General features: G+C 68.6%; 386 protein-coding genes, 1 other RNA gene, 2 pseudogenes and 3 riboswitches (2 of these 392 running past the window's edge). Of the genes and pseudogenes, 155 read left to right on the forward strand and 234 right to left on the reverse strand.

Annotated elements, in window-relative coordinates:
* From AB3X08_RS17910 to AB3X08_RS17930, 5 genes are all read right to left on the reverse strand, one after another.
* Nucleotides 1-594: the start of an esterase/lipase family protein gene (locus tag AB3X08_RS17910; RefSeq protein ID WP_369934107.1), read on the reverse strand. The gene continues 1344 nt to the left of window position 1, outside the view; 594 of the gene's 1938 nt are visible here — the first part of the coding sequence; the start codon lies at nt 592-594; its stop codon lies beyond the left edge, outside the window.
* On the reverse strand, nt 594-1583 hold the full coding sequence (locus AB3X08_RS17915; RefSeq protein ID WP_369938567.1) for a DUF4105 domain-containing protein: 990 nt from the start codon (nt 1581-1583) through the stop codon (nt 594-596). The genes AB3X08_RS17910 and AB3X08_RS17915 overlap by 1 nt, the downstream gene beginning before the upstream one ends.
* 95 nt (nt 1584-1678) lie before the next feature.
* Complete coding sequence (locus tag AB3X08_RS17920; protein ID WP_369934108.1) at nt 1679-2245, reverse strand: TetR/AcrR family transcriptional regulator; 567 nt, start codon at nt 2243-2245, stop codon at nt 1679-1681.
* Between the two features lie 113 nt (nt 2246-2358).
* The gene (ppc, locus tag AB3X08_RS17925) at nt 2359-5076 is read right to left on the reverse strand and encodes a phosphoenolpyruvate carboxylase (protein WP_369934109.1); all 2718 of its coding nucleotides are present in this window, start codon (nt 5074-5076) and stop codon (nt 2359-2361) included.
* A gap of 312 nt (nt 5077-5388) precedes the next feature.
* Nucleotides 5389-6054 (reverse strand): hypothetical protein, encoded by a 666-nt coding sequence (locus tag AB3X08_RS17930; protein ID WP_369934110.1) that lies wholly within the window; start codon nt 6052-6054, stop codon nt 5389-5391.
* A 307-nt stretch (nt 6055-6361) separates the two neighbouring features.
* A riboswitch (S-adenosyl-L-homocysteine riboswitch) is annotated at nt 6362-6462 on the forward strand.
* Between the two features lie 34 nt (nt 6463-6496).
* Between AB3X08_RS17930 and ahcY the strand changes: the two genes are divergently transcribed.
* From ahcY to AB3X08_RS17945, 3 genes are all read left to right on the forward strand, one after another.
* Nucleotides 6497-7942: an adenosylhomocysteinase gene (ahcY, locus tag AB3X08_RS17935; protein WP_263110815.1), complete on the forward strand. Its 1446-nt coding sequence runs from the start codon at nt 6497-6499 to the stop codon at nt 7940-7942.
* A 194-nt stretch (nt 7943-8136) separates the two neighbouring features.
* Nucleotides 8137-8619: a hypothetical protein gene (locus AB3X08_RS17940; protein ID WP_369934111.1), complete on the forward strand. Its 483-nt coding sequence runs from the start codon at nt 8137-8139 to the stop codon at nt 8617-8619.
* A 121-nt stretch (nt 8620-8740) separates the two neighbouring features.
* Nucleotides 8741-9253, forward strand: coding sequence for a transglycosylase domain-containing protein (locus tag AB3X08_RS17945; RefSeq protein ID WP_369934112.1), 513 nt, complete (start codon nt 8741-8743; stop codon nt 9251-9253).
* A 125-nt stretch (nt 9254-9378) separates the two neighbouring features.
* On the opposite strand, the gene AB3X08_RS17950 is transcribed toward AB3X08_RS17945, so the two are convergent.
* A complete protein-coding gene (locus AB3X08_RS17950) occupies nt 9379-12231 on the reverse strand; it encodes a TonB-dependent receptor (protein WP_369934113.1) in 2853 nt (950 codons plus the stop codon).
* Nucleotides 12232-12377: 146 nt separating this feature from the next.
* Between AB3X08_RS17950 and AB3X08_RS17955 the strand changes: the two genes are divergently transcribed.
* Nucleotides 12378-13157, forward strand: a complete 780-nt coding sequence (locus tag AB3X08_RS17955) for a DeoR/GlpR family DNA-binding transcription regulator (RefSeq protein WP_369934114.1) — start codon at nt 12378-12380, stop codon at nt 13155-13157.
* A gap of 7 nt (nt 13158-13164) precedes the next feature.
* Here the strand turns inward: AB3X08_RS17955 and AB3X08_RS17960 are convergent, their stop codons facing one another.
* The gene (locus tag AB3X08_RS17960; protein ID WP_369934115.1) at nt 13165-14289 is read right to left on the reverse strand and encodes an amidohydrolase family protein; all 1125 of its coding nucleotides are present in this window, start codon (nt 14287-14289) and stop codon (nt 13165-13167) included.
* Nucleotides 14290-14425: 136 nt separating this feature from the next.
* Here AB3X08_RS17960 and AB3X08_RS17965 point away from each other — a divergent pair, with 136 nt between their 5' ends.
* The 6 genes from AB3X08_RS17965 to AB3X08_RS17990 are packed head-to-tail and all read left to right on the forward strand — an operon-like array spanning nt 14426 to nt 22701.
* Entirely contained in the window at nt 14426-16510 is a 2085-nt protein-coding gene (locus AB3X08_RS17965; RefSeq protein ID WP_369934116.1) for a glycoside hydrolase family 36 protein, read from the forward strand.
* A complete protein-coding gene (locus tag AB3X08_RS17970; RefSeq protein WP_369934117.1) occupies nt 16507-17421 on the forward strand; it encodes an EamA family transporter in 915 nt (304 codons plus the stop codon). Before AB3X08_RS17965 ends, AB3X08_RS17970 begins: the two co-directional genes overlap by 4 nt.
* Before the next feature lie 11 nt (nt 17422-17432).
* Nucleotides 17433-18722, forward strand: coding sequence for a D-tagatose-bisphosphate aldolase, class II, non-catalytic subunit (locus tag AB3X08_RS17975; protein ID WP_369934118.1), 1290 nt, complete (start codon nt 17433-17435; stop codon nt 18720-18722).
* Complete coding sequence (locus AB3X08_RS17980; protein ID WP_369934119.1) at nt 18709-19869, forward strand: SIS domain-containing protein; 1161 nt, start codon at nt 18709-18711, stop codon at nt 19867-19869. The genes AB3X08_RS17975 and AB3X08_RS17980 overlap by 14 nt, the downstream gene beginning before the upstream one ends.
* Nucleotides 19866-20813 carry an N-acetylglucosamine kinase gene (locus AB3X08_RS17985; protein ID WP_369934120.1) on the forward strand — a complete coding sequence of 316 codons (948 nt, stop codon included), beginning with the start codon at nt 19866-19868 and terminating at the stop codon, nt 20811-20813. Before AB3X08_RS17980 ends, AB3X08_RS17985 begins: the two co-directional genes overlap by 4 nt.
* A gap of 43 nt (nt 20814-20856) precedes the next feature.
* Nucleotides 20857-22701: an NPCBM/NEW2 domain-containing protein gene (locus AB3X08_RS17990; protein WP_369934121.1), complete on the forward strand. Its 1845-nt coding sequence runs from the start codon at nt 20857-20859 to the stop codon at nt 22699-22701.
* Between the two features lie 87 nt (nt 22702-22788).
* Here AB3X08_RS17990 and AB3X08_RS17995 read toward each other — a convergent pair whose 3' ends face one another.
* Together AB3X08_RS17995 and AB3X08_RS18000 are read right to left on the reverse strand one after the other, a co-directional pair.
* Nucleotides 22789-23346 carry a DUF3228 family protein gene (locus AB3X08_RS17995; RefSeq protein ID WP_369934122.1) on the reverse strand — a complete coding sequence of 186 codons (558 nt, stop codon included), beginning with the start codon at nt 23344-23346 and terminating at the stop codon, nt 22789-22791.
* A 306-nt stretch (nt 23347-23652) separates the two neighbouring features.
* Complete coding sequence (locus AB3X08_RS18000; RefSeq protein WP_369934123.1) at nt 23653-24573, reverse strand: M14 family metallopeptidase; 921 nt, start codon at nt 24571-24573, stop codon at nt 23653-23655.
* Between the two features lie 493 nt (nt 24574-25066).
* Between AB3X08_RS18000 and AB3X08_RS18005 the strand changes: the two genes are divergently transcribed.
* From AB3X08_RS18005 to AB3X08_RS18015, 3 genes are all read left to right on the forward strand, one after another.
* The gene (locus AB3X08_RS18005; RefSeq protein ID WP_369934124.1) at nt 25067-26494 is read left to right on the forward strand and encodes an alpha-amylase family protein; all 1428 of its coding nucleotides are present in this window, start codon (nt 25067-25069) and stop codon (nt 26492-26494) included.
* Nucleotides 26495-26834: 340 nt separating this feature from the next.
* Nucleotides 26835-27659 carry a methylenetetrahydrofolate reductase [NAD(P)H] gene (gene metF, locus AB3X08_RS18010; RefSeq protein WP_369934125.1) on the forward strand — a complete coding sequence of 275 codons (825 nt, stop codon included), beginning with the start codon at nt 26835-26837 and terminating at the stop codon, nt 27657-27659.
* A 429-nt stretch (nt 27660-28088) separates the two neighbouring features.
* Nucleotides 28089-28730: a DUF4124 domain-containing protein gene (locus AB3X08_RS18015; RefSeq protein WP_369934126.1), complete on the forward strand. Its 642-nt coding sequence runs from the start codon at nt 28089-28091 to the stop codon at nt 28728-28730.
* A gap of 602 nt (nt 28731-29332) precedes the next feature.
* Here AB3X08_RS18015 and AB3X08_RS18020 read toward each other — a convergent pair.
* From AB3X08_RS18020 to AB3X08_RS18035, 4 genes are all read right to left on the reverse strand, one after another.
* Nucleotides 29333-30295 carry a Nudix family hydrolase gene (locus AB3X08_RS18020; RefSeq protein ID WP_369934128.1) on the reverse strand — a complete coding sequence of 321 codons (963 nt, stop codon included), beginning with the start codon at nt 30293-30295 and terminating at the stop codon, nt 29333-29335.
* A 225-nt stretch (nt 30296-30520) separates the two neighbouring features.
* Nucleotides 30521-30904, reverse strand: a complete 384-nt coding sequence (locus AB3X08_RS18025; RefSeq protein ID WP_369934129.1) for a VOC family protein — start codon at nt 30902-30904, stop codon at nt 30521-30523.
* Nucleotides 30905-31486: 582 nt separating this feature from the next.
* Entirely contained in the window at nt 31487-34225 is a 2739-nt protein-coding gene (gene secA, locus AB3X08_RS18030; protein WP_369934130.1) for a preprotein translocase subunit SecA, read from the reverse strand.
* 162 nt (nt 34226-34387) lie between these two features.
* Complete coding sequence (locus AB3X08_RS18035; RefSeq protein ID WP_369934131.1) at nt 34388-35335, reverse strand: peptidoglycan DD-metalloendopeptidase family protein; 948 nt, start codon at nt 35333-35335, stop codon at nt 34388-34390.
* 10 nt (nt 35336-35345) lie between these two features.
* On the opposite strand from AB3X08_RS18035, the gene AB3X08_RS18040 reads away from it, so the two are divergent.
* Complete coding sequence (locus AB3X08_RS18040; protein ID WP_369934132.1) at nt 35346-35822, forward strand: DciA family protein; 477 nt, start codon at nt 35346-35348, stop codon at nt 35820-35822.
* A 148-nt stretch (nt 35823-35970) separates the two neighbouring features.
* Here AB3X08_RS18040 and lpxC read toward each other — a convergent pair whose 3' ends face one another.
* From lpxC to AB3X08_RS18115, 15 genes are all read right to left on the reverse strand, one after another.
* The gene (gene lpxC / locus AB3X08_RS18045; protein ID WP_184413577.1) at nt 35971-36882 is read right to left on the reverse strand and encodes a UDP-3-O-acyl-N-acetylglucosamine deacetylase; all 912 of its coding nucleotides are present in this window, start codon (nt 36880-36882) and stop codon (nt 35971-35973) included.
* Between the two features lie 246 nt (nt 36883-37128).
* The gene (ftsZ, locus tag AB3X08_RS18050) at nt 37129-38349 is read right to left on the reverse strand and encodes a cell division protein FtsZ (protein ID WP_369934133.1); all 1221 of its coding nucleotides are present in this window, start codon (nt 38347-38349) and stop codon (nt 37129-37131) included.
* Nucleotides 38350-38638: 289 nt separating this feature from the next.
* Complete coding sequence (gene ftsA / locus AB3X08_RS18055) at nt 38639-39874, reverse strand: cell division protein FtsA (protein ID WP_184413574.1); 1236 nt, start codon at nt 39872-39874, stop codon at nt 38639-38641.
* Nucleotides 39871-40701 carry a cell division protein FtsQ/DivIB gene (locus AB3X08_RS18060; RefSeq protein ID WP_369934134.1) on the reverse strand — a complete coding sequence of 277 codons (831 nt, stop codon included), beginning with the start codon at nt 40699-40701 and terminating at the stop codon, nt 39871-39873. Before AB3X08_RS18060 ends, ftsA begins: the two co-directional genes overlap by 4 nt.
* A 127-nt stretch (nt 40702-40828) precedes the next feature.
* Complete coding sequence (locus tag AB3X08_RS18065) at nt 40829-41770, reverse strand: D-alanine--D-alanine ligase (RefSeq protein WP_369934135.1); 942 nt, start codon at nt 41768-41770, stop codon at nt 40829-40831.
* Nucleotides 41767-43203: a UDP-N-acetylmuramate--L-alanine ligase gene (murC, locus tag AB3X08_RS18070; RefSeq protein ID WP_369934136.1), complete on the reverse strand. Its 1437-nt coding sequence runs from the start codon at nt 43201-43203 to the stop codon at nt 41767-41769. Before murC ends, AB3X08_RS18065 begins: the two co-directional genes overlap by 4 nt.
* Entirely contained in the window at nt 43200-44459 is a 1260-nt protein-coding gene (gene murG / locus AB3X08_RS18075) for an undecaprenyldiphospho-muramoylpentapeptide beta-N-acetylglucosaminyltransferase (RefSeq protein ID WP_369934137.1), read from the reverse strand. The genes murC and murG overlap by 4 nt, the downstream gene beginning before the upstream one ends.
* A complete protein-coding gene (gene ftsW, locus AB3X08_RS18080) occupies nt 44456-45778 on the reverse strand; it encodes a putative lipid II flippase FtsW (protein ID WP_369934138.1) in 1323 nt (440 codons plus the stop codon). The genes murG and ftsW overlap by 4 nt, the downstream gene beginning before the upstream one ends.
* A complete protein-coding gene (gene mraY / locus AB3X08_RS18085) occupies nt 45778-46863 on the reverse strand; it encodes a phospho-N-acetylmuramoyl-pentapeptide-transferase (protein WP_184413566.1) in 1086 nt (361 codons plus the stop codon). The genes ftsW and mraY overlap by 1 nt, the downstream gene beginning before the upstream one ends.
* A complete protein-coding gene (locus AB3X08_RS18090; RefSeq protein WP_369934139.1) occupies nt 46853-48391 on the reverse strand; it encodes a UDP-N-acetylmuramoyl-tripeptide--D-alanyl-D-alanine ligase in 1539 nt (512 codons plus the stop codon). The genes mraY and AB3X08_RS18090 overlap by 11 nt, the downstream gene beginning before the upstream one ends.
* On the reverse strand, nt 48388-49881 hold the full coding sequence (locus AB3X08_RS18095; RefSeq protein WP_369934140.1) for a UDP-N-acetylmuramoyl-L-alanyl-D-glutamate--2,6-diaminopimelate ligase: 1494 nt from the start codon (nt 49879-49881) through the stop codon (nt 48388-48390). The genes AB3X08_RS18090 and AB3X08_RS18095 overlap by 4 nt, the downstream gene beginning before the upstream one ends.
* Nucleotides 49878-51752 carry a peptidoglycan D,D-transpeptidase FtsI family protein gene (locus AB3X08_RS18100; RefSeq protein ID WP_369934141.1) on the reverse strand — a complete coding sequence of 625 codons (1875 nt, stop codon included), beginning with the start codon at nt 51750-51752 and terminating at the stop codon, nt 49878-49880. The genes AB3X08_RS18095 and AB3X08_RS18100 overlap by 4 nt, the downstream gene beginning before the upstream one ends.
* The gene (ftsL, locus tag AB3X08_RS18105) at nt 51749-52012 is read right to left on the reverse strand and encodes a cell division protein FtsL (RefSeq protein WP_009576670.1); all 264 of its coding nucleotides are present in this window, start codon (nt 52010-52012) and stop codon (nt 51749-51751) included. The genes AB3X08_RS18100 and ftsL overlap by 4 nt, the downstream gene beginning before the upstream one ends.
* Nucleotides 52009-53058 carry a 16S rRNA (cytosine(1402)-N(4))-methyltransferase RsmH gene (gene rsmH / locus AB3X08_RS18110; RefSeq protein WP_369938568.1) on the reverse strand — a complete coding sequence of 350 codons (1050 nt, stop codon included), beginning with the start codon at nt 53056-53058 and terminating at the stop codon, nt 52009-52011. Before rsmH ends, ftsL begins: the two co-directional genes overlap by 4 nt.
* 14 nt (nt 53059-53072) lie before the next feature.
* A complete protein-coding gene (locus AB3X08_RS18115; protein ID WP_221231962.1) occupies nt 53073-53474 on the reverse strand; it encodes a division/cell wall cluster transcriptional repressor MraZ in 402 nt (133 codons plus the stop codon).
* A 372-nt stretch (nt 53475-53846) separates the two neighbouring features.
* Here AB3X08_RS18115 and AB3X08_RS18120 point away from each other — a divergent pair, with 372 nt between their 5' ends.
* Both AB3X08_RS18120 and AB3X08_RS18125 read left to right on the forward strand, forming a co-directional pair.
* Complete coding sequence (locus tag AB3X08_RS18120; protein ID WP_369934142.1) at nt 53847-54635, forward strand: NRDE family protein; 789 nt, start codon at nt 53847-53849, stop codon at nt 54633-54635.
* A gap of 391 nt (nt 54636-55026) precedes the next feature.
* Nucleotides 55027-55983, forward strand: coding sequence for an IS1595 family transposase (locus AB3X08_RS18125; RefSeq protein WP_369933329.1), 957 nt, complete (start codon nt 55027-55029; stop codon nt 55981-55983).
* A gap of 118 nt (nt 55984-56101) precedes the next feature.
* On the opposite strand, the gene rnpB is transcribed toward AB3X08_RS18125, so the two are convergent.
* Both rnpB and rsmI read right to left on the reverse strand, forming a co-directional pair.
* Nucleotides 56102-56468: RNase P RNA component class A (gene rnpB / locus AB3X08_RS18130), an RNA gene on the reverse strand.
* 86 nt (nt 56469-56554) lie between these two features.
* The gene (gene rsmI, locus AB3X08_RS18135; RefSeq protein WP_369934143.1) at nt 56555-57379 is read right to left on the reverse strand and encodes a 16S rRNA (cytidine(1402)-2'-O)-methyltransferase; all 825 of its coding nucleotides are present in this window, start codon (nt 57377-57379) and stop codon (nt 56555-56557) included.
* Nucleotides 57380-57460: 81 nt separating this feature from the next.
* On the opposite strand from rsmI, the gene AB3X08_RS18140 reads away from it, so the two are divergent.
* From AB3X08_RS18140 to AB3X08_RS18155, 4 genes are read left to right on the forward strand one after another with little or no spacing between them, the layout of a single operon-like run.
* Nucleotides 57461-59188: a penicillin-binding protein activator gene (locus AB3X08_RS18140; RefSeq protein ID WP_369934144.1), complete on the forward strand. Its 1728-nt coding sequence runs from the start codon at nt 57461-57463 to the stop codon at nt 59186-59188.
* Nucleotides 59178-59546 (forward strand): YraN family protein, encoded by a 369-nt coding sequence (locus AB3X08_RS18145; RefSeq protein ID WP_369934145.1) that lies wholly within the window; start codon nt 59178-59180, stop codon nt 59544-59546. The genes AB3X08_RS18140 and AB3X08_RS18145 overlap by 11 nt, the downstream gene beginning before the upstream one ends.
* 1 nt (nt 59547) lies before the next feature.
* Complete coding sequence (locus AB3X08_RS18150; RefSeq protein ID WP_369934146.1) at nt 59548-60093, forward strand: metal-dependent hydrolase; 546 nt, start codon at nt 59548-59550, stop codon at nt 60091-60093.
* Nucleotides 60090-61475, forward strand: coding sequence for an FAD-binding oxidoreductase (locus AB3X08_RS18155; RefSeq protein ID WP_369934147.1), 1386 nt, complete (start codon nt 60090-60092; stop codon nt 61473-61475). Before AB3X08_RS18150 ends, AB3X08_RS18155 begins: the two co-directional genes overlap by 4 nt.
* 194 nt (nt 61476-61669) lie before the next feature.
* Here the strand turns inward: AB3X08_RS18155 and AB3X08_RS18160 are convergent, their stop codons facing one another.
* The 13 genes from AB3X08_RS18160 to AB3X08_RS18220 all read right to left on the reverse strand — a co-directional run bounded on the left by AB3X08_RS18160 (nt 61670) and on the right by AB3X08_RS18220 (nt 76738).
* The gene (locus AB3X08_RS18160; protein ID WP_369934148.1) at nt 61670-62398 is read right to left on the reverse strand and encodes a response regulator; all 729 of its coding nucleotides are present in this window, start codon (nt 62396-62398) and stop codon (nt 61670-61672) included.
* Nucleotides 62388-65078, reverse strand: a complete 2691-nt coding sequence (locus AB3X08_RS18165; protein WP_369934149.1) for an ATP-binding protein — start codon at nt 65076-65078, stop codon at nt 62388-62390. Before AB3X08_RS18165 ends, AB3X08_RS18160 begins: the two co-directional genes overlap by 11 nt.
* Before the next feature lie 66 nt (nt 65079-65144).
* On the reverse strand, nt 65145-65786 hold the full coding sequence (gene kdpC, locus AB3X08_RS18170; RefSeq protein ID WP_369934150.1) for a potassium-transporting ATPase subunit KdpC: 642 nt from the start codon (nt 65784-65786) through the stop codon (nt 65145-65147).
* Nucleotides 65787-65827: 41 nt separating this feature from the next.
* The gene (kdpB, locus tag AB3X08_RS18175; RefSeq protein ID WP_369934151.1) at nt 65828-67888 is read right to left on the reverse strand and encodes a potassium-transporting ATPase subunit KdpB; all 2061 of its coding nucleotides are present in this window, start codon (nt 67886-67888) and stop codon (nt 65828-65830) included.
* Between the two features lie 10 nt (nt 67889-67898).
* Entirely contained in the window at nt 67899-69620 is a 1722-nt protein-coding gene (gene kdpA / locus AB3X08_RS18180) for a potassium-transporting ATPase subunit KdpA (protein WP_369934152.1), read from the reverse strand.
* Between the two features lie 16 nt (nt 69621-69636).
* Nucleotides 69637-69729 (reverse strand): potassium-transporting ATPase subunit F, encoded by a 93-nt coding sequence (locus tag AB3X08_RS18185; RefSeq protein WP_046977662.1) that lies wholly within the window; start codon nt 69727-69729, stop codon nt 69637-69639.
* Nucleotides 69730-69747: 18 nt separating this feature from the next.
* Complete coding sequence (locus AB3X08_RS18190; protein WP_369934153.1) at nt 69748-70476, reverse strand: TorF family putative porin; 729 nt, start codon at nt 70474-70476, stop codon at nt 69748-69750.
* A gap of 177 nt (nt 70477-70653) precedes the next feature.
* Nucleotides 70654-72231 (reverse strand): CocE/NonD family hydrolase, encoded by a 1578-nt coding sequence (locus tag AB3X08_RS18195; RefSeq protein WP_369934154.1) that lies wholly within the window; start codon nt 72229-72231, stop codon nt 70654-70656.
* Nucleotides 72232-72736: 505 nt separating this feature from the next.
* Nucleotides 72737-73711, reverse strand: a complete 975-nt coding sequence (thiL, locus tag AB3X08_RS18200; RefSeq protein WP_369934155.1) for a thiamine-phosphate kinase — start codon at nt 73709-73711, stop codon at nt 72737-72739.
* Between the two features lie 120 nt (nt 73712-73831).
* The gene (nusB, locus tag AB3X08_RS18205; protein WP_369934156.1) at nt 73832-74311 is read right to left on the reverse strand and encodes a transcription antitermination factor NusB; all 480 of its coding nucleotides are present in this window, start codon (nt 74309-74311) and stop codon (nt 73832-73834) included.
* Nucleotides 74308-74775, reverse strand: a complete 468-nt coding sequence (ribH, locus tag AB3X08_RS18210) for a 6,7-dimethyl-8-ribityllumazine synthase (protein ID WP_184413531.1) — start codon at nt 74773-74775, stop codon at nt 74308-74310. Before ribH ends, nusB begins: the two co-directional genes overlap by 4 nt.
* A gap of 103 nt (nt 74776-74878) precedes the next feature.
* On the reverse strand, nt 74879-76030 hold the full coding sequence (gene ribB, locus AB3X08_RS18215) for a 3,4-dihydroxy-2-butanone-4-phosphate synthase (RefSeq protein ID WP_369938569.1): 1152 nt from the start codon (nt 76028-76030) through the stop codon (nt 74879-74881).
* Between the two features lie 108 nt (nt 76031-76138).
* Nucleotides 76139-76738, reverse strand: a complete 600-nt coding sequence (locus AB3X08_RS18220) for a riboflavin synthase (protein ID WP_369934157.1) — start codon at nt 76736-76738, stop codon at nt 76139-76141.
* A 78-nt stretch (nt 76739-76816) separates the two neighbouring features.
* Nucleotides 76817-76990: riboswitch (FMN riboswitch) on the reverse strand.
* Nucleotides 76991-77207: 217 nt separating this feature from the next.
* Between AB3X08_RS18220 and AB3X08_RS18225 the strand changes: the two genes are divergently transcribed.
* Nucleotides 77208-77831, forward strand: a complete 624-nt coding sequence (locus AB3X08_RS18225; RefSeq protein WP_369934158.1) for an outer membrane beta-barrel protein — start codon at nt 77208-77210, stop codon at nt 77829-77831.
* Between the two features lie 90 nt (nt 77832-77921).
* Here AB3X08_RS18225 and ribD read toward each other — a convergent pair whose 3' ends face one another.
* The 6 genes from ribD to AB3X08_RS18255 form a co-directional block, all read right to left on the reverse strand.
* A complete protein-coding gene (gene ribD / locus AB3X08_RS18230) occupies nt 77922-79031 on the reverse strand; it encodes a bifunctional diaminohydroxyphosphoribosylaminopyrimidine deaminase/5-amino-6-(5-phosphoribosylamino)uracil reductase RibD (RefSeq protein WP_369934159.1) in 1110 nt (369 codons plus the stop codon).
* Between the two features lie 11 nt (nt 79032-79042).
* The gene (locus AB3X08_RS18235; protein ID WP_369934160.1) at nt 79043-79534 is read right to left on the reverse strand and encodes a GNAT family N-acetyltransferase; all 492 of its coding nucleotides are present in this window, start codon (nt 79532-79534) and stop codon (nt 79043-79045) included.
* A 7-nt stretch (nt 79535-79541) separates the two neighbouring features.
* Nucleotides 79542-80072 (reverse strand): transcriptional regulator NrdR, encoded by a 531-nt coding sequence (gene nrdR, locus AB3X08_RS18240; RefSeq protein ID WP_369934161.1) that lies wholly within the window; start codon nt 80070-80072, stop codon nt 79542-79544.
* A 106-nt stretch (nt 80073-80178) separates the two neighbouring features.
* Nucleotides 80179-81432, reverse strand: a complete 1254-nt coding sequence (gene glyA, locus AB3X08_RS18245) for a serine hydroxymethyltransferase (protein WP_369934162.1) — start codon at nt 81430-81432, stop codon at nt 80179-80181.
* A gap of 123 nt (nt 81433-81555) precedes the next feature.
* Entirely contained in the window at nt 81556-82014 is a 459-nt protein-coding gene (locus AB3X08_RS18250; RefSeq protein ID WP_369934163.1) for an RcnB family protein, read from the reverse strand.
* A 178-nt stretch (nt 82015-82192) separates the two neighbouring features.
* Nucleotides 82193-83131 carry a helix-turn-helix transcriptional regulator gene (locus AB3X08_RS18255; protein ID WP_369934164.1) on the reverse strand — a complete coding sequence of 313 codons (939 nt, stop codon included), beginning with the start codon at nt 83129-83131 and terminating at the stop codon, nt 82193-82195.
* Between the two features lie 109 nt (nt 83132-83240).
* Between AB3X08_RS18255 and AB3X08_RS18260 the strand changes: the two genes are divergently transcribed.
* Both AB3X08_RS18260 and ettA read left to right on the forward strand, forming a co-directional pair.
* Entirely contained in the window at nt 83241-84725 is a 1485-nt protein-coding gene (locus AB3X08_RS18260; RefSeq protein ID WP_369934165.1) for an MFS transporter, read from the forward strand.
* 146 nt (nt 84726-84871) lie between these two features.
* Entirely contained in the window at nt 84872-86533 is a 1662-nt protein-coding gene (gene ettA / locus AB3X08_RS18265) for an energy-dependent translational throttle protein EttA (RefSeq protein ID WP_369934166.1), read from the forward strand.
* Between the two features lie 233 nt (nt 86534-86766).
* On the opposite strand, the gene def is transcribed toward ettA, so the two are convergent.
* On the reverse strand, nt 86767-87282 hold the full coding sequence (gene def / locus AB3X08_RS18270) for a peptide deformylase (protein ID WP_369934167.1): 516 nt from the start codon (nt 87280-87282) through the stop codon (nt 86767-86769).
* A gap of 589 nt (nt 87283-87871) precedes the next feature.
* Here def and AB3X08_RS18275 point away from each other — a divergent pair.
* Together AB3X08_RS18275 and AB3X08_RS18280 are read left to right on the forward strand one after the other, a co-directional pair.
* Nucleotides 87872-88312, forward strand: coding sequence for an IS110 family transposase (locus tag AB3X08_RS18275; RefSeq protein ID WP_369934169.1), 441 nt, complete (start codon nt 87872-87874; stop codon nt 88310-88312).
* Nucleotides 88216-88773 (forward strand): transposase, encoded by a 558-nt coding sequence (locus tag AB3X08_RS18280; protein WP_369934171.1) that lies wholly within the window; start codon nt 88216-88218, stop codon nt 88771-88773. Before AB3X08_RS18275 ends, AB3X08_RS18280 begins: the two co-directional genes overlap by 97 nt.
* Nucleotides 88774-89225: 452 nt before the next feature.
* Here the strand turns inward: AB3X08_RS18280 and AB3X08_RS18285 are convergent, their stop codons facing one another.
* The 12 genes from AB3X08_RS18285 to AB3X08_RS18340 all read right to left on the reverse strand — a co-directional run bounded on the left by AB3X08_RS18285 (nt 89226) and on the right by AB3X08_RS18340 (nt 108260).
* Complete coding sequence (locus AB3X08_RS18285; RefSeq protein ID WP_369934172.1) at nt 89226-93731, reverse strand: cellulose synthase subunit BcsC-related outer membrane protein; 4506 nt, start codon at nt 93729-93731, stop codon at nt 89226-89228.
* Nucleotides 93719-94882 carry a cellulose synthase complex periplasmic endoglucanase BcsZ gene (gene bcsZ, locus AB3X08_RS18290; protein ID WP_369934174.1) on the reverse strand — a complete coding sequence of 388 codons (1164 nt, stop codon included), beginning with the start codon at nt 94880-94882 and terminating at the stop codon, nt 93719-93721. The genes AB3X08_RS18285 and bcsZ overlap by 13 nt, the downstream gene beginning before the upstream one ends.
* Complete coding sequence (gene bcsB / locus AB3X08_RS18295; protein ID WP_369934175.1) at nt 94879-97200, reverse strand: cellulose biosynthesis cyclic di-GMP-binding regulatory protein BcsB; 2322 nt, start codon at nt 97198-97200, stop codon at nt 94879-94881. The genes bcsZ and bcsB overlap by 4 nt, the downstream gene beginning before the upstream one ends.
* A 47-nt stretch (nt 97201-97247) precedes the next feature.
* Nucleotides 97248-99398: a UDP-forming cellulose synthase catalytic subunit gene (gene bcsA / locus AB3X08_RS18300; RefSeq protein WP_369934176.1), complete on the reverse strand. Its 2151-nt coding sequence runs from the start codon at nt 99396-99398 to the stop codon at nt 97248-97250.
* 94 nt (nt 99399-99492) lie between these two features.
* Nucleotides 99493-99897: a hypothetical protein gene (locus tag AB3X08_RS18305; protein WP_369934177.1), complete on the reverse strand. Its 405-nt coding sequence runs from the start codon at nt 99895-99897 to the stop codon at nt 99493-99495.
* A gap of 49 nt (nt 99898-99946) precedes the next feature.
* Nucleotides 99947-100405: a cellulose biosynthesis protein BcsD gene (gene bcsD / locus AB3X08_RS18310; protein ID WP_369934178.1), complete on the reverse strand. Its 459-nt coding sequence runs from the start codon at nt 100403-100405 to the stop codon at nt 99947-99949.
* 213 nt (nt 100406-100618) lie between these two features.
* Nucleotides 100619-101803: a nicotinate phosphoribosyltransferase gene (gene pncB, locus AB3X08_RS18315; protein WP_369934179.1), complete on the reverse strand. Its 1185-nt coding sequence runs from the start codon at nt 101801-101803 to the stop codon at nt 100619-100621.
* Between the two features lie 123 nt (nt 101804-101926).
* Nucleotides 101927-102904 (reverse strand): glycoside hydrolase family 113, encoded by a 978-nt coding sequence (locus tag AB3X08_RS18320; protein ID WP_369934180.1) that lies wholly within the window; start codon nt 102902-102904, stop codon nt 101927-101929.
* Nucleotides 102886-104400, reverse strand: a complete 1515-nt coding sequence (locus tag AB3X08_RS18325; protein ID WP_369934181.1) for a hypothetical protein — start codon at nt 104398-104400, stop codon at nt 102886-102888. Before AB3X08_RS18325 ends, AB3X08_RS18320 begins: the two co-directional genes overlap by 19 nt.
* Entirely contained in the window at nt 104348-106237 is a 1890-nt protein-coding gene (locus AB3X08_RS18330; RefSeq protein ID WP_369938571.1) for a glycosyltransferase family 2 protein, read from the reverse strand. Before AB3X08_RS18330 ends, AB3X08_RS18325 begins: the two co-directional genes overlap by 53 nt.
* 38 nt (nt 106238-106275) lie before the next feature.
* The gene (locus AB3X08_RS18335) at nt 106276-107244 is read right to left on the reverse strand and encodes a hypothetical protein (RefSeq protein WP_369934182.1); all 969 of its coding nucleotides are present in this window, start codon (nt 107242-107244) and stop codon (nt 106276-106278) included.
* A gap of 170 nt (nt 107245-107414) precedes the next feature.
* Entirely contained in the window at nt 107415-108260 is an 846-nt protein-coding gene (locus AB3X08_RS18340; RefSeq protein ID WP_369934183.1) for a glycosyltransferase family 2 protein, read from the reverse strand.
* Nucleotides 108261-108630: 370 nt separating this feature from the next.
* Between AB3X08_RS18340 and AB3X08_RS18345 the strand changes: the two genes are divergently transcribed.
* The 4 genes from AB3X08_RS18345 (at nt 108631) to AB3X08_RS18360 (ending at nt 114137) form a co-directional block, all read left to right on the forward strand.
* Nucleotides 108631-109779, forward strand: coding sequence for a phosphotransferase enzyme family protein (locus tag AB3X08_RS18345; RefSeq protein ID WP_369934184.1), 1149 nt, complete (start codon nt 108631-108633; stop codon nt 109777-109779).
* A 158-nt stretch (nt 109780-109937) separates the two neighbouring features.
* Nucleotides 109938-112100 (forward strand): TonB-dependent siderophore receptor, encoded by a 2163-nt coding sequence (locus AB3X08_RS18350; protein WP_369934185.1) that lies wholly within the window; start codon nt 109938-109940, stop codon nt 112098-112100.
* A gap of 365 nt (nt 112101-112465) precedes the next feature.
* Complete coding sequence (gene pnuC / locus AB3X08_RS18355) at nt 112466-113047, forward strand: nicotinamide riboside transporter PnuC (protein WP_369934186.1); 582 nt, start codon at nt 112466-112468, stop codon at nt 113045-113047.
* A 352-nt stretch (nt 113048-113399) separates the two neighbouring features.
* Nucleotides 113400-114137 (forward strand): UTRA domain-containing protein, encoded by a 738-nt coding sequence (locus AB3X08_RS18360; protein ID WP_369934187.1) that lies wholly within the window; start codon nt 113400-113402, stop codon nt 114135-114137.
* A 234-nt stretch (nt 114138-114371) separates the two neighbouring features.
* Here AB3X08_RS18360 and AB3X08_RS18365 read toward each other — a convergent pair whose 3' ends face one another.
* The 18 genes and pseudogenes from AB3X08_RS18365 to xerD all read right to left on the reverse strand — a co-directional run bounded on the left by AB3X08_RS18365 (nt 114372) and on the right by xerD (nt 142950).
* Nucleotides 114372-115205 (reverse strand): glycosyltransferase family 2 protein, encoded by an 834-nt coding sequence (locus AB3X08_RS18365; RefSeq protein ID WP_369934188.1) that lies wholly within the window; start codon nt 115203-115205, stop codon nt 114372-114374.
* A gap of 6 nt (nt 115206-115211) precedes the next feature.
* Nucleotides 115212-117506 (reverse strand): type II secretion system secretin GspD, encoded by a 2295-nt coding sequence (gspD, locus tag AB3X08_RS18370; RefSeq protein WP_369934189.1) that lies wholly within the window; start codon nt 117504-117506, stop codon nt 115212-115214.
* An 11-nt stretch (nt 117507-117517) separates the two neighbouring features.
* Nucleotides 117518-118294, reverse strand: coding sequence for a type II secretion system protein XpsN (gene xpsN, locus AB3X08_RS18375; RefSeq protein ID WP_369934190.1), 777 nt, complete (start codon nt 118292-118294; stop codon nt 117518-117520).
* Complete coding sequence (gspM, locus tag AB3X08_RS18380) at nt 118284-119075, reverse strand: type II secretion system protein GspM (RefSeq protein WP_369934191.1); 792 nt, start codon at nt 119073-119075, stop codon at nt 118284-118286. The genes xpsN and gspM overlap by 11 nt, the downstream gene beginning before the upstream one ends.
* Nucleotides 119056-120180 carry a PilN domain-containing protein gene (locus AB3X08_RS18385; RefSeq protein WP_369934192.1) on the reverse strand — a complete coding sequence of 375 codons (1125 nt, stop codon included), beginning with the start codon at nt 120178-120180 and terminating at the stop codon, nt 119056-119058. Before AB3X08_RS18385 ends, gspM begins: the two co-directional genes overlap by 20 nt.
* Complete coding sequence (locus AB3X08_RS18390; RefSeq protein ID WP_369934193.1) at nt 120177-121037, reverse strand: general secretion pathway protein GspK; 861 nt, start codon at nt 121035-121037, stop codon at nt 120177-120179. The genes AB3X08_RS18385 and AB3X08_RS18390 overlap by 4 nt, the downstream gene beginning before the upstream one ends.
* Nucleotides 121034-121684: a type II secretion system protein J gene (locus tag AB3X08_RS18395; protein WP_369934194.1), complete on the reverse strand. Its 651-nt coding sequence runs from the start codon at nt 121682-121684 to the stop codon at nt 121034-121036. Before AB3X08_RS18395 ends, AB3X08_RS18390 begins: the two co-directional genes overlap by 4 nt.
* Nucleotides 121681-122097, reverse strand: a complete 417-nt coding sequence (xpsI, locus tag AB3X08_RS18400) for a type II secretion system protein XpsI (protein WP_369934195.1) — start codon at nt 122095-122097, stop codon at nt 121681-121683. The genes AB3X08_RS18395 and xpsI overlap by 4 nt, the downstream gene beginning before the upstream one ends.
* Nucleotides 122094-122543 carry a type II secretion system protein XpsH gene (xpsH, locus tag AB3X08_RS18405; protein ID WP_241093847.1) on the reverse strand — a complete coding sequence of 150 codons (450 nt, stop codon included), beginning with the start codon at nt 122541-122543 and terminating at the stop codon, nt 122094-122096. Before xpsH ends, xpsI begins: the two co-directional genes overlap by 4 nt.
* Nucleotides 122544-122622: 79 nt before the next feature.
* Nucleotides 122623-123057, reverse strand: coding sequence for a type II secretion system major pseudopilin GspG (gspG, locus tag AB3X08_RS18410; protein WP_184413463.1), 435 nt, complete (start codon nt 123055-123057; stop codon nt 122623-122625).
* A 319-nt stretch (nt 123058-123376) separates the two neighbouring features.
* Entirely contained in the window at nt 123377-124591 is a 1215-nt protein-coding gene (gene xpsF, locus AB3X08_RS18415; protein ID WP_369934196.1) for a type II secretion system protein XpsF, read from the reverse strand.
* 115 nt (nt 124592-124706) lie between these two features.
* Complete coding sequence (gene gspE / locus AB3X08_RS18420; RefSeq protein ID WP_369934197.1) at nt 124707-126437, reverse strand: type II secretion system ATPase GspE; 1731 nt, start codon at nt 126435-126437, stop codon at nt 124707-124709.
* 360 nt (nt 126438-126797) lie between these two features.
* The gene (locus tag AB3X08_RS18425) at nt 126798-128687 is read right to left on the reverse strand and encodes a S8 family peptidase (RefSeq protein ID WP_369934198.1); all 1890 of its coding nucleotides are present in this window, start codon (nt 128685-128687) and stop codon (nt 126798-126800) included.
* A gap of 161 nt (nt 128688-128848) precedes the next feature.
* Nucleotides 128849-135703, reverse strand: a complete 6855-nt coding sequence (locus tag AB3X08_RS18430; protein ID WP_420018507.1) for a hypothetical protein — start codon at nt 135701-135703, stop codon at nt 128849-128851.
* Between the two features lie 45 nt (nt 135704-135748).
* Nucleotides 135749-135931 (reverse strand): annotated as a pseudogene (locus AB3X08_RS22565) (ESPR domain-containing protein); the annotation flags it as partial.
* 719 nt (nt 135932-136650) lie between these two features.
* Complete coding sequence (gene purL, locus AB3X08_RS18435; protein ID WP_369934200.1) at nt 136651-140712, reverse strand: phosphoribosylformylglycinamidine synthase; 4062 nt, start codon at nt 140710-140712, stop codon at nt 136651-136653.
* Nucleotides 140713-141050: 338 nt separating this feature from the next.
* Nucleotides 141051-141851: a DsbC family protein gene (locus AB3X08_RS18440; RefSeq protein ID WP_369934202.1), complete on the reverse strand. Its 801-nt coding sequence runs from the start codon at nt 141849-141851 to the stop codon at nt 141051-141053.
* A gap of 124 nt (nt 141852-141975) precedes the next feature.
* Complete coding sequence (gene xerD, locus AB3X08_RS18445; protein ID WP_369934203.1) at nt 141976-142950, reverse strand: site-specific tyrosine recombinase XerD; 975 nt, start codon at nt 142948-142950, stop codon at nt 141976-141978.
* Nucleotides 142951-143070: 120 nt separating this feature from the next.
* On the opposite strand from xerD, the gene AB3X08_RS18450 reads away from it, so the two are divergent.
* Complete coding sequence (locus tag AB3X08_RS18450) at nt 143071-143547, forward strand: RDD family protein (protein ID WP_369934204.1); 477 nt, start codon at nt 143071-143073, stop codon at nt 143545-143547.
* A gap of 158 nt (nt 143548-143705) precedes the next feature.
* On the opposite strand, the gene AB3X08_RS18455 is transcribed toward AB3X08_RS18450, so the two are convergent.
* The 3 genes from AB3X08_RS18455 to lptF are packed head-to-tail and all read right to left on the reverse strand — an operon-like array spanning nt 143706 to nt 146231.
* The gene (locus AB3X08_RS18455; RefSeq protein WP_369934205.1) at nt 143706-144038 is read right to left on the reverse strand and encodes a hypothetical protein; all 333 of its coding nucleotides are present in this window, start codon (nt 144036-144038) and stop codon (nt 143706-143708) included.
* Between the two features lie 4 nt (nt 144039-144042).
* Nucleotides 144043-145149: an LPS export ABC transporter permease LptG gene (lptG, locus tag AB3X08_RS18460; protein ID WP_369934206.1), complete on the reverse strand. Its 1107-nt coding sequence runs from the start codon at nt 145147-145149 to the stop codon at nt 144043-144045.
* Complete coding sequence (lptF, locus tag AB3X08_RS18465; RefSeq protein WP_184413441.1) at nt 145146-146231, reverse strand: LPS export ABC transporter permease LptF; 1086 nt, start codon at nt 146229-146231, stop codon at nt 145146-145148. The genes lptG and lptF overlap by 4 nt, the downstream gene beginning before the upstream one ends.
* A 108-nt stretch (nt 146232-146339) precedes the next feature.
* Here lptF and AB3X08_RS18470 point away from each other — a divergent pair, with 108 nt between their 5' ends.
* The 4 genes from AB3X08_RS18470 to AB3X08_RS18485 all read left to right on the forward strand — a co-directional run bounded on the left by AB3X08_RS18470 (nt 146340) and on the right by AB3X08_RS18485 (nt 152976).
* Entirely contained in the window at nt 146340-147824 is a 1485-nt protein-coding gene (locus AB3X08_RS18470) for a leucyl aminopeptidase (protein WP_369934207.1), read from the forward strand.
* A gap of 124 nt (nt 147825-147948) precedes the next feature.
* Nucleotides 147949-148374, forward strand: coding sequence for a DNA polymerase III subunit chi (locus tag AB3X08_RS18475; RefSeq protein WP_237653808.1), 426 nt, complete (start codon nt 147949-147951; stop codon nt 148372-148374).
* Between the two features lie 111 nt (nt 148375-148485).
* Nucleotides 148486-151332, forward strand: a complete 2847-nt coding sequence (locus AB3X08_RS18480) for a valine--tRNA ligase (RefSeq protein WP_369934208.1) — start codon at nt 148486-148488, stop codon at nt 151330-151332.
* Between the two features lie 672 nt (nt 151333-152004).
* The gene (locus AB3X08_RS18485; RefSeq protein WP_369934106.1) at nt 152005-152976 is read left to right on the forward strand and encodes an IS110 family transposase; all 972 of its coding nucleotides are present in this window, start codon (nt 152005-152007) and stop codon (nt 152974-152976) included.
* A gap of 88 nt (nt 152977-153064) precedes the next feature.
* Here AB3X08_RS18485 and AB3X08_RS18490 read toward each other — a convergent pair whose 3' ends face one another.
* From AB3X08_RS18490 to pssA, 4 genes are all read right to left on the reverse strand, one after another.
* The gene (locus AB3X08_RS18490) at nt 153065-154168 is read right to left on the reverse strand and encodes a pectate lyase family protein (protein ID WP_369938572.1); all 1104 of its coding nucleotides are present in this window, start codon (nt 154166-154168) and stop codon (nt 153065-153067) included.
* 616 nt (nt 154169-154784) lie between these two features.
* A complete protein-coding gene (rimI, locus tag AB3X08_RS18495) occupies nt 154785-155198 on the reverse strand; it encodes a ribosomal protein S18-alanine N-acetyltransferase (RefSeq protein ID WP_369938573.1) in 414 nt (137 codons plus the stop codon).
* A 71-nt stretch (nt 155199-155269) separates the two neighbouring features.
* Entirely contained in the window at nt 155270-155779 is a 510-nt protein-coding gene (locus AB3X08_RS18500; RefSeq protein ID WP_369934210.1) for an alanine acetyltransferase, read from the reverse strand.
* The gene (gene pssA, locus AB3X08_RS18505; RefSeq protein WP_184413432.1) at nt 155776-156552 is read right to left on the reverse strand and encodes a CDP-diacylglycerol--serine O-phosphatidyltransferase; all 777 of its coding nucleotides are present in this window, start codon (nt 156550-156552) and stop codon (nt 155776-155778) included. Before pssA ends, AB3X08_RS18500 begins: the two co-directional genes overlap by 4 nt.
* Before the next feature lie 79 nt (nt 156553-156631).
* Between pssA and AB3X08_RS18510 the strand changes: the two genes are divergently transcribed.
* The 3 genes from AB3X08_RS18510 to AB3X08_RS18520 all read left to right on the forward strand — a co-directional run bounded on the left by AB3X08_RS18510 (nt 156632) and on the right by AB3X08_RS18520 (nt 159574).
* On the forward strand, nt 156632-157024 hold the full coding sequence (locus AB3X08_RS18510) for a DUF4124 domain-containing protein (RefSeq protein WP_369934211.1): 393 nt from the start codon (nt 156632-156634) through the stop codon (nt 157022-157024).
* A gap of 100 nt (nt 157025-157124) precedes the next feature.
* Nucleotides 157125-158819, forward strand: coding sequence for a proline--tRNA ligase (locus AB3X08_RS18515; protein ID WP_369934212.1), 1695 nt, complete (start codon nt 157125-157127; stop codon nt 158817-158819).
* 278 nt (nt 158820-159097) lie between these two features.
* Nucleotides 159098-159574 (forward strand): H-NS family nucleoid-associated regulatory protein, encoded by a 477-nt coding sequence (locus AB3X08_RS18520; protein WP_369938574.1) that lies wholly within the window; start codon nt 159098-159100, stop codon nt 159572-159574.
* A gap of 96 nt (nt 159575-159670) precedes the next feature.
* Here the strand turns inward: AB3X08_RS18520 and AB3X08_RS18525 are convergent, their stop codons facing one another.
* On the reverse strand, nt 159671-160930 hold the full coding sequence (locus AB3X08_RS18525) for a threonine/serine ThrE exporter family protein (RefSeq protein ID WP_369934213.1): 1260 nt from the start codon (nt 160928-160930) through the stop codon (nt 159671-159673).
* Nucleotides 160931-161027: 97 nt separating this feature from the next.
* Here AB3X08_RS18525 and AB3X08_RS18530 point away from each other — a divergent pair, with 97 nt between their 5' ends.
* The 4 genes from AB3X08_RS18530 (at nt 161028) to AB3X08_RS18545 (ending at nt 164635) form a co-directional block, all read left to right on the forward strand.
* Entirely contained in the window at nt 161028-162140 is a 1113-nt protein-coding gene (locus tag AB3X08_RS18530; RefSeq protein ID WP_369934214.1) for an ABC transporter permease, read from the forward strand.
* 81 nt (nt 162141-162221) lie between these two features.
* Entirely contained in the window at nt 162222-163037 is an 816-nt protein-coding gene (locus AB3X08_RS18535; RefSeq protein ID WP_369934215.1) for an ABC transporter ATP-binding protein, read from the forward strand.
* 3 nt (nt 163038-163040) lie between these two features.
* Nucleotides 163041-163967: an MlaD family protein gene (locus AB3X08_RS18540; RefSeq protein WP_369934216.1), complete on the forward strand. Its 927-nt coding sequence runs from the start codon at nt 163041-163043 to the stop codon at nt 163965-163967.
* Nucleotides 163964-164635: an ABC-type transport auxiliary lipoprotein family protein gene (locus tag AB3X08_RS18545; RefSeq protein WP_369934217.1), complete on the forward strand. Its 672-nt coding sequence runs from the start codon at nt 163964-163966 to the stop codon at nt 164633-164635. Before AB3X08_RS18540 ends, AB3X08_RS18545 begins: the two co-directional genes overlap by 4 nt.
* Nucleotides 164636-164945: 310 nt before the next feature.
* Here AB3X08_RS18545 and AB3X08_RS18550 read toward each other — a convergent pair whose 3' ends face one another.
* Complete coding sequence (locus tag AB3X08_RS18550) at nt 164946-165527, reverse strand: alpha-ketoglutarate-dependent dioxygenase AlkB family protein (protein ID WP_369934218.1); 582 nt, start codon at nt 165525-165527, stop codon at nt 164946-164948.
* A 113-nt stretch (nt 165528-165640) separates the two neighbouring features.
* Here AB3X08_RS18550 and AB3X08_RS18555 point away from each other — a divergent pair, with 113 nt between their 5' ends.
* Together AB3X08_RS18555 and AB3X08_RS18560 are read left to right on the forward strand one after the other, a co-directional pair.
* Nucleotides 165641-167284 carry an electron transfer flavoprotein-ubiquinone oxidoreductase gene (locus AB3X08_RS18555; RefSeq protein WP_369934219.1) on the forward strand — a complete coding sequence of 548 codons (1644 nt, stop codon included), beginning with the start codon at nt 165641-165643 and terminating at the stop codon, nt 167282-167284.
* A 66-nt stretch (nt 167285-167350) separates the two neighbouring features.
* Nucleotides 167351-170182: a rhamnan synthesis F family protein gene (locus tag AB3X08_RS18560; RefSeq protein WP_369934220.1), complete on the forward strand. Its 2832-nt coding sequence runs from the start codon at nt 167351-167353 to the stop codon at nt 170180-170182.
* Nucleotides 170183-170326: 144 nt separating this feature from the next.
* On the opposite strand, the gene AB3X08_RS18565 is transcribed toward AB3X08_RS18560, so the two are convergent.
* From AB3X08_RS18565 to AB3X08_RS18575, 3 genes are all read right to left on the reverse strand, one after another.
* Nucleotides 170327-170860 carry a hypothetical protein gene (locus AB3X08_RS18565; RefSeq protein ID WP_369934221.1) on the reverse strand — a complete coding sequence of 178 codons (534 nt, stop codon included), beginning with the start codon at nt 170858-170860 and terminating at the stop codon, nt 170327-170329.
* Between the two features lie 104 nt (nt 170861-170964).
* Nucleotides 170965-171600, reverse strand: a complete 636-nt coding sequence (locus AB3X08_RS18570) for a CoA transferase subunit B (RefSeq protein WP_369934222.1) — start codon at nt 171598-171600, stop codon at nt 170965-170967.
* A 1-nt stretch (nt 171601) separates the two neighbouring features.
* Entirely contained in the window at nt 171602-172339 is a 738-nt protein-coding gene (locus tag AB3X08_RS18575; protein ID WP_369934223.1) for a CoA transferase subunit A, read from the reverse strand.
* A gap of 133 nt (nt 172340-172472) precedes the next feature.
* Here AB3X08_RS18575 and AB3X08_RS18580 point away from each other — a divergent pair, with 133 nt between their 5' ends.
* Both AB3X08_RS18580 and AB3X08_RS18585 read left to right on the forward strand, forming a co-directional pair.
* Complete coding sequence (locus AB3X08_RS18580; protein WP_369934224.1) at nt 172473-173819, forward strand: phosphomannomutase; 1347 nt, start codon at nt 172473-172475, stop codon at nt 173817-173819.
* Between the two features lie 55 nt (nt 173820-173874).
* Complete coding sequence (locus AB3X08_RS18585) at nt 173875-175278, forward strand: mannose-1-phosphate guanylyltransferase/mannose-6-phosphate isomerase (protein ID WP_369934226.1); 1404 nt, start codon at nt 173875-173877, stop codon at nt 175276-175278.
* Nucleotides 175279-175358: 80 nt separating this feature from the next.
* Here AB3X08_RS18585 and rfbD read toward each other — a convergent pair whose 3' ends face one another.
* The 4 genes from rfbD to rfbB are packed head-to-tail and all read right to left on the reverse strand — an operon-like array spanning nt 175359 to nt 178829.
* A complete protein-coding gene (gene rfbD, locus AB3X08_RS18590) occupies nt 175359-176276 on the reverse strand; it encodes a dTDP-4-dehydrorhamnose reductase (protein WP_369934227.1) in 918 nt (305 codons plus the stop codon).
* Nucleotides 176273-176830 carry a dTDP-4-dehydrorhamnose 3,5-epimerase gene (gene rfbC, locus AB3X08_RS18595; RefSeq protein ID WP_369934228.1) on the reverse strand — a complete coding sequence of 186 codons (558 nt, stop codon included), beginning with the start codon at nt 176828-176830 and terminating at the stop codon, nt 176273-176275. The genes rfbD and rfbC overlap by 4 nt, the downstream gene beginning before the upstream one ends.
* Nucleotides 176827-177714 carry a glucose-1-phosphate thymidylyltransferase RfbA gene (rfbA, locus tag AB3X08_RS18600; RefSeq protein ID WP_369934229.1) on the reverse strand — a complete coding sequence of 296 codons (888 nt, stop codon included), beginning with the start codon at nt 177712-177714 and terminating at the stop codon, nt 176827-176829. Before rfbA ends, rfbC begins: the two co-directional genes overlap by 4 nt.
* A 59-nt stretch (nt 177715-177773) precedes the next feature.
* Nucleotides 177774-178829 carry a dTDP-glucose 4,6-dehydratase gene (gene rfbB / locus AB3X08_RS18605; RefSeq protein ID WP_369938575.1) on the reverse strand — a complete coding sequence of 352 codons (1056 nt, stop codon included), beginning with the start codon at nt 178827-178829 and terminating at the stop codon, nt 177774-177776.
* Nucleotides 178830-179069: 240 nt separating this feature from the next.
* On the opposite strand from rfbB, the gene AB3X08_RS18610 reads away from it, so the two are divergent.
* Genes AB3X08_RS18610 through AB3X08_RS18620 form a run of 3 tightly spaced genes read left to right on the forward strand, consistent with a single transcriptional unit; the run spans nt 179070 to nt 182266 of the window.
* A complete protein-coding gene (locus AB3X08_RS18610; RefSeq protein ID WP_369934230.1) occupies nt 179070-179816 on the forward strand; it encodes an electron transfer flavoprotein subunit beta/FixA family protein in 747 nt (248 codons plus the stop codon).
* Complete coding sequence (locus AB3X08_RS18615) at nt 179816-180784, forward strand: electron transfer flavoprotein subunit alpha/FixB family protein (RefSeq protein ID WP_369934231.1); 969 nt, start codon at nt 179816-179818, stop codon at nt 180782-180784. The genes AB3X08_RS18610 and AB3X08_RS18615 overlap by 1 nt, the downstream gene beginning before the upstream one ends.
* Nucleotides 180785-180835: 51 nt before the next feature.
* A complete protein-coding gene (locus AB3X08_RS18620) occupies nt 180836-182266 on the forward strand; it encodes a UbiA family prenyltransferase (RefSeq protein ID WP_369934232.1) in 1431 nt (476 codons plus the stop codon).
* A 123-nt stretch (nt 182267-182389) separates the two neighbouring features.
* Here the strand turns inward: AB3X08_RS18620 and AB3X08_RS18625 are convergent, their stop codons facing one another.
* From AB3X08_RS18625 to AB3X08_RS18700, 16 genes are all read right to left on the reverse strand, one after another.
* Nucleotides 182390-183088, reverse strand: a complete 699-nt coding sequence (locus tag AB3X08_RS18625) for a class I SAM-dependent methyltransferase (protein ID WP_369934233.1) — start codon at nt 183086-183088, stop codon at nt 182390-182392.
* A gap of 843 nt (nt 183089-183931) precedes the next feature.
* On the reverse strand, nt 183932-185056 hold the full coding sequence (locus tag AB3X08_RS18630; protein ID WP_369934234.1) for a glycosyltransferase family 4 protein: 1125 nt from the start codon (nt 185054-185056) through the stop codon (nt 183932-183934).
* 4 nt (nt 185057-185060) lie between these two features.
* Nucleotides 185061-185411, reverse strand: a complete 351-nt coding sequence (locus AB3X08_RS18635; protein WP_369934235.1) for an EamA family transporter — start codon at nt 185409-185411, stop codon at nt 185061-185063.
* Nucleotides 185408-187702 (reverse strand): hypothetical protein, encoded by a 2295-nt coding sequence (locus AB3X08_RS18640; RefSeq protein ID WP_369934236.1) that lies wholly within the window; start codon nt 187700-187702, stop codon nt 185408-185410. Before AB3X08_RS18640 ends, AB3X08_RS18635 begins: the two co-directional genes overlap by 4 nt.
* 146 nt (nt 187703-187848) lie before the next feature.
* Nucleotides 187849-188778, reverse strand: coding sequence for an NAD-dependent epimerase/dehydratase family protein (locus tag AB3X08_RS18645; protein ID WP_369934237.1), 930 nt, complete (start codon nt 188776-188778; stop codon nt 187849-187851).
* Nucleotides 188762-189802: a GDP-mannose 4,6-dehydratase gene (gmd, locus tag AB3X08_RS18650; RefSeq protein ID WP_369934238.1), complete on the reverse strand. Its 1041-nt coding sequence runs from the start codon at nt 189800-189802 to the stop codon at nt 188762-188764. The genes AB3X08_RS18645 and gmd overlap by 17 nt, the downstream gene beginning before the upstream one ends.
* A 98-nt stretch (nt 189803-189900) precedes the next feature.
* Entirely contained in the window at nt 189901-192444 is a 2544-nt protein-coding gene (locus AB3X08_RS18655; RefSeq protein WP_369934239.1) for a glycosyltransferase family 4 protein, read from the reverse strand.
* Nucleotides 192444-194714 (reverse strand): methyltransferase domain-containing protein, encoded by a 2271-nt coding sequence (locus AB3X08_RS18660; protein WP_369934240.1) that lies wholly within the window; start codon nt 194712-194714, stop codon nt 192444-192446. The genes AB3X08_RS18655 and AB3X08_RS18660 overlap by 1 nt, the downstream gene beginning before the upstream one ends.
* Before the next feature lie 40 nt (nt 194715-194754).
* A complete protein-coding gene (locus tag AB3X08_RS18665) occupies nt 194755-196047 on the reverse strand; it encodes an ABC transporter ATP-binding protein (RefSeq protein ID WP_369934241.1) in 1293 nt (430 codons plus the stop codon).
* On the reverse strand, nt 196044-196829 hold the full coding sequence (locus AB3X08_RS18670; RefSeq protein ID WP_369934242.1) for an ABC transporter permease: 786 nt from the start codon (nt 196827-196829) through the stop codon (nt 196044-196046). Before AB3X08_RS18670 ends, AB3X08_RS18665 begins: the two co-directional genes overlap by 4 nt.
* Before the next feature lie 104 nt (nt 196830-196933).
* Nucleotides 196934-198313 (reverse strand): glycosyltransferase family 4 protein, encoded by a 1380-nt coding sequence (locus AB3X08_RS18675; protein ID WP_369934243.1) that lies wholly within the window; start codon nt 198311-198313, stop codon nt 196934-196936.
* A 2-nt stretch (nt 198314-198315) separates the two neighbouring features.
* Entirely contained in the window at nt 198316-199509 is a 1194-nt protein-coding gene (locus tag AB3X08_RS18680) for a cystathionine gamma-synthase (protein ID WP_369934244.1), read from the reverse strand.
* 80 nt (nt 199510-199589) lie between these two features.
* On the reverse strand, nt 199590-200960 hold the full coding sequence (locus AB3X08_RS18685; RefSeq protein ID WP_369934245.1) for a pyridoxal-phosphate dependent enzyme: 1371 nt from the start codon (nt 200958-200960) through the stop codon (nt 199590-199592).
* Between the two features lie 203 nt (nt 200961-201163).
* Complete coding sequence (locus AB3X08_RS18690) at nt 201164-201388, reverse strand: YdcH family protein (RefSeq protein ID WP_009575526.1); 225 nt, start codon at nt 201386-201388, stop codon at nt 201164-201166.
* Nucleotides 201389-201724: 336 nt separating this feature from the next.
* Nucleotides 201725-202621: an OmpA family protein gene (locus AB3X08_RS18695; RefSeq protein ID WP_369934246.1), complete on the reverse strand. Its 897-nt coding sequence runs from the start codon at nt 202619-202621 to the stop codon at nt 201725-201727.
* Complete coding sequence (locus tag AB3X08_RS18700) at nt 202618-203010, reverse strand: DUF4398 domain-containing protein (protein WP_369934247.1); 393 nt, start codon at nt 203008-203010, stop codon at nt 202618-202620. Before AB3X08_RS18700 ends, AB3X08_RS18695 begins: the two co-directional genes overlap by 4 nt.
* A 99-nt stretch (nt 203011-203109) precedes the next feature.
* On the opposite strand from AB3X08_RS18700, the gene AB3X08_RS18705 reads away from it, so the two are divergent.
* Complete coding sequence (locus tag AB3X08_RS18705) at nt 203110-204246, forward strand: PilT/PilU family type 4a pilus ATPase (protein ID WP_369934248.1); 1137 nt, start codon at nt 203110-203112, stop codon at nt 204244-204246.
* A 97-nt stretch (nt 204247-204343) separates the two neighbouring features.
* Here AB3X08_RS18705 and maiA read toward each other — a convergent pair whose 3' ends face one another.
* Both maiA and AB3X08_RS18715 read right to left on the reverse strand, forming a co-directional pair.
* Nucleotides 204344-205003 (reverse strand): maleylacetoacetate isomerase, encoded by a 660-nt coding sequence (gene maiA / locus AB3X08_RS18710; RefSeq protein ID WP_369934249.1) that lies wholly within the window; start codon nt 205001-205003, stop codon nt 204344-204346.
* A gap of 89 nt (nt 205004-205092) precedes the next feature.
* Nucleotides 205093-206082, reverse strand: a complete 990-nt coding sequence (locus tag AB3X08_RS18715; RefSeq protein WP_369934250.1) for a fumarylacetoacetate hydrolase family protein — start codon at nt 206080-206082, stop codon at nt 205093-205095.
* A gap of 375 nt (nt 206083-206457) precedes the next feature.
* On the opposite strand from AB3X08_RS18715, the gene AB3X08_RS18720 reads away from it, so the two are divergent.
* The 3 genes from AB3X08_RS18720 (at nt 206458) to AB3X08_RS18730 (ending at nt 208966) form a co-directional block, all read left to right on the forward strand.
* Nucleotides 206458-207822 (forward strand): DEAD/DEAH box helicase, encoded by a 1365-nt coding sequence (locus AB3X08_RS18720; RefSeq protein ID WP_369934251.1) that lies wholly within the window; start codon nt 206458-206460, stop codon nt 207820-207822.
* A gap of 131 nt (nt 207823-207953) precedes the next feature.
* Complete coding sequence (queD, locus tag AB3X08_RS18725) at nt 207954-208313, forward strand: 6-carboxytetrahydropterin synthase QueD (protein WP_369934252.1); 360 nt, start codon at nt 207954-207956, stop codon at nt 208311-208313.
* Between the two features lie 281 nt (nt 208314-208594).
* The gene (locus tag AB3X08_RS18730) at nt 208595-208966 is read left to right on the forward strand and encodes a phasin family protein (protein ID WP_369934253.1); all 372 of its coding nucleotides are present in this window, start codon (nt 208595-208597) and stop codon (nt 208964-208966) included.
* A gap of 339 nt (nt 208967-209305) precedes the next feature.
* Here AB3X08_RS18730 and bioD read toward each other — a convergent pair whose 3' ends face one another.
* The gene (gene bioD / locus AB3X08_RS18735; protein ID WP_369934254.1) at nt 209306-210001 is read right to left on the reverse strand and encodes a dethiobiotin synthase; all 696 of its coding nucleotides are present in this window, start codon (nt 209999-210001) and stop codon (nt 209306-209308) included.
* Nucleotides 210002-210145: 144 nt separating this feature from the next.
* On the opposite strand from bioD, the gene AB3X08_RS18740 reads away from it, so the two are divergent.
* From AB3X08_RS18740 to btuB, 3 genes are all read left to right on the forward strand, one after another.
* A complete protein-coding gene (locus AB3X08_RS18740; RefSeq protein WP_369934255.1) occupies nt 210146-210628 on the forward strand; it encodes a GAF domain-containing protein in 483 nt (160 codons plus the stop codon).
* Complete coding sequence (locus AB3X08_RS18745) at nt 210625-211053, forward strand: TfoX/Sxy family protein (RefSeq protein WP_369934257.1); 429 nt, start codon at nt 210625-210627, stop codon at nt 211051-211053. Before AB3X08_RS18740 ends, AB3X08_RS18745 begins: the two co-directional genes overlap by 4 nt.
* 26 nt (nt 211054-211079) lie before the next feature.
* Nucleotides 211080-211297, forward strand: a riboswitch (cobalamin riboswitch).
* A gap of 113 nt (nt 211298-211410) precedes the next feature.
* On the forward strand, nt 211411-213282 hold the full coding sequence (gene btuB / locus AB3X08_RS18750; RefSeq protein WP_369934258.1) for a TonB-dependent vitamin B12 receptor: 1872 nt from the start codon (nt 211411-211413) through the stop codon (nt 213280-213282).
* 770 nt (nt 213283-214052) lie between these two features.
* Here btuB and gph read toward each other — a convergent pair.
* Together gph and dinB are read right to left on the reverse strand one after the other, a co-directional pair.
* On the reverse strand, nt 214053-214706 hold the full coding sequence (gene gph, locus AB3X08_RS18755) for a phosphoglycolate phosphatase (protein ID WP_369938576.1): 654 nt from the start codon (nt 214704-214706) through the stop codon (nt 214053-214055).
* A gap of 305 nt (nt 214707-215011) precedes the next feature.
* Nucleotides 215012-216073 (reverse strand): DNA polymerase IV, encoded by a 1062-nt coding sequence (gene dinB, locus AB3X08_RS18760; RefSeq protein WP_184413343.1) that lies wholly within the window; start codon nt 216071-216073, stop codon nt 215012-215014.
* Nucleotides 216074-216279: 206 nt separating this feature from the next.
* On the opposite strand from dinB, the gene fabA reads away from it, so the two are divergent.
* Together fabA and fabB are read left to right on the forward strand one after the other, a co-directional pair.
* Nucleotides 216280-216795 (forward strand): 3-hydroxyacyl-[acyl-carrier-protein] dehydratase FabA, encoded by a 516-nt coding sequence (fabA, locus tag AB3X08_RS18765; RefSeq protein WP_369934260.1) that lies wholly within the window; start codon nt 216280-216282, stop codon nt 216793-216795.
* The gene (gene fabB / locus AB3X08_RS18770; RefSeq protein ID WP_369934261.1) at nt 216795-218003 is read left to right on the forward strand and encodes a beta-ketoacyl-ACP synthase I; all 1209 of its coding nucleotides are present in this window, start codon (nt 216795-216797) and stop codon (nt 218001-218003) included. The genes fabA and fabB overlap by 1 nt, the downstream gene beginning before the upstream one ends.
* Nucleotides 218004-218055: 52 nt before the next feature.
* On the opposite strand, the gene AB3X08_RS18775 is transcribed toward fabB, so the two are convergent.
* The 6 genes from AB3X08_RS18775 to AB3X08_RS18800 all read right to left on the reverse strand — a co-directional run bounded on the left by AB3X08_RS18775 (nt 218056) and on the right by AB3X08_RS18800 (nt 225652).
* The gene (locus AB3X08_RS18775; RefSeq protein WP_369934262.1) at nt 218056-218904 is read right to left on the reverse strand and encodes an SH3 domain-containing protein; all 849 of its coding nucleotides are present in this window, start codon (nt 218902-218904) and stop codon (nt 218056-218058) included.
* A 282-nt stretch (nt 218905-219186) separates the two neighbouring features.
* Nucleotides 219187-221211 (reverse strand): M3 family metallopeptidase, encoded by a 2025-nt coding sequence (locus tag AB3X08_RS18780; protein ID WP_369934263.1) that lies wholly within the window; start codon nt 221209-221211, stop codon nt 219187-219189.
* A 61-nt stretch (nt 221212-221272) separates the two neighbouring features.
* Nucleotides 221273-222376: a PLP-dependent cysteine synthase family protein gene (locus AB3X08_RS18785; RefSeq protein ID WP_369934265.1), complete on the reverse strand. Its 1104-nt coding sequence runs from the start codon at nt 222374-222376 to the stop codon at nt 221273-221275.
* A 132-nt stretch (nt 222377-222508) separates the two neighbouring features.
* Nucleotides 222509-222721, reverse strand: a complete 213-nt coding sequence (locus AB3X08_RS18790) for a heavy-metal-associated domain-containing protein (RefSeq protein ID WP_369934267.1) — start codon at nt 222719-222721, stop codon at nt 222509-222511.
* A 40-nt stretch (nt 222722-222761) separates the two neighbouring features.
* A complete protein-coding gene (locus AB3X08_RS18795) occupies nt 222762-225161 on the reverse strand; it encodes a heavy metal translocating P-type ATPase (RefSeq protein ID WP_369938577.1) in 2400 nt (799 codons plus the stop codon).
* A gap of 47 nt (nt 225162-225208) precedes the next feature.
* Nucleotides 225209-225652 carry a heavy metal-responsive transcriptional regulator gene (locus AB3X08_RS18800; RefSeq protein WP_369934269.1) on the reverse strand — a complete coding sequence of 148 codons (444 nt, stop codon included), beginning with the start codon at nt 225650-225652 and terminating at the stop codon, nt 225209-225211.
* Between the two features lie 246 nt (nt 225653-225898).
* Between AB3X08_RS18800 and AB3X08_RS18805 the strand changes: the two genes are divergently transcribed.
* From AB3X08_RS18805 to AB3X08_RS22570, 3 genes are all read left to right on the forward strand, one after another.
* Entirely contained in the window at nt 225899-226327 is a 429-nt protein-coding gene (locus tag AB3X08_RS18805; RefSeq protein ID WP_369934270.1) for a CopL family metal-binding regulatory protein, read from the forward strand.
* A 115-nt stretch (nt 226328-226442) separates the two neighbouring features.
* Nucleotides 226443-228263, forward strand: a complete 1821-nt coding sequence (locus AB3X08_RS18810; protein WP_369934272.1) for a copper resistance system multicopper oxidase — start codon at nt 226443-226445, stop codon at nt 228261-228263.
* A 605-nt stretch (nt 228264-228868) separates the two neighbouring features.
* Nucleotides 228869-229585 carry a copper resistance protein B gene (locus AB3X08_RS22570; protein WP_420018399.1) on the forward strand — a complete coding sequence of 239 codons (717 nt, stop codon included), beginning with the start codon at nt 228869-228871 and terminating at the stop codon, nt 229583-229585.
* Nucleotides 229586-230072: 487 nt separating this feature from the next.
* Here AB3X08_RS22570 and AB3X08_RS18820 read toward each other — a convergent pair whose 3' ends face one another.
* Nucleotides 230073-230546 carry a hypothetical protein gene (locus tag AB3X08_RS18820; protein WP_369934274.1) on the reverse strand — a complete coding sequence of 158 codons (474 nt, stop codon included), beginning with the start codon at nt 230544-230546 and terminating at the stop codon, nt 230073-230075.
* Between the two features lie 310 nt (nt 230547-230856).
* Nucleotides 230857-231672: a TetR/AcrR family transcriptional regulator gene (locus AB3X08_RS18825; protein ID WP_369934275.1), complete on the reverse strand. Its 816-nt coding sequence runs from the start codon at nt 231670-231672 to the stop codon at nt 230857-230859.
* An 8-nt stretch (nt 231673-231680) separates the two neighbouring features.
* Here AB3X08_RS18825 and AB3X08_RS18830 point away from each other — a divergent pair, with 8 nt between their 5' ends.
* Nucleotides 231681-232811, forward strand: coding sequence for an FAD-dependent oxidoreductase (locus AB3X08_RS18830; RefSeq protein ID WP_369934277.1), 1131 nt, complete (start codon nt 231681-231683; stop codon nt 232809-232811).
* Between the two features lie 169 nt (nt 232812-232980).
* Here the strand turns inward: AB3X08_RS18830 and glmS are convergent, their stop codons facing one another.
* Entirely contained in the window at nt 232981-234810 is a 1830-nt protein-coding gene (glmS, locus tag AB3X08_RS18835; RefSeq protein WP_369934279.1) for a glutamine--fructose-6-phosphate transaminase (isomerizing), read from the reverse strand.
* A 287-nt stretch (nt 234811-235097) separates the two neighbouring features.
* Here glmS and AB3X08_RS18840 point away from each other — a divergent pair, with 287 nt between their 5' ends.
* From AB3X08_RS18840 to AB3X08_RS18900, 13 genes are all read left to right on the forward strand, one after another.
* A complete protein-coding gene (locus AB3X08_RS18840) occupies nt 235098-236366 on the forward strand; it encodes an efflux RND transporter periplasmic adaptor subunit (protein WP_369934280.1) in 1269 nt (422 codons plus the stop codon).
* A gap of 118 nt (nt 236367-236484) precedes the next feature.
* A complete protein-coding gene (locus AB3X08_RS18845) occupies nt 236485-237201 on the forward strand; it encodes an ABC transporter ATP-binding protein (RefSeq protein ID WP_369934282.1) in 717 nt (238 codons plus the stop codon).
* Nucleotides 237202-237236: 35 nt separating this feature from the next.
* Complete coding sequence (locus AB3X08_RS18850) at nt 237237-238559, forward strand: ABC transporter permease (protein WP_369934283.1); 1323 nt, start codon at nt 237237-237239, stop codon at nt 238557-238559.
* A 16-nt stretch (nt 238560-238575) separates the two neighbouring features.
* Nucleotides 238576-239790 carry an ABC transporter permease gene (locus tag AB3X08_RS18855; protein WP_369938579.1) on the forward strand — a complete coding sequence of 405 codons (1215 nt, stop codon included), beginning with the start codon at nt 238576-238578 and terminating at the stop codon, nt 239788-239790.
* A 13-nt stretch (nt 239791-239803) separates the two neighbouring features.
* A complete protein-coding gene (locus AB3X08_RS18860) occupies nt 239804-241102 on the forward strand; it encodes an ABC transporter permease (protein ID WP_369934285.1) in 1299 nt (432 codons plus the stop codon).
* A 64-nt stretch (nt 241103-241166) separates the two neighbouring features.
* The gene (locus tag AB3X08_RS18865; RefSeq protein ID WP_369934287.1) at nt 241167-242393 is read left to right on the forward strand and encodes an ABC transporter permease; all 1227 of its coding nucleotides are present in this window, start codon (nt 241167-241169) and stop codon (nt 242391-242393) included.
* A 48-nt stretch (nt 242394-242441) separates the two neighbouring features.
* A complete protein-coding gene (locus AB3X08_RS18870) occupies nt 242442-243743 on the forward strand; it encodes an ABC transporter permease (protein WP_369934289.1) in 1302 nt (433 codons plus the stop codon).
* 37 nt (nt 243744-243780) lie between these two features.
* Nucleotides 243781-245007: an ABC transporter permease gene (locus AB3X08_RS18875; protein ID WP_369934291.1), complete on the forward strand. Its 1227-nt coding sequence runs from the start codon at nt 243781-243783 to the stop codon at nt 245005-245007.
* A 36-nt stretch (nt 245008-245043) separates the two neighbouring features.
* Nucleotides 245044-246372, forward strand: a complete 1329-nt coding sequence (locus tag AB3X08_RS18880) for an ABC transporter permease (protein ID WP_369934293.1) — start codon at nt 245044-245046, stop codon at nt 246370-246372.
* Nucleotide 246373: 1 nt separating this feature from the next.
* A complete protein-coding gene (locus AB3X08_RS18885) occupies nt 246374-247606 on the forward strand; it encodes an ABC transporter permease (protein WP_369934295.1) in 1233 nt (410 codons plus the stop codon).
* Nucleotides 247607-247619: 13 nt separating this feature from the next.
* Complete coding sequence (locus AB3X08_RS18890) at nt 247620-248807, forward strand: FtsX-like permease family protein (RefSeq protein WP_369934297.1); 1188 nt, start codon at nt 247620-247622, stop codon at nt 248805-248807.
* Nucleotides 248808-248964: 157 nt separating this feature from the next.
* Complete coding sequence (locus AB3X08_RS18895; protein WP_369934299.1) at nt 248965-250302, forward strand: sigma-54-dependent transcriptional regulator; 1338 nt, start codon at nt 248965-248967, stop codon at nt 250300-250302.
* Nucleotides 250299-251651, forward strand: coding sequence for a sensor histidine kinase (locus AB3X08_RS18900; protein WP_369934301.1), 1353 nt, complete (start codon nt 250299-250301; stop codon nt 251649-251651). The genes AB3X08_RS18895 and AB3X08_RS18900 overlap by 4 nt, the downstream gene beginning before the upstream one ends.
* Nucleotides 251652-252089: 438 nt before the next feature.
* On the opposite strand, the gene AB3X08_RS18905 is transcribed toward AB3X08_RS18900, so the two are convergent.
* Nucleotides 252090-253046: a right-handed parallel beta-helix repeat-containing protein gene (locus AB3X08_RS18905; RefSeq protein WP_369934303.1), complete on the reverse strand. Its 957-nt coding sequence runs from the start codon at nt 253044-253046 to the stop codon at nt 252090-252092.
* A gap of 119 nt (nt 253047-253165) precedes the next feature.
* On the reverse strand, nt 253166-254530 hold the full coding sequence (glmU, locus tag AB3X08_RS18910) for a bifunctional UDP-N-acetylglucosamine diphosphorylase/glucosamine-1-phosphate N-acetyltransferase GlmU (RefSeq protein WP_369934305.1): 1365 nt from the start codon (nt 254528-254530) through the stop codon (nt 253166-253168).
* 142 nt (nt 254531-254672) lie between these two features.
* Here glmU and AB3X08_RS18915 point away from each other — a divergent pair, with 142 nt between their 5' ends.
* Nucleotides 254673-255053, forward strand: coding sequence for a GtrA family protein (locus AB3X08_RS18915; RefSeq protein ID WP_369934307.1), 381 nt, complete (start codon nt 254673-254675; stop codon nt 255051-255053).
* Nucleotides 255054-255221: 168 nt separating this feature from the next.
* Here the strand turns inward: AB3X08_RS18915 and AB3X08_RS18920 are convergent, their stop codons facing one another.
* From AB3X08_RS18920 to AB3X08_RS18965, 10 genes are all read right to left on the reverse strand, one after another.
* Nucleotides 255222-255794 carry a chorismate mutase gene (locus tag AB3X08_RS18920; RefSeq protein ID WP_369934309.1) on the reverse strand — a complete coding sequence of 191 codons (573 nt, stop codon included), beginning with the start codon at nt 255792-255794 and terminating at the stop codon, nt 255222-255224.
* A gap of 322 nt (nt 255795-256116) precedes the next feature.
* Nucleotides 256117-256539, reverse strand: coding sequence for a F0F1 ATP synthase subunit epsilon (locus AB3X08_RS18925; RefSeq protein ID WP_145705148.1), 423 nt, complete (start codon nt 256537-256539; stop codon nt 256117-256119).
* 165 nt (nt 256540-256704) lie between these two features.
* On the reverse strand, nt 256705-258111 hold the full coding sequence (gene atpD / locus AB3X08_RS18930) for a F0F1 ATP synthase subunit beta (RefSeq protein ID WP_369934311.1): 1407 nt from the start codon (nt 258109-258111) through the stop codon (nt 256705-256707).
* Nucleotides 258112-258260: 149 nt separating this feature from the next.
* Complete coding sequence (gene atpG, locus AB3X08_RS18935) at nt 258261-259124, reverse strand: F0F1 ATP synthase subunit gamma (protein WP_369934312.1); 864 nt, start codon at nt 259122-259124, stop codon at nt 258261-258263.
* A 117-nt stretch (nt 259125-259241) separates the two neighbouring features.
* Complete coding sequence (gene atpA / locus AB3X08_RS18940; RefSeq protein ID WP_369934314.1) at nt 259242-260789, reverse strand: F0F1 ATP synthase subunit alpha; 1548 nt, start codon at nt 260787-260789, stop codon at nt 259242-259244.
* Nucleotides 260790-260936: 147 nt separating this feature from the next.
* Nucleotides 260937-261464, reverse strand: a complete 528-nt coding sequence (locus AB3X08_RS18945; RefSeq protein ID WP_369934315.1) for a F0F1 ATP synthase subunit delta — start codon at nt 261462-261464, stop codon at nt 260937-260939.
* Between the two features lies 1 nt (nt 261465).
* Nucleotides 261466-261936: a F0F1 ATP synthase subunit B gene (locus AB3X08_RS18950; protein WP_184413276.1), complete on the reverse strand. Its 471-nt coding sequence runs from the start codon at nt 261934-261936 to the stop codon at nt 261466-261468.
* A 117-nt stretch (nt 261937-262053) separates the two neighbouring features.
* A complete protein-coding gene (atpE, locus tag AB3X08_RS18955; RefSeq protein WP_046978353.1) occupies nt 262054-262353 on the reverse strand; it encodes a F0F1 ATP synthase subunit C in 300 nt (99 codons plus the stop codon).
* A 76-nt stretch (nt 262354-262429) separates the two neighbouring features.
* The gene (gene atpB / locus AB3X08_RS18960) at nt 262430-263224 is read right to left on the reverse strand and encodes a F0F1 ATP synthase subunit A (protein ID WP_369934317.1); all 795 of its coding nucleotides are present in this window, start codon (nt 263222-263224) and stop codon (nt 262430-262432) included.
* Nucleotides 263225-263251: 27 nt separating this feature from the next.
* A complete protein-coding gene (locus tag AB3X08_RS18965; RefSeq protein ID WP_179568774.1) occupies nt 263252-263617 on the reverse strand; it encodes an ATP synthase subunit I in 366 nt (121 codons plus the stop codon).
* 432 nt (nt 263618-264049) lie between these two features.
* On the opposite strand from AB3X08_RS18965, the gene AB3X08_RS18970 reads away from it, so the two are divergent.
* Nucleotides 264050-264877 carry a hypothetical protein gene (locus AB3X08_RS18970; protein ID WP_369934319.1) on the forward strand — a complete coding sequence of 276 codons (828 nt, stop codon included), beginning with the start codon at nt 264050-264052 and terminating at the stop codon, nt 264875-264877.
* A 115-nt stretch (nt 264878-264992) separates the two neighbouring features.
* Here AB3X08_RS18970 and AB3X08_RS18975 read toward each other — a convergent pair whose 3' ends face one another.
* The 3 genes from AB3X08_RS18975 to aceF form a co-directional block, all read right to left on the reverse strand.
* Nucleotides 264993-265268 carry a hypothetical protein gene (locus AB3X08_RS18975; RefSeq protein WP_369934320.1) on the reverse strand — a complete coding sequence of 92 codons (276 nt, stop codon included), beginning with the start codon at nt 265266-265268 and terminating at the stop codon, nt 264993-264995.
* Nucleotides 265269-265358: 90 nt separating this feature from the next.
* On the reverse strand, nt 265359-267164 hold the full coding sequence (lpdA, locus tag AB3X08_RS18980) for a dihydrolipoyl dehydrogenase (protein WP_369934321.1): 1806 nt from the start codon (nt 267162-267164) through the stop codon (nt 265359-265361).
* Nucleotides 267165-267295: 131 nt separating this feature from the next.
* Nucleotides 267296-269062, reverse strand: a complete 1767-nt coding sequence (aceF, locus tag AB3X08_RS18985; protein ID WP_369934323.1) for a dihydrolipoyllysine-residue acetyltransferase — start codon at nt 269060-269062, stop codon at nt 267296-267298.
* 245 nt (nt 269063-269307) lie between these two features.
* On the opposite strand from aceF, the gene AB3X08_RS18990 reads away from it, so the two are divergent.
* Nucleotides 269308-270066: a hypothetical protein gene (locus tag AB3X08_RS18990; RefSeq protein ID WP_369934325.1), complete on the forward strand. Its 759-nt coding sequence runs from the start codon at nt 269308-269310 to the stop codon at nt 270064-270066.
* A 6-nt stretch (nt 270067-270072) separates the two neighbouring features.
* Here AB3X08_RS18990 and AB3X08_RS18995 read toward each other — a convergent pair whose 3' ends face one another.
* Nucleotides 270073-270609, reverse strand: a complete 537-nt coding sequence (locus AB3X08_RS18995) for a DNA-deoxyinosine glycosylase (protein ID WP_369934327.1) — start codon at nt 270607-270609, stop codon at nt 270073-270075.
* Nucleotides 270610-270797: 188 nt separating this feature from the next.
* On the opposite strand from AB3X08_RS18995, the gene AB3X08_RS19000 reads away from it, so the two are divergent.
* Nucleotides 270798-271430, forward strand: a complete 633-nt coding sequence (locus AB3X08_RS19000; protein WP_369934328.1) for an OmpW/AlkL family protein — start codon at nt 270798-270800, stop codon at nt 271428-271430.
* Nucleotides 271431-271510: 80 nt separating this feature from the next.
* On the opposite strand, the gene AB3X08_RS19005 is transcribed toward AB3X08_RS19000, so the two are convergent.
* The 5 genes from AB3X08_RS19005 to AB3X08_RS19025 form a co-directional block, all read right to left on the reverse strand.
* Nucleotides 271511-272074, reverse strand: a complete 564-nt coding sequence (locus AB3X08_RS19005) for a DUF1453 domain-containing protein (RefSeq protein ID WP_369934329.1) — start codon at nt 272072-272074, stop codon at nt 271511-271513.
* A gap of 13 nt (nt 272075-272087) precedes the next feature.
* Nucleotides 272088-272891, reverse strand: a complete 804-nt coding sequence (locus tag AB3X08_RS19010) for a MetQ/NlpA family ABC transporter substrate-binding protein (protein WP_369934330.1) — start codon at nt 272889-272891, stop codon at nt 272088-272090.
* A gap of 207 nt (nt 272892-273098) precedes the next feature.
* Nucleotides 273099-273794, reverse strand: coding sequence for a methionine ABC transporter permease (locus tag AB3X08_RS19015; protein WP_369934331.1), 696 nt, complete (start codon nt 273792-273794; stop codon nt 273099-273101).
* Nucleotides 273791-274798 carry a methionine ABC transporter ATP-binding protein gene (locus tag AB3X08_RS19020; RefSeq protein WP_369934332.1) on the reverse strand — a complete coding sequence of 336 codons (1008 nt, stop codon included), beginning with the start codon at nt 274796-274798 and terminating at the stop codon, nt 273791-273793. The genes AB3X08_RS19015 and AB3X08_RS19020 overlap by 4 nt, the downstream gene beginning before the upstream one ends.
* Before the next feature lie 111 nt (nt 274799-274909).
* On the reverse strand, nt 274910-275806 hold the full coding sequence (locus tag AB3X08_RS19025) for a DMT family transporter (RefSeq protein WP_369934334.1): 897 nt from the start codon (nt 275804-275806) through the stop codon (nt 274910-274912).
* 88 nt (nt 275807-275894) lie between these two features.
* Here AB3X08_RS19025 and AB3X08_RS19030 point away from each other — a divergent pair, with 88 nt between their 5' ends.
* Both AB3X08_RS19030 and AB3X08_RS19035 read left to right on the forward strand, forming a co-directional pair.
* A complete protein-coding gene (locus tag AB3X08_RS19030; RefSeq protein WP_369934336.1) occupies nt 275895-276377 on the forward strand; it encodes a YajQ family cyclic di-GMP-binding protein in 483 nt (160 codons plus the stop codon).
* Between the two features lie 70 nt (nt 276378-276447).
* Nucleotides 276448-276996: a DUF1415 domain-containing protein gene (locus AB3X08_RS19035; protein WP_369934338.1), complete on the forward strand. Its 549-nt coding sequence runs from the start codon at nt 276448-276450 to the stop codon at nt 276994-276996.
* A 191-nt stretch (nt 276997-277187) separates the two neighbouring features.
* Here AB3X08_RS19035 and AB3X08_RS19040 read toward each other — a convergent pair whose 3' ends face one another.
* Both AB3X08_RS19040 and AB3X08_RS19045 read right to left on the reverse strand, forming a co-directional pair.
* Nucleotides 277188-277889 carry a pseudouridine synthase gene (locus AB3X08_RS19040; RefSeq protein ID WP_369934340.1) on the reverse strand — a complete coding sequence of 234 codons (702 nt, stop codon included), beginning with the start codon at nt 277887-277889 and terminating at the stop codon, nt 277188-277190.
* Entirely contained in the window at nt 277886-278959 is a 1074-nt protein-coding gene (locus tag AB3X08_RS19045) for a class I SAM-dependent methyltransferase (protein ID WP_369934342.1), read from the reverse strand. The genes AB3X08_RS19040 and AB3X08_RS19045 overlap by 4 nt, the downstream gene beginning before the upstream one ends.
* A gap of 143 nt (nt 278960-279102) precedes the next feature.
* Between AB3X08_RS19045 and AB3X08_RS19050 the strand changes: the two genes are divergently transcribed.
* Entirely contained in the window at nt 279103-279366 is a 264-nt protein-coding gene (locus AB3X08_RS19050) for a hypothetical protein (protein ID WP_184413239.1), read from the forward strand.
* Between the two features lie 502 nt (nt 279367-279868).
* Here AB3X08_RS19050 and AB3X08_RS19055 read toward each other — a convergent pair.
* The 5 genes from AB3X08_RS19055 to AB3X08_RS19075 form a co-directional block, all read right to left on the reverse strand.
* A complete protein-coding gene (locus tag AB3X08_RS19055; protein ID WP_369934344.1) occupies nt 279869-281200 on the reverse strand; it encodes a PQQ-dependent sugar dehydrogenase in 1332 nt (443 codons plus the stop codon).
* Between the two features lie 107 nt (nt 281201-281307).
* Nucleotides 281308-281598 (reverse strand): DUF3247 family protein, encoded by a 291-nt coding sequence (locus AB3X08_RS19060; protein ID WP_369934346.1) that lies wholly within the window; start codon nt 281596-281598, stop codon nt 281308-281310.
* Between the two features lie 68 nt (nt 281599-281666).
* Nucleotides 281667-283673, reverse strand: coding sequence for an ATP-binding protein (locus AB3X08_RS19065; RefSeq protein WP_369934348.1), 2007 nt, complete (start codon nt 283671-283673; stop codon nt 281667-281669).
* Between the two features lie 189 nt (nt 283674-283862).
* Nucleotides 283863-284111, reverse strand: a complete 249-nt coding sequence (locus tag AB3X08_RS19070) for a hypothetical protein (RefSeq protein ID WP_184413231.1) — start codon at nt 284109-284111, stop codon at nt 283863-283865.
* A gap of 17 nt (nt 284112-284128) precedes the next feature.
* Nucleotides 284129-284599, reverse strand: a complete 471-nt coding sequence (locus tag AB3X08_RS19075; protein ID WP_369934350.1) for a hypothetical protein — start codon at nt 284597-284599, stop codon at nt 284129-284131.
* Nucleotides 284600-284806: 207 nt separating this feature from the next.
* Between AB3X08_RS19075 and AB3X08_RS19080 the strand changes: the two genes are divergently transcribed.
* Nucleotides 284807-285376: a DUF3016 domain-containing protein gene (locus tag AB3X08_RS19080; protein WP_369934352.1), complete on the forward strand. Its 570-nt coding sequence runs from the start codon at nt 284807-284809 to the stop codon at nt 285374-285376.
* A gap of 341 nt (nt 285377-285717) precedes the next feature.
* Here AB3X08_RS19080 and alr read toward each other — a convergent pair whose 3' ends face one another.
* Nucleotides 285718-286791, reverse strand: coding sequence for an alanine racemase (alr, locus tag AB3X08_RS19085; RefSeq protein WP_369934354.1), 1074 nt, complete (start codon nt 286789-286791; stop codon nt 285718-285720).
* Nucleotides 286770-288077 carry a D-amino acid dehydrogenase gene (locus AB3X08_RS19090; RefSeq protein WP_369934355.1) on the reverse strand — a complete coding sequence of 436 codons (1308 nt, stop codon included), beginning with the start codon at nt 288075-288077 and terminating at the stop codon, nt 286770-286772. Before AB3X08_RS19090 ends, alr begins: the two co-directional genes overlap by 22 nt.
* Nucleotides 288078-288225: 148 nt before the next feature.
* On the opposite strand from AB3X08_RS19090, the gene AB3X08_RS19095 reads away from it, so the two are divergent.
* Nucleotides 288226-288705 carry an Lrp/AsnC ligand binding domain-containing protein gene (locus AB3X08_RS19095; protein WP_369934357.1) on the forward strand — a complete coding sequence of 160 codons (480 nt, stop codon included), beginning with the start codon at nt 288226-288228 and terminating at the stop codon, nt 288703-288705.
* A gap of 363 nt (nt 288706-289068) precedes the next feature.
* Here the strand turns inward: AB3X08_RS19095 and AB3X08_RS19100 are convergent, their stop codons facing one another.
* Together AB3X08_RS19100 and AB3X08_RS19105 are read right to left on the reverse strand one after the other, a co-directional pair.
* The gene (locus tag AB3X08_RS19100; RefSeq protein ID WP_184413221.1) at nt 289069-289446 is read right to left on the reverse strand and encodes a host attachment protein; all 378 of its coding nucleotides are present in this window, start codon (nt 289444-289446) and stop codon (nt 289069-289071) included.
* A 137-nt stretch (nt 289447-289583) separates the two neighbouring features.
* Entirely contained in the window at nt 289584-289982 is a 399-nt protein-coding gene (locus AB3X08_RS19105; RefSeq protein ID WP_369934360.1) for a hypothetical protein, read from the reverse strand.
* A gap of 137 nt (nt 289983-290119) precedes the next feature.
* On the opposite strand from AB3X08_RS19105, the gene msrB reads away from it, so the two are divergent.
* The 3 genes from msrB (at nt 290120) to motB (ending at nt 293174) form a co-directional block, all read left to right on the forward strand.
* A complete protein-coding gene (gene msrB / locus AB3X08_RS19110) occupies nt 290120-290584 on the forward strand; it encodes a peptide-methionine (R)-S-oxide reductase MsrB (RefSeq protein ID WP_369934362.1) in 465 nt (154 codons plus the stop codon).
* Between the two features lie 516 nt (nt 290585-291100).
* Nucleotides 291101-291955 carry a flagellar motor stator protein MotA gene (gene motA / locus AB3X08_RS19115; protein WP_369934364.1) on the forward strand — a complete coding sequence of 285 codons (855 nt, stop codon included), beginning with the start codon at nt 291101-291103 and terminating at the stop codon, nt 291953-291955.
* Nucleotides 291956-291965: 10 nt separating this feature from the next.
* Nucleotides 291966-293174 carry a flagellar motor protein MotB gene (gene motB / locus AB3X08_RS19120; protein WP_369934366.1) on the forward strand — a complete coding sequence of 403 codons (1209 nt, stop codon included), beginning with the start codon at nt 291966-291968 and terminating at the stop codon, nt 293172-293174.
* Between the two features lie 490 nt (nt 293175-293664).
* Here the strand turns inward: motB and AB3X08_RS19125 are convergent, their stop codons facing one another.
* On the reverse strand, nt 293665-294528 hold the full coding sequence (locus AB3X08_RS19125; protein WP_369934368.1) for a hypothetical protein: 864 nt from the start codon (nt 294526-294528) through the stop codon (nt 293665-293667).
* 295 nt (nt 294529-294823) lie between these two features.
* On the opposite strand from AB3X08_RS19125, the gene AB3X08_RS19130 reads away from it, so the two are divergent.
* Nucleotides 294824-295363 (forward strand): hypothetical protein, encoded by a 540-nt coding sequence (locus AB3X08_RS19130; RefSeq protein ID WP_369938580.1) that lies wholly within the window; start codon nt 294824-294826, stop codon nt 295361-295363.
* A gap of 7 nt (nt 295364-295370) precedes the next feature.
* Entirely contained in the window at nt 295371-295655 is a 285-nt protein-coding gene (locus AB3X08_RS19135; RefSeq protein WP_145705080.1) for a DUF4031 domain-containing protein, read from the forward strand.
* A gap of 625 nt (nt 295656-296280) precedes the next feature.
* Here the strand turns inward: AB3X08_RS19135 and AB3X08_RS19140 are convergent.
* Nucleotides 296281-296823 carry a DUF6630 family protein gene (locus AB3X08_RS19140; RefSeq protein WP_369934370.1) on the reverse strand — a complete coding sequence of 181 codons (543 nt, stop codon included), beginning with the start codon at nt 296821-296823 and terminating at the stop codon, nt 296281-296283.
* Nucleotides 296824-296969: 146 nt separating this feature from the next.
* Between AB3X08_RS19140 and AB3X08_RS19145 the strand changes: the two genes are divergently transcribed.
* Nucleotides 296970-297212, forward strand: a complete 243-nt coding sequence (locus AB3X08_RS19145; protein ID WP_185814098.1) for a DUF3297 family protein — start codon at nt 296970-296972, stop codon at nt 297210-297212.
* On the opposite strand, the gene AB3X08_RS19150 is transcribed toward AB3X08_RS19145, so the two are convergent.
* The 4 genes from AB3X08_RS19150 to AB3X08_RS19165 form a co-directional block, all read right to left on the reverse strand.
* Entirely contained in the window at nt 297172-297285 is a 114-nt protein-coding gene (locus tag AB3X08_RS19150; RefSeq protein WP_369934372.1) for a hypothetical protein, read from the reverse strand. The genes AB3X08_RS19145 and AB3X08_RS19150 overlap by 41 nt on opposite strands.
* A gap of 75 nt (nt 297286-297360) precedes the next feature.
* A complete protein-coding gene (locus AB3X08_RS19155) occupies nt 297361-298122 on the reverse strand; it encodes an ABC transporter permease (RefSeq protein WP_369934373.1) in 762 nt (253 codons plus the stop codon).
* Nucleotides 298119-299066, reverse strand: coding sequence for an ABC transporter ATP-binding protein (locus AB3X08_RS19160; protein ID WP_369934375.1), 948 nt, complete (start codon nt 299064-299066; stop codon nt 298119-298121). The genes AB3X08_RS19155 and AB3X08_RS19160 overlap by 4 nt, the downstream gene beginning before the upstream one ends.
* A 339-nt stretch (nt 299067-299405) precedes the next feature.
* Nucleotides 299406-301043 carry a Na+/H+ antiporter gene (locus AB3X08_RS19165; RefSeq protein WP_369934377.1) on the reverse strand — a complete coding sequence of 546 codons (1638 nt, stop codon included), beginning with the start codon at nt 301041-301043 and terminating at the stop codon, nt 299406-299408.
* 268 nt (nt 301044-301311) lie between these two features.
* On the opposite strand from AB3X08_RS19165, the gene AB3X08_RS19170 reads away from it, so the two are divergent.
* Nucleotides 301312-301980, forward strand: coding sequence for a class I SAM-dependent methyltransferase (locus tag AB3X08_RS19170; RefSeq protein ID WP_369934378.1), 669 nt, complete (start codon nt 301312-301314; stop codon nt 301978-301980).
* A gap of 75 nt (nt 301981-302055) precedes the next feature.
* Here AB3X08_RS19170 and AB3X08_RS19175 read toward each other — a convergent pair whose 3' ends face one another.
* The 3 genes from AB3X08_RS19175 to AB3X08_RS19185 form a co-directional block, all read right to left on the reverse strand.
* Nucleotides 302056-303504 (reverse strand): UdgX family uracil-DNA binding protein, encoded by a 1449-nt coding sequence (locus AB3X08_RS19175; RefSeq protein WP_369934380.1) that lies wholly within the window; start codon nt 303502-303504, stop codon nt 302056-302058.
* A 452-nt stretch (nt 303505-303956) separates the two neighbouring features.
* On the reverse strand, nt 303957-305201 hold the full coding sequence (locus AB3X08_RS19180; protein WP_369934382.1) for a putative DNA modification/repair radical SAM protein: 1245 nt from the start codon (nt 305199-305201) through the stop codon (nt 303957-303959).
* A 100-nt stretch (nt 305202-305301) separates the two neighbouring features.
* The gene (locus tag AB3X08_RS19185; protein WP_369934384.1) at nt 305302-306108 is read right to left on the reverse strand and encodes a DODA-type extradiol aromatic ring-opening family dioxygenase; all 807 of its coding nucleotides are present in this window, start codon (nt 306106-306108) and stop codon (nt 305302-305304) included.
* 180 nt (nt 306109-306288) lie between these two features.
* On the opposite strand from AB3X08_RS19185, the gene AB3X08_RS19190 reads away from it, so the two are divergent.
* Nucleotides 306289-307200, forward strand: coding sequence for a LysR family transcriptional regulator (locus AB3X08_RS19190; protein WP_369934385.1), 912 nt, complete (start codon nt 306289-306291; stop codon nt 307198-307200).
* A gap of 131 nt (nt 307201-307331) precedes the next feature.
* Nucleotides 307332-307901, forward strand: a complete 570-nt coding sequence (locus AB3X08_RS19195) for a flavodoxin family protein (protein WP_369934386.1) — start codon at nt 307332-307334, stop codon at nt 307899-307901.
* An 85-nt stretch (nt 307902-307986) separates the two neighbouring features.
* Here AB3X08_RS19195 and AB3X08_RS19200 read toward each other — a convergent pair whose 3' ends face one another.
* Nucleotides 307987-308889 carry a LysR family transcriptional regulator gene (locus AB3X08_RS19200; RefSeq protein ID WP_369934388.1) on the reverse strand — a complete coding sequence of 301 codons (903 nt, stop codon included), beginning with the start codon at nt 308887-308889 and terminating at the stop codon, nt 307987-307989.
* A gap of 108 nt (nt 308890-308997) precedes the next feature.
* On the opposite strand from AB3X08_RS19200, the gene AB3X08_RS19205 reads away from it, so the two are divergent.
* The 10 genes from AB3X08_RS19205 to AB3X08_RS19250 all read left to right on the forward strand — a co-directional run bounded on the left by AB3X08_RS19205 (nt 308998) and on the right by AB3X08_RS19250 (nt 320073).
* Nucleotides 308998-310080, forward strand: a complete 1083-nt coding sequence (locus tag AB3X08_RS19205; RefSeq protein WP_369934390.1) for an aldo/keto reductase — start codon at nt 308998-309000, stop codon at nt 310078-310080.
* Nucleotides 310081-310318: 238 nt separating this feature from the next.
* Complete coding sequence (locus tag AB3X08_RS19210) at nt 310319-311314, forward strand: aldo/keto reductase (protein ID WP_369934391.1); 996 nt, start codon at nt 310319-310321, stop codon at nt 311312-311314.
* A gap of 97 nt (nt 311315-311411) precedes the next feature.
* Nucleotides 311412-312113, forward strand: a complete 702-nt coding sequence (locus AB3X08_RS19215) for a glycosyltransferase (protein ID WP_369934393.1) — start codon at nt 311412-311414, stop codon at nt 312111-312113.
* A 99-nt stretch (nt 312114-312212) separates the two neighbouring features.
* The gene (locus AB3X08_RS19220; RefSeq protein ID WP_369934394.1) at nt 312213-313229 is read left to right on the forward strand and encodes a 3-oxoacyl-[acyl-carrier-protein] synthase III C-terminal domain-containing protein; all 1017 of its coding nucleotides are present in this window, start codon (nt 312213-312215) and stop codon (nt 313227-313229) included.
* Nucleotide 313230: 1 nt separating this feature from the next.
* Entirely contained in the window at nt 313231-314208 is a 978-nt protein-coding gene (locus AB3X08_RS19225) for an NAD-dependent epimerase/dehydratase family protein (RefSeq protein ID WP_369934396.1), read from the forward strand.
* A gap of 166 nt (nt 314209-314374) precedes the next feature.
* Complete coding sequence (locus AB3X08_RS19230; RefSeq protein ID WP_369934398.1) at nt 314375-315223, forward strand: MBL fold metallo-hydrolase; 849 nt, start codon at nt 314375-314377, stop codon at nt 315221-315223.
* On the forward strand, nt 315216-316397 hold the full coding sequence (locus AB3X08_RS19235) for an ATP-grasp domain-containing protein (protein WP_369934400.1): 1182 nt from the start codon (nt 315216-315218) through the stop codon (nt 316395-316397). The genes AB3X08_RS19230 and AB3X08_RS19235 overlap by 8 nt, the downstream gene beginning before the upstream one ends.
* On the forward strand, nt 316394-317503 hold the full coding sequence (locus tag AB3X08_RS19240) for a hypothetical protein (protein WP_369934402.1): 1110 nt from the start codon (nt 316394-316396) through the stop codon (nt 317501-317503). The genes AB3X08_RS19235 and AB3X08_RS19240 overlap by 4 nt, the downstream gene beginning before the upstream one ends.
* A gap of 337 nt (nt 317504-317840) precedes the next feature.
* A complete protein-coding gene (locus AB3X08_RS19245; RefSeq protein WP_369934404.1) occupies nt 317841-318995 on the forward strand; it encodes a sensor domain-containing diguanylate cyclase in 1155 nt (384 codons plus the stop codon).
* A 64-nt stretch (nt 318996-319059) separates the two neighbouring features.
* Nucleotides 319060-320073 (forward strand): Rieske 2Fe-2S domain-containing protein, encoded by a 1014-nt coding sequence (locus AB3X08_RS19250; RefSeq protein WP_369934406.1) that lies wholly within the window; start codon nt 319060-319062, stop codon nt 320071-320073.
* Here AB3X08_RS19250 and AB3X08_RS19255 read toward each other — a convergent pair.
* On the reverse strand, nt 320063-323083 hold the full coding sequence (locus AB3X08_RS19255; RefSeq protein ID WP_369934408.1) for an EAL domain-containing protein: 3021 nt from the start codon (nt 323081-323083) through the stop codon (nt 320063-320065). The two genes, AB3X08_RS19250 and AB3X08_RS19255, sit on opposite strands and share 11 nt — an antisense overlap.
* Nucleotides 323084-323228: 145 nt before the next feature.
* The gene (locus AB3X08_RS19260; RefSeq protein ID WP_369934410.1) at nt 323229-324149 is read right to left on the reverse strand and encodes an oxygenase MpaB family protein; all 921 of its coding nucleotides are present in this window, start codon (nt 324147-324149) and stop codon (nt 323229-323231) included.
* Nucleotides 324150-324373: 224 nt separating this feature from the next.
* On the opposite strand from AB3X08_RS19260, the gene AB3X08_RS19265 reads away from it, so the two are divergent.
* Both AB3X08_RS19265 and AB3X08_RS19270 read left to right on the forward strand, forming a co-directional pair.
* Nucleotides 324374-324991: a hypothetical protein gene (locus AB3X08_RS19265; protein ID WP_369934411.1), complete on the forward strand. Its 618-nt coding sequence runs from the start codon at nt 324374-324376 to the stop codon at nt 324989-324991.
* A 431-nt stretch (nt 324992-325422) separates the two neighbouring features.
* A complete protein-coding gene (locus tag AB3X08_RS19270; RefSeq protein WP_369934412.1) occupies nt 325423-327516 on the forward strand; it encodes a TonB-dependent siderophore receptor in 2094 nt (697 codons plus the stop codon).
* Between the two features lie 1195 nt (nt 327517-328711).
* On the opposite strand, the gene AB3X08_RS19275 is transcribed toward AB3X08_RS19270, so the two are convergent.
* The 3 genes from AB3X08_RS19275 to AB3X08_RS19285 are packed head-to-tail and all read right to left on the reverse strand — an operon-like array spanning nt 328712 to nt 331199.
* Entirely contained in the window at nt 328712-329113 is a 402-nt protein-coding gene (locus tag AB3X08_RS19275) for a hypothetical protein (RefSeq protein WP_369934414.1), read from the reverse strand.
* A gap of 42 nt (nt 329114-329155) precedes the next feature.
* Nucleotides 329156-329923: a LytR/AlgR family response regulator transcription factor gene (locus AB3X08_RS19280; protein WP_369934416.1), complete on the reverse strand. Its 768-nt coding sequence runs from the start codon at nt 329921-329923 to the stop codon at nt 329156-329158.
* Complete coding sequence (locus AB3X08_RS19285; RefSeq protein ID WP_369938581.1) at nt 329916-331199, reverse strand: sensor histidine kinase; 1284 nt, start codon at nt 331197-331199, stop codon at nt 329916-329918. Before AB3X08_RS19285 ends, AB3X08_RS19280 begins: the two co-directional genes overlap by 8 nt.
* A gap of 231 nt (nt 331200-331430) precedes the next feature.
* Here AB3X08_RS19285 and AB3X08_RS19290 point away from each other — a divergent pair, with 231 nt between their 5' ends.
* The gene (locus tag AB3X08_RS19290; protein ID WP_369934417.1) at nt 331431-332642 is read left to right on the forward strand and encodes an FAD-dependent oxidoreductase; all 1212 of its coding nucleotides are present in this window, start codon (nt 331431-331433) and stop codon (nt 332640-332642) included.
* Nucleotides 332643-332870: 228 nt separating this feature from the next.
* On the opposite strand, the gene AB3X08_RS19295 is transcribed toward AB3X08_RS19290, so the two are convergent.
* From AB3X08_RS19295 to AB3X08_RS19305, 3 genes are read right to left on the reverse strand one after another with little or no spacing between them, the layout of a single operon-like run.
* A complete protein-coding gene (locus AB3X08_RS19295; RefSeq protein WP_369934419.1) occupies nt 332871-333089 on the reverse strand; it encodes a hypothetical protein in 219 nt (72 codons plus the stop codon).
* Entirely contained in the window at nt 333070-333519 is a 450-nt protein-coding gene (locus tag AB3X08_RS19300) for a type II 3-dehydroquinate dehydratase (protein ID WP_369934421.1), read from the reverse strand. The genes AB3X08_RS19295 and AB3X08_RS19300 overlap by 20 nt, the downstream gene beginning before the upstream one ends.
* 10 nt (nt 333520-333529) lie before the next feature.
* Complete coding sequence (locus AB3X08_RS19305; protein WP_369934422.1) at nt 333530-333952, reverse strand: hypothetical protein; 423 nt, start codon at nt 333950-333952, stop codon at nt 333530-333532.
* A gap of 278 nt (nt 333953-334230) precedes the next feature.
* Here AB3X08_RS19305 and AB3X08_RS19310 point away from each other — a divergent pair, with 278 nt between their 5' ends.
* The gene (locus AB3X08_RS19310) at nt 334231-335823 is read left to right on the forward strand and encodes an APC family permease (RefSeq protein ID WP_369934424.1); all 1593 of its coding nucleotides are present in this window, start codon (nt 334231-334233) and stop codon (nt 335821-335823) included.
* Between the two features lie 13 nt (nt 335824-335836).
* Here the strand turns inward: AB3X08_RS19310 and AB3X08_RS19315 are convergent, their stop codons facing one another.
* On the reverse strand, nt 335837-336505 hold the full coding sequence (locus AB3X08_RS19315; RefSeq protein WP_369934425.1) for a hypothetical protein: 669 nt from the start codon (nt 336503-336505) through the stop codon (nt 335837-335839).
* Nucleotides 336436-338079, reverse strand: coding sequence for a M28 family metallopeptidase (locus tag AB3X08_RS19320; protein WP_420018508.1), 1644 nt, complete (start codon nt 338077-338079; stop codon nt 336436-336438). Before AB3X08_RS19320 ends, AB3X08_RS19315 begins: the two co-directional genes overlap by 70 nt.
* Before the next feature lie 308 nt (nt 338080-338387).
* Between AB3X08_RS19320 and AB3X08_RS19325 the strand changes: the two genes are divergently transcribed.
* The 6 genes from AB3X08_RS19325 (at nt 338388) to AB3X08_RS19350 (ending at nt 347652) form a co-directional block, all read left to right on the forward strand.
* Nucleotides 338388-339845 (forward strand): cellulase family glycosylhydrolase, encoded by a 1458-nt coding sequence (locus AB3X08_RS19325; RefSeq protein WP_369934427.1) that lies wholly within the window; start codon nt 338388-338390, stop codon nt 339843-339845.
* A gap of 297 nt (nt 339846-340142) precedes the next feature.
* Complete coding sequence (locus AB3X08_RS19330) at nt 340143-343049, forward strand: M16 family metallopeptidase (protein ID WP_369934429.1); 2907 nt, start codon at nt 340143-340145, stop codon at nt 343047-343049.
* Nucleotides 343050-343388: 339 nt separating this feature from the next.
* Nucleotides 343389-343862, forward strand: a complete 474-nt coding sequence (locus AB3X08_RS19335; RefSeq protein WP_369934430.1) for an SMI1/KNR4 family protein — start codon at nt 343389-343391, stop codon at nt 343860-343862.
* 94 nt (nt 343863-343956) lie between these two features.
* Nucleotides 343957-344739, forward strand: coding sequence for a DUF72 domain-containing protein (locus tag AB3X08_RS19340; protein ID WP_369934432.1), 783 nt, complete (start codon nt 343957-343959; stop codon nt 344737-344739).
* Nucleotides 344740-345206: 467 nt separating this feature from the next.
* Complete coding sequence (gene treA / locus AB3X08_RS19345; protein WP_369934434.1) at nt 345207-346904, forward strand: alpha,alpha-trehalase TreA; 1698 nt, start codon at nt 345207-345209, stop codon at nt 346902-346904.
* Between the two features lie 52 nt (nt 346905-346956).
* Nucleotides 346957-347652: an AIM24 family protein gene (locus AB3X08_RS19350; RefSeq protein WP_369934436.1), complete on the forward strand. Its 696-nt coding sequence runs from the start codon at nt 346957-346959 to the stop codon at nt 347650-347652.
* A 216-nt stretch (nt 347653-347868) separates the two neighbouring features.
* Here AB3X08_RS19350 and AB3X08_RS19355 read toward each other — a convergent pair whose 3' ends face one another.
* Together AB3X08_RS19355 and AB3X08_RS19360 are read right to left on the reverse strand one after the other, a co-directional pair.
* Entirely contained in the window at nt 347869-348642 is a 774-nt protein-coding gene (locus AB3X08_RS19355; protein WP_369934438.1) for a lytic transglycosylase domain-containing protein, read from the reverse strand.
* Between the two features lie 635 nt (nt 348643-349277).
* On the reverse strand, nt 349278-350279 hold the full coding sequence (locus AB3X08_RS19360) for a hypothetical protein (RefSeq protein WP_369934440.1): 1002 nt from the start codon (nt 350277-350279) through the stop codon (nt 349278-349280).
* 290 nt (nt 350280-350569) lie between these two features.
* Between AB3X08_RS19360 and AB3X08_RS19365 the strand changes: the two genes are divergently transcribed.
* The gene (locus AB3X08_RS19365; protein ID WP_369934442.1) at nt 350570-351358 is read left to right on the forward strand and encodes a transporter substrate-binding domain-containing protein; all 789 of its coding nucleotides are present in this window, start codon (nt 350570-350572) and stop codon (nt 351356-351358) included.
* A 417-nt stretch (nt 351359-351775) separates the two neighbouring features.
* Here the strand turns inward: AB3X08_RS19365 and AB3X08_RS19370 are convergent, their stop codons facing one another.
* From AB3X08_RS19370 to AB3X08_RS19380, 3 genes are all read right to left on the reverse strand, one after another.
* Complete coding sequence (locus AB3X08_RS19370; RefSeq protein WP_369934444.1) at nt 351776-353866, reverse strand: NHL repeat-containing protein; 2091 nt, start codon at nt 353864-353866, stop codon at nt 351776-351778.
* Between the two features lie 271 nt (nt 353867-354137).
* Entirely contained in the window at nt 354138-354689 is a 552-nt protein-coding gene (locus tag AB3X08_RS19375; RefSeq protein WP_369934445.1) for an RNA 2'-phosphotransferase, read from the reverse strand.
* A gap of 54 nt (nt 354690-354743) precedes the next feature.
* Nucleotides 354744-355643, reverse strand: coding sequence for an AraC family transcriptional regulator (locus tag AB3X08_RS19380; RefSeq protein WP_369934447.1), 900 nt, complete (start codon nt 355641-355643; stop codon nt 354744-354746).
* 291 nt (nt 355644-355934) lie between these two features.
* Here AB3X08_RS19380 and AB3X08_RS19385 point away from each other — a divergent pair, with 291 nt between their 5' ends.
* A complete protein-coding gene (locus AB3X08_RS19385; protein WP_369934450.1) occupies nt 355935-356294 on the forward strand; it encodes a hypothetical protein in 360 nt (119 codons plus the stop codon).
* A 31-nt stretch (nt 356295-356325) separates the two neighbouring features.
* Here the strand turns inward: AB3X08_RS19385 and AB3X08_RS19390 are convergent, their stop codons facing one another.
* The 3 genes from AB3X08_RS19390 to AB3X08_RS19400 form a co-directional block, all read right to left on the reverse strand.
* Entirely contained in the window at nt 356326-357237 is a 912-nt protein-coding gene (locus tag AB3X08_RS19390) for a CorA family divalent cation transporter (RefSeq protein ID WP_369934452.1), read from the reverse strand.
* 157 nt (nt 357238-357394) lie between these two features.
* Nucleotides 357395-358774, reverse strand: a complete 1380-nt coding sequence (cycA, locus tag AB3X08_RS19395; protein WP_369934454.1) for a D-serine/D-alanine/glycine transporter — start codon at nt 358772-358774, stop codon at nt 357395-357397.
* Between the two features lie 127 nt (nt 358775-358901).
* Nucleotides 358902-359777, reverse strand: a complete 876-nt coding sequence (locus AB3X08_RS19400; protein ID WP_369934456.1) for a DMT family transporter — start codon at nt 359775-359777, stop codon at nt 358902-358904.
* A gap of 312 nt (nt 359778-360089) precedes the next feature.
* On the opposite strand from AB3X08_RS19400, the gene AB3X08_RS19405 reads away from it, so the two are divergent.
* Nucleotides 360090-360926 carry a class I SAM-dependent methyltransferase gene (locus AB3X08_RS19405; protein WP_369934457.1) on the forward strand — a complete coding sequence of 279 codons (837 nt, stop codon included), beginning with the start codon at nt 360090-360092 and terminating at the stop codon, nt 360924-360926.
* 108 nt (nt 360927-361034) lie between these two features.
* Here the strand turns inward: AB3X08_RS19405 and AB3X08_RS19410 are convergent, their stop codons facing one another.
* A complete protein-coding gene (locus AB3X08_RS19410) occupies nt 361035-361928 on the reverse strand; it encodes a LysR family transcriptional regulator (protein ID WP_369934459.1) in 894 nt (297 codons plus the stop codon).
* 84 nt (nt 361929-362012) lie between these two features.
* Between AB3X08_RS19410 and AB3X08_RS19415 the strand changes: the two genes are divergently transcribed.
* A complete protein-coding gene (locus AB3X08_RS19415; RefSeq protein ID WP_369934461.1) occupies nt 362013-362846 on the forward strand; it encodes an NAD(P)H-dependent oxidoreductase in 834 nt (277 codons plus the stop codon).
* A gap of 74 nt (nt 362847-362920) precedes the next feature.
* Complete coding sequence (locus AB3X08_RS19420; RefSeq protein WP_369938583.1) at nt 362921-364012, forward strand: DUF1615 domain-containing protein; 1092 nt, start codon at nt 362921-362923, stop codon at nt 364010-364012.
* A 29-nt stretch (nt 364013-364041) separates the two neighbouring features.
* Here AB3X08_RS19420 and AB3X08_RS19425 read toward each other — a convergent pair whose 3' ends face one another.
* The 4 genes from AB3X08_RS19425 to AB3X08_RS19440 form a co-directional block, all read right to left on the reverse strand.
* Nucleotides 364042-364377, reverse strand: a complete 336-nt coding sequence (locus AB3X08_RS19425; protein WP_369934462.1) for a hypothetical protein — start codon at nt 364375-364377, stop codon at nt 364042-364044.
* A gap of 207 nt (nt 364378-364584) precedes the next feature.
* Complete coding sequence (locus AB3X08_RS19430) at nt 364585-364905, reverse strand: DUF3817 domain-containing protein (RefSeq protein WP_369938584.1); 321 nt, start codon at nt 364903-364905, stop codon at nt 364585-364587.
* Between the two features lie 132 nt (nt 364906-365037).
* Complete coding sequence (locus AB3X08_RS19435) at nt 365038-365775, reverse strand: AAA family ATPase (RefSeq protein ID WP_369934463.1); 738 nt, start codon at nt 365773-365775, stop codon at nt 365038-365040.
* A 165-nt stretch (nt 365776-365940) separates the two neighbouring features.
* Nucleotides 365941-368028: a beta-galactosidase gene (locus tag AB3X08_RS19440; RefSeq protein WP_369934465.1), complete on the reverse strand. Its 2088-nt coding sequence runs from the start codon at nt 368026-368028 to the stop codon at nt 365941-365943.
* A 461-nt stretch (nt 368029-368489) separates the two neighbouring features.
* On the opposite strand from AB3X08_RS19440, the gene AB3X08_RS19445 reads away from it, so the two are divergent.
* Nucleotides 368490-369707, forward strand: coding sequence for a glycoside hydrolase family 30 beta sandwich domain-containing protein (locus tag AB3X08_RS19445; protein WP_369934466.1), 1218 nt, complete (start codon nt 368490-368492; stop codon nt 369705-369707).
* A gap of 256 nt (nt 369708-369963) precedes the next feature.
* On the opposite strand, the gene yjjJ is transcribed toward AB3X08_RS19445, so the two are convergent.
* Both yjjJ and AB3X08_RS19455 read right to left on the reverse strand, forming a co-directional pair.
* Nucleotides 369964-371082, reverse strand: a complete 1119-nt coding sequence (yjjJ, locus tag AB3X08_RS19450; RefSeq protein ID WP_369934468.1) for a type II toxin-antitoxin system HipA family toxin YjjJ — start codon at nt 371080-371082, stop codon at nt 369964-369966.
* 598 nt (nt 371083-371680) lie between these two features.
* Nucleotides 371681-372301, reverse strand: coding sequence for a DUF2076 domain-containing protein (locus AB3X08_RS19455; RefSeq protein ID WP_369934469.1), 621 nt, complete (start codon nt 372299-372301; stop codon nt 371681-371683).
* Between the two features lie 261 nt (nt 372302-372562).
* Between AB3X08_RS19455 and AB3X08_RS19460 the strand changes: the two genes are divergently transcribed.
* Nucleotides 372563-373852: an acetamidase/formamidase family protein gene (locus tag AB3X08_RS19460; RefSeq protein ID WP_369934472.1), complete on the forward strand. Its 1290-nt coding sequence runs from the start codon at nt 372563-372565 to the stop codon at nt 373850-373852.
* A gap of 467 nt (nt 373853-374319) precedes the next feature.
* Here AB3X08_RS19460 and AB3X08_RS19465 read toward each other — a convergent pair whose 3' ends face one another.
* Together AB3X08_RS19465 and AB3X08_RS19470 are read right to left on the reverse strand one after the other, a co-directional pair.
* Complete coding sequence (locus AB3X08_RS19465) at nt 374320-374520, reverse strand: hypothetical protein (RefSeq protein ID WP_369934474.1); 201 nt, start codon at nt 374518-374520, stop codon at nt 374320-374322.
* A 98-nt stretch (nt 374521-374618) separates the two neighbouring features.
* Nucleotides 374619-375584: a polysaccharide deacetylase family protein gene (locus AB3X08_RS19470; RefSeq protein WP_369934476.1), complete on the reverse strand. Its 966-nt coding sequence runs from the start codon at nt 375582-375584 to the stop codon at nt 374619-374621.
* Between the two features lie 494 nt (nt 375585-376078).
* Between AB3X08_RS19470 and AB3X08_RS19475 the strand changes: the two genes are divergently transcribed.
* Nucleotides 376079-377848 (forward strand): chloride channel protein, encoded by a 1770-nt coding sequence (locus AB3X08_RS19475; protein ID WP_369938585.1) that lies wholly within the window; start codon nt 376079-376081, stop codon nt 377846-377848.
* A 227-nt stretch (nt 377849-378075) separates the two neighbouring features.
* On the opposite strand, the gene AB3X08_RS19480 is transcribed toward AB3X08_RS19475, so the two are convergent.
* Both AB3X08_RS19480 and AB3X08_RS19485 read right to left on the reverse strand, forming a co-directional pair.
* Complete coding sequence (locus AB3X08_RS19480) at nt 378076-378717, reverse strand: DUF4142 domain-containing protein (protein WP_369934477.1); 642 nt, start codon at nt 378715-378717, stop codon at nt 378076-378078.
* Between the two features lie 236 nt (nt 378718-378953).
* Nucleotides 378954-380111, reverse strand: a complete 1158-nt coding sequence (locus AB3X08_RS19485; protein ID WP_369934479.1) for a hypothetical protein — start codon at nt 380109-380111, stop codon at nt 378954-378956.
* A gap of 95 nt (nt 380112-380206) precedes the next feature.
* On the opposite strand from AB3X08_RS19485, the gene AB3X08_RS19490 reads away from it, so the two are divergent.
* Nucleotides 380207-382687, forward strand: a complete 2481-nt coding sequence (locus AB3X08_RS19490) for a DUF1963 domain-containing protein (RefSeq protein ID WP_369934481.1) — start codon at nt 380207-380209, stop codon at nt 382685-382687.
* Nucleotides 382688-382784: 97 nt separating this feature from the next.
* Here AB3X08_RS19490 and AB3X08_RS19495 read toward each other — a convergent pair whose 3' ends face one another.
* The 3 genes from AB3X08_RS19495 to AB3X08_RS19505 form a co-directional block, all read right to left on the reverse strand.
* The gene (locus AB3X08_RS19495; protein WP_369934483.1) at nt 382785-383723 is read right to left on the reverse strand and encodes a hypothetical protein; all 939 of its coding nucleotides are present in this window, start codon (nt 383721-383723) and stop codon (nt 382785-382787) included.
* A 361-nt stretch (nt 383724-384084) separates the two neighbouring features.
* Nucleotides 384085-384876, reverse strand: coding sequence for an SPFH domain-containing protein (locus AB3X08_RS19500; protein ID WP_369934484.1), 792 nt, complete (start codon nt 384874-384876; stop codon nt 384085-384087).
* 79 nt (nt 384877-384955) lie between these two features.
* Nucleotides 384956-385180 (reverse strand): hypothetical protein, encoded by a 225-nt coding sequence (locus tag AB3X08_RS19505; RefSeq protein WP_369934486.1) that lies wholly within the window; start codon nt 385178-385180, stop codon nt 384956-384958.
* Between the two features lie 80 nt (nt 385181-385260).
* Between AB3X08_RS19505 and AB3X08_RS19510 the strand changes: the two are divergent.
* A pseudogene (locus AB3X08_RS19510) lies at nt 385261-385556 on the forward strand (hypothetical protein).
* 232 nt (nt 385557-385788) lie between these two features.
* Here AB3X08_RS19510 and AB3X08_RS19515 read toward each other — a convergent pair.
* On the reverse strand, nt 385789-387363 hold the full coding sequence (locus AB3X08_RS19515) for a S41 family peptidase (protein ID WP_369934487.1): 1575 nt from the start codon (nt 387361-387363) through the stop codon (nt 385789-385791).
* A gap of 627 nt (nt 387364-387990) precedes the next feature.
* Here AB3X08_RS19515 and AB3X08_RS19520 point away from each other — a divergent pair.
* A complete protein-coding gene (locus tag AB3X08_RS19520) occupies nt 387991-388599 on the forward strand; it encodes a hypothetical protein (protein ID WP_369934488.1) in 609 nt (202 codons plus the stop codon).
* A gap of 13 nt (nt 388600-388612) precedes the next feature.
* On the opposite strand, the gene AB3X08_RS19525 is transcribed toward AB3X08_RS19520, so the two are convergent.
* From AB3X08_RS19525 to AB3X08_RS19545, 5 genes are all read right to left on the reverse strand, one after another.
* Nucleotides 388613-388777, reverse strand: coding sequence for a hypothetical protein (locus AB3X08_RS19525; RefSeq protein ID WP_369934490.1), 165 nt, complete (start codon nt 388775-388777; stop codon nt 388613-388615).
* Nucleotides 388778-389391: 614 nt separating this feature from the next.
* Nucleotides 389392-389880, reverse strand: coding sequence for a hypothetical protein (locus AB3X08_RS19530; RefSeq protein ID WP_369934491.1), 489 nt, complete (start codon nt 389878-389880; stop codon nt 389392-389394).
* 282 nt (nt 389881-390162) lie between these two features.
* The gene (locus AB3X08_RS19535; RefSeq protein ID WP_369938586.1) at nt 390163-391053 is read right to left on the reverse strand and encodes an XVIPCD domain-containing protein; all 891 of its coding nucleotides are present in this window, start codon (nt 391051-391053) and stop codon (nt 390163-390165) included.
* A gap of 109 nt (nt 391054-391162) precedes the next feature.
* Entirely contained in the window at nt 391163-391789 is a 627-nt protein-coding gene (locus AB3X08_RS19540; protein WP_369934492.1) for a hypothetical protein, read from the reverse strand.
* A gap of 192 nt (nt 391790-391981) precedes the next feature.
* A complete protein-coding gene (locus AB3X08_RS19545; RefSeq protein ID WP_369934493.1) occupies nt 391982-392581 on the reverse strand; it encodes an XAC0095 family protein in 600 nt (199 codons plus the stop codon).
* A gap of 488 nt (nt 392582-393069) precedes the next feature.
* On the opposite strand from AB3X08_RS19545, the gene AB3X08_RS19550 reads away from it, so the two are divergent.
* Entirely contained in the window at nt 393070-393378 is a 309-nt protein-coding gene (locus AB3X08_RS19550; RefSeq protein WP_369934494.1) for a hypothetical protein, read from the forward strand.
* Between the two features lie 21 nt (nt 393379-393399).
* Entirely contained in the window at nt 393400-394272 is an 873-nt protein-coding gene (locus tag AB3X08_RS19555; RefSeq protein ID WP_369934495.1) for a hypothetical protein, read from the forward strand.
* 255 nt (nt 394273-394527) lie between these two features.
* Here the strand turns inward: AB3X08_RS19555 and AB3X08_RS19560 are convergent, their stop codons facing one another.
* Nucleotides 394528-395127: an XAC0095 family protein gene (locus tag AB3X08_RS19560; protein ID WP_369934497.1), complete on the reverse strand. Its 600-nt coding sequence runs from the start codon at nt 395125-395127 to the stop codon at nt 394528-394530.
* Between the two features lie 457 nt (nt 395128-395584).
* On the opposite strand from AB3X08_RS19560, the gene AB3X08_RS19565 reads away from it, so the two are divergent.
* Both AB3X08_RS19565 and AB3X08_RS19570 read left to right on the forward strand, forming a co-directional pair.
* Nucleotides 395585-396148, forward strand: coding sequence for a hypothetical protein (locus tag AB3X08_RS19565; protein ID WP_369934499.1), 564 nt, complete (start codon nt 395585-395587; stop codon nt 396146-396148).
* Nucleotides 396149-396301: 153 nt separating this feature from the next.
* The gene (locus AB3X08_RS19570) at nt 396302-397027 is read left to right on the forward strand and encodes a hypothetical protein (protein ID WP_369934500.1); all 726 of its coding nucleotides are present in this window, start codon (nt 396302-396304) and stop codon (nt 397025-397027) included.
* A 168-nt stretch (nt 397028-397195) separates the two neighbouring features.
* On the opposite strand, the gene AB3X08_RS19575 is transcribed toward AB3X08_RS19570, so the two are convergent.
* The 5 genes from AB3X08_RS19575 to aceE form a co-directional block, all read right to left on the reverse strand.
* Nucleotides 397196-398200, reverse strand: coding sequence for a hypothetical protein (locus tag AB3X08_RS19575; RefSeq protein ID WP_369934502.1), 1005 nt, complete (start codon nt 398198-398200; stop codon nt 397196-397198).
* A complete protein-coding gene (locus AB3X08_RS19580) occupies nt 398201-400198 on the reverse strand; it encodes a hypothetical protein (RefSeq protein WP_369934504.1) in 1998 nt (665 codons plus the stop codon).
* Nucleotides 400198-401109: a hypothetical protein gene (locus tag AB3X08_RS19585; RefSeq protein ID WP_369934505.1), complete on the reverse strand. Its 912-nt coding sequence runs from the start codon at nt 401107-401109 to the stop codon at nt 400198-400200. Before AB3X08_RS19585 ends, AB3X08_RS19580 begins: the two co-directional genes overlap by 1 nt.
* Before the next feature lie 46 nt (nt 401110-401155).
* On the reverse strand, nt 401156-402331 hold the full coding sequence (locus tag AB3X08_RS19590; RefSeq protein ID WP_369934506.1) for a DNA cytosine methyltransferase: 1176 nt from the start codon (nt 402329-402331) through the stop codon (nt 401156-401158).
* Nucleotides 402332-402515: 184 nt separating this feature from the next.
* Nucleotides 402516-405206, reverse strand: coding sequence for a pyruvate dehydrogenase (acetyl-transferring), homodimeric type (aceE, locus tag AB3X08_RS19595; RefSeq protein ID WP_369934507.1), 2691 nt, complete (start codon nt 405204-405206; stop codon nt 402516-402518).
* 271 nt (nt 405207-405477) lie between these two features.
* Between aceE and AB3X08_RS19600 the strand changes: the two genes are divergently transcribed.
* The 5 genes from AB3X08_RS19600 (at nt 405478) to AB3X08_RS19620 (ending at nt 410686) form a co-directional block, all read left to right on the forward strand.
* Nucleotides 405478-407385, forward strand: coding sequence for a SpoIIE family protein phosphatase (locus AB3X08_RS19600; RefSeq protein ID WP_369938587.1), 1908 nt, complete (start codon nt 405478-405480; stop codon nt 407383-407385).
* Nucleotides 407382-407822, forward strand: coding sequence for an ATP-binding protein (locus AB3X08_RS19605; protein ID WP_369934510.1), 441 nt, complete (start codon nt 407382-407384; stop codon nt 407820-407822). The genes AB3X08_RS19600 and AB3X08_RS19605 overlap by 4 nt, the downstream gene beginning before the upstream one ends.
* Complete coding sequence (locus AB3X08_RS19610; protein ID WP_369934512.1) at nt 407819-408211, forward strand: STAS domain-containing protein; 393 nt, start codon at nt 407819-407821, stop codon at nt 408209-408211. Before AB3X08_RS19605 ends, AB3X08_RS19610 begins: the two co-directional genes overlap by 4 nt.
* Nucleotides 408212-409250: 1039 nt before the next feature.
* Nucleotides 409251-409811 (forward strand): PadR family transcriptional regulator, encoded by a 561-nt coding sequence (locus tag AB3X08_RS19615; protein ID WP_369934514.1) that lies wholly within the window; start codon nt 409251-409253, stop codon nt 409809-409811.
* A gap of 83 nt (nt 409812-409894) precedes the next feature.
* Nucleotides 409895-410686, forward strand: coding sequence for a siderophore-interacting protein (locus AB3X08_RS19620; protein ID WP_369934515.1), 792 nt, complete (start codon nt 409895-409897; stop codon nt 410684-410686).
* A gap of 940 nt (nt 410687-411626) precedes the next feature.
* On the opposite strand, the gene AB3X08_RS19625 is transcribed toward AB3X08_RS19620, so the two are convergent.
* Entirely contained in the window at nt 411627-412265 is a 639-nt protein-coding gene (locus AB3X08_RS19625) for a YceI family protein (RefSeq protein WP_184413065.1), read from the reverse strand.
* A gap of 82 nt (nt 412266-412347) precedes the next feature.
* Nucleotides 412348-412938, reverse strand: coding sequence for a malonic semialdehyde reductase (locus AB3X08_RS19630; protein WP_369934517.1), 591 nt, complete (start codon nt 412936-412938; stop codon nt 412348-412350).
* Between the two features lie 130 nt (nt 412939-413068).
* On the opposite strand from AB3X08_RS19630, the gene AB3X08_RS19635 reads away from it, so the two are divergent.
* The 5 genes from AB3X08_RS19635 (at nt 413069) to AB3X08_RS19655 (ending at nt 419212) form a co-directional block, all read left to right on the forward strand.
* Nucleotides 413069-414040 (forward strand): mitochondrial fission ELM1 family protein, encoded by a 972-nt coding sequence (locus AB3X08_RS19635; RefSeq protein ID WP_369934518.1) that lies wholly within the window; start codon nt 413069-413071, stop codon nt 414038-414040.
* A gap of 270 nt (nt 414041-414310) precedes the next feature.
* Entirely contained in the window at nt 414311-416632 is a 2322-nt protein-coding gene (locus tag AB3X08_RS19640) for a TonB-dependent receptor (protein ID WP_369934520.1), read from the forward strand.
* Nucleotides 416633-416673: 41 nt separating this feature from the next.
* Nucleotides 416674-417786: a glycerophosphodiester phosphodiesterase gene (locus AB3X08_RS19645; protein ID WP_369934522.1), complete on the forward strand. Its 1113-nt coding sequence runs from the start codon at nt 416674-416676 to the stop codon at nt 417784-417786.
* 306 nt (nt 417787-418092) lie between these two features.
* A complete protein-coding gene (locus AB3X08_RS19650; protein WP_369938588.1) occupies nt 418093-418575 on the forward strand; it encodes a queuosine precursor transporter in 483 nt (160 codons plus the stop codon).
* Between the two features lie 109 nt (nt 418576-418684).
* Nucleotides 418685-419212, forward strand: coding sequence for a hypothetical protein (locus AB3X08_RS19655; protein WP_369934523.1), 528 nt, complete (start codon nt 418685-418687; stop codon nt 419210-419212).
* A gap of 16 nt (nt 419213-419228) precedes the next feature.
* On the opposite strand, the gene glnE is transcribed toward AB3X08_RS19655, so the two are convergent.
* Nucleotides 419229-422066 carry a bifunctional [glutamate--ammonia ligase]-adenylyl-L-tyrosine phosphorylase/[glutamate--ammonia-ligase] adenylyltransferase gene (gene glnE, locus AB3X08_RS19660; protein ID WP_369934524.1) on the reverse strand — a complete coding sequence of 946 codons (2838 nt, stop codon included), beginning with the start codon at nt 422064-422066 and terminating at the stop codon, nt 419229-419231.
* A 720-nt stretch (nt 422067-422786) separates the two neighbouring features.
* Nucleotides 422787-425009 (reverse strand): hypothetical protein, encoded by a 2223-nt coding sequence (locus AB3X08_RS19665; protein ID WP_369934527.1) that lies wholly within the window; start codon nt 425007-425009, stop codon nt 422787-422789.
* 134 nt (nt 425010-425143) lie between these two features.
* On the opposite strand from AB3X08_RS19665, the gene AB3X08_RS19670 reads away from it, so the two are divergent.
* From AB3X08_RS19670 to AB3X08_RS19680, 3 genes are all read left to right on the forward strand, one after another.
* The gene (locus AB3X08_RS19670) at nt 425144-426664 is read left to right on the forward strand and encodes an acetyl-CoA hydrolase/transferase family protein (protein WP_369934528.1); all 1521 of its coding nucleotides are present in this window, start codon (nt 425144-425146) and stop codon (nt 426662-426664) included.
* A gap of 142 nt (nt 426665-426806) precedes the next feature.
* Complete coding sequence (locus AB3X08_RS19675; RefSeq protein WP_369934529.1) at nt 426807-427970, forward strand: AAA family ATPase; 1164 nt, start codon at nt 426807-426809, stop codon at nt 427968-427970.
* A 211-nt stretch (nt 427971-428181) separates the two neighbouring features.
* Entirely contained in the window at nt 428182-428451 is a 270-nt protein-coding gene (locus tag AB3X08_RS19680; RefSeq protein ID WP_369934531.1) for a GIY-YIG nuclease family protein, read from the forward strand.
* Nucleotides 428452-429176: 725 nt separating this feature from the next.
* Here the strand turns inward: AB3X08_RS19680 and AB3X08_RS19685 are convergent.
* The 4 genes from AB3X08_RS19685 to AB3X08_RS19700 form a co-directional block, all read right to left on the reverse strand.
* The gene (locus tag AB3X08_RS19685; RefSeq protein WP_369934533.1) at nt 429177-430148 is read right to left on the reverse strand and encodes an IS110 family transposase; all 972 of its coding nucleotides are present in this window, start codon (nt 430146-430148) and stop codon (nt 429177-429179) included.
* Nucleotides 430149-430641: 493 nt separating this feature from the next.
* Nucleotides 430642-431715 (reverse strand): 3-deoxy-7-phosphoheptulonate synthase, encoded by a 1074-nt coding sequence (locus tag AB3X08_RS19690; RefSeq protein WP_369934535.1) that lies wholly within the window; start codon nt 431713-431715, stop codon nt 430642-430644.
* A 536-nt stretch (nt 431716-432251) separates the two neighbouring features.
* Nucleotides 432252-433901, reverse strand: a complete 1650-nt coding sequence (gene groL, locus AB3X08_RS19695) for a chaperonin GroEL (protein WP_369934536.1) — start codon at nt 433899-433901, stop codon at nt 432252-432254.
* 135 nt (nt 433902-434036) lie between these two features.
* A complete protein-coding gene (locus tag AB3X08_RS19700) occupies nt 434037-434324 on the reverse strand; it encodes a co-chaperone GroES (protein ID WP_003470504.1) in 288 nt (95 codons plus the stop codon).
* Nucleotides 434325-434598: 274 nt separating this feature from the next.
* Here AB3X08_RS19700 and AB3X08_RS19705 point away from each other — a divergent pair, with 274 nt between their 5' ends.
* Nucleotides 434599-436368 carry an endonuclease gene (locus tag AB3X08_RS19705; RefSeq protein WP_369934538.1) on the forward strand — a complete coding sequence of 590 codons (1770 nt, stop codon included), beginning with the start codon at nt 434599-434601 and terminating at the stop codon, nt 436366-436368.
* Here AB3X08_RS19705 and AB3X08_RS19710 read toward each other — a convergent pair.
* Nucleotides 436361-436627 carry a hypothetical protein gene (locus AB3X08_RS19710; RefSeq protein ID WP_369934540.1) on the reverse strand — a complete coding sequence of 89 codons (267 nt, stop codon included), beginning with the start codon at nt 436625-436627 and terminating at the stop codon, nt 436361-436363. The two genes, AB3X08_RS19705 and AB3X08_RS19710, sit on opposite strands and share 8 nt — an antisense overlap.
* Before the next feature lie 95 nt (nt 436628-436722).
* Here AB3X08_RS19710 and cutA point away from each other — a divergent pair, with 95 nt between their 5' ends.
* From cutA to AB3X08_RS19725, 3 genes are read left to right on the forward strand one after another with little or no spacing between them, the layout of a single operon-like run.
* Complete coding sequence (cutA, locus tag AB3X08_RS19715) at nt 436723-437058, forward strand: divalent-cation tolerance protein CutA (protein ID WP_369934541.1); 336 nt, start codon at nt 436723-436725, stop codon at nt 437056-437058.
* Nucleotides 437059-437062: 4 nt separating this feature from the next.
* A complete protein-coding gene (locus AB3X08_RS19720; protein WP_369934542.1) occupies nt 437063-439348 on the forward strand; it encodes a protein-disulfide reductase DsbD family protein in 2286 nt (761 codons plus the stop codon).
* The gene (locus AB3X08_RS19725; RefSeq protein ID WP_369934543.1) at nt 439345-439914 is read left to right on the forward strand and encodes a TlpA disulfide reductase family protein; all 570 of its coding nucleotides are present in this window, start codon (nt 439345-439347) and stop codon (nt 439912-439914) included. Before AB3X08_RS19720 ends, AB3X08_RS19725 begins: the two co-directional genes overlap by 4 nt.
* A gap of 128 nt (nt 439915-440042) precedes the next feature.
* Here the strand turns inward: AB3X08_RS19725 and AB3X08_RS19730 are convergent, their stop codons facing one another.
* A complete protein-coding gene (locus AB3X08_RS19730; RefSeq protein WP_369934545.1) occupies nt 440043-441440 on the reverse strand; it encodes an FAD/NAD(P)-binding protein in 1398 nt (465 codons plus the stop codon).
* Nucleotides 441441-441687: 247 nt separating this feature from the next.
* On the reverse strand, nt 441688-442317 hold the full coding sequence (gene gstA / locus AB3X08_RS19735) for a glutathione transferase GstA (protein WP_369934546.1): 630 nt from the start codon (nt 442315-442317) through the stop codon (nt 441688-441690).
* Between the two features lie 142 nt (nt 442318-442459).
* On the opposite strand from gstA, the gene AB3X08_RS19740 reads away from it, so the two are divergent.
* Nucleotides 442460-442783, forward strand: a complete 324-nt coding sequence (locus AB3X08_RS19740; protein ID WP_369934547.1) for a winged helix-turn-helix transcriptional regulator — start codon at nt 442460-442462, stop codon at nt 442781-442783.
* A 204-nt stretch (nt 442784-442987) separates the two neighbouring features.
* Here the strand turns inward: AB3X08_RS19740 and AB3X08_RS19745 are convergent, their stop codons facing one another.
* Nucleotides 442988-443758, reverse strand: coding sequence for an SDR family NAD(P)-dependent oxidoreductase (locus AB3X08_RS19745; RefSeq protein ID WP_369934549.1), 771 nt, complete (start codon nt 443756-443758; stop codon nt 442988-442990).
* A gap of 77 nt (nt 443759-443835) precedes the next feature.
* Here AB3X08_RS19745 and AB3X08_RS19750 point away from each other — a divergent pair, with 77 nt between their 5' ends.
* The 5 genes from AB3X08_RS19750 to accC all read left to right on the forward strand — a co-directional run bounded on the left by AB3X08_RS19750 (nt 443836) and on the right by accC (nt 447987).
* A complete protein-coding gene (locus tag AB3X08_RS19750; RefSeq protein WP_369934551.1) occupies nt 443836-444756 on the forward strand; it encodes an AraC family transcriptional regulator in 921 nt (306 codons plus the stop codon).
* A gap of 387 nt (nt 444757-445143) precedes the next feature.
* A complete protein-coding gene (gene aroQ, locus AB3X08_RS19755; protein ID WP_185814205.1) occupies nt 445144-445590 on the forward strand; it encodes a type II 3-dehydroquinate dehydratase in 447 nt (148 codons plus the stop codon).
* A gap of 105 nt (nt 445591-445695) precedes the next feature.
* On the forward strand, nt 445696-446175 hold the full coding sequence (gene accB / locus AB3X08_RS19760) for an acetyl-CoA carboxylase biotin carboxyl carrier protein (RefSeq protein ID WP_369934553.1): 480 nt from the start codon (nt 445696-445698) through the stop codon (nt 446173-446175).
* A gap of 20 nt (nt 446176-446195) precedes the next feature.
* Nucleotides 446196-446630 carry a four helix bundle protein gene (locus AB3X08_RS19765; protein ID WP_369934554.1) on the forward strand — a complete coding sequence of 145 codons (435 nt, stop codon included), beginning with the start codon at nt 446196-446198 and terminating at the stop codon, nt 446628-446630.
* On the forward strand, nt 446620-447987 hold the full coding sequence (gene accC, locus AB3X08_RS19770) for an acetyl-CoA carboxylase biotin carboxylase subunit (protein WP_184413011.1): 1368 nt from the start codon (nt 446620-446622) through the stop codon (nt 447985-447987). The genes AB3X08_RS19765 and accC overlap by 11 nt, the downstream gene beginning before the upstream one ends.
* Nucleotides 447988-448196: 209 nt before the next feature.
* Here the strand turns inward: accC and AB3X08_RS19775 are convergent, their stop codons facing one another.
* Nucleotides 448197-449090: an AraC family transcriptional regulator gene (locus AB3X08_RS19775; RefSeq protein ID WP_369934555.1), complete on the reverse strand. Its 894-nt coding sequence runs from the start codon at nt 449088-449090 to the stop codon at nt 448197-448199.
* 101 nt (nt 449091-449191) lie between these two features.
* On the opposite strand from AB3X08_RS19775, the gene AB3X08_RS19780 reads away from it, so the two are divergent.
* On the forward strand, nt 449192-449965 hold the full coding sequence (locus AB3X08_RS19780) for an SDR family oxidoreductase (protein WP_369934557.1): 774 nt from the start codon (nt 449192-449194) through the stop codon (nt 449963-449965).
* A 61-nt stretch (nt 449966-450026) separates the two neighbouring features.
* On the opposite strand, the gene AB3X08_RS19785 is transcribed toward AB3X08_RS19780, so the two are convergent.
* On the reverse strand, nt 450027-450383 hold the full coding sequence (locus tag AB3X08_RS19785; RefSeq protein WP_369934558.1) for a hypothetical protein: 357 nt from the start codon (nt 450381-450383) through the stop codon (nt 450027-450029).
* Nucleotides 450380-451321: a hypothetical protein gene (locus AB3X08_RS19790; protein ID WP_369934559.1), complete on the reverse strand. Its 942-nt coding sequence runs from the start codon at nt 451319-451321 to the stop codon at nt 450380-450382. Before AB3X08_RS19790 ends, AB3X08_RS19785 begins: the two co-directional genes overlap by 4 nt.
* Before the next feature lie 207 nt (nt 451322-451528).
* On the opposite strand from AB3X08_RS19790, the gene prmA reads away from it, so the two are divergent.
* Complete coding sequence (gene prmA / locus AB3X08_RS19795; protein WP_369934560.1) at nt 451529-452449, forward strand: 50S ribosomal protein L11 methyltransferase; 921 nt, start codon at nt 451529-451531, stop codon at nt 452447-452449.
* A 49-nt stretch (nt 452450-452498) separates the two neighbouring features.
* On the opposite strand, the gene AB3X08_RS19800 is transcribed toward prmA, so the two are convergent.
* On the reverse strand, nt 452499-452966 hold the full coding sequence (locus AB3X08_RS19800) for a hypothetical protein (protein ID WP_369934561.1): 468 nt from the start codon (nt 452964-452966) through the stop codon (nt 452499-452501).
* Between the two features lie 185 nt (nt 452967-453151).
* On the opposite strand from AB3X08_RS19800, the gene AB3X08_RS19805 reads away from it, so the two are divergent.
* The 3 genes from AB3X08_RS19805 to fis all read left to right on the forward strand — a co-directional run bounded on the left by AB3X08_RS19805 (nt 453152) and on the right by fis (nt 454961).
* Nucleotides 453152-453520, forward strand: a complete 369-nt coding sequence (locus AB3X08_RS19805) for a helix-turn-helix transcriptional regulator (RefSeq protein WP_184413001.1) — start codon at nt 453152-453154, stop codon at nt 453518-453520.
* 160 nt (nt 453521-453680) lie between these two features.
* Complete coding sequence (locus AB3X08_RS19810) at nt 453681-454574, forward strand: DUF3426 domain-containing protein (RefSeq protein WP_369934562.1); 894 nt, start codon at nt 453681-453683, stop codon at nt 454572-454574.
* Nucleotides 454575-454688: 114 nt separating this feature from the next.
* Nucleotides 454689-454961 carry a DNA-binding transcriptional regulator Fis gene (gene fis / locus AB3X08_RS19815; protein WP_003471008.1) on the forward strand — a complete coding sequence of 91 codons (273 nt, stop codon included), beginning with the start codon at nt 454689-454691 and terminating at the stop codon, nt 454959-454961.
* 236 nt (nt 454962-455197) lie between these two features.
* Here the strand turns inward: fis and AB3X08_RS19820 are convergent, their stop codons facing one another.
* The 6 genes in view from AB3X08_RS19820 to AB3X08_RS19845 are tightly spaced (at most 13 nt apart) and all read right to left on the reverse strand, a layout consistent with a single transcriptional unit that may run on beyond the window.
* The gene (locus AB3X08_RS19820; protein WP_369934564.1) at nt 455198-456172 is read right to left on the reverse strand and encodes a phosphatidate cytidylyltransferase; all 975 of its coding nucleotides are present in this window, start codon (nt 456170-456172) and stop codon (nt 455198-455200) included.
* Nucleotides 456169-456798: a lysophospholipid acyltransferase family protein gene (locus AB3X08_RS19825; RefSeq protein ID WP_369934565.1), complete on the reverse strand. Its 630-nt coding sequence runs from the start codon at nt 456796-456798 to the stop codon at nt 456169-456171. Before AB3X08_RS19825 ends, AB3X08_RS19820 begins: the two co-directional genes overlap by 4 nt.
* The gene (locus AB3X08_RS19830) at nt 456795-457448 is read right to left on the reverse strand and encodes a CDP-alcohol phosphatidyltransferase family protein (protein WP_369934566.1); all 654 of its coding nucleotides are present in this window, start codon (nt 457446-457448) and stop codon (nt 456795-456797) included. The genes AB3X08_RS19825 and AB3X08_RS19830 overlap by 4 nt, the downstream gene beginning before the upstream one ends.
* A complete protein-coding gene (locus tag AB3X08_RS19835; protein WP_369934568.1) occupies nt 457448-458953 on the reverse strand; it encodes a TIGR04222 domain-containing membrane protein in 1506 nt (501 codons plus the stop codon). Before AB3X08_RS19835 ends, AB3X08_RS19830 begins: the two co-directional genes overlap by 1 nt.
* A gap of 13 nt (nt 458954-458966) precedes the next feature.
* On the reverse strand, nt 458967-459401 hold the full coding sequence (locus tag AB3X08_RS19840; RefSeq protein WP_369934570.1) for a hypothetical protein: 435 nt from the start codon (nt 459399-459401) through the stop codon (nt 458967-458969).
* Nucleotides 459398-459883 carry the 3' end of a phosphatase PAP2/dual specificity phosphatase family protein gene (locus AB3X08_RS19845; RefSeq protein WP_369934571.1) on the reverse strand. The gene runs 852 nt beyond the window's last position, so 486 of the gene's 1338 nt are visible here — the last part of the coding sequence; the start codon falls outside the window, past its right edge; its stop codon occupies nt 459398-459400. Before AB3X08_RS19845 ends, AB3X08_RS19840 begins: the two co-directional genes overlap by 4 nt.

Consider the following 459883-nt stretch of genomic DNA (forward strand, 5'->3'; position numbering starts at 1 on the left):
TTCCGCACGCACCTGCCAACCGGCCGCAGCCAGCGTGTCGTCGTCGCGCAGCTCGCCGCTGGCGCTGCGTGCGCGCCAACGTTCGAACAGGGCGCCGACCACATGCTGCACCGCGTAGTTGTAGTAGTCGCGCACCTGGGTCTGCCGGTCTTCGAAGGCGCGCGCGCTGGCCGGGCGCTCGGTGTAGAACAGGTAGGCATAGGCGTAGCGCGCGGTTTCCAGCCACGCCTGCAGCGCCGCATCGTCCAGCGTGGTGGTGGCCTTGGGCGTACGCGTCGTCGCCGCGCGCAGCCACAGCTCCGACAAGGTCGCCAGGCGGCGTTCCTGGTCCAGCCCCTGCACCGCGCGCAGTTGCGCGGCGCAGGCGGGGATGTCGGCTTCGCAGGGCTTGCGCTCGATCGCGACCACGCGCAGCGTTTCCTGGCTGGCGTCGCTGAGTTCGCCGGTGCTGAGCACGTCGCCGCGCTTGGTCGTGATGTAGTCGCCGGCCGTGCGCGACTGCACGGTGACCATGGCGCAGCCGGAGCCGGCGAGCAGGCCCACGGCCAGCAGTGCGCGCGCCGCCAGCTGCCACACCGCGTGCGCGGCGCGCATCAGCGCGGCGCTCCGGGCGGTTCTTCGCCGGGGATGCCTTCGCGGATACGCTGCGAAAAATCGGCGCCGGTGCCGGCCTGGCGCGCGCGCTCGCCGATGCGCCCGCGCGCCTGCAACGTGGCCAGCGCGTAGCCGGGCACGAAGCCGTGCTGCGCGTATACGTACGACGGCAGATAGCCGGACAGCAGCAAGCGGTAATCCAGCGGCAACTGCGGTTCGAACTTGCGCACCAGTTCGAACACGATGGTGGTGCAGTTGCTGGTGGCGGTGTTGTAGAACTTCGGCGTGCGCTGCAGCTGCTGCGCCTTCGCCGCGTAACCCATGAACAGCTGGCGCAACTGCGCGCGCGGAATGTTCAGCCGGTACAGATAGACGTCTTCGCCGCGCACGTTGCTGCGCACCGCCAGGATGTCGCGCTCGTCGGCGGCGATCATCGCCTGCTCGAAATTGCGGAAGAACCCGGCCAGCGCTGAGAACGATTCGCCACGCTCCTTGCGGATCTCCAGCGAGAACACCACCCGGCGGCCGTCGTCGAAGCCGAACGAGACCAGGGTGTGGGCGATCGCCGGCCCCATCCAGTAGGACAGCGCCAGGTCCGCCGAGACCAGCCGGTCCAGGTCGTACTGGCGGGTTTCCCAACGCGGCGTGTAGTCGCTGTCGCTGCGCCAGGCGAAGTTGCGCACGTTGTGCAGGGTGACCAGGTGGCCATCGACCTGCGGCTGCAGCGGCTGCGCCACGTCGTCGGCCCAGTCGCGGTTCTGCTCGGGCAGCAACTGCGACCAGCCGAACACCAGGCCGGCGCAGGCGACGGCGAAGATCCACGGCAGCACGGGGTAGTCGCGCGGATGGCGCAGGCCCCACAGCGCGGCGCCGCCCATCGCCAGCCACAGCAAGGCCGAGGTATTGCGCACCAGGGCGCCGGTATGCGGCAGGTAGGCCAGGAACAGCCCGCCCCAGACGCCGGCCAGCACGATCGCCAGCGCCACCATTGCCCGCAGCAGGCGCGCCGGCCAGCGCCGTTGCGGGGCGCCGCGCGCGGCGGTCGCGGCGGTAGCGCGGCCCTGCCCGCGCCCGCGACGCAGGCTCATAGCGTCGTCGCCGCCGCGGGCGTGGCCAGCGCGTGGCACAGCAGCCGGCAACCGCGCAGCGCCAAGGCCTTGCGTTCGGCTTCGTCGCTGCCGCGCTGGCAGGCGCCGAGCATGTCCATCAGCAAGGTGAGGTCGTCGCCATCCAGGCCCGGGCGGCACAGGCCGGCGTCGGTGGCGCGCTGCAGGAACGGCAGCAGGATCGCCATCAGCCGCGCATGCGCCACTTCGATCTGCGGATGGTCGCGCGGCATCGAGCGCCAGTAATCGGCCAGCGGTGCGGACATCGCGATGTGCTCGGCGACATCGCGCAGCAGCAGGAACAGGCCGTCGGGGCGCTCGCCGATATCGCGCGCGCAGCATTCCAGCCCGTCCAGGGCACGCTGCAGGAGCGCGATCATCAGGTCCGCACGGTCGGCGAAATTGCGGTACAGCGTGGCCCGACCCACCCCGGAGCGTTCGACCACCAGTTCCAGCGGCGCCAGCACGCCGTGCTCGCAGAACACTTCGTCGGCCGCATCGAGCAGCAGGCGGCGGCGTTGGGCGGCATCGGTTCGCAGGTCCATGCCGCGGATTATCGGACAATTTTGTCCGCTTGCAAGCGCGACATGGACCGGAACCCGTCCGGCGCCCCGGCGACGCTGCGGCACGCGCCGTCGCCGAGCCCGGTCGGCGCTGCTCAGCCGGTGTTCTGCACGCCTTGCGAGACGCCGTTGACGCAGGCCACCAACGCGCGCAGCAGATCCTCGTCCTCGCCATCGGTGGCGCGCCAGCGCTGCAGCAAATCCACCTGCAACACGCTGATCGGATCGATGTAGGGATTGCGCAGGCGGATCGACAACGCCAGCCGCGGGTCGTGCTGCAGCAGCGACGCCTGCCCGGTCAGCGATTTCACCCAGCCCTTGGTCAGGGCCAGTTCGTCGCGGATGCGCGGGAAGAAGCGCGCGTGCAGCGGCCCGGCCAGGCGCGAGAACATCTCGGCGATATTGAGGTCGCCCTTGGACAGCACCATCGCGATGTCGTCGAGGAAGGTGCGGAAGAACGGCCAGTCGGCGGCCATCTCGCGCAGCGTGTCCTCGTGGCCGGCCTCCACCGCTGCGCGCAGGCCGCTGCCGACGCCGTACCAGCCCGGGATCACCGCGCGCGCCTGGCTCCAGGCGAACACCCACGGGATCGCGCGCAGGTTGCCCAGCGCCGCGTCCTGGCCCAGCCGCCGCGACGGCCGCGAGCCCAGGGTCATCCGCTCGATCACGTCGATCGGCGTGGCCAGGCGGAAATAGCGCATAAACTCGGCATCGCCGACGAAGCTGCGGTAGGCGCGGGTGCTGTGCTCGGCGACGATGTCCATCACCGGCCGCCACGCGTCCTCGCGCGGCTCCGGCGCGCGCGGGCGCAGGCTCGACAGCAGCACCGCACCGGTCATCTGCTCCAGCGAGCGCAGCGCCAGCGCGCGGATGCCGTACTTGCGGTGGATCACCTCGCCCTGCTCGGTCACCCGCAGGCGTCCATCGACGCTGCCGCGCGGCGCCGCGTCCAGCGCGCGCGTGGTCTTGCCGCCGCCGCGCACGATCGAACCGCCACGGCCATGGAAGAAGGTCAGGCGGATGCCGAGTTCGGCGGCCGCCTCCAGCAGGTCCACCTGCGCGCGTTGCAGGCCCCAGCGCGAAGCGGCGATGCCGCCGTCCTTGCCGCTGTCCGAATAGCCGAGCATCACCATCTGCACGTCGTTGCGCGCGGCCAGGTGGCGGCGGTAGACCGGGTCGGCGAGCAGGTCGCGCAGCGTGTCGGTGCCGCCGCGCAGGTCGTCCACGGTCTCGAACAGCGGCACGATGTCCAGCGGCACCGCGCCTTCGGCGTCGACCAGGCCGCCGCGCCGCGCCAGGGCGAGCACGGTCAGCACGTCGGCGCGGTTGTGCGCCATGCTGATGATGTAGCTGCCCAGCGCATCGGCGCCGTGGCGCGCGCGCGCATCGGCGAGCGCGGCGAACACCGAGTCCAGGCGCGCGTTGCCGGCATCCTCGGGCGCCGCCGGCAGGGTCTGCTCGCCGCCGGCATAGGCGCCGAGCACGCTCGCCCGGTCCTGCGCCGAACGCGCGTCCCACTCGTCCTCGCCCAGCGCCGCGGCGACCGCGCGCGCATGCACGCTGGACTCCTGGCGCACGTCCAGCCGCGCCAGGTGAAAGCCGAAGCTGCGCACCCGCCACAGCAGCCGGCGCACCGCGAACCAGCCGGCATGCAGGCCCTTGTTGGCCTGCAGGCTGTCCAGGATCAGCTGCAGGTCCTGCTCCAGTTCGGTCGGTGCGGCGTAGGCGCCTGGCGCGTCGTCCAGCGTCGCCTGCAGGCGCGCGCGCATCAGGTCGTTGAGCAGGCGGTAGGGCATGTCGCCATGGCGCGGCCGCGAGCGCGCCGCGGCCTCGGGCAACAGCTCCCTGTAGCGTTCCAGCTGCGCCAGCAGCGCATCGCTGACCGCCACCAGCGTGGTCGATTGGCTGAGCAGGCTGGCCAGCTGCCACAGTTCCTTCAGATAACGGTCCAGCACCGCGCGGCGTTGCGCGTCGAGCGTGGCGGTGATGGTGCCGGCATCCACGTTCGGATTGCCGTCCATGTCGCCACCGACCCAGGTGCCGAACCGCAGCAGCCGCGGCAGCGGCACCGGCTCGCCATAGGTCTGCTCGATCGCGTGCTCCAGGGTCTCGTACATCACCGGAATCACCCGGTACAGCACCTGGGTCAGGTAGAAGCCGACGTGCTCGCGCTCGTCGTCCACGGTCGGCCGCACCGGCGAGGAATCGGCGGTCTGCCACGAGGCGGTCAGCGCCATGCGGAAGCGCGCCGCATCGGTGGCGCGCTCGCCGGGGGTGCGCATGCCGTCGAGGTTGTCGACCAGGCTGGCGACCATCAGCTGTTCTTTTTCCAGCAGCGCGCGGCGCACCGCCTCGGTCGGGTGCGCGGTGAACACCGGCTCCACGTCGATGCGCGGCAGCCAGTCGCCCAGCTCCTGCGCGCTCACTCCCTGCGCCTTGAGCCGGCGCAAGGCGTCGTGCAGGCCGTCCGGCTGCGGCGTGTCGGCGCTGCTGCGCTGGTAGTCGCGGCGGCGGCGGATCCGGTGCACGCGCTCGGCGATGTTGACCACCTGGAAGTAGGTGCTGAAGGCGCGCACCAGCGCCTCGGCGTCGCGCGGCGTGCGGCCGGACAGCTGTTCGCTCAGCGACGACGGCGGCGCATCGCTCTCGCGGCGCGCGATTGCGGTGGTGCGGACGGTTTCGATCTCGTCGAGGAACTCCGCAGACACCTGTTCGGCGAGCAGGTCGCCGACCAGCGCCCCCAATCGGCGCACGTCGTCGCGCAGGGGAATGTCGGGTGTGGCGAACACGATGCTGCTGCGGTACTCGTTCATCGGAAACGCATGGCTCGGCTGTGGGGGCGCCGCAAGACTAACCCAAAAGTATTAGTCGCCTGGCCGGCGCGACGACGGTTTCAAAGCGAACCATCGCCCGCCACGTGCGCCGCCGCGACGCCGGCAGCGGCGCTTCCCCGGTAGAACCCGGTCGCGACCGGCGCCCGAAGCGGCAGTTCGCTCCACCAGAACGCCAAGCCGGCGGCCGCGCGCCGCGGCACGGCTTGCGGGCCCGACGCGGTCACGGCCAGGCGGCGCGCGCTCCCTTGGCCGGCGGTTCGCTGAGATCTGCAGCCGATGCGGGCGTGGCGGTCACAATCGGTCCAGGCCCGCCACCGTGGTGGTGTACAACGCCAGGCCCGATCTGGCGACGGCCTCGATCTTTCCGTTCGCGTGCTTGATGTCCTTGAGGTAGGGCAGGAACACCACCTCATCCGGCGCCGTACGCACGATCGGCGTGTCGAGGATGAGCGCGTCCTTCCGCCGTACCCGGAAATGCAGCTGGAAATACCCGGTCGTCAGTTCGCACGCCAGCGCACAGCGATAGTCGGTCCTGGCGATCTTCCTGTCCTTGAATATCCATTCGTTCCGATAGCCGCCGCGGCGGAAGTCAGCGATCGCCTGCCGCAGCCGCGCAGAAGGCAGCGCGGTGTGGCCGGCCGTCTTTTCCAGGCCGTCCAGCAGCAGCGCGATGAAGAACTCGTTGAGCTCTTCCGGCGTGGCGCATCGCCTGTAGAGGTCCACGTCCAGGGCGACATCCACGCACAGCGCACCGCTCGAGTTCACTTGCGCCTCATCGGCTGGCCGTCGTTTCCCGACGATGCAGATCCTCTTGAAGCCTGCGGCCACGAACTTCTCGGCACCGAGGCCGCGCTCGAGGAAGTTGCAGAGCGACCGGCTCTGGTCCCGGAACGGATGCACGACGTCGTCGCCGTATTCGGCCAGGTCGGGATAAAGGTATATCTCTTTCAAGAGCATGCTGCGCCTGTCCGGCCAGATTCGGTTTGGGTGGGCTCGCCTTGTTCGCCGGCCCGTTGCGCCGCGGCGTTGCGAACATGTGCCGGACAATGCGCTCGCCGGCCCCCGCCGGCGGGTTGCCACCCACGGCGACCTTGCTGCCCGCCAGGATGCAGCGCTTCGTTCACATTGCTTGCCGGTCGAGCCGCAACGGTAGCAGCCTTTCCCGGCCCCGGATCGGCCGACGCCGTGCGGATGTGCGCCAGAACCCAGAACCCGCCCCGCCTGTTCAAGCGCCGCGCGCGACAGCCGTTATAATTGGCTCCCCTCCGCCGAGGGGCGCTGCGACCGTTCGATCTCGAAGTTGTCTTCGCGATCAGACCGGCCAGGCTCGGCGGCAGGCTTGAGCGACAACGGCGCCCGGACTTCGCGAGTTTTCTCGCCATTGACCGGAGCTATATCGATGAACGCTGCACTCAAGAGCTTTTCCACCGAGGGCGACTACAAGGTCGCCGACATCTCCCTGGCCGATTGGGGCCGCAAGGAGCTGGACATCGCCGAGCACGAGATGCCGGGCCTGATGTCGATCCGCCGCCAGTACGCCGCCGCCAAGCCGCTGGCCGGCGTGCGCGTGACCGGCTCGCTGCACATGACCATCCAGACCGCGGTGCTGATCGAGACGCTGAAGGACATCGGCGCCGACGTGCGCTGGGCTTCGTGCAACATCTTCTCCACCCAGGATCACGCCGCCGCGGCGATCGCCGCCACCGGCACCCCCGTGTTCGCCTGGAAGGGCGAGACCCTGGAGGAATACTGGGACTGCACCCTCGACGCGCTGACCTTCACCCTGGCCGACGGCACCCAGACCGGCCCGGAGCTGGTGGTGGACGACGGCGGCGACGTGACCCTGCTGATCCACAAGGGCTACGAGCTGGAGAACGGCTCCAAGTGGGTGGACGAACCCGCTTCCTCGCACGAGGAGCAGGTGATCAAGAACCTGCTCAAGCGCGTGGCCGTCGAGCGTCCCGGCTACTGGACCCGCGTGGTCAAGGACTGGAAGGGCGTGTCCGAGGAAACCACCACCGGCGTGCACCGTCTGTACCAGCTGGCCGAGGCCGGCACCCTGCTGGTGCCGTCGATCAACGTCAACGACTCGGTGACCAAGAGCAAGTTCGACAACCTGTACGGCTGCCGCGAGTCGCTGGCCGACGGCCTCAAGCGCGCGATGGACGTGATGCTGGCCGGCAAGGTCGCGGTGGTCTGCGGCTACGGCGACGTCGGCAAGGGCTCGGCGCACAGCCTGCGCGCCTACGGCGCCCGCGTCATCGTCACCGAGATCGACCCGATCTGTGCGCTGCAGGCGGCGATGGAAGGCTTCGAGGTCAACACCGTCGAAGACAGCCTGGGCCAGGCCGACATCTACGTCACCACCACCGGCAACAAGGACATCATCCGCATCGAGCACCTGACGCAGATGAAGGACCAGGCCATCGTCTGCAACATCGGCCACTTCGACAACGAGATCCAGGTCGATGCGCTGTACAAGTATCCCGGCGTGCAGAAGATCAACATCAAGCCGCAGGTGGACAAGTTCGTGTTCCCGAACGGCAACGCGATCTTCCTGCTGGCCGAAGGCCGCCTGGTCAACCTGGGCTGCGCCACCGGCCACCCCAGCTTCGTGATGTCCAACAGCTTCGCCAACCAGACCCTGGCGCAGATCGACCTGTGGCAGAACAAGGACAGCTACGAGAAGCAGGTCTACCGCCTGCCGAAGAAGCTGGACGAGGAAGTGGCACGCCTGCACCTGGAGAAGATCGGCGTGAAGCTGACCAAGCTCAGCGACGACCAGGCCGCCTACCTCGGCGTGTCGGTCGATGGGCCGTACAAGCCGGAGCACTACCGCTACTGAGTGCTCGGCGGCGTACCGCCGGACCAGAAGCCGAACCAACGGGCGCCGCAAGGCGCCCGTTTTTCGTTATCGAAGCGTACGCGCCGGGTGCGACGCTACCGTGGCGGCAGCTTCCGGCGGCACCGGCGCAGCGCTTGTTCGCCATGCGGGCGAATGCTAGCGTCGCACCGACCTGCAAACCAGGAACGGGCAGCATGATCGAACATGGCGGTAGTGCAGGTAGATCGTCGCGACGGCTGAGCCTTCTGCGCGATCTCCGCCATCCACCGAGTTTCCCAAGGACGCAGCGATCACCCGCGATCGTGCAGCGCATCTTGTCGTGCATCGCCGTGCTTGTGTTGCTCGCCGGCTGCACAAGAAATCCGCAGTACGCGCAACTCACGCACATTCCGCTGGCCGAAAAGCCGACTATTCCTGCGACCCAGTCCGACTGCGAGGCGGCCGGCCAGTTCTGGACGCAGCAAGGCCTGCCCGGCGGTCCGAAGTCGTGCGCGGTCAAGACCACGGATGCATTCAAGATCTGCACCGACAGCCGGCAGTGCCAGGGGAGCTGCCTGGTCGCAAACGACCTCCCCGAAGGCGCCCAGGCGATCGGGAGTTGCTCGGAATGGGTAGCGAACTTCGGCTGCCACAAGTTCATCGACGGCGGACGCGTCCGCATGATGTGCGCCGATTGAGCCCGGGCGCGACACGCTCGCCAGGCGGTCACCCTCGCCCGCCGCAAGTGCGCGCTGGCACAGCACGGATAGGTGGCGCTCCATGAGACGCATCGCAGGGTCCGCATTGACCGCAGTCGCCATGTTGCTTCTGCTGGCGGCCGCCGCATTCGCGACCTACGACATGCAGGTATTCCAGCCGCGCCGGACGCAGATCGACGCGCTGCTGCAACGCGCACCGGCTGAGGATCGCGCCCCACCTGCCCTGATTCGCCGCTACATTCTTGCAGCGCACCCGCCCGGCGCACCGTCCAGCAATGTCGCCCGTATGCTGCTGGCGCGCCTGGAGGTGTCGCGCGAGCACGGCATGCTCCAGTCGCACATGCACGAGCTGCTCTGGAGCTTGCTGGTCAAGCTGCACCTGTCGCAGGACGAGATCCTGGGGCTATACGCCGCCCTGTCCTACAACGGCGCAGGCCATGGCCTCAGTCAGGTGTCGCAGCGGTTGTACGCCAAGCCGTTGAGTGCGCTGTCCGAGCCGGAGGCCGCCACGGTCGTCGCAGTGCTCTGGTCGCCCCAGATCTACCTGCGCGACCGCACGCGCCTGGAGCGACGGCGCGACCTGCTGATGGCACGAGCGCGGGCGGTGCGCTGATGTCCCGATGTGTGGCTCGCTTCGGGTGCGGGTAGTCGAGTGATCCAGCCATGCGCTTGGGGCCGGACCCTCACCCCAACCCCTCTCCCGGTGGGAGAGGGGCTAAGCGCGGTTTCTTCCCGGGTTCAGAAGCGCAGGCTCACGCCCAGGGTAAAGGCACGGCCGTAGCGCGAGTAGCCCTGCGACAGCAGCGGGTTGCCGTTGATGCTGTAGGTCTGCTCGTCGTCCAGCAGGTTCTGGCCTTCCAGGCTGAGGCTCAGCATGTCGTTGACTTCGTAGGACACGTGCGCGGTCAGCCAGGTGATCTTGTCGGCCTGTTCGTTGTAGCCGGTGCCCAGCACGTTGACCGCGGTGACGAAACCGTCGGTATGGTCGGCGGTGGCGCCGATCGACCACGGACCCTTCTCGTACATCAGGCCCAGCGAGTACACCGCCGGCGCGATGCCTTCCAGCGGCCGCTCCTCGCCGTTGACCCAGCTGCGCGACCAATTGCGGGTGTACTGTGCGCGGAAGCCCAGGCCGTTCTCCCAGAAATGCTGCAGGCCGGCCTCGATGCCGCGCACCTTGGCGTAGTCGCCGTTGATCGGCCGCATCACGTTGAACAGGTGGCCGGGCACGCCGATGTCCTGGCCCGGTTCCCAACTGGTGGTGATCTGGTTTTCGATGCGCTTGTAGAACACCGCCACGTTGGCGATGGATTGCTCGGCGAAGTACCACTCCAGCGACAGGTCTCCCTGCTTGGCGCTGTAGGGCTTCAGGTTCACGTTGCCGCCGTAGATCTGGGTGAAATCGCCCCAGGACACGCTGGCGGTGGTGTTGGTCGGCGCCAGCTTGTCCACCGAGGGCCGCGCCATGGTCTTGGCCGCGCCCACGCGCAGCAGCAGGTCGTCGCTGAAGCGCCAGGTGAAGTTGCCCGACGGCAGCACGAAGGTGTAGTCGCCGTCCTGCACGATCGGTGTCGGCGCGGCGTATTCGGCGGTGTAGTTGAACGCGCCGTTCTCGGTGATGCTGAGGATCTTCGCGTCCCAGGCCTGGGCGCGGGTGCGGGTCTTGACCAGGCGCACGCCGAGGTCGGCGTTCCAGCGCTCGCCGGACAGATCGGCCTGCACGTAGAAGGCGTTGGTCTTTTCCTCCACGCGGTAGCTTTCCAGCGGATTCCATTGCGGCGCGGCCTGCGCGTAGTCGTAGGTCCCGCCGTCCGGGCGCGGCTGGCCGTTGTAGGCCTGCAACCGGGCCAGGTAGTTGGGCACGTCGAAGGCCAGGAAGGTGCGCGGGAAGGTCGAGCCCACCTTGTCCATGAAGTGGGTCAGGGCGAAGGTGTGATCGAGCACCTCGCCGCCCAGCGCGCCGACGTTGATCGCGTTGGCGCCGGAGTAATAATCGGCGCCGCCGTTGAGGGTGTTGTTGACCAGGTCGCGGCGCTTGCTGCGCTCGGTGCGGGTCACGCCGAAGTGCAGGTTGTCCACGCCCCACTGGCCCACGTACAGCTTGCCGCCGAGGGTGCCGCCGGTGATCTCGTCGGAGATATTGTCGCCGCGCAGTTCCATGTAGTGGGTGTTGAAGTCGCTGTCGCCAAACTGGCCGTTGGCCAGGCCGGTGGCCAGGTCGCGGCCGTCGTCGAAGGTGGTGACGACGTTGGGCACCGCGTTGGGGCCGACGGTGATGCGGGTGGTGTTGGGCTGGTTCATGCGCAGCACCACGTAGGTGTCCTGGCCACCGGAATAGCGCTTGGAGGTGGAGCGGTACAGGTCGCCGGTCAGGGTCAGGTCGTCGCTGGCCTTCCATTGCCCGTTGATGCCGTACAGGTCGGTGTCCACCACCCGGTGCTCGGTCTGGTTGAGCAGCTCCGGATTCATGCGCAGCTCCGGATCCGGGTTGTCCAGGGTGAGGCCGGTGACGATGCCATTCTGCACGGTGATGTCCGACCAGCGCCCTGGCGCGAACAGCGGGTAGTAGGACTGCTGGTAGGACACCTGCGGCGAATCGAGCCGGGTCTTGAGCCCGTCCACGACGATGCGCACGTCCTCGGTCGGCCGCCATTCGAGCTTGCCGGAAAAGGCGCGGCGCTTCTTGTCCTCCAGGGTGGAGCCGACCCGGAACTGGCCCGGCGCGATCAGCCCGTATTCGTCCGGATCCAGTTGGCCGTTGCCGTTGGGATCGATGTTGCCGCCCCAGGCGTTGCCGCTCCAGCTCGGGTCGTTCGGATCGGGATTGCGGGTCCAGCCGCCATCGTTGCCGGCGATGTCGGTGCGGTCCTTGCGCGCGGCGTAGACCACGCCCAGCAGCACGCCGACCGTGTCGTCGAGAAAGGTGTTGCTGTAGGCGGCGGAAAACTTGCGCCCGTTGAGCTCGGACATCTGGTTGCGGTCGGCTTCGGCGCGCACGATCGCGTGCTGGCCCTTCTGGTCGAACGGGCTGGCCGAGCGCAGGTTGATCAGGCCGCCGATCGCGCCTTCGCTCAGCACCGCCTGTGCGCCCTTGACCACGTCGGCGCCGCTGATCACGTCGGCCGGCAGCACGTCGTAGGCGAAGTCGCGCCCGGCGCCGTCGGTGGCCAGGATGCGGCCGTTGAAGGTGGTGAGCGTGTACTCCGGGCCCAGGCCGCGCACGCTGACCTTCTGCCCCTCGCCGCCGGCGGTGCGGCTGATCGACACGCCGGTGATGTGGCTGAGCGAATCGGCCACGTTGTCGTCGGGGAAGCGGCCCAGCTCCAGCGCGCTGATCGAATCCTGCACCGTCGCCGCGTCGCGCTTGAGCTCGGTGGCGCGCGCCAGGCTGGCGCGCACGCCGGTGACCTGGATCGCCTCCAGGTCGACCGGATTCTGGCTGGCCTCGGCGCTGCCGGTGGCGCTCCCGGGCGCCGACTGCGCAGGCGGCGAGACCGGCACGGCCTCCTGGGACCACGCGGTGGCCGGCATCAACAGGGCGAAGGCGATGGCGTGGAACAGGCTGTGGCGATGCGGACGAACGGCATTCACGGGCGGTCTCCTGAGGCTGGCGGCGTGGGACGGCGGTGCGGGGGCCAGATAAGCAACGAAACCGAGCGTATATTAGGTTTCGTTTTGTATCAATAGCGAAATGTAACGAGCTGTCGCATACTCTGGGCCGTTTGCAAGGAGCCCCCATGTCCGTCACCCGCGACACCAGCCAGCGCCGTCTCCAGATCAGCGAATTGGTCCGCCAGCACGGCAGCGTGCAGGTGTCCGCGCTGGCGCAGCAGTTCGGGGTGAGCCTGCAGACGGTGCGCAAGGACCTGCGCTACCTCGCCGAACGCGGGGTGATGGCGCGCGCCTACGGCGGCGGCATCGACAGCAGCGCGGTCAACGCCGCGCCGGTCGAGCCGCATTACGACGCCAAGCGCACCGTGCATCTGGAGGAGAAGCGCCGCATCGGCCTGCGCGCGGCGGCGCTGGTGCAGCCGGGCAACACCATCGCCATCGACTCGGGCACCACCGCGATCCAGTTGGCCGAAGCGCTGCCGGACATCGACATGACCGTGGTCACCAACGATTTCGGCGTGCTCACTGCGCTCAGCCCCAAGACCCACATCAATCTGGTGATGCTGGGCGGCGAACTGCGGCGCAAGAACATGGCCTTCTATGGCGGGCTGACCGTCGAAGCGCTGGATGCGCTGCACGTGGACCTGCTGTTCCTGGGCGTGGACGGGTTCGACCTGGAACGCGGCATCACCACCCACTACGAGCCCGAGGCGATGCTCAACCGCAAGATGGTGGAGGCGGCGCGCGCCGTGATCGCCATCACCGACAGCTCCAAGTTCGGCAAGATCTGCCTGCACCGGATCATCCCGGTGTCCGGTCTGGACGCACTGATCACCGACACGGCCGCACCCGACGACGTGGTCCACGCCTGCCAGGCGCTGGGCGTGGACCTGATGCGCGCCTGAGTCGGGCTCACTGCACCGCGGGCTTGGGCGCGGCGAATTCGCGCAGCGCATTGCGGTAGTAGATCCTGTCGATCACCGCGCGCGGCAGCGCCAGGCCGCGCACGTCGGCCTGCAGCACGCCGATGCGCTGGGTGTCGCCGGTGGCCAGGTAGCGCCAGTCCAATTGCCAGACGCCGTGCGCTTCGGCGCGGAACTGCGCCGGGTCCGCGTCCGGCGCGTAGGTCAGGTCGGTGCCGTACAGCAGGCGATCCTGGTAGCGGATGAAGAAGTCGCGCACCTTGCTCCAGTCGCGATTGGACTGGTACTGCACCTGGCTCATGCGCGCGGCCAGGTCGACCGTTGCGTTGGGAAAGCGGTCGAGGAACTCGGCCAGGCGATCGACGTCGTACTCCAGGCTGGCCATGTGCGCGCCGACCACGCGCAACTGCGGATGCGCGGCGACGAAGCGGTCGCGCGCGGCCATCAGCGCGGCGTGCGATGGCATCTCCGGATGCAGGTACATGTGGTACTGCGGGTGCTTGGCGAAATACTCGCGATCGTTGTTGGTGGTCATCTGCTGCAGCGGCAGCCAGCAGTTGTAGGGCTCGCCCTGATGCGCGATCAGCGGCACGCCCAGCGCGCGGATGTGCTCGGCCACCGGTGCCAGGCCCGGATCGTCGAGCATGATCAGCCGGCCCTGCGCATCCTTCTCCACCATGCCGATGTTCTTCCACACCTTCACCGCGCGCGCGCCTTCGCGCACCGCCTGGTCGAGGCCGGCGTCGGCGCGCGCGGCCCAGCCGGGCGTGGCATAGCCCCGCATCGAAAACGTCGTGGCCCAATGGAAGCGCGCCGGATCGGCCTTGGCCAGGCGCAGCGCGGCGCGATGCTGCTCGGCGACGCTGGGGAAATCCGGGTAGTCGACGTTGATCGACAGCAGTTCGAAGTTGTCGGCGCGCGCGAGTTCGAGGAAGGCGCGGTCGGCGCTGTTGGCGTGCACATGCGCGTCGTATTTGCGGACCTTGGCGAAATCGTCCATCGCATAGGGCGCATCGGTCGCGCCAGCGGCTGGAGTGGGCTGCGCATGCGCGGGCGTGCCGGCCTGCGCGGCGAGGACCAGCGCGACCGTGAACGGGAATAGAACTGCCTTCATCCTTCACCTCGGCGATATCGAAACAAGTAGCAACATAACGAAACAAAACGCTTGCATCAATCCTCGGGGCGCGCGCAGAATGCCGACAACGCCACCGGACCCGTTTCCCATGTCCCCGATTGGACGTCGCACTGTCTTGAAGTACGTCGCCGGCAGCCTGGCCGGCGCCGCCGCATGGAGCGTGACGCCCTGGGCGCGCGCGGCCACCAGCGACACCGCGGCCGCGACCGATGGCGCGCCGGTGATCGCCGATGCGGTGCTGTCCATCGCCTTCGATCGGCGCATGCACACCCAGCTGTCTTCGCGCGGCAAGCGTCTGACCGGCTATCAGCCCAGCGAAGCGCTACTGCTCGCCGACGGCAACACGCTTGCCGACTTCGCCCTGAGCGGACAGCGCACGCACGCCCTGGACGACCCGCGCCATGGCCGCGGCCGGCAGATCGTGTTCAGCGGCCGCGCGGCCAAGGCGGGGATCGAGAAACAGGTGGCGGTGAGCATGTTCGACGCCCTCCCCGGCCTGGCGCTGCTGCAGGTGCGCTACCGCAACCTGGGCGACACCGCGCTGGCCGTGGCCGGCTGGCGCAGCGCCGCGCACGAACTGCCCGCCGTCGCCGGCGGCTTCTGGAGCTTCTCCGGCGCCACCCACACCGACCGCCGCGACTGGGTGCAGCCGCTGGGCGAGGGCTTCGCGCAACGCAACACGCTGGCGATGGACTCCTCCGATTACGGCGGCGGCACGCCGATGGCCAACCTGTGGCGCCGCGATATCGGCCTGGCCGTGGGCCACGTCGAACCGGTGCCGCGGCCGCTGGACATGCCGGTGCGGCGTACCGCCAATGGCGCCGCCATCGCCATCGAATCGCAGCAGGCGGTAACGCTGGCGCCCGGCCAGGAGCTGGTGACCGAGCGCACCCTGCTGGCCGTGCATACCGGCGATTTCTTCGCCCCGCTGCAGCAGTATCAGGCGTTCATGCGCGCCGAGGGCATCGAAGGCCCGCGTCCGCCGGACTCGGCATTCGCGCCGATCTGGTGCGCCTGGGGCTATGAGCGCGACTTCACCGTCGAGCAGATCCTCGCGACCCTGCCCAAGGCGCGCGCGCTGGGCTTCGAATGGGCGGTGCTGGACGACGGCTGGCAGACCAACGAAGGCGACTGGAAGATCGACCCGCGCAAGTTCCCGCGCGGCGACGCCGACATGCGCGCCTTCACCGCAGCGGTGCGCAAGCACGGCATGCGCCCGCGCCTGTGGCTGGCGCCGCTGGCCGCCGACCCCGGCAGCGACGTGCTGCACGACCACGTGGACATGCTGCTGCTGGACAAGGAGGGCGCGTTCCAGACGGTGACCTGGTGGAACGCGCTGACCCAATGCCCGGCCTACCAGCCGACCATCGACTTCTACGTCGCGCTGGTGAAAAAGGCCATCGGCGACTGGGGCTTCGAGGGCATCAAGCTCGACGGCCAGCATCTCAACGCCGTCGCGCCCTGCTACAACCCCGCGCATCACCACGCCAGCCCGAACGATTCGGTCGAGGGCCTGGCCAGGTTCTGGGACGCGATCTACCGCGCCGCGCACCAGGCCAATCCGCAGGCGGTGGTGGAGCTGTGTCCCTGCGGCACCGCGTTCGCGTTCCACAACCTGCCGGCCACCGACCAGTACCCGTCCTCGGACCCGCTGTCGTCGTGGCAGGTGCGCAGCAAGGGCAAGGCGATCAAGGCGCTGATCGGCGCGCGCAGCAGCTATGCCGGCGACCACGTGGAACTGTCCGACAACCGCGACGACTTCGCCTCCAGCGTCGGCATCGGTGCGGTGATCTCCAGCAAGTTCACCTGGCCCAAGGACATCGCGCATCCGTCGGTGCCGTTGCCGCCGGGCGGCTTCGTGCTGACCCCCGAACGCGAAGCGCTGTGGCGCAAGTGGGTGGACCTGTACACCACGCACATGCTGCCCAAGGGCGACTACCTGGGCGCGCTGTACGACATCGGCTTCGACAAGCCCGAAGCGCACGTGGTGCGCAAGGACGGCGCGCAGTACTACACCTTCTATGCACCGCAGTGGGACGGCAAGGTCGAACTGCGCGGCCTGGCGCCCGGCCGCTGGCAGGTGCGCGACCTGTTCAACGCGCGCGACCTCGGCGTGGTCGACGCCGCACATGCGCTGCTGCCGGCGCGCTTCGAACGCTTCCTGTTCCTGCAGGCCACGCCGGCAAGGGACCAGGCATGAGCGCCGCGCCTGCGGCACAGCGTCGCCCCTGGCTGATGTTCGCCCTGACCACGGTCGTGCTGTGGGGTCTGTGGGGCGCGCTGTCGCCGCTGTCGGCGGCGCACGGCTTTCCCGACACGCTGGTGTACTGCGTGTGGGCGCTGACCATGCTGCCGCCGGCACTGTACCTGCTGTGGCGCAACGGCTGGCAGCTGGAACGCTCGCCCAGGGCGATCGGCTATGGCCTGACCATCGGCCTGCTCGGCGCCGGCGGACAGATGCTGTTGTTCCACACGCTGACCATCGGCCCTGCGTACTTCGTGTTCCCGATCATCTCGCTGTCGCCGGTGGTGACCATCGCGCTGTCGTTCCTGCTGCTGCGCGAGCGCACCGGCTGGCAGGGCACGCTCGGCATCGTGCTGGCGCTGCTCGCCCTGCCGCTGCTGGACCTGTCGTTCGGCCGTGGCAGCGGCGGCGGCCTGGGCTGGTTCCTGCAGTCGCTGCTGATCATGCTGGCCTGGGGCGTGCAGGCCTACTTCATGAAACTGGCCAACGACAGCGTGCGTGCGGAAAGCATCTTCGCCTACATGACGCTGGGCGCCGTGCTGCTGGCGCCGGTGGCGCTGGCGATGACCGACTGGCGGCAGCCGGTCAACACCGGGCTGGACGGGCCGTGGATGACCGCCGCCATCCAGCTGCTCAACGCGGTGGGCGCGGTGACCCTGGTCTACGCCTTCCGCCACGGCAAGGCCATCGTGGTGGCGCCGCTGAGCAATGCCGGCGCGCCGCTGGTCACCGCGGCGCTGGCGCTGCTGTTCGCCGGCGTGGTGCCGGGGCCGCTGAAGGCGGTCGGCCTGGTGCTGGCGCTGATCGCCTCGTTGCTGCTGGTGCTCGAACCCGAGCGCGCGCCGCCACCGCCCTCCTCCCCCTGACTGGATTTTCCATGCACGCTCTGCTCGACCTGATCGCGCAGCATCGGCAAGGCCACGCCCTCGGCGTGACCTCGATCTGCTCGGCCCATCCCCTCGTCGTCGAAGCCGGATTGCGCCACGCACAGCGCCGCGGCCAGGCGCTGGTGCTGTTCGAGGCGACCTGCAACCAGGTCAACCAGGACGGCGGCTACACCGGCATGCGCCCGGCCGATTTCGTCGCCTTCGTCCACGCCATCGCCGACCGCGTCGGCGTCGCGCGCAACCGCATCGCGCTGGGCGGCGATCATCTCGGTCCCAACCCATGGACCGCACTGGACGCCGCTGCGGCGATGGACAAGGCCGAGACGATGGTGGCCGCCTACGTCGCCGCCGGCTTCCGCAAGATCCACCTGGATTGCTCGATGGCCTGCCGCGGCGATCCCGAGCCGCTGCCCGAAGCGGAGATCGTGCGTCGCGCGGTACGCCTGTGCCGCGCCGCCGAGGATGCCTGGGCGCAGGCCGGCGGCGAAGCGCCGGTGTACGTAATCGGCACCGAAGTGCCGGTGCCCGGCGGCGCCACCGAAAGCATCGACGGCCTGGCGCTGACCACGCCGCACGCCGCCCTGGCCACCATCGATGCGCACCGCGCCGCCTTCGCCGACGCCGGGCTGGGCGCCGCCTGGGAGCGGGTCATCGCCTCGGTGGTGCAACCGGGCGTGGAATTCGACCACCACGCGGTCATCGACTACGACAGCGGCAAGGCGCGCGCGCTAAGCCAGGCACTGACTGCAGTGCCGGGCATGGTGTACGAAGCGCACTCCACCGACTACCAGACGCGCGCCGCGCTGGACGCGCTGGTGCGCGACCACTTCGCCATCCTCAAGGTCGGCCCCGGCCTGAGCTTCGCCCTGCGCGAAGCGCTGTGGGCGCTGGACGCGATCGAACGCGAGTGGATCGACGCCGCGCAACGCGCGGACCTGCGTGAGATCACCGTGCGCCGCATGCAGGCCGCGCCCGGCCATTGGCAGCGCTACTACCACGGACAGGGCCGCGCGCTGGCCATCGACCTGCAATACAGCCTCAGCGACCGCATCCGCTACTACTGGCCGGACGCGCAGATCGAGCAGGCGTGCACGCGCCTGTTCGACAACCTGCGCGCCGATCCGCCGCCGCTGCCGCTCATCGGCCAATACCTGCCCCACGCCTTGCACGCCATCCGCACCGGGACCGCCACGCGCGATCCGCAGGCCCTGGTCATGGCCCACATCAGCGCCGTACTCGACGACTATCACCATGCATGCCATGCCCATGACCCCGCCTGATGCCCTCGGCATCGCCGAATCCGAACTGCATGCCAGCGGCGCGCTGTGGACCGCGCGCGAGATCGCGCAGCAACCGCGCATGCTCGAGCGCACCCACGCGCTGGTAGCCGAGCTGCACGCGCAGCTGCAGGCCTTCGCCGCGCCGATCGCCGACAACCCGCGGGCGCGGGTGATCCTCACCGGCGCCGGCACCTCGGCCTACATCGGCCAGTGCCTGGCGCCGCTGCTGGACCGCGTGCTGGCCGCGCGCGTGGACGCGGTGCCCACCACCGACATCGTCTGCGCGCCGCAGCTGTACCTGGATCCGGCGCAGCCGCTGCTGCTGGTGTCCTTCGGCCGCTCCGGCAACAGCCCCGAGAGCCTGGCCGCGGTGGAACTGGCCGAAACCCTGGTGACCGACGTGCGCCACCTGGTGGTGACCTGCAACCGCGACGGCGCGCTGGCGCGGGCGCCGGTGGCCGCGGCGATGACCCTGTTGCTGCCGCAGGAGACCCACGACGTCAGCTTCGCGATGACCTCCAGCTTCAGCTGCATGATGTACGCCACGCTCGCCGCGCTGCTGCCGGCCGGCGCGCTGGACGGCCGCATCGGGCCGATCGCGCGCGCCGTCGACGCGGTGCTGCTGCAGGCGCGCACGCTGCTGGAGACGCTGGCGCACGGCGGCTACGAGCGCGTCGTGTACCTGGGCAGCGGCCTGCTGCAGGGCCTGGCGCGCGAGGCCACGCTCAAGCTCGGCGAACTCAGCAACGGCGCCGTGGCCACCTGCTACGACTCGCCGCTGGGCTTTCGCCACGGGCCCAAGACCTTCGTCAATGCGCGCACCTTGGTGCTGGTGTTCGTGTCCAACGATCCCTACACCCGCCGCTACGACCACGACCTGCTCGACGAACTGCGCCGCGACGGCTGCGCCGCGCGGGTGATCGAGATCACCGCGCAACCGCGCCTGGGCCTGGACGCGGACACGCTGGCGGTGCCCGGCCTGCGCACCGCCGCGGACGCGGACCTGCTGTGGCCGTACATCGCCGCCGCGCAACTGTTCGCCTTCTTCAGCGCGCGCGCGCTGGGCGTATCGCCGGACAATCCGAACCCGTCGGGGATGGTCAACCGCGTCGTGCAGGGCGTGCGTCTGTACGCGTTGGACGCATGAGCGCAGCGCTCTATCTCGGCATCGACGGCGGCGGCAGCAAGACCCGCTTCGCCGCGATCGACGCGAGCGGCAGGTTGCTGGCCGAGGCGCAGCTGGGCACCACCTATCACCCGCAGGTGGGCCTGGACGGTGTGCGCGCGACCTTGGCCGAAGGCGTCGGCCAGCTGCTAGCGCAGTTGCAACGCACGCCGGCCGACGTGGCCCAGGCCTTCTTCGGCCTGCCCGCCTACGGCGAGGACAGCCGCGCCACCGCCGCGCTGCAGGACATCCCGGCGCAGGTGCTCGGCCACCACCGCTACGCCTGCGACAACGACATGGTGTGCGGCTGGGCCGGCTCGCTGGCCTGCGCCGACGGCATCAACGTCATCGCCGGTACCGGCTCGATGGGCTACGGCCGGCGCGGCGCCGCGGCCGCGCGCTGCGGCGGCTGGGGCGAGGCGTTTTCGGACGAAGGCTCCGCCTACTGGATCGCGATCCAGGGCTTGAACGCATTCTCGCGCATGAGCGACGGACGCCTGCCGCGCGGCCCGCTGCACGCGCTGCTGCGCGAACATTTCCAGTTGGGCGGGCACGACCTGGACATCTGCGCGCACGTCTATGGCGAGGGCGCCGGCAGCCGCGGCGACCTGGCCGCGCTGTCGCCGCTGGTCGCACGCGCGGCGCAGGCCGGCGACACGGTGGCCGCGGCGATCTTCGAACGCGCCGGCCAGGAACTGGCGGCGATCGCCGCCGCGTTGCGCGTCGCGCTCGGATTCGAGGCCGGCGAACCGGTGCCGGTGTCCTATTCGGGCGGCGCGTTCAGCGCAGGCGAGTTGTTGATGCATCCGTTCCGGCTGGCATTGCAGGCGAGCGACCGCGGCTTCGAACTGCGCGTCCCGTTGCACGCGCCGCACTACGGCGCTGCGCTGTATGCGCGGCAGCTGGCCATCAGCCCAACCCACTGACTCAATGCCGCGGGCGCCCGCCGCGTCCGCCGAGGACACGCCAATGCAACGCCTGCTGCTGGCCACCCTGCTCTGCATCGCCGCCGCGACCGCCAGCGCGGCGCAGCGCCACGACGACCTGCAACCCAGCGGCCGTTTCAGCGTCTACGGCCACGGCGCAGCGGCCACCCCGCCGATGGGCTGGAATCCCTGGAACGCCTTCCGCACCGAGGTCGATCAGGCGCGAATCCTGTCGGTGGTGGATGCCCTGCAGCGCCGCGGGCTGCAGCAGGCCGGCTACCGCTACATCAACATCGACGACGGCTGGTGGCTGCAGCGCCGCGCCGATGGCGAGATCCAGATCCGCACGCGCATGTTCCCCATCGCCCAGGCCGGCGCGGGACGCAGCGACTTCCGCGCCTGGACCGACCAGTTGCATGCCCGCGGCTTCAAGGCCGGCCTGTACACCGACGCCGGACGCAACGCGTGCTCGCAGGCGTTCGATCGCAGCAGCCCCAACCTGCCGATCGGCGACGTGGCCGAGCGCGAGATCGGCCTGCAGGGTTTCGAAGCCTCCGACCTGAAGACCATGTTCCAGGACTGGGGCTTCGACTACCTGAAAGTGGACGCCTGCGGCCTGGCCGATTTCGGCGCCGACAGCGTCCCGGTGCGCGAGTCCGGGCACCGCGCCGCGCGCCCGTTGATCGTGCGCGGCGATGCCGAACGCAGCGACCGCGACGCGGTGGAAACCCAGTACGCGCGCATCGGCCGGCTGCTGGCCGCGCTCAATCCCGACGACGACTACGTGCTTTCGCTCTGCCCCTGGGGCGAAGCAGGCGTGCGCGACTGGGGCGGCCGCCACGGCAACCTGTGGCGCACCAGCGCCGACATCGAGCCGACCTGGGCCAGCATGCTGCACAACTTCGATTCGGCCGCGCGGCGCGAGCTGTATGCCGGCCCGGGGCGCTGGAACGACCCGGACATGCTGGCGGTCGGCCTGGGCGATTTCGATGCTGCGCATCCGACCGAGGCGCGCACGCATTTCTCGCTGTGGGCGATGTTGGCGGCACCGCTGCTGCTGGGGTTCGATGTGACCCGCGCGCCCGACCCGCTGATCGCATTGCTGCGCAACCCCGAGGTGATCGCGGTGAACCAGGATCCGGCCGGCAACCAGGCCACACTGGTGGTCGATGCCGCGCCCGTGCAGGTGCTGGTCAAGCCGCTGGCGGCGCGCGGCGAACGCGCCGTGCTGCTGTTCAATCGCGGCGATGCGGCGGCGGTGGCGCAGGTCGATGCGCGGCAGATGAAACTGGCCGCCGGCAGCCGTTTCGCGGTGCGCGACCTGTGGCGCCGGCGCGACCTGCCGTCGCAGCAGGGCCCATTGCGCTACACCCTGGCCCCGCACGCCGCGGTGATGCTCAAGGTCAAAGGCGCGCCGGTCGACGCGGATGCCACGCTGCTGAGCGAGATGACCGGGCGCATCCACGTGGCCGCCGACGGCCTGCCGACCTATGCCACCACGCGCGACAGCGTCTCCGGCACGCCCCGCGCCGATGTCGCCCCCTCCGGCGCTGCGCTGCGGATCGCCGGAACCCCCTATGCCTATGGCATCGGCGCCCACGCCAATTCACGCCTGGAAGTTCTCACGCGCGGCGAATTTGCGCGCTTCAGCACGGCGCTCGGCGTGCAGGAAGCCGCTGCGCGCGACAGCCGCAGCGTCGTGTTCCGCATCTACGGCGACGCTCGGCTGCTGTACGCAAGCGCACCGGTGAGCGCCGGTGATCCGCCATTGCCGGTCACCCTACCCATCGACGGCGTCGGCGTTCTGGAGTTGGTCGCCATCGCCGACGCGACGCAGGCCGACGAGCTGCCGCCGGCCGTGGTGTGGGCGAATCCGGTGCTGCGCTGAGCGCAGCGCCCGCGCGGCCTTGCCTGCCGACGGAGGCGATGGCGGATCGCACGGCGGCCCAATACGATGCACTACTGCCGCAGCCGGCTACGGCCGCCAGTTCGCATTGCTCTCCCAGAACGTCACGCTGCGCCGGTAGGCGGCGCGGTCCAACGCCACGCCCGAGCCGCCCTCCTCCACGCCCAGCGCATTGCGCAGCATGGTGATCGGCGCCATCGGGATCTCCTGCGGCTCGGCGGTATAGAGACAACCAACCACGCCCCAGTCGGCCTCGATCGGCGCACCCTCGCGCGCCAACTGTTCGCGGCTGTAGAGGATCGGCAGCAGGTACGCGGCGACCGGCGGCTCGACGCCTTCGAACCAGCGCACCAGCACCGGCAATTCCTCCCTGCTGCGCGCTTCGTAACCGGAACGCAACAAGTGGCGATTGGCCTCGGTGATCGGCACGGTCAGGCAACGGGTGGACGTCCAGTTCGGATGCACGTGCAACTTGCAGAACGGCGCGTAGCCGTCCAGCACCCGCAGCGGCGTGGCGTCGTTGAGCTGGCGCTCGAACTGTTCCGGCGTGCAGTCCTGGATCGCGTTGCGGCGCGCGTCGCGCGGGAACAGGCGGGTGCGGGCGAAGGGGGTGAGGACGATGGACATGGCGGCTGCGGGCGCGAGGAGCGAGCTAGCGTAGCGCGCTCGGCAGGCGATGGACACAGCGGGCAATCGCATGCCTGCGCGGCGCAGGGGTGGCATGGGCCTGCTCGGCAATGCCTTTTTGCCGCGCTTCTGCTGGAGGGATTTCGACCCCGATGCTTTATCGGGAAGGCGTCGGGGCTGAAGCCCCTCCTACAGGGAACAGAAGACCATCATGGCGCAGCGGCGGACTTGGCATCGACCCGGGCCAGTGCTGCGCGGCGCGGCGCGCCATCCCGCGCGGAAACGCCACCACGCTGGCGGCACCGGTTACGGATGCGCCAACGCGTAGTCGATCGCGGCGCCAATCGCCGCCACCTGCGCGGCATTGCACTGCTCGGGCGTGGCCGTCGCGCTGTCCGGATAGACCTCGGTCGTCGTGGTGTAGCGCGCGTCGCTGATGCCTGCGCACAACCCCAGCTTCTTCACCGGGTAGTTGATGACGCCATGCGCCACCACCGGCGAGCCGATGATCTCGCCCTGGGCATCGGCCGGCGCGATATGGGTGACCTGCGCGACCGCGGCTACCACCGCCTGCTGGAACGCCGGCTGCGGATTGTCGCTGTTGCCGACCAGATAGAAACCGTCGGGAATGCCGCCGGGCACGTACGCGGCGCCGTCGCGCGCGGCCAGCGCCGGGCGGAATTCGGACTCGTCGCTGTCGGTGGTCTCGTGCAGGTCGATGTGCATCGCGATCCGCCCACGCAGCGGCGCGACCAGCCGCAACAGCGCTGCCGATTCCCGGGCCGGACTGTCGTTACGGAACGACCGGTTCGGATCGATGGCGTCCGCGTTCCAGCGATGGATCCGTTCGTAGGCCCACGGACTCACGCACGGCGCCACCAGCAGGTTGGCGCGCCCTGCGTATGCGTCCGCGTGGCGTTCGGCGAACTGCAGCGCGCCGTGCACGCCGCTGGTCTCGTAGCCATGCACGCCGCCGGTCACCAGCATGCACGGCAGCGTGTCGTCCCATCCGCGGCTGCGCAGCGCCAGCAGCGGATATCGCTCTTCGGCATACGTCAGCACGCCGTATTCGACGACATCCCAGGACCCGCGCAGGCGCTCGATCGTCGCCACGACATCGGCCTGGTAGCTGCGCTGCCGGCGCTGCCGCGCCAGCCAGGCCGCTTTTTCCGCTGGTCCCCATGGCGTGCCGGGCGTACCGATCGGATAGAAGGCGTCGAATGTCATGGTGCAGTCCGCGTGTCCAGATGATGCGGTGACTTTAGCATCGGAAAAACCCGGTCGCCTTGCGCAGCGCACTGCGGATCGGCGCGCGAGGCAACGCACGCGTGCGTTAACGGCCGTTTACGCTGCATCGACCGTGATCGCCGAGGAGCGCGCGTGCCGCCGGATGCACGCAACCGATCGCAGCTCCAAGCCTGCCGCGATTTCAACCCGACCCATCGGACAACAGCACAAGGCACTCAATGGACAGCGCGCAACCCTGTCCGCCTGCCTATGGACGCGTGCGGCGTCCTCCATGGCGCGCCGCCTGCACCACAGAACCGGATACCGATCCCGCTTTCGACCGGCACTGCAATGAATACGTATGTAGCGCACCCATGTTGCGCCGCGATGCGCGCTTAGCATCGCTCACCGCTGCACTCCCCGTGCCGCTGCCGGGAATACAGCCCACACGCAGGCGTTTGGCCTGCGCACTTCCAGCAAGGAGACCCATGTGATGCGCGACCTGTCCGCCGCTCCCATCGTCCCATCGCGCCCGCACCGCTGGCGCCTGTTCCTGGTCGGCCTGCTGCTGGCTCTGGTCACCGCCAGCGCCCAGGCCGATGTCATCCTGCATGCGTTCAACTGGCCCTATGCCACCGTGGAAGCGCGCGCGGCGCAGATCGCCGCCGCGGGATATCGCAAGGTGATGGTGGCGCCCGCCTATCGCTCGCAAGGCAGTGCCTGGTGGGCGCGCTACCAGCCACAGGACATGCGCGTGATCGACAACCCGCTGGGCGACACCGAAGACTTCGCCAGCATGGTGCAGGCGCTGGCCGATGTCGGCGTGGAAACCTATGCCGACGTGGTCCTCAACCACATGGCCAACGAAGCGGCGACGCGTTCGGACCTGAACTATCCGGGCAGCGCGGTGCTCTCGCAGTACGCCGCCGATCCGTCGCGTTACGCATCGCTGCGGCTGTTCGGCGACCTGTCGGTGAATTTCCTCGGCGCCGGCGACTTCGGCCCGGCGCAATGCATCACCGACTACACCGACGCCTACCAGGTCCGCACCTACCGCATCTGCGGCGGCGGCAGCGATCCGGGCCTGCCCGACCTGGTCGGCAACGACTGGGTGGTGCAGCAGGAACGCAACTACCTGCTGGCGTTGAAGGCGCTGGGCGTCACCGGCTTCCGCATCGACGCGGCCAAGCACATGACCTTCGACCACCTCAACCGCGTCCTGGATTCGGGCATCCGTTCCGGCGTGCACGTGTTCGGCGAAGTCATCACCGGCGGCGGCGCCGGCAATGCCGACTACGACCAGTTCCTCGCGCCCTACCTGCAGGCGACGCCGCATGCGGCCTACGATTTCCCGCTGTTCAACTCGATCCGCAACGCCTTCGCCTACGGCGGCAGCATGGACCTGCTGGTCGATCCGGGCGCCTATGGCCAGGCCCTGCCGGGCGAGCGCGCGGTGACCTTCGCGGTCACCCACGACATCCCGAACAATGCCGGCTTCCGCTACGCGATCCTCGACCCGGTCGACGAGACCCTGGCCTACGCCTATCTGCTCGGCCGCGACGGCGGCGTGCCGATGGTGTACTCGGACAACAACGAGAGCGGCGACAACCGCTGGGTGAACGCGTACCAGCGCGACGACCTCAAGCGCATGATCGGCTTCCACAATGCCGCGCAGGGCAGCGACATGCAGGTGCTGTCGCACGACGCCTGCCATCTGCTGTTCCGCCGCGGCGACCTGGGCATCGTCGGCATCAACAAGTGCGGCACCGCGGTCAGCGCCACGGTGGCGATGAGCGGCAGCGTGCTGCGCTGGAACGTGGACTATAGCGACGCGCTCGGCTCGGGCAGCGTGGTGCGCATTTCCAGCAGCAGCTACACCTTCAGCCTGCCGCCGCGGCAGGCGAGGATGTGGAAGCGCTGATCCTGGCGCGCCTTGCAGCCGTGCGGCGGCAACCGCTGCCGCACGGCTGCGATACAACCGGTGCTGCCGGTGAAGATCCCGGTTGGCGATTGCCGGTCGGCCTTCGCGACCAGTGGCGGTTCGCTTGCAGGCCTTGCACATCGAGCGCAGCCGCTCGCCTTCCGCGCTTGCCGCGGCCCGGTGGGCGGTGCGATTACGCGGATGCACGGCATTCCGACCCTCTCCGATGAGACAAGCGCGGGCTCGCGTGCCGGCCAGCGCACACCCGGGACCGCCATTTGATCGCACATCCATCCGGATGAAGAGATATACTCCGGCCATCACCTGACGCGCCGCGCCCATGACCGCCATCAGTTTCGAGTTCTACCCGCCCAAGTCCGACGAACAGCGTGCGCAGCTGGACCGCACCGCCGCGCGCCTGAAAAGCTACGCGCCGGAGTACGTGTCGTGCACCTTCGGCGCCGGCGGCTCGACGCTGAGCTACACCTCCGAGACGGTTCGCCATCTGAAGCAGCACCACGGCTTCGAAGCGGCGCCGCATCTGTCCTGCGTCGGCGGCAGCCGCGAAGAGATCCGCGAACTGCTCAAGCTGTATCGCGCGATCGGCTGCCGGCGCCTGGTCGCGCTGCGCGGCGATCTGCCCTCGGGCATGGGCCACCCCGGCGATCTGCGCTACGCCGCGGACCTGATCGCCTTCATCCGCGCCGAGCACGGCGACGCCTTCCATCTGGAGGTTGGCGCGTATCCGGAGACGCATCCGCAGGCCAGCGACGCGCTGAGCGACCTGCGCCACTTCAAGGCCAAGGTCGACGCCGGTGCCGATGGCGCGATCACCCAGTACTTCTACAACGCCGACGCGTATTTCCATTTCGTCGAGGAAGTGCGCAAGCTCGGCGTGCAGATCCCGATCGTGCCGGGGATCATGCCGATCTCCAATTTCAGCCAGCTGCGGCGGTTCTCCGAGCAGTGCGGCGCGGAGATCCCGCGCTGGATCGGCAAGCGCATGCAGGCGCTGGGCGACGATGCCGACGCCATCCGCGAGTTCGGCGCCGACCTGGTCGCGGCGCTGTGCCAACGCCTGCTCGCCGGCGGCGCGCCATCGCTGCACTTCTACACGCTCAACCTGGCCAAGCCCACTGTCAGCGTGCTGTCGCGCCTGGCGTGAGCGCCATAGCCCTCGTTGCGGACGCGATGGGATGGCAAAGGTGGGGAGGCAAGGACAAACGCCGGATAGCGCAATGCGTCGGGACTGAAGTCCCTCCCACAAAGACCTGCACATCGCCCGCCTCCTGTAGGAGCGGCTTCAGCCGCGACAGACGGGGCGGGAAACCTGGCTGGCATCGGGAGCCGACCGGTCGGGGCTGAAGCCCCTCCTACAAGGATCTTGGCGATCGCCCTTCCGTATCTTGTAGAGCGGCTTCAACCGCGACGAACGAAGCAATCATGCACACCGTGCTGGCGAAGGCTCAGGACCGATGCCCTCTCCCGCAGCAACCGCACTCACACGCCGCGCTCACGCTGCGGCCTGCATCTGCATCTGCACCTTCACCTAACGTAGCTTCCCACGCACCAGGCCTGCGGCTAGGCTGGCGCGATGCGCGTGCCCCCGTCGATTTTTCTGTTGCTCTGCCTGTGCGCCGCGCCCGCCGCCGCACAGAAAGTGAATCGCTGCACCGGTGCCGACGGCGCCACGGTGTTCAGCGATCGCCGTTGCGAAGACCTGGGCGCGATCGACCGTTTGCCGCCGCGTACCGCGCCCAGCGCGGGCAGCGAAGGCGGCAGCGGCCTGTACCGGCCGCAGTGCGTGCGCCGGCTCAGCGAACTGGCGCAGCAGATCCGCACCGCGGTGGACGCCCGCGACGTCAATCGCCTGTCCACGCTGTATTGGTGGAACGGCGTCTCGGACGAGGCGGCGCGGCGCATCCTCGACCGTCTCGATGCCATCGCCCAGCGGCCGCTGGTCGCGATCGTGCCGGTACTGCCGGAACCGGCGGCTTACCCGCCAGCCGCGCCCTCCGCGGCCGATGCCCTGGCCACTGCGCAACAGCGCACCTCCAACACCACGCCGGCGACAGTGCCGGCATCGACCGGTACCGCACCGGACGACAGCGCCACGCCGCCGCGCGCACGCGCCACCGGCCTGCGCCTGGAGCAGACCCTGAGCGGCAGCGCGACGCCGACCTCGACCATGCTGGGCCTGCGCCGGCAGTACAACTGCTTCTGGATCAGTTTCTAGCGCCTTTCCGACTCGGCGTTTTGCAGCCGCCATGCGTCGTGTGGATGCCCTCGGTCGCGCCAAGCCTCCTAGTTAACGCCCGGTCGCGACTGAAGAGCACCTCTAATAGCCCCCCAAAAGCATGTCGATGCACTTGCGAGACGCCGACACGCCCAGCTCGCAGGTTTCGGCATCGATACGTTCGAGATGCGACGGGCAAAGACGCATTGGCGGTAGACTCGGTGGCGTTGCGGCCGCGTTTTTCATGGACGCCTTGGCATCACGGCCACTTCGTCCTCCTGTCGCGGCTGAAGCCGCTCCTACAAGAGCAAGGCGCGCATGTGTAGGAGCGGCTTCAGCCGCGACAGAAAAAAAGGAACACGCCATCGCCACGTGCAGCGTGCAGCTTCAGGAATGGAGCTATTGGAGGTGCCCTGAAGTCGCTCCCACAACGGCAACGTCTCGATCGGAAGATGTTCTGCGCTGCTGCGGGCGCCCGCCTATCGCATGCATGAACTCATACATGCATGAAGCATGGCCGCGATCGACGAACGCTGCATCGCGAATGGCCCGCATCGCACAGAAGGCGGAAATCGACGGCGTCGTGCGACACCGCAGCCCGCTCAGGCAGCGTCCACGTCCAACGGCCACAGCCCACGGATCGCGGCGATCCCCTGGCCGCCATGGCGGCGCGCTTCGGCCACCTGCGCCGGCAGCAGGCCGCCGATGGGGTACATCGGCAGCGCCACTTCCTCGCGCAGGCGCTCGAACGCCTCCCACCCCAGCGGCGCGGCACCGGGATGGCTGGCGGTGGCGGCCAGCGGGCCGACCACCGCGAAATCGCAGCCCAGCCGCTGCGCCGCCTGCAGCTCTTCCACGCGATGGCAGGACGCGGCAACGCACTGCCCCGCCGGCAGCGGACGCGCGTCGAACTGCGCCAACTGCTCCGCGCCGAGGTGCACGCCGACACCCAATTCCTGCGCCAGGGCCAGATCGCGGTTGAGCAGCACCTGCGCGCCGCGCGCGACGCACAACGCCGCCGCGGCCCGCGCCAACGGTTGCCAGTGCGCGGCCGGCAGGCTGCGCGCGCGCAACTGCACGCGCTGCACGCCGCCTTGCAGCGCGCGCTCCAGCGAGGCCAGCCAGCGCTCGGGATCGATCGGCTCCGGCGTCACCAGATAGCGATCGGGCTGACGCAGCATCGCCACCACCGGCTGGTCGGCTGGCGGCATCGCATAGCGGCCCAGCTTGTCCGGCGCCACCCAGGTCAGCGCCTGGCCCTCGCGGCCGCGCGCAGTGCCCTTCCACGACAGCACCTGACGCATCTCCAGGCGCAGCCGCTTGTCCGGGTAGCGCTGCGGCACTTCCATCAGCTGCGCGCCGACCGTGGCCTCGATGCCCAGTTCTTCCTGCAGCTCGCGCACCAGGGCCTGCTCGGAGGTCTCGCCCGGCTCGCGCTTGCCGCCGGGGAACTCCCACAGGCCGGCGAGATCGCGCCCCTCGGTGCGCCGGGCCAACAAAATACGGCCGCGGGCATCGGTGATGACCCCGGCGACGACGTGAATGGATCTGAGCGGTTCGGACATGGCGCAAGCTTGCCGTCTTCGGCGGTGCCAACGCAATGAATCCGGTTCACATCGTCGGCGATCCGCGCTGCGCGGTAGCGATCCACACGCAGTCGGCCACCGGCGAAGCAGCCATCCGGGCGGCCCAGGACAATGACGAAACCGACCGCATGCGGCCATGCAAACGGACAACCCACAGCCGGTCGTGTCGGTGGCGCCGGCACCGCCCGGACGCCGCTTCCTCGCTTACCCAGGCAAGTCGTGCCCGATCCGCCACAGCACCCCGCCCGGATCGTGCAGAGTGAAGTCGCGCATGCCCCAGGGGCGGTCCTCCGGCTCACCGAGGCGTGCGCCAAAGCGGCCGGCCAGATCCGCGGCATCCAGCCGCCGCCACCAGGCATCGGCGTCCTCCACCCACAGATGCAGCATCAGGTTATGCGCCAGCGCCTGCTCGTAGGCATCCTGCAGCAGGAACGCACAGCGCTCGCCATGGCGAAAACAGACGAGCCCCTCGCCAAGCGGCTCCGGCACGAAGCCCACCTCGCGATAGAAAGCCACGGACAGCACAAAGTCGCGCGCCGGCACGAACACCTTCAATTCGAGACTGGCGGAAGGCTCCACGGCATGCATCCAACGGCAATGGCGACACCGGGCACCCTACTCGCGGGACGCGCGACACGCCACCGGGATGCTCCACCCGCGCTATCCCACATACACGAACGCCCCGCGCAAGGCGCGCGGGGAGGCCTTAGATACGAGGGTTCGACCAATCACCGCATCCCGCCTGGAGCAAAGCCTAGCCCCTCTCCCATCGGGAGAGGGGTTGGGGTGAGGGTACGGCGCGAAAGCGACTCGCGGCGTTTGGTGCACAAGGCTGCACCCGTACCCTCATCCGCCCCTGCGGGGCACCTTCCCCCGAAAAGGGGCGCCATGGTCCCAAGAGGAGAAGGGAACAGCCGTTAGCCCCTCTCCCATCGGGAGAGGGGTTGGGGTGAGGGTACGGCGCGAAGCGACTCGCGGAGGTTGGATGCACAAGGCTGCGCCCGTACCCTCATCCGCCCCTGCAGGGCACCTTCTCCCGAAAGGGGGCCATGGTCCCGAGGGGAGAAGGAACACCCTTTACGCGAGGATTTGGATGTTGGTGAGCTGGGGCCCGCGTTTGCGAAGCCAAACGTGGCGCTGTTGCGCGATTGCGCAACAGCGCGCTTGCTCTTAGCTCAACTGCCCATGGCAATGCTTGTACTTCTTGCCGCTGCCGCACGGGCACGGATCGTTGCGGCCGACCTTGGGCGCCTCGCGGGTGACCTGCGCCACCTGCGGCGCGTTGGCGCCCAACGCGACCTGCGCGGCTTCCTCGTCGGCACTGTAGCCGCCGGCATCCTGATGCTGGAACTGCGCCTGGCGCAGTTGCGCCTCCATCTGCTGCCGTTCCTGCGCTTCCAGCGCCGCCACCTCTTCCTCGCTGCGGATGCGCACGCGCGCCAGCAGGGTCACCACCTCGCGCTTGGCGTGCTCGAGCATCTCCGAGAACAGTTCGAAGGCTTCCTTCTTGTATTCCTGCTTGGGCTGCTTCTGCGCGTAACCGCGCAGGTGGATGCCCTGGCGCAGGTAGTCCATGCGCGCCAGATGCTCCTTCCAGCTCTGGTCGAGCACGGTCAGCATCACGTGCTTCTCCAGCGCGCGCATGGTCTCGCCGCCGATCGCCGACTCCTTCTCCTGGAAATGGCGATCGACTTCCTCGCGCACCTTCTCGGCGATACCGGCCGCATCCAGTTCCTCGTGACGCTTGACCAGGTCGGTCAGCGACAGCGACAGGCCCAGGTCGCTGGACAGGGTCGCTTCCAGCCCGGCCAGGTCCCACTGCTCGTCGATCGAGTTCGGCGGCACGAAACGCGCCACCAGCTCGTAGATCACATCGTCGCGGATGCCGTCGACGTTGTCCTTGACCGACTCGGCGTCGAGCAGCTCGTCGCGCTGCGCATAGATCACCTTGCGCTGGTCGTTGTTGACGTCGTCGAAGTCGAGCAGGTTCTTGCGGATGTCGAAGTTGTGCGCTTCGACCTTGCGCTGCGCCTTTTCGATCTGGCGGCTGACCATGCGGTCCTCGATGACGTCGTCTTCCTTCATGCCCATCATCCGCATCGCCTTCTGCACCCAGTCGGAGGCGAAGATGCGCATCAGGTTGTCTTCCAGCGACAGGTAGAAGCGCGAGGAACCCGGATCGCCCTGGCGGCCGGAGCGGCCGCGCAGCTGGTTGTCGATACGCCGCGACTCGTGGCGCTCGGTGCCGATGATGTGCAGGCCGCCGGCCGCCTTGACCGCGTCGTGGCGTTCCTGCCAGGCCGCCTTCAGGCGCGCGCGCTCGGCGTCGCTCAGGTCCTCGCCCAGCGCGTGCAGCTCGGCTTCCAGCGAGCCGCCGAGCACGATGTCGGTACCGCGGCCGGCCATGTTGGTGGCGATAGTCACCGCGCCGGGCTGGCCGGCGTTGGCGACGATCTGCGCCTCGCGCTCGTGCTGCTTGGCGTTGAGCACCTCGTGCTTGACCCCGGCCTTGCGCAGGTGCTCGGACAGCATCTCCGAGGTTTCGATCGAGGTGGTGCCGACCAGCACCGGCTGGCCGCGCTTGGCGCAATCCTCGATGTCGGCGAGCACCGCGTTGAACTTGCCCTGGCGGTTGAGGAACACCTGGTCCGGCCAGTCCTTGCGGATGGTCGGGCGGTTGGTCGGGATCACCACCACTTCCAGGCCGTAGATGCTCTGGAACTCGTAGGCTTCGGTATCGGCCGTACCGGTCATGCCGGACAGCTTCTTGTACATGCGGAACAGGTTCTGGAAGGTGATGCTGGCCAGCGTCTGGTTCTCGCGCTGCACCGGCACGCCTTCCTTCGCTTCCACCGCCTGGTGCAGGCCGTCGGACCAGCGCCGGCCCGGCAGGGTGCGGCCGGTGAATTCGTCGACGATGACCACTTCGCCGTCGCGCACGATGTAGTCCACGTCGCGCTGGTAGATCGCGTGCGCGCGCAGCGCGGCGTTGAGGTGATGCACCACGCTGAGGTTCTGCGCGCCGTACAGGCGGTCTTCCTCGTTGGTCAGGATCCCGGCGGCGCGCAGCAGCTCTTCGGCGTGCTCCATGCCCGCCTCGGACAGATGCACCTGCTTGCCCTTCTCGTCGACCCAGAAGTCGCCCTCGCCTTCCTCAGATTCCTGCTTGGTCAGCTGCGGCACGATGCGGTTGACGCGGATGTACAGCTCCGGCGAATCGTCGGCCGGGCCGGAGATGATCAGCGGGGTGCGCGCCTCGTCGATCAGGATCGAGTCGACTTCGTCGACGATGGCGTAGTTCAGGCCGCGCTGGTAGCGGTCGGCCTTGGACAGCGCCATGTTGTCGCGCAGGTAGTCGAAGCCGAACTCGTTGTTGGTGCCGTAGGTGATGTCGGCGGCGTAGGCGGCGTGCTTGTCGCTGTGCGGCATGCCCGGATAGACCACGCCCACGCTCAGCCCCAGCCAGTTGTACAGCTTGCCCATCTGCGCGGCGTCGCGGCGCGCCAGGTAGTCGTTGACGGTGACCACGTGCACGCCCTTGTCTTCCAGCGCGTTGAGGTACACCGGCAGCGTCGCCACCAGGGTCTTGCCTTCGCCGGTGCGCATTTCCGCGATCTTGCCCAGGTGCAGGACCATGCCGCCGATCAGCTGCACGTCGTAGTGGCGCATGCCCAGCACGCGGCGGCTGGCCTCGCGGCACACCGCGAACGCTTCCGGCAGCACCTTGTCCAGGCTCTCGCCGCCGGCGATGCGCCCGCGCAGTTCCGGGGTCTTGGCCTGCAGTTGCGCGTCGGAGAGCTGCTCCATCTCCGGTTCCAGCGCATTGATCTTGGCGACGATACGGTGGAGCTGGCGCAGCTGGCGTTCGTTGCGACTACCGAAAACGCGAGTAAGCAGACTGTTGATCATTGAAGGAACCGGTTGGAAAGGAACGCCCGTACGGCCCAATCCCCCAGGGAATCGGCGGGCCGCAAACGAAACAGGGCGCGAGGCGCCCTGTCGTGGCAAAGCGTATTGTAGCTTGGGGCGGGCGCCGGCGATTCAAGCGCCGGCACGCCACCCCAGGCCGACTCAGCCGCGGCCGCGGCGGCCCACCGGGGTGGCGCCATCGCCGAGGAACTTGGCCGGGTTCATCACCACGCCGTCCTTCCAGACCTCGAAATGCACGTGCGCGCCGGTGGAACGGCCGGTGGAGCCGGCCTTGGCCACTTCCTGGCCGACCCGCACCAGGTCGCCGACCTTCACCGACAGCCGCGAATTGTGCGCGTAGCGGGTGACATAGCCGTTGCCGTGATCGACCTCGACCACGTTGCCGTAGCCGCCGCGCACGCCCGAGTAGCTGACCACGCCGTCGGCCACGGCCAGCACCGGGTCGCCGACATTGGCGTGGAAGTCGATGCCCTTGTGGTTGCCGGCGCCGCCACCGAACGGATCGGCGCGACCGCCGAACCCGGAGGTGATGTAGCTGTTGCGGATCGGCATCCGCGACGGCACCGCGTTCTGGTCGAGCTGGTGGTCGAACAGCAGCGATTCGAGCACCGACAGCTGCTGGCCGGAAGTGGCGAACTGCTGCTGCAGCCCGTCCAGTTCCTTGCTCAGCTGCGGCGCCGGCATGTCCTGGCTGACCTCGTCGTCGCCGCCACCGACGCCGACCGGCTGGTCGAAGTCGAATTCGCCGTCCTGCAGCTTGCCCATGCGGGTCAAGCGTTCGCCCAGCGCGTTCAGGCGGGTGGCCTGCGCCTGCAGTTCGCCCAGCCGCGCGGCCAGCGCGTTGACCTGGGTCTGCGCGTCGCGGCGCACCTGCGCCAGTTCCGCGTCCTGCCGCTCCACCTTGGCCCGCAACTGCGCCGAACCGACGAAGCCGGTCGCGGCGCTGACGCCAATGCCGAGTACCATGCCCACCGCCAATACCGACCCGAGTACGGCGAGGGGACGCCGGTCTGCGAACTCGCGCAGCCGCCACGGCAGGTCTTTTATCCCCTTTTCACGCGAATTGATTACGATCTTCTTAAACGCCATATGAGTTTTCATGTCTAAGCGAAAGTCCGGCGAGGGCCATACCACCGCGCCGATGCCGGCGTTGGACGCCGCATTGGCGGACAAGGTGGGCGACCCGTTGCGGCGTGCCTTGTGGCTCGACGCGCTGGACCGGCAGTTGCGCCCCCATCTGCCGCCGAATCTGGCCTCCCGTTGCCGGTTGGCCAATGTGAACGGCGAACAGCTCGTTTTTCTCGTTGACTCTCCGGTCTGGCACGCCCGTGTCAGGCTTGCCGAGGCCGATATCCTCGCTGCGGCCCGGTCCCTCGGGCTGAAGGCCACCAGGGTGACCGTCAAGATTGCGACTGCATCCGCGCATTCCCCAATGCAACAGGCAAGAAGCAAGCCAGCACCGGTTTCCGCGGCGACGCACAAGGGATTGCGCGACGCGCTGGCGTCCTTGCAGGACATCGATTCCACGACGCCTGAAGCAGCGACGGCCTCCGGCCGGCGCGGTCTGCGTACGTAGACACGCACGTCACGACCCGACGCATCCTAGCGGGCGCCGGCGTCGAGGTCGTTATCGATCCGTTAAATAGAAGTTAAGAAGGGCCAAAGATCCGACGGATCGCCCGTTCCGTGATGCCAAACCGCCCCCGGCCGCGGGGCGGCAAACTTTAGGCGTAGGCCACGGCCCCGTAGGCCACCGGAGCCGGCACGGCCCTGGAATCGAAGCTCACCCACTCCCATGCGGCCTGCTCGGCGAGCAGCGCGCGCACCAGCTTGTTGTTCAGCGCGTGGCCGGATTTGTAGCCTTCATAGGCACCGAGGATGGCGCCGCCGGCCAGGTACAGGTCGCCGATCGCATCGAGGATCTTGTGCCGCACGAACTCGTCGGCGTAGCGCAGGCCGTCGTCGTTGAGCACGCGGAACTCGTCGAGCACGATGGCGTTGTCCATCGAACCGCCCAGGCCCAGGTTGCGCTCGCGCATGTACTCCAGATCGCGCATGAACCCGAAGGTGCGCGCGCGGGAGATTTCCTTGATGTAGGCCATGGTCGAGAACTCGATTTCCTGGCGCGACTGCTTGGCCGGGATCATCGGGTGATCGAACTGGATGGTGAAGCCCAGCTTGTAGCCGTCGTACGGCTCGAAGCGGGCGATCTTGTCGCCGTCGCGCACTTCCACCGGACGCTTGATGCGGATGAAGCGCTTGGGCTTGCCCTGCTCGACGATGCCTGCGGACTGCAGCAGGAACACGAACGGGCCGGAGGAACCGTCCATGATCGGCAATTCGGCCGAGGACAGCTCGACGATGGCGTTGTCCACGCCGAGGCCGGCCATCGCCGACATCAGGTGTTCCACCGTCTGGATCTTGGCCTCGCCACGGCTCAGCCCGGTGCACAGCGTGGTCTCGGTGACCAGCTCGGCATCGGCCGGCACTTCCACTGCAGGTTCCAGGTCGACGCGCCTGAACACGATGCCGTGATCGGCCGGTGCAGGACGCAGGGTCATGTACACCTTGTCGCCGCTATGCAGGCCCACGCCGGTGGCGCGGATCGTGTTCTTGAGGGTGCGTTGCTGGGTCATGGGAGACAGTTTGGGAACGTCCGCTCAGACGGGAACTGAACGGAATTGAGAATATCACGCGTTTAGCCAAATTTTAACAATACGGTCACAGCATCCTATTTGCGCAACGCTGGCGCAGGCCGGCGTCGCGGTCGCAAAAACCTGCCGGGTCGAAACGACCCGGCAGCAAAGGACACGGCGCGCCGCCCGGGCGGACAGGCCCGATCGGCGGTGTTGCGGCCGGCACGCGGCCGGCCTGGCGAAGCATCAGTCGGCCTGGCGGCGCAGGAACGCCGGGATGTCCAGGTAGTCGTTCGGCAGGTCGGCCGCCGCCGGTGCCGGTGCGGACGCCCCCATCGCATCGCTGCTCGGACGCCGCAGGCCCAGGCCCATCGCGCCGCCGACCGCCTTGGACACGGCGTCGCCGCCATGCTCGAAGTCGCCGAATTCCGGCTGGCCGGTGGTCGCGTTGCGCACCAGCTTGATCGGCGCACGCTGCTCCGGACGCTGGGCCTGGCGCGACACGGCACGGTTCAGGCCGGTGGCGACCACGGTCACGCGGACTTCGTCCTGCATGTCCGGGTCGAGCACGGTGCCGACCACCACGGTCGCATCTTCCGAGGAGAAGCCTTCGATGGTGCGGCCGATCTCGTCGAACTCGGCCATGGTGAAGTCAGGGCCGGCGGTGATGTTGACCAGGATGCCGTTGGCGCCGGCCAGGTTGACGTCGTCCAGCAGCGGGTTCTGGATCGCCGCTTCGGCCGCCGCCTGCGCGCGGTCGTCGCCGCGGGCCGAGCCGGTGCCCATCATCGCCAGGCCCATTTCCGACATCACGGTGCGCACGTCGGCGAAGTCGACGTTGATCAGGCCCGGACGCACGATCAGGTCGGCGATGCCCTGCACCGCGCCCTGCAGCACGTCGTTGGCGGCGCGGAACGCCTGGATCATGGTGGCGTTGCGGCCGAGCACGGTGATCAGCTTTTCGTTCGGGATGGTGATCAGCGAGTCGCAATGCTGGCTCAGTTCCTCGATGCCTTTCAGCGCGACCTGCATGCGCCGGCGGCCTTCGAACGGGAACGGCTTGGTGACCACGGCGACGGTCAGGATGCCCATCTCCTTGGCCAGCTGCGCGACTACGGGCGCGGCGCCGGTGCCGGTGCCGCCGCCCATGCCGGCGGTGATGAACACCATGTCCGCGCCCTGCAGCGCGTCCATGATGCGCTCGCGGTCTTCCAGCGCGGCCTGGCGGCCCACTTCCGGATTCGCGCCCGCGCCCAGGCCCTTGGTGACGTTGGTGCCGAGCTGCAGCTGCAGCTTGGCGCCGCAGTTCTTGATCGCCTGCGAGTCGGTGTTGGCGGTGATGAACTCCACGCCGTCCACGCTGCTGCTGACCATGTGCGCGACCGCGTTGCCGCCGCCGCCGCCCACGCCGACCACCTTGATTACCGCGTTGGGTGCCATCTTTTCAATCAGTTCGAAATGCGCCATGTCCGTGTCCTCTTGAGCCGGGATTCGGGATTCGGGAGTGGGGATTCGGAACAACTCCGATCCTCGTTCCCGCCTCTCCGTCCGGCGAGTGTTGTTGTTTGGAAGCCGGGATTGGGGATTCGGGATTGGGGATTCGCAAAGCACGATCGCCCTACACCGTTGCCCGCTCCGCGGCGGAATCACTGCAAAAAAAACCTATCGCCCACCTCTCTCCGCTCTCCGCTCTACCGCTGTTGCTTTGCTGTTGCTCTTACGAATCCCCAATCCCGAATCCCCACTCCCGGCTTCATCAGAATTCGCCGCGATACCAGTTCTTCAATTTCTTGAACAGGCTGCCGGCGCGGCCGGTGGGCAGCGACGGACGCCGTGGGTGTTCGATCTGGCTGCCCATCAGCAGCAGGCCCACGCCGGTGGCGTGCACCGGGTTGCCGACCACTTCGCCCAGGCCGGTGACGTGCTGCGGGATGCCCACGCGCACCGGCATCTGCACCATTTCCTCGGCCAGTTCGACCACGCCTTCCATCTTCGAGGCGCCGCCGGTCAGCACCATGCCGGCGCGCACCAGCTCCTCGAAACCGGAGCGGCGCAGTTCGGCCTGCACCATCTCGAAGATCTCCTCGTAGCGCCCCTGCACCGCCTGCGCCAGCGAGTGGCGCGGCATGCGCCGCGGCGGGCGGTCGCCGACGCTCGGCACCTGGATGCTTTCCTCGGCGGTGGCCAGCTGCGCCAGCGCGCAGGCGTAGCGCACCTTGATCTGCTCGGCTTCCGGGGTGGGCGTGCGCAGCATGTGCGCGATGTCGTTGGTGACGTGGTCGCCGGCGATCGGCAGCGAGGCGGTGTGGCAGATCGCGCCCTGCACGAACACCGCCAGATCGGTGGTGCCGGCGCCCATGTCGACCAGCACCACGCCCAGCTCGCGCTCGTCGGCGGTCAGCACCGCCACCGAAGACGCCAGCGAGGACAGGATCAGGTCGTCCACCTGCAGGCCGCAGCGCTGCACGCACTTGCTGATATTGGCGGCGGCCGACTGCGCGCACACCACCAGGTGCGCGTGCACTTCCAGGCGCACGCCGGTCATGCCGACCGGGTTGCGGATGCCTTCCTGCGAATCGTCGAGCACGTACTCGCGCGGGATCGCGTGCAGGATGCGCTGGTCGGCCGGGATCGCCACCGCCTTGGCCGCTTCCAGCACGCGGTCCAGGTCGGTCCAGGTCACCTCGCCGTCGCGGATCGGCACGATCCCGGGCGAGTTCTTGCACTGCACGTGGTTGCCGGAGATCGATGCATAGACCGAACGGATCTCGCAGCCGGCCATCAGCTCCGCTTCCTCGACTGCGCGCTGGATCGACTGCACGGTGGATTCGATGTCCACCACCACGCCGCGCTTGAGGCCGCGCGATTCGTGCGAACCGATGCCGATCACCTCGATCGGATTGCCGGGCGAATACTCGCCGACCAGCGCGACGACCTTGGAGGTGCCGATGTCCAGTCCAACGATGAGGGATTTGTCGCCTTTGCGGTTCATGTCTTGGAGCCGGGATTTGGGATTCGGGATTGGGGATTGGTAAAAGCAGGAGGGCTTGGAATTCTGGGAAGGTCGGTGGAAGCGGAGCGTTGCGAAGCCGGTTTCTTTCCCGATCCCGAATCCCGAATCTCCAATCCCTGCCTTTCGACCGTGAATCCGTTGGTGTAGCGCAGGTCGGCGCGCGCGATCGGCGCCTGCTCCGGCGTGGCCAGTTGCGGCAGCACGCGGGCGAAGCGCGCCAGGCGGGCGCGGGCGTCGTCGCGGCCGACCACGACCTGCACGCCGTTGCCCAGTTGCAGCGACCAGCTGCCGCGCGCGTCCATCGCCACGCCGGCGACCTGCAGCCCGGCCGGCGCAAACAGCGCGCGCGATTCGTTGTACAGCGCGACCACGTCCTGGGCCTTGGCGTCCGGCCCGGCCAGCTGCGGCAGCGCCATGCCGCGCAGTTCGCTCGGCAGCGCGAAGATGCGGCCCTGCTCGGACAGCATGCGGTCGCTGCCCCAGCGCGCGAACGGGCGATGCTCGGTGACGCGCACTTCCAGCACGTCCGGCCAGCGCTTGCGCACGCGCGCGCTTTCCACCCACGGCAGCCGCTCGATCGCGTCCTGCGCGTCCTGCAGGCGCACCGCGAAGAAGCCGCGGCGCGCATACGGCAGCACCACCTGGCGCAGCTGCTCGGCCGGCACGCGCTGCAAATCGCCGGTGACCTGCAGCCGGCTCAGCGGCCAACGCTCGGCGCCGACCCAGCCGTTGAGCACGGCCACCACCGGCAGCGCGACCAGCGCCAGCGCCAGCAACCAGGCGAGGATGCGCAGCAGGGCGCTCATGCGGCACTCCGTGCCGGGGGATTCGGGATTGGGGATTCGGGATTCGTGCAAAAGACGCGCGCGGGCGCGCCGGCAGCGCGACGCTGCCGCTTTGCGAATCCCCAATCCCCAATCCCGAATCCCGGCTTCACAGCGTCTGCTCCAGGATTCGCCAGCACAGATCGGCGAAATCCACGCCCAGCTGCGCAGCGGCCTTGGGCACCAGCGAGTGGCTGGTCATGCCCGGCGCGGTGTTGACTTCGATCAGCTGCAGGCCGCGCACGCGGTCGCGCATCACGTCGACCCGGCCCCAGCCGCTGCAGCCGGCCGCGGCGAAGGCCTGCAGCGCGAGCTGGCGGATCCGGGTCTCGTCGTCGCCGCTCATGCCCGGGCACAGGTACTGGGTGTCCTCGGCGATGTACTTGGCGTGGTAGTCGTACCAGTCGCCGGCGGGGACGATGCGGATCGACGGCAGCGCGATGTCGCCCAGGATGCCGACGGTGTATTCCTCGCCCTGCACCATCTGCTCCATCAGCAGTTCGCCGCTGTAGTCGGCGGCGAACGCGCGCACCGGCGCCAGGTCGGCCTCGGACAGCACCCGGAACACGCCGACGCTGGAACCTTCGCAAGCCGGCTTGACGAACAGCGGATAGCCCAGTTCTGCGGCCGCCGCGGCCAGGTCGGCATCGGCGCCGATGCGGGCGAAGCCCGGCGTCGGCAGGCCGGCGGCGATCCACACCTGCTTGGTGCGGATCTTGTCCAGGGTCAGCGCGCTACCAAGCACGTCGGGGCCGGTGAACGGCACCTGCAGCGCGCGCAGCAGGCCCTGCACCACGCCATTCTCGCCATCGCCGCCATGCAGGATGTTGAACACGCGGTCCACCGCGCCGGCGCGGATGCGCTCCAGCAGCGCGGGAATGCCGTCCACTGGTTGCGCGTCGACGCCGCGGCTGCGCAGCGCCTCGAGCACGTTGGCGCCGGAGTTCAGCGACACCTCGCGTTCGCTGGAGGTACCGCCAAACAGCACCGCGACGCGGCCGAACGCGGCCGGGTCGGTGATGCGCGGCGGCGGCAGGGTCTGCGCGCTCATGCGTCCGCTCCGCCGACGAACCCGTCCTGCGCGATGTGCTGGGCGACGTAGCCGATGTCGCCGGCGCCCATCATCAACAGCAGGTCGCCGTCCTGCAGCACGTCCGGCAGCACCCCGCTCAGTTCGGCGACCTGCCCGACCACCACCGGCTCGCTGCGCCCGCGCGCACGGATCGCGCGCGCCAGCGAGCGCGCGTCGGCGCCGGGGATCGGCGCTTCGCCGGCCGGATAGACCTCGCTGAGCACCAACGCATCGACTTCCGACAGCACCGCGGCGAACGCATCGAACTGGTCGCGGGTGCGGCTGTAGCGATGCGGCTGGAACGCGACCACCAGGCGCTTGTCCGGCCAGCCGCCGCGCGCGGCGGCGAACACCGCCGCCAGCTCGCGCGGATGGTGGCCGTAGTCGTCGACCAGGCGCACGCGTGCGCCGGCGGCGGTGGTCACTTCGCCCAGGTCGTTGAAGCGGCGGCCGATGCCGGCGAAGCTCTGCAGCGCGCTGGCGATCGCCTCCGGCGCCACGCCCAGCTGCCAGCCGATGGCTGCCGCGGCCAGCGCGTTGAGCACGTTGTGCCGGCCCGGCAAGGCCAGCGTCACCGGGGTGCTGCTGCCTTCGGGCAGGCGCAGGGTGAAGCGCATGCGCGGGCCGTCCTGGACCACGTCCTCGGCGCGCACGTCGGCGTTCTCGCTGAGGCCGTAGCTCATCACGTGGCGCGGGGTCTTGGCGGCCAGCGCGGCCACTTCCGGATCGTCGATGCACAGCACCGCCAGGCCGTAGAACGGCAGGCGCTGCAGGAACTCGGCGAACGCGGCCTGGACCCGGGCAAAGTCGTTGCCGTAGTTCTCCAGGTGATCGGCGTCGATGTTGGTGATCACCGAGATCAGCGGATTCAGGCGCAGGAAGCTGCCGTCGCTCTCGTCGGCCTCGGCGACCAGCCACTGGCCGCCGCCGAGCTTGGCGTTGGCGCCGGCGGCGAGCAGTTGCCCGCCGATCACGAAGGTCGGGTCCAGCCCGCCTTCGCTGAGCACCGCCGCGGCCAGGCTGGTGGTGGTGGTCTTGCCGTGCGTGCCGGCCACCGCGATGCCGCGGCGGAAGCGCATCAGCTCGGCCAGCATCGCCGCGCGCGGCATGATCGGGATGCGCTGGCTGCGCGCCTCCATCAGTTCCGGGTTGTCGTCGCGGATCGCGCTGGACACCACCACGCAGTCGGTGCCGAGCACGTTGGCGGCCGAATGCCCGCGCATCACCCGCGCGCCAAGCTTGACCAGGCGCCGCGTCGCCGCGTTGTCGGCGTTGTCAGACCCGGACACTTCGTAACCCAGGGTCAGCATGACCTCGGCGATGCCGCTCATGCCGGTGCCGCCGATGCCAACGAAGTGCACGCGCGGAAACGCGCGGACCAGATCGCCGGTGTCGTGGAGACGGCGGATCACAGGGCACCTCCTGCGGAGGTGCCGGGATTCGGCATTCGGGATTGGGGATTGGTGGCGTCGCCGGCGGCCTGTTGCCGCGGCGCATCGCGATGTACGGGTGTCTGCATGGTGTCCTGCTTGTGCTCCTGCTCTTTACGAATCCCCAATCCCGAATCCCGACTCCCAGCCTCTTCCAGAATGATGTCGGCAATCCGCTCGGCCGCATCCGGCTTGGCCAGGCTGCGCGCGGCGTCGGCCATGGCCAGGCGGCGCGCGGGGTTGCCTAGCAGGTCGCGCAGCACGCCCTGCAGGTTGGTCGCCAGGGCGTCGTCCTGCTTCAGCAGCACCGCGGCGCCGCGTTCCACCAGGTATTCGGCATTGCGGGTCTGGTGGTCGTCGACCGCGGCGGCGAACGGCACCAGCACGCTGCCGATGCCGACCGCGCACAGTTCGGCCAGAGTCGAGGCGCCGGCGCGGCACACGATCAGGTCGGCCCAGGCGTAGGCGGCGGCCATGTCGCCGATGAAGGCTTCGACGTTTGCGGCGACGCCGGCGTCGGCATACGCCTGGGCCGCTTCGTCGCGCAATTTCTCGCCGCACTGGTGGCGCACCTCGACCTGCGCGCCGAGCGCGGCCAGCGCGCGCGGCAGTGCCTGGTTCAGCGCGCGCGCGCCCTGGCTGCCGCCGAGCACCAGCAGGCGCACCGCGCCGTCGCGCGCGGCGAAGCGCTGCGCCGGCGGCGGCAGCGCGGCGATTTCGGCACGCACCGGATTGCCCACCGCTTCCTCGCGCGCGGCGAAGCTGCCCGGGAACCCGGTCAGCACGCGCCGCGCCATGCGCGACAGCACCTTGTTGGTCAGGCCCGGCGCGCGGTTCTGTTCGTGCACCAGCAGCGGCAGTTTCATCAGGCGCGCGGCGATCCCGCCGGGCCCGGCGGCGAAGCCGCCGAAGCTGACCACCGCGCGCGGCGCGCGCCTGCGCAGCACGAAGCCGGCGGCGCGGATCGCGCGCATGACCCGCACCGGCGCGCCGAACAACGCCAGCGCGCCCTTGCCGCGCAGGCCGCCGATGGCGATGGTGTCGATCTCGATGCCGTGCTGCGGCACCAGTTGCGTTTCCATGCGCCCGGCCGCGCCCAGCCACACCACCGGCACGCCGCGCGCGCGCAGCACCTTGGCCACGGCCAACGCGGGGAAGATGTGCCCGCCGGTGCCGCCGGCGAGGATCATCACCGGCGCGGCGGAGGCGGCAGCGGACGTGGGCGCCGACGCGCTCATCCGAGCCTCCCGAAGGTGGGTTCGACGCGCGGCTGCATGCGGCTGGTGCCGCGGCCCGGGGCACCGCCCTGGATCGCCGCGGCCACTGCGCTGGCACTGGCCTCGCGCGCAGCCTGCAGATCCTCGGCGTTGTCCACGGTCTGCTTGACCGGCATCGCCGCATCGCTGCGCACCAGCGCCACCTGGCGCTCGGCGCGGTTGAGTTCGTAGGACACGCGCAGCAGCAGGCCCATCGCCGCACAGGTCATCAGCACGCTGGAACCGCCAGCGGAAATCAGCGGCAGGGTCAGGCCCTTGGTCGGCAGGATGCCCAGGTTGACGCCGACCGACACGAAGCTCTGCAGGCTGATCCACAGGCCGATGCCGAAGGCGATGTAGCCGGAGAAGTGGCGCTTCATTTCCACGCAGCGCATGCCCAACCAGAACGCGCGCCCGACCAGCAGCGCGTACAGCGCGATGATCAGGCACACGCCGGTGAAGCCCAGCTCCTCGGCGATCACCGAGAAGATGAAGTCGGTATGCGCTTCGGGCAGGTAGTTGAGCTTCTGCACCGAGCCGCCCAGGCCGACCCCGAACAGTTCGCCGCGGCCCACCGCCATCAGCGCGTTGGACAACTGGTAGCCCGAACCGAGCTGGTCCGCCCACGGATCCAGGAACGAGGTGATGCGGCGCAGGCGGTACGGTTCCAGGATTGCGATGAAGGCGAACACCGGCAGGCCGATCACGATCGGCATCGACATGCGCGGCAGGTTGACCCCGCCCAGCACCAGCATGCCGGCGGTGATCGCCAGCAGCAGCGTGGAGGAACCGAAGTCCGGCTGCAGCAACAGCAGGCCGACCAGCGCCACCGCCACGCCCAGCGGCTTGAGCATCGCCGGCCAGGTGGCATTGACCTCGTCGCGGAAGCGCACCAGGTAGCTGGACAGCCACACGATGTACAGCACCTTCACCGCTTCCACGGTCTGGAAGCGGGAGATGCCCAGGTTGATCCAGCGCCGCGCGCCGTTGACGGTGCTGCCCAGCCCAGGCACGAACACCACCAGCAGCAGGCCGAAGCAGGCCAGCAGCAGCAACTGGTTGTACTGCTCGATGTTCTTCAGTTCGGTACGCATCGCCCAGATCGCCAGGCCGATGCCGCCGGCCAGGAACAGCAGGTGGCGGGTCAGGTAGTAGAACGGGCTGACGGTCAGCTCGATCGAGCTGGAACCGACCATCACCACGCCCAGCGATGCCAGCGCCACCACGGCGGCCAGCAGCAACGGGTCATAGCGGCCACCGATGGCCTCGAGTCGGGTTGCCTGGCGTGCGGCGTCGTTCATCAGCGCACCTTCAACGTGGCCAGGCCGACCAGCACCAGCACCACCGAGATGATCCAGAAGCGCACGATCACCCGCGGCTCGGGCCAGCCCTTCAGCTCGAAGTGGTGGTGGATCGGCGCCATGCGGAACACGCGCTTGCCGGTGAGCTTGAACGAGGCGACCTGGATCATCACCGACAGCGTCTCGACCACGAACACGCCGCCCATGATCACCAGCACCAGTTCCTGGCGCACGATCACCGCGATGGTGCCCAGCACCGCGCCCAGCGCCAGCGCGCCGATGTCGCCCATGAACACCATCGCCGGGTAGGTGTTGAACCACAGGAAGCCCAGGCCCGCGCCGGCGATCGCCGCGCAGATGATGATCAGCTCGCCGGCGCCGGGAATCGAGGGAATCTTCAGGTAGGCGGAGAACACCGCGTTGCCCGACGCGTAGGCGAACACGCCCAGCGCGCAGGCCACCAGCACCGTGGGCATGATCGCCAGCCCGTCCAGGCCGTCGGTCAGGTTAACCGCGTTGGAGAAACCGACGATCCAGAAGTAGGCGATGGCGACGAAGCTGACCCCGGCCAGCGGCAGCGCGATCGACTTGAACATCGGGATGTAGAAGGTGATCGCGGCCGGCACGTCGGCGGTGTAGTACAGGAACAGGCCGGCGGCCAGGCCGAAGATCGACTGCAGCAGGTACTTCCAGCGCGACTTCAGGCCGTTCGGGTCGCGGCGCACGATCTTGATCCAGTCGTCGTACCAGCCGATCACGCCGAACGCCAGCATCACCGCCAGCACCAGCCACACGTAACGGTTGCGCAGGTCGCCCCACAGCAGCACCGACAGCAACACGGTCAGCAGGATCATCGAGCCGCCCATGGTCGGCGTGCCGGCCTTGGAGAAGTGGCTCTGCGGGCCGTCCTGGCGGATCGGCTGGCCGCCCTTGAACTGCGCCAGCTTGCGGATCACCGCCGGGCCCAGCCACAGCGACAGGAACAGCGAGGTCAGCGCCGCGAGGATGCCGCGGAAGGTCAGATAGCCGAACAAGCCGAACAGGCTCTCCAGCTGCTGCAGCCAGCGGGACAGTTCAAGCAGCATGCGGCGCCTCCTCTCCCTGCGCCAGCAGCGCGCTCACGATCTTGTCCATGGCGCTCCCGCGCGACCCCTTGACCAGGATGGTGGGAGGAGCCGGGAATCGGGAATCGGGAGTCGGGAGTCGGGGGGGCACAACGCCGTCTGCCACCGCGCCGGTGTTCTCATCCATCAGCTCTGTTTCCTGCTCTTGATCTTGCTCTTCACGAATCCCCAATCCCGAATCCCTACTCCCGGCCGCGCGCAGGTCCGCACGCAGCGCGGCAATCAACGCCGCATGGCTGTCGAACACGCGCGCGTTCTCGCCGAACGCCTGCGCGGCGAAGGCGCTGAGCGGGCCCAGCGCGTACAGCCGGGTCAGCCCGGCGTCGCGGGCGCGGCGGCCGCCGTTGGCGTGCAGCGCCTGGGCGTCGTCGCCGAGTTCGCGCATGTCGCCCAGCACCAGCCAGCGCTCGCCACCGGCAGCGGCCAGCGCGTCGATCGCCGCGGCCAGCGACCCGGGGTTGGCGTTGTAGCTGTCGTCGATCAACACCGCCCCGCCCGGCAGCGTGTGCGCGATCTGCCGGCCCGGTACCGGCTGCACCTGCGCCAGGCCCGCGGCGATCAGCGCCGGCGCGATGTCCAGCGCCAGCGCCAGCGCGGCGGCGGCCAGCGCGTTCATCAGGTTGTGCCGGCCCGGCAGCGGCAACGTCGTTTCAATCTCGCCCTGCGGGGTCACCAGCACGAACTGCGAGCGGTCCGGGCGCATGCGCAGCTGCGTGGCGGTGACCTCGGCGCTGGCCTGCAGGCCGAAGCGCAACACGCGCGGGGACAGCGGCGCCGGCAGGCGCTGTTCGAACCACAGCCCGAACGCGTCGTCGGCATTGATCACCGCGGTACCGTCGGCGCTCAGCGCGGCATAGATCGCGCCCTTGGTCTCGGCGATACCGAGCAGGCTGCCCAGCCGCTCCAGATGCGCCGGGGCGATGTTGTTCACCAGCGCCGCATGCGGGGCGACGATGTCGGTCAGGTAGGCGATGTCGCCCGGCTTGCCGGCGCCCATCTCGTAGATCGCGTAGTCGGCCGTGTCCGGCGCCTCGATCACCGCCAGCGGCACGCCGATCTCGTTGTTGCGATTGCCGGGATTGGCGTAGACGCTGCCGCCCTGGACCCGGCAGGCGTGCTGCAGGATCGCCAGCAGCAACGCCTTGACGCTGGTCTTGCCGTTGCTGCCGGTGAGCGCGGCCACGCGGGTGGCGCGGCCGCGCTGCATGCCGGCGGCGATCCGCGCCAAGGCCAGCTGGGTGTCGGCGACCAGGATCTGCGGCAGTTCGATCTGCGGCTGCAGCAGTTCCACCAGCAGCGCGCTGGCGCCGCGCGCGGCGGCATCGGCGGCGAAGTCGTGGCCGTCGAACCGCTCGCCACGCAGCGCCACGTACAGGCTGCCCGGCGCCAGCGTGCGGGTGTCGTTGGCGATCGCATCGATCGCCACATCGTCGCCGTGCAGTTCGGCGCCGGCCCAGTGCGCGATCATCGACAGCGGCAGGCGCTTCATCGGGCGTGCTCCACGCTGCGTGCGGCACGCGCCTGCAGCGCCTGCGCGGCGATCTCGGCGTCGTCGAACGGATGCTGGATGCCGGCGATTTCCTGATACGGCTCGTGGCCCTTGCCGGCGATCAGCACGATGTCGTCGGGGCCGGCTTCGGCCACGGCCAGGGCGATGGCCTGCGCGCGGTCGCGCCGCACGCGCACCGTCTGCAGGTCGCTGAACCCGGCCAGGATGTCGGCGACGATGCGATCGCCGTCCTCGCCCCGCGGATTGTCGTCGGTGACGATCACCGCATCGGCCAGGCGCTGCGCGATCGCCGCCATCTGCGGACGCTTGCCGGTGTCGCGCTCGCCGCCGCAGCCGAACACGCACAGCAGGCGGCCGTGGGCGTGGCCGCGCAGGCTGTCCAGCGCCTGCTCCAGCGCGTCCGGGGTATGCGCGTAGTCGATCACCAGCAGCGGTTGCGCGTCGCTGCCGCCGAGGCGGTTCATGCGCCCGCGGATCGGCTGCAGCTGCGACAGCGTCGCGGCGATGCGCGCCGGTGCCACGTCCAGCGCGTGCAGCGCGCCGGCCACCGCCAGCAGGTTGTCCACGTTGAAGCGGCCGAGCAGCGCCGACTGCACCGCATGCCGCGCGCCATCGATCAGCAGGTCGAAGCCGATGCCGCGCGCATCCAGGCGCAGCGCCTCGGCACGCAGCGTGGCGCCGGCCTGGCCGCGCGAGCTGACGCCGATGCGGCGCAGCGCTGGGTCCAGCGTCGGCAGCAGTTCGCGGCCGAACGTGTCGTCGAGATTGACCACGGCCGCCTTCAGTCCCGGCGTGGCGAACAGGCGCGCCTTGGCCGCGCCGTAGCTGGCCATGTCGCCGTGGTAATCGAGATGGTCGCGGGTGAGATTGGTGAACACCGCCACGTCGAAGTGCACCGCATCCACGCGGCCCTGGTCCAGCGCGTGCGAGCTCACTTCCATCGCCACCGCCTGCGCGCCGGCGTCGCGCAGCTGCGCCAGCAGCGCGTGCGTCTGCAGCACCAGCGGCGTGGTGAAACCGGTCGGCACCACGTCGCCGTACAGGCCGACGCCGAGCGTGCCGATGCTGCCGCTGCGCGTGCCCAGGCACTGCCAGGCCTGCGCCAGCAACTGCACGGTGGAGGTCTTGCCGTTGGTGCCGGTGACCCCGACCATGGTCATGGTCTGCGACGGATGACCGTGGAACTGGTCGGCCATCGCGCCCATGCGCGCGCGCAGCCCCGGCACCGCGATCGCCTCGGCCGGCGCCGGCAGCTCGGCGGGGGCCGGCGGTTCGAACAGGATCGCCGCGGCGCCATTGGCCTGCGCCTGCGCGACGAAGCCCAGCCCGTGCGCGCCGAACCCGGCGATCGCCACGAACGCATCGCCGGCACGCACCGCGCGGCTGTCCATGACCAGCCCGGACACCTGCACGTCGTGCGCCAGCGCCACGTCCGGCAGCAACTGCGATAGCGGCAGTGCGCGGCTCACTGATGCGTCTCCTGCAACGGCACCGGTTGCGCGACCGGCGGCGGCGGCGCGACGGCGCGCGCGCTCGGCAGCGCGGCTTCGACCTCGGCGGCGGCGTCGGGCACCACGGCCGGATCCGGCTCCACCGCCACCGGCGGCGGCGCATGGCCGCTCTTGCCGGCGGCCTGCGCCGCCAGCCACGCCTGGATGTCGTCCGGCGGCACGTCCATCAGCCGCAGCGCGCCTTCCATCACGTTGTGGAACACCGGCGCCGAGACCAGGCCGCCGTAGTACTTGGCGCCCTGCGGATCGTTGATCACGATGACCGTGGCGAAGCGCGGATTGGTCGCCGGCACCAGGCCGGCGAACAGCGCGTTGTAGTGGCCGCGGATGTAGCCGCCCGGACCGTTCAGGCGCGCGGTACCGGTCTTGCCGGCGACGTGGTAGCCGAGGATCGCCGCGCCCTTGGCGCCGCCCTGGGTCACCACGGTCTCCATCATCGCCACCACTTCCTTGGCCACTTCCGGACTGATGACCTCGCGCGATTCCTGATGCTGGCCCTTGACGAAGGTCGGCTGCATCAGCTTGCCGTTGTTGCCCAACGCGGTGTAGGCGGTGGCGATCTGCAGCGGCGTCACCGACAGGCCATAGCCGTAGGACATCGTGGTCTTGGTGGTGCCGTACCAGCTCGGGCTGCCGGGATGCGACACGACACCGGACGATTCGCCGGGAAAACCGCTGTGCGGCGCGCTGCCGTAACCGAACTTGCGCACCGACTGGTAGAACACCTGATCGTCCAGCTTGGCGGCGATCTTGGCCGCGCCGATGTTGGAGCTGCGCGTGATCACGCCGGTGACGTTGAGCACGCCGTTGTTCCGCGGCACGTCGCGGATGGTGTAACGGCCCAGGGTCATGAAACCCGGGTTGGTATCGATGACGGTATTGGGCGTGACCACGCCCGCCTGCAAGGCGGTGGCGATGGTCAGCGGCTTCATCGTCGAGCCCGGTTCGACCAGGTCGGTGACGGCGCGGTTGCGGCGCGCATCGGAGTTGACCCCGCTGACCGCGTTCGGGTTGTAGGTCGGCAGGTTGACCATGGCCAGCACTTCGCCGGTATGCACATCCACGATCACGATCGAGCCGGCGGCCGCCTTGTTTTCTTCCAGCGCGTTGCGCAGCTGCTTGTACGCCAGGAACTGGATGCGGCGATCGATGCTGAGGGTCAGGTCCTTGCCCGGCTCGGCCGGCTTGACCAGGTCGATGCTCTCCACGATCGCGCCCTTGCGGTCGCGGATCACGCGCTTGGAGCCGGGCTTGCCGCGCAGCCATTCGTCGAACGCCAGCTCCAGCCCTTCCTGGCCGCGGTCGTCGATGTTGGTGAAGCCCAGCACGTGCGCCATCGCTTCGCCCTGCGGGTAGAAGCGGCGGAACTCGCGCTGCGAGAACACGCCGGGGATGCCGAGCGCGACCACCGCATGCGCCTTGTCCGGATTGATCCGGCGCTTGAGGTACATGAACTCCTTGTCCGCCTTCTGCGACAGCTTGGCGGTCAGTTCGTCGCTGGGCAGTTCCAGCGCCTGCGCCAGCTGCGGGATGCGCTCGGGATTGCGCAGCAGCTCCTGCGGATTGACCCAGATCGACTCCACCGGCGTGGACACGGCCAGCGGCTCGCCGTTGCGGTCGGTGATCATGCCGCGCGAGGTCGCGATCGGCAGCTCGCGCAGATAGCGCGCCTCGCCCTGGCGCTGGTAGAAATCGCTGTTGATCAGCTGCACGTAGGCGGCGCGGCCGATCAGGGTGACCGAGCACAGGCTCAGCGCCGCGCCGACCAGCATCAGCCGGCCACGGAGATTGAAGTTGCTGCGCGGGCGGTTGCGGCCGGTCTTGCTCATGGCCGTACCACCACGATGTCGCCGGTTTCCGGAAACTTCATGCCCAGCCGCTCGCGCGCGACCTGATCGACGCGGTTGCTTTCCGCCCAGGTCGCCTGCTCCAGCTGCAGCCGGCCGAACTCGATGTTCAACTCGTCGCGGTTGTGCTCCAGCCGCGACAGCTCGACGAACAGCTGGCGATGGCGATGGCGCATGTACACCACCCCGATCGCCGAGGCGATGGTGCAGGCGAGCAGCACGATGAGCAGCAGCCGGCTCATTGGGCGTCTCCTGGCGGAGACGCCGGGATTGGGGATTGGGGATTGGGGATCGGGCGAGCGCTCTTCTCCAATCCCGAATCCCCAATCCCGAATCCCAGCTTCTCAGCCACACGCAACACCGCGCTGCGCGCGCGCGGGTTGCCGGCCAGTTCGTCGGCGTCGGCCTTGATCGCGCCGCCGTGCAGTTGCAGCGTCGGCACGAACGGCTGCGCTTCGGGCAGGCGGCGGTTGCTCGGCGGGGCCTTGGCGTTGCGGTTCATGAACTGCTTGACGATGCGGTCTTCCAGCGAGTGAAAGCTGATCACCGCCAGGCGCCCGCCGGGCTTGAGCCTGGCCAGCGCCGCGTCCAGCCCGGCCTCGAGGTCGGCCAGTTCGCGGTTGATGTGGATGCGGATCGCCTGGAAGCTGCGCGTGGCCGGATGGGTCTTGCTGTCGCCGCGCGGCATCACGCTGGCGATCAGCTCGGCCAGTTGCGCGGTGCGGGTCAGCGGCTGCTCGGCGCGGCGCGCCACGATGGCGCGGGCGATGCGCCGGCTCTGGCGCTCCTCGCCATAGGTCCACAGTACGTCGGCGATGGCGCGCTCGTCGGCGTGCGCCAGCCACTGTGCGGCGCTTTCGCCGGCCTCGGGATCCATGCGCATGTCCAGCGGGCCGTCCTTGCCGAACGAGAAACCGCGCTCGGCCACGTCCAGCTGCGGCGAGGACACGCCCAGGTCGAACAGCACCCCGTCCAGGTCGGCGGCGGCCTCCCACTGCCCGAGTTCGGCGAAGCTGCCGCGGCGGATGCGCACGCGCGCGTCGCCACCGAACGCATGTTCGGCTTCGGCGATCGCCTCGGGATCCTTGTCCATCACCAGCAGCCGGCCTCCTGGGCCGAGTTTGTGCAGCACCCCGCGCGCGTGTCCGCCACGCCCGAACGTGCCATCCAGATAGATTCCGTCTTCGATCACCTGCAGCCCGTCCATGACCTGCGCGAACAACACCGGCACATGCGCCGCCGGCGGTTGCGACACCGGAAGGTGACCGGCCTGCGCCTGTCCGCGCATCCGGACACCCCGGCTCACAACTTCAGATCGAGCAATCCATCGCCCAGATCCTCGTCAGACAATGTCTGCTGGATCAGTGCGCGATGAGCCTGCTCGCTCCATAGTTCGAACTTGTCGCCCATGCCCAACAGCACGGCGCGCTTTTCGATGCCGACCGCCGCGCGGTGGCTCGGCGGGATGGTGATGCGGCTGTTGGCGTCCAGTTCCAGCGCGGCCGAGGAACCCACCAGCTTCTGCTGCAGGACCCGCACCACGCGCTGGGTGTTGGGCTTGGCCATGACGTCGTCACGGACCCGCTCCCATTCCTTTTCCGCGTACAGCCACAGGCATCCGGCCTCGAACGGGTTGTAGGTGAGCACCAGCCGATTGCCGCTCGCACGCGCGACGAGGTCGCGGTACGCGGTGGGAACCGCCATACGCCCCTTGTCGTCCACTGTGATTGCGGTCTCGCCCTGAAACACGACGCCTACACCTTTCCAAATCCGCCTGGACGGTCATTGAACCACGAAAAACCACAAAAAACCCGGTTTCCCCTCGAGTGTCCACCTTAGCAGCGCCCGAAGGGTTGTCAACAACTTTGCGAGCGATAAATCGCTAGCCACATCAATGGCTTGCGCCATTCTTTAGAGACTTGTTCAAAGCTTATCCACAAGTTGCTGTTTCGTCTCATATTTTGAGATTGAGCGGAAATTCAGCCCCGTGCACAAGGCGTTAAGACAGCGGCCAGCTGCCGCGACCGCGACGCCCCGGCTCGCGTGCCGCTGCGCAAAACCGCACAATCCGTGACCATGTGCCTGGTCGTCCTCGCCCTGGAATCCCACCCGCGCTGGCGCCTGCTGCTGGTCGGCAACCGCGACGAATTCCATGCGCGCCCGACCGCGCCGCTGCAGCGCTGGGCGGCGCCGGCACAGCGCGTGCTGGCCGGGCGCGACCTGCGTTCCGGCGGCAGCTGGGTGGGCCTGGACGAGGCCGGCCGCTGCACCGTGGTCACCAACGTGCGCGATCCGCTGGCGTCGATGTCCGGCGCCTCGCGCGGCGCGCTGGTCGCCGACTACCTGACCGGCGGCGCCTCGGCGGCCGCCTTCGCCGACGCCCTGGCGCTGCGCGCCGACGCCTATCCACCGTTCAACCTGCTGCTGGCCGATGCCGACGGCGCCGACTACCTGGGCAACCACCCGCCGGCCCGGCAGCGGCTGGCACCCGGCATCCATGGCATGTCCAACGGCGCGCTGGACGCCCCCTGGCCGAAGACCGTGCGCCTGTGCGGGGTGGTGGCCGGCTGGATCGCCGCCGGCGACGAGGACCTGGCCCCGCTGTGGAGCGCATTGGCCGACGAGACCATCGCCGCCGACGCGCAGCTGCCCGACACCGGCGTGGGCCTGGAGCTGGAGCGGCGCCTGTCGCCGGCCTTCATCCGCGGCCACGACTACGGCACTCGCGCCAGCACCATCGTGGCGGTGGACGGCGCCGGACGCGGCTGGATCCACGAGCGCCGCTTCGGCCCCGACGGGGTGTTCCTGGGGGAGACGCGGCTGGAGGGGCTCGGGACCGGGGACTTGAGACTCGGGACCCGGTAAGCGCAAGCAGAAGCGGGGGAACGACATTCCACCCACTTCAGAGCACTGTGATCGCAATCCTCGCCGCACAGCTGCCACACCTGCGCGGCGGCATCGCCGGCAGCACCGCATCCGCACAAGCGACGCGCTGGCGAACCCGCCTCCTGCAGTCGGGACTGAAGTCCCTCCCACAACAGCCGAGCCGGGGTGGCGGCCATATCGATTGCGAACGCCGTGGCAGCAGCAGGCCACGGCAAAGCCAGCGCCAGCAATGCACATGCTGGCACCGTGGAAAAGCTCACGCGTCGCATCTGGAGCAAAGCCCCCTTTAGTAAACCTGATTAGCGTCGAATCTCAGCTGCTGATGCGTGACAGGTGCACCCTTGCTGCCGGTTCTCTTGGAGAGGCAGTCATGGCGATGAATCGTGTGCAGTTCCAGCGGGGGATGTCCTTACCGCAGTTCCTGCAGCATTACGGCACTGAGGAGCAGTGCGTGTCCGCGCTGCTGCGCAACCGCTGGCCTGACGGTTTCGTCTGTCCGCGCTGTGGCCAGCGGGCGGCCAGTCAGTTCCAGCGCGGGCACCAGCGGCTGTGGCAATGCCGGCAGTGCCGCGCCCAGACCAGCCTGACGGCGGGCACCGTGCTGGCCGACACCAAATTGCCGCTGCGTCTGTGGTGGATGGCGATGTATCTGCTGAGCCAGGCCAAGAACGGGATTTCGGCCCTGGAGCTGATGCGCCACCTGGACGTGTGCTACCGCACGGCTTGGCGCATCAAGCACAAGCTGATGGCGGCTATGGCTGAGCGGGAAGGCCAACGTCAGTTGGCCGGCTGGGTGCAGATCGACGATGCCTATCTGGGTGGGGAGCGCGCGCGCGGCAGCGGTGCCGAACAGTGGACCAACAAGATCCCGTTCATTGCCGCCGTGGAGACGCGACAAGGTCGGCCGGGATGCGTCCGGTTTGACTGGGTCGGCAGCTTCTGCCGCGATGCTGTCCATCGCTGGGCCCAGCAAGCCCTGGCGCCGGGAACCCACGTTCTCAGCGATGGGCTGACCGCCTTCACCGCCGTCACCTGGGCCGGTATGAGCCATGAGCCGATCGTGACCGGCACCGGGCGCAAATCGGTACAACAGCCCGCTCTGAAATGGGTCAACACGATCCTGGGGAATCTCAAGACCGCCCTTGGCGGCACCCACCATGCCATCGCCTTCGGCAAATACGGTCTGCGCTACCTGCGCGCGCACCAATATCAGGTCAACCGGCGCTTCAACTTGGCCGCGATCCTTGACCAACTCGGCTTGGCTTCCATGGCCACTCATGCCATCCCGGAGCGCGCTCTGCGCGCTCCGGCTGAGATTCGACGCTAATCAGGTTTAGTAAAGGGGGCGCGGCGAAGCCGCGGGGATTTGGGGGGCAAAGAGCCCGGGGCCCAAACTTTTGCGCAGCAAAAGTTTGGGGCTTTTTTCGCGCTGCGCGCGAAAAAAGCGGCGGAGCCGGCCGATAAGCCGGGTTCTGTCGTGGACAGTCATTCTTCTAGGCGCACCGTCACCGGTACGCTCGAGCAACCTACCCGGACCCGACGCGGGCCGCGCCATGAGGTCCCTATTTGGTCTTGCTCCAGGTGGGGTTTGCCGTGCCGGTCCGTTACCGGACTCGCGGTGCGCTCTTACCGCACCATTTCACCCTTACCGGCCTGCTTGCGCAGACGTAGGCGGTATCTTTCTGTTGCACTAGTCCGTCGGCTCGCGCCGCCCAGGCGTTACCTGGCACCTTGCCCTATGGAGCCCGGACTTTCCTCGGCACCGCGTTGCACCGAAATGCCCCGCGATGACGCGACTGTCTGGCCGACTCCGCCGCGCGCATTGTCGCACGTGCGGGGCAACATTGTTCCCAACGCCTCGTTCGGGCCGATCGGCAACCACATCCGGGCCCGGCCTCTCACCCGCCGTACAACGCCTTGCGCGGCGCGCCGGTGATCTCCGCGGCCAGCTTGGCGGCGGTGGATGGCGGCAGGTGTGCGCTGAGCGTGGCGTAGACGCGGCGGCCCTCGGCCAGTTGCGCGTCGGCATCGTCGCCGGCGCCCTGCACGATCAGCACGAACTCGCCCTTGCGCTGGTTGTCGTCGGCTTCCACCTGGGCCTGCAGCTCGGCCAGGCTGCCGTCGAGCACGGTCTCGAACAGTTTGGTCAGTTCGCGCGCCAGCACCGCCGGGCGCGCGTCGCCGAACGCGGCGCGGCAGTCGGCCAGGGATTCGACGATGCGGTGCGCCGATTCGTAGAACACCAGGGTGCGCGGTTCGCCGGCAAGGCGCGCCAGGCGCTCGCGGCGGCCGGAGGCCTTGGCCGGCAGGAAGCCCTCGAAGCTGAAACGGTCGCTGGGCAGGCCGGCCACGCTGAGTGCGGCGATCGCCGCGCAGGCGCCGGGCACCGGGCTGACCCGCACCCCGGCCTCGCGCGCGGCACGGACCAGCCGGTAGCCGGGGTCGCTGACCAGCGGGGTGCCGGCATCGCTGACCAGGGCCAGCGACTCGCCGCCGAGCAGGCGCGCGACGACGCGCAGGGCCACCGCGTCCTCGTTGTGTTCGTGCAGCGCGACCAGCGGCCTGTCGATGCCGAAATGCGCCAGCAGCTGGCCGCTGCGGCGGGTGTCTTCGGCGCAGATCGCGGCGACCGCGCGCAGCACCTCCTGCGCGCGCGGCGTCAGGTCGGCGAGATTGCCGATCGGCGTGGCGACGACATGCAGGGTTCCGGGCTGGGCGCTCATCTACGGCTTTCCATGGGCAAGGGTAGAATCGTAGCGGTTTTCCCCGGCGCGCCCCGGCGTGCCCTGCCGAATGGACCAGAAATGAACAAGCGATTCGCAAGGATTTCCGCCCTGTCGCTGCTGGCGCTGCTGTTCGCCGGCTGCGCCACCACCAGCGTGACGCAGAGCGCGCCGTCGCCGGCCCAGTCCGCGGCGCTTGCCCTGCTCGACCAGGGCAAGCCGCGGGAAGCGGCGCAGCAGCTCGAGGCGCAGGCCGCCACGGCCACCGGCAGCGAGCGCAACCAATTGCTGGCCGATGCGGCCTTCGCCTGGTACGAGGGCGGCGACGTCGCGCGCGCACGCAGCCTGGCCGCGCAGGTGCAGCCGCGCCAGCTGTCGGGCCTGAGCAAGGTCCGGCTGGCCCTGGTCAACGCCGAGCTGGCGCTGGTCGACCGCCAGCCGGCACAGGCGCTGCAGGCGCTGGGCAACGATCCGCAGGCGGTGCCGCAGAACCTGCGCGCGCGCTGGCACCTGGCCCGCGCGCAGGCGCTGGAAGGCACCGGCGACGCCACCGCGGCGCTGGACGAGCGCGCCCGCGCCGACATCGGCTTGACCGGTCAGGCGCGCAGCGACAACCAGCGCGCCATCGTGCGCCAGCTGGCGGCCTTGAACGATGCCACGCTGCAGGCGCGCGCCGCCGCGCTGCCGGCCGGCGATCCGCTGTACAACTTCGCCGGGCGCGCGCTGATCAGCCGCGGCCTGCCGCTGCCGCGCCCGTTCGACCGCGGCGAGCAGTGGGGCTTCGACACCAGCAAGCGGCCGCCGGCCGAGCGCGACGGCTATCGCCCGCCGGCCAAGCTGGCGGTGCTGCTGCCGCTGAGCGGCTCCCTGGCGACTGCGGCCGCGCCGGTACGCGACGGCCTGCTCGCCGGCTACTACGGCGAGACCCGGCGCCGCCCGCAGATCAACTTCATCGATACCACCGGCACCGCGGCGGGCGCGCTGGCCGCCTACCAGAAGGCGATCGATAGCGGCGCCGACTTCGTGGTCGGCCCGCTCGGCCGCGACGAGGTCAGCGCGCTGTTCGCGCGCGACGCGCTGCCGGTGCCGCTGCTGGCCCTGAACCGCGGCACCAGCGCGCCGCCGGCCGGCAGTGCCGGGTTCTCGCTGGCGCCGGAAGACGACGGCATCGCCGCCGCCGAGTACCTGCTGGCGCACGAACGCCGCAACGCGCTGGTGATCGGCAGCAACGACGACAACGGCCGCCGCGCGGTGGCCGCGTTCCGCGAGCGCTTCAGCGAGCGCGGCGGCAAGGTCGCGGCCAGCGTCAGCGTGGCCGAGGTGCCGGGCGATGTCGGTGCGCAGTTGCGCAATGCCAGCGCCGCCGACGCGGTGTTCCTGGCGGTCAAGGGCAGCACTGCGCGCGCGCTGGCGCCGCAGCTGGCGCTGGCCGGTTTCGCCGGCAAGAGCCGGGTGGCGACCTCGCAGCTGGTGCTGGGCACCGGCAAGGCGGAGGACGACCTGGTCCTGGACGGCATCGCCTACCCGAGCGAACTGTGGACCGCGCGCGGCGTCGGCGGCCTGCCGGCGGCGAGCAGCGCGGCCGAGACCCTGCCCACCGCGCGCGGCCCGGCGGCGCGTCTGTTCGCGTTCGGCTACGACGCCTGGCAGATCAGCGCCTATCTGGAAAAGCTGGCCACCGGCGCCGAGGCCAACCTGCGCGGCGCCACCGGCGTGCTGCACCTGGACGGCTTCGGCAACATCCTGCGCACCCCGGCCTGGTCCACCTTCAGCGGCGGGCGCGCGACGCCGCTGCCCGATGGGCGTTGACCGCCGGCGACGCGGCAACGACGTGGAAGCGGCGGCGCGCGCCGAACTGGAGCGCGCCGGGCTGCAACTGATCGCCGCGAATGTGCGCTATCGCGGCGGCGAACTGGATCTGGTGATGCAGCAGGCGCACTGCCTGGTGTTCGTCGAGGTGCGCTACCGGCGCAACGACGCGTTCGGCGGCGGCGCCGCCTCGGTCGACCTGCACAAGCGCCGCCGGCTGGTATTGGCGGCGCAATTGTTCCTGGCCGCGCATCCGCACTACGCGAACTGGCCGTGCCGCTTCGACGTGGTCGAGGCCGAAGGCGAACCGCCGCGGCTGACCTGGCTGCGCGATGCGTTTCGCGCCGACGATTGCTGACGTGCCCAGCATCTTCACCCACGCCGCGATCCCGCTGGCGCTGTGGGCCGCCGCCGACCGCGGACGCATTTCCACGCGCCTGCTCGGCGCCGGCATCGTCGCGGCGATGCTGCCCGATCTGGACGTGGTCGGGTTCGCCCTGCACATCCCCTATGCCGATGCGTTCGGCCATCGCGGCGCCAGCCATTCGCTGCTGTTCGCCGCGCTGCTGGGCGTGCTCGGTGCGCTGCTGCACCGGCCGTTGCGTGCCTGCGCGCTGCAGGCGGCGACCTGGATGTTCGTCTGCACGGTCTCGCACCCGCTGCTCGATGCGCTGACCTCCGGCGGCCTCGGCGTCGCCCTGGCCTGGCCGTGGAGCGAACAGCGCTGGTTCGCGCCGTGGCGGCCGATCCGTGTTTCGCCGTTCGCCAACGGCTTCTTCGGCGCGCGCGGCGTGGCCACGCTGTGGTCCGAATTGCGCTGGGTGTGGCTGCCGCTGGCGGTGGCGGTCGGCACCTGGAAACTGCTGCAACCGCCCTCCTCTTCCGCTTCGCGATCCCCGCCATGACCACGCCGCTGCCTGCCGCCCTGACCGACACCCTCGCCGCGCTGCTCGGCGCCGATGGCTGGCGCACCGACGACGCCAGCCGCCGCAGCTATGGCGAAGACGATTCGCGGCGTTGGGCGCTGGCCGACGCGGTGGCGCTGCCGCAGACCCGCGAACAGGTGCAGGCGATCGTGCGCGCCTGCCGCGCACACCGCGTGCCGATCGTCGCGCGCGGCGCCGGCACCGGCACCGCCGGCGCCGCGGTGCCGTTCGACGGCGGCGTGGTGCTGTCGTTCGCGCGCATGAACCGCATCGTGCAGCTGCGCCCGCAGGACCGCTGCGCGGTGGTGGAACCGGGCGTGCTCAACGGCGAGCTGCAACAGGCGCTGGCGCCGCACGGCCTGTTCTGGCCGCCGGACCCGTCCAGCGCCGAGATCTGCAGCGTCGGCGGCAACCTGTCGACCAATGCCGGCGGTCCGCGCGCGGTGAAGTACGGCGCCACCCGCGACAACGTGCTCGGCGTGGTCGCGGTGACCGGCGCCGGCGACCTGATCCGCTGCGGCGGCGCCTACACCAAGGACGCCACCGGCTACGACCTGACGCACTTGCTGGTCGGCAGCGAAGGCACTCTGGCGCTGATCGTGGAAGCCACGCTGAAACTGTCGCCGCGGCCGCAGGCGCAGGCCGGACTGCGCGCGTTCTACCGCGATGCCGGCGCCGCCGCGGCGGCGGTGTCGCGGCTGATGGCGCAGCCGACCACGCCGGCGATGCTGGAATTCATGGACCGCAGCGCGATCGCGCTGCTGCGCCGCAATGGCAGCGACGTGCCCGAGGCCGGCGCGATGCTGCTGATCGAGGCCGACGGCGACCACGACACCCTGCCCTACGCGCTGCAGGCGCTGGGCGCCGCCGCCGACGGCGACGGCCTGCTGTCGCTGGACGTGGCCACCGACGGCGCGGCGCGCGACCGGCTGTGGGCCGCGCGGCGCGCGCTGTCGCCGGCGTTGCGCACGATCAAGCCGGGCAAGATCAACGAAGACGTGGTGGTGCCGGTGTCGTGCATCCCCGATCTGGTGGCCGGCGTGGAAGCGCTGGCGACGGAATTCGACCTGCCGATCGTCGCCTTCGGCCATGCCGGCAACGGCAACCTGCACGTCAACATCATGTATGCGCCCGACGATGCCGGCGAGACCGCGCGTGCGCACGCCGCGCTGCCGCGCCTGTTCGCGCTGGTGCTGGCGCTGGAAGGCACGCTGTCGGGCGAACACGGCATCGGCGTGGCCAAGCGCGACTACATGGCGCAGGCCTTCGACGCGGCCACGCTGGACGCGATGCGCGCGGTGAAGCGCGCACTGGACCCGGACGGCATCCTCAATCCGGGCAAGGTGTTGCCGGAGGCGTGAGCGGGACTCGCAAGAGGCGCGCGATACCGCGCAAACAACCGGCGACCGCTTTTTGTAGGAGCGGCTTCAGCCGCGACGAACGAAGTGGAAAAGGCTGACGGCTTGGGAATCCGTCGGGGCTGAAGCCCCTCCTACAGGGCACCCGGCCAGCATCTCGATCGCCCTGCAGAAACGGCTGCGATCGGCCAAGCGGCTCAGCTGCTGCGTTCGCTTACCCCGACGAAGCGCAGCCCCACGCCCGGCTCGGTGGCGATGTAGCGCGGCGCCACCGCGCTGTCGCCGAGTTTCTGTCGCAGCTTGCCGACCAGGATGCGCAGGTAGTGGGTGTCTTCCTGGTGGGTGGGCCCCCACACTTCGCGCAGCAGCTGCGGTTGGGTGAGCACGCGACCGCTGTGGCGCAGCAGCAGCGCCAGCAGCGCGTATTCCTTGCGGCTCAGCGGCAGCGGTTCGCCGTCCAGGCGCACTTCGCGCAGACCCAGGTGGATGTGCAGGTGGCCGTCGTCGAACACCGGCTCGGCTTCGCCTGCGGCCGGTTGCATGCGCAGCAGCACGCGGATGCGCGCCATCAGTTCCTGCACGCCGAACGGCTTGGTCACGTAGTCGTTGGCGCCTGCGTCCAGCGCCTGCACCTTTTCCGCTTCGCCGGCGCGCACGGTGAGCATGATCACCGGCACCGCGGACCATTGCCGCAGTTCGCGCAGCACGCTGTGCCCGTCCTGGTCGGGCAGGCCCACGTCCAGCACCACCAGTTCGGCGCCGTGCGCGGCCAGTTGCGCCAGGCCGTCGCCGCCGCTGGCCGCCTGCAGCACGCGGTAGCCCTGCGCGCGCAGGCTGATGTCCAGGAAACGCCGGATCTGCGGCTCGTCGTCGATGACCAGCACGCGCGGCGGCGGAATCGGATCGGCGTGGGGTTCAGTCGGCATCGGGGCGGGGCGGCGGGGCGGCGGGTTCGATCAACGGCAGGGTAATGCGGATGGTGGTGCCGCGGCCATCGGCGCCGGGCAGCGCCTCGACGCTGCCGCCGTGCGCGCCGATCATGCCCTGGCAGATGGTCAGGCCCAGGCCGGTGCCGTGGCGGCCGCGGTCGCCGCGCTCGACGCTGTAGAACATGTCGAAGATGCGCGCGCGCTCGTCCTCGGGAATGCCCGGGCCGCGGTCGCCGATGTCGATGCGCAGGCGCCCGTCGACCATCGCCGCGGCGACCCGGATCGCCTCGCCCTCCGGCGAAAATTTCGCCGCGTTCTCCAGCACGTTGAAGATCGCCTGTTCGACCAGCGCCGGATGCACCCACAGCGTCGGCAACTCGGCGGCCAGGGCGATGTCCAGGCGCACCTGCGGCTGGTAGCGCTGCAATCGTCGCGCGGCCGAGCCGATCAGTTCGTCCACGTCGATCCAGTCGCGGTTCAAGGTCAGCCCGGTGTGGCCGAGCCGGGTCATGTCGAGCAGGTTCTGGATGTAGCGGTCCAGGCGTTCGCCTTCCAGCTGGATCGTTTCCAGCAGGCTGCGGCGGTCGTCGGCGTCCATCGCCTGGCCGTAGCTGGCCAGGCTGCTGGCCGCGCCGATCATCGCCGCCAGCGGCGAGCGCAGGTCGTGCGACACCGACGACAGCAGCGCCGAGCGCAGGCGCTCGGTCTCGCCGCTGACCCGCGCGCTTTCCAGGTCGGCGACCAGGCGCGTGCGCAGCGCGGCCTGGCCGATGTCCTCGACCATCGCTTCGGCCAGGCGCTGCTGTTCCAGCCCGGGACGCTGCACCCCGGCGGCGAATTTCAGCCCGACCACGCCGATCGCGCCGCGTTCGTGGCGCACCGGCAGGAACCACCAGCTGGCGCCGGCCAAAGTGTCGGTGAAACGGCCGGTGGCCTGGCCGTGGCGCTGCGCCCAGTCGGCGGCGCTGCGGTCCACCGCCGCCATCGATGGCGCGTAGTCGTGCGCGCCGTCCTGCGCGGCGGCATGCGCCGCCTCCAGCGGCTGCAGCCGCACCCAGGCCTCGGCCTCGAGCGTGGCGGCCAGCGCGCGGCGCCCGGCCTCCAGCACCTGGCCCAGGTCGGCGGCGCTGGTCAGTTCGCGGCCCAGCCGCTGCAGCGCGGTGGTCTGCGCGTTGGCCGCGCGCAGCGCCAGCACCTGCATGCGCAGGCGCGAGGCCAGCCGCCCGGCGACCAGCGCCGCGACCAGGAACAGCAGCACCGTGACCACGCCCTGGCGCGCGCCGATGTGCAGCGTGTAGCGCGGTTCGATGAAGAAGAAGTTGTAGGCGAAGAAGCTCAGCAGCGCCGACAGCACCGCCGCGGCCATGCGCGTCTTCGCCGCGACCATCACCACAGCGACGATGAACACCATCGACAGGTCGTCGATGCCGACCCAGCGCTCGGCGATCCAGCCCACCGCCACCGCCAGCAGCGAAGCGACGGTGGCGAACGCCAGGTCGTCGCGCGACAGCCAATGGCCGGGATGGCGCCAACGCCGCCGCGCGCGCGCGCGCGCCTCCGGCGAGCTGATGATGACCAGCTCGTAGTGCGCGCCGCGCTGCAGCAGCTGCTGGGTGAGCGTGCGGTTGATCATCCGCGCCAGCGGCCGTTCGCGGGTGCGGCCGAGCAGCAGCGTGGACACGCCGTTGTGCGCGGCGTGGTCGAGCAGCGCATCGGCCACGCTGGCGCCATGCAGCAGCGCGGTGTCGCCGCCGAGCCGTCGCGCCAGGGCGAAGGCGCGATCGACTTCCAGTTGCCAGGCATCGTCGGGCTGCGCCTGGGTCTGCACGGTGACCACGCTCCACGGCGCACCGCGGCGCTCGGCCACGCGCCGCGCCACCCGCACCAGGTAGTCGGACTGGCCGCGCCCGTCGATCGCCACCAGCACCCGCCGCCGCAGCGCCACGCCGGTGCGGCCCTGCGCGGCCTGCACGTCGCGCAGGTCGTTGTCGACGCGGTCGGCCGCGGTCTGCATCGCCAGTTCGCGCAACGCGGCCAGGTTCGACGGCGAGAAGAACGCCTGCAGCGCCTGCCCCGCCTGCTCGGGCAGATAGACCTTGCCCTGCTGCAGGCGTTCGATCAGTTCGCGCGGCGGCAGATCGACCAGCACGATGTCGCGCAGGCGGTCGAAGATCGCATCGGGCACGGTCTCGGCGACGCGGATGCCGGTGATGCGGTGGACCACGTCGTTGAGGCTTTCCAGGTGCTGGATGTTGACCGTGCTGTAGACGTCGATGCCGGCGTCGAGCAGTTCCTGCACGTCCTGCCAGCGCCGTTCGTGGCGGCTGCCGGGCGCGTTGCGGTGGGCCAGCTCGTCGACCAGCACCAGCGGCGGGCGCCGTGCCAGCAGCGCGTCCAGGTCCATTTCATCGAGCGTGCGGCCGCGGTACTCCACGCGCCGCCGTGGCTGCACGACCAGCCCGTCGAGCAGCGCCGCGGTCTCGGCGCGGCCATGGGTCTCGACCACCCCGACCACCACCTCGCTGCCCTGCTGCTGCAGCTGCCGCGCGCGCGACAGCATCGCGTAGGTCTTGCCGACCCCGGGCGCCGCGCCCAGGAACACGGTCAGCCGCCCGCCGCGTTCGCGCTGGAGCGCGCCGATCAGCGCGTCGGCCTGTTGGGTGCGGGGATCGGGCATTGAGGGGCCGGAATTGGAGATTCGAAATTGGGGATTCGCGAAGCGTACAGCGTCGGGCCATGCGCCTTACCGCTTTTGCTCCTCCCCATTCCCGATTCCCTTTTCCCCATTCCCGGCCCCACCGCCATCCAACGCCAGATTCAGCGCCAGCACATTCACCCGCGGCTGGCCGAGCACGCCGAACTGGCGCGGCTGCGTCTGCGCGGCGAGCAGCGCGGCGACGCGCGTCTCGGGCAGGCCGCGCGCCCTGGCCACGCGCGCCACCTGCTGCTGCGCCGCGGCCACGCTGATGTCCGGGTCCATGCCGCTGCCGGACTGGGTCAGCAGATCGTCCGCGACCTGCGCCGGGGCGACGCCGTCGCGCGCGGCCACGCTGGCGCGCGCATCGGCGATGCGTTGCTGCAGCTCGGGATTGCTGCGCGCCTGGTTGCTGCCCGCCGCGGCCATCGGATCGAACTTGGCCGCAGACGGGCGCGGCTGGAAGTAGCCGGGCGCGGCGAACGGCTGCGCGACCAGGGCCGAACCGAGCACGCGGCCATCGCGTTGCAGCAGGCTGCCGGCGGCCTGCGCCGGGAACAGCGCGCCGGCGAGCAGGGTGGACAGCAGCGAATACAGCGCGGCGGCGCCCAGCACCAGCAGCGGCAGCAGCAGCGCCGCGCGCCAGCGCAGCGGTTCGCGGTAGGAAGAGGAAACCGGGGAAACGTTCATCGCGGGAAATCCGGAAAAGAAGCGGAAGATCGGCGCCGGGCTTAGCCCAGCGCCACCAGCAGCAGGTCGATCGCCTTGATCCCGACGAACGGCAGCAGCACGCCGCCGACGCCGTAGATCAGCATGTTCCGGCGCAGCAGCGAGGTCGCCGTGGCCGGGGTGAAGCGCACGCCGCGCAGCGCCAGCGGGATCAGCGCCGGAATCACCAGCGCGTTGAAGATCAACGCGGCCAGCACCGCATGCGCCGGGCTGGACAGGCGCATCACGTTCAGCGCCGCCATCTGCGGGATCGAGGCGGCGAACAGCGCCGGCAGGATCGCGAAGTACTTGGAGACGTCGTTGGCCAGCGAGAACGTGGTCAGCGCGCCGCGGGTGATCAGTTGCTGCTTGCCCACTTCCACCACCGCCAGCAGCTTGGCCGGATCCGAATCCAGATCGACCATGTTGCCGGCTTCCTTGGCCGCCTGCGTGCCGGAGTTCATCGCCAGGCCGACGTCGGCCTGGGCCAGCGCCGGCGCGTCGTTGGTGCCGTCGCCGACCATCGCCACCAGCCGCCCGCCGGCCTGTTCGGCGCGAATGCGCGCGAGCTTGTCTTCCGGCGTGGCCTCGGCGATGTAGTCGTCCACGCCGGCCTCGGCGGCGATCGCCGCGGCGGTAAGCGGGTTGTCGCCGGTGATCATCACCGTCTTGACTCCCATCGCGCGCAGCCGCGCGAACTTCTCGCGCACGCCGTGCTTGACCACGTCCGACAGTTCGACCACGCCGAGCACGTGCCGGCCCTCGGCCACCACCAGCGGCGTGGCGCCGCTGCGCGCGACCTGCTCGACGCGGCCCTTCAGTTCCGCCGGCACCTGCCCGCCCAGCGCGGTGACGTGGCGGATCACCGCATCGGCCGCGCCCTTGCGGATCGAACGCGGCGCCTGCTGCCCCTGCGCGGCCAGATCGACGCCGGACATGCGCGTCTGCGCGGTGAAGGCGACGAAGCTGGCGCCGTCCGGGTCGGCCGGCGGCATGCCCTGCTCGCGCGCCAGACGCACGATCGACTTGCCTTCCGGGGTCGGGTCGGCCAGCGAGGACAGCATCGCCGCCTCGCGCAGCTGCACCGCATCGACGCCGCTGAGCGCATGGAATGCGGTGGCCTGGCGGTCGCCGTGGGTGATGGTGCCGGTCTTGTCCAGCAGCAGCACGTCGACGTCGCCGGCCACTTCCACCGCCTTGCCCGACTTGGCCAGCACGTTCGCCGACAGCGCGCGGTTCATGCCGGCGATGCCGATCGCCGGCAGCAATCCGCCGATGGTGGTCGGGATCAGGCACACCAGCAGCGCGATCAGCAGCAGCGGATCGATGCGCACGCCGACGAAGCCGGCGATGATCGGCAACGTCGCGACCACGATCAGGAAGGTCAGGGTCATCGCCGCCAGCAGCATGGTCAGCGCGATCTCGTTCGGGGTCTTCTGCCGGTTGGCGCCCTCGACCAGCGCGATCATGCGGTCCAGGAAGCTGTGGCCCGGCTCGGCGGTGACCTTCACCACGATCTCGTCGGACAGCACCTTGGTGCCGCCGATCACGCCGGAGCGGTCGGTGCCGGCCTCGCGCAGCACCGGCGCCGATTCGCCGGTGACCGCGGCTTCGTTGATCGTGGCCACGCCGTGCAGGATCTCGCCGTCGGCCGGGATCAGTTCGCCGGCGGAGATCACCACCAGATCGCCGGGCTTGAGTTCGGCGGCGGGGATGCTGGTTTCGCCGTCCAGCTGCGCGCTGCTCACCCGGCGCGCCACCAGGTCCTTGCGCGCGCGCCGCAGCGAGGCGGCCTGGCCGCGGCCGCGCGCCTCGGCCACCGCTTCGGCGAAATTGCCGAACAGCACGGTGATCAGCAGGATCGCGGTCACCGCCCAGCCGAACGCGGCCGCGCCCTGCCCGGCCACGGTGATCAGCGCCGACAGCACCGTACCGGCGAACACCACCGCCATCACCGGACTGCCGAGCAGATGGCGTGGCGAAAGTTTCAGCACGCTGGCGCGCAACGCGGCGCGCAGCGCGGGGCCATCGAGCAGGCCGGGCTTGTGGACCGAGGAAGAAGCTTGCGGAAGCGGGGTGCTCATGGTCGTGGTCTCAGTGCGCGGCAAGCGTCAGGTGATCGGCGATCGGGCCCAACACCAGTGCCGGCGTGAATTGCAGAACGGTCAGGACCGCGATGACCGCGATCAGGGTCAGCGCGAAGGTCGGCGTCTCCACCTGCAGGCTGCCGCCGGTCTCCGGCGCCACGCGCTTGCGCGCCATCTGCGCGGCCACGATCAGCGGTACGATCAGCGCCGGATAGCGGCCCAGGATCAGCACCAGCGTGCAGGTCAGGTTCCACCACGGAATGCCATCGCCAAGGCCTTCGAAGCCCGAGCCGTTGTTGGCGAACGCCGAGGTGTACTCGTAGAACACCTGGCTGATGCCGTGGAAACCGGGATTGGAGGTGGCGGTGATCGCCGCCGGCATGGCCAGGGTCAACGCGGTGAAGCCGAGCAGTACCAGCGGCTGCAGCAGGATCAGCAAGGCCAGCAGGCGCACTTCGCCGGCCTCGATCTTGCGCCCGAACAGCTCCGGCGTGCGCCCGGTCATCAGCCCGGCCAGGAACACGCTGAGCAGCAGGTACACCAGGAACTGCTGCAGGCCGCAGCCGATGCCGCCCCAGATCGCGTTGACCAGCATGTTGACCATGGCCACGCCGCCGGTCAGCGGCGCCAGCGAATCGTGCATCGCATTGACCGAGCCGTTGGAGGTCTGCGTGGTCAGCGACGACCACGCCGCCGACGCATCGGCGCCGAAGCGCACTTCCTTGCCTTCCATCAGCGCCGCGCTCGCGGCGCTGGCCGAATGGCCTTCGGACCACACCGACACCGCGGTGGACGCCAGCGACATCGCCAGCATGCTGCCGAACACCAACGCGGTGAATTTGCGCCGGCCGGTGAACGGGCCGACCATGAACGCGATCGCCACCGGGATCAGCACGATCGCCAGCGTTTCCAGCAGATTGGACAACGGGGTCGGGTTCTCCAGCGCCATCGCGCTGTTGGGGCCGTACCAGCCGCCGCCGTTGGTGCCGAGCTGTTTGATCGCCACCATCGCCGCGACCGGGCCGAGCGGAATCTTCTGCGTGGCCATGCCGGCGCTGGCGTCCAGCGGCGTCGCGGTGGGGCCGGCCGCCAGCGTGGACGGCACGCCCTGCTGGGTCAGCAGCATGGTCCACAACAGGCACAGCGGCAGCAGGAAGCGCAGCGTCGGCCGGATCACGTCGGCCCAGTAGTTGCCGACGTCGGCTTCGTCGGCGCTGAGCGTCGCCTGCTGGGTCCCGGCATTCGCGGCGGCCGTTCGCCCACCGAACAACGCGCGTAGCGTCGCCACCACCAGCGCCAGGCCCATCATCGGCGTGACGAACTGCAAACCGACCACGCCCACCGCCTGCGACAGGTAGGACAGCTGCGCCTGGCCGGAATAATGCTGCTGGTCGGTATTGGTCAGAAACGAGACCATGCTGTGCAGGGCCACGTCCCAGCGCATGTTCGGCACCGCATCGGGATTCAGCGGCAGCCACGCCTGGGTCACGAACAACGCGAACACCAGCGCGCCCAGCACCAGGTTGCTGGCCAGGAACGCGCCGGCGTAGCCGCGCCAGCTCATGCCGCGCGCCGGATCGGTGCCGAGCAGGCGGTACAGCGGGCGTTCGATCCAGCCGAACAACGCGTCGCCGCGCATCGGCGCACCGCGCATCACCTTGGCCAGGTACAGGCCCAGCGGCCACCCGAGCAGCAGCGCGAGCGCATAGACAAGCAATGTATCGATCATGGAAGCGGCACTCGGCTCAGAAATCTTCGGGACGCAAAATCACGTACAACAGGTAGCCGGCGGCGACGATCACCGCCACGCCGCAGATCAGCGATAGCCAGGTCGGCATGTCATCTCTCCTCGGGGTTCAAAAGCTGGCCTGCAGCGCGGCTTCGAAACGCGCGCCGGCCATGTCGGGGAACAGCCGCTCGGCGGCGCGATTGGTGTCGTGCGCGCTCAGCCGCAGCTCCAGCCCCGGTCCGCCCTGGCGGATGCCGGGCAAGGTGAACACGGCACTGACCAGTCCATGCGTGTAGCTGTCCGCGTAGCTGCGGGCGAGCCAGTAATGGCCCACCGCCGCCTCGACGCGGAAGCGGTCGTTGAACGGATAGCGCGCACCGAGCTGCGCGTAGGTGCCGCTGCTGTCGCTGGCCAACGCATCGTCGGACCAGCCCAACTGCGCCCACACGCGCTGCTTCCAGGTCACGGTGGCGCCCAACTCGGTCCAGTTCAGCGCGGCGGCCGAGGGGTATTGGTAGCGGGTCAGGTTCGCGTCCCAGGCCCAGTCCGGCGTCCACTGGCCACGCCAGCCGAGCACACCGTCGACTTCGATGCTGGCGTGCGGGGTGCCGTCGAACTTGATCGACGAGGCCCACAGCGATGCGTACGCACCGTTGTCGGCGGCCAAGGCCAGACCGGCCTGCACGGCCGGATCGCCATCGCTCTGGGTGCTGCCGCGCCAGACGTAGTCGCTGGTGAGCGTGGCGGTGCCGCTGACGCTGGCAGCCTGCGCGCAGGTCGCGCCAGCCAGCAGGGAAAGCGCTAACGCGCCGCGCGGCATGGGCCGGCGGGCGCTGCGGGAAAACGAGGAGAACATGACGCCAGATCCAGGGCGGAACCATTCCGCCGACCTGGTCATGTTCCGGCGCAGGGCCGTAAAGTCGCTATCGGCCGATGCCGGCCGCCGCGTAAATTCCGCGTAATTTCCGCAGTCGCGGCGTTACGGCGATGCGGGAAAGGCCGGCATTGCGCCGGCCTTTCCGTCAAGCGTACCTCAGTGCAGCGGCACGCTCAGGCTGGACGGCGCGGCCGCCGGCGAACTGAAGCTGACGCTGCCGCCGAAGCGGCTGGCCGAGGTGTAGCGCGGATCGGTGGTGTCCACTACCAGCACCAGGCGGTTGCCGGCCGGGATATCGGCAGCGGTCGCCTGCAACGGCAGGTCGATCGTGGTCGCTACGCCCGGGGTCGCGTTGCGCAGCGTGTACGGCGCGTGGCTCAGCAGTTGCGCCACGCCGAGTCCGTTCATGCTGTAGAGGTAGGCGAACAGCGACACATTGGTCTGGCTCGGGGTCACCGTCACCCGCAGCGACGGGCTGCCGGCCAGGCGCTTGGCGCTGGTGTACACCGGCCCGCTCCACACCGCCGCGCCGTTGCGATCCACCAGCGGGATCGAGGTGGTGACCGGCTGGCCCAGGCCCTGCAGCAGGCCGCTGACCAGCAGCACGCCCGAATCGGCCAGGGTCGGTACGCCGGTGGCGATGCCCTTGCTCCACCCGGTGCTGGTGCCGCTGCCCAGCGTTCCGGTCGCGATCAGGCCGCTCGGACGGGTCAGGCCGTAGCGGGTCGCGCCGGCCTGCACGCTGTTCCAGTCGGCGTAACGCAGCCAGGTGCCATTGAGCGTGGCCAATTGCACCGGCTGCTCGCTGTCCACGCCGTTGGCCTGGCCCTTGAGGTAATGGTCGAACCAGCGGGTGGCTTCCGTGTACACCTCGTTGGGCAGGCCGAGCGCGCCCGGCAGTTCGGCCGTGGCGTGATCGCCCTGGCTGAACATCAGGTGCTTGGGCACGCTCAGGCGGTTGTACAGGTCGATGTACTGGTTCGGCGGGAACAGGCCATCGTTGAACGCATTGGCCAGCAGCACCGCCGGGCCGTTGCGGTTGAGCGCCTGCACTTCGTTGATCACGCTGCGTTCGCCGGCCTTGGGCAGGAAGCCCTGCACCGCGCCGTCGTAGTCGCCGGCGGCGACGCGTGCGCTGATCTGCGCCAGGTCCGGTCCGGGTCGGCCGGTGATCGCACCGGAGGCCACCAGCAGGTCCACGCCCTGCTGGCTGACCGTGGTGTTGGCGTACAGCGAGGCCTGCAGGTCGGCCCAGCCGCTGAGTGCGGCCACCGCCTTGATCCGCGGGTCGCGCGCGGCGGCGAGCAGGCTGGTGCCGGCGCCGTAGGAGATGCCGGACACGCCGATCGCCTTGGCATCGGCCGGCGTGTTCGCCAGCGCCCAGTCGATCACCGTGCTGACGTCCTCCACCGTCGGCGCCCCGGCGATGTCGATCACGCCCGCCGAATCCCAGAACCCGCGCGAGGTGTAGCTGACCACCACGTAGCCGTTGCTGGCCAGTTCGCTGGCGCGGCCCACGTATTCCAGGTTGGGCAGCGACCAGCTGGCCGGCATCACCACCAGCGGGAACGGTCCGCTCCCCTGCCCCTGCGGCACCAGCACCAACGCGCCGAGCTTGGTGCCGTCGAAACTGGAGATGGTCTGGTACTGCTTGCTGAAACCGCCGGCGAAGGCTGTGGCGGAGAAGAACAGCATCGCGCACAGGGCGATGCAACGGGACACGGACATGCGCATGTACTGCCTCCCAAACGGCGCCGGGTCGGAATGGCCCAGCTGCCAGAAACGGTTACGGGCACGCGATGTGGGGATCGGGCGTGGCGACCATACCAGCAGGTACGGGACGATTTCACGCCGCAGTGCGGCACGGTATGGTCGCTCCTTTGTGTCCCCATTTAGCCCCTCTCCCACCGGGAGAGGATTTGGGATGAGGGTGCGGCGCGAAAGCGGCTCGCGGAGCTGGGTACACGAGGCTTCGCCCGTACCCTCGTCCGCCCTTCGGGCACCTTCTCCCGATGGGAGAAGGAAACAGCCGCTAGCCCCTCTCCCGCGGGGAGAGGATTTGGGATGAGGGTGCGGCGCGAAAGCCACTCGCGGAGCTGGGTATACGAGGCTTCGCCGGTACCCTCATCCGCCCTTCGGGCACGTTCTCCCGATGGGAGAAGGAAACAGCCGCTAGCCCCTCTCCCATCGGGAGAGGGGTTGGGGTGAGGGTACGGCGCGAAGCGGCTCGCGGATTTCGCTAGCCGGCGAAATGCTCGTAGCCACGCCGCGGCGGCTGCCAGGGCCGACCGTTCGCGTCGCGCACGACGATGCCGCCGCCGGCGACGATGCGGCCGATCGGCGTGGCCTCCTCACCGATCGCCTGCAACGCCCGCACGATGGCCGCGCGCTGCGCCGGCGCGGCGGTGAAGCACAGTTCGTAGTCGTCGCCGCCGCCCAGTTGCCAGGCGTGCACCTGCGCGGCGCTCGCCTGCGCCGGCGCGGCGACCGCCGGCAGCGCGTCCAGCCAGAGTTCGGCGCCGACCGCGCTGCGCGCGCAGATATGATCCAGATCCGCGAGCAGGCCGTCGGAAATGTCCACGCAGGCGTGCGCCAGCCCGCGTAGGCGCAGCCCGGCCTGTACCCGCGGCGAGGGCCGCAGCAGACGCTGGCGCAGGTGTTCGTGCACGGGATCGGCGGCGACCTGGGCCACATCCAGCCGCCCGGCCTGCCACAGCGCCAGCGCCGCGGCGGCCTCGCCCGGACGGCCGCTGACCCAGATCTCGTCGCCCGGCTGCGCGCCGTCGCGACGCAGCGCCGCGCCCGGCGCCACGCTGCCGATCGCGGTGACCGACAGCGACAGCGGCCCGCGCGTGGTGTCGCCGCCGGCCAGCACGATGCCGTGCGCATCGGCCAGCGCGAAGAAGCCGTCGGCGAAGGCGTCGATCCAGCCCGCATCCTCGTGCGGCAACGACAGCGACAGCGTGCACCAACGCGGCTGCGCGCCCATCGCGGCGAGATCGGACAGATTCACCGCCAGCGTCTTCCAGCCCACGTCGGCAGGCGCGGTCTCAAGCGGAAAATGCACGCCGGCGTTGAGCGTATCGGCGGTGATCGCCAGGTGCTCGCCCGGCGGCGGCTGCAGCAGCGCCGCATCGTCGCCGATGCCCAACGGCACGTCCGCATGCGTCCCGATCCGGGCACGCAGGCGTTCGATCAGATCGAATTCAGGCATTTTAGGAGCCGGGATTGGGGATTGGGCATTCGGGATTGGCAACAGCGAGGCAACGGCTGCGGCCCAGAAGGGAATGCCGCTCTTGCGAATCCCCAATCCCCAATGCCCAATCCCGCGCTGCTAGGCGCCGCCGGCGCCACCCGACTCCACCGCACGCCATTCCAGCGCGGCGCGGTCGAGCACGCCGTTGACGTAGGTGTGGCCGTGTTCGGAGCCGAAACGCTTGGCGGTCTCGATGGCTTCGTTGATCACCACGCGGTAGGGCACGTCCTGCCGGTGCAGCAGTTCGTAGGCGGCCAGGCGCAGCACCGCGCGTTCGATCGCGTCCACTTCCTCGACCGTGCGGTCCAGGTAGCCGACCAGCGCCGCATCCAGTTCGGTGCGGTGCTTGAGCACGCCTTCGACCAGATTCTCGAAATAGATCAGGTCGGCGATCTCGTGCGCCTGCTCGTGCGCGAACTGCGCGATCACGTGCTGCGCGGTGCCGCCGGCGATCTGCCAGGCGTAGATCGCCTGCAGCGCACGCCGGCGCGCGCGCGAACGCAGCACCGGATCGACGCCGTCGCGGCGGACATGCTTGTGGCCAGCGGGCTTGTTCATGGCAGCAGCTCCAGCAGATTGACCATTTCCAGCGCGCTCAGCGCCGCTTCCTCGCCCTTGTTGCCATGGCTGCCGCCGGCGCGCGCTTCGGCGTCTTCGACCTGCTCCACCGCCAGCACGCCATTGAGCACCGGGATGCGGAAGTCCAGCGACACCCGCAGCAGGCCTTCGGCGCAGCCATCGGCCACGTGTTCGTAATGGCGGGTGTCACCGCGGATCACGCAGCCCAGCGCGATGATCGCCGCGTGCTTGCCGGCGGCGGCCAGGCGCGCGGCGGCCAGCGGCAGTTCCCACGCGCCAGGCACGCGGATCACGTCCACCGCGTCGTCGGCGATGCCGTTGCCGGACAGGCTTTCCCGCGCGCCGGCGACCAGCACGTCGGTGATGCGCGCGTTCCAGCGGCTGGCGATGATCGCGAAACGGGCCGCTGCAGGAGCGCGGAGGTCGCCTTCGTAGTGGGTCATGGCGGTGGCAGGTTCAGTGGGTGGGAGAGTTTAGCAGGCGGCGTGTTCCGGGCTCGGGCCCCGGAAGCGCTTGCAGCGCCGATAGCGAAGCAGCGTAAGGGAATCAGCCTTTCCCGACTCCCGCTTTTGCCAATCCCGAATCCCGAATCCCCACTCCCGGCTCCAACTCCACATGCTCCACCACCTCCAGCCCGAATCCGGCCAGGCCGACCTGGCGGCGCGGGGTGCCCAGCACGCGCAGCTTGCCCAGGCCCAGGTCGGCCAGGATCTGGCTGCCGGCGCCGTTGCGCCGCCACTGCCCCACGTCCTTGCTGTTGGCGGCCACGTCCGGCTGCTTGCGCAGCCGCGCCAGCAGCGCCTGGCTGTCGCGCGGCGCCGACAGCACCACCATGACCCCGTTGTCGGCGGCGGCGATCGCGCGCAGCGCGTCGCTGGCGGCCACGCCGAAATCGTCGCGGCGCCAGTGCAGCAGGTCGGCCAGCGGGTTCTCCACCTGCACCCGCACCAGGGTCGGCGTGTCCGCGTCCGGGGTGCCGCGGACCAGCGCGAAATGCAGGTCGTGGGCGATGCGGTCGCGGTAGGTGACCAGGGTGAAGCTGCCGAACTCGGTCTCGATGGCGCGCTCGTCGATGCGCTCCACGGTGTGTTCGGTGGCCAGGCGGTAGGCGATCAGGTCGGCGATCGAACCCATCTTCAGCCCATGCAGCCGCGCGAACTCCTCCAGCTGCGGGCGCCGCGCCATGCTGCCGTCGGGATTGAGCACTTCCACCAGCACCCCGGCCGGCTCCAGCCCGGCCAGCAGCGGCAGGTCGCCGGCGGCCTCGGTGTGGCCGGCGCGGGTCAGCACGCCGCCAGGCTGGGCGATCAGCGGGAAGATGTGCCCGGGCTGGCTCAGATCGTGCGGCTTGGCGTCGGGTTTGACCGCGGTGCGCACCGTATGCGCGCGGTCGTAGGCGGAGATGCCGGTGGTGACGCCCTCGGCGGCCTCGATGCTGACGGTGAAGTTGGTGTGGAACTGCGCGGTGTTGTGCTGGACCATCGGCGCCAGGCCCAGCTGCGCGCAGCGCTCGCGGGTCAGCGACAGGCACACCAGGCCGCGCGCATGGGTGACCATGAAATTGATGTCCGAGGGCTTGACCAGCTCGGCGGCCATGATCAGGTCGCCCTCGTTCTCGCGGTCCTCGTCGTCGACGATGACCACCATGCGACCGGCGCGGATTTCCTCCAGCAGCTCGGGGACGGGGGCGAAGTTCAGGCTAGGGGTGGTGGATGGCGACATGAGGGACTCGCAGAAAAACGGAAGGCGCCGCGCGCCGCCGCGGGCAGCGGCGACGGCACGGCAAAAGGGGCGGTGCGGCGCAGGTCAGTCCTGGCGGCCTTGCAGCAGGCGTTCGACGTAGCGCGCGACCAGGTCGATCTCCAGGTTCACCGCCGCGCCGACCACGGTATGCGCGAACGCGGTGTTCGCCACCGTGTGCGGGATCAGCGCCACCTCGAAGCCGGCAGCGTCCACGTCGTTGACGGTCAGGCTGACCCCGTCCACGCAGATCGAGCCCTTCTTGGCGATGTAGCGCAGCAGCGCCGGCGGCGCGGCGAAGCGCCAGCGCTGCGCGCGCGCGTCCTCGTGGATCGACAGCACGCTGCCGAGACCATCGACATGGCCGCTGACCAGATGCCCGCCGAGCCGGTCGCTCGGGCGCATCGCCCGCTCCAGGTTCAGCACCGCGCCTTCGGCGAGCGCGCCGAGCGTGGTCAGGGACAGGGTCTCGGTGGACGCATCGGCCTGGAACGATGCCGCGTCGAAGGCGACGACGGTCAGGCACACGCCGTTGACCGCGATGCTCTCGCCGAGCTGCACGTCGGCGAACGGCAGGCTGCCGGTGGAGAAGGTGAAGCGGAGATCGCCGCCCTGCGGCTGGCGCGCGGCCAGGCGGCCGACGCCTTCGATGATTCCGGTGAACATAAACGTTTCTCGCAAAAATGGTGAGCGAAAAACGCCACAAGGCATACAGGCGCGCGCACAGCCGCAAGGCTGCGCGAAGGCCGTCTTCTTTCATCCGGACTATACCGTCGGCTCCGGCATCGGACCGGATCTGCTGACCTTGCGCCTCCGCGCCAGCAGCTACCTGCCGGCCCGACGACCCAAGCGCTCGCGGGCTCGTGCGCGAACGCACCTACCGCCGGTGGGGAATCGCACCCCGCCCTGAAGACGTTTGTGGTTGCCGGCGAACCGGCGTGCGCATTCTAGCAGCGGCATGCACCGCAGCGCGGCCGAGGGGCGCGCCACTGGCAGGACGCTGCGTCGTGTCGGGAAATTCCCGATGGCCCGCCATGTGAAGAATAAGTTAAGGTCCGCGCCGCGACAGGACACGTCGCTTTTTCGCCTCGCAACGAGGCGAAGACACGGACATCAATTCGGAGAGAAACACCCAATGCGCAACACCCTGATTCTGGCTGCCATGCTGGCGGCCGCACCGTTTGCCGCCCATGCCGAAGGCCTGAGCTACAGCTACGTCGAAGGCGGCTGGAACCGTACCGACATCAACGTCGACGAGACGTCCGAGGACATCGACGGCGGCTACCTGCGCGGTTCCTGGCAGATCGCCGAGCCGGTGTACGTGTTCGCCGGCTATCAGCGCGACAGCGACGATTTCACCGTCGCCACGCTCTACTCCAGCAAGGTCACCGTGCAGCAGGCCAGCCTGGGCATCGGCTACCGCCAGGAAATGACCGAGCGCGTGGACTTCACCGCCGACGTCAGCGTGCTGCGGGTGAAGGCCGAGGCCGATCTGCGCGAAAACGGCCGCCGTCTGGCCCGCGCATCCGACTCCAACACGCTGGGCACGATCAACGTCGGCCTGCGCGGCAAGCCCTCCCCGCGTACCGAAGCCTGGGTGAAGGCCGGCTACATCGACGGCAGCGACGTGGACCAGGGCGAGTTCGTCGGCACCGTCGGCGGCCAGGTCAACTTCACCCGCACCTGGGGCCTGGTCGGCGAAGTGGAGTTCATCGACAACGCCAACCAGTACAAGGTCGGCGTGCGCGCCAGCTTCTGATCCGGCGCGTCGCGCCGTGATCGCGCGAAGGGCACGCATGCGCATACCGCATGCGTGCCCTTCGTATTTGTGGATCTGCCGCCGCCGCGCTCAGCGCGTCGCGGGCGTGTAGCGCAAGCGCAGATCCTGCCCCAGTTGCGCCACGTCGCGCAGCTGCAGCTCCTGACGCTGCGCCATCGTGTCGATGCCCAGCCCGGCCAGCAGCGGACGTGCGGCATCGCCGAGCAGCAGCGGCGCCAGGTACAGCAACAGCTCGTCGGCCAGGCCGGCGCGCAGCAGCGCGCCGCTCAGGGTCGCGCCGGCCTCGACCTGCACCTCGTTGATGCCGCGCGCGGCGAGCAGTTGCAGCACCGCGTGCAGATCGAAGCGGCCCGCCTGCAACGCGACTTCAGCGAACTCGACCCCAGGCAGCGATGGTGGCGCCATGCCCGGCGCATGCAAATACAGGGTCGGCGCTGCCGCATCGCGCACCTTGGCCTGCTGCAGCGTGCGCAGCTGCGCATCCAGCACCACGCGCAACGGCGGCACGGCCTCGGCGCCATCGCCCAGGCGTACCGTCAGCGACGGATCGTCGGCCAGCACGGTGCCGGCGCCGGTGAGGATCGCCCCGGCGCGCGCGCGCCAGCGCTGCACGTCCTGGCGCGCGGGCGCGCCGGTGATCCACTTCGACTCGCCGCTGGCCAGCGCGGTGCGCCCATCCAGGCTGGCGCCGAGCTTGATCCGCAGCCACGGCCGGCCGCGTTCCACGCGCGATAGGAAACCGCGATTCAACGCGCGCGCCTGCGCGTCCATCAGCCCGGAGCGAACCTCGATGCCGGCCTCGCGCAGCAGCGCGAAACCACCGCCGTTGACCTGCGGAAACGGATCGGCCATCGCCGCCACCACCCGTGTCACCCCGGCCTCGATCAGCGCCAGCGCGCACGGCGGGGTGCGCCCGTAGTGCGCGCAGGGCTCCAGGGTCACGTAGGCGGTGGCGCCGCGCGCGCGCGCGCCGGCATCGCGCAACGCGAACACCTCCGCATGCGGGCCGCCGGCACGCTGGTGGAAGCCCTCGCCCACCACCTCGCCGTCGCGCACGATCACGCAGCCGACCATCGGATTGGGGCGCGTGGTGTAGGCGCCGCGCTCGGCCAGGCGCAGCGCCTGCGCCATGTGCCGATGATCGTCGGCGGAGAATTCGCTCATGACGTCCGCGCTCATGACGTCCGGGCTCATGCGGTCTGCGCTGCTGCCGCCAGCGTGCCGGCGTCGATACGCATCACCGTCACCTGCAGCGGCCCCAACGGCAGCTGCACATGCGGCTGCCAGCCCAGGCCTTCGTAGTACGGCACCAAGCGCGGTTCGCAATACAGGTACAGCGGGCCCGGCTGCAACCGCGCCGCAGCCTGCACGCAATGCGCGACCAGTCGCGCGCCGACGCCGCCGCTGCGCGCCTGCGGGCGCACGTACAGCGTCGCCAGCCACGGCGAGAACTGGCGGATGCGCGCATCGTCGTTCTGCAGCAGGCTGACCGAGCCCAGCCAGTCGTCGCCGTCCAGCGCGATCCAGCTGGTCGGGATGCGGCTGTCGCAGCGATGGCTGCGCAGATCGGCTTCGGCCTCGACCACGCTCCACTCCGGCAGCAGCTCGCCGAAGGCCTGCAGATGTTCGCGGGCCAATGCGGAAATATGCTGCGACGCCTCGGCCAGGCAAACGATGCGCATGCCGCTCTCAGCGCTTGCCGGACTTGTCGCCCGGCTTGTCGGCGCGGACCAGGTCCAGCAGCGGCAACTGCTCGCTGCCCACCGGCAATTCGCGCTCGAGCTTCTCGATCTCCTCGCGGAAATCGGCCACGTCCTGGAAGCTGCGGTACACCGAGGCGAAACGCACGTAGCCGACGTGGTCCAGCTTGCGCAGTTCGGCCATCACGTATTCGCCGACCCGGATCGACGGCAATTCGCGCTCGCCCGACATGCGCAGCTGGTGCACCACCGCGCGCACCGCCGCCTCGATCTGCTCCTCGGACACCGGCCGCTTCTGCAACGCGCGGTCGAAGCTGGTGCGCAGCTTGCGCGCATCGAAGGCCTCGCGGCCGCCATCGCTCTTGATCACCGTCGGCAGCTTCAGCTCGATCGTCTCCAGCGTGCTGAACCGCTCGCCGCACGCCTCGCACTCGCGGCGGCGACGGATCGTCGCGCCGTCCTCGGACACGCGCGAGTCGATCACGCGGGTATCGGTGTGCTGGCAGAAGGGGCAGTGCATTCAGAGTGCCGGGATTGGGGATTGGAGATTGGGGATTCGGAAACGTGCGGGTCCACGGGAATGGCCGTTGGCCAATCCCGAATCCCCATTCCCGAATCCCCGCCTCTCAGCCATACACCGGATACTTGCGGCACTGCGCGGTCACCGCGTCGCGCACGCGGGCGATGACCGCTTCGTCGGCGGGGGCGTCGAGCACGTCGGCGATCCAGTTGGCCAGGTCGATGCTGTCCTGCTCCAGGTAGCCGCGGGTGGTGATGGCCGGGGTGCCCAGGCGCAGGCCCGAGGTCACGAACGGCGAGCGCGGATCGTTGGGCACCGAGTTCTTGTTGACGGTGATGTGCGCCTTGCCCAGCGCCGCTTCCGCATCCTTGCCGGACACGTCCTTGCCGATCATGTCCACCAGCATCAGATGGTTCTCGGTGCCGCCGGAGACGATCTTGTAGCCGCGCGCGATCAGGGTCTTGGCCATCGCCTGGGCGTTCTTCACCACCTGCTGCTGGTAGGTGGCGAACTCCGGCTCCAGCGCTTCCTTGAACGCCACCGCCTTGGCTGCGATCACGTGCATCAGCGGACCGCCCTGGATGCCCGGGAACACGATCGACTGCAGCTTCTTGACCAGGTCCTCGCTCGCGCCCTTGGCCAGGATGATGCCGCCGCGCGGGCCGCGCAGGGTCTTGTGGGTGGTCGAGGTGACCACGTGCGCGTGCTCCAGCGGGCTCGGATACACGCCGGCGGCGACCAGCCCGGCCACGTGCGCCATGTCCACGAACAGCACCGCATCGACCTTGTCGGCGATGGCGCGGAAGCGCGCCCAGTCGATCTTCTGCGAATACGCGGAGAAACCGGCCACGACCATCTTCGGCTTGTGCTCCAGCGCCAGCCGCTCGACCTCGTCGTAATCGATCAGGCCCTGCTCGTTCACGCCGTACTGCACCGCGTTGAACAGCTTGCCGGACGCGTTGACCTTGGCGCCGTGGGTGAGGTGGCCGCCATGGGCCAGCGACATGCCCAGGATGGTGTCGCCGGGCTGCAGCAGCGCCAGGTACACCGCCTGGTTGGCCTGCGAACCGCTGTGCGGCTGTACGTTCGCGTAGTCCGCACCGAACAGCTGCTTGACCCGGTCGATCGCCAGCTGCTCGGCGATATCGACGAACTCGCAGCCGCCGTAGTAGCGCTTGCCCGGGTAGCCCTCGGCGTACTTGTTGGTCAGCTGGCTGCCCTGGGCTTCCATCACCAGCGGGCTGCAATAGTTCTCGCTGGCGATCAGCTCGACGTGGTCTTCCTGGCGACCGGCTTCGGCGGCGATGGCCTGGGCCAGTTCGGGATCGTAGGTTTCGATGCGGGCGGCACGCGGGAACATCGGGTCTCCAGGGGGCATGGACAAAAGGCAGACCGCTAGTTTAAGCCCCGCGCAGGGCCGGCGGCGAACCAAAACGACGACGGCCTCCCGAAGGAGGCCGTCGTGGCGTGCCGTGTGGCCCGATCAGCGGCCGTTGAGCACCAGGTCGGCGATGATGCCGCTGGCAATGGCGACCATCAGCAGATTGCCGCGGTCGTCGCGCACCCAGCGGTAGCCGTACGGCGGGCGTCGCACCTGGTAGCGGTCGTAGTCGTAGACCACGTAGTTGGGACCGTAGTAGCGCTGGCCGCGCGCCCACGGCGGCGGGCCGGGAGGGCCCGGACGGTAGTAGACGACGTCCGGGCGGCTGCGGTAACCATCGCGGTAGCCCTGGCTGTAGTAGCGGCGGTCGTCGTGGCGTTCGCGCTCGCGCCAGTAACGGTCGCGATCGCGCCGGTCGTAGTCGCGGCGGTCGTGATCGCGGTCGTGCCAGCCGCGCGGATCGCGGTCGTCCCAGCCGTCGCGGGCGTACGCCGCGGGCGCCATGAAACCCAGCGCCAGCAGGGACGAAAGGGCAAGGGTGGCAATGCGTTTGATGTTCATGGCTGCTCCGTCACTTTTGGTGTCACGACTGCATTAATGCGCTGTGCGTCTGAACCGCTTCCTGCTGGAAACGGTTACGTATTCAGCTTTACCGAAACGGGTAAGCGCGCATTACGTTTCGGCACGTTTGTCCGGTCCACAGCGGCATTTCCGCAGGCTTGTTTCCCCGCGGCGACGCTCAGTGGCGCTGCGCCGGTGCGGCCACCTCGGTCGATTGCGCATGCAGCTGCAGCAACGCGGCCCGCGCCGCCTCGTCGGCAGGCAGGTACACCACCAGCCGATTGCCGTTGCGCGGCGCCGACCACCAGTTGACCTGCTGCAGCTGCAGTTCGCCCAGCTGCGGGTGGTGGAAGCGCTTGAGCTGGTTTTCCACCCCGCGCACCTCGCGCCGCTGCTGCCACAGATCATCGAACTCCGGCGAGGCGGCGCGATAGCGCGCCAGCAGGCGCTCCCAGGCTGGTTCGCCGAGATGCTCGCCCATCGCCGCGCGCAACAGCGCCACCATGTGCTGCAAGACGTTGTCCTGATCGACCAGGCGGGCGCGCCAATGCGGGTTGGTGAACGCCTGGTAGACGCAGTTGCGGTCGGCTTCCGGCAGCTCCGCCAGGGTCACCCCCATCAGTCGCTCGAAGGCCGGATTGGCGCCGAGGATGTCGAAGCGCGGACTCTGCAGCATCGCCGGCCAAGGGCCGAGCTGATCGAGCAGCATGCGCCCGGTGTCGGTCAAGCGCTCGCACGGCGGCTGCAGCCGGGGCGCCGCATCGCCCAATCCGGCCAGCGCCAGCACGTGGCCGGTTTCCACATCCGAACACTGCAGGGCGGTGGCGATCGCGGTCAGCACCCGCGCCGAGGCGCGCACCGGACGCCCCTGTTCGAGCCAGGTGTACCAGGTGACGCCGACATCGGCCAGCGCAGCCACCTCCTCGCGTCGCAGGCCCGGCGTGCGGCGCCTGCCGACACGCGGCACGCCCAGCCGCGCCGGATCCAGGCTCTCGCGGCGCGCCCGCAGGAAAGCGCCGAGCGCACGCGCACGTTCGACCGCCAGCGCGGGGCCATGCGCGGCATCGCTGCCGCCACCCGAGGCGTTGGCCATGGGATTCACCAGATCACCCGTCATTCGACCTCCTCCCTGCTTCATCGCGGCGCTCCGAGCCGCAGGCAGGGAGCGCCAATACCAGGATAAATAACTACTTGTACCAGTTTAAGCGCTTCCCATACTGCGCGCCATGACGACCTCCTGCGCTCCCACCGCCGCCCATTCCCTCGACCGCCTCGACCGGCAGCCGCCGGCATGCGCCAGCGCCTCGCCGCCGACGCTGGGCGCCTGGGGCCTGGCGATCCTGCTGCTCGGGCAGATGCTGCCGCTGATCGACTTTTCCATCATCAACGTCGCCCTGGGCTCCATCGCGCACACGCTGCATGCGTCGGCGACGGCGCTGGAGCTGATCGTGGCGGTGTACGGAGTGGCCTTCGCGGTGGGCCTGGCCGCAGGCGGGCGGCTGGGCGACAACCTGGGCCGGCGCCGGGTGTTCGCCGCCGGCGTGCTGCTGTTCGCGGTGGCCTCGCTGCTGTGCGGGCTGGCCGGATCGGTGGCCGCGCTGCTCGCAGGCCGCGTGCTGCAGGGCCTGGGCGCGGCGCTGGCGGTGCCGCAGATCCTCGCCACCATCCACGTCAGCCTGCGCGGCGCCGCGCATGCGCGGGCGCTGGCGCTGTACGGCTCGCTGGGCGGCATCGCCTTCGTCATCGGCCAAGTGCTGGGCGGCACCCTGGTCACCGCCGACATCGCCGGGTCCGGCTGGCGCGCCATCTTCCTGATCAACCTGCCGTTCTGCGTCCTGGCGCTGGCCGGCCTGCGCGCGGTGCCGGAGACGCGCGCCGTGCGGCGGATGCCGCCCGATCTGGCCGGCGCCGGGTTGCTGGGGCTGTTCCTGGTCTGTCTGCTGCTGCCGCTGGCGCTCGGCCCCACGCTGCACTGGTCGGCGCCATGCCTGGCGGCGCTGGCCGCCACGCTGCCCTTGCTGGCGGCGCTGGCCCGCACCGAAGCCTGGCAGCAGCGCCGTGGCCGCGTGCCGCTGCTGCCGCCGGCGCTGCTGCGCCTGCCCAGCGTGCGCTTCGCGCTGCTGCTGGGCGCGCTGTTCTTCACCTGCTGGAGCGGCTTCATGTTCGTGCTGGCGCTGACCCTGCAGTCGGGCGCCGGGCTGTCGCCGCTGCAGTCGGGCAATGCCTTCATCGTGCTCGGCGCGGCGTACTTCTGTTCGGCGCTGGTTAGTGCGCGCGGAGTGGCCCGGTTCGGGCTGCTGCCGGCGTTGCTGCTGGGCTGCACGGTGCAGATGCTGGGCCTGCTCGCGCTGGGGTGGACCTTGCACGTGGTCTGGCCGCATCCCGGCTGGCTGGCGCTGGCGCCGGCGACGGCGCTGATCGGCGCCGGACAGGCGTGGATCGTGGCCTGCTTCTACCGCATCGGCCTGTCGCAGGTGCCGACCGAGCATGCGGGCGCGGGCAGCGCCATGCTCTCCACCGTCCTGCAGGCGGCGATGGGTCTCGGCCCGGCGGCGCTGGGCGCGGTCTACGCGCATGCGCGCGGCGGCGGCAGCCTGGCGGCGATGCAGGCGGCATTGGGCAGCGAATGGCTGGCGATGCTGTTGCTGGTGGGCTGCACCTTGCTCTACAGGCAGCGCCAGCGCCACCTGATGCGCGCCGCGGCGAGCTGAACCTGGCCACTCCCGGCACCGCGTTGGCGACCGGCGCATGCAGGCCGGCAGCCGACGTGCCTGTGCCGGTGCCGCTATAATCCTGGGTATCCATTTCGCGCCTTCCGGCCTCGGCCGGCGGGCGTCCTGCGCCTTCCGGAGACCCCATGTCGCAATACATCTACACCATGAACCGGGTCAGCAAGACCGTGCCGCCCAAGCGCCAGATCATCAAGGACATCTCGCTGTCGTTCTTCCCGGGCGCGAAGATCGGCCTGCTCGGCCTCAACGGCGCCGGCAAGTCCACCGTGCTGAAGATCATGGCCGGCGTGGATACCGATTTCGAAGGCGAGGCGCGTCCACAGCCCGGCACCAAGGTCGGCTACCTGGCGCAGGAGCCGGAGCTGGACCCCAACAAGACCGTGCGCGAATCGGTCGAGGAAGGCGTAGGCGAAGTGCTGCAGGCGCAGGCCGCGTTGGAAGCGGTGTACGCCGCCTATGCCGAGGAAGGCGCCGATTTCGACGCGCTGGCCAAGGAACAGGAGCGCCTGGAGGCGATCCTCGCCGCCGGCGATGCGCACACCCTGGAGAACCAGCTCGACGTCGCCGCCGACGCGCTGCGCCTGCCGCCGTGGGACGCCAAGATCGCCAACCTGTCCGGCGGCGAGAAGCGCCGCGTCGCGCTGTGCCGGCTGCTGCTGCAGAAGCCGGACATGCTGCTGCTCGACGAACCGACCAACCACCTCGACGCCGAATCGGTGGAGTGGCTGGAGCAGTTCCTGGCGCGCTACACCGGCACCGTGGTCGCGGTGACCCACGATCGCTACTTCCTCGACAACGCCGCCGAGTGGATCCTGGAACTGGACCGCGGCCGCGGCATTCCGTGGAAGGGCAACTACACCGAGTGGCTGATGCAGAAGGACGAGCGCCTGAAGCAGGAAGACAATCAGGAAAAGGCCCGGCAGAAGGCGATCCAGAAAGAACTGGAGTGGGCGCGGCAGAACGCCAAGGGCGGCCGCTCCAAGGGCAAGGCGCGCCTGGCGCGGCTGGACGAATTGCAGTCGGTCGACTACCAGAAGCGCAACGAGACCAATGAAATCTTCATCCCGCCGGGCGAGCGCCTGGGCAACGCGGTGATGGAGTTCAAGAACGTCTCCAAGAAGTTCGGCGACCGCCTGCTGATCGACAACCTGTCGATGATCATCCCGCCGGGCGCGATCGTCGGCATCATCGGCCCCAACGGCGCCGGCAAGTCGACGCTGTTCAAGATGATCACCGGGCAGGAGAAGCCGGACTCGGGCGAGATCGTGGTCGGTCCGACCGTGCAGCTGTCGTACGTGGACCAGAGCCGCGACAAGCTGGAAGGCAACCACAACGTGTTCCAGGAGATTTCCGGCGGGCTGGACATCCTCAACATCAACGGCGTGGAGATCCAGTCGCGCGCCTACATCGGCCGCTTCAACTTCAAGGGCCAGGACCAGCAGAAGATGGTCGGCTCGCTGTCCGGCGGCGAACGCGGGCGTTTGCACATGGCCAAGACCCTGCTGCAGGGCGGCAACGTGCTGCTGCTCGACGAACCGTCCAACGACCTGGACATCGAGACGCTGCGCGCGCTGGAAGATGCGCTGCTGGAGTTCCCGGGCAACACCTTCGTGATCTCGCACGACCGCTGGTTCCTGGATCGCATCGCGACCCACATCCTGGCCTTCGAAGGCGACTCGCACGTGGAGTTCTTCCAGGGCAACTACCGCGAGTACGAGGCCGACAAGCGCCGGCGCATGGGCGACGACGCCGGCCCGAAGCGGCTGCGCTTCAAGGCGCTGAAGTAAGCCGCAGCGCGTTGCTGCAGCACCCGCCACGGCCCGCCTCGCGCGGGCCGTGTGCGTTTTGGCAACTGCTGCGGCTCGGACGCTCTCGGCCCGTGGAGACCTGTGGGAGCGGCTTCAGTCGCGACGGGCGTTACCGGTAATGCGTCGCGACTGAAGTCGCTCCCACAAAGAGCGCGGCACCGCAGGCGGCGCGGATCTCTGGCCTGCGCTGGCAGCGCCGGGCAGCCAGAGCGCTACAGTTCGTAGGACAGCACGTCCTCGAAGCCGAACTTGCCGAAGTCGCGGATCCGCGACGGGTACAGCCGGCCGATCAGGTGGTCGTGCTCGTGCTGCACCACCCGCGCATGGAAGCCTTGGGCCTCGCACACCACCGCGTTGCCGTCCGGATCCAGGCCGCGGTAGCGGATCTGCCGGTAGCGCGGAATCACCGCGCGCAGCCCGGGAATGGACAGGCAGCCTTCCCAGCCGTCCTCCAATTCGTCGGACAGCGGCTCGATCTGCACGTTGGCCAGCGCGGTGCGCGGCACCGGCGGCGCATCGGGATAGCGCGCGTTGCTGTCGAAGCCGAACACCATCAGTTGCAGGTCCACCGCGATCTGCGGCGCGGCCAGGCCGACGCCGCGCGCGGCGTCCATGGTCTCGAACATGTCGGCGACCAGGGCATGCAACTGCGTGCTGCCGAAATTGTCGACCGGCTGCGCGATGCGCAACAGGCGCGGGTCGCCCATGCGGATGATGTCGCGGATCATGTGCGGGCTCCTGGAGGGGGATGGCCGCGATTATCCGCCGTGGCGCGTGCGCGTGCAGCGGGGTAGCGGGATTGGGGCGTGCCCCGCCCCGCTCGTCGCCAGCAGCGGCCCGAACCCGGCGTCATCGGCGCGTGGCACGCGACAGGAAAAAGGATGCAGGCCCTGGCCGCGGTCGTACGCAAGCTCCCGGAATAGCAGCGAGGCACCAGCGAAGCCATGTGGGAGCGACTTGAGTCGCGACGGGCTTTACCGAGAAAGCCCGTCGCGACTGAATGGCGCCTTCAAAAACTTCAGTCCGAAAGCTCCAAGTTACGCTTGGCGACGGCTTGGCGTTTTTCTGTCGCGGCTGAAGCCGCTTGTGTCTGGAAGTTGGTCTACAGTTTGAGTGGAGAGCGATGTGCGGCACGCCGACAGGCCGCAGTGTTCGAGCACGTGTAGGAGCCAGGGCGGCCGCACATCGACCTCGTTGCCTAGCCCGAACAGTTGAACGAGCGCTCGCTCGAACTTCACAAGCGTGGGCAGCCACGAGGCAGCTCTCTCCTGTCCCTCAGTCTACCTAACGCTTATGCCTCTTTGGATTGGTCTGGATGTGGCCAAGGACACCTTGGCCGTTCACGTGCTTCCCCTGAACCAGTTGCTGTCCTTTCCCAATACCGCCCAGGGCCACCAGCGCCTGTGTGACCAGCTTGCCGGGCAGTGCGTCGGCAACGTGCTGCTGGAGGCCACCGGCGGCTACGAACGAGCGGTCATGAACGCCCTGGCCACGGCAGGCCTCCCGGTGACCCGGATCAATCCGCGCCGCGCGCGCGCGTTCGCCACGGCCTTGGGCACCATTGCCAAGACCGATCCGCTGGATGCGGCCTTGCTCGCGCGCATGGCCCAGCTGGTGCAAGCGCCCGCGCCGCCTTCCGATCCCTGCGCGAGCAACTGCGCATGCTGGTCCAGCGCCGCGAACAACTGGTCCAGCAGCGCGACGACGAGCGCCGTCGGTTGCATCAGGCGACCCTGGCCGTCGTGCGTGAGTGTCTGATCCAACAGATCGGCGACTTGCGTCGCCGTCTCCAGCGGATGAACCAGGCGATCAAGCAGGTGCAGCACCAGCTCGACGATGCACTGGCGCGCTCGCTGAGCGCGGTCCCTGGCATCGGCGAGGTCACCACGGCCAGCCTGATCGCCTACCTGCCCGAGTTGGGCACCCTGGACCGCCGCCAGATCGCGGCTCTGGTCGGCGTGGCGCCCTACAACGTGGACAGCGGCAAGCACCGTGGCAAACGCCGCATCCGCGGCGGGCGGGCCCCGATCCGACGGGTGCTCTACATGGCCTGTTGGAGCGGCGTGCGCACCCAAGCCTCCTTCAAGGAGCGCTATCACCAGCTACGGGCACGCGGCAAGCCCGCCAAGGTGGCCATCACCGCATGCATGCGCGTGCTGCTGATCCGCCTCAACGCCATGGCGCGTGATCGCACACCATGGCAAGAGGCAACCGGGTGAGAAGACAGTTGCTCCTACAAGAGCACGCGCGCATGTTGTAGGAGCGGCTTCAGCCGCGACAGGAGAGCGAAGCGACCGTGATGCCAAGACGTCCATGAAAAACGCGGCCGCAACGCCACCGCGTCTATCGCCAATGCGCCTTTGCCGCTCCATGGCATCTCGAACGTCTCGATGCCGGAACCTGCGGGCTGGGCGTGTCGGTGTCTCGCAAGTGCATGGATATGCTTTTGGGGGTTATCAGAGGTGTCCTTCAGTCGCGACAGGCTTTCTCGGTAAAGCCCGTCGCGACTGAAGTCGCTCCCACATGTACTGCATGCAACCTCGCATCTCGGACATGTCTGTCGCGGCTGAAGCCGCTCCTACAGGTGTTGCCGTGGCCATCCGACGCCTCAGCCAGCCTGTCGCGGCCGAAGCCGCGCCTGTGCCGGGCGCGTGCGCGTCCGGCTCGCGCCCTACTCGCCCACGTACGGCGAGGCCAGCACCTGCGGGCGGCGGCCGAGGCCGGCGCCGAGCCGGTCGAGCACGAAGCGCACGTAGAGGTTGGTGCTGAACTGGTTGTAGTCGCGGGCGTTGTTGAAGATCAGCCGCCCGCCCAGGAACAGCTGCGGGGCCAGCTGCCACTCGGCCGCGCCGGCGAGGTTGTAGGACACGCCGGTCTTGCTCTGCCCGGCGTAGACCGGCGCGGTGTAGGTGTCCACCAGGCCCAGCAGCGCGGCCAGCGACGCGGCGTCGTAGGCGTCCTGCTGCATCTGCGCGCTGGTCGGGAAGTAGTTGCTGTCGTCGCTTCGGAAATGCTGTACGCCGACGCTGGCATCCACGCTCCAGTTGACCTTGCGCCCGGACGAACGCCCGCTCCAGTGCACCGGAAAACCGAGATCGACGTAGTCCTGCGGGCTGAAGTAACCGCCCTGCCCGTAGGTGTAGCCGCTCAGGTTCTTGTCGTACTGCATCGCGGTCAGGTTGAGGCCGGCGGTCAGCGACTGGTTCTCGGTCTCCAGCGCGTGCACGTACACGCCCAGGTCCACCTGGCGGTGGTCGTTGTCGGCGACGTTGTGGCCGACCAGGCGATCGGCGGTCAGGTTGGCGTAGCCGCCGAGCAGGCCGTTGTCGAGCGTGGCCGACAGGCGCACGCCGTTGCTGGTCACGCCGCCCCAGCTGAGCCCGGCGCGGCCGTCGTCGACGCCGGCGAAGGACAGCAGGCTGTCGCTGACCGCGCGCCGGAACGCCTGGCCCGAGTAGGTCAGGTTTTCGCCGATCTGGCCGCGGTAGCCGACGCCGCCGACGATGCGCTGCTCGGGGAAGCCGATCGGGGTGCTGCCGAGGTCGGCCGCGAAGCCGCCGTGCTTGTACTTGACCGACACGCCGACGCCGCTGGCGTCCTGGTCCATGCGCCGCGAGGCCGAGCCATTGGCCGCCATCGTGTACAGCGCCTGGCTGAAGCCGGCCGGGGTCAGGCTGGCCGCAGTGGTATTGGCGGCCAGCGCCTGGAAGCGGGCGATGTCGGCCGCGCTGAGATCGGCGCTGCGCGAGGCGTCGCCGAGGATGTTGCTGGCCAGCGTGGCGATCGACACGTCGGCGGCGACGTTGCCGAGCAGGAACGCCGACAGCGGCTCGGCGTACAGCGCCTGCAGCGCCGCGGCCTCGCGCTGCGCGTTGGTCAGGCTGGCGTCGGTGTCGTTGTACAGCTCGTTGTACAGGCCGGTGTTCACCGCATAGGTGCGCAGCGCGTTGCGGGTGGCGTTGGTGTCGCCCTCGGTAAGCAGCAACTGGTACAGGTCGCTGCCGATCAGGTCGTTGATCGGCGTGCGGTCAGCGGCCAGCGCATCGCCCATCGCCGCGCTCGGGCCGGCGCCGAAACGGCTGGCGGTGGAATAGGCGCTGTCGAGCGTGCCGGCGTCGAGCAGGGTCGGAGTGACATCGACGCTGAGCTTGCCCTCGCCGACCGCGAATTCGCCGTGCAGCGGCACTTCCAGATCGTTCAACTTGCCCAGCCCGGCCTCGCCGTCGCGCGAACGGTAGGTGGCGCCGGCGGCCAGGCTGTCGCTGTTCTCCGACTGCACTTCGCGCAGTTCGTCGAGCACGGTGCCGGTGCGCGCCGGGGTGGCCAGCGCCTGCGCCTGGCGCGCGCTGCCGGTGACGGCGACGCGGTCGTCGGGATAGTAGGACGGGGCCACGCTGGCTGCGGCCGGCGCGCGCTGGCCCGGCACCGGCAGTGCCGCCAACTGCACGCCGGTGGCAGCGCTGGCGCTGGCCGGCGGCGGCAGGTCGTCGCCGCCGCTGGCGTAGGTCGTACCGGCCGTGGCCGGCATTGCCGGCAGCGCGGACTGGCCGGCCATGGCATAGGCCGGCGCCGGATAGCCGCCGCCCACGCTGTCGGAGACCACCGCCGGGCTGCGCGGCATGCGCCCGCTCATGCCGGCGAACGGGTTCAGCGGGCGCCCGGCGCCGGCGAAGGACGCCGGACCGTTGGCGGTCGGCAGGCCGTTGTCGTGCTGGCCGGCCTCGCGCGCCTGCGCCGCCAGCGCGGCGCGGAAATAGCTCTCGGCCTTGCGGCTCTTGCCGGCGCTGCGGTACACGCGGCCGGCGGCGCTCAGCACCGCCGGCGAATCCGGCGCCTGCGCCAGCGCGCGCTGCAGATAGTCCTCGGCGCTGTTCAGGTCGCGCAGCGCGGCGGCGGTGTTGGCCGCGGCGATCAACGTGTCCAGGTCGTTGGGCGATTGCTGCAGCTGCTGCTGGTACAGCACCAGCGCCTGGCGCTGGTCGCCGGCGGCGGCGTACAGCCGCGCCAGTGCCGCGACCGCCTTCGGATCCTGGTTCTGCTGCGCCAGCAGCGGCGCCAGCGCATCGTAGGCCGCTTCCAGATTGCCCAGCTCGCGCAAGGCATCCACCTGGCGCAGGGTGTAGCCGCTGCGCAGGGCCTGGTAGCGGCGCTGCTGTTCGGCGTTCATGTCGGTGTCGCGCAGCTGGCGCAGCGTGGCCGCCAGTTCGGCGTCCTGCTGCGCGCGCAGCAGCACGCTGGCGTACTGCAGCCGCGCCTCGGTGGTCGGGTTCTGCGCGACCAGGCGCTGCGCCAGGGTCAGCGCGCGCTGGTTGCTGCCGATGTCGGCGTAGGCGCCGGCCATCGACGCCAGCAGCGCCGGCTGCTCCAGCGCGCCGCCGAGCGCGGCCTCGGTGCGCGCCAGCAACAACTGCGCCTCGCCGGCGCGGCCCTGTTGCTGCAGCAGCCGCGCCTGCGCGGCCTGCTGCTCGATCCAGGCGGTGTTGCGCAGCGCGCTCATTTCCGCGGTCCGCGCCGCACTCGGGATGCGTTCCAGGCTGGCGTAGGCGCTGGCCCAGTCGCCGCGTTCCTGCGCCAGCAGCGCATTGGCGTACAGCGCCTCGGGCATGTCGCCGTGCACCGCGAGCAGCCCGTCCATCACGCTGCGCGCCTGGTCCGGGCGCCCGGCCTGCTGGTACAGCCGCGCCAGGTCCAGCCGCACCCACGGATCGCCGGGACGCTCGACCATCGCCGCTTCCAGTTCGCTCTGCGCCGAGACCGTGTCGCCGGCCTCCAGCGCCTGCTTGGCGCGGGCGCGCTGGACGTTGGAGCGCAGCGTGGCTTCGCCGCCGGCCTTTTCGCGCTGCGCCGGACTGAGCTTGGCGAACAGGGCGCTGGCTTCGTCGGCACGGCCCTGGCGGCTGTACAGGCCGATCAGGCCCTGCAGCGCGCCGGCGTTGTCGGCGCTCAGCGCCAGCGCCTGGCGGTAGCTGCGCTCGGCCGCGGCCGCATCGCTGGCCGCCTGCAGGTCGCCGAGCAGCACATAGCCGGTGGCTTCGTTCGGCTGCAACTTGAGCGATTGCTGGGTCAGGCGCAGCGCTTCGTCGCTGTCGCCGCGGCTGCGCGCGGCCTGCGCCTGCTGCAGTTGCAGCCAGTAGCGCGCGCTGTCCAGCGCCGAGCGCCACTTGCCGTTGCCGGCCGCGGCCGGACGCAGCAGTTCCTGCGCCTCGCCGAAGCGCTGCTGGCGCAAGCGCACCGAGCCCAGGCCGCCGAGCGCGTCGGCGTCGCGCGGACGCGCGCGCAGCACCTGGGTGAAGCGCTGCTCGGCCACGGCCAGGTTGCCGGCGTTGAGCGCCTTGAACGCTTCGCCGAGTTGTTCGCCGGCCGGGTCGCCGGCCTGCGCGGCGCGCTGCTCGCCGAGCTTGGTGGCCTTGGCGGCGACCTCGGCATCGTTCGGATTGGCCGCCAGGAACGCCTGGTACAGCGGCGCGTCGGCGTTGCCGGCATTGAGCCACAGCAGCGCCTGGCGCCAGGCCGCACGTGCCGGGCCGCCGACGTCGGGACGCTTGCTCATCGCGCTGAGCTGGGCGATGCCTTCGCGCCGCGACGGTTCGCGGTAGGTGAGCACCTGCGCCAGCGCCAGCGCGGCGGCGCCGTTGCTGGGTTGTGCGGCGACGAGACGGCGCAGGCCGTCGCGGGCGCCGTCCCAGCCCTGTGGGGTGCCGGCTAGCGCCTGGTAGTACTCCAGCGCGAGGTGGTCCGGCGGCGCCTTGCCGTCGAACAGCGCCTGGTACTCGCGCACCGCTTCCACGTAACGGCCGGCCGAGGCGGCGCGGCGCGCGTTGCGCAGGTTGATGTTGTCGCCGCTGCCGCCGATCGCCTGGCTCAGGCGCTGCGTCTGCGGCGCCTGCGGATGGGTCTGCTGCAGTTGCTGCAGGCGCTTGCGCGCCTCGCCCTGGCGGCCTTGCGCCAAATCGATCTGGGCCAGGCCGAGCAGCGCATCGGGCTGGTTGGGATCGACCCGCAGCAGCTTGCGCCAGGTGTCGGCGGCGAGATCGTCGCGGCCCTGGTCGTGCCAGTAGTTGCCCTGGCTGACCAGTTGCTGGGTGGCGTTGCCGGCCTGTGCGTGCGCGTTGCCGGCGAGCAGGCACAGATCGATCATGCCGGCCAGGTAGAGAGGCTTGAGTTTCATGCGGAACATTGGGTTCTCCAGGCGGGCTGCAGCAGGCCGTCTGCGGAAAAGCGATAGCGGTTATCGAGCCAGCCGCGCCCGAACAGGACCAGCACCCGATCGTAATAGGGAAGTTTCGCCGCGGCGGCGTCGCCGGGCGCGGGAATCTGTTGCGCCTGCGCCTTCAGCAGCAGCGGCTGGCGCAGCGCGCTCAGGTACGGCAGCAGCGCGGCGGCGAAGCCGGGCGGCGCGGTGCCGCTGCCCACGCCCAGGCGCGTGTCCACCTTCTCGCTGAAATGGCCCTGCGCCTGCAACTGCTGCAGCGGACCGGACAGATCCTCGAGCAGCGCCTTGCGCAGCGGCTCGCCGGCATCGAGCATGCCGGCCCACAGGTAGACGCGGACCGCGTCGTAGCTGCCCAGCGCGCCCTTGCCGGGATCGACCGCGAACGCGCGGCCGTCCCAGCCGATCCAGTCCGGAGCGAAACCGACCGGCGCGCTGTCGCGCAGCAGGCGTGCGCTGCGCTGCGCCAGCCCGGCCCACGGCCCTTTCGGATCGGCCGCGGCGAATCGGCGCAGCAGTTGGATCGGCAGGTAGCTGGGATTGAGCGTCCAGCGCGACGGCTTGGCGAAGCCGCGCATCGCCGGCAACAGCATGCCGCCGAAGCCGGGCAGTTCGGCCAGTTCGAGGCGCCGCACCAGCGCCAGCATCTGCATGCCGGCCTGGGTGTAGCCGGGCCGTTTCCACAGGCGCCCGGCCTCCAGCAGCACGTAGGCGATCCACAGGTCGGCGTCGCTGGCGGTGTTGTCGTCGAGTACGCGCCAGCTGCCGTCGTCGGCGCGGCCCCACAGCCAGGCCGGCAACACCTGTTGCGGGCGGCCGCCGCTGAGGTTGTGCCGGGTCCAGCCGAGCAGCCGGTCGAACAGCACCTGGTCGTTGGCGACCAGCGCGAAGAACAGCGCGTAGGACTGGCCTTCGGAGGTGCTGCGCTGATCGGCGTTGCTGAAATCGATCACCCGCCCGCTGTCGTCGATGTGCTTGGCGACGAAACCGCTCCACTCGCGCCACGGCGCGCACGCCGCGGCTGCGGCCGCGGCCGGCAATGCCGGCAGCAACGCCGCGGCGCCCGCGGCGAGCGCGCCGCCGAGCACGCGGCGGCGCTGTCGCGCATGCGGGGTCATTGCCCTTCCCGCAACCGTTGCGCCGAGTGCCGGCGCAGCACCACGCGCGCGGCCAGCGCCAGCAGCAGGCTCAACACCACCACTGCCAGGCCGAGCAGCAGCGGATGCTGCGAGAAATACCAGCGCGCCCAGGTCGGCAGCGGCAGATGGCCGACGTAATAGGTCTGGTTGCCGGCCAGGCTGCGGATCTTGCCCTGCTGCAGCAACACCACACTGCCCTGGAAATCCTTCAGCGTGGCCGGCTCGAACCAGGCGTCGAACAGCTGGCCGACGCTGGCCGGGTCCTCGGCCAGCAGCGCGACCACGCTGCGGCCGGGCTTGAGCGGCGACTCGAAGCCCATCAGCACCACATCGCCCGGCGCCGGCTTCACCGCCACTTCGGCGGTGGTGGGCAGGTCGGTGCGGCGCGCGTCGAAGGACAGGAAGCCGGGCAGCTTGTCCATCACCCAGTCGGTCATCGAGAAACGCCGGCCGTTGGCGCCGTCGCCGATCGGCAGGTGCTCGCTCCAGCGCTGGAACAGCGGCTGCGAGCGCGAGGAACCGAACACCAGCAGGTCGCTGTCGGCGTGCTGGTCCACTTCGCCGGCATGGATCAAGGTGGCGCGCAGCGCCGGATAGCCGGTGGAGGCGCCGAGCTTGCCGAGCAGGGTCAGCAGGTTCGACACGTCCTGGTCGCTGGCTTCGTCCGGCACCACGATGGTGGATTCGGACAGGTCGGCCAGGCGCGTGAACGGATAGCCGGCATTGCCGAACGCGGCCAGGTTCGGCATCGCCATGTAGTGATGGAACGAACTCAGGTCCACGCTCGAATCGGCGTCGATCGCGCCGGATACGTCGGGGAAGGTGTTCTTGCATTCGCCCGCCTGCGGGCGGTCGAAGAAGAAGTGGAAGCGCAGCTGGCTGTTGGCCGAGAACGGGCCGGTCGGCAGCAGCAGTTTCTGCTCCACCGGCATCGCGCCCTTGGCCTTGAGATCGTGCCACCACTGCAGCGGCAGCGATTCGGCGTAAGGGCGCCCGCTCAGCGGCAGCGTGGTGACGAAGGCATCGTTGATGCTGACGTTGAGCGCGGACTTGTTGCGCACATCCGGCACCGTGTAGCGGTAGCGCAGGTTGACCGGGATGCCGTCGCGCTGCCACACGAACAGGTCCGGCGGCAGCTGCAGGCCGACCCGGATCAGGTCCGGATGGTAGCCGCTGACATTGAGCTGCGAGGTCTGCGCGACCAGGTCGGCGAAGCGCACCGGACCCTCGCTGGAAATCCAGTTCGGCGCGTCGTAAGGCTTGCGCGGCTGCGCCTGCTTCAGCTCGCCGATCCTGGCCACGGCGCCGTTGAACGGCGTGCCCAGCGCCAGCGCGGTGGCGGCCTGCTGCAGGTCGTTGTCGTTGCGCCCGAGCACCAGCAGCAGCTTGCCGGCCGGGTCGCGCGGATTGGACACCACCGCCAGGGTCGGGCCGGCGATCTCGCCCAGGCCATTCTGCGCGGTGGCCAGTTCGACCGGCAGCGTGTTCGGGGTGGCGAACAGCACCGCGTTGCCGGTGGCCGGCACGTCGCCGATGGAGACGTTGAACAGCGCGCCGCGGTAACCGGCCTGCGCGCCGAACCACGAGGACACGATGCCGGCGCTGCGCAGCGTGGCCAGGTCCGGGCGCTGCGGGAACACGAACGGCAGTTCCAGCCGGCGCGTGTCGCGCTTGTCGTAGAACGGCACCGGCAGCAGCGCCAGGTCGTTGGCCAGCACCAGCGGCGTGGTGCTCAGCGACAGCCGCGTGGCCGGGTCGATGTTCGCCCACAGGCTGGTGTGGTCGGGGTCCTCGCATTCGCGGGTGTAGTGGCCGATCAGCTGCAGGTTGAGCTGGTTGTAGTCGCTGACCAGGCGCGGATCGATCGGCACGTCGGTCTGCTGCAGCTTGCCGGCGTTCTCGCGGGTCACCGGGATGGTCGCCACGGTGACGCCGTTGACGGTGACCTTCAGGTGCGACAGCTCCGGCAGCAGCGCCGGCGAGTAGCTGTAGCTCAGGTGCAGCGTCGCCGCCTCGACTACCTCGTCGGTGCGCGCGCTGAACGACACGCCGGCGCTGCCCTGGATGCCGCGCAGGGTGATTTCGTAGTCCATGCCGAGCTGCTTCAGCGTCGCCGAGCGCTCCTGCACGCCCAGCGTCGGCGCGGCGGGCGCCGGCGCTGCAGGCTGCGGCGCGGCGCCGGCGCCGGCGCCGGCAGTGGCTGGTGCCGCCGGCGTGGCGGGAAGCGTGGGTTCCTGCGCCAGCGCCAGGCCGGACAAAATGGTGAGGCAGCACGCGGCCAAGGCAGGTAGACGCATCGAGGGCAACCGGAAGAAGGAGGAAAGGGAAGACGGAGACACGCGGCTCACGGCGCGGATTCCTCGCCGGCCGGACGCGAACGGAAACCGCCGCGGACGCTGTCGCCGACATGCTGGCCCAGGCGCTTGAAGCCGCGCATGCTCGCCGCGAACACCTGGCCCATCGATTTCCAGAAATTGTCGCGGTCGTGGCGGCCCCACTGCGACACCCAGATGTCAGCGCGGGCGAAGGTGCAGGCGACCAGCCAGCGCTCCTGCTCGATCGACATGGCGCGGAACTGCACGCTGATATGCCCGTCGCGGTCGTGGCGCACGATCGCCGGCAGGCGCCGTTCGACGTTGCGATGCGACAGGCCCACGTCGACTAGCGAATCCGGCTCCACCGGCGCCGCTTCGACCAGGTTCAAGGCCATACCGCCGGTGGAGAAGTTGACGGTGCGGCATGCCAGTTCCTGGCCGTCGGGCAGGTACAGCGTGGCCGGGATGCCCAGCGGCACGCGATGCGAGCGGCGCACCTGGCGCATCTCGCTGGCGGTGGCGATGGTGGCGCCGAGCAGCAGCACGTTGTAGACGGTCCAGGCCAGGTTGAACCAGATCGTCTGCGCTTCGCCGGTGGCGTCGGTGTAGATCAGGCGCATCGCTCCGGCGACCAGGCCGGCCAGATTCAACACCAGCAGGAACAGGTAGGGCTTGGCGATCTGCCGGTCGAAATAGCTGCGCGTAACCAGGCCGCCCTTGGGGGTGACGTTGAACTTGCCGAGCTTGGGATTGAACAGCGCCACCAGGGTCGGGCGCAGGATGTACCAGGCCAGCGTGGTCTCATAGACCTCGTTCCACAACAGATGGCGGAACTTGCCCTGGGTACGCAGGTTGGTCAGGTTGGCCTGCATGATGTGCGGCAACGCGTAGGCCAGGATCATCAGCGCAGAGGCGTGGATCACGTGCGCGCCGAAGAACAGGAAGGCCAGCGGCGCGGTCAGGTAGATGATGCGCGGCAGCCCATAGAAGAAGTGCAGCATCGCGTTGGCGTAGCACAGCCGCTGCGACAGGCGCAGGCCCTTGCCGAGCAGCGGATTGTCCAGCCGCGCGATCTGCGCCATGCCGCGCGCCCAGCGGATGCGCTGGGCGACGTGGCCGGACAGGCTCTCGGTGGCCAGGCCGGCGGCCTGCGGCACGGTGATGTAGGCGCTGCGATAGCCGCGCCGGTGCAGCTTCAACGCGGTGTGCGCATCCTCGGTGACGGTTTCCACCGCCACCCCGCCGACTTCCTCCAGCGGCTTGCGCTTGATCACCGCGCAGGAACCGCAGAAGAAGGTCGCGTCCCACTGGTCGTTGCCGTCCTGCAGCAGGCCGTAGAACAGCTCGCCCTCGTTGGGCACCTTGCCGTGGTTGCCGAGGTTGCGCTCGAACGGATCGGCGGAGAAGAAGTAATGCGGCATCTGCACCACCGCCAGCATGCGGTCGCGCAGGAACCAGCCCATCGCCACCTGCAGGAACGAGCGGGTCGGGATGTGGTCGCAGTCGAAGATCGCCACGTACTCGCCGCTGGATTTCTTCAGCGCGGCGTTGATGTTGCCGGCCTTGGCGTGGAAGTTGTTGGTGCGGGTGACGTAGTGGATGCCGGCCTGCACGCAGAACTCGCGGAACTCCTCGCGGCGGCCGTCGTCGAGCAGGTAGATGTTGAGCTTGTCCGCCGGCCAGTCCATCACGCTGGCGGCCAGGATGGTGGAGCGCACCACCGACAGCGGCTCGTTGTAGGTGGGGATGAACAGGTCCACCGTCGGCCACTGGCTCTGGTCGGCGGGCAGCGGCACCGGGCGCCGGTTCAGCGGCCACAGCACCTGGAAGTAACCCAGCACCAGGATCGTGAAGGCATACACCTCGGCCAGCAGCAGGCCCAGGCCGAGGCTCAGGTCGACCGCGCTGCTCACGCCCATGGTCTGGGTGATGCGCCACCAGATGTAGCGCGAGGACATCGCCAGCGACAGCGACATCATCACCAGCACCGCGAGCCGGCTGCCGCTGCGGCGCAGCAGCATCGCCGCGACGAACACCACCAGCGAGAACAGCATTTGCTGCGGCACGTCCATCGGAATGGCGACCACGAACAGCAACAACAAGGCGCCCAGCGCCCACAGCGACCAGGTGGCCAGTGTGTGCATGGGTTGACCGGTACGCGATGCGGACGCAGCGCTCATCAGCGATTCCTAACGAAGGGGGCGAAGCCGGCGCGCGTTTTCCCCTCCGCGCGGCGACTGGACGACGATGCGCGGCACCAGCGGCCGCGCGCGATCAGCGGTTCTGGAAACGCTTGAGCGGGCTATCGGGCGCCGGCGCGCGCGCGCGATCGCTGTCGAGCAGGCGCTGGAACAAGCGGGCCAGCGGCGTGGCCGTGCTGGCCGGCGCCGGCGCCGGCGCGCGTGCCGGCTCGGCCGCGCCCGCCCGGGGGGCAGGCGCCGCCACCGCCAGCCGCGGTTCTGCCGGCGCCCGCACCACCGATAGCGCCGGCGCAGGTACCGGCACGGCGGGCGGCAGCGGCACGGCAGCCGGCGGTTCGACGGTGGCAGGCTCCGGCGCGCTCAGCCGTGCCCCGGAAAAGTCCTGGTACGCGCTGGCGCCCTGGCTGCCGAGCTTGGCGAACAGGCTGGAAATGTCGTCGGCCGCATCGGCGCCGGCATGGTCGGTTTTCTTGGACATCGATCACCCCCTAAGATGATTTTGTAGCCGGTGGAATCGGATGGCCCGCTCAGGCGACCCGGCACAGCACGAAACGACGGACATCCTCCTCGACGGCCGGCACCGCGCGGATCCCCAGACCCGCCAACATGCCGGCCTGCTCGAACCAGGCGTGATACACCCCTTCCAGGAAGCCATCCGCTCCGGCCGCCTCCCCGGCCAGGGCGATCTGCAACGGCGAGCCGACGTGGGCCAGGTCGACCCGGTCGGCCTGCTCCTCGAAGCGCGCATACCCCCACTCCATGCGGTCCCAGACCCGGTTGACCCCGGCCTGCACCTCGTCCAGCGTCGCGCAGTTCCCGATCGGGTGCTCGCCGGCGAAACGGCGGCCGATCCGCGCCATCAGCAACGCCAGGTCCTCCGTCGACAGCTCCGCCGCGAACTCCTGGGCCAACGCGCGCAGAAAGCCGCGCCACTGCCGCGAACAGGCCCGGGTGCGGAAATGCGTCTGTAGCTCGGGAGAGCTCATTGGATGCTGCCTCCGATGGAAAAATGGCGCGGCTGGCGCCTTGCAAGGGTACCCAGCAAGCACGATGCCAATATGGCGGCCCTTGCCACTAATGCGACACAGTTCTCACTTTCACGGCCAATGGTAGCCGACTGCTGCGTCACAGCAAAGGGGGTCGCGGCGCAGCCTGCCGCCATTTTCGTCCAAGCGGCCGGGGCGTGACAGGCACACGTCTCACTCTTGAGGATCGGGCGCCACGTCGAAGACCTGGCGCAGATAAGCCAGGTACGCCGGGTCGTCGCACAGATTCTTGCCCGGCGAGTCGCTGAGCTTGGCCACCGGCTGGCCGTTGCAGCGGACCATCTTGATCACGATCTGCAGCGGGGTCGGCCCCAGATCGTTGGTGAGGTTGGTGCCGACGCCGAAGGCGAGCATGCAGCGGCCCTGGAAATGCGCGTACAGCCGCATCACCTTGTCGATATCCAGACCGTCGCTGAACACCAGGACCTTGCCGCGCGGGTCCACCCGCTGCCGCTGCAGGTGCGCCAGCACCCGCTCGCCCCATTCGAACGGGTCGCCGGAGTCGTGGCGCATGCCGTCGAACAACTTGCAGAAGTACGCGTCGAAATCGCGCAGGAAGGCGTCCAGCCCGACCACGTCGGACAGGGCGATGCCGAGATCACCGCGGTATTCGCGCGCCCACGACTCCAGCGCCGCAACCTGCGAATCGCGCAAGCGCGGACCCAGCGCCTGGAACGCCTGCAGGTATTCGTGGGCCATCGTGCCCAACGGGGTCAAGCCGTAGCGATGCGCGAAATACACGTTGCTGGTGCCGACGAACTGCGCGCCCAGGGTCTGCTGCAGGATCGGCAGCAGCTCGCCGTGCCAGGCTCGCGAATAGCGGCGGCGGGTGCCGTAGTCGGCGATCGCGCAGCCGCCGTAGCCGCTGCTGTCGCGCAACAGCGCGATCTTGCCCTGCAGCCGGCGCAGGCCCTCGGCGTGATGGTCGCCGCCGGTGTTGCGGAACCAGACCTCGTTGACGATCGCCAGCAGCGGCACCTCGAACAGGATGGTGTGCAGCCACGGCCCGCGGATGCGCAGTTCGATCTCGCCCGGCACCGTGGCCGAGGCCTGCAGCTGCAGGTACTTGCGGTCCAGGTGGAACAGCCCGAGGAAATCGGCGAAATCCGGCTTGATGAAGCGCAGGCCGCGCAGGTAGTCCAGTTCCTCAGCGCGGAAGCGCAGCGCGCACAGCGCGTCGATCTCGTCGGAGATCTGGCCCAGGAACTGCGCAAGGTCGATGCCCGGCGTGCGGCACTTGAAGCGGTATTCCACTTGCGCGCCGGGATGCTGATGCAGCACCGCCTGCATCATCGTGAACTTGTAGAGGTCGGTGTCGAGCAGCGAATCGATGATCATCGCGCAATTATGCGCCCAGCGCGCCGCCGGCTCCTGCTCTTTCCCTGTAGGAGCGGCTTCAGCCGCGACATGACCTGACCGGAGGATATCTGTCGCGGCTGAAGCCGCTCCTACAGGAGTGCGTCAGCGCGCCAGCACCGCCTGCGCCGGCTTGTGCTGCACGGTGAAATCGCTGTCGTGCGCGCCGCCCGCATCCGGATCGGTGTACCAGCACCACAGCGCGATGCCGGCGATGCGTTGCTCGCCCAGCACGCGGCGCCAGTCCTGCAGCACCTGCGCCTGCAGCGCGGTGTCCACCGCGGCGCTGCGTTGCTCGGGACTCTCCCAGGGCGCGGCCAGGCTGCCGCGCGCCGAGCGCAGTCCCAGTTCCGCCACCCACACCGGACGCCCGCTGCGCGTGCCCAGCGCCTGCACCCGCGCCGCCGCCGCGCGCATCTGCGCCAGGCGCTGCGCCGGTGCCGCCGACAACGCCGGATACAGGCTGGTGCCGACGAAATCGAAGCGTTCCCAGTAGCCGAAGCGCTCGGCCTGCTCCAGGCCGTCGGCCACGTAGCCGAGCGGACCGCGATACACCTGGCGCACCGCCGCCGCCAGCGCCGGCCACTGCGGCGCGTCCTGCAGGCCGCGCAATTCGGTGCCGACGATCAAGGCCGCGGCGTCCTCGTCGGCGGCGACCTGCGCCAGTTGCAGCAAGGCGCGCTGGTAGGCGCCGAACCAGGCCGCACGATCGGCCGGCGCGGCGTCGCCGGCCCAATGGCCGGGGATCCACAGATGCACCTTCAGCACCGGCTGCAGGCCGGCTGCACGCATCTGCCGCAGCCCGGCACGCACCTGCTCGGGGCTGCTGTCGCTGCCCAGCACCGGATCGTCGGACTGCGGCGTGGCCTGCCAGACGAAGGCGACCAGCAGCGCGCGCTCGGCGCCGGCATCGGCCAATTGCTGCAGCGAACGCTGCGCCGCGGCGCTGCCCCACGGCGCCTGTGCCGACACCTTGACATTGGCGCCCATCCACGGCGCTGCCGCGGGCGTGGCCGCGCCGCAGCCGCTGGCGCCCATCGCGAACAGCATGCCCAGCAGCCACCTCAAGGCGATCGGCGCCATACCCGGTAGGACCCTTGTCGGTAGACCAGACTGTAGCCCGGCAGGCCCTGTTGCCACAGCTGCGGCAAGCGCCGGTTGACGCTGTCCAGCACGCCGGCCTGGCTCGCCGGGTCGGCCACCACCACCTGCGCCGGCATCTGCCGCGGGTCGTCCAGCGCGCGCTTGAAGCGCGGGTCGAACGGCAGGATCAGGCCCTGCGCATCGCCGCGCGCAACGATCACCGCATAGCCGGCGCGATCGTCGAGCAGGGTCGGCAGCCGCGCCTCGGCCAGCCAGACGCCCAGCCGCGCTTCGTCAGGGTGCCGCGGCGCCACCGGCGCGCGCAGGGCCGTCGCCCAGTCGCGGGTGGTCGACGCGGCGGTCTGCGCGATGACCCAGCCGCTGGCGGCCGCCCCCAACAGCAGCAGCGCCAACGCCGGCCAGCGCAGTTCACGGCGCAGGTCGCCCAGCACCAGCGCCGCCGGCACCACCATCAGCGCCAGGAAATCCAGCGGCTGCGCGCTGAAGCGCGCCCATGCCGCCAGCGTGCCGGCGCCGATCACGGTGACGGTCGCCACCAGCACCCAGCGCCAGGTGTTGCCCAGGCGTGTGCGCCGCACCAGCAACAGCAGCGGCGTGGTGACCAGGCCGGCCAGCGCCAGGTACAGCGGCGGCCACCACGGGCGGGCCATGGCCTGCTGCAGCCACGGCTGCAGCGCGGCCTGCGCGTAGCTGCCGCGGAACGCCGAATGCTGGTCGCGTACGAACAGCAGGGCATCGCCGAAGAACAGGTAGTTGAGGTACATCCAGGTCGCGACCGCGAACAGGAACGGCAGGTAGCAGACCAGGTAGAACGACAGCGGCGCGCGCCGCAGCATGCCCTCCGGCGCGATCAGGCCCAGCCACGGCGCCATCGCCACGGCCAGGAAGCAGGCGCGCTCGTCGACGAAGAACAGCAGGCACAGGCCCAGCGCCAGGCGCAGGTAGGCGAAGGCTTCCGGATCGCCGCGGAAGTGGCGCAGCGCGCGGCAGGTCAGGTAGAACACCAGCAGGCCCAGGCCCTGGTTGTTGCCCGACAGCGTCGGCCACAGGAAGAACGGCTGCAACACCAGCGCCGCGCACAGGCCCCAGGCCCAGGCGCGTCCCAGGCCCGCGGCGAGGTCGCGCCACAGCAGGGTCACCATCGCCGCGCCGGCGAGCACGTCCACCAGATACGGCAGCAGCGGCGTGGACAGCCCCGGCACGCCGCCGATCAGCAGGCCCAGGTACAGCGAGGCCTGCGCGTACAGGAAGCCCAGGTATTCGGTGCGGAAGCCGGCCGCGTCGCGCAACAGCAGCAGCTTGGCGTACTGCGCCATCGCGTCGTCGCTCATGTAGCCGTGCGCGAGCAGGCGCTGGCACAGCAGCGCCAGCAGCGCGGCGGTGACCACGAACACCGCGACGCCGCGCGGGCGCCGCGGCGTCTCAATCGTCGAGTGCGGCGCGGCGCTCTTCGGCCATGTGCTTGCTGATGCCATGGGTGGTCTTTTCCCAGTAGAACGGATTGCGGATGAGCTGCCACAGGCCCTTGTAGGCGGCGAGCGATTGCAGCAGCCAGTACAGCGGCACGGTCAGCGCGTACGGCGCCAGCCGGAAGTAGTCGCGCTTGAACGCCGCCAGCAAGGTCATGTAGATCAGGAAGCCGTTGCCCAGCAGCAGATTGAGCAGACTCAGGTACAGCAGCGCGGGCGGAAAGAACGGATTGAACGCATGCGTGTCGGTCAGCGCCCAGATGCCGTAGATCAGCCACATCGGCGGGGCGATCAGCGCAGTGAAGAAGGTGCCGCCGACGAAGAACTGGAAGCCCCAGAAGCCGCGGAAACCGACCGAGCGGTACAGCTGCACCGGATCGCGCATGTGCACCAGCCAGGTCTGCATGTAGCCCTTGAGCCAGCGCGAACGCTGCCGGATCCAGTTGGGGATGCTGACGTTGGCTTCCTCGAACGTGGTCGAATTGACCACGCTGACCCGGTAACCCTGCTGGGTCAGGCGCACGCCCAAGTCGGCGTCCTCGGTGACGTTGTACGGGTCCCAGGCACGCACCTTGCGCAGGATGTCCAGGCGGAAATGGTTGGAGGTGCCGCCCAGCGGGATCGGGATGCGCAGGGTTTCCAGCGCCGGCAGGTAGAAGTCGAACCACAACGTATATTCCAGCGTGAACATGCGCGTGAGCCAGTTCTCGTCGGCGTTGTAGTAGTTCAGCCGCGCCTGGATGCAGGCCACGTCGGCCGGCGATTTGCGGAACGCGGCGACCGCGCGCTTGAGCTGGTCCGGCTCCGGCTTGTCCTCGGCGTCGTAGATGGTGAGCATCTGCCCGCGCGCGAACTGCAGCGCGTAGTTGCACGCCTTGGGCTTGGTCTTGGGCTGCGACGGCGGCACCCGGATGATCTCGAAGAACGCCTCCAGCCCCAGCGCCTTGGCCGCCTCGATGGTCTCGGTGTCGTCGGCCTCCAGCACCAGCTTCACGTCGAGCTTGGAGGTCGGGTAGTCGAGCCGGCGCAGCGCGTTGGCCAGGATCGGCAATACGTCCGGCTCCTTGTACATCGGGACCAGCACCGTATACACCGGCAGATCCTCGTCGCTGAGCGCGGCCACTTCCGCGTCGGTGACCTTGATCTCGATGCGGCGCCGCGCGCCCAGCCAGGCCAGCGCGAACTTCAGCGCGAACGTGGCCACGAAGGCGATGCCGACCACGGCGTTGATCGCGATCAGGCTCGGCACCGGCCAGATCGCCAGCGCCAGCAGCAACAACGCCGCCACGGTGCACAGCGACACCACCTGCTTGCGGGTGACCACCTGTTTGGCCGAATGCTCCGGCGCGTGGTCGGCGAGCAGGTTCAGCGCATCGTGGGTGAGCTGCGCATCGGCCTGCTGCTGCAGGCCCCAGACGATATCGAACTTGGAGGTGCCGACGAAGCGCACGTCCGCGCCGTACTGGTTGCGCGCCCAGGCGAAGGTCTCCGGGCCGGGATCGGCCACCGCCAGCACCAGCCGGCCCTCTTCCATGCGCCACGGCAGCACCAGGCGCTGCGCGTAGTCGGCCAGCCGCGCCGGCTCGAACAAGGCCGGATCGATCGGCTGCTGCAGCAGGTTGACGAAGTTCAGCCCGAAATGCGCCGACAGCACCGTGTAGAAGCGCAGCGCGGTGACCCCGCGCTGGGCCAGCACCACATCGCCCAGGCGCGAACGCCAACGCGCCTGCAAGGCCAACGCGTCCTGCAGCTGCGCCGCGTCGATGACCCCGGCTTCGACCAGCGCGGTGCCGATCGGGCTCTGCCAGCCGCGCGGCTCGGGGACGCTGCCGAGCGGACCGATCGCGTCGGTCGTCGCCGGTGGGTTCACCGCCGCCACCGTCAGAACCGCCACCAGGCGGCGACGAACGGGCCGCCGGCGCCGCCGGTGTTGCGCCCGGCCACCGGCTGCTGGTAGCCGAGCTGCAGTTGGGTGCCGCCGGGCAAGGTATGCAGCAGCGAGGCCTGCAGCTTGGTCAGGTCGTAGTTGTTGCCGCGGATCGGGGTGCCGGGCGCGTACACCGGGTTGGGACCGTTGCCGTTGCCCAGGCCCTGGATCACGTTGAGTTCGCCGATCAGCATCCAGCGCGGCGCCAGCGCCAGGCCGCTGCTGATGTCCACCCGCGCCTCGTCGGCGGAGTCGCCGCCGCGCAGGCGCACCGCCGCACCGAGGTCCACGTAGCCGTCGCGGTTGCCGGCCCGATAGCCGCGGCCGACGCTGTAGCGCAGCTCGGCGCCGTAGTCGCCCTGCCCCAGCGCCGGATGGTCGCGATCGGCGGCGTCCTGGCGGCTGTAGCCGGGGATCAGCGCCAGCACCTGCAGCGCGCCCTGCCAGGGGCCGTCGCGGCCGTCCGGATCCAGACGGTAGCGCAGGCCGATTTCCTGGTCGGCCCAGCCGGTGGTGTGCTGGTTGCCGTAACCGCTGTCGTTGCGATAGCCGACCTTGTCGAAATAGAAGTTGCCGACCAGGGTCAGGTCCGCACTCAGCCCGTACTCGGCGTACAGGTTCAGCTGGTCCTGACGGCTGCGCCCGGCATCGGGGAAATTCTGGTCCTGGCCGTGGCTGTTGTAGACCGCACCGCCGTCGCTATGGCTGGCCTTGAGGATCACCAGCGCGGCGCCATCGTCCTGTACCCAGGCACCGGCGAAACACGGACCGGCCGCCAGGGCGGCCAGGCCCAACGCCAGCGTCGACAGCCTGCGTGCGCGGCGGCCAGGCCGGTGCCGGGCGCGGCCATCGCCGGCCACGGAAATCGGAGGCGCGCATACGCGCGATCGCGAGCGCGCGCGCTCGTCGTACGGCTGGTTCATCGCTGTTGTTTCCTGGTGGGGGGCCCCTGGAACAGGGAGCAGGAAACGATCCCGTAGCGGGATCGCGACAGGAACGTAGCACTTTTTTCGCGTGCTTCACATCACACAATAAATGAACTGCTCATCACGCATACAGCCTGGCGCGACCACGCACCAGTCTGGTGCTGCGTTCAGCCGGGACGCCGCCAGCACAGCTTGGCGAAGGTCACCCAGGCATGCAGCCAGATCACCGCCCACACCGCCGCACGCACCGGCGCGGCACGCGTCGGCGCCTCGAACTTGCGGAAATAACGCCACAGCCCGCGGTGCTTGTGCCATTCCACGAACCAGGGCCGCTTGCGGCTGGACACGCCGCGCACGTGCAGCACGCGCAGGGTATTGAGCACCGCCACGGTGGCCCCGGCCTGGCGCGCGCGGCGGCACAGGTCCAGGTCCTCGGCATGCAGGCGGTAGCCGGCATCCCAGCCGCCGATGCGGTCGAACAGTGCCCGCGGCAGCAGCATCAGCGCGCCGGAGATCGCGTCCACCCGCTGCAGCGGCTGCGCCGGGTCCACCGCCAGCGCCAGCCGCGAACCGGCCAGCGGGTGCCGCAGCATCGCCGCGAAGTCCGGATCGCGGCGACGCACCGCGGCATCGGCGCGGCCCTGCTCGTCGACCTGCTCCACCCCGAGCAGCGCGTCGCCAAGCGCGGCGACCTGCGCGCGCAGCAGCGCCAGCGTGTCGGCCTCCACCATCAGGTCAGGATTGACGAATGCCAGCCACGGCGCATCGCTGGCCGCCGCGCCCTGGTTGCAGGCGGTGGCGAAGCCGGGGTTGTCGGGATTGGCGATGAAGCGCACGCGCCGGTCCTCAAGCGCGTGGCGCTGCACGATGGCCAGGGTGTCGTCGCGCGAGGCGTTGTCGACCACGCGGATCTGCGCGACCTCCGCCGCCGCGCGCAGCCGCTGCAGGCAGGCATCGATGGTGCTGCCGCTCTCGTAGGTCACCACCACCACGGCCATCTGCTGTTCGCTCATGCGCCGATTATCCGGGCAAAGCCGCGCGCGCAGAAGGCGTCGCACCCTGGCCGGCGTTCGCGCGCGGCGATTGTGCGACGTGCGCGCCGCGCCGACGCGGTAGAATCTGCGGTTCCATGCCTTGCGCGGTGTAGATGACGGCTAGCGCCCACTACCGCGCGCTGCCGCCAGGATCGATACGCATCGGCCGCCCAGTTCGCTGGCGGCCGTGCATGCCGATGGCCCGGCAGCGTCGCCGCTTTTCGACCGATATCGCCATCGGCTGCCGCCGCAAACCTCCGCATCGCTGGTCTAGACCAAATTCCGAACAGCGCGAAGCGCCACGCCATCGCAACGCCATGCGGACCTCCCCACCTCCGGGACGGGTCCGATGAGCGCGCACCAGATCCATGGTATGAGCCTGGCCCCGGCCACGGCGGACTGGCCGCCCCTGCGCAGCGACGAGGTGGACGCGCTGTTGCGGCATATGGGCCTGCCCGACGCGGTCCGCGCCTTGCGCTGGCACAGCCCGCGCCCGTTCTCCGCCGCGGCCGAGGTCGAGAGCGCCGTAGGCACGCTGTTCGTCAAGCGCCATCACCGCACATTGCGTGATGCGCGCACGCTGGACGAGGAGCACCGCTTCATCGAGCACCTGCGCGCGCGCGGCATGCCGGTGCCGGTCCTGCTGCGCGCGCCCGACGGCGCCAGCGCGATCGCACTCGGCGACTGGACCTACGAAGTGCAGCGCGCCGCCACCGGCGAAGACCTGTACCGCGACACGGCCTCGTGGCTGCCGTTCGCCGACACGGCCCACGCGCAGGCCGCCGGACACGCACTCGCATCGCTGCACCGGGCCGCAGCCGGCTACACGGCACCGCCGCGCGGCACCACCCAGCTGGTCGCCAATCTGCGCCTGTTCGGCAGCGCCGATCCGCTGCAGGCGCTGCAGCGGGACCTGCGCGCGCGGCCGGCGCTGGCGGCCTGGCTGCAGCGGCACGACTGGCGTGACGACCTGCGCCGGCATCTGCTGCCGTGGCACGCGCGCGCCTGGCCGCTGCTGCAAGCGCCGACGCCGCCGCTGTGGACGCATGGCGACTGGCATGCCTCCAACCTGCTGTGGCGCGGCCACGGCGCGGCGAGCGAGGTCAGCGCGGTGTTCGATTTCGGCCTGTCCGACCGCAGCTTCGCGCTGTTCGATCTGGCTACCGCGATCGAGCGCAACCTGGTGCCGTGGCTGCAACTGGATGTCGGCGGCCGTGCGCCCGCCGACCTCGATCAACTCGACGCGTTGCTGCACGGCTACGCGCAGCGGCTGCCGCTGGACACGGCGCAGCTGCGCCTGCTGGCCGCCGTGTTGCCGATCGTGCACGCCGACTTCGCGCTCAGCGAGATCGAGTATTTCGCCGGCATCACCGGCTCCGACGCGAACGCCGACATCGCCTATCGCCGCTACCTGCTCGGCCATGCCGACTGGTTCGGCGGCGAGGAAGGCCAGCGCCTGCTGCGGCGGTTGCAGCACCACGCGGAGGCGGTGCGATGAGCGTCTCGTCCGCGCTGCCATGCGCACCGGCGCGCCCATGGCGGGCGCAGGCCACCCGATCGCGCGGGCCTTGTGCCGATCGCCATTTCCAATTCCGCCGTTGCCCACACGCATCGGCATCCATCCATTCCGTTCCGATTTCCGCTTAGAGGTTCCGCATGTCCCCCACCTTCCCCACACTCGCGCCACTCGCCCTCGCATTGGCGCTGGCTGCCACCGCCGCACCGGCACGCGCGACCGATGCAGACACGCAGACGCCGGTCGAGCTGGACGCGGTCAACGTGCAGGGCGAGCAGCCGCGCAACCGCTCCACGCTGGGCGGCTACGGCGATGCCGCGCTGCTGGAGACGCCCGCCTCGATCGCGGTGATCGACCGCACCCAGCTGGACGACCGCCAGGTGCGCGTGCTCAGCGAAGTGCTGCGCGCCGACGCCTCGGTCGGCGACAGCTACGCACCGATCGGCTATTACGAGAACTTCGTAGTGCGCGGCTACTCGCTCAACGCCGCCAACAGCTACCGCATCAACGGCCTGACCGTCACCGGCGAGCAGAACGTGGCGCTGGAGAACAAGGAACAGGTGCAGGTGCTCAAGGGCCTGTCCGGCCTGCAGTCCGGGCTCACCGAGCCGGCCGGGGTGATCGACTACGTGACCAAGCGCCCGCAGCAGGTGCGCACGCTGACGCTGGGGACCGACGACGACGGCGGCCGCTACGCCGCGGTGGACCTGGGCGACTGGTTCGGCCGCGAGCGCCAGTTCGGCCTGCGCGTCAACGCCGCGCACGAGGACATCCGCAGCTACGTCGCGCATGCCGACGGCCACCGCAATTTCCTGTCGCTGGCCGCGGACTGGAACATCGATCCGCAATCGACGCTGCAGCTGGACGTGGAGTACCAGGACCGGCAGCAACGCTCGGTGCCCGGCTATCAATTGCTCGGCGGCGAACGCGTGCCCGGCGACGTGTCGGTGCACCGGTTGCTGGCGTATCAGCCTTGGTCCAAGCCGGTCGGCATCGACTCGCTCAACGCGCAGCTGCGCTATCAATACCGTTTCAACGAAGCCTGGCGCGCGCAACTGGCGGCCGCCCACAGCCGCGCGGTGATCGACGATTATTCCAGCTTCGCCTGGGGCTGCTACGGCGCCGCCAGCTGCGCCAGCGACGCGATCCCCAACTACTTCAGCCGCGAAGGCGACTACGACATCTACGACTACCGCAGCCCCGACGACACGCGCCGCAACGACCAGCTGCAGGCGACCGTGTCCGGCAGCTTCGCCACCGGCGCGCTGCAGCACCAGCTCAACATCGGCGTGGACTATTTGCAGCGGACCATCGACCAGCATGGCTCGATCAACGAATGGATCGGCAGCGGCAACATCGATGCGGATCCGCCGCTGCTGGCACAGACCGACGTCGAACTCGGCCCCAAGCGCCGGCGCCTGGACAGCACCCAGCGATCGCTGCTGGCCAGCGACCGCATCGGCATCGGCGAGGACTGGCAACTGCTGCTGGGCGCGCGCCAGGTGCGCTACGACGAGCGCGCCTGGGACCGCGACGGCGTACTGACCCGCCACACCCGCCGCTCGGAAGTGCTGCCGCAGGCGGCGCTGCTGTTCAAGCCGCAGGACACGCTGTCGCTGTACGCCAGCTTCGCCAAGGGCCTGGCGCCGGGCGGCACCGCGTCGTGGTTCGCCAGCAACGCCGATGCGATCCTCGCCCCGACCAGCGCCTACCAGAGCGAGGCCGGCCTGAAATACGAGCGCGCCGGCCTGGCCCTGGGCGCGGCCGTGTTCGACATCCGCCAGGCCTATCAGTACGCGCAACCGCAGGCCGACGGCAGCTTCCTGTATGTGCAGCAGGGGCGCCTGCACAACCGCGGCATCGAACTGTCGGCCGACGGCGCGATCGGCGAGCGGCTGCACCTGCAGGCCAGTGTCGCCGGCATCCGCGCGCGCGCCGAGGACACCGGCACACCGGCCTACGAAGACCACCAGGCACTGAACGTGCCCAGGCTGCGCGCCAGCGCCCAGGCCAGCTGGGACGTGCCCGGCACAAGCGGCCTGGCGCTGCTGGGCGGCGCGCAGTACAGCGGCGCCAAGTACGCCGACCGCAGCGGCCGCGTCGCCGTCGGCGGCTATACCGTCTACAACCTGGGGGCGCGATATGCGACGCGGCTGGGCACGGTGCCGACCACGCTGCGACTGAGCGTGGACAACCTGGCCGACAAGCGCTACTGGCGTGACGTCGGCGACTACATGGGCGACGACTACCTGTTCCTGGGCGCGCCGCGCACGGCGCGGCTGGCGCTGCAGTTCGATTTTTGAAGGCAGGGAGTGGGGAGTCGGGATTGGGGATTCGCAAAAGCAAGAGGTCGGCGGCGAAGACATGACCTTGTAGGAGCGGCTTCAGCCGCGACGCTTTACCGCCAACGTGTCACGGCCGAAGCTGCTCCAGAGAAAAGCGCGACGCCATGCGTTCGCAAAGTTTCCTGATCGCCGATTCGATATTGATCCGATTACCAGCCTAGCCCTTCCACCGTCTCGCCATGTCTCCCGCGATGTGTGAGCGGCTTCTGCTACGACAGGAAAGCGTCGCGGCTGAAGCCGCTCCTACAGAAGGGCGCAATGCGGTGAACTCGCGAAGCGCTCCCACTCCCGAATTCCCACTCCCCAATCCCGGCCTTCCCACCATGTCCCCCCTCGAACTCCTCGCCGTACTGGTCAATGTGCTCGGCGTGTGGCTGACCGCGCGCCGGACGCGCTGGTGCTGGCCGGTCAACGTGGTCGCGGTGCTGCTGTACGCGTGGCTGTTCTATCAATGGAAGCTGTACTCGGACATGTTGCTGCAAGGCGTCTACGTATTCCTGCAGGGGTACGGCTGGTGGCGCTGGAGCCAGGGCCGGCTGGACGATGGCAAGGTCCAGGTCGGCCCTCTACCGCGGCGCGAAGCGGTGCTGTCGCTGCTGGCCGGCGCTGCCGGTGCGCTGGCGCTGGGCTGGCTGATGCACCGCCATACCGATGCCGCTCTGCCGTGGCTGGACGCGGCGCTATCGGCCTTCAGCCTGGTCGCCAGCTTCTGGGCGGCACGCAAGCGCATCGCCAACTGGACCCTGTGGATCGTGCTCGACTGCCTCTACGTCGGCGTCTTCGTCTACAAGGGGCTGTACCCCACCGCGGCGCTGTACGCCGGCTTCGTGGTGCTGGCGATCTACGGCTTGCGGCTGTGGCGGGCGGACTTGCGCCGCGCCGTCGCGGCGCAGCCGTTGCCATGAGCCAGCGCATCCGCCTGCGTCGCAATCGACGCAGGCCGGCGTCGGCGAGCAGCCGGGACGATCAGCGTGACCTGGGCGCAAGGGACGCAGACGATGCATGTCACGTCAGCCTGCGTTAGCCGGCTACCGGTCGCGCCGCAGTGCCGCGGGCGCGCGCGGCGTCGCTATGCTGGAGCATTGTCGATCCCGGGCATGCAGTGAACGGAGCATTGTGGGAGAAGACTCCAGCTGGCCGGGGCCATCCGCCGCGCCAGGCTTTGCAAGCAAGGCCCGTCGAGACTGCGGTCGCCCACATAATCGTCGTTGCCTGCGACCATGGTCAGGAAAAGTGCAGCACAGCCACGGAGACCCCATGCCCACGCCGTTGACTCCCGCCGCCGGCTTCGGCCAGCGCATCGTCGATGCCCTGCTCGCACGCATCGTCGGCGGCGAATGGGCCGCGGACCAGCGCCTGCCGGTGGAGCGGGAACTGGCCGCGCTGTTCGGCTGCACCCGCATCACCTTGCGCGAGGCGCTGCAGCACCTGGAGTCGGAAGGCTACATCTACCGCGAGAACCGGCGCGGCTGGTTCGTCAGCGCGGCGCGCGTGCGCCACGATCCCACCAGCATCGCCGGCTTCATGCAGTACGTCGCCGCGCAAGGCGGCACGCCGCGCACCGAACTGCTCGGCGCGCGCCGCCAGCCGGCCGGCGCGACGCTGGCGCGGCACCTGGAACTGGACGATGCGCAGGCCGAGGTGTTCGTGCTGCAGCGCCGGCGGTGGATCGGCCGCCGCGCGGTGCTGCTGGAGACCAATGCGATTCTCGCCGCGTGGGCACCGAGCCTGCTCGATCACGACCTGGCCGGCTCGCTCAGCGCGGTGCTGGGACAACGGCTCGGACTGCGCCAGGCGCGCAGCCGCCTGTCGATGTACCCGGCCACGCTGGTCGCCGAGCAGGCCGCGCTGCTGCAGTCCACCGTCGGCACGCCGTGCTTCCGTCTGCAGCGGGTGAGCTACGCCGCCGACGGCCGCGCGGTGGAATTCGATATCGAATCCTGGCGCCACGATGTGCTCGAAGTGACGGTGGAGGTGCAGGCACCGCCGGAGTGAGCGGCCTGCGCAATGGCGGCAGTGCAACGCGCCGACGCAGGCCGGCGGAGATGCGCGGCTGTGGCCGGCCAATGTCCTGAACCTTGCGCAGGAGCAGCGACACACTTGCATTTTGTGGGAGCGACTTCAGTCGCGACGGGCGTTACCGGTTAGGCCCGTCGCGACTGAAGTCGCTCCCACAACACGTCAGCGACCGACAACACCACGCCGATTTCCAGCGCCGCGTCGTAAGCGCTAGGCCTCGAACAGCGCGCGCTGCGGATCCGGCGGCGGCAGGTCGGCGTACAGGCGTTGCAGGTCCTCGCGGCGCGCGCGCAGCGGATCGTGCATCAGGAAGCCGGCCAGGCGCGCGTGCCAGGCCGGCCAGCGTGTGGCCAGCGCATCCATGTCGCCGTCGGCGGCGCGGCCTTCGCCGCTGCGCGCCACGTAGGCGGTCTCGCACAGCACGTTGCGCCAGCCGAGTCCGGCCATGCGCAGCGACAGGTCGACCAGCGCCGCGTACCAGGATCCGTAACTGCTCGCGTCCAGGCCGCCGGCGCGCTGCCGCGCCGCGCCGCGCAGGGCCACCGCGTGGCACACCGCCGACGGCAGTTCCGGATGCTCCGGCGGCAGCGCCGCGCAGGCGCGTGCCAGGCGTTCGCCATCGTCGGGCAGCGGATTGATCTCGCCCAGCCGCGGCCAGGCGCAGGCTTCGCCGGCGTTGCTCCACGGCGTGGCGCTGGCGATGGCCGCATCGCGCGCCAGGCATGCGCTCAGTTGCTGCAGCCAGCCGGGCAGCGGTTGCGCATCGGCGGCCAGCACCACCACGTCGGCGGCACCGCAGGCGCGCAGCATTTCGTCCAGATGCGCGACTTCGCCGAGCATGCGCGGGCGCCGCGTGTAGTCGGCCTGCAGGCGGGTGTGCGCCAGCCAGGCCTCGACCACGCGCTGGCCACGCGGCCCGGCCTGCGCGTCGTCGGCCAGCCACACGCGGGTGCCGGCCGGCGTGTGCGCCTCCAGCGCGCCCAGGCATGCGTCCAGTGCGGCGTCGTCGACGCCGACCGGCAGCAGCACGATGGGCAGGGTCACCTGCGCTTACTTCTTGCCCGCAGCCGGCAGCGGCTGCATCGCCTTGAACTTCTGCCCGTACTCGTCGGTGAGGTCGCGCGCTTCCTGCGGGTTGCGCACGATGGTCGGGGTCAGCAGCACGATCACTTCGTTGCGGGTCTTGTCCTGCGTCTTCTGGCCGAACAGCGCGCCGACCACCGGCAGCTTGCTCAGCAGCGGCACGCCGGCGCTGCCGTCGCTGGTGCTGTCGTTGATCAGGCCGGCGAGCATGATGGTGTCGCCGCTCTGCACCGCCGCCTCGGTCTTGACCCGGCGCGTGTTGATGTCCACGTTGCAGGCCGAGCTGTTGGTCACGGTGGAGGTGCCCGAGGTGCACGCCGCCGGCCGCGAACCGGGCGTGCTGACTTCCTGCACGATGTCCAGGAACACCATGCCGTCCTTGGTCACCCGCGGGCGCACCTTCAGGATCACGCCGGTATCGATGTACTGCACCGACGAATAGCTGGTGTCGGTGCCCAGGCCGGTGTTGATTGACGTCGAGTTGATAGGGATGCGCGTACCCACGTTCAGCGTGGCCTCGGCGTTGTTGCGCACGAACACCGACGGGGTCTGCAGCAGCTTGAGGTTGGTGACCTTGTCCAGCGCGGTGATCACCGCGGCGGCGTTCTTGCCGAGGAAGGTCCAGCCCAGGCCGCTGCTGCCGACCTTGCCGGCGATATCGCCCCAGATGCTGCGCCCGGCGGCGCTGGGCAGGCCCGCGCCGACACCGAGTCCGGTGGTGTTGGCCACCGTGCTGTCGGCGGAGGCGTTGACCGAATTTTCGAAGAACCAGTTCACGCCGTACTGCAATTGGCCGGTCAGGCTGACCTCGGCCACCTGCGCCTCGATGTGCACCTGCATCGGCATCACGTCGAGCTTTTCGACCACATCGCGGATCGAACGCCACGACTGCGGCGTGGCGCGCACCAGCAAGGTGTTGGTCTCCTCCACCGCCGACACGCCGACCTTGTCGCCCTGCACTTCCAGGGTCACGCTGCCGTTGCCGGAGGTGCGCGGCGACAGCTGCAGGCTGCCGTTGCCCAGGCCGCCGCTGCTGCTCGACGAGGAACCGCCGCTGCTCGAGGACAGGCTGTCGCTGTTGCCATTGAGGCTGCTGCTGCCGCCCAGGCCGCCGTCGCTGCTGCCGCCCAGGCCACCGCTGCCCATCTGGCTCAGCTGCGTGCCCGGCATCAGCGAGGCGTTGGAATCGCCGCGGCTGCCGCCGGCGCCGAACACCTCGGCCAGGCGGTCGGCCAGGTCCTTGGCCTTGATGTATTTCAGCTCGTAGGAGAACAGGCGGCTGCCGCCGCCGGCGCTGTCGATCCGGTCCAGCCATTCCTGGACCTGGTCCAGGTAGCGCGCCTGCGGGGTGATCACCAGCACCGCGTTGGCGTTCTCCAGCGGCATGAAGCGGAACATGCCGGCGCTGGGGGTCTTGCTGTTCTCGCCGAACACCTTCTCCAGGTCGGCGGCGACCTGCTCGGCCTTGCCGGACTGGATCGGGAACACGCCCACCGACATGCCCGACAGCCAGTCCACATCGAAGATCTGCACCGTGCGCAGGTAATTCTCCAGCTCGGCGCGGGTGCCGCCGAGGGTGATGACGTTGCGCGAGCCGTCGATGCCGACGATCGCGTTCGGCCGCGCATACGGCTCCAGCACCTTCTTCATTTCGCTGGCGGAGATGAACTTCAGCGGCACCACCCGCACCTCGAAGCCGCGCGCGCTGGCCGGCGAGGCGGTGCTCGGCGCCACCGTGCCGGCCAGCGCCTGGTCGGCCGGCACGATGTTGTAGCGGCCGCCGCTGTAGACCATGCGCGCGTTGTTCCAGCCCAGCACCATCTCCAGTAGGTTCAGCGCCTGCGCCGGCGACACCGGCTTGGGCGTGGCCAGGGTCACCGTGCCCTGCACGCCCGGCGCGATCACGTAGTTCTGCCCGAGCATGTCGCCGAGGATCGCCTTGACCACCGCATGCAGCGACTCGCCTTCGAAGTTGAAGGTGGCGCTGCCGCTGCTGGCGTTGGCCAGCGATGGCGCCGGCGCGGCGGCGGCGCCGGAATTGATCATGCTGCCGCTGCCGCGGCGGATCACCGGGGCGACACGGTCCGGCACGCCGTTGGGATCGGCCGTGCCCGTGCTTGCGTCGGCCGTGGCGCTGGTGCTGCCGGCGGCGCCGACGGTGGGATCGATCGCGGCGCCGCGGCGGACGTCCGGCGAGGGCGTGGTGGCGCAGCCGGCCACCAGGCCGATCGCGAGGAACAGGGAAAACAAGCGCAGCGTCATGCGATCACTCTTCAAGGGTTCTGGCCGGGGGTGGTGCCGTTCTGGCGCTGCTGCTGCAACTGCCGGCGGCGGGCTTCGATACGTTCGCGGATGGCTTGCAACTGTTCCGACGACGGCGCCGGCGCGGCCGCCGGGGCGCTCTGCGCAGGCGTTGCCGGAGTCCCGTTGGCGCCCGCCTGCGGCGTGGCGGCGACGGGAGTGACCGGCGCGCTGACCGCAGTCGTGGCCGGTGGCGGCGCCGGCAACGGCGGCATGCCTGGCGGCCGTGCGCCCTGGCCGAGCGCAGTCGGCGGCTGTCCGCCCTTGCCGTCGAACACCTGCAGCTCCAGGGTCTGGGTGCCGCTGCCGCCGCTGACCACCGCGCGGCGCGGTTCCAGCGACAGCAAGCGCCAGCCCTTCACCGGGTCGCGGCCTTCCTGCAGGCGCAGCGATTCGCCCTGCTCGGTGGTCAGCGTGGCCATCTTGAAACTGTCGGTGAGCAGCACGCCGGTCAGGCGCACGCTGGGCGCGGCGCCCTGGCCGTTGTCGGCGCTGAGGAAGAACGGATGCGGCCGGCGGTCTTCGGCAAATACCGGACGCGCGGCGATCTCGGCGTAGCGCGAATAGTCGCCGAGACGCTCGCTGGGCGCCGCCGGCAAGCCCGGCAGGCGCTGGGTCATACTGGGATCGTCGGGCAGCGGGACGATGCGCTGGCCCAGGCCGGCCAGGCCCAGCGCCCAGATCAGCAGCCCCCACAGCGCCAGCGTTGCCAGCCACACGGTGCGCAGGCCGATCGCTTCAATTCGCATGCGCGCCCTCCACTTGCTGCGGCGGCTGCGGCATGGCCGCATCGCGCACGGCCGGTGCCGGCGGCGCCGGCGGCTCGCTCGGCCCGGGGCCGGCCGGCGTGCCGGCGTCCATCGTCGGCGCGCCGGGCGGCGCCCCACCAGGCGGCGGTGGCATGCCGGGCGGCATGCCCGCGGCGGCGGGCGGCGGCGGCATCGCGTTCGGGCGCAGATAGCCGGCCAGTTCGAACGCCACGTCCAGGCCGTTGCCGCTCTCGCCCGGCGACAGCTGATAGCGCTGCGCCATCACGTTGAGGTTGTCCACGAACAGCGCCGGGGTGCCGCTTTCCAGCGCGTGTAGCACCGCCGCCAGTTCCGGCGTGCCGCAGCGCAGCCGCACCTGCACCGCGACGCGGGTGAAGCGGTCGCGGCGGTTGTCGGCGGCCAGCGGCGAACGGTTGCTGATCGCGCAGCTGCGGTTGCCGGGGCTGGCGGTGGCCACCGCGCTTTCCAGGCGCTGCACCAATCCGGCCGAAGCCAGCTCGGCCGAGGTCTCGCGCAGGAAGCCCGGGCGCGCGGCCAGATCGCGTTGCGCCTGCTGCAGCCGCTGCGCCACCTGCGGCGCCTGCTGCAACTGCATGCGCACGCGCAGCTCGCGCTGGCGCAATTCCTGGATCTGTGCTTCGACCTCGCGCATCGGCACCGTCCACCACGGATGCACCAGCAGCAGGTAGGCCAGCGCCAGCGCCGCCAGCAGCAGGCCCAGCGCCAGCCAGCGGTCGCGCTTATCGACCTGCACCGGCATTGGCGGCCTCCTTGCGCTTGGTCCCGGCCAGTTCGGCGGTCAGGGTGAAGCGGTCGCGGTGGCTGCCCGGATCGGCCTGCAGCACCCCGGTCAGCGACGGCGTGCGCCACAGCGGCGAGCCCTCCAGCCGGCCGACCAGCGAGGACGCCTCGCTGCTGAGGCCGATCAGCTGCAACTGGTCGCCCTCGATCGAGAATTTCTCCAGATAGGTGCCCTCGGGCAGGCGCTTGCTCAGTTCGTTCCAGATTTCCAGCGCGGTTGGGCGCTCGGCGCGCAGCTGGTCGAAGAAGGCCGCGCCTTCGACCAGATCGACCAATTGCTGGCACTGCGCGGCCACGCCGCGCGCGCGCTGCGCGCCGCTGTCCACTTGCGCTTGCAATTGCTCGAGCGCGTCGCGGCGGTTGTCCAGCAACTGCCAGCCGGCGGCGAACAGCGCCAGCAGCGCGGTGGCGGCGAGGATCGCGTTCCATCGCCGCATCGGATCGGCGCGGCGATGGCGCTGCTCCGGCGGCAGCAGGTTCACGCCCAGCGGCGCGCCGTCGCCACCGGCGACATCGACCCCGGCCAGGGTCGGGCGCAGCGCGCCGGCGCTGGCCTGCAGTTCGTCCAGCACGCGGCGCGGCGCCACCACCAGTTCGGCGTCCAGTTGCGCATCGTCGCGGCGCGCGCCGGGGCGCACGTCGTAGACCACCTGGTCGGCCTGGAACGGCGTCTGCCGGTCGATCTCGAAGCGAACCACGTCGCGCAGGTGGTCGGCGGCGGCGGCAGGCAGGCGCAGCGTGCGCTGCAGCGCGGACTGCGCCGGCAGCAGCCAGACCCGCGGCAAGGCCGCCAGGCGCGGGCCGAGCACGGCCTCCAGGTCGCTCGGCAGCAGCGGCCACGGCAAGGCCAGCGGCGTGCCCAGTTCGGCATCGATCTGGCGCGCGACGTACAGCTGGTCGCCGTCGCGCCACAGCAGCAGCCGCGCCTGCGACCAGCCCAGTTGCAGCTGCCAGCGCGGCGGCAGCCACGCCATCAGCGAACGCTGCCACCAGGCCAGCAGGCCGCCGGCACCGGGCGCCATGCGCACGCCGAACTTGTCCATCGTGTCCCGCCACGCAGTCATCGAACGGTCGATCCTTCTTCCCATCGCAGCACAGTGTAGGCGGAGCCCGGTAGCGCCGACGAGCCTGGGCGCACCACGGCGCGCAGCACCGCCGCGCGCCCCGCGGCCAATTGCGCGCGGCTTTCGATGCTGTAGGTGCCGCCGCCCCCGCCGATCGCCGCGGCCTGTGCCGGGTCGCTGCGCTCGCGTTGCGCCAGCACCTGCTGCGCATCCAGGCCGAGCGCGGTCAGCACCGGCGCCGGCGCGAAATCCGGCGCCGGGCGCGAAATCCCGCTGTACAGGGTCACATTCGGCAGCAGCTTGGCGTACAGATCCGCATCCATGCCCAGCACCAGTTGCAGTTCGGCCAGGCTCTCGAACGGCGCGTCCTTGGCGCCGTACGGCAGCCCGGCGGCGGCATAGTCCGGGTCCTCGGCGCCGCCGTTGGGCTGGCTGAGGTTGTCCGGGTCGCGCCAGTCCACGATCGCCGCGGCGATGCGGTCGGCGCGCTGCGGATCGCCGCCGACCGCGCGCACCAGCGCCGCCAGCAGCGGCGCGTCGGCCAGGTTCAGATCGACCTTGCCGCTCTCGTCGGTGATCCGCAGATCGATCGTGGCGTCTTCGTATTGCCAGCGGTAACGACGCCCGTCCGCGCGCCAGCCTGGCTGCGTCGGCGTGCTGGCGAGCCGGGTCAGCGCGTACTCCAGCCCGGCGCGGGCGCGCTCCTGCGCCGCCGCGCCGTCGCCCAGCACCTTGCCCTGCAGGCCCTCGGTGCGCGCAGTCAGCGCGAACGCGCCGATCAGCGCGGTCAGCAGCGCGATCAGCCACAGCACCAGCACCAGCGCCGCGCCGCGCGCGTATCGGGGCGCCGCGCTCATTGCCGCGCCTCCGCGCCGCCGGCCTGGCGCAACGCCACCACCAGCGGCGGCCACACCATGCCGTCGTCGCTGCTCAGTTCGATCGACACCAGCAGCGGCAACTGGTCGGTCTTCTCCCAGCGCTCCTGCCAGGGACCGATGCTGCCGCGCTCCGGGTCGATGCCGCGGTAGCGGAAGCGCACCTGGCGCAGGCCATCGACCAGCGGCTCGGGCGCCCGCGGCCTGTCCTCGGCGACCTGCTTGCCGGCCTGCACCTGCACCAACGCGATCGCCAGGCGCCGATTGCCGCCGTCGCCGCCGACGCTGAGGTCGTGCACATAGGGACCGCCACGGCCCAGGTAATCGGGAAGATCGGCGACGAACTGCATGCGCTGCGGTTCGCCGACGAAGCGCACCGGCTGCAGCGTGCGGCTGTCGATGTCCAGCGCCAGCGGTTGCGCTCCGCTCAGGCGCCGGCGCAGGAAGCCCTCGACCGCGCGCATGCGCTCGCTGCGCCCGGCGATGCTCTCGCCGCGGCCGCTGATCGCGGTGGCCGAGCGCAGCGTGGCGAAGGCCAGGGTCAGTCCGCCGACCAGCAGCACCGTGGCCAGCAGCACTTCGATCAGGGTGAAGCCGCGCGCGGCGGCGCGGCGCGGTGCGCGCTTCACTGCGCCACCCCGTTGCCCTGCGCGCTGACCAGGCGCAGCGTCTTCCACTGCAGCGCCTGCGCCGGCGCATCGCCCCAGCGCACCTGCAGGTTCAGTTGCAGCAGCGTCGGCGCGCCCGGAGTCATGGTCGTATCCGGCGGGCGCCGCGCATCGACGTACGGCGCCACGTCCAGGGTCCAGCGGTAATGGCCCTGCTCGAAGCTGCCCTGTTCGCGGCCGGGCTGCAGCGGTTGCTCCACGCCCTGCGCGGCCAGCACCGATTGCGCGTACAGCGTGGCGCGGCTGAGCTGGTCGGCGCGCTGCACCTGGCGCGCGGCGCCGGACAGCGAGCCGAGCAGCAGGGTCAGCGCCAGCGCCAGCAACGCGAACGCCACGATCACCTCGATCAGCGTGTAGCCGCGTTGCGCCTTCATGGCATGCCCTGCTGCGGCGGACGCCCGACCTTGACCTCGCCGGTCAGCCAGGCCACATCGATGCGCCAGCTGGCCTTGCGGGTCAGCAGTTCGATGCGCCCGCCGGTAGCGGCGCCATCCTCGAAGAATTGGATCGCGCCTTCGTCTTCGCGCCGCTGCGCCTCGCGCGCGCCGCTGAAGCGGATCGCCAGCGACGGCGGGATCTCGCCATGGCGGCCGTTCGGCGCCTGCCAGCGGTGCGCCTGCGGATCGATCAGGAAGCGCTGCGGCTGGCCGGTGGCGATCGCCTGCGCCCGCGTATAGCGCAGTTGCGCGGCGATCTCCTTGGCCGACGAGCGCAGGCGCATGCCGTCGATGCCGCCGGTCAGCACCGAGGCGGCCAGCATCGCGGCGATCGCGATCAGCCCCACCACCAGCAGCATCTCCAGCAGCGACACGCCGCGCATGCGCGCGCGCGCCGGCGGCACGCACGCGTGCGCACCGCGCTGGGGAACGCCGGCAGGGGCCAGGATCACGGCGCCGGGATCACTCGTACTTGATGTCGGCGTCGTAGCTGCTGCCGCCGGGCTGGCCGTCCTTGCCCAGGCTGATCAGGTCGAACGGCTTGCCGTCGCCCGGCACCTTGTACTCGATCGGATGGCCCCACGGGTCGTTCAGTTCGGCCGGCTTGGCATACGGGCCGAGCCAGCCGCTGACGCCACCCGGCGCGGTGACCAGGTCGTCGAGCTTGGACGGCAGCTTGCCGGTGTCGAGCTGGTAGTTGTCGATCTTGCCGGCCATGGTCTGGATCTGCGACTTGGCCAGGTTGGCCTTGCCGCGATCGGCGCCGCCGAGCACGCGGCTGCCGACCAGGGTCAGCACCGCGCCGATCAGCACGATGACGATGATGATTTCCAGCAGGCTCATGCCCGACTGGCGCGCGGCGGAAGGGGAACGGGTCAGGGAACGGATATTTCGCATTGCATCGGATCCTTGCGGTGAAAAACCTTATGTAACCGAACGCGGTGACAACGGTCGCCATCGTGTGCGGTGCGTGCAGCTGCGCTTCATGCGCGGGAACGGAAACGGCGCGGCAGCGATCGACGGATGCCGCATTGCGCGCATGACGCGGCGCACAGATGGTTGGGCCATGAGCGCCGCCATTGCTTGGACCGTGCGCGGCGTCATGGGTTCACGCTGCCATTCGTGGCGCGACCCGACGGGCGCAGGAGCCGCCGGCGCAGCCATCCATGACTGCGCGTTCGGTGCCCCATGCGCCATGGCGCATGAGCGTGGCGCCTCACCCAATCGCATTGGTAAGGTCGTACAGCGGGACGAGGACGGAAATGATCACCAGCCCGACCACCGAGGCCAGGACCAGGGTGATCAGCGGCACCAGCGCGGCGAGCAGGCGGTCGATCGCCTGCGCCGTTTCCTGTTCGAAGGTGTCGGCGGTCTTCAGCAGCATCGTGTCCAGCGCGCCGGATTCCTCGCCGACCTGGATCATCTGCAGCGCCAGCCGCGGGAAGCGCTTGCCCTTGGACAGCGAGGCCGACAGGCCGTGGCCGTTCTTGACGTCGTCGGCCGCGGCGCCGACGTCGGCGGTCAGCGCCAGGTTCGACAGCACGTTGCGCGAGATGCCCAGCGCGGCCAGCAACGGCACGCCGTTGCGCAGCAGCGTGCCCAGGGTGCGGGTCAGCCGCGCGGTTTCCAGTCGCGCGATCAGCAAGCCGATGAAGCGCCGCTTCAACAGCCAGGCGTCGAAGCTGGCGCGGAACGCGGGATCGCGGCGCTTGCGGTCCACCGCCAGCAGCGCCAGCCCGGGCACCACCAGCAGCACGATCCACCAGTCGCGCACGAACAGGCCCACGCTCAGCACCGCCTGGGTGAACCACGGCAGTTGCACGTCCAGGCTTTCGTACATCAGTGCGAACTGCGGCACCACGTAGCCGAGCAGGAACAGCAGCGCGCAGCCGACCACGCTGACCAGGATCGCCGGATAGATCAGCGCATTGATCACCCGCCCCTTCAGTTCGCGGCTGCGCTCCAGGTATTCGGCCAGGCGCTGCAGCGTATCGTGCAGGCTGCCGCCGGCCTCGCCGGCACGGACCATGTTGATGTACAGCCGCGAGAACAACCCATGCTGACGCTCCAGCGCGGTGGACAGCGGCGCGCCGCCGCGCACCGCGTCGCGGATGTCGCCGACGGTGCGCTTGGAACGCTCGTCCTCGGGCAGTTCCAGCAGGATGGTCAGCGCGCGGTCCAGCGGCTGGCCGGCGCCGAGCAGGGTCGCCAGTTGCTGGGTGAACTGCACCAGCGCCGCGCCGTCGAACGGCTTGGGCCGGAACAGGCCGCGCAGCGAGGTGCCGCCGCCTTGCGCGGCGAGCTTGGCCTCCATCGGCATGTGCCCCTGCTCCTGCAGGCGCAGCGCCACCTCGGCGTCGCTGGCGGCCTCCATCTGGCCTTCCAGGATCTCGCCGTGCGGGTTGAGCGCTTTGTAGCGGTACAGGGGCATCAGGGCTGGGAATGGGGAATCGGAAATCGGGAATGGGAAAGCAGGCTCCGTGCGCGCTGGCACGAACGTCGCAGACCCATGCCACTGCGCGTTGCCGCGCCGGATGCCGCGCGCATCAGGTTTCCTCCGTCACGCGCAGCACTTCCTCGATCGTGGTCTGGCCGCTGAGCGCCTTGCTCAGGCCGTCTTCGTACATCGTGCGCATGCCGGCCTCGCGCGCCAGCTGTTCGATCTCGCCCATGCCGGCGTGGCGCATCACCGCGCGCCGCAGCGCGTCGTTCATCACCAGGAATTCCATGATGGTGGTGCGGCCCAGGTAGCCGGTCGGCGCGATCGCCGAGGGCCGCGGGCGGAACAGGAAGATCTCGCCCTCGGGCTGCAGCCGGCGCAGGTCGAATTTCTCGATCTCCTCCGGCGAGGCCGGATAGCGCTCGGCATGGGTCGGCTCCAGCCGCCGCACCAGGCGCTGGGCCAGGATGCCGTTGATGGTGGAGGTCAGCAGATAGTCTTCCACGCCCATGTCGAGCAGGCGGGTGATGCCGCCGGCGGCGTTGTTGGTATGCAGCGTGGACAGCACCAGGTGGCCGGTCAGCGCCGACTGGATCGCGATACGCGCGGTCTCCAGGTCGCGCATTTCGCCGATCATGATGATGTCCGGGTCCTGGCGCACGATGCTGCGCAGCGCGTGCGAGAAATCCAGGCCGATCTGCGGCTTGGCCTGGATCTGGTTGATGCCCTCGATCTGGTACTCGACCGGATCCTCGACGGTGATGATCTTGACGTCGGCGGTGTTGAGCTGGCTCAGCGCGGTGTACAGCGTGGTGGTCTTGCCCGAGCCGGTGGGACCGGTGACCAGCAGGATGCCGTGCGGCTGCTCCAGCACCTTGCGGAACTGCGGCAGGAACGCGTCGGTGAAGCCGAGCCGGTGGAAATCGAACACCACCGTCTCGCGGTCGAGCAGGCGCATCACCACGCTCTCGCCGTGCGCGGTGGGCACGGTGCTCACGCGCAGGTCCAGTTCCTTGCCCTGCACCCGCAGCATGATGCGGCCGTCCTGCGGCAGGCGGCGTTCGGCGATGTTGAGCTTGGCCATGATCTTGACGCGGCTGATCACCGCCGCGGTCAGGTTGGCCGGCGGGCTTTCGCCGTCGATCAGCACGCCGTCGACGCGGTAACGCACCTTCAGCCGACTCTCGAACGGTTCGATGTGGATGTCCGAGGCGCGCAGTTCCACCGCGCGCTGGATCACTAGGTTCACCAGCCGGATCACCGGCGCTTCGGAGGCCAGGTCGCGCAGGTGCTCGATGTCGTCGGCCGCCGCGCTGTCGCCGTCGGCGGTTTCCACGATCGCGCCCATCGCGCTGCGGCCCTGGCCGAACCAGCGCTCGATCAGGTCGTCGATCTCCGAGCGCAGGCCGACCCGCGGCAGCACCTGGAAACCGGTGGCCAGGCGCACCGCATCGGCGGCATAGGCCTCGTGCGGATCGGACATCCACAGTTCCAGCACGCCGTCGCGCTCGCCCAGCGGGCACACGTGGAATTGCTTGAGGAAGCGCAGCGACAGCGGCTGCGCCTCGGGCAGATGCTCCGGGGCGGTCGCCGGCAATTGCTTGGCGTCGAGCAGCGGCAGGCCCAGCACTTCGGCGCTGACCTCGGCGTGGTCGCGTTCGGACACCAGGCCCAGCCGCGCCAGCAGCGACAGCAGGCCGCCGCCGGATTCGCGCTGCAGCTGGCGCGCGCGCAGCAGGTCGCCCTCCTTGAGCCGGCCCTTGGCCAGCAACGCATCGACGATGCGCGCCTCGGGCGTATCGACAGCGGCAGCAGTGTCCTTGACGAGCGCGTTCACACAATCCCTCCAGAGCGTGCGGCGACTTTAGCAGTTCGGCGCGACCTGCCGCCCGCCGGCGCCGCATCGGCCCGCGCCACTGTCTACGACGTCCCGGCAACGCGGCGCGCCGTCATTGGCATGACATGCGCGGCGCGCACCATCGCGCGTGGCGGCGCCGTATGCACAGCACGCGCGGCACCGGTGCCGCAGCGCACAAGCGCGACGGGCCACGGCGCAGGCATGCGCGGCGGCGGCCGCGCCGACGACGGCAGCGTCCGGCGCGCTGCATGTGTTCAGTTCCCCAAACGCAGGAAACCCGGCCGAAGCCGGGTTTCCTGGGTCACTCCGGCGCCGTTGCCGGCGCCGTCCAGCGCAGGCTTACTGGCGCGCGACCAGGCTGACGCCGCTGTAGCTCGACGTGCCGACCAGCTTGACGTAGTAGGTGCCGGCCTGCGGCGCGGTGAAGCGCACTGTCTCGTTATTGCCGGGGCGGGCCGACTTGGCGTCATAGTTGGTGGTGCTAGGCTCCTTGTCGAAGCTCACGTACAGCGACACGTTGCCGCTGCCGCCGTAGGTGAGGAAGCTCAGCACCGCGCCGGCCTCGGCCTCGAAGCTGTACAGCACCTCGTTGCCCGCCGCACCGGTCAGGCCGGTCACCGCCACCTTGTTGGTCAGCGCGGTCGCCGGCGGCGCGCACTCTTCGGTCTGCGGGTCGCACGGCACTTCCAGCGCCTTGTCCAGCGCGGCCTTGGCATCGACGATGCCGGTGCCGATCGGGGTGCTGGTCGGGATCGACACCGGGAACGGACGCGCGGTCTGCTTGAGCAGGGTTTCCAGCGCGGCCGGGGTCAGCGGCGCGTTGCCGGCGGCGATCACCGCGCTCTGCACCAGCGCCGCCACCGCCGCCACGTGCGGCGAGGCCATCGAGGTGCCGCCCAGGCCCATGTAGGTATAGGCGCCGGAGGTCGGCGTGGTCGCACCGGAGTAGCCGTTCTGCCAGACGTAGCCGCCCGGGTTGCCGTCGACGCTGCCGCCGCCGCCCGGACCGGACAGGTCCACCGCCGCGCCATAGTTGGAGTAGTAGGCGATGCCGCCGGTGATGCGCGTCGCGCCGACCGCGATCACGTTGGCGCAGCTGGCCGGGCGGAAGTTGGCGGCGTTGCCGGCGCTGTTGCCGGCCGCCACCACCACCGTGGTGCCGCGCGCCACCGCGCCGTTGATCGCGTCCTGGTACAGCGTGTCGCAGGTACCGCTGCCGCCCAGGCTCATGTTGATGACCTCGGCCGGGTTGGCGTTGGCCGGCACGCCGGCGACGGTGCCGCCGGACGCCCAGGTGATCGCGTCGGCGATGTCGGACAGGTAGCCGCCGCACTTGCCCAGCACGCGGACCGGCAGCACCGTGGCGTTCGGCGCGACGCCGGCCATGCCGATGCCGTTGTTGGTCGCCTCGGCGATGGTGCCGGCGACATGGCTGCCGTGCCAGGAGCTGTCTTCGGCGGTCGAACCCGCGTAGCACTCGTTGTCGTTCTCGACCCAGTCGCCGTAGTCCAGCGCACCGGGCACGCGATCGTCGGTCGGACGCCGCGAGGTCTCCGCATCGGAGATGAAGTCGTAACCCTGCAGCAGGTTCACCGCCACATCCGGATGGTTCGGCAGGATGCCGGTGTCCAGCACCGCGACGACCACGCCGTCGCCCTTGGACACATCCCACGCGGCCGGCGAGTTGATGCCGCCGGTGGCGCTGCTCAGGTGCCACTGGTACTGCGCGTACAGCGGGTCGTTGGGCACCAGCTGCGGCTGCTCCAGCGCTGCCTTGGGCAGCTCGGTGCGCTGCAGCTTGACGTCCACCTGCGCGTACTTGACCGCCGGGTCGGCAGCGATTTCCGCCACCACCTTGTCCACGTCGGCCTTGCTCAGCTTGCCCGACAGGCGGATCAGGTCGGCGCCCACGCCCAGCGTGCGCACGTATTCGGCGCGCACGCTGGCGGCCGCGGCGCGGGAGATGCCGTTGCTGCCGCCGAGGCTGGCGCGGGTCACCGCCGACTGCACCGCCGACAGCTTGGCGCTGCGGTCGCTGGCGGCGGCGGTGCCGGCGTTGTAGCGCACCACGATGCGACTGGAAGTCTGCGCGTCGGCCGGCGCGACCTTGGCCGGCTGCTTGACCGGCAGCGACGCGGCGCCGGCCGCGAATGCGCTCGAGGCCCCCAGCGACATTGCCAGCATGGCGGCGGCGATGGCATTGATACGGAGATTTTGCTTGTCGATCACGTTGACGTCCTCTTCAAAGTTTCGTGGATCAGGCGACTGTTGCGGCCGTAAAGAAGCTCCTTTTTCCCGAATCCATTGGCCGGCCCAGCCAAGGTCCTTTGGTCTGCCCCCTCAGGCCATTGCATGGGCGGACGGCGGCGCGCGCCGCCGTCCGCGATGGCTCACCAGCCGAAGCCGGCACCGATGCCGACCGAGCTGTCGTCGCCGCTGAACGCGCCGCCGATGGTCAGCGTGGCGCGATCGCTGAAGGCGCGCTGATAGCCCACCGACAGCGCCGACTCGCCGTTCTGGAAACCGACGCCGGCGCCGACCCGGTTCTGGGTGCGGATGCCCGCGGCGCTGGTGGCCATGTTGAGCATCGCCGCGCTCATCGCGCCCTGCCGGTCGATGCGGCGGTCCTGGTCGCGCAACCGCGCATCCACGTCGCCGCGCAGCACATCGAAGCTGTCGGCCATGGTGTTGAAGCGCGAATCGGCATACGACTTGGCGTTGGCCACGCCGCTGTCGAGCTGGCCCTTGTTGACCGCATCGGTGGCCTGCGTGCCGGCGGCGACGTTGGCGACCTGGCGCTCGTTGCCGGCGCTGCCCACCGACACCGTGTTGGCGCGGTCGGCGACCGACCCCTGGCCTAGCGCGACCGCCCCCTGCGCCGTGGCGCTGGCGCCCTGGCCGAGCGCGGTGCCCGAGGCGGCGGTGACGCTGGCGCCCTCGCCCATCGCCACCGCATTGGTCGCCACCGCGGCGATGTGGCTGTTGGCGCCCACCGCGGTGCTGCCGTCGGCGTTGACCTTGGCGTTGCTGCCGATCGCGGTGTCGTTGGGGCCGTGCGCATAGGCGCTGCCGCCGATCGCGGTGCCGGTGACGTCGTTGGCGCGCGCCGCGGTGCCGACCGCGGTCGCGCTCGCCCCCGCATCGGCCACCACCGATGCGCCGACCTGGGCGGTGGACGCGGTGCCGGACACGGTCGCCGACTCGGACACCGCCTGCGCGGTGGCCATGCTCGACTCCGGCTCCGCGACCGAGGCCACGCTGGCGACACGCGCACTGCGTGCCACGCTGGCGCTGCCGCCGCTGCGCGCATCCAGCTCGCTGACCTTGCCATCCAGCGCCGCCAGCGCATCGCCGACGTTGCTGTAGCTGGCGCCCTGAATCACGTAGGTCGGCGCCACGAACAGGCCTTGCGCGCCGAGCCCGGCGCCGCCGCCGAGGAACGTGGCCATGTTGCTCAGCGACTGGTACAGCTGGCTGCCGTTGATCGCCTCGGTGCTGCCGGCGGCGATGCTGCCCGCGGTCAGGTTGACGATGCGCCGCGTGGCCGGACCGCCGCGGCCGTTGCCGCTGCCCAGCGACACCGTGTCGGCCTCGTAGACGCGCGAACCGGCGCCGAGCGCGACCGCATTGTCGGCCGACACGCCGGCGTTGGCGCCGATCGCCACGCCGTTGCTGCCGCTGTTGCGCACGAAGCTGTTGTAGCCCAGCGCCACCCCGTTCTCGCCGATCGCATTGGTCTGCAGGCCGATCGCGGTGCTGCGCGCGCCGCTGGCCGAACTGCTGGCACCGGACGCGGTCGCACCGGCGCCGCTGGCGACGCTGGCCACGCCCAGCGCGGTGCTGCGCAAGCCGCTGGCGGTGGCGCCGGCACCGGCTGCGGTGCTGTTCTCGCCGCTGGCACTGGCCACCCCGCTGCCAGAGCTCTGGAAGTCGGCGCTGGTTTCGCCGGCGGCCGCGGCCACCGCGTCGAGCTGCGCCTTGTTCACCGCATCGGTGGCGTTGAGCGCCGCGCCGACGTTGGTGATGCGGCGCGTGGCCGGCGCACTGACCCCGTTGCCGCCGCCCACCGACACCACGTTGGCTTCGCTGGCGCGCGAGCCGGCGCCGAGCGCGACGCTGTTGCTGCCGCTGGCCCAGGCATTGGTACCCAGCGCGGTGGCGTTGATGCCACTGTACGCATAGGAATCCTGGCCGATCGCGGTCCCACCCTGCGCCGTGGCCCAGGCGAACTGGCCCACCGCGGTGGTCTGCGCCGCAGTGGCCCAGGCCGAGGCGCCGAGCGCGGTCGCATCCTCGCCGGTGGCGCGGGCGCTGTAGCCCAGCGCCGACGCATACGCACCCGACGCGGTGCTGCCCCAGCCCAACGCCGAGGCATTGGTGCCCGCCGCCTCCGCGCCGTAGCCGAACGCGCTGGTACGGGTACCGCTGGCGCTGCTGAACGCACCGACCGCGGTGCTGTAGTCGGTCGTGGCCTCGGCCTTGTAGCCGTTGGCGGTGGACTGCAGGCCGGCGGCCGTGGCACCGGCGCCGCTGGCGCTGCTGAACGCGGCAGTGGCCTGCGCGCCCGCGCCGAGCGCGGTGGCGCCGACCTCGCTGGCGGCGGTGGTGCCGTCGAGCAACACGTTGCCGGCGTCGTCGGTGTAGTACAGCGAGCCACCGATCGCGGTGCTGGATTCGCCGGTGGCGGTGGCGTTGTAACCGGACGCGGTGGCGTACTGCGCACCGGCCAACGCGCCGCTGCCGAACGCCGAGGCGCCGGTGCCGAGCGCGTTGGACGCTTCGCCGGCGGCGGTGGCATAGGTGCCTTCGACATAGCTGCCGACGTCGTCGGCCGGCGCTGCGCCACCGCTGGCCTTGAACTGTTTGCCGGTGGCATCGGCGGACTGCTTGACCGCATCCAGCTGCGCGACGTTGACCGCATCGGTGGCTTCGGTACCGGCGGCGACATTGGCGATCTGCCGCTCGCTGCCGGCGCTGCCCACCGACACGGTGTTGTCGCGGTCCGCCTCGGACAGCGCGCCCAGCGCCACGCTGTTGTTGCCAGAGGCATAGGCGCCATAGCCGAAGGCGCTGGAATCGGCGGCACTGGCGTAGGCCAGGCTGCCGATGGCGGTGCTGAAATCGGCGGTGGCGCCCGCGCCGGCACCGAACGCCGACGAATTGGCGCCGGAGGCCTCGGCCGGAATCAGCCCGAAGAACGAGGTGCCGCCGACCGCGACGCTCTCCTCGCCCGACGCCACGCTGTATTCGCCCACCGCCACGCTGCTGGTGCCGGAGGCGGTGGAGGAGACGCCGACCGCGGTACCGTAATCGCCGGCGGCGAGCGCGCCATAGCCCAGCGCCGAGGACAGATAGCCGCTGGCTTCGCTGTAGCCGCCAAGCGCAGTCGCCCCGATGTTGGAAGCGCTGCTGCGGAAACCGGTCGCAGTGGCCTGATTGTCCGAGGCGACGGCTTCGTTGCCGGTGGCGGTGGAATACGTCCCGCTGGCCTGCGCGCCGGCACCGCTGGCGCTGGCGCCGATCTCGCTGGCCTGCGCACCGTTGCCGATGGCGATGCTGTCCTGGCCCAGCGCCTGGCTGTCGCTGCCGAGCGCGACCGCATCGCTGCCGCTGGACACCGCGTTGAAGCCGATCGCGGTGGCCCCGGCGGCCAGCGCATTGGCGCCGCCGCCCAGCGCGGTGCTGCCGTCGCCGATCGCATTGGCCGCCTCGCCGGCGGCCAGCGCATTGTCGCCTTCGACATAGGCGCCAGCGTCGCTGGCATCGCTGCCGCTGGCCTGGAAGTACTTGCTGGTGGTTTCCGCCGCCTGCTTGACCGCGTCGAGCTGGGCGACGTTGACCGCGTCGGTGGCTTCGGTGCCGGCGGCGACATTGGTGATCTGGCGCTCGTTGCCGGCGCTGCCCACCGACACGCTGTAGGCGCGATCGGCCACGGATCCTGCGCCCAGCGCCACGGCGTTGGAAGCAGTCGCCTCGCTGCCGGCGCCGATCGCCACCGCGCTTTCCGCATCCGCCAGGCTGTTGGTGCCCAGGGCGATGGTGTTGACCTGGTTGCCCAGCGCCTGGAAGCCCATCGCCACGCTGTAGTTGCCGTAGCCGAACGCCCCACGGCCCACCGCGGTGGCGCTGAGGCCCGGCGCCCAGCTGTTGAAGCCGATCGAGGTGGCGCCGCTGCCGCTGGCCCACGCGCCGGTGCCGAAGGCCGAGGCATTGGTGCCGGTCGCCCAGGCCGAAGCGCCGAACGCCGACGCGCCGTCGGCGGTGGCCCAGGCGTAGGCGCCGCTGGCGCTGGCGTCGTCGCCGCTGGCCCAGGCATTGTCGCCCTGCGCCAGGCTGTAGCTGCCGGTCGCACGCGCCTTGTAGCCGCCGGCGGTGCTGTGGTCGCCGGTGGCTTGCGCGCCGTAGCCGGTGGCGGTTGCCAGCGCACCGGTGGCCTGCGCGCCGGCACCGATGGCGGTGGCGTTCTCGCCGGCGTTGGCGCCGATCAGTTGCGCATTGCCGTCGGCGTCGGTGATCGGCTGGTTGTACTGGTCGAAGGCCTGGCCCTGGCCGCCGATGGCGGTGCTGCCGTTGCCGCCGGCGCTGCTGCCGTTGCCGAGCGCGACCGCATCGTTGCCGACCGCGGCGGCACCGCTGCCGTAGGCGGCTGCGCCGGTGCCGTAGGCATTGGCCGCATCGCCCGCGGCGACGGCGCCCTCGCCGTCGGCATAGGCGCCGACCGTGCCGCCGCCGCTGCTGGTGAAGAACTTGGCGGTGGTGTCGGCGGTCTGCTTGACCGCGTCCAGCTGCGCCACGTTGACCGCGTCGGTGGCCTGGGTGCCGGCGGCGACATTGGCGATCTGCCGTTCGCTGCCCACATCGCCCACCGACACCGTATTGGCGCGGCGTGCGACCGAGTTGGCGCCCAGCGCCACGCTGTCGGCGGCGAGCGCGGTGCTGTAGTAGCCGAGCGCGGTGCTGTTGGCGCCGCTGGCCCAGGACTCGGCGCCCAGCGCCGTGGCGAAGGCGCCCGGCGCATAGGCGAAGTAGCCCAGCGCGGCGCTTTCCAGGCCGGATGCCTCGCTGAGGCTGCCGCTGGCCAGACTGTAATCGCCCGACGCGATCGCGCCGGCGCCGAACGCCGCCGCGCTCTCGCCGCTGGCCTGGGTCTGCACGAACAGGCCCAGGCCCGGGATCAGGTCGGCCGGACCGCCGACGGCGACGCTGCTGGCGCCGCTCGCCGCGCTCTGCGTACCTACCGCGGTGGCGTAGTCGCCGGTGGCGTTGGCCACCGCGCCGAAGGCCGAGGCCTGCGCGCCGCTGGCGTAGGCGCCCACGCCCACCGCCGAAGCGGCGAAGCCGGCGGCGTCGGCGCTGGCGCCCAACGCGGTGCCGCCGACGCCGGCGCTGGTCGCGCCGGTGTCCACCGCCACGCCGCCGTTGGTGATCAGCGGGTCGCCGTTCTCGTCGACCGCCACGCCGCCCACGGCGACCGCTGCCGGGCCGGTGGCCTGCGCGTTGGTGCCGAACGCGGCGCTGTTCTGTCCCGCTGCGACCGCGCCGCTGCCGACCGCGGTGGCGCCGCTGCTCAGCGCATCGGCACCGCCGCCGAGCGCGGTGCTGCCGTTGCCGATGGCATTGGCCGCCTCGCCCGCGGCCAGCGCATCGTCGCCTTCGACATAGGCGCCGGCGTCGCTGTTGCCGCTGCCGCTGGCCTGGAAATGCTTGGCGGTCGCGTTGGCGACGCCGGCGACGGCATCGAGCTGGTTGCGGTTCACCGCATCGGTGCCTTCGGTGCCGGCGGCGACATTGGCGATCTGGCGCTCGTTGCCGGCGCTGCCGACCGACACCGTGTCGGCGCGATCGGCGGTGGAGCCCTGGCCCAGCGCGACGCTGCCGGCGGCCGCCGCCTTGGCGCCGTAGCCCAGCGCGGTGGCGTCGTCGGCCTGCGCCCAGGACGCGCCGCCGAGCGCGGTGCTGGAGTCGCCGTCGGCCGAACTCAGCCAGCCGATCGAGGTGGAGAACGCGCCGTTGGCCCAGGCGCCCGCGCCGAACGCGGAGCCGCCTTCGCCCTGCGCTTCGGTGGCGAAGAAGCCGAGCACGGTGCCGCCGACCGCGGTGCTGGACTCGCCGCTGGCCAGGCTCGATTCGCCCAGCGCCACGGCACTGCCGCCGCTGGCATTGGCGCCGTAGCCGAACGCGGAGGCGAAATCGCCGCCGGCCTGGCTGAAGCCGCCGTTCGCGGTGCTGGCCAGGCCACCCGCTTCGGCGGAGAAACCGGTCGCCGTGCTCTGCACGCCGTCGGCGCGCGCGGCGGTACCGAGCGCAGTGCTGAACGCGCCGTTGCCCTGCGCGCCCGCGCCGAACGCGCTGGCGCCCTGTGCGGCGGCGCTGGTGGTGCCTTCCAGCAACACCTCGCCGTTGTCGTCGACGATCGAAAGCGCACCGCCGACCGCGGTCGCCGAAGCGCCGGTCGCGGTCGCGTTGCTGCCCACCGCGGTCGCATTGCCGCCGATGCTGGTGGCGCCGCTGCCGAGCGCGCTGCTGCCGTTGCCGATCGCGTTGGCGGCTTCGCCGGCGGCCAGCGCGTTGTCGCCTTCGACATAGGCGCCGGCGTCGCTGTCGGCGCTGCCGCTGGACTGGAAATACTTCGCCGTGGTGTCGGCGGTCTGCTTGACCGCGTCCAGCTGCGCCACGTTGACCGCGTCGGTGGCCTCGGTGCCGGCGGCGACGTTGGTGATCTGGCGCTCGTTGCCGGCCTTGCCGACCGAGACGCTGTCGTCGCGATCGGCCACTGCATCGGCGCCCAACGCCACGCTGTTCTCGCCCTGCGCGACGGCGGCATTGCCCAGCGCGGTGCTGTTGCGGCCGGCCGCATTGGAGAAGCCGCCGATGGCGGTCGAGTAGTCGGCATCGGCGCTGGCGGCCAGGCCGAGCGACGCGCTGGCGACGCCGGTTGCCACGCTCTCGGCGCCCAGCGCGGTGGCGCCGGTGCCTTGGGCGGTGCTGTAGTAGCCGAGGGCGGTGGATTCCAGGCCGCTCGCTTCGCTCAGCGTGCCGCTGGCCACGCTGCCGTCGCCGCTGGCGTTGCTGGCCGCGCCGGTGGCGGTGCTCTGCTCGCCGCTGGCGCTGCTTTCGGCGCCGACCGCGGTGGCGTAGTCGCCGCTGGCGCTGGCGCCGTCGCCGATTTGCAGCGCCTGCGCCTGTGCGGCCGAGGGCAGGACGGATCCGCCGGCGCCCAGCGCCATGGCGATCGCGGCCGACAAGGCCAGGCCCTGCGCGCGCCCAGCCCTGCCTTCGCGAACGAGCTGGCCGCGGGAATCGCCGCTGGCCAGTTCCGAGGCCACGGTCCACATCCCCAACGCCTTGTTCCAGACCTTGCGATAAATCCGATTCATCGAGTACTGCTCCTCAATAGGCTGGTTTTTGGTCAGAAAAGCCACCCTCGCCCGGCATTCCAGCCGGCCGACCCCCTGTCGGTATTTGCGCCGCATCCCTGACCGGAGCGCGACAGGCTGGCGCCTGTCGCTGCGCGTCTGCCTTGATGAACCAAGACGAAATGCGGAACTGGCTGGAGTGTTAACCCCGTATCTTGAGTACGTCAAGTTTTTGACTAAAAACGGCACGATCAGGGATGGAAATCTCGGATTTACAACTTAATTGTTAATATTTCGATAAATTTCAATCAAAACAAGACATTCCGCCAAATTCTCGGCACAGCACTTGCCATGCGTTGACGCTGGACGGAAGCGGCATCGGCTGCTGCGCCAAGGGTTTGACGCGAATCAAGGAAATAGCGGAGAGGTCTGGATGCCGGTCCGAGGCGGGGGCGTGTTCCCGCTGTGCACAAGGGCGACTGCGCAGAATGCGGTCGTGGCGGCCGGTAGAAGGCGCCGGCTCAGGCGGTCGCCGGCGGGTGCAACTCGGGGTCTTCAGCCAGTGGCAGGCTGCAGAGGTGGCTGTCGCTTGGCGATCGGGAACGGCATGGACAGCCGCCGAGGCTACGCCCGCACCCTCATCCGCCCCTGCGGGGCACCTTCCCCCGAAAAGGGGCCATGGTCCCGACGGGAGAAGGAACAGCTGAGCCCCTCTCCCACCGGGAGAGGGGTTGGGGTGAGGGTCCGGCGCGAAGCGACTCGCGAAGTCGAACGCATCGATACCGCTGCGGCTCCAGCAACCGCGCCCGCCGATGGCGGGCGCGGCAGGTGGGCGCTCAGCCCACCCACACCCGCGCGTTGCGGAACATGCGCAGCCACGGCGACGCGTCCGCCCAGCCCTCGGGGTGCCAGCTGAGGTTGAGCGAGCGCGGGGTGCGCTCGGGATGCGGCATCAGGATCGTCACCCGGCCATCATCGCTGGTCAGGCCGGTGATGCCGTCGGGCGAGCCGTTCGGGTTCAGCGGGTAGCGCGCAGCGACCTCGCCGTTGCCATCGACGAAGCGCAACGCCACCCGCGCGGCGGCCTGGTCCACGGCAGTGTCGAACTCGGCACGGCCTTCGCCATGCGCCACCGCCACCGGGATCCGCGAGCCGGCCATGCCGCGCAGGAAGATCGACGGCGATTCCACCACTTCCAGCAGGCTGGTACGCGCCTCGAACTGCTCGCTGCGGTTGCGCAGGAAACGCGGCCAGTGTTCGGCGCCGGGGATGATGTCCTTGAGCTGGCTGAGCATCTGGCAGCCGTTGCACACGCCCAGCGCGAAGCTGTCCGGGCGAGCGAAGAACGCCGCGAACGCATCGCGCAGCGCGGGCCGCTCCAGGATCGACGTCGCCCAGCCGCGGCCGGCGCCGAGCACGTCGCCGTAGCTGAAGCCGCCGCAGGCGGCCAGGCCGGTGAAATCGGCCAGATCCACGCGGCCGGCGATCAGGTCGCTCATGTGCACGTCGAAGGCGCGGAAACCGGCCTGCTCGAACGCGTTGGCCATCTCGATCTGGCCGTTGACGCCCTGCTCGCGCAGGATCGCCACCTTGGGCCGCCGCCCGCTGGCCACGAAAGGCGCGGCCACATCCTCGGCCGGGTCGAACGCCAGCTTCGGCTTCAACCCCGGCGCGGCGAACTCGCGCGCCAGCGCGCGCTCCTCGTCGGCGCTGTCGGGGTTGTCGCGCAGTTTCTGCATGGCATGGCTGACCGACCACCACGCGTCGAACAGCTCCTCCCAGCGCCATTCGACCAGGGTCTTGCCGGCCAGGCCCACCCGCACCACCGCGGCGGTGCTGGGACGGGCGATGCGCTGCGCGCACTCGGTCAGCGCATGCCGCTCGATCAGGTCGGCGAATGCGGCGCGGTCTTCGTTGGCGACCTGCACCACCGCGCCCAGTTCCTCGTTGAACAGGCTGCGGAACGGATCGTCGCCCCAGGCATCGAGGTTGATCTCCAGGCCCTGGCGCGAGGCGAACGCCATCTCGCACAGGGTGGCGAAGGCGCCGCCGTCGCTGCGGTCGTGGTAGGCCAGCAGCAGCCCAGCCGCGCGCGCATCGCGGATCAGTTCGAAGAACGCGCGCAAGCGCTGCGCATCGTCCAGGTCCGGCACCGCGCCACCGAACGCCGGCAAACCGCCCTCGGCATGCACCTGCGCCAGCACCGACCCGCCCAGGCGCTGCTTGCCGCCGCCCAGCCCGATCAGCCACAGCTCGCTCTCCGCCTCGCGCGCCAGCAACGGCGTCAGCTGCGCGCGCGCATCGGCGACCGGGGCGAACGCGGAAACGATGAGGGAGACGGGCGATACCGATTTGTGTGTAGCGGTGGGGCCGGGATCGGGGATTGGGGATTGGGGATTGGCAGAAACACCCTCAGCTCCCGTTGCCGCGCTTTCGCCAATCCCGAATTTCGAATCCCGAATCTCGGCTACGGCCCACTGCGCCTGCATCGACAACGAATCCTTGCCGACCGGAATGCTCAGGTCCAGCTGCGGGCACAGTTCCATGCCCACCGCCTTGACCGCGGCGTACAGCCGCGCGTCTTCGCCGGCGTGGTTGGCCGCGGCCATCCAGTTCGCCGACAGCTTGACCTGGGCCAGCGCCTCGACCGGCGCCGCGCACAGGTTGGTGATCGCCTCGCCGACCGCCATGCGCGCGGCGGCGGCAGCATCGAGCAGCGCCAGCGGGGTGCGCTCGCCGATCGCCATCGCTTCGCCGGCGTAGGTATCGAACCCGGCCAGGGTGATCGCGCAATCGGCCAGCGGCAGCTGCCACGGACCGATCATCTGTTCGCGCGCGGTCAGCCCGCCGACGCTGCGATCGCCGATGGTGACCAGGAAACTCTTCGCCGCCACGGTCGGATGCGCCAGCACGCGCAGCCCGGCCTCGCGCAGGTCCAGCGCATCGGTGTCCAGTTCCGGCCAGCGCGGTGTCGGCGGCTGCCGGGTGTCGCGGTGCATCTTCGGCGGCTTGCCGAAGAGCACGTCCATGGGCAGATCGATGGGGTGCGGGGATTGGGGATTGGGGATTCGGGATTCGTGAGACGCGGGGGAGCCGGCGGACGTCGCGCCGTTGCCAATCCCCAATCCCGACTCCCCAATCCCGGTGCGCAGCACCCCGTAGCCCACGACCAGCCGTTCCTCGGCGGTCGCCACGCCGACCGCGGCGAACGGACAGCGCTCGCGCTCGCAGATCGCGGCGAATTCGGCCAGGCGCGCCTGCGGCACGCCCAGCACGTAGCGCTCCTGCGATTCGTTGCACCACAGCTGCATCGGCGACAGCGACGGGTCGTCACTGGGCACGCGGTCCAGGTCGATGATGCCGCCCACGCCGGAGTCGTGCAGCAGTTCGGGAATGGCGTTGGACAGGCCGCCGGCGCCGACGTCGTGGAACCAGCGGATCGGGTTGTCCGCGCCCAGCGCCACGCAGCGGTCGATGACCTCCTGCACGCGCCGCTCCATCTCCGGGTTGTCGCGCTGCACGCTGGCGAAATCCAGGTCCTCGGCGCTGTCGCCGGAGGCCACCGAACTGGCCGCGCCGCCGCCCAGGCCGATCAGCATCGCCGGGCCGCCGAGCACGATCACCGCATCGCCCGGCTGCAGCCGGATCTTCTCCACCTGCACGCGGTCGATCGCGCCCAGGCCGCCGGCCAGCATGATCGGCTTGTCGTAGGCGCGGGTCAGCTCCTGCGTCTCGGGCAGTTCGAAGCTGCGGAAATAGCCGAGCAGGTTGGGCCGGCCGAATTCGTTGTTGAACGCAGCGCCGCCGAGCGGGGCCTCGAGCATGATCTCCAGCGCCGGGGCCATGCGCGGGTTCAACGGACGCTCGGCTTCCCACGGCTGCGGCAATGTCGGGATGCGCAGGTGCGAGACGCTGAAACCGGTCAGGCCGGCCTTGGGCTTGCCGCCGCGGCCGGTGGCGCCTTCGTCGCGGATCTCGCCGCCGGCGCCGGTGGACGCGCCCGGGAACGGCGCGATCGCGGTCGGGTGGTTGTGGGTCTCGACCTTGATGCAGAACGCCGACGGCGTCACCGGCTCGCTGCGGTACTCGCCGCTGGCCGGATCCGGGCGGTAGCGCGCGGCCGGATGCCCTTCCACCACCGCCGCATTGTCGCTGTACGCGCTGAGCGTGTGCTGCGGGGTCTGCTGGTGGGTGTGCTTGATCATCCGGAACAGCGAGCGCTCCTGTTCCTTGCCGTCGATGCTCCAGCTGGCGTTGAAGATCTTGTGCCGGCAGTGCTCGGAATTGGCCTGCGCGAACATCATCAGCTCGACATCGGCCGGATCGCGGCCGAGCTCGCCGAAACGTTGCCGCAGGTAATCGATCTCGTCCTGGGCCAGGGCCAGGCCCAGCCGCGCGTTGGCCGCTTCCAGCTGGTCCAGCGCGATGCGCTCCACGTCGCCGCGCGCCGGCGCCTGGAACAGCGCCTGCGCCTGCGCGGCACCGTCCAGCAGCGACTGGGTCATCGGATCGTGCAGCAGCTTGGCCAGCGCGGCCTGCTGCAGGGCGTCTTCTGGCCAGCCGGCCAGGTCCAGGCGGGTGCCGCGCTCCACGCGGCGGATCGCCAGGCCGGCGCCACGCACCAGCTCGGTGGCCTTGCTCGACCACGGCGAGCGCGTGCCCAGCCGCGGCACCACGTAGCGCGAGCAGGTGCCCGCCTCGGCCACGGCCGGCGCGTCCTGCGCCTGCAGGATGCGCTGCGCGGCGGCGATATCCACCGCGCCGTCGGCGTCGCTGTCGATGAAGTAGACGTGCCAGGCGCCTGCGATGCGCAGACCGGGAACGACGGAGTGCAGGCGGGTTTCGAGCCGAGCGCGGCGGAACGGCGAAAGGGCGGAAGCGCCCTCGAGGACGATCATGTCCGGGGAACCGTGTGAGGAAACGGGCCGGCTATTGTAGCTGGAGAGCCGGGATTGGGGATTCGGGAGTTGGGATTGGCAAAAGCGGCGTTCCGCGCACTGAGGTTCGCCGGGCAACGGCTTGATGGCGTGCCCGTGGCGGGTTTGCGGAAGCGAGGGCGGATGGCGGCGTCCCGCGCAGGCACGCTCGCCAGGGAACGCGCTGACGGCGTCCTGATCGCAGTGGGCTTAGAGATTCAGGCTCCCGCATCGGGATGCGGGACCGAGCGTTGGAATTGGCCGCAGCAGTGCTCCGGCGAATCCCCAATCCCGAATGCCGAATCCCCGCGCGCGGCCCTTTAACGGCTTCCGCCCGCCTTGGTCGCTTCCGCCGCGCGCTTGTCCAGCGCCTCGCGCAGTTGCGCCGGCGGCAGGTAGCCGCCGAGCTGGGTGCCGTCCGGGGCGAAGATCGCCGGGGTGCCGTTGACGCCCAGGCGCTGGCCCAGGTTGTACTGCATGGTCACCGGGTTCTTGCAGGCGGCCGCGCTCGGCACCTTGCCGTTGGCCTTGGCCTCGGTCAGCGCCTTCTTCTTGTCGGCCGCGCACCACACCGCGACCATGTCCTTGTAGTCCTGGCTGCCCAGGCCCATGCGCGGGAACGCCAGATACTCCACTGCGATGCCCTGCTTATTGAGCTCGGCGATCTCGCTGTGCAGCTTGCGGCAGTAGCCGCATTCGATGTCGGTGAACACGCTGATGGTGTACTTGGGGTTGGCCGGGGCGAACACGATGCGCTCGGTGCGCGGCGCCGATTCCAGCAGCTTGCGGCGGTAGCCCAGCAGGCCCTCGCTGGAGGCGAACTGCTTTTCCTGGATGTCGAACGGCTGCGCCTGGAACAGGTAGCGGCCGTCGTCGGACACGTACAGCACCTGCCCGCCGACCACCACTTCGCGGAAGCCGGGGAACGGCGCGGCGCCGATGAAGTCGGGCTTGAAGTTCGGATCCAGCTGCAGCAGCGCCGCACGCACGCGCTGCTCGCCCGGGGCGCCGGCGGGGGCGGCGGCCGGCTTGGCCGGGGTGGCCGCGGTGGGCGAAGCCGGCTGCGCGCAGGCGGAAAGGGACGTGGCGCCCAGCAGCGCAAAAAGAGCAAGACGAAGCATTGGCTATCCATGAGGGCTGCGAATCGGCCGGATTGTCGCATACCGGCTGGTTCGCTCCATGTAGACAGGCTGAGCGGCTGCGGCACAGTTCGCGCGGGAGGTCGGAGGCGCCGCCCTGCGCGCCTCAGCCGCGCGGATGGTGCTTGCTGTGCAGTTTCTGCAGGTGTTCGCGCGCCACCAGGGTATAGATCTGGGTGGTGGACAGCGAGCTGTGGCCGAGCAGCATCTGCAGCGCGCGCAGGTCGGCGCCGCGGTTGAGCAGGTGGGTGGCGAAGCTGTGGCGCAGGCCGTGCGGACTGACCGCGGCCGGGTCGATGCCGGCCAGCGCCGCATAACGCTTGACCAGGCCCCAGAACTGCTGCCGGCTCAGCGGGCGTCGCGCCGCATCGATGAACATCGGCACGGTGCCGTCGCTGGCCGGCACCGCCTGCCCCGCCGCCAGCGCCGGCCGTGCCGTGTCCAGGTAGCGCTGCAGCCAGTGCTGCGATTCCTCGCCCAGCGGCACCAGGCGCTCCTTGCTGCCCTTGCCGGTGACCCGCAGCACGCCCTGGCGCAGGTTCACCGCGTTCGCCGGCAGGTTCACCAGTTCGCTGACGCGCAGGCCGGCGGCGTACATCAGTTCGAGCATGGCGCGGTCGCGCAGGCCGACCGGATCGGTGACTTCCGGTGCCGCCAGCAACGCGTCGATCTGGCTCTCGGCCAGCGCCTTGGGCAGGGAACGCGGCAGCTTGGGCGGGTCCAGCAACGCGGTCGGATCGTCGCCGCGCTCGCCGCGGCGCAGGCGCAAGGCGAAGAACGCGCGCAGCGACGACAGCCAACGTGCGTTGCTGCGTTGCGAATAGCCCAGCCGGGTGCGCCAGGCCAGGTAGTCGAACAAGGCCTGGCGATCGGCCCCGGCCAGGCCGCCGCCGGCGCCGTCGCGCCAGCGCGCGAAGCCTTCCAGATCGCGCCGGTAGCTGTCCAGGCTCTGCCGCGCCAGGCCCTGCTCGGCCCAGGCGGTGTCCAGAAACTGCTGGATCGCGGCGGCATCGGCATCGCGCAGCGGAGCCAGGTGCTGCGCCTGCTGGCGGCGTTCGGCGGGGGTGCGGAGTTCGGGCATCGGGAGAGCTTACGGGACTCGGGAAAGCCTAACGCCTGCTTCGCGCGGCGCAATGCGCGGCTACAGCGGTGGCGGCGCCAGCCGGTGACGCGCCGGTGGCGCTGCCGCTAAGCTGTGGCGATGACCACCGCGTCCACCGCCACCGCTTTCCGCCCGCGCACGCTGCTGCTCTGGCGGCTGCTGGCGCTGTTCTACGATGCCTGGCCGGTGCTGGCGCTGTGGTTCGCGATCTCCGCGCTGTTCACCCTGGGCTACGCGCTCGAAGGCCACGCACCGCGCGAGAACATCGCGCCGTTCAGCGCCTTGCAGTGGTTGTTGTGGCTGTGCTGCTGGCTGGCTGCCGGGCTGTACGCGACGCTGAGCTGGCGCCGCGGCGGCCAGACCCTGGGCATGCGCCCGTGGCGGCTGCGCCTGCACGGCGCCGACGGCGGCACGCCGCGCTGGGGGGCGCTGTGGCGGCGCTACCTGGTCGGCACGCTGTCGCTGCTGCTGGGCGGGCTCGGGTTCTGGTGGGCGCTGTTGGATCGCGAACGCTTGACCTGGCACGACCGCGCCAGCGGCACGCGGCTGGTTCGCCTGCCGAAACAGAAGCGCTGATCGCAGCGCATGGCCGCCGCAGCGCGGCACCTGCACCGGCACTGCAAGGCCACGACGGCCGATGCGTTCCCTGTTCAGGCCCTAAAGGCCACGACCTTGGCGTGGAAGGAACCACATGCGGGCCGAGTCGCCCGACGCCATGCCGCGCCGGGGAACCATCACTGTTCGCTTCCGCCGCGCCTGGCCGACATGGCCCGGCGATTCGCCTGGCTGCGACGAAACTCTTTTTCCAGCCAGCTTCCCAGCAGATAGAGGGCAGCGAACATCACCCCTGCCAAGCACACGAACACCACCATCCACGGAAGCCGATCGAGCACCGGCCCCAGAAAAAGGCCATTGAGCAGGATCAGCGGCAAGGCCACCGGCAGTTCCCGGCAAAACAGCATCGATTCGGGATCGATGCCGGGCGTCTGCGCCGCCCATTGGAAGTAGGCGATAAACCCCGCATACAGCAGGCAGCACACCATTCCTACTGGGCTCAACCGGCGCATCGGCTCAACTGCTGCGTTTGCGGAACAACAGCCACGACACGCTCAGCATCACCAGCGGCGGCAACGCGTAGGCGATGCGGTAGTCGAACTTGAGCGCGCCGGCCATGCGCCCGAAGAACAGCTGCAGCAGCCAGAACACCAGCGCGAACAGGATGCCCAGGAATAGGCGCTTGCCCATGCCGCCGCTGCGCAGCGCGCCGAAGGCGAACGGAATGGCGGCGAAGCACAGCGCCAGCACGTTGACCGGATAGAACCAGCGGCTCCAGTACTGGTCCTCGTAGTCGCGCGCGTCCAGGCCGTTGCGGCGCCGGTACTCGATGCTGGTGTGCAGATCGTGCGCGGACAGGTTGCGCGGCTTGGCCAGGCCCGAGGCCAGCGCGGCGGCGTCGAGCCGCGAGGCCCACGGCAGGCTGTCGAACTTCTCGCGCTGCACCGAGCGCTCGGAGAAGGTGTCGCGGTAGGCCTGCTTCAGGGTCCAGCCGCTGCTGCGGTGCTCGGCGGTGGTGGCGTGGGTCAGCGAGGCCAGGCGCCCGGCCTGGTCCAGCGTGTACAGGCGCACGTCGCGCAGCTCCAGCCAGGTGCCGCCGTTGCCCTCCAGGTGTTCCTCGCCGGCCTGCGCATTGAGGAAGGTGTCGCCCTCGCGCGCCCACACCCCGGAATAGCGGGCCATGCTCATGTTGCCGTTGTACTTGGCGTTGGCCTTGATCGTGTCGGCCTGGTTCTGCGCCCACGGCGCCAGGGTCTCGCCGCTGAACACCATCGCCACGGTCAGCAGCAGCATCGTCGCGGCGGCGGCCACGCTCAGCCGCGGCCGCGACAGGCCCAGCGCGCGCAGCGCGGTCAGCTCGGAAGTGGCCGCCAGCTGGCCCAGGCCCATCAGCACGCCGATCACCGCCCCGGTCGGGAACAGGGTGTAGGCGCGCCGCGGCACGGTATAGGCGACGAACGCCACGGCGTGGCCGAGGCTGTAGCTGCCCTTGCCGATGTCCTTGAATTCGTTGGACAAGGCCATGATCACGTCGAGCCCGAGCAGGACCGCCCAGGTCAGCAGAACGGTGCCGAGCACGGCGCGGCCGACGTAGACGTCGTGCAGGTTCGGACGCAGCCTCATGCCGCCTGCCTCCGCGGCCGCGACAGCTGGCCGTCACGCAGATAGGTCCACACGGCCAGCACCAGCAGCGGCACGGTCAGCCACCACAGGCCCAGCGCGCGCGGCAGCTTGTCGGTGCTCAGCCACTGGGTGCCGATGAACATCAGGTTGGTGCCGACCAGGTAGGCCAGGAACGCCAGCATGATCCGGCCATAGCGCTGCTGCCGCGGCGAACTGCGCGACAGCGGCAGGGTCAGGAGGGCGAAGGCCAGCGCCAGCAGCGGCGGGGCGATGCGCGCGTGCAGCTGCGCATTGGCCTGCGGCCGCGGGTCGCCGATCAGCTTTTCGGTCGGCAGCAGCTCCGGATCGTCGTCCTTGCGCGCCTCGCTGCGGTCCGGCAGGGCCACGTCGTTGCTGACGTAGCGCATCATCCTGTAGTCCAGGCCATCGCCGGCCAGCGGCCCTTCCACCCGGTAGCCGTCCTCCAGGCGCAGGTAGCGGTCGGCATTGCCTTCGAAGAACATCGCGCCGCGCTGCGCGGTGACCACGTCCAGGCGGTCGTCCTTCTGCCGCTGCATGAACACCTTGCCGAGCTTGGTGCCATCGCCGGACAGGGTGCTGATGTAGACGATGCCGCCATCGGACAGCGGGGTGAAGCGGCCTGCTTCCAGCCCGGCCATCAGCAGGCTGCGGTTGGCCTCGTCGATCAACCGGTCGGAGGTGCGGTCGGCCAAGGGACCCAGCCACAGCGAGCACAGCCCGACCAGGGCCACCACCGGCACCACCAGCATCAGGATCGGCCGCAGCAGGCGCCGCGGGCCCACGCCGATGGCGGTGATCACCGCCATTTCCGAGTCGCGGTACAGCCGCGCCAGCGCCAGCAGCAGGCCCAGCATCAGCGCCAGCGGCAGGATCAGCGGCAGATACACCACGAACTGCAGGCCCAACTGGGAGAACAGCAACTTGGCCGGGATGCGGCCATCGGCGATGTTGCCCAGGATGTCGACCAGCACGCCGCCGACGCTGACCACCAGCAGGACGATGAGGGTGGCCAAGAAGCTCTGGATGAAATCGCGCAGCAGGTATCGATCGAGCTTCGGCATGGGGGTGGGTTGATTTAAACTCTCGGATTCGTTCGCGGCGGAGCCAGCCTAACCCGGCTGGACGTAAACAGCCCGCGATTGTACGGATTTGCCAACGGAATCTGATCAATGGCCCTGGAATTCACCCTGAACCACGACGCCCCGTCTACGGCGGCGTTCGATTGCATCGTCGTCGGCCTGTTCGCCGACAAGCGCCTGTCGCCCGCCGCCCAGGCCCTGGATGCGGCCAGCGGCGGACGCCTGACGGCCCTGGCCGGCCGCGGCGACCTCAGCGGCAAGACCGGCGCCAGCGCGCTGTTGCACGACCTGCCCGGGGTGAGCGCACCGCGCGTGCTGGTGATCGGCCTGGGCGAGGCCGCAAAGTTCGGCGTGCCGCAGTATCTCAAGGCCGTGGGCGACGCGGCGCGCGCGCTGAAGAGCGGGCCGGCGGCCAAGGCGCTGTTCACCCTGTCCGAACTGGAGATCAAGGGCCGCGACCAGGCCTGGGCGATCCGCCAGGCGGTGATCGCCAGCGACCATGCCTGCTACCGCTACACCGCCACCCTGGGCAAGAAGAAGCCCGACGACAGCGGCCTGGCCAGCCTGGCCGTGCTCGGCGAGGACGCCACCGCGCTGGCCCAGGGCCAGGCCATCGCCGCCGGCGTGAAATTCGCCCGCGAGCTCGGCAACCTGCCGCCGAACCTGTGCACCCCGGCCTACCTGGCCGAGACCGCGGCGGCGTTCGCGCACGGCATCGACGGCGCCGAGGCCGAGATCCTCGACGAGACGCAGATGCAGGAACTGGGCATGGGCTCGCTGCTGGCGGTGGCGCGCGGCTCGGCCAACCGCCCGCGGCTGCTGGTGCTGAAGTGGAACGGCGGCGGCGACGCCAAGCCCTATGTGCTGGTCGGCAAGGGCATCACCTTCGATACCGGCGGCGTCAACCTGAAGACCCAGGGCGGCATCGAGGAGATGAAGTACGACATGTGCGGCGGCGCCAACGTCATCGGCACCTTCGTCGCCACGGCCACCGCGCGCCTGCCGCTGAACCTGGTGGTGGTGGTGCCGGCGGTGGAGAACGCGATCGACGGCAACGCCTACCGCCCCTCCGACGTGATCACCAGCATGTCCGGCAAGACCATCGAGGTCGGCAACACCGACGCCGAAGGCCGCCTGATCCTGTGCGACGCGCTGACCTACGCCGAACGCTTCAACCCCGAGGCGCTGATCGACGTGGCCACCCTGACCGGCGCCTGCATGGTCGCGCTCGGCCACCAGACCGCCGGCCTGATGAGCAAGCACGACGACCTGGCCAACGAACTGCTGGCCGCCGGCGAGCACGTGTTCGACCGCGCCTGGCGCCTGCCGCTGTGGGACGAATACCAGGGCCTGCTCGATTCCAGCTTCGCCGACGTCTACAACATCGGCGGCCGCTGGGCCGGCGCCATCACCGCCGGCTGCTTCCTGTCGCGCTTCACCGAAGGCCAGCGCTGGGCGCACCTGGACATCGCCGGCGTGGCCAGCGACGAAGGCAAGCGCGGCATGGCCACCGGGCGGCCGGTGGGGTTGTTGTCGCAGTGGTTGCTCGACCGCGTTGCGGGCGGCGCGGCGTGATTGGGGAGTCGGGATTGGGGATTCGTGCAAGGCGCCTCAGCGTTCCCTTTCCGCGCCCCCTGCTCCAGCAGGCGACCGTGATCCGCGGTTGCCAATCCCCAATCCCCAATAACGAATCCCAGCCCTGATGCGCGCCGATTTCTACCTGATCGCCAAGCCGCGCTTCCTCACCGAACCGCTGCGGCTGGTCTGCGAGCTGGCGCGCAAGGCCAACGACGCCAACCTGTGGACGCTGGTGCTGGCGCGCGACGAGGCGCAGGCCGAGGAACTGGACGAGCTGTTGTGGGCGTTCGATCCCGATGCCTACATCCCGCACCAGATCGCCGGCGCCGATGTCGACGAGGAAGAGGCGCAGGTGCTGATCGTCCCGCCCGGCGTGGAAGCGCCGTCGCGCGCGCTGGTGATCAACCTGCGCGACGACGCCTACCTGGGCACCTGCGACCGCGTACTGGAAGTGGTGCCGGCCGATCCCGCCGCGCGCGAACCGCTGCGCGAGCGCTGGAAGCAGTACAAGGCGCTGGGCTTCGAGGTCAGCAAGTACGACATGTGATGGGCCGGGATTGGGGATTGGGGATTCGAGATTCGTCTCCACGTCACTTTCACCTGCCCCGTCCCGCGCACCTCCAATCCCGAATCACGAATCCCCAATCCCGGCTTTCCCATGACCACCCTCGCCTCCAGCTACGACCCCACCTCCTTCGAATCGCGCCTGTACGCCCAGTGGGAGGCGGCCGGCTACTTCAAGCCGTCCGGGCAAGGCGAGCCGTACACGGTGCTGCTGCCGCCGCCGAACGTGACCGGCACCCTGCACATGGGCCACGCCTTCCAGCAGACGCTGATGGACGCGCTGGTGCGCTACCACCGCATGCGCGGCTTCGACACGCTGTGGCAGGTCGGCAGCGACCACGCCGGCATCGCCACCGAGATGGTGGTGTCGCGCAACCTGGCGCTGGAAGGCAAGGGCGAGACCCGCGATTCGCTGGGACGCGAAGGCTTCATCGCCAAGGTGTGGGAATGGAAGGCGCAGTCGGGCGACACCATCGAGCGGCAGATGCGCCGCCTGGGCACCTCCAGCGACTGGTCGCGCAGCACCTTCACCATGGACCCGCAGCCGTCGGCGGCGGTGGTCGAGGCGTTCGTGCGCTGGCACGAACAGGGCCTGATCTACCGCGGCCAGCGCCTGGTCAACTGGGACCCGGTGCTGAAGACCGCGATCTCCGACCTGGAAGTGGAGAACGCCGAGGAAGACGGCTTCCTGTGGTCGATCGCCTACAAGCTTGAAGACGGCGCCAGCTACGAGCACGTCGAACACGATGCCGACGGCAACGAGACCCTGCGCGAGACCCGCGACTACCTGGTGGTGGCCACCACGCGCCCGGAGACGCTGCTCGGCGATACCGCGGTGATGGTGCACCCGGAGGATGCGCGCTACGCGCACCTGATCGGCAAGACGGTGACGCTGCCGCTGACCGGCCGCCAGGTGCCGGTGATCGGCGACGACTACGTGGACCGCGCGTTCGGCACCGGCGTGGTCAAGGTGACGCCGGCGCACGATTTCAACGATTACCAGGTCGGCGTGCGCCACGGCCTGCCGATGATCAACCTGTTCACCCCGACCGCGGCGATCAACGACAACGCGCCGGAGAAGTATCGCGGCCTGGATCGCTACGACGCGCGCAAGGCGGTGCTGGCCGATCTGGAAGACCTCGGCATCCTGGTCGAGACCAAGCCGCACAAGCTGCAGGTACCGCGCGGCGATCGCACCGGCCAGGTGATCGAGCCCTACCTCACCGACCAGTGGTTCGTGAAGATGGATGCGCTGGCCAGGCGTGGCCTGGAGCTGGTCGAGTCGGGGCAGATCCAGTTCGTGCCGCCGAACTGGATCAACACCTATCGCCACTGGATGGAGAACATCCAGGACTGGTGCATCAGCCGCCAGCTGTGGTGGGGCCACCGCATTCCGGCCTGGTTCGACGACGCCGGCAACTGCTACGTCGGCCGCGACGAGGCCGACGCGCGCGCGAAGAGCGGGCTCGGCGCCGACGTCGCCCTGCACCAGGACAGCGACGTGCTGGAGACCTGGTTCTCCTCGCAGCTGTGGCCGTTCTCGACGATGGGCTGGCCCGATCCGCAGGCGATGGCCGAGCGCGGCTTCGACCGCTACCTGCCGTCCAGCGTGCTGGTCACCGGCTTCGACATCATCTTCTTCTGGGTGGCGCGGATGATCATGGCCACCGACAGCTTCACCGGCCAGGTGCCGTTCCGCGACGTGTACATCACCGGCCTGATCCGCGACAAGGACGGGCAGAAGATGTCCAAGTCCAAGGGCAACGTGCTCGATCCGCTGGACATCATCGACGGCATCAGCATCGAGGCCCTGGTCGCCAAGCGCACCAGCGGGCTGATGCAGCCGCGCATGGCCGAGAAGATCGAGAAGGCCACGCGCAAGGAATTCCCCGAGGGCATCATCGCCCACGGCGCCGACGCGCTGCGCTTCACCATCGCCGCGCTGGCCGGCCACGGCCGCGACATCAAGTTCGACCTGGGCCGCGCCGAGGGCTACAAGAATTTCTGCAACAAGCTGTGGAATGCCAGCCGGTTCGTGCTCATGAACACGCAGGGCCGGGACTCGGAAATCGAGAATCGGGAATCGGCACGGCACACGCCGGTCACCGATGCCGAGAAGTGGATCCTGGTGCGGCTGGACAAGGTCGCCGCTGAAGCGCAGGCGCACTACGCGGCCTACCGCTTCGACCTGCTCGCGCAGTCGCTGTACGAGTTCGCCTGGAACGAGTTCTGCGACTGGTTCCTGGAGCTGGCCAAGCCGGCCTTGAACGGCGACGATGCCGCGGCCGCCGACAGCACCCGCCACACCCTGCTGCAGGTGCTGGAGACGCTGCTGCGCCTGTTGCACCCGCTGACCCCGTTCGTCACCGAGGAGCTGTGGCAGCAGGTGGCGCCGCGCCTGGGCATCGCCGCGCCGACCATCTCGCTGCAGCCGTATCCGCGCGCCGGCGATCTGGACGTGCGCGCCTACGCCGGTGCCGAAGCCGACATCGAATGGCTCAAAGCGATGGTCTCGGCGCTGCGCCGGGTGCGCAGCGAACTCAACGTGCCGCCGTCCAGGCTGGTGCCGCTGCTGCTGCAGGGCGGCCACGCCGACGACCGCGCGCGGGTGGAACGCTTCGCCTCGCAGCTGAAGTTCCTGCTGCGCCTGGACGCGATCCAGTGGCTAGACGCGGCGCACGACGCACCGCCGGCCGCGGCGGCGATCGTCGGCGAGTTGCGCTTGCTGGTGCCGCTGGAAGGCCTGGTCGACCTGGACGCCGAGCGCGCACGCCTGGACAAGGAAATTGCGCGGGTCGGCGCCGAGCAGGACAAGAGCGCGGCCAAACTGGAGAAGTTCACCGACAAGGTGCCGGCGGCGGTGGTCGAGCAGGAGCGGCAGCGCCTGGCCGACTGGACCACGCAACTCGACGGCCTGCGCGCGCAGCGCGCCAAGCTGTAGAGAGTGTTGGCGGCGCCCGCCGCCGCATTCTCGCTTCACACTGTAGGAGCGGCTTCAGCCGCGACCGGAACGTTCCCGGTAACGCCAGTCGCGGCTTCAGGGCACCTCTAATAACCCCAAAAAGCATGTCGAAGCACTTGCGAGACGCCGACACGCCCAGCCCGCAGGTTCGGGCATCGATACGTCCGATATGCCATGGAGTGGCAAAGGCGCGCTGGCGATAGACGCGGTGGCGTTGCGGCCGCGTTTTTCATGGACGCCTTGGCATCGCGGTCACTTCGTCTTCCTGTCGCGGCTGAAGCCGCTCCTACAAGAGCACGGCGCGCATGTGTAGGAGCGGCTTCAGCCGCGACAGAAAAAGGAACACGCCATCGCCACGCGCTGCGTGCAACTTCCGGAAGGGAGGTATTAGAGGTGCCCTGAAGCCGCTCCTTGTATCTGGACATGACGCCGTTAGGACGTTATGTCTTCCGACTGATCATCGGAGGAGGTGCTGGAAGTCCAGTCGCTCCTGAAGCTTCGAGCTTGTGCTGTAGATCGGCTCCCGCCCTCCACATGCTGGCCCACGGTGTCCGAACGGTATCCAGAGTCCGCCCTCGGCGTGAACTCGCATCCACAAGGCAGGACCGGGCGCAGCGATGATCGTGATCCCCATCCGACGGAGGAATTCTCATGTCCCCAGTCGTCGGCATCGACGTCGCCAAACGCAGTTTCGACCTGGCCATCGACCTGGCCAACGGCAAGTACCGCACCAAGGCCAAGCTACCCAACGATCCGAAGGGCTTCCACGCCCTGCATGCGTGGTTGCGGACCCATGCGCAGCCGGATAGCTGGATCGTCATGGAAGCCACCGGCACCTATCACGAGGCGCTGGCCGAGTTTGTCCATGGGGAGGGCTATCGCGTGTGCGTGCTCAACCCGGCGCAGATGGCGCTGTATGCGCGCAGCCAGCTGACCCGGGTCAAGACCGACCGCAGCGATGCCAAGCTGATCGCCAGCTATGGCCTGCGTCACCGGGAGTCGCTGCGGCGCTGGCAGCCCGATCCGCCGGCGCTCAAGCAGCTCAAGGCGCTGGTGCGGCGTCGGGACGACCTGCTGCAGATGCTGCAGATGGAGCGCAACCGCCTGGACGTGGCTACACTGGTGGTGCGCGACTCGATCCTGGAGAACATCGGCCAGTTGCAGGCGCGCATCGCGCAGATCGAACGGGCCATCGACGATCATATCGACCAGGATCCCACCTTGCGCGGGCAGCGCGAGTTGCTGGTGAGCATCGACGGAATCGCCGACACCAGCGCGGCCTTGATGCTGGCCGAACTTGGCAACGTGGACCGCTTCGCCCGCGCTTCGGCGGTGACCGCCTTTGCCGGGCTCAACCCACGCCTGCAAGAGTCCGGCAAGCGCCAGGGGCAGGTCTGCATCTCCCGCACTGGCTCCTCGCGCCTGCGTGCTGGCCTGTTCCTGCCGGCCTTGGTCGCCATGACCCACAATCCGGTCGTCCGTGCGCTGAAGCAGCGCATGCGACAACGCGGCAAGGCCAACAAGCAGATCATCTGCGCCGCCATGCGCAAGCTGCTGCACATCGCCTACGGCGTGCTCAAATCGCGCACGCCCTTCGACCCTCAAAAGGCCATTGCCTGTTAGGCCGGAAGACGGTATCTACAGAGGCGAGGCCGGGGAAAATCGAATCGGTCCGATGCCGCCGCCCGGAATCAGGCGGCGGCATAATTCCTCACAACTTGCCGGCACCCGCCTTGGACTTGACGTCGCTCGCCACCTGGTTCGCCGGCAGCAGCGAATAGGTGTACGGCGGCGTCCAGCCGATGCTGTTGTTCCACGAGCAGGTCAGCGCCTTGCCGTTGAGCAGCGAGCCGAAATCGCGGTACACGCTGCCGCCGTAGTCGGCGGCGATCTTGTCGCAGCTGCTGACCCCGCTGATGTCGAAGGCGTTGTTCTCCGAGAAGATCTTCGACTCCTTGCCGACGCCGTGCGCATACGAGAACGGGTACACCGCGTTGCTGGTGCTGCCGACGTGGTAGTTGTTGTACAGATGCACCTGGCCGAAGCGCACCCGCGGCGCGCGCGCGGAAATGTTTTCGAACAGGGTGTTGTGGATGGTCACCTTCAGCTTGCCGCTGTCGGTGCTGGAGGCGCTGTCGCTGGAACCGATCAGGTTGTTCTTCTCGTGCGACTTGAACGCCGAATACGAGACGGTCACGTAGTTCGCGCCTTTCTTGATGTCCAGCGCGCCGTCGTGGTGCTGCTTGGGACGGCCGTTTTCGGTGCCGTTCTGGTCGTCGGTGCGGCGCCCGTCAGTGAAGGTGACATGGTCCACCCACACGTTGCTGGCGCCTTCGATGGTCAGGCCGTCGTACTCGGAATTCCAGTTGCCGGCGCTGCCGTCGTCCGGATCCCACACCGGCTGCGGATCCCACGGATTCTCGATGGTGAGGTTGCGGATGATCACGTCGTTGGCCTTGACGTACAGATAGCCCTCGCGGATCTGCGCATTGCTGCCGACGCCGATCAGCGTGGTCTTGGTGGGGATGTCCAGGCGCGCGCGGCTCTTCATGTCCGCGGTGGTGCTGTACGGCGTGCCCTCGCTGACGTCGATGATGCCGCTGATCTTGATGATGCGGCCATTGCTGCCGACGCTGGCCTTCAGCGCGGTCTTCAGTTGCGCGGCGGTGCTGACGCTGTAGACGTTGGCCGCCGCGGCCTTGGAGCCGCCCTTGGTGCCGCCGTTCTGCGTCGCCCATCCGGTGCTGGCGACCTCCAGGCTGGCATCGGCATAGGCGCTGCCGGCCGCGCCCGCCAGACAGACTGCAAGCGCCATCGCGTGGGTGAGCGTGCGCGGGGATGCGAAGAGTGAATGTGTCTTCATCCTGGAACCTCGTAGGCATGGGTGGAGTCGTCGCAGGCGCGCGGTTTTCCGCAAGCGGAAAACGCAGCAGCGCGAGCGCATTCGCTGTCCCCTCGGACAACTGCGCCTGATGCCATCGCACAGGGCAGCGCCGAAGAGGCGCGCACTGTAGGGAGCGCGTTCGGCTTGGGAAGAGACAAATGCGGCGCGCGCGGATCCAGCGCTGCGATATGGGGAAGGCATCTAACAAACTGCGTTCGCGATGTGGCCGATACGCCGGCGACCGCTGCAGGACAACAACGCTGTCCCGACGACAAGTCGCGACATTGCGCAGACGCGCCGCGCACTCCACAAAACCCTGGAAAAAATGTGGCCCAACGTCGCCGGCAGCGCGATCGCATGGAGTGAATCACTGCAAGGCGGCGACGTCGGATGTTCGAACGGGCGCGAGCTAGCCGCGCGTACGCCCAATGCCGGGCAGCAGTCGCAACGTTGCACGCAACGACGACTTATCGGAAGGACAACCATTCGCCAAGGGAAAGGCGAAACCTGCAAAACCCCACGCCGGCGCGATGCCGGCGGCCGGACGTTACGACATGCCTTCGAAGAACAGCTCGATCGCCATCACCAGCGCATCCTCGCGGCCGTTCGCCGCCGGGTAGTAGCGCGGGCGGCGGCCGATCTCGTTGAAGCCTTCGCTGTGGTACAGCGCGATCGCGTTGGGATTGGACGGGCGCACTTCCAGGAACACGCGGCGCGCGCCCAGGTCGGCGCCGTACTTGATCAATGCGCGCAGCAGCAGGCGACCGTAGCCGCGCGATTGCCGTTCCGGCGCGACGCAGACGTTGAGGATGTGCGCCTCGTCGGCGGCGACGCTGATCACGCCGTAGCCGACGATCTGGCCCTGCTCCAGCAGCACCCAGCCCGGATAGCCGGCCTGCAGGCAGTCGCGGAAGATGCCGCGCGTCCACGGGAACGGATAGGCGCGGCGCTCGATCTCCATCACCGCGTCCAGGTCGGTCTCGCGCAACGGGCGCAGCGTCGCCGCCGGCGAGGAGGCCGTACCCAGCGCGCTCACCGCGGTACCTGCTTGCGCAGCGCGCGCAGCTGCGGCCACAGCGCGCGCTTGGCGGCGGCATTGCCGCGCAATTCGGCCAGCGGCCAGGTCGCCATCAACGCCTGCGTGGCCGGATCGTTCGGATTGCGCCCGGAGGCGCGTAACAACGCGATCTGCAGCCGATCGGGCAGACGCAGGCCGGCGCGGCGCGCAGCCGGCGCAGGCGCCGCGCGTTGCGGCTGCGGATCGTCGGCAGGTGCAGCCGGCGCCCGCCCGCGCGGTGGCGGTTCCGCAGGCGCGGGCGCGGCGGCGCGCGGCGAGGACGCCGGCGCTGCGTGTACGGACACCGGTGCAGGCGCGGCCGGCTCAGCGGCACCGGCCTCGCGCCCCTCGGCCGGCGCCGGCTGCGCGACCACCGCGCCGAGGTCGGCGTCGGCACCGACATAGAGCGTATGGCCCAATGCCTGCAGCCAGCCGTGCTGCTCGGCCGACCACAGCGGCCCGGTGTTGGCGAGCGCGTCGCTCACGTCGCGTCCGGCAGCTTGCGCCAGCGCCGCCACAGCCAGTAACAGGGACCGGACAAGGCGTACAGCACGCCGATCGCCAGCAGCGCGCGCGACAGGTCGATGACCAGCACCGCGAGCACCACCGGCGCCAGCACCAGCATCAGGAACGGCACGCGGTCGGCGCGCGGACCCTTGGCCGCGCCGCCCTTGAAGCTCCAGAAACGGATGCGGCTGACCATCAGCAGCGCCGCGACCACGGTCACGCCCAGCGCCACGTAGCGCAGCTGCTCGCCATCCCAGCCGAGGTTGCCGTCGGCGAACGCCCACACGAAGGCCATCATCAGCCCCGCCGCGGCCGGGCTGGCCAGGCCGACGAACCAGCGCTTGTCGACGGTGCCGACCTGGGTATTGAAGCGCGCCAGGCGCAGCGCGGCGCAGGCCGCGTACAGGAACGCCACCGACCAGCCGACCCGGCCCATCACGCTGCCGTCGAACTTCAGCGCCGACAGCGACCAGTGGTACATCACCAGCGCCGGGGCCATGCCGAAGCTGACCAGATCGGCCAGCGAGTCGTACTGCACGCCGAATTCGCTGCTGGTGCCGGTCAGCCGCGCCACCCGCCCGTCCAGCCCGTCCATCACCGCGGCGACGAACACCGCCACGCTGGCGTGCACGAACTGGCCGTTGGCGGCGGCGATGATGGCGTAGAAACCGGAGAACAGGCCGGCGGTGGTGAACAGGTTCGGCAGCAGATAGATGGTGCGCGAACGGGGAGGCGGTCGGGATGAGTCCATGCCCGGCAGTTTAATCGACTTGCCAGGCCCGTCGGCGGGTGCTGCAATCAGCGCTCGCCCCGTGCCCCTGGAGACCGTGATGCGCGCCCTGACCCGGCTTTGCTGCCTGTGCCTGCTCTGCGCCAGCGGCGTGGCCGGCGCCGCCACCCTGTACCAATGGAAGGACGCGCAGGGCGTCACCCACTATTCGCAGAGCCCGCCGCCCGGCGGCAAGTACCAGGCGCGGCGGGTCGACAGCCACGGCGGCGCCCCGGCCGAAACCAGCGAGGTCGCCGCCCCGGCGGAGAACGCCAACTGCCTGAGCGCGCGCAAGAACCTGGACATCCTGGGCAAGCCGGGCAAGGTGATGACCGACCGCGACGGCGACGGCAAGCCCGACACGGAGCTGGACGACACCCAGCGCGACGCGCAGAAGGCCCTGGCCGAGGCCGCGATCAAGGCCTATTGCGCGCCGCCCGCCGCCGCGGAGTGAGCGCGAGGCGGCGGCGCGGGCCCGGCACGGGCCGCCGCACATCCCCGCAGCGCCGGCAATGACTGGCAAAATGGGCGCCCGCCGTTAGCGAAGCCCCTCGATGCGCCTTTCCCAGTTCCACCTGCACACCACCAAGGAAACCCCGGCCGACGCCGAACTGGTTAGCCACCGGCTGATGCTGCGCGCCGGCATGATCCGCAAGCTCGCCTCCGGCCTGTACACCTGGTCGCCGCTGGGCCTGCGCGTGCTGCGCAAGGTGGAAGCGGTGGTGCGCGAGGAAATGAACCGCGCCGGCGCGGTGGAAGTGCTGTTCCCGACCATCCAGCCGCGCGAGCTGTGGGAAGCCACCGGGCGCTGGAAGAAGTTCGGCGGCCTGATGCTGCGGATGAAGGACCGCAAGGAGCAGGAATACTGCTACAGCCCCACCGCCGAGGAGGCCGCGGCCGATTTCGCGCGCCAGGAGCTGAGCAGCTACAAGCAGCTGCCGGTCAATTTCTACCAGATCCAGACCAAGTTCCGCGACGAGATCCGGCCGCGCTTCGGGGTGATGCGCGCGCGCGAGTTCCTGATGAAGGACGCCTATTCGTTCCATGTGAGCGACGAGGACCTGGCGCGCGAGTACGAGAACATGAAGGCCGCCTACAGCCGCATCTTCACCCGCCTGGGCCTGCAGTTCCGCGCGGTGCAGGCCGATTCCGGCGACATCGGCGGCGACGCCTCGCAGGAATTCCACGTGCTGGCCGAGTCCGGCGAGGATTCGCTGGCGTTCTCCACCGGTTCGGACTACGCGGCCAACGTCGAGGCCGCGGTCGCCGCCGATCCTGCGCCGCGTCCGGCAGCGCAGGAGGAATTGCGCAAGGTCGCCACGCCCACCCAGAAGACCTGCGAGGCGGTGGCCGAGCTGCTTGGCATCGCGCTGCAGCGCACGGTCAAGTCGGTCGCGGTGATGGCCGGCGAGACCTTCGTGCTGGCGCTGGTGCGCGGCGATCACGCGGTGAACGAGATCAAGCTGGGCAAGGTCGCCGGCCTGACCGGCTACCGCATGGCCAACGAGGCCGAGATCCGCGCCCACCTCGGCAGCGAGCCGGGCTTCCTCGGGCCGTTGAATCCCAGCCAGCCGATCCGCGTGGTCGCCGACCGCGACGTGGCGGCGATGGCCGATTTCGTGGTCGGCGCCAACGAAGCCGGCTTCCACCTGGCGGGGGTGAACTGGGGCCGCGACCTGCCCGAGCCGGACGCCGTGGCCGACCTGCGCAACGTGGTCGAGGGCGAACGCGCCCAGGACGGCGGCGAGATCCGCCTGGCGCGCGGCATCGAGGTCGGCCACGTGTTCCAGCTCGGCCGCCAGTACGCGCAGGCGCTGGACGCCACCGTGCTGGACGAGAACGGCAAGACCGTGGCGATGGCGATGGGCTGCTACGGCATCGGCATTTCGCGCATCGTCGCCGCGGCGATCGAACAGAACCACGACGAGGCCGGCATCCGCTGGCCGCAGCCGATGGCGCCGTGGTCGGTGGCGGTGTGCGTGATCAACCCCAAGCGCGATCCGGCGATCGACGCGGCCGGCGAGGCGCTGCTGGCCGAACTGCAGCAGGCCGGCCTGGACGCCGCGCTCGACGATCGCGGCCTGCGCGCCGGCGCGATGTTCGCCGATATCGAACTGATCGGCATCCCGCACCGGGTGGTGGTGTCCGAGCGCGGGCTGGCTGCCGGCACTTTCGAATATCGTGCACGCAGCGGCGGCGACGCCGAGAACCTGGACCGCGCCGCATTGCTGGCGCGCCTGCAGGGTTAATCGGAAAGGCCGGGAATATATCCCGGCCTTTTTTCTGAGTCGCGGTCGTCACGACGCGGCCTCGACATTTGCCGGGCCAATATGCCGATCGAATCAGCGTCGTTACCCGCGTTGATTTGACAATCGGGATTCGGTGCGTATAAGTGACACCCACGCCGATCCAGCGACGGCCCGCCTATCGAAATATCGGAATATTTGTCAATCCGATAAAGCGATATTATGATTCCGCTCCAGCCAGGGAATGGCGGTATGCCCATCACCCATTTTCCGGAGTACAAATGACCATCGATCTCAGTGGCCTGTCGGCCAAGCAGTTGGGCGCTCTCATCAAGACGGCCAAGAAGCAACAGACCATCGTCGCCAAGCGCACGCCCATCGCCAAGGTCCGCACCCTGCTGGCACGCCTGGCCAAGTCGCACGGTTACAGCATCGACGAAGTTTTCGATGGCGCCGCTCCGGCCAAGCGTGGCCGCAAGCCGGCTGCCGGCAAGCCGGGTCCGAAGCCGGGCCGCAAGCTGGGCAAGGTGCCGCCGAAATACCGCAATCCGGCCAATGCGGCAGAAACCTGGACTGGCCGCGGCAAGCAGCCGCGCTGGCTGGCCGAACAGGTGTCCAAGGGCAAGAAGGTCGAGGACTTCCTGATCGCAGCGCCGGCCAAGTCCGCCGCGCCGGCCAAGAAGACCGCGAAAAAGGCCACGAAGAAAGTCGCCAAGGTCGCCAAGAAAGCCGGCAAGTCCGCCACCCCGAAAAACTGATCGACAAACCATCCGGCAACGGATCGGATCGGCCGTTTATTCAAGAAAACGCCGGCGCAAGCCGGCGTTTTCATGTCTGCCGCAAAGGCGATGCCGCTAGAGATTCTTCCGCGCCGGCACCAGCAAATTGCCGAACAGCAGGCCGGCGACCAGCGCCATCACGATATTGGTCACCGCCAGCAGCGCCGACTGCCCGCCGGGCACGTCGTGCTGCTGCACCAGGGTCAGCAGTCCGCGCAGGCTGGCGCTGCCGGGCACCAGCATGATGATGCCGGGCAGACGGATCAGCGCACCCGGACGCTGCACCAGCCGGCCGAACAGATTGCCGGCGGCGGTCAGCGACATCGCCGACAGGAAGATCCCGACCGGGCTGCCCCAGGCCTCGCCGGCGAAGCGCGCGATCACGTAGCCGGCCACCGAGGCGGCCATCACCCACGGATAATCGCGGCCGTTGGCCTTGAACAGCAAGGCGAACGCGTACGCCGCGACCAGCAGCGACGCCCATTCCACCCACACCGCCTGCGGCCGCGACGCGTGCACCAGCGGCTCCAGGCCCAGCAGTTGCGCCAGGGTCACCGCGATCACCGCGCCCACGGTGAGCTTGAGGATGGTGGTGACCGCGCCGGCGAAGCGCGCGGTGCCCGAGACCCAGTGCTGGCTGGTCAGTTCGTTGACCGCATTGGTCAGCGCCATCCCCGGCAGCAGCACCACCAGCGAGGCGATGATCACCGAATTGAGGTTCAGCGGCGCCACGAAGGTCGCCACCAGCGCGGCGACCACGCCGGCCAGCAGCGCCGCCAGCGCTTCGTTGGCCTCCTTGGCCGCCGGGCGCGTGTCGGTGAGCTGGGTCAACGCACCGATCAGCACGCCGATCGCGGTGGCGGTGGCGATGTCCAGCCACGGCAGCCGCCACAGCCCGGCCACGCCCAGCGCGGCCAGGCCGAAGCCGAGCACCTGCATCGCCTTCCAGCGGCGCCCGGGCGGGCGGTCCAGCTGGCGCAGCGCGGTGTGGCCCTGGGCCACGCTCATGCGCCCGCTGGCGACGTCGTCGGCGATGCGGTCGGCGACGCTGAGCTTGTGCAGGTCGTTGTCGCCCGGCGCCAGCCGCACCACGCGGGTGATGTCGCTGGAGCCGATCGCCTTGGTCGGATCGCTGAAGCTGAGGATCAGCCCGGTCGGGTTGGACCAGGGTTCGCAATCCAGGTCCAGCTGCTGCGACAGCGCCACCACCGCCGCCTCCAGGCGTTGCGCGGTGGTGCCGTAGGTGTGCAGACGGCCGGCGATTTCGGAGACGAAGGCGATCCGTTGCGCATAGGTGGCGCTGGCGGAGGGATTGGCGATGGGCGCGGCTTGCATGTCGGCTAGTATGGCGCGAACCCCGCGCACAGCCACCCTGTGGCGAACGACGACATTGCGGTGCAGGCGAAACAGGTATGCTCGCGCCCGGACACCCATGATCGAACCGCAACCGCCAACACTCAGCCAGGACGACCGAGACCCCACGCGGGTGCGGCTGTCCGGCAGTTGGACGCTGGCCACCGCGCTGGCGTCGTCCGACGTGCTGCGCACGCTGCCGGCCGGCATCACCGGCATCGACGCCAGCGGCATCGGCCAGCTGGATTCGGCCGGCGTGCTGCAGCTGATGCGCTACGCCACCCGCAACGGCATCGCCCACGACGCGCTGAACTTCCGCCACGACCACCAGGCGCTGGTCTGCACCATCGAGGACGTCGCCGACGACCGCCCCAAACGCAAGCGCGACTATGGCTTCGCCGCGGCGCTGGAGCGCCTGGGCTATGCGGTGCACCGCAACGGCAAGGAAATCGTCGCCCTGGTCGGCTTCCTCGGCGAGACCCTGGTCAAGATGCTGCGTCTGGTGCACGAACCGCGGCGTTTCCGCCTGACCTCCACCGTGCACCATATGGAACAGGTCGGGCTGGACGCGGTGCCGCTGGTCGCGCTGCTGTCCTATCTGGTCGGCGCGGTGATCGCGTTCCTGGGCTCGACCATCCTGCGCGACTTCGGCGCCGAGATCTACGTGGTGGAACTGGTCAGCATCGCCTTCCTGCGCGAGTTCGCGGTGCTGCTGACCGCGATCGTGCTGGCCGGGCGCACCGCCAGCGCGTTCACCGCGCAGATCGGCGCGATGAAGGCGCGCGAAGAGGTCGACGCGATCCAGACCCTGGGCCTGGACCCGATGGACCTGCTGGTGATCCCGCGACTGGTGGCGCTGCTGGTGATGCTGCCGCTGCTGACCTTCGTGGCGATGATCGCCGGCCTGGCCGGCGGCGTCACTGTCGGCGCCTTCGACCTGGGTATCCCGCCGCAGATGTACCTGGCGCGCATGCACGAGACCATCCAGCTGCGGCACATGCTGGTCGGCCTGTCCAAGGCGCCGATCTTCGCCATCGTGATCGGCCTGATCGGTTGCCTGGAAGGCCTGCGCGTAGAAGGCACCGCGCAATCGGTCGGCGAGCGCACCACCTCCAGCGTGGTGCAGACGATCTCGCTGGTGATCATCATCGACGCGATCGCCGCGCTGTGGTTCATGAACGTAGGCTGGTGAGATGAGGCCGGGATTCGAAATTGGGGATTGGGGATTCGTAGAAAGCGGGCGCCATGCGCTGCCTGGCCGGGAGCCATTGCTTTGACAAATCCCGACTCCCCAATCCCGAATCCCGAATTGGCCATCTCGGTACGCGGCCTGCTCAACCGCTTCGGCACCCAGACCGTGCACGAAGACCTGGACCTGGACGTGCGCCGCGGCGAGATCCTCGGCGTGGTCGGCGGCTCGGGTACCGGCAAGTCGGTGCTGATGCGCAGCATCCTCGGCCTGCGCGAGCCCGATGCCGGCCGCATCAATGTGCTCGGCGTGGACACCGAGTCCAGGCGCCGCGAAGACCGCCTGCACGTGGAGCGCAATACCGGCGTGCTGTTCCAGGACGGCGCGCTGTTCTCCTCGCTGAGCGTGGGCGAGAACGTGCAGGTACCGCTGAAGGAGCACTTCGGCGAACTGCCCGACAGCTGGCATTACGAACTGGCGCTGCTGAAGGTGAAACTGGCCGGACTGCCGGCCGATGCGATCAACAAGCTGCCCTCGCAGCTGTCCGGCGGCATGCGCAAGCGCGCCGGGCTGGCGCGCGCGCTGGCGCTGGACCCGCCGCTGCTGTTCCTCGACGAGCCCACCGCCGGGCTGGACCCGATCGGCGCGGCCGCCTTCGACCGCCTGATCCGCACCCTGCAGGAAGCGCTGGGCCTGACCGTGTTCCTCATCACCCACGACCTGGACACCTTGTACGCTATCTGCGACCGCGTGGCGGTGCTGGCCGACCGCAAGGTCATCGCCACCGCGCCGCTGGCCGAGATCGAGCAGGTCGACCACCCCTGGATCCAGGATTATTTCCACGGCCCGCGCGCGCGCGCGGCCCGCGACGCCAAAACCGCCTGGACCGAGACCCACTGAGCCATGGAAACCAAAGCCAACTACGTGCTGATCGGCGCCTTCACCATCGTCGCCGGGCTGGCCCTGCTGCTGTTCGGGCTGTGGGCCGCGAAGTACTCGTCCGACCGCACCTGGCAGGAGTACCGGGTGGTGTTCCGCGAGGCGGTGACCGGCCTGTCGGTGGGCAGCCCGGTGCAATACAACGGCATCGCGGTCGGCTCGATCACCGAGCTGACCCTGGCGCCGAACGATCCGCGCCAGGTGGTGGCGCGGGTGCGGCTGAATTCGACCACGCCGATCAAGAGCGACACCCGCGCCAAGCTGGGCATCACCAGCCTGACCGGTCCGTCGATCATCCAGCTCTCCGGCGGTACCCCGGAAGCGCCGGCGCTGACCTCCATCGACACCAGCGACGCGCCGATCATCCAGACCACGCCGTCGGCGCTGCAGAACATCACCGACACCGCCAACCGCATCGTCGAGCGGCTGGACGAAGTGCTCAGCGACCGCAACGTGGCCAGCATCACCGCCACCCTGCACAACCTGGAAACGATCAGCGGCTCGCTGGCCGACCGCGACGAAGGCATGCAGTCGCTGATCCTCAGCGCGCGCGATGCCGCGCGCAATCTGGACGTGACCCTGAAGACCACCAACGGCACCATCCAGCGCCTGGACCAGAACCTGGTGCAGCAGCTGCCGCCGATCCTGGACAAGCTGGAAAGCACGCTGAGCAAGCTGGATTCGGCGTCCGGCAACGCCGACAAGATCTTGGGCGAGAACCGCGCGGCGATCAACAGCTTCGCCAACGACGGCCTGGGCCAGCTCGGCCCGACCCTGACCGAACTGCGCGGGCTGATCCGCGACCTGCGCCGCGTCAGCGACCGCCTGGACAACAACCCCGCGCGCTACCTGCTCGGCCGCGACGCCCCGAAGGAGTTCAAACCCAAATGAAGCCGACGCGCGCCCTCCTGCTGCTCGCCGCCCCGGCCCTGCTGCTCGTTGCCGGCTGCTCCGCGCTGACCGGCGGCAGCAAGGATCCGGTGACGATCTACGCGCCCAACGTGCGCGTCGCGCCGGACCCGTCCTGGCCGCAGGTGACCTGGCAGCTGGCGATCGCCAAGCCCAGCGCCGCGCGGGTGGTCGACAGCCCGCGCATCGCGGTGCGCCCCACCCCCGGCGAACTGCAGGTCTACAGCGGCGTCAGCTGGGCGCAGCCGGCCACCGACATGCTCGAGGACACGCTGGTGCGCGCGTTCGAGGATTCCGGCCGCATTCCCGGCGTGGCCCGGCTCGGCACCGGCATCCGCGCCGACTACAAATTGATCCTCGACCTGCGCCGCTTCGAATCCGACTACGCCGGCCACGACGTGCCCTCGGCCACGATCGAGCTCAACGCCAAATTGCTGTACACGCCCGACCAGCGCGTGGTCGTCTCGCGCACCTTCCTCGCCGCGCAACCGGCGGCCAGCACCGCGCAGGCGCAGGTCGCCGACGCCTTCAGCCAAGCGCTGTCGCAGGTGACCGGTCAGGTGGTCGGCTGGACCCTGCAACAGGGCCAGGCCGACGCGGCGACGACCCTGGCGCCAGCGCCGAAGGTCGCACCGGCACCGCGCCGCTGACCCCAAAAGCCCCTCTCCCACCGGGAGAGGGGTTGGGGTGAGGGTCCGGCGCGAAAGCGTCTCGCAGAGTTTGGAGGCACGAGGCTTCGCCCGTACCCTAATCCGCCCCTGCGGGGCACCTTCTCCCGAGGGGAGAAGGAGCAGCCGAGCCCCTCTCCCAGCGGAAGAGGGGTTGGGGTGAGGGTCCGACGCGAAAGCGTCTCGCGAAGTTTGGGTGCGCGAGGCTGCGCCCGCACCCTCATCCGCCCCTGAGGGGTACCTTCTCCCCCAAAAGGGGGCCATGGTCCCGATGAGAGAAGGAGGCGCACGCCTATGCTGCAGCGATCTTCCGAAACGTCAGATTGATCCGCTCGCCGACCGGCTTCGCGGTGCGCGGCAAGGCATGCCGGTACAGGCGCTGGGTTTCGCCGCCCATCAACAGCAAGCCACCGGCGCTCAGTTCCAGCGCCTGACGCAGCGCCGGCTCCTGGCGATGGCGCAGCACGAAGCGGCGCGTGGCGCCCAGGCTCAGCGAAGCGATCAGCGGGCGCGACCCCAGTTCCCTCTCGTCGTCGCTGTGCCAACCCATCGCGTCGCGGCCGTCGCGGTAACGGTTGGCCAACACGCTGTTGAACGCGACCCCGGTCTCCGCCGCCAGCCGCTCGCGCAACGGCTGCAATGCCGGCGGCCACGGATGCGGCGCGAAGCGGGTGCCGGAATAGCGGTAGCTCGCCTCCGGGTCGCCGATCCAGCAGCTCAGCCGCGGCGAATCCACCATCCGCCCGAACAGGCGGATGCGGTGCACCTCCCACTCCACCCCGGCCAGCAAGTGCGCCATCAGCGCCGCCGCCTTGGCCGGGGCGAGCCAGCCGGGCAGCCAGCGGACGTCGGCGCCGGGCAGATCGAGTTGCATCGCGCCACGCTAGCACGCCTACCGGCACCATACGCCAGCGTGCGGAATTTGCCCCGTCACGCACAAAGCCTGAAAATGCACGCAGCCAGATCGAGCCAACGGGAGCGGACCAGATGACGGAATTGGAGGGCGGCGCCAGCGCGCCGGAGCCAGTGGAACGCGACGTCATGGAATACGACGTGGTCACCGTCGGCGCAGGTCCGGCCGGGCTGGCGTTCGCGATCCGGCTCAAGCAGCTCAACCCGGACATCTCGGTCTGCGTGATCGAGAAGGCCAGCACGGTCGGTGCGCAGATCCTGTCCGGGGCGGTGATCGAACCGGCGCCGCTCGACGCGCTGCTGCCCGGCTGGCGCGACGCCCCGCCGCCGATCTGCGTGCCCGCCGGCGAAGACGAGTTCTGGCACCTGAGCAAGGACGGCGGGCGCAAGTTCCCGATCGTGCCGCCGGGCATGCGCAATCATGGCAACTTCATCGTCAGCCTCGGCGCGCTGTGCGCGTGGCTGGCGCCACAGGCCGAGGCGCTGGGCGTGGAAATCTATCCGGGCTTCGCCGCCGCGCAGACCCTGCATGCCGACGACGGCACCGTGCTCGGCGTGCGCATCGGCGACATGGGCGTGGCCAAGGACGGTTCGCACAAGCCCGGCTACACCCCCGGCATCGATATCCGCGCCAAGGTCACGGTACTGGCCGAAGGCGCGCGCGGGCACCTGACCAAGCGCCTGGTGAAACGTTTCGCGCTGGATGCCGACAGCGATCCGCAGGCCTATTCGATCGGCATCAAGGAACTGTGGCAGTTGCCGGAAGGGCGCGTGGTACCCGGCAAGATCGTGCACACCCTGGGCTGGCCGGCCGACAACAAGACCTACGGCGGCAGCTTCCTGTACCACCTGGAGAACAACCAAGTGGCGTTGGGCTACGTCAGCGGCCTGGATTACCACGATCCCGAATACCGGCCGTGGGAGGCGTTCCAGCAATGGAAGAACCACCCGATGATGAAGTCGCTGCTGGAAGGCGGCACCATCCTGTCGGCCGGCGCCCGCGCCATCGCCAGCGGCGGCTGGCAGTCGTTGCCGAAGGTGGAGATGCCCGGCGCGCTGCTGATCGGCGACACCGCCGGCCTGCTCAACGTGCCCAAGATCAAGGGCACCCACCAGGCGATCCGCAGCGGCATGCTTGCCGCCGAGCACCTGGCCGCCGGCGCGGCGCTGAACCCGGCAGGGTTCGACGCCAAACTGCGCGGCTCGGAGGTCATGGCCGAGCTTCGCCAGGTGCGCAATATCAAGCCCGGTTTCAAGAAGGGCATGTGGTTCGGCCTGCTCAACGGCGCCTGGGAGACCCTGGTCAAGGGTGCCTCGCCGTGGACGCTGAAGGTGACCGCCGACTGGTCGTCGCTGGACCGGCTCGGCGAACACGAACAACCCAAGCGCGACTACGTGCAGCGCGACCTGGCGCCGCGCGACCGCCTGCAGGGCGTGTACTTCGCCGCCACCGAACACGACGAGGACCAGCCGGTGCACCTGCAGGTGCTGGACCCGCAGATCTGCGTGACCCGCTGCACCGAGGAGTACGGCAACCCCTGCACCCGTTTCTGCCCCGCCGCGGTGTACGAGATCGTCGACGACGCGGCCGGCAAGCGCCTGCAGATCAACGCCGCCAACTGCGTGCACTGCAAGACCTGCGACATCAAGGACCCCTACGAAATCATCAACTGGGTCACCCCGGAAGGCGGCTCCGGGCCGAATTATCAGAACCTGTGAGCCGCACGCTTCCGACACGATGCGGCTGCTGCGCAGCAGCCGCGTTCTTCGCCAGGTGACCTCGCGATGAGAGCCACTTGGCGCAAGGCCGAGCGTGCCGCGCGTGCGGCTGTCGAGCGCCACGGCGGCGGCTGGCGCGGCCTGCTTGCCGTTGCGCAGCGCAGCTGGAAGGTGCTGCGGGCGCTGGGCCTTGCCGGTTTCGTGCGGCGCTTGCGCACTGCCACGCACGCGCAAGCGGCGGTACCGCCGCCGTCGGATGTCGTATTTCCCGTGCCGGTGCCGATCGAGCGCGTGCAACTGCGCGTGGGCGTGATGGCCCACGTTTTTTACCCTGACCTCCTGGGCGAATTGGCCGAAGCGCTGACCGCCATGCCGGTGCCGTACGTGCTGCTGGTGTCGGTCATGGACGACGCTGCGCACGCCGCTGCCCAACAGCGCCTGGCGTCGTTGCCGAACCTGCAGGCGCTGCACGTGCGCCAGGTCGCCAACCGTGGCCGCGACCTGGCGCCATTGATCGTGACGTTCCGCGAGGACGTCCTGGCGCTGGACGTGGTGGCGCACTGGCACAGCAAAAAATCGCTGTATACCGGCAACGAGCGCAGCGACTGGCGCCGCTACCTGACCGATGCCTTGTTCGGCTCGCCGCAGCGCATCGGCTGGATCCTGGGCATGTTCGCGGCCGAACCGAAACTGGGCATCGTCTATCCGGAAAGTTTTAGCGCCATTCCGCTGTGGGGCCACACCTGGCTGAGCAATCTGCGTGTCTGCCGCGAACTGGGCCAGCAACTCGGGATTGCGGTCGACCCGGCGGCATACGTCGATTATCCGGCCGGCTCGATGTTCTGGGCGCGGGTCCAGGCCTTGCAGCCGATCTATGCGTTGGGCCTGACCCTGCAGGATTTCCCGGAGGAGCGCGGCCAGACCGACGGCACGCTGCAACATGCGCTGGAGCGGATGTTCGTGGTGGTGGCACGCCAGCAAGGTCTGCTGGCCGGCATCCTGCCGCCGGATGGACGCCTCGCGCTCGGCACCGAGGGCGGACGCAATTGGCAGTCCGCTTTCCAGATGCCGCTGGCCACGCGCCTGACCCTGTCCGCGATCGAGGCGAAGATCATCTCGGTTGACGTCTTCGACACCTTGGTGACCCGTCCGTTCCTGACTCCGGCCGGTGCACGCGCCTACCTCGCCCACCTCGCAGCCGAGACCCTCGGAGTCGACGGATTCGCCGCGTTGCGCGAGCGCGCCGAAGCGCGCGCGCGGGCAACGACCGGGCGCGATGTCGACCTGGATGCCATCTATGCCGCGATGGCGGGGCTGGGGGACGCGAACGATCTGCCCGTGCAGGCGCTGCAGCGCCTGGAACGCGAAACGGAAGCCCGCCTGCTGCAGCCGCGCAGTGCCGTCATCGCCGCCGTCCAAGCGCTCGCCGGCGAGGGTCGGCGCCTGGTCGCCGTTTCCGACATGTACCTCAATGGCGACGATCTGCGCGCGGTCCTGCCGCCCGCCGCGCAAGCTCTGCCGCAGGCCTGGTACGTCTCCTGCGAGACCGGGTGGCGCAAGGACGACGACCGGGCGTGGGAGCGGTTGCCGGCGCGCGAAGGCGTCGCCGCGCAGCACTGGCTGCACGTGGGCGACAACGAGCACGCCGACGTGCAGCGTCCGCAGATGCACGGCTATCTCACGCCGGTCCATGTATTGCGGCCATCGGCACTGCTGGACGTGATCCCGGCATTGCGCCCATTGCGACCCGCCGCAGGGCCCGACAGCGCCTGGCAGGACCAACTGTGGCTGGGTCTGTTGAGCCGCCACCTGGCCGGTCTCGCCGACACCCGCCCGGACCAGTTCGGCGAGCGGCTGCGCCTGGAGTCGCCCGGCTCGTTCGGCTACCTGGTGTTGGGCCCGTTGGTGGCCGATTACCTGGTCTGGCTGGTCCGTCGCGCGCGCGCACGAGACATCGGCCAAATCCTGTTCCTGAGCCGGGAAGGCTATCTCCTGCAGAGGGCGTTCGCGCAATTGCAGGCGGCTTGTCCGTCGCTGGTCGGACTGCAAGGCATCTACCTGCTCGCCTCGCGGCGCGGGACCGGTGTGCCGACGCTTCGCGAACCGGGCGACCTGGACGCGCTGCTCGGCAGCACCTACACCGGCAGCTTGCACGACCTGCTGCGCGCGCGGCTCGGCCCCGCGGCAACCGCTGCGGTCGCAGCGCGGCTGGGGTCCGCCAGCATGCGCGGCATGGCGCTGCTGCCGGACAAGCGCGATACGCTGCTGCAGGCGCTGGCGCCGGCAATGCCTGCGCTGCTCGAGGTCGCCGCGGCGGAGCGCGAAGGCTATCTGCGCTACTGGCATGCGACCGTCGGCGACGCGCCCGCCATGGTGGCGGACCTGGGGTACGCAGGCACGATCCAGGCGCAGCTGAGCCGGTTGACCGGCACCGCCCTGGGCGGCGGCTACTTCGCCGTGAATACCGGGATCGCGCAGATTCAAGCTCCCGGCTGGGCCGAAGCGCGCTACTTCGATGCGCGCGATCCGCACATGCAGGCCTCGCCGATCCCGCAGCACGACCTGCTGCTGGAAACCTTCCTAACCGCGCCGGACGGCCAGTTCTCGCATTTCGCGCTACGCCGCGACGGCCACGCCGAACCGGTCTTCGCCGACAAGGAACTGGCGCCCGCGCAGTTCGCCACGATCGCAGAAGTCCAGCAAGGCACGCTCAATTTCGTCGCCGATCTGTGCGCGGTCGGCGGCAGCGAGACCTGGACGTTCGCGTTCGACCGGGCGCTGATCCAGACCCCGTTGCGCTGCATGGGCGAGGGCCGCTGGCAGGCGGGTCAGTGGGCGAATGGGCTGGCGGTCGAGGATGCATTCACCGGCCGCGGCCGGGTGCCTGTCGCCACCTGAGCGAAGCGTCCGGGCGGCAACCGGAACCGGCTGACCGCGGCGATCGCCCTGGCGCCATCAGGGCCAGCAGCAAGAACGCGCCATCGGCGCCTTCTGCGGAACACATGATGCCGGAGGCGCCGCCAGCGGCGGCGCCAGCGGATGTCACTTGGCGAGCGGGATCGGACCCACGTCGAGGGTCGGCTGGCCGAAATCCGCAAACCAGCTGACCGATTCCTGGACCAGGTCGACCTTCAACCTGCGGCCATCGATGCGCGGATCGGCAGGCACCTGCACGGCCACCGATGCGGACGCGCCGGGTGCGATCTCCGGCAACGGCGTGCGTGCGAAATCGCGCACCAGGCCGTCGGGATTGCCGCCCGGGCCCTCGATCTGGACGCCCAGATTGACCGGCGGATTGCTGGTCCCGGAAAGCGCCACTTTTCCGTTGTTCTCCACCTTGACCGTAAACGTGATGACACCTGCCGCCACATCCACCTTGGGTTCGGACTCCAGGCTGAGCTTGACGCTGACTTGATCGGCAGTGAGTTTGTTCACCGGCGCCTGCGCAGGTGCCGCGGCAGCACCGGGCGCCGATGCGGGGGCTGTGGCTGGTGCCGTCTGGCTGGCGTCCTGACCGCAACCGGCTACCGCAATCGTCACCGCTGTCGCGGCCAAGAGAACATAAAGTGGTTTCATCGATGCACCTGTGTAGGGAGGTCGGGCCATGACGCGCTGGCCGGGATGGCCAGGCGAATCTTCAGGCCACTGCCCATCATACGTCGCCGCGGGTGCGACAGAACCTAGTCTCGAATGCCGTAGTGCGCCTGGGTCATCTGGCGCACCTGGGGCTCGTCCACGCCGTCGGCGAGCGCAACCAGCCAGAGCCCATCGGCGTCGACGTCGAACACCGCCAGGTCGGTAATGACGCGGTCGACCACGCCCACGCCGGTCAGCGGCAGGTCGCACTCGCGCAGGATCTTGGGGCTGCCGTCCTTGGCCACGTGCTCCATCAGCACCACCACGCGCTTGACCCCGGCCACCAGGTCCATCGCCCCGCCCATGCCCTTGACCATCTTGCCGGGCACCATCCAGTTGGCCAGGTCGCCGCGCGCGCTGACCTGCATCGCGCCGAGGATCGCCAGGTCGATATGGCCGCCGCGGATCATCGCGAAGGAATCATGGCTGCCGAAATAGCTGGCGCCGGCGCGGGCGGTGACGGTCTGCTTGCCGGCGTTGATCAGGTCGGCGTCGATCTCGTCCTCGCTCGGGAACGGACCGATGCCGAGCAGGCCGTTCTCCGACTGCAGCCACACGTCCACGCCCTCGGGGATGTGGTTGGCGACCAGGGTCGGCAGGCCGATGCCCAGGTTCACGTAGGCGCCATCGGTGAGTTCGCGGGCGGCGCGTTGCGCCATTTCGTCGCGGGTCCAGGCCATGTCAGGCGTCCTTCTGGCGCAGGGTGCGCTGTTCGATGCGTTTCTCGGGATGCGGGTTGTGCACGATGCGGTCGACGTAGATGCCGGGCAGGTGCACCTGGTCCGGGTCGATGCTGCCGGTATCGACGATCTGCTCGACCTCGGCGATGCAGACCTTGCCGGCCATCGCGCAGGCAGGATTGAAGTTGCGCGCGGTCTTGCGGAACACCAGGTTGCCGGCCGCATCGGCCTTCCACGCCTTGACCAGGGCCACGTCGGCCTGCAGCGCGGTCTCCAGCACGTAGTGCTTGCCGCCGAACTCGCGCGTCTCCTTGCCCTCGGCGACGACGGTGCCGTAGCCGGTGGCGGTGAAGAACGCGGGAATGCCGGCGCCGCCGGCGCGCAGGCGTTCGGCCAGGGTGCCCTGCGGATTGAATTCCAGCTCCAGCTCGCCGGCCAGGTACTGGCGCTCGAATTCCTTGTTCTCGCCAACGTAGGACGAGATCATCTTGCGGATCTGCCGGGTCGCCAGCAGTTGGCCCAGGCCGAAACCATCGACGCCGGCGTTGTTGGAGATCACGGTCAGGCCGGTCACCGCGCTGTCGCGCAGCGCGGCGATCAGGGCCTCGGGGATGCCGCACAGGCCGAACCCGCCGACCGCCAGGGTCTGGCCATCGCCCACCACATCGGCCAGCGCCGTGGCCGCATCGGGGAAAAGCTTGCCGCGCCGCCCGGTCGCCCGGGTAGAGGTGTCGCCCATTCGCCAGCTCCGCATCGGAAGTAGACAAGTAGTTTAGCCGGTCGCCGCGCGCGGCCTGCTGCGCACTGCCGCAATGACCGATTAAGGGCCGGAACGTTACACTCCGGGTTCCCCCATGCAAGGTCTCTCCTCTATGTCGCTTCCCGCATTCAAGGCCTACGACATCCGCGGTCGCGTTCCCGACGAACTGAACGAGGATCTGGCCCGCCGCATCGGCGTGGCATTGGCGGGGCAATTGGACAGCGGGCCGGTCGTGGTGGGCCACGACGTCCGCCTGGCCAGCCAGGGACTGCAGGACGCGCTGTCGGCCGGCCTGCGCGCCAGCGGCCGCGAGGTCATCGACATCGGCCTGTGCGGCACCGAGGAGGTCTATTTCCAGACCGACCACCTCAAGGCCGCCGGCGGGGTGATGGTCACCGCCAGCCACAACCCGATGGACTACAACGGCATGAAGCTGGTGCGCGAGCAGGCGCGCCCGATCAGCTCCGATACCGGCCTGTTCGCGATCCGCGACACCGTGGCCGCCGATACCGCGCCCGCCACCGTCCCGACCGCGGCCGAGCACCACCGCCCGGACAAGTCCGCCTATATCGCGCACCTGCTGAGCTACATCGACATCGGCTCGCTCAAGCCGCTGAAGCTGGTGGTCAACGCCGGCAACGGCGGCGCCGGCGCCATCGTCGACCTGCTGGCGCCGCACCTGCCGTTCGAGTTCGTGCGCGTGTTCCACGAGCCGGACGGTCACTTCCCCAACGGCATCCCCAACCCGCTGCTGCCGGAGAACCGCGCGGCCACCGCCCAGGCGGTCAAGGAACACGGCGCCGACTTCGGCATCGCCTGGGACGGCGATTTCGACCGTTGCTTCTTCTTCGACGAGAACGGCCGTTTCATCGAAGGCTATTACCTGGTCGGCCTGCTGGCGCAGGCGATCCTGGCCAAGCAGCCGGGCGGCAAGGTCGTGCACGACCCGCGCCTGACCTGGAACACCATCGAGCAGGTCGAGGAAGCCGGCGGCATTCCGGTGCTGTGCAAGAGCGGGCATGCCTTCATCAAGGAGAAGATGCGCAGCGAGAACGCGGTATACGGCGGCGAGATGAGCGCGCACCACTACTTCCGCGAGTTCGCCTACGCCGACTCGGGCATGATCCCGTGGCTGCTGATCGCCGAACTGGTGTCGCAGTCGGGCCGCTCGCTGGCCGACCTGGTCGAGGCGCGCATGCAGAAGTTCCCATGCAGCGGCGAGATCAACTTCAAGGTCGCCGATGCCAAGGCCGCGGTGGCGCGGGTGATGGAGCACTTCGCCTCGCATGCGCCGACGCTGGACTACACCGACGGTGTCAGCGCCGAATTCGCCGACTGGCGTTTCAACCTGCGCAGCTCCAATACCGAACCGCTGTTGCGCCTGAACGTGGAAACGCGTGGCGATGCGGCACTGCTGGAACAGCGCACCACTGAAATCTCCGATCTGCTGAAAGCATGACCGGTTTCGTGTCCTCCACCATTTCCTTCAACGCATCTATGGAGTTCCCCCGCCCATGAGCGACGTCCTGCCCATTATCCTGTCCGGCGGTTCCGGCACCCGGCTCTGGCCGCTGTCGCGCGAGTCCTACCCGAAGCAGTTCCTGCCGCTGGTCGGCGAGCACAGCATGCTGCAGGCCACCTGGCTGCGCGCGGCGCCCGTCGCCGGCCACGCGCCGATCGTGGTCGCCAACGAAGAGCACCGCTTCGTCGCCGCCGAGCAATTGCAGCAGATCGGCGTGAAGCCGCAGTCGATCCTGCTCGAGCCCAAGGGCCGCAATACCGCTCCGGCCATCGCCGTGGCGGCGCTGGAGGCCACCCGCAACGGCGCCGACCCGCTGCTGCTGATCCTGCCCTCCGACCACGTGATCCGCGACGAAGCCGCGTTCCAAGCCGCGGTGAAGGTAGCGGCGGCCGCCGCCGAGCAAGGCAAGCTGGTCACCTTCGGGATCAAGCCGACCGCGCCGGAAACCGGCTATGGCTACATCAAGGCCGGCGCCGGCAACGGCGTCAGCGCGGTCGAGCGCTTCGTCGAGAAGCCGGACCTGGCCACTGCGCAGGGCTATCTGGCCTCGGGCGAGTACTACTGGAACAGCGGCATGTTCCTGTTCCGTGCCTCGCGCTACCTGGAAGAACTGCGCCGCTTCCAGCCGGCGATCGCCGACGCCTGCAGCAAGGCGTGGGACGCAGCCCAGCGCGATGCCGATTTCACCCGCCTGGACAAGGATGCCTTCGCTGCCAGCCCGTCGGACTCGATCGACTACGCGGTCATGGAGAAGACCGCCGATGCTGTGGTGGTCCCGCTGGACGCCAACTGGAACGATGTGGGCTCCTGGTCCGCCTTGCTGGACGTCTCGCCGCAGGACGCGCAGGGCAACGCGCACCACGGCGACGTGATCGAGATCGATTGCCGCAACACCTACGCCTACGGTTCGCGGCTGATCGCGATGGTCGGGCTGCAGGACGTGGTGGTGGTGGAAACCGACGATGCGGTCCTGGTCGGGCACCGCGAGCGTATCCAGGAGGTCAAGGACATCGTGGCCAAGATCAAGGCCAGCGGCCGTTCCGAGGCCACCTGGCATCGCAAGGTGTATCGCCCGTGGGGCGCCTACGATTCGATCGACAACGGCCAGCGTTTCCAGGTCAAGCGCATCACCGTCAAGCCCGGCGCCACGCTGAGCCTGCAGATGCACCATCACCGCGCCGAGCACTGGATCGTGGTCAGCGGCACCGCCGAAGTCACCCGCGGCGAGGAAGTGCTGCTGCTCACCGAGAACCAGAGCACCTACATCCCGCTGGGCGTGACCCATCGCCTGAAGAACCCGGGCAAGCTGCCGCTGGAACTGATCGAGGTGCAGTCCGGCAGCTATCTGGGCGAGGACGACATCGTGCGCTTCGAAGACACCTACGGGCGTACTTGAGGCCTGCTGCAGCGAAAAGAAAAAAGCCGGGTCGATGCCCGGCTTTTTTCGTTTCCGCCTTCGGACCGGCCTGCGCCGCGTTATGCGGACTGCGGCGCTTGCGCGGCCAGCTCGCCGATCACCTGGCGCAGGCCATCGCGCCATTGCGGCAGCACCAGCGAAAAGTCGCGCTGCAGCTTGGAGATGTCCAAACGCGAATACGCCGGGCGCTTGGCCGGGGTCGGATATTCGGCCGTGACGATCGGCAGTACACGCGGCGCACGCGCCAGTAGGCCGGCGGCGAGCGCTTCTTCGAAGATCGCCTCGGCGAAACCGTGCCAGGTGGTCTCGCCGGCGGCAGTCAGGTGCCAGGTGCCCGATTGCGCGGCCTCGCGCCGTTCCAGGACCTGCGCGGTGACGTCGGCGATCAACGCTGCCGGCGTCGGCGTGCCGGCCTGGTCGGCGACCACGCGCAGTTCGTCGCGCTCGGCGCCGGCGCGGAGCATGGTGCGCAGGAAGTTGCTGCCATGCGCGGCATAGACCCAGGCGGTACGGAAGATCAGGTGCTGCGCACCGGAGGCGCGGATCGCGGCTTCGCCGGCGAGCTTGGTCGCGCCGTAAACGCCCAACGGCGCCGTCGGCGCGTCCTCGGGATACGGACGCGTGCCCTGGCCATCGAACACGTAGTCGGTGGAGTAATGCACCATCGGCACGCCATGCGCCGCACACCAGCCTGCGATCGCCGCAGGTGCCTCGGCATTGGCGCGCAACGCGGCGTCGTGCTCCTGCTCGGCGCGGTCCACCGCAGTATAGGCCGCCGCATTGACCACGGCGGTCGGCTGCAACCGGTCCAGCAGGGCACCCAGCGTTTGCGGCTGGTCGAAGTCGGCGGTCTCGCAGGCGCTGCCGTCGGGCAGGCGGCCGCTGCGCGTGGTCGCCAGCAACGGTCCGCACGCGCCCAGCGCGCGCAGCAGCTCCTGGCCGACCTGGCCGTTGGCGCCGAACACCAGAGTGGTCACGGCGCGTACACCGGCAAACGTTCGGCGGCGATGTCGGCCAGGAACGGGGCCACCGCATCCTTGGCCGACAGCACCGGCTGGCTGATCGGCCAATCCACGCCGATCGCCGCGTCGTCCCAGCGCACGCCGGCGTCGGCTTCCTTCACGTACACGTCGGTGCACAGATAGCTGAACACCGCGCGTTCGGACAGCACTGCGAATCCATGCGCGAAGCCTTCCGGAATCCAGAATTGCTTTTTGTTCTCTCCGCTCAACAAGGCGGCCACCCAGCGGCCGAAATACGGCGAACCGCGGCGAATGTCCACCGCGACGTCGTAGACCTCGCCCTCAAGCACACTGACCAGCTTGCCCTGCGGGCGGGGCCACTGGTAGTGCAATCCGCGCAGCACGCCCTTGGAGGACGCCGAGACATTGCTTTGGACGAACGCAGTTTCCAGACCGAGCTGGGCAAAACGCTCGGCATTCCAAGTCTCGAAGAAGTAGCCTCGCACATCGCCAAAGACTACGGGCTCGATCACCTTGCAGCCGGGCAGCGAGGTTTCAATGACTTTCAAAAGAGCTTCCCTCGTGTTGCCAGCGTTTGCAGATAGAGGCCATAACCATTCTTGGACAGCGGCATCGCCAAGCGCTGCAGCTGCTCGGCATCGATCCAGCCTTGCAGGTAAGCGATTTCCTCGGGGCAACAGACCTGCAAACCCTGACGTGCCTGTATGGTTTCGATGAAATTCGATGCGGCATGCAACGACTGGTGCGTTCCGGTATCCAGCCATGCGTATCCACGACCTAGCGCCTCCAAGTGCAACTCACCCACCTCCAGATAACGGCGATTGAGATCGGTGATCTCAAGCTCGCCACGCGGCGAGGGTTGCAGTTCGGCCGCGTAGGCGCTGGCATTACCGTCATAGAAATAGAGACCGGTGACCGCGTAGTTGGACCGCGGCTGTGCGGGCTTCTCTTCGATGTCGATGACCTTGCCGCTGGCGTCGAACTCCGCCACGCCGTAGCGCTCGGGATCATTGACCCAATAGCCGAATACCGTCGCTCCATGCTGGCGCGCGGTCGCCCGGCGCAGCACGTCGGTCAGGCCATGGCCATGGAAGATATTGTCGCCCAGCACCAGGCAACTCGGCTTGCCGTCGATGAACTCGCGGCCGATCAGATAGGCCTGCGCCAACCCGTCCGGACGCGGTTGCACGGCGTATTCGAAACTCATGCCCCATTGCGACCCATCGCCGAGAAGAGCGCGGAACAATGCTTGCTCGTGCGGCGTGTTGATGATCAGCACTTCCCGGATCCCGGCCAGCATTAAGACGCTGAGCGGGTAGTAGATCATCGGCTTGTCATAGATCGGCAGCAGTTGCTTGCTGATGCCTTGGGTAATTGGGTACAGCCGGGTGCCGGAACCGCCGGCCAGGATGATGCCTTTGCGTTGTGCCATGAGGTGCTTCCTTTGGAAATGCGCGCACGGTAGAAGCGCGGACGCATGAGTGGCCCGCGCTACGCCGCCGTACCGATGCGCTCCAACCGATAGCTGCCGTCGAGCACGCCCTGTACCCAGCGCTGATTGCTCAGGTACCAATCAACCGTGATTTCGATTCCCTGTTCGAAGCTGCATCGCGGCCGCCAACCCAACTCCTTCTTCAGCTTTGATGCATCGATCGCATAGCGCCGGTCGTGGCCGGGACGGTCGGCCACGTGGGTGATCTGGCTGGCGCGGGGCCTACCGTCAGCGCGCGGGCGACGCGCATCGAGCAGCGCGCAGATCGCCCGCACCACCTCGATGTTCTGTTTTTCGGCGTCGCCTCCGACGTTGTAGGTTTCGCCCACCCTGCCCTTGGCCAATACCACGCGGATCGCCTCGCAATGGTCGCCGACGAACAACCAGTCGCGCACCTGCTTGCCGTCGCCGTAGACCGGCAACGGTTCGCCGGCCAGCGCCTTGGCGATCACCAGCGGGATGAGCTTCTCCGGGAAATGGTACGGGCCGTAGTTGTTGGAGCAGTTGGTGGTCAGCACCGGCAGGCCGTAGGTGTGGTGGAACGCGCGCACCAAGTGGTCGGAAGCGGCCTTGGAGGCCGAGTACGGCGAATTGGGCGCGTACGGCGTGGTCTCGGAGAACTTGCCGGTCTCGCCCAGGGTGCCGTAGACCTCGTCGGTGGACACGTGCAGGAAACGGAACGCGGCGCGCGGCCCTTCCGGCAGCGACTTCCAGTGGTCGCGCACCGCTTCCAGCAGGCCAAGCGTGCCGACCACGTTGGTCTGGATGAACGCGCCGGGGCCGTCGATCGAGCGGTCCACATGGCTCTCGGCGGCGAAATTCAGCACCGCGTCGGGCTGGTGCTCGCGCAGAAGTCGGGCTACCAGATCGCGATTGCCGATGTCGCCGTGAACGAAAATGTGATTGCCATTGCCCTCCAGCGACGACAGTGTGGCGAGATTGCCGGCATAGGTCAGCGCATCCAGGTTGATCACCCGATGCCCCATCGCCACGGTAGCCAGTACGAAATTGCCGCCAATGAAACCAGCGCCGCCGGTCACGAGCCATGTCGCCAATGCCCTGTCTCCTGAAAGTCTTTGATTGGTTTGGTCGAGGCGAATGGCCGGCGCCCAACCGCAAAGGATAACCCTATGAAGCGAATGTGAGAGTCGGCGCCGGATCCCATTCAGCGCCATGTCGGCCACTTCCACCATACGCCCTCGCATGGTCCATCGCCGCCGGTTAGAATCCACCGACTGCCCCGCGCCAGCCGCCGCGGCCGGGCCTTCCCGCACTGCTGAAGGATCTCGTACAAGATGAAAATCCTCGTCGCCTACAAGCGCGTGGTGGACTACAACGTCCGCATCCAGGTCAAGCCGGACGGCTCCGGCGTCGTGACCGAGGGCGTCAAGCTTTCCCCCAATCCGTTCGACGAAATCGCCCTGGAAGAGGCGTTGCGCCTGCGCGACGCCGGCATCGCGACCGAAGTGGTGGTGGTCACCCTGGCCCCGGCCGATGCCGCCGCGCACCTGCGCAATGGCCTGGCAATGGGCGCCAACCGCGCCATCCACGTGGTCACCGATGCCGCGATCCAGCCGCTGACCGCGGCCCGCGTGCTGCTCAAGCTGGTCGAGCAGGAGCAGCCGGATCTGGTGATCCTCGGCAAGCAGGCGATCGACGACGATGCCAACCAGACCGGGCAGATGCTGGCCACGCTGTGGGGCCGCCCGCAGGCGACCTTCGCCGGCAAGCTGGTGGTCGCCGACGGCAGGGCCACGGTGACCCGCGAAGTCGACGCCGGCCTGGAAACGCTGGAAGTGGACCTGCCGGCGGTGGTCACCACCGACCTGCGCCTGAACGAGCCGCGCTTCATCAAGCTGCCGGACATCATGAAGGCCAAGAGCAAGCCGCTGCAGACCCTGGCCTTCGCCGACCTGGGCGTGGAGTCCAACGACAGCCTCGCCACCACCCATTACGCGCCGCCGCCCAAGCGCAGCCGCGGCGTGATGGTCAAGGACGCCGCCGAACTGGTGGCCGCACTCAAGCAGAAGGGGTTGCTGTAATGGCCAAGATCCTCGTCGTCGCCGAACACCTGAACGGCCAGCTCAACGCGGCCACCGCCAAGACCGTCAGCGCCGCGCAGGCGCTGTCGCCGGAAACCATCGACATCGTGGTGCTGGCCGCCGACCCGGCCGCCGTCGCCGCGCAGGCCGCGCAGATCGCCGGCGTCGGCCGCGTGCTGACGGTCGCCAATCCGGCCAACGAACACGCCATCGCGCAGGTGCTGGGGCCGCAGATCGCGCAACTGGCGCAGGGCTACAGCCACGTGTTCGGCCCGTCCACCACCTTCGGCAAGGATCTGATGCCGGTGGTCGCCGCGCTGCTCGGGGTCAACCAGATCTCCGACCTGATGGCGGTCGATGGCGACTACGCGTTCAAGCGTCCGATCTACGCCGGCAACGCCATCATCAGCGTGCAGGCACCGGCCGACCAGCCCGTGGTCGCCACCGTGCGCAGCGCCTCGTGGCCGGAAGCGGCCCGCTCCCGTGAAAGCGATAACGGCAGCGCGGCGATCGAAGCGGCGATCGAAGCGGCCAGCGTCAGCGCCACGCTGCCCACCCACACCCGCTTCGTCGGCCTGGCCGCGGGCAAGTCCGACCGCCCCGACCTGCAGAGCGCCAAGCGCGTGGTCTCCGGCGGCCGCGGCGTGGGTTCGGCGGAGAATTTCCAGATCATCTACAAGCTGGCCGACAAGCTCGGCGCCGCGGTGGGCGCCTCGCGCGCGGCAGTGGACGCCGGCTACGTGCCCAACGAACTGCAAGTAGGCCAGACCGGCAAGATCATCGCCCCGGACCTGTACGTGGCCGTCGGCATCTCCGGCGCGATCCAGCACCTGACCGGCATCAAGGACGCCGGCACCATCGTGGCGATCAACAAGGATCCAGAGTCGCCGATCTTCGAGATCGCCGATATCGGGCTGGTGGGTGACTTGTTCACCTTGTTGCCGGAACTGGAAGCGGCACTTGGTTGACCGGCACACACCGCAACGGACGGCAGCTGGCGTCCGCGGAAGGAAAAATCTTTGAACGCTGAAACGCCAGCCCGTCCTCGGGCGCTCTGTGTTGACCTGGATGGCACGCTCCTGCTCAGCGACCTGCTTTACGAATCGTTCCTGAGCATGCTGTCCTCCCGCCCCTGGCTGCTGGTGTGCATCCCGCTATGGCTGTTTCGCGGCAAAGCACACCTGAAGCGTAAGCTGGCCGCATTCGGAGTGGGGAGCGCTGCGGCGCTTCCCTACGATTCGCGGGTTTTGCAACTGCTACGCGAAGCCACGGACCGGCCGCGCGTACTGTGCACGGCCTCGGATGCGCAGCTGGTACATCCGATTGCTGAACACCTCAATCTATTTGATGAAGTACATTGCAGCGACGGACGAATAAATCTCGCGGGAAGCCGCAAGGCGCAGCTACTGCTTGAGCGTTTTGGCGAGAAGGGCTTTGATTACGTCGCCAACGACATGGTCGATCTCCGCATCTGGAAACATGCCCATAGCGCGTGGGTGGTGAACGCAGGACCGACTGTCTCGAAAGCTGCCGCAAGGGTCTGTTCCGTCGAGGCATACTGGCCACGCCACAGTAACAGCCCGTTGACTTGGCTGAAAGCCCTCCGCGTGCACCAGTGGCTGAAGAATTTGCTTGTCTTCGTTCCACTGCTGGCTAGCCACAGCTTTTCCCAGCTGGATGGCATTCTGACTTCCGCATTGGCCTTCACCGCTTTCGGCCTTTGCGCCTCCGGCGTTTACCTGCTGAATGATTTGTTAGACCTTGAATCGGATCGTGGGCATCCACGCAAGCGACGCCGTCCCTTTGCAGCAGGAGCCCTGGATTTGCGCGCAGGACTTCTTGCGGCGCCACTGCTAACGTTTGCTGGACTGGCGACCGCCTGGCTAGCATCGCCAGCCTTCTTGGCCGTACTCGCAACGTATTACTTGCTGACGCTTGCCTATTCACTGAAACTGAAACAGATCGTCATCATAGATGTAGTGACGCTCGCTGCGCTGTATACGATCCGCATCATCGGCGGCGCAGCCGCCATCGGCGTGACGCCCTCATTCTGGCTGCTGGCGCTGTCGCTCTTCTTGTTCCTGAGCCTGGCCATGCTCAAGCGCTTTACCGAACTCCAGATGACCCTTGGAGCGGGGAAGTCAGTCCCCAGCGGCCGCGGCTATCACGTGGAGGATCTCTCGCTCGTTCAGTCCCTGGGAACGGCATCTGGATTGATGGCCGTGTTGGTCCTCTGCTTATACATCAACACGCCGGACAGCCAGGCGCTATATAGCCACCCATTTTTCCTGTGGCTACTGTGCCCAATTCTTCTCTACTGGATCAGCCGAACATGGATGCTCGCGCACCGAGGCCTGATGCACGACGACCCCGTCGTTTTTGCAGTCAAGGATCGGGGCAGCCTGATCACAGTGTTGCTGGGGGCGGCCGCCGTCTTGGCAGCGATGTGATATGCGGGATCCAGAGCCATGCTCCGCCAGACCTGTGCCCCCGCATTTCATCCATGGAGCCTGCGTTTGCTGTCACGGAGAACGATTGCCTTAAGCAAAAACAACCAGAGCACCCGATACGTACTAGAGAGGCTTTTGCAGCACGAGGATCGTTGACTCGCCACTCCCGGGTGGCAGCACGAGCCTTGCAAATACAAACTGAAACAACGTCGGCCATCCCAGCAAAAACACTTCAGCGCGACCAAGCCTTTTCAGGATATAGGGAAAATCCCAAAGCCCGTCAGCAGCCTCCGCTACGCAGAAAAAACCTGCTCTTTTGAATACTTCACGCCATTGCCGATGCGTTTTGAGATTGATATGGGTTGGATCCGTTAGGGCGATCCAGTCTGCGCCTTTTCGTCTTGCTGCGACGCCTCCCGCATCAGGAGTTACTACCAATGCTCGCCCCCCAGGTCGCAAAACGCGGAACCATTCGGCAAGTATCTCTTCAAGGGGCGCGTCCTCAATGTGTTCAACCACATGAATAGAAACGATCCCGGAGAGGCTCGCGTCCCCAATCTCGCCAATGGAAGCGTGTATTGGAGCGCCTGTACGACGGGCAGCTTCCGCACGCGCCCAATCGCTAGCCTCGACGCCTGCCACCTTGAAGTGCCTGCGAAGATGATTCAGCAGAAACCCCGGTCCGCAGCCAAAATCCAACACGCTTCCGGAAGGAATGTACCGAAGCGCAAGCCGAGTAAAGAGACGCAGGGCGGGCCTGTCCCCGTTTTGCCCATTGCCATCGTAGTAAGCCTGCTGAAACAGCTCCGAACTGTCGTCCATAGCATCCTCGCAAGAACTCTCTCAGGTCAATCTATCTCGAGCCGTAAGGCTTTATCGCCACGACCATCTCAATTCGCGCCGCTTCAAGCAGTTGCCTGACGCGACCGCGGACTCATGCCCCGCGGTTTTTGATCGAGCCGAAAGGCAGAACGACCGCGCGCAACTAGGCTCAGATGGCTCACTAGCCCAGAATCATGCATCGAACCAAGGCTTGACAGCACAAGCAGAGGATCAGAAAGCCACTCCAGGAACCACATAAAAGAACTTGAATCTGAAGAAGAGGAGCCCCTCAACCTAAGCAGTGCGTCATTATAAGTTCGCTTCTTCGAAGCAAGCTTTATGCGTCACTTCATCGCCGAGCGCGCCTTTCTCCGCCACATGGGATTCATGGCAAAACGACAGCGCATGCCGGCGGCAATACGCGGTACAACAATCGCTACATGCCTCAGAAAGCCCCCCCCCCAACTGAGCCACCGCCCCAAGATTCCAGTGCGTCGCGCCGACAGCCCCTAGTGTCATTTGCAAAGAGATGACTGCACTGACTCGACACTCATAAGCTCAAGGTAGTCGGGAAGCGCTGCACAAGCAAGTCAAAGCCCGCTTCCTTCTTTGCCCCCCCCCCAAAGGGAGCACTCAAAGCATCGTTCATGCGTCGCAACCGACACCGAATATGCGTCCACGCAGGCACTGCGCGGCCACACCAACGGCACATCACTTTTATCCCCGTCAAGACGCGGGATCGCCAGCGACATTACTTCCTCAACTACAGAGAACGCTGCAGCACTCCCCGCACGCAATCTCGCATCCAGCACATACAACAAATTGATCAAGCAACGCCGGCTCTCACCCATGCGTGGCGGACAATAGCATATCTTCTTGCAGCTCGAAAAATCGCCGCAATGGGTATGCATGCAACGTCTGATCGCGCACTTGAGCACGCGTACGGCTGCCGTGCTGAACAATCATGCGCTCCATAGCGTCGGCAAGCGCGCGTGCGTCCGAACGTGGCACCACCTCCCCATTTCCCGTATTCTGCACAATTGTGCGCACACCCGGCAGATCCGACGAGATAACTTGCGCGCCACTGAGCATCGCCTCCAACTGCACCATGCCGAACGCCTCGTAGCGATTGACACTTGGCAGCACAAGGACATCCAGTTCAGCATAAAAGCGACGCAACTCATCCTCGCTTACGCGGCCACGTACCTCGGCAGCAGAACCCAGCGCCTGGATGCTGCCATGGATGGAGTCCATGACACTCCCGCCCGCAACATTATGCGTGTCACCCACGAGCACCAACCGCACCCTGTCGCCATATCGCCGATGCACATCAGCGAACGCGTCCAACAGTACTGGAAGTCCCTTTTCCGCAACAAATCGACCAACAAAGCCGAACCTGAAGACACCGTCCGCAGCCGCTTCTGCGTCCAGAAACGGCATATCCTTCATCGGCGCCAGGACTTCATGCTGCTTGTAGCGCACTGCCTTCAGCCAATCTGATGATGCTGCATAGTCATGGGTGATAACCCCTACGTCTCGGGCCCGACGGGTCGCAAGCCAGCAAGAGAGCCGCGTCACCGTCACCGCCAACTTATCCACTAGCCCACCAACGACCGCCATATCGCACTGGTAATTCACTACAAGTTTGCGTGACGGGACAAGAAGCGATAACACACCGGATTCAAGCATCGGCATATGCAGGTTGATTACATCATGATGCCGAGAAATCCTAATGAAATCAGCTATAAAGCGCCAACTGAGCACTCCTTTATGCAGGCGAGCAAACACGGGAGAACGAATGACACGCACCCCACCCACTACCTGCTCGTTGGGCAGCGACGAATCGTGCTGCGTAGTAAGCACCGTCACGTCGTGACGCCCTGCAAGGTCTTCCGCAAGCATACGCGCATACTCTGTCACGCCGCTCATGTAGGGCGTGTAGTAGGTCAGCACAATCAATATCTTCATAGGCTCAGCTCGCACTGACCAGTACTACACCCAGAACGATCAGCGCAATGCCGCTTGCGCGCAACGGGCCGATATGTTCGCCCAAGAACAGTACTGCCATGACTGGCGTGACGACGTACGTGAGCGCGATCATCGGCTGCAGCTTTGTCAGGGGCATGAACTTCAGCAGCACGACCCAAGATACGAGCGGAATCATCTGCATGATCATGCCCGCGACCAGCGAAGGATTCTTCAGAGCAGTGGCCAGGAGAACGACCATGCCGTCCGAATACACCACGCGCTCTGCTCCAATCTTGAGCAATATCGTGCCGCACGCACCTAAGCCAACGAGAAAGAATACGAGAAGAAAAATCATGGCTCTTTACCGACGACTGCCGAAGAGTGATCGACGCCAGCCGCAGAAGATTCCGAAGAAGCGCGGCACTCTACCGCCGCCCTTGTCACCTGCCAAAGGGCACCTGGTGTATTGGCACCGTCATCGAATCGAAAGCGCTGCCAACCCCGCGAAAGGGGCAACAGTATCCCCTCAGGTTTCCATTGCATTTCACGTGCAAAGATCACTTGCGCGCCCTCAGCACTGAGCTTAAAGGTTGCCTTGGGCCATGTAGGGAGTGGGTGGCCGGAAACACGTAGCGCACAAACTTCGCCCTGCCTCGCCCAAGACAACGCTTCGATCTCGAAGCCGCTTGCCACGGGACAGCCCTGGCCGTTACAAGGCAACCACCCCCATCCCGAGACAGCGAGCGCAGGAGAAGTCTTTTCGAGGTCGACGACCGAATACTCCGTGGACTGTATCGTGGCCTGGGGCGGATACACAAAAGGAGAAAAAACACCATCAAATGACTTCAGTTGCACCAGCCAGCGAGCACGTTGCAGCCTAGCGAGCGTGTTGCCCAAGACCCTGCGTGTATACCCTCCCCGCATGCCCTCCTGATCAAGCTTGGGTAGATATGCATGCCCCTTGCTGGCATGAATAAGATATGCAATGTAGTGAGACTTTTGGAAACGCTCCACACTACTAGTACCGGTATCATCGATGACCCAATCCGCATCGGCGCCACGTACTTGCAGATCGCGCTGAAAATCCGAAGACAAACCATGTAGCGTCTTCCAACTAGCAATCACCTGCAGCGATGGACGGAGCTGAAGCCAAATTGCTGAAAGCATCAGAAGTAGAATCAGACCACCAACCAGTCCGCTAACATTGGTCCAGGATGTACGAACGACAGTAAATGCTCGGCGTATTGAAATAATCGCAGCACCTGCGGCGAGCACGCACGCCAAAGTACCGATCATCTGTACAACCTTGTGCTCTCCATATGCATACTGACGTATTTCTACGAAAGAAACGAGCAACACCCCCACCACCAGGACAGCTAAAAGAGCTCCACGAGTACGCTTTGCGAACAAGCTAGCTACTATAACCAGCGCTGCGAGCGTCAACCCATTCCCCAACATGCCTTTAGTGACATAGGGCGACCCATTTACGACCATACCAGCGAATGGAGAAGCCAGCCATGTCCATGGACTGGCATGCAGATACATCCCTTCCCATTGCCCACCCGCGGCGATCGCATTGACATCGCGCGCGGAGCGGAGCAACTGAACAATCACTATATTGGCACCGATGAAGAAAGCTGACGCACAGACTGCACCGTCGCGAATAAAGTTCTTTAGCGACTTATCACTCAACGAAAAGTTAATAACACCAATCGCAGCAACGATAACGGCGGGCCCGGCAGCCTCGCCGTACACATGTGAAGCAAACGCAGCACCGAACCCCGTCATCAAAGGACGGCGCCACCAGACTTGATCCTCATGCAACGAAAGAGCCAACACCATTCCCGCGGCAGCGGCACCAAATGTCGTTGCAACGTTGCTGTTGATAGCTGCAGCCATCAATGTCGGCGAGAAATATACGATCGCTAAAATGGCAAAGCACACCGAAGCCCATAGAATTGATGCCCCTTTCCCGGTAAAGCCACTCTGCACGATCAACGGCAGAAATCCGGCACCCAGCAAAAGGATACCTAACGATGCAGAGACGAGCATATCGTTAGCGGAGGTACCACCTCCATATGCCAATGCCTGAGCAAGCATCGAGAAAGTTCCTGCTCGATAGACGGGGCAATCGTTACCGACATAGACGGCGCCTAAGCGGCAGCTACCCAGGCCCAGCTTATCCGCTACTACCGACGGGTCTGCATACACGGCATTCTGCGCGGCCCAACGAGCACCTTCGTAATAGAAAAGTGTATCGTGGTTCGATGTTTCCACCAGCCAATAATGCTCGGCATCAACACGCAGCGTGGTCATCCAGCCCGCAAAGACAACTAGAATAACCAGGCAGGCAATCCAGTAAAGTACGCGCCATCCACCCTGTGCACGAAAGCTCCACAGCCTCGGCACCGCCATCGCCGCCGTGGCGATCAGCGCAAGATGAATAATCCTACCGGGGACCCACAAGCTCAGGTTCACGATAGAGACAAGAATCAAGATGATACCAAGCGATAGACGAATCGCCTGTTCCTGCGCCGACGCCCCTACTATCCCTTCATTGCCTAAACGAAAGCGAACCAACCATGATGCGGTCAGCAGCACGAATAGCGCGGATATACCCAAACTCACCAAAGTGAGCACATACATTGGCATGTATCAAACTCCCGATCGGCGCACTCCCTGCAACCGCTTTAACATGAGGATCGTTGCCGCCAATCGGCCCAGCGGCTACCAGGTTCATGGCCTATGCTGTGGCAGCATAGCTCTGCCATCTGCCAGGGATCGGCGATGAATCAACCCGACGTGAGCATCCACTCCAGCGTGTTGCGGAGTGGCGGCTGCTCAATCGAACCAATTAGAGATTGCAACAACGTGTTACTGCCTTTGAGAACAATCACTTCGTTTGCACGAACGAAGGCAGGATTGACCTGAATCTCAATATTATGCCCGGTGAGCTCGCGACATATTGCCACTACGTCGCGAAGGGAATGCGCAATACCTGAGCAGACGTTCACCTTTTGACCACAGGCTTCTGGGCATTGCAACAACCGTCGATAACACTCCACCACGGATCGAACATCACCAAAATCTCGCCACACATCGATATTTCCGAGCTCGATGACGGCCTTACCCTGCCGAAAGTGGGACACGATTTTGGGAATAAGGAAGTTCAACGCCTGACCAACCCCCGTATAGTTGAACGGGCGGGTCACTACGAGCGGCAGCCTGTCACGCCACAGGTCGGCCACATACTCCATCGCCAACTTGCTCACCGCGTAATCGTTTGCCGGCGAAGGAGTCACGGACTCGTCGATCACGCCTTCCGTCGAGTTACCATAAACATTGGCGCTACTGGCGAGCAGCACGCATTCAGGCATGTGAGGCGACTCAGATAACGCGTGCAAGAGAGCGCGCGTACCCAGCAGATTCACGTTGTAGAAGTCTTCAACGTTACCGTGGGCCACATATGCCATCGCAGCCAGGTGAACCACCTGGTCTGCCCTAGCTTCCTCAATTACCCGCCTCACGCCGTCCGCATCGCGTAGGTCAAGCAAGCGAAACTCGTCTGCAGCTGATGCGCCAGATGCTTCCGGTGCGCGGGCACCGGTCGCAATGACATAGCACCCCTGGGCCTTCAGCTCCGCAACCATGTACGTACCGGTGAACCCGGACGCTCCGGTGACCAGAACTCGCTTGCCTGTCAGATCAGAACGAGAAGCCACGCTCGTTCCTCTTCAGGTCGGCTTCGACCATCATCTGGCACAGTTGCTCCAGCGTGGTCTGCGGCTTCCAGCCGAGCACCGCCTCGGCCTTGGCAGGATCGCCGATGAGCAGATCGACCTCTGCCGGGCGATGGAATTTGGGATTGATGCGAACCATCGTCTTCCCGGTCGCGACATCCACCGCCGTCTCCTGAATGTCCTGGCCACGGAACTCGACCTCAATGCCGGCGCCCTTGAATGCCATACGCACGAAGTCGCGCACGGTTTCCGTTCGGTTGGTGGCCAGCACGAAGGTGTCGGGCTGCTCGGCCTGTAGCATGCGCCACATCCCCTCTACATATTCCTTGGCGAAGCCCCAGTCACGCTTGGCATCGAGATTGCCGAGCTCAAGCACGTCCAACAGCCCCAATTTGATCTTGGCGACCGAGTCGGTGATCTTGCGGGTGACGAACTCGCGTCCACGCAACGGGCTCTCATGGTTGAAGAGGATGCCGCTGGACCCGAAGATGTCGTAGCTTTCGCGGTAGTTCACCGTGATCCAGTGCGCGTACAGCTTGGCCACGCCGTACGGGCTGCGCGGATAGAACGGGGTGTCTTCCTTTTGCGGAATGGCCTGCACCTTGCCGAACATCTCCGACGTGGAGGCCTGGTAGAAACGGATCCTCGGATTCAGCAGGCGAATCGCCTCAAGCAAGTGCAACGCACCCACGCCGGTGATCTGGGCAGTGGTGGTGGGCTGCTCGAAGCTGACGCCGACGAAGCTCTGCGCGGCAAGATTGTAGATTTCGTCGGGCTGAATCCTCTGCACCATCGCGATGGTGGTGCCGAGATCGGTCAGATCGTATTCGACGAGGTGCAGCTTCGGATGACCGGAGACGCCGAGTTCGTCCAGGCGCCAGAAATTGACCGAGCTGGTCCGCCGATAGGTTCCGAAGACCTCATAGCCCTTGGAGAGCAGGAGCTCGGTCAGGTACGCGCCGTCCTGACCGGTAATGCCAGTGATGATTGCCTTCTTGTTGCTCATGTTCTCTCTCTGCTCTGCATTTTTGTCTATTGCGCGTCACCCAAGCACTTACCTGGCTCCAGCCTCGGAAGGCGGCCGCAGGGATTCGTACTTGGTACTCAGGAAGTATAGTTCATCTGGCCCCGCGCCTCGGCCGGGGCCTCGCCGGCCTCCGGCAAAGCACCCGTAAGTACCGCCCCCAGTTGGCTGGCGCTTTGGTTCCAGGTCAGCCATGGCATCGCATCCGGCCGCGGATGCCGATCCTCGCGGTAAAGGGCGGTCCAGCGCAGCAATGCGTTGGCGATGTTCACCGCGCTGCGCCCATCGAAATAGAATGCATGCGAACCGGCCACTTCGCGAAACACCGGGATATCGCGCGCGATCATCGGCTTCCCCCGCTGCGCGGCTTCGATCAGCGGCAACCCGAAGCCTTCACCCTCGGAAGCTGCGATCAGGCAGGTACTGTTGGCATAGAGCTGATCCAGATATTCGTCGCTGGCACCCTGCAGCCAGAACAGGTTGTGGCCGGACTGAGGGTGCTGCAACAGGCGTTCGCTCAGTTCGTCCACCAGCCAGCCCTTCTTGCCGACGATGACCAGCACATGGTCGTAGCCCTGCTCCCATAGCTTCTCGAAGGCGTCGAGGATCTGGGCATGGCCTTTTCGCGGCTCCAGCGTACCCACCATCAGGAAACTGGTGTTGCGCTTGATCCGCATCAATACCTGCTCCGCGTTCTGCGGCATGCCCCTGGACGGCTGGCTGCCGTCGATATCGGCGCCCAGATGAAACCAGTCGATCTGCGCGTTCGTTTCGATGCCGTTCTCGCCGATCCAGGCCGCGACGTCGTCTGCCACCGCGCGCGAGATACAGACCAACTGGTCCGACACGCGCAGGATGTCGCGCAGCCAGCGCTCGTGCATCTGTCCGCCAGGCTGCGGCCACCACTCTGGGTTGCGGATCGGCAGGATGTCGTAGACGACGAAGCTGATCTTGACACCACTGCTGCGGAAGTAATCGAACCAGTCGGGCAGCAACGACACGCAATCGCCAACCAGATCCAGGCCGAAATAGATGTCGCCGGCGTGGCAGACCAGGGTCTCGTCAGCTCCCATCTCCTCGCCCAGCAAGGCACCCGCGTACTCGTTCGCGCACACGTAACGTCTGCCAGCGCGATCGATCCGGATGAGTTGCATTCGGTACCCTGGAGGCGCGCGCCGAGCCCACTCGGACACGATCGCGCGGGTCACGCGCTGGATGCCCGTCCGATGGTCGTGCGCCGCGAGCTCGGAGACGTCGATCATGATCTTCGGCTGTACGGGGCCGATCGAGCGGTCGATCGCATCGGCCAGCGCCATCAGCTCTGCCTCGTCGGCCTGTCCCGCTTTCGCCAGTTTCCGCGGTAGCAGGCCGAGCACCTCGTCGCGATAGGCATGGCCGCCCGGACCCTGCGCATGGAGCTGTTCGCACGCGGCAATGAAGCTCGCGCCGACACGCTCCCACGCATAGTCCTCGGCGCGCGATACGGAATATCGGCGCAGCTGTGCCATGAGATCGGCCGAACCCAGCGCCGCCGCCATGCGCTCGCGAATCGACTCCACGCTCATCGGATCGAACAATGCGGCAGGTTCCAGCACGATCTCCTTCACGCTGGAGGCGTTGGACGCGATCACGGCGGCGCCGCACGCCATCGCCTCGACGACCGGAAGGCCGAAACCCTCGTGCCAGGATGGAAACGCAAACAGGCTGCACTCGTTGTACAGACCGACGAGCTCCTCGTCGGTCACATAGCCGGTGAAGCGCAGTTCGCCCTCCGCCAGTCCCAATTCGGCGGCCGCGCGGTTGAGTTCTTCCACGTGCGGCGCATGCATGCGACCGGCAAGTACGAGCTTGTGCTGCAGGCGCAGGTCAGGCGCGAGCCCAGCATACGCCTGCAGCAGGCGCATGAGGTTCTTGCGGTAATCGGAGCCGCCCGTATACAGGACGAAACCACCTGTCAGGCCGAAGCTGCGACGCACCGCAAAGCGGGCTGGATCGTCTTTCTCCAGCACGCGGAACACCGGATCGCACGCGGCGGAAATGTTGTACAAACGCTCCGGATCGCAGCCGACCACCTCGATCGCCTCCCGCGAGGAACTCTCGGAGATGGAGAACAACGCGTGCGCCGCCTTGAGCTCCGAGATCTTTTCCTCGTAGAACGCGCGGTAGACCGGGTCCGGATCCAGGTAGATCTCGGGGTTCAGACAGGGAATCAGGTCGTAGAGCGTCACGATCGTGGGCACACCGGCAAGACGCCCGACGCTGACCACCGAGTTGTCCACAAAGCCTTCGAACAGGCTGGACACGAACACGAAGTCCGGCTCGAGCGCCGCGAGGGCCGCTTCTCGGATCAGGCAAGCCCGCTCCCGCCGCACGAGATTTTCATGGTCCTTGGCGATGACCGGCATCGGCGCATGCCAGACATGAATGCTCGCCGCAGGCAGAATCCCGGCGAACGCCGCACGGATCTCCTTGACCGAGTCCGCGAAAACTCCGTTGAGCGCCAGATGGATGTCGTGCCCGCCTGCCTGCCGCGCCACGGATTGAGCCAGGGAAAGGCTATAACGGCCGATGCCGCGGTAACGGCTCTCCGACTGTGCTCCTTGCAGGTCCATCACGATGCGCATCAATTCACCCCCGATTGCTCGGCCTTGAGCCTGTCAAACCATTCCCGTCCATGCCCTGTCAGCCTCGACAGCGCGCTATCACGGTCCGCATCGGAGAAGGAACCCACCTGCCCCAGCGGCACCGGCGGTGGCAGAACGTCAACGACGATATGTTCCTGGACTGCGACCCGGCGGAGCCTGGAATGCAACGATGGCACGCGTCGGAGCAGCGCATTCATCGAGCGCGCCAGCAGCGGCCGCTGCATGACCCGGCGGATACTGGCGGCGGCGAGACGACGCGTCGCCGCCGTGGGCGTTCGCACCAGGCGGGCAGCGAAGCGGATCGGCTTGGTGAGGCGCCACGAGCGGCTGGCCAGGACAATGGCGAGCTGCCGCTCCGCGTCGACCGCGCGCAGGTGCCAATGATGCGCATTGGACAGCGAGGCTTCGAGCGCCGCCTTGGCCTGCTCCGCCTCGTGGCGGTAGTCGGCGTTGCGCGCGTGCAACAGCTCCATGCGATGCCGGATGGCGGAAATGCGCTCACCCTCCGATTCGTGCTGCCAGCTCCACTCCGAGATGGTTTTCTGATTTTCCTCAAGCAGTTCGGAGATCGCGGACTCGTGCCGCTGAAGCAGTTCTTCCACGGCGCGCTGCCCGTGGGCAACCGCTTCGGCCACAGCCTGGTTCTTTTCCTGGACCAGACGCGCGATCAAATGCTCCTTTTCCTCGCCGAGTAGAGTCACGGCTCGCGCCCGCTCTTCTTCCAACCCGGCAAGCGTCTGCTCGCGCTCGTTGGCGCGCAAGAACCAGTGATGCGCATTGGCGAGTGACTCCTCGAGCTCCTTCGCCAGCCCTTCGCGCTCCCGGCCAAGCGTCGCGTAAGCGCGCTCATAGATCAGCAGCCCGCGCTCGTAGGCGGACGCCAGCGCTATCCACGACGGAAGCGGCTCGGCCCCGGCCTGTGCGGCGAACTCCTGCAGCAACCGATAGCGCCATTGCGGGCGCGGCATCGCGAACAGCTTCAGGAATGCAGCCTGATAGCGGAGCGGCAGCATGGATACGTCGAGCAACGGCCGGCGCAACGGATCGGGCTTCTTGACGTGGCCTTGGATCACCTCCCGAAAAGTGATCAGCAAGGCCAGGAACAGGTCGTCCGGCCATGCACAATCGGTCGCGTCCGCGGAGATCGCGCCATAGTCGATCAGCGTAACGCTGCTCTCCGGCGACACGAGAATGTTCCAGCAACGCACGTCGTTGTGATAGAGGCCGGCATCCTCCAGAACAACCAGTTGGGCCAGCAAGTCGTCGAATACGCGTTCGTAGGCATAGGGCTCGTGGGCCGACATGACCTCCGAGAGCAGTCTGCCGGGAAGCATTTCGCGGACGATCCAGGCGCAACGTTCATCACGAAAGGCGCGCACCAGACGCGGCGCGGCAAATCCAGGCGGGACATTGGACAGGAACGCCACCTCGCGCTCGTACTCGAGCAGGTTGAGCGCGCCCCGCGCCTCGTCGTCCAGCGCCAGTTGCTTGAGGATCGTGCCCTCGCCGAAGAAGTAGCGGCGCGTTCCGCGATGACTGCCCATGGCGTCGGAATGCGACTCGAAGCGCATGGCGATGATCTTCGAGAGTTCATCACCAAGAAACCAATAGCGGGCGCTGGCGAAATAGATCGGCCGCTCGATCCCGGACAGATGGGTGGGCTGGAAGCCAAGCACCCGCCGGAATGCATAAGGATGCAACAGATCCTCGGGCCGCTCGGGTTGCGAAGGCCCCCAATAGAGCGGCTCTTCGCGCAACGCCAATTCGTAGATTGCCGCTATGGTGCTGTCCGCCAGCTTCCCGAACAGCTCGCGCACCTTATCCACTCCGTGCGCATGGACCAGATGATGGAACACGCTGAGCCCGAACACTAGGTCGTACTGGCCCGGCTGCAGCCGGGCCAGAAAATCCTCGATGCTCGCGCATTCGAATGTCGCGCCGGCGAGCCCGCTATCGCTCGCCAGCGCCTGACACACGGCCACGTTGCGATCGAGAAAATCCACGCCGTGCACACTGTGGCCGTCCGCGGCCATGTTCAGCGAGAAATAACCCTGCGCACAGCCGAGATCGAGCACGCGAAGCCGGCGTCCCAGTGCCCCTTCGAGACGCTTGGCGCAATCGCGGATCAGGACGAGGCGATCTTCGCAGCCACGCGACGCGTCGCTGGACAGCTCGGGATGCGCATAGATCGGCTGGTACTTTTCCGGCAGCGCCGCCACCAGATCGGCCAGAGCAAGATTGTCGGTCATCGACCATGCTCCCGCGAAGAAAAAGTGGTCGCCCACGTGTTCATGCCGCCCCCTCGACAATGCCGAACCCGGCCTTCATATCCACGATCCCCCAGAACTGCATGGCGCGACCGACGTCCAGCAACAGCGCATCGTAGCGGCGGTCCAGCGGCACCAGTTCGGCCAGCGGATCTCCGCTGGAGACGCCGAGCGAAACCATGTAATGCCCCTGGTTGAGATCGAGGGGCATGGTGAACTTGCACACCACCACCTCGCCGGCCCTGGCCGAGATCCGATCGCGACCTTCGCTGGAAAGGAAGGAGTTGGTGCCGTAGAGGAACAGGCCCTCGAGTGTCTTCAGCAGCAATCCGGGGACCACATTCTCGACGTCGGTATCGAAGGCGATTTTCATGTAGAACTCGGTCTTGGCGCCGCTGTCCAGACGCGCTGGGAATTGCTGCGCTCCACTGACCACCATGTAGTCGACGATCCTTGCACCACCCTGTCCCCAACGGTGCTCGCTGCGATTGTAGTAGGGGCGCGTGTGGAACACGTCCTCGCTGCCGCCCCCCATGTCCGCTGCCGCCGCGACGGTTTCGACCGGATGGGCGGCGACGGCCGACGTCCTGCCGAACAGCTCGTCCAGGTACAGGTTGGAAACCTCGCGGGCAGGCCCGTCGGCATGCACGCCGCCGTCCTTGATGAAGATCACCCGGTCGCAATGCTTGACGATGTCGCCCACCGCGTGGCTGACCAGGATCAGAGTGGTCCCCTGGTCCTTGAACTCCTGGATCCGGCGGAAGCACTTCGCCTGGAAATAGGCATCGCCGACGGACAGCGCCTCATCGACGATCAGGATGTCCGGGCGGAAGGCGGTCGCGACTGCGAACGCGACGCGCACCTGCATGCCGCTGGAGTAGGTGCGTACGGGCTCGTCGAAGTACTCGCCTATCTCCGCAAATTCCTGGATTGCCGGAATCACTTCGTCGATCTGCTGCAAGGTATAACCCATCAAGCCCGCCGAATGCCTGGCATTCTCGCGGCCGCTAAGATCGGGATTGAAGCCCATGCCCAGTTCCAGGATCGCGGCGATGCGCCCCCCGCGGACGATGCGGCCCTCGGTCGGCTGCACCGTGCCGGTGATCAGCTTGAGCAGCGTGCTCTTGCCCGCGCCATTGCGCCCCACCACGCCTACGGATTCACCAGGGCTGATCGAGAACGAAACGTTTCGCAGCACCCAGTGCTCCTGTTGCGGCTGCACCGGCAATCCGAACCAGTTGGCAGCACGCAGCCATTCGCTGCCCCACACCCGATAGGATTTGCCGACACCCTCGACATGCATCACGCCGCTCATAGCGCATCCACCATTTCCTGGCTCGCCCGGCGGAACACCACCAGCGAAGCGAAGGCGAGTACGACGGTACTGACCGCCATCGGCAACAGATCTCGCCAGACCGGAGCCTGGTCGTACAGCAGGACCCGCTGATAACTGGTCACCAGCGGATACATGGGGTTGAGCCGGAACAACTCCTGCACGCCCGCAGGGAGGATATTGATGCTATAGACAATCGGCGTCAGCCAGAACAGGGCCTGCAGAACCACCGGAACGACCTGTCCAATATCGCGGACGAACACGTTGAAGACGCCCAGCAGCAGCCCGATCGCCATGGCGAACCCGAGCGTGAGCAGCATCAGCAGCGGCAACCACAGCGTCTGCACGCCAGGATAGTGCCCAAGCAAGGCGAAGACGGCGAAGATCGCCACCAGCAACAACAGGTTGTTCACCAGCATCGCGCCGCCGGCGATCATCGGCAGGCAGATCCGGGGAAACGCCAGCTTCTTCATCAGATTGCCGTTCTCGACGAACAACGACACGCAGCGGCTGATGGTCTCTGCGAACATGCTCCAGCACAGCGTGCCGGACATCAGGTACAGGGCATAGGCGTACTTGTTGTTCACGCCCGGCAGCTTGGCTGCCAGCACCTCGGACAGAATGGTGGCGAAGATCAGCACCTGCATCAGTGGGTGGATGATCATCCACAGCGCGCCCAACTTGCTCCTGACAAAACGCATCCTGAGGTCGTTCCTGATCGACGACAGGATGAAATAGCGATAGGCCCATATGGACCGCATCATGTCCAAAATCTATACCTCTCTATGTCTCTGCTGCGGAGGCGAACGATCAAGTTCTCCCCATAAAGTTTCAGTGCACTGCAAAACGTGACAATGCATGCGATGTTTCAATTCGTGGTCCTGGCGTCCAATTTTGCCAATCTCTGGAGCAAGCGTTGCGCTGCCCGTTCCGGAGAAAGGTGGCTGCACACGTGCGCCTTCGCGGCCGCGCCGAGGGCGCGAGCACGCACGGGGTCATCCGCGAGACGACGCATTGCCGCGGCCGCATCCGCGACATCGGCCTCGGCCCAACGTGCACCGTTGGACTCCGGATAGTTTCCTGCGGCGACCGGCACTAGTTCGTAATCGACCAGGCAGGCGGTCTCCGGACCCATAAACTCCATGTTGCCCGACCACCCGGTGGCGACCACCGGCTTGCCCAACGCCATGCACTCGGCAAGCCCCAGACCGAATCCCTCGGCTCGGTGCAACGACACATAGGCATCGCAGCAGCGCTGCAATGCCTGGACATGGGCCCGATCGATGACTTCGTCGCGTAGCAAGATGCGCGGATCGCCGGCGATCAGGTTCAGCAGGTCGCGCATGCTGTCGGGATGCTGCTGGCCGTTGCTGGATTTCACCAGCAGGCGCACATCGTCGCGATCGGGCGGGAATGCTGCGCGAAACGCACGCACCACGGCCTGCGGGTTTTTGCGCGCGATAAACGAGTGGAAGTCGAACGAACACAGAAAGACGAACTTATCGGACTCGAGCCCGAAATCGCCGCGCTGCAGGCCGCTGTCGCGCACCTCTGACAAGGGCAACGGCACCCGCATGATCGGCTTGTCCGTGATCTTGCGAAACGCTTCTTCGATGAACGCCGAAGCGACCATGATCTCGTCGACGAGATGGATCGCGTCCCGCCAGCTGTCCGGAATTCTTTCCAGTTCCCAGAACCAGCAAGCGATCACATACCGACCTTTCATTCGTGCCTGACCCACGTGTTCCAGCGCCGGTTCCAGGTAGTCAGGGTTGACGAACACGATACTGACCGGATGCGGCAACGACTCATCGATGTAATCATCCATGCTGTGATCGCCCCATCCGTGCGGCATGCCCAGATCGATGTCGTACAAGGCCACGGGCACGCCCGCGTCGATCAGGGCACGCGCGTACATCCGCGCGCTCTCGGCCAGGCCGAATTCGCCGCGGATGTAGCCAAGAATGTTGACTCCAGGGGCTTGCGGAGCGGGACGCCGGTCCGGCCGCGCGTTCCAACGCACCACCTCGCTTCGCGTGGCACTCCAGGCTTGGGTCCGCTGGAAACGGGTTTGCGCGATCGACCGCGCAGCGAGGGCCGCCGCCAGCCGGCTGCGCATCGCCTGGGGAAACAGGCGGTAGGCACGCTGCAGATTCGGCTGACGGCGGATCCACGCCTGAAAATTCAATCCAAGCAGTCCGGTGCGCAAGCTTGACCAGACGCTCGGACGCGGCTGCGCCTCCTTCATGCCTACGGCTGCGCCTCCAGCGCCCGCTGCAGATCCGCCCGCAAATCCCCCACATCCTCCACCCCCACGCTCAACCGCACCAGCGCATCGCTGATGCCGAGCGTCTGGCGCCGTTCCACCGGCACCGAAGCATGGGTCATGACCGCCGGATGATTGACCAGGCTCTCCACGCCGCCCAGCGATTCGGCCAGGGTGAACAGTTCGGTCTTCTCGCAGAAGCGCTTGGCCGCGTCGAAGCCGCCCTTGAGCACGATCGAGACGATGCCGCCGAAGCCGGACATCTGCCGCTGTGCCAGCGCGTGCTGCGGGTGCGAGGCCAGGCCGGGGTAGATCACCTTTTCGACCGCCGGGTGCGTTTCCAGCCATTGCGCCAGCGCCAATGCATTCTCGCAATGCGCGCGCATGCGCAGTGGCAGGGTCTTAAGCCCGCGCAGCGCCAGGAAGCTGTCGAACGGGCCCTGCACGCCGCCTACCGAGTTCTGCAGGAACGCTAGCTGCTCTGCCAACTCGGCGTTGGCGCCGACCACGGCGATGCCGCCGACCATATCGGAATGGCCGTTGAGGTACTTGGTGGCCGAATGCACCACGATGTCCGCGCCCAGCGCCAGCGGGCGCTGCAGCATCGGCGAGGCGAAGGTGTTGTCCACCACCACCAGCAGGTCATGCTGGCGCGCGATCGCGGCGATCGCGGCGATGTCGACGATCTTCAACATCGGGTTGGTGGGGGTCTCGATCCACACCATCTTGGTCTTGGGCGTGATCGCCGCGGCGAACGCGGCCGGGTCGGTCAGGTCGACGAAGCTGAACTCCAGTGCGGCGGTGCGCCGGCGCACGCGCTCGAACAGGCGGTAGCTGCCGCCGTACAGGTCATCCATCGCCACCACGTGGCTGCCGCTGTCCAGCAGCTCCATCACCGTGGAGGTGGCGGCCATGCCCGAGGCGAAGGCGAAGCCGCGGGTGCCGCCTTCCAGGGCGGCGACGCAACGCTCGTAGGCGAAGCGGGTCGGATTGTGGGTACGCGAGTACTCGAAGCCCTGGTGTTCGCCGGGGCTGGACTGGGCGTAGGTGGAGGTCGCATAGATCGGCGGCATCACTGCGCCCGTGGACGGGTCCGGATGCTGGCCGCCATGGATCGCCAGGGTCGCCAGCGACAGCGCATGGCCGTCGCCGTTGGGGTTGGACGTGTGGTCCGTCATGTGGGGTTCCCGGAGAAGGGGCGTGATTCTAGCAGCGAGGTCTGAACGGCCCCATGCAGCGGGGCCGTTCATGCAGGACGCTACTGAACGCGGCGGCGCAGGTAGTTGAGCAGGTCGATGCGGGTGATCAGGCCGAGGAAGGCGCCGTCGTTCATGACGATGGCGACCTGGCCGCGATCGAACACCGGCAGCAGCGCTTCGATCGGCGATTTGACGTCGAGCCGGTCCAGCTTGCTGACCATGGCCGTGGAGACCGGGTCGCGGAACCGCGCCTCGTCGCCATAAACATGCAACAAGACGTCGCTTTCGTCGACGATGCCGACCAGTTGGTCGCCATCCATCACCGGCAGCTGGGACACGTCGTACAGCTTCATGCGCTGGTAGGCGGTGGTCAGCAGGTCGTTGGGGCCGACCACCACGGTGTCGCGCTGGCTGTACGGGCGCAGGATCAGGTCGCGCAGGTCGCCGTGCTGCGGGCGTTCCAGGAAGCCGTTGTCCAGCATCCAGTAGTCGTTGTACATCTTCGACAGGTACTTGTTGCCGGTGTCGCAGACGAACACCAGCACCCGCTTGGGCTCGGTCTGCGCACGGCAATACTTGAGCGCGGCGGCGAGCAGGGTGCCGGTCGAGGAACCGCCGAGGATGCCCTCCTTGGCCAGCAGCTCGCGCGCGGTGTGGAAGCTTTCGGCGTCGCTGATCGAATAGGCCTTCTTGACCCGCGAGAAATCGGAGATGCCGGGCAGGAAGTCCTCGCCGATGCCCTCCACCAGCCAGCTGCCGGACTTCTCGCTGACCGTGCCCTGCTCGATGTACTCGGTCAGGATCGAGCCGACCGGGTCGGCCAGCACCAGCTCGGTCTGCGGCGAGGCGGCGGCGAAGGCGCGCGACAGGCCGGTCATGGTGCCGGAACTGCCGCAGCCGAACACGATCGCGTCCAGCTTGCCGTCCATCTGCCGCAGGATCTCCGGACCGGTGCCGAACTCGTGCGCGGCCGGGTTGTCGGGGTTGCCGAACTGGTTGATGAAGTAGGCACCCGGGGTCTCGGCGGCGATGCGCGCGGCCAGGTCCTGGTAGTACTCGGGATGGCCCTTGGCCACGTCCGAGCGGGTCAACCGCACCTCGGCGCCCATCGCTTTGAGATTGAAGATCTTCTCCCGGCTCATCTTGTCCGGCACCACCAGGATCAACTTGTAGCCTTTCTGCTGGGCGACCAGGGCCAGGCCGATACCGGTGTTGCCGGCGGTGCCCTCGACCAGCACCGCACCCGGCTTCAGCTCGCCGCGGCGCTCTGCCGCCTCGATCATTGACAGGCCGATGCGGTCCTTGATCGAGCCGCCGGGATTGGCGCTTTCCAGCTTCAGGTACAGCTCGCACACGCCAGTGTCGAGCTTGCTGGCCTTGACGATGGGGGTGTCGCCGATCAGGTCGAGTACGGAAGAGTGAATGGCCATCGCGTCCGGATGTATCGCGCCGTCGTAGCGGCTGGACCGGTGATTATCCGCGGTATGCGCCGGAATGTCAGACAAAGCGCGGAACCGGCACGAAAAAAGCCGCGATCGCGGCTTCGGGGAGGGGATGACGCGGACGGTGGCAAGCCGACGAGGAGGCCGGCCACCGCCCGCGACAATTGAACGCTTGTCGTGGGAGAGAAGAATCAGTGAGGCTTTTGCTGCTCGTCGTAGAGCCGCAACAGCTTTTCCTTGGCCGCGAGCTTTTCCCGCTTCATCTGCGACAGGGTGAGGTCGTCGATCGGCAGCACGCCGAGCTCGGCGTCCATGCACTTCTTGTCCAGAGTCTTGTGGCGTTGGTAGAGCTGCTTGAATTCCGGATCGGACTTGATCAACGCGTCGATTTCGGTCTGCGGTTGCCCTTCGAACATAGGAATAGCCTCCTTCAGCTGGAAACAAGAACGCCCCGGCCGGAACGGCACGGGGCGTTGCCTGGGAGCGGAGTCGCGCGGGCCACCAGCCACTCCACCGCAACGCCCGGGCCTGCTGCCCTTGGAACGTCTCGCTGCGGTGCGTGCCACTGCTTCATCGGCCCGGAGTCTCCGTGGAACCAGACGACGATGTGTCGCCTGGGAATTCGACCCTACGCCTCCCCACCAGTTCCGGCAAGAGCAGCAACGCGCGCTTTCCGCATTCAGTTGCTTGCCGCTCAGGCCCAGAGAAAAACCGCGTTAAACGCGTTCCAGAACCAGAACGGCCAGCTCCGCTCAGGGCGCGATCACCACCTCGGCGGCACGCGCCTTGGTCGCCGGTGCCTTCTTGCCGACCGCCTGCAGGCGGCCCGCGGCGACGCCGCCAGCGACCAACGCGTCGCGCAATGCATCGGCGCGCTTCTGCGCCACGCCGGCATCGGCATCGTAGGCCTCGATCCGCACCCGGCCCTTCGCGCCGATCTGCAGGTACTGCGCCAGCGCCTTGGCCTGGCCGGCGGCATCGGCCGACAGCGCCGCCTTGCCGGCCGCGAAGGCGCCACCGGCGACAGTGAAGACCTCCCCGCGCGACTCGAACCGCGACGCCGGCAGCTTGGCCCCGGCGACCAGCTCGGCCTCCTCGCGCGCCAGCTTGGCCGACTTCTGCTGCGCGGCGCTGAGCTTGGCGGTCTGCTGCCCGGCCACATTGGTCAGCGCCTGCTCGGCATCCTGTCGCGCCAGCTGCTCGGCCTCGGCGGCCTGGCGCAGGCTCTCGGCCTCCTCGGCCTGGATCTGCGCCTGCACCCGCAGCCGCTCGGCTTCCTGGCGCGCGCGCGCGGCCTCGCGGCGACTGGCCTCGACCAGCAAGTCGCTGCGGGTCTTCTCCAACTGGTCGACCTGGCGCCGCGCCAGTGCGGCGCGTGCGGCGGTCTCGGCGATCTCGACGCGGCGCTCGGCGAGATAGCGCGCGTCGTCCTGCTCCTTGCGCTTGGCCGCGGCGAACGCGGCGACCGCCTGCTGCGCCTGCAACCGCTCGTAGGCGGCCAAGTCGGCACTCAGCGGATCGGCCTGCAGCGCGACCAGGCGCTGGTTGAGTACCGCAAGTTCCGGATCCTCGGCGGCGAACGCGGCCAGCGGCGCGACCAGCAACAGCAGCGCGGCCAGGCGGCCGGCCATCCCCAGGCGGCGGCTCATGGACGGCCCTCCCCGGTGTTCAAGCTGCGCTGCAGGTCTGCCACCTCGGCCTTGCGCTGCTTGAGCTGCGCGTTCGCCACCGCCTCCTCGCTGCGCACCCGCGCCAGGTCGGCGTCGGCCGCCACGCGCAGCGCCAGTTGCGGTGCGGTCTTGCGTTGGCGACGGTCCAGCGCCGCCTGCTGCGCCTGTTCCAGGCCCTGCCGGGCAGTGGCGATCAGGTCAGGGGCGTATTGGTCGGCGTCGGCCTGGATCGCGCGCTGCACCGCCTGCTGCGCGGTCTGCAGTTCCGGCGAGGCGACCTGGGCAAAGGCGACGGGCGTGGCAAACAGCGCCAATGCGCACGCCATCACGTACTGCGGGCAACGGATTTGTGCGAAGCTAGTTTTCATCAAGGGGGGCCGTAGGCGGAGACGTCGAGCACGGCCATTGTCGGAAGCCTGTGGCGCGCTTGCAACGGGCGGCCGCGGATTGTTGGGGAACCATTGCGCATGGATATCGGCTACTTCCTGAAGCTGATGACCGAAAAGAACGCCTCGGACATGTTCCTGACCACGGGAGCACCGGTCTATATCAAGATCGAAGGCAAGCTGTACCCGCTCGGCGCCACCGGCCTGCCGCCGGGCATGGTCAAGAAGATCGCCTATTCGCTGATGGACGAGGGCCAGGTGCCGCAGTTCGAGCGCGAGCTTGAGCTGAACATGGCCATCGCGCTGCAGGACGCCGGCCGCTTCCGGGTCAACGTGTTCAAGCAGCGCGGCGAGGTCGGCATGGTGATCCGCGCGATCCGCAGCAAGATCCCCAGCATCGAGGAACTGCACCTGCCGCAGGTGCTGAAGGACGTGATCATGACCCCGCGCGGGCTGGTCCTGGTGGTCGGCTCGACCGGCTCGGGCAAGTCCACCTCGCTGGCGTCGATGATCGACCACCGCAACAGCACCACCACCGGGCACATCCTCACCATCGAGGACCCGATCGAATACCTGCACAAGCACAAGATGTCGATCGTCAACCAGCGCGAGGTCGGCCTGGACACCCATGCCTTCCACAACGCGCTGAAGAACGCGATGCGCGAGGCGCCGGACGTGATCCTGATCGGCGAGATCCTGGATGCCACGACGATGGAGGCGGCGATCGCCTTCGCCGAGACCGGCCACCTGTGCCTGGCCACCCTGCACTCCAACAACGCCGACCAGACCATCGAGCGCATCCTCAACTTCTTCCCGGAAAGCGCGCACAAGAACGTGCTGATGAACCTGGCGCTGAACCTGCGCGCGGTCATCTCGCAGCGCCTGGTCAAGGACAAGAACGAGCGCCGCCGCCCGGCCACCGAGGTGCTGCTGAACACGCCGATGATCCGCGACCTGCTGCGCCGCGGCCAGGTCCACGAGATCAAGGCCGCCATGGAGGAGTCGCTGGAGGAAGGCATGGAGACCTTCGATCAGTGCCTGTTCCGGATGGTCAAGTCCGGCGAAATCGAGCAGGAGGAAGCGCTGCGCGCGGCCGACTCGCGCGACGGCCTGGCGCTGAAGTTCCGCCTGTCCGAGGGCTCCAGCGGCGAACACGACCCTTACGCCGACTACGACGGCGGCGCCAGCTCGCCGCGGATCACCCACGGCTTCGGCTGAGACCGCCCCCTGTAGGGGCGGCTTCAGCCGCGACAGACATCATCCGGCAGCATCCGGTCGCGACTGAAGTCGCTCCTACAAGAGCGAGATTCTGGGCTCAGCCCTGCGCGTCCGGCTGCCGCTCCGGGCGCGCCGCGTCGAACGCCGGCAGCGCCAGGCAGGCCTGTTCGATGCGCGCGATGGTCGGATACGCCTGCATGTCCACGCCGAAGCGGCGCGCGTTGAACACCTGCGGCACCAGGCAGCAATCGGCCATGCCCGGCTGTTCGCCGTGGCAGTAGCTGCCGGTATCGGGCGACTCGGCCAGCAACTGCTCCAGCGCATCGAAGCCCAGCACGATCCAGTGCAGCATCCACGCTTCGCGCTCGGACTGCGGCACGTTCCAGACGTTCTCGAAGAATTGGGTCACGCGCAGGTTGTTGAGCGGATGCACGTCGCTGGCGATCAGTTGCGCCAGCCCGCGCACCCGGGCGCGGTCGATCGCCGCGTCGGGCAGCAGCGGCGGCTCCGGCCAGCGTTCGTCCAGGTACTCCAGGATCGCCAGCGACTGGCGGATCGGCTGGCCGTCATGGCACAGCGTCGGCACCAGTTCCTGCGGGTTGAGCCGCGCGTATTCCGGCGAGTGCTGCTGGCCGCCGTCGCGCAGCAGATGCACCGGCAACGCCTGGTAGCCCAATCCCTTCAGATTGAGACCGATGCGAACGCGATAGGCGGCGCTGGAACGCCAGTAGGTGTACAGCTGCAACGCCTCTTCCACGCTCTGCCCTCCCCGTCCGAACGATCACGATACCGGTGGACACAGTAGCAGCGGCACCGCCGGTCGTCTCGGCGCCGCCACTGGCCGGATCAGGGCCGGGAAGCGGGTTCGATGCGTTGCTCGATCGCGCCGAAGATGCTTACTCCATCACGGTCCAGCATCTCGATCCGCACCACATCGCCGAACTTCATGAACGGCGTGCTCGGCTGGCCATCGCGCAACGTCTCCACCACGCGCAGCTCGGCGAAGCACGAAGCGCCGCGCGAGGTGTCCTGGTTGGCGATGGTGCCGGAACCGATCACCGTGCCGGCCGCCAGCGGCCGCGTCTTGGCCGCGTGCGCGACCAGCTGGGCGAAGTCGAACTGCATGTCCTCGCCCGCTTCCGGCGCGCCGAACCAGGCGCCGTTGATGTGGGTCAGCAGCGGCAGGTGCAGCTTGTTGTCGCGCCAGGCCTCACCCAGCTCGTCGGGGGTGACGAACACAGGCGACAGCGCCGAGCGCGGCTTGGACTGCACGAAGCCGAACCCCTTGGCCAGTTCGGCCGGGATCAGGTTGCGCAGCGACACGTCGTTGACCAGCCCGACCAGTTGGATATGCGCGGCGGCCTGCTGCGCATCGACCGCCATCGGCACGTCGTCGGTGATCACCACGATCTCCGCCTCCAGGTCGATGCCGTAGTCCTCGCTGACCACCTTGACCGCATCGCGCGGGCCGTAGAAGCCGGCGCTGACCGCCTGGTACATCAGCGGATCGGTGTAGAAGCTCTCCGGCACCTCGGCGCCGCGCGCGCGCCGCACTCGCTCCACATGCGGCAGGTAGGCACTGCCGTCGAGGAATTCGTAGGCGCGCGGCAGCGGCGCCGCCAGCGTGGCGACGTCCAGGTCGAACTGGCCATCGGCGCTGCCGTCGTTGAGCGACTCCGACAGCGCGTTCAGGCACGGCGCCAGATTGCTCCAGTCCTCCAGCGCGCGCTGCAGGGTCGTGGCGATGCCGGTGGCGCGCACGGCGCGGGTCAGATCACGGGAAACGACGATCAAGCTGCCGTCGCGGCCGCCTTCCTTCAGGGAACCTAGCTTCATGTCCGTCCAGTGCTGGGGAGCTGATCGGGCGATTGTACGGCCAGACCGGATATTGGTTGCAACTGAAACGGAATCGCCGGCTGTCGGACGGCGCATTACGCCTTTTGTGCAATGCGCCAATTCAGCGTAGACTGATCGGGTCTGCATGCGGCCGTCCGTTTCCCTTAGGGATCGCCGGCGAGGCCAGGATCGTTCCGATCCGCTCGCCCGCCCCGCCCGACGCCTTTCGTGGTGCCGACAAACCCGAGCGCTGTCTGCTCCGGGTTGATCCACCCTCTCGCAGCGCGGTTCACGGGAACGCTCCGAGCCTCACCTTACTTGCGTCTGCACGCCGGGCACGTCCCGGCGACGGCGCGTTATCCGGAGCTTTCCTCGATGTCTTTCGAATCCCTGGGCCTGGCGCCCTTCCTGCTGCGTGCGTTGGCCGAGCAGGGTTATGAAACCCCCACCCCGATCCAGTTGCAGGCGATCCCGCTGGCGCTGCAGGGCCACGACCTGATGGCCGGCGCGCAGACCGGTACCGGCAAGACCGCCGCGTTCGGCCTGCCGTTGCTGCAGCACCTGGGCACCTCGCCGCAGCCGGTCAGCAGCGGCGGCCCGCGCAAGCCGCGCGCGCTGATCCTGACCCCGACCCGCGAGCTGGCCACCCAGGTGCACGACAGCCTGCGCGGCTACAGCAAGTACCTGCGCATCCCCAGCACCACCATCTATGGCGGCGTCGGCATGGGCAACCAGCTCGACGCGCTGCGCCGCGGCGTGGACCTGCTGATCGCCTGCCCGGGCCGCCTGCTCGATCACCTCGAGCGCCGCAGCGTGGACCTGTCCGGCATCGAGATCCTGGTGCTGGACGAGGCCGACCGCATGCTCGACATGGGCTTCCTGCCCTCGATCAAGCGCATCCTGACCAAGCTGCCCAAGCAGAACCGGCAGACCCTGCTGTTCTCGGCCACCTTCGAGGAAGGCATCAAGCAGCTGGCCCGCGAGTTCATGCACAACCCGCAGGAAATCCAGGCCACGCCGAGCAACACCGTCGCCGACACCATCACCCACCGCGTGCATCCGGTCGATGGCGGCCGCAAGCGCGAGTTGCTGCTGCACCTGCTGGCCGCCGATTCGCGCATGCAGACGCTGGTGTTCGCGCGCACCAAGCACGGCGCCGACAAGCTGACCATGTTCCTGGACAAGTCCGGGCTGAAGACCGCCGCGATCCACGGCAACAAGAGCCAGGGCCAGCGCCTGCGCGCGCTGAGCGACTTCAAGGCCGGCCGCATCACCGTGCTGGTGGCGACCGACATCGCCGCGCGCGGCATCGACATCGACCAGTTGCCCAAGGTCATCAACTACGACCTGCCGATGGTCGCCGAGGACTACGTGCACCGCATCGGCCGCACCGGCCGCAACGGCTCGCAGGGCGAGGCGGTGTCGCTGGTGGCGCAGGACGAGGCCAAGCTGCTGCGCGCGATCGCGCGCATGCTCAAGCGCGACATGGATATCCGTGATGTGCCGGGTTTCGAGCCGGTCACGCCGATCCGCTGGGGCAACAACAATCCGGCCGACGAACGTCCGGGCGGCCAGCGCCCGCCGCGCAAGAGCACCCACGCGCGGCGTCCGCACGGCGATGCGCCGCGCCCGCACGCGCATGCCGGCGCCAAGCCGGCCGGCGGCACCCAGCCTGGCGGCGCGCGCCGCCAGGGCGAGCGCCGGCGCGGCGGCGGCGGCCAGCCCAGCACCGCGCGCTAAGCGCAGTTGATCGCAGCAGCACCGACGCCGCCCCCGGGCGGCGTTCGTGTTTTCGCGACGTGCCGTCGTCGCGAAGCCGCGGCCGCGCCGGCGATCCGCCCGCCACTTCCACCGCCACCTAGAATGACGCCATGGATATCTTCAAGAGTTTTACCCTGGAGGCAGCGCACCGCCTGCCCAACGTCCCGCCCGGCCACAAGTGCGCGCGGCTGCATGGGCATTCGTTCCGGATCGAGCTGCACGTCAGCGGCGAGCCTGGCGCCGACACCGGCTGGATCATGGACTTCGGCGACATCAAGGCCGCGTTCCGCCCGCTCTACGACCGCCTCGACCACCACTACCTCAACGACATCGAGGGATTGGAGAACCCCACCAGCGAACGTCTGGCGATGTGGATCTGGGAACGGCTCAAGCCGGCGTTGCCGCTGCTGAGCGCAGTGGTGGTCCACGAGACCTGCACTTCCGGGTGCCGGTATCGCGGTCCTGCTTGAGGCAGGGAGTCGGGATTGGGGATTGGGGATTCGCAAGGGCGGCGTGACGGCGACTGACCGGGTGCCGATGAACGGTCCCGTTCCTGGGGCCCGCGGCGCGCAACCGGCGCCTGCGCGATGCGCTCGCAAGCCCGGTCGGCGACAGGCAGAGCGGCTTCAACCTATTGATCCCAAAGCAAGTTTAAACGAAACCTGAGCGGCTTCAGAAAATTTTGTTGCATCGCAGCAGAATCCGCGTATGTTGCACTGCAACAGCAATCGGCATTCCCTTGGAGTCGCAGATGTCCGCTCAGTTCAACGACCAGTTCAGCAGCTACACCCAGCAGTTCGCCGCAGTCGCTTCGCGGGCCAACCGCCTGGCGTTGGAAAGCGCTGAGAGCGTGTTCGGCGTGCAGTTGAAGACCTTCGAGAAAAACGTCGCCGCGACCACCGGCTTCCTCGGCGAGCTCACCGAAGCGCGCGACCTCGGCAGCGTGCAGTCGCTGTGGCCGAAGGGCCTGCAGGTCGCCCGCGACAACTTCGAGCGGCTGGCCACGGCCAACCAGGAAGTGTTCGGCCTGGGCCTGAAGACCTCCGAAGCCATCGGCCAGCTCGCCAAGAGCCAGTTCGAGGCGGCCAGCGACCAGGCCGCGCCGAAGGCCAAGACCAAATAAGCAAGACCAGACAAGTCCGCTGCGGCGCAGCCGCACGACTGACCAGTGGTACGCGCGGGTCCCTCCCCCCGCGCAGCCAAGACCCGGTAGATCCCTCCCTCTACCGGGTCTTTTTTATGGCCGGGATTTGGGATTCGGGATTCGGGATTCGGGATGGGCAGCCGGCGGCTGTCGAGAGTGCGGGATTCGGGTTCGCATGGGCGGGCAGCCTGCGCTGCTCGCCAGGGCCTTGGCCCGACCTTTTCGAGCCGGCGTCGGGGCTGAAGGCCCCTCCTTCACAACCCGTCTTTCCTTGCGGAAGCCGTTCCTGCGCTGCGCACCGTCCGGCCAGCCGCCGGCTCAGTCCTGCGCCATCTCTACGCCCTGCCATGGACGCAGCGACGCCGCCAGCACTGCCGGGTCCGGATGCGGGCGATACGGCAACCGGCCCCAGCACGGCATCGGCAGCCGCTCCTGCAGCATGCGCATGTTGTCGTCGATGCGCTCCATCGCCGGATCGATCTCGTTGCCGATCCAGCCGATGCAGCGCAGGCCGTCGGCGGCGATCGCCGCGGCGCTGAGCCGAGCATGGTTGAGACAGCCCAGGCGCAGGCCGACCACCAGCACCACCGGCAGCGCCAGCGCATGCGCCAGATCGGCCTGATCCAGCGTCGCCGACAGCGGCGCGGCCCAGCCGCCGACGCCTTCCACCACCACGACATCGGCGTGCGCGCGCAGCCGCGCGAAGGCGGCGGCGATCGGCGCCAGCTCCAGGTGCACGCCGGCGTCGGCGGCGGCCAGTTCCGGCGCCAATGGCAGCGGCAAGGCATAGGGATTGAGGTCGGCGTAGTCCGGCCGCGGCGCGCTGGCCGCCTGCAGTGCCAAGGCGTCCTCGTTGCGCCACCCGTCCGCGCTGCGCTCGCAGCCGCTGGCGACCGGCTTCATGCCCACCGCCGCTTGCCCGCGCGCGCGCAGCGCATGCAGCAGCGCGGTGCTGGCGATGGTCTTGCCGATCCCGGTATCGGTCCCGGTGACGTAGAAGGCGGGGAAGCTCATCGCTGCACGGTCCTCGAAAGCCGCCGCATGCGGCGCGACCGCGCAGGATAGCCGGCGCCGCGCGCCGCGTCAGCGCCCGCTGCGGCTGGTCATGGCGACCGCGTTGGCGCCCAAGCCGCCATCGGCCGCTGCTAGACTCGCGCGATGTTCGCTTCCTCTTCGCTCACCGGCAGCAAGCCGGAACAGTACGCCCAACTGCTCGCCCAGGCCCGTTCCCTGGTCAGCGGCGAGCCCGACCGCATCGCCAATGCCGCCAATCTGGCGGCGCTGGTGTACCACGCGCTGCCGCGGCTGAACTGGGTCGGTTTCTACCTGTACGACGGCAAGGAACTGGTGGTGGGGCCGTTCCAGGGCCTGCCCGCCTGCGTGCGCATCCCGCTGCACAAGGGCGTGTGCGGCGCTGCCGCCAGCACCGGCCAGACCCAGCGCATCGACGACGTCGAGGCCTTTCCCGGGCATATCGCCTGCGATGCGGCCTCGCGCTCGGAGCTGGTGGTGCCGCTGCTGCGCGCCGGCGAGCTGATCGGCGTGTTCGATCTGGACAGCCCGGACCTGGCGCGCTTCGACGCCGACGACCAGCGCGGCCTGGAAGCGATCGCCCAGGTCTTCGTCGACGCGCTGCGATGAGCACCGAAAAACTGCGCAATATCGGCCCCAAGAGCGCGGCCTGGCTGCGCCAGGTCGGCCTGCGCACGCAGCAGGACCTGGCCGCGGCAGGCGCGGTCGGCGCGTTTCTGAAGGTCAAGCGCGCCGGCTTCAAGCCCAGCCTCAACCTGCTGTATTCGCTGGAAGGCGCGCTGACCGGCTGCCATTGGCAGGAACTGCCCGAGGCGCGGCGCGCGCAGCTGCTCGGCGAGCTGGAAGCCGCGGCGGCGCAGCTGCCGGCGCAGCGCGGCCTGCCGGTGGCCGGACCGGTGGCGACCACCCATTTCGACCGCGACGGCGACCGCAGCGACTCGCCCTATGCGGAGGAGCCGCACGATGCCGCCGGCGATTACGAACGCGGTGGCCACGAGCCCGACGACGGCCTGCGCGAGCGCGACGACGACTGATCCGCGCGCAACGGCAACGATCGCGTACAATCGCGCCGCTTCAAGGTGACCTGCGGGCTCCGGCCTGCAGGTTGAAACGGGAAGCCGGTGCGTCTTGCGACAAGGCCGGCGCTGCCCCCGCAACGGTAAGCGATCCGCGCTGACGACCTGCGCCACTGTGCCTTGGGCATGGGAAGGCGTCGCAGCCGGGAGTCCGACTCCCAGATCGCCAGCCCGGAGACCGGCCTTGCAGTTCACTGGTTGCGATGCGGAGGGCGTCGCGGCGTGCCGCGCCGCGTCTGGCGCCGTCCGCTTGCACCTTCCGTTCGCGACTCCCCTGCCGTCACAGCGCGCAGCCGCGCGCCGGAGTTGCCACCCATGTCGTCCCGCCTGCTTTCGGTCGCGATCGCGTCCGCCCTGTCCCTGCCCTCGCTGGCGCTCGCCGCCGATGCCGCCACCGACCTGGACCAGGTTCTGGTCACCGCCACCCGCACCCAGATCTCGGTCGAGGACAGCGTGGTCCCGGCGCAGGTGATCGACCGCGCCGAGATCGAGCGCAGCCAGGCCACGTCGCTGGCGCAGCTGTTGCAGGGCCGCGCCGGCATCGGCGTGTCCAACCAGGGCGGGCTGGGCAAGCTGACCACGCTCAGCGTGCGCGGCAGCGAATCGGATCATGTGCTGGTGCTGGTGGACGGCGTGCGCATCGGCTCGGCCAGCGCCGGCCTGGCCGCGTTCCAGGACCTGCCGCTGAGCCAGATCGACCACATCGAGATCGTGCGCGGCCCGCGTTCGAGCCTGTACGGCTCCGATGCGATCGGCGGCGTGATCCAGATCTTCACCCGCCGTGGCGGCCAGGGCCTGCAGCAGAACCTGAGCCTGGGCGCCGGCAGCCACGGCCTGCGCGAGGCCAGCGCCGGCTTCAGCAACCGCGGCGAGCGCGGCTGGCTGTCGGTGCAGGGCGGTTACCAGAAGACCGACGGCATCAACGCCTGCAACGGCTCGGCCACCCTGTTCGCCGGCTGCTACGTCGACGAGCCGGATCGCGACGGCTATCGCACCACCTCGCTCAGCGCGCGCGGCGGCTATGCGCTGAGCGACACGCTGCGCATCGAAGGCCAGGCGCTGAACATCGACAGCCGCAACGAGTACGACGGCGATCCGCTGTACGCCGGCAACGAGGCCGACAACACCCAGCAGGTGTTCGGCGGCAAGCTCGACTGGACCCCGTCCGACCGCGTGCACCTGGCCGCGCAAGTGGGCCGCAACACCGATCAGGCCGACAGCTACTATCACGCGGCCGGCAGCAGCACGCGCAGCTTCGTCAGCACCTTCGACAGCCGCCGCGACACCGCCTCGCTGCAGGGCGACTTCGGCCTGGCCGAGGGCCATCTGCTCAGCGCCGGCGCCGACTGGCAGCGCGAGGAAGTCACCGGCACCACCGCCTTCGACGTGGACCAGCGCGACAACACCGGCGTGTTCGCCGAGTACCAGGGCCGCTTCGGCGCGCAGCAGGTGCAGGCCAGCGTGCGCAGTGACGACAACGAGCAGTTCGGCCAGCACACCACCGGCAGCCTCGGCTGGGGCCTGGCGCTGGACGGCGGCTTCAAGCTCACCGCGAGCATCGGCACCGGCTTCAAGGCGCCGACCTTCAACGACCTGTACTACCCGTTTTCCGGCAATCCGGAGCTGAAGCCGGAGAAGTCCAAGAGCGGCAACCTGGGCGTGGCGCAGTACGCCGACAGCTGGAACTGGACGTTCAACGTCTACGAGACCCGGGTCGACGACCTGATCTCCTACGACGCCGCCACCTTCCTGCCGGTCAACGTGGACAAGGCGCGGATCCGCGGCGCCGAGCTGACCGGCTACGCGACGCTGGCCGGCTGGGAACTGTCGGCGCAGCTCAGCCACACCGATCCGCGCAACCGCAGCGACGGCGCCAACCGCGACAACTGGCTGGCGCGGCGTGCGCAGGACACCGCGCGGCTGGACGTGGACCGCGGCTTCGGCCCGGTCAAGCTCGGGGTCACCGCGTTCGGCAGCGGCCACCGCTACGACGACGCGGCCAACAGCGTGCGTCTGGCCGGCTATGGCACGCTGGACCTGCGCGTGGAATACGCGTTCGCGGCGGCCTGGACGCTGCAGGCCAAGGCCAGCAACGTGTTCGATCGCGACTACCAGACCATCAGCTGGTACAACCAGCCGGGCCGCGAATACGCGCTGACCCTGCGCTACGCGCCGGCGGCGCGCTGAGTCTGCGCAGCGGGCTGCGCCATGGGGTGCAGCCCGCTTTATCGGCGTGCATGCTGCTGGACGCCTCGCGTTGCTGCAGGCTCGGAAGGCGAGCAGGCCGCGACGCGAGGCCAGCGTTGCAGCGACTTTGTGGGAGCGACTTCAGGGCGCCTAACTCCATTCCGGAAGCTGCACGCTGCACGCTGCGCGTGGCGATGGCGTGTTCCTTTTTTCTGTCGCGGCTGAAGCCGCTCCTACACATGCGCGCCGTGCTCTTGTAGGAGCGGCTTCAGCCGCGACAGGAGGACGAAGCGGCCGTGATGCCAAGCCGCCCATGAAAAACGTGGGCGCAACGCCACCGAGTCTACGGCCAATGTGTCTTTGCCCATCGCATCTCGTACGTATCGATGCCGGAACCTGCGAGCTGGGCGTGTCGGCGCCTCGCAAGTGCATCGACATGCTTTTGGGAGCTATCAGAAGTGCCCTTCAGTCGCTCCCACAGTTTCTCTGCCTGTCGCTGCATGAAGAGCGCTTCGGCGATGCCAGACCGGCCACGCCGATAACTGCATCCCGCCATGTCGGCAGTTCGCATGACCTGCGTCGGCAGTCGGGTCCACAGGCGGCGCGCCCCTGCAGGAGCGGCTTCAGCCGCGACAGACTCTGCCGGTAAAAGCGTCGCGGCTGAAGCCGCTCCTACAGGGGCTGATCGACGACCGTCGCGCCGCCCGCAGTGGCGGCGACGCGCGCAGCGCCCGATGCCGCAATGCGTGCCGCACATGCGCTGGCCCGCATCAACCCAGCGTCAGCAGCTCGCGCATGTCGTCCATCAGCAGCACCACCTCGGCGGTGGCCAGGTCCAGGTCGCGCGGGTAGCCGTAGCGCACCAGCGCGGCGGGCATGCCGGCGGCGTGCGCGGCCTGCAGGTCGGTGCCGGAATCGCCGACCATCAGGCAGTGCGCCGGCGGCTGCGCGAACTGCTGCGCCAGGTGCAGCAATGGCAGCGGGCTGGGCTTGCGCTCGGGCAGGCTGTCGCCGCCCAGCGCCGCGGCGAACGCATCGGCCACGCCGAGATGGCGCAGCAGCGGCTGCACGAACGCCGACGGTTTGTTGGTGCACAGCGCCAGCGTGACGCCGCGCGCGCGCAACTGCGCCAGCGCCTCGGCCACGCCCGGATACAGGCGCGGGCTGCGCAGCAGGCAGGCTTCGTAGTGGCGCATGAAGGTCGGCATCACCGTGTCGATCGGCGTGGCGTCGTGCGCATGCCGCCACGCGGCTTCGACCAGCTTGCGCACGCCTTCGCCGATCCAGCCGAGCACGGTGGCCTCTGGCACGCGCGCCAGGCCGAACTCGGCCAAGGTGCGGTTGAGCGCTTCGGCGATGTCGGCGCCGCTGTCCACCAGGGTGCCGTCCAGATCGAACACCACCAGCGCATACGGAAATGTCATGTCGTTCCTGGGTGCGAAGAGCAGCGCCCATTGTAGGCGCCGCGCTCGGTCGCGATCCCAGTACCGCACTTCGCCGAAACACGCGGCCAGGGGATCCAGGAACACGCGCACGATCGCCAGCTGCTGCCGGCGCGATGCGTGCACGCCGTAGATGTCCATCGTGTCCAGTGCGTGGTTAGGCAGCACGCGCTGCAATTCGTGGCCCGCAGCACGGACACGCGGCTCGGCGCGAAGGTCGCCAGGGGCGCACTGCGCCGGCCGTGAGCGAATCACCGATGCACGGCGTTACACGGCCGCCGCACGGCTCAACAGAACAGCCGCCCCTGCGCCTGCCCGGGCTCGCGCTCGTGGAAACCGGCCAGGCCCACGCCGACCAGGCGGTAGCGCGTGGACGCGGGCAAGTCGACGCGTTGGCGCAAGGCCAGCGCGATGTCGATCAGCGCCTGCAGCGATTCCGGCGGTTGCTCGGGGGTGAAGCTGCGGGTCAGGATGCGGAATTGCGCGGTCTTCAGCTTCAGGACCACGGTGCGCGCGACGCGCTCGGTGCGGCGGGTCGCGTTCCAGGTCTTTTCCGCCAGTTGCCGGATCGCCGGCTCCAGCGCGTCCAGCGCCAGGTCTTCGGCGAACGTGTCTTCCGACGAGATCGACTGCACCTGTTGGTCCGATTCCACCGGGCGCTCGTCGATGCCGCGCGCGCGCTGGTACAGGCGCAGCCCGAAGCTGCCGAAGCGCGCTTCCAGTTCCGCCTCGCTGTGCGTGCGCAGATCGCCGACGGTGACGATGCCCAATGCCGCCAGCTTGGCCTGCATCACCTTGCCCACGCCGTGCACCTTGCTCACCGGCAACGGGGTCAGGAACGCCTCCACCTGGTGCGGGCGGATCACGAACTGGCCATCGGGCTTGCGCCAGTCCGAGGCGATCTTGGCCAGGAACTTGTTCGGCGCGATGCCGGCGGAAGCGGTCAGCTGGGTTTCCTCGCGGATCTGCGCGCGGATCGTCTGCGCGATCTCGGTGGCGGTGGCGATGTCGCCCTTCGGCGCGGTGACGTCGAGATAGGCCTCGTCCAGCGACAGCGGCTCGATCATGTCGGTGTGGCGCTGGAAGATCTCGCGCACCTGCCGCGACACCGCCTTGTAGCGCGCGAAATCCGGCGGCACGAAGATCGCGTCCGGACACAGCCGCTCGGCGCGCAACGCCGGCATCGCCGAGCGGATGCCGAACACGCGCGCCTCGTACGACGCGGCGCACACCACCGAGCGCATGCCGCGCCAGGCCACCACCACCGGCTTGCCGCGCAATGCGGGATCGTCACGCTGCTCCACGGACGCGTAGAACGCATCCATGTCGACGTGAATGATCTTGCGCATCGGTCCTGCACCCTACGCCAGCGAACGGTCACCGCATGATAAGCCAGGCTTGCGCATGCGCTGAGAACGCGCCTTGATTTCGCTCAGCGCGCCGCATTGCAGCACTGTCTACGCTACGCGTGCGTACGGATAAAACGTTTGATTGAAAGCGCAGGCGTCGTGCACGCTTGCGCGCCTCGACTGTCTGCCCTGGGAAACATTCGCTCATGAGTCGCCTCACTTCGTATTCACGCGAACAGCTCCTCGCCAGCGCGCGCGGCGAGTTGTTCGGCGCCGGGGCCGCGCGCCTGCCCAACGATCCGATGTTGATGTTCGATCGCATCACCCACATCGACGAACACGGCGGCGCGCACGGCAAGGGCGTGATCCGCGCCGAGCTCGACGTGCGTCCGGACCTGTGGTTCTTCGGCTGCCATTTCATCGACGATCCGGTGATGCCCGGCTGCCTGGGCCTGGATGCGCTGTGGCAGCTGACCGGTTTCTTCCTGACCTGGATCGGCGCGCCCGGCCGCGGCCGCGCGCTGGGCGTGGGCGAAGTGAAATTCAGCGGACAGGTGTTGCCGACCGCCAAGCAGGTGGTCTACGAACTGGACATCAGCCGGGTCATCAACCGCAAGCTGGTGATGGCGGTGGCCGACGGACGCATGGCGGTGGATGGCCGCGAGATCTACACCGCCAAGGATCTGCGCGTGGGCCTGTTCACTTCGACGGAGGCGTTCTGATGCGCCGCGTCGCGATCACCGGCATGGGCATCACCTCATGCCTGGGCAGCGACCTGGACACGGTATCGCGCGCGCTGCGCGACGGCCGCGCCGGCATCCGCGCCAACCCCGAGGCGGCCGAACACGGCCTGCGCAGCCAGGTCGCCGGCGACGTGCAGCTGGACCTGGAGGCCTTGATCGATCGCAAGCTCAAGCGCTTCATGGGCGATGCGTCGGCGTACGCATATCTGGCGCTGCGCGATGCGATCGCCGATGCCGGCCTGGACGAGGCCACGGTCAGCGACGTGCGCACCGGCCTGATCGCCGGTTCCGGCGGCGGTTCCAGCCACTGGCAGGTGGAAGCGGCGGACCTGCTGCGCAACCGCGGCGTGCGCAAGGTCGGCCCGTACATGGTGCCGCGCACGATGTGTTCGGCGGTATCGGCCAGCCTGGCCACCGCGTTCAAGATCAAGGGCCTGAGCTATTCGTTGTCGGCCGCCTGCGCGACCTCGGCGCACTGCATCGGCGCAGCCGCGGACCTGATCCGCCACGGCCAGCAGGACGTGATGTTCGCCGGCGGCGGCGAAGAGCTGGACTGGACCATGAGCCTGATGTTCGATGCGATGGGCGCGCTGTCCAGCGGCTTCAACGACCGCCCTGCTGTGGCCTCGCGCCCATACGACGCCGAACGCGATGGCTTCGTCATCGCCGGCGGCGGCGGCATGCTGGTGCTGGAGGACTACGACCGCGCAGTGGCGCGCGGCGCGCGCATCCACGCCGAGCTGATCGGCTACGGCGTGACCTCCGACGGCGCCGACATGGTCGCTCCGTCCGGCGAAGGCGCAGTGCGCTGCATGCAGATGGCGATGCAGGGCGTGGACGCGCCGATCGACTACCTCAACACGCACGGCACCTCGACGCCGCTGGGCGACGTCACCGAATTGGGCGCGGTGCGCGAGGTGTTCGGCGATGCGGTGCCGCCGCTGTCTTCGACCAAGGCGCTGTCCGGGCATTCGCTGGGCGCGGCCAGCGTGCACGAGGCGATCTACTGCCTGCTGATGATGCGCGACGGCTTCATCGCCGGCTCGGCCAACATCGACGCGCTGGACCCGCGCGCCGAGGGTTTCCCGATCGTGCGCGAGAGCCGCGCCGCGGACCTACGCACGGTGATGTCCAACAGCTTCGGCTTCGGCGGCACCAACGCCGCGCTGGTGTTCGGCAAGCGCTGAGCGAGCCGGCGCACGGCAGCGGCAGGGTCGCCTGCCGCTGCCGCCCGCGTCTTCAGCGTTCGAGTTGCCCGTCGTCGCGGCGTTTTTTCTCGTCTTCCCGCTGCGTCCGCTCTTTTTTGGGCGGCGGCGCGGATGGCGGCGGTGCCGGCGGCGGCGAAGCAGGCTTCGGTGGCGTCGGCGGTGGCGGCGTGTGCTGCGCCGCCTGTGCCACCGTCTCCGGCTTGGGCGGCCACCACGACGAGGCCGACGAGGAGGAGTGCGAAGGTTCGGGCGACTGGTGCATGGATTCGCGCCAGCGGCGATCCTCTTCGTCGCGCCGCTGTTGCTCGGCCAGTTCCTTGTTGCGCTTGGGATTGAGCGCATCCGGCGGCGGCGCCTGGTACATGCGCTCGCCCGGCGGCACCCATTGCGGCTGCAGCGGCGCCTCCGCCGCGGGCGGCGCCGGTTCGTAGCCGCGCGTATCGGCGATGCGTTGCGGGATCAGCTGGCGCTTGAGCGCTTCGGGCATCGGCGCCGGCGCAGATGGCGATGCCTGTGCTTGCTGCCGCCAGCGCGCGCGGTCGCGCGCCCAGGGCCGGCCACGGTAGTGCGCGTCCCAATAGGGATCGATGGCAAAGCCGATCACCGGAGCGAAGGCACCGTCGCGCGCGTCGAACTCGACCACACCGGCGGGCAACCATCCGCGCGCCTCGCGCCAGCGCACGTCGCACCACGAGAAATCGTCGACGCAGCCGTAGACGGTGAGGCTGTCGCCACCCACCACCGTGGCCACGCGCGGATAGGCATTGGCCGGGCCTGCGCGCAGATTGGCGCCGCTGCGGGCGAACCCGCCGCCGTCCTGCGCCAACGCCGGCGCGGCCATCGCCAACAGCACCAGCGTCCACCACGTCGCTCGCTTCATGCGGTCCTCCCTGTGCGGTGCGGCCGCCTTCCTGGCCGCGATCGCGGCGGCGACCATCGGCGCCCCGCCGTGCCATGTTCTAGCACAGCCCCGGGAGGCCGGGAATCGGGAATCGGGAAAGCAGCGCGCCGCGCTTGCGTTGGCAAGCGATTTCTGTAGGAGCGGCTTTAGCCGCGACAGACGTTACCGGTAACGCCCATCGCGGCTAAAGCCGCTCCTACAGCTACGCCAGAACCGCCGCGCACTTGCGAAAAATCCCGAATCCCGAATCCCGAATCCCCGCTATCCGGCCATACCGCTGTGCCGCAGCAAGGCATCCAGTTCCGGCGCGCGGCCGCGGAAGGCGGTGAAGTTCTCCAGCGCCGGACGGCTGCCGCCGCGCGCCAGGATCTCCTGCAGGAACCGCGCGCCGGTGGCCGCCAGTTGGTCCGGGGCCTCCTCGAACGCGGCATAGGCATCGGCGCTCAGCACTTCGGCCCACTTGTAGCTGTAGTAGCCGGCGCCGTAGCCGCCGGCGAAGATGTGGCTGAACTGGTGCGGGAAGCGGTTCCATGCCGGCGGCCGGTTCACCGCGACTTCGTCGCGCACGCGTTCGAGCAGCTGCAGCATGCTGTCGCCGGCGGCGTCGAAGCTGTGATGCAACTGCATGTCGAACAGCGCGAACTCCAGCTGGCGCACGGTGAACATGCCGCTCTGGTAGTTCTTCGCCGCGAGCATCTTGTCGAACAGCGCGCACGGCAGCGGCTGCCCGCTGTCCACGTGCGCGGTCATCGCCTGCAGCCGCGGCCATTCCCAGCAGAAGTTCTCCATGAACTGGCTGGGCAGCTCCACCGCGTCCCATTCCACGCCGTTGATGCCGGCCACGCCGAGTTCGCCGACCTGGGTCAGCAACTGGTGCAGGCCGTGGCCCATTTCGTGGAACAGGGTGGTGACTTCGTTGTGGGTGAAGGTGGCCGGCTTGCCGTCGCTGCCGCGGCCGAAGTTGCACACCAGGTACACCAGCGGCGTCTGCACGCCGTCGGCGCGGTCGCGGCGGTTGCGGCAGTCGTCCATCCAGGCGCCGCCGCGCTTGCCCTCGCGCGCGTACAGGTCGAGGTAGAACTGCCCGACCAGGCGGCCGCGCGCATCGCTGACGCGGAAGAAGCGCACGTCCGGATGCCACACCGGGGCGCTGTCGGCCTGCACCTGCAGGCCGTACAGGTCGTTGATGACGCCGAACAGGCCATCCAGCACCTTCGGCTCGGTGAAATAGAGCTTCACTTCCTGCTCGGAGAAGCTGTAGCGCGCCTGCTTGAGCTTTTCGCTGGCATAGGCGATATCCCAGGCCTGCAGTTCGTCCAGCCCCAGATGCTCGCGGGCGTACGCTTCCAGTTCGGCGCGGTCGCGCTGCGCGTAGGGCTTGGCGCGCGCGGCCAGGTCGCGCAGGAAGCCCAGCACCTCGTCGGGGCTCTGCGCCATCTTGGTCGCCAGCGAATATTCGGCGTAGCTGGCGAAGCCGAGCAGGCCGGCCAGTTCGCCGCGCAGCGCCAGGATGCGTTCGATCGCCGCGCTGTTGTCCAGCGCCGCATCGCCGAATTCCGAGGCGCGGATCGCGTTGGCGCGGTACAGGGTCTCGCGCAGCGCGCGGTCGTCGGCGTACATCTGCACCGGCAGGTAGCACGGCATCTGCAAGGTCAGCTTCCAGCCGGCCTGGCCGTCCTTTTCCGCCGCCGCGCGCGCCGCAGCGATCACGTCGTCGGGCAGGCCGGCCAGGCGCGCCGGGTCGTCGATCGACAGCGACCAGGCATCGGTGGCATCGAGCACGTTCTGCGAGAACTTCGCCGACAGCGCCGACAGTTCTTCCTGGATGGCGGCGAAACGCTGCTTGTCGGCATCGCCCAGTTCGGCGCCGCCCAGGCGGAAATCGCGCAGCGCGTTGTCCAGCACCTTGCGCCGCGCCGCATCGTAGCCGGCGGCCTCGGGCGTGGCGGCCAGCGCGCGGTACTGCGCGAACAGCGCCAGGTTCTGCCCCAGCGCGCTGGAGAAGCGCGTCACCTTGGGCAGGTTGGCGTTGTAGGCCTCGCGCAGCGCCGGCGTGTTGACCACGCCCTGCAGGTGGTTGACCTGGCCCCAGGCGCGCCACAGACGCTCGGTGGCGTCGTCCAGCGGCACCACGAAGCTGTCCCAGCTCACCGGCGCGACCCGCTCGGCGTGCGCGACCGCGGCCTCGGCTTCGGCCAGCAGCGCGTCGATCGCCGGGCCGATGTGCTCGGGCTGGATCGCATCGAAGCGCGGCAGGCCGGAAAAATCGAGCAGGGGATTGGTCATCGCAGGAATCTCGGTAGCGGGGGAAGGGCCGGCATTGCCGACCTCGAGAGGGATATGGCGGTCAGGACAACGCGGCACAAGCCAGCGGCGGCAACCCGGCGCCGGCCACCGCCGCGGCCAGCTGCGCGTCGGCCTGCGCCACGTCGATGTCGTGCTCGCGGTACCAGTCCGGCCGGTAGTAGCTGTGTCCGTAGCGCTCGCCGCTGTCGCACAGGATGGTGACGATGGAACCGCTGCGGCCGCGCTCGCGCATCCGCGTCGCCGCCTGCAGCACGCCGACGAAGTTGGTGCCGGTGGAGCCGCCCACGCGCCGGCCCAGGCGCGCGCTGACGTAGCGCATCGCCGCCAGGCTCAGCGCGTCCGGCACCTTGACCATCGCATCGACGCAGCTGGGGATGAAGCTCGATTCCACCCGCGGCCGGCCGATGCCCTCGATGCGCGAACCGCCGGTGCTGGCCAGGCCGGCGTAGTCGCGCCCGGCCAGCGCCTCGCGGTAACCGTCGAAGAACACCGACACTTCCGGATCCGCGCACAGGATGCGGGTGTCGTGGCGGCGGTAGCGCACGTAGCGGCCCAGCGTGGCGGCGGTGCCGCCGGTGCCCGGGCTGCACACGATCCACTCGGGTACCGGGTGCGGTTCTTCCTGCATCTGCCGGAAGATCGACTCGGCGATGTTGTTGTTGGCGCGCCAGTCGGTGGCGCGTTCGGCGTACAGGAACTGGTCCATGAAGTGGCCGCCGCTCTCACGCGCCAGCTGCACCGAATCGGCATGCAGGTCGCAGGCGCGCTCGACCAGGTGGCAGCGCCCGCCCTGGAACTCGATCGCGGCGATCTTCTCCGGCGAGGTCGTGGCCGGCATCACCGCGATGAACGGCAAGCCCAGCAGGCGCGCGAAATAGGCTTCGGACACCGCGGTGGAGCCGCTGGAGGCCTCGATCACCGGGCAGCCCTCGCGCAGCCAGCCGTTGGCCAGCGCGTACAGGAACAGCGAGCGCGCCAGGCGGTGCTTGAGGCTGCCGGTGGGGTGGCTGGACTCGTCCTTGAAATACAGGTCGATGCCGGGGAAACCGGGCAGGTCCATGGGAATCAGGTGGGTGTCGGCCGAGCGGTTGAAATCGGCTTCGATCTTCTGGATGGCGTTGGCCACCCAATCGCGAGGAGTCATGGCGGTGCGCAGGACGGAAAAATCGCGTCCACGATACACGTCCGCCCCGCGCGCCGGGGCTACACCGGGGCGCGGGGCGTGGCGAGGTTCACCTGGCGGCGATGGCCCTGCCTCCGGGCGGCGCGCCGCCGCTCAGCGGGCGGCGACGCCGAAGCCGGCCTCGACGATGGCGCGCTCTATGGCCGCCGCATCGATGCGCGTGTCGTCGTACTCCACGTCCACGCGCCCGCCGTCCAGCACGACCTGCACCGCGGCGACCCCGGCGCTGGCTTGCAGCACCCGCTGCAGGCGCGCCGAGCAGCCGCCGCAGGTCATGCCCTGAACCGTGAGTTGCAGTTGGCGCATCGATGGTGTCCTCGTTGGGTGGGATTGCCCGGCGCCGCGCTCAGCGCGGCCGCCAGCGGTTCAGCAGCAGGGAATTGGCCAGCACCGAGACCGAACTCAGCGCCATCGCCGCACCGGCAAGCACCGGATTGAGCAGGCCGAACGCGGCCAGCGGGATGCCGAGCACGTTGTAGACGAAGGCGAAGAACAGGTTCTGGCGGATCTTGCGCAGGGTCGCCACGGACAGATCGATGGCGGTGGCCACGCCGTCCAGGTCGCCATGCATCAGCACCACGTCGGCGGCCTCCACCGCGATGTCCGAGCCGGCGCCGATGGCGAAGCTGACATCGGCCGCGGCCAGCGCCGGCGCGTCGTTGATGCCGTCGCCGACCATGCCGACGTGCGCGCCGGCTTGGGCCTGCAGGCGCCGCACTTCCTCGGCCTTGTGCTGCGGCAACACCTCGGCCAGCACCCGCGCGATGCCGACCTGCGCGGCCACGGCCTGCGCGACATGGCGGTTGTCGCCGCTGAGCATGATCACCTCGATGCCGCGCGCCTTGAGCCGCGCCACCGCGTCGAGGGCGCCCTCGCGCAGCGGATCGGCGATGGCGATGTAACCGGCAAGGCGGCCGTCCAGCGCGACCGCGACCACGCTCTGGCCCTTCGCCTGCGCCGCCTCGGCCCGCGGCAGCAGCGCCGCGTCCGGCGCCTGCACGGACAGCGCGCGCAGCCACGCCAGCGACCCCAGCGCCACCTCGCGTCCATCGACGCGGCCGCGCACGCCCTTGCCGGGCAGCGTCTCCACCGTCGCCACCGGCGGCAGCGGCGCCCCGCGCACGCCGTCGGCGGCGGCGCGGCGCACGATCGCATCGGCCAGCGGATGCGCCGAACCGACCTCCAGCGCGGCGGCCAGGCGCAGCAGCGCCGTCGCATCGCCGCCGTCCTCCACCCCGATCGCGGTCACCTGCGGGCGGCCTTCGGTCAGGGTGCCGGTCTTGTCCAGCACCAGCGTGGTCAGCGCACGCGCGCGCTCCAAGACCTCGGCGTTGCGGATCAGGATGCCGGCCCTGGCCCCCACGCCGGTGCCGACCATGATCGCGGTCGGCGTGGCCAGGCCCAGCGCGCACGGACAGGCGATCACCAGCACCGCCACCGCATGCACCAGCGCGGTGGCGAAACTGCCGCTGAGCCACCAGGCCGCGGCCATGGTGAGCATGGCGATGGCGATCACCGCCGGCACGAACACCGCGGCGATGCGGTCGACCAGGTGCTGGATCGGCGCCTTGGAGCCCTGCGCCGCATCGACCATGCGAATGATCTGCGCCAGCAACGTATCGGCACCGACGCCGGTGGCACGCGCGCGCAACAGGCCGAACTGGTTCACCGTGGCGGCGAACAGGCGGCTGCCCGGCTCCTTGGCCACCGGCATCGCCTCGCCCGACAGCATCGCCTCGTCCACGCTGGAACGGCCGTCGAGCACCTCGCCGTCCACCGGCACCCGCTCGCCGGCAGCGACCACGAACACATCGCCGACGACCAGCTCGGCGGCATCGATCTCCACGATGGCGCCGTCGCGCTCCACCTTGGCGGTCTTGGGCTTGAGGTCGAGCAGCGCGCGGATCGCCGAGGAGGTCCTGCGCCTGGCGCGCGCTTCCAGCAGCCGCCCGAGCAGGATCAGGGTGACGATCGAGGCGCTGGCCTCGAAATACACGTGCTGCCCGGCCAGGCCGAACACCGTGACCGCCGCGCTGTACAGGTAGGCCATGCTGGTACCGAGCGCGACCAGCACGTCCATGTTGGCGCGGCCATTGCGCAAGGCCCTGAAACCGGCGCGGTAGAAACGCGCGCCGAGCCAGAACTGCACCGGCGTGGCCAGCAGCAGCTGCAGCCAGCGCGGCAACGGCTCGGCATGCTGGCCGCCGAGCGCATGCGCGATGGCGGAGACGTCCAGCATGCCGAACATCTGCACGAACAACGGCAGGGTCAGCAGCACCGCCGCGGCGAACCGGCCCAGCTCGTGGCGCCAGGCGCGGCGTTCGGCCTGTTCGCGCGCCTGCAGTTGCGTCTGATCCAGGTCGCGCACGACGCTGGCGCCGAAGCCGGCGCTGCCGATCCGCGCGAGGATCGCGGCCGGCGCGACCAGTTCCGCCACGTACTCCACACGCGCCTTGGCCGAGGCCAGGTTGACGCTGCCGGCGACCACGCCCGGCGTGTTCGCCAACACTGTTTCGATCGCGGACGCGCAGGACGCGCAGCTCATGCCGGTAAGGTCCAGCGTTAGCGTCTGCGTCGGCACGCTGTACCCGGCCTGGCCGATGCGCTGCAGCAGCGTCTGCGCATCCACCTGCTGCGGGTCGTAGTCCAGGTGCACGCGCGCGGCGGCGTAATTGGCCTGGGCATCGACGCCGGGCAACTGCTTGAGCGCCTGTTCCAGGCCGACCGCGCAGGACGCGCAGCTCATGCCCTGCACCGGCAGGCTCACGCTGGCAGTGGCGGTCGCCGTCGCGTTCACGGCTGCGGCTTGCCCGGCGCGGCGTCGCCGCGGATGTCGCCGAGAATCGGGCAGCAGTCGGGTTCGCCGCTGCCCGGGCATTCGGCGACCAGCACGGCCAGCGCATCGCGCATCTCGGTGAGTTGCGCGATGCGCCGATCCAGCTCGTGCAGGCGCTTGCTCGCCCGCTGCTTGATGCCTTCCACGCCATGCAGGCGGTCGTCCTGCAGCGCGAGCAGGTCGCGGATCTCCTCCAGCGAGAAGCCCAGGTCCTTGGCGCGGCGGATGAAACGCACCCGCTCCACCGCGGCCGCATCGTAGTCGCGGTAGCCGGACGCACGCCGCGGCGGCGCCGGCAGCAGGCCCTGGCGTTCGTAGTAGCGGACCGTGTCGATGGCGACGTCGGCCTGGCGCGCGAGCGCGCCGATGGTGAAGCGGGGCGGAGTGGCGACCGGATTCATGCGTGCAAGCTACTCCCTGGAGGCTGGTCCAGGGTCAAGCCATTGTCGCCGTTGCGCGAAAATTGTTCATTGACGGCTCACGCTGGCGCCGCCCCCTTGCCGCGCAGGCCTTCGCGGGGCATGGACGCGCGCCCTGGACCCGACTCCAGGGTGCGCTGCCAGCGAGCCGCCATGCCATCCCGGCGCTTGCCCGCTGCCATCACTGCAGTATTCTCCTCGCATTCCCTCGCGTGCCCTGCGTGTTTCGTGCCGATCTTCGCCTTGCTGACCCGCCTGCTGCTGTGCCTGAGCCTGCTGCTCAATGGCGCCGGCACGGCTGTGGCGATGCCGGGCATGGCAGAGATGGCGCAACGCGGCGACGCTGGCGGCTCTCACCACCACGCCTCCGAGCACGCGCATGCAACGAAGGTCGTCGCCGCGGCAATGCCGTGCCACCATGAGGCCGCACCGCCCGCCGCCGGGCATGGCGATGGCCACTGCCCCAAGCAGGCCGACAAGCACGGCTGCTGCGGCGCCGCGGCCGGCTGCCAGTGCCTGCATGCGCAGCCGCTGCCGGCGCTGATCGCGCTGCCGCTGGCAGTGCCGGTCGCCGCACGCCAACTGTTCCCGCGCGGCCGCCAGGACGGCCGCGGCGCGCCCGGCCTGCCACGGCTGGAACGACCTCCCAGCGCCTGAGCGCGACGCTGCCGCCCGCTCGGGCGGCGCCACTGCGACCGCGCCTGCGCGCGCCGTCGCTTCTGCGCACGCACCGCCCACGCGGTCGCGCATCGCATCGCATCGAGGCTCACTCATGAAACCACCCTCCTCCGGCCCTGCCCTGCCGTCGCGGCGCCGTTTCGTCACCGGACTGGCGCTGGGCGCCGCCGCCGGCATCGGCGGCCTGTCGCTACGGCAGGCGCAGGCCGCGGCGCTGGCGCGCAATGGCGCCGTGCCGTACCAGCTGCACGGCACCGATTTCGACCTGAGCATCGGCAGCGCGCGGGTCAACTTCACCGGGTGCGAGCGTCCGGCCATCACCGTCAACGGCAGCGTGCCCGCGCCGATCCTGCGCTGGCGCGAAGGCGACACCGTCGAAGTGCGCGTCGCCAACCGCCTGCCCGGGCACACCCAGACCTCGGTGCACTGGCACGGCATCGTGCTGCCGGCGAACATGGACGGCGTGCCGGGCATGAGTTTCGACGGCATCTATCCCGGCGAAAGCTACCGCTACCGTTTCACCCTGCGCCAGTCGGGCACCTACTGGTACCACAGCCACTCGCTGCACCAGGAACAGGCCGGCCTGTACGGCGCGATCGTGATCGACCCGCTGCAGCCGCCGCCCTACCACTACGACCGCGAGCACGTGCTGCTGCTGTCGGACTGGACCGACCTGGACCCGGCGGCGCTGTTCCGGCGGCTGAAGAAGATGCCGTCCTACGACAACACCTACCAGCGCACCGTCGGCGACTTCCTGCGCGACGCGCGCGAAGACGGCTTGCGCGCCACCCTCGCCGACCGCGGCATGTGGGGCCGCATGCGCATGACCCCCAGCGACCTGTCCGACGTCAACGCCAATACCTACACCTACCTGCTCAACGGCGTCGCCCCCGGCGGCAACTGGACCGGCGAATTCCGTCCCGGCGAGAAGGTGCTGCTGCGCCTGATCAACGCCTCCAGCATGACCTACTTCGATGTGCGCATTCCCGGACTGAAGCTGACCGTGGTCGCCGCCGACGGCCAGTACGTGCACCCGGTAAGCGTGGACGAACTGCGCATCGCCGCGGCCGAGACCTACGACGTGCTGGTGGAACCCAATGGCCAGGATGCCTACACCGTGTTCGCCCAGGACATGGGCCGCACCGGCTACGCGCGCGGCACCCTGGCCGTGCGCCAGGGACTGCAGGCGCCGGTACCGGCGAACGATCCACGCCCGCTGCTGCGCATGCAGGACATGGGCCACGCCATGGGCGGGCACGCCGGCATGGAGCACGGCGGCGCGCGCGCGATGCAGGGCATGGAAGGCGGCTGCGGCGCCAGCATGAGCATGGCCGGCATGGACCATGCCGCGATGGACCACGGCGCGCATGCGGCCGGGGACGCCGGCGCGGCGCCCACACATCCGCCCAGCGAGCGCGGCAATCCGCTGGTGGACATGCAGTCCTCCGCCACCGCGCCGAAGCTGGACGATCCGGGCATCGGCCTGCGCGACAACGGCCGCCGGGTGCTGCGCTACGCCGACCTGCACAGCCTGTTCGACGACCCCGACGGCCGCGACCCCGGACGCGAGATCGAACTGCATCTCACCGGCAACATGGAGAAGTTCGCCTGGTCCTTCGACGGCATCCCGTTCGCCAGCGCCGAGCCGCTGCGGCTGAACTACGGCGAGCGCCTGCGCATCGTGCTGGTCAACGACACGATGATGCAGCACCCGATCCACCTGCACGGCATGTGGAGCGACGTGGAGAACGCCGCCGGCCAGTTCCAGGTGCGCAAGCACACCGTGGACATGCCGCCGGGCACGCGCCGCAGCTACCGCGTGCGCGCCGACGCGTTGGGGCGCTGGGCCTATCACTGCCATCTGCTGTACCACATGGACGGCGGCATGATGCGCGAAGTGCGGGTGGACGCATGAACGCCACGCCGCTCGCCACGCTGGCGCAGGCCATCGGCCTGGCGCTGCTGCTCGCGCATGGCGCTGCGGGTGCGCAGCATGTGCATGCGCCTGGAGCTGCCGATACCGATATCGCAACTGCGGCTGTACCTGCGTCTGCATCCGCGCCCGCGACATGCGTGTGTCCGCCATCCAACGACGCGGCGCATATGCGCGCCTCGCCATCGCCGCCTGCCGCCGGCGGCGATAGCGCAGCGATGGCGCATGCCGGCATGGATCACGCGGCGATGGGGCACGCCGCCCACGTCGCCGATGTTCCGGCCGCCCCGACGACGAGCGACGGCGGCATGCAGCACATGGACATGGAGCACGCAGCACATGCCGACCATGCCATGTCCGGCCATGCAGACATGCAACCCATGGACATGCAGCCGGCCACGATGAAGCAGGCAACGCCGACCCCAGCGCAGACCGATGGCGCCATGCAAAACCATGCTGGGATGCAGCCGGAGACTGCGGAGCTGAAATCGGGCTACAGGGGACAGGCCAACGGAAAAACAGAAACGCACCATGCTCACTCCAGCGCGACGGCGACATGCAGCTGCGTCGGTGCGCCGGCGTCCACGTTGCCGCGCGAGCCGATTCCGGCGCTCACCGACGCCGACCGCGCCGCTGCGTTCCCGGTTCTGCGCACGCACGCGATGCCGCATGCGGCGTCGCGCACCGGCTACCTGCTGTTCGACCGGCTGGAAGGCTGGGACAACGACCACGGCAGCGGCCAGGCCTGGGAAGCCAGCGCCTGGTACGGCGGCGATATCGATCGGCTGTGGCTGCGCAGCGAAGGCGAGCGCAGCGGCGGCCATACCGAAGCGGCAGACCTGGAAGCGCTGTACGGCCACGCGATCTCGCCGTGGTGGGACCTGCTGGTGGGAGTGAAACAGGACGTCGCCCCGGGCGATGCGCGCACCTCGGCCGCGTTCGGCGTGCAGGGCATGGCGCCGTACAAGTTCGAGGTCGCAGCCACGCTGTACGTCGGCGAAGGCGGCAGCGCCAGCGCGCGCCTGGAAGGCGAGTACGACGTGCTGCTGACCAACCGCTGGATCCTGCAGCCGCGGCTGGAAGCGGAGGCGGCGTTCGCCGACGATCGGGCGCACGGCATCGGCAGCGGACTGTCCACGCTAGAGGCAGGGTTGCGCTTGCGTTACGAGATCAGCCGCCGTTTCGCGCCCTATCTCGGCGTTGTCCACGAGCGCGCGTTCGGCGCGACCGCGGACTATCGCCGCGACCTGGGAGAAGCCGCGCGCGAGACGCGCGTGGTCGCTGGCGTACGCGTCTGGTTTTGAGCAAACGCCAGCGGATTAGTTCCGAACGACATCGCCCCTTGTAGGAGCTGGTTCAGGGCGCCTCCAATAGCCCCAAAGAATGTCGATGCATTTGCGAGACGCCGACACGCCCAGCCCGCAGGTTCCGGTATCGATACGTACGAGATGCGATGGGCAAAGACGTATTGGCCGTAGACTCGGTGGCGTTGCGGCCGCGTTTTTTCATGGACGTCTTGGCATCACCGCCACGTCATCCTCCTGTCGCGGCTGAAGCCGCTCCTACAAGAGCAAGGCGCGCTTGTGGAGGAGCGGCTTCAGCCGCGACAGAAAAAAGGAACACGCCATCGCCACGCGCAGCGTGCAGCTTCCGGAATGGAGTTACTAGAGGTACCCTTCAGCCGCGACAGATTCCATCGCACCCTGTCGCGGCTGAAGCCGCTGCTACATCGCTTCGTCAACCGAGATGGCAGGCCGCGCGGCAGGCGCCGCCAGGACGCCTCGCAACCGCTCACGCTCGCAGCGCACCATCCTCGCCGATCCGCCAGTCGCGCGGCGGACGCAGCGCGCCGAGCGTACGCACCAGTTCCTGGTAGCTGCGCGCCAATTGCCCGAACAGGCCGGCATCGCTGGCGCGGGTCTCGGCCACTTCGTAATAGGCGCCGCGGCCCAGGTCGATGAAGTAGTCCACGCTGACCCGGCGCCGTGCGGCCACGCCGGGAAACAACCCGGCGATCAGCAGGCAGCCGTCGCCGACCTCGCGCAGCGCGTCGGCGCGGGCGCGCCCGACCTGCTCCTGCGCATGCAGCCAGGCCAGCGCCTGGGTGCGCGACAGCAAGTGTCCATCGGCCTGATAGCGCAGCAACACGAACACCAGATAGCTCTCGCGCGACTCGTCCAGCGGCCGGCCCAGCCGCTGCCCTGCCTCGTGCACCAGCGCCTGCCACAGTTCGGCCGGCGCCCCCTGTCTGAAAGACTCGTACATATGTCCTCCTGCGTGGTGGGAACCCTCGCCAGGAGCTTATGCATAACCTGGGCCACTGCGTTGGCAGCCGACCGCGGCGGCTGCCAACCTGCGTGCGTGCACGGCGAACATCCCGTGGGAGACAGGCGGATGCGCGGATGCCGCACGACGCCGCAATCAACGACGCAGAAACCGGCGCGCCATGTAGCAACGACCAGTGGCACGCCGGCAACTATCGAGGCCCAGGACCGCATTCCGCCACATGGCGCCAGCATGTCGACCAGAACCCATCCGCTGCGCGCGCCAGCACCGCGACGCCACGGCAACCGCGCTACTTCTTCCTGGCGGCGCCCTTGCGGGCCGGTACAGGCGCTGACTGCGCCTGGGCGCGCCGTGCCGCCAGACCATGCAGGATCAAGTCGATGCCGGCCACGAAATCCATCCGGTCGTCATGCGTGCGCATGTGCAGGGCCATGCCGCGCACGAACGGGTACGCGTCCGCGTCCAGTTGCGACCACGCGTTCGCCACCGCATCCAGGAAATCGGACCTGACGATGCCGCGCACGCGCGCGAGCTGCGTGTTGGCCGCGTTCTGCCCGGCTACGCCGAGGATATAGCTCAACAACGCGGCGACCGCGGCCCACTGCTCGTGGTCCGGCACGCCGAGCGCGCACACCTGCTGGCCGATGCGCTCGACGACGCGCACGATCGGCAATTCGCCGGGCGCGCGGTTGAGCGCCGAACCCATCCACGGATGCGCATCGATCGCATCGAACATGCCCAGCGCCAGCGCGCGCAGCGCAGCCTCCGGCGTGGCGTCGGCGGACGGCGCATGCAAGGTGCGCGCGACGATGGCGTCGCAGGCGGCGGTCAGCAGATCGCGCTTGTCGGCGACATGCCAGTAGAGCGCCCCCGGGCCGGTGGCGAGCCGCTCGGACAGCGCGCGGAAGGTCAGTCCGCCCTCGCCGCCGCTGTCCAGCAGCGCGATCGATGCTTCCACGATCTGGTCGCGCGAGAGCGATGCCTCGCGTCGCGGGGTGCCGCGGGGTGTCTTGGCCATGCCCCATGTTGACATAAATGGAACGTCATTCCAATATTGTGGAACGACGTTCCATTGCCACCGCGCCACCGGCGCACCTTCGACCAAGGATTCAGATGCACACTCCCATCGCGATCATCGGCGCCGGGCTCGGCGGGCTCATGCTCGCCCGCGTGCTGCACGTGCACGGCATCGCCGCGACGCTCTACGAAGCCGAAGCCTCGGCGGATGCCCGCCCGCAGGGCGGCCTGCTCGATATCCACACCTACAACGGCCAGCGCGCGCTCAAGGCCGCGGGCCTCCACGACGCGTTCCTCGGCCTCGTGCTTCCCGGTGCGGACGCAAAGCGGATCGTCGACAGCCAGGGCGCGATCCTGATCGACAGACCCGACACTGGCAGCGGCACCCGCCCCGAGGTCGATCGCGGAGCCCTGCGGCGGCTCCTGCTCGACGCGCTTCCCGCCGGCACCATCCGCTGGGGCCACAAGCTGGCCGCAGCCGACCCGCTCGGCGACGGGCGGCACCTGCTGCGCTTCGCCGACGGCGCGACCGTGACCACCGATCTGCTGGTGGGCGCGGATGGCGCCTGGTCGCGCGTGCGTCCGCTGCTGTCCCCTGCAGTGCCCATCTACACCGGCACTTCGTTCATCGAGACCTGCCTGTTCGATGGCGACAGCCGCCACCCCGCCAGCGCGCGGACGATCGGCGGCGGCACGCTGATGGCGGTCGCGCCGGGCAAGGGCATCCTCGCCCACCGCCATGCCGACGGGACCCTGCAGACCTATGTGTCGCTGAACAGGCCGGAAGACTGGTTCGCGCGCCTCGACTTCGCCGACCCGGCGACCGCGATGGCCCGCATCGCCGCAGAATTCGACGGATGGGCCCCGGCGTTGACCGCGCTGGTCACCGATGGCGACACCGCCCCCGTGCTGCGCCCGATCCATGCACTGCCGACCGGGCACCGCTGGGAGCGCAGGCCCGGCGTGACCTTGCTTGGCGATGCGGCGCATTTGATGTCGCCGTTCGCCGGCGAAGGCGCCAATCTCGCGCTCTACGACGGCGCCGAACTCGGCAAGGCCATCGCCGCCCATCCCGGTGCGCTCGATGCCGCGCTCGCCGCGTACGAGAGCGAACTATTCCCGCGCAGCGCGGCCTTCGCCGAAGAGTCGGCGCAGAATCTGGCGATGTTCTTCGACGCCGACGCGCCGCAGGGCCTGGTCGCGTTCTTCCAACGCGTGGCCGGGTAGCGCATCCGTTGCGCAGAAGCCGTCGTGCCGCCTAGTACCGGCGCGGCGGTAGCGGCATCGGTCCTCGGCTGCGGCCTTCTCAAGCCCGCGCTGCGTCAGCGCTATCCATGCGCGCCGCGCGTCGGCCTGCGCAGGCACGCAGGCCAGCCCGGGCGACGCGCCCCCGCGCCTATTCCACCGTCACCGACTTGGCCAGATTGCGCGGCTTGTCCACGTCGGTGCCGCGCGCCAAAGCGGTGTGGTAGGCGAGCAGTTGCACCGGGATGGTGTGCACCACCGGGCTGAGCAGGCCGGCGTTGCGCGGGGTGCGGATCACGTGCACGCCTTCGGACTCGCTGAACTGGCTGTCCTGGTCGGCGAACACGAACAGCTCGCCGCCGCGCGCGCGCACTTCCTGCATGTTGGATTTCACCTTCTCCAGCAGCGCATCGTTGGGCGCGATCACCACCACCGGCATGTTCGCATCCACCAGCGCCAACGGGCCGTGCTTGAGTTCGCCGGCCGGATAGCCTTCGGCGTGGATGTAGGTGATTTCCTTGAGCTTGAGCGCGCCTTCCAGCGCGATCGGATAGTGCAGGCCGCGGCCCAGGAACAGCGCGTTGTGCTTGTCGGCGAAACGCTCGGCCCACCCCGCGATCTGCGGCTCCAGGTTCAGCGCGTGCTGCACGCTGCCCGGCAGGTAGCGCAGTTGTTCCAGGTAATCGGCTTCCTGTGCGGCGCTCAGCCGTCCGCGCAGCTTGGCCAGCACGCAGGTCAGCTGGAACAGCGCCGCCAGCTGGGTGGTGAAGGCCTTGGTCGAGGCCACGCCGATCTCGGCGCCGGCGCGGGTGTACAGCACCAGCGCGCTGGCGCGCGGGATCGCGCTCTCGGGCACGTTGCAGATCGACAGGGTCTTGGCGTGGCCCAGCGCCTTGGCGTATTTCAGCGCCTCCATGGTGTCCAGGGTTTCGCCGGACTGGGAAATGGTCACGATCAGCTGCCGCGGATTGGCGTAGGCGGCGCGGTAGCGGTATTCGCTGGCGATCTCCACGCTGCACGGCAGGCCGGCGATCGACTCGATCCAGTAACGCGCGGTCAGCCCGGCGTAGTAGCTGGTGCCGCAGGCCAGGATCTGCACGCCGTCGATGTCGGCCAGCTGCCCGGCATTGCGGCCGAACAGCGTGGTGTCGAAGCCGCCGGCGTCGAACAGCGCTTCCAGCGTGTCGGCCAGCGCGCGCGGCTGCTCGTGGATTTCCTTCTGCATGAAGTGGCGGTACGGGCCCAGCTCCAGCGAGGCCAGCGACACTTCGGACATGTGCACCTCGCGCTGCGCCGGCTGGTCCTGCGCGTCGTACACCTGCACGCCGGTCCGGCTCAGCTCGGCGGTATCGCCTTCCTCGAGGAAGATCACCCGCCGCGTGGCCTGGATCACCGCCGATACGTCGGAGGCGATGAAGTTCTCGCCCTCGCCCAGGCCGATCAGCAGCGGGCAACCCATGCGCGCGCACACCAGCACGTCCGGCCGCGACTTGCTGACCGCGGCCAGCGCATAGGCGCCGGTCAGTTCCTTGGCCGCGGCCTGCAGCGCCGCCAGCAGCGAAAGCCCCTGCGCGGTGTGATGGTGGATCAGGTGCGCGATGACCTCGGTGTCGGTCTGCGACTCGAACACGTAGCCCAGCGCGCGCAGCCGCTCGCGCTGCTGCTCGTGGTTCTCGATGATGCCGTTGTGCACCAGCGCCAGATCGCCGTGGCTGACGTGCGGATGCGCGTTGGCCTCGGTGACGCCGCCATGGGTGGCCCAGCGGGTGTGGCCGATGCCCAGCGTGGCGTGCAGGTCTTCGGCCAGCGCCGCGCCTTCCATCTCCGCCACGCGCCCGGTACGGCGCACCCGGCGCACGCCGTCGGCGGCGACCACGGCGATCCCGGAGGAGTCGTAGCCGCGGTACTCCAGCCGCTTCAGGCCTTCGATCAGGACCGGCACCACGTCCCGTTCCGCAATCGCACCCACGATCCCGCACATAGCCGTACCCTGCACCGAAAGATCGCCATTCTAGCTTTGTCCGCTGAATGTCCCATGCGGCCCGCCGACGCGACTCGACCAGGCCATCGCGTGGCCCGGGCGCCGCCGGCGCGCTGCGCGCAACGCGTCCGCACGCCCCGGGCGGACGCGGACAGGGTGTCCGCGAACGTGTCCGCGGACACGCGGACAGCCGACCCTCGCGGCGAATATCCAATTTTTTCAAACGCTTGCGATTGGCACGCGACGTGCTTTGGATTCGTTCATTCTCCACTGCGCCGACCCGACCGATGATCCGCGACACTTCCGCCCAGGACCAGGTTCTCGCCCGTCCCCGCTCCGCCGCCTGGCGCCGCTGGTTCTGGCCCGCGCTGATCGCGCTGGCGGTGCTGCTCGGCATCGCCTTCGCCGCGCGCGGCTGGATCGCCGGCAGCCGTTCGTTCGACGCGCAGCGCGTGCGCATCGCCACGGTCAGCCGCGGCGACCTGGTCCGCGACATCTCCGCCGACGGGCGCCTGATCGCCGCCAACAGCCCCACCCTGTACGCGATCTCCGGCGGCACCGTGACCTTGAAGGTGGTGGCCGGCGATGTGGTCAAGCAGGGCCAGGAGCTGGCCGAGATCGACAGCCCGGAACTGCGTAGCAAGCTCGCCCAGGAAGAAGCCACCCTGGCCGGCCTGGAAGCGGAGGCCGGCCGCGCCGACCTGGACGCGGTGCTGGCGCGTGCCAACGCCAGCAAGCTGGTCGACCAGGCGCAGATCGAACGGCAGGCCGCCAGCCGCGACCTGGAGCGCTACCAGCGCGGCTACGACGGCGGCGCGGTGCCGCAGGTGGAGCTGGCCAAGGCGCAGGACACGCTGAAGAAGGCCGACATCGCGATGAGCCATGCGCAGAAGGACTCCGGCCTGCAGACGCAGGGGGCGGGGCTGGACGCGCGCAACAAGCGCCTGCTGGCCGAGCGCCAGCGCGCGGTGGTCACCGAGGTGAAGCGCCAGGTGGACCTGCTGACCCTGCGCTCGCCGTTCGACGGCCAGGTCGGCCAGGTGCAGGTGTCGCAGCACACCAACGTCGCCGCCAACGCGCCGGTGCTGAGCGTGGTGGATCTGTCCAAGTTCGAATTGGAGATCAAGGTGCCGGAGAGCTTCGCCCGCGACCTTGCGATCGGCATGCCGGCGCAGCTGACCAGCGGTGCCGGCGAACCGTTCGCCGGCGCGATCTCGGCGGTGTCGCCGGAAGTGGTCAACGGCGAGGTCAACGCGCGCATCCGCTTCACCGACAAGCAGCCGCCCGGCCTGCGCCAGAGCCAGCGCATGAGCGCGCGGGTGCTGCTGGATACCCGCAAGAACGTGCTCAAGGTCGAGCGCGGCCCGTTCGTCGAGCAATCCGGCGGCCGCTACGCCTACGTGATGGACGGCAACTCGGCGATCCGCCGCCCGGTGGAGCTCGGCGTCACCAGCCTGGGCGAGGTCGAGGTGCGGTCGGGCCTGCAGCCGGGCGACCGTGTCGTGGTCTCCGGCAGCGACCTGTTCGGCGAGGCGCCGCAGGTGACGGTGCATTGAAGGCCGGGATTGGGGATTCGGGATTGGGGATTCGCCAGCCCATGCCGTTTTCCTTTCGCGACCGCTGATTCCGAATCTCGCTATTCCCATTCCCGCTCCACCACCAAGGAACCACGTCATGCTCGAAATGCGCTCTGTCTCCAAGGTCTTCCGTACCGAACAGGTCGAGACGCACGCGTTGCGCTCGCTGGATCTGCATGTGCGCGAGGGCGAATTCGTCGCCGTCACCGGGCCGTCCGGCTCCGGCAAGACCACCTTCCTCAACATCGCCGGGCTGCTGGAGACCTTCACCAGCGGCCAGTACGTGCTCGATGGCCAGGACGTCAGCAACCTCAACGACGACGCGCGCTCGCGCATGCGCAACCAGAAGATCGGTTTCATCTTCCAGGGCTTCAACCTGATCCCCGATCTCAACCTGTTCGACAACGTCGATGTGCCGCTGCGCTACCGCGGCATGGCCGCGGCCGAGCGCAAGCAGCGCATCGAAGAGGCGCTGGGCAGGGTCGGGCTGGGTTCGCGGATGAAGCACTACCCGTCCGAGCTGTCCGGCGGCCAGCAACAGCGTGCGGCGATCGCGCGTGCGCTGGCCGGCAGCCCACGCCTGCTGCTGGCCGACGAGCCGACCGGCAACCTGGATTCGCAGATGGCGCGCGGGGTGATGGAGCTGCTGGAAGAGATCAACGCGCAGGGCTCGACCATCGTCATGGTCACCCACGATCCGGAACTGGCCGCGCGCGCGCAGCGCAACGTGCACATCGTCGACGGCCAGGCCACCGACCTGCAGCGCGAGCCGGTGCTGGGGCGCAGTGTCAGCAACGCAGCGGCCAATGACTGACCGCTGACGACACCGCAACGACAGGGGACGACGGCATGCTCGGCTACTACCTGCATCTCGCACTGCGCAGCCTGCGCCGCAGCCCGGTGTTGACCGCGTTGATGGTGCTGTCCATCGCCGTCGGCATCGGCGCGGCGATGACCACGCTGACGGTGATGCGGCTGTTGTCCGGCGATCCCTTGCCCGGGCACAGCCAGCGCATCTTCTATCCTCAGCTCGATCCTCGCCCTGCCGGCAGCACCGGCCGGCAGCCGTTCGACAAGCTCGACTATCCCAGCGCGATGGATCTGTGGAAGACCGGGCGTGCCGATCGCCAGGCCATCGTGGCCGAGAGCCAGATCAAGCTGCGCGCGCCCGAACGCGAAGGCCCCGCGTTCATGGCGCAGATGCTGTCCACCCAGGCCGATTTCTTTCCGATGTTCCAGGTGCCGTTCGCCTACGGCAGCGGCTGGCGCGCGCGGGACGACCAGGACCGCGCGCGGGTGGTGGTGATCTCGGCCGATCTCAATAACACGTTGTTCGAAGGCCGCAACAGCGTCGGGCAGAGCCTGCTGGTACGCGGCAATGCGGTGCGCATCGTCGGCGTGCTGGCGCCCTGGCGGCCATCGCCGCAGTTCTACACGCTGGCCGGCGGCAGCTTCGCCCATGGCGATACCGGCAGCTTCTACGGCAAGCCGCAGGACGTGTTCGCGCCGCTGTCCACCAGCCTGGAGATCAACGACGGCCACATCGAGCCGTGGACCTGCTTCGGCACGCCGGCCCAGCCGCTGGATCTGCGCAGCGCGCCATGCGTGTGGGTGCAGTTGTGGGTGCAGTTGGATACGCCGGCCAAGGTGGCCGACTACCGCCGCCTGCTGGCCGACTACGCCGCCCAGCAGCGCGCGGCCGGACGCATCGGCCGCGCGGACACCGCGCACCTGCTGTCCTTGCCGCAATGGCTGGACCACAACCGCGTGGTGCCCGGCGACGTGCGCCTGCAGAGCTGGCTGGCCGTGGCGTTTCTGGGCTTGTGCCTGTTCAACAGCGTCGGCCTGCTGCTGGCCAAGTTCCTGCGGCGCGGCGGCGAGATCGGCGTGCGCCGCGCGCTGGGCGCGTCCCGCCACGCGATCTTCGCCCAGTGCCTGACCGAAGCCAGCATCATCGGCCTGATCGGCGGCACCGGCGGCTGGCTGCTGACCCTGCTGGGCCTGTGGAGCGTGCGCCAGCAGCCAGCCGCCTACGCCGATCTGGCGCATCTGGACCTGCTGGCCTTCGCCGGCACCTTCGTCCTGGCCGTCGGCTGCAGCGTGGCGGCCGGCCTGTTCCCGGCTTTGCGCGCGAGCCGGATCGCGCCGGCGCTGCAACTCAAGACCCTGTGACCGGGACCATGCCATGATGCAGATCGCCCCCATCCTGCGCGCCCTTTCCCGCCACCGTATCGCCGCGACGCTGATCGCGCTGGAAGTGGCGCTGGCCTGCGCCGTGCTGTGCAACGCGTTCTTCCTGATCGGCAACCGGCTGGATCTGATGCACCTGGACAGCGGCGTCGACGAAGCCGCGCTGGGGCTGGTGTCCCTGTCCGGCTGCGACGGTTGCAACAACCTCGATCTCAATGCGCGCGTGCTCGATGCCGTGCGCCGCATCCCCGGGGTGCGCGCGGCAGGCACCATCAACACCGTCCCGTTCGCGCCGGCGGTCGGCAACAGCGGCATCTGTCTGGACCAGGCCTGCACCCAGGTCGGCGGCGTGCCGCACTTCTACCTGGCCAGCCCCGGCGCCGTTGCCGCGCTGGGCCTGAAGCCCGACAGCGGCCGCGCGTTCGACGACACCGACTACCAGCCGATCGCGCGTTTCGTCCCGGCGGCGGCCGACGTGTGGATCACCCGCACCCTGGCCACCCACCTGTGGCCGGGCCAGGATCCGCTGGGCCGAGAATTCTGGGCCGGCGGCCACTTTCGCGTGGTCGGCACGCTGCCGCATCTGGCCCGGCCCGATCCCGGCCGCAGCGAGGATGGCGCGATCGGCAGCGACTGGTCGGTGCTGATCCCGGTGCGCGAGGCGGCGCAATCCGGCACCTACGTCCTGCGCGCCGATCCGCGCGAGCTGCCGCGGGTGATCGAACAGGCACGCGCAGCGGTGACGCGCGCCGCGCCCGACGCGGTCCTGGACGGCGAGTACAGCAAGCCGGTGAACGAACTGCGCCAGCGCTATTTCCAGAGCGACCGGGCCATGGCCAAGCTGCTGGTGGCGGTCATCGCCGCGATGCTGCTGGTGACCGCGCTGGGCATCGTCGGCCTGGCCAGTTTCTGGGTGCAGCAACGCACCCGGCAGATCGGCATCCGCCGCGCGTTGGGCGCCACCCGCCGCGACATCCTGCAGCACTTCCACACCGAGAACCTGCTCATCGTCGGCGCCGGCGTGGCGCTGGGCATGCTGCTGGCCTATGCCGGCAATGTCCTGCTGATGCGCTTCTTCGAACTGGACCGGCTGCCGGCCCTCTACCTGCCCGCCGGTGCGGCGCTGCTGTGCGCGCTCGGCCAGTTCGCCGTGCTCGGCCCTGCATTGCGCGCCGCCGCCGTCCCACCCGCCACCGCCACCCGTAGCGCCTGACCCGGAGCCACCCATGTTCGGCTATTACTTCCGCCTCGCCTTGCGCAGCTTCCGCCGCAACAAGGTCCTCACCGCGCTGATGGTGCTGGCCATCGCGCTGGGCATCGGCGCCAGCATGACCACGCTGACCGTGTTCTACGTACTCTCGGGCGATCCGATCCCGCAGAAGAGCGACAAGCTGTTCTACGTGCAGGTGGACGCGCAGCCGAAGGCCGGCTTCCAGCCCGGCGAGGAGCCGGACTTCCAGAACACGCGCTACGACGCCGAAGCGCTGCTGCGCGAGAAGCGGGCCAAGCGACAGGCGCTGATGACCGGCGGGTCGGTGGCGGTGGAACCGCTCAAGAGCGGGCTGAAACCGTTCAAGTCGGAGGTGCGCTTCACCTCGGCGGACTTCTTCCCGATGTTCGACACGCCGTTCCTGTACGGCCATGGCTGGACCGGCACCGAAGACGAGCGCCATGAGCGCGTGGCGGTGATCAGCAAGAAGCTCAACGAAAAGCTGTACGACGGCGCCGACAGCGTCGGCCGCGAACTGCGCATGGACCAGAACACCTTCCGCATCGTCGGCGTGCTGGATACGTGGGAGCCCAATCCGCGCTTCTACGACCTCACCAACACCTACGGCTCGGACGAGCAGGCCTACCTGCCGTTCTCGGTGGCGATGGACCTGAAGATGGACCGCAACGGCAGCATGAACTGCTTCGGCGACAACGGCGGCGACCAGACCGGGCTGAACGCCCCCTGCTCCTGGATCCAGTACTGGGCGGAACTGGAGAGCCCGGCGCAGGCCGCCGAGTACAAGGCCTACCTGGAAAATTATTCCAACCAGCAGCGGGCCGCCGGCCGCTTCCAGCGCCCGAACAACGTGCGCCTGCGCAACGTGATGCAGTGGCTGGACCACAACGAAGTGGTGCCGGGCGACGTGCGCCTGCAGCTGTGGCTGGCGATGGGCTTCCTGCTGGTGTGCCTGCTCAACACCGTGGGCCTGTTGCTGGCCAAGTTCCTGCGCCGCAGCGGCGAGATCGGCGTGCGCCGCGCGCTGGGCGCCTCGCGCCGCGCGATCTTCGCGCAATGCCTGGTGGAGGCCGGCACCATCGGCCTGGCCGGCGGCATCGCCGGTCTCGGCCTGGCCGTGCTCGGACTGTGGGCGGTCCGCCAGCAACCCACCGGCTACGCCAAGCTGGCCCACCTCGATCCCAGCATGCTCGCGCTGACCTTCGCCCTGGCCCTGGTCGCCAGCCTGCTGGCGGGCCTGCTGCCGTCGTGGCGCGCGATCCAGGTCGCGCCGGCGCTGCAACTCAAATCGTCCTGACCCCCACGCCCGCCGCACGGCGACGGGCAGACCGCCAACGAAGGTCCCTCACAAGGTTACCGCCATGGACATCCGCCCCATTCTTTCCACCCTGCGCCGGCACAAGACCGCCGCCGCGCTGATCGTGCTCGAGATCGCGCTGGCCTGCGCGATCGTGTGCAACGCCCTGTTCCTGATCGGCAACCGCATCGAGACCCTGCACCGGCCCAGCGGCATCGCCGAATCGGAACTGGTGACGATCTCGCTGGGCGGCATCGGCCAGCAGGTCAACGCCGCCGCGCGGACCCGCGAGGACCTGGCCGCGTTGCGCGCCGTACCCGGCGTGCGCAGCGCGACCCTGCTCAACCAGGTGCCGTTCGTGCACTACTCCTGGAACACCAGCCTGGCGCTGACCCCGGACCAGGAGCGTCCCACCCTCAACGCGGCGCAGTACATGGCCGAGGAAGGCACGCTGCGGACCTTGGGATTGCAGCTGGCGGCAGGACGCGACTTCGCGCCCGACGAATACCTGGATCTGGAAACCGCACAAACCGACAAGACAGTGCAGAAAAAGGGCACCGCGGTGATCCTCAACCGCGCCACCGCGGAAAAGATGTTCCCCGGGCAGAACGCCCTGGGCAAGACGGTCTATACCGGGCCGTTTCCCCTGCGCGTGGTCGGCATCGTCGACACGCTGGCGCGGCCGACCGCGACCAGCGGCCTGGCCGAAATCAACTACGCGATGCTGCTGCCGTTGCGCCTGAACTACACCGACGGCCTGTACGTGCTGCGGGTCACCGATCCGACGCGGCGCCAGGAAGTGCTGGCCTCGGCGACGGCGGCGCTGATGAAGGTGGACAACAGCCGCCTGGTGCTGAAGCAGCAGACCTACGCCGAGATCCGCGACGCCTATTTCCAGGGCGACCGCGCGATGGTGTGGCTGCTCGGGGCGGTGTGCATCGCGTTGCTGATCGTGACCGCGCTGGGCATCGTCGGCCTGGCCAGCTTCTGGGTGCAGCAGCGCACCAAGCAGATCGGCATCCGCCGCGCGCTCGGCGCCACCCGCGGGCAGATCCTGCGCTACTTCCAGACCGAGAACTTCCTGCTCGCCAGCACCGGCATCGTGCTCGGCATGCTGCTGGCGTATGCGATCAACCAGTGGCTGATGGGCAAGTACGAACTGCCGCGGCTGCCGCTGTACTACCTGCCGTTCGGCGCGATCACGCTGTGGCTGCTCGGCCAGCTCGCGGTGTTCGCGCCGGCGCGCCGCGCCGCGGCGGTGCCGCCGGCGGTGGCGACGCGCAGCGCTTAAGCGTCCCCTTGGCCGGCGCCATGCCGGCCTTTTTTTCCAGGACTTCGCATGTTCGGCTATTACTGCAAACTGGCACTGCACAGCTTCGGCCGCAACCGGCTGCTCACCGCCTTGATGGTGCTGGCCATCGCGGTCGGCATCGGCGCGTCGATGACCACGCTGACCGTGTTCCACGTGCTGGCCGCCGATCCGATCCCGGGCAAGAGCGCGCAGCTGTTCTACGTGGAGATGAACGTCTATCCGGACGAAAAGTACGAACCCTCCAGCGACGAGCCGCTGCAGCTGACCCGGCGCGATGCCGAGGCGCTGTTGCGCGACAAGCGCGGCGATCGCCAGGCGATGATGTCCGCCGGCGGCGTCACCGTGGTGCCGGTCAAGGCCGAGCAGACCCCCTCCAACGTCGAGGCGCGTTTCACCTCGGCCGACTTCTTCTCGATGTTCGCGGTGCCGATGCGCTACGGCCATGCCTGGAGCGCGGAGGACGACACGCGGCACGCGCGTGTGGTGGTGCTCTCGCGCAAGCTCAACGATCAGTTGTTCGGCGACGTGGACAGCACCGGGCGCGACGTGCAGGTCGGCGAAAACCTGCTTCGCGTCGTCGGCGTGACCGAGGAGTGGAGCATGAACCCGCGCTTCTACGATCTGACCAACACCGAATATGGCGACAGCGAGGACATCTTCATCCCGTTCTCGACCTCGCGCGACCTGAAGATGGGAGCGAGCGGCAGCATGGAATGCTGGGGCAGCAGCAGCGATGGCCAAGACAGCGAGAACGCGCCTTGCGCGTGGCTCCAGTACTGGGTGGAACTCGCCGACGCCGGCAAGCGCGCCGCCTACCGCGATTACCTGGACAGCTACGCGCGCCAGCAACACGATGCCGGCCGTTTCAGCCATCCGGCCGAGGTGCGCCTGAGCGATGTGATGACCTGGCTGGACCGTAATCACGCGGTTCCTGCCGACGTGCGCCTGCAGCTGTGGCTGGCGCTGGTGTTCCTCGGCATCTGCCTGCTCAACACCGTCGGCCTGATGCTGGCCAAGTTCCTGCGCCAGGGCGGCGAAATCGGCGTGCGGCGCGCGCTCGGTGCGTCGCGGCGCGCGATCTTCGCCCAACACCTAGTGGAAGCGGCCATGATCGGCGCGCTTGGCGGCGCGATCGGCCTGCTGTTCGCCTGGATCGGCCTGTGGCTGGTGCGGCAGCAGCCGGCCGACTATGCCGGGCTGGCGCACATGGACGGCAGCATGCTGCTGACCGCACTGGCGCTGACCCTGGGCAGCAGCCTGCTGGCCGGCGCGCTGCCGGCGTGGCAGGCCATGCGCGTGCAGACCGCACTGCAACTCAAGTCGCAGTGACGCGCCGCGCCTCCTCCTTCCCGTCAGGAACGTTCCCGTGCATATCCGCCCCATCCTCTCCAGCTTGCGCAAGCACAAGATCGCCGCATTGCTCATCGTGCTGGAGATCGCCTTCAGCTGCGCTGTGGTATGCAACGCGCTGTTCCTGATCGGAATCCGCCTGCAGAACATCCAGCGCCCCACCGGCGTGGCGGAATCGCAGCTGGTCTACATCAAGGTCGGCAACATCCTCGGGCAAAGCGATGCCGCCGCGCTCACCCGCGAGGACCTGGACGCGCTGCGGCGCATTCCCGGCGTGCGCAACGCCAGCATCATCAACCAGCCGCTGTTCGGCAGCTCGATCGGCGCCAGCGGCGTCTCGCTCGGCCCGGACCAGCAACGCGCCACGCTGAGCGCCACCAACTACTTCGGCGACGCGCAGTTGCTCGACACGCTGGGACTGAAACTGGTGGAAGGCCGGCGCTTCAACGCAGACGAATTTCTCGACTACGCGCACCTGATGGACCCGAACGACAAGGCCGTGGTGCCGTCGGTAATCCTGAGCAAGACCCTCGCCCAGCGCCTGTTTCCCGGGCAGTCGGCGGTCGGAAAGTCGATCTACGTGTACGGCCAGCAACGGGTGGTGGGCGTGGTCGAGCGCCTGGTGCAACCGCGCGACTACGGCTCCGGCATGGACTACGAAAGCGCGATGCTGTTCCCGGTGAACATGCCCTACACCCGCGGCACCTACGTGCTGCGCGTGGATGATCCGGCGCAGCGCGACGCGGTGCAGCAGCAGGCGCGCAAGCTGTTGCTCGCGCACGGGCCGCGCCGCATGATCCGCGACGACCGCAGCGTGTCCCTGGAACAGGCGCGCGCGCACTACTACCGCAACGACCGCGCGATGGCCTGGCTGCTGGTCGGGGTGTGCGCGATGCTGCTGCTGATCACCGCGCTGGGCATCGTCGGCCTGGCCAGCTTCTGGGTGCAGCAGCGCACCAAGCAGATCGGCGTGCGCCGCGCGCTCGGCGCCACCCGCGGCCAGGTACTGCGCTATTTCCAGCTGGAGAACTTCCTGCTCGCCAGCGCCGGGATCGGCCTGGGCATGCTGCTGGCCTATGCCGCCAATCTGTGGCTGATGAACGCCTACGAACTGCCACGGCTGCCGCTGTGGTATCTGCCGGTCGGCGCGCTGGCGCTGTGGCTGCTCGGCCAGCTCGCGGTGCTCGGGCCGGCGCGCCGCGCCACCCGCGTACCGCCGGCGGTGGCCACGCGCAGCGCCTGACGCAGCGCAGACGGCACGCAATCGAGGAGCTTCCGGATGCTGTTCTACTCCCTGACGATGGCCTGGCGCAGTCTGCGGCGCACGCCGATCGCCACCGCCTTGATGGTGCTGGCGATCGGCCTGGGCATCGGCGCGAGCATGACCATGCTGACGGTGCTGCACGTGATGTCGCGCGATCCGTTGCCCAGCAAGAGCCGTACGCTGTACGTCCCGCATCTGGATCCGTTGCCGGCCAACTATCCCGACGACCAGGAATGGGCCGATCCATCCGACAACCTCACCTGGCCCGACGCCATGGCCTTGCTGCACGCGCAGCGCGCGATCCACCAGGCGGCGATCGCCGGCGGTCAGGCGTTGCTGTGGCCGCCGCATGCGGCGACCGCGCCGCTGGACATGAGCGGCCGCTACGCCACCAACGAATTCTTCGCCCTGTTCGGCGTACCGCTGCAACGCGGACATGGCTGGAGCGCGGACGACGACCAGAACCATGCCCGTGTCATCGTGCTGAGCCGCGCGCTGGCCAGCACCCTGTTCGGCGCGCGCGATCCGATCGGCCAGCGGGTGGCGCTCGGCGAACAGCGCATCGGCTTCCAGGTGATCGGCGTGGCCGGGCAATGGAATCCGCAACCGCTGTTCTATGCCGATCCGTACAGCAAGGGCGGCTTCGGTCAGCAGGACGACTTCTTCCTCCCGCTGGCCACCGCGATGGAACTGGGGTTGGACACCAGCGGCAGCGTCAGCAGCTGGGATACGTTCAGCGGCAGCGACCAGGCGCGCCTCAAGGACCCTTCCACCAGTTGGCTGCAGTTCTGGGTGCAGCTGGATACGCCGCAGCAGGTGGCGGCCTACCAGCGCTTCCTTTACGACTACGCAGCGACGCAACATGCCGCTGGACGCTTCCAGCGCCCGCCGCAACGCGCCAGGCTGTACCCGCTGATGGACTGGCTGCGCCACCTGCGCATGGTGCCGGACGACGTCCGCTTGCAGACGCTGCTCGCCCTCGGCTTTCTCTGGGTGTGCCTGGTCAACGTCATCGCCCTGCTGCTGGCCAAGTTTCTGCGCCGCGGCAGCGAGATCGGCGTGCGCCGCGCGCTCGGCGCCCGGCGCGGCCATGTGCTCCTGCAGTTCGGCAGCGAAGCGGTGCTGATCGGGCTGCTCGGCGGCGTTCTGGGAACCGCGATCGCCGAACTGGGCCTGTGGAGCGTGCGCCAGCGCCCGGACGACTATGCCAAGGTCGCGCGGATGGACCCTGAGATGCTGCTGGCCACCGTGGCGCTGGCGGTGGTCGCCGCGCTGCTGGCGGGCCTGTTGCCGGCCTGGCGGGCCAGCCGGATCAACCCCGCCCTGCAGATCAAGGACGTCTGACATGCCCCTGCCGATCCGCCCGATCCTCTCCAGCCTGCAGCACCATCGCCTCACCGCTGCGCTGCTGACCCTGCAGGTCGCGCTGACCTGCGCCTTCGTCGCCAACGCCGTATTCCTGATCGGCGGCCGGATCGAGCGTCTGCAGACCCCGAGCGGCCTGCCAGAGGACGAACTGGCGCTGATCTCGGTGCGCGGCCTGCAGGGCGGCGACGCTGCGCAGGCCCAGCAGCAGGCCGACCTGCTGGCGCTGCGCCGCATTCCCGGGGTCAAGGCGGCGGCCGCGATCGGGTTCAGCACGCCGTTGTCCGGCGGCTCCAACGACTACGGCGGCTGCGCCGATCGGCAGGCACTGGAACGCGCGACCGCGCAGCGATCGATGGACGGGGCTGGTTGTGTCCAGGCCACCTATTACTCCGGTTCGCCCGGCTTCGTGCAGGCGATGGGCGCGCACCTGATCGCCGGCCGCGATTTCCGTGCCGACGACTACTCCACCGCCTCGCCCAGCGCGCTGATCGTGACCCGGGCGCTGGCGCAACAGCTGTGGCCGGACCAGCCGGCCGTCGGCAAGACGCTCTACGGCGACAATCAGAGCACCGTGGTCGGCGTGGTCGACGACCTGCTGCGCCCGATGCTGCGCAGCGCCGCGGTCGATCGCCTGGTCGCGCTGTCGCCGCAGCGTCCCAGCGGCGCGCAGACGCAATACCTGCTGCGCAGCGCCCCGCAGGACCGCGACCGGGTGCTGGCCGCCGCCGCAGCCACACTGGCCAAGGCCGGCCCGCTGCGGTTGATTCCGGACGCGGGGCGGCGCAGTTTCGCGCAGGTGCGGCAACACTATTTTCAGCGCGATGCCACCATGATCGGGCTGCTGCTCGCCGCGACCAGCGGCCTGCTGTTCGTCACCGCCCTGGGCATTGGCGGACTGGCCAGCTTCTGGGTCCAGCAGCGCACGCGTCAGATCGGCATCCGCCGCGCCATCGGCGCGACCCGGCGCGACATCCTGCGCTATTTCCAGACCGAGAACCTGTTGATCGTGGGCAACGGCAGCGTGCTGGGCATGGCGCTGGCGGTGCTGCTCAACCAGGCGCTGATGCAGCACTACGAGCTGGCGCGTCTGCCGCTGGGCTACCTGCCGGCGGCGGCCGTGGCCTTGCTTGCGCTCGGCCAGCTGGCGGTGCTGTGGCCGGCGCAGCGCGCCGCCGCGGTGCCGCCCGCGGTCGCCACGCGCAGCGCCTGAGCGGGTGTTGCGGATGCTGGATCGCCTGCTGATCTCGCTACGCAGTCACCTGCTGCTGGCGACGCTGATCGTGCTGCAGATGGCGCTCGCCTATCCGGTGCTGCTCGCCCTGGGCACGCTGGCGTCCCAGGCGCATGCGCGGATGCACGCCGCCAGCGGCATCGACGACGACGCGCATCTGCTGACGCTGCGGCTCAGCGGCCGCGTGTCCGCCGCGCAGGCGCAGCACGATGCGGCGGCATTGCGCGCGATTCCCGGCGTCCTGCACGTGGCGGCGATCAATCAGCTGCCGTTCGGCCCCGAGCACTGGAGCACGCTGATGGGACCGCGCGCCGACGGCGCCGGCGGACAGTTCCGCGTGACCACCTACCTCGGCGGTCCCGGAATGGTGACGGCGCTGGGCCTGCGCCTGCAGCGCGGCCGCGATTTCGCCAGCGACGAGTACCGCGACCTCACCTCGCCCACCGCGCTGGACCTGGCGCAGCGGGTGATCCTGACCCAGTCGCTGGCATCGCGGTTGTTCCCCGGCCGCGACGCCGTGGGACAGGCGGTGTATCTGGGCAGCCGGGCGCCGGCGCGCGTGGTCGGCATCGTCGAGCGCCTGCGCGCGCCGGGTGCCGGCGACGAGGGCGAGAGCCAGGACGGCGCCATTCTGGCGCTGCGTCTGCAGGACGACAGCGACGCGCTGTACGTGCTGCGCGTCGCCCAGGGCGATCCGACGGGCGTCCGCGCTGACCTGGAGGCGCATGCGCGGCGGATCGCGGCAGGACGCGTCTACGACCTCGGCAGCGCCGGCGAACTGCGCCTGCGGCAACGGCACCTGCATCGCCAACGGCTGATGCTGCTGGCTGCAGGCGCAGCGCTGTGGCTGCTGGCCACGACCGCGACGGTCTACGCCATCAGCGAGCTGATGGTGCGCAAGCGTCACCGGCAGATCGCGTTGCGCCGCGCGCTGGGCGCGCGTGCGGCGCAGATCCGCCGCCAGCTGCATCACGAGAACCTGCTGCTGTGCGGCCTGGGCGTGGCCATCGGCAGCGGCGTCGCCGCGCTGCTGCGCCGGATCCTGCCGGATGTCGCAGCGCTGTCGCCGCCGCCGCTGTCGGCGCTGTGCATCGCATCGCTGTTGCTGGTCGCCGGCTGGCTGGCGATGCGCGGACCGGCGGTGCGCGCGGCGCGACTGTCGCCTGCGGCGTATCGGTGATGCGCATGCCCGTGGTCGCCATATCGCGTGCGCATGCCCCGGCATCGACCGCATGCCGACGGTCGTCGGCGCACACGACAAGCCGCAGCGGGACTGCGATGATGCCGTTTCGTCCGGCGGTCGCCCGTTCCGCCCAAGCCATCCGACAAGGTTTCCGATGCCCTGCATCCTGATCATCGACGACAACCCCGCCGTCGCCACCGCACTGGAAGTGCTGTTCTCGCTGCACGACATCGAGACCGTGCATGCCGACAGCCCGGATGCCGGACTGCAACGCCTGGCCGAGGGCGATATCGACTTGGTGCTGCAGGACATGAACTTCACCGCCGATACCACCTCGGGCGAGGAAGGCGTGGCGTTGTTCGATGCGATCCGCGCGCGCCACCCGGACCTGCCGGTGATCCTGCTGACCGCCTGGACCCAGCTCAGCAGCGCGGTGGAACTGGTCAAGGCCGGCGCCGCCGACTACCTGGCCAAACCCTGGGACGACCGCAAGCTGCTGACCACGGTCAACAACCTGCTGGAACTGTCCGAAGCGCGGCGCGAACTGGAACGGCGCCGCGACGGCGAACGCCGCCATCGCCAGCAGCTGGCGCAGCGCTACGACCTGCGCGGCGCGGTGTTCGCCGATCCGGCCAGCGAGCGCGCCATCGCCCTGGCCTGCCAGGTCGCACGCTCGGAACTGCCGGTGCTGATCACCGGCCCCAACGGCAGCGGCAAGGAGAAGATCGCCGAGATCGTGCAGGCCAATTCGCCGATGCGGCAGGGCCCGTTCGTGGCGCTGAACTGCGGCGCGATTCCGGCCGAGCTGATCGAAGCCGAATTGTTCGGCGCCGAGGCCGGCGCCTATACCGGCGCCAACAAGGTGCGCGAAGGCAAGTTCGAAGCCGCCGACGGCGGCACCCTGTTCCTGGACGAAATCGGCAACCTGTCGCTGGCCGGGCAGATGAAACTGCTGCGCGTGCTGGAGACCGGGCGCTTCGAGCGACTGGGCTCCAACCGCGAGCGCCAGGTCAAGGTGCGGGTGATCAGCGCCACCAATGCCGACCTGACCGCGATGATCCGCGAAGGCACGTTCCGCGAGGATCTGTACTACCGGCTCAACGCGGTGGAGCTGTCGCTGCCGGCGCTGGCCGACCGGCCCGGCGACATCCTGCCGCTGGCCGAGCACTTCCTGTCCGGCGCCAAGGCGCTGTCCGCTGGCGCCGCCCAGGCGCTGCAGCGACACGCCTGGCCCGGCAACGTGCGCGAGCTGCGCAACGTCGTCCAGCGCGCCGAACTGCTGGCCGGCGGCCGCTCGATCGAGGCCACCGACCTCAACCTGCCCAAGCCGGCCGCGCAGCGTCCCGCCGCCGGCGCCGAACCGGACCGCGAGCGCATCGTCGCGGTGCTCGGCCGCGCCAACGGCGTCATCGCCCAGGCCGCGGCCGAACTAGGCATGAGCCGGCAAGCGCTGTACCGGCGCATGGACCGCTACGGAATCCCGCGCGAATGAAACTGCGCCGCTCCTTCACCGTTGGCCTGTTCCTGCGCCTGTTGCCGGTGCTGGCGCTGGCCGCGGCGATGCCGTGGCTGCTGGCGTACTGGATGGACCGCGGCTGGGAAGTGGTGACCTTCTCGGCGCTGTCGCTGCTGGCGCTGATGTGGTGGACGCTGCGTCGCGCCACCGCGCCGATGCGCTCGCTGTTCCGCGCCTTGGCCGGTACCGTCAGCAGTTACCGCGACGGCGAATACAACTTCGGCGTGCACTGGCGCGGCGACGACGAACTGGGCGAGATGGTCGCCGCGCACCGGCAGCTGGGCGAGATCCTGCGCGAGCAACGCCAGGGCCTGGCGCAGCGCGAGCTGATGCTCGACACCATGGTGCAGAACACCCCGGTGGCGATGTTGCTGACCTCCAACGGCGGCGACGGCCTGCGCCGCGTGGTGTTCTCCAACCTGGCCGCGCGCAAGCTGCTGCACGGCGGCTGGAAACTGGAAGGCCAGCGCCTGGACGACCTGCTGCTGGGCATGCCGCCGGCGCTGCGCGAGGCGGTGGCGCGCGGCGGCGACAGCCTGTTCACCATCGACGACGACGAGGATCCGGAAGAAGAGCAGGTCTACCATCTGTCGCGGCGCCGCTTCCGGCTCAACGGCCGCCCGCACGAACTGCTGCTGATCCGCCTGCTCACCGCCGAACTGCGCCGCCAGGAAGTGCACACATGGAAGAAGGTGATCCGGGTGATCAGCCACGAATTGAACAACTCGTTGGCACCGATCGCCTCGCTGGCGCACTCCGGCGCCGAGTTGGTGCGGCGGCAGAAGGTGGAGCGGCTGGAGGAAGTGTTCGGCACCATCGAGGAGCGCGCGCGGCACCTGGAAGGCTTCATCCGCGGCTACGCGCGCTTCGCCAAGCTGCCGCAGCCGCAGTTGCAGACCGTGCACTGGGCGCAGTTCCTGGGCGGGCTGCAGCAGCAGATTCCCTTCGCGCTGGAACTGGAGGCGCCCGACCTGCACAGCCGGGTCGATCCGGCGCAGCTGCAGCAGGCGCTGCTCAACCTGGTCAAGAACGCGCACGAATCCAGCCCCGAGGGCCAGGCACCGGCCGACAGCGTGCGCATCCGCGTCTCCACCCGCCCCGAATGGCTGCGCATCGAAGTGCTGGACCGCGGCAGCGGCATGAACGAAGCGGTGCTGCACAACGCGCTGATGCCGTTCTATTCGACCAAGCGCAACGGCACCGGCCTGGGCCTGGCGCTGACCCGCGAGATCGTCGAAGCGCACGGCGGCCGCCTGTCGCTGCAGAACCGCGACGAAGGCGGACTGTGCGTGGCGGTGCAGCTGCCGCTGGCCTCGGCGACCTAACGCCTCGCGCCCCCTGTAGGAGCGGCTTCAGCCGCGACAGACACTTCGGCAGCACCTGTCGCGGCTGAAGCCGCTCCTACAGGATTCGCATCAATCCGTCAGCGTCTCCATTCGCGTACCGCGACGTTCCGACGATGCGCGGCGTCACCAGCGTCGGCGGTGCCGATCATGGACTGGCGGCAGTCGCATCGACGTGGCAGCAGCTGTCGCTGGCGTCGGCATTGCGGCCACTTCGTCCTTCTGTCGCGGCTGAAGCCGCTCCTACAACATGCGCCATGCTCTTGTAGGAGCGGCTTCAGCCGCGACAGGAAAACGACACACCATCGCCACGCGCAACATGCAGCTTCCGCAATGAAGTTATTAGAGGTGGCCTGAAGTCGTTCCCACAAATTCCCTCACTGCGCTGCACGCTGCAGATCCACCGCTGCAGCACCCATCTCACTCGCGCACAGTGCCGCTCTCGACGATGCGCGGCGCGCCCAGCGCGCCGCACGCATCGTCGGCTCCTGTGGTGGCCGTCGCCGGAATCGCGCCGTAGTAACCGGCGCCGACCGTGTTGTCGACGAAGCGCCCGCCCTGCGATGGGCATTCGCCCTGCTCCGGATCGAACCAGTCGGAGAACGCGGCGTACTTGCCGGCGCGCACGAAGCGGTTGCCGCGCACCTGGGTATCGTCGGACGCATCGCGGGTGCGCACCACGTCGCCGTTGACGTCGGTGAAGCTGTTGTTCTCGACGGTATTGCCGGTCGACTGCCGCGCCAGATACAGCGCATGGATGTAGCCGGAGGTTTCCTTGCTGTTCTCGATCGCACTGAACTGGTTGTCGGCGATCACGTTGTCGCGCGAGTTCTGCAGGCGGATCGCCGCATACGAATACGCCGGATCGCCCTGGCCATGGATGCCGCCGATGCGGACAAAGCGCATGCCGCGGATCTCGTTGCCGGCGTTGCCGTCCGCGGCCGCGTTGCTGCTGCCCAGATCCATCGCCATCCAGTAGTCGCTGACCTCCAGGCCGACGAACTGCAGCTGGGTGCGCTGGTTGCCGCCGCCACGCAGGGTGAACCAGGTGCCGCCACCGCCGCCGTCGAAATGCGGCATCGTGCTCGCGCCGGAGGCGGCGACGATGCGCAGCGGCGCGCCGTTGCGGAACGTCCAGCGCACCGACTGGCCCAGATAGGTGCCGGGCGCGACCACGATCTCCACCGCGGCCGGCGGCGGTTGCGCCAGCAGCCGTTGCTGCGCGGCGCTCAGCGTCTTCAACGCGGTCTCGGCGCTGGTTCCGGCCGCGGCATCGTCGCCATCGGGTGCCAGGTACAGACGGAAGGTCTGCGCGTGCACGCCGCTCGCCGCCGCCAGCAGCAGCAAGACCCACCAGCGCATGCGTCGTACCGACATCGAACACCTCCATGCAGCGTTGCGACGCTGGCGCCGGATCCGGCCAGCCGCGCCACCTTAGCGCGGCCATGCGGGTGCGGCTGCGATGCCTGTCACGCGCTGCCCGCGCGCGCTGCCGGCTATTTCTTCTTCGGCCGCTTCCAGTCTTCGTGCGAGGCCTGCCGCGCCCGCGCCACGGTGAGCTGGCCGGCCGGCGCGTCGCGCGTGATCACCGACCCGGCGCCGATGGTCGCCCCGTCACCGATCGTCAGCGGCGCCACCAGCGCGCTGTTGGAGCCGACGAAAACGTCGTCGCCGATCGTGGTCTGCGACTTGTTCACCCCGTCGTAATTGCAGGTGATGGTGCCGGCGCCGATGTTGACCCCGCTGCCGATCGTCGCATCGCCCAGATACGTCAGATGATTGGCCTTGCTGCCGACGCCGAGCACCGCCTTCTTGGTCTCGACGAAGTTGCCGATGTGCACGCCATCGGCCAGCACCGTGCCCGGCCGCAGCCGCGCGAACGGCCCGATCATCACCGCGCCCTCGGTGATCACGCCTTCCAGGTCGCAGTGCGCGCGCACTTCGGTGCCCGGCCCCAGCACCACGTCCTTGAGCCGTACGAACGGGCCGATGCTGACCCCGTCGCCCAGTTCCACCTCGCCTTCCAGCACCACGTTCGCATCGATGCACACGTCGCGGCCCACGCGCACGCGGCCGCGCTGGTCCAGCCGGTTCGGATCGAGCAGCTGCGCGCCCTGCTCGCACAGCGCGCGCGCCGCGCGCAGCTGCCAGGCGCGCTCCAGCTGCGCCAGCTGCCAGGGGTCGTTGGCGCCTTCGGCCTCGATCGGATCGGCCACCAGCACCATCTCCGCGGGCGTGAATTCGGCGGCGGCGGCGGCGAACACGTCGGTGAGGTAGTACTCGCCCTGCGTATTGTCGTTGCGCAGCTGCGCCAGCCAGCGCTTGAGCGCGGTGGATTCGGCGGTGACGATGCCGGTGTTGATGGTGCGGATGCGGCGCTGCTCGTCGTCGGCGTCCTTGTGCTCCACGATCGCGGCGACCTTGCCCGCCGCGTCGCGCACGATGCGGCCATAGCCGTCGGGGTCCTCGGGTTCGGCCACCAGCACCGCCAGCCGTCCCGGCGAGTGCAGCAGGCGCAACAAGGTGTCGGCGCGGATCAGCGGCACGTCGCCGTACAGCACCAGCACGGTGGCCGCATCCGGCACCGCGGCCGTCGCCTGCTGCACCGCGTGGCCGGTGCCCAGTTGCCGCGCCTGCTCGGCCCACAGCAGATCCGGCTGGTCGCCGAAGGCCGCGCGCACCGCGTCGCCGCCATGGCCATGGACCACATGGATCGCCGCCGGCTGCAGCTGGCGCGCGGTGTCGATCACGTGGGCCAGCATCGGCCGGCCAGCGATGGGTTGCAGCACCTTGGGCTTGGCGGACTTCATCCGCTTGCCCGCGCCGGCGGCAAGGATCACGACGTGCAGGGGCAGGCTCATGGGGGGAAGTTCCATTCCGGGTCAGACCGGGATTTTAGAGGCAGCCGTGTCTGCGTGCCGCATGCGCATCGCATCGCGCCGCGGCATTTACATCCGCGCCGCAGGCGCTAGCATGCGCGCTTGATCCCAACCCAGGGCTTGCATGACTCTGCTGCGCCAGGGCAGTCAATTCGTCGTGATCGGATTGCTGCAACTGCTGATCGACTGGAGCGTGTTCGTCGCGGCGACCGCCGTCGGCATGCCAACGATCCCGGCCAACGTGCTCGGCCGCGTGTGCGGCGCGCTGCTCGGCTTCTGGCTCAACGGCCGCATCACATTCGCCAGCGACGGCGCGCGCCTGGGCTGGCAGCGCTTCGGCCGCTTCATGGCGATGTGGATCGTGCTCACCCTGCTCAGCACCTGGCTGGTGGCACTGTGCGCGGACGCGCTGGGCCTGCGCCTGGCGTGGCTGGCCAAACCGGTGGTCGAAGGCGCGCTGGCGGTGCTGTCGTTCTTCGTTGGGCGGCACGTGGTGTACCGCTAGCCTGCGCATGGCGTAGCACCTGCAGGAGCGGCTTCAGCGGCGACAGGCGCCATCGGTAACGCCTGTCGCGGCTGAAGCCGCTCCTACAGAATCAACCTGGCTGTTGCAGGCGCGGCTCTCGACGGCGCAGACGCCTCTGCGCGCAATCGGACTATGCCGCTCACCCGCTCAGCGGCAGAAATCGCCCAGGCTGCGCACCAGCGCGGTGCGATGGACCTGGTCCAGCTGCCAGCGCAACGCATAGGCCTCGGCTGCGCGCGCGGTCGCCACCGGGCAGTCCGGCGCTTGCCGGGCCGCAGCGTTGGCCTGCAAGGCATCCAGCATCTCGCCCTGCAGCTGGTCCAGGCGCGCGCGCAACGCGGTCAGGTCCGGACGCGGCTGCTCGGGCGCGCGGCCGCGCAGCCGCCAGCGCTCCAGCAACTGGTACTGCACCAGCTTGTTGGACTCGATCTGCATGCCGAAGAAGCGCGCCGCGTCGTCCGCGTCCACACCGTGCGCCGGCGCCTGTTCGCGCACGCTGGCCAGCACCGCGGCCTCGCGCGTGGCGTCCAGCACCGGCTTGCCGCTGTCCCATTTGCTCAGCGCGACCTGGTCGCCGATCGCGTTGCGCTCGACGATGCGGTCCAGCAGCGGTTCCAGCGGCGTGGCGCTGCGCGCGGGCACCGCGCAGCCGAGCATGGCGGTAGCGGCCAGCAGCGCGCTCAGCATGCGCGGGAGGGTGGCGGCGACGGAAGCGGTCATCGGGTCTCTCCTGAAAGCCGTCTGCGTGGGGGAAGGATGCGCAGATCGGGTCGCCATCTTGCCGAAGCCATTGGACGATTTCGTTGCACCACGCCGCGCTTGCGGCGCAGGCGCGCAGCCGAGTCAGCGGCGATAAAGCCAGCGCCGTGCGCCATGTCACTGTTGCGCCCGACACCGGTCGCGCGTGCGGTGCGGCGCATGCGCAGGGACGCTACGGAAAAGCGGGCGCCCCGCCTCCGCGCACATCGCCAACGAAAAACGCCGGCAATCGCCGGCGTCTTCGTCGCAGTCGTGCGGCCGCCAGGCGGCGCGCGCGGCGGCGTCAGTGCTTGAGGTTTTTGCGCAGGCGCTCCAACGCCTGCAGCTGCGCGGTGACTTCCGCCAGCTTGGCCTGCGCCTCGGCCACGTCGATGCCGTCGCCGCGGTTAGCGAGCATGCGCTCGGCTTCTTCCTTGGCCTTGCGCACCGACGCCTCGTCGATGTCCTGCGCGCGGATCGCGGTGTCGGCCAGGATGGTCACCACCTGCGGCTGCACCTCGAGGATGCCGCCGGAAATGGCGAAATCCAGCTGCTCGCCGCTGGCGGTGGTGACCACCACCTTGCCGGGCTTGAGCCGGGTGATCAGCGGCGCGTGCTTGGGCGCGATGCCCAGCTCGCCCAGCTCGCCGGTGGCGACCACCAGGGTCGCTTCACCGTGGTAGATCTCGTGCTCGGCGCTGACGATGTCGCAACGGATGGTGCTCATGGTGCCTCACTGGGTGAGGCGGGAATCGGGAATCGGGAATCGGGAATGGTGAGAAGCAGATTGCCACTGACCACTTGCGCGATGCCTCGGATGCCGCCTGTCCCGCCTTGACGATTCTCTATTCCCCATTCCCGAATGCCGGCCGCGACGCGGCCGGCATTCAGATCAGGCCTTCTCGGCCATCTTCTTGGCCTTCTCGACCGCCTCTTCGATGCTGCCGACCATGTAGAACGCCTGCTCCGGCAGGTGGTCGTACTCGCCTTCGACGATGCCCTTGAAGCCGCGGATGGTGTCCTTCAGCGACACGTACTTGCCCGGCGAGCCGGTGAACACTTCGGCCACGTGGAACGGCTGGCTGAAGAAGCGCTCGATCTTGCGCGCGCGCGACACCGACTGCTTGTCCTCTTCGGACAGTTCGTCCATGCCCAGGATCGCGATGATGTCCTTCAGTTCCTTGTACTTCTGCAGGGTCATCTGCACGCGGCGCGCGGTGTCGTAGTGCTCGTGGCCGATCACGTTCGGATCCATCATGCGCGAGGTCGAATCCAGCGGATCCACCGCCGGGTAGATACCCAGCGAGGCGATGCTGCGCGACAGCGCGACGGTCGAGTCGAGGTGGGCGAAGGTGGTCGCCGGCGACGGGTCGGTGTAATCGTCCGCGGGCACGTACACGGCCTGGATCGAGGTGATCGAGCCGGTCTTGGTCGAGGTGATGCGCTCCTGCAGCACGCCCATTTCCTCGGCCAGGGTCGGCTGGTAGCCCACCGCCGACGGCATGCGGCCCAGCAGCGCCGACACTTCGGTACCGGCCAGGGTGTAGCGGTAGATGTTGTCGACGAACAGCAGCACGTCCTTGCCCTTGCCGTTCTCGTCCTTCTCGTCGCGGAAGTACTCGGCCATGGTCAGGCCGGTCAGCGCCACGCGCAGACGGTTGCCCGGCGGCTCGTTCATCTGGCCGTACACCATCGCCACCTTGTCCAGGACGTTGGAGTCCTTCATCTCGTGGTAGAAGTCGTTGCCCTCGCGGGTACGCTCGCCCACGCCGGCGAACACGGACAGACCCGAGTGCGCCTTGGCGATGTTGTTGATCAGTTCCATCATGTTGACGGTCTTGCCGACGCCGGCGCCGCCGAACAGGCCGACCTTGCCGCCCTTGGCGAACGGACACATCAGGTCGATGACCTTGATGCCGGTTTCCAGCAGCTCGGTGGCCGAGGACTGGTCTTCGTAGCTCGGCGCGGCGCGGTGGATTTCCCAATGGTCGGTGGCCTGCACGTCGCCGGCCTCGTCGATCGGGCGGCCCAGCACGTCCATGATGCGGCCCAGCGTGCCCGGGCCGACCGGCACCGAGATCGCGCGGCCGGTGTTGGACGCCACCAGGTTGCGCTTGAGGCCGTCGGTGGAGCCGAGGGCGATGGTGCGCACGATGCCGTCGCCCAGCTGCTGCTGCACTTCCAGCGTGATGGCGGTGCCTTCGACCTTCAGTGCGTCGTACACCTTCGGCACATCGGCACGCGCGAATTCGACGTCGACGACCGCGCCGATGATCTGAACGATCTTGCCCTGACTCATGTTTGCTGCTCCGGTTAACTTAATTCGATCGGCCAACGAGTCGGCCCTTCAATAATCCGTGATTCGGGATTCGGGATTGGGGATTCGCAAAGCGCGCCTGGCTGCTGTTGCGAATCCCGAATGCCCAATCCCCAATCCCGCGGCCGTCGTCAGACGGCCGCTGCGCCGCCGACGATCTCGGAAATTTCCTGGGTAATCGCCGCCTGCCGCGCCTTGTTGTAGATCAACTGCAAGGTGCTGATCAGCTTGTTGGCGTTGTCGCTGGCCGCCTTCATCGCGACCATGCGCGCGGCATGTTCGGACGCCACGTTCTCCAGCACCGCCTGGTACACCAGCGACTCGATGTAGCGCGTCATCACGTGCTCCAGCACGGTCGCGGCATCGGGTTCGTACAGGTAGTCCCAGTCGTGGTGCGCGACCTGGCTCTCGGCCGCCGGCAGCGGCAGCAGCTGATCGAAGCTGGCCTTCTGCGTCATCGTGTTCACGAAACGGTTGTAGACCAGGTAGACGCGGTCGACCTTGCCCTCGGTGAATGCATCCAGCATTACCTTGATCACGCCGATCAGCTGCTCCAGCTGCGGCACGTCGCCCAGGTGGCTGACGCTGCCGACCATGTCGACCTTGAGCCGGCGGAAGAACACCGATGCCTTCTGGCCGATGGTGACCACGTCGATGCCGGCGCCCTGGTTCTGCCACTGGCGCACTTCGCCCAGCATCTTGCGGAACAGGTTGTTGTTGAGGCCGCCGGCCAGGCCGCGATCGGAGGAGATCACGATGTAGCCGACGCGCTTGACCGCATCGCGCTGCACCAGGAACGGATGCGTGTAGTCGGTGCTGGCCTGCGCCAGATGCCCAATCACCTGCTTCATCGCCTGCGCGTACGGGCGCGAGGTCTTCATCCGATCCTGCGCCTTGCGGATCTTGGAGGCCGAGACCATCTCGAGCGCGCGCGTCACCTTGCGGGTGTTCTGCACGCTCTTGATCTTGGTTTTGATTTCGCGTCCGCCTGCCATGCTCTCGCTCGCTTTGCTCGCTTCGTGGGAATGGGGAATGGAGAATCGGGAATGGGCAAAGCCCGGATCCCGCTCCTACGATTCCCTATTCTCGATTCCCGATTCCCTGCAACTGACTTACCAGCTGCCCGTGGTCTTGAACTCGCCGATGCCCTTCTTGAACGCCGCTTCGATCTCGCCGTTCCAGTCGCCGCTGTCGTTGACCTTGGCCACCAGCTCACCGGCGGTGTTGGCGAAGTGCGCGTGCAGGCCTTCTTCGAAGGCGCCGATCTTGTTGACCGGCACGTCGTCCAGGAAGCCTTCGTTGACCGCGTAGATCGACAGTGCCTGGTTGGCGATGGACATCGGCAGGTACTGCTTCTGCTTCATCAGCTCGGTGACGCGCTGACCGCGCTCGAGCTGCTTGCGGGTGGCTTCGTCCAGGTCCGAGGCGAACTGCGCGAACGCCGCCAGCTCACGGTACTGCGCCAGCGAGATGCGGATGCCGCCGGAGAGCTTCTTGATGATCTTGGTCTGCGCGGCGCCGCCGACGCGCGACACCGAGATGCCGGCGTTCACCGCCGGACGGATGCCGGCGTTGAACAGGTCGGTTTCCAGAAAGATCTGGCCGTCGGTGATCGAGATCACGTTGGTCGGCACGAACGCGGATACGTCGCCGGCCTGGGTCTCGATGATCGGCAGCGCGGTCAGCGAACCGGTCTTGCCCTTGACCTCGCCCTTGGTGAACTGCTCCACGTACTCCTCGGACACGCGCGCGGCGCGCTCCAGCAGGCGGCTGTGCAGGTAGAACACGTCGCCCGGATACGCTTCGCGGCCCGGCGGGCGCTTCAGCAGCAGCGAGATCTGGCGGTAGGCCACGGCCTGCTTGGACAGATCGTCGTACACGATCAGCGCGTCTTCGCCGCGGTCCATGAAGTATTCGCCCATGGTGCAGCCGGCGTAGGCGCTGATGTACTGCATCGCCGCCGACTCGGAGGCGGTCGCGGCGACCACGATGGTGTGCGCCAGCGCGCCGTTCTCTTCCAGCTTGCGCACGATGTTGGCGACGGTCGAGGCCTTCTGCCCGATCGCCACGTACACGCACTTGATGCCGGTGCTCTTCTGGTTGATCACCGCATCGATCGCCAGCGCGGTCTTGCCGGTCTGGCGGTCGCCGATGACCAGCTCGCGCTGGCCGCGGCCGATCGGGATCATCGCGTCGACCGACTTGTAGCCGGTCTGCACCGGCTGGTCGACCGACTTGCGCCAGATCACGCCCGGCGCCACGCGCTCCACCGGCGCAGTCAGGCTGGTGCCCAGCGGGCCCTTGCCGTCGATCGGCTCGCCCAGCGCGTTGACCACGCGGCCGAGCAGCTCCTTGCCCACCGGCACTTCCAGGATGCGGCCGGTAGTCTTGGCCACGTCGCCTTCGCGCAGGTTCTCGTAGTCGCCGAGCACCACGGCGCCGACCGAGTCGCGCTCCAGGTTCAGCGCCAGGGCGTAGGTCTCGTTCGGCAGTTCGATCATTTCGCCCTGCATCACGTCGGCCAGGCCGAAGATGCGCACGATGCCGTCGGACACGCTGGTGACCGTGCCTTCGTTGCGCGACTCCGCAGTCAGCTTGACCTGCTCGATGCGGTTCTTGATCAGTTCGCTGATTTCGGAGGGATTGAGCGTGGTTGCCATCTTGGTTTCCTTCGGATCGTCCACCGCGCGAAGGCGGATGGCGACGTTTGGTTAGCTTCTTTGAGAATCGGGAATGGGGAATCGGGAATCGCTGCTGGCGTCGCCGCCGGGCCGGGTTCTCTTTTCTCTATTCGCCATTCCCGCTTCTTAGTGGGCCAGTGCGGATTGCAGGCGCGACAGCTTGCCTTTCAGCGAACCGTCGATGACCACGTCGCCGGCGTCGATCACCGCGCCGCCGATCAGCGAAGCGTCCACCGCCGTGGTGATCTCGACCTCGCGGCCGAAGCGCTGCTTCAGCGCCACCTTCAGCGAGGCCACTTCCGCGTCGCTCAACTGCGTGGCCGAGGTCACGTTGGCCTGGACCACGCGTTCGGCCTCGGCGCGCAGCTGATCGTACAGCCCGGCGATCTCCGGCAGCAGCGGCAGCCGCTGCCCTTCGGCCAGCAGGCTCAGGAAGCGCGCGTACTGCTCGTCGGCCACCTGCGGCGCCAGCAGCGCCACCGCCTGCTCGCGCTGCAGCTGCGGGTTGTGCAGCAACGCCGCCACGCGCGGGTCGGCCGCGATCTGGGCGGAGAACGCCAAGGCCTGCGACCAGGGCGCGAGCTTGCCGGCATCGCTGGCCGCGGCGAACGCGGCGCGGGCATACGGACGCGCCAGTGTGAGGGCCTGGCTCATCTCAGATCTCCGCCGCCAGCTCGTCGAGCAGCGCCTTGTGGGCGTTGGCGTCGATTTCGCGCTTGAGCAGCTTTTCCGCACCGCTCACCGCCAGCAGCGACACCTGGCGACGCAGATCCTCGCGCGCACGGTTGGCCGCGGCTTCGATCTCGGCCTGGGCCAGATCCTTCTGCCGGTTGGCCTCGGCGATCGCCTCGTTCTTGGCCGCTTCGACGATCTGGTTGGCGCGCGCGTGGGCCTGATCGATGATTTCGTTGGCCTTGATGCGTGCATCCTTCAACGCTTCGTTGACCTTTTCCTGCGCCTGCGCCAGATCCTTCTGGCTGCGATCGGCGGCGGCGAGGCCTTCGGCGATCTTCTGTTGGCGCTCTTCGATGGCCTTCATCAGCGGCGGCCAGATCTTGGTCGCGACGATCCAGATCAGACCGGCAAACGCCAGCGCCTGGGCAAAGAGGGTGAGACCGATATTCATTGGGTACGCTCAGCCAAAGTGACGGGGTGGACGCGCCGCCATCGCGGCGCACGCGTCCGAACCTTCATCCGCAGCGGGGCGGCCGCATCGCTGCGACCGTCCGCCATTACTACTGGATCAGCCGCCCTGCGGCAGGCGCGACACGAACTCGCCGATCATCGGGTTGGCGAACGCGAACAGCAGGCCGACCGCGACGCTGATGATGAACGCGGCGTCGATCAGGCCGGCGGTGATGAACATGCGCACCTGCAGCACCGGGATCAGTTCCGGCTGGCGCGCGGCCGATTCCAGGAACTTGCCGGCCATGATGGCCAGACCGAGGCCGGCGCCCAGCGCGGCCAGGCCGATCATGATGCCGACGGCGAGGACGGTGGAGCTCTGGACTTGGGCGAGGTTGGTCAGGACGGCGAAGTACATGGTTTTCTCCGAGAACTAAAGTTGCTTGAGGATGGTGAATCGAACGAAGGGTTGCGTAACGCGTGAAACAGAAACGTCAGTGGCTGTCTTCTGCCAGGCTCAGATACACGATGGACAGCATCATGAAGATGAAAGCCTGCAGCGGAATCACCAGCAGGTGGAACAGCATCCAGCCGAAGCCGAACGCGCCGCCGGCCAGTGCGCCGAAGATGCCGGCCCCGCCCAGCACCCAGATCAGCAGGAACACGATCTCGCCGCCGAACATGTTGCCGAACAGTCGCATCGCCAGCGAGACCGGCTTGCTCAGCCACTCGACCACATTGAGGATCAGGTTGAACGGCAGCATCCACTTGCCGAACGGGGCGGTCAGGAATTCCTTGGTCATCCCGCCCACGCCCTTGGAGCGCAGCGAGAAGAAGATCATCAGGAAGAACACGCTGATCGACATGCCCAGGGTGGCATTGACGTCGGCGGTCGGCACCGGCTTCCAGTAGTGCACGCCGGCCCAGCTCAGGGGGATCGCCAGGAAGTCCGCCGGAATCATCTTGATGAGGTTCATCATCAGGATCCAGAAGAACAGGGTGATCGCGATCGGGGTCACCAGCTTGCTGGTGCCGTGGTAGGTGTCCTTGGCCTGGCGGTCGACGAACTCCAGCAGGATCTCCACGAACGCCTGCCACTTGCCTGGCACGCCGGCGGTGGCCTTGCGCGTGGCCAGCCAGAAGCCGAACACCATCAGCAGGCCGGACAGCACCGACATCACCAGGGTGTCGACGTGCACCTGCCAGAACCCGCCTTCCTGCACCTGGAAGGTGAGGTTGTGCAGGTGGTGCTGGATGTAGGAGGTAGGGGTTGCTTCCTCGCCCGCCATGAGTCCTGAGCCTTTATCGTGATTCGATCAACGTCTGGCCAGAGCCAGAACTTGGAACATCAGCCCGGTGGCGATACCCGCCAACAGGGCCAGAGGAGGCAGCCGCCACCAGGCAAAGCCCAGCGCCAGCACCGCGAACACCAGCACCCACTTCAGCACCATGGCCACGATCAACCGCGCCATCGCCGCACCTGCCGCCTGCACGCCGCCGCTCAACGCGGTGCGTGCCGCCAGCCATCCCCCCGCCACCGTCGCCAGCCCGGTTGCGGCAGCGCCCATGGCGTACTTCGGCCCCAGCAGCAGGAACGCCAGGGAAACCACGGCCACCGCCACCAGCGGGTAAATCGCTGCGCGCAGCATCAGCCGCCGACCCGCATCAACGGAGTTCAGCACAGAAAATCCTGCAGTTGGTGGTGGGTTGAGGACGTCTTCGCGTCCGTCGAGCCGCGGAATTATAGCAATGGGACAATTTGCGAGACAACCGCCAAAGGTTGCGGCCGTGCCCGGATCGAGCCAAGCCGCCAACGATAGCACGCCGCGGACCCGCACCGCGGCCCGCAATGACGCATCGCAACAGGGATTTGCGTGGGAACTTTTCGCCTCGCCTCCGGTCCGATCATGCAGGGACTGCGCCCATCCTCGTCGATTTGCAGCGCGGACCCATGGAGCCCCGGGCGACCGGGGCTCTTCTTTTGCCTGCGATTCTGTGACCGGCGCCACCTCCATACCTTCACGGATGGTGGACATGGTTTTAAGGATAGTTGCGGCACGCGGTGGCGCTCGCCATCGGCGCATCCATCCCCAGATGACGGAGCTTCGCCCCCTATGAAACATTTGCTCGCTCTTGCGTTGCCGTGCGCGCTCGCCGCCGCCTACGCCCTCCCCGCCCACGCCGCTGACACCGACGACCGCTTCACCATCCGCCTCGGCGCGATGAACGTGGACAACGACAACACCTTGCGCGGCAATACCACCATCGCCGGCAACGAGGTCTCCGGGTCGCAGGACTTCGACTTCGGCGGCAAGGAATGGGAGCCGCGCGTGGATGGCGTGTTCCGCATCAGCACCCGCCAGCGCCTGATCTTCGACTACTTCAAGTACGACAAGGACCGCCGCGAGGAACTGGGCGAGGACGTCAGCTACGACGGCGTCACCGTGCCCAGCGGCAGCTTCGTCAAGGGCGAGCTGAAGTACCAGGTCGCCAGCCTGATCTACGACTATTCGGTGATCGACACCCCGCAGTTCAGCATGGGCCTGCAGATCGGCGCCGAGTGGGCCAAGGTGCAGGCCAACGCCTACGCCGACCTGGGCGACCTGTACACGGGCACCTTCGTCGACGAGAGCGAGGACGGCGCCGCGCCGGTGGTCGGCCTGCGCTTCACCGCGCAGCCGAACGAGCACTGGCTGTTCAGCGTGCAGGGCCAGTACCTCAACACCAAGTGGGGCGATTTCGGCAAGTACGACGGCGACCTGAGCCGCGCCAATGCGATCGCCGAATACCGCTTCACCAAGAACTTCGGCATCTTCGCCGGCTACGACTGGTTCAAGCTGGACGTGGACCGCGAGACCGACTCCAACTCGGCCTCGTTGACCAATGTCGGCCTGAAGCAGGAGTTCAAGGGCCCGGTGGCAGGCGTGACCTTCGCGTTCTGAGTCTTTCGGACCAAGAACTCGCAAGCAGTTCCAAGCAAAACCCCGCAGCGATGCGGGGTTTTTGTCGTTATGGCGGCTGGCTGGCGAACGATTGCATCGCGCACCGGGACAATGCTCACGACGGCTTGGTGGCGCCCGCGACCAGCAGGTGCTTGTGCCGTTCGCAATAGCACGCGTCGTGCCAGCCGTAGTGCGGATCGCGGCATACCGAATGGCGCACCGCCGCGGGCAGATCGGTCACCGCGCTGCGCAGATCGTGCCGCAAGGCCACGAACACCGAGCCGGGCTCTGGCCAGTCGGTCTGGTGCGGCGGCTCGTGCATGGCGTTGCCCCTGCCCAGTTCGCGCTCCAGCAGCGCCTGCAGTTCGGGACACAATGACTTCTTGCGCATCGCATGCTCCGCAATCGCGGCCGCGCTGCCGCAGACAGGACGACGCCCCGCGAACGGGGCGTCGTCGGCATCGTCAAGGGCACGCGGCGCTTACTTCTTCTTCGGAATGTACAGGTCGGTGATGGTGCCGTCGTAGACCTCGGCGGCCATGCCGACCGACTCGCTCAGGGTCGGATGGGCGTGGATGGTGTGGCTGATGTCCTCGGCTTCCGCGCCCATCTCGATCGCCAGGCCGATCTCGGCCAGCAGGTCGCCGGCATGCACGCCGACGATGGCGCCGCCGACGATGCGGTGCGTTTCCTCGTCGAAGATCAGCTTGGTGAAGCCCTCGGTGCGGCCGATGCCGATGGCGCGGCCGCTGGCCGCCCACGGGAACTTGGCCACGCCCACCTTCAGGCCCTTGGCCTTGGCCTCGGTCTCGGTCACGCCGACCCAGGCGATTTCCGGGTTGGTGTAGGCCACCGACGGGATCACCCGCGCCACCCACTCCTTCTTTTCGCCCGCCGCCACTTCCGCGGCCAGCTTGCCCTCGTGGGTAGCCTTGTGCGCCAGCATCGGGTTACCGACGATGTCGCCGATGGCGAAGATGTGCGGCACGTTGGTGCGCATCTGCCGATCGACCGGGATGAAGCCGCGCTCGGTGACGTTGACGCCGGCGTTCTCCGCGCCGATCTTCTTGCCGTTCGGCGCGCGGCCCACCGCGACCAGGACGCGGTCGTAGGTGGTTGCGCCCAACGCCGGCTGCTCGCCCTCGGCCGCGGCCTCGAAGGACACGGTGATGCCCTTCTTGTCGGCCTTGACCTCGGTGGCCTTGGTCTTCAGGTAGACCTCCACGCCCTGCTTCTTCAGCCGGTCGGCCAGCGGCTTGACCAGGTCCTTGTCGGCGCCCGGCATCAGCTGGTCCATGAACTCGACCACGGTGACCTTACTGCCCAGCGCGCTGTACACGGTGGCCATTTCCAGGCCGATGATGCCGCCGCCGACCACCAGCAGGCTCTTGGGGATCTCCTGCAGCTCCAGCGCGTCGGTGGAGTCCATCACCCGCTTGTCGTCCCACGGGAAGTTCGGCAGCTTCACTGCCTGCGACCCGGCGGCGATGATGCAGTGCTCGAAACGCAGCAACTGGGTCTTGCCGTCGGCAGCGACGATCTCCAGCTCGTTGGGCGACACGAACGAGGCCACGCCGGTGACGGTGCGCACCTTGCGCTGCTTGGCCATGCCGGCCAGGCCGCCGGTGAGCTTGCCGACCACGTTTTCCTTGTACGTGCGCAGCTTGTCCAGGGCGATCTTGGGCGCGCTGAAGGTCACGCCGAAGTCGCCGGCGTGGGCGACCTCGTCGATCACCGCGGCCGCGTGCAACAGCGCCTTGGACGGAATGCAGCCGACGTTGAGGCACACGCCGCCGAGGCTGGCGTAGCGCTCGATCAGCACCGTGTCCAGGCCCAGGTCGGCGGCGCGGAACGCGGCGGTGTAGCCGCCGGGTCCGGCGCCGAGCACCACCATCTTGCATTCGATGTCGGCCGGCTTGCCGCTGGCCAGCGCCGGCTTGGGCGCCGGCGGCTCGGCCGGGGCGCGATGCGACGGCGCCACCGGCGGCTTGCTGGCCGGCGCCTCGGCCTTGGCCGCTGCGGGCGCGGCGGCCGGCGCGGCGCCGGCGTCCTCGGTTTCCAGCAGCGCGATCACCGCGCCCTCGGACAGGGTGTCGCCGAGCTTGACCTTCAGCTCCTTGATCACGCCGGCCGCCGCCGACGGCACTTCCAGCGTGGCCTTGTCCGACTCCAGGGTCAGCAGGCCCTGGTCCTTCTTCACCGTGTCGCCGACGGCGACCAGCACTTCGATGACCGGAATCTCGCTGTAGTCGCCGATATCCGGGACCTTGACCTCAATGACCGCCATGCAGCTTCTCCTGTGGCCCGGCCGGCGCGCCGGCGGGCGATTGCAGTTCTACGGCGGCGCCGCGCTGGACGCGGCGCACGCAGGTGGGGGAAACACGGGCCGCGCCGGGCGCGGCGCCGTTGCGGCAGGACTTACAGCAGCACGCGGCGCATGTCCGCCAGCACCTGGCTCAGGTAGGTGGTGAAGCGCGCCGCCGCGGCGCCGTCGATGACCCGGTGGTCGTAGCTCAACGACAGCGGCAACATCAGCTTCGGCGCGAATTCCTTGCCGTTCCACACCGGCTGGATCGCCGACTTGGACACGCCCAGGATCGCCACTTCCGGCGCATTGACGATCGGCGTGAACGCGGTTCCGCCGATGCCGCCCAGCGAACTGATCGAGAAGCAGCCGCCGCTCATCTCGGCCGGGCCGAGCTTGCCGTCGCGCGCCTTCTTGGCCAGCTCGCCGCTCTCGCGCGCCAGCTCGACCACGCCCTTCTTGTCCACGTCGCGGATCACCGGCACCACCAGCCCGTTCGGGGTGTCGGCAGCGAAACCGATGTGGAAGTACTTCTTCAGGGTCAGGTTTTCGCCGGCCGCGTCCAGCGAGGCGTTGAAGTCGGGGAACTGCTTCAGCGCCGCGGCGCTGGCCTTGAGCAGGAAGGCGAGCATGGTCAGCTTGATGCCGGCCTTCTCGTTCTCCTTGTTCAGCGCCACACGCAAGGCTTCCAGGTCGGTGATGTCGGCCTGCTCGAACTGGGTGACGTGCGGGATCATCGCCCAGTTGCGCGCCAGGTTGGCGCCGGAGATCTTCTTGATCCGCGACAGCGGCTTGACCTCGACCTCGCCGAACTTGGCGAAATCGACCTTGGGCCACGGCAGCAGATTCAGGCCATTGCCGCCGCCCGCCGCCGGCGCGCCGCCAGCCGCTGCGGCCGGCACGCCGCCCGCTAGCGCGGCCTTGACGTAGCGCTGCACGTCGTCCTTGGTGATGCGGCCGCCGTGCTCGGTGCCGCTGACCTGGAACAGGTCCACGCCCAGCTCGCGGGCGAACACGCGCACCGCCGGGCTGGCGTAGGGCACCTTCTGCGGCAGCACGCTGTCGGCGTTGAACTCCACCGGCGGGCTGCTCGGGGTGCCGGCCGACGGCGCGGCGGCGCCCGCCTTGGCCGGGGCCGAACCCTGCACCTGGGCGATCTCGCGCTGCGCGAGCTTGTCCGGCGCGGCCGAGGCCGGCACCGGCTCCACCCCGCCGCCGGTCTCGGCGCTGGGCTGGATCGCGCCGGCGGCCGGCGCGTCGGCGCTGGCGCCGGCCACTTCGATCAGCGCCACGACCTTGCCCTCGGACAGACTGTCGCCGACCTTGACCTTCAGCTCCTTGATCACGCCGGCCACCGACGAGGGCACTTCCATCGTCGCCTTGTCCGATTCCAGGGTGACCAGGCTCTGGTCCTTGGCCACGGTGTCGCCGACCGCGACCAGCACTTCGATCACCGGCACGTCGCTGTAGTCGCCGATGTCCGGCACGCGCGCCTCGACGATGCCGCCGCCGCCCGCGGCGGCCGCCGGCTTGGTCGCTTGCTGCGCGGCCGGCGCCGGCTGTGCCGGTTCCTGCTTGGCCGGCGCGGGCGCCGCCTTGGCCGCTGCCGGAGCAGGCGCAGCGGCGCTGGCGCCGTCCTCGGCCACTTCGATCAAGGCCACCAGCTTGCCTTCGGACAGGCTGTCGCCGACCTTGACCTTCAGTTCCTTGACCACGCCGGCGAACGGCGACGGCACTTCCATCGTCGCCTTGTCCGACTCCAGGGTGACCAGGCTCTGGTCCTTCTTCACCGTGTCGCCGACCGCCACCAGCACTTCGATTACCGGGACGTCGCTGTAGTCACCGATATCGGGGACAAGTGCTTCCTTGATTTCGGCCATGCGGGCAACTCCGGCAACTAATGAGGGGGAAACCCCTATTGTGGCGGCCCGCAGCCGCAGCGCCAACCTTTGCCGGGCAAAAAAACCCGCGGCGGCCGCGTGGCGACGCCTAGAAGCGCCCGTGCGCGGCGTCCGCGGCGCACTGTACGCCTGCGCATTGTCCTGGCGTCATCGCCGCGATGCGCGCCGCGCAGCCTTCACGGACAGGCGCCTAGCATGCGCCGCACCCCGATCGGAGTGCCGCCATGCGTGCGTTCGTGCTGTTGATGTCGCTGGCGATGCCGCTGGTCGCCTGGTTCTCGCAACGCGGCGCGTTCGGCCCGACCAACGGCGCGATCTCCGACCGCTACCCCACCCTGATCGTCGCCGCCGGTTATGCCTTCGCGATCTGGGGCCCGATCTTCCTGCTCGACCTGGCCTTCGGCGTGTGGCAGTCGTCGCCACGGCGGCGGCGCGACAGTGCGCTGGCGCAGGTGCGGTTGCCGGCGGCGCTGGGCTTCGGCCTCACCGCGCTGTGGATGCCGGTGTTCTCGCAGCAGCATTTCCTGCTGGCGCTGGCGGTGATCTGGGCGGCGCTGGCGTGCCTGGCGCTGGCCGCGCTGCGCCTGTCGCGCGATCCGCGCGCCGAGCCCTGGCAGGCGCTGTGGGCCTGGCTGCCGCTGTCGCTGCACGCCGGCTGGCTGTCGCTGGCCGCCTTCCTCGATACCGCGCAGGTGATCGTCGCCTATCGCTGGCTGTCCACCGAGCACATGCTGCCGTGGAGCCTGGTGCTGTTCGCGCTGGCCGCGGCACTGCTGCTCGGCCTGAACCGGGCGATGCGCGGCAACCTGGCCTATGTCGCAGCGGCGCTGTGGGCGCTGGGCGCGGTCTACGTCAAGCAGACACACAGTGGCCTGGACGGTGCGCTTACGGCGGCCTGGGTGGCGCTGGCGCTGGCCGCGGTGCTGCTGGTGCAGACGCTGTGGTTGCGGCTGCGCGCGCCGAGACCGCGGGCGCTGCACTGATCCGCGCTAGCTCGCCGCCGCCGGCGGCGACGTGAGCCAGGCCTGCAGCGGCGCCCACGCCTGCTGCAATCGCGGCAGCGAAAACGCGGCGTTGGCCGGGCTGGTCGAGGGCAGCGCCAACACCGTCGGCGGCGGTTCGCGCGGCGCCAGCTGCGGCTGCACGAAACGCGCGAACGCCTGCGCCGCCGCCGCGCCATTGCACGCGATCGCGCGCAACTGCGGCAATTGCGCGATGCGCTCGGGCAGCGGATTGGGCACTTCGCTACCGCGCACGATCGCCGTGTCCAGACTGCCGCTGCGCCGGCACTGGCCGATCACGTCCCACAGGCCCACGCCGCAGGCCTGCATCGCCTGCAGCCGCGCTCCGTAGTCCAACTGCGGGTCGAAGCCGCACAACGCGCCCAGCAACGGCCACAAGCGGTTGCGCGGATGTGCGTAGTAGCGCGCGTGCTGCAACGACATCGCGCCGGGCATCGAGCCGAGAATCAGCACCCGGCAATCGTCGCGGATCTGCGCAGGCAAGCCTTGCAGTACGTCCTGCATCGTCACGCCACACGCATCTGGGTGAATGTCGCCAAGTCTTAAAACCTCGTTATTTCAAGCATCCAACGCCGGTGTCTGAACGATGCCTGCATCCACCCGGCCGAGGTCGGCGTCGATTCATCTTTTCATCGATACGGTGTGCGCGCCCACTCCTGTGGCCCCACAAAAAAAAGATTGAGGAGATTCCCATGCGGTCCATTCAAATCCTGAGCCTGGCTGTCGTTTCCGCCCTTGCGTTCGCGCCTGCCGCATTCGCGCAGGACAGCGACACCGCATCCGGCAAGCGCTTTGCCGTCGTCGGCAGCGCGACCCTGCTCGACCCCCATTCCAAGCCGGCCAACGGCCTCGACGTCGACGGCGGCCCGGCGCCGACCATCAGCGCCAGCTGGCTGATCAACGACAACTGGGCGGTCGAGCTGTGGGGCGCCGCCGACAAGTTCAATCACCGCGTCAGCGCCAGCGGCGTGGGCAAGGTCGGCACCGTCGAGCAGCAGCCGATCGCGCTGAGCGGCCAGTACCACTTCGGCCAGGCGGACAACGTGTTCCGTCCGTTCGTCGGCGTGGGTTACTACGAGTCCAACTTCAGCAACGAGAAGATCGACGGCCTGTCGGCCAGCGGCCAGCACGTCGGCCTGGACACCGCCAAGGGTGCGATCGGCACCGTCGGTGTGGACATGAACATCAACTCGACCTGGTTCGCCCGCGCCGATGCCCGCTACATGCATTCGCGTCCGGAAGTGCAGGTCGGCGGCAGCGGCACCGGCCAGGACCTGAAGCTGGATCCGTGGCTGGTCAGCTTCGGCGTCGGCGCGCGCTTCTAAGCACGCCTGCACCGCGCCACATCATGCAAACGGGCCTTCGGGCCCGTTTGTTTTTGTGGCTCCTCGCGTCTGCGCGCGGCTCAGCGCGGCGAGCGGTCGTAGCCGCGATAGCGATCGAAATGACGCACGCGACGCCGCAACAGCCACGCATACGCGCACGCGTAACCGAGCAACAACGCCGCCGCGCCGAGCAGGCTGGCGTGGCTCATCCAGCCCTGCGCCGGCCACGCCGCGCCTTCGCTGAGACTGCGCCACCCCTGCAGCAGGCCGGCGCCGATCCGTGCCACCACCAGCAGCGTCAACGCCAGTGCCAGCCACAGGTTCGGCGTGTAGTACAGGCCGTGCGGCAACGGCTCGAACCGGCTCAGCCAGATGCCCAGCGCGCCCAGCGCCAGGCCAGCCATCCAGCCGATGCAGGCATAGCGCGCCGCATCCGCCCACCAGTGCGTGGCAATCGCTGCGAAGGCCAGCAACACCAGGCTCGACACCAACGCCGACCAGAACTGCACGCCGGCCAGCCACGCTCGCGCCTGGCGCCGCGAGGTGCCGTAGCGGAAGCGCTGCAGCAGCGACAGCGGCAACAGCACCGCGGTCACCGCCAACGCGATCACGATCGCCAGGGGAATGGCCAGCAGCAGCGGCATGCGCAGTGCTCGCTCAGAACGCCGGCAACACCGCGCCCTGGTACTTGCGCTCGATGAACGCCTTGACCTCGGGGCTGGTCAACGCCTTGGCCAGCTTCTGCACGCGCGGATCGTCCTTGTTGTCGGCGCGCGCGACCAGGAAGTTCACGTACGGCGAGTCCTTGCTCTCGATCGCCAGCGCGTCGCGGGTGGGGTTGAGTCCGGCATCGAGCGCGTAGTTGGTGTTGATCAGCGCCAGATCGACCTGGTCCAGCACCCGCGGCAGCATCGCCGAATCCAGCTCGCGGAATTTCAGCTGCTTCGGGTTGGCGACGATGTCGCGCTGGGTGGACAGCGCATTGCCCGGATCCTTGAGCTTGATGACCCCGGCCTTGTCGAGCAGGATCAGCGCGCGGCTGTTGTTGCTGGGATCGTTCGGGATCACCACGTCGGCGCCCTGCGGCAGCGCGTCCAGCGACTTGAAGCGGCGCGAATAGGCGCCGAACGGCTCGATGTGCACGCCGATCACGGTGACCAGGTCGCTCTTGCGATCGCGGTTGTAGGCGTCCAGGTACGGCTCGGTCTGGAAGTAGTTCACGTCGATCTGCTTCTGCACCACCTGGTCGTTGGGTTGCACGTAGTCGTTGAACACGCGCACGTCCAGGGTCACTCCCTGTTTCTCCAGCAGCGGCTTGACCACCTCCAGGATCTCCGCGTGCGGCACCGCGGTGGCGGCGACGCTGAGCCGCGCGGTGTCGGTACCGGAGGTGGACTTGCCGCAGGCGGCCAGGGCGAGCACGGCGGCGCCGAGCAGCAGACGAAGCGGGAGTTTGGTCATGGCAGGGAATCCGGAAACGTGGGGAAGAAGAGCGGCCAGGCCGCCATGCGGGCAAGCTAGCAGACCCGAGCGCTGCATGCGGCGAAGGGCCTGGGACGGCTTTTCCTGTAGGAGCGGCTTCAGCCGCGACGCTTTACCGATAGATCCGGTCGCGGCTGAAGCCGCTCCTACAGAGGGCACAGGCGCGATCCAGCGACCGCGTGGCGCTCAGCGCCGGCTGTAATGCGCGACCAGCCGATCGCCGAGCATCTGCAGCCCCTGCACCAGCAACAGCAGCACCACCACGGTGATCAGCGCCACGTCGGCGTGCGAGCGCTGGTAGCCGTCGCGATAGGCCAGGTCTCCCAGTCCGCCGGACCCGATCGCGCCGCCCATCGCGGTGAAGCCGATCAGCGCGATGGTGGTCACCGTGGCGCCGGCGATCAGCCCCGGTCGCGCCTCGGGCAGCAGCACCCGCGTCACCAGTTGCCAGGTGGTCGCGCCCATCGCCAGGCTGGCCTCGACCACGCCGCGGTCCACTTCGCGCAGCGCCGTCTCCACCAGCCGCGCGTAGAACGGCGCCGCGCCCACCACCAGCGGCAGGATCGCGCCGCGCACGCCCAGCGAGGTGCCCATCGCCCACAGCGTCAGCGGAATCATCGCGATCATCAGGATGATGAAGGGCACCGAGCGCAGCACGTTAATCGCCAGCGCCAGCGTGCCGTACAGCAGCGGCCGCTGGTGGGTCTGGCGTGGCCCGGTCAGGAACAGCAGCACGCCCAGCGGCAGGCCGATCAGCAGGGTCAGCGGCAGCGAGCCGCCGAGCATCAGCAGCGTGTCCAGCGTGGCACGGCCGATTTCGGCCCATTTGCCGGCGTCGAGATTGCGGAAGAAGCCGCCGGCGGCGGTCGCGAACGGGATCATCGGCGCAACTCCTCGACATGCACGCCGGCAGCGGCGAACCCGGCCTGCGCCGCGTCCAGATCGCCGCCGACCAGGGCCACGGTCAGCTGGCCGTACGGGGTGTCCTTGATCCGGTCGATGCGCCCGGACAGGATGTTGTAGTCCACCGCGGTCTCGCGCGCGATGCGCCCGAGCAGCGGGGCGTAGGTGTCGCCGCCGAGGAAGGTCAGGCGCAGGATGCGCCCGGCCACCGCGGTGAAGTCGCGATGCAGCTCGCCTTCGTCCACGTGTTCGGCCTCGGACACGAAGCGGCGCGTGGTCGGATGGCGCGGATGCAGGAATACCTCGGTGACCGGCCCGCTCTCGACCAGGCGCCCGGCGTCGAGCACCGCCACGCGGTCGCAGACCCGGCGGATCACTTCCATCTCGTGGGTGATCAGCACGATGGTCAGGCCCAGCTCGCGATTGATCTGCGCCAGCAGGCTCAGCACCGAGGCGGTGGTCTGCGGATCCAGCGCGCTGGTGGCCTCGTCGCACAGCAGGATCTGCGGCCCGGTGGCCAGCGCGCGGGCGATGCCGACGCGCTGCTTCTGCCCGCCCGACAGCTGCGCCGGATACTTGCTGGCATGCTCGGCCAGGCCGACCCGGGCCAGCAGCTCGGCGACCCGCGCGTCGATCTGCGCGCGCGGCGTGCCGGCCAGTTCCAGCGGGAAGGCGACGTTGCCGGCCACGCTGCGCGAGGACAGCAGGTTGAAGTGCTGGAAGATCATGCCGATGCGCCGGCGCAGCGTGCGCAGCCCGGCACGGTCCAGCGCGGTGACGTCCTCGCCATCGATCAGCAGGCGCCCGCCGCTGGGCTCCTCCAGCCGGTTGATCAACCGGATCAGGGTCGACTTGCCGGCGCCGGAGTGGCCGATGATGCCGAACACCTCGCCGGCCCGGATTTCCAGGTCGAGCGGATGCAACGCCACGACCGACTGGCCGGCGACGGGGTAGGACTTGTGCAGGTGCTCGAACTGGATCACCGCGCGGGGCCGGCAGCGAAGGGGGCGCAAAGCCTAGCAGGCCAGGCCTGCAGGCGTTATTCCATTCGATTCTAAGGCTTGCGCCCGGAACGGCGCCGGCAGCCAAGGCGACTAAGGATGCGCCAGCGGCGGCGGCCGCACGGTGGCGCGGACCCGCTCGCGGTGCAGCAGGTACAGGCCGCTGGCGACGATGATCGCCGCGCCCAGCCAGGTCCAGGCGTCGGGCAGCTTGCGCCACAGCAGCCAGTCCCACGGGATCACCCAGATCAGGCCGCTGTATTCCAGCGGCGCGATCAGCGAGGCGTCGCCGCGGCGAAACGCCTGGGTCAAGGCCACCTGCCCCAGCGCGCCGGCCAGGCCGAGCGTGGCGATCCAGCCGGCATCGGCCAGGCGCAGCGGGATCCAGGCCGGCCACGCCAGCGCGCCGGCGCCGAGCGCCATGATCAGCAGGAACCAGACCACCAGCGACTGCGGCGTCTCGGTGCGCGCCAACAGGCTGACCAGCACCGCCGCCAGCGCATAGGCGGTGGCCGCCAGCAGCACCATCAACCCCGGCAGCGACACGAAGCCGCCCACGCCCGGGCGCAGCACCACCAGCACCCCGACCAGGCCGATGCCGATCGCGGTCCAGCGCCGCGGGCCGACGCGTTCGCCCAGCAGCGGCACCGACAACGCCGTCACCAGCAGCGGCGCGACGAAGTAGATCGTGTAGGCGGTGGACAGCGGCAAGCTGCGCAGCGCCCAGGCGAAGCAGCCGATCATCGCGATGCCGAGCACGCCGCGCAGCAGGTGCAGGCCCCAGCGCACCGGCAGGATCGAACGCGGGCCGGCGGTGGCCAGCACCCACAGCAGCACGAACGGCAGCGAGGCGCCACCGCGCAGCGTGGCCACCTGCAGCGCCGGATAGTGCGCGCTCAACAGCTTCATCGCCGCATCCATCAGCGCGAAGCAGGCGACCGCCGCGATCATCCAGGCGGCGGCCGCGGCGTTGGAACGGGAGGTGGACATGCGCGGATTATCGCCGCGATCGGCAGCGCCGCCCAGCGGCGCCACGGCCAGATCGGTAGGATATGGCGTCTTTGCCCGGGAAACCGCCATGCCTTCCTTCGACGTCGTCTCCGAAATCGACAAGCACGAACTGACCAACGCCATCGACCAGGCGAACCGCGAGCTGTCGACGCGCTTCGATTTCAAGGGCGTGGAGGCCAGCTTCCAACTCGACGACCAGGTCATCAACCAGGCCGCGCCGAGCGACTTCCAGGTCAAGCAGATGACCGACATCCTGCGCGCGCGGCTGATCGCGCGCGGCATCGACGTGCGCTGCCTGGAGTTCGGCGACGTGGAGACCAACCTGGCCGGCGCGCGGCAGAAGGTCACGGTCAAGCAGGGCATCGAGCAGAAGCTGGCCAAGAAGATCGTGGCGACGATCAAGGACGCCAAGCTCAAGGTGGAAGCGCAGATCAACGGCGACAAGCTGCGCATCAGCGGCAAGAAGCGCGACGACCTGCAGGACGTGATGGCGCTGCTGAAGAAGAGCGATTTCGAGCTGCCGCTGCAGTTCGAGAATTTCCGCGACTGAGCCGCGCGCGGCGACACACGCCGCAGCCGCTTCGCCCCATCGCCGCCCGCCCTCGCCCGCCGGAATCGCCTTGAACGACCTCGCCCCCGCCGCCGACCCGATCGCGCTGACCCGCCAATGGCTGGAACGCGCGGTGATCGGCCTGAACCTGTGCCCGTTCGCCAAAGCCGTGCACGTCAAGCAGCAGATCCGCTACGTGCTCAGCGACGCGACCACACCCGAAGCCTTGCTCGAGGAATTGAGCGAGGAACTGCTGTTGCTGCGCGACACGCCGGCCGAGCAGATCGACACCACCCTGATCGTGCATCCACAGGTGCTGGGCGACTTCCTGGACTACAACGATTTCCTGGACAACGCCGACGCGGCAGTCGAAGCGCTCGACCTGCACGGCATCCTGCAGGTAGCCAGCTTCCATCCGCACTACCAGTTCGCCGGCACCGCGCCGGACGACATCGGCAACTACACCAACCGCGCGCCCTTCCCCACCTTGCACCTGCTGCGCGAGGACAGCGTGGAACGCGCCGTGACCGCGTTCCCGGACGCGGACGTGATCGTGGAGCGCAATCTGCAGACGTTGGAGACGCTGGGGTTGGACGGGTGGAAAAAGCTGTTCGCGTGACGCGCAGAGAGCACCCGGCTCCTGTCTCCCTGTAGCAGCGGCTTCAGCCGCGACAGGAGCTTGCCGAAGGTGCATGTCGCCGCTGAAGCCGCTCCTACAACGCTGCCGCGCACTGCAAATCTCCGGGTCGACGCTGTACCAGACAGAAGCACACCGGCTTTACCGAATCCCCAATCCCCAATCCCGGCTCCTCACCCAAACACCCGCCCCAGATCGGCCGCGTCCAGCGCGCGCCACTGCCCGGCCGGCAGCGTCTGGTCCAGCGCGAAACCGCCGATGCGGCTGCGGTGCAGCGCGAGCACGTGGTTGCCGACCGCGGCGAACATGCGCCGCGCCTGGTGGTAGCGGCCTTCGTACAGGGTGATGCGCGCCTGGCGCGGGCCCAGTACTTCCAACTGCACCGGCAGCAGCGGCGTGGTCTCGCCGTCCAGCAGCAGCGTGCCGCTGGCGAACTGCGCCGCTTCGTCGCCGCGCAGGTCCTCGGCCAGGGTCGCTTCGTAGACCTTGGCCAGCTGCGATTTCGGCGAGACGATGCGATGCAGCAGCGCGCCGTCGTCGGTCATCAGCAGCAGGCCGCTGGTGTCGCGATCCAGCCGCCCGACCGTGGACAGCAACGGCGAGCGCAAACGGAAGCGCGGCGGCAACAGGTCGTAGACGATGCGGCCCGGATCCTTGGTCGAACAGGTGTAGCCGACCGGCTTGTGCAACGCCAGGATCAGCCCCGGCGGCGGGTCCAGCGCCTCGCCATCGACCCGGATCGCGGCATGCTCGACCTGGTCGTCGGCGTACAGCACCTCGCCGTCGGGGTCGGTGATGCGGCCTTCGCGAAACATCAGGCTGACCTGCTTGCGGCTGCCGTAGCCCAGGTTGGCCAGGTGCTTGACCAGCTTCATCGGCGCACCGTGGCGCGGGCGCGCACCGCCTGGATCAGCTTGAACCCGTCGCGGGTGGCGGTCACGCTGGTCTCGCCGAAGCTGGCGTCGAGCACCGCCTCGTAGGGCAGGTGCCGGTTGGCGACCAAGTACAACCTTCCGCCGGGCTTGAGCGCCTGCGCGGCCACGGCGATGAAGCGGCGGCCGATGTCCGGGCGCTCCATCCGCCCCGGCGCGTGGAACGGCGGATTGGTGACGATGAAGTCGTATTGCGCCGGCAGCCCGGCGGTCACGTCGTGCCAGTGGAAGCCGGTCTCCACCGAGGCCGGCGCCTGCACCAGGTTCGCCCGCGCCAGCGCCAGCGCGCGCGCATCGGCTTCGAACAGATCCAGTGCGGCGATCTTCGGGCAACGTGCGAGCAATTCCGCCGACAGGTAACCATAACCGGCGCCAAGGTCGGCACCGCGGCCAGCCAGATCGGGCGGCAGGTGCTCGGCCAGCAGCGCCGAGGCCGGATCGATGCGGTCCCAGGCGAACACGCCAGGCCGGCTGCGGAAACGCCCGTCCAGGATCGGCCGCGCGGCGTCGAGCCTGGCCCAGCGCTCTTGCAGCGCGGCGTCGTGGCCGCCGTGCAGCGGCGCGGTCCAGTACACGCGGCAGTGGTGCTTGGTCAGCTTGCCGCCAAGGCCGGCCAGCTGCTGCAGGTCGTCCTCGCCGGAGCGGGCGCCTTCGTTGTTGGACTGGCAGGCGATCACGACGCCGCCCGGCGCAGCCAGCGCCACGGCACGCGCCAGCAGCGCCCGCGCCTCGTCGCGCTGGCGCGGCGGCAGCACCAGCACCAGCGCGTAGCCGCCGGCGTCGTCGTGCTCGTCGGCATCCTCGGCGCGAACCTGCCAGCCGCCCTGCTCCAGGGCGGCGGCGAACGGGCGATAGCCCTGCTCGCAGACCAGTTGCGCCGGCTGCGCGTGCTGGCGCAACGCCCAGCCGTCGCGCGCGCGCAGGAACAGCACCTTGCCCGCCGGCCAGCGCAGCGCGCCCTGGGCGAAGGGCAGGAACAGGGTGTCGAGGGGAGCGTCTTGCAGAGCCGGCATCGGGATCGGAATCGGTCGGGGAACGCGCATTCTACCGGCAGTCCGGCGCCGGCCCGGTTTTGCGCCAAGTGAACGCATCATTGATGCAATAGCAACATCGCCGCGCCTAGGCTGCAGGTCAACCCGGACGGATGGAGTGGCATATGCGCGCAGTGTTCATCGGTGGCGTCGTCGACAACAGCGAAGTGGATCTGGAAGGCAGCCAACCGCCACTGCACTACCCGGAAAACACCGGCACCGGACGCCCGCGCTACCGCCTGCACCAGCGCGGCGAGCGCGACGATGGCAGCGTGGTGTATGCCGTCTATGCAGCACCGGAACTCGGCGATACCGAGGTGGAACGCGTGTTCAACGAGCGCGGCTATGCGCGCCGCTTCGGCGTGGAGCCGGCGCCGGTGGAGCATTGAGCGGAGGCACGGAGCTTCGGATCGGTTACCGCGGCGCTCCATCTGAGTTTGCACTTTCGATCCAGCTAAAAAATACCCAAGGAGCGGCGTCAGGGCTCCTTTGATATCTGCGTCCAGAAGTTGCATGCTGCGCGTGGCGGCGGCAGCGATGGTGTTTCGTTTTCCTGTCGCGGCTGAAGCCGCTCCTACACAATATGCGCCATGCGCTGTAGGAGCGGCTTCAGCCGCGACATGGGAACGAAGCGGCCATGGTGCTAATGCATCCATGGGAAACGCGGCCGCCACGCCACCGAGTCCTCTCGCCAATGCGCCTTATCCACTTCAGTCCATATTGAACGCCTCGGTGCTGGAACCCGCGGACCCGGCGCATCGGCCACTCGCTAGTGCATCGACACGCCTTGTAGGTGGCTAGAAATGCTCTTTAGTCGCGACGGGCGTTGTCGATAGAGCCGTCGCGACCGAAGTCGCTCCCACATGAACCTTCCGATCAGGCGGCGCTCGATTACGGCCCGGCCTTGGGCGTCACCCGCCAGATGACATTGCCGACATCGTCGGCCACCAGCAACGCACCGGGCTTGTCCACCGCCACGCCGACCGGGCGGCCCTGCGCCTTGCCGTCGGAATCGAGGAAGCCGGTCAGCACGTCCTGCGCCTTGCCGCTGGGCTTGCCGTTGGCGAAGGGCACATAGATCACCTTGTAGCCGGACGGCGGATCGCGGTTCCAGGAGCCGTGCTGGCCGATGAAGGCGCCACCGCGATAGGTCTGCGGCAGCAGCGCGCCTTCGTAGAAGGTCAGGCCCAGCGAGGCGGTGTGCGCGCCCAGCGCGTAGTCGGGCTTGATCGCGCTGGCCACCATCTCCGCGTTCTGCGGCTGCACGCGTTCGTCCACGTGCTGGCCGTAGTAGCTGTACGGCCAGCCGTAGAAGCCGCCTTCGCGCACCGACGTCAGGTAATCGGGCACCAGATCGCTGCCGATCTCGTCGCGCTCGTTGACCACCACCCACAGCGTGTCGCCGCCGGGTTGCCAGGCCAGGCCCACCGGGTTGCGCAGGCCGCTGGCGAACACCCGGGTGGCGCCGCTGTGCGCGTCCACTTCCAGGATCGCGGCGCGATTGAGCTCGGCGTCCATGCCGTTTTCGGCGACATTGCTGTTGGAGCCCACGCCGACATACAGCTTGTTGCCGTCGCGGCTGGCCAACAGGCTCTTGGTCCAGTGATGGTTGATGCCGCCGGGCAGGTTGGCGACGAAGCTCGGCGCAGCGTTGATCTGGGTATCGCCGTCCTTGTACGGAAAGCTGACCAGCGCGTCGGCATTGGCGACGTAAAGGCGGTCGCCGACCAGAGCCATGCCGAACGGTGAATACAGACCCTTGAGGAACTGCGTGCGCACTTCGGCGACGCCGTCGCCATCGGCATCACGCAGCAGGGTGATGCGGTTGGCGCTGGGCACGGTGGCACCGGCCTTGGCCATCATCGCGCCCTGGATCTTGTCGCGCAGGCCGCTGCTTTCCTTTTCCGGCGCCGGCGGCTCAGCGGTCTCGGCGACCAGCACGTCACCGTTGGGCAGCACGTACAGCCAGCGCGGATGGTCGAGGTCGCGGGCGAAGGCCTGCACCGCCAGACCGGCGGCCGGCACCGGCGCGGCGCCGTCGGCCCAGCGCTTGACCTCGGCGACCTTGACCGTGGGGATCATGCGCTTGACCGGATCGGGCAGCACCGGATCGGGTCCCGTTCCCTCCTCGATGGAATGCTTGGCGGTATCGCCACAAGCGCTCAACGCGGCAGCGGACAGGAGACACAATGCCCAACGGGCCGGGGACGAGGGTAGGCGCATCGCGGCTCAACTCTCCAGGGTGGCGACAGGACCACCGATGATGCACAGCACGCGCTCGGTAAAAGTGAAATAGATGTCAAACGGTGCACCCTGTGCGCGTTCCACGCTCAGGAGGTCGGCGTCAACGGCTCGACCGCGCGGATCCGGTCCAGCCACACGTAGTGCTGCTGCTCGGGATGCAGCAGATCGTCCAGCCGCACCACGCCATTGATGCCTTCGCGCTCCTCGCGATCGCGGAAGGTCTGCAGGGTCGGGCGGATCGAGACCGTGCCGCTGACCTGGCTGCCGTCGTCCAGGCGCAACAGCACCTGCGCCTGGTCGGGCAACTTCGGCAGCCATGCCTGCAATGCGGCGATCGCTTCGGGGTCGGTATGCACCGCGTCGGCGTACTTGGTCATGCGCGTCTCCAGCGAGGGAAAACCGGCACGCTAGCGGCCATCGCGTGAATGCGCGGGGAAAACCGCGGCTATTCCTGCCGCGCGAAACGGACCGCGGACACCAGCTGCGCCACGCTGTACGGCTTGGCCAGATGCTCCTGGAAACCGGATTGCAAGGCACGCTGGCGATCATCGGCGCGCGCCAGCGCGGTCACCGCCACCGCCGGCAACTCGGCCGCCTGCAGGCCCATGTTCTCGCGAATCGTGCGGATCAGGCCGTAGCCATCCATGCCGGGCATGCCGATATCGGTGACCATCACGTCGATGCGGGTGTGGCCGCCATCGTCGAGCACCGCCAACGCCTCGCTGGCGGAACCGGCCGCGACCACCTCGGCGCCCTGCTCCTCGAGCAGCCGCCGCAGGTATTCGAGCATGTCAGGCTGGTCTTCCACCGCCAGCAGGCGCATGCCCTTCAGTGCATACGCTTCCACCACCTGCTCGGCCATCGCGAACGCGCGCACCTCGCGCAACGGCCGCTTGCCCGGCGTGGCGCGGTGCAGCGGCAGGCGCACGGTGAACACCGACCCGCAGCCGCGGCCCTCGCTGGCCGCGCTGACCTGGCCGCCATGCATTTCCACCAGCTGCTGCACGATCGCCAGGCCCAGGCCGAGGCCGCCGTGCAGGCGCGTGGTGGTGCCGTCGGCCTGGCGGAAACGGCCGAACAGGTGCGGCAGGAAGTCCGGCGGAATGCCGTCGCCGGAATCGCGCACCGCCACCGTCACGTGCTCGCCGTCGGCATCGAGGTCGATCGCCAGTTCGATACGCCCGTGCGCCGGGGTGAACTTGATCGCATTCGACAACAGGTTCCAGAACACCTGCTGCAGGCGCGTGGCATCGCCCAGCACCAGGCACGGCTGCGCCGGCTCGCGCAGGCTGAGCGCCTGGTCCTTGCCTTCGGCCACCGGCTCCTGCGCACGCAGCGCCTCGCGCACCTGTTCGGCCAGGTCCAGCGTCTCGATTTCCAGCTGCACCTTGCCCAGCAGCATGCTGCTCAGGTCGAGCATGTCCGAGATCAGCCGCTGCTGCGCACGCGCGCTGCTGGCGATCACCGACAGGCCCTTGCTGCTTGGATCGCCCGGCGGCAAGCGCTGCAGCAGCAGGTCGCTCCAGCCCAGGATGGTGGTCAACGGAGTGCGCAGCTCGTGCGACAGCGTGGCCAGGAACTCGTCCTTCAGCCGCGCCATGCTCTCGGCGGCATTGCGCGCGCTGCGCTCCGATTCCAGCAACTGCTCGCGGGCCAGTTCGATGTCGCGGCGCTCGGTGACGTCCGGACTGCTGCCGGCCAGGCCGATGAACGTGCCCTCGGCCGAATAGCGCGGCACCGCGGTCATCTCCACCCAGCGCCATTCGCCGTCGTGGCGGCGCGCGCGCACCAGCGCGCGCAGGTTGCGTTGTTCTTCCAGCGCGTTGCGCAGTTCGAAGGCGAACACGCCCGCGTCCTGCGGATGCAGCACATCGCCCCAGCCCGGGCGCGCCTCGTCGGCCTGCAGGTCGATGCCGAAGAATTCGGCGTAGGCGGTATTGGTGAAACGCAGCTGGCCGCTGGCGTCCAGGACCCAGACCGGCATCGGCAGGCCCTCGGCGAGCGCGCTGAAGCGCGCCTCGCTCTCGGCCAGGTCGCGCTCCACGCGCTTGCGCTCGGTGATATCGAGGAACTGCACCGCGACCAGGTGCCGCTCCGGCGTGCCGACCCGGAATGCGTCCACCGCCCACCAGCGGCCCAGCGCGGACGCGTAGTTCTCGAACTTGGCCGAGCGCCCGCTCAGCGCGATGTCGCCATACACGCGGAACCAGTGTTCCTCGTGGGTCGGCGACAGGTCACGCATGCGCCGGCCGATCACGTCGCGCATGCCGGTCTCGCGCTCGAACGCCGGATTCACCTCCAAGAAGACGTAATCGACCGGGCGTTGGGCCTCGTCGAACAGCACCTGCACCACGCAGAAGCCCGAGTCGATCTTGTCGAAGATCTCGCGGTAGTGCAGGTCCGACGCCTGCGTGCGCGACGTGGAGGAAGATTCGATGCTGCTGACATGCATGAGGGAATGTGCTCTGGAAACGGCCGGCGGTAGCAGAGGCGGCGACGCACCCCGCGCCTGCGGCCCGATGACGATGGCTCAGGACCGGAAAAGGCTCAGACCGGAACGGCGCGACTGACCCTGCATCTTGTTAAGCCGCTCCGCCGCCGTCAAGCCGGCCAGGCTGGCCGGCCAAGCAGGGAGACAGGATCACCAGAGAAAAGCGACGACGAGCACGATCCCCAACGACGACAGCGCGATACCGGCGATGACGCCCCATTGGGTCAGACGCGCGCTGCGCAGCGCCTGCTCGTCCAGCCAGCGTTCGGCCTCCTGCCGCCACGACGGCGGAGGCGACTGGTCCAGCATCTGCTGCACGCGCGCCACCCCCAGTTCGCGGCATTGCTGCCGGCACTGTTCGGGCGCGGTGACGTCGTCGGGCGAGATGGCGTAGGACATGCGCGGTCTCCTGTTCTCTAGCCCAGCGTGAAACGCGGGCTGTCGCTGGCCAGTTCGTGCTCCACCGCCATCCGCGCCAGGCGCGTGTAGTTGGCGCGCGGGCCGGCGCCGCGGCCGACGATCAGGCCCAGATACTCCAGGCCGGTCCAGACCCGCGCCTTCCACTCGACCCCGCTCTCGGCCAGGACCAGGGTGAGCGAGTAGCGGAACGCTTGCCCCTGCGGACTGCGGTAGGCGTAGATCGGCGGGAACTGTACAGCCACGTCCTGCTGCTCGCCCAGCGAGGCCAGGTAGCGGCGCAGTTCCTGGCGCACGTCTTCGCCCGGATGCAGGCGCAGGTGGCGCGCGGCCGCATCCAGGTCCGCCTGCTGATCGACGAAGCTGGCCGCGCCGCTCGCCGGGCTGTGCCCGTGCCGCTTGGCCCAGTCGATGAACTGCAGGCGGACATCCGACGCTGCGTGGGCCTGGTGGAACAGCGGCATCTTCATGCGATCGATCCCCGAATCGTGGTCATGTGCGAATGTGCCCATGGTCGCGCGGGCGGCGTGAAGCACGCGGCGACGCAGCGTGAACCGCATGTCACATGCCGCGACCCATGAACCGGCGAAGAACGATGATCGCCAGCGGCCGCGGTACGATTGCGGCGGCGCCCGCGCAGGCACACACTGGCGGGGCCGTTTCCGTGGAGATCCGCGATGAAGATCCGATATGCCTGGACGGCGCTGGCCCTGGCCTGCCTGGTGGCCGGCGGCGCCTCCGCCGAAGTCCGCACTGTCACCGATCCGCAGGCCCCGCGCAGCACCGAAGGCGACAGCCCGGTGCAGGTGCGCTGGACCGACCCCGCCACCTTCAGCGAACTGCGCTACAGCCGCAATCGCTGGGAAGCGCAGCGCGGCGACTGGGTGCACGACCTGGCCGACTACCTGCAGCAGCGCGCCAGCAAGCAGCTGGCGCCCGGCCAGCGAATGGACGTGGAGTTGACCGACATCAAGCGTGCCGGCGACTACGAGGGCTGGCACGGCCCGCAATGGAACGACGTGCGGGTGATGCGCGACATCTATCCGCCGCGCATCACCCTGAATTTCACCCTGTACGGCGCCGACGGACAGGTGCTGGAGCAAGGCGAGCGCAAGCTGCTCGACAGCAGCTACCTGATGAACAATTCGATCGGCCTGAATACCGATCCGTTGCGCTATGAGAAGCGGATGATCGACGACTGGCTGCGCCGCCAGTTCCGCGACAAGGCGGCGGTGGCCGAACGCTGAGCGGTGGTGTGGCTTCGGGTGGGCGTTTGTCGCGGCTGAAGCCGCTCCTACAAGAGCGAGAACGCTGCGCTGCGACGCGCTTGCCTGCGGAGGGACTCGGAGCCCGACACGATCCGGTTGCGGCGCATCCACCGCGCCGCTCGTCGCGACTGAAGTCGCTCCCACAGTCGCTTGCGGCTGACATGTCGGGGACTGCAGGAGGGCTTCGGCCCGGCGGTATCCGACCGAAGCCGAAGGTCTGTCGCTCCGCTCGTCGCGGCCGATGCCGTGCCCGCGAAGTGCAGCGCGGTACAGGACAGCCGCCGCGCTGCATGTGCCAGACAGGCGTGGGCGTGCGCCGCTCAGCCGTCCAGGTACTGCCGTGGCGCGCGCTTGAGTCCGCACAGCAGGCGGTAGGCGCTGGAGCTGCAGCGCACCGCCAGCGTATCGATGCGCGGCTGCGCGCCCCACAGCTGCACCTCGCTGCCGAGTCCGGCATGCGGGTGGTCGGTGAGGTCCACGGTCAGCATGTCCATCGACACGCGCCCGATCAGTTCCCCGGGCGCGCCGTCGATCAGCACCGGCGTGCCGTTCGGTGCGAACTGCGGATAGCCGTCGGCATAGCCGATCGCCACCACGCCGACCCGGGTCGGCCGCGGCGCGACGAAACGCGCGCCGTAGCCCACCGGCTCGCCGGTCGCCAGCTCGCGCACCGCAATGACCCGGGACTGCAAGGTCATCACCGGGCGCAGCTCGCCCGGCAGCTCGGCACCGGCGGCGAACGGGTCGGCGCCGTACAGCATCAGTCCGGGGCGGCCCCAGTCGCTGTGCAGGTGCGGCCAGCCCAGCAGGCCCGGCGAGTTGCACAGGCTGGTCTCCCCGGCAAGGCCGGCGGTGGCCTGGCGGAACACCTCGGCCTGCTCCAGGGTGCGCGCGCTGTCCAGTTCGTCGGCGCGCGCGAAATGGCTCATCAGCACCAGCCGTTCGACCTGCGGCAGCGCGCTCAGCCGCGCGTGCGCGGCACGGAATGCGTCCGGCGCCAGGCCCAGCCGGTGCATGCCGCTGTCCAACTTCAGCCACAGGCACAACGGCTGCGGCGCGGCGTAGGCGGCGATCGCCTCCACCTGCCACGGCGAGGCCACCGCGCACCACAGCCGGTGCTCGGCGATCAGCGGCAGTTCGTCGGCGTCGAAGAACCCTTCCAGCAGCAGGATCGGCGCGGCGATGCCGGCCTGGCGCAGCTCCAGCGCCTCCTCGATGCAGGCCACCGCGAAGCCGTCGGCCTCCGCTTCCAGCGCGCGCACGCAGGCCACCGCGCCGTGCCCATAGGCATCGGCCTTGACCACCGCCAGCGCCTTGCCGCCGCCCAGTCGCCGGGCCAGGCGGTAGTTGTGGCGCAGCGCCTGCAGATCGATCAATGCACGGGCTGGACGCACGAACTTGCCTCTGCCACGGGCGCCGAGGCGCCGCGCGAATAACGGAAGATGTCCAGGCCCTCGCCGCTGATCTGCGGCTGGCGCTGGGCGATCAGGTCGGCCAGGTAGCGACCGGAGCCGCAGGCCATGGTCCAGCCGAGGGTGCCGTGGCCGGTGTTGAGGAACAGGTTGCGGTAGCCGGTGGCGCCGACCACCGGGGTGCCGTCGGGCGTGGCCGGGCGCAGCCCGGTCCAGAATTCGGCGCGGGCCAGATCGCCGCCGCGCGGGTACAGGTCGTTCACTACGTTTTCCAGGGTGGCGCGCCGCCGCGCCGGCAGCGACAGGTCGAAGCCGGCCAGTTCGGCCATGCCGCCGACGCGGATGCGCTGGTCGAAGCGGGTGATCGCGACTTTGTAGGTTTCGTCGAGGATCGTGGACATCGGGGCCAGCGCCGCGTCGCGGATCGGCAACGTCAGCGAATAGCCCTTCAACGGATACACCGGCAGGCGGATGCCCAGCGGCGCGAGCAGCTGCGGAGAATAACTGCCCAGCGCGACTACGTAGCGATCGGCGCGCTCCAGGCGGCCACCGATGCGCACGCCGTCGAGGCGGTCGCCATCGGCGAGCAGGCCATCGATGGTTTCGCCGTAGCGGAACTGCACGCCGGCCGCGGCGGCCAGCGCGGCCAGGCGCTGGGTGAACAGGCGGCAGTCGCCGGTCTGGTCGTTGGGCAGGCGCAGCGCGCCGACCAGGTTGGCCGGGGCGCTGGCCAGCGCCGGCTCGATGCGGGCGATGCCGGCGCGGTCGAGCAATTCGTAGGGCACGCCGTACTCGCGCAGCACCTCGATGTCTTTGGCCGCGCCGTCCAGTTGCGCCTGGGTGCGGAACAGTTGGGTGGTGCCGAGCTGACGGCCTTCGTATTCGATGCCGGTGTCGGCGCGCAGCTGGTCCAGGCAGTCGCGGCTGTATTCGGACAGCCGCACCATGCGCGCCTTGTTGATCGCATAGCGCTCGGCGGTGCAATTGCGCAGCATCTGCGCCAGCCACAGATACTGGTGGATGTCGCCAGTGGGGGTGATGGCCAGCGGCGCATGGCGCTGGAACAGCCATTTCAGTGCCTTCAGCGGCACCCCGGGCGCGGCCCACGGCGAGGCGTAGCCGGGCGACACCTGGCCGGCATTGGCATAGCTGGTCTCCAGCGCGGCCGCAGGCTGGCGATCGACCACCGTCACCTCGCAGCCGCTGCGCGCCAGATACCACGCCGTGGCCGTGCCGATCACACCGCTGCCGAGAACCAGAACCCGCATGCGCTTACCTCTGTCGGATCAAATCCCTGGCTGAATGGCGCCATGGATGGGTTTAGAGGCAGTATATGAAGCACAAGCCAGGATTTTTAACTGATTTTCCCATACCTAGCAGGGCAATCCCCTGCCCCGACCCACCGAGACCCGCGCCATGACCGCACGCGCCCGTGAACTGGACAAGATCGACCGCAAGATCCTGCGCATCCTGCAGCAGGAAGGGCGTATTTCCTTCACCGAACTGGGCGAGCGGGTCGGCCTGTCGACCACGCCGTGCACCGAACGGGTACGCCGGCTGGAACGCGACGGCGCCATCACCGGCTACTACGCGCGGTTGGACCCGCATTTCCTCAAGGCCAGCCTGCTGGTGTTCGTGGAGATCAGCCTGGCCTACAAGTCCGGCGACATCTTCGAGGAATTCCGCCGCGCGGCGTTGAAGCTGCCCAATGTGCTGGAGTGCCATCTGGTCTCCGGCGACTTCGATTACCTGCTCAAGGCGCGGATCAGCGAAATGGCCTCGTACCGCAAGCTGCTCGGCAGCACCTTGCTGACCCTGCCACACGTGCGCGAGTCCAAGAGCTACATCGTGATGGAAGAGGTGAAGGAGACGCTGAGCCTGCCGATCGCCGACTGAGCGCGAGCCCCTCTCCCACCGGGAGGGGGTTGGGGTGAGGGTGCGGCGCGAGAGCGTCTCGCGGAGTTTGGGTGCGCGAGGCTGCGCCCGTACCCTCATCCGCCCCTTCGGGGCACCTTCTCCCAATGGGAGAAACTGCAGCTAGCCCCTCTCCCGCCGGGAGAGGGGTTGGGGTGAGGATCCGGCGCGAAAGCGTCTCGCGGAGTTTGGGTGCGCGAGGCTGCTCCCATACCCTCATCCGTCTGCGGAGCACCCTACCCGAAAAGGGCCATGGCCCCGACGGGAGAAGAAAGCCTGTCGAAGGGAGAAGCAAGTGGGCGCCATGCACAACGCCCACCGCACCGGCCTGCGCGACAAACGCGCTTACGCCAGCAGCTTTTCCAGCTCGTCGCGCGACGTGTGCGCGTGGTTCTTGGCGAGTTCTGATACCACCCGCTTCTGGACTTCCTTGTGCAGCAGCGGCCGCAGCTGGCCCAGGGTCTGCGGATCGGCGACCAGCACCAGGTGCTCGAAGTCGCTGCGCAGCGCGTCCTGATACAGGCGCTCGGCCAGCTGGCGGACGAAGCCGGCCTCGTCCATGGTCATCGGCCGGTCGCCGTCTTCGACGCCCTCGATCGGGGTCGGCGTCAGCACTTCGGTCTGCTCCAGCAGCGAGGTCTCGCCGGCCAGATTGGTGCGGAACAGGCGCGCGCTGACGCGATCGGCGACGACCACCAGGGTGTTGTCGGGAAGCTTGCTCATCGGTTCTCCTAGCGAAGGTACGGCGCAGGCACGGGAACGCCTGCGTCGCAGCAGTCTAGGAAGCGGTTCGTGAGGATCGCGACGACGGACCGTTGTCGCGCTTTCACGCTACGGCCATGGCAGCCGCCGAGCGGCGCCTATTCGTTGATGCGCTGGCCGTCGCCGCTGGGTACGGTGCTGTAGTAGCGGCCGCTGCGCGTGTCCAGCACACGGTTGGGGCCGACCTGGACCGCGCCGGGAATGACGCGACCACTGCGGTCGTACAGCTTGACCGGGCGGCGGTCGACCGCGGCGTTGACGCCGTTGGCGGCTGCCGGCTTGGCCTTGGCGGGCTTGTGCGCGGGCGACGACGCGGCATCCGGGCGGTCGTCCAGGCTGGAACGCACCGGCGCGGCTTTGGGCACCGGTGCCGACTCCAGCGCGGTCGATTGGCGGGTGGCGGTCGGCGACGACGGGGCTGGATTCAGGCTCTGCGCCGTCGCCAGCGCCGGCGCTAGCAGCGCGATCGCCGCCATGCGAACGAGGGAAGGATGCACAACCGCTCCGTAGCGCCAGGATGGGAAAGCCGACGCTAGCGCAACCGCGGCGCCACGTCGATGCCCGCCGCCGCGGCTTGATCGCTGCGGCGGCGCCCTCATCTTGTGCGCATCCCTCCGCACCACAGGCCCCCGCCATGAGCCGATTCGACCTCACGCCTCCCACGTCCGCCGAACGCGAGCGCCTGATCGCCGGACTCGACGCCGAGGAGCGGCGGGTGTTGCTGCAGCACGGCACCGAAGCGCCGTTCTGCGGCGTATTCCTGGACAACAAACTGGAGGGCGTCTACAGCTGCCGGCTGTGCGGGCTGCCACTGTTCCGCTCCAGCGCCAAGTTCGATTCGGGCACCGGCTGGCCAAGCTTCTTCGCGCCCTACCATCCGGCCCACGTGCGCGAGATCCGCGATACCAGCCACGGCATGATCCGCACCGAAATCGTCTGCGCCCGCTGCGACAGCCATCTCGGCCATGTGTTCCCGGACGGCCCGCCGCCGAGCGGCGAGCGGCATTGCCTGAACTCGGTGTCGCTGCAGTTCACCGAACAGGGCCAGGCGCTGCCGAACCCGCTGCAGCGCGGCGGCGGCGACGCCGAACCAGCCTGATCGACGCCGCGACACACAGGAGACCCACGCATCTCCTGGGTTGTTTGCCGCTACTGCCGCGCAGCGCATGCAGGCCGGCATCCCGCGGCGTGCGCGGACCCGCACGCCACTGCGCTGCGCCCACGACGCTGCGGCGATAGCGATGCAAGCTGCGTGCGTTGCGACGCGCCAACCTGCGGCGCTGCGGCTGCACGGCCGTAGCCCGCGCATGCATCGGGCCGATGCGGCCCGCGCTGCGTGACACGCCGAAGCCGGGCGCAACCGTGGCGAAACCCTTGCGTGAAACCGCCACGCTTAACCCGTTAGGACAACGCGATACGCTCAGGGAAGCACACACCGGCCGCGCGACCGGCTGAAATCAGGCCTCCAGACGCCGGCGTACGTCACCGCAGCGCCGGCACACCTAGCGTCTTCACATGTGTCTTCACGCAGGCGCGGCCAGGCCGCCACCTTCAGAAAGCCGCCGCCGGGCCGAAATGGAGGTATCCCCGTTCCGGCTCGCAGGCTGCTTCCGCCATGCTCATCATCGTTGGCTTTCTTGTCGTCATCATCAGCGTGGTCGGCGGCTTCGTCCTCTCAAAGGGCAAGCTCGGCGCGCTATGGCAGCCTTATGAGTTGATGATCATCGGCGGCGCGGCGCTGGGCGCGTTCCTGGTCAGCACCCCGGGCAAGATCGTCAAGGCGACCCTCGCCGACGTCGCCGGCGTGTTCAAGGGCCCGAAGTACAAGGCCGACGACTACCGCGCCACCCTGACCCTGATCTACGAACTGCTGAACAAGGCACGGCGCGACGGCTTCATGGCGCTGGAAGACCACGTGGAGAAACCGTCCGACAGCGCGATCTTCAGCAACTACCCGAAGGTGCTGGCCGACCATCACCTGCTCGACTTCATCACCGACTGCCTGCGCCTGATGATCGGCAGCAACATCGAGCCGCACGAGCTGGAGCCGCTGCTGGAACTGGAGCTGGAGAAGCACCATCACGAGGCGATGGCGCCGGCGCATGCGTTGAGCAAGGTCTCCGATGGTCTGCCCGGCTTCGGCATCGTCGCCGCGGTGCTGGGCATCGTCATCACCATGGGCTCGATCGGCGGCCCGATCGAAGAGATCGGCCATCACGTCGGCGCCGCGCTGGTCGGCACCTTCCTCGGCATCCTGCTGGCCTATGGGTTCGTCGCGCCGCTGGCGGCGGCGATGGAAGCGCGCGCCGAACAGGACAGCCGCATCTTCGAGTCGGTGAAGACCGCACTGCTGGCCTGCCTGCGCGGCTACAACCCGAAGATCGCGCTGGAGTTCGCGCGCAAGACCCTGCCGAGCAACGTGCGGCCGAGCTTCTCGGACTTCGAGACGCACCTGAAGACGATCAAGTAGCGCTGCCGCCATGCCCGAAGCCAAAGCTACCGTCGTCATCCGCCGGGTCAAGAAAGTCCAGGGCGGCGGCCATCATGGCGGCGCCTGGAAGGTGGCGTTCGCCGACTTCGTGACCGCGATGATGGCGTTCTTCCTGGTGCTGTGGCTGGTCGCGGCCACCACCAAGGAACAGCGCATGGCGATCTCCGAATACTTCCGCAATCCCAGCCCGCTGGAGGGCAAGAGTCCTGCGCCGAGCCCAGGCATGGCCGGACCCGGCGGCGCCAGCACCTCGATGATCAAGCTCGGCGGCAGCGCGGACATCCAGCGCGGCAACAACAAGGATCCGTTCGGCAGCAAGAGCCTGGCGGGCGACACGGAAAGCAAGACGGCGCAACGCGAGAAGGAAAAGCAGCGCCTGGAAACGCTGATGCAGGACCTGAAGGAAGCGATCGACAAGAGCCAGGCACTGGAACCGTTCAAGGACCAGCTGTTGCTGGACCTGACGCCGGACGGCCTGCGCATCCAGATCGTGGACAAGGAGAACCGGCCGATGTTCGACATCGGCAGCGCGGTGCTCAAGCCCTACACCCGCGACATCCTGCACGAGCTGTCCGGCTTCATCAACGAAGTGCCCAACCACATCAGCATCACCGGCCACACCGACGTCACCCAGTACAGCGGCAAGAACGGCTACAGCAACTGGGAGCTGAGCGCGGACCGCGCCAATGCGGCGCGGCGCGAGTTGGTCGCCGGCGGCATGGGCGATGACAAGGTGTCGCGCGTGGTCGGCCTGTCGTCCTCGGTCCTGTTCGACAAGCAGAATCCGGATAACCCGATCAACCGCCGCATCAGCATCGTGGTGATGACCAAGGACGCCGAGGATGCGGCGCTGGCCGGCAGCGATCACGCCGTGGCGCTGGGCCAGCGTCAGAGCGATGCCGACACCAAGGTGCCGGACCTGAGCGCTGGCGCCGCCGCTGCCTCGGCGCCGGTCGGGGGGACGACTGCGGCGACGACTGCGACTCCGCCAGCGAATGCCGCTGCGCCGGCGGCAAGCGTCGCCAAGCCGGCGACGGTGACGATCGCGCCGCCACGCACCACCTCGCCGGAGGTCGCGGCCGACGCCGCCCGCGAAGCGATCCGCGCGGTCAACAGCGTCACCGGCAACGCGCCCCGCAGCGGTGCCACGCCGTCGACGGCAACGGCCGCTAACAGCGAGAGTCCAGCGCAACGCTGAGGCCTTTCTTCTCGTGCTGTGCCCGAGCTGCGGGAGCTCCGGCCACGGCCGAAGTTTGATCAAGCCAGGTCGCGAGCAACTTTCGCAAGAAGCTCGCGGTTATGGCGCTGATTGCACTGCGGGTATCTCCACTGGCAGACGACCGGCGGCATCGCGGTTCCCGACTTCGTCGGTCGCAGCTGCTTCCACAGGGCTCGCGATCAACTTGCCGGGTGCACTGCAGGAGGGGTTTCAACCCCGACAGGCAACCCGGCACGTCGTGACGCCTGACTTTGTCCGTCGCGGCTGAAGCCGCTCCCACAAGGGCTCGCGGCCAACTTGCCGGGTGCGCTGCAGGCGGGTATCAACCCCGACGTACAGCCCGGCAACGGCGTGGCTTCTGACTTTGCTTGTCGCGGCTGAAGCCGCTCCTACAGGGGCTCGCGGCCACTTGCCGGCGCACTGCGGGAGAGGTCCTACGCCCCGGATCACCAGCTACGCGTAACGTTCCTCACTGCGGCAGCGGTTGCGCCACGCCCTGCGCGATCGCTTGGCGGGTGATGCGTTCGATGTCGCGTTGCAGCGTCGCATCGGCGACCTGCTGGCGCTTCGCCAGCACCTCCTGTTGCCGGGCCAGACCCTCCTGTTGTTCGGCCAATGCCGATTGTCGCGTTTCCAGCGCAGCCATCTGCTGCGCGAAGTCCGCATGCGCGGCATCACTGCGTGCCGCGGATCGGGCAGCGGCCTGGCCGCCGCTGGCGGCGAGCCGTGCCTGGTCGCTGGCGCGCCTGGCCTGCTCCATCGCCTCGCCTGCCTGGCTCTGTGCGATGACGCCCTGTTGCCGGCCGATCTCGCCCTGGCGCATGCCCAACCGCCCCTGCCGCTCGCCCAGTTCGCCCTGTTGCCGCCCCAGCGCTTCGACCGGCGCATAGGCGGCCTTCAGCTGCTGGATCGTGGCCGCATCGCGCACCACGTAGCGTTTGCCGTCCCGGCGGATCCACCACAGCGTCTCGTCGCCGCGGCGTGCGCGTCGCGCCTCGCGCAGGTCGTCGCTGCTGCCGTACATGTTGGTGCTGAATTTTTCGAACAGCACCGAGGCATTGCGGCGATCGTCCGACAATGTGGTGATGTTGGAACTGATCGTCAGATGCTGCGCGCCGGCAATGGGCGCGGGCGGTACCGGCGGTACCGGCGGCACCACGGGCGCGGGCGGAGCGGGCGGCGTTGCGGGCGACGCCGGTTCGGCCGGCGCGGCGATGTCGCTGACCGCAGCCTGGGCGCTCGCCTGCACGGACGCGATCGCACCGGCCGTGGCACCGGCCAGGACCAGCAAGGTGGCGCCGCGGCGCCAAAGCGGAAGGTTCGAGTGCAGCATGGCGGATCTCCTGGGGCATGGCGGATGGACGAAGCGAGGGCCTACGCCGTAGTAACCAGCGGCGCCGACGCCGACGCGAACCGTGCGTCGGTGCAACGCGCGTTGCCGATCGCGGGGCCAGGCGCACCTGCCGCGCGGCTACGAAGCCACGGCGCGTGCATCGGGCAGCGATGGCGGACTGGATAGCTACAACTGTAGTCAAAACTAGGCCTGACTACACATGTCGTCAAGCATGCCGAAGGTCATGCCCGGCCGCCCCGCTTACAATGGCGGCCACTCCGCGAGCGAGACGAACGTGTCCAAGCAATCCAAAGCCAAGCGCGACAAGCGCAAGAAGCAGCAACCCAAACGCGCCTTTGCCCGACTGGGCCGCGAGCAACCCATCGCCAACCACGCCGTGCTGCAGGACGAAAGTGGCCGCGTGCTCGCCGCGATCGGCCTGCAGGGCAGCGAATGGCTGCTGTCGGTCGGCGGCCAGACCATGGGCAACGCCGACAATCCGGTGCCGATGCTGGCGATGCTCAAGCATCTGGCCAACGTGCAGGAGCAGGAAGGCAAGACCATCACCCTGGACTACTCGACCCAGCTGCAGCAGATGATCGACGACCTTGCCGCCGACGAGGGCAAGACCGCGGCAGAGTATCTGGACGCACTGGTCGCCGAGTTCGCAGAAGGCGATGACGACGCGACCGCCGAAGAAGAGGGCGACGCCGAGGCCGGCGACGTGGCTGCCGATGACGCGGATGCCGAGGCAGCGGCGGGCAAGACGGAAAACGACGCGGCAGCGGCTCCGGACGCCGAAGCGGACGCCGACGGCAAGCGCAAGCCAGCCTGATCGCGCGATGGCGGTCTACATCGACGATGCGGTGCATCCCTGGCGCGGCCAGCGCTGGGGACACCTGCTTGCCGATACGCTCGACGAGCTGCATGCGATGGCGGCGCGGCTGGGCATTCCCCGTCGCGCGTTCCAGAACAAGCTCAGCGGCGCGCACTACGACGTGCCCGCCGCCTTGCGCGACGAAGCGATCCGCCTTGGCGCGGTGCCGGTGTCGCGGCATACCGATCGTGCGTTGATGAAGGCGCTGATCCGCCAGGCGCGTGCGCAGGCGCGCGGCGAGGCCGATTGAAGCTTTGTGATAGCACCGGCGTACTGCGCATTGCAGCGGCGCGGGCCTGTGGATGCATTGGCCCAGCGCTTTTGGCAGAGGCCGAGGCGACTGCCTCTCGCGACTTCGTTACGTCGCGGCTGAAGCCGCTCCTACAAAAAATTGGCGGCTAGTTGCTGGGTGCGCTGTGGGAGGGACTTCAGTCCCGACTGCATCCAAGCCGCAAACATTCCACCGCTTCGCTCGTCGCGACTGAAGGACACCTCAATAACCCCAAAAGCACGTCGACGCAGTTGCGAGACGCCGACACGCCCAGCCCGCAGGTCCGGCAGATGCGTTCGAGATGCCATGAAGTGGCGCATTGGCGATGGACTAGGTGGCGTTGCGACCGCGTTTTTCAGGATGCTTTGGCATTACGGCCACTTCGTCCTTCTGTCGCGGCTGAAGCCGCTCCTACAACATGCGCCACGCCCTTGTAGGAGCGGCTTCAGCCGCGACAGGAACACGACACGCCAGCGCCACGCGCAACATTCAGCTTCCGGAAGGAAGGTATTAGAGATGCCCCGAAGTCGCTCCCACGGGAGGCTGCGGACGCCCTGGCATACAGGACTTACGCACCGCCAATTCCCGAGTCCGGCGGGCATGCCTAGAACGGATCGCTGCCCGGGCGCAGGTCGATGCCCAGGATCGCGGCCAGGCGCTGCATGTCCTCGTCGTCGCGGCTGAGCGCCATCCAGCCGGCGCGATCGTCGCCGCCGGTGTCCCAGCACCAGACGCTGTAGCCGTATTCGCGCAGGCGGTCGTAGGCCACCGCCAGCAGCGAGGCGGTGTCGTGGGCGCCGAGGAAGTCCTCGTCGTCGATGTCGCCGCCCCAGTCGATGCGCAGGTTCCAGCGCGCGGCCAGTTCGTTGATCGCGCCGATCAGCGCTTCGCTGTCGCCGCCGTCCACGTAGAAACCGGAGGTCCAGTCGATGGCGTCCTTCAGCGTCCACAGCCAGCCGTCGCCGTCGCTCTCCATGTCGCCCGCCGCCTCGCGGTAGGCGTTGAACTGGCGCAGCGCGGTCTCCTCGTCGCCGGGATTGATCAGCAGCAGCAGGTTCCAGATCAAGCCCTGCTGGGTATCCGGATCGTCCTCGTCCAGGTCGCTGAGGTCGTCGGGGTCTTCGTAGTCGGCGCTGTTGTCGGGCATGACGGCGGATCGGGCAGTACGGGATGCGCAGTGTGCCGCGCCGGGCGCGGCGACGGAAGCGCGGCGAAACTCGGCAGCGACGCCGCAGACGTTTATCCTTCGCACCCGGAAGACGGCGCCACCCGCCGCCAAGCGAACCCACGACGATGAGCGATACCCCTCCCGATCACCTGGCGATCAGCCCGCAGAGCCCCTTCCACGACGCCGAGGCGCTGGCGCGCGGCGTCGGTATCCGCTTCAACGGCGTGGAGCGCGACAACGTGGAGGAGTATTCGGTCAGCGAAGGCTGGATCCGCGTGCAGGTCGGCAAGGCGCGCGACCGCCGCGGCAATCCGATGACGATGAAGATCAAGGGCGCGGTCGAGGCCTACTACCTCGAAACCAACTGACCCCGAAAGCGCGGCGAGCGCGCGGCGCCGTGCGCTGGCCGCGCTGCCGACGGCGACCCGCGGCCGCACCCATGCCGACGATGATCGGCGGTGGCCGGCCGCCAATGACACTTTGACGGTCCTACGGATGCAGCGCGCCGCCGCCGGCTCAGGACTTGAGCCGGTAACCGCTGCGGAAGATCGCCCAGACCACCAGCAGGCACAGCGCCAGGAACACCGCGGTCATGCTCGCGCTGACCGCGATGTGCACGTCGGCCTTGCCGAAGAAGGCCCAGCGGAAGCCGCTGACCAGGTACACCACCGGGTTGAACCAGCTGATCTTCTGCCACAGCGGAGGCAGCATGCTGATCGAGTAGAAACTGCCGCCGAGGAAGGTCAGCGGGGTCACCACCATCAGCGGGATCACCTGCAGCTTCTCGAAGCCGTCGGCCCAGATGCCGATGATGAAGCCGAACAGGCTGAAGGTCAGCGCGGTCAGCACCAGGAAGCCGAACATCCACAGCGGATGCGCGATCTCGTACGGCACGAACGCGCGTGCGGTGACCAGGATCAGAAGGCCCAGCATCACCGACTTGCTCGCCGCCGCGCCGACATAGCCGATCACCACCTCCCACCATGCCACCGGCGCCGACAGCACCTCGTAGATGGTGCCGGCCCAGCGCGGCATGTAGATGCCGAACGAGGCGTTGGACACGCTCTCGTTGAGCAACGACAGCATCACCAGCCCGGGGATGATGTAGGCGCCGTAGCTGATGCCGTCGATGGCGCCCATGCGCGAGCCGATCGCCGCGCCGAACACCACGAAGTACAGCGAGGTCGACAGCACCGGCGAGGCGATCGACTGGGTGAGCGTGCGGAAGGTACGCGCCATCTCGAAACGGTAGATCGCGGCAATCGCATGCAGGTTCATGCGCGCGCCTCCGCGCGGGCGGCAGCCGGGCGCACCAGGTTGACGAAGATCTCCTCGAGCGAGCTTTCGCTGGAATGCAGGTCCTTGATCTCCATGCCTTGCTCCTCCAGCTGCCGCAGCAGGCTGCCGATGCCGGTCTGCTCGGCCTGCACGTCGTAGGTGTAGGTCAGCACGGCGCCGTCGGCGGACAGTTCCAGCGGCTGCGCGGCCAGCGCCGCGGGCAGCGCCGACAGCGGCGCCTGCAGGGTCAGCGCCAGCTGCTTCTTGCCGAGCTTGCGCATCAGCGTGCGCTTGTCCTCCACCAGCACCAATTCGCCGCGGTTGATCACCCCGACCCGGTCGGCCATGTCCTCGGCTTCCTCGATGTAGTGCGTGGTCAGGATGATGGTGGTGCCCTGCTCGCGCAGGCGCCGCACCATCTGCCACATGTCGTGGCGCAGCTCCACGTCCACGCCGGCGGTGGGTTCGTCCAGGAACAGGATGCTCGGCTCGTGTGCCAGCGCCTTGGCGATCAGCACGCGCCGTTTCATGCCGCCGGACAGGGTGGAGATCTTGCTGTCGCGCTTGTCCCACAGCGACAGGTCGCGCAGCACCTGCTCCAGATAGGCGGGATTCTTCGGCTTGCCGAACAGGCCGCGGCTGAAGCGTACCGTCGCCCACACCGTCTCGAACGCATCGGTGGCCAGTTCCTGCGGCACTAGACCGATCTTGGCGCGCGCGGCGCGGTAGTCGCGCACGATGTCGTGGCCGTCGGCCAGCACGGTGCCGGAGCTGGGATTGACCAGGCCGCAGACCACGCTGATCAGCGTGGTCTTGCCGGCGCCGTTGGGACCGAGCAGGGCGAAGATCTCGCCGCGCTGGATGTCCAGGTCGATGCCTTTCAACGCCTGAAAACCGCCGGCGTAGGTCTTGGTGAGCTGCTGGATGGAAATGATCGGCGACACACGAACTCCTTGCGCGGTGGATCGGAGCGGCCGCCGCGACGAACGTCCGACAGGGTAGAGGGCCGCGACGCTGCGATAAACCGCGATGAGCGGAAGCAGTCTCCCGCATGCGGGATAGTCTGAGGTGCTGGGAATAGGGAGTCGGGAATGGGGAATCGAAAAAGCCGGGCCGCGCGCAGCCTAGCTCTTCGTATTCCGACTCCCCGTTCCCAATTCCCAACCTTGAAGGAAGCCTAACAACGCCGCGTGCGTACCGTGTGCACGCCACCGACGCATCACACCGCAGCGGAGCTTGCTCTTCCCATTCCCGTTTCCCCATTCCCGATTCCCGGCCCCTCCTCAATTCTTCCGCCGCGCCTCCAGCAGATCCAGATTGCGGATCAGCCTGCGCGCGATCTCGTCGGAGATCTTGCGCTGGCGGGTCAGCTTGAACAGCTCCTGGCGTTCGGCCTGCAGGCCGGCGTGGCGCAGCTGGCGCAGCACGTCGTCCAGCCGCCGCGCCTCTTCCGGATCGCTCTCCATCACCTCGCCATGGTCGAGGTGGCGCTGGTACAGGGCGCTGACCCGGATCGCCGCCTCGTTGTAGAGGTCGGCATGTTCGCTGTCGTGGACCAGCCGTTGGCGCAGCTTCTCCACCGCCGCCAGCGCCGCGCGCGAGGATTCGCGCCGGGCCAGGTCCTCCTCCAGGCGGTCGGTCGGTTCCTCCGGCAGCTCCAGGCCGCGCAGCAGCCGCGGTAGCGCCACGCTGGCGACCAGCAGCGAGGTGACGATCACTGCGCTGGCCAGGAAGATCACCAGATCGCGCGCCGGGAACGCGGTGCCGTTGGGCAGCAACAGCGGCAAGGTCAGCACGCCGGCCAGGGTGATCGCGCCGCGCACGCCGGCCAGCGACGCCGCCACCACGATCCGCCATGGTGGGCTGAGACGCGCCTCGCCGCGTCGCCGCGCCTTGAGCAGGTTCCAGCGCAGCGACAGCCACACCCACACGAAGCGCAGCAACAGCAGGCCGAGATAGATCGCCAGCGCATAGCCCAGCAGCCACCACGGATTGAGGTGCCCGGCCTCGTCGATGTTGTGCACCGCGCCCTGCACGATCCCCGGCAACTGCTCGCCGAGCAGCACGAACATGATGCCGTTGAGGGTGAACTGGACCATGTCCCACACCGCCGAGCGTTGCACGCGCATGCTGCCCGGGGCGCGGCCGCTCAGTTCCACGTAGCTCATGCTGATGCCGGCGGCGACCGCGGCGAGAATGCCGGAGGCGTTGATCGCCTCGGCCAGCAGGTATGCGGCGAACGGCAGCAACAGGTTGACAAGGATCGCCGCGCCGGGCTCCTCGCCCACCTGGCGCCAGATCCAGCGCTGCGCCAGGCTCGCGCCCAGGGTCACGCCGACGCCGGAGGCCACGCCGACCAGCGCCACCCACAGGAAGGTCAGCGAGGCGTCGGCCAACGAGAACGCGCCGGTCATCGCCGCGGCCACCGCGAACTGGAAGCAGACCAGGCCCGACGCATCGTTGAGCAGCGATTCGCCCTCCAGGATGTGCATCAGCCGCTTCGGGATCGGCGCCCGCGCCGCGATCGAGGACACCGCGATCGGATCGGTCGGCGACACCACCGCGGCCAGCGCGAACGCCACCGCCAGCGGCATCGCCGGAATCATCCAGTGGATCAGGAAACCGGCGCCGACCACGGTGAACACCACCAGCCCCAGCGCCAGCTCCAGGATCGCGCCCTTGTCGCGGAACAGGCCTTGCTTGGGAATGCGCCAACCGTCCAGGAACAGCAGCGGCGGCAGGAACAGCAGGAAGAACAGCTCCGGCTCCAGCGCATAGCCCTTCTTGAACACCCCGGCGATGACCGCGCCCAGGCCGATCTGCACCAGCGGCAACGGCAGCGAGAACGGCAACAGGCGCACCAGATAGCCGCTGGCCACCACCGCCAGCAACATCGCCAACACCACTTCGATCGAATGCATGCTCGTCCGGACGGCGGCGCCGCGCCGATGGCACCGCACCATGAATGGGGGAAAGCGGCAAGCAAAGCGCACCGCAGGCGCGATGTCCAGTGGCAAGCGCGCGCGACATTTAGGCGGCGGCCTGGAACAGCGCGGACTACGCGCGCAGAGCGGCAAACCGGCACGACCGGCACGACCGGCGCGACCGGCGCCACAGCGCGTCACGCGTTACCATCGAACCGATCATCACGCAGCCCGAACTCTACGTACCGCCGCCGTCGGAGACGCCATGCTCAGCATCCAAGACCTCAACCGTTTCATCGACGACCCGACGGTGAGCGACAACGTCACCCAGGTCTGGAACCTGATCGGCGCGCATTTCGAGCAGGCCCAGGCCGGCCTGCCGGCCGAACAGGCGATGGAACGGCGCGAACTGTCGTTCCACGATCACGTGCGGCTGCTGGGGTATCTGTGCCTGCTGCTGGAGGGCATCCCCGGCGACCTGGTGGAGATCGGCGTGTGGAAGGGCAAGTCGCTGGTGCTGATGAACGAGATCAGCAATCGCCAGCGCCGCGTCATCGGCATGGATCCGTTTGCCCTGCCGAACCAGTTCGAGGAATTCAATCACTACCGCCAGCTGCTGCTGCCCAATGCGCAGTTCATCCGCGGCTACTCGGAATTCTGCGCCCAGCACTTCTACAACATGAACCCGGAAGTGGCATTGCTGCATATCGACGGCGGCCACACCGGGCGCAACGTGTTGCTGGATTTCCTGCTGTATGCGCCCAGCGTGGTGACCGGCGGGTTCGTGGTGTTCGACGACTACGGCGACCACCTGCACTCGCCGGAAGTCGGCCCCGCGGTCGACCTGCTCAGGGCCACCGGCTATTTCAACGATTTCCATGTCCTGGGCTGCGCGCATGGCTTCGAGAACAGCTACGTGCTGCAGCGGCGCTGAACCCGCGGTCGGCGCGGCGGCGGATGCGCCGAGCTTGAAATCCCGGAGTGAAGATCGCCAGGCGCGATGCGACGCTCAGCGGCCCGAGTCCGGATTCACGACGCGCGGCGTCTCCCCGGCCTGCGCCAGCCGGCGCAGATCATCGACGAAGCCACGATAGGCCGCCGCACCGGCCTCGCCGCCGCGCTGGCGCAGCACCCACGACGGATGCACGGTGGCGAGCGCGCGGCTGCCGTCGGCCAGCGCCTGCCACTGCCCGCGCTGCGCCATCAGCGCAAAGCCGTTGCCGAGCACCGCGCGCGCGGCGGTGGCGCCCAGGCACAGCACCACGCGCGGGCGCACCCGCGCCAGTTCGCCGGCCAGCCAGAAGCGGCAGGCCTCCACCTGCGCACGTTCCGGGTTGCGGTGCAGCCGCGCCTTGCCGCGTTGCTCGAAGCGGAAATGCTTGACCGCATTGGTCACGTACAGCCCGGCGCGGGCGATGCCGAGTTCGTGCAGCGCGCGATCGAACAGGCGCCCGGCCGGGCCGACGAACGGCCGCCCGCTCAGGTCCTCCTCGTCGCCGGGCTGCTCGCCCACCACCATCACCGCCGCATCGCGCGGTCCCTCGCCGAACACGGTCTGCGTGGCCGGCTGCCACAGCGGGCAACGCCGGCACTCGCGCGCCGCCGCGCGCAGCGCATCGAGGCTGTCATCGGCCTCGATCGCGGCCGGCGGCGGCGGCGCGGGAATGCGCCGGCGCACCGGCTCCGGCGCGCGCTCGGCCATCTCGCGCACGCGCTGCCCGGCATCGCGGATCAGGCCCGGCAGCAGCTGCGTCTCCGGCAGGTTCTTCCAGTACTTCTGCGGCATCTCCTGACGCATCATGTCCGGGTTGAGCCGCGCCGGATTGAAGATGTTGGCGTAGTAGGTGCGCCACAGCGCATCCTGCGCATCGTCGGCCGGCGCATCGGCGCGCTGCGCGCCGGCGCCGAACTGCAGCGCCGCACCGTCCCAGCGCACGCTGCGGTACGGGGTCAGGATCGCCCAGCGCATGCCGGCGAAACGGCGCGCGAAGAACGGCGCGATGCGATCGACGATGTGGTGTTCCGGCTCGAACCAGGCGACGAACGCCTCCTCCTCGCCCGGCACCTCGCGGAAACGCACGAACGCCTTCATCTTGTGGCTGTCGCGGCGCACCGCCTGCGCCCACTGCTGCGCCCGGTGCATATCGGCATCGGTGGCCTGCTGCAACAGCGCACGCTCGCCCGACCCGATCCGCCACAACAACCGATACAGCAACGCATGCCGCTGCGGATCGCGATGGCACAGCGCCGCCCCCGCCAACGCCAGGAACTCCGCCGAAACCCGCGGCGCCGCCACCGTAGCCGGCAACCCAACCACATCGGTCCCGGCCAGCAACCCACCCTGCGCATCCCCCTCCCAGAGCACCGACTCCGGCGCCACCTGCGCACACCACGCCGCCCGCGCCGCCACCCGCCACGCCTCCAGACTCCACCCCGGCACCACCTCAGCCCGAAACACGGTTCCCCCCTCGCATCACCGCCCCCACACCAGCGCGACAGACACCAACCCCCTCATTACCAAAGCAACATCGACCGCTGTTGCTGTTGCTGTTGCTGTTGCCGGTGATCTTGCTTTTGAAACTTCCCGCCTTAAAGCGAGCCGAGCACCGCAGTGGCGAGCGGCCGAAGAGGCGCCCCTGTTTGAGCGAAGCGAGTTTGGGCGCCGTCCCGAAAAGGGGATAAATGCCGCTCGCCGCGAGGAGCGCAGGGGACCGGTGCAGCTGTATCGCACCGGCTCGCGTCGGGCGGGAGCGGTTTTGGTTACTTTTGCCAAGACAAAAGTGACTCGCGCCGACCGGCGCGAAAGCTCTTGATCTTGCTCTTGCTTCAGCAACTGCCTTTGCAGTTGCGGTTGCAGCTGCGGTTGCACGAACCAGCGCACCACCCCAACACCACCCCCACCCCACCAAGTCAATCAAACAACCCACCCTGCCGCGGCGCCGGCGCCAACTGCGCCCGCAACCGCTGCGGATCGTCCAAACGCTGGCGCGGATGATGATCCAGCACACTGACGAACGGCAGCACCTTCTTCATCGGCATCCGCAACCGCGCCAGATCCCCCACGCGCAACCGCGCATGCCGCCGCGACAACAACAACCGCTCCACATTGCGCGTGCCCAACCCCGGCACCCGCAACAACATCTCCCGCGCCGCCGTATTCAGATCCACCGGAAACCGCTCCGGATGCCGCAGCGCCCAGGCCAGCTTCGGATCCACGTCCAGATCGAGCATGCCGCTGGCCGCCTCCGGCGCGATCTCCTCCACCGAGAAATCGTAGAACCGCAGCAGCCAGTCGGCCTGGTACAGACGATGCTCGCGCTGCAACGGCGGCGCCTGCAGCGGCAGCTTCGAGGACGCATCGGGAATCGGACTGAACGCGGAGTAGTACACCCGCCGCAGCCGGTAATTGCCGTAGAGATTGTGGCTGGTGCGCAGGATCGCGCGGTCGTCGGCCGCGTCCGCGCCGACGATCATCTGCGTGCTCTGCCCGGCCGGCGCGAAGCGCGGCGGCTTGGCGCTGAGCTTGCGCTCGGCCTTGCGCGCCTCCTTGCTTTCCTCGATGCGCCAGCGCAGCTCGCCCATCGCCGCGCGGATGCCGCCGACGCTCTTCTCCGGCGCCAGCCGGGTCAGGCCCTGCTCGGTCGGCAGCTCGACATTGATGCTCAGCCGGTCGGCGTAGCGGCCGGCCGCGGCCAGCAGTTCCGGCGCCGCATCGGGAATGGTCTTGAGGTGGATGTAACCGGCGAAGCGGTGCTCCTCGCGCAGCTGTCGCGCCACTTCCACCAGCTGTTCCATCGTGTAGTCGCTGTTGCGGATGATGCCGCTGGACAGGAACAGGCCCTCGATGTAATTGCGCTTGTAGAAGTCCAGGGTCAGCTTGACCACTTCGGCCGGCGCGAAGCGCGCGCGGCGCACGTTGCTGGACACGCGATTGACGCAGTACGCGCAATCGAACACGCAGAAATTGGTCAGCAGAATCTTCAGCAGCGACACGCAGCGGCCATCGGGCGTGTACGAATGACAGATGCCCATGCCCTCGGTGCTGCCGATGCCGCCGCTGCGCAACGAATGGCGCTGGTCCGCGCCGCTGGAGGCGCAGGAGGCGTCGTATTTGGCCGCGTCGGCGAGCACGGCGAGCTTTTCGAGGGTATTCACCCGGAAACGATGCCTGCTTGCCGTCTCAGCCTGTGAGACGGCGATGCGGTCGCGCCTTCATCGCGATGAACCGCTCAGGCCGGCCCGCGCGGCCGCCAGCTCAGGCGGCGAGGCGTTGCGCGCCGCCGTCGAAGCGGTACAGATCCATCGCGATCATCCCGGCGTCGATGCCGGCATCGATGCGCTGTGCGCCCAACCCCTGCTCGCCGGCCGCGCCCATCGCGAAGTAGATCGGCAACCAGTGCTCGTCGGTCGGATGCGCGCGCTCGGCGAACGGCGCCTGCCGGCGGTAATCGAGCAAGGCCGGCAGATCCTCGCGCAACAAGGCCTGTTCCACCCACTCGATGAACGGGCGCACGTACGGCGCATCCTTGCCTTCGGCGTAGCGGCCGAAGTCGTGCAAATTGTGGGTGATGCTGCCCGAGCCGACCAGCAGCACGCCGTCGTCGCGCAGCGGTGCCAGCGCGCGGCCCATCGCCAGCTGGTGCGCGGGGCCCAGTTCCGGCTGGATCGACAGCGGCAGCACCGGGACGTCGGCCTGCGGGTACAGCAGCGACAACGGCACCCACACGCCATGGTCCAGCCCGCGGCGTTCGTCCACGTAGGGCTGCAGGCCTGCGCGCTCGAGCCGTTCGGCGACCTCGCGCGCCAGCGCCGGCGCGCCCGGCGCCGGATACTGCATCTCGTGCAGCGCGCGCGGGAAGCCGCCGAAGTCGTGGATGGTCTGCGGCTGCGCCGCCGCGCCGACCATCGGCCGCCGTCCGAGCCAGTGCGCCGATGCCACCACGATCGCGCGCGGACGCGGCAGCGTCGCCGCCAGTTCGGCCAGGCGCACGCCCACCAGGCCCGGATCCAGCGCGGTCATCGGCGAACCATGCGAGATATAGAGCGAAGGCAGACGGGACATGACGGACATTCTCCAAGGGGGATGAGGCGCGGCGTCCGCGAATCGGGACGTTGCCGGGCCAGCGTCGCCGGCACGCATGCCCTGGTTCGCAGGGCAGTGGCGGCAGGTCCACAGCGTATTCCCGCTGCGAGGGGAGATAAATTACTCTGCGCCCGGATATCTATTTCGGGAACGGCAACAATGGATACGCTGGAAGCGATGCGCGTGTTCGTCACCGTGGTCGACCGCAACGGCTTCAACGCCGCCGCCGACGCGCTGGGCATGTCCACCGCCAGCGTCACCCGGCAGGTGGCCTGGCTGGAAAAGCGGCTCGGTCTGCGCCTGCTCAACCGCACCACGCGCCGGGTCAGCCCGAGCAGCGTCGGCACCGCCTACTACCAGCGCTGCCAGGTGCTGCTGGCCGAGTTCGATGACATGGAGGCGGCGGTCGGCGAGCAGGCGCTGACCCCGTCCGGCACGCTGCGCATCAACGCGCCCTTCAGCTTCAGCATCGCCCGGCTGGGGCCGCGCCTGGCCGGCTATCGCGCGCGCTATCCGCAGGTCGCGCTGGACCTGTCGCTGTCCGATCGCATCGTGGACATCGTCGAGGAAGGCTACGACATGGCGATCCGCATCACCCGCCAGGTCACCCCGACCCTGATCGCGCGCAAGCTCGGGCAGGTGCAGGCGTATCTGTGCGCCTCGCCGGCCTACCTGGAACGCGCCGGCACGCCGCGCCTGGCCGCCGACATCGCCGGGCACGAATTCCTGACCTACAGCTATTCGCCGCTAGGCGACGAGCTCGCCTTGCAGGGTCCCGACGGCGAGACCCGGGTGCGCATCCAGGGCGGACTGCGCGCCAACAGCGGCGACGTGCTGCGCGAGGCCGCCGTCGCCGGCATGGGCATCGTCCTGCAGCCGGACTTCATCGCCGAGCAGGAACTGGAGGACGGCCGCCTGGTGCGCGTGCTGCCCGACCACCAGTTGGCCCCGATCGGGGTCTATGCGGTCTACGCCAGCCGCAGCCACCTGGCACCGAAGGTGCGCAGCTTCATCGACTACCTGGTCGAGGTCGGCATCGAGCGCGACATGCACGGGAACGCGGTGCCCTGAGCGGCGGCGTCCGGCCGGCGCGGCGCCGGTCGGACACAACATCCTGCACGTGGCGCTGATCCAAGCGGCGGCGCATGCGCACAATGCCCGCGCTTCGCCCCCTCCCTTCACCCGATTCCAGGAGTTCGCCCATGAGCAAGATCGCGATCGTCTATTTCAGCGGCTACGGCCATACCGTCAAGCAGGCCGAGGCGGTACACGCTGGCGCCGCCAGCGTCGGCGAGGCCACGCTGTACCGCATCGACCAGGATGGCAACCTGCCCGAAGACGCCTGGGACGCCATCGGCCAGGCCGATGCGATTATCTACGGCAGCCCGACCTACATGGGCGGCCCGGCCTGGCAGTTCAAGAAGTTCGCCGACGCCAGCTCCAAGCCGTGGTTCGCGCTGGCGTGGAAGGACAAGATCGCCGCCGGCTTCACCAACTCGGCCTCGGTCAACGGCGACAAGTTCTCCACCATCGAATACTTCTGGACCCTGTCGCAGCAGCACGGCCAGATCTGGATCGGCACCGGCCTGCCGCCGTCCAACACCAAGGCGCACGGCCCGGCCGACGTGAACTGGACCGCGGGCTTCGCCGGCGCGCTGGCGATCTCGCCGTCGGACGCCTCGCCGGACGAGGCGCCGCGCGCGGGCGACCTGGAAACCGCGCGCCTGCTCGGCAAGCGCGTGGCCGAATACGCGGCCAAGCTCAAGGGCTGAGTCCCGCAGCGCCGTCGCCACCGTCATGGCGGCGGCGGCGGTCCCCGCGGCACGTGCGGCACTGATCGGCCGATCAGTGCCGCGGCTACTCCGCCGCCGCGTTCGCCGCGCGCAGGTGGTCGATGAACACGCGCAGCTTCGGCGCCAGGTGTTCGCGCGCCGGGTAGTACAGATAGAAGCCGGCGAAGGGCTGCTGCCAGTCGTCGAGCACGCGCACCAGGCGGCCGGCGGCGACGTCGGCGGCGACCACCGATTCGAAACCCTGCGCCAGGCCCAGCCCGGCCAACGCCGCGGCATGGGTCAGGCCGCTGTCGTTGAACACCAGGGTGCCGCTCACCTCCACTTCGAAATCGCGGCCGTCGCGGGTGAACTCCCAGGCCATGCGTCGGCCATTGCTCATGCGGTGCACGATGCAGTCGTGGTCGACCAGGTCGGCCGGCGTCTGCGGTGGCCGATGGCGCCGGAAATAGTCCGGTGCCGCACAGATCACCTGGCGCTGCATCGGCCCCAGCGGCACCGCGATCATGTCGCGCGCCAGGCATTCGCCCAGGCGGATGCCGGCATCGAAGCCCTCGGCCACCACGTCGACCAGGGCCGGGTCCACGCACAACTCCACCTCAATCTGCGGATAGCGCGCCAGGAACGACGGCAGCCAGGGCATCACCAGTTGGTCGGCGACCACCCGCGGCAGGGTGATGCGCAGGCGCCCGGCTGGACGGTCGCGCACCGTGTCCAGGTCCAGGAACGCCGCCTCGATCTGCGCCAGCCCAGGCTTCACCTGTTCCAGAAAGCGCGCGCCGTGTTCGCTCAGCGCCACCCGGCGCGTGGTCCGGTGCAGCAGGCGCACGCCCAGCTGCGCTTCCAGCGTGCGCACCGTCTGCGACAGGGCCGAGGCCGAGACGCCGAGTTCGTCGGCGGCGCGGGTGAAGCTGGCGTGGTGGGCGACGCGGGCGAAGGCGACCACGGCAGGCAGGGGGCTGGCAGCCATTGTGAAGCTCAACTTCAAGGAAGATGCAGACTATGCCAGTTTATCCATCTGGTCGAGCGGCGCATCCTGCCGTTCCCGCGGTTCGATCCGCTTGCCAGGAAGCTCCCCATGTCACTCGACCATTACCGTCTTCTCGGCCGCTCCGGCCTGCGCGTCAGCCCGATCTCGCTGGGCACGATGACCTTCGGCAACGACTGGGGCTGGGGCGCCGACGAAACCGAAGCCGGCCGCCTGTTCGCGCGCTACGTCGATGCCGGCGGCAACTTCATCGACACCGCCAACCTCTACACCAACGGCAACTCCGAGAGCCTGCTCGGCAAGTTCGCCGAAGGCCGCCGCGACCGCCTGGTGATCGCCAGCAAGTACACGCTCAACCCCTTCCCCGGCGACCCCAACGGCGGCGGCAACCACCGCAAGAACCTGCTGCAGTCGGTGGAGGCCAGCCTGAAGCGGCTGCGCACCGACTACCTGGACCTGCTGTACCTGCACATCTGGGACGACACCACGCCGGTGGAGGAAGTGATGCGCGGCTTCGACGACCTGGTCCGCGCCGGCAAGATCGTCTACGCCGGCATCTCCGACACGCCGGCCTGGCAGGTGGCGCGGATGCAGACCCTGGCCGACCTGCGCGGCTGGTCGCCGCTGGTCGCGCTGCAGATCGAATACAGCCTGGCGCAGCGCACGGTCGAAGCCGAGCTGGTGCCGATGGCCGAAGCGCTGGGCCTGGGCGTGCTGGCCTGGTCGCCGCTGACCATGGGCATCCTGACCGGCAAGTACAGCCGCCAGGACCTGGCCGCGGTGCAGCGCCGCGCCGCGGAGGGCCAGGCCAGCGCCGAACGCGGCGATGCGGCGCATGCGCACGAAATGCTGACCGAGCGCGCGCTGGACATCGCCGAGGTGGTCAAGCAGGTTGCCACGGAGATCGGCCGTTCGCCGGCGCAGGTGGCGCTGGCCTGGCTGCTGCAGCGGCCGGGCGGCGGCGCGATCCCGATCGTCGGCGCGCGTACCCTGGCGCAGCTGGACGACAACCTCGGCGCGCTGGAACTGCAGCTGGACACGCAGCAGTTGCAGCGGCTGGACGCGGTCAGCGCGGTGGCGCATCCGTTCCCGCACGCGTTCATGCGCCTGCCGATGCCGCGGCAACTGGTCTCCGGCGGCACCCGCCTGCAGCCGCGCACGCCGACGCCGTGACCGCGCGGCACGCACGCGAGCGAACGCTTCACTGACTTTGCGCAAACGCCTGCCATGGCATGGTCGGCGCCTGCGCGGTTCGCGGCGCAGCGCGCGTTTGCAGGATCGGACAAGGATCCTGCGCGATCGCGATAACGCCTCGCCGCGCCGCGCTCGCATCCTCCGTGCCCCGCGACTACGGCGTCCGCGCCGCCTCCTTTCCTCCACGTTGCTTCCCGTTTCCAACAGGAGTTTCCCGATGCAAACCCGCACTCTCGGCCGCAACGGCCCCCGCGTGTCCGCCCTCGGCCTCGGCTGCATGGGCATGAGCGCGTTCTACGGCGGCCGCAACGACGACGCGGCCTCGATCGCGGTGATCCACGCCGCGCTCGACCACGGCGTCACCCTGATCGACACCGCCGACATGTACGGCCCGCACACCAACGAAGTGCTGGTCGGCAAGGCGCTGGCCGGGCGCCGCGACCAGGCGTTCCTGGCCACCAAGTTCGGCATCAGGCTCGATCCCAACGATCCCAGCGTGCGTGGCGCCGACGGCCGCCCCGAGTACGTGCAGGCCGCCTGCGAAGGCAGCCTGCAGCGCCTGGGCGTGGACCACATCGACCTGTACTACCAGCACCGGGTGGACCCGAACGTGCCGATCGAAGACACCGTCGGTGCGATGGCGCGACTGGTCGAACAGGGCAAGGTGCGCTTCCTGGGCCTGTCCGAGGCCGCCGCCGGCACCATCCGCCGCGCGCATGCGGTGCACCCGATCACCGCGCTGCAGAGCGAATACTCGCTGTGGTCGCGCGATCCGGAGAGCGACCAGGTGCTGGACACGGTGCGCGAGCTGGGCATCGGCTTCGTGCCCTACTCGCCGCTGGGCCGCGGCTTCCTGACCGGGGCGATCCGCTCGCCGGAGGACTTCGAGGCCGACGACTACCGCCGCCATTCGCCGCGCTTCCAGGGCGAGAACTTCGCCCGCAACCTGCAGCTGGTGGAACAGGTGCGGACGCTGGCCCAGGCCAAGGGCGTGACGCCGGGGCAGCTGGCGCTGGCCTGGGTGCTGGCCCAGGGCGACGACCTGGTACCGATCCCGGGCACCAAGCGCCTGGCCTACCTGGAAGAGAACCTGGGTGCGCTGCAGGTGACGCTGAGCGCCGAGGATCTGGCGCAGATCGACGCGATCTTCCCGGTGGATGCCGCCGCCGGCAGCCGCTACCCGCCGGCGATGATGGCGACGCTGCAGCGCTGAGCCGCCGCTGCGGTCCGGCCGCGCCGCGCGCGCGGCCGGCCGATACGCGGCGCGGGCCGATTTGCCCGCGCCGCGCCGGCATCGCATGATGCCGGACGTGATCTCGTTCATCGTTCCCGCCCACGACGAAGCCGCCCTGATCGGCGACACGCTCGCGTCGCTGCATATCGCCGCCGAAGCCTTGCGGCTGGACTGCGAGACCCTGGTCGTGGCCGACGCCTGCAGCGACGACACCGCGCAGATCGCGCGCCGCCATGGCGCGCAGGTGCTGGAGGTGCAGTTGCGGCACATCGCCGCCACGCGCAATGCCGGCGCCGCCGCCAGCCGCGGCCGCTATCTTTTGTTCGTCGATGCCGACACCCGCGTCAACACGCCGCTGCTGGCGGCGGCGCTGCGCGCGCTGCACACCGGTGCGGTCGGCGGCGGCGCGCAGGTGCAGTTGCTCGGCGCCGTCGCCTGGCACGAACGCGTGGCGCAAGCGGTGTTCGGCTGGCTGTTCCGCCGCACCGGCATCGCCCCGGGCTGCTTCCTGTTCTGCACGCGCAACGCGTTCGATGCCGCCGGCGGTTTCGACGAAGGCTACTACGCCGGCGAGGACGTGGCGCTGAGCCGCGCGTTGGCCCGGCGCGGGCGCTTCGTGATCCTGCGCGAGCCGGTGCACACCTCCGACCGCAAGCTGCGCAGCTTCAGCAAGCGCGAGCACCTGGGCCTGTTGTTGCAGCTGCTGCGCCGCGGCCGCGGCATGCTGCGCTCGCGCGACGCGCTCGGCTTCTGGTATGGGCAGCGCCGCGGCCGTTGACGCGCGCCGCCCTGCCGGCGTGGGTCGCGCCGCAGCGGCGCGGTTGCCGGCGCCGATCCGCTGGCAGTACGCTGCGCCCCCTTTGCGCGAGCTTTGGCAATGACCGTCGACCCCAGCAGGCCCATCGCGGTGCGCATCCTCGGCACGGGCGACTATCTGCCGACACGGCAGGTGGCCTCCGACAGCTTCGACCAGCGCTGGGGCAAGCCCGCAGGCTGGACCCTGCGCCATGCCGGGGTCCGGGTGCGCCATTACGCCGGTGATGAGGAACCGGCCTCGCTGATGGGCGAACGCGCCGCGCGCGCGGCGCTGGCGGCGGCGCAGCTGCAGCCGCACGACGTGGATTGCGTGATCTCCGCCTGCAGCGTGATGGAGCAGGCGATCCCGTGCAGCGCCGCGCTGCTGCATGCGCGGCTCGGCCTGCAAGGCAGCGGACTGGCCGCGTTCGACGTCAACGCCACCTGCCTGAGCTTCGTCGCCGCGCTGGACCTGGCCGCCTGCGCGATCGCCGCCGGCCGCTACCGGCGCGTGCTGATCGTATCCAGCGAAATCGCCAGTGTCGGCCTCAACGGCGAGGACATGGACACCGCGCCGCTGTTCGGCGACGGCGCCGCCGCGGTGGTGCTGGGCGCGGACAACGGCGACAGCGGTTCGCAGCTGCTGGCCGCGCACCTGGAAACCTATTCCGAAGGCACCGCGCATTGCCGGGTCCGCGCCGGCGGCACCCGCCTGCGCCTGGAGCACGGCATCGACGCGTTGCGCGCCGGCTCGCTGTTCGAAATGAACGGCCGCGCCACCTACCGGCTCGCCGCGGCGAAGTTGCCGGGCTTCCTGCAGCGGCTGCTGGACAAGGCCGGCGTGGAACTGGCGCAGGTGCAGCGGATCGTGCCGCACCAGGCCAGCGCCAAGGCGCTGCGGCACCTGCAGGTCGCGCTGCGGCTGGCGCCGGACACGCTGGTCGACGTCATCGGCGAACGCGGCAACCAGATGGCCGCCTCGATTCCCAGCGCATTGCACCGGGCCATCGCCGACGGCCGCATCGTGCGCGGCGACCTCATCGCCCTGGTCGGCTCTGGCGCTGGGCTGGCGTTCGGCGGCGCGGTGCTGCGCTACTGACATGGCGCGCATCCTGGTCACCGGCGCCTCCGGCTTCATCGGCGCGCATATCGTCCGCGCGCTGGCCGCCGAAGGCGCGCAGGTCCGCGCCAGCGGCCGCAACGCCGCCGCACTGGCCGCCTTCGCCGGCGACCCGCGCATCGACGTGGTCCGCGCCGACCTGTGCCGCGACGATCTGGCGGCGTTGCTCGCTGGCTGCGACGCGGTGATCCACTGCGCCGCGCTGTCCGCCCCATGGGCCAGCGCCGAGCTGTTCCACCAGGCCAACGTGGTCGCCACCGAGCGCATGCTCGCGGCGGCGCGGCGCGCGCAGGTGCGCCGCTTCGTGCACTTCAGTTCGCCGAGCATCTATTTCCGCTTTGCCGACCAGTACCAGATCCGCGAGGAATTCACTCCGCCGGCGTGCTGGATCGGCGGCTATCCGCAGACCAAGTGGGAAGCCGAAGAGAAGGTGCGCGCCGCCGCCGCGGCCGGATTGCCGGCCCTGGTGCTGCGCCCGCGCGCGGTGTTCGGCCACGGCGACAACGCGATCGTGCCGCGGCTGCTGGCGGTGGCGCAGCGCGGCTGGTTCCCGCTGGTGCACGGCGGACGCGCGATGATCGATGTGTGCTGCGTGGAGAACGCGGTGGCCGCGGCGCTGGCCGCGCTGCGTGCCGACCACCTCGGCGACGGCCGCGCCTACAACATCAGCAACGGCACGCCGATCGCCGTGCGCGACTTGCTCACCGGATTGTTCGACGTGCTGCAGCTACGCGTGCGCCTGCTGCCGGTGCCACGCCGGCTGGCCCTGGCGCTGGCCACGGTCGGCGAACAGATCGCCTTGCGGCGGCGCGGGCAACCGGAGCCGCGGCTGAGCCGCTACGGCATCGGCGTACTCGGCTATTCGCAGACACTGGACATCGGCCGCGCACGCCGCGAACTCGGCTACGCGCCGGTGCTGTCCACCGAGGCCGGGCTGGCGGCCCTGGCGCGCACGTGAGGCAACCTCGACAAGCGCCTGGCCCGGTCTGCCCGGCATCGCCCGCCGACGCAGGCGCGCGCACGTCTGCAGGTGTGGGAGGGACTTCAGTCCCGACGCGACTGGCCCGCCAAAGCGCCGCGGCCGACACATCATCCACGCACTGCGCGATCGGACAGGAACGTCCATGAGCGCACCGGCGCTGCGCTGGCGGCTGTACGAAGCCGGGCACTGCACCCATCCCGAACGCGCCACGCGCCGCGGCGCGGCGCTGACGCCCTGCCAGTTCCCGGCGCTGGCGGCGCTGCTGCAACATCCGGTCCACGGCAACCTGCTGTTCGATACCGGCTACTCGCAGCACTTCCTCGATGCCACCGCGCAGTTCCCCGAGCGCCTGTACCGCGTGCTGACGCCGGTGCATCTGAAACCGGGGCAGTCGTTGCGCGAGCAGTTGGCCCGCGACGGCATCGACGCGGCGGCGATCGACTGGATCGTGCTATCGCATTTCCATGGCGACCACGTCGGCGGCGTGGCCGATTTCGCGCAGGCGCGCATCGCCTGCGCGCAGCAGGCCTGGGACGACCTGCAACGGCGCGGGCGGCTGGCGGCGCTGCGCGAAGGCTTCCTGCCGGCGCTGCTGCACGGTGCGCGTGCGCGCATGCATTGGTTCGAGGCATTGCCTGCATGCGCGGCGCCCGCGGCGCTGCGCGGCTTCGGCACGTTGCGCGACCTGTTCGGCGACGGCAGCGTGCTGCTGGTACCGCTGCCCGGACACGCGCCCGGCCACTACGGGCTGTGGTTCGAGGACGCGCATGGGCCGGTGTTCCTGGTCGCCGATGCGGCCTGGTCCAGCGCCGCGATCGCCGACGGCACTCCGCCGCCGGCACTGGTCACCCATTTGCTCGGCGAGCATCGCGTCTACCGCGACACCCTGGCGCGGCTGCATGCGCTGCGCCTGGCCGAGCCGACGCTGCGCATGGTGCCCTCGCATTGCCGGCAATGGCGGCCGGCCGCGCCCGAGGCCGGCGGTGCCTAGCGCGCCGGCGGTACTGATCACCGGCGCGCGCGCGCCGGTGGCGCTGGACCTGGCGCGCCGTTTCGCCGCGCAGGGCTGGCGCGTGCACCTAGCCGACAGCGTGGCCTGCCGCATCTCCGGCTGGTCGCGCGCGGCCAGCGCCAGCCACCGCATCGCCTCGGCGCGCTATGCCCCGGCCGCTTACATCGCCGACCTCAACGCGCTGGTCGCGCGCCAGCGCATCGACCTGCTGCTGCCGACTTGCGAAGAAGTGTTCTACCTGGCCCGCTACCGGCAGGCGCTGCCGGCGCAGCTGGACGTGCTGGTGGACGGCTTCGACACGCTGCGCGCGCTGCACAGCAAATGGCAGTTCCTGCATCTGGCGCGCACGCTCGATGCCGACGTGGACGTGCCGGACAGCGCGCAGGTGCGCAGCCCGGCGCAGGCGCGCGAGTGGGCCGGCGCCGCGCCGCTGGTGCTGAAGCCGGAATACTCGCGCTTCGGCGTGCACGTGCGCGTACATCCGCACGGCCTGCCCGCAGACGCACCGCCATTGTCCGAACAAGGTACTTGGATCGCGCAACGCTATTGCGCCGGCGAGGAACGTTGCTCGTACGCGGTGGCCCGCGACGGCGTGCTGCTGGCGCATGCGGTGTACCGCCCGCGCTACCGGCTGCAGCGCAGCTCCAGCTATTACTTCGACGCCGCGCCGGCGCCGCAGATCGAGCGCTTCACCGCGCGACTGGTGCGCTCGCTGCGCTTCAGCGGGCAACTCTCCTTCGATTGGATCGTCTCGGCGCAAGGCCGCTACAGCGTGATCGAATGCAATCCGCGCGCGACCAGCGGCCTGCATCTGTTCGCCGCATCCGACCCGCTGGTCGCCGCGCTGGACGGCAGCCATCGCACTCCGGACGCGCCCGTGCGCCCGGCGCCGACGCGCGCGGCGATGCTCGGCCCGTTGATGCTCGGCGTCGCGCTGCCGGCGGCGTTGCGGCATGGCCGACTTCGGCAGTGGCGCGATGACTACGCGCGCGCCGACGATGTGCTCGCGCCGCGCGGCGACCGGCGGCCGCTGGCCGGTGCGCTGCGCGACCTGGGCAGCCATGCGCGGCTGGCGCTGGCGCAGCGCTGCACCATGCGCGAGGCCTCCACCCGCGATACCGAATGGGACGGCGAGGCCCTGCCGCCGCCATGAACGGCGCCGCCGAGGCCGGCCCCGACTACGCCGTGCAGGCGCAGCGTTTCGCCGAACTGCATGCCGGCCGCGATGCGCAGAGCGTGGGTTCCAACCTGTACGCCCGGATCGAGATGCTGCAGGCAGGCACATTGGCAATGCCGGCGACGGTCAGCGACGAGCGCACGGGCAATGCCTGGGTATGCTCGCCACGCACCACCTATGCCGACTATGCCGCCGAAGAAGCCGCACGGCTGTTGCCGCCTGCGCTGGCCGCGCCGCTGCGCGGACTGTGCGGCGGCATCGGCGCGTGGTTGGACTGGGCACAAATCGACCGCGCGGTCACCCTCAACAACTGGCTGCTGTCGACCAATCTGTATCCGCCACTTCCATCCGAGGGCCTAGGTCCCTTGCTGGACGCCGCACGCGCACGTTGGCCGGACCATGCGCTCTGGTTCCGCTCGCTCAACCCGGTGGACACGCCGCAGTGGCTGGACGCGCTGCAGGCGCAGGGCTTCACCCTGATCGGCAGCCGCCAGGTGTATCTGTACGACGACTGGCCGGCGCTGCTGCGGCACCGCGACCTGGCGCGCGATCTCAAACTCACCGCACGCACTGACCTGCAGCGCTGCGGCAACGACGAGATCGTCGAGGCCGACTACCCACGCATCGCCGCGCTGTACGCGCAGCTGTACCTGGACAAGTATTCGCACTGCAATCCGGCCTACCACGCCGGCTTCCTGCGCGCCTGGCACCGCGCCGGGCTGCTGCGTTTCGATGGCTTTCGCGACGCGGACGGCGCGCTGGTCTGCATCACCGGCCTGTTCGGCATCGGGCGCACGCTGACCGCGCCGATCATAGGCTACGACCTGCGGCAACCGCAGCGGCTGGCGCTGTACCGCACGCTCACCGCCTGCGGCTTCGAACATGCGCTGCGGTACGGACGCAGGCTCAACCAGAGCGCCGGGGCGGCCAGCTTCAAACGCCAGCGCGGCGGCAGCCCGGTGATCGAGTACAGCGCGGTGGACGCGCGCCACCTGCCGCTGCGCCGGCGCCAGCCGATCGCCGCGCTCGGAGCGCTGACCGCGCGCATCGGCGTGCCGCTGATGCGCCGCTACCGGCTGTGAGCGAGCGGCACGCCTTCGCCGCCAGGGTCGCGGCGGCAACGGGCTAAAGGCCGCACCACCACCGCCGTTATCGAGGCACGCTCCAGCGCAAGGAACCCGGATGGACCGAACCGCCCCCTTCCGTCGACCTGTGCCGCGCACGAAAATCCAAGCAGGCGTCGGCGCGGACGGCAGCGTGCGCCGCGATGCGTTTGGAAACGTTTGCAGCGAGAAAACCGCTGCAAACCGCGGGCTCGCATATTCTCGCGGCCCTATACTTGGCGGCATCTGAAAATCGTTTGCGGCGCGGATCGGGGGACCTGTGGAATGGATCGCACACCTGGCTCACGCTGGTACCTTGCTGATCGTCAACGCGTTGCTGGCGGCGGTTTCGTCGGCGGTGTTCTTCGCCATCCATTTGACCGGGCGCAAAGCCAAGCACACTAGCGGATTGCTGCTGCTTAGCCTGAGTTACGGCACGTTCGCGGCAGGCTTTGGCGCACTTGTGCTACCGAAGGGATTGCCGGCGCACGCCGCCGCCCTTGGCTTGATCGGCAACCTCACGATCGATGCGGCCACGGTGCTGGAGTTGTTGGCGGTGAACGCTTTTCTGCGGCGGCCACTGATCCAGCCCTGGATCATGATCCTGGTCGCGTTGCTCGGCGCGGCAGAGCTCTATTTCCTGTACAGCGAAGGCCAGAATCTCAGGACAATGGTGATTTTCGGTTGCACCCTGCGCGGGGTGTTGACCGTCGCCACCGGCATGGCCCTGTGGCGCCATGCGGGCGCGACGATGCGCACCGCGGCGCGCTTCACCGCCGCGTTCCATTTCCTGTGGGCGTTGATGCTGCTGCTGCGCATCGCCTGGTGGTCGACCCATCCCGCCACCGATACGAGTTACGACCCGACCTCGACATTCGGCCTGCTCTCGCGGATGGTGCTGACCTCCATCATCACCCCCGGGTTTTTGTGGATGCTGACCCGGAAGATGAACGCGGAACTGATCCGCCACGCCTCGCAGGACGCCCTCACCGGCGTCGCCAACCGCCGCGTCATGTGGGAAAAGGGCGAATCGGCCACCCAGGACGCGCGCGACAGGAACGCGCCGATCGCGGTGTTGATGATCGACGTGGACAATTTCAAGGCGATCAACGACCGCCTCGGCCACGCCGTCGGCGACCAGGTGCTGATCGCCATCGCCGATACGTTGGCGCGGCAGATCCGCAACCCGGACTTTCTCGCCCGCGTCGGCGGCGAGGAGTTCATGGTGCTGATCCCGCAGGGCGAGGAATCGGTGGTGCGCGACATCGCCGAACGCTTGCGGCGCGTCGTCGAACGCCAGGAAATCGCGCCCGCGTCCAGCACCGCGCTGGCCTGCACGGTCAGCATCGGCTACTGCATCTCGGCGCAGGCGCAGAGCGAGTGGCAGAAGCTGGTGGTGATCGCCGACCAGGCGCTGTATGCGGCCAAGCGCGGCGGGCGCAACCGGGTCACCGGTACCGTCGTCGCGTAGCGCGCCGCCGGCGTTCGCGCGCGCATCCAGACATCCACCCGCCGCGCATGCGACGCTAGCGGCCATGAACGATTGGCATCCCTCGCTGTACAGACACTGGTTCGCCGTGGCCCGGGCCGACGCGTTGCGGCAGCGGCCGCTGGCGGTGACGGTCATGGACCGCCACGCGGCGATCGCGCGCTGCGCCGACGGCAGCCTGCTCGCGCTGGAAGACCGTTGCCCGCACCGGCACGCGCCGCTGTCGTCCGGCTGCGCCAGGGGCGACAGCCTGGCCTGCCCGTATCACGGCTGGCGCTTCGGCGGCGACGGCGCCCTACGCGAGATTCCCGGCATGCCGCCCGGCCAGGCGCTGCCGGCGGTGCGGGTCCGCGCCTTCGCCGCGCGCGAACACGACGGCCTGATCTGGCTGCGTCCGGATCCGCAGGGCGATGCGCACCCCGCGCAGCTGGTGCAGGACCTGCAACCGCCAGCGCGACGCTTCCTGTGGCGCACACGCTGGGAGGCGCACGTGGTCGATGCGCTGGAAAACTTCCTCGATCCGCTGCACACCCATCTGCTGCATCCCGGGCTGGTGCGCCGCGGCGGCGCGCGCACGCCGATGCGCGCCTGCCTGCAGACCGGCGCCGAGGGCTTCCACGTGGATTACGCCGGCGCCGCCGCGCAGAGCGGTTGGCTCTACCGGTTGTTCGAATCGCCGCGCACGCTGGAGCGCGCGCATTTCGCCGCGCCCGGCACCGCGCAGATCGAATACCGCTATGCCCGCGGCGGCCGCGTGCGCATCACTCTGCATTTCACCCCGGTCGGCACGCGCAGCACCGAGGTGTTCGCCAGCCTGCACGTGGACGGCCGCTGGGCGCCGGCATGGGCGGTGCGCTGGCTGGTGTGGCCGCTACTGCGCAAGGTCGGCGAACAGGACCGGCGCATGCTCGCACTGCAGTCGCACAACCTGCAGCGTTTCCCGGGCGTGCGCGGCGCCTCGACCGCGCTGGACCTGGTGCGCGAACCGCTGCGCCGCTACTGGGACGGCGAGCCGCTGCCGGCGCCGAATGCGCCGCACTGCATCGACATCATGCTGTGACCGCGTCCTGTGCGTCCTGCGCATCACGCGCGCCGAGCGTGGCCAGGACCTGCGCCAGCGGCGCCGGCCGGCCCAGCAGATAGCCCTGCACCTGGTCGCAGCCGCGCGCGCGCAGCCACTGCAACTGCGCGTCGTTCTCCACGCCTTCGGCGACCACCTGCAGGCCCAGGCTGTGGCCGAGCGTCAGCAAGGCGTCGCAGATCGAGGCGTTGCGCGCATCGCGATGCACGTCGGCGACGAAGCTGCGATCGATCTTCAGCGTGTCCAACGGCAGGTCGCGCAGATAGGCCATGCTGGAGAAGCCGGTACCGACATCGTCCAGCGCCACACCCACGCCCAGCGCGCGCAGCTGTCGCAGCACGTCCAGGGCCTGCTGCGGCTGCCGCATCAGGCTGCTCTCGGTCAGTTCCAGATGCAGGCCGTCGGCGGCCAGCCCGGCCGCGGTGCAGGCCTGCACCAGGTCCGCGACCAGATCGCCGTCGAAGAACTGCAGCGCCGACACGTTCACCGCCACCGGCAGCTCGGCCCAACCGTGCAGCGCCAGTTGGCGGCGCGCCTGCGCGGCGGCCTGCATCACCCAGCGGCCCAGCGGCAGGATCAGGCCGGTGTCCTCGCACAGCTGGATGAACTGGTCGGGGGCGATGAAGCGGCCGTCGGGCTGCGGCCAGCGGATCAACGCCTCGAGCAAGCGCGGCGTGCCGGTATCGGCGCGCATGATCGGCTGGAAATGCAGTTCGAACTCCTGCCGCGCGATCGCCTGGTGGATGCGCCCGGCCAGGCGCAGGCGTTCGCCGATCCGTGCGGACATGCTGCGCTCGAAGCGGGCGACGCTGCGTCCGTCGGCCTGCGCCGCATGCGCGGCCTGCGCGGCGCTGCCGATGGCCTCCTCGGCGCCCACCGCGTCGTCCGGGCACAGCGCCACGCCGATATACGCCTGCAGCTGCTGGGTGAAGTCGCCGCCCTGCACCGGCGTGGACATCGCCTCGAGCAGGGCCTGCAATGCTTGTGGCAGCTGCTGCGGATCCAGGACCGCCAGCACGAAATCCTGCGTGGGTTGGTGCGCGGTCAGGCCGAAGCGTTCGCCCAGCGCGCGCAGCCGCGCCGCCACCGCGCAGCGCACCGCATCGCCGGCGGCACGGCCCAGGGTATCGCCGATCAGCGCCAGCCCGCGCAACTGCACATAGGCCACCGCATAGCCCGCCTGGCCGCGCGCATCCAGCGCCTCGGCCAGGGCCCGCGGATCGAGCAGCCCGGTGGTGACGTCGTGGCTGGCGCGAAACGCCAGCTCGCGCTCGTGGGCGATGCGCTCGCTGACGTCCTCGGCCAGGATCAGGCGCGCCGGCACCCCGCCGAAGTCGACGTCCGCGCTGTGCACCCGTACCGACAGCACGCTGCCGTCCTTGCGGCGGTGGGTCCACACGCTGGGCGCGTCGAAGCCGTCGCGCGGCTTGCGCACATCCGCCAGCAGCCGTTCGGCCTCGCCAGGCGAACGCAGGTCGAGCAGGGTCATGCCCAGGAATTCGTCGCGGCTGTAGCCGTACTGGCGGATCGCGGCCTGATTCACTTCCAGGAAACGCAGGTCGTCCACCGCGAACAGCCAGTACGGCAGCGGATTGCGTTCGAACACCAGGCGGAACTGACGTTCTGCGTCGAACAGCCGCGCCTGCGCCTCGAGCCGCTCGCTGACATCCTGCACTGCACCGGTCATGCATAGCCCGTCGCGGCCCTGTACCCGCGCACCGCGCGCGGCCAGCCAACGCAGGCCGCCGTCGGGCGAGCGCATGCGGTACACCACGTTGTATTCGCCGTTGCCGTGCATCGCCTCGTCGTACAGCTGCTCGACCAGCGCGCGATCGTCGTCGTGCACCTGGGCCAGGAACTCGCTCAGACGCATGCGCAGCTGCGGCGCCCCGAACAAGGTCCCGGTCTGTTCGACCAGCCGCAGATGGCGCCGGTCCGCCTCGACCCGCCAGGTGCCGATCCCGGCCATCGCGTGCGCCAGGCGCAGATCCTCGTCGCCGCGGCGCAGGCGCTCCAGCAGTTGCCGCTGGCGGTCCTCGGCACGGCGCAGGCTGCCCAGCAGGAAGGCGAACCCGAGCAGATACAGCAGATATACCAGCGACGCAGCACAGGCGAACCACCACCACGGCGCCAGCGCTTCGCGCACCGCCAGCCCCGCCACCGCCAGCAACGGATAATCGCCCCCGCCACTGACCGCCAGCATGCGCGGCTGCTGGTCGAACACCGTGCGGTGCATGCCCAGCGCACTGCCCTGCGGCAGTCCGCGCACCAGGCCCAGCGGCAGCAACACGCGGCTGCCGGTGGTGCCGGCGGCGGGACTGCTGGCCGCGAGCAGCAGGCCATGCGTATCGGTCAGCGCGACCACGCCGTCGCGGCCGGCGTCGACCCCGCCGACGATGCGCTGCAATGCCGCGACCCGCCAGCTCGCCACCACCCAATCGCCCGACGCCAGCGGCAGTGCGAGGCGCACCACCGCCTCGCCGTCGGCCAGGCGTTGATAAGGCCCGACGAACACCTGGTCGTCGTTGCGGCGCGAACCCAGCGCCCAAGCGCGCACGTCCGGATCGCCCTCCGTGCCGTAGCGGCGCCGGCCCTGCGCATCCAGCAACGCGATCCCATGCAGCTCCGGATGCCGCAGCAGCACACCGCGCAGCGATGCCTCGATCAGCGCCGGCGCGCGTGCCGGCGCGTCGGCCAGCAGCGCCTGCGCGCCCACGCCTTCGCCGCGCAGCGCCTGGCTGAGGTTGTCCAGCTCCAACTGCAGCAGACGGTCGGCGCCCGTCGCCAGCGCCAGGCTCTGCCGCTGCGCGGCGGCCAGGCGATTGCCGCGGTCCTGCACCAGCACATAGGCCAGCCCGCAGGCCAGCAACAGCGCCAATGCCAGGCCCCAGACCAGGATCGCGCGCAACGGCACCCGCAGCGCACGCCGCAGGCGCTGCCTGAAGCGGACGTCGTAGAGTTTGTCGGCGGTGGAGAAGCGGCGCTGCATGGGTCCTACATAGAGCGGCCCAGGCGCGGCGATCTTGACCGTAGGGTGGCGCTGCGGCGCATGCTGCGCGGCATAGCCGATGTCGTTCAGCTTCGCCGGTGCGGCAGCGTTCTGCCCCGCGCGGCGGCGGCGGCCGCCGGCCGGCTCAATCGGGCCACTGCGCCAAGCGTTGCGGCGCGATGCCGACGCGGCGGCAGGCGCGTGGCGCGATGCCGTCGTTGAGCGCGATACGGAACAGCGGCGCCAGCCCATGCAGCACCCGCGCCGAGGTCGCGGCCTGGGCGCGTTGCAGGCGCCCGTGCCCGAGCATCGCGCTCGCCCACGGCGGCAGCAGCGCCGCGCCGGCGCCGAGGAACAGCTCGCGCGACAGGCCCGCCGCCGGCACCGGCAGACGCAGGCCGGCCAGCACCGCGAGCACCTCGCGCGATCGCGCATCCACCCGCAGCTGCGGCCGCACCTGGGCGAAGTAGTCCAGCACCGCGCGCTCGCTGGCCGGCACCGCCTGCGCGCCCAGCGCCTCGGCCACACGCCGGCCCTCGGCGTAATAGCGATCGGCGATGGCGACCGGCACCGCGCGGCAGTAGCGCCGATAGCCCTGCAGAAAGCCGTAGGCCTCGGTGACGTGAACCCAGGTCAGCAGCGCCGGATCGTCGGCGGCATAGGCGCGGCCGTCGGGCGTGTGGCCACGGATCCGCGCATGGATACCGCGCACGCGCGCGATCAGGCGCTGCGCCTCGGCTACCGGCGCATAGCTGGTGGCGGCGACGAACTGGGTGGTGCGGCGCAGGCGCCCGACCAGATCTTCGCGGAAATTGGAGTGGTCGTAGACGCCGGCCAGTGCCAGCGGGTGCAGGGTCTGCAGCAGCAGCGCGCACAAGCCGCCGGAGAGCATGCCGGGAAATTCGGCGTGGATGCGCCAGGTGACGCTGTCGGGGCCGAACAGGCCGGCATCGCCGAGCGGCTGGTCGTAATCGATCCCGCCCTCGCCGCGCGGGAATACGTCCAGCACCCAGCGGCGGATCCGGGCGGCGACGGGAGCGGTAAAGGGACGCAACATGGCACTCATCGCGACATGGTAGCGGGCAGCGCTGCATGCGCCGCGCGAACCGCGGCGCGCATGCCTGGCGACGACGCCCGAGGTTCCGGATCGCAGCGGCGGCATCGGCGTCGCCGCGTGCAAGCGTCATGTGCGCCTGCAACATGCCAATTCCGGCCACTGTGCTAGAAAGAAGCTGCCTCGAGGTCGCCCGAGACACCGCCGTCCGCCACCGCATCTGCAGGGAGCCTGTCATGATCGCTTTGTTCAAGGGGTTGGGGTTGTTGCTGGAGGACAACGCGCTGCACCAGCGCTCGTTCCCGGAACAGGTCGCGCATTGGCAGCACAAGAGCGAGGCGCAGCTGCGCTCGGAAGTGGATCTGCTGGCCAAGGCCAAGCAGCAGTGGCTGGTGGTCTCGATCATCGGCTGGCAGGCGATCTCGCTGATCATCCTGGGCGTGATCACCAACCAGTTGTGGCAGCACGACTACCACCTGACCTTCTCGCGCATCGTCATCGTGGTCACGTCCTGGGTCGCGATCCTGTTCGTGATCTGGTTCATCGCCAACATGTTCGACCGCACCGCCGGTTTCGAGCGCTGGCTCACCGCCTTCAATAGCCGCGAACCGTTGTCGGCCGATGCGGACACCGTGGAGTGCGTCGCCGACGCGCTGAACATGGCGCGCAAGTACCCGGAGATCCTCGCCTACAAGCGCGAGGTGGTGGCCAACCGCGAACTGCGCCACGAGGACATCCGCATCATGCGCGAGATGGGCCGCATCCGCCTGCATGCCGAACTGGTCGCCGCACTGATCCAGTTCGAGGGCGTACCGCCCGGCGGCCAGAACGGCGTGCTCCGCGTCGCCGGCTGAGCCGGCGCACTATCGCGGTGCCGTGCAGGTCGACGGCATGCGCTGCACATCGATGTAGGCCACGGGGCGATGGTGCCCGAGGTCGCAGCAGCGACCGCCGTACCCTGACGTTCGGGGCGCTGCAGCACGCCCCATTGCGATGCAGCGTGGATATCACCGCTGCATCGTAATTGCGCCTGGGGCATCCACGCTGGAGCCCCCCCTCGCCCTTTTTCTGGCCGATTCGGCGGCAGCACCCGGCTATGCATCCTTGCCATGCATAGCGGCGCGGCCAGCTCGATCATGGCCACCGCTGCACAACGGCCCCGCCTGCCCTATCGGCCGCGCGCCGAACCGTAGCGAGCGCCCGCCAACGAGGGCTAGGTCTTCGCAAGCGCCACATCGCGAAATATAATCATTCTCGATTAGCCACTTCCCACCCCACGGCCTCGATGAAACTGCACCCCCTCCCGTTCGCCTGCCTGCTCGGCGTGGCGGCCTTCCCTGCTGCGCGCGCGGCCGACACCGCCGATACCGTGCAAGCCACCGCACTGCCCGCGGTGCAGGTCCGCGCCGAGGCAGCCGACAGCGGCTTCCGCAGCACCCAGCCAGCGCAGTCCGACAAGTCGGATGCGCCGCTGGCGCAGACGCCGCTCTCGATCACCGTGGTGCCGCGTGCGCTGCTGGACAGCCAGCAGGCGCAGACCCTGGCCGATGCCTTGCACAACGTTTCCGGCGTGGTCGCCAACACCTTTGGCCGGCGCGGCTGGGACGACCTGATCATCCGCGGCCAGACCGCGTCCGACTCGCTGTTCGTCGATGGCCTGCGCACTGCCTCCAACAACCGCGTCGCCGAACAGGTGTTCGGCATGCAGCAGGTGGAAGTGCTGAAGGGTCCGGCCTCGTTGCTGTACGGCCAGGTGCTGCCGGGCGGGCTGGTCAACCTGGTCAGCAAGCGGCCCGACCCCACGCCAATGCGTCGCGCGGAACTCGGCGTCGGCAGCGACGGCCTGCGCGAGGGCAGCTTCGACCTCAACCAGCCGCTGTCGGCCAACGGCAAGGCCGCGCTGCGGCTCAACGGCCTGGCGATGAATTCCGACGACGCCACCGACCACGTGTATTTCCGCAGCCGCTGGATCGCCCCGTCGCTGTCGCTGGACCTGGGCGAGCGCACCGATTTCGTGCTCCTCACCAGTTACCAGGAACGCGACTACATCCGCCAGCAGGGCCTGCCCTGGGAAGGCAGCGTCGAGGCCAATCCGAACGGCAGGATCGATCGCGCGCTGTTCACCGGCGAACCCACCCAGCCGCCGTACCACAGCCACCAGAGCCGCATCGGCTACGTGCTGGACCATCGCTTCGACAACGGCTGGACCCTGCACCACGCGGCGCGCTGGCAGACATTCGGATTGGATGGCTTCTTCATCGCCAACAACGGCCTGGCCGCGGATCTGCGCACGCTGCGCCGCACCGCCACCGACCAGCACTTCGACGGGCGCACCTGGGTGCAGGACACCTACCTGCAGCGCGGCTTCGCCACCGGCACCTGGCAGCACACGCTGACCGCCGGCATGGACGCGTTCAAGACCTGGGAATGGAACGTGCAGTCCACCTGCCGGGTCGGCACGCTGGACGTGTACGCGCCGGTCTACGGCGGTGCCGTCACCTGTCCGGCCAGGCCCAGCCGCGACAACCTCAGCGTGGTCACCTCCGGCGGCCTGTACCTGCGCGACCGCATCGCGTTCACGCCCGATTGGCAGCTGCTGCTGGGCATGCGCCACGACCGCAGCCGCAACCTCAGCGAGGACCATCTCACGGGTACGAACACGCGCAACGATGCCAGCGCCACCACCGGCTCGGCCGCGCTGATGTTCGATGCCGGCGGCGGACTGCATCCCTATGCCAGCGTCGCCACCTCGTTCTATCCCAACGTCGGCACCGACGCGCAGGGCGCGCAGTTCGATCCCGAGCGCGGCCGCCAGGTGGAGTTGGGATTGAAGATGGAACTGGACGCGGGCACCAGCCTGAGCATGGCGCTGTACGACCTGCGCCGGCGCAACGTGTTGCAGGCCGATCCGGTCAACGACGGCTACAGCATCGCGGTCGGCGAGCAGCGCAGCCGCGGCCTGGAACTCAACGCCGCCGCCGACCTGGGCAGCGGCGTCAGCCTGTTCGCCGGCTACGCCTACACCGACGCGGTGGTCACCGACGACGGCGGACAACGCGTCACCACCGTGGGCGACCGTCTGTACAACGTGCCCAAGCACAGCGGCTCGCTGTGGCTGCAGTACGCGCCGCACGGCGTGGACGATGGCTGGACGTTCAGCGGCGGCGCGCGCGCCGAAGGCGAGAAGACCGCCTACGGCCATCGCATTCCCGGCTATGCGGTGTTCGACGCCGGCCTCGCCTACCGCCAAGGCCATTGGCGCTACGCGTTGAACCTGAAGAACGCGCTCGACCGCGACTACTTCGCCGGCGGCCTGCAGCGCGCAGTGGCGCTGGGCGACCCACGGACGGTGCTGTTCTCGGTGGGTGTGGATTACTGAGCTACGAGCGCATGCCGTTTCTGGCAGGCGTCAGCGGCCCGGCAACCTGTCGCGGCTGAAGCCGCTCCTACAGTGCACCTGGCGAGTAGGCCATGAGCTTCCTGTAGGAGCGGCTTCAGCCGCGACAAACGAAGCCATTAGGCTAGCCGGCCTCGTCAGCAGTCGGGACTAAAGTCCCTCCCACAGTGCAGCAGCCGGCTCGCCGAGAACCCCTTGTGGGAGCGACTTCAGTCGCGACGAGCGGAACTGTCCAGTTATCGGGCTCCAGAAGCGATCGCGGCAAAAATGGGCCGAGAAGAAGGGCCGATATGGTGGTAACTTCGGCAACATGTCGCGGCTGAAGCCGCTCCTACAGTGCACCCGGCGAGTAGGCCATGAGCTTCCTGTAGGAGCGGCTTCAGCCGCGACAAACGAAGCCATTAGGCTAGCCGGCCTCGTCAGCAGTCGGGACTGAAGTCCCTCCCACAGTGCAGCAGCCGGCTCGCCGAGAACCCCTTGTGGGAGCGACTTCAGTCGCGACGAGCGGAGCTGCCCAGTTATCGGGCTCCAGAAGCGATCACGAAAAAAATGGGCCGAGAAGAAGGGCCGATATCGCGGCACCTTCGGCAACCTGTCGCGGCTGAAGCCGCTCCTACATTGCACCTGGTGGGTAGGCCGTGCGCTTCCCTGTAGGAGCGGCTTCAGCCGCGACAAACGAAGCCATTAGGCTAGCCGGCCTCGTCAGCAGTCGGGACTGAAGTCCCTCCCACAGTGCACCCAGCCAGCTCGCCGCGCGCTCCCTTGTGGGAGCGACTTCAGTCGCGACGAGCGGAGCTGTCCAGTTATCGGGCTCCAGAAGCGATCGCGACAGAAAATGGGGCGAGAAGAAGGGCCGATATCGCGGTACCTTCGGCAACCTGTCGCGGCTGAAGCCGCTCCTACAGTGCACCCGGCGAGTAGGCAGTGAGCTTCCTATAGGAGCGGCTTCAGCCGCGACGAACGAAGCCATTGGGCTATCCGCCTCGGAGCAGTCGGGACTGAAGTCCCTCCCACAGTGCACCTAGCCAGCTCGCCGCGCGCTCCCTTGTGGGAGCGACTTCAGTCGCGACGAACGAAGTCATCCAGCGATCCGGGCCAAGCAGCAGGCGGAGCCGACGCGCCGACTCTGATCGCGATGGTATCGGCAATCAGCCCGCACTCCCTCGACACCAATCGCTCAGCCCCGCGCGCACGGCTGCGGCGCGGACGGTGTCTCGGGTGCGACGCATTGGCCGAAGTCGCGCGGCAGGCCGCCGATGTCGCGGCGCTGGCCGACCTGCAGGTCGAACTCCTGCAGCATGCGCGGCGCGCACGATGCCGCCGCGGCACTGCCGGCGGCGGCCGGCGCCGCGCAGGCGGCGTAGATCTGGTAGTGGCAGCGCCCGCTGCGGCTGTCCACGCAGCGGAACGTGGCCAGCCCGCCGCGGTAGCTGGTGCGGCTGAAGATCACCGCGACCCCGTCCTCGCTGGCATGCACCACCGTCTCGCGGTGGGCACTGGTGGACAGGTCCAGGTTGGCGTGGCCCTGGCATCCGACGATGCCGAGCAGGCACGACCACAACACGGAAAGCAGACGCATGGCGAATTCCTTGGTCCAGTGCGGAGATGCGGGAGGCGGCGCTTACATGCCGCGAAACAGGCTCATGTACGGCTGGCTGACGGTCAGTACTTCGTCGCGGTGGCGCAGTTTCATCCGGCCCTTGCCGGTGTCGTCGCGCACCACCGAGGCCACCGCCTTCAGGTTGACGATGGTGGACCGGTGGACCTGCCGGAACGCGGCCGGATCCAGCACGTCCAGCAGTTCGCGCAGCGGGGTACGCAGCAGCGCTTCGCCGTCGCGGGTCAGCACCGTGGTGTATTTGTTGTCGGCCTGGAAATAGACCACGTCGTCGAGCAGGATCAAGCGCGTCTCGCGGCCGCTGGTGGCGGTGATCCAGGCCAGCGGCGGCGGCGCGGCGGGCGATGGCGGGCGCTGCCCCAGGCGTTGCAGCAGCGCATCCAGCACCGCCACGTCCGGCCCTTGCGCGGCGCGCGCCTGCAGCCGCTGCACGGTCGCCTGCAGGCGTTCGCGCGCGATCGGCTTGAGCAGGTAGTCCACCGCGCCCTGCTCGAACGCATCGATCGCGTACTGGTCGTAGGCGGTGACGAACACCACCTGCGTGCGCGGGCTCAATTCGCCCAGCGCGCGCGCCACCTCGATGCCGCTCAGGCCGGGCATGCGGATGTCCAGGAAGGCCACGTCCGGCTGGTGCTCGGCCAGGCGCTCCAGCGCGCTGGCGCCGTCCTCGCATTCGGCGACGATGCGCAGCTGCGGCCAGACCTCGCCGAGCAGCGCGACCAGCGCGCTGCGCAACAGTTCTTCGTCCTCGGCGACGATCGCGTCAACCATGTCGCGCTCCTGCCGGCAGCGGCGGTGGTGTCGAAGGGTGCGGGGGATACGGCAAGGTGATCGTCGCGGCCACGCCGCTGGGGAAGTTGGACACGATGGCGAACGTGGCGGCGCCGGCATAGGTCAGGCGCAGGCGCTCGCGCAGGTTCTTCAGGCCGATGCCGGTGCCGCTGGACTGGCTGTTGAACCCCAGGCCGTCGTCGGCGACGGTGATGGTGGCGTGGTCGTCGAACGCGCGCGCCAGGATCCAGACCGTGCCGCCGCCGGGCTTGGGTTCCAGGCCGTGCTTGATCGCGTTCTCGACCAGGGTCTGCAGCATCATCGACGGCAGCGGCAGGGTCTTCATCGCCTCCGGCACCTGCAGTTCCAGCTGCAGCCGCGCGCCCATGCGGATCTTGAGGATCTCCAGGTAGGCCTGGGTGCGTTCCAGTTCTTCGCCGAGCGTACTCAGCGCCGCCTCGGCGCTGGGCAGCGAGCGGCGCAGGTACTGGATCAGATAGCCGAGCATCAGGTCGGCGCGCGGCGGATCGGTGCGCGCCAGCACCTGCGCGCTGGCCAGCGTGTTGTACAGGAAGTGCGGCTCGACCTGCGCGTGCAGCAGATTCAGCCGCGCCACGGTCAGCTCCTGGTCGGTGGCCGCCTGCTTGGCGGCGGCCTGCTCGTCGCGGCGCGACTCGGCGACGCGGCGCGCCACCGCGCGGCTCAGCGCCTCGGCGTTCTCGTAGTTGCTGCCCTCGTCGACCGCGAACAGGTCGATCCAGGCGCTGGCGTCGGGTTCCAGCAGCAGGGTCAGGCTGCTGGTGCCGGCGCCGGGCGTCAGCGTCGCCAGGACCTGATTGCGTTTGACCGCGAAGCGCGCGGCCAAATTCCAGCGCGACGGCGTGCGGCCGTTGTACGGATCGATGCGGCGCACCTTGGCGCGCACCTGCAGGCTGTCGGCGGTGCTCTCGACCTCTTCCACCCGCGGCAGTTCGCGCACCGCCGCATCGACCAGCGCGAACGCCTCGCGGGTGTCCAGCGGGATCTCGATCTGGCGGCGCTGGCGGCTGGACAAGGTGGCGTTGTCCAGCCGCCCGGCGATCAGCCAGACCCGGCGTAGATGAGTGATGCCGGCGACCAAGGCCGACAGCATCAGCAGCATCGCCAGCAGGCCGAAGAACCAGCCGGGCCGGTCTTCCATACCGTAGAACAGGCCGCTCCAGACGAAGCCGGCGACGATCACCGCCGCGGCCCAGGCGCACAGCAGGCGGAGGATCAGGGACACGCTGGAAAACATGGCGGCGGGGATCGGTGACATGGCCGCGAGCATAGCCGCGGCAGCGCAGGCCGCCAGCCCCCTTGCGACAGAACCATGCAAGCGCGGACGGAACCTCGGATCAGCGGCGCCAAACCGCGGCGTCGGCGACCAGACGGCGCTGCGTTTGCGCGCGTGGCTGTCGCGGGCATACGGCGGCGACGCGTGCGCACACGCTCGCTTAGACTTGGCGGTCACGATCAGGAGCCCGGCATGCACCGACGACACTTCCTGCGCAACGGCGCACTGGCCGCCGCCACGCTCGGCGCCGGGCCCTTGTTCGCACGCACGCCGCGCGACGCCGCGCTGCCGCGGCCGGCGCCGACCCTGCCAATCCTGCCGACTGCGCCCGCCCCCACTGCGTTCTCACCGCCGGCGCCACTGGCGCCGATCCGCGCCAGCGCCGACCGCATCGTCGCGCTGCACGCGTGCACGCGTCCGTTCCGCGCGCAGGGGCCGCGCATCGAGGCCGAGCGCATCGGCCGCAAGACCGTGATCCACAACTACGGCCATGGCGGCAGCGGCTGGTCGCTGTCGTGGGGATCGGCGGCGATCGCCACGCAGCTGGCGCGCGCCACCGGCCAGCCCGACCTGGCGGTGATCGGCTGCGGCGCGATCGGCCTGACCACCGCGCTGGTCGCGCAGCGCGCCGGGCTGCGCGTGCGCATCTACGCCAGGGAACGTCCGCCGGAAGTGCGTTCCTCCTTCGCCACCGGGGTGTGGTCGCCGGATTCGCGGGTGTGCACCAGCGCCTACGCCACGCCCGAGTTCGGCCGGCGCTGGGAACAGATGGCGCGCACCTCGTTCGACATGTACCAGAACCTGCTCGGCCTGCCCGGCGACCCGATCGAGTGGCGCGACGGCTACGTGCTGTCGGATGTGCCGTTCGACCAGCCCAGCGGCCATGGCGGCAACGGCGAACCCGACTACCCGTCGCTGGAAGACCAGTATCTGCCCGACCTGGGGCCGCATTCGCAGCCGCTGGCGCCGGACCAGCATCCGTTCCCGGTGGCGCACGTGCGCCGCTACACGCAACTGGTGTTCAACATCAGCGCCTATGCGCGACTGCTGCTGGACGATTTCCTCGCCGCCGGCGGCGAGCTCGAGACGCGCGAGTTCGCAAGCCCGCGCCAGTTCGCCGACCTGCGCGAGAAGACCCTGGTCAACGCCACCGGTTACGGCGCGCGCGCCCTGCTCGGCGACGACAGCCTGGTGCCGGTGCGCGGACAGACCGCGCGGCTGGTGCCGCAGCCGGAAGTGACCTACGGGCTGGTCTACCGCGGCCACAACCTCAACGTGGTGCCGCGTCGCGACGGCATCCTGGTACAGGCGCAGGCCGACGGCGACTTCGGCAATCCCGATGCCACTCCGGACCGTGCGGCGTCGGAGGCGGCGGTGGCGCGGCTGGCCGCACTGTTCGCGTAGGCCGCGCCGTGTCACGCGGCGCGCCTGCCACGTCGCGACGGCCGCGGTTTCGGTTCGCAGCAACTGCAGCCGCCGGTCGATGGCTACGCCGCCTGCACGCCGCAGCGCGCTGGTTCGCTTGCCACGCCAGGCGCCCATCGCATCGATTCGAGGGCGGGCGCATGCGCCTCGCTCGTGGCCGCACGCGGTCGGCTTGCCGCCGCGGCGACCAATCGGCATCCGTGCGCGCTACAGCCGGCTGACGCTGCGGATGCGGATCTCGTCGCTGTCCACGCCATGCCGCTGCGCGGCCTGCGCGCGCAGTTGCTGCAGCAGGCGTTGCGGGTCCAGCGGCGCAGCGGCGTCCCAGCTGTGCGCCAGCGTGCCCCAGGCCACGCGCTGGCCGTAGCTGTAGGCGTCGTAGTCGGCCAGGTAGTGGCGCGCGCGCTCAGGTGCCGACGTGGACATCGCTTTCGTAGCCGTTGCAACCCAGGTGTTCCAGCGCGATCGACAAGGCCAGTGCGTAGCTCTGCGCGCAATAGCCGCCGACCTGCCCCACGCGCTGCCGCGAGGCCGCGCACAGGCAGGGTTCGCGCTGGTCGCAGGCGTCGTCGTGCACTTCCACGTACGGCCGGCCGAGCTGCGCGACCGCCACGGCGGTGGCGGCGCTGTCCGAGCACGCGCCCGGATCCAGCAGCAGCATTTCCACTGCCGCCGCGTCGGCCTGGGCCAGGGCGTGCAGCAGTTCGCCCTCGCTGGCGCAGCCGCGCACCGCCAGGGTCTTGCCGGCACGGCCGGCCTGCGCGAGCAATTGCCGCATCACCCGCGGCGCGATGCGCGCCGGACGGCCGCGATGGCCGGCCACGCAGTCCGGGCCGCGCAACAACAGGATCGACATGGCGGCGCCCTCAGTTGGCCAGCGCCGCGCGCGCGCCGAGATGGCGCGCGGCCACGCCCAGCGCGATCGCATAGCTGTCGGCGAGCGCGCCGTTGGCGATCACCGTCAGCAGCGGCGCGTGGCGCGGATGCAGCAGCGGCTCCAGCGCCTGCGCGCTGGCGTCGTGCACTTCGATGTAGGGATGGCCGAGCGCATCGAGCGCCGCGCGCAGGTGCGCGCCGTGATCGGCCAGGTCCGCGGCCGGCAACTCGCCGGAGTCCAGCAGCACCAGTTCGGTCTCGTCGTGCGCGCCCTGCTGCAGCCGCGCCACGATCTGCGCCGCATCGGCGCAGGCCACCGGCACCACGCGCGCGCCGGACGCGCCGGCCAGGCGCTGCGCCACGGCAATGGCCGGCGCATCGCGGTGCGGGCCCTGGATCACCAGAATCGACATGGAACACATCCAACGGAAAGGACGCCGCAGACTCTAGGCCTGTGCCGCGTAAGCGCGCCATTGCGCCATGCCTTTGCCGCGTAAAGCTTGCGTAAGAAATGCCGGGATTGGGGATTCGGGATTCGGGATTGGCATGACGCGAGCCGGTGAAGTCCCACTTCGCGACCCATCGCTTTTGCGAATCCCCAATCCCCAATCCCGAATCCCGGCCGTGCGACAGCCGGCCGCTTCTGCGATCATCCCCGGTTTCCCGCTGCCGACGCCGCCAGGAACCTTCCATGACCCAAACCGCCTTGCGCCGCGACGTCGGCCCATTCGCCCTGATGCTGACCGGTCTGGGCTCGATCATCGGCTCCGGCTGGCTGTTCGGCGCCTGGCGCGCCGCCGGGCTGGCCGGCCCTGGCGCGATCTGGGCATGGGTGCTGGGCGCGGCGATCGTCACCACCATCGCGCTGGCCTACGCCGAACTGGGCGCGATGTTCCCCGAGTCCGGCGGCATGGTCCGCTACAGCCACTATTCGCACGGTTCGCTGGTCGGCTTCATCGCCGGCTGGGCCAACTGGATCGCGATCGTGTCGGTGATCCCGGTCGAAGCCGAGGCCTCGGTGCAGTACATGGCCTCGTGGCCGTGGCAGTGGGCGCAGGACCTGTACGTACAGCAGCCCGGCGGCGCCGGTGAGCTGTCGGTGCCGGGCCTGTACATCGCCGCGGCGCTGGTGCTGGTGTATTTCCTGCTGAACTTCTGGAGCGTGAAGCTGTTCGCGCGCTCCAACAGCCTGATCACCGTGTTCAAGCTGGTGGTGCCGGCGCTGACCGGCGTGGCGCTGATCGCCAGCGGTTTCCACAGCGAGAACTTCAGCGTCGGCCTGCATGGCGGCACGCATACCATCGATTTCGCCGCGGTGCTGACCGCAGTGGCCACCGCCGGCATCGTGTTCAGCTTCAACGGCTTCCAGAGCCCGGTGAACCTGGCCGGCGAAGCGCGCGACCCTGGGCGCAGCATCCCGTTCGCGGTGCTCGGCTCGATCGCGCTGGCCACGGTGATCTACCTGATCCTGCAGGTGGCCTACATCGGCGCGGTGCCGCCGGAACTGCTGGCCAAGGCCGGCTGGCACGGCATCGACTTCCGCTCGCCGTTCGCGCAACTGGCGATCATCGTCAACCTGCACTGGCTGGCGATGCTGCTGTACGTGGACGCCTTCGTCAGCCCCAGCGGCACCGGCATCACCTATACCGCGACCACCGCGCGGATGATCTACGGCATGGAGCGCAACGGCACGCTGCCGGCGGTGCTGGGCAAGCTGCATCCGCACTGGGGCGTGCCGCGCCCGGCGATGTTCTTCAACCTGGCGGTGTCCTACCTGTTCCTGTTCTTCTTCCGCGGCTGGGGCACGCTGGCGGCGGTGATCTCGGTGGCCACGATCATCTCCTACCTGACCGGCCCGATCAGCGCGATGGCGCTGCGCAAGCACGCGCCGGAGATGCACCGTCCGCTGCGCATCTTCGGCCTGCCGGTGCTGGCCGCCGCGGCCTTCGTGCTGGCCACCGAACTGCTGTACTGGGCGCGCTGGCCGCTGACCGGCGAGATCATCCTGCTGATGCTGGTGGCGCTGCCGGTGTACGCCTACTACCAGCATCGCCAGGGCTGGAAGGACCTGCGCAACAACCTGCGCGGCGCCAGCTGGCTGATCGCCTACCTGCCGACCATCGCGCTGCTATCGTGGGCCGGCAGCACCACCTTCGGCGGCCATGGCTACCTGTCCTACGGCCCGGACCTGATCGTGGTCGGCGTGGTCGCGCTGGGCTTCTATTTCTGGGGCGTGCGTGCCGGCTGGCGCACGCCGTCGCTGCAGCAGGCCAGCGCCGGCTGAGGCCGGCGCCGGCTCAGGATCCGCGCAGCGCCTGCAGCAGGCGCGAGAGCAGCGTGGCGCCGACGCAACCGGCCAGGGCGCACAACGCCACCGCGATGCCGGCCTGGGAGGCCGGCCCCATGCCGCTGTCCAGCAGCGTGATCACCGCGCCGGTACACAGCGCCGACAATCCACCGCCGATCAGGCCGATGCACAGATGCGCGCGCCAGCCGCGCAGCCCCGGCCAGGCGCGCGCGGCCGCAACGCCGGTCAACAGCGCCGGCAGCGCGCCGAACGGATAGGAAAACAGCATCATCAGCAGCAGGAGCAGCAGCCAGCTGATGCCGCCCTCGCCCCAGGTCCACGCGATCGCGACCGGCAAGCCGACCACCAGCGTGCCCAGCGGCGGGCCAACGATCACGAAAGCCAGCACCACGCCGCCGTAGACCAACCAGCGCGGCAGCGGATCGTTGCCCGCCTCCGCGCTTGCCGCCTCTGCCTCGCCCGTTGCGGGCGGTTCGGGTTCGCGCTCGAGCGCAGGCCCGACCGGGCTCGCGCTCGCCGCGCCGGTGCCGGACGCAGCGGCCGGCGGCGTCGCCGCCGCTACGTCGGCGCCCGGCAGCGGATCCTGGCTCACTTGCGCTGCGCCGCGCTGGCGTCGCGGGTGGCGCGGAACTCCGAGTCGCTGCTCCAGTTCGGCCACTGCGGCGAATTGGCCAGTTCCGACCCCAGCGTGTACAGCACCTGCAGGTCGCGCGCGGCGCCGGCGAAGGTCCAACTCGGCAGCCATTCGTCGCCGGGCTGGTGGTAGCGCTTGGCGGTGTAGTCGTCGGAGGCGGCCTTGCCGGCCTTGATCCCGCCGTCCACCCAGTCCTGTCCGGCGGCGAACGACAGCGCCGGCACGCCGCGCTTGGCGAAGGAGAAGTGGTCGGAGCGGAAGAAGTAACCGGCTTCCGGTTTCGGGTCCGGCGTGTAGCGCAGGTCCCAGCGCTTGGCGACCGTCTTCAGGTCCTCGAGCAGGTCCAGCTTGGCGGTGCCGTAGATGCCGAAATCGCGCGACGGGCCGAACGGGCTCATGCCGTCCATGTTGATCACCGCCACCGTGCGCGCCAGCGGATACAGCGGCTTGGACGCGTAGTACTCCGAACCGAGCAGGCCCTTCTCCTCGGCGGTGACCGCCAGGAACACCACCGAGCGCTGCGGCGCCGGGCCCTTGGCGAAGACGCGGGCCAGCTCCAGCAGCGAGGCGGTGCCGCTGGCGTTGTCCAGCGCGCCGTTGAAGATGCGGTCGCCGTTGGCGTCGGGCGCGCCGACGCCGATGTGGTCCCAGTGCGCGGTATAGATCACGCTGTCGTCGGGATGGGCGCTGCCGGGCAGCCGCGCCACCACGTTGTGCGAGGTGATCACCTCCGACTTCACCGCATAGTCGGCGTGCAGCCGCTCGCCCTTCAGTTCCACCGGCTTGAAGTCGCGCGATTGCGCCTGCTTCTTCAAGGCCTCGAAATCCAGGCCGGCGCGCTTGAACAGGTCCACCGCCAGGTCGCGCTGGATCCAGCCTTCGAGCGTGGGATGGGCGGCCTTGGGATCGTCGCGGACCACGTCGAACATGCTGTTGGTGTTGGAGCTGGCCACCGTGGCCCAGCCGTAGGAGGCCGGTGCGGTCTCGTGCACGATCAGCACGCCGGCCGCGCCCTGCCGCGCGCCTTCCTCGTACTTGTAGGTCCAGCGGCCGTAATAGGTCATGCCCTTGCCGTCGAACGCGCCCTTGCCGGTCTCGAAGTCCGGATCGTTGATCAGCACCACCGCGATCTTGCCCTTCAGGTCCACGCCCTTGAAGTCGTCCCAGCCGCGCTCCGGCGCCTTGACCCCATAGCCGACGAACACCAGCGGCGCGCCATCGATGGCGACCTGGGTGCTGCCGTCGAGCGCGGCGCGCACGGCGATCTGCTGGCCCTGGGTCAGCGCCTGGCGCTGGCCGCCGGCCTCCACCGCCAGCTGCGGGGTGCCGACGATGTCGGCGCGGCGCAGCGGCACCGCCTGCGTCCACAGGCGCTTGCCGTCCTGCAGGTCGCCGCCCGGCTGCAGGCCCGCGGCCTGGAACTGCGCGCTGAGGTAGGCCACGGTCTTGTCCTCGCCCGGCGTGGCCGGCGCGCGGCCTTCGTAGGCGTCGGAGGCCAACGTCTTGACGTCGGCGGAAATGCGCTGGGTGTCGAACGCCGGTGCGGACGGCGGCGCCGCCAGCGCTGCGCCGGAAATCGCCAGCGCCAGCATGCTCATGATCGGTCGCTTCACTCTTGCCCCTTGGATGGATGTACCCGCCCGAGTGTAGCGACGCCGGCAGCGAGCGGCCAAGCGGCGTCGGCACCGCCGAACCAGACGTGACGCGCTGCTCAGATTGCCATCCGCACATGCTCTAATCGCCGCGCTCGCCAGGCGCATGCGCAGCGGCCGTGGACAAGCCGGCCTTCTGTGCCGGCAATCACGACGCCCGCTGCAGCGGCTGCCGATGATGGCCGCCATGCGCAGCGCCTGCGCCCCCACCTTGGCCGCTTCGTCTTGGAGCGGCCGTTTTAGGAGAACGAGAGATGTCGACGTCGAAAAAATCCCGCATCACCCGCTGCCTGCTGGCCGCGGCGCTTCTGGCGGCCAGCGGCTCGGCCTGGAGCTATGCCATCAACGGCGGCAAGGTGGTGGACGACAGCGGCAATCCGGTGCAGCTGCGCGGCGTCAACTGGTTCGGCTTCGAAACCAACGTGCACAGCGTGCACGGCCTGTGGGCGCGCAACTGGAAGGACATGATCACGCAGATGCAGGGGCTGGGCTTCAATGCGGTGCGCCTGCCGTTCTGCCCGCAGACCTTGAACGGCACCGCGCCGAGCAGCATCGACTACGGCCTCAATCCGGACCTGCAGGGCCTGAGCGCGCTGCAGGTGATGGACAAGGTGATCAACGAACTCAGCAGCCGCGGCATGTACGTGCTGCTCGATCACCACACGCCGGACTGCAACGCGATTTCCGAGCTGTGGTACACCTCGTCCTACAGCGAGCAGCAGTGGCTCGACGACCTCACCTTCGTCGCCAAACGCTACGCCGGCGTGCCCGGCGTGATCGGCCTGGACCTGAAGAACGAGCCGCATGGTGCCGCCACCTGGGGCAGCGGCAACGCCGCCACCGACTGGAACAAGGCCGCCGAGCGCGCCTCGGCCGCGGTGCTGAAGGTGGCGCCGAAATGGTTGATCGTGGTCGAAGGCATCGGCGAGAACGCGACCTGTTCCAGCAGCGGCGGCCACTTCTGGGGCGGCAACCTGGAGCCGCTGGCCTGCACCGCGCTGAACATCCCGGCCAACCGCCTGCTGCTGGCGCCGCACGTGTACGGCCCGGACGTGTACATGCAGTCCTACTTCAGCGCCTCCAATTTCCCGGCCAACATGCCGGCGATCTGGGAGCAGCACTTCGGCCAGTTCGTGCAGTCCGGCCACGCGCTGCTGCTCGGCGAATTCGGCGGCAAGTATGGCCAGGGCAATGCGCTGGACGTGAGGTGGCAGAACGCGCTGGTCGACTATCTGATCGGCAAGGGCATCCACAGCGGCTTCTACTGGTCGTGGAATCCGAACAGCGGCGACACCGGCGGCATCCTCAACGACGACTGGTCCTCGGTGCGCACAGACAAGGTCACCCTGCTGAAGAAACTGTGGGGCGATTCCAGCAGCACCACGCCGGCACCGACGCCCACCCCGACGCCGACGCCTACTCCAACGCCGACTCCCACGCCCACGCCGACCCCGGGCAGCGCCAGCTTCAGCACCAAGACCATCGTCGACAGCGACTGGAACGCCGGCTATTGCCACCGCGTGCAGGTGACCAACACCGGCAGCGCGAGCGGCAACTGGGCGGTCAGCCTGTCGATCGGCGGCACCGTCAACAACCTGTGGAATGCCACCTGGTCGCAGTCCGGCAGCACGCTCAAGGCATCCGGCGTGGACTGGAACAAGACCCTGGCCCCCGGCGCCACCGCCGAATTCGGCTTCTGCGCCGCGCGCTGACCGCGTGCAATGAAAGCGCCGCCGCGCGCACTGCGCGGTGACAATGCGACGACGCAGCGCGCCCGCCGCGCTTTCGATGGCCACGCCAGGTGCGGGAGTGCGTCGGGGTCGCGCCGGACGATCGCTCGCGACGGGCTCGCTCGGCAAGTCCATCGCCACCGACTCTCTCCCGGTTCCCGACGCTCGGCAAGGCGAGCGGGAGAACGCGTCTTGGCCGCCGCCGCTGTGCCATAAGTCACGTTCCGAGCCCGGCGTGCGCCCACTATGCTGGCTCATTCTCCTCATCAGGCCCGGCCCATGCTTCGACCCTTGTCGTTGTTGATCTCCAGCATCCTCACCCTTGGCGTCGGCGCCGCCATCGCCCCGGCCAGCGCCGCACCGCCTGCGCTGGCGTCCAAGGCCAAGGCCAAGGCGACCGCGCCGGAGATCGCCTACACCCGCTTCACCCTGCCCAACGGCCTGACCGTGGTGGTGCACGAAGACCACAAAGCGCCGGTGGTGGCGGTGAGCATCTGGTACCACATCGGCTCCGGCGACGAGCCGGCCGGCAAGACCGGTTTCGCCCACCTGTTCGAGCACCTGATGTTCTCAGGCTCGGAGAACCACAAGGGCACCTATTTCCAGCCGTTCGAGAAGGTCGGCGCCACCGACATGAACGGCACCACCTGGTTCGACCGCACCAACTACTTCGAGACCGTGCCGACCACCGCGCTGGATCTGGCGCTGTGGATGGAATCGGACCGCATGGGCCACCTGCTCGGCGCGATCGGGCAGAAGGAGCTGGATACCCAGCGCGGCGTGGTGCAGAACGAGAAGCGCCAGGGCGAGAACCGTCCGTACGGACGCGTGGACGAGAACATCCTGGCCAACATCTTCCCGGCCAACCATCCGTACCAGCACGACACCATCGGCTCGATGGCCGACCTCGACGCGGCCTCGCTGGACGACGTCAAGCAGTGGTTCCACGACAACTACGGCGCCGCCAACACCACCCTGGTGCTGGCCGGCGACATCACCGTGGCCCAGGCCAAGGCCAAGGCCGCGCAGTACTTCGGCGACATCCCCGCCGGCAAGCCGGTGCCGCGCCAGCAGCCGTGGATCACCCCGCTGGCCAAGCAGACCCGCGGCGTGCAGCACGACCATGTCGCGCAGCCGCGCATCTACCGCACCTGGGTGGCGCCGCAGCTGGGCAGCGACGACGCCGTGCAGCTGGACCTGGCCACCACGGTGCTCGGCGGCGGCAAGACCAGCCGCCTGTACCAGCGCCTGGTGTACCGCGACAACCTGGTGGACGACGTCTCGGCCAGCATCCAGCCGTTCGCGCTGGCCAGCCAGCTGCAGATCAGCGCCGACGTGAAGGACGGCGTGGACCCGGCCAAGGTCGAGGCCGCCATCGCCGACGAACTGAAGAAATTCCTCGCCGAAGGCCCGACCGCCGACGAACTGCAGCGCGCCCAGGTCAGCTACCGCGCCGGCTTCGTGCGCGGCCTGGAGAAGGTCGGCGGCTTCACCGGCAAGGCCGCGATCCTGGCCGAGGGCCAGGTCTACCGCAAGGATCCGGGCGCCTACCAGCACGACCTGCAGCGTGCCCAGGCCGCCACTGCGGACAGCGTGCGCAAGGCCGCCGACACCTGGTTCGGCAAGGGCGACTACCTGCTGACCGTGCTGCCGGCCGGCGACGGCTTCGACCCGGTGGCCGAGGACAAGGCGCTCAAGCCGCTGCCCGCGGCCGACGGCAAGCCCGCGCCCACGCTGCCGGCCAAGGCCAGCTACAGCGTCGGCAAGGCCCAGGTCGATCGCGCCGCCGGCCTCCCGGAGACCAGCCAGTTCCCGAGCCTGAGCTTCCCGCAGCTGCAGCGCGGCAAGCTCAAGAACGGCATCGAGGTGGTGCTGGCCGAACGCCACACCATTCCGGTGACCCAGGTCGAACTGCTGTTCGACGCCGGCTACGCGGCCGACCAGGGCGGCAAGCTCGGCACCGCCAACTTCACCGCAGCGCTGATGAACGAAAGCACCCGCAGCCTGGATTCGGTGGAAGTGGCGCAGCGCCGCCAGCGCCTGGGCGCGATCACCAGCGTGGCGTGCGAGCTGGACAGCTGCACCGCCTCGCTCGACGCGCTCAACGACCAGCTGACGCCGTCGCTGGCGCTGTTCGCCGACATCGTGCGCAACCCGGCGTTCAAGGCCGAGGACATCGAGCGCATCCGCGGCCAGTGGCTGGCCTCGATCGCGCAGGAGAAGACCCAGCCGCAGGGCCTGGCGCTGCGCACCCTGCCGCCGCTGCTGTACGGCCCGCAGCACCCTTACGGCGTGCCGCTCACCGGCAGCGGCACCGAAAAGGCGATCAAGAGCCTGAGCGCCAGCGACCTGACCGCGTTCCAGAACGGCTGGCTGCGCCCGGACAACCTGCGCATCCTGGTCGCCGGCGACACCACCCTGGCGCAGATCATCCCGCAGCTGGACGCGGCGTTCGGCGACTGGCAGCCGCCGGCGGCCGCACGCCCGAGCAAGACCCTGTCGCAGGTCGCCGCGCAGCCCAAGCCGCGCGTGTTCCTGATCAACCGTGCCGACGCGCCGCAGTCGCTGATCCTGGCCGGCCTGCTGGCGCCGTCGACCAAGGCGCCGAACAACCTCGCCATCGGCGTGGCCAACGGCGCGTTCGGCGGCACCTTCACCTCGCGGTTGAACATGAACCTGCGCGAGGACAAGCGCTGGGCCTATGGCGCGCAAAGCTTCATGCTCGACGCGCAGGGCCAGCGCCCGTTCCTGTTCTTCGCCCCGGTGCAGACCGACAAGACCGCCGAGTCGGCCGCCGAGATCCTCAAGGAAGCCAAGGCCGTGGTCGGCGACAAGCCGCTGACCGCCGAGGAGATCGCCAACATCAAGAACCAGCGCATCCGCGCCCTGCCGGGCAGCTTCGAGACCACCGGCGCGGTGCTGGGCGCGGTCGAGAGCATCGTCCAGTACGGGCGTCCGGACGACTACGTGCAGACCCTGAAGACGCGCCTGGAAGGCATCGACCAGACCGCGGCGGAAGCGGCGATCAAGGAAATCGTCGCGCCGCAGGCGATGACCTGGGTCATCGTCGGCGACCTCAAGCAGATCGAGGCGCCGGTACGCGCGCTGAAGCTGGGCGAGGTGCAGGTGCTCGACAGCGACGGCCAGCCGGTCAAGGCGAAGGCCAAGGCCGCCGCCAAGCAGTAAGGCGACACGCGCATGGCCGGGAGTTCCCGGCCATGCGTCGCAAGGCGGCGTACGTGGCAGATCGCTCGCGACGCCGAAACGTCTTGGCGTGGCGACGCGCCCGCAGTGGTGCACATGCTGCCCGATCCCCAGTCCCGCGTTGGAGGCACGCGCACAAGCGCGCTGCCGATCGCAGCCAGTGTTGCGCGCTGCACGCATCGGTCGTTCGACATTCAAGCTGTGCAAGGTCGGGACGACGTCTACGGGCCGGTGCTCGCGGTTTCCGGGAAAGCCGGCTGACCAAACATCCTCCGAAAAGTAGACTCGTCTCCTGGGCACTGCTGCCGATCGGGGATCGCGATGCTTGAAAACACATTCTCGGATGGCGAAGCGGCCGTCACCCCAGCGGACCTGGATCACCTGGAATCGGTGATTGGCAGGAAGCTGCCGACTCCCTTCCGGGAGCATTACCTCAAGTACAACGGCGGCATGCCTGAGCGAGCGTATTGGGTCGGCGAAGATGATTATGAGCCGATCGAGGTCGCCACTTTCAAACCGATTGCGCATTGCGACTACACGCTGCTGTCCACCTACCGGTTGATGCTGCAGAAACAGGTTCTGCCCGCACGCCTGCTGCCGTTCGCGAACGACTGCGGCGGCAACTTCTTTTGCCTGGATCTGGACACGGGAGCCGTCAGCTATTTCACCACCGATACCTTCGACAGCGAGCTCAGCCCGGAACAGAACCAGGCCCACGCCGAACGGCCGCTCTGCCCGGATTTCCGCCAGTTCGTCCAAGGACTGGTCGACGAGGAGGAGGCGGACGACGCATGAACCTGCCGGCAGGCGGCTATGGCCGGCGATCTCCTTCACGGCGCTTGGCCGCAGCGCTTGATATCCCAAAGACCCGTCCCGCCTGCCACCGCCGATGCCGACCGCCTCGCCACGCCGCACCGACGCCGCGCCACGCATCCGCATCGGCTGCGCCGGCTGGTCGATCGCCAGCACCCAGCGCACGCTGGTCGGCGACGGCGCCAGCCAGCTGGCGCGCTATGCCACGCGCTTCGATGCGGTCGAGATCAACTCCACGTTCTATCGCCCCCACCGCGCCAGCACCTACCAGCGCTGGGCCGACAGCGTGCCGGCGGATTTCCGCTTCTCGGCCAAGCTGCCACGCACGATCACCCACGACGCGCGCCTGTCCGGCGTGGGGCCGCTGTTGCAGGCCTTCCTCGATGAAGTCGGCCACCTCGGCGACAGGCTCGGCTGCCTGCTGGTACAGCTGCCGCCGAGCCTGGCCTTCGATGCACGCACCGCGGCCACTTTCTTCGCGATGCTGCGGCGCCGCTGGCCTGGCGGCATCGCCTGCGAACCGCGCCACGCCAGCTGGTTCAGCGCGCGCGCCGAGGTCGTCTGGCAGCGCCACCGCATCGCCCGCGTCGCCGCCGATCCGGCGCTGAACGCCAGCGCCGCACAGCCCGCCGGCAGCGCGGCGCCGGCCTACTGGCGCTGGCACGGCGCCCCGCGCATCTACTACAGCGACTACGCCGACGACGCGCTGCGACGGCTGGCCGACCACGTCGTCGCCACCACGCCGCACAGCGGCGAAGCCTGGGTGATCTTCGACAACACCGCGCTCGGCCACGCGCTCGACAACGCCGCCACGCTGCAGGCGCAGCTGCGCGGGCTCGGCGCCGGCGCGGCCGGCTGACGCCACGTCCCTCCGATTCCCGCCGTCTGCGGAGCAGTCCCGCGCCTACGCCTGAACCCGGACACTCGTCCGCCGTCCCTGTAGGAGCGGCTTCAGCCGCGACACATCGTGTCGGCACCCGACTCCCGCAAGGCCGCGTACGCCTGCGCCAACCCGGCCGGCGTACGCCGGCGGCCGATGCCGGCACGCTGCGCCATCCCGCCCCCGGCGGCGGCGCCACCCCGGCAGCAGGCGCCACCGCCGATTGGCCCCGCTCTTGCATCGCTCCCGGCATGTCTCCGCCACGCGCTCCGACTCAAGCCCACCGGCGCATGGCCGATATCGCCAGATCGGCAGATCGCGTCGCGCCCCGGCCGGATCGTCCCGCACTGCCAGGTTTCGCCGGCGAGCGGCCGCCACAGCCGCCAGTCACCCGCCCCCTCCTTCGGTCGTTTACCATGCCGCACGCATCCTGCTCTGGACCCGAGATGAGCCATGCCGCTCCTCCCTGTTGCACGCCGCTGCTGAGCCTGTCGCTGGGCCTGCTGCTGGGCAACTACGACGCTGCCTCGGCGCAGCCCGCGCCGACCGCGGTGCAGACCGCGCCGGCGCCCGCGCCGCTGACCCCGGACCTGGCCTATCCCGAGCTGTTCCAGGCCGTGCAGCAGCAGGAGCTGTTCGACGACCAGAAGCACTTCGTCGATGCGCTGCCGCTGCGCGACCCGGCCCTGATCAACGCCGACTACCTGGCCCAGCGCCAGCAGCCGGGCTTCGACCTGCGCCGCTTCGTCGCCGCCAACTTCGAGGAATCCGGCCCGGTGCAGACCGAGGCGATCCGCCAGGACACCGGCCTGCGCGAGCACATCGACGCGCTGTGGCCGCTGCTGGTGCGGCGCCAGGTGGACGTGCCGGCGCACAGCAGCCTGCTGTCGCTGCCGCAGCCCTACGTGGTCCCGGGCGGGCGCTTCCGCGAGGTCTACTACTGGGATTCCTACTTCACCATGCTCGGCCTGGTCGAGAGCGGCGAGACCGAACGCAGCCGGCAGATGCTGGACAACTTCGCCTACCTGATCGACACCTACGGGCACATCCCCAACGGCAACCGCACCTATTACCTGAGCCGCTCGCAGCCGCCGTTCTTCTCGCACATGGTGCAGCTGCAGGCCAAGGTGGAAGGCGATGCGGCCTATGCGCGCTACCTGCCGCAGCTGCAGAAGGAATACGCGTACTGGATGCAGGGCGCGCAGACGCTGGCGCCGGGCAGCGCGCACGCGCACGTGGTGCGGCTGGCCGACGGCAGCCTGCTCAACCGCTACTGGGACGCGCGCGACACGCCGCGCCCGGAAGCCTGGCTGCACGACGTGCGCACCGCGGCCGAAGCCAAGGACCGCCCCGCCGCCGAGGTCTACCGCGACCTGCGCGCCGGCGCCGAAAGCGGCTGGGACTATTCCAGCCGCTGGCTGGGCGACCGCAAGACCCTGGCCACGATCCGCACCACCGCCATCGTTCCGGTCGATCTCAACAGCCTGCTCTACCACCTCGAAACCACCCTGGCCCTGGCCTGCGCCAAGCACCCGGGCGCGTCCGGCTGCGACACCGACTACGCGGCCCTGGCCAGCGCGCGCAAGACCGCGATGGACAAGCACCTGTGGAGCGACGCCGGCTACTACGCCGACTACGACTGGCAACAGCGCCGGTTGCGCGACCAGGTCACCGCCGCGGCGCTGTATCCGCTGTTCGTCGGCATCGCCTCGCCGGCGCGCGCCAAGCGCAGCGCCGACACCGTGCAGGCGCAGCTGCTGCGTCCCGGCGGCCTGGCCACCACCCGCCTGCATACCGGCCAGCAATGGGACGAGCCCAACGGCTGGGCACCGCTGCAGTGGATCGCGGTGGACGGCCTGCGCCGTTATGGCCAGGACGCGCTGGCGCAGCGCATCGGCAGCCGCTTCCTGGCGCGGGTGCAGGCGCTGTTCGCGCAGCAGCACAAGCTGGTGGAGAAGTACGGCGTCGACGCCAAGGCGCAGGGCGGCGGCGGCGGCGAATACGCGCTGCAGGACGGCTTCGGCTGGACCAACGGCGTGACCCTGCTGTTGCTGGACCTGTACGCCACGCCGGTGGCGCCGCCCGCACCGGCCGCGTCGGCCACCACCGCCACGCAGCGGCAGCCGGAGCCGGCCACGCCTTGATCCCATCGGCTGGCGGGTATGCTGCGGTCCTTGCCCATACCAAGGACCGAAGATGAGCGTACGCACCCTGGCCGAATTCCTGTCCACTTCGCGCGAGAAGGACGCCTCCGCCGACGCGTTCGAACTGGAAAGCCCGCACCTGCTGGAAGTGCGCCTGGACGGCCTGGTCTGGGCCAAGGCCGGGGCGATGGTCGCGCGCAAGGGCGCGGTCAAGTTCACCCGCCAGGGGCTGATGGAACAGGGCCTGGGCAACCTGCTGAAGAAGGCGGTCAGCGGCGAAGGCATGCAACTGATGAAGGTCGAGGGCCAGGGCCGCGTCTACCTGGCCGATGCCGGCAAGAAGATCACCTTGCTGCGCCTGGCCGGCGAGTCGATCTTCGTCAACGGCAACGACGTGCTCGCCATCGAGTCCGGCATCGACAGCCAGATCACCATGATGCGCAAGGTCGCCGGCATGCTCTCCGGCGGCCTGTTCAACGTGCGCCTGAGCGGCCACGGCATCGTCGCCATCACCTCGCACTACGAACCGCTGACGCTACCGGTCAACGCGCAGAGCGGCCCGGTGTTCACCGACCCCAACGCCACCGTGGCCTGGTCCGGCGGGCTGACCCCGGAGATCGTCGCCGACGTCAGCCTGGGTACCCTGCTCGGGCGCGGCTCCGGCGAGAGCATCCAGTTGCGCTTCGCCGGCGAGGGCTGGGTGGTGGTGCAGCCATACGAGGAAGTGGCGCTGCAGGCCAAGAGCTGAGACCCGGCGCGCGCAGCCGGTCCCGACCGCAAGGGACCGGCCGCGGCGGCGGCAGGGCAGCCGGCGCGTAGCGTGCATTCGCGCATTGCCGCCTGCTGCGTGGCTGCGAGTGCGCGGCAGCGGCAAGCGCGACGATGCCGCGCACGCGATCGAACACGAACGGCTGCAGCCAAGCGCGCAACCAACGTGCCTGCAAGCGCCCGACGCAAACCCGCGCTACTGCGCCGGCGTTTCCGCCTTGATCCCCATCGCCTCGCGGTAGCGCTGGTACAGCGCCATCACCTTGTCGATGTAGTCGCGGGTTTCCGCGTACGGCGGCACGCCGCGGTAGCGCGCCACGGTGCCGATGCCGGCGTTGTAGGCGGCCGCGGCGAGCGTGCGGTCGCCCTGGTAGCGGCGCAGCAGCGCCTGCATGTAGCGCGCGCCGCCGGCGATCGACTGGTCGGCGGCGAACGGATCGGTCACGCCGTACTCCTTCGCCACCTCGGGCATCAGCTGCATCACGCCCTGCGCGCCCTTCGGCGACACCGCTGCCGCATCGAAGCCGCTTTCGGCATGCGCGATCGCGCGCAGCCACGGGTCGTCCACGCCGGTGGCGCGCGCCGCGGCGCGGAACTGCTTGGCGTGCATGTTCAACTGCGGCGCACCGACCTTGCCCAGTCCCGGATGCGCCACCTCGCCCGGCGGCGTGACCGCGGTGAAGCGCAGGTACGGGCGCGACCCTGGCAGATTGCGCGTGGAATACACCAGGCGCCCGTCCTGCTCGCGCTCGTACAGGGTGCCGCTGAACACGCCCATGCTGCCCCACAGATTGGGCGTGGCGATCGCGGCATCGTCGAGTTCCTTCGGCGTGCATTTGGAGCCGGGCTCCGGCGCGGTCGCCAGGCTGACCGTGCCGTCGCGCACGCAGCGGTACACCGTGCGCGCCTGCGCCGCGGCGACGGCGCAGCACGACAGCAGCAGGACCAGCAGCGTTCGGGAACAGGACATCGGGCGGCAGCATGAACCGGCGAAGACGGGCGCGCATCATCGCGCACCTGGCGTCGGCGCGGGTGAGGACCGGCCAGCACGCGCGTTTTGACCCGCACCGCTGTCCCTGTAGGAGCGGCTTCAGCCGCGACAAGATGCCGAAGCTGCTGCGGTTCCGGCCCCACTCGTCGCGACTGAAGTCGCTCCCACAAGAGGCTTGCGGCAAGCTGGCCAGGTGCACTGTGGGGGGACTCCAGGCCCGACTGCTTGCGAAATCAGATAGCTGACCTAGCTTGTTTGTCGCGGCTGAAGCCGCTCCTACAGGTGGCTTGCGGCGAGCTGACCCAGTGCACTGTGGGAAAGACTTCAGTCCCGACTGCTTGTGAAATCAGATAGCTGACCTAGCTTGTTTGTCGCGGCTGAAGCCGCTCCTACAGGTGGCTTGCGGCAAGCTGCCCGGTGCACTGTGGGGGAACTTCAGTCCCGACTGCTTGCGAAATCAGATAGCTGACCTAGCTTGGTTGTCGCGGCTGAAGCCGCTCCTACAGGTAGCTTGCGGTGAGCTGACCCAGTGCACTGTGGGAGGGACTTCAGTCCCGACTGCTTGTGAAATCGGATCGCCGCCACGCCGCTCCTCGTAGCTGAAGCCGCCATCGCTACGGCGCGCACGCCGCCAGTTTCTGGTCGGCGTACCACAGCGCGCGCCGCGCCAGGTCGTAGGCGCTGTCGGCGGCGCGCGGCAGGGTCTGTTGCGCCAGGATCGGGTCGGCGCCGTGGGCCATCGCGTTTTCCACCCGCTGCAAGTCGGCCAGGTTGTCCAGCACCGGTTGCAGCAGGCGGCTGCGCTGCGCCGCCGGGCAGGCCGCACGGCGCTGCTCCAGTTCGCCGATCGCCTTGCGAATGCGGCGGCTGGCCTCGCCGTCCAGGCCCGGCGCCTTTTCCAACGCGATCGGCGCGGCCTTGTAGGCGTCGCCGGTGGCCTCGCTGCCCAGATCGCCCGGGCGCTCGTGCAAGCCGGGATTGAAGCGCACGTCCGGCGGCGGCCGCGCCACCGCCGACTGGTGGGTGTTCTTGGGCAGCATCTTCTTCATCGCATCGCCGATGCCCTGCATCGCCACGTCGCCCAGGGTGCCGCTGGTGGCCCAGTCCTTGTCGAAGCGGGTGGGCCGGTAGTCGATCGCCTTCGGACGCTCGAGCAGGCGCTTGGCCTTGGCCAGGTCGCGCGGGTTGGTGGTGCCCGGCGGCGTGCCCTGCGCCTCGGCGAACGGATCCACCGCCACGCCGTCCGGCAGCCGTGCGCTGCCGTCGCGGGTGTAGAGCGTGGCGCTCATCGGCGCGGCCTGCGTGGCCGCGGCGGCGGGGGTGCGGGTCGGTGGCGGCAACGGCGTTTGCGCGGCGCGCGCGGCGGCGGGCGCACGCCGTGCCGCGGCATGCGGCGCGGACTGGACGGCGTGCGGTTGCGATTGCGGTTGCGGGGTCGGCGCTGCGGCGACCGGCGGCGAGCGCGGCACGAACACCAGTCGCATTTCGTCGTGGGCATGCGGTGGCGCCTGCGCCGGCGCGATCAGCAGCAGGCGCCCCAGCAACAGCAGGATCAGCAAGGTGGTGGCGGCCGCGCCCAGGTGCAGCAGCCGGTCTTCCGCAGGCGCAGACGTCACGACGATCGAGATTCCATAGCGAGGTATGCGTCCACCGGAAGATTGTCTCCGGACTCCGCTATGGTGCCGTGAGTTCCTGTGCCGCAACGTGTCGGTCGGCAGCCAACGCCGCCACGCGTTGCCACCGGCCGCCGGACTTCGGGTGCAAACCCCTGCCACGCTTGGCGCTGCGCCGTACCGCGAGGAAACCGGCTAAGGTGGCCGGCGCCGCCGCAGCGACAGCCGGCGTACAGCCAACGCGCGCAGCCCCCCTGGTTTGGAGAACATCCCTTCGTGAAAACCCGTCTGCCATGACGCACGCACCGATCCGCTGGCTGGGCGCCTGCCTGCTGAGCGCCGCCGCCGCGCTGCCGGCCATCGCCGCGCCGTCGCACCTGGACCGCATCGCGCAGCGCGGCACGCTGCGCGTGTGCACCACCGGCGACTACCTGCCCTACAGTCTGCTGCGCGCGGACGGCGGCTACGAAGGCATCGACATCACGCTGGCGCAGTCGCTGGCGGCCAGCCTGGAGGTACCGGTGACCTGGGTGCCCACGCGCTGGGCGACGCTGCTGCCGGACCTGCTCGCCGATCGCTGCGACATCGCCGTCGGCGGCATCTCGGTCTCGCTGCCGCGGCAGCGCCAGGCCTGGTTCAGTGCCGTGCTCGACGTGGACGGCAAGATTCCGCTGGTGCGCTGCGCCGACCAGGCGCGCTATCGCGACATCGCGCAGATCGATCGCGCCGAGGTGCGGGTGATCGAACCGCGCGGCGGCACCAACGAAGCCTTCGCCCGCCGCGAACTGCCGCAGGCGCGGCTGACCTTGTCCGACGACAACTCCGCGATCTTCCGCGAACTGCTCGAAGGCCGCGCCGACGTGATGATCACCGACGCCTCGGAAGCGCGCTTCCAGCAACGCCGCATGCCCGGGCTATGCACGGTGAATCCGCAACAGCCGCTGCAGTACAGCGAAAAGGCGTTCCTGCTGCCGCGCGACGACATGGCATGGAAGGCCTACGTGGACCAGTGGCTGCACCTGAGCAAGGCCAGCGGCGAGTACCGCAAGGCGCAGGCGCCGTGGCTGGGGGATACGGACTGAGGGGCGCCTCTAATAACCCCCAAAAGCATGTCGATGCATTTGCGAGACACCGGCACGCGCAGCCTGCGGATTCGGGCATCGATACGTTCGAGATGCCACGGAGTGGCAAAGGCGCACTGGCGATAGACGCGGTGGCGTTGCGGCCGCGTTTTCATGGACGCCTTCGCATCACGGCCGCTTCGTCTTCCTGTCGCGGCTGAAGCCGCTCCTACACATGCGCGCCGTGCTCTTGTAGGAGCGGCTTCAGCCGCGACAGAAGAAAGGAACAGGCCATCGCAGCGTGCAGCGTGCAGCTTCCGGAATGGAGTTATTGGAGGCGCTCCCACGGGGGCTCATGCATGCAAACCGATCGCAACATCGGCTCCAGGCTCGTCTTCGCAGTCGGCTCGGCAGCCGCATCTCGCCGCACGGGTGCGCCTACTCCAGCGTCACCCGCAGATCGCGATTGGCGATGGCCTGGTTGCCGCTGTAGTCGCGCGCGGTGATGCGGATCAGGTAGTCGCCGGCGGGCAGCGCGTCCGGTTGCCAGCGTCCTTCGGCGATGCGGCCATCGCGCACGGTGTTGGTCACCACGTAGCGGAAGCGGGTCGTGGCGCTGCCGTGCACGGTGATGCCGCTGTCGGCCGCGTACGCCACCTTCACCGCATCGGCATCGGCGGGCATGCGGTCGAACTGGATGCTCGGCTGCGCCGGCGCGGCGCCGGGCAGCGGCCGGCCCTGCGTATCGAGCACTTCGTAGCCGAGCGAATACAGGCCAAGGCGCCGGCGCGGCAGGTTGCGATCCACCTGGTCCCAGGCCTCCACCACGATCTGCACGCCGCCGTTGCCGCGCGCCAGCCGCACCCGTCCTTGCGTGGCCGGCAGCGCCTGGCCGTTGCCGTCGAACAGTTCGATGCGCTGGATCTGCGGCGAGTAGTGATCGGCGTAGTCGCGGAAACCGAGCGTCACCGCATTGCGTTCGAAACCGCTGGCGCCCACGCTCAGGTGCACGTGCGCCATCGCATTGATGGTGCCCAGCGCGTCGCCGGCGGCGAAGCGGGTGCCGCGCAGCACGCGCACCCGCTGCGGCGCGCCGCTGTCGTCGGCGAGCAGATGGAAGCGTTGCGGATCCAGCGGCGCGCCCTGCGCGGTGCGGCCCACGCGCATGTGGATGTAGCCGAGCTGGTCCAGCGCCATGCCTTCGCCGAGTTTGCCCAGCGCCCAGGTCGCGTTGGGGCTGGCGACCTTGGCATCGGCGATGGCATAGACCGTCTGTCCGACGTCGCCGCGGATGTCCAGGCCCGCATGCAGATGGTCGCGGCTCTCGCCCTGGTAGTTGCCGCGCACCTCGCCGAGCGTGCCGACCACTTCGTGCCAGCCGTCCTGCGGACGCAGCGGCCAGCGGCCGTCGGTGGCCGGCAGCGGCTGGGCCGCGGCGGGTCCGATCACCGCGGGCGCAGCGGCGGCAGCGGCCTGCGGCGTGGTTGGCACCAGCCGGTGCACCCGCGCGCTGCCCGCGTCGGTGACGTAGACGGCGCCGCCCGCGGCGACCGTCACGCCCGCCGGACGCGCCAGGTGGGTGTCGCTGCGCTCGCCGGAGAGCACCAGCACGTGGCCGGTCGAGGTGACCTGCAGCACGCGGCCATCGTCGCTGCCGACGTAGCCGTGGCCGTCGAAGGTCAGCCCCAGGCTCAGCGGCCGCGCCAGCGGCGACGCCTCGCTGGCACCTGCCAGGGTGACCACCCGCCCGTCCGGCAGCAGCTGGCGGATCGCGTCGTTGCGCAGGTCGGCGATCCACAGCACGCCGTCGCGGGCCACTTTCAGATCGGTCGGCGTGTCGAAGCGCGCGTCGGCGCCCATGCCATCGGCATAGCCGGGACGTTCGCCGCCGGCCAGCGTGCGCACCTGGCCGTCGCGCTCGATCACGCGGATGCGGTCGTTGTAGGTATCGGCGACGTAGACGCGCCCCTGCGCATCCAGCGCCACGCCCATCGGGCCGTTGAAACGCGCCTGCGCGCCAGGGCCGTCGCGAAAACCCGGCGTGCCGTCGCCGGCCAGTGTGCTGACCACGCCCTGCGCGGTGAGCTTGCGGATCGCATGGTTGCCGGTATCGGCGATGTACAGCGTACCCGCCGCGTCCACCGCGAGGCCCGATGGCGTGGCGAAACGCGCCGCGCTGGCAGGGCCATCCACGAAACCCTCGCTGCCGCCGGCAAGGGTGGAGACCACGCCGTCGCGGGCGATGCGGCGAATGCGGTTGTTGTCGCCGGCATCGGCCACGTACAGCACGCCGTGCGCATCGACCACGATGCCGTAGGGATCGGCGAAGCGTGCGCGCCCCGCGGCGCCATCGGCCAGGCCGCGCACGCCGTCCCCGGCCACCCATTGCAGCTGGGCAAGCCACCCCAGCGGCGTCGGCGCCGGTGCGCTGCTGCGCGCTGCGCTGGGCCCACGTTCGCTGCGCCACCAGGCGAACAGCGCGAGCGCCAGCAGCGCCAGCAACAGCAGCCACACCCCGGTCTTTCTCATGCCCTGCCCGCGCGACGAATGGTCAGGCACCTTAGACAAAGCGCGCGGCGCAGGGAAGCGCCTGCGCCGTGGCGGGCAATCTCCGGTGCGCCAACGCGCTTCCTCAATCCCCAGGCAGATCGCGCCGCTTGCATAGACCAAGCAAGCAACGGCGCGAAAGCGGACAGCATGGCGCCGTCGGACCGATCATGCCGCGTGCGAGGCGCACAAGCGCGGCCCACGCGTTCGCCTGTCAGGCCCAACGCGACCTGCTCCGGATCGACGACATGTCCTAGACGATCGCATCTGGGAAATCGAGGAACGCCACCGGCACCTGCGCCGTCAGCCAGACGCCGTTGTCGGCGCGATAGAACGCATGCCCGGCCGCGGCCATGGGCTGCGCGCGCACCGTCAGCACCACGGCCTGCCCATAGCGCTGTCCAACCTGCAATGCCGTGTCGGGCGATACGGACAGGTGCACGTGCTGGCGCTGGCCCGGCCGCAATCCCTCGCGGCGGATCGCCTCCACGAAACGGGTCGCCGTGCCGTGGTACAGCTGCGCAGGCGGCTCCACGCAGGCCAGGCCCAGCTCCACCGGCAGCGAATGGCCCTGATTGGCACGGATGCGCAGGCCATCGGCGCTGATCGCGAAGCGCTGCTTGTCGCTGTCCGCCACCACCCGCTGCAGTTGCGCGCGGGTCAGCGGCTGGGTGGGCTGCGCCAGCCGCAGCAGCTCGTCGATCGACGCCCAGCCCTGTGCATCGAGCTGCAGCCCGATTGCCTGCGGCTGATGCCGCAACACCCAGCTCAGGAACTTGCTGGCGGTCTCGTCGGAACATTCCATCGCAGCGGCCTCGGCATGCACTCGGGCCGCGCACCATAGACCACGCCGACGCGGTCAGCCACCCAGGCCGAGCTGTTCGGCCATGTCGTTGCGCGGCGAGCGGCCGTACAGGCGGCTGTATTCGCGGCTGAACTGCGACGGACTCTGGTAGCCGACGCGATAGCCGGCCGAGCCCACGTCCATCCGCTCCACCACCATCAGCCGCCGCGCCTCGCGCAGGCGCAGCTGCTTCTGGTACTGCAGCGGGGTCATCGAGGTCACCGCGTTGAAATGGTGGTGCAGCGAGGAGGCGCTCATGGCGACGTGCCGCGCCAGGTCTTCGATCCGGATCGGCTCGGCGTAGTGCTGGCGCAGCCACGCGATCGCCTTGGCGATCCGGTTGCTGGGACTGTCCTCCTGCGCGATGCGCAGCAGGTTCGGGCCGCACGGACCGGTCAGCAGGCGATACAGGATTTCCTGCTCGATCAACGGCGCCATCGCGGCGATGTCGTCCGGCTGTTCGAGCAGCCGCAGCATGCGCAGCGTGGCATCCAGCAGGGCCGCGCTGGCGGTGTTGACCGAGACGCCGCGCACGCAGTCGGCGCTGGCCTGCACCGGCAGCGGAATGCGTTCGAGCAGGTCGCGCAGCCGGTCCGGGCGGATCGCCAGGGCCAAGCCCAGCATCGGCTGCTCCGGGCTGGCCTGGGTGATGCGCGAGATCACCGGCAGGTCCAGCGCCACCAGCAGATAGGTGCCGGCCGCGTAGCGGTATTCCTCGGCGCCCAGGCTCAGGCACTTCTCGCCCTGCACCACCAGGGCGAAGCAAGGCCACTGCGCGGTGTGCGTCTTTGGCGAGGGTGCGGTGCGGTACGAACAGAACAGGCCATCGATGGCGGTCTCGCCGTCGCCGTCGGGGACGGCCAATCGGGCAATGAGTGCGGCCATTTCTTGATAGCGGTCGGCGAGCGCGGTCATCGGCGTCGGGCGTGGTGGCGGGCGATCCAGGGACCGACAGCTTGCCTGATGCTGCGACGGCGCGTTCGTCGCCGCGGCACGGTTTGCAGGATCGGACAAGAATTCCGCGGGATCGCGATAACGCGGCGCGGCGCCGCGCTCGCATTCTGTGCAGGCCGGATCCCCGTCGCGTCTACCGGAGTGCTCCCATGCCCATCGTGTCCCCCTCCCCCTTCCTCTGCGCGCCGATCGCCGCCGCGCCCCGCCGTTCCCTTCACTGCGCCGCACCGCGCAAAGCGCAGGGCTGAGCCGATGCAAGCGCATAGCGAAGCCCTGGAAATCACCACCTTCCGCCTGCAGGACTGCACCTGGCGCACCTTCCTGCGCGCCAATGCCGAGGTCGATGCCTGGCTGCAACGCCAGCCCGGCTTCCGCTCGCGGCGCATCGCGCGGCGCCGCGACGGCACGGTGGTCGACATGCTGCTGTGGGACAGCGTGGCGCAAGGCACCGCCTCGGCGCGGCGGCTGATGCGCGAGCTGCGCGGCGCCGCGATCCACGCGCTGATCGATCCGGACACGGTGTCGTGGGACATCGCGCCGGTGCAGCACGTCAGCGGCGAAGAGCGCGACGACAGCGACGCGGACGCCGAAGCGGACAGCCTCGCCGCCTAGGACGCGCGGGCGCCTGCGCCCGCCGCCGCGCTCACACCCAGCCGCGGCGGCGGAACCACGCCAGCGGCAGCACCACGCTCAGCGCGATCACGCCCAACGCCCAGTAGTAGGCGTCGTGCCACTTGAGTTCGGGCATGTGCGCGAAGTTCATGCCCCAGATGCCGACCAGCACCGTCGGCGGAATGCCCACCACCGACGCCACCGCCATCACCTTCATCACGTTGTTCTGGTCCATGTTGATCATGCCCAGCACGCTGTCGAGCAGGAATTCGACGCGGTCGTCCAGGTGCTGCTCGAATTCGCTCAGGGTGACCAGGTCCTTGTGCAGCAGGCCGATGCGCTTGGCCGCATCGGCGCCGAACCAGTCCGGTGCGGCGCCGTCCAGGTAGGTGGCCAGGCGCAACAGGCCCTGCCCTGCGTTGTGCATGCCGCCGAGCCGCCGCCCCATGCCGCCAACCTGGCGCAGCATCCGCTCCATGTCGCGCGATTTGTAGGGTTCGTCGAAGACAACGCGCGTGGTCTCGGTGATCTCCGCCTCCAGCGCTTCCAGGCGGTCCGCCAGGCGGCCGACCACTTGGTCGAGCAGGCGCAGCAGCAGGTCGTCGCTGGTCCGGCACGGGTTCTTTTCCAGTTGCGCGGCCACCGCTTCCAACGATCCCATGCGCTGCTCGCGCTGGGTCACCAGCATCCGCGGCGACAGCGCGAAGCCCAACGGCGCGGTCGGGCCGTCGTCGTCCTGGAAGCGCGGCACGTTGAGGAACAGAACATCGCCCTCGACGCGCACCCGGCTGCTGAACTCGATCTCGCCGATCGCCGCGCGCGTGGGCAAGGCGAACCCCACCTGCCGGTCGGCCTCGGCCAGTTCCTCGCGACTGGGCTGGCACAGGTCCACCCAGCAGAACGGTTGCGGGGACGCTCCGGCAATGCGGTGGATCGTGATCATCGGGATCGGTTCGATGGCGGGAGGGCGCGAGCATCCTCCGCCGCGGCTGAAGCGAACGTCAACGGCGCACACACTTGCCGCGGCCGCCGACGCCACGACACCGCGCCGAATGGGACCGTCGCCGCGCTAGACCTGGCCCTCGCCGTGTTGCCGCCGCTCAGGCGCGCGCGCCTGAGCGGCGCTTCACCGCATAGCCGATGCCCAGCAGCAGGAACCACACTGGGCTGGCCAGCAACGCCTGCCGGGTGTCGTCCTGCAGGGTCAGCAAGGCCAGCACGAAGGCGAAGAACGCCAGGCACACGTAGCACATGAGCACGCCGCCGGGCATCTTGAACGCCGAGGCCGCATGCAGCTGCGGGCGCTTGCGCCGGTAGGCGATGTACGCGCACAGGATCAGCGACCAGACGAACATGAACAGCACCGCGGCCAAGGTGGTGACCAGGGTGAAGGCGGTGACCAGGTTCGGAATCAGGTACACCAGCAGCGTGCCGCCGAGCAGGCAGGCGCAGGAGAACAGCAGCCCGCGCGCCGGCACCGCCGCGCGCGACAGCCGGGCGAATCCGCGCGGCGCATGCCGCTCCTCGGCCAGGCCGTAGAGCATGCGGCTGGTGGAGAAGATGCCGCTGTTGGCCGACGAGGTGGCCGAGGTCAGCACCACGAAGTTGATCAGGCTGGCCGCGGCCGGCACCCCGGCCAGCACGAACAGCTCCACGAACGGGCTCTTGCCCGGCACCACCTCGCGCCACGGCGTCACCGCCATGATCGCGATCAGCGCCAGCACGTAGAACACCAGGATCCGCACCGGAATCGAATTGATCGCCTTGGGCAGGTTGCGCCGCGGGTCGGCGGTCTCGGCAGCGGTGGTACCGACCAGTTCGATGCCGACGAAGGCGAACACCGCGATCTGGAAACCGGCGAAGAACCCGCCGATGCCCATCGGGAACATGCCGCCGTCGTTCCATAGATTCGCCAGCGAGGCCACGTGCCCGGACGGCGACTGGAAGCCCCAGGCCACCAGTCCGGCGCCGGTCAGGATCAGCGCGCAGATCGCCACGATCTTGATCAGCGCGAACCAGAATTCCATTTCGCCGAACAGCTTCACCGTCACCAGGTTCAGGCTCAGCAGCAACAGCACGCACAGCATCGCCGGGATCCATGGCGCCAGGCCGGGGAACCAGAACTGCGCATAGGCGGCGATCGCGATCACGTCGGCGATGGCGGTGATGATCCAGCAGAACCAGTAGGTCCAGCCGCAGAAGAACCCGGCCCATGGGCCGAGCAGATCGGTGGAGAAGTCGATGAACGACTTGTACTCCAGGTTCGACAGCAGCAGCTCGCCCATCGCGCGCATCACGAAGAACAGCATCGCGCCGATGATCAGGTACACGAACAGGATCGACGGACCGGCCAGGCTGATGGTCTTGCCCGAGCCCATGAACAGACCGGTGCCGATGGCGCCGCCGATCGCGATCAATTGCAGGTGGCGGTTGGACAGGCTGCGCTTGAGATGGTCGGGCTGGGCGGACGGTTCGGACATGGGCGCGGCCATCGGCAGGGGGTCTAGCGGGACAACATAGAAGATGCGGCGCGCACGCGCCAGCGCGCTGCGCCCGCTTTGCGCGCGGAAATCGGCACGAGCCGCACCGCGCCCCGAAGCCGGCGGCTCAGACGATCTTGGTGCGCCGCCACCACTGCGTGACCTTCTCCTCGCGCACCAGGGTGAACAGGCCGGCGCCCAGGATCAGCGCGATGCCGACCAGCATCGGCCAGTCCAGGTGATCGTGGAACAGCCAGTAGCCGAAGCCGATCGCCCACAGCATCTGGCTGTACTGGGTCGGCGCCACCGCGCTGATCGGCGCCACGCGCGAGGCGTACATCATGAAGATCGCGGCCAGGCCGGCCAGCAGGCCGTAGCCGGCCAGCAGGATCCACTGCTGCCAGGTCGGCCACACGAAGGTCGGCAGCATCAGCAGCGCGCCCATCAGCAACGGGCCGAGCACCCCGGCGCCGTACAGGGTCAGGCGCTTCTCGCCCGGCCCGGCCATGCGCAGGCTGATCACCGACACCGCCCCGACCAAGCCGCAGGCGATGGCCGCGACGTGGCCCTCGCCCAGGTGCCGGAAGCCGGGCCGCAACACGATCAGCACGCCGATAAAGCCGACGATCACCGCCAGCCAGCGCCGCCAGCGCACTTCCTCCTTGAGCAACAGCACCGACAGCACGGTGACGAAGATCGGCATCAGGAAGATCAGCGCGAACGCCTCGGCCATCGGCAGCAAGGTGAACGCGGTGACCGCGGACAGGTTGCCGACCGCGCCGGTGAACGCGCGCAGCAGCCAGATGCTGGGACGTTGCGCCACCACCACTTCGCGCCAGCGATCGCCGCGCTTCTTCAGGAACGGCAGCGCGGCGAGCATCAGCAACGCGCCGAAGAACACCACCTCGTACGCCGGCAGCGACCCCTCCAGGCCTTTCACGAACGCATCGCTGATCGAGTAGGCGGCATAGCAGGCGAAACCGAGCAGCACACCTTTGAGCATCGCGGATCCTGGCAGCTGGCGCCGCGCGGCGTCGGCCATTGAAGGGGGGAGGACGTCATTATGCGTCGCCATCGCACCAGCCACCATGACGGTTCGCCGCAGCCAGCGCACGCGCCACCTGGTGCGGTGCCAAGGCGCTTCGTCGTCGCCGATGCGTCCTGCGCGAACGCACCAAGGCCTGCTACGGCCACAGGCTCGGCGGACCGCGGCTGCGCTGGCGCAGGACTTCGCTGCGGCCCTCGGTTACGATGCCCTCCCCCGTATCGACGACCCGGCCTCGCGCAGCGCGCGCTGGCGCATCGCCTTCTCGACGTGACCCATTCCTCCGGCCCCCTACTGACCCGCCCGCTCGCCGACGCGTTGCGTGCCGCACGCGATGGCGGCGCCGCCAGCTGGACCGGGTCGCTGGATCTGCAACGCAGCCAGGGCCAACCCCTGCTCGCCGCGGACAGCTGGCAATGGCGCGGGCGGGCGTATCCGTATCCGGCCAAGCTCAAGGACCGCACGATCTACCACTGGGACGGCGAGGATTTCGCGCCGGTATCGCGCTACGGCGGCTCGCTGATCAAACTGGTGCCGACCGAATGGGGCGCGCCGACCTTCGAGATCGACGGCATCAAGATGCTGCCGAGCGCGCAGCTGTCGCCGTTCGAGGATGCGCGGCGCAAGGTCGCGCTGATCGAACCGCGCGGCAAGCGGGTGCTCGACACCTGCGGCGGGCTCGGCTATTTCGCCGCCTGCGCGCTGGATGCCGGCGTGGCGCAGCTGCAGTCGTTCGAGAAGAACGCCGACGTGCTGTGGCTGCGCACGCTCAACCCGTGGTCGCCGGATCCGGCCGCCAGCGAGGGGCGCCTGCAGCTGACGCACGCCGACGTGGCCGAAGCCATCGGCGCCATCGCCAGCGAGTCGATGGATGCGCTGCTGCACGACCCGCCGCGCTTCGGCATCGCCGGCGAACTGTATTCGCAAGCGTTCTACGACCAGCTCGCGCGGGTACTGCGTCGCGGCGGGCGGCTGTTCCACTACACCGGCAGCCCGAACAAACTGACCAGCGGCCGCGACGTGCCGCGCGAGGTGAGCAAGCGCCTGGAGAAGGCCGGCTTCCGCGCGGAACTCGCGCTGGACGGCGTGCTGGCGACACGCCGCTAGCCGATCCGGCGCGCCGCATACCCCTGTAGGAGCGGCTTCAGCCGCGACAGCCAGCCCATCGCAACCGATGACCGAAACGCCGGATAAAAAAACGCCAACGCGCGACCCTCACACGAGCGCCGCAATCTGCTCGCGCAACCAGCGATGCGCCGGATCGCGATGCACGCGCTCGTGCCACAGCATGGCCATCTCATAGCCAGGCACGGCCACCGGCGGCGCGCATACCTTCAGCCCGGGATGCGCGCGTACCAAGCGCGACGGCAGCATCGCCACCAGGTCGGTGCGCAGCAGCGCATCGATGACGAACAGGAAATGCGGCACCGACAGCACCACCCGGCGCTGCAACCCGAGCGCGTGCAACGCCGTGTCGGTGACACCGTTGAAACCGCCGCCGTCCGGCGACACGATCACGTGCTCGAGCTTGCAGAACTGCGCCAGCGTCGGCCGCCGCTGCAGCCGCGGATGCCCGGCGCGGCCGGCCAGCACGTAGTGTTCGGCGAACAGCGTGCGTTGGCGCAGGTTCGGCGGCGCGCCGTCGCGGGTATGCAGGGCCAGGTCGATCTCGCCCTGCTCGGCCTTGCGCGCGATCTGCAACGGCGCCATTTCCAGCACCGCCAGCCGCGTGCCCGGCGCCGCGCTGCGCAACGCGGCCAGCGCCGGCAGCAGGATGGTCGATTCGCCATAGTCGGTCGCGGCCACGCGCCAGCGGTTGCTCGCCTGCGCCGGGTCGAACGGCGCGTCCGCCGCCACCGCGCGTTGCAACGCCTCCAGCGCCTGCCGCAGCGGCGCGCGCAAGGCCTCGGCACGCGCGGTCGGGCGCATGCCGCGTGGTCCCGGCAGCAGCAGCGGATCGTCCAGCGCTTCGCGCAGCTTGGCCAGGTGCACGCTGACCGAAGGCTGCGACAGGTGCAGGCGCGCGGCGGCGCGGGTCACGTTGTGCTCGGCGAGCAGCGCGTCCAGGGTCAGCAGCAGGTTCAGGTCCAGGCGTCCGAAATTAAGCATGGCTATAACTGTAATTCTCGCAATTCATTTCAACTATAGCCGGCCGTGACCTACCTTGGCTGCCTCCCATCCGCGAGGTCGCCCATGAACGTATTGCTGGTCTATGCCCATCCCGAACCCACTTCGCTCAACGGCGCACTCAAGGACTTCGCCGTGCAACGGTTGCAGGCCGCCGGCCACCACGTGCAGGTGTCGGACTTGTACGCGATGCAGTGGAAGCCGACGATCGACGCGCAGGACAGCCTGGACGGCGCGGCCGGCGATCGCTTCGATCCGTCGCTGGACTCCCAACGCGCGTTCGCCAACGGCCGCCAGCGCGGGGACATCGCCGCCGAGCAGGACAAGCTGCGCTGGGCCGACGCCGTGTTGCTGCAGTTCCCGCTGTGGTGGTTCTCGATGCCGGCGATCCTGAAAGGCTGGGTGGACCGCGTCTATGCGTACGGCTTCGCCTACGGCGTCGGCGAACATTCCGACCAGCGCTGGGGCGACCGCTACGGCGAGGGCACGCTGGCCGGCAAGCGCGCGATGCTGATCGTCACCACGGGCGGCTGGGAATCGCACTACGCGCCGCGCGGCATCAACGGCCCGATCGACGACGTGCTGTTCCCGATCCAGCACGGCATCCTGCATTACCCCGGCTTCGACGTGTTGCCGCCGTTCGTGGTCTATCGCAGCGGCCGCATGGATGCCGGGCGGTTCGCGCAGATCCGCGACACGCTCGGCCAGCGCCTGGACACACTGTGGAGCGCCGCGCCGATCGCGTTCCGCAAGCAGAACGGCGGCGACTACGCCATTCCGGAGCTGACGCTGCGGCCGGAGGTCGCCCCGGGCCAGGCCGGATTCGCGGCGCATGTGCTGCGCCCGGAGGAAGAGCGCGCCGCGGCGGCCGCGCACGATCAGGGAATGCAACGGACATGAAGCGCCGCGCTGGACGGTAGGATGGCGCGTGCGGCGACCGCGCCGCGCCTTCCATCGGAGTCCAGCCGCACGTGATCGCATCTACCTTCGCCCGCGGGTTCGCCCTGTGCGCCACCCTGCTGCTCGGCGCCTGCGCCACCCAGGCACCGCGCGCGCCCGAGCGCACGCCGACCGAGATCAAGGCCGATATCGCACGGCGCATCCCGGCCGCGATCCCCGACCGCAGCGGCTGGGCCAACGACGTGTACGTGGCGCTGTCCTCGCAGCAACTGGCCACCAGCGCCGACAACATCTGCGCGGTGCTGGCGGTGATCGAACAGGAATCCACCTACCAGGCCAACCCGCCGGTGCCCGGCCTGGGCAAGATCTCGCGCGCCGAACTCGGCCGCCGCGCGTCGGCCTTGCATGTGCCCGCGTTCATGCTCGACGCCGCGCTGGCGGTGACTTCACCCAATGGCCGCCGCTACGGCGACCGCATCGCCGCGGTGCGCACCGAGCAGGAACTGAGCGCCATCTTCGAGGACTTCGCCGGCAGCGTGCCGCTGGGCCAGCGCCTGTTCGGCGGCCTCAACCCGGTGCACACCGGCGGACCGATGCAGGTAAGCATCGCCTTCGCCGAGGCCCACACCGACGGCTATCCGTATCCCTTGCAGGACACGGTGCGCCACGAGGTATTCGGCCGCCGCGGCGGCGTGTGGTTCGGCACCCGCCATCTGCTCGGCTACCCGAGCGACTACGACGCGCTGCTGTACCGCTTCGCCGACTTCAACGCCGGCTGGTACGCCAGCCGCAATGCGGCGTTCCAGGCGGCCTTGGCCAAGGCCAGCGGCGCCCCCCTGGCCCTGGACGGCGATCTGCTGATTCCCGGCAGCGACATCGACCAGCCCGGCGCCACCGAACGCGCCGCGCGCAGTCTGGGCACGCGCCTGGCGCTAAGCGACAAGGAGATCCGCCGCGCCCTGCAGCGCGGCAACGCCGCCGATTTCGGCGACACCGCGCTCTACCGCAAGGTGTTCGCGCTGGCCGAACGCGGCGCCGGCAAGCCGCTGCCGCGCGCGATCCTGCCCGGCATCACCCTGGAGAGCCCGAAGATCACCCGCACCCTCACCACCGCCTGGTTCGCGCAGCGCGTGGCCGACCGCTGGCGGCGCTGCATGGGCAAGTGACCGCAGCGGCGTGTCGCGCCCGCGGAACCCTACTTCGGCTTGTCCGGCAGCAGAAACACCCACGCGATGGCCACGGTCAGCAGCAGCAACACGAGGGTGGCAACCCCGTCCCATGCCATCCAGAACCAATAACGCCGGGGATCGACGTCCAGCAGATACACGTGAGGCGAGCCGAAGCGCGGCCCACCGATGTACACGCCGCTCAGCAATGCCTTCACCAGCACGTAGAGCTGCGACAAGGCGCTGGCCGCCGCCAGCGCAACGACCAGCAGCGAGACCGGCCAACGCAGCCAGCCGGACAGGCGGCGGCGGCCGGCGCCGCGCGCCGGCGCGCTGCCCTGCTGTCGTCGTTGACGCTTCCCCATTGTCTGCACCGCCTGCGTTCCTGGCCTGCATTCTAAAGCCGCCGCAGCGGCTGGCGTACGCGGCAATGCGCTGGCGCAGCATTGCCGGGCAGCGCTTGCGCAGAACGCGTTGCCGCACGGACCGCCGCCCTTGCCGCCAGCAGGGACGCTTCTTCCATGTATCGTGCCGAGCAGAAACGCCGAGCGGCCTGCGATTGGCTGCCGCCCCTATCGCCCCGCGCCTGGCCGCGGCAAGCCGAGCAGGCCGACGCGGCGGAACCACATTTCCAGCGGCACCGTGACCAGCGGCGGCAATGCCGCCAGCAGACTCAGCAGCCACGCCCACCATGGCCAGCGCAGCCGCACCGCCGCGATCACGCTGGCGACCAGGTAGACCAGGAACGCCACCCCGTGCAGACGGCCGAACAGCCACACGCCCAGCTCCGTGGTCTGGGTGCCGTACTTGAGCAGCATGCCGAGCAGCAGGCCGGCCCAGGTCAGGCCCTCGAAGAAGGCGGCGGCGGCGAACAGCCGGCCGACAGGCGACAGCGGATGGGAAGGCACAGGCAACTCCAGTGGCAAGAATGAGGCCGCGACGCGATGGCGGCGGCGACGCCCGCTGGCGCCAGCATTCTACAATCCGACGCCGTCCGTCGGCGCTCGGTCGCAACGGTCGCGGCGTCAATCGTCGTCGAGCAGCGTCTCCAGCATGCGCTGCGGTTGCTCCAGGAACGCGCGCGTCAGCCGGTAGTGTTCGGTGTCGCGGTACGCCACGCGCTGCAAGCCGTCCTCGCCGATCTGCAGGATGTCCGCGTGCGGGTACGCCATCAGGATCGGCGAATGCGTGGCGATCACGAACTGCGAGCGTTGTTGCACCAGCTGATGCAGCCGCGTCAGCATCGCCATCTGCCGCGACGGCGACAATGCCGCTTCCGGCTCGTCCAGCACATAGAAGCCATTGCCGCCGAAGCGGTGCAGCATCAGCGCGAAGAACGACTCGCCGTGCGACTGCGCGTGCAGCGACGTGCCGCCATAGCTGTCGACGACGCCCAGTCGATCGATCTCGCTGGCGACGTTGTAGAAACTCTCCGCGCGCAGGAAGAACCCGTCGCGCGCGCGGCGGCCGCTGCGGCCCAGGCGCAAGGCATCGTGCAGGCCGGAATGCGACGCCAAGGTGCTGAAGTTGAAGTTCTTGGTCCCCCCCTCGGCATTGAAGCCCCAGGCCACCGCGATCGCTTCCAGCAGGGTCGACTTGCCGCTGCCATTCTCGCCGACGATGAAGGTCACCTTCGGATGAAAGCGCAACACGCCCAGGTTGCGCACCGCCGGCAGCGAATACGGCCAGGCCTGCATCGACGCCACGCGGTCCTGCTTCAGCGTGACATCCATCAGATAGTGCTCGGCATCGATCGCGCGCACGGGTTCCCTCCCGGCCGGCAGGAGGCCGGCGCCACGGTGCCAAGTGTCGCGGCCAGGCGCGCTGCGCGCAATGCGCGCGCAGCGCGAAACAGTCGCCTGGCCGCTCTGCGCCGAGCCGCAGTTGCGGAGCGGCCGCACGGCATCAGCCGTGCATCGCGATCGCGCTCATCGGCGATCGTCCAGTACCGCCACGTCCTCCGGCGCCAGCCGTACCACGTCGCTGGCCGCGCCCGTGCCCAGCAGCGAGCGCATCGGCGCCGGCAGACGCACCTGCTGCGCATCGCTGCCGTGATTGATCAGCACCAGCACGCGGCGGCGGCCGTCGCTGCGCACGCCGACCTCCACATCCGCAGGCACGTCCGCCAGCGGCGCGCGCACCTGCGCATCGCGCAGCCAATCGCCGGTGAGGCGATCGAGGGTGGCGTCGTCGAGCCAGGCGCCGACGTAGCTGATGCGGCCCTTGCCCACGCGTCGGGTCAGCACCGCCGGCTCGCCGTCCAGCCAGCCGTTGGCCTGGCCATAGCGCAATGGCACCTCGGTCTGCGCGGCGCGCGCCTGCAGCTGCTCGGCCCAGATCTTCGCGCTGCCCTCGCCGGCCGCACCGGCGACCGGGATCGGCTTGTCCAGCGCATAGAACTGCTGCACGCGGCCGCCCAGCAGCTCGCCGAGCGGGCCCGGCTGGCGCTGCGGCTGCAGGCCGTTGTCGGCGTTCTTCATCGCGCTGCGCGGACCCAGCACCAGATGCCCGCCGCGTTCGACATAGGCCTGCAACCGCTGCGCCTGCGCATCGCTGAGCACGTTGAGCGACGGCGCGACCACCAGCTTGTAGCCATCCAGCGGCGCCAGCGCCGAGACCACATCGACCACCTGCGCCTGCTGCCGCAGCGGCCGATAGAACGACTTCATCTGCACGACCGGGTCGAAATCGGCCGAGTGCTTCTGGAAGCCGAGCGCCCAGCGGCTGTCGAAGTCGTTGATCAGCGCCACGTCCGCGTGCGGCGTGGTGCCCGCCAGCGCCGCGCCGGCCTTGGCGAACTCCGCGCCCACCTGCTGGATCTCCGCATACACCGGCACCGGCTCGCCATCGGCACCGACCAGGGTGCCGTGGTATTCCTCCTGCCCGTTCGGCGCCGCGCGCCACTGCCAGTACGCGACTGCATCGGCGCCGTGCGCCACCGCCTGCCAGGCCATCGCCCGCACCTGGCCCTTGCGCAGCGCCACGTTGGTCGCGCGCCAGTTGACGAAGCCCGGCTGGGTTTCCATCACCCAGTAGTTGCGCTGCTTGTAGCCGCGGGTGAGATCGTGGCGCGCCGCGTTGTCCACCCAGTCGTAGCGTTCGCCGGCGACGTAGTCGTCCCAGGCGGCGATGTCGAGCACGCTGTGCACCTTGTAGGCGTCGAAGCCGGCGAACCAGCCCATGGTGTTGGTGGTGATGAACTGGCGCGGATCGGCGTGCGGGCGGATGGCGTCGATCTGGTTGCGCGAGTAGTCCGTCCAGGTGTCGCTGACGAAGCGCTTCCATTCCAGCAACAGGGCCGGATTCTGCCCATCCTCGTGCACCGGGATCTGCGCGAAGTCGTTGTAGGTCTGGCTCCAGTAGGCGGTGGCCCAGCGCCGGTTCAATTCCTCGATGCTGCCGTACTTGCGCTGCAGCCAGGCATGGAACTGCGCCTTGGCCTCCGGATCGAACGAGGCCTGCGCGTATTCGTTGTCCAGCTGCCAGCCGACCACATGCGGGTTGCGCCCGTAGCGTTGCGCCATCTGCTCGGCGATGGCATGGGCGAACCGCCGGTAGCGCGCGCTGGCGAAGGAGAACTGCTGGCGGTTGCCGTGCTCGTCGCGCACGCCGTCCTCGCCGACGCGCAGCGTGTCCGGATAGGCCTGGGTCAACCACGCCGGCGGCGCGGCCGTCGGCGTGCCGAGCACCACCACCATGTGGTGCCGCGCGGCCGCGGCGATGGCGCGATCCATCCAGGCGAAATCGTATTGACCCTCGCGCGGCTCCATGCGGCTCCAGGCGAACTCGCCGATGCGCACCACGCGCACGTGCGCCGCTTCCATCAGCGCCAGATCGTGCTCCCACTGCGCCTCCGGCCATTGCTCCGGATACCAGGCCACACCCAGCAGCAACGGTGCGGCATCGGCATAGCGCGTGGCCTGCGCGCGTGCATCAGGCACTGCCGCGGCCAGGGCGAACAGCGCGCCGAACAGGAGCGCGATCGCGCGCTGCGGGAACCAGGAAGGCGATGGCATAGGCGGACTCGTCGACAGAAGGAAGGACGGCAGGTGACCCCATGCAGCCGCCAACGGCCATTGTGCACGCATGCGCTGCGCGCGCACTTGCGCAACTTGCCGAACATCGATGCGCATCTGTGCACAAAGCGGGCGGCACCGCGATTCTGTGCGGCGCAGGAGGCGTGGCGCAGCACCAGGCATCGCGCAAAGAGCCGACATGCGCGCCTTCGCACGTGATGCCTCGCAATAAACCCGCGCGGCGCTCGGCCCAGGCAGCGTTCGTGGCATCTCCGATCGGCAGGCGCGTGTCCTGGGACAAGCGCGCGACTGTCCTGCGCCTTCGCGAATGCAATCCCTGGCTCGCTGCGCCCTGCATCCCACTTGCCGCAGTTGGCGCATGCACCGATTGTCTATGTCATGTCGGCGGCGTAGCGTCCCGCCCTGCTCCACACCCCTGTTGCATTCCCCCGGAGAGACACATGAAGACACCACGGATTCTCGCCACCTTGCTGGCGATGACCACAGCCGTCCTTTCCGCCGCGCCCGCCCTGGCGCAGAACGTCACCGTCACCCCAAGCCAGACCTACCAGACGATCCAGGGCTTCGGCGGCATGAACGGCGCCGGTTGGATCGCCGACCTCACCTCGGCCCAGGTCGATCTGGCCTTCGGCAGCGGCGACGGCCAGATCGGCCTGTCGATCATGCGCATGCGCATCGACCCCTCCAGCTCGGGCTGGAGCCTGCAGGTACCGTCCGCGGTGCGCGCGCGCTCGCATGGCGCGGTGTTGCTGGCCTCGCCGTGGTCGCCGCCGGCGTACATGAAGTCGAACAACAGTCTCAACAATGGCGGCAAGCTGCTGACGCAGTACTACGGCGCCTATGCCAAGCACCTGCTGGACTTCTCCAACTACATGTCGGGCAAGGGCGCACCGCTGTACGCGCTGTCCCTGCAGAACGAGCCGGACTGGCATCCGGATTACGAGTCGGCGGAATGGAGCGCCAGCGACTTCACCAACTTCCTCAGCGCCCAGGGCGCCGGTTTCGGCAGCCTGAAAGTGCTCGCGGCCGAGTCGTTGAACTTCAATCCCACCCTGACCGACGCCCTGCTCAACAGCAGCGCCAGCCAGCACGTGGACCTCATCGGCGGCCATCTGTACGGAGTGCAGCCGAAGGACTATCCACTTGCGCGCAGCAAGGGCAAACCGCTGTGGATGACCGAGCACTACACCGACAATACCGACGGTAACGCCTGGCCGTCCGCGCTCGGCGTGGCCAGCGAGCTGCACAAGAGCATGGCGGCCAGCTACAGCGCCTACATCTGGTGGTACATCCGCCGCAGCTACGGCCTGATCACCGAAGGCGGCACGATCAGCAAGCGCGGCTACGCGATGGCGCAGTACGCGCGCTTCGTGCGTCCCGGCGCCACGCGGATCGGCGCGACCGCCGCACCCTACAGCGATGTCGCCGTCACCGCCTACAAGCGCACCGACAACAAGCTCGTGCTGGTCGCGGTCAACACCGGCACCCAGTACCGCGAACTGAAGGTCACCGTGCCCAGCGGCAGCGCCGCCAGCTTCACCAAGTACAGCACCTCGGCCAGCACCAATGTCGGCTACGGCGGCGCGTACCAGGTCAGCAACGGCCAGACTGCGTTCTATGTCGATCCGCAGAGCGTGGCGACGTTCATCAGTAACTGAGCATCGGCGTGGCGGCGTCCGGACCGATCCTCCGTTCGCCGCAGCGCACGATGCAGGAAGGATCTGCGGCCTGACGGGCCGCAGGTTCTTCCGCTCACGCATATCGCGCATTGCGCGTGGACCACTCCGCAACCTCCACGCATCGCCGTGTTGGGTGCGTGCTGCCTTCTGCATCCAGACGGATACGCGCTCGTTTTAGATCGGCGTAGCGACATGCACAGGCAACCGCGTCGGCGCCGATGTCGCTGCCTCGCTATCAGCCGATGCGTTGCACGGCCCGGTCGAGTTGCTGCAGGGCCGCCAGCGCCAGGTTGCGGAAGCCTGCGGAAATCGCATCTGCCTGCGCCACGCGCTCCCAGAACTCCAACGCCATGCCCGCAGCGGCACGCCACTCGTCCTGGTAGTCCGGCGTGGGCAAGGCCAGTGTGTAGTCGCGCTCCACCACCTCGCCGCTCGCCAGAGGACGGAACGCCATCGGCAGCATGTCGTAGGCCGGGGCCAGCGCCAGCGGACGCGTATCGGCAAGCAATACGCCTGCATTGCCAAGGTGCATGTCGTTGTTGCCGATCAGCGCGCCGAACCAGCCGTACACGCCAAGCCGCCGTGCATCGTCGCGATCGAGCCAGCCGTCGCGCTGCAATTGCCTGGAGAACAGCCACCAATCGATGCGACCATGCTCGTAATAGGCCGCGTCCAGTGCGGCCAGCGAAACAAAACCGCGCCGACCGAGATCCGGCGTGCGATCGAAGCGGGTGGACTGCAGGTACACGCGACCGTCGGCTTCGACGATCTCGCTGTCGGCAGCGGCCATGCCGTGCGCGCGCAACACCTGCCCGGCTAGCTGTTCGCAGCGCAGCAGGTCCGCCCATCGCTGCGCAGCGGGCGTGCCTGCGCGCTCGCTGAACTTGACGATGACGGACTGGAAGCGGCCGTCGTGCTGCAGCGTCGCGACGAACTTGGGCTGCTCCCCGCCCGCCGAGGAACCGACGGCTTCGCCGCGCAAGGCGGCCTCGGCGCGTTGCGGATACGCCTGCAGGCGCTGTGCCGGCGTGATCGTGTCGGCGGGCTGCAGCACTCCCTGCAGCGCGCGCTGCAGCGCCAGTTCGCCCAGGACCAGGTCGCCGGGCAGATCGTCTCCATGCCGCAGCAATCCCAGCACGATGTCGTCGGGCTGCCAGCGCAACAGGTCCGGCGATGCGCCGATGTCCTCGGCCACCCGGCGCGCGAAGGCGCGCCCGAGGAACCCCTGCGGCCGCTGGTCGTCAAGGAACCAGGGCAACCCGGGGAAGACGCCACTGGCGAATTCGCCGTGCAGCAAGGCAGGACACGCGATACGCGGCGCGAACAGGTAGCCGTCGCCATGCAAGGCATGCAACTCGCCGAGCGACTCGGCCTGGCCTTGCGCGGTAATGCGGAACAGCGCCAGCGGTTTCCGGAGCGCCCAACCTGGCGGCTGAGCGCGTAGCGGGTGGCGCGCGCCTTGCCGAGACGCACCACGCTGTCGCCCGCGGACAGCAACAGGCGCGACACCGTCGGCTGGCTGATCCCAAGCGCCGCGCCGATCTGGGAGGCGGTGCAGGCCCCCTGGCTGAGCAACAGCGCGGTCAACTCGTGGAGGCGGGAGTCACTCATGGGAGTGATTGAATAGATTTATGAATAGATAGTCAAGCCGTGCTTACTACTGATCCACTTGTGTATCAGCGACTTTCCCTTGGGCACCCAAACGCAGACGGAAGATTTTGAATAAATAAACGCTGGATCCATGGCTGATCGCTGGTGCTGGGTGGGGGCCGCCGTAGCGTCCCCCCACCCCAACACCAGCTAAACAGGCGGCGTCCAGCGGCAGACACGGCAGTACGGATCGGCGGCAGCAGCTTCTCCGGGGAGCGGGAGCTACGGGATGGACTGCATAGGTGCAATCGCCATGCAACGTCCGCTCGGCGGGTTCACCGCCGAGCGAGGTCAACAAGCCCCTAGGTCCAGTTGTCGTTGTCCAGGCCGCTGTCGTCGGCGAAGTCCTGGTCGGTGTCCTGCAGCGGCGCATCGTCGTAGTAGTTGTTGGTGACATTCTCGACCACGGTGGGCTGCGGCGACCCGCCACCGAGAAAACCGCCGTGGTGGCCACTGAGCAGACTCTCCACGCCTTCGAACAGGAACATGCCGCCGGCCACGCCTGCGGCGGTGGTCGCCGCGGTGCCGAGGAAACTCGAACCGCGCGCGGCCGGCGCCGCGACCGGCGCCTGCTCCGGCACGCTGCTGCCGCCGCCGAACAAACGCTCGCGCCACCCCGGTGCGGCCTGCGGCGCGGGCGCCGGCGGCAACGGCGGCGGTCCGGCATTGAATCCTTGGCCCAGAAAACTGGTGGCCGGCGGCGGCGGTGGCGCGGCCTGCTGCAGCTGCGCGATCTGCGCCTTGGCGCTCTCGAGCGCATGTTCGAGCAGCAAGGCCCGCTGCACCAGCAGATAGGCCGCATCCGGTTGGCCGGCCAAGCGCTCGCGGATCAGCGCATCGGCCTGCGGATCCTTCGCCACGCCGCCGGCGCTGCGCAGGCGGGCCAGGAAATCTTCGAGGAGCTGTTGTTCTTGCGGAGTCATACCAGTACCTGGAGGAGGTGACCGGCTCGATGCCGGCAGGCACAGCATGGGCATGGATGCGCCGCCGCCAAGGACGGCTGCGCGGGCTGGTGCGGCGACGTTCATCAAGGCCGCGCGGCCGGCGCGCCCGCAGGAGGGCGCAATCGACCGCACCCGCGCCGATTCCAGCATGACTTCCGGCATTTCCGCCCCAACCGGTAATGACTACATTTGTAGTCAACTTACGACTACGCAGGGTGAACGCAGATGCGGTGGCGAAGAATGCAATGGATCTCCGTGTTGGCTTTGGCCGCATCGGCGCCGGCATGGGGCGGCGAGCAATGGATCGTGGCCACGGACCTGTGGGGCAACCGCAGCTACCAGACGCTGGAACTGGACACGACCGGCACCCAGCTGCAGGGCCGGCTCGACAAGGCGTCGGTGCGCGGCACCCGCCATGGCGCTGCGCTGGCCTTCGAGGCCACTTCCGCCGACGGCAGCGTCTCCCGCTTCGATGGCCGCATCGAGGGCGACCGCATGCGCGGTCGCAGCGATCAGCCCGATCCCAATGCCGCCGGCGTGCACGCCAGCCATCCCTTCGACGCATGGCGCGTGCCGACCCGCGCTACCGCCGCGCCCCGGACCCACGACTTCGTGCCCCGCGACTACGCCAATGCCTTCAGCGCCGATCGTCCGCCGGTGCTGACGATCTGGCCGGGCGACACGGTGCGCACGCAGACGCTGGATTCCGGCGGCGTGGACGCGGGCGGCGTCACCCGCGCGCTGTACGGCAACCCGCAGGTCGGGCCGTTCTTCGTCGCCGGCGCCGAGCCCGGCGATACGCTTGCCATCCATCTGGTCTCGCTGCGGCTCAACCGCGATTCCGCCGACAGCCTGGACGGCCTGGTCGGACGCCTGCAGACGCCGCGCGTCGCCGCGCAGGCGGCCGGACTCGGCAAGCACGTGCGCTGGCGGCTGGACCGCGATGCGGCACTCGCGCATCCCGTCGACGGCGAAGGACCAATGCAGCACTTCGCGATTCCCGTGCGGCCGATGCTCGGCGGCCTGGCGCTGGCGCCCGGCTTCGGCAGCGCCGCCCTGTCCACCGGCGATACCGGCGCCAGCGGCGGCAACATGGATTTCAACGCGGTGGTCCAGGGCAATACCGTGTATCTGCCGGTGCAACAGCCGGGCGCGTTGCTCTATCTCGGCGACGGCCACGCGCTGCAGGGCGATGGCGAGACCACGCAGTGGGCGCTGGAGACCTCGCTGGATGTGGAATTCCGGGTCGAACTGATCAAGCACCGCGCGATCGCGATGCCGCGGGTCGAATCGCCCGAGCAGATCATGACCCTGGGCCAGGCCGGCTCCAGCGACGACGCGCTGCGCGTGGCCACCTCCGGCATGCTGCACTGGTTGCAGCAGGACTACGGTCTTTCGCTGGCGCAGGCCACGCAGGTGTTGGGCGTGGCGGTGCAGTACCGGGTGGTCAACCTCGCCGGACGCAGCGTCGGCGTGGCTGCCAGCGTCCACAAATCGGTGTTGCGCACGCTGGAGGCGCCGGCGCGCTGAAGCGCATTCGCCGAGTCAGTTACAGCCAGCAACGTTTACGGGAGCGACTTCAGGGCACCTCCAATAGGTCCCCAAAAAAGCATACGGATGCGCTTGCGAAGCGTGGTGCGCCCGGCCCGCAGGTTCCGGGTTCGAGGTGTTGAGATACCCGACGTGGCAACGGCGATTGGCAATCGAAACGCGATGGCGTTGCGGCCGCATTTCCCATGGATGCCCTGGGCACCATGGCCATGTCGTCCTCCTGTCGCGGCTGAAGCCGCTCCTACACCAAGCGTTCCGTGCCCCCTGTAGGAGCGGCTTCAGCCGCGACAGAAAAACAAAACGCCATCAACCCGCGCAGCGTGCAGCCTCTGGACTGACGTGATTAGAGGTGCCCTTCAGTCGCGAGCACGAGACCGGCAATACGTGCCACGCGCAATGGTCCATGACTGGCCCCATGTGCTGCGACCGCATGCGTGAGCCGACGTCTATTCCTCCGCAGCCTCGTCTGCCGCATCTTCGGCGCGCGGCAGACGCACCGCCCACATGTTGTCGATCAGGTTCGGATACGGGCGCCCATTCTCTTCCGCGCGCTGCCGCGCCGCGGCCTTCTGCGCAGGCGACAGCGGCTGCGAGCGCTGGCCGCGCGGCTTGGGCTTCTTCCAGGGCGGTGTCTTGGAGGTGGGCATGGCGCATTGGGCAGGAAGTGCGGAGCGATCAGCGTGAAGCAGGGCGGCTCGCGGGAAAGTGAAACGCTGCGCACGCACGCAGGCCGCCCCCCGGGCCCTCACTCCGAATCGATCCCCGCCAGCGCGAACACCCATCCCGGCACCACCGGCTCACCGGCGTAGAAGTCCTTGGGCTTGTGCTCGGCCATGGCCCAACGATGCAGCCAGCTGATGCCGCCGCGGCCGGTATAGCCCTCCGCGTGCCGGTAGGCCGGATCGCGCAATGCTTCGTCCAGGGTGACGAACGCATAGCCGCGGCGGCGCGTGGCAGCGATCAACTCCGGGAACGCGACGGCGTTCAATTCGTTGGCATGCATCAGCCACACCTGCGCGATGCGGCGGCCGAACAAGCGCTGCGATTGCGCCTCGAAATAATCCAGCTTGTTGAGCATGTACGGCACGTAGCCCTTGCGCAGCCGCAGCAGCGTGGCCTCGCGCGCCGCACCGTCCGGCTCGGTCTCCAGCACCTTCGCATAGGCGAAGGCCCACACCCAATCGCCGTTGTCCACGGTGACCGGCGCAATGCGATAGCCGCGCGCGGCGACGAAGGCGACGACCGCCTCGCGATCGGCATCGCTGCGGCCGGTGGCCAGGTAGGGATGGCGGAACCAGCGCAGCGGCTGCCCGTACTCGGCCAGCAAGGGCCGCAGCGTGCGCTCGCCGCGCACGATCGCGTCTTCGTAGGCGGGCAATCCCACCTCGTGCAGATTCACGTGGCCGTAGGTGTGATTGCCCAGCTCGTAGCCCGCGTCCAACCAATCGCGCAGCATCGCCACCCGCTGCGGTTGCAGCTGGCCGTCCCGTTCGAGTTTGTCCTCGTTGACGAAGCCGACGATCGGCACGTTCGCCTGCTTCAACGAGGCCATCAGCTGCGCGTGGAACGCCGGCAGCTGCGCGTCCGGGGTCTTGCCCATGCGCTGCCATGGCAGATCGTCGATGGTCACGGCGATACGGCGATCGTCCTGCGCCTGCGCAATACCGAACACGGCCAGCAAGGCCAGCAACACGAAGCGATAGCGGTTCATCGGCCTGCACCCGATCCTGGAAAGGGTGCGAGTCTAGCGGGTACGGCCGCTTCCACACCCATGGCAGCATCGGGATGCCATGGGTGTGGCGCACTCGCACCGCGCGTGGCAGCCGTCGCGAGCCCCAACGCACGCGCGGTGTGAGTGCCTGCAGTTGGACCGAGCTCTTCCGGCCGGCGCCGCCATCGGCCAACGCAATCGGAGTGCCGAACAGACAACTTCGTAGCCGAACTTCTGCCCACCAACTCGCTCAAACGTGCCAGAGCAACGCAGGAATCGTCTGCGGCGTCGCTCTATTTCAGGAGCGCTGCAGTGCTACGCACCGCCCTGCGCCATCATTCATTTTCCAGCCAGCCACTACGCCCGCATCCGCGTAACCTTGCCCGCCTCACACGCTCGCTTCGCGCCAGGCGCGCCCAATGTCGTCTTCTTCGCACTCACCAGCGCCGCTGTCGCCGGCGCCTTCGCTCGCTCCTGCCCTGGCCGCCGCGCACATGCCGCGCCGGTTCGCGCCGGTGGATAGGCGCGTGCTGCGCCTGTGCGTCCTGGCAGTGCTCATCGGCGCGTTGGTGGCGGTGACGGCGCAGCTGCTCACCGCGCTGATCGGCCTGGTCACCAACCTCGTCTACTACGGTCACTGGAGCACCGCGTTCGCCAGTCCGGCCGGGCATCGGCTCGGCGCCTGGGCAATCCTGTTGCCGGTCGCCGGCGGCCTGGTGGTCGGCGCGATGGCCCGCTGGGGCTCGCGCGCGATCCGCGGCCACGGCATTCCCGAGGCAATGGAGCAGGTGCTGCGCAACGAAAGCCGCATTCCGCCGCGGATGATCTGGCTCAAGCCGGTGTCCTCGGCGGTGGCGATCGGCACCGGCGGCCCGTTCGGCGCAGAAGGGCCGATCATCGCCACCGGCGGCGCGCTCGGCTCGCTGCTTGGGCAGCTGCTGCGGGTCACCGCCGACGAACGCAAGACGCTGCTTGCCGCCGGTGCGGCCGCCGGCACTGCGGCCATCTTCTCCGCGCCGATCTCCGCGGTGCTGCTGGCGATCGAGCTGTTGCTGTTCGAATGGCGCGCGCGCTCGCTGATCCCGGTCGCACTGGCGGCGGCGGTCGGTGCCGGCGCGCACCTGGCGCTGGACGGCAGCGCGCCGATGTTCGCGGTGCCCGCGCTGGCGCCGGCGCAGGTCTCGGCGCTCGTCGCCTACCTGGCGCTCGGACTGATCTCCGGCATCGCCGGGGTCGGCATCACCAAGCTCGCCTACGCGATCGAGGACGGCTTCGAGCGATTGCCGATCCATTGGATGTGGTGGCCGGCGATCGGCGGGCTGGCGGTGGGCGCGATCGGCTGGTGGATGCCGCGCACGCTCGGCGTCGGCTACGACAACATCGCCGGTGCCATCGCCGGGCAACTCGGCGTGGCGACGCTGCTGGCGCTGTGCGTGGCCAAGCTGCTGTCGTGGTCGATCGCGCTCGGCAGCGGCACCTCCGGCGGTACCCTGGCGCCACTGTTCACCATCGGCAGCGCGCTTGGCGGCGTGCTCGGCGCGGCCGTTTCGAGCTGGGCGCCGTGGTTGCACGTGGACCCGCACATGGCCGCCCTGGTGTGCATGGCGGCGGTCTTCGCCGGTGCTTCGCGCGCGTTCCTGACCTCGGTGATGTTCGCCTTCGAGACCACCCAACAGCCGCACGCCCTGCTGCCGCTGCTCGGCGCCTGCGCAGTCGCCTACCTGGTGTCCGGGCTGACCATGCGCCACACGATCATGACCGAGAAGATCGCCCGGCGCGGCGTGCGCGTACCCAGCGATTATGCGGCCGACTATCTCGACCGGATCGCGGTCGGCGAGGCGTGCAGCCGCGAGGTGGTCGCGCTGCGCAGCGACGAAGCGTTGGCGCAGGTGCGTGCCCGCCTCGATGCAGGCGGCGCGGCGTTCCGGCACCAGGGATTCCCGGTGGTGGACGCCGCCGGCCAGGCCATCGGCGTCGTCACCCGGCGCGACCTGCTCGATCCGAACCGGCAAGCCGACACGCGCATTGGCACCCTGCTCAAACGTCCGCTGCTGGCGGTGCGCGAAGATCACTCGCTGCGCGAAGCGGCCGACCACATGGTGGAAGCGGACGTGGGCCGGCTGGTCGTCGTTGGCCGCGCACCGCCGCATGCGATGGTCGGCATCCTGACCCGCGGCGATCTGCTGGCCGCGCATGCGCAACGCCTGCGCCAGGCGCGACATGCCGATCGGCACTTTCGTGGCAAGGCAAAACCGCAACCCTGATATCCGGCGGAATGCACGATGCGATTCGCGTAGTGGTTGTAGGCAGCGGAGCCGCTTGCTGCGCAGGCAAGCATGCCTGGAACTTCAGCATTTAGAAGTGTTCCGCTCCACCTTCGCGGACCGAGCGAAGCGATCGCGAGGCCATCGCGCCCTTCGCTATGGCGCGGTGGACGAGGCTCTCACGATAAGCAAGGCGTGGCAGATCGGCGACCTGCCACGCCCCGCGCTCACATCGACTTCTTGATCGCTTCCGCTTTTGCCAGATGCTGTTCGACGTGGGTCTTGGTCTCGGCCAGGTGCGCCTTGACCGGCTCCGTCGAGGCCGCCGCTTTCATGCGCGTGTCGATCAACTCCAGCGCCTCCTTGTGCCCGGCGATCATCGCGTCGATATAGGCTGCCGCGTAGTCCTTGCCGGACTTCTGGCCCAAGGTCGCCAGCTCCTGCTCGCCCTTGGTTTCGAGTTGCTTGACGTCGGGCGTCTCGGCCAGCGTGCCGAGTGCCTTGGTCTTCTCCAGGTTGTCGGAGTGCTCCTTCTCCATCATCTTGGCGTAGTCGAGCACCGCGCCGGTCACCTGCTTCTCCTGCGCCTGCTTTGCCGCAGCGATTTCGTTCTTGTCGACTGCGCCCAGCAGGCCCAGCGCGATGTCGTCGCCCGAACTCGCGCGCGCCGCGCCCTCCGGTGCCGGGCTCGCCTCGCCGACCGGCGGCGTGGTGGGAGTGGCAGCGCCGCCCACCGGGGTCGGCTCGGTGCTCGCGGCCGGCGTGTCGGCCGTCGGCGCCGGTGCCGGCGCGTCGTTGTCCTTGTTCGGCTTGCACCCTGCGATGGCCAGCGTTGCCGCGATGGACAGGACCAACAGTGAATGTTTCATGTGCGATTCCCTTTTGGATGGGAGCATCAGCATCGCCCCATGCAGGTGAAGAAGGCTCATACAAACCGCCTGAATTCTTCAGTTCGCAACTTCACGCGTTGCGCACCAGGCGGAGCGTATGCCGCCACTTCCGGACTCGCTGTGGCGAACGGCACATCGCGCTGCCGCAACACCACTCTTCGTGACGCACTGCGCGTCGATCGTCGGCAGCGACCGCGTGCGGTGTGTGCATTCACTCAGTACTTGAGCGCATCCGCCGCAGGCGCAAGCGGCGCGAACCGCGCACGCGTGAAATCGTGCAACAAGCGGAAAACCTGTTCGCCTTCCTGCGCATAGCGCCGGAAATCGCTTTTGACCAGGCGGTACAGGCAACCATTGCGGGCAAACAGCAGATCGCCGCCATCCCAATCGGCCCAGTCGGTGCCGGGCAGGTCCAGCAGCACGGCGCCGTCGCGGTCCAGCACACGATAATCCAGTTCGTACCATGCCGCATTCTCGCGACCGATGGACTGCAGCAGCGACTGCAACCGCCGGCCATTGGCGCCCGGCTTCTCCCATACGCGCGGACGGGTGAAGCGATACATCACGTCCGCGGTCAGTGCGCCGATTTCGCCCGCGCCTGCATCGATCACCTGCCAGCCGTCGCGCTGCCGCAGCACGCTGTCTATCGGCTCGTCCTCGCCGCCGCCGGAACCGCGGCCGAGTGGGCGCACCTGCATGTCGTGCGGCAGCTGAAAGCCGGTCGGCAGCGGAAAGGGATCGCGACCTTCCTGCGGGCGGTGGTTCAACAGCAGCGTCCGCTCGTCCTCGAACACGCCGCCGCCGCCCCAGCAGTCGCCCTTCGGCCACAACGCCAGCGCGGTCAAGAACGGCGGACGCGACAGCGCCGTCCACGTGACGAAGTCGCCCTGCTGCTTGGACGCGAAATACACCAGTAACCGGCCCGACGGCGACAGATCGCAACGCCGCTCGTAGATCCGGCCCTTGAACCACTGCCCATGCTCGAAACTGTCGTCGCGCAGGTCCCAGCGGATCAGCTGCACCTGCTTGCTGGGCCCGCGGCGGAAGATCACCCCGCTGCGGCCTTCGCGTGCCAGCAGCGCATAGAGTCGCGTGGCGGGGGCAGGCTGCCCGTCGTCGTGTTGAATGGATTGCAAGCGATCGCTTCCATGAAAAGCACAGGCTGGCCGAACCTGCCGCGTGCGGACGGATGGACCGGCACTCGGTTCTGCACCGGCGCCCATCCTACCCGCATGCGCCGCGGCCGGCAGGTCGTCCAACAGCGCGGCGCGATGCGCAGTCCCGGCAATGCGTCGTGCTCGGAATGCGCAGCAACCGCCACACCCTTCGAGAACTGCAATCGTCGAAATGCGTGGAACGATCGCAAAGACCATGCGCGACCTTGCGGTCGCACGCGCCTCCGCCCGCATGACACGCGCAAAAAAGCCGCGGTAAGCTGCCGCCACCAGCTATTCCCCCGTGCCCTCTCATGCGCAACGTTCAAACCGATGCACTCTCCATCGACCTGCCCGATCGCTTCAGCGTCGTGCGGCAGATCGGCCAGTTCATCAAGGCCGCGTATCCCGTCGCCGACGACGAGGTCTCGCTCGGCATCGTGATCGTGCGGCACAAGACCCCGCACGACGCGACCGCCGCCGATCCATGGGCGAGCTTCCGCGCCGAGTGCCGCACACGGCGCGGCGACGTGGACGTACTGGCAGAACAGGCGCTGGAGATCGACGGCCATGCGGCACTGAAGATGACATTGCAGGGCAACGGCTATGCCTATCTGTTCGTCATGGTCCAGCTGGACGACGCGCTGTACCTGGACATTGCGGGCGACTGCCCGGCCGGGACCGAGGCCGAACACTTTCCCGTGCTCGACGCCGCGCTGCGCAGCCTGCGCGTGACCGGCGATCCCGCCGCCGCGCTGGCGGCGCACGAGGCCTGGATGCAAGACATGTTCGGCGACGATGCGGATGAGGACGACGCCACCGACGCGCATCCCGCACCGGCAACCGAGCAGGCGGAGCCGTTCCGCATTCCCGACAATGGCGTGGAGGTGTTCCGGATCGACGACCTGGCGTTCGAGTTCCTGCGCGAGACCGAAGCACGCATCGGCACAGCGAGCGCCACCGGCAACGAGCTGACCATCGATCTGCAGGCCCGCGCGCGCAAGGCGGACGCCGCTGCGCGGTCGCACCTGGTGGACGACACCAAGGTCTACTTCCGCTTCTCGGCCAAGGGCATTCACCGCGCCGGAATACCGACCGGCCGGATCCGTTTCGAGGACGATCGCGAGCCCGACCACCAAGCCTATCTCTGGTCCGGCGGGCTGCGCCACGACCTCAAGCTCTGGGGCGAACTGGTGCTGGAACAGGGTTGGGTCGGCTTCAGCGGCTACCTGCAGGCCCATGGTGCTGGCCACCGCTATCCGGTGCGCATCGCGCGCAAGCTGGCGACAGATGCGCTGGACTGGTCGAACTACCGCTTCACCTCGATGGAGGAAGCCTCGAGCGCGCCTGCCGGCGTGCCGCACCACCTGCATCTGTCCAACCTGGCCGGGCCCACGTTGCCCGACGCGCTGTTCGCCTACAAAGCGCTGCGTTCGCTCAGCCTCTACTACGACGACGAAACCGCCGCCGCCAACGGCGTGCGCGAACTGCCGGACGCGATTGCGGGCCTGTCGCATCTGCAAGAACTGGCCATCGTACGTGCCAGCGCACTCGCGCGCCTGCCCGCCGCGCTCGGCACGTTGCGCGCATTACGACACCTGCACATCACCGGCACCGGCATCCGCACGCTGCCGCCGGAACTGCTGTCGCTGCCGTTGGTGTATTGCGTGCTCGACAACAATGCCCTCGCGCAACTGCCCGACGCGCCGTTCCCGGCCACGCTCAAGACCGTCTCGCTCGCGCGCAACCAATTGCAAACCGTGCCCGCCAGCGTGGCGGCGTTGTCGGCGCTGCAACGGCTGGATCTCACCCACAACCCGTTGACCGCACTGCCTGCAGGCCTGGAACGCATCGAGCGATTGGAACTGGAACTGCCGAAGAAGCACGCGCTGCTGGATTACCGCTACAAGGGCGCCGACGGCCAGGGCACCATCGCCTTCGACGACGACGTCTTTTTCGCACGTAACGACGCGATGCTGGCAAGGCAGCTGGACGAGGCGCTGGCCAGCGACGCGCAATGGACAGCGTACCGCTCCGGGATGCAGGCGTTGGCCTGGCACGCGCTGGCACTGGCCACGGACGCGCCGGACGACTACAGGGCGCGCGGCAACACCCGCTTCGGCGGACTGCCCGACCTGCCGCCGGACACGTCCTATCCACGCCATACCGGCGCCGACGGCAGCGACAGGCCCATGCAGTTCATCGCGCAACTGGACTGCACGCAGCTGGCACCGCTGCAGCGCTACCTGCCGCGGACCGGCGTGCTGTATTTCTTCATCTCCGACCAAGAGGAGCTCGCGCCACGGGTCTTCCACTACGACGGTCCGCGCGACGCCCTGCAGACGGCCGCGGACCTGGCGCGCGACGGCGTGCAGTTCGACGATGAGGAAGACGGCTCCCAACCCTACCGCGCCAACGCCAGCACCTGGATCAGCGTGCCGCATTTCTATTCCGACCAGGCCTACTACCAGGGAGCGGCCGAAGGCCTGGACAGCCTGGAAGACGCATACGAACGCGTCGAGTCGCTACGCGAGGGCCTGGCAGCGCGATCCGCCATCCGGCCGGTGCACGGCGTGAACAGCCATGTGTTCAAGCAGCACGACACCCCGCTGAGCGAAGCCGCCAACCGCCTGCGCGGGCGCGCCGAGGACTTCATGGTGCTGTTACGCGTCGCCTCGGACCCGCAACCCGGTTTCTGCTTCTGGGACGCGGGCGAACTGTATTTCGTGATCCACAAGAGCGACCTCGCCAGGCGGGATTTCTCCAATGTGTATTGCGGGTTGGAGAGCAGCTAGGCGGCTCCTCGCCGCGCGCTAGCGCATGCCCAGGCTGCGCGTGCGCCCCATGCATCGCCGTTCGCCGGCATCGCGAACCATCCGCCAACACCGCCCCTCAATGCTCGATCAGGATGTTCCATCCGCCGAAACGCGCGGCCATATGCCCGTTGTTGAGACCGTTGGTCCCGGTGGCGATCTCCGTACCGATATGCGCACTTCCCAGCACCAGATTGGCGACAGAGAAATTGGAGCCGGGAAAGTTGGTATTGACTTGGTTGACGATCTTCTCGATGTTCTGGCGGGTCAGGCAATAGCCGAACCAGGTGTCGTCCTTCCAGATCGACGAACGCACCGATGCGGACCCTGGCGAAGTGGTGATGAGCTCCTGCGACCCATAGTAGGTGGCGACCATGGGCACGTTGGTGGCGCCGGTTCCCCCGTCGAACCCCACGTATTCGGAGACCGGCGCAGTCGAGAACAGGATGGCGCCGATGGTGAACCACTTGTTGCTGGTGATATCGCGCAACGAGAAGTTGGCGCCGGAATAGTTGGTCGAGCCCTCGCCACTCCACGAGCTGGGGACCGCGGCGGAGAATCCCATGCACAGCTTCGCATCGGCTCCATACACGCCGCCCCAGGGCCGCACCAGCCGGTCGTCGGAAAAGTCCAGCCCGAAGTTGATCGTCTTTAGTGGGCGGTCCTGCACGTATGGGGACGAGTTCGTATGCAGTTGGAAGGCGATGCGGTCCTGGTAGGCCTGCACCGCGGTGGCCCCGAGCCAGCCGGCATCGACCGTGCGCTCCAACACAGCGCGCTGGCCAGCGGGAATCTGCAGCCCCGTGAATGCGGAGACATCCCAGGCCGGAACCTGCGTCGTCGCACCAATACCGTACGTGGTGATGGTGCCGATGTTCGGCGTGGGCCCGCCGCTGGGATTGTTGATCAAGATCGGCGCGATGGCATCCACGCTTGGCTGTGTATACAGGAACGTGGTGGCGGCCTGCGCGGCGCACGCGGGCAGCAGCAGGCACGTGGTGAGTGCGATCTTCGACACCAGGAAACTCCTTGTCGTAATGGACAAAAGACGCGAGCCGGGCGGCGCGACGTACGGCTAGGCATGCCCGACATCCGTGTGACCCGTCAGCCGCGTTTTGGCCGGGTGAAATGCAAGCATGCATGACCTGCGTATCAGCACACGCGACACCATGGGGTTCGCGACGTCTCCGCCGTGCAAGCGACACAACGAGATTGCGTGCTCGCAGTGGTGACGCAGCCAGGTGGTCCGGCCGACGGCCGGTCAGCCGCAGGAACGCGATGCGGCAGGCACCGAATCCGGAGTCGGGATCGACGGCGCAATTGGATCGGTGGATCGGCGCAGATGCGGCGGCGACACCGATCGCCGCATCCGCCACCGCCTACTTGGCGATCACCGGCGTCCCCGACGGCACCATGTAGCACGCCTGCGCCTTGGCGCAGGCCTCGGCGTTGATCTCGGCGATCTGGCTGGCCAGGTACTGCTCCGGGGTCAGGCCCATGCGATTGCGGTACGCGTTGTCGGCGTCGGCCTTGGCCACCTGTTCCTGCTCGCGCTGGCGCTCGGCGGTGGTCGCCTCGACCAGCGTCTTGACCCGTTGCTGCTGCGCGGCGGTGAGGTTCATCTGCTGCAGCACATCCGCATTGGGCCGCGCGCGCCCAAGCGTGATGTTCTGGATCTGGATCGGCAGGCCCTGCTCCTTGACCAGCGCACGCACACTCTCGGTCACCGCATCGTCGATCTTTCGGGCGCTGTCCGGGTCGCTCATCATCCGCGTCATGTCGTAGCGCTTCACCTGGTCGCGCACGATCGCCGCGTACTGGCTGGCCACGTTGTTCTTGAACCAGTCCTGCCCGAAGCCCGACAGCAGCAACGCCGGCGCGGTGATCCGATATTGGATCTGGGTGGAGAAGTCCAGCAGGATGTTGTCGCTGGACGAAAAATCGTCGAATGCCACCTGCACCGTCTGCGGCGTGACATCCACGTACACCGCCGAGGTGGTCCACCAGGCATAGGTACGGCCGGGCTCGCGCACATCGTCCAGGCGGATGCCGCCCTTGCTCCAGAAAATGGGTTTGTCGACCAGCACGGCCTGCTGCCCCGGATCGGGCGAGACCACGGTACAGGCGCAGAGCAGGCTCGCCATCGCGGCGGCCAACGGAAGGTGTTTCATCGATGTCCCCTTGCAGGCCGGCGCATTGCCGCCCATCGCGCGCCGATGCTAGCCGATCCCGGCGGGCAAGACATCCCCGTCAGGACAGCGCCAACAGGTGCATCCCCATCCGAATCCCCAGGACCAGCATCCACACCGACAGCAGGGCGTACACGAGCAGCAAACACCAGAACCTGCGCGGCTGGCGCGTCCGGTAGAACACCAACTGGCGCGCGCCGGTCACGCCCTTGCGCCAGCACAGCAATGTGATCGCCAGGAACAACACGCCGAAGCCCAGCACCACCAGGAACGCGACCCACTTCACTGCAGACTCCTCCCTCGTTGTGCGCCGGCGCCAATGCCGCCGCACAGACGCACAGCATGCAGCCGCGCACCGCAAGACGCATCCCTACGGCGCTGTGGTACGAGGCGACAGGGTCGTGCAGCCTGTTCGACAGCCCCGACAGTCTGTTGCTGTCCTTCGCCTTCCATCATCTCGACCGCGGCGACCACACCGGCCAACGGCGATCGTCGAACGCCTGCGCACGCGCCACGCCGCACGCACACGGCTCAACTCCTGGCACCGTGGTCACCTGGTTCCGTTCCTGCAGCAATGGGACGAAGGCCGGCGCGACCTGCCGATGCCGCCGGTGCTGCATCCACTGCTGGCCGGTCATCTGCGTGCGCAGAGAGCGGGCTGAGCGCCATGCGCGTTTTCCACATTGAGGCAGCCTACTGGGCACGTCTCCGTCGTTCGCCACGGCATGGCAGCGAATGCATTTCAGGGGGCTGCGCGCCGCGATAGCGGACGCGCCTGGCGTCTGTCAGCTGTATTTCCCTGGTACGAGCGACCTTACGAATGGCGCAGCTTGCATTGGAGAGAGGGGCGCACCTTTACCTGGTTGCCCGCGCACAAAACTGGCCCACCGGCACCTATCGCCCGGCAGGTATTCCACCGGCTACAGACCGACCTGTGGCGGGCACCGCGCCGTGCTTCATCGGCCTGCTTTCGGCAATCGCCAACGCCGCCACCGCGCGTTCGAGCACCGCGTCCTTCCCCTCGCGCACATCGGCAATGGTGCGGCTGGCCACGATATCGGGGAGCACGCCGACGCCGACGAAGTCGCTGCCATCCGGATAGCTGTCGCGCTTCACGCAGATCCGCGCCGAGCCGCCGCCGGGCAACGCCAGCGTGAGCGGCTGCCCCGTGCTGCCGCCGGTCGCCTGCCCCACCAAGGGGCCACGCCGCATCAGATGAAACACCGCCGCCGTGTCTTCGCCGGCCGAAAAGGTCGCCGCATCCACCAGCATCGCCACCGGCCCCTTGTAGGCACGCGGCTCCGGCGTCAACACAGCGTCGCGTACCGGCAGCCACTCGATCAGGCGGCCGCTGCGCGCCTGTTGCAGCGACGATCCGTTATCGCGCATGACGGAACGCACCTGCGGCAAGGGGGAGTCGGCCACGAAACGCAGGATCGACAAGCCGAAGCGGGTGTTTCCGCCGCCGTTACCGCGCAGATCCAGGATCAAGCCTGGCGCGGCGAGCACCCGGTCCAGGTCCTGCGCGAGCGCCTTGACGCTGGCATCGTCCTCCAACTGCGCCACGCGCAGCACGGCCACACCGTCCTTGCGGAAGGTCAGCAGCGGCATGGATGCCGCAGGGGTCGTCTTGAAGCCGCTGCGCGCCGCGCGCACCTCGCTGCGGTGCCCGTCGCGGTGCGAAAGCGTCAGCACCACCGGCTTGGCCGCGTCGCCGGCAAGCAGGCCGTAGGTATACATGCGGACCTCGAGGTCCTGCGGCGTCGAACTGCTGGCATAGGGCCCCACCACGCGCTCGGCGTAGCGCTCCACCGGCTCGCCGTCGATCGCCTCGATGATGTCGCCGGGCTTCACTCCCTGCCGCTGCAGCGCCGCGTCGGCGACCGCGGTCACCACCACCTTGCCTTCCAGGCGAGCGGTGCGCAGCCCTGGACGCGCATACCAGCGGCTCTCCAACTCCTTGGGAAGAAAAACGCCCGTATGCCCGTCCTGCAGCTTCGCCATGAAACGCGCCAGCACGCGGTAGTAGGCCTCGGTGTCCTGCGCCTGCTGCACCAGCGGCACGGTGTCCAGATACAGGCGGTCCCAATCGAGCTCAGGCACGCGATCGAACCAGACGAAGCGATCGCGCGCCGTCATCCACAGCTGCGAGAGCCCACCGATGCGCTGCGCCTCGGTCAGCTGCGGTGCGTAGGGCACCACCAGCGCAGGTGCCATCGTGTCGCGCTTGGCCAACGCCTCGTGCCGCCGGACATCGGCCAGGCGCGGATCGTCCAGCAAGGCCTGCGTCGCGGGATCCTTGTCCACCACGAAGTCGACCAAGCCCTCCTGCCAGGCCATGGCATCCAGCGCTTGCCAGGCCGCAACGGCCGCGTCCCGATCGCCGAGCCACACCTGCACGCGCACCAGATCGCCCAGCAGATTCAGGCGGCGAAAACGCAGCGTCAGGCTGCCATCGGCCAGGGCCAACACCTGGGGATCGTCCAGATAGCGCAGACCTTCGAGCAACGCGTCGCGCGCGCGTCGCAGCTCGTCGGGCGAACTGGTTGCTCCGTGTTCGGTGAGCTGGCTGGCGCGGTCGCGGAACTCGGTGACGTGCGCGTAGGCCTGCGCGGCGGGATCTTCGGCGGCGCTGGCGGGCTGGGTCAGCAGCAGAAGGCAAACCACCGCAAACCAGCCAGACACATTCATCGCCGTTCCTTGCTCACGAAGGTCGTATTGGAGGCGGAAGTATCGACCACGTTACGAATGCCAGGCAATCGACCAGGATGCGAGCGGGCATCCAGCGATAGAGTAGCGTCTGCCGGTACGGCAGCGGCCGTCCGACTTGACTCAAGATCGGATAAGAAGTTAGAGAGCATCAAGGAAGACAGGATTGACGGACGGACATGGCGAAAAGACCTCCGCTAAAGATCGTATGGCTAGCGTGCGCGGCAATCGCGATGCTATTCACGACAGCGCATTCGGCGCAGCCGTCGCCTCCCGCCCCCAACCATGCTCCTATCGGCAAGCGGCCTCCAGTGGTCGCAGCACAAGCCGAAATCCATAACGCTCTGCGACCAGGCGAATACATCACCGAAAGTGGATGGGGGGCGCTTGCTGCTCAAGGAGCAGAACGACGCATTGACGTTTTCCCTGGAAAGCACCACCGGGGAAGACGTATGTGCGCTGGATGGCGTCATCGATGGAAATCGGGGTCTCGCCAAGGGCAATAACGGTCAACCCGCCTGCAGCGTGAAGTTCGCCAGCACTCCCCAAGGCATCGACGTGGCCGCAGCCACGCCCGAAGAATGCAAGACATTCTGCGGATACAACGGAGATTTCGAAGCGCCCTACCTGCGGGTGAAGGACGGCTGCGGCCGGGAGGATCTGAATCGCACGCGGACTGCGTTCAAGCGCCTCTATGACAGCAAGAACTACAAGGCGGCGCTGACCACCTTGTCCCCGGCACTGACGAATTGCCTGCCGACGCTGGAATGGGAAGAAGAAGGCGCCATTCGCAACGACCTGGCCATCACCCAATACAAGAGTGGGCTGTATGCGCAGTGCCTGGCCACACTCGACAAGTATGCCGAAGACGCCGGCAGGGATGACGATGCGGCCGTGGACGGTTGGACACCGGTGCTGGCGGATCGCTATTTGGCGATCGTGCACGCGGCAAGAACCAACATCGGCTTGTGCCGTAAAGCCATGGCAAAAAAATAGGCAGTAGCGGCAACTATCCGATGGATTGACCCTGGCTTCGCGACTGTTCCCGCTGCTGAGTCATTGCCAATTCCTGGGAAATCGACTGATTTGCAACTGCAAGCTTGGCATCGGACTGCTCGACCGGCGTCTGCATGGTTTCCTGTACCGGAACATGCGCGAAGCTGTGCGGGATCATTGAGCGCGCCTTGCACGGCAAAGATACGCTCTGGTCCGGCCACCATGCACAGCTACATGATGTTCGAGTAATCCCCAATCTCATTGCAGACCTCCTGAGGGGGATTACTCACCTTCACCACCCGACGCTTGCTAGCGGCCGCGTCGTCTTTTGGGACGGCAATGCGGTAGAGGAGGTAGAGGCTGCCTCGCGACTCCCACAGGCCGAATGTTGAGAGCTCCGAGAATTGATACGTCGTCCCGTCAGTTTGAAGCACCTTCATATCGCACTCGGCGTAGCTGCCCCAGCCGCAGCTGGCGTCCAAGGACCTGACTCCTCCGCGACCGCCGAGATCGAAATGATAGGAGCGCCCGCTGTCGCTTTCAGACACCTGAGGCGCAACCTGACTGGCAGGCGATGCTGCGCCGCTCTTCCAACCAAGGGACTGTTCGCATAGGGATGGACTCGATGCCGGCGAAGCGTCCTGGCCGCCAGCAGACACGGAGGCACACCCCATCACGGGAACCAGCGCCACGAAAAGACGCCGGAAGAGCCTGGCCGCCATACAAGCTCCTTGCGTTAAGGAATACCGCTCAAAGGACCCTGGGCACGTAACTCCTGATCCGTGCGCGCACTCATTGGTCATCCTCGGCATCTCTACAATCCTTGTCAAAAGGCAGCTCCTTCCCTGCGATGTCGGGATGGAGCGCAACGGTACGGCGATAGTCGGAACCGTACTTCTCATAGCGAACCAGTTGCCCATTTTCTAGCCGGAACTGGTCATCCGGGCCTGTGAACGCGGGGCATGCGGCGTAGCCTTTTTCTCCATCATCGCTGCAGTAGCGGACATACAACGTGGTTCCACGCACTCGTCCCTGCAACTGTCCGTCACTGCCGCGGACGTTGGTTCCCTCACTCCAATCTCCCGTGACGCGATCGCCGTGCTGCTGCAGATGCAGACTCAGATAGTGGCCCAAGTCGCATTTCTTGGCGTACGCCCACTCTCCGGAAAACGCGGACGGTCTGCTCGCAAATGCGAAACCGGCCAACGACGTGACCAAACCCACTGCCACACACCGCGTTGCCACCGCAAAACGCGGTCTGCATCGCTCTTGCTCAGCCATCGGTCACTCCTTGAATGGTCCGCAGCGCATATGCGTGGAAGATAGCAGCCAGGCCCAAAGCATTCGCAGGTCTCCCGCAAGAGACCGATAGCCTATTTCCCGCAGGCTGATGTGGTACCTGCGCCCCCACCCCGACGCAGGTATCTCGTCGGCACATCGCGGCATCGCGAGCAGCGTCGGCCAATACGACATCAGCCGTCAGACTTGACCCTAGATCGGATAACAAGCTGTCGCGTCTAGTATCTTGGCACTTCTATCCAGCCGGAGGTCCACGCGCCTTCTCTACCCCATTTGATGCGGCTTGGCCTGCACTTGATTGAGTTGCTCCGCTTCCTGGGTCTGACGCTGCGCCTGGTTCAAGGACTGCAGCTGCGCCAGCGACTGCTCGACGGATTGGCCAAGGGCATCTTCGGTACGCATGTGCGCGCGTAAATGCGCGGGGTCGTTCAACGCACCTTGGACCACGAACAGGTTCTCTCCCGCGCGCACGTTGCGCGAGTCCTCGCTCAGCACCACATGGTCGATCCGCGAGAGGCCGTTCTCTTTCGCCAGACAGGCGGCGCTCGCGGCGAGCTTGGCGCTGTTGGCGTCGTAGTCCCGACCGAGGCCCTGCTCCAGCTTCAGCACCGCGGCCTCCGCCTGCGCATGCAATGGGTCTTGTGCCTTCTCACTCGCTGCATTGGCTTCGCTGGGAAGCGCTTGTCCCCCTGGCGGACTTACTTCAGTGATCGCCTTCTGGAGCCACGTCTGCTCAGGCTTGGCATTGTAGTGCTCTTTGTTCAAGCTACTTCCAGGCATTGGCGCGGGAATGCTCTTGATGCTGTCCTCGTTGTCCAGCGGCTTAAGCGAGCCTTCAAAGCGCTTGTCGTCGATGCCAGGAGTGCGCTGACGATGCAACCCGGCATGGTTCAGGGCACCCCAAGTGAAGTCAATGCAACTATTGGTGGCGCCACTGTATTGCATGTCAAATCCATACTTCTGCGGCGCCTCGCCAAAGGCCCGCAGTTTGTCGTACTGCTCGCGGCTGACCTCCAAGGTGCGGCTGTAGTAGGGATCCTTGTAGTCTCGGACATCCGTGTCGTAGACCTTTCCCAGACCGCGGGAAGTGCCGTGTTCCAACGGAGCGAAGCCATAACTTTCGACATGCTTTCCGTCGGAAAGGGAGTAGTACATATGACCGGCAGCGGATGTTCCACCAGAACGCATCAGGGGCGTGCCTGGCGCGGCGAGATAAATCGTGACCGAGTAGTGCGGCGTTGGTTCACTCATGGCAGCTCGCTCCTTACATCGCCTTCGCGGTGAATGCGATCAACAGCTCAGGATGCATTTCTGACAGAGCGCGGACGTTGCCGCCAAAGCGGATCGAGGCCCGATACCGGCCCGGCGGCGTATCGCGCAGGAAGGCCATCTCCAGTTCACGGTATTCGACGTCAGGCGCGATCAGTCCAGCGGCGTGCATGGTCTTGAAATCGGAATTCGCCTTGAGGAATTCTGGAACATGCCCGCTGGCATCCAACGCAACAGCCTGGAAGTCAGTGCGGCCCACCAACTCGCTGCGCTGCAGGGTGACAGGCTCAGCGCTTGTCCCGCTCAATCGATACAGATGTAACTCGGCGGTGACGCCTGCATCGCGCAACTGGTCGATCTGCGCCGCAGCGACCGCCGGATCGGCAGCCGCCACCCTCAATCCGAGGAAGACGGGAGGTTCGGGATCATCCGCCTGACGTGGCACTTCAAACTCAAGCTCGATGGGACGAGCGACGTCTTGTTGGCCCAGTTGCAGAACCAGCGGCACGGTCGTTCTCATGTCATGTTCCTTCTTACTGTGTTGCGCACTGGTCAGCGCCGGCGCCTGGATGGAGTTCGCCTGGCAGCCTGCAACCACCTGCAGCGCCGCGGCGATGAGCACGAAGCCCGCGATCCTGTTCGCTCTAGCCACGACAACCTCACTACGACAAGCAGGACGCCAGATTAATCCGGTTGGCCGTCCATGGCGAGAACATGCCTCACGTGGATCGGCCCCACCACCGCCACCTTCCAACACGCAAGGTAGTGCGCACCTCTCCAGCGACGCATTCCGGCCCAGCGACCTACGCCGCGATCAATGCAGCCGCCCGCTTCCCGCAGGCGGCACGTCCGGCTCCATCGCATAGACGGCCCGCTCCTCGCGTACGCCGTTGGGCGTAGGTTCGCGCAGCGGCTGGTGCTCGATCTGCCGCAGCAGCGCCCGCATCGCGTTCGCTGCATCGCAGAGCGTGTCGCCCACCTCCGGTGATGCATGGCCGGCAAGCGCGGTGGCATCGCCGACCGCCACCACCCGGGCGTGGGCCGAGACGGTCTCGGCCAGCTGGGTGAGCCGGTCGAGTTGCGCCAGCGTGACGCGGAAGGCGCCGCCGCCCACGTCCGGCGCCACCGCGACGATGGCAGCGGGCCGGGCGTCGCGCGTCGTGTCGGTCCGCTGCGCAGGATAGGACAGCGCGTCCAGCACCAGCTCCACCTGGTCGGCCAACAGCTCCAGACAGACCGCCAGCTCGCCCATGCGCACCTTGGGCTCGGCGGCACGCTCCTCGTCCGGCGTGCGCGGCTGCGCCAGCCGGACCAGGAACCGCACGTGATCGCGCAGCTTCGCCAGCCGGAACTGGCTCTCCTCCGGCAGGAAATAGCCGGGCATGTCTTCATCGTCCAAACGGTCGTACGCCATCGTTGCCTTCTCGTTCCATGAAGGGGTTCGCCCGCCACGCATGGCGGACGGGAAGTCGGGAGGTTCGAAACCGCACGTGGACGGCGGTCGTATTTCCTGGAGGGTGTTGTATTAGCCGCCCTCCCGACGCGGGCATCGCGTCGGCTTGCGCCCGAGCAACAGGCACAAAAACCCATCAGCTCGTCGGACGTGGGTACCGCCACCACCAGAGGAGTTTCGAAGCTCCTTGAGGTAGCAATTGCTACTGCGGTGCATGGCCTGACATAGCAATTTGTACAATCTTGCATTAGGAATTTGGCCCGCTCTGCGCGGCCTCAGTCGCTTGAGCTCGATCGCCGCCTCCCGACCTCTGGCTTGTCGAGATGCCAGGTGTTAACTTGTCTGGACGAATCCCATAACTGGGCATGAACGTGGATATAAAAACTAGACTAATTTTTGCTACGGGATTATTCGCACTATCAACCTTGACTGCTTGTGCAGGAGGAAACATGCGCTCTGATTACAAGAAGAATGATGTTCAGCCCGTCAAGATCGAAAAGGCAGCAGACAGCTCACTCCAAATCACCTACCACATGCCTGCAGAAAGTCTCTTTTATTCTCCCGGCGTTGATTTCGCAAATGACAACGGCGTATTGCGTATTGCCATCCGTAGATGCGGCATCAATGATAAATGTGACGCCATGGCGAAGGCTGCCATGCCAACCGCTGAGCCTTGGACACCGAAAGTCACCGTCCCGTATGCAGGCGAGAAGGTCGTACTTGTCTACGCAGATACCGAAGAAACGTTGACCCCTTAATTCCAGTCAAGGAGCGATGCAATGAGCACGGAACCGGCCAATGAGCGCGTTGTGCTTGGAATACACAGCAATGGTGGGCAGGGCGGCATGACCGATGGTCATGCGTGGATTACGGTCAAGCGGGGCGATTCGCCCACAGAATATTATGGGTTGTGGCCCGACAACCATCCGATGGTGAAGGATAACGGCGATGGCACCGATATCCGCGTCGGAATGGAAAGAGGCCAACCCTCTGATGCCGACCGCTACTACGACCTTTCACCCGCTCAAACTAAAGTGCTCGACCAAGCGCTTCGCGAGAACGTCACCTGGGAACTGAATAACAATTGTTCCTCATGGGCTAGCGAAACGGTGTCTCGCGTCACCGGACAGCGGATTGATGCTAGCTCATGGTTGCCCACCGTGGAAACGCCCAATGAATTGATCAAAACCATTCGCGAACTGGAGTCGCGGCAGCCCACGTCCCCAACCAAGCCTGAAGTGAGTGAACCTACCCGCGAAGGACGATCAAGCAGCTCACTTGGGAAGGTTGAGCCATCGGAAGAACGTAGCGGCCCTTCAACCAGGGTAATGACTGATCCGGAGCACGCTGGCAACCGCCTTTTTGCTGGACTACGGGAAGGATTGCCTTCACACATCTCCGATGAGCGGGTCGCTTTCGCCGCTCAACGTGCACATGAGGCGGGAATCAGCGACATGTCAAAAGTGAGTCGGGTCATTGAGCGCGAAGGCGACGTGTTCGTGGCAGGGACGACTCCTGGATTCCGCGCATCGGTACTTGCAGCCGAGCAACCTCCCACCATCGAACATTCCAGTACAGCGCTGGCCCAGAATGCTGGTGCGCAACCTTCAATGGAACCCCATGCTCAGGCCGTTGGCCCCCGAATGGTTTAGCAAATTCCCATACTCAGCCCGGTACGTGCTCGCCCCATCAACGACTTGGCGGCGGCGTACCGTTGGTCCAGTTGCAGCCGAGCTGGGCGCTCGGCACTGGCGCACATCCCTGATGACGTGCGCTCGGCCACGAAGCGACTGCGCCTCACTTCCTTTGCTCGCACACCGACGCTCGCTGCATCCTAGGGCCGGCCCCGCAATACGGGGCCAGCGCTCTCCGGCGACGCACCCCGCCTTGCCCCAGCCATAGCGCGATCAATGCAGCCGCCCGCCTCCCGCAGGCGGCGCGCTCCACTCCACCGCATAGACCGTCCGCTCCTCGCGTACGCCGTTGGGCGTGGGTTCGCGTAGCGGCTGGCGCTCGATCTGCAGCAGCAGCGCCCGCATCGCGTTCGCTGCATCGCAGAGCGTGTCACCCACCTCTGGCAATGCTTGGCCGGCAAGTGCGGTGGTATCGCCGGCCACCACCACCCGGGCTTGGGCCGAGACGGTCTCGGCCAGCTGGGTGAATTGGTCGAGTTGCGCCAGCGTGACGCGGAAGGCGCCGCGGCCCACGTCCGGCGCCACGGCGACGGTGGCATCGGGGCGGGCGCCGCGCGTCGTGTCGGTCCGCTGCGCAGGGTAGGACAGCGCGTCCAGCACCAGCTCCACCTGGTCGGCCAACAGCTCCAGACAGACCGCCAGCTCGCCCATGCGCACTTTGGGCTCGGCGGCACGCTCCTCGTCCGGCGTGCGCGGCTGCGCCAGCCGGACCAGGAACCTCACGTGATCGCGCAACTTCGCCAGCCGGAACTGGCTCTCCTCCGGCAGGAAATAGCCCGGCATGTCTTCATCGTCCAAACGGTCGTACGACATCGTTGCCTCCTCGTTCCATGAAGGGGTCCGTCCGCCACGGATGGCGGACGGGAAGTCGGGAGGTTCGAAACCGCAGACAGCCGGCGGGCGTATTTCCCCGAAGGGTGTTGTATTAGCCGCCCTCCCGACGCAGGCATCGCGTCGGCTTGCGCCCGAGCTTCGGGCACAAAAAACCCACCGGTTTGTCGGAGGTGGGTACCGCTGTCTGAGGAGTTTCGACGCTCCTAGTGCATAGATTGCAAGTGCGCGATTGGAGTGTCAATAGCATCACTACTTCTGTTGACGTTGCCCATCACCGCACCGCTAACGAACATCAGCCACTGGTGCATTGATCACTTAGCTAGTGACCCATATCGCAAAACCGGAGATCTGCTATCAAGTAGATGTACTCGGCGACCGATGCAGTGATTTGATACTCACGATGCACCGCGCCTCCCAAGCCACTTGAAGGAACGACATGTCAATCTTGCGAAGAATTTCAGAGTCAATCGTAGGCACCAAGGAAGCAATAAAGGAGAAAGGCGATATCGGCGAGACCGATCTCCGCAAATGGCTTGGCGAATCGGGCCTATCCTATGTCGCAGTCTGTCAGGCAAAGGAAAGTTTCGCTCCACTCTTCACCGGCGAGATCAAGCGACCGGATTTCATGGTTCTGCTTGACTCGATCGGACTGATCGCAGTAGACGCAAAGAACTTCGACTTGAGAGAGTGGGATGGCTCGACCTGCTTCACGCTAAGCCTAGAGAAAGAGCTCCTGAAGGCGATTGCGTTTGAACGCATGTTCCGAATTCCACTCTGGTACGCCTATAGGGGAGAGGACAACGACAACGTTTCTTGGTACTGGATCAGTGCACTTAAGGCGGTCGAAGTAGGAATCAAGCGCGGCGGGCGCCATGGCGAATTCTTGACCATCGGCTTGGAGCATTTCGCCCACGTAGTCAATCCGGATGACATGGCCAAACTCTATACACAGCGGCTACCCGGTGTCTCCAAGATCGCGGCTCTTCCCGTTCCGGCTTGATCGCCAAAAATCGACGCGAGGGGGTAGGAGCCAAGCTCCGGCACCGCTCCTCTCGCTCATAGATCGCATTCCTGATCTTGCCATGCATCGTGGAAATGATGGATTTTTAAGGACAGAGAGGGCGGCGTGCGTTCAGTGGCCGAGGAAAGCAATATGTCGTCAGAGAAAGAGATCATTGCAAAGCCCGATGACGATGCGCAGCAAATGGGCACTGCACTCTCGGACTTGCGTTTTCCTTCACTCGCTGCGGCGATGGACCGCTATCTGCAGGCAACCGACTACAGCCGCGCCGGCCCCGTGGAGCGCTGGAGCTTTGCAATCGCCCTGCTTGGCGCGGGCGTGGGAATGCTGTTCGGCACCCTGCTCGATGGCAAGGCAGCGCTTTACTGGGCGATAGGTGGGCTTGCGGTAGAGCTGACGGGCGTCGTGATCTCTTTCGTGCTGGGCGTCAAGCGTGAGCTACCGGGTTTTCGTCGCCCCTATGCCAGCCACGCGGATGAGATGGAAAAGGAATTCCATTATTACCACACCATCGTTGCGACGCTGCGGACGTTCCCGCTGGAAGAGCGGCGCCGCCGCGAAGCCTTCATGCGCGACCGCCGCACCAACATGCATGACCGTCTGGGCCTTTTTACCGGCGGTATGGAGAGGCTCGGCATCATGCCTGTCCTGCTGGCGCTTTATCTCCAGCTCAAGGACTGGCGCTGGGGCGACTGGGGCGTGCTCGGCAAGATCACCATGATGCAAGGCATCTTGGCCTTTCTCCTGCTGTTCGCTTACGCGATGTCCTGGCATTTCATTCGGCTGCACATCCGCGTGCAATCATATGAGCAATTACTTGCTGAGGCGAATCGTCAGGATGGCGCCACTCGTTCCTGACAGTCGCAACTGGCTGGGTGTTCCGAACGAGGGACGACCTACCTTTTTCTCTCTATCGTGGCTAACGCCAACACAGTTCGCGCAGCACCTGCTCATCGCATCCTTCCATGCGACTCATGGCGCCGTTAGTTGCCCCGTCTTCTTTGCCTAGACTCACCGAGCTAAAAACTAAATCATGCCCTTATAAGTAGAGTTTCCGTTAATTTTCAGGCAATATGCGTAAGCATCAAGGTTGCCATCCGTACGCCTGGCTACTCCAACGGAGTAATCTGGCCGATACACCATGGGTTGCGCATATGTGATCTGGCACCTAGGCCCAAGCTCTAGGAAGGCTAATGCCATACCAATGGCGTGAGGCTTTGGGCCTAAAGGAATCAGATCTATAGAGCCCTCAAAGTTACTTGCCGCCGCGACAACCCATCTAAGAATCTCAAAGGCGTCCGCGCTATGGATACGTCTGATCTCGGTGTCGATTCTCGCCTCTGGATGAAGCTGCTTCAGCAAGTTCCAGTTTCTTCTAGCCGCCGGCGACCCTGGTGGAAATGGCATAGCAAACTTAATTTGCTTGCCCTGCCGTTGCTTAAGCAACTCTTCCAAGTTGAAGGCAACGTATCCAACCCCAACAAAAAACATAGACTCGCTAGCATGCGAAAGCTCTCGAGCGAAACCTGGGATAGGCGATGGCGTCAAAGCTGATGCTGAAAGCTGCCCCTCAGGATAATACTCTGGCTTTGTGTACGTTATTACAAGATCATTTACATCTACACTATTTAAAAGAAATTTAACGGCATACAAGAAAAACCGTTTTGGCAAGCTTGTTATATCTAACACAACAGAGCGTTGCTTCGCAATTGCATTTAAAGCGGGGAGCCAATGTCCAGGCTGACTAGTGATATCGCCTCGCACGTAGCCCAATTGAACCCCAATGGCCCTAAGCCGTGCCTCTGACTCATCGGTCCTTTTAGATATTTCCGCAGAATAGCCACTTGGCTGATCATCGATGCGGATTATAAGCTGACCGGATGCAAGTTTTCCTTGGCTAAAGATCCAGCTTGGCACACCTAAACAGCGATCCTCTGTGCCAGCGCAACTGATAATGGCCCAGTTTTTCTTTGGCAACTTCGCAAACAGCCAGTCAAGAGAACCAGCAGGAGTAATAACGAACTGGCTCATCTAAAAAAGCCCAGGCTGAATAACATTATCATCATTAGCATCCGAAGCCTCCTCTCTCTCCCCCTCCAATATCGACCTAATCTGATCTACGGTGGTGTAAATTGGCTCCTTAGTACGAATGTGTGGGATTCTAAAATAGGGGCATAGCACCGGATTAAGGTACCACTTAATTCGCGCTAGCCCGTCTCCACTCTTTGTAGTATGTGAAGACTCGATCAAATCTCCATGGTCTCGGCATTCTTTGATCAATTTCGAAATAGCACCGCCGCTCAGAAAATCCTCTTCCGTCAAGGATATTCCATTGTGGCCAGGATAAGACATTGCCTTATCTGCGCGCAGGACTCTACCAAACCAGCGCCCCAGCGCATCTATGATCTTACGCCTATCCTCTCCGTCTGAACCTTCGCGGATCTTATCCATCCACTCCTTGCTTGCATCCAAAACGCCAATTGTTTGAGACTCGATGTCGATAGCCGGAACAGAACGATCCTCCACTCCATTTAAGGCAGACTTCCTCAACCATGCCGACCAAGTTTTCTGACAAATTGACATAAAAGCAAGTATATTCCAACCCGCCAAACTTACGAACTGTCTGTCACCACACCAAATCAACGATTGGCGAGCGTCACCAGCGATCTGCATTAGCGCAAGTTCATTTCGCTCCTTTCTCCACCATTCTCGATCAGAATCCAACCAAGGCTCACCAATTTCGTCTGCATTTTTAAGGCCAACTCCTTTTGCCACTTGGTTTCGCTGACGTAACCAAGCGTCTCCAAGCTTTGCATCAAGCGGGCTTTCGGACCAAATGCGACTCAGTTTTTTATTCCAAGAATCGCTGCGTAGTTCGGCACCGAAGCCCGAGAAGTCTCTGTTTCTCGCGTAGATTTTTGCCCTTTCTGAGGGGGCAATCGAAGATCCAAAGATACTTCTTATGACATTACTCTCAGGGACGCCTTCATAACCATGCGCAAGCAAACGCCTACGAAGAACATCTTCAGCAAAATCATTAAAAGCAGAATGTGACGAGTTCTCCCTTCTCCGAAGAATGTCGTCAATATCAATAACGGTATAATCACGAAGATTTTCGAGCGGAGCTCCGCTTCCCCAAATTTTCAATTCATCAGACCATGCATAGTGGCGAGTACCCACTCTATATGAAACCCGCTTATCCCTAAGAGCCAAAGCTCTATTGATCACCCGCCTAAAGACACCACTATTTCTAGTTTTTTGCTCAAGCGCATGCAATTCCTCATGCTGGTCAATTCTTAAGAACACGGAGGCATTGGCGGGAATTACGCCCGCCTGCCTCAAACACTCCGCCAAGCAAGCAATAGGCTCGGCGATCTGCGTTTTGCTCTTTGCAACCTTGTCGTCCAGCTCGCTATTAAAATTAAAATAACGCCTATATAGCACAAGTCTTTGAGAAACTGATTTCGAAAAATCCCCCATCGTTTCGCAATTATCAAAGTACCCAGACCAGACATCCGATGCCTTCAGGGCTTCTAGTGCGCGCGATTGAGCTTCGGAAGACCAGTCAAGAACAATAACATCAGAAAGCACGCCATCTTTGGCCTGTTCCCTATTTAAGTATTCAATATTCCCCAGAAGGTCTTCCACCAGTATATAGTTCAAGTAATCTGCGAATGTAGCAGCCAGCCAAGACTCTCTGGATGCGCTGGAGACTTCGTCCAATCGTGAAGTAATGATCTGAACGTTATCGCGAATTACATTTGTTCCCGCTGCAATAAAAGGAGGCATATCTTTGGGTGACGGATACTGCTCACCACTTCGCGCATAAGCGACGCGTGTTGAAGTTGCTAGCAGCCCTAGCAGCATGCTTTTTCCGCTCCCCTGACGCCCCCTTACCACAACGTTCCCTGTTGAGAAAAGACCTTCCGCTTGCTCAGCGACAACGGGGCTAAATACGCGCACAAACTCTTCCGGTCGTAGCCTTTCGGTCAACCAGAGGTCGTTGAATGGGTTCTCAAGTCTGTTCATTAGTAGCGATTTGCTCTTGGGAACAGTGCTTTCCAATGCTTTGTATTTTTATGAAACATCGGAGGCGTGTTGTTTGGGCAGTTACTATACAGAGCTACCATTGATCCAACCTCAGAATACCCATGCTGCTTTCCATTCATATTTGGACGCCCCATCACCTGATATGACTCCAAAAGAGCTTTTCTCAGAGGAGTGAATAGCTTGGGTTCCGAGGGCACAGGGTTAGGAGATACGAGACAACTCTCTGGTATAATTGTTACTGGAGCATATTTAATCCGTTTACTTCGGAGTAAGTTAATTTCGGAGCGAATCTTTCGATCACCTGGATGACACACGATCAAGGGAATCGCGAGTATTTCCCCATCAAATGCTCGACTCGCGAATTTGAGCGCCTCCGAAAATTGGCGCCCACTGCCGCTAAAGTCTTCTAAAAGCACTAGTCTCTCAATCTTCCGTTGGGCCACAAAGCGCTTTATTTTCCTAACATCTCCCAGCTGACTAAGGCTATGCCAGTCAGGCCTATGGGGCTTGCCAGCGATTCCCGTCAGATGCAGAAACGAATTTATCCGCAAGCTATCCGTGACTGGGCAAACCCAAGTTTTAGTAATAGCCTCGGCTACTTTCTCGCTAGCATTTGGGTTAAATATATCGATCCGCTCTAAATCAATAGCCCAGGGGATAATTATTTGATCGCACGCCACTCGATAGAGCTCGCTGAACTCATCTACCCCAGCGAAGAACAAGTACTCGATCGAACGGAATGCCGCCCACCTATCATTTTCATCCTTTAATCCTGCCAGCCAATCCTCTATGCGCGCAACAAAGTGTGCAGATGAGGTTGGAGCGCTTCTTTTGCTTGGCTCATACTGAAAATAAAGATGCGAATAGAGAAACTCGTACAGAGCACGCAATCGCGCGGCTCCTTTCTTCCCCCTCATTTCCCAATTGGAAATAATGTTAGACACGCCGCGCTCTCACCAGCCCTCTAGCAACGACTTCGGCAACTATGGTTGCCATAGGTGGCGGAACCGCGTTTCCTATTAACTTCAAGGAATCCCGGTCGCGGCCGTGAAAAACGTAATGATCAGGGAAACCCTGAATTCTAGCAGCTTCACGCACCGTGAAACCTCTGTTTTCGGATGGGTGGAGAAAACAAGCGGGGTCAGAGAACCTAGTGTCGACAGTATGACTTGCACCAATCGACACTGCCCTTCGATACTTTCCGTTAAAAGTGCGCTTTAGCTCGACCTTATCATTTACCAATCGTAGATATTGCTTCTTTAACAGCGCGTCGATCAAACGGGCGGACTTCAATCCTGCCTCACGAATAATCTTGCAAACTTCTACCGGGTCACCGTCGCCAAATTCCCTTGTGCGATCTCGGCGGCGCAGCCTCATCGTTGACTCGAGGATACGGACTTCGCCGGAAGAAACGGAACCGAACACCTCAGGTATCTGCCATGAGTGCACTGCCGACTCGCCCCCGCGTACGTCACAAAGTTTTTGGCCAGGACCTATCTTTTTTGCAATCTGAAGAGACTCTCCAAATAGAAGCTCTGGCTGATGGTTGGCTGCGGCATGGGCTCCATATATTATTTTCCCAAGACACTGCATGGGGATCTTATTATCATCAAAAGAAAATGAAAATTTTCCTTTGGCAGCAATAATCACTATTCGCCGACGTGCTTGAGGGAGACCGCAATCTCTGGCATCCACTATCTGCGTGAGCACTTTATATCCTGCTAACGAAAGTCGGAGGACGGCTCCATCCATGTAAGACTTTAATGCGCCTGAAGTAAGTCCCAGGACGTTTTCAAGCACTATCACCTTAGGTCTTGCAGATATTGCGAGCTCGACAGCACGCTGCAACAACTTATTTCGCGGATCGGCATGATTTCTTTTCCCAAGCGTAGAGAATCCCTGACATGGAGAACCCGCAATGACCAAGTCGCACTCGTCCAATTGAAAAGCGGGGTCAGCCAAGTCTTGGACGCGGGCATGCGATCCAATGTTTAGCTCATAGTGGCGGACAGCGTTTGCTGATATATCAAATGCGGCAACTGGTTCGAAGCCAGCTTTGATAAAGCCTAAATCGAGACCTCCAGCTCCACAGAACAGGCTAGTGAATTTCATTCGTGCCACATTAGGCTCCAAGGCTCCCTCGCCATTCAGCAGAAGTAGCTTAATGCCCAAGGCGTCGGATTCACAGCCTCTCATCCTTTCGATCCAACCAATGGGGATGGCGGCGCGATCTTGGCCCTCCCAAAAAGGAAGGGCGGCCAAAGCCGCCCTTCTTACCTTCTCTTCAAAGACGGGCTCAAACCCCAACCGGATTCGACTTCTCCGGATCAATCTTGTACTGCTTGATCGCCCTGGCCACATCCTTGCCGGTCATCTTCCCGTCCTTCGCCAGCGCCGCAATCGCGGCATGCGCGATGTAGTACCGGTCCACTTCGAAGAAGCGGCGCAGGTTCGCACGGGTGTCGGAGCGACCGAAGCCGTCGGTGCCCAACACGGTGTAGTGCGTCGGCACGAACGCGCGGATCTGGTCAGCGAAGGCGCGTACGTAATCCGTTGCGGCGATCACCGGACCCTGGCGGCCTTCCAGCAACTGGGTCACGTACGGCTTGCGCTGCTCGCCTTCCGGATGCAGGCGGTTCCAGCGCTCGGCGTCGAAGCCGTCGCGGCGCAGTTCGTTGAAGCTGGGGCAGGACCAGATGTCGGCGGTGACGCCGAAGTCCTTGTCCAGCAGCTCCGCCGCGGCGATGGCTTCGCGCAGGATGGTGCCCGAGCCCAGCAGCTGCACGCGCAGTTCGCCCTTCTTGGGCTTGCCGGCGTCCTGCAGCAGGTACATGCCCTTGATGATGCCGTCCTCTGCACCGGCCGGCATTTCCGGGTGGGTGTAGTTTTCGTTCATCAGGGTGATGTAGTAGTACTCGTCCACCTGCTCCTGCATCATCCGCTTCATGCCGTACTGCATGACCACGGTGACTTCGAAGCCGAAGGTGGGGTCGTAGCTGCGCACGTTCGGGATCGACCCGGCGATGACCTGGCTGAAGCCGTCTTCGTGTTGCAGGCCTTCACCATTCAACGTAGTGCGGCCGGCGGTGCCGCCGAGCAGGAAGCCGCGGGTGCGCATGTCCGCCGCCTGCCAGGCGATGTCGCCCACGCGCTGGAAGCCGAACATGGAGTAGTAGATGTAGAACGGCAGCATCGGCACGTTGCTGACCGAGTAGCTGGTGCCGGCGGCCAGCCACGAGGAGATGGCGCCCGGCTCGCTGATGCCCTGCTGCAGCACCTGGCCGGACTGGTCCTCGCGGTAGAACATCAGCTGGTCCGCGTCCACCGGCTTGTACTTCTGGCCGAACGGGGCATAGATGCCGATCTGGCGGAACATGCCTTCCATGCCGAAGGTGCGCGCTTCGTCGGCCACGATCGGCACGATGCGCGGGCCCAGGTCCTTGTCGCGCAGGGCGATGTTGAGGCTCTGCACGAAGGCCATGGTGGTGGAGTAGCTGCGCTCGCCGCTGGACTTGAGCAGGCGGTCGTACTTGTCCAGGCCGGGCACGGCGAAGGACTGGTCGGCCTTGCGGCGGCGCTGCGGCAGGTAGCCGCCGAGCGCGGCGCGGCGCTCCTGCAGGTACTGCACTTCCGGCGAGTCCGGGCCGGGGTGGTAGAACGGCACCTGCTCGGCGTCGGCCAGCTGCTTGTCGCTGAGCGGGATGTTGAAGCGGTCGCGGAACGCGCGCACGGCGTCGTCGTCCAGCTTCTTGGTCTGGTGGGTGGGGTTGAGCGATTCGCCCGAGGAGCCCATGCCGTAGCCCTTGACGGTCTTGGCCAGGATCACGGTGGGCATGCCCTTGGTGTTCACCGCCTGGTGGTAGGCGGCGTAGACCTTGTGCGGGTCGTGGCCGCCGCGGTTCAGGCGCCAGATGTCGTCGTCGGACAGGCCGGCGACCATGGCCGCGGTCTCCGGGTATTTGCCGAAGAAGTTGGCCCGGGTGTAGGCGCCGCCGAAGGCCTTGCAGTTCTGGTATTCGCCGTCGACGGTTTCCATCATCAGCTTGCGCAGCACGCCGTCGGTGTCCTTGGCCAGAAGCGGATCCCAGTACCCGCCCCACAGCAGCTTGATCACGTTCCAGCCGCCGCCGCGGAACACGCCTTCCAGCTCCTGGATGATCTTGCCGTTGCCGCGCACCGGGCCGTCCAGGCGCTGCAGGTTGCAGTTCACCACGAAGATCAGGTTATCCAGGCCTTCGCGGCCGGCCAGGGCGATGGCGCCCAGGGTTTCCGGCTCGTCGCTCTCGCCGTCGCCGATGAAGCACCACACCTTGCGGTCGGACTTCTCGATCAGGCCGCGGTGCTCCAGGTACTTCATGAACTGCGCCTGGTAGATGGCGCTGAGCGGGCCCAGGCCCATCGACACGGTGGGGGTTTGCCAGAAGTCCGGCATCAGCCACGGGTGCGGGTAGGAGGAGATGCCCTGGCCGTCCACTTCCATGCGGAAATGGTCGAGCTGGGTCTCGTTGATGCGGCCTTCGAGGAAGGCGCGGGCGTAGATGCCCGGGGCGCTGTGGCCCTGGATGTAGAGCAGGTCGCCGGGGTGCTTGTCGGACGGGGCGCGCCAGAAATGGTTGAAGCCCACGTCGTACAGGGTGGCGGCCGAGGCGAAGGAGGCGATGTGGCCGCCCAGGTCGCCGGGCTTGCGGTTGGCGCGGACCACGGTGGCCATGGCGTTCCAGCGGATGATCGAGCGGATCTTCCACTCGATGGCCGCATCGCCCGGGCTCTTGGCCTCGTTGGCGGGCGCGATGGTGTTGACGTACTCGGTGGTCGGCGAGAACGGCAGGTAGGCGCCGGAGCGGCGGGTCAGTTCGACCATGTCCTCCAGCAGCTGATGCGCGCGCTCGGGGCCTGCGACATCGATGACGGCCTTGAGCGATTCGATCCACTCCTGGGTCTCAGTGGGGTTCGGATCGTTCTGCAGCACCTCGTTCAACCAGTTCATAACGCTCCCGTAGGTCGCACGCACGCGCGCGATGGCATGTGTTTTCTCGAAGCCTGCAAGTGTAGCGCAACCACCCCGCGGGACCTCGTACGCCAGCGTATGGAACGGACTGTCACATTGGCCCGGGACAGCGCGCGACAATGGCTGCGCGGCGGGGCGCGGCTGCGCTTATGATCGGAGCCGACTCCCGCGGAGCGCCGCCATCGCCGCCTTCTCGCCAGTGCAGGATGCTCCCGCGGTCGCCTGGCGGCACAGCCTGCGCACGCGGCTGATGCTGTGGGGCAGCCTGCTCCAGGTGGCGCTGCTGGCCGGCCTGGCGGTGCTGTTCTACCTGGGCGCGCGCCAGGTGGTGGTGCGCAATGCGCGCGAAGAAGTGGCCGGGCTGGCGCAGCAGACCGCGCGCAGCCTGGATGCGACGCTGGGCTCGGTGCAGGTGAGCGGGCGCACCCTGGCCGCCGGCGCGGCCGGCGTGGGGCGCCAGCCGTTCAACCTGCGCAGCCTGTTGCAGGCCACCCTGGAGGGCGACCCGGACATCGCCGGGGCGCTGCTGTTGATCGAGCCGGGCGCGCTGAAGGGCGACGACCGCGGCTTCGCCTGGCACCTGCGTCGGATCAACGGCCGGGTGATCGAAAAGCCGTCCGAGGCGCTGGGCTACGACTACCGGACCATGCCCTGGTACCGGCGCACGCTGGCGGCGCAGGCGCCGTGGTGGTCCGAACCGTACAGCGGCGCCTCCGCCGGCGGCGACTACCTCACCACCTACAACCTGCCGCTGCGCCTGCCCGGCGACGGCGCGCAGGCGCGCGCGATCGGCATGGTCAGCGTGGACGTGCCGCTGAAGCGGCTGCAGGCGATCGTCGGCGAGCTGCCGGCCAATGCGGGGCTGCAGCCGATGCTGCTGTCGCCGGACGGCTTGTTCGTGCTGCATCCGGACCCGGCGCTGCGCTTCCACCGCACGCTGGAGGCGCACGTGGCGCGCGCGCGGCCGGACCTGTCGCCGCTGGCCGCGGCGGTGGCCACGCATGTACCGGTGCGCTTCACCCACACCGCGCCCGACGGCGAGCGCTACCTGACCCAGAGCGCGGCGGTCGGCGATACCGGCTGGACCTTCGCGCTGACCGTGTCCGAGCGCTACATCCTGGCCGGGCTGAACCGCATCGCGCTGTGGGTGGGGCTGGGCGGCGGCGGCGCGTTGCTGCTGTGGCTGTGGTTGCTGCACCGCTACACCGCGCGGCTGGCGCGACCGATCGAGGACCTGACCAATTCGGCCGGGCATTTCAGCCAGGGCGAGTTCGATTATCCGCTGCGGCACGTGGAGCGGCAGGACGAGGTGGGGGTGATGGCGCGCGCCTTCGATACCGCACGCGGCTCGATCAAACGGCAGCTGGCGGAGATCGCCACGCTGGCGCAGGCGCGGCAGCGGATGCAAAGCGAGCTGTCGATCGCGCGCGACATCCAGCGCGCGATGCTGCCGGACGGGCGCACCTTCGACAGCGCGCACAAGCATCTGGAGACCTACGCGCTGCTGGAGCCGGCGACGATGGTGGGCGGGGATTTCTACCAGTTCTTCGAGACCGAGCCGGGCCTGCTGTGGTTCGTGGTCGGCGACGTATCCGACAAGGGCGTGCCGGCGGCGCTGTTCATGGCGCGGGCGATGACGGTGCTGGAGGTGGCCGCGCGCCGCCACAACCGGCCCGACGCGATCCTGATCGCGGCGTCCAAGCGCATGGTCGAAGGCAACGACACCTGCATGTTCGCCACCGTGCTGTGCGGCCTGATCGACGTGCATAGCGGCGACTACTGGCTGTCCAGCGCCGGCCACGAGCCGCCGGTGCTGCTCGGCGCCGACGGCCATGCGCAGTTGCTGGCGGTGGAATCCGGGCCGCCGCTGGGGATCGAGCCGCAGACGCGCTACCCGGTGGTGCGCGGGCGCCTGGCCGCCGGCGCCACGCTGCTGAGCTATACCGACGGCATCAGCGAGGCGATGGACGCGCAGGAACAGGCCTACGGCACCGAGCGCTTGCTGGCCGCATTGCAGCCCGGCATCGATGCGCAGGCGCAGTGCGCGCGGGTGCTGGCCGACGTGCACGCGTTCACCGCGGCCGCACCGCAGTCCGACGACATTACGCTGCTGGCGATCCGCTTGCGCCAGGACCCGACGCGGGAGGGAAGCCCATGAAACTACGGCTACAGATGGTGCCGGCGCTGGACGCGCTGGCGCAGCTCAGCGACACGCTGGAGGCCGCGCTGCTGCGCCACGGCGTGGTCCTGGACCATGTGCACCGGGCGCGGCTGATCGTGGAGGAACTGGCCTGCAACACGCTCGAGCACGGCCACCTGAGCAGCGAACAGCCGCCGGTGGAAGTGATGCTGCAGGTGGATACCGGCGCGCTGGTGCTGGAATTCCACGACAGCGGCCCGGCCTTCGACCTGCGCGCGGCGCCGGCGCCGGACCTGGACGCGGACATCGCGCAGCGCCCGATCGGCGGCCTGGGCCTGCACCTGGTGCGGCAGCTCGCCGACCACATCGACTACCGCCACGACGCCGGCCGCAACGTCGTGCGCATCACCTTGCTGCACCCCTTCGACCCCGCCCCCCAGGAGTTCCCCGCATGACCACGTTGAGCCTGCAGATCGACCCCGCGCAGGACAAGCGCCAACGCATCACCCTCAGCGGACGCCTGGACACGCACACCTACCAGGCGCTGGACGAGGCGCTGGCGCCGCTGCTGGCCACGCACATCACCACCCTGGTGCTGGATCTGTCGCACCTGGACTACATCAGCAGCGCCGGCATTCGCTCGATCTTCAAGGCGCGCAAAGTGCTGGCCACGCGCGAGGGCCGCGTGCTGGTGGTCAACCCGCAACCGCAGATCCGCAAGGTGTTCGATGTGGTCAAGGCGGTGCCGTTGAACGAGATCTTCACCTCGGTGCAGGAGCTGGACGACTACCTGGACGAGATGCAGCGGCGGGTGCTGGAGGAAGGCGACGGCGCGGGGTCTTGAGTTGGGTTGTGTATTCGGCGGCTGAAGCCACTCCTGCAACCCAGCCTGCTGGCTGCACTGTAGGAGCGGCTTCAGCCGCGACAGGCAGCCACCGAAGCCGACTTACCGACCGACCGCGCGTCGCGACTGAAGTCGCTCCCACAAGGGCGTGCCGATGACCGACGCGATTGCACTGTGGGAGGGACTTCAGTCCCGACGGCGCCCGAAGCCCGGCGGTTGAAACCGCTTCTACAAAAATCGCGCAACCCTCTCGCTGGCTGCACTGTAGGAGGGGCTTCAGCCCCGACAGGCAGTATCCGAAGCCCACTGACCGACCCCCCACGCGTCGCGACTGAAGTCGCTCCCACTAGGGCGTGCCGATGACCGACGCGATTGCACTGTGGGAGGGACTTCAGTCCCGACGGCACCCGAAGCTCGAACGCCGAACGACCCCATTTGTCGCGGTTGAAACCGCTCCTACAAAAAGCACGCAACCATCCCACCGGCTGCACTGTAGGAGCGGCTTCAGCCGCGACAGGCAGCCACCGAAGCCAACTTACCGACCGACCGCGCGTCGAGACTTCAGGGCACCTCCAACACCCGCCAAAAGCATATCGATGCACGTGCGAGTCGCAGATGCGTCCAGCCGCAGATGCCTGCATCGAGGCGTTCGAGGCGCTCTGAAATGGCAAAGGCGCATTGGCGATTTGAACTCGGTGGCGTTGTGGCCGCGTTTCCCGTCGATGCCTTGGCATCATGGCCGCTTCGTTCTTCTGTCGCGGCTGAAGCCGCTCCTACACCATGCGCGCCGTGCTCCTGTAGGAGCGGCTTCAGCCGCGACAGAAGAACAACACGCCATCGACACACGCAGCGTGCAGCTTCCGGACTGAAGTGATTTTAGAGGTGCCCTGAAGTCGCGACGCGACCTACCCAGAGCCCCCTCGCAACACGCCGCGCCGCTGAACCATCCCCCACCCCCACCCACACAAGCCCAACCAACAACCTTGCCCATCACCCAAATTAGATATATCTTTTCGCAACAATTAGACATATCGAAACGATGCCCCGCCCGACCGACCCCAGCCACCGCCGCCCGCACCGCCTGTTCGACGAGGACAGCGCCGGCCGCGGCCCGCACGGCCGCGGCGGCGGACGCGGCAGCCGCCCGCTCGGCCATGGCGACCTGCGCTTGCTGCTGCTGGCGATGATCGAAACCCAGCCGCGCCACGGCTACGAGCTGATCCGCGCGGTCGCCGATCTGTTCCATGGGCTGTACACGCCCAGCGCCGGCACCGTCTATCCCACCCTGGCGCAACTGGAAGCGCAGGGCCTGGTGCAGGCCGACGCCGGTGCCGCACGCAAGCGCTACGCGATCACCGCCGACGGTGTGGCCTTCGTGCAGGCGCAGCGCGCGCAGCTGGACGCGGCGGTGGAACGCACCCATCACAGTGCCCGCGCGCTGGTCCGCGCGAATGTGCCGGCCCCGGTGCGCGAGGCGATGCGCCGGATCAAACACGGCCTGCTGGCCCGACACGGCCGCTGGACCGAGGCGGAGATCGAACGCGTCGCGCACTTGCTGGCGCAGGCCGCCGACGGCATGGAACGCGACGGCGATGGCTGAGCGCTGCCCATGCGCCTTTGCCACAACACCATCCTCTCCGCTGGCGCAACGCGCCGCCCTCATTTCCCCAAGGACTTTTCCGCATGAACACCCATGAACACCGTCTGCTGCGCCATCCGCTGCGGATCCGCCACCTGCAGGTCGTGCGCACCCAACCGCTGACCCCGCACATGCGCCGCATCGTGGTCGGCGGCGCGGAGCTGGACGGCTTCGTCAGCGCCAGGCCCGACGACCACGTCAAACTGTTCTTCCCCAACGCCGATGGCGTCTTCGTGTTGCCGACGATGACCGACAACGGCCCGGTCTACCCGGCCGACGCCGCACCCTCGCCCGCGCGCGACTACACCCCGCGCCATTACGACGCGGCGGCGCAGGAACTGACCCTGGATTTCGTGCTGCACGGCGACGGCCCGGCCTGCCGCTGGGCGGCGCAGGCCAACCCGGGCGACACGCTGGTGGTCGGCGGCCCGCGCGGCTCGTTCGTGGCTGCAGACGACTACGCCACCTACGTGCTGATCGGCGACGAGACCGCGCTGCCGGCGATCGGCCGCTGGCTGGAGGCATTGCCGGCCGGCGCGCAGGTGGAGGCCTTGATCGAGATCCCCGGCTTCGCCGACCGGCAGACATTGCCGTCGCGCGCGCAGGTGCGCATCACCTGGCTGGAACGCAACGGCGTGCCCGTGCTCGGCAGCCAGTTGCTGGAGGACGCGCTGCGCGATTTCGAAGTGCCGGATGGCGATGCGTTCTACTGGATCGCTTGCGAATCGGCGCGCGCGCGGATGATGCGCAAGTTCGTGGAAGGCCGGCTCAATGTGCCGAAGGAGTGGATCCGCGCGACGGGATATTGGAAGTCCGGGCGCGAGGAGGAGGCTTAGGCTGCGGGCGTGCTGGCTTGGCGCTCAAGCGGTCGCGTCGGAGGTTTTTTGCCGACGTCGGCGGTAGCTAATGTAGGAGCGGCTTCAGCCGCGACACTTCACTTGGTTCGAGCGATCCGGCCGCTTCATTCTCCTGTCGCGGCTGAAGCCGCTCCTACACGAGCGCATGGCGATGCGGACACCATGGATCTCGCGTCGGGACTGAAGTCCCTCCCACAAAAAGCGTGCTTCCCTTGCGGGCTCCTTGTAGGAGCGGCTTCAGCCGCGACACTTCACTTGGTTCGAGCGATCCCGCCGCTTCATTCTCCTGTCGCGGCTGAAGCCGCTCCTACACAAGCGCATGGCGATGCGGACACCATGGATCTCGCGTCGGGACTGAAGTCCCTCCCACAAAAAGCGTGCTTCCTTGCGGGCTCCTTGTAGGAGCGGCTTCAGCCGCGACACTTCACTTGGTTCGAGCGATCCAGCCGCTTCATTCTCCTGTCGCGGCTGAAGCCGCTCCTACACAAGCGCTTGGCGATGTGGGGGCCATGGGGTCTCGCGTTGGGATTGAAGTCCCTCCCACAAAGCATGCTTCCCTTGCGGGCTCCTTGTAGGAGCGGCTTCAGCCGCGACACTTCACTTGGTTCGAGCGATCCGGCCGCTTCATTCTCCTGTCGCGGCTGAAGCCGCTCCTACATGAGCGCTTGGAGATGCCGGCACTATGCGTCATGCGGTGGGACTGAATCCCTCGCGCAAAACGCATCGCCCCTTGTGGGAGGGACTTCAGTCCCGACTGCAAGCAGCTGAACACTCGCGGCTGCGCGGCATCGCGACCATGCCAGCGGCGCCGACCTGCCGCGCGACGACGACACAAACGAAAACGCCCGCCGAATGGCGGGCGTTTCCCTCGACAGCGGCGGCCCCTTTCGGGCCGCCGCCTCCACCGCAGAGCGCAGGCTTACTTCGCGTCCTGCAGCGCCTCGGTGGTGATGCGGATCTTGACCTCGTCGCTGACGTTCGGCACGTAGGCGCCCAGGCCGAAGTCGCTGCGCTTGATCGTGGTGCTGGCGTCGAAGCCCAGCGCCGGCACCTTCTTCATCGGGTGCGGACCGGCACCGTTGAGCGTCACCGCCAGCACGACCGGCTTGGTGATGCCCTTGATGGTCAGGTCGCCGGCCACGCTCAGCTTGTTGGTGCCGGCGGCGGTCACCTTGGTGCTCTTGAAGGTGGCGGTCGGGAACTTGGCGGCGTCGAAGAAATCGGCGCTCTTCAGGTGTTCGTCGAACTTGGCGGTGAAGCTGTTGAGGCCCGACAGCGGCAGGGTCACCTGGACGCTGGACTTGCCCACGTTCTCGGCGTTGTACACCAGCGTGCCGTCGACGTCGCCGAAGTGCGCGGTGGGATTGGAGAAGCCGAGGTGGTTCCACTGCACCAGCACGTCGGTGTGCGACGGGTCGAGCTTGTAGGTGCCGGTGGTGCCCTTGATCGCGGTGGCGGCCGCGGCGGCCGGCGCGGCGAAGGCGGTGGTGGCGGGCTGGGCGACGACGACGGCCAGCGCCAGGGCGAGCGGAAGCAGCAGTTTGCGGGTCTTGTTCATGGGCGGAGCTCCTGAAGAAATCGGTGGTTGGGAAACTGCGGCAAGCGCAGGCACAGCGATGTAAAGGTGAAACGCAAACGGCTTACTCGATGCGCGCAGCCTCGTCGAAACTCAGCCGCGGCAGGCGCGGGAACAGGCCGGCAGGATCGCCATAGCCCAGGTTGACCAGGAAGTTGGACTTGATCGCGGTGCCGGCGAAGAAGGCGTCATCGACCTTGGCGTTGTCGAAGCCGGACATCGGGCCGGCATCCAGGCCCAGCGAACGCGCGGCCAGGATCAGGTAGGCGCCCTGCAGCGTGCCGTTGCGGAACGCCGACTCGCGGCGGCCTTCGCGCGGGCCGTCGAACCAGCTCTTGGCGTCGGCATGCGGGAACAGATACGGCAGCTTCTCGTGGAAGTCCTCGTCGTGGGCGACGATCACCGTCACCGGCGCGGCCAGGGTCTTGGCCAGGTTGCCTTCGGACAGCGCCGGCTTGAGTTTCTCCTTGCCCGCCGCCGAGGTCACGAACACGAACCGCGCCGGGCTGCCGTTGGCCGCGGTCGGGCCCCACTTCAGCAGGTCGTACAGGGCGCGCAGGGTGTCTTCGCCAACGGGCGTGTCGCGGAAGGCGTTCTGGGTGCGGGCGGTACGGAACAGTTGATCCAGGGCGGCATCGTGCAGAGCGTCGGACATGCGGGAGTACCTTTTGTCGTCGGGGGAAGGCCGATGCCCCTAGGGTGGGCGGTTTCGGCGCAAGGCGGCCAGTGTAGAGTGGCACGATAGCCGCAACACCCAGCCGCCATGCAACGGATTACTACCAAACGTGAAACGATCGGGCGTGCCTTGGGCGATTAGCGACGGCCGCGCCGGCAACGCGCGCCAGGCGGAGGCGCTCGCCGCGGCGCTGGCTGGGCCCACCCTATCGCCCACCGCGGCGTTGGTGCTGCACCCGCACACGCCCTGGCGCTGGCTGGCGCCGCGGCGGTTGCCCGGTGCAGCGCAGGCCTATGGCCCCGCCTTCGCCGAAGTGCTGCGGCAACCGCCCACGCTGGCGATCGGCTGCGGCCGCCAGGCGGCGCTGGCGACGCGGCTGCTGCGCGCACGCGGCAGCGCCGTGGTGCAGGTGCTGGATCCGCGCCTGTCGCCGCGACACTGGGACGTGGTGGTGGTGCCCGAACACGATCGCCTGCGCGGCGACAACGTGCTCACCCTGCTCGGCAGCCTGCATCCGATCGACGATGCCTGGCTGGCCGCCGGACGCGCGGCGTTCCCGCACTTCGGCGCGCTGCCGTCGCCGCGCACCGCGTTGCTGGTCGGCGGCCCCGCCGCGCTTGCGCCGTGGACCGCCGATGCGGCGGCAGCGATGTTCGGACACTTGGCGGCGCAGTTGCGCGACACCGGCGGCAGCGTGCTCGCCAGCGCCTCGCGACGCACGCCGCCGGCCGTGGCCGCCGCGCTGCGTCACGCATTCGCCGGCGTGCCCGGGGTGGTCTGGTGCGGCGAAGGCGACGGTGCAAACCCCTACGCCGGCCTGCTGGGCTGGGCCGAGCGCATCGTGTGCACGCCCGATTCGGTGAACCTGCTGTCGGAAGCCTGCGCCACGCGGGTGCCGGTGGCGGTGGCGATGCCGACGTCCGCGCGCGGTCGCGCACGCGACTTCCATGCGGCGCTGCGCGCGCGTGGCCGCTTGCGTGAGGAGGGGCTGGGAGCAAGCGGCGGCGCCTGCGAGCCGTTGCGCGAAACCGCACGTATCGCGGCGCAGGTGCGCACGCTGCTGGGATTGGGCGGCGGGTAGCGCACGATGCGCTCGTCCGCGCGGCGAGTCATTCGATGCGGGTGGGTGCATGCGCTGTGGCAGAACGCAAGCGCATGCGCCGGAGATGGCAAACGCTGTCGCAATCGCGGCCGCTGTCACCGCAGTGTCAGCGTCGTTGCATCTGCCGTTAACAGTTCGGCAACACCCTGACACGGGAACCTGCACCGTCTCACGCCATCGCCACTGTCTGCGCATGCGCGCCCTGCGCCGGGCCGGTTCCCGCCTCCCCCGCTGCCATGGAATTGCAAGATGCCTCGTCCCTACCCGCTCGCCGCCGCGCTGGCGCTCGTTCTGTCGTCCTACGCCACCCACGTCGCCGCGGCGGATGCGGCCGCTGTCGATGCCGCTGCGGCCGACGCAGGCGCCGACGCTTCGGTGCGACAGCTCGATGCAGTGTCGGTGATCGGCCAGGGCGAGACCCGCCAGGTGCAGCGCATCACGCGCCAGGACGTGGCGGTGCTGCCCCCGGGCACCAGCATCCAGAAGCTGCTCAACCGCATTCCCGGCGTCAACGTGCAGTCCAACGACGCCTTCGGCGCCAACGAGGAATCGCAGACGGTGAGCCTGCGCGGCTTCAACGGCACGCGCCTGGGCTACACGCTCGACGGCCTGCCGCTGGGCGACAACGCCTACGGCAACTACAACGGCCTGAACATCAGCCGCGCGCTGATCGCCGAGAACTTCGGCGGCGTGGAGCTGGCCTCGGGCATCGGCAGCCTGGGCACGGCGTCCACCAGCAATCTCGGCGGCACCGTACAGTATTTCTCGGACGATCCGTCCACCGTAACCGGCGTGCGCCTGTCGCAGACGTTCGGCTCGGACCAGAACCGCCGCACCTACCTGCGCCTGGATACCGGCGAGCACAACGGCTTTTCGGCGTATCTGTCCGGCATCTACGCCAGCGCCGACATGTGGGCCCCGCCGGACTCGCCGACCCACACCGCGCAGTTCAACGGCAAGGGCGTGTACCAGTTCGAAGGCGGCAAGATCACCGCCTTCGTCGATACCTCGCGCACCTCGCAGGCCGACTACGCCTACCTGTCCAAGAGCGGCCTGCACCGCGGCCTGGGCTGGGACTGGAACCTGTACGCGCCGGACTGGCAGCGCGCGCTGGCCGCGGCCTACTGCGCGCCGGCTACCCGCGACGCCAGCCGCTGCGGCTACAGCGGCGGTGTGGACAATATCGACGACGCCTATTACCAGAGCCGCGCGCTGCGCAACGACGACCTGTATTACCTCGCCGGCGATTTCCAGCCGTCGGATGCGGTGAGCGTGCACACCCAGGTCTACCACCACGAAAACGAAGGCCAGGGCCACTGGTGGTCGCCGGGGCAGCCCTCCTACCCGGGCACGCCGCAGGCGCTGCCGATCTCGATCCGCAGCACCAACTACACCATCAACCGCACCGGCGGCATCGCCTCGCTGGGCTGGGACCTGGGCCCGCACCACCTGGAAGCCGGCGTGTGGTACGAGCGCAACAAGCACCACGTGGAGCGCAATTTCTACTGGATCGATGGCCCGATCGACGACGACATCTTCCTGAGCGATCCGAACCGTCGGCTGTTCTCGCAGGACTACACGATCACCACCAAGCAGGCCTATGTGCAGGGCACCTTCAAGCTGCTCGACGAGCGCCTGACCCTGGACGTGGGCGCGAAGAGCCCGCACACCACGATGACCGCGCGCGAGACGCCCGGGATCGCGGTCGAATCGCCGGTCGCCAATGGCGAGCTCAAGGCGAGCAAGGCGCTGCTGCCGCAGGCAGGCGTGCGCTATCGCCTGGCCGAAGGGCAGGAAGTGTTCGCCTCCTACGCCGAGAACATCGCCGCGTTCCAGGGCGGCGGCGCCAGCGGCCCGCTGCTGGTCACCCAGGCCTCGTTCGACGCCAGCGTCGGCGCGCTGGAGCCGGAGAAATCGAAGACCGTCGAAGCCGGCTACCGCCTGGTGCGCGACCAGTTCGAGGCCTCGCTGGTCGGCTACGACGTGACCTTCGACAACCGCCTGCTTTCGCTCAACCCCTGCCCGAGCATCCAGCAGGGCACCACGCCGGCATGCACCACGCGCTTCTTCAACGTCGGCTCGGTCAGCAGCCGCGGCGGCGAGCTGACCTTCATCTGGAAGCCGACCGCGCACCTGCAGTGGTACAACTCGGCCTCGATCAACCGCTCCACCTACGACGACAACTACGTGCAGAACGGCGTGGTCATCCCCACCGCCGGCAAGTACACGGTGGACACGCCCAAGCGCATGCTCACCAGCGAGATCAGCTGGAACTGGAACGGCTGGAACGCGAACCTGCGCGGCAAGTACACCGGCCAGCGCTACTACACCTACACCAACGACCAGGGCTTCGGCGGCTACACCGCGTTCGACGCCGGCACCGGCTACGACTTCGGCGCGGTGTCGTTCCTGCAGGACCTGAAGCTCTCGCTCAACGTGACCAACCTGACCGACAAGCGCTACGCCTCCAACCTCACTGCGTTCAGCAACAGCGATCCGAACGGGCGCTCGCTGGCCTTCCACGCCAGCGCGCCGCGGCAGGTGTTCTTGACCCTGGACGCGCGCTTCTGAACGCGCGCATCCTGCTCCCACCTGGCCGCCGAGCGCATGCGATGATGAAACCCATGGTCTGGATGCTGGGATGTTCGATGGCGCTGTCGTCGCTGACCGCCGCGGCCGACAACGCCGCGGCTCCGGGTGCGCAAAAGCCGCTGGTGATCGGTCACCGCGGCGCCAGCGCGCTGCGCCCCGAACACACGCTGGCCTCATATGCGAAGGCGATCGCCGACGGCGCCGACTTCATCGAGCCGGACCTGGTCTCGACCAAGGACGGCGCCTTGGTGGCGCGCCACGAGAACGAGATCGGCGCCACCACCGATGTCGCCGCGCATCCGGAATTCGCCGCGCGCAAGACGGCCAAGCAGATCGATGGGCAGCGCGTGGAAGGCTGGTTCACCGAAGACTTCACCCTGGCCGAACTGAAGACGCTGCGCGCGCGCGAGCGCCTGCCGCAATTGCGTGGCACCGCCTTCGACGGCCAGTTCCAGTTGCTCACCTTCGACGAGATCATCGATTTCGCCGCGGCCGAGTCGGCCGCGCGCGGGCGCCAGATCGGGCTGATTCCGGAGATCAAGCACGGCACTTATTTCCAGTCGCTGGGCCTGGCGATGGAAGACAAGGTGCTGGCCACGCTGGACGCGCATGCGTACACGCGCAGCGCGCCGGTGATCGTGCAGTCGTTCGAGATCGGCAACCTGCACTACCTGCACCGCCAGCTCGGCGATATCCATCCGAACGTACGCCTGGTGCAGTTGCTGGGCGATCCGAAGGAGCGCCCGGGCGACCAGCTGCGCGATGGCCCGACCTATGCGCAGATGGGCAGCGCGCAGGGCCTGCGCGCGATCGCCAAGTACGCGCAGCTGGTCAGCCCCAGCCTGCGCGCCATCGTTCCGCTCGATGCCGACGGCGCGCTGGCCGCGCCCACCGCCTTCGTCGCCGACGCGCATGCGGCCGGACTGCAGGTGGTGCCGTACACGTTCCGCCCGGAGAACTACTTCCTGCCCAAGCGGTTGCAGGACACCCGCGGCCCGGCGGCGGTGAATGCCGCCGGCAGCATCGCCGAGATGCGCGCGTTCATTGCAGCGGGCGTGGATGCCTTCTTCACCGACGACCCGGCGCTTGGCCGCGCGGCGGTGGATGGGACGGCGGCGCCGAGCGGGCGCTAACGCGTTGTGCAGGCCCACCCGCCATCGTGTGGGAGCAGAACACCGGCATGCTTGTCCTTGTAGGAGCGGCTTCAGCCGCGACAGAAACCCTCCGCAGCCAGAACCCTGTCGCGGCTGAAGCCGCTCCTACAGAAACGCATGGCGAACGGGAGACGGCCTGCAGCGCTGGCCGCAACACCACCGCGCCGCGATAATGCGCCGCCTGGTCCCGTCCGCCGTGCCGCATCCGTGCATCCGCCTTCCTCTCCCTCGTCCTCCGCGTTCGCTGCATTGACCCCGCGTGCCCTGCTGCTGGCGGTACTGGCGATGGGCGCGGTGGTGCTGCTGTCCAACGTGCTGGTGCAGTTCCCGATCAACGACTGGCTGACCTGGGGCGCCTTCAGCTATCCGCTGGCGTTTTTGGTCAGCAATCTGATCAATCGGCGCTTCGGCCCGCGCGCGGCGCGACGCGTGGCCTGGTGCGGCTTCGCGCTGGCGGTGCTGCTGTCGATCTGGATCGCCACGCCGCGCATCGCCGCCGCCTCGTGCCTGGCGTTCATCGCCGCGCAGTTGCTGGACATTGCCGTGTTCGACCGCCTGCGCCGCGGCCGCTGGTGGCGCGCGCCGATCGTGGCCACCACCTGCAGCGCGACGCTGGACACGACGATCTTCTGGTCGATCGCCTTCGCCGGCTCGGCGCTGCCGTGGGTCAGCTGGGCGGCCGGCGATCTGGCGGTGAAGCTGGGCATCGGCGTGTTCCTGCTGGCGCCGTTCCGCGCGCTGCTGTGGCGGATGGCACCGACACGCTGATCGCAGCCGGCCGGACCCGCATCCGCTTCACAGGCCGCCGCGCGCAGCGTTGAAGGAGGCGACACCGATGCCTCGCTGCATCGCCATCCTCCGCCATCAGGAGCGCGCCGTGCCTTTCAACATCGATCCCGACACCGCCCTGGCGGCCCTCGACAACACCTTGCTGCTGATGCGGCCGCCGGGTGCGCCGATCCCCACGTTGACGACACCTGCGGCGTCCTCCCCGCAATGGTCGTGCAACGACTTCGGGCCGACCCTGCTGCGCGAGGTCATCGGCGGCGGCGCCGAGCCGGCCTCGATGGAGTACAAGGCCGGCGACACGCCGTTGCCGAGCTTCGCCGACGGCGATTTCGTCAACATCGTGATGCAGGGCGATCCGTCGGGCCTGAACCACAATTTCAACATCCTGGTGTCCGCGCCGCAGATCTATCTGTTCGAAGCCTTCCTCGGGCACACGGTGCAGATCGTGCGCACGTTCGACGCCGCCGCGTTCCACGCGCAGTGGCGCGACCTCAGCGCCGGGCAGGCCGGCATCTGGAAATCCGCCTATCTGGCGCTGTTCGGCGTGGATCCGGACCGGGTCGCGGCGACCGGCGCCGATGCGGTCTGGTTCCAGTCGCAGTACGTGAGCGTGTGAGCGGCGACAGCGCCGGTCACGGCGCTGCCGCGGTGTCGCGCCCGTCCACGAACGCAAGCTGCAGCGCCGCCGCCGCATCGCGGATCGCCGCGCGCGCCGCGTCGAGCGCCGCGGTGCGCGCGGTCAAGCGCGGGCGCCGGTCCAGCGTGCAGGACAGGCCTGCGTCCACCAATGTGTCGTGCGCGACATGCAGGCGCTGCGCGCGCTCCGCGGCCACCCAGCCGCTGGCGGCCAGCGCGTCGATCAATGCGGGCGTCGTGCGCGGCACGGTCAGCTCGGGATGCTGCGCGGCGCCGAGCAGCACCCCGGCCTGCAGCAGGAATTCCAGGTCGACCAGGCCGCCGGCGCCCTGCTTCAGGTCGAAACGCGCGGCATCGCTGCGGTCCAGCTCGGCGCGCATGCGCGCGCGCATTTTCACCACGTCCTCGCGCAGCTGCGCCGCATCGCGCGGGCGCGCCAGGGTCTGCGCCCGCACCTGCTCGAAGTGCTGCAGCAACGCGGCATCGCCGGCCACGCCGCGCGCGCGCACCAGCGCCTGGTGTTCCCAGGTCCAGGCGCGCTCGCGCTGGTACTCGGTATAGCTGGCCAGCGACGATACCAGCGCGCCCTTGCCGCCGTCCGGGCGCAGGCGCACGTCGATGTCGTACAGGCGGCCGCCGCCGGTGACCGCACCGAGCAAGGCGATCACCTTCTGCGCCAGGCGCGCGAACCAGCGCCCGCTCTCCAGCGGACGCGGCCCGGTGGAGGCCTCCGCGCCGGCGGCATGGTCGTACAGGAACACCAGGTCCAGGTCCGAGCCGATGCCCAGTTCGATGCCGCCGAGGCTGCCGTAGCCGACGATCGCGAAGCTGCCGCCCGGCACTTCGCCATGGGCGGCGGCCAACTCGCCGCGGGCCAGGCGCAACACGGTCAACACCACCGCTTCGGCCAGTTCGGCGAGTTGGCGGGCGCTGTGCACCGCCGGTTGGCGCCGATCCAGCGCGGCCAACGCGATGCGGAAACTCAGTGCCTGGCGCGCTTCGTTGAGGCCGCGCAGGGCGGCTTCCGGATCGTCGCCGGCAGCGGCGACCGCGCTGTCGCACAGCCGCTGCATCGCCGTCCGATCCGGCATCGGCCCGGCAACGCGGCTGTCGAGCAGTTCGTCCAGCAGCAGCGGATACGCGACCAAACGTTCGGACAGGAACGCGCTGCGCGCCAGCACGTCGACCAACCGCGCCAGCGCGCTGGGCTGTTCGTCGAGCAAGGCCAGATAGCTGGCGCGGCGCAGGATCGCCTGCAGCAGGCCGAGCACGCGGTGCAACGCGGCATCGGCCTGCGGCGAACGCGCGGCGGCGTGCAGCAAGGCCGGCAGCACCCGATCCAGCCGCGCGCGCGCCGCGTCCGACAGCGTGCGCACGCCCAGCGATTGCACGAAGCCGCGCAGCGCCTGGTCGGCGCCCTCGGCATCGGCGAAGCCGGCGGCGGCCAACACCTGCGCGTCGGCGTCGTCCGGCAGGCCGCGCCAGTAGCTGGCCAGCGCATCCGGCGCCACGGCCTGTACCCGCGGCGCCAGCAACTCGGCGAATTCGGCGGCGACGCGGTCGCGCTGCACCTGCAACGCGGCATACAGCTGCGCCCAATCGGCATAGCCGAGACCGAGCGCGATGCGCGCGCGATCCAGCGGATCTTCCGGCAGCGCATGGGTCTGCGCGTCGCGCAGCATCTGCAGGCGGTTTTCGACCTGGCGCAGGAAGCGGTACGCGTGGGCCAGCGCCGCGCCATCCTCGGCCGCGACCTGGGCGCCGGCGACCAACGCCTGCAGCGCGGGCAACAGGCGGCGCTCGCGCAGCGCCGGTTCGCGGCCGCCGCGGATCAGTTGCAGCGACTGCACCAGGAATTCGATCTCGCGGATGCCGCCGGGACCGCGCTTGATGTCGTCGAGGCGATCGTGGCGCGCGACTTCGGCGGTGATCGCCGCCTTCATCTCGCGCAATCCATCCAGTGCGGTGAAGTCGAGGTAGCGCCGGTACACGAACGGGCGCAGCGTCTGCAGCCAGTCCTCGCCGGCGGCGATGTCGCCGGCCACCGCGCGCGCCTTCAGCCATGCATAGCGCTCCCAGTCGCGGCCCTCGCGCTGGAAGTAGTGGTCCATGCCGGCGAACGACAGCGCCACCCGCCCAGCCGTGCCGAACGGGCGCAGGCGCAGGTCCACGCGGTGTGAGAAACCATCGGCGGTGGTCTCGTCCAGCAGCCGCGCCAGGCGCTGGCCGAGGCGCGCGAAGTATTCCTCGGCGGCCAGCGCACGCGCGCCATCGGATTCGCCGCCCTGCGGATAGGCGTAGACCAGGTCCACGTCCGAGGAGAAGTTCAGCTCGCCGCCGCCGAGCTTGCCCAGGCCGAACACCACCAGCCGCTGCGCGCTGCCGTCGGCGGCACGGACCACGCCGTGGCGCGTGGCGAATTCGCCTTCCAGCGCCTGCAACGCGATGCCCAGGCAGGTCTCGGCCAACTGCGTGCTGCCGGCCAGGGTCGCATCGACATCGTCCAGGCCCAGCACGTCGCGCCACACCAGCCGCGCCGAGGCCGCCGCGCGATAGCGGCGCAGTTGCGCCGGCCACGCCGCCGGCTGCGCCGGATCCAGCTGCGGCACCGGCAGCGGCGGCGGATCGGGCTGCGCCAGGTGCTCGAGCAACGGCGGTTGCCGGCATAGCGTGTCGAGCAGGAAGTCGCTGGCGAGCACCGCGCGCTGCAGGTCGGCGTCGAAGCCCGGGCGATCGGGCCAGGGCCGCGCGCCGGTGGCCTGGCGCAAACGCGCCAGGTTGCGGTCGAGCAAGGGTTGCAGCGTGTCGGGGACAAGCGGGGAAGATGCGGGCATCCGTCGATTCTGGCATCCCGGCGCGCCGGCAGACAGAGGCCGCACTGCGCATCCACGAGGCGATCGGCCGAGCCGCAGGCAGAATCAGGCGATGGCGCGTCGTACACGATGGCCGACCACGCCTGGCGCCTTGCGAAAGCGCGGCCTGAAAAGTCGACGCGGTGCTCTGGGTTAACCAAACTCCAGGCAAAAAAAAGCCCGCTTGCAGCGAACTGCCAGCGGGCCTTGCTCCCTCCCCCACGTCGGGATGCAGGTTGATCTTGGGCGCTTTTTTTGCACATTGCACGCTGCACTGCAAAATGAAACCGGGCGGTACATTCTGCTGCGATGCAGTATGCGGCGACGTCCTGTCTTCACAGCCTCAGGTCCTTATACAACGTGCCCTGCACCTGGCGCGTAAACCTCGCCGTCCCACCTGAGCGTGTCGGATGTGCTTGGCGAAACGATCGCCACATGCTGCCCAGCCCGCAGGTTACGGCATCGATCCGTGCGGGATGCGATGGGCAAAAGACGCATTGGCGGTGGACTCGGTGGCGCTGCGGCCGCGCTTTTCATGGGCGTCTTGCATCACGGCCACTTCGTCCTCCTGTCGCGGCTGAAGCCGCTCCTACACATGCGCGCCGTGCTCTTGTAGGAGCGGCTTCAGCCACGACAGGAAAAAGGAACACGCCATCGCCAAGCGCAGCGTGCAGCTTCCAGATGGAGGTATTAAAGGTGCCCTTATGGCGGCGTCGGCGCCGGAGCGGGCAGCGTGTCCGACAGCCACGCCGGTTGCCGCTCGTACCATTCGCGTGCGCCGAGCAGATGCCATTGCCGCTGCTCGCCGCGTAGCTCAACGCCGACACCGAGCACGCCCCAGCGCGCATACAGGTCGCCCTGGGTACCGGCGTCGCCGACGCGCAGCCGCGCGCGCAGCGACACGCGCTGGTTTTCCGCCTGCAGGCGATCCAGCCACAGCGCGTCCTTGCGCCAGCGCAGCTGGCCGCTGGCATCCAGCTCGCCGGCATCGGCCAGCTTGAGCAGCCAGGCCGGCGCATCGCTGCGCTGCGCGAACACCGCCAGCACCGGACCGGCATCGCGCATCTGGATCTGCACCTGCGCATCGGCCTGCGTGGCCGGGGTCGCGGCGATGCGCCCCTGCGGCACGCGCAGCGTGGCCCACCAGTCGCGCTGCCTGGCGCCGTCGCCGTAGCGCACGCCCTGCAGGCGCAGCGTGCTGCCGCTCAGGTCGAAACGCTTGCCGTGCAGTTCCGCGCGGCGCAGCCGCGCCGCGAGATCCAGGTCGCCCGTCAGCGTCAGTCCGGCCGCCTGCAGCTGCGCCTGGCGGCCGCGCATGCGGACGCTGCCTTCGCCCACCTGCCCGGCCGCATCCAGCTGCAGATCGCCGCTGAGCGATCCGCTGCCGCCGAGCACGCGCACCTGCGATGCCGGCAGGTAGCGGTTGTAGGCGCGCAGGTCCGGCACGCGCGCATCGTCGAAGCGCATGCGTGCCTGCAACGATTCCTTCAGCGTCGCCAGCGCACCGTCGCCCTGCAGATCCAGGCGCAGGTTCTCGCCCTGCACGAAGATCGCCTTGGGTTCGGCCAGCGGCGCCAGGGCGAAGGTGTGCATGCGCACGTCGACCTGCGTGCGCGGCTGCGCGGCCGTGCCGACGATGCGCCCGGCCGCCTGCGCCTGGCCGCGGATGCGCAGCCGCAGCACATCGGCCACGGCCTGCACGTCGGGCACGTCGAGGCGGCTGCCGGGCTGCAACGCGCCGTGCGCCAGGCGCAGATCGGCGGACACGTCGCCGCCGCCATCGAGCCGGAACCATGGCTTGCGGACCAGCAGGTCGCTGATCCAGTTCAGCGATTCGAAATGCCAGCGTCCCTGCACCGTGCCGGACAGGCGCGGCAGCAACGCCGCGGGATCGGCGAACGGCACGCTGCGCCCGGCGATGCGCACATCGGCCTCGAGCATGCTGCGCGGATCGACCTGCCCGGGCAGGCGCGCGCGCAGCCGGATGTCGCGATCGACGTCGAGCAGCAGCGCCAGCACGCCGCGATCGGTGGCGCCGACGCCGGCGTGCAGCGGCACGCGCCAGTTGAGCTTGCTGCCCGGCTGCAGTTCGCCGCGCACCATGCGCAGGTTCGCCTCCACGTGGCCGAGGCCAGGCTCGGTGCTCAAGCGCGTCTGCGCCCCGGCGGTGTCGATGCGCAGCGCCACGCTGCGCCCGTGCAGCTGCAGCGCCAGGTCGGCGATGCCGAGCTTGCGCAGGCCTGGCGCCTGCGCCCGGTAGTGGCGCGGGAACGAGAAGCGCGCGTCCAGGTGCGCCTGGTCGGCGATCTGGCGCTTGCCGTAGCGCACGCTGGCGTCGTCGAACACGATCTGCGACGGGAACAGTTCCGACGGCCCGCCCTTGAGCTGTTTGAGGAAGCCGACCGTGCCATGGCCTTTGCCTTCGACCGCCAGCTCGCCGAAGCGCGCGCGGCGCAGCGTGCCGCTGTGGATCGCGTCGAAGCGCAGGGTCCAACCCTGGTCGCTGGGCGGCGGCGGCGGGATGGCGTCGGCGACGCGGTCGATCTCGCCGATCACGTTCACCGCCTCCAACCATGGCAGACGCACCTCGCGGTGCAGCAGCGGCAACAGCGCGATGCGCGCGCTGGCGCGATCGGCGCGCAGGGTCCAGACGCTGCGCTGCACGTGCCCGCGCATGCGCACGTCCCACGCGGTGACGAAGCCCGGCAGTACGGTCAGCGCCGGGCCGGTCTGCATGCGGAATTTTTCCGGCTTGCGGTTGGTCGCCATGTCGAACAGCGGCGTGTTGAGGAACACGTTGCCCAACAGCAGGTACAGCAGATAGGCGATCAGCAGCCCGCGCAGCAGCAGGCGCAACGGACGCGGCCAGCGCCGGTAGCGTTCGAGGGCGGCGTTCGGCGAGAGGCGGGCGAAGGGCGGCACCACGGCACTATCGCCGCGCCACGGCGTGGGCCGCGTGAAAGCGGGCCGGCAGCGGCACCAGCGGGCCGGCGCCGCAAACCCAGGCCCGGTGTGATCCGCGATAATTGCGGTTTCCTCCTCCTGTCACGGTCGCCCCCATGTCCGCCGAACGCATCCTCCACCCGCGCCTGCGCGAGCGCATCGTCACCGCCGAGGCCGCCGCCGCGCTGATCCAGCCCGGCGAGACGGTGGCGATGAGCGGCTTCACCGGCTCGGGCTACCCGAAGGCGGTGCCGATCGCGCTGGCGCAGCGGATCGAGGCCGCGCACCTGCAGGGCCAGGCGTTCAAGATCCGGCTGATGACCGGCGCTTCCACCGCGCCGGAACTGGACGGCGCGCTGGCCAAGGCCGAGGGCATCGCCATGCGCATGCCGTTCCAGTCCGACCCGGACGCACGCCAGCGGATCAACGCCGGCACCCTGGACTACATCGACATCCACCTCAGCCACGTCGCCCAGCACGTGTGGTTCGGCTTCTACGGCCAGATCGACACCGCGGTGGTGGAAGTGGCCGGCATCCGCGCCGACGGCAGCCTGATCCCGTCCACCTCGATCGGCAACAACAAGACCTGGCTGGACCTGGCCAAGAAGGTGATCGTCGAGGTCAACGACTGGCAGCCGGCCGGCATCGACGGCATGCACGACGTGTACTACGGCACCGCGCTGCCGCCGCAGCGCAAGCCGATCCCGCTGCTGCACGCCGAAGACCGCATCGGCGAGCCGTCGCTGCGCTGCGATCCGGACAAGATCGTGGCGGTGGTGCGCACCCACGGCCCCGACCGCAACAGCCCGTTCACCCCGGCCGATGCCACCAGCGAGCGCATCGCCGCGCACCTGATCGACTTCCTCCAGCACGAAGTGCGCAAGGGCCGGCTGCCGGCCAACCTGCTGCCGCTGCAGTCGGGCGTGGGCAATATTCCCAACGCGGTGCTTGCCGGCCTGGCCAGCAGCGGGTTCCGCGACCTGAGCGCCTTCACCGAGGTGATCCAGGACGGCATGCTCGACCTGCTGCGCAGCGGCGTGCTGAAGGTGGCCTCGTGCACCGGTTTCGCGCTGAGTCCGGAGGCGAACGAGGAGTTCAAGCGCAACATCGACTTCTATCGCGAGCGCATCATCCTGCGCACGCAGGAGATCTCCAATCATCCGGAACTGGTGCGGCGGCTGGGCTGCATCGGCATGAACGGCATGATCGAAGCCGACCTGTACGGCAACGTCAATTCCACCCACGTGATGGGCAGCCGCATCATGAACGGCATCGGCGGCTCCGGCGACTTCGCCCGCAATGGCTTCCTGTCGATCTTCCTCAGTCCCAGCACCGCCAAGCACGGCAGCATCTCGGCGATCGTGCCGATGGTCAGCCACGTGGACCACACCGAGCACGACGTCTCCATCATCGTCACCGAACACGGCCTGGCCGATCTGCGCGGCCTGCCGCCGCGGCACCGCGCCCGGCAACTGATCGACCACTGCGTGGACCCGAGCTACCGTGCGCAGCTGGAAGACTATTTCGACCGCGCCCTGCACGGCAGCTACGGCAAGCACACCCCGCACCTGCTGCCCGAAGCCCTGTCCTGGCATCAGCGCTGGCTGGATACCGGGACGATGCACGCGGCGAAGTGAGTCCGCGCCGCTGCGGAGCGACATCGGCCGACCATCGGTAGCGGCAGGGCGCAGCTGTCGCCGCCACGCAACGCGCCTCCTCTAAGGTCTGCGCAGAACGCCACCAAGCCACCTGGGCGCACAACCGACGTATCCTTCGCCGATGCTGACTTCCCTGGCCGTCTCCAACTATCGCTCCCTGCGCGACCTGGTTCTGCCGCTCTCCGGGTTGACGCTGGTCACCGGCGCCAACGGCAGCGGGAAATCGAACGTCTACCGCGCACTGCGGCTGCTGGCGGAGACGGCACAAGGCGCCGTCATCGCCGCACTGGCGCGCGAAGGCGGGCTACCGTCGGCCTTGTGGGCAGGACCGGAACGGATCGGGCGCGCGGTCAAACGCGGCGAGCATCCGGTCGAAGGGACGGTCAGGCAGCAACCGGTCAGCCTGAAGTTGGGCTATGCCAGCGATCAATTCAGCTATGCGATCGACCTCGGGCTACCGCTGCCATCGTCGTCGGCGTTCGCGCTGGACCCCCAGATCAAACGCGAATGCATCTGGGCCGGGCCGTTCCTGCGGCCTGCGGCATTGCTGGTGGACCGCAGCGGACCTGCGGTGCGGATGCGCGATCGCGCCGGACGCTGGGTCGACGCCGAGGCCGGCATCGCCAGTTTCGACAGCGTGCTGGCGCAGTTCTCCGATCCGCGCGCCAGCCCCGAGATGCACACGGTGCGGGAGAGCATTCGCCGCTGGCGCTTCTACGATCATTTCCGCACCGATGTCGCAGCACCCGCGCGCACCGCGCAGATCGGAACGCATACCCCGGTGCTGAGCAACGACGGCGCCGACCTTGCCGCGGCGCTGCAGACCATTCTCGAGATCGGCGATGCCGAACGATTGCACGAGGCGATCGACGATGCCTTCCCCGGCGCCACGCTGTCGGTGGAGGTGGCGGCCGGGCGCTTCGATCTCGCGATGCGCCAGCACGGCCTGCTGCGCCCGCTGTCCGCGGCCGAACTGTCCGACGGCACCCTGCGCTACCTGCTGTGGATCTCGGCCCTGCTGACCCCACGCCCGCCGGAGCTGCTGGTGCTCAACGAACCGGAAGCGAGCCTGCATCCGGATCTGCTGCCGGCGCTGGCACGCTTGATCGGCGCGGCGGCACGGCACGCACAGATCATCGTGGTCTCGCATGCCAGCCGCCTGATCGCCGCGCTGGAGCAGCAGCCGGACTGCCTGCACCACATGCTGGTCAAGGAGCACGGCCAGAGCGACGTGGCAGGCCTGCGCGAGCTCGACCGCCCCGCATGGCATTGGCCTGCGCGCTGAGCCGCGCCTGTCGCTGCACATCAGGAAACAAAGCAGTGCGGGGCGCGCTTCGATGTAGTCGGTGAGAATGGCCGGCATCGCGCCGCGCGGTTCGACACGCGAGGCGGTACGGCAGTCGGCGCACCGCGGCGTCGCTCCATCGGCGCGTGTCGCGACCGCAAGCAGGCCGCAAGCAGCTGGCAATGCGCCGTGACTTGCCGATAATGCGCCGATGGCCCCTGCCTCGCCCTGGTTCCTGTATCTGATCGAATGCCGTAACGGCAGCTACTACGCGGGCATCACCACCGACCTGCAGGCCCGCTACGCGGCGCACCTGCGCGGAACCGGCGCCAAGTACACGCGAGCGCATCCGCCGCTGCGCCTGCTCGCCAGCCGCGCCTACCCCGATCGCGCGGCCGCCTCGCGCGCGGAGTGGGCGATCAAGCAGTTGCCGCGCGCGCGCAAGCTGGCGTTCCTGAGCGCGGTCGGCGACACGCCCTAGCCTTCCGCGCCCGAAGGCGCATACGCCATGGCCTGCGTGCGGGCCGCTGATCCGCCGGCGCCAACGCGCTGAATCGATGCACAACTGGTTTTAACGCAACCCCAACACCTTGCCAGCCGCTGGCACACGCCGGCAAACCGTCGCCACGGCACGGGCGCATAAATTCACCACCGGCCGGACGCCGTCGATGAAGAGGCTCTCTCCCTTTGGATTCGACGGCACGGCCGGGTCTTTTTTGGGCGACACGCAGCGGACACTCCGACGTTATGTGTAAACCGCCACGCGATCGATACCGCTTGGACGATCCGCACATGGCGCCGCGTCGGACACTTCCCCCCAGCCCATTGCCGGCATCGTCGGCATCTCGTAGCTGAAGCTGCATGCGAAGACGCGCGCCGCCTTCCGCGCGCGACGCGAGAGAGACCTCACCCCGCTGTCATCGGAATCGGACCGATCGGTCCTTCGTTCGTCGCGGCCGAAGGGCGCCTCTAATAAACCCTAAAAGCATGTCGATGCACTTGCGAGACGCCGACACGCCCAGCCTGCAGGTTCCGGCATCGAGACGTTCCAGATGCCGTGGAGTGTCAAAGGCATGGCGGTAGACGGTGGTGTTGTGGCCGCGTTTTTCATGGACGCCTTGGCATCATGGCCACTTCGTCCTTCTGTCGCGGCTGAAGCCGCTCCTACAAGAGCACCGCGCGCATGTGTAGATACCGTCTTCCGGCCTAACAGGCAATGGCCTTTTGAGGATCGAAGGGTGTGCGTGATTTGAGCACGCCATAGGCGATGTGCAGCAGCTTGCGCATGGCGGCGCAGATGATCTGCTTGTTGGCCTTGCCGCGTTGTCGCATGCGCTGCTTCAGCGCACGGACGACCGGATTGTGGGTCATGGCGACCAAGGCCGGCAGGAACAGGCCAGCACGCAGGCGCGGGGAGCCAGTGCGGGAGATGCAAACCTGCCCCTGGCGCTTGCCGGACTCTTGCAGGCGTGGGTTGAGCCCGGCAAAGGCGGTCACCGCCGAAGCGCGGGCGAAGCGGTCCACGTTGCCAAGTTCGGCCAGTATCAAGGCCGCGCTGGTGTCGGCGATGCCGTCGATGCTGACCAGCAGCTCGCGCTGCCCGCGCAAGGTGGGATCCTGGTCGATATGATCGTCGATGGCCCGTTCGATCTGCGCGATGCGCGCCTGCAACTGGCCGATGTTCTCCAGGATCGAGTCGCGCACCACCAGTGTAGCCACGTCCAGGCGGTTGCGCTCCATCTGCAGCATCTGCAGCAGGTCGTCCCGACGCCGCACCAGCGCCTTGAGCTGCTTGAGCGCCGGCGGATCGGGCTGCCAGCGCCGCAGCGACTCCCGGTGACGCAGGCCATAGCTGGCGATCAGCTTGGCATCGCTGCGGTCGGTCTTGACCCGGGTCAGCTGGCTGCGTGCATACAGCGCCATCTGCGCCGGGTTGAGCACGCACACGCGATAGCCCTCCCCATGGACAAACTCGGCCAGCGCCTCGTGATAGGTGCCGGTGGCTTCCATGACGATCCAGCTGTCCGGCTGCGCATGGGTCCGCAACCACGCATGCAGGGCGTGGAAGCCCTTCGGATCGTTGGGTAGCTTGGCCTTGGTGCGGTACTTGCCGTTGGCCAGGTCGATGGCCAGGTCGAAACTGCGTTTGGCGACGTCGATGCCGACGACTGGGGACATGAGAATTCCTCCGTCGGATGGGGATCACGATCATCGCTGCGCCCGGTCCTGCCTTGTGGATGCGAGTTCACGCCGAGGGCGGACTCTGGATACCGTTCGGACACCGTGGGCCAGCATGTGGAGGGCGGGAGCCGATCTACAGCACAAGCTCGAAGCTTCAGGAGCGACTGGACTTCCCGCACCTCCTCCGATGATCAGTCGGAAGACATAACGTCCTAACGGCGTCATGTCCAGATACAAGGAGCGGCTTCAGCCGCGACAGAAAAAAGAACACGCCATCGCCACGCGCAGCGTGCAGCTTCAGAAATGGAGTTATTAGAGGTGCCCTGAAGCCGCTCCTACAGAAGAGCGGCAGAGGGGCATACGAGCGCACCCCTGCTGTGTGGTGTTGACGCTTCTCGGACGCGGCGGGCATCGAAGTGCGGCGAGTCCTTCGCGCGACAGGCGTCGAGCGCCAGCCCGCTGCCTGTGCCACCGCGCTGCGCTGCGCCGCTCAGGCCGCCTGCGACAACCGCGCCTGGCGCCGCGCGCGCACCGCCTGCGCCAAGCGCTCCAGCACCTGCACCGAGCTGTCCCAATCGATGCAGCCATCGGTGATGCTTTGCCCGTAACGCAGCGGTTGACCCTCCACCAGCTCCTGGCGGCCGCCGACCAGGTGGCTCTCCACCATCGCGCCGACGATGCGGGTCTGTCCGGCTTCCAGCTGCGCGGCGATGTCCTCGATCACTTTCGGCTGGTTGTCCGGGTTCTTGCCGCTATTGGCGTGGCTGGCGTCGACCATCAACCGTGCCGGCAATCCGGCCTTCTCCAACACCTGACCGGCCACAGCGACGCTGGCCGCGTCGTAGTTGGGCAGCTTGCCGCCGCGCAGGATCACGTGGCAGTCGGGATTGCCGGTAGTGGTAGCGACCGCGGTCTGCCCGTCCTTGGTCACCGCCAGGAAATGGTGCGGATGCGAGGCCGCGCCGACCGCATCGACCGCGATCTTGACGTCGCCGCTGGTACCGTTCTTGAACCCGACCGGGCACGACAGGCCCGAGGCCAGTTCGCGGTGCACCTGGCTTTCGGTGGTGCGCGCGCCGATCGCGCCCCACGCCACCAGGTCGGCGATGTACTGCGGCGAGATGATGTCGAGGAATTCAACGCCGGCCGGCAGGCCGAGACGGTTGATGTCGCGCAGCAGGCCGCGCGCCAGGCGCAGGCCCTTGTTGATGTCGAAGCTGCCGTCGAGGTTGGGATCGTTGATCAGGCCCTTCCAGCCGACCGTGGTGCGCGGCTTCTCGAAGTACACCCGCATCACGATTTCCAGCGCGTCTCCGTAGGTGTCGCGCAGCGGGCGCAGGCGTTGCGCATACTCCATCGCCGCCACCGGGTCGTGGATCGAGCACGGGCCGATCACCACCGCCAGGCGGTCGTCGCGGCCGTGCAGGATTTCGTGCAGCGCCGCGCGCGAGGCGGCGACGGTCTGCGAGGCATCTTCGTCGCAGGGCAGCAGCGACAGCAGGTGGGCGGGCGGGGTCAGCGGTTCGATCTTGCGGATGCGCAGATCGTCGGTATGCGGGGCCATGGAAAATCTCTCGTCGGGTTCTGGGTGGGGGGCCAGGTCCGGCGGCATGAAAAAAGCCGCCAGGTTCGCTGGCGGCTTTCGGGGATGCGGCTGAAGTGTCCTTCAGGGTGAACGCATTCCTTCCTCCGCCAGCGGCATCGGAAAACCGTAGTACCAAAAATAAAAGCTGCGGTTGGCGTTCATGGGATGCATTGATAGCACAGGATTTTGGGGGGCGCCACAGTTGCTGATGCAACTGGATGGAGCCGGGATTCGGGATTGGAGATTGGGGAGTCGCAAAGCCCACAGGCCCCAGCGATTCGCGACGTCTCCCAATCCCCAATCCCGAATCGCCAATCCCGGCCTCTGGAAATCGAACGCATACGCCGGATCCTTCCAGCTACTGCGCCGCGGCGGCTGCCGCACCGCCACGCGACCGCTACGCGCGCCGCGTTCCGGCGCCGCCGCACTGCGAAGCGCGCGCAAAAAAAAGAGCCCCGCATCGCTGCGGGGCTCCTCTCGGTTGCGTACTGCAGGTCGGCTTGCGCCGGCGCGGATCAGAAATCCATGCCGCCCATGCCGCCCATGCCGCCGCCCATGCCACCGGCGCCGCCGGCCGGCTCGTCCTTCTTCGGCGCTTCGGCCACCATCGCTTCGGTGGTGATCATCAGGCCGGCGATCGACGCGGCGTTCTGCAGCGCCGAGCGGGTCACCTTGGTCGGATCCAGGATGCCGAATTCGACCATGTCGCCGAACTCGCCGTTGGCTGCGTTGTAGCCGAAGTTGCCGGTGCCTTCCTTGACGCGGTTCAGGATCACCGACGGCTCTTCACCGGCGTTGGTGACGATCTCGCGCAGCGGCGCTTCCATCGCGCGCAGCGCGATCTGGATGCCGTGGGTCTGATCTTCGTTGGCGCCCTTCAGCTCGCCGATCGCGGTCAGCGCGCGCACCAGGGCCACGCCGCCGCCCGGGACCACGCCTTCTTCCACGGCCGCACGGGTCGCGTGCAGGGCGTCTTCGACGCGCGCCTTCTTTTCCTTCATCTCGATCTCGGTCGAAGCGCCGACCTTGATCACCGCCACGCCGCCGGCCAGCTTGGCCACGCGCTCCTGCAGCTTCTCGCGGTCGTAGTCCGAAGAGGTCTCTTCGATCTGCGCCTTGATCTGCTTGATGCGCGACTCGATGCCGGTGGTCTCGCCGGCGCCGTCGATGATGGTGGTGTTCTCCTTGGAGACCTGCACCTTCTTGGCGCGGCCCAGGTCCTTGATGGTCGCCTTCTCCAGCGCCAGGCCCACTTCTTCGGAGATCACGGTGCCGCCGGTCAGCACGGCCATGTCTTCCAGCATCGCCTTGCGACGGTCGCCGAAGCCCGGGGCCTTGACCGCCACGACCTTGACGATGCCGCGGATGGTGTTGACCACCAGGGTCGCCAGCGCTTCGCCTTCCACTTCCTCAGCGACGATCAGCAGCGGCTTGCCGGCCTTGGCCACGCCTTCCAGCACGGGCAGCAGGTCGCGCACGTTGGAGATCTTCTTGTCGTGCAGCAGGATGAACGGGTCGTCCAGGTCGGCCGACTGGCTCTGCTGGTTGTTGATGAAGTACGGCGACAGGTAGCCGCGGTCGAACTGCATGCCCTCGACCACGTCCAGCTCGTTCTCCAGGCCCGAGCCTTCCTCGACGGTGATGACGCCTTCCTTGCCGACCTTCTTCATCGCGTCGGCGATGATGTTGCCGATCGACTCGTCGGAGTTGGCCGAGATGGTGCCGACCTGGGCGATCGCCTTGTCGTCGGCGGTGGGCTTGCTGATCTTCTTCAGCTCGGCCACGGCGGCCACGACGGCCTTGTCGATGCCGCGCTTGAGGTCCATCGGGTTCATGCCGGCGGCGACCGCCTTGGAACCTTCGCGGATCAGCGCCTGCGCCAGCACGGTGGCGGTGGTGGTCCCGTCGCCGGCGTTGTCGGAGGTCTTGGACGCGACTTCCTTCACCATCTGCGCGCCCATGTTCTCGAACTTGTCGGCCAGTTCGATTTCCTTGGCGACGGAGACGCCGTCCTTGGTGATGGTCGGCGCGCCGAAGCTCTTCTCGAGCACGACGTTGCGGCCCTTCGGGCCCAGGGTGGCCTTGACGGCATTGGCGAGGATGTTGACGCCGCGCACCATGCGCGAACGGGCGTCTTCACCGAAACGGATATCTTTGGCAGCCATGTGTGTAACTCCGGGATTCGTGATTGGTGATTAGGGATTCGCTAGAGCGGGATTCGGGCGGAGATGTCGGGTCGCGCGGCGCCTAGCGCCTTACCAATCCCGAATCCCGACTCCCGAATCCCGCGATCGGGGGCTTTAGCCCACGATCGCCAGGATGTCGTCTTCGCGCAGCACCTTGTACTCGACGCCTTCGGCCTTGTAGCTGGAGCCGGCGTACTGGCCGTAGATGACCTTGTCGCCGACCTTGACCGCCGGCGCGCGGACGCTGCCGTTGTCCAGCGGCTTGCCGCTGCCGATGGCGACGATCTCGCCCTTGGTGGACTTTTCCTTGGCCGAATCCGGGATCACGATGCCGCCGGCGGAAATTTCGTCGGCTTCGATCGGCTTGACTACGACGCGGTCGTGAAGCGGCTTGATGCTCATTGAGTGAGACCCTCTTAAGTGATTGATTGGTCTAGGAAAGGCTGGCGATATTAGCACTCGCATGTGACGAGTGCTAGCAACGCTCGCGAAAAAACCCGGTACGCCGGGATGCGCTTGATGTGGTGCTGGCCGCCGCCCTTTCAAGGGCGGGGATGCAAAAAATTTCGCGCACGGGCCAGCCCGGGCCCGGAACTGGTACCCGGATTCCGCAACGCTGTCACAGAGGCAGGCTAGTCTCGCAGACCCAGGGGGGACCATCCAAAAGGAGTTGTCGATGAAGCCATCCGCCGTTGCCTTACCTCTCGCCTGTCTGCTGGCCCTGGCCGGCCCCGCCCAGGCCGCCGTGTTCATCAACGAATTGCACTACGACGATGCCACCGCCGCCGGCGACACCGGCGAGGGCGTGGAGATCGTCGCCACCGCCGGCGAGAGCCTGAGCGGCTACAAGGTCTACCTGTACAACGGCAGCAGCCCCGGCGCCGCCACCGTCTACGCGACCACCTCGGTGCCGGCCGGCAACCTGGTCACCTGCGGCGGGCAGGTGCGCATCGCCACCGTCGGCTATGCCAGCAACGGCGTGCAGAACGGCCCCAACGACGGCCTGGCGCTGGTCGACGGCAACGGCCAGGTGGTGCAGTTCCTCAGCTACGAAGGCGCGATCACCGGCGGCGGCGGCCCGGCGGCCGGCCTGAGCAGCCAGAACCTGCCGGTCAGCGAGAGCCACAGCACCGCGGCCGGCACCTCGCTGCAGCTGCGCGGCAGCAACGGCAGCGCCGCCTCCGACTTCACCTGGGCCGGCAGCTCGGCCAGCAGCTTCGGCGCCTGCAACAGCGGCCAGACCTTCAGTGGCGGCAGCAGCGACACCGCGCCGTCGGTGACCGCGACCACCCCGGCGCAGGGCGCCAGCAACTTTCCCGCCGCCGGCGACCTGGCGGTGACCTTCAGCGAGGCGGTGACCCTGGCCAGCGGCGCGTTCGGGCTGAGCTGCAGCCAGTCCGGCACGGTGGCGCTGAGCTACCCGAGCAGCGGCAGCCAGTTCGCGATTTCCACCAACACCGCCCTGGCCGCCGGCGAAAGCTGCAGCCTGAGCATCTTGGCCGCGCGCGTGAGCGACGCCGGCGGCGCGCATCCGGCGCAGGACAGCAGCATCGCCTTCAGCGTCGCCAGCGGCAGCGGCGGCGGTACCAGCGGCTACTACGCGCGGGTCAACACCTCCAACGCCAGCCAGTTGCGCTGCTCGCTGCACGAGACGATCAAGGGCCACACCGTCTACCCGTACAGCAGCAGCTCCGGCACCAGCACCTGGACCATCCTGGAGATCGCCGACGAGGACCCGAACAACAGCGGGCGCATCCTCGACGCCTACCGCAACCGCAGCTACGCCAAGGTCACCGACCGCGCCGGCAGCGGCAGCGGATTGAAGTACAACCGCGAGCACAGCTGGCCGAACTCGCTGGGCTTCGGCAGCGCCACCGGCGACAAGGGCCTGCCCTACGCGCCCTACACCGACACGCACATGCTGTACCTGACCGATTCCACCTGGAACGCGGACCGCGGCAACAAGCCGTACGCGAACTGCGACAGCAACTGCGGCGAGCGCATCACCGAGGCCAACGCCGGCTTCGGCGGCGGCAGCGGCAGCTATCCGGGCAATTCCAACTGGGTGCGCACCCCGGACGGCAACAGCGGCAGCTTCGAAGTGTGGAACCACCGCAAGGGCGACATGGCGCGCGCGGTCATGTACATGGCGATCCGCTACGAAGGCGGCACCGACGCGGCCACCGGGCAGTCCGAGCCGGACCTGGAACTGACCGACGACCGCAGCAAGATCGTGCAGACCTCGGCCTCGCCGGCCTACATGGGCCTGCTGTCGACGCTGATCGCGTGGAGCCAGCAGGATCCGCCGGACGATGCCGAGCGTGCCCGCAACGAAGTGGTGTACAGCTTCCAGGGCAATCGCAATCCGTTCATCGACCACCCGGAGTGGGCGACCTCCTCGCTGTTCACCTCGGCCAAGCCGGCGAGCTGCCAGTTGCTCAACTGAACCGGATCTCCGGCGCGCCGACGGCGGCGCGCCGGAGCATGCAGCGCGCGGCGCGGATGGCCTCGGGCCATCCGGCGTCGCGCATGCCATCGGCGCTCAGCGGAAGATGGCCGCCGCCGCGCGAAAGCCGGCGCGGCCGCGGCCTGGTTTCCTGCCCGCCGCCCTCAATCGCCGCCAGGCTACCGTGTATGTCCCGGCGACGCATCCTTCGCCGCAGCGCGGTCCCGCGCCATGCCCGGCCCGCGTCGTTCCACGCCATCCCGCGCGGGCCTGCAACCGCGCGCCCGCAAGCGCGCACCCATGCCCGAACCAGGCCCGGCAAAGCCCTGCCGGCGTCCCTATACTGTCGGCCGCATGTCTTCGCCCCCACCCCTCCGCCTGCTGTTCAGCACCTGCCCCGATCCGGCCAGCGCCGCGCGGATCGCCCAGGTCCTGGTCGAAGAACGCCTGGCCGCGTGCGTGAGCCGCCTGCCCGGCGTGCACGCCACGTATCGCTGGCAGGACGTGGTGGAGCAGGCGGAGGAAGTGCTGCTGCTGATCAAGACCGCCGCCGACCGCATCCCCGCGTTGCGACAGCGGCTGTGCGAGCTGCACCCCTTCGACGTCCCCGAATTGATCGAGGTCGAGGTCGCCGGCGGCCTGCCCGCCTACCTGCAGTGGGTGTACGCCGAAACCCGTGAGGAACCGTAAGCCGATGACCGTGCTGCACCGTATCGCTGCCCTGTGCCTGCTGGCCCTGGCCGCCTTCCCCGCCCTGGCGATCAGCGAAAAGGATCTGCTGCCGGTCGATCGGGCCTTCGTGCTGAGCGCGCAGGCGCCCGAGCGCGGCCGCATCGAACTGCACTGGAAGATCGCCGACGGCTATTACCTGTACCGGCACCGGATCGCGGTGCGGGTGCTGAGCGGCTTCAAGGCCAACCCGACCGTGCAGCTGCCGGCCGGGCACAAGAAGACCGACCCGTACTTCGGCGAGGTGGAAACCTATCGCGGCGAGTTGAACGCGGTGCAAAGCGGCGTCGCCGATCCGGCCACGACCAACTTGCAGGTGGAAGTGCGCTACCAGGGCTGCGCCGACGCCGGCGTGTGCTATCCGCCGCAGAAGCGCTTGCTCAACGTGGCACTGCCGGCGGCCGAAGCCGGCGCGGCAGCGGCTCCCACCTCGCCGCTGCCGGGCAGTGCGCCGGGCGCGGCCGGCCCGGCCGCCAAGCCCTTGTTCGGCGCCAGTGCCGGCGCCGTGCAAGGCTTGCCGCTGCCGTCGGACCAGGCGTTCGGCTTCGAAGCCATCGTCGGCGACGGCAATACGCTGCTGCTGCGCTTCACGCCCGCGCCGGGCTACTACCTGTATCGCGACCGCACCGCGCTGGCGCTGGAAGGCGCCGCCGGCATCCGCACCGGCATGCCGCGCTGGCCGCAGGGCCGCTCGCACCAGGACGAGCACTTCGGCAACGTGGTGGTGTATTTCGACCAGACCGAGGTCAGCGTGCCGCTGCAGCGGCAGCGCGCCGATGCCGCCGAAGCGACCCTGGTCGCCACCTTCCAGGGCTGCCAGACCGACGGCATCTGCTATCCGCCGATGACCCGGCGGGTGAAGCTATCGCTGCCCAAGGGCACGCTCAGCCCCGCCGACCAGGCCGAAGTGGCGCCGCTGCTGGTGACCCCGCTCGACAGCCGCCAGGCCGACGCCAGCGCCGCGGCGGCCGACGCATCCGCGCCGGTGACCGCGCCCGACGCGGCGACCGCGCCCGATGCCTCGGTGCACAACGCCGCGCGCAGCACCGCGCCGGCGGCCGCGCCGCAGAACCTGCTGTGGGTGCTGCTGGCGGCGCTGGGCGGCGGCCTGATCCTGAACCTGCTGCCGTGCGTGCTGCCGATCCTGTCGCTGAAGGTGCTGGGCCTGGCGCACAGCGGCGAAAGCCATGCGCGCGCCCGCAGCCATGCGCTGTGGTACACGCTGGGGGTGCTGGCGTCCTTCGCCGTGGTCGGCGGCATCGCCGTCGCCGCGCATCTGCTGTGGGGCTTCCAGCTGCAGCGACCCGGCTTCGTCGCGGTGCTGACCTACCTGATGTTCGCGATGGGCCTGAGCCTGTCCGGCGTGTTCACGCTCAGCGCCAACCTCGGTGGGCTGGGCCAGTCGCTGTCCTCGCGCAGCGGCCCGGTCGGCGATTTCTTCACCGGCGTGCTGGCCTGCGTGGTGTCCAGCGCCTGCGTCGGCCCGTTCATGGGCCTGGCGCTGGGCTATGCGTTCGCCGCGCCGCCGGCGATCGGCATGCTGGTGTTCCTGACCATGGGCCTGGGCCTGGCGCTGCCGTTCCTGCTGGTCGGCTTCATCCCTTCGCTGGCCAAGCGCCTGCCCAAGCCGGGCCCGTGGATGGAGACGCTCAAGCAGGTGCTGGCGTTCCCGATGTACCTGACCGCAATCTGGCTGCTGTGGGTGCTGGGCAAGCAGCGCGGCGTGGACGCGGTGGCGCTGCTGCTGGTCGGCGCCACGCTGCTGGCGCTGGGCCTGTGGTGGATCGAGCGCGCGCGCTGGCGCAGCCACAAGCTCGGCTTGCGCCTGGCCGCGCTGCTGGTGCTGCTGGCGCTGCTGCCGGTGTGGGGCGTGACCCGGCTGGCGCCGCCCAGCGCCACCGTGGAGCGCAACACCGTGGCCTTCTCGCCGGAGATGCTGGACCGGTTGCGCACCGACAACCGCGTGGTGTTCGTCAATATGACCGCCGACTGGTGCGTGACCTGCAAGGCCAACGAACGCAACGTGCTCAGCAGCGACGCCTTCCGCGACACGCTCAAGCGCGTCGATGCGGTGTACATGAAGGGCGACTGGACCAACGAGGACGCACGCATCAGCGCCTTCCTGGCCGAACACAAGGCGGTGGGCGTGCCGCTGTACGTGGTCTACGGTCCGGGCGCACCGCCGACCGTGCTGCCGCCGGTGCTGAGCCAGGCGGTGGCCGAAGACGCCCTGCTGCGCGCGGCGCGATGAACGCCACGCCGCCGCGCCTGCTTGCGGTGGCGGCGATCGCGGCGGTGCTGGGCGTGGCCGCCGCGCAGCTCTGGTGGCGCACGCCGACGGTGGCGCCACCCGCGCCCACCACCGGCCACGCGCCGCCGGCCGGCGTCGCCGCAGCCCGCCCCGGCGATCCGGCACCGGCGCTGCGTCTGCCCACACTCGACGGCGGCAGCCTGACCCTGGCCCAGTTCCGTGGCCGTCCGTTGCTGGTCAACGTCTGGGCCAGCTGGTGCGAACCGTGCGTGCGCGAGATGCCGGAGCTCGATCGCCTGGCGCGCGCGCAGCCGGCCGACGGCCTGCAGGTGCTCGGCATCGCCCTGGACCGCGCCGAGGACGTGCGTGCGTTCCTGCAGCGGGTGCCGATCGGCTACCCGATCGCGCTGGAAACCCCAGGGCCGGCCGATGCCAGCGTGCGCCTGGGCGACACCCAGGGCCTGCTGCCTTACAGCGTGCTGATCGACGCCAACGGCCGCATCGTGCGGCAGAAGCTGGGGCCGTTCGCGCCGGGCGAGGCCGAGCGCTGGGCGCAGGTGCCGTAGGCGCTCGCTTGGGGATTCATCCCTTCCCATTCGCACACTCGGCCTTGTGCCGCGACGGGCTTTGCTGATGGTGCCTGTCGCGGCTGAAGCCGCTCCTACAGGGGAGCGTCGCCGGGAGCGGGATTGCGCTAGACCGCCTGCTGCTGCGCCTCGCTGCCGACGCCGCCGCCGGCAGCCCGCGCCTGCTCCAGCGCCGCCAGTTCCGCGGCCAGGCGTTGCGCGCCGGCGCGCAGTTCCGGCACTGCGGTGATCTCCCACAAACCGCCGCGCAGCAGCGGACCCAGACAGTACAGCCCGGTCACCGGATGGCCGCTGCCGTCGCGCACCTGCAGGCGCTCGTCCACCACCAGGCCCAGGCCCAGCGGATCGGCCTGCAGCAGGCCCGCATCGCGCATCGTGGCGACCAGCGGATGACTGGTGCGGGCGACGTCGGTGTCCAGCCCGGTGGCGCGGATCAGCACGTCGAACGCTTCGGTGCGCGCGCTGCTGCTGCCGCGGTCGCGGATCACCGCTTCCACCGCGGTCTCGCCCAGCCGCGCGCGCAGCAGGCGCCCGGCGCGGATGCGCAACTGGCCCTGCTGCTGCATCTGCGCCAGCGCAGTGGCCGCGGCCGGCGCCAGCCGATGCCGCGCCGCTTCCCAGTACGGGCGCAGGTGGCGCAGGAAACGCGAGCGTGCCGCCGGCGCCAGGCCTTTCCAGAACGGCTGCAGATGCGGGCGCAGCGCATCGACCACGCAGCGCCAGTCCTCCACCACCGTGGTCAGCTGGCGCAGGCTGCGCACCAGGCCGGTGAGGTCGTGGTTGCGCAGCGCCTGCGCCACGCTCGGCGGCAGCGTCACCGGCGCGCCCGGCTGGGCCAGATGCGCCTGCGGCGCCAGGCCGCGCCGCGACAGCGCGGTGATCGGGCCGCGATGGCCGCGGCGGCGCAGGGTCAGCGCGACATCGGCCATGGTCAGGCCGGTGCCGACCAGCAGCAGCCGCGCCTGTGGCGGCACGTCGTCCAGTACGCCGTCCTGCCACGGCCAGCCGATGTAGCGCCGGTGCACCGCCAGGCGCGGGCCGATGCCGGGCAACGCCGCCGGCGGCAACGCGCCGATCGCCAGCACCACCACGTCGCTGACCACGTCCTCGCCGTTGGCCAGGAAGATGCGGAAGCCGTCCGGCCCGCGTTCCACCGCCACCGCCTCCTCGCTCACCTGCGCCACGTCGACCGCCGAGGCGGCCAGCGCCGCGTCCAGGTGTTGCTCCAGGTAGCGGCCGTACAGCAGCCGCGGCAGGAACTCCAGGCGCTGCGCGGCGTCGAGCTGCAAGGCATCGGCGAACCCGCCCGGATCCTGCGGGTCCACGCCCAGGTCCTTGGCGCGCACGTTCAACAGATGCTCGGGCCGCGCCGCGCCGTAGGCGATGCCGCGGCCGAAGGTATCGGCCACGCCGATCAAGGTCAGCCGGCTGGCCGTTCCCTGCCTGGCCACCGCCGCGGCCAGCACGTTGCCGCAAAATCCTGCGCCGATGATCGCAATTCGCATGGCTGACACTCGTGGCCGGTCGGGGCGTCCTTTGTGCCCGGGATGCCGGCGGCGGGTGTAAATCGCCGGTTAATGCGCGCCACCTGGCGCATTCCGATCGGGCATCACCACATGCGTTTGATCCATAAGCGGGATCGGCGGGACGCTGGCGGTGAAATTGCGCGGCGCCTGGAAATTTCAGCCGGCTGGTGCGTTCCGCAGCGCCGGCGACACGCGACAAGGAGGCACACGCAGGCGCGCGATCGACTTATTGCAGGCCTTCTTCGCGCAGCGCCTGTTGCACCGAAGGCCGCGCGTGCACACGCCGGTACCATGCCTGCAGGTTCTGCAACGCGTCGAAGTGGATGTCCGCCTGGTAGTGCGAAATCAGCCACGGCGCCTGGCCCCAACCGATCAGCGCGTAGAGATAGGTGTCGGCAACGGTGAAGGCATCTCCCATCAGGAACCGGCGATCGGCGAGTTGCGCGTCGATCCAGGCGAAACGCTGCTCCAGCTTCGGCCGGGCGGTGTCCACGTACTGACCGGCAAGTCGGGCGTACAGCAGCGGAATGAAGCCCTTGTGGATCTCCGAGGTCAGGAAGTTCAGCCATTCCTGCAGGCGATAGCGTTGCAGGCTGCCGTTGCGCGGCACCAGGCCCAATTCGGGCTTGCGGTCGCCCAGGTACTGGACGATGGCCGGACCTTCGCGCAGCACGCTGCCATCGTCGAGTTCGAGCGCCGGCACATAGCCCATCGGGTTGATCCGATGGAAATCTTCTCCGTCCCCGGTCACGTGCTTGCGGTGATCGACCCTGACCAGCGTCGCCTCGAGGCCGAGTTCGTGCAGCACGATATGCGGCGCGAGCGAGCAGGCGGCCGGGATGTAGTACAGCTTCATTGCGATCTCCAGAAAGTGGGCGCTGCCCTGGCGGGAGCGGCCCGACGCATTCTAGAAACCAGGTATAGAAAAGAAAGAAGGCACTATTATGGTGTCTAGGTACAAAATTTATACTTAGAAACGCACACCGAAGGCACCCGCGATGAAGGACAACGTTTCCGGCTGCTCCGTCGAAGAGGCCATGCGCCTGCTGGGCGGAAGATGGCGCCTGTTGCTGGTGTCGTACCTGCTGGAGGGACCCAAGCGGTTCAACGCACTGCGCCGCGACGTTCCGGCCATTTCGCAGCGCATGCTGACCCTGGACCTGCGCGCCCTGGAAGAAGCCGGATTGATCCAGCGCACCGTCTATCCGACCGTGCCGGTCAAGGTCGAATACGCGCTGACCGAGGACGGGCGTCGCCTGGAACCGGTGGTCGCGGTGATGAAGGAGTTCGGGCTGTGGGTCAAGGCGCGGTCTGCCGGCTGAGCGCGCTCGCTGCGGACAGGAAGGTATGTCCCTGACCGCAGGGCGCATGTACTCGGCGAATCTGCGCGCCGAAAAAACGCCAGTCGCCCCTGATGCAGCAGCACTCCGTGCCGCCATTGCCGATTGACGCACTGCGCCCATCTTTCAAAGCCGCGCGGAAGCTGCACGAATGGCTGCGTCTTCGCGCGGCCGCGCTGCGTTCCGCTACATCAGCATGCCGCCGGACGCCTCGATGCGCTGGCCGGTGATCCAGCGGCTGCCCGGCGACAACATGCCGGCCACCGCGGCGCCGATGTCGTCCGCGCGGCCGGCGCGGCCCATGGCCGTGTGCTGGGCCACGTACTGGTTCACGCCAGCGTCGTCGCGCACGGCGCCGCCGAAGAAATCGGTCTCGGTGGCGCCGGGGGCCACGGCGTTCACTGCGATGCGGCGCTGGCCCAGTTCCGCTGCCAGATAACGCGTCGCCGTTTCCAGCGCGCTCTTCATCGCCGCGTAGACCAGGCTGCCGGCGGCGACGTGGCGGGTGAGGCTGCTGGAGATGTTGACGATGCCACCACCGTCGGCCACTTGCGGCGCCAGGACCTGCAGCAGCAGGAGCGGCGCCTGGAAATGCACGCGATACAGCAGGTCCATGTCGTCGGCGCGGATGTCGCCGAAGGCGGCAGGCGCATGCAGGCCGGCATTGTTCACCAGCTGATCGAATCGCGCAGCGCCCCAGCGCGCCAGTTGTGCCTGGAAGGCCGGCACGAAGGCCTCCATCGCATCGGCGGCCGCCAGGTCCAACGGCAGCATTGCCGCACGTACGCCACATGCCTGCAGCTGACCCAGCGTTTCGGCCGCCTGCGCCTGCTGCCGCCGATAGGTGATCACCAGGTCGCTGCCCTGCTGCGCCAGGTGCAGCGCGATGCTGCGCCCGATGCCGCGACTGCCGCCGGTGACCAGGGCGATGGGACGTGGTGTGGTTGCGGTCTGCATGCGGTTTTGTCTCGCTGGAAGATCGTGACATGCTGGGCCTGCGGCATCGGCCGTACTTGCCGGATTGCGCCCGATCCTTGCCTGATTCGATTGCCCCGGGCAGCAACCTGCACGCGTTGACCGAACTGCGGCTGCGCGCGCACGAACTGCTGCGCGCACGCGGCGCGGCCGGCGACGGGCTGCACGCCTTACTGCCGGGAACGTGGCTGGCGCAGTCGCGCGCGCCCCGCGTCCCCGCGCCCGCCTTGTATCGCCCCGCGCTGGGGGCGGTGCTGCAGGGCGCCAAGCAGGTGCTGGTGGGCGCGACCGTTCTGGAATATCGCGCTGGAGAAGCGTTGCTGACCCATGTGCCGGTGCCCGCGCGCGGCATGGTGACCGTCGGCGATCGCCACCAGCCCTTCCTCGGCCTGGTGGTGGAACTGGACCCGGCGCTGCTGCGCCAGGTCTGCGGCGAACCGGGCATGCCAGCCGCGGCAACCATGGCGCCGGCGCCGTTCAGCGTGGTGGCGCTGCAGCCTGCGCTGATCGACTGCCTGCAGCGCCTGCTGTCGCTGGCGGCCGACGACCTGCGGGCGCAGCAGTTCCTGTGGCCGGCATTGCAGCGCGAACTGGTCTTCCGGCTCCTGCAGAGCCCGGCCGGCCCGGCGCTGGCGGCGATGGCGCAGCCGGCACCCGCCGCGCGTCGGCTGGCCTCGGCGATACGCACGGTGCAGCACGGGTTCCGCCAGCCGCTGGACGCGTCCGCGCTCGCCAGCCGCGCCGGCATGAGCACGGCGTTGTTCTACCGGCGTTTCCGCGACGCCACCGGCCTGTCGCCGCTGCAGTACCAGAAGCAGCTGCGCCTGCTGGAAGCGCGCCGGCTGTTGCAACAGGGCGGCACCAGCATCACCGCTGCAGCGTTCGCGGTGGGCTACGAAAGCCCTTCGCAGTTCAGCCGCGAGTTCAGCCGGCTGTTCGGCCACCCGCCGCGGGACAGCCTGCCGCAGCCGCAGCGCTGACGTGGCGGCGGGCGCGGCGTGCGGCGCGCCTGGTCATGGAGGGGACGTACCCTCACCCCAACCCCTCTCCCGGCAGGAGAGGGGCTGAAACGCAGATGCCGGTGCCGTTCAGCGTACGCGCAGCGGTGGCGCAGGCGCGCAGCGTCGTGCAGGATCGCTGCGTGCCGCGCCGGTACTTCACGCGCCGCGCCGCGCAATGCATCCCGGCAAGCCGGCGCGCAGGATCGGACAACACGGGCCGGCAGCAGGACGCGCCTCGGCCTCGCCTGCCCATGCAAGCGCACGCCGCTGAACCAAACATCCGTTTAAAACACGCGCAACTTCGCCGAACTGGACAGTAATCCCGGCTTCGCGCAGACTGCCGCCCTCTCCGCTGCTTTGTCCTCCATGGCGCGACTGCTGCTGTTGCACGGCCCCAACCTCAACCTGCTCGGCACCCGCGAGCCGGGGGTCTATGGGCACACCACGCTGGCGCAGATCGATGCGGCGCTGCTCGCGCAGGCCACGGCCGCCGGGCACCAGCTGGACAGCCTGCAGTCCAACGCCGAGCACGTGCTGGTGGAGCGGGTGCAGGCCGCGCGCGGCGATGGCACCGCCTTCATCCTGATCAACCCGGCCGCGTTCACCCATACCTCGGTGGCGCTGCGCGACGCGTTGGCGGCGGTGGCGATCCCGTTCATCGAGATCCACCTGTCCAACCCGCACAGCCGCGAGCCGTTCCGCCACCACAGCTATTTCAGCGACCACGCGCTCGGCGTGATCTGCGGCTTCGGCGCCGACAGCTACCGCTACGCGATGGACGCGGCGCTGGCCCGGCTGGGAGCCGGCGCGTGAGCGGCACCCCCGGCTTCAGCGCGCGTCGCGCGGCGCTGCGCCACCCTATCCGCGTTCGCCGGGCCGCAGGCCCGGTCATTTCCCGATTCACCTCAAGAGGCCGTTATGGATCTCCGTAAAATCAAGAAACTCATCGACCTGCTGGAAGAATCCAATCTCGCCGAAATCGAGATCAAGGAAGGCGAGGAAAGCGTGCGCCTGGCGCGCACCCCCAAGGGCATGGTCGCCAGCGCCCCGCAGTACGCGCCGGCCCCCGCCGCCGCGCCGCCTGCAGCCGCGCCGATGCCGATGAGCTCGCCGACCGAGGCCTCCACCGGCGGCACCGCCAAGCCCGGCAACGCCCTGCCCGAGGGCCACGTGCTGCGCGCGCCGATGGTCGGCACCTTCTACACCTCGCCGTCGCCGGACAAGCCGGCCTTCGTCAGCGTCGGCCAGGCGGTCAAGGCCGGCGAGACCCTGGCGATCATCGAGGCGATGAAGATGTTCAACCCGATCGAAGCCGACGTCTCCGGCACCATCGTCGCGATCCTCAGCGAAAGCGGCGTGCCGGTGGAGTTCGATCAGCCGTTGTTTGTGATTGGCTGAGCGGCCGGGATTGGGGATTCGTGATTTGGGATTCGCAACAGCGGCCGCACGAGCGCCTCACGGTGTGGCGCGATGCGATGGCGTTGGTCGAAGCGACCTACCGCCTCACCCAGAACTTCCCCGATGCCGAACGCTTTGGACTGACCGCACAGATGCGGCGCGCGGCGATCAGCGTTGCCTCCAACATCGCGGAGGGCGCCGCGCGGCGGTCCACTGCCGAGTACCTGCGTTATCTGTCGATGGCGCGAGGCTCGCTGGCCGAGCTGGATACGCAGATGCAGATTGCGACACGGCTGCAGTTCGGTTCGCCGGACGCGGCCACCCTCGATCTCTTGAACCGCACCTTTTCCAGGCTCAACGCATTGATCCGCACGCTGGACGATTCGCGACATCTGCGCGAGCCCGGCGCCCTCTACGAATCCCCAATCTCGAATCCCGAATCCCATGCTCGATAAAGTCGTCATCGCCAATCGCGGCGAAATCGCGCTGCGCATCCTGCGCGCGTGCCATACGCTCGGCATCCGCACGGTCGCGGTGCATTCCACCGTCGATCGCAACCTCAAGCACGTGGCCATGGCCGACGAGTCGGTGTGCATCGGCCCGGCGGCGTCGGCCGAGAGCTATCTCAACATCCCGGCGCTGATCGCCGCGGCCGAGGTCACCGACGCGCAGGCCATCCATCCCGGCTACGGCTTCCTGTCGGAGAACGCCGACTTCGCCGAGCGCGTGGAGCAGTCCGGCTTCATCTTCATCGGGCCCAAGGCCGACACCATCCGCCTGATGGGCGACAAGGTCGAGGCGATCCGCGCGATGAAGGCCGCCGGCGTGCCGTGCGTGCCCGGCTCGGGCGGGCCGCTGGGCGAGGACATCGTCGCCAACACCAAGATCGCGCGCGAGATCGGCTATCCGGTGATCATCAAGGCGGCCGGCGGCGGCGGCGGCCGCGGCATGCGCGTGGTGCATTCGGAGGCGGCGCTGAAGGCGGCGATCGAGACCACCAAGTCCGAGGCCAAGGCCGCTTTCAGCAACGACCAGGTGTACATGGAGAAGTTCCTGGAGAATCCGCGCCACGTGGAGATCCAGGTGCTGGCCGACGGCCAGGGCAACGCCATCCACCTGGGCGAGCGCGACTGCTCGATGCAGCGCCGCCACCAGAAGGTGGTCGAGGAAGCGCCCGCGCCCGGCATCACCGAGCAGCTGCGCAACGAGATCGGCAAGGTCTGCGTGGACGCCTGCGTGCGCATCGGCTACCGCGGCGCCGGCACCTTCGAATTCCTGTTCGAGGACGGCCGTTTCTACTTCATCGAAATGAACACGCGCATCCAGGTCGAGCACCCGGTCACCGAGCGCATCACCGGCATCGACCTGGTCTGCGAACAGCTGCGCATCGCCGCCGGCCACAAGCTGAGCATCAAGCAGAGCGACATCGTGCTGCGCGGCCATGCGATCGAGTGCCGCATCAACGCCGAAGACCCGGAAACCTTCATGCCCAACCCGGGCCTGATCACCGGCTTCCATCCGCCCGGCGGCCCTGGCGTACGCGTGGACACGCATATCTACAGCGGCTACAAGGTGCCGCCGAACTACGACTCGATGATCGGCAAGCTGATCGTGCACGGCCCCGACCGCGACACCGCGATCGCGCGCATGCGCGTGGCGCTGAGCGAGATGGTGGTGGACGGGATCAAGACCAACATCCCGCTGCAGCAGCGGATCATGCGCGACAAGGGCTTCCAGGCCGGCGGGCAGAACATCCACTACCTGGAAAAGCGCCTGGCCGAGCGCAAGAACAAGTCGATTGCGTTGGTGTGAGGGGCCGGGATTCGGCATTCGGGATTTGGGATTCGCAAAGGCGGAGACCGGCTCCTGATCTGTTCCTGGTGATGGTGGCGGTTGTGGTCGGGGGTACGCCCTCGACCTTTCGCCGATGCGCTTGCGAGGTGTGTGAGATCGCGCCCCAGCTGCTAGCGTGATCCTGGTGGCGTCGCCACACGGGCCCGGCATCGTCGCGGTGGCTTGCGTCAGCGCTTGGCGTAGTGGCTGGGCGGTGCGCCCACGTGGCGGCTGAAGGCGACGCTGAAGCTGCTGGTCGAGCCATAGCCGACGCGTTGCGCCACCTCGGCCACGCTGCATCCTTCGCGCCGCAGCAGGTCCTTCGCCACCTCCATGCGCCAGGCCAGCACGTACTCCATCGGCGGCACGCCGACCGTGCGGGCGAAGCGCTCGAAGAGCGTCGAGCGCGACAGCGCAGCCGCCTGCGCCAGTTCGCCCACTGTCCAGGCGTGATCGATGCACGCATGGATCCGGGTGAGCGCCGGCGCCAGCCGTTCGTCGCCCAGGCCGCGCAACAGCCCCGGCGGTGCGTTCCCCGCCGTCGTCCAGCGCATGGCCTCGACCAGCAGCATCTCCACCAGCCGGGACAGCATGTAGTCGTTGCCCGGCTTCCGGTCCTGGTACTCCTCGCCCACCATCTGCACCAGTTGCATCAGGCGGCCCGCGCCGCGCACATGCACCACCGTCGGCAGCAGCGAGGTCAGCAAGCCGGCATGGGCGCTGTCGAACAGGAAGGCACCGCCCAGGGACAGCATGTCCGGCGCACCGCCCTGTTCGCCGTGGCGGAGCTCGCCTTGCCCGCCCGGGACGACCTGCGGATCGATGAACACCGGCGGCGCCGGCAAGACGCCGGAGAGCGTGAACGCCGGCGTGGTCGGCAACAGCACGAAATCGCCGGCGCCGATCGTGATCGGCGGCTGCCCGTCCACCGCCAGCACGGCGCTGCCTTCCAGCACGATGCAGAACCCGGGCTGCCCGTACGCGGCATAGCGCACCGCCCAGTTGCCCTTGCCGCTGATCAGGTTGGCGAAAACCGCGCGGGGCTGCAGCAGGCGGACGAGCTCGGAAAGCAGATCGTGCATTTCGGACGCTCACTAAAACAAAACGGATTCCGCATTATCGATCATCCAAGGCGGCTGGCCTATCGTTTCCTCCCGAGCCCACTCACTCCTGGAGAAACGCAATGAAGACCGTCCTGATCACCGGCTGCTCCTCCGGCTACGGCCTGGAAACCGCGCGGCACTTCCTGGCCCAAGGCTGGAACGTCGTCGCCAGCATGCGCCAGCCGCAACCGGCGCTGCTGCCGGCCTCGCCCGCCCTGCGCATGCTGGCGCTGGACGTGACCCAGCCCGACAGCATCGCGCTGGCGCTGGAGGCGGCCGGCCCCATCGACGTGCTGGTCAACAATGCCGGCATCGGGCTGTTCGGGGCGTTCGAGGCCACGCCGATGGCGACCGTGCGCGAAGTGTTCGAGACCAACACCTTCGGCGTCATGGCGATGTGCCAGGCCGCGATTCCCGGGTTTCGCCAGCGCGGCGCCGGCGTCATCGTCAACGTGACCTCCAGCGCCACGCTGGCGCCGTTCCCGCTGGTGGCGGCGTACACGGCCAGCAAGACCGCGATCGAGGGCTTCACCGCGTCGCTGGCGCACGAACTCGAGGCATTCGACCTGCGGGTCAAGCTGGTGGAGCCCGGCTACGGCCCGTCCACCCAGTTCACCGCCAACGGGCAGCAGCGCATGCAGGGCCTGATCCCCGACGCCTACGCGCCCTTCGCACACGCGGTGTTCGCGCGCCTGGGCCAGCCGGCGGCGGTGACCGTGGCCAGCGACGTCGCCCAGGCGATCTGGGACGCCGCCAACGACCCCAGCGACCGCCTGCACTACCCCGCCGGCGCCGACGCCCTGGCCCTGGCCATGCAGCGCCAACCATCCCCGGCGCCCTCCAAAGAGGGCTGATCGCCAAGCCGACAGACCTCACAGGGACCGGAAACCCGCCTTTGCGAATCCCCAATCCCGGCTACTTAGCCTGCTGCGTCCCCTGCACCGGTTCGGCGCCCAGGGTCGAGGTCGGGCTGACGATCATCACCGTCTCGGTGGAACCGTCCGGCCACACGATCTGGAAGGTGCTGCCCGGGCTCAGGGTGGAGAACGGCATGCCGCTGCGGGCGCGGTAGATCGCCGCCACCTGCGCGGCGCCGGCGCGGCGCAGGTCCGGGTCGGCGTGCACGGTGGTCAGCTCGACCTTGGACAGGCCGCGGTAGCGCTGCTCGGCCGTGTCGATCAGCAGCAAGCCGGCCGCCGCCGCCGAATAGGCGACCAGGGCCAGCACCCAGAACCAGAACTTGGCGCCGTGCAGCCATCGCCGGTACTTCATGAGCCCGCTCCTGTCGTCTCCACCAGACGGTTGACCATGTCGTTCATCGTGTCCGTGCCTTGCCGCGGGACCGCGGCGTCGTAAACAAAACTGCTGAAATCCTGGGTCGGGTCCTGCGAGCAGATCCCGCCGTTGGCGCAATAGCGGGTCATCAACTCGCTGTTCGGGCCGCAATCCAGCCCCAGCCGGCAGGCGGCCAGCTGCCAGGCCAGTTCGGTGAAGGCGGTGCCGGCGATGCGCTCGTCCAGGCTGTCGTCGCCGCTGGCGGCCAGGCCCATCGCCGGCGCCAGCGCCATGTACGCATCCGGATCGCCGGAAGCGCGGACCCGTTCGACCAGGTCGCGCTTGTAGCCGGCCGAGGACTGCAGCGGCTGCCCCAGCGTCAGCAGCGCCGCCTCCGCGGCCAGGTTGCCGCCGCGCGCGGCCTGCACGCGCTGGGCGACGATGGCCTGGCGGGTCAGGCCGTCGCCGGGCACGAAGCCGGCGCAGCGGCGGCCGACCCGCGCGCGCGCATCGACCATGCGCGCCGAGGTCGGCAGCTGCGCCGCCTCGATCGCACGGGTGTCGGCGGCATAGCCGGCCGGATTCATCGCATAGCCGGCGCAATAGTCGTAGATGCGGCTGAGCAGCCAGGACGCCTCGGCATCGCCCTGCGCGGCGGCGGCCGACAACTGCTGGGAAGTGCGGTACAGGTCGGGACTGCGCTCCAGCGCGGTGCGGCGGTCGGGCGGTGACGCCGGCAATGCCTGCACCGCGGTGCTTCTGCGCTGGTCCGGCGCTGCCACGTCCACGGGCGCCGGGGGGGTCACGGCGGCACCGGCGGTCACCGGCAGCGCCGGTGCCGCCGCCAGCAGCGCCGCGCGATAGCCGACCACGCCCAGCAACAGCGCAGCGGGCGCCAGCAACAGCCAGGTTTTGCGGGACACGGCGAAGGGCATGCGCGTAAGCGACCGGGGCAGCAGGCGACGAGGGCGGCCGCGTCCGCTGGAAGCGGGGGCCGCCGCAATGTCGCAGTCTAACGCAGCCGATGGCGGGCCATGGCAGACAATGGCGGCCGCGGCCACAGGGACTCGCGGCCGGCGCCGGCTCGGGCCACCGCGGCGGTCGTCTAAGATGCGGGGCCCTTCTTCCCCTGTGCCCGACCGATGCCGTTCCTCGAATTGACTGTGCGCTGCACCGACGCCACCCAGCCCCGCTACGAAAATGCGCTGGAGGACGTCGGCGCGCTGGCGGTCACCCTGCTCGACGCCGAGGCCGACACCAGCAACGAGCGCGCGATCCTGGAACCGGGGGTCGGCGAGACCCCGCTGTGGGGCACGCTGGTGCTCACCGCGCTGTTCCCCGCCGAGCAGGACGCGTTGCTGCTGCTGGCCGCATTGGACGCGTTCGACCCGGGCCTGGACTGGGCACAGGCCACGTTCCGCAAGGTCGACGACCAGGACTGGGAACGCGCCTGGCTGGACCAGTTCCAGCCGATGCGCTTCGGCACGCGCACCTTCATCGTGCCGTGGAATCACGAACTGCCCGAGGATGCGCGCGGTGCCGACGCCGCCGTGGTGCGGCTGGACCCGGGCCTGGCGTTCGGTTCCGGCACGCATCCGACCACCGCACTGTGCCTGCGCTGGCTCGACGCGCTGGCCGCCGACGGCGCGTTGGCGCAGGCGCACGTGCTCGACTTCGGCTGCGGCTCCGGGATCCTGGCGCTGGCCGCGCTGAAGCTGGGCGCGGCGGCGGCGGTGGGCGTGGACAACGACCCGCAGGCGCTGCTGGCCACGCGCGACAACGCCGAGCGCAATGCGGTCGGCGCGCGCCTGGCGGTGTACCTGCCGGCCGACGAGCCGGTGGCCACCTATCCGGTGGTGGTCGCCAACATCCTGGCCTCGGCGCTGGACACGCTGGCGCCGGTCCTGGCCGAACGCGTCGCCCCGGGCGGGCGCATCGCCCTGTCCGGCATCCTGCACGGCCAGGAACAGGAGCTGCTGCAGCGCTACGCGCCGTGGTTCGAGCAGTTGCGCAGCGAACAGGACGGCGACTGGATGCGGATCGACGGCGTACGCCGCGCCTGAGTCCGTGGATCGGCGCCCCGCTTGCGCGGCCGCGCCGGATCGGTGCTCATCACCCGCGGCCTGCGGCCAGGCTGCGGATCGCCGCGGTCAGCAGGGCCGCCTCGGCATGGATCGCCAGCACCCGGGTCCGCGGCCGCCAGCCCTGCGCGCGCAGGCGGCGCTCGTGCCAGCGATGGCCGCGCCGCGCCCGCGACCATCGCCACGCCAGTTCCAGCGGCACGCCGATCAGCGCCGAGACGCCCAGGGCCTGCACCAGCGCCACCCAGCCCACGGCGTGCAGCAGCAGCCATAGCAGCGCCGGCACCCGCGCCGACGGCGCGGGCGGATATGGCAGCGCGAACACCTGCCATGACCAGCCCTGCCTGACCGCGCAGCGACCGTCGCCGGCATCGGCCCAGATCCGGTAACGGTGCGCGCCGATCCCCGGCGGCGGCCGCGCACGGCGCTGCGCGCGCAGCGGGGCGAGCGCGAAACGCGAAGGGTGGGCATCGTGCAGCGGGGCATCCTGCGTGTGCATCGGCGCGTCCTGGTCCATGGCAGCGGGTCGAGCGGCGGCGGCAGGAGCGGCGCGGACCACCCGGCGCCTTCACTGCGCACAGCCACCGCCGACGACAGTATCAACAACAAAGTCCTCATTGAAAGCTTTACGAACCAACTTTTCCGTTCCGCGCGGCTATATCTCGCCTCCCCGCGGAGGTGAGTGTGAACAGCAGGCTGTACGAACGGGTGCGCGAAGCGCGCAAGCTGACCGGTCTCACCCAGGAAGCGCTGGCGCTGGATCTGTCGGTGACCCGCAGCGCCGTGGCGCAGTGGGAGATGGCCGACGGGACCGCGCCGGCGGTGGAGCACCTGATCGCCCTGGCCCGCCGCAGCGGGCTGACCTTCGAATACCTGGCCACCGGCCGCGGCGAACGCGTGTTCGGCGAACCGCTGTCCGTTGCCGAGGAAGCCGCGCACTACCGGCAGTTGTCCGACCAGCAGGCGCGCCTGCTCGACAGCTTCGAGACCTTGAGCCCGCGACAGCGCGCCGGCCTGCTGGACCTGATCGGCGCAGGCAAGCACCGGCGCTGAGCCGCACCGGCGTTCCTGTAGGAGCGGCTTCAGCCGCGACAGGCCCTTTCCGAAGGTGCCTGTCGCGGCTGAAGCCGCTCCTACAGAGGCCATGGCCGCGCTGCAGCCCGCTCCCGCGCGTGCTTGAATAGCGCTCTCGTTACCGCCGTCGCCTGCACGCATGCCCGATCCCACCCCGCCCCGCCCCAGCCTCGCGACCCTGTTGCGCCAGCCCGCCCGGCCGGCGCCGGAACAGGCCGATGCCGTCGTGCCGGCCGACGCGGACGCGGCGACCGGCTCCGCCGAGACGGGCGATACCGGTGGGGTCACGACGCCACGTGCCGATGTCGCACCACCGTCCACGCCGGCACCGGCATCGATGCCGGAGGCGGACGCGGCGCGCGCCGCCGGGGTCGCCGCAACGCCGCCCGCCGTGGCGGCCGAACCGATCGCGCCCGCCGGGCTCGAACCGCAGCCGGAACCGGCAGCAGCGTCGGAATCGGAATCGGAACGGGCGCCGCCGCTGGCGCACGGCCCGGAACTCGCTGCTGCGGCGATCGCCGCCCCCAGCTTCATCCAGCCCAGCGCGCCCCGCCGGCCGGTGCTGCGCGCCGCGCCCTGGCAGTGGATCGCGCTGGTCGGGCTGGGCCTGCTGCTGGCGCTGCAGATCCTGGTCGCCGACCGGCAACGGCTGGGCGCCGACGCGCGCTGGCGGCCGTGGGTGGCCGGCGTGTGCCAGGCGCTGCGCTGCAGCCTGCCGCCGTGGCGCGAGCCGAGCGCGTTCACCATGCTCAGCCGCGAAGTGCGGCCGCTGCCTGGGCGCGCCGGCACCCTGCAGATCCAGGCCACCTTCCGCAACGATGCGCGCTGGGCGCAGGCCTGGCCGTTGCTGCAGCTGTCGCTGGCCGACGCCGACGGCCGCACCATCGGCAGCCGCGTGTTGCGCCCGGAGGAGTACCTGGGCCGCACCCGTCCGGATGCGGCGACACTGGCGCCGGGCCAGAGCGCGCAGGTGGCGTTCCAGGTGCGCGAACCGGCCGCGGGAACCGCCGCATTCAGTTTCGACTTCCACTGAAACGCTGTGGCACCACGATCCGCCATGGCAGCGAGGCAGGCCACGCGCTAGACTCGTCCCCCCGCGCCGGCCCTCCGCCCTCCGACGCGGCCGTCATCCGGGGACCCGCCGAACTTGAACGCTGCCACCACTCGTCCTGACTCCAGTCGCGGCGCGCCGAAGCCGCCGCTGCGCGAACACGTGGCACAGTCCGTGCGCCGCTACCTGCGCGACCTCGATGGCTGCGACGCCGACGACGTGTACGAGATCGTGCTGCGCGAGATGGAGATCCCGTTGTTCGTGGAAGTGCTCAACCACTGCGAAGGCAACCAGAGCCGTGCCGCGGCGATGCTGGGCATCCATCGCGCCACGCTGCGCAAGAAACTGAAGGAATACGGGTTGGCGTGAGGCCGGGATTGGGGATTGGGCATTTGGGATTCGTTGCAGCGGTCCCATGCGACCTGATGAAAAAAGCCGCCTTTTCTGCACAGAAGGCGGCTTTTCCATTTCAGCCATGGGGCTTTTCTGTAGCAGCGGCTTCAGCCGCGACGCGTTACCGGTAAGGCGTCGCGGCTGAAGCCGCTCCTACAAGGGAAGCGTCTCGCTCGAGCAATCCCCAATCCCGAATCCCCAATCCCGGCCCCTCACACCCATCCATAGCGGATCAGGTGGAAGAACACCGGCGCGGCGAAGCACACCGAGTCCAGCCGGTCGAGCACGCCGCCGTGGCCTTCGATCATGTGGCCCCAGTCCTTGATGCCGCGGTCGCGCTTGATCGCCGACATCACCAGGCCGCCGAAGAAGCCCATCAGGTTGGCCACCAGCGCCAGCGCGAAGGCCTGCAGCGGCGAGAACGGGGTGATCCACCACAAGGCCGCGCCGAGCAGGCTCGCCGACAGGATGCCGCCGACGAAGCCTTCCACGGTCTTGGACGGCGACAGCTTGGGTGCGATCAGGTGTTTGCCGATCAGCTTGCCCCACACGTACTGCAGCACGTCCGAAGACTGCACCACGATCACCAGGAACGCGAACAGCAGCAGGTTGCGGCCTTCGTAGCCGGGAATCTCCAGGTTCAGCAGCGCCGGCACGTGCGAGATGCAGAACACGCAGATCATCAGCCCCCACTGCACTTTGGCGGTGCGCTCCAGGTAGCGCGTGGTGTCGCCGCCGATGGTGGACAGGATCGGCAGCACCAGGAACGCGTAGACCGGGATCAGCAACGTGTACAGCCCGTACCAGCCGCTCCACACCAGCCAGTACTGCCACGGCAGCACGATGTAGAACGCGGCCAGCAGCGCGTAGTAGTCGCCGCGCCGGGTCGGCGCCAGGGTGATGAACTCGCGCAGCGCGAACAGCGACACCAGCGCGAACAGCACGATCACGCCGATGCGCCCGAACACGAACGCCAGCGCCACCACCGCGGCCATCACCCACCACGCGCGGATCCGCGCCACCAGGTTGTCGAGCACCGCGCTGGGCCGCCCGCGCGCGCGCCAGCGCAGCGTTTCGGAAATCAGCGTGGCCAGCAGCAATACCGCGGCGATGCCGAGGAACAGCCAGATGGTCTGCTGCCGCAGCGAGGACTGCTGCAGATGGTCGCTGAAGGCGATCGCGCTCATCGTGCGGCCTCCATCTGCTCCGGCGACAGCGCCAGCAGCGCCGCGCGCGTGCGCTCCAGGAACGCCTGTTTGTCCTCGCCGGCGCCCAGCCGCAACGGCTCGCCGAAGGTGGTGGTGCACAGCAACGGCAGCGGCAGCCATTTGCCCTTGGGCATCACCCGCTTGAGGTTGTCGATCCACACCGGCACGAACTCCAGCTCCGGGCGGTGCCGCGCCAGGTGGTAGATGCCGCTCTTGAACGGCAACACGCCTTCCTCGGTGTTGCGCGTGCCTTCCGGGAACAGGATCAGCGAGCCGCCGCCATCGACCGCTTCGCACAGGCATTCGATCGGGTCGCGGCTGCGCTGCGCGGCGTCGCGTTCGATCAGCACGCCGTTGAACACCGAGTGGATCAGGTAGCGGCGCAGCGCGTCGCGCCGCCAGTAGTCGGCCGCGGCCACCGGCCGCACCTCGCGCCGCAGCGCCGCCGGCAGCGACGACCAGATCAGCACGAAGTCGCCGTGGCTGGCATGGTTGCCGTAGTACACGCGGCGCTCGCTGGAGGGGATGCAGCGCCAGAACGCACGCGCGCCGGTCAGCAGGCGGATCGCGGCACTGCAGCCGCGGGCGATCAGGCGTTCGATCATTGCCACTCCAGTTCGCGCACGATGGCGCGCAGGCGGATCACGATGGTCACCGCCGCGCCGCCGATCAGCAACGCCATGGTCAGGACCAGAATGGTTTCGGCGATGGCACTGCGCTGCAGCAACAGCGCGACGGCCGCCAGCAGCGCGGCCAGCGACAGCCAACGCATGCGCTGCACGCGCGCCATCGGGCCCTGCACCGGCTCGCTGACGCCGCAGGCCAGGCCGAGCATGCGCACGTAGGCGGTGCCCACGCACAGCAAGGCCGCGGCCCAACCCAGGTCGGCGCCCCAGCGCAGCACGTGCTGCAGGCCGTAGCCCACGCCCAGGCACACCAGGACATCGGACAGCCGGTCCGGCGCTTCGTTGTAGACCTCCCCGGCACGGCCGACCATGTGCGCCTGCCGCGCCATCAGCCCGTCCAGGCGGTTGCACAGCAGCCGGCCCTGCAGGCCGAGCGCGGCCAGCAGCAGCAGGCCGGCCGCATCGCGCGGCGGTTCGCGCCAGGCCCAATAGAACATCAGCGCCGCCAGCGCGGCGAAGCCGGTGGCGGTCCAGGACAGGCCGTTGGGCGTGGCGCCACGCGCGCGCAACGCCAGCGCCAGGCGTGCGCGCCAGTGCGCGCGGCGGTGTGCCCAGCTCGGTCGGGCCATCAGTCGCCGCCCCCACCGCAACCGCCGCAGCCGCTGCTGCAACTGCTGCCGCAACTGCTGCCGCCGCCATCGCCGCCACCGGTGCTGGTGCTGCAACTGCTGCCGCCACCGCTTCCGCCGCTGGCGACCACGGGCGAACGCAGCGCGTGATAGTCCGCCCACGCCGTGCTCATCAGCACGCCGGTGCCGGCCAGCGCCAGCGGCGTGGCCAGGTGCGTGCCCGGCGTCGAGGAGGAGAGGACCGTCCCGGCGCGCCATGCCGCATCGCGCTGGGCGAGCAGCCGGTCGCCGGCGACGCTGCGCCGCAGCGGGGTCAGCAGGAAGCCCAGCGCGATCAGCGTCACCACCACCATCGCCGCGACCAGGAAGCCGACCGGGCGTTGCAGCTGCAGGCCGATCTCGATCTTGAGCGCACCGACGACCCACAGCGCCACCGGCGGCGCGGCGCCGAGCAGGCGCGCACACCAGGCCTGGCCGCGCCCGAGCAGCAAGCGCTTGCCGATCAGCGCCGCGCGCAGCGGCAGCGCGTCATCGCGCAGCGCCTGCAGCGCCTGCGACAAGGTCGGGTTGGCGCGGACCAGTTGCAGGGCGCGCTGCAGCGATGCCGGCACCGCCACATCGTCCGCGACGTGCAGCGCGGTCGCATCGCTGCGGCGGCGCATCAGCGTGGACATCGTCGGCCGCAACTGCACTGCGCCGCAGATCTGCAGCAAGCCCAGCTGCAGGTCCGCCACACGCTCGCTGCCGCCGGCCAGAAACGCCAGCTCGGCGTGATCGACCACGCTGGCCGCGTGCCGTTGCCCGAGACCGCGCACCGCGCGCCGCAACCGCGCGGCCAGCGTCCAGGCCAGGCCGATCCCCGCCAGGAACAGCACGATGAAGGAACTGCCACGCCAGTGCAGCGGCGAGACGGCCGGGTTGTCCAATCCCAGCCACCAGCCCAGCAGCAGCGTGGCTCCCGCCCACAGCCACAGCGCCTTGCTGGACGCGCGCGGACCGTCCCAGCGGCGCGCAGGAAGATCGTTGGCGGCTGCGGCCGGCGCGGCGCGCTCCCCGTCCGGTGTCGGCCAGCAGACCGCCGGCGGTTCGCCGAAATAGCAGCGGTAGCGCGCCAGCGTGGCCCGGTATTGCGCAGCGTGGCGCTCGGCGTCGGCGACATCGCCGCGTCCGGGCCGGTGATGCAGGGTGGTCTGCAACACGTGGGGGCAGAACTGCTGCCAGTATTCGCGGGTATCGGTGAGGTGGGTATGCCAGACCTGATCGATCAGCGCGCTGGGGGTGACGTCCTCGCCTCCGCTGCAGGCCAGGAAGCAGAAGCGCCGGTATTCCTCGACCGCCTGCGCGGCCACGGTCAGGGAAACCCTGGCTTCCTTGGCCACCCGGCGCACGAACACCGGCAAGGCATCGTCGGCGTCGCCGAAACGGTAGGCCTGCAGCCGCTGCCACAGCGTCTGTTGCGCGGCATCGGCGTGGGGCAGCGGCGCCGGATCGGTGGATGCGGTCATGGGCGGAACTCCGTCATGCGACTGTCGCCACGATCAGTGCGGCCAGCATGGCCAGCAATTGCAGCGCCAGGCTCGCGATCTGCCGCAGCAGCAGGCCGCGCATGCCGCGCCAGCGCGCCTGCCAATCGCGCGGCGGCGGCAGGCGCCGCAGCAGGCCGAGCCGGTGCAGGGCGGCGTCGAGATCGCTGCCGGCCTGGTCCAGGTCCGCTTCGGCCAGCACCGCGTCCAGCAGCGCTGCATCCAGGCCGACGCGTGCGGCCCAGTAACGCTGCACCGCGCCGGCGAGCGCGCCGAGCAGGCACAGCAGCGCCGCCAGCGGCATGCCGACGTTGGCGTACCACGCGCCCAGCAGCAGCGCGACGGAGAGCAGCGCCAGCGACAGCCGGTCTAGCGGCGAAGACTGCCGCAACAGCGCGGCCATCGTGCGCAACTCCAGCGGCGTGCTCATGCCGGCAGCTCCAGGGCGTGCGGCGGCGCATGCGGCGCGGCGTACGCGGCGGCAATGGCGGCGCGCTGCGCAGGCCCCAGCACCACCCGCGCTGCGCGCGCACGCAGCAGCGCGAGCGCGGCATCCGGATCGGCGGCGCGACCGCTATGCAACAACCAGGTGGCGACCGCGGCGGCGCTGCGCGAATAGCCCAGCGCGCAGCACACCAGCACCGGGCCGTGGCGGCGCGCGGCTTCGATCGCGCTGGCGGCATCGCGCAATGCCGCCGCCGGCGGCGCGACCAGGTCCAGCATCGGCACGCTGCGATCGTGCGGCCCGGCAGCGCGCAACGACAGTTCGGCGCAGACGTCGACCACCGCGGCGAACGCAGCGCGCTCGCCGCGATCGGGCAGGCGCCCCAGCCAGACGCCGTCGGCGATCTCGCGCGGCGCCGGATCGCGTCGGGTCCAGGCGCGCGAATTGAGCCAGGCGGCCGCCAGGTA

It is taken from the genome of Xanthomonas sp. DAR 34887 (assembly GCF_041245805.1).
Lineage (GTDB): Bacteria > Pseudomonadota > Gammaproteobacteria > Xanthomonadales > Xanthomonadaceae > Xanthomonas_A > Xanthomonas_A tesorieronis.

Excerpts from the sequence above, each read along its gene's own strand:
- AB3X08_RS18115 (WP_221231962.1), bottom strand. The coding sequence starts at position 53,474 with ATGGCGGTTCCCACCGCGTACCGCGACCTCGTCGCGCGTGCGAGCGGC.
- AB3X08_RS19055 (WP_369934344.1), bottom strand. The coding sequence starts at position 281,200 with ATGCGCCTACCCTCGTCCCCGGCCCGTTGGGCATTGTGTCTCCTGTCC.
- AB3X08_RS19170 (WP_369934378.1), top strand. The coding sequence starts at position 301,312 with ATGCTCAGCATCCAAGACCTCAACCGTTTCATCGACGACCCGACGGTG.
- motA (WP_369934364.1), top strand. The coding sequence starts at position 291,101 with ATGCTCATCATCGTTGGCTTTCTTGTCGTCATCATCAGCGTGGTCGGC.
- ettA (WP_369934166.1), top strand. The coding sequence starts at position 84,872 with ATGTCGCAATACATCTACACCATGAACCGGGTCAGCAAGACCGTGCCG.
- AB3X08_RS19690 (WP_369934535.1), bottom strand. The coding sequence starts at position 431,715 with ATGGCCCCGCATACCGACGATCTGCGCATCCGCAAGATCGAACCGCTG.
- AB3X08_RS18120 (WP_369934142.1), top strand. The coding sequence starts at position 53,847 with ATGTGCCTGGTCGTCCTCGCCCTGGAATCCCACCCGCGCTGGCGCCTG.
- AB3X08_RS19600 (WP_369938587.1), top strand. The coding sequence starts at position 405,478 with ATGCTGTGGGGCAGCCTGCTCCAGGTGGCGCTGCTGGCCGGCCTGGCG.
- cycA (WP_369934454.1), bottom strand. The coding sequence starts at position 358,774 with ATGTCCGAACCGTCCGCCCAGCCCGACCATCTCAAGCGCAGCCTGTCC.
- AB3X08_RS18555 (WP_369934219.1), top strand. The coding sequence starts at position 165,641 with ATGACGGAATTGGAGGGCGGCGCCAGCGCGCCGGAGCCAGTGGAACGC.
- AB3X08_RS19820 (WP_369934564.1), bottom strand. The coding sequence starts at position 456,172 with ATGAGCGCGATCGCCTTCAGCGACCATCTGCAGCAGTCCTCGCTGCGG.
- AB3X08_RS18945 (WP_369934315.1), bottom strand. The coding sequence starts at position 261,464 with ATGAGCCAGGCCCTCACACTGGCGCGTCCGTATGCCCGCGCCGCGTTC.
- AB3X08_RS19390 (WP_369934452.1), bottom strand. The coding sequence starts at position 357,237 with ATGATCACGATCCACCGCATTGCCGGAGCGTCCCCGCAACCGTTCTGC.
- AB3X08_RS19325 (WP_369934427.1), top strand. The coding sequence starts at position 338,388 with ATGTCGACGTCGAAAAAATCCCGCATCACCCGCTGCCTGCTGGCCGCG.
- AB3X08_RS19640 (WP_369934520.1), top strand. The coding sequence starts at position 414,311 with ATGCCTCGTCCCTACCCGCTCGCCGCCGCGCTGGCGCTCGTTCTGTCG.
- kdpC (WP_369934150.1), bottom strand. The coding sequence starts at position 65,786 with ATGAACGTTTCCCCGGTTTCCTCTTCCTACCGCGAACCGCTGCGCTGG.
- AB3X08_RS18260 (WP_369934165.1), top strand. The coding sequence starts at position 83,241 with ATGACGACCTCCTGCGCTCCCACCGCCGCCCATTCCCTCGACCGCCTC.
- AB3X08_RS18525 (WP_369934213.1), bottom strand. The coding sequence starts at position 160,930 with ATGCAAGCCGCGCCCATCGCCAATCCCTCCGCCAGCGCCACCTATGCG.
- AB3X08_RS18705 (WP_369934248.1), top strand. The coding sequence starts at position 203,110 with ATGGATATCGGCTACTTCCTGAAGCTGATGACCGAAAAGAACGCCTCG.
- aroQ (WP_185814205.1), top strand. The coding sequence starts at position 445,144 with ATGGCGCGACTGCTGCTGTTGCACGGCCCCAACCTCAACCTGCTCGGC.
- AB3X08_RS19720 (WP_369934542.1), top strand. The coding sequence starts at position 437,063 with ATGACCGTGCTGCACCGTATCGCTGCCCTGTGCCTGCTGGCCCTGGCC.
- AB3X08_RS19590 (WP_369934506.1), bottom strand. The coding sequence starts at position 402,331 with ATGAAATTCACTAGCCTGTTCTGTGGAGCTGGAGGTCTCGATTTAGGC.
- AB3X08_RS19645 (WP_369934522.1), top strand. The coding sequence starts at position 416,674 with ATGATGAAACCCATGGTCTGGATGCTGGGATGTTCGATGGCGCTGTCG.
- AB3X08_RS18025 (WP_369934129.1), bottom strand. The coding sequence starts at position 30,904 with ATGCATGCCGTGGAGCCTTCCGCCAGTCTCGAATTGAAGGTGTTCGTG.
- AB3X08_RS19145 (WP_185814098.1), top strand. The coding sequence starts at position 296,970 with ATGAGCGATACCCCTCCCGATCACCTGGCGATCAGCCCGCAGAGCCCC.
- AB3X08_RS18700 (WP_369934247.1), bottom strand. The coding sequence starts at position 203,010 with ATGAAAACTAGCTTCGCACAAATCCGTTGCCCGCAGTACGTGATGGCG.
- AB3X08_RS17970 (WP_369934117.1), top strand. The coding sequence starts at position 16,507 with ATGAGCGCCGCGCCTGCGGCACAGCGTCGCCCCTGGCTGATGTTCGCC.
- AB3X08_RS18610 (WP_369934230.1), top strand. The coding sequence starts at position 179,070 with ATGAAAATCCTCGTCGCCTACAAGCGCGTGGTGGACTACAACGTCCGC.
- AB3X08_RS18740 (WP_369934255.1), top strand. The coding sequence starts at position 210,146 with ATGTTCGCTTCCTCTTCGCTCACCGGCAGCAAGCCGGAACAGTACGCC.
- pnuC (WP_369934186.1), top strand. The coding sequence starts at position 112,466 with ATGTCCCCCCTCGAACTCCTCGCCGTACTGGTCAATGTGCTCGGCGTG.
- xpsI (WP_369934195.1), bottom strand. The coding sequence starts at position 122,097 with ATGAAGGCGCAACGCGGCTACACGCTGATCGAGGTGATCGTGGCGTTC.
- AB3X08_RS19460 (WP_369934472.1), top strand. The coding sequence starts at position 372,563 with ATGCAATGGATCTCCGTGTTGGCTTTGGCCGCATCGGCGCCGGCATGG.
- AB3X08_RS18190 (WP_369934153.1), bottom strand. The coding sequence starts at position 70,476 with ATGTTCTCCTCGTTTTCCCGCAGCGCCCGCCGGCCCATGCCGCGCGGC.
- mraY (WP_184413566.1), bottom strand. The coding sequence starts at position 46,863 with ATGCTGCTTGAACTGTCCCGCTGGCTGCAGCAGCTGGAGAGCCTGTTC.
- AB3X08_RS18615 (WP_369934231.1), top strand. The coding sequence starts at position 179,816 with ATGGCCAAGATCCTCGTCGTCGCCGAACACCTGAACGGCCAGCTCAAC.
- AB3X08_RS19725 (WP_369934543.1), top strand. The coding sequence starts at position 439,345 with ATGAACGCCACGCCGCCGCGCCTGCTTGCGGTGGCGGCGATCGCGGCG.
- AB3X08_RS19285 (WP_369938581.1), bottom strand. The coding sequence starts at position 331,199 with ATGTTTTCCAGCGTGTCCCTGATCCTCCGCCTGCTGTGCGCCTGGGCC.
- AB3X08_RS19570 (WP_369934500.1), top strand. The coding sequence starts at position 396,302 with ATGTCGTCAGAGAAAGAGATCATTGCAAAGCCCGATGACGATGCGCAG.
- atpD (WP_369934311.1), bottom strand. The coding sequence starts at position 258,111 with ATGAGTCAGGGCAAGATCGTTCAGATCATCGGCGCGGTCGTCGACGTC.
- AB3X08_RS18840 (WP_369934280.1), top strand. The coding sequence starts at position 235,098 with ATGATCCGCGACACTTCCGCCCAGGACCAGGTTCTCGCCCGTCCCCGC.
- glyA (WP_369934162.1), bottom strand. The coding sequence starts at position 81,432 with ATGTTCCCGCGTGCCGCCCGCATCGAAACCTACGATCCCGAACTGGCC.
- AB3X08_RS18655 (WP_369934239.1), bottom strand. The coding sequence starts at position 192,444 with ATGCGCATCGTGATGGACCTGCAAGGAGCACAGTCGGAGAGCCGTTAC.
- glmU (WP_369934305.1), bottom strand. The coding sequence starts at position 254,530 with ATGAGCCTGCCCCTGCACGTCGTGATCCTTGCCGCCGGCGCGGGCAAG.
- nusB (WP_369934156.1), bottom strand. The coding sequence starts at position 74,311 with ATGAACAAGCCCGCTGGCCACAAGCATGTCCGCCGCGACGGCGTCGAT.
- AB3X08_RS19335 (WP_369934430.1), top strand. The coding sequence starts at position 343,389 with ATGCTTGAAAACACATTCTCGGATGGCGAAGCGGCCGTCACCCCAGCG.
- AB3X08_RS18160 (WP_369934148.1), bottom strand. The coding sequence starts at position 62,398 with ATGCCGACTGAACCCCACGCCGATCCGATTCCGCCGCCGCGCGTGCTG.
- gstA (WP_369934546.1), bottom strand. The coding sequence starts at position 442,317 with ATGAAGCTGTACTACATCCCGGCCGCCTGCTCGCTCGCGCCGCATATC.
- AB3X08_RS19525 (WP_369934490.1), bottom strand. The coding sequence starts at position 388,777 with ATGATCCCGCACAGCTTCGCGCATGTTCCGGTACAGGAAACCATGCAG.
- AB3X08_RS18545 (WP_369934217.1), top strand. The coding sequence starts at position 163,964 with ATGAAGCCGACGCGCGCCCTCCTGCTGCTCGCCGCCCCGGCCCTGCTG.
- AB3X08_RS19615 (WP_369934514.1), top strand. The coding sequence starts at position 409,251 with ATGCCCCGCCCGACCGACCCCAGCCACCGCCGCCCGCACCGCCTGTTC.
- AB3X08_RS18225 (WP_369934158.1), top strand. The coding sequence starts at position 77,208 with ATGCGCAACACCCTGATTCTGGCTGCCATGCTGGCGGCCGCACCGTTT.
- AB3X08_RS18165 (WP_369934149.1), bottom strand. The coding sequence starts at position 65,078 with ATGCCCGATCCCCGCACCCAACAGGCCGACGCGCTGATCGGCGCGCTC.
- AB3X08_RS19550 (WP_369934494.1), top strand. The coding sequence starts at position 393,070 with ATGCGCTCTGATTACAAGAAGAATGATGTTCAGCCCGTCAAGATCGAA.
- bioD (WP_369934254.1), bottom strand. The coding sequence starts at position 210,001 with ATGAGCTTCCCCGCCTTCTACGTCACCGGGACCGATACCGGGATCGGC.
- murG (WP_369934137.1), bottom strand. The coding sequence starts at position 44,459 with ATGAGCGCGTCGGCGCCCACGTCCGCTGCCGCCTCCGCCGCGCCGGTG.
- AB3X08_RS18695 (WP_369934246.1), bottom strand. The coding sequence starts at position 202,621 with ATGAGCCGCCGCCTGGGGATGGCCGGCCGCCTGGCCGCGCTGCTGTTG.
- AB3X08_RS19400 (WP_369934456.1), bottom strand. The coding sequence starts at position 359,777 with ATGCTCAAAGGTGTGCTGCTCGGTTTCGCCTGCTATGCCGCCTACTCG.
- AB3X08_RS18280 (WP_369934171.1), top strand. The coding sequence starts at position 88,216 with ATGCTGGTCCAGCGCCGCGAACAACTGGTCCAGCAGCGCGACGACGAG.
- AB3X08_RS19480 (WP_369934477.1), bottom strand. The coding sequence starts at position 378,717 with ATGAAACATTCACTGTTGGTCCTGTCCATCGCGGCAACGCTGGCCATC.
- AB3X08_RS19275 (WP_369934414.1), bottom strand. The coding sequence starts at position 329,113 with ATGCGTCTGCTTTCCGTGTTGTGGTCGTGCCTGCTCGGCATCGTCGGA.
- AB3X08_RS18665 (WP_369934241.1), bottom strand. The coding sequence starts at position 196,047 with ATGAGCGGCGTGATGCATGTCGAGGGTGTCGGCAAATCCTATCGGGTG.
- AB3X08_RS19470 (WP_369934476.1), bottom strand. The coding sequence starts at position 375,584 with ATGAACCGCTATCGCTTCGTGTTGCTGGCCTTGCTGGCCGTGTTCGGT.
- groL (WP_369934536.1), bottom strand. The coding sequence starts at position 433,901 with ATGGCTGCCAAAGATATCCGTTTCGGTGAAGACGCCCGTTCGCGCATG.
- AB3X08_RS19355 (WP_369934438.1), bottom strand. The coding sequence starts at position 348,642 with ATGTCCTGTTCCCGAACGCTGCTGGTCCTGCTGCTGTCGTGCTGCGCC.
- def (WP_369934167.1), bottom strand. The coding sequence starts at position 87,282 with ATGATCCGCGACATCATCCGCATGGGCGACCCGCGCCTGTTGCGCATC.
- AB3X08_RS19090 (WP_369934355.1), bottom strand. The coding sequence starts at position 288,077 with ATGCGGGTTCTGGTTCTCGGCAGCGGTGTGATCGGCACGGCCACGGCG.
- AB3X08_RS18895 (WP_369934299.1), top strand. The coding sequence starts at position 248,965 with ATGCCCTGCATCCTGATCATCGACGACAACCCCGCCGTCGCCACCGCA.
- AB3X08_RS18630 (WP_369934234.1), bottom strand. The coding sequence starts at position 185,056 with ATGAAGATATTGATTGTGCTGACCTACTACACGCCCTACATGAGCGGC.
- glmS (WP_369934279.1), bottom strand. The coding sequence starts at position 234,810 with ATGTGCGGGATCGTGGGTGCGATTGCGGAACGGGACGTGGTGCCGGTC.
- ftsA (WP_184413574.1), bottom strand. The coding sequence starts at position 39,874 with ATGAACCGCAAAGGCGACAAATCCCTCATCGTTGGACTGGACATCGGC.
- AB3X08_RS19200 (WP_369934388.1), bottom strand. The coding sequence starts at position 308,889 with ATGGCTGCCAGCCCCCTGCCTGCCGTGGTCGCCTTCGCCCGCGTCGCC.
- AB3X08_RS19575 (WP_369934502.1), bottom strand. The coding sequence starts at position 398,200 with ATGAGCCAGTTCGTTATTACTCCTGCTGGTTCTCTTGACTGGCTGTTT.
- xerD (WP_369934203.1), bottom strand. The coding sequence starts at position 142,950 with ATGCCCGAACTCCGCACCCCCGCCGAACGCCGCCAGCAGGCGCAGCAC.
- pssA (WP_184413432.1), bottom strand. The coding sequence starts at position 156,552 with ATGGACTCATCCCGACCGCCTCCCCGTTCGCGCACCATCTATCTGCTG.
- AB3X08_RS19165 (WP_369934377.1), bottom strand. The coding sequence starts at position 301,043 with ATGCATTCGATCGAAGTGGTGTTGGCGATGTTGCTGGCGGTGGTGGCC.
- AB3X08_RS19330 (WP_369934429.1), top strand. The coding sequence starts at position 340,143 with ATGCTTCGACCCTTGTCGTTGTTGATCTCCAGCATCCTCACCCTTGGC.
- AB3X08_RS18520 (WP_369938574.1), top strand. The coding sequence starts at position 159,098 with ATGACCATCGATCTCAGTGGCCTGTCGGCCAAGCAGTTGGGCGCTCTC.
- thiL (WP_369934155.1), bottom strand. The coding sequence starts at position 73,711 with ATGCCTGAATTCGATCTGATCGAACGCCTGCGTGCCCGGATCGGGACG.
- AB3X08_RS18390 (WP_369934193.1), bottom strand. The coding sequence starts at position 121,037 with ATGAGCGCGGCGCCCCGATACGCGCGCGGCGCGGCGCTGGTGCTGGTG.
- purL (WP_369934200.1), bottom strand. The coding sequence starts at position 140,712 with ATGATCGTCCTCGAGGGCGCTTCCGCCCTTTCGCCGTTCCGCCGCGCT.
- bcsD (WP_369934178.1), bottom strand. The coding sequence starts at position 100,405 with ATGAGCTCTCCCGAGCTACAGACGCATTTCCGCACCCGGGCCTGTTCG.
- AB3X08_RS19730 (WP_369934545.1), bottom strand. The coding sequence starts at position 441,440 with ATGCGAATTGCGATCATCGGCGCAGGATTTTGCGGCAACGTGCTGGCC.
- AB3X08_RS18565 (WP_369934221.1), bottom strand. The coding sequence starts at position 170,860 with ATGAAACCACTTTATGTTCTCTTGGCCGCGACAGCGGTGACGATTGCG.
- AB3X08_RS18635 (WP_369934235.1), bottom strand. The coding sequence starts at position 185,411 with ATGATTTTTCTTCTCGTATTCTTTCTCGTTGGCTTAGGTGCGTGCGGC.
- AB3X08_RS18870 (WP_369934289.1), top strand. The coding sequence starts at position 242,442 with ATGTTCGGCTATTACTGCAAACTGGCACTGCACAGCTTCGGCCGCAAC.
- secA (WP_369934130.1), bottom strand. The coding sequence starts at position 34,225 with ATGATCAACAGTCTGCTTACTCGCGTTTTCGGTAGTCGCAACGAACGC.
- AB3X08_RS17955 (WP_369934114.1), top strand. The coding sequence starts at position 12,378 with ATGTCCGTCACCCGCGACACCAGCCAGCGCCGTCTCCAGATCAGCGAA.
- AB3X08_RS19440 (WP_369934465.1), bottom strand. The coding sequence starts at position 368,028 with ATGCCATCGCCTTCCTGGTTCCCGCAGCGCGCGATCGCGCTCCTGTTC.
- AB3X08_RS19530 (WP_369934491.1), bottom strand. The coding sequence starts at position 389,880 with ATGGCTGAGCAAGAGCGATGCAGACCGCGTTTTGCGGTGGCAACGCGG.
- AB3X08_RS19840 (WP_369934570.1), bottom strand. The coding sequence starts at position 459,401 with ATGAGCACGCCGCTGGAGTTGCGCACGATGGCCGCGCTGTTGCGGCAG.
- AB3X08_RS18345 (WP_369934184.1), top strand. The coding sequence starts at position 108,631 with ATGAGCGCGCACCAGATCCATGGTATGAGCCTGGCCCCGGCCACGGCG.
- AB3X08_RS19485 (WP_369934479.1), bottom strand. The coding sequence starts at position 380,111 with ATGGTCTTTGCGATCGTTCCACGCATTTCGACGATTGCAGTTCTCGAA.
- AB3X08_RS18285 (WP_369934172.1), bottom strand. The coding sequence starts at position 93,731 with ATGTTCCGCATGAAACTCAAGCCTCTCTACCTGGCCGGCATGATCGAT.
- AB3X08_RS18640 (WP_369934236.1), bottom strand. The coding sequence starts at position 187,702 with ATGTATGTGCTCACTTTGGTGAGTTTGGGTATATCCGCGCTATTCGTG.
- AB3X08_RS17990 (WP_369934121.1), top strand. The coding sequence starts at position 20,857 with ATGCAACGCCTGCTGCTGGCCACCCTGCTCTGCATCGCCGCCGCGACC.
- AB3X08_RS19800 (WP_369934561.1), bottom strand. The coding sequence starts at position 452,966 with ATGCACACGCAGGATGCCCCGCTGCACGATGCCCACCCTTCGCGTTTC.
- AB3X08_RS19140 (WP_369934370.1), bottom strand. The coding sequence starts at position 296,823 with ATGCCCGACAACAGCGCCGACTACGAAGACCCCGACGACCTCAGCGAC.
- AB3X08_RS19650 (WP_369938588.1), top strand. The coding sequence starts at position 418,093 with ATGGGCGCGGTGGTGCTGCTGTCCAACGTGCTGGTGCAGTTCCCGATC.
- AB3X08_RS19025 (WP_369934334.1), bottom strand. The coding sequence starts at position 275,806 with ATGTCCACCTCCCGTTCCAACGCCGCGGCCGCCGCCTGGATGATCGCG.
- AB3X08_RS19205 (WP_369934390.1), top strand. The coding sequence starts at position 308,998 with ATGTCACTCGACCATTACCGTCTTCTCGGCCGCTCCGGCCTGCGCGTC.
- AB3X08_RS19230 (WP_369934398.1), top strand. The coding sequence starts at position 314,375 with ATGAGCGCACCGGCGCTGCGCTGGCGGCTGTACGAAGCCGGGCACTGC.
- xpsH (WP_241093847.1), bottom strand. The coding sequence starts at position 122,543 with ATGCGCGGCGTGTCGCTGCTGGAGATGCTGCTGGTGGTGGGGCTGATC.
- AB3X08_RS18360 (WP_369934187.1), top strand. The coding sequence starts at position 113,400 with ATGCCCACGCCGTTGACTCCCGCCGCCGGCTTCGGCCAGCGCATCGTC.
- AB3X08_RS19150 (WP_369934372.1), bottom strand. The coding sequence starts at position 297,285 with ATGGGTGCGGCCGCGGGTCGCCGTCGGCAGCGCGGCCAGCGCACGGCG.
- ppc (WP_369934109.1), bottom strand. The coding sequence starts at position 5,076 with ATGAACGAGTACCGCAGCAGCATCGTGTTCGCCACACCCGACATTCCC.
- AB3X08_RS19785 (WP_369934558.1), bottom strand. The coding sequence starts at position 450,383 with ATGAAGTACCGGCGATGGCTGCACGGCGCCAAGTTCTGGTTCTGGGTG.
- AB3X08_RS18925 (WP_145705148.1), bottom strand. The coding sequence starts at position 256,539 with ATGAGCACCATCCGTTGCGACATCGTCAGCGCCGAGCACGAGATCTAC.
- AB3X08_RS19095 (WP_369934357.1), top strand. The coding sequence starts at position 288,226 with ATGACCGCACGCGCCCGTGAACTGGACAAGATCGACCGCAAGATCCTG.
- AB3X08_RS18585 (WP_369934226.1), top strand. The coding sequence starts at position 173,875 with ATGAGCGACGTCCTGCCCATTATCCTGTCCGGCGGTTCCGGCACCCGG.
- AB3X08_RS18320 (WP_369934180.1), bottom strand. The coding sequence starts at position 102,904 with ATGGCGCCGATCGCCTTGAGGTGGCTGCTGGGCATGCTGTTCGCGATG.
- lpdA (WP_369934321.1), bottom strand. The coding sequence starts at position 267,164 with ATGGCGGTCATTGAGGTCAAGGTCCCGGATATCGGCGACTACAGCGAG.
- AB3X08_RS18340 (WP_369934183.1), bottom strand. The coding sequence starts at position 108,260 with ATGAGCGAACAGCAGATGGCCGTGGTGGTGGTGACCTACGAGAGCGGC.
- AB3X08_RS18195 (WP_369934154.1), bottom strand. The coding sequence starts at position 72,231 with ATGCGCATGTCCGTGTCCCGTTGCATCGCCCTGTGCGCGATGCTGTTC.
- gmd (WP_369934238.1), bottom strand. The coding sequence starts at position 189,802 with ATGAGCAACAAGAAGGCAATCATCACTGGCATTACCGGTCAGGACGGC.
- xpsF (WP_369934196.1), bottom strand. The coding sequence starts at position 124,591 with ATGCCCCTGTACCGCTACAAAGCGCTCAACCCGCACGGCGAGATCCTG.
- AB3X08_RS18730 (WP_369934253.1), top strand. The coding sequence starts at position 208,595 with ATGTCCGCTCAGTTCAACGACCAGTTCAGCAGCTACACCCAGCAGTTC.
- AB3X08_RS19000 (WP_369934328.1), top strand. The coding sequence starts at position 270,798 with ATGCGGTCCATTCAAATCCTGAGCCTGGCTGTCGTTTCCGCCCTTGCG.
- AB3X08_RS18015 (WP_369934126.1), top strand. The coding sequence starts at position 28,089 with ATGCGCGTGCCCCCGTCGATTTTTCTGTTGCTCTGCCTGTGCGCCGCG.
- AB3X08_RS18850 (WP_369934283.1), top strand. The coding sequence starts at position 237,237 with ATGCTCGGCTACTACCTGCATCTCGCACTGCGCAGCCTGCGCCGCAGC.
- AB3X08_RS18350 (WP_369934185.1), top strand. The coding sequence starts at position 109,938 with ATGTCCCCCACCTTCCCCACACTCGCGCCACTCGCCCTCGCATTGGCG.
- AB3X08_RS18890 (WP_369934297.1), top strand. The coding sequence starts at position 247,620 with ATGCTGGATCGCCTGCTGATCTCGCTACGCAGTCACCTGCTGCTGGCG.
- AB3X08_RS18065 (WP_369934135.1), bottom strand. The coding sequence starts at position 41,770 with ATGAGCGCGCAGACCCTGCCGCCGCCGCGCATCACCGACCCGGCCGCG.
- AB3X08_RS18385 (WP_369934192.1), bottom strand. The coding sequence starts at position 120,180 with ATGACTGCGTGGCGGGACACGATGGACAAGTTCGGCGTGCGCATGGCG.
- AB3X08_RS18865 (WP_369934287.1), top strand. The coding sequence starts at position 241,167 with ATGGACATCCGCCCCATTCTTTCCACCCTGCGCCGGCACAAGACCGCC.
- AB3X08_RS18470 (WP_369934207.1), top strand. The coding sequence starts at position 146,340 with ATGGCCCTGGAATTCACCCTGAACCACGACGCCCCGTCTACGGCGGCG.
- AB3X08_RS18885 (WP_369934295.1), top strand. The coding sequence starts at position 246,374 with ATGCCCCTGCCGATCCGCCCGATCCTCTCCAGCCTGCAGCACCATCGC.
- AB3X08_RS18780 (WP_369934263.1), bottom strand. The coding sequence starts at position 221,211 with ATGACCAATCCCCTGCTCGATTTTTCCGGCCTGCCGCGCTTCGATGCG.
- AB3X08_RS18660 (WP_369934240.1), bottom strand. The coding sequence starts at position 194,714 with ATGACCGACAATCTTGCTCTGGCCGATCTGGTGGCGGCGCTGCCGGAA.
- bcsZ (WP_369934174.1), bottom strand. The coding sequence starts at position 94,882 with ATGACCCCGCATGCGCGACAGCGCCGCCGCGTGCTCGGCGGCGCGCTC.
- AB3X08_RS19500 (WP_369934484.1), bottom strand. The coding sequence starts at position 384,876 with ATGAAACACCTTCCGTTGGCCGCCGCGATGGCGAGCCTGCTCTGCGCC.
- AB3X08_RS18915 (WP_369934307.1), top strand. The coding sequence starts at position 254,673 with ATGACTCTGCTGCGCCAGGGCAGTCAATTCGTCGTGATCGGATTGCTG.
- AB3X08_RS19265 (WP_369934411.1), top strand. The coding sequence starts at position 324,374 with ATGATCGCTTTGTTCAAGGGGTTGGGGTTGTTGCTGGAGGACAACGCG.
- AB3X08_RS19015 (WP_369934331.1), bottom strand. The coding sequence starts at position 273,794 with ATGATCCCGTTCGCGACCGCCGCCGGCGGCTTCTTCCGCAATCTCGAC.
- AB3X08_RS19125 (WP_369934368.1), bottom strand. The coding sequence starts at position 294,528 with ATGCTGCACTCGAACCTTCCGCTTTGGCGCCGCGGCGCCACCTTGCTG.
- rsmH (WP_369938568.1), bottom strand. The coding sequence starts at position 53,058 with ATGCGCGGACAGGCGCAGGCCGGTCACCTTCCGGTGTCGCAACCGCCG.
- AB3X08_RS19320 (WP_420018508.1), bottom strand. The coding sequence starts at position 338,079 with ATGAGCATGCTGGCGCTGGCGATTTCCGGCGCAGCGCTGGCGGCGCCG.
- AB3X08_RS19560 (WP_369934497.1), bottom strand. The coding sequence starts at position 395,127 with ATGTCGTACGACCGTTTGGACGATGAAGACATGCCGGGCTATTTCCTG.
- AB3X08_RS18675 (WP_369934243.1), bottom strand. The coding sequence starts at position 198,313 with ATGAAGGAGGCGCAGCCGCGTCCGAGCGTCTGGTCAAGCTTGCGCACC.
- AB3X08_RS18575 (WP_369934223.1), bottom strand. The coding sequence starts at position 172,339 with ATGGGCGACACCTCTACCCGGGCGACCGGGCGGCGCGGCAAGCTTTTC.
- AB3X08_RS18680 (WP_369934244.1), bottom strand. The coding sequence starts at position 199,509 with ATGACGGACCACACGTCCAACCCCAACGGCGACGGCCATGCGCTGTCG.
- AB3X08_RS18035 (WP_369934131.1), bottom strand. The coding sequence starts at position 35,335 with ATGGCGTTTAAGAAGATCGTAATCAATTCGCGTGAAAAGGGGATAAAA.
- AB3X08_RS19825 (WP_369934565.1), bottom strand. The coding sequence starts at position 456,798 with ATGATCGAACGCCTGATCGCCCGCGGCTGCAGTGCCGCGATCCGCCTG.
- AB3X08_RS18125 (WP_369933329.1), top strand. The coding sequence starts at position 55,027 with ATGGCGATGAATCGTGTGCAGTTCCAGCGGGGGATGTCCTTACCGCAG.
- AB3X08_RS19790 (WP_369934559.1), bottom strand. The coding sequence starts at position 451,321 with ATGCCCTTCGCCGTGTCCCGCAAAACCTGGCTGTTGCTGGCGCCCGCT.
- AB3X08_RS18690 (WP_009575526.1), bottom strand. The coding sequence starts at position 201,388 with ATGTTCGAAGGGCAACCGCAGACCGAAATCGACGCGTTGATCAAGTCC.
- AB3X08_RS18020 (WP_369934128.1), bottom strand. The coding sequence starts at position 30,295 with ATGTCCGAACCGCTCAGATCCATTCACGTCGTCGCCGGGGTCATCACC.
- AB3X08_RS18580 (WP_369934224.1), top strand. The coding sequence starts at position 172,473 with ATGTCGCTTCCCGCATTCAAGGCCTACGACATCCGCGGTCGCGTTCCC.
- AB3X08_RS19060 (WP_369934346.1), bottom strand. The coding sequence starts at position 281,598 with ATGACCAAGTACGCCGACGCGGTGCATACCGACCCCGAAGCGATCGCC.
- atpA (WP_369934314.1), bottom strand. The coding sequence starts at position 260,789 with ATGGCAACCACGCTCAATCCCTCCGAAATCAGCGAACTGATCAAGAAC.
- gspD (WP_369934189.1), bottom strand. The coding sequence starts at position 117,506 with ATGACGCTGCGCTTGTTTTCCCTGTTCCTCGCGATCGGCCTGGTGGCC.
- rfbA (WP_369934229.1), bottom strand. The coding sequence starts at position 177,714 with ATGGCACAACGCAAAGGCATCATCCTGGCCGGCGGTTCCGGCACCCGG.
- AB3X08_RS19685 (WP_369934533.1), bottom strand. The coding sequence starts at position 430,148 with ATGTCCCCAGTCGTCGGCATCGACGTCGCCAAACGCAGTTTCGACCTG.
- AB3X08_RS19625 (WP_184413065.1), bottom strand. The coding sequence starts at position 412,265 with ATGAACAAGACCCGCAAACTGCTGCTTCCGCTCGCCCTGGCGCTGGCC.
- AB3X08_RS17940 (WP_369934111.1), top strand. The coding sequence starts at position 8,137 with ATGATCGAACATGGCGGTAGTGCAGGTAGATCGTCGCGACGGCTGAGC.
- AB3X08_RS19565 (WP_369934499.1), top strand. The coding sequence starts at position 395,585 with ATGTCAATCTTGCGAAGAATTTCAGAGTCAATCGTAGGCACCAAGGAA.
- AB3X08_RS18795 (WP_369938577.1), bottom strand. The coding sequence starts at position 225,161 with ATGAGCTGCGCGTCCTGCGCGGTCGGCCTGGAACAGGCGCTCAAGCAG.
- ribD (WP_369934159.1), bottom strand. The coding sequence starts at position 79,031 with ATGAGCGCGGACGTCATGAGCGAATTCTCCGCCGACGATCATCGGCAC.
- AB3X08_RS19220 (WP_369934394.1), top strand. The coding sequence starts at position 312,213 with ATGACCGTCGACCCCAGCAGGCCCATCGCGGTGCGCATCCTCGGCACG.
- AB3X08_RS19445 (WP_369934466.1), top strand. The coding sequence starts at position 368,490 with ATGAAGACACCACGGATTCTCGCCACCTTGCTGGCGATGACCACAGCC.
- AB3X08_RS19700 (WP_003470504.1), bottom strand. The coding sequence starts at position 434,324 with ATGAGCATCAAGCCGCTTCACGACCGCGTCGTAGTCAAGCCGATCGAA.
- AB3X08_RS17915 (WP_369938567.1), bottom strand. The coding sequence starts at position 1,583 with ATGGTGGCGCTGGCGATCGTGCTGGCCGGCGTCTGGGGCGGGCTGTTC.
- AB3X08_RS18540 (WP_369934216.1), top strand. The coding sequence starts at position 163,041 with ATGGAAACCAAAGCCAACTACGTGCTGATCGGCGCCTTCACCATCGTC.
- AB3X08_RS19830 (WP_369934566.1), bottom strand. The coding sequence starts at position 457,448 with ATGGCCCGACCGAGCTGGGCACACCGCCGCGCGCACTGGCGCGCACGC.
- AB3X08_RS18480 (WP_369934208.1), top strand. The coding sequence starts at position 148,486 with ATGACCACCCTCGCCTCCAGCTACGACCCCACCTCCTTCGAATCGCGC.
- AB3X08_RS18860 (WP_369934285.1), top strand. The coding sequence starts at position 239,804 with ATGTTCGGCTATTACTTCCGCCTCGCCTTGCGCAGCTTCCGCCGCAAC.
- AB3X08_RS19075 (WP_369934350.1), bottom strand. The coding sequence starts at position 284,599 with ATGAAGATGCCGCTGTTCCACCAGGCCCACGCAGCGTCGGATGTCCGC.
- ftsZ (WP_369934133.1), bottom strand. The coding sequence starts at position 38,349 with ATGGCGCATTTCGAACTGATTGAAAAGATGGCACCCAACGCGGTAATC.
- AB3X08_RS18325 (WP_369934181.1), bottom strand. The coding sequence starts at position 104,400 with ATGGCATCAGCAAGCACATGGCCGAAGAGCGCCGCGCCGCACTCGACG.
- AB3X08_RS18305 (WP_369934177.1), bottom strand. The coding sequence starts at position 99,897 with ATGTCCAAGAAAACCGACCATGCCGGCGCCGATGCGGCCGACGACATT.
- AB3X08_RS18510 (WP_369934211.1), top strand. The coding sequence starts at position 156,632 with ATGCGCGCCCTGACCCGGCTTTGCTGCCTGTGCCTGCTCTGCGCCAGC.
- ribH (WP_184413531.1), bottom strand. The coding sequence starts at position 74,775 with ATGACCCACTACGAAGGCGACCTCCGCGCTCCTGCAGCGGCCCGTTTC.
- AB3X08_RS18845 (WP_369934282.1), top strand. The coding sequence starts at position 236,485 with ATGCTCGAAATGCGCTCTGTCTCCAAGGTCTTCCGTACCGAACAGGTC.
- AB3X08_RS19670 (WP_369934528.1), top strand. The coding sequence starts at position 425,144 with ATGTCCGCCGAACGCATCCTCCACCCGCGCCTGCGCGAGCGCATCGTC.
- msrB (WP_369934362.1), top strand. The coding sequence starts at position 290,120 with ATGAGCCGATTCGACCTCACGCCTCCCACGTCCGCCGAACGCGAGCGC.
- lptG (WP_369934206.1), bottom strand. The coding sequence starts at position 145,149 with ATGAGGCTGCGTCCGAACCTGCACGACGTCTACGTCGGCCGCGCCGTG.
- lpxC (WP_184413577.1), bottom strand. The coding sequence starts at position 36,882 with ATGACCCAGCAACGCACCCTCAAGAACACGATCCGCGCCACCGGCGTG.
- nrdR (WP_369934161.1), bottom strand. The coding sequence starts at position 80,072 with ATGCACTGCCCCTTCTGCCAGCACACCGATACCCGCGTGATCGACTCG.
- AB3X08_RS18975 (WP_369934320.1), bottom strand. The coding sequence starts at position 265,268 with ATGCGCAAGAAGTCATTGTGTCCCGAACTGCAGGCGCTGCTGGAGCGC.
- AB3X08_RS18800 (WP_369934269.1), bottom strand. The coding sequence starts at position 225,652 with ATGAATCCGGTCGCCACTCCGCCCCGCTTCACCATCGGCGCGCTCGCG.
- AB3X08_RS18100 (WP_369934141.1), bottom strand. The coding sequence starts at position 51,752 with ATGAGCAAGACCGGCCGCAACCGCCCGCGCAGCAACTTCAATCTCCGT.
- AB3X08_RS17930 (WP_369934110.1), bottom strand. The coding sequence starts at position 6,054 with ATGCTCTTGAAAGAGATATACCTTTATCCCGACCTGGCCGAATACGGC.
- AB3X08_RS18715 (WP_369934250.1), bottom strand. The coding sequence starts at position 206,082 with ATGAAGCTAGGTTCCCTGAAGGAAGGCGGCCGCGACGGCAGCTTGATC.
- accC (WP_184413011.1), top strand. The coding sequence starts at position 446,620 with ATGCTCGATAAAGTCGTCATCGCCAATCGCGGCGAAATCGCGCTGCGC.
- treA (WP_369934434.1), top strand. The coding sequence starts at position 345,207 with ATGAGCCATGCCGCTCCTCCCTGTTGCACGCCGCTGCTGAGCCTGTCG.
- AB3X08_RS19425 (WP_369934462.1), bottom strand. The coding sequence starts at position 364,377 with ATGGGGAAGCGTCAACGACGACAGCAGGGCAGCGCGCCGGCGCGCGGC.
- AB3X08_RS18040 (WP_369934132.1), top strand. The coding sequence starts at position 35,346 with ATGTCTAAGCGAAAGTCCGGCGAGGGCCATACCACCGCGCCGATGCCG.
- AB3X08_RS19410 (WP_369934459.1), bottom strand. The coding sequence starts at position 361,928 with ATGCTTAATTTCGGACGCCTGGACCTGAACCTGCTGCTGACCCTGGAC.
- AB3X08_RS19745 (WP_369934549.1), bottom strand. The coding sequence starts at position 443,758 with ATGCAGACCGCAACCACACCACGTCCCATCGCCCTGGTCACCGGCGGC.
- aceF (WP_369934323.1), bottom strand. The coding sequence starts at position 269,062 with ATGGCCGAAATCAAGGAAGCACTTGTCCCCGATATCGGTGACTACAGC.
- AB3X08_RS19310 (WP_369934424.1), top strand. The coding sequence starts at position 334,231 with ATGACCCAAACCGCCTTGCGCCGCGACGTCGGCCCATTCGCCCTGATG.
- AB3X08_RS18720 (WP_369934251.1), top strand. The coding sequence starts at position 206,458 with ATGTCTTTCGAATCCCTGGGCCTGGCGCCCTTCCTGCTGCGTGCGTTG.
- lptF (WP_184413441.1), bottom strand. The coding sequence starts at position 146,231 with ATGCCGAAGCTCGATCGATACCTGCTGCGCGATTTCATCCAGAGCTTC.
- aceE (WP_369934507.1), bottom strand. The coding sequence starts at position 405,206 with ATGAACTGGTTGAACGAGGTGCTGCAGAACGATCCGAACCCCACTGAG.
- AB3X08_RS19350 (WP_369934436.1), top strand. The coding sequence starts at position 346,957 with ATGAGCGTACGCACCCTGGCCGAATTCCTGTCCACTTCGCGCGAGAAG.
- AB3X08_RS17960 (WP_369934115.1), bottom strand. The coding sequence starts at position 14,289 with ATGAAGGCAGTTCTATTCCCGTTCACGGTCGCGCTGGTCCTCGCCGCG.
- AB3X08_RS17995 (WP_369934122.1), bottom strand. The coding sequence starts at position 23,346 with ATGTCCATCGTCCTCACCCCCTTCGCCCGCACCCGCCTGTTCCCGCGC.
- AB3X08_RS18880 (WP_369934293.1), top strand. The coding sequence starts at position 245,044 with ATGCTGTTCTACTCCCTGACGATGGCCTGGCGCAGTCTGCGGCGCACG.
- AB3X08_RS18335 (WP_369934182.1), bottom strand. The coding sequence starts at position 107,244 with ATGAACCAGCCGTACGACGAGCGCGCGCGCTCGCGATCGCGCGTATGC.
- AB3X08_RS18005 (WP_369934124.1), top strand. The coding sequence starts at position 25,067 with ATGCGCGACCTGTCCGCCGCTCCCATCGTCCCATCGCGCCCGCACCGC.
- AB3X08_RS18790 (WP_369934267.1), bottom strand. The coding sequence starts at position 222,721 with ATGCGCCAACTGCAACTCACGGTTCAGGGCATGACCTGCGGCGGCTGC.
- AB3X08_RS19780 (WP_369934557.1), top strand. The coding sequence starts at position 449,192 with ATGAAGACCGTCCTGATCACCGGCTGCTCCTCCGGCTACGGCCTGGAA.
- rimI (WP_369938573.1), bottom strand. The coding sequence starts at position 155,198 with ATGGAGATCGAGCGCCGCGCCTATCCGTTCCCGTGGACGCGCGGCATC.
- AB3X08_RS19250 (WP_369934406.1), top strand. The coding sequence starts at position 319,060 with ATGAACGATTGGCATCCCTCGCTGTACAGACACTGGTTCGCCGTGGCC.
- cutA (WP_369934541.1), top strand. The coding sequence starts at position 436,723 with ATGTCTTCGCCCCCACCCCTCCGCCTGCTGTTCAGCACCTGCCCCGAT.
- pncB (WP_369934179.1), bottom strand. The coding sequence starts at position 101,803 with ATGATCATCGATTCGCTGCTCGACACCGACCTCTACAAGTTCACGATG.
- AB3X08_RS18625 (WP_369934233.1), bottom strand. The coding sequence starts at position 183,088 with ATGGACGACAGTTCGGAGCTGTTTCAGCAGGCTTACTACGATGGCAAT.
- AB3X08_RS19365 (WP_369934442.1), top strand. The coding sequence starts at position 350,570 with ATGACGCACGCACCGATCCGCTGGCTGGGCGCCTGCCTGCTGAGCGCC.
- AB3X08_RS19370 (WP_369934444.1), bottom strand. The coding sequence starts at position 353,866 with ATGAGAAAGACCGGGGTGTGGCTGCTGTTGCTGGCGCTGCTGGCGCTC.
- AB3X08_RS19375 (WP_369934445.1), bottom strand. The coding sequence starts at position 354,689 with ATGGAATGTTCCGACGAGACCGCCAGCAAGTTCCTGAGCTGGGTGTTG.
- AB3X08_RS18145 (WP_369934145.1), top strand. The coding sequence starts at position 59,178 with ATGGGCGTTGACCGCCGGCGACGCGGCAACGACGTGGAAGCGGCGGCG.
- AB3X08_RS18995 (WP_369934327.1), bottom strand. The coding sequence starts at position 270,609 with ATGCAGGACGTACTGCAAGGCTTGCCTGCGCAGATCCGCGACGATTGC.
- AB3X08_RS19680 (WP_369934531.1), top strand. The coding sequence starts at position 428,182 with ATGGCCCCTGCCTCGCCCTGGTTCCTGTATCTGATCGAATGCCGTAAC.
- AB3X08_RS19415 (WP_369934461.1), top strand. The coding sequence starts at position 362,013 with ATGAACGTATTGCTGGTCTATGCCCATCCCGAACCCACTTCGCTCAAC.
- AB3X08_RS18490 (WP_369938572.1), bottom strand. The coding sequence starts at position 154,168 with ATGGCGCTTGCAGTCTGTCTGGCGGGCGCGGCCGGCAGCGCCTATGCC.
- AB3X08_RS19535 (WP_369938586.1), bottom strand. The coding sequence starts at position 391,053 with ATGTACTACTCCCTTTCCGACGGAAAGCATGTCGAAAGTTATGGCTTC.
- ftsW (WP_369934138.1), bottom strand. The coding sequence starts at position 45,778 with ATGAACGACGCCGCACGCCAGGCAACCCGACTCGAGGCCATCGGTGGC.
- AB3X08_RS18990 (WP_369934325.1), top strand. The coding sequence starts at position 269,308 with ATGCGTGCGTTCGTGCTGTTGATGTCGCTGGCGATGCCGCTGGTCGCC.
- AB3X08_RS18440 (WP_369934202.1), bottom strand. The coding sequence starts at position 141,851 with ATGCTTCGTCTTGCTCTTTTTGCGCTGCTGGGCGCCACGTCCCTTTCC.
- AB3X08_RS19675 (WP_369934529.1), top strand. The coding sequence starts at position 426,807 with ATGCTGACTTCCCTGGCCGTCTCCAACTATCGCTCCCTGCGCGACCTG.
- AB3X08_RS19300 (WP_369934421.1), bottom strand. The coding sequence starts at position 333,519 with ATGTCGATCCTGTTGTTGCGCGGCCCGGACTGCGTGGCCGGCCATCGC.
- ahcY (WP_263110815.1), top strand. The coding sequence starts at position 6,497 with ATGAACGCTGCACTCAAGAGCTTTTCCACCGAGGGCGACTACAAGGTC.
- AB3X08_RS19050 (WP_184413239.1), top strand. The coding sequence starts at position 279,103 with ATGCGCGCAGTGTTCATCGGTGGCGTCGTCGACAACAGCGAAGTGGAT.
- AB3X08_RS18485 (WP_369934106.1), top strand. The coding sequence starts at position 152,005 with ATGTCCCCAGTCGTCGGCATCGACGTCGCCAAACGCAGTTTCGACCTG.
- kdpA (WP_369934152.1), bottom strand. The coding sequence starts at position 69,620 with ATGATCGATACATTGCTTGTCTATGCGCTCGCGCTGCTGCTCGGGTGG.
- AB3X08_RS18775 (WP_369934262.1), bottom strand. The coding sequence starts at position 218,904 with ATGAAGCGAGCGACGTGGTGGACGCTGGTGCTGTTGGCGATGGCCGCG.
- AB3X08_RS19605 (WP_369934510.1), top strand. The coding sequence starts at position 407,382 with ATGAAACTACGGCTACAGATGGTGCCGGCGCTGGACGCGCTGGCGCAG.
- AB3X08_RS19240 (WP_369934402.1), top strand. The coding sequence starts at position 316,394 with ATGAACGGCGCCGCCGAGGCCGGCCCCGACTACGCCGTGCAGGCGCAG.
- AB3X08_RS18785 (WP_369934265.1), bottom strand. The coding sequence starts at position 222,376 with ATGACTCCTCGCGATTGGGTGGCCAACGCCATCCAGAAGATCGAAGCC.
- AB3X08_RS19775 (WP_369934555.1), bottom strand. The coding sequence starts at position 449,090 with ATGCACGATCTGCTTTCCGAGCTCGTCCGCCTGCTGCAGCCCCGCGCG.
- AB3X08_RS19280 (WP_369934416.1), bottom strand. The coding sequence starts at position 329,923 with ATGGTTGACGCGATCGTCGCCGAGGACGAAGAACTGTTGCGCAGCGCG.
- AB3X08_RS19380 (WP_369934447.1), bottom strand. The coding sequence starts at position 355,643 with ATGACCGCGCTCGCCGACCGCTATCAAGAAATGGCCGCACTCATTGCC.
- AB3X08_RS19290 (WP_369934417.1), top strand. The coding sequence starts at position 331,431 with ATGCACCGACGACACTTCCTGCGCAACGGCGCACTGGCCGCCGCCACG.
- AB3X08_RS18570 (WP_369934222.1), bottom strand. The coding sequence starts at position 171,600 with ATGGCCTGGACCCGCGACGAAATGGCGCAACGCGCCGCCCGCGAACTC.
- AB3X08_RS19190 (WP_369934385.1), top strand. The coding sequence starts at position 306,289 with ATGGATACGCTGGAAGCGATGCGCGTGTTCGTCACCGTGGTCGACCGC.
- AB3X08_RS19010 (WP_369934330.1), bottom strand. The coding sequence starts at position 272,891 with ATGACCAAACTCCCGCTTCGTCTGCTGCTCGGCGCCGCCGTGCTCGCC.
- AB3X08_RS19135 (WP_145705080.1), top strand. The coding sequence starts at position 295,371 with ATGGCGGTCTACATCGACGATGCGGTGCATCCCTGGCGCGGCCAGCGC.
- bcsA (WP_369934176.1), bottom strand. The coding sequence starts at position 99,398 with ATGAGCGCTGCGTCCGCATCGCGTACCGGTCAACCCATGCACACACTG.
- AB3X08_RS18685 (WP_369934245.1), bottom strand. The coding sequence starts at position 200,960 with ATGGCCATTCACTCTTCCGTACTCGACCTGATCGGCGACACCCCCATC.
- AB3X08_RS19610 (WP_369934512.1), top strand. The coding sequence starts at position 407,819 with ATGACCACGTTGAGCCTGCAGATCGACCCCGCGCAGGACAAGCGCCAA.
- AB3X08_RS19620 (WP_369934515.1), top strand. The coding sequence starts at position 409,895 with ATGAACACCCATGAACACCGTCTGCTGCGCCATCCGCTGCGGATCCGC.
- AB3X08_RS18455 (WP_369934205.1), bottom strand. The coding sequence starts at position 144,038 with ATGCGCCGGTTGAGCCCAGTAGGAATGGTGTGCTGCCTGCTGTATGCG.
- AB3X08_RS19195 (WP_369934386.1), top strand. The coding sequence starts at position 307,332 with ATGAGCAAGATCGCGATCGTCTATTTCAGCGGCTACGGCCATACCGTC.
- AB3X08_RS18560 (WP_369934220.1), top strand. The coding sequence starts at position 167,351 with ATGAGAGCCACTTGGCGCAAGGCCGAGCGTGCCGCGCGTGCGGCTGTC.
- AB3X08_RS19490 (WP_369934481.1), top strand. The coding sequence starts at position 380,207 with ATGCGCAACGTTCAAACCGATGCACTCTCCATCGACCTGCCCGATCGC.
- dinB (WP_184413343.1), bottom strand. The coding sequence starts at position 216,073 with ATGCGCAAGATCATTCACGTCGACATGGATGCGTTCTACGCGTCCGTG.
- AB3X08_RS19705 (WP_369934538.1), top strand. The coding sequence starts at position 434,599 with ATGAAGCCATCCGCCGTTGCCTTACCTCTCGCCTGTCTGCTGGCCCTG.
- AB3X08_RS19740 (WP_369934547.1), top strand. The coding sequence starts at position 442,460 with ATGAAGGACAACGTTTCCGGCTGCTCCGTCGAAGAGGCCATGCGCCTG.
- AB3X08_RS19305 (WP_369934422.1), bottom strand. The coding sequence starts at position 333,952 with ATGTCGATTCTGGTGATCCAGGGCCCGCACCGCGATGCGCCGGCCATT.
- AB3X08_RS18830 (WP_369934277.1), top strand. The coding sequence starts at position 231,681 with ATGCACACTCCCATCGCGATCATCGGCGCCGGGCTCGGCGGGCTCATG.
- AB3X08_RS19295 (WP_369934419.1), bottom strand. The coding sequence starts at position 333,089 with ATGTCCACGTCGGCACCTGAGCGCGCGCGCCACTACCTGGCCGACTAC.
- AB3X08_RS19045 (WP_369934342.1), bottom strand. The coding sequence starts at position 278,959 with ATGCCGGCTCTGCAAGACGCTCCCCTCGACACCCTGTTCCTGCCCTTC.
- AB3X08_RS19580 (WP_369934504.1), bottom strand. The coding sequence starts at position 400,198 with ATGAACAGACTTGAGAACCCATTCAACGACCTCTGGTTGACCGAAAGG.
- AB3X08_RS17920 (WP_369934108.1), bottom strand. The coding sequence starts at position 2,245 with ATGGACCTGCGAACCGATGCCGCCCAACGCCGCCGCCTGCTGCTCGAT.
- rsmI (WP_369934143.1), bottom strand. The coding sequence starts at position 57,379 with ATGAGCGCCCAGCCCGGAACCCTGCATGTCGTCGCCACGCCGATCGGC.
- AB3X08_RS18090 (WP_369934139.1), bottom strand. The coding sequence starts at position 48,391 with ATGAAGCGCCTGCCGCTGTCGATGATCGCGCACTGGGCCGGCGCCGAA.
- queD (WP_369934252.1), top strand. The coding sequence starts at position 207,954 with ATGGATATCTTCAAGAGTTTTACCCTGGAGGCAGCGCACCGCCTGCCC.
- AB3X08_RS18140 (WP_369934144.1), top strand. The coding sequence starts at position 57,461 with ATGAACAAGCGATTCGCAAGGATTTCCGCCCTGTCGCTGCTGGCGCTG.
- prmA (WP_369934560.1), top strand. The coding sequence starts at position 451,529 with ATGCCGTTCCTCGAATTGACTGTGCGCTGCACCGACGCCACCCAGCCC.
- AB3X08_RS19100 (WP_184413221.1), bottom strand. The coding sequence starts at position 289,446 with ATGAGCAAGCTTCCCGACAACACCCTGGTGGTCGTCGCCGATCGCGTC.
- AB3X08_RS19255 (WP_369934408.1), bottom strand. The coding sequence starts at position 323,083 with ATGCAGCGCCGCTTCTCCACCGCCGACAAACTCTACGACGTCCGCTTC.
- AB3X08_RS18855 (WP_369938579.1), top strand. The coding sequence starts at position 238,576 with ATGCAGATCGCCCCCATCCTGCGCGCCCTTTCCCGCCACCGTATCGCC.
- AB3X08_RS19210 (WP_369934391.1), top strand. The coding sequence starts at position 310,319 with ATGCAAACCCGCACTCTCGGCCGCAACGGCCCCCGCGTGTCCGCCCTC.
- bcsB (WP_369934175.1), bottom strand. The coding sequence starts at position 97,200 with ATGCGTCTACCTGCCTTGGCCGCGTGCTGCCTCACCATTTTGTCCGGC.
- ftsL (WP_009576670.1), bottom strand. The coding sequence starts at position 52,012 with ATGAGCCGGCTGCTGCTCATCGTGCTGCTCGCCTGCACCATCGCCTCG.
- AB3X08_RS19455 (WP_369934469.1), bottom strand. The coding sequence starts at position 372,301 with ATGACTCCGCAAGAACAACAGCTCCTCGAAGATTTCCTGGCCCGCCTG.
- AB3X08_RS18185 (WP_046977662.1), bottom strand. The coding sequence starts at position 69,729 with ATGCCGACCTGGCTATCGCTGATCTGCGGCGTGGCGGTGATCGTCGCC.
- atpG (WP_369934312.1), bottom strand. The coding sequence starts at position 259,124 with ATGGCAGGCGGACGCGAAATCAAAACCAAGATCAAGAGCGTGCAGAAC.
- AB3X08_RS18950 (WP_184413276.1), bottom strand. The coding sequence starts at position 261,936 with ATGAATATCGGTCTCACCCTCTTTGCCCAGGCGCTGGCGTTTGCCGGT.
- btuB (WP_369934258.1), top strand. The coding sequence starts at position 211,411 with ATGTCGTCCCGCCTGCTTTCGGTCGCGATCGCGTCCGCCCTGTCCCTG.
- AB3X08_RS19835 (WP_369934568.1), bottom strand. The coding sequence starts at position 458,953 with ATGACCGCATCCACCGATCCGGCGCCGCTGCCCCACGCCGATGCCGCG.
- AB3X08_RS18450 (WP_369934204.1), top strand. The coding sequence starts at position 143,071 with ATGACCACCGCGTCCACCGCCACCGCTTTCCGCCCGCGCACGCTGCTG.
- xpsN (WP_369934190.1), bottom strand. The coding sequence starts at position 118,294 with ATGCGAATTGAAGCGATCGGCCTGCGCACCGTGTGGCTGGCAACGCTG.
- AB3X08_RS18820 (WP_369934274.1), bottom strand. The coding sequence starts at position 230,546 with ATGTACGAGTCTTTCAGACAGGGGGCGCCGGCCGAACTGTGGCAGGCG.
- AB3X08_RS18060 (WP_369934134.1), bottom strand. The coding sequence starts at position 40,701 with ATGAGCGCCCTGCTGCGCATCCTCGCCTGGTTGCTGGCGCTGGCGCTG.
- AB3X08_RS19155 (WP_369934373.1), bottom strand. The coding sequence starts at position 298,122 with ATGAACCTGCATGCGATTGCCGCGATCTACCGTTTCGAGATGGCGCGT.
- AB3X08_RS17985 (WP_369934120.1), top strand. The coding sequence starts at position 19,866 with ATGAGCGCAGCGCTCTATCTCGGCATCGACGGCGGCGGCAGCAAGACC.
- kdpB (WP_369934151.1), bottom strand. The coding sequence starts at position 67,888 with ATGAGCACCCCGCTTCCGCAAGCTTCTTCCTCGGTCCACAAGCCCGGC.
- AB3X08_RS19040 (WP_369934340.1), bottom strand. The coding sequence starts at position 277,889 with ATGAAGCTGGTCAAGCACCTGGCCAACCTGGGCTACGGCAGCCGCAAG.
- gspG (WP_184413463.1), bottom strand. The coding sequence starts at position 123,057 with ATGCGAAATATCCGTTCCCTGACCCGTTCCCCTTCCGCCGCGCGCCAG.
- AB3X08_RS19005 (WP_369934329.1), bottom strand. The coding sequence starts at position 272,074 with ATGCCGCTGCTGCTGGCCATTCCCCTGGCGATCGTGATCGCGTTGGCG.
- AB3X08_RS18670 (WP_369934242.1), bottom strand. The coding sequence starts at position 196,829 with ATGATGCGGTCCATATGGGCCTATCGCTATTTCATCCTGTCGTCGATC.
- AB3X08_RS18235 (WP_369934160.1), bottom strand. The coding sequence starts at position 79,534 with ATGCGCATCGTTTGCCTGGCCGAGGCGTCGCAGCATATTTCCGCATTG.
- gph (WP_369938576.1), bottom strand. The coding sequence starts at position 214,706 with ATGACATTTCCGTATGCGCTGGTGGTGTTCGATCTGGACGGCACCCTG.
- AB3X08_RS19080 (WP_369934352.1), top strand. The coding sequence starts at position 284,807 with ATGAAGATCCGATATGCCTGGACGGCGCTGGCCCTGGCCTGCCTGGTG.
- AB3X08_RS19385 (WP_369934450.1), top strand. The coding sequence starts at position 355,935 with ATGCAAGCGCATAGCGAAGCCCTGGAAATCACCACCTTCCGCCTGCAG.
- AB3X08_RS18250 (WP_369934163.1), bottom strand. The coding sequence starts at position 82,014 with ATGAACATCAAACGCATTGCCACCCTTGCCCTTTCGTCCCTGCTGGCG.
- AB3X08_RS18255 (WP_369934164.1), bottom strand. The coding sequence starts at position 83,131 with ATGACGGGTGATCTGGTGAATCCCATGGCCAACGCCTCGGGTGGCGGC.
- AB3X08_RS19475 (WP_369938585.1), top strand. The coding sequence starts at position 376,079 with ATGCCGCGCCGGTTCGCGCCGGTGGATAGGCGCGTGCTGCGCCTGTGC.
- atpE (WP_046978353.1), bottom strand. The coding sequence starts at position 262,353 with ATGTACTTCGCCGTCCTGACCAACCTCGCCCAAGTCCAGAGCTCCACC.
- accB (WP_369934553.1), top strand. The coding sequence starts at position 445,696 with ATGGATCTCCGTAAAATCAAGAAACTCATCGACCTGCTGGAAGAATCC.
- AB3X08_RS18530 (WP_369934214.1), top strand. The coding sequence starts at position 161,028 with ATGATCGAACCGCAACCGCCAACACTCAGCCAGGACGACCGAGACCCC.
- AB3X08_RS18745 (WP_369934257.1), top strand. The coding sequence starts at position 210,625 with ATGAGCACCGAAAAACTGCGCAATATCGGCCCCAAGAGCGCGGCCTGG.
- glnE (WP_369934524.1), bottom strand. The coding sequence starts at position 422,066 with ATGCCCGCATCTTCCCCGCTTGTCCCCGACACGCTGCAACCCTTGCTC.
- AB3X08_RS19270 (WP_369934412.1), top strand. The coding sequence starts at position 325,423 with ATGAAACTGCACCCCCTCCCGTTCGCCTGCCTGCTCGGCGTGGCGGCC.
- atpB (WP_369934317.1), bottom strand. The coding sequence starts at position 263,224 with ATGGCGGGCGAGGAAGCAACCCCTACCTCCTACATCCAGCACCACCTG.
- AB3X08_RS18900 (WP_369934301.1), top strand. The coding sequence starts at position 250,299 with ATGAAACTGCGCCGCTCCTTCACCGTTGGCCTGTTCCTGCGCCTGTTG.
- AB3X08_RS17975 (WP_369934118.1), top strand. The coding sequence starts at position 17,433 with ATGCACGCTCTGCTCGACCTGATCGCGCAGCATCGGCAAGGCCACGCC.
- AB3X08_RS19810 (WP_369934562.1), top strand. The coding sequence starts at position 453,681 with ATGCCCGATCCCACCCCGCCCCGCCCCAGCCTCGCGACCCTGTTGCGC.
- AB3X08_RS19465 (WP_369934474.1), bottom strand. The coding sequence starts at position 374,520 with ATGCCCACCTCCAAGACACCGCCCTGGAAGAAGCCCAAGCCGCGCGGC.
- AB3X08_RS19545 (WP_369934493.1), bottom strand. The coding sequence starts at position 392,581 with ATGGCGTACGACCGTTTGGACGATGAAGACATGCCCGGCTATTTCCTG.
- AB3X08_RS17980 (WP_369934119.1), top strand. The coding sequence starts at position 18,709 with ATGACCCCGCCTGATGCCCTCGGCATCGCCGAATCCGAACTGCATGCC.
- AB3X08_RS17945 (WP_369934112.1), top strand. The coding sequence starts at position 8,741 with ATGTTGCTTCTGCTGGCGGCCGCCGCATTCGCGACCTACGACATGCAG.
- AB3X08_RS18550 (WP_369934218.1), bottom strand. The coding sequence starts at position 165,527 with ATGCAACTCGATCTGCCCGGCGCCGACGTCCGCTGGCTGCCCGGCTGG.
- AB3X08_RS19630 (WP_369934517.1), bottom strand. The coding sequence starts at position 412,938 with ATGTCCGACGCTCTGCACGATGCCGCCCTGGATCAACTGTTCCGTACC.
- AB3X08_RS18000 (WP_369934123.1), bottom strand. The coding sequence starts at position 24,573 with ATGACATTCGACGCCTTCTATCCGATCGGTACGCCCGGCACGCCATGG.
- AB3X08_RS19555 (WP_369934495.1), top strand. The coding sequence starts at position 393,400 with ATGAGCACGGAACCGGCCAATGAGCGCGTTGTGCTTGGAATACACAGC.
- AB3X08_RS19065 (WP_369934348.1), bottom strand. The coding sequence starts at position 283,673 with ATGCATGTCAGCAGCATCGAATCTTCCTCCACGTCGCGCACGCAGGCG.
- AB3X08_RS19260 (WP_369934410.1), bottom strand. The coding sequence starts at position 324,149 with ATGAGTGCCATGTTGCGTCCCTTTACCGCTCCCGTCGCCGCCCGGATC.
- AB3X08_RS18515 (WP_369934212.1), top strand. The coding sequence starts at position 157,125 with ATGCGCCTTTCCCAGTTCCACCTGCACACCACCAAGGAAACCCCGGCC.
- AB3X08_RS19030 (WP_369934336.1), top strand. The coding sequence starts at position 275,895 with ATGCCTTCCTTCGACGTCGTCTCCGAAATCGACAAGCACGAACTGACC.
- AB3X08_RS18155 (WP_369934147.1), top strand. The coding sequence starts at position 60,090 with ATGACCACGCCGCTGCCTGCCGCCCTGACCGACACCCTCGCCGCGCTG.
- motB (WP_369934366.1), top strand. The coding sequence starts at position 291,966 with ATGCCCGAAGCCAAAGCTACCGTCGTCATCCGCCGGGTCAAGAAAGTC.
- fabA (WP_369934260.1), top strand. The coding sequence starts at position 216,280 with ATGAGTCGCCTCACTTCGTATTCACGCGAACAGCTCCTCGCCAGCGCG.
- AB3X08_RS18920 (WP_369934309.1), bottom strand. The coding sequence starts at position 255,794 with ATGACCGCTTCCGTCGCCGCCACCCTCCCGCGCATGCTGAGCGCGCTG.
- metF (WP_369934125.1), top strand. The coding sequence starts at position 26,835 with ATGACCGCCATCAGTTTCGAGTTCTACCCGCCCAAGTCCGACGAACAG.
- AB3X08_RS19185 (WP_369934384.1), bottom strand. The coding sequence starts at position 306,108 with ATGTCCCGTCTGCCTTCGCTCTATATCTCGCATGGTTCGCCGATGACC.
- AB3X08_RS19710 (WP_369934540.1), bottom strand. The coding sequence starts at position 436,627 with ATGGCGTGGAACGACGCGGGCCGGGCATGGCGCGGGACCGCGCTGCGG.
- gspM (WP_369934191.1), bottom strand. The coding sequence starts at position 119,075 with ATGCCGGTGCAGGTCGATAAGCGCGACCGCTGGCTGGCGCTGGGCCTG.
- AB3X08_RS19070 (WP_184413231.1), bottom strand. The coding sequence starts at position 284,111 with ATGTCCTACGCCATCTCGCCCGACGACGTCACCGCGCCCGAACAGTGC.
- AB3X08_RS19225 (WP_369934396.1), top strand. The coding sequence starts at position 313,231 with ATGGCGCGCATCCTGGTCACCGGCGCCTCCGGCTTCATCGGCGCGCAT.
- AB3X08_RS18220 (WP_369934157.1), bottom strand. The coding sequence starts at position 76,738 with ATGTTCACCGGAATCATCGAAGGCGTCGGCCGCCTGGCCGCGCGCCAG.
- AB3X08_RS18970 (WP_369934319.1), top strand. The coding sequence starts at position 264,050 with ATGAAACATTTGCTCGCTCTTGCGTTGCCGTGCGCGCTCGCCGCCGCC.
- fabB (WP_369934261.1), top strand. The coding sequence starts at position 216,795 with ATGCGCCGCGTCGCGATCACCGGCATGGGCATCACCTCATGCCTGGGC.
- AB3X08_RS18905 (WP_369934303.1), bottom strand. The coding sequence starts at position 253,046 with ATGTCGGTACGACGCATGCGCTGGTGGGTCTTGCTGCTGCTGGCGGCG.
- AB3X08_RS19340 (WP_369934432.1), top strand. The coding sequence starts at position 343,957 with ATGCCGACCGCCTCGCCACGCCGCACCGACGCCGCGCCACGCATCCGC.
- AB3X08_RS18810 (WP_369934272.1), top strand. The coding sequence starts at position 226,443 with ATGAAACCACCCTCCTCCGGCCCTGCCCTGCCGTCGCGGCGCCGTTTC.